This window comes from Streptomyces pactum, from assembly GCF_002005225.1.
Taxonomy (GTDB): Bacteria; Actinomycetota; Actinomycetes; order Streptomycetales; family Streptomycetaceae; genus Streptomyces; species Streptomyces pactum_A.
In genome coordinates this window covers 2482501-2943873 of sequence record NZ_CP019724.1, presented here as the reverse complement: position 1 = coordinate 2943873, position 461373 = coordinate 2482501, and the positions used below count along the sequence as shown (strand labels likewise).

At 72.1% G+C, this 461373-nt stretch carries 322 protein-coding genes, 5 tRNA genes, 15 pseudogenes and 3 riboswitches (1 of these 345 only partly in view); of the genes and pseudogenes, 222 read left to right on the top strand and 120 right to left on the bottom strand.

Translation table 11 applies throughout. The features are described 5' to 3' along the window. The 5 genes from B1H29_RS39295 to B1H29_RS11750 all read left to right on the top strand — a co-directional run. A protein-coding gene (locus tag B1H29_RS39295; RefSeq protein ID WP_279636546.1) for a type I polyketide synthase crosses the window boundary here: on the top strand, positions 1-12441 show its 3' portion. 6045 nt of this gene lie to the left of the window's left edge; the window shows 12441 of its 18486 coding nt (coding positions 6046-18486); its start codon lies off the left edge, out of view; it ends in the stop codon at positions 12439-12441. Positions 12442-12463: 22 nt separating this feature from the next. Further along, positions 12464-26899, top strand: coding sequence for a type I polyketide synthase (locus B1H29_RS11765; RefSeq protein ID WP_055417836.1), 14436 nt, complete (start codon positions 12464-12466; stop codon positions 26897-26899). Positions 26900-26904: 5 nt separating this feature from the next. Further along, positions 26905-38676 (top strand): type I polyketide synthase, encoded by an 11772-nt coding sequence (locus tag B1H29_RS11760; RefSeq protein ID WP_055417835.1) that lies wholly within the window; start codon positions 26905-26907, stop codon positions 38674-38676. A 143-nt stretch (positions 38677-38819) separates the two neighbouring features. Continuing rightward, entirely contained in the window at positions 38820-52865 is a 14046-nt protein-coding gene (locus tag B1H29_RS11755) for a type I polyketide synthase (RefSeq protein ID WP_079160170.1), read from the top strand. A 46-nt stretch (positions 52866-52911) separates the two neighbouring features. Beyond that, entirely contained in the window at positions 52912-63777 is a 10866-nt protein-coding gene (locus tag B1H29_RS11750) for a type I polyketide synthase (protein ID WP_079160169.1), read from the top strand. Positions 63778-63922: 145 nt separating this feature from the next. Here the strand turns inward: B1H29_RS11750 and B1H29_RS11745 are convergent, their stop codons facing one another. From B1H29_RS11745 to B1H29_RS11735, 3 genes are all read right to left on the bottom strand, one after another. After that, complete coding sequence (locus B1H29_RS11745; RefSeq protein ID WP_055422399.1) at positions 63923-65137, bottom strand: cytochrome P450; 1215 nt, start codon at positions 65135-65137, stop codon at positions 63923-63925. Between the two features lie 161 nt (positions 65138-65298). Then, complete coding sequence (locus B1H29_RS11740; protein ID WP_079160168.1) at positions 65299-70917, bottom strand: type I polyketide synthase; 5619 nt, start codon at positions 70915-70917, stop codon at positions 65299-65301. A 44-nt stretch (positions 70918-70961) separates the two neighbouring features. Further along, positions 70962-82754, bottom strand: coding sequence for a type I polyketide synthase (locus B1H29_RS11735; RefSeq protein WP_079160167.1), 11793 nt, complete (start codon positions 82752-82754; stop codon positions 70962-70964). A gap of 202 nt (positions 82755-82956) precedes the next feature. On the opposite strand from B1H29_RS11735, the gene B1H29_RS11730 reads away from it, so the two are divergent. The 13 genes from B1H29_RS11730 (at position 82957) to B1H29_RS11670 (ending at position 94670) form a co-directional block, all read left to right on the top strand. Beyond that, entirely contained in the window at positions 82957-83460 is a 504-nt protein-coding gene (locus B1H29_RS11730; RefSeq protein ID WP_055421930.1) for a hypothetical protein, read from the top strand. A 61-nt stretch (positions 83461-83521) separates the two neighbouring features. After that, on the top strand, positions 83522-84865 hold the full coding sequence (ccrA, locus tag B1H29_RS11725; RefSeq protein ID WP_055421929.1) for a crotonyl-CoA carboxylase/reductase: 1344 nt from the start codon (positions 83522-83524) through the stop codon (positions 84863-84865). A gap of 155 nt (positions 84866-85020) precedes the next feature. Then, on the top strand, positions 85021-85989 hold the full coding sequence (locus B1H29_RS11720) for a 3-hydroxybutyryl-CoA dehydrogenase (protein ID WP_079160166.1): 969 nt from the start codon (positions 85021-85023) through the stop codon (positions 85987-85989). A gap of 268 nt (positions 85990-86257) precedes the next feature. After that, on the top strand, positions 86258-86671 hold the full coding sequence (locus B1H29_RS11715; protein ID WP_055421928.1) for a hypothetical protein: 414 nt from the start codon (positions 86258-86260) through the stop codon (positions 86669-86671). Between the two features lie 222 nt (positions 86672-86893). After that, positions 86894-87703 carry a F0F1 ATP synthase subunit A gene (gene atpB / locus B1H29_RS11710; RefSeq protein WP_055421927.1) on the top strand — a complete coding sequence of 270 codons (810 nt, stop codon included), beginning with the start codon at positions 86894-86896 and terminating at the stop codon, positions 87701-87703. A 70-nt stretch (positions 87704-87773) separates the two neighbouring features. After that, on the top strand, positions 87774-88022 hold the full coding sequence (locus tag B1H29_RS11705; protein WP_029382919.1) for an ATP synthase subunit C: 249 nt from the start codon (positions 87774-87776) through the stop codon (positions 88020-88022). 45 nt (positions 88023-88067) lie between these two features. Further along, complete coding sequence (locus tag B1H29_RS11700; protein ID WP_079160739.1) at positions 88068-88625, top strand: F0F1 ATP synthase subunit B; 558 nt, start codon at positions 88068-88070, stop codon at positions 88623-88625. Beyond that, positions 88622-89437, top strand: a complete 816-nt coding sequence (locus B1H29_RS11695; protein ID WP_055421926.1) for a F0F1 ATP synthase subunit delta — start codon at positions 88622-88624, stop codon at positions 89435-89437. Before B1H29_RS11700 ends, B1H29_RS11695 begins: the two co-directional genes overlap by 4 nt. A gap of 156 nt (positions 89438-89593) precedes the next feature. After that, entirely contained in the window at positions 89594-91201 is a 1608-nt protein-coding gene (gene atpA / locus B1H29_RS11690) for a F0F1 ATP synthase subunit alpha (RefSeq protein WP_055421925.1), read from the top strand. Between the two features lie 21 nt (positions 91202-91222). Beyond that, positions 91223-92140, top strand: coding sequence for a F0F1 ATP synthase subunit gamma (locus B1H29_RS11685; RefSeq protein ID WP_055421924.1), 918 nt, complete (start codon positions 91223-91225; stop codon positions 92138-92140). After that, the gene (atpD, locus tag B1H29_RS11680; protein ID WP_055421923.1) at positions 92140-93576 is read left to right on the top strand and encodes a F0F1 ATP synthase subunit beta; all 1437 of its coding nucleotides are present in this window, start codon (positions 92140-92142) and stop codon (positions 93574-93576) included. The genes B1H29_RS11685 and atpD overlap by 1 nt, the downstream gene beginning before the upstream one ends. Positions 93577-93706: 130 nt before the next feature. Then, positions 93707-94081, top strand: a complete 375-nt coding sequence (locus B1H29_RS11675) for a F0F1 ATP synthase subunit epsilon (protein WP_055421922.1) — start codon at positions 93707-93709, stop codon at positions 94079-94081. A gap of 142 nt (positions 94082-94223) precedes the next feature. Then, on the top strand, positions 94224-94670 hold the full coding sequence (locus tag B1H29_RS11670; protein WP_055421921.1) for a DUF2550 domain-containing protein: 447 nt from the start codon (positions 94224-94226) through the stop codon (positions 94668-94670). Positions 94671-94744: 74 nt separating this feature from the next. Here B1H29_RS11670 and B1H29_RS11665 read toward each other — a convergent pair whose 3' ends face one another. The 3 genes from B1H29_RS11665 to B1H29_RS11655 all read right to left on the bottom strand — a co-directional run bounded on the left by B1H29_RS11665 (position 94745) and on the right by B1H29_RS11655 (position 98542). After that, entirely contained in the window at positions 94745-96571 is a 1827-nt protein-coding gene (locus B1H29_RS11665) for a glycoside hydrolase family 18 chitinase (protein WP_055421920.1), read from the bottom strand. A 136-nt stretch (positions 96572-96707) separates the two neighbouring features. Then, a complete protein-coding gene (locus B1H29_RS11660; RefSeq protein ID WP_055421919.1) occupies positions 96708-97349 on the bottom strand; it encodes a response regulator in 642 nt (213 codons plus the stop codon). Then, the gene (locus B1H29_RS11655) at positions 97346-98542 is read right to left on the bottom strand and encodes a sensor histidine kinase (RefSeq protein ID WP_055421918.1); all 1197 of its coding nucleotides are present in this window, start codon (positions 98540-98542) and stop codon (positions 97346-97348) included. Before B1H29_RS11655 ends, B1H29_RS11660 begins: the two co-directional genes overlap by 4 nt. A gap of 152 nt (positions 98543-98694) precedes the next feature. On the opposite strand from B1H29_RS11655, the gene B1H29_RS11650 reads away from it, so the two are divergent. After that, on the top strand, positions 98695-99285 hold the full coding sequence (locus B1H29_RS11650; RefSeq protein ID WP_055421917.1) for a hypothetical protein: 591 nt from the start codon (positions 98695-98697) through the stop codon (positions 99283-99285). Continuing rightward, positions 99282-99476, top strand: coding sequence for a DUF5708 family protein (locus tag B1H29_RS11645; RefSeq protein WP_055421916.1), 195 nt, complete (start codon positions 99282-99284; stop codon positions 99474-99476). Before B1H29_RS11650 ends, B1H29_RS11645 begins: the two co-directional genes overlap by 4 nt. Here the strand turns inward: B1H29_RS11645 and B1H29_RS11640 are convergent. Next, positions 99473-100045, bottom strand: coding sequence for a cob(I)yrinic acid a,c-diamide adenosyltransferase (locus B1H29_RS11640; protein ID WP_055421915.1), 573 nt, complete (start codon positions 100043-100045; stop codon positions 99473-99475). The genes B1H29_RS11645 and B1H29_RS11640 overlap by 4 nt on opposite strands. 13 nt (positions 100046-100058) lie before the next feature. Then, positions 100059-100310: pseudogene (locus B1H29_RS11635) on the bottom strand (ABC transporter permease); the annotation flags it as partial. Here B1H29_RS11635 and B1H29_RS11630 point away from each other — a divergent pair. The 4 genes and pseudogenes from B1H29_RS11630 to B1H29_RS11615 form a co-directional block, all read left to right on the top strand. Next, a pseudogene (locus tag B1H29_RS11630) lies at positions 100308-100430 on the top strand (TetR/AcrR family transcriptional regulator); the annotation flags it as partial. The pseudogenes B1H29_RS11635 and B1H29_RS11630 sit on opposite strands and share 3 nt — an antisense overlap. A gap of 136 nt (positions 100431-100566) precedes the next feature. Further along, entirely contained in the window at positions 100567-101415 is an 849-nt protein-coding gene (locus B1H29_RS11625) for a 3-hydroxyacyl-CoA dehydrogenase family protein (RefSeq protein ID WP_055421913.1), read from the top strand. A 193-nt stretch (positions 101416-101608) separates the two neighbouring features. Continuing rightward, a complete protein-coding gene (locus tag B1H29_RS11620) occupies positions 101609-101932 on the top strand; it encodes an STAS domain-containing protein (protein ID WP_030187305.1) in 324 nt (107 codons plus the stop codon). A gap of 307 nt (positions 101933-102239) precedes the next feature. After that, a complete protein-coding gene (locus B1H29_RS11615) occupies positions 102240-104891 on the top strand; it encodes an ATP-binding protein (RefSeq protein ID WP_055421912.1) in 2652 nt (883 codons plus the stop codon). Between the two features lie 97 nt (positions 104892-104988). Here the strand turns inward: B1H29_RS11615 and nucS are convergent, their stop codons facing one another. Beyond that, complete coding sequence (nucS, locus tag B1H29_RS11610; protein ID WP_053137172.1) at positions 104989-105660, bottom strand: endonuclease NucS; 672 nt, start codon at positions 105658-105660, stop codon at positions 104989-104991. Positions 105661-105939: 279 nt separating this feature from the next. Between nucS and B1H29_RS11605 the strand changes: the two genes are divergently transcribed. Beyond that, positions 105940-106332, top strand: coding sequence for an SCO5389 family protein (locus tag B1H29_RS11605; RefSeq protein ID WP_055421911.1), 393 nt, complete (start codon positions 105940-105942; stop codon positions 106330-106332). 78 nt (positions 106333-106410) lie between these two features. Here B1H29_RS11605 and B1H29_RS11600 read toward each other — a convergent pair whose 3' ends face one another. Then, positions 106411-107439: an LLM class flavin-dependent oxidoreductase gene (locus B1H29_RS11600; RefSeq protein ID WP_055421910.1), complete on the bottom strand. Its 1029-nt coding sequence runs from the start codon at positions 107437-107439 to the stop codon at positions 106411-106413. 253 nt (positions 107440-107692) lie between these two features. On the opposite strand from B1H29_RS11600, the gene B1H29_RS11595 reads away from it, so the two are divergent. Then, the gene (locus B1H29_RS11595) at positions 107693-108025 is read left to right on the top strand and encodes a hypothetical protein (RefSeq protein ID WP_055421909.1); all 333 of its coding nucleotides are present in this window, start codon (positions 107693-107695) and stop codon (positions 108023-108025) included. 9 nt (positions 108026-108034) lie between these two features. Here the strand turns inward: B1H29_RS11595 and B1H29_RS11590 are convergent, their stop codons facing one another. From B1H29_RS11590 to mce, 7 genes are all read right to left on the bottom strand, one after another. Continuing rightward, positions 108035-108904, bottom strand: coding sequence for an ABC transporter permease subunit (locus tag B1H29_RS11590; protein ID WP_055421908.1), 870 nt, complete (start codon positions 108902-108904; stop codon positions 108035-108037). Next, complete coding sequence (locus tag B1H29_RS11585) at positions 108901-110181, bottom strand: ABC transporter ATP-binding protein (RefSeq protein ID WP_055421907.1); 1281 nt, start codon at positions 110179-110181, stop codon at positions 108901-108903. Before B1H29_RS11585 ends, B1H29_RS11590 begins: the two co-directional genes overlap by 4 nt. Positions 110182-110322: 141 nt before the next feature. Next, positions 110323-111099, bottom strand: a complete 777-nt coding sequence (locus B1H29_RS11580; protein ID WP_055421906.1) for an ABC transporter permease — start codon at positions 111097-111099, stop codon at positions 110323-110325. After that, entirely contained in the window at positions 111096-112076 is a 981-nt protein-coding gene (locus B1H29_RS11575) for an ABC transporter ATP-binding protein (protein ID WP_055421905.1), read from the bottom strand. Before B1H29_RS11575 ends, B1H29_RS11580 begins: the two co-directional genes overlap by 4 nt. 96 nt (positions 112077-112172) lie before the next feature. Next, positions 112173-113108: a hypothetical protein gene (locus B1H29_RS11570; RefSeq protein WP_055421904.1), complete on the bottom strand. Its 936-nt coding sequence runs from the start codon at positions 113106-113108 to the stop codon at positions 112173-112175. Positions 113109-113314: 206 nt separating this feature from the next. Further along, positions 113315-117298 (bottom strand): polarized growth protein Scy, encoded by a 3984-nt coding sequence (gene scy, locus B1H29_RS11565; RefSeq protein WP_055421903.1) that lies wholly within the window; start codon positions 117296-117298, stop codon positions 113315-113317. A 232-nt stretch (positions 117299-117530) separates the two neighbouring features. Then, the gene (gene mce / locus B1H29_RS11560; protein ID WP_055421902.1) at positions 117531-117971 is read right to left on the bottom strand and encodes a methylmalonyl-CoA epimerase; all 441 of its coding nucleotides are present in this window, start codon (positions 117969-117971) and stop codon (positions 117531-117533) included. Between the two features lie 149 nt (positions 117972-118120). On the opposite strand from mce, the gene B1H29_RS11555 reads away from it, so the two are divergent. Then, positions 118121-119326 (top strand): acetyl-CoA C-acetyltransferase, encoded by a 1206-nt coding sequence (locus tag B1H29_RS11555; RefSeq protein ID WP_079160164.1) that lies wholly within the window; start codon positions 118121-118123, stop codon positions 119324-119326. 56 nt (positions 119327-119382) lie between these two features. Then, a complete protein-coding gene (gene meaB / locus B1H29_RS11550; protein WP_055421900.1) occupies positions 119383-120339 on the top strand; it encodes a methylmalonyl Co-A mutase-associated GTPase MeaB in 957 nt (318 codons plus the stop codon). A gap of 400 nt (positions 120340-120739) precedes the next feature. Here the strand turns inward: meaB and B1H29_RS11545 are convergent, their stop codons facing one another. Further along, complete coding sequence (locus B1H29_RS11545; RefSeq protein WP_079160163.1) at positions 120740-121567, bottom strand: PepSY domain-containing protein; 828 nt, start codon at positions 121565-121567, stop codon at positions 120740-120742. 133 nt (positions 121568-121700) lie between these two features. On the opposite strand from B1H29_RS11545, the gene B1H29_RS11540 reads away from it, so the two are divergent. Both B1H29_RS11540 and B1H29_RS11535 read left to right on the top strand, forming a co-directional pair. After that, complete coding sequence (locus B1H29_RS11540; protein WP_055421899.1) at positions 121701-122423, top strand: response regulator transcription factor; 723 nt, start codon at positions 121701-121703, stop codon at positions 122421-122423. Then, positions 122420-123868, top strand: a complete 1449-nt coding sequence (locus tag B1H29_RS11535; protein ID WP_055421898.1) for a sensor histidine kinase — start codon at positions 122420-122422, stop codon at positions 123866-123868. Before B1H29_RS11540 ends, B1H29_RS11535 begins: the two co-directional genes overlap by 4 nt. Before the next feature lie 34 nt (positions 123869-123902). On the opposite strand, the gene B1H29_RS11530 is transcribed toward B1H29_RS11535, so the two are convergent. From B1H29_RS11530 to B1H29_RS11515, 4 genes are all read right to left on the bottom strand, one after another. After that, a complete protein-coding gene (locus tag B1H29_RS11530) occupies positions 123903-124379 on the bottom strand; it encodes a MarR family winged helix-turn-helix transcriptional regulator (protein WP_055421897.1) in 477 nt (158 codons plus the stop codon). A gap of 101 nt (positions 124380-124480) precedes the next feature. Further along, positions 124481-125257 carry an AIM24 family protein gene (locus B1H29_RS11525; RefSeq protein WP_055421896.1) on the bottom strand — a complete coding sequence of 259 codons (777 nt, stop codon included), beginning with the start codon at positions 125255-125257 and terminating at the stop codon, positions 124481-124483. After that, the gene (locus B1H29_RS11520; RefSeq protein ID WP_055421895.1) at positions 125254-125904 is read right to left on the bottom strand and encodes an AIM24 family protein; all 651 of its coding nucleotides are present in this window, start codon (positions 125902-125904) and stop codon (positions 125254-125256) included. The genes B1H29_RS11525 and B1H29_RS11520 overlap by 4 nt, the downstream gene beginning before the upstream one ends. A 1-nt stretch (position 125905) precedes the next feature. After that, positions 125906-126538 carry an AIM24 family protein gene (locus B1H29_RS11515; protein ID WP_055421894.1) on the bottom strand — a complete coding sequence of 211 codons (633 nt, stop codon included), beginning with the start codon at positions 126536-126538 and terminating at the stop codon, positions 125906-125908. Between the two features lie 215 nt (positions 126539-126753). Between B1H29_RS11515 and B1H29_RS11510 the strand changes: the two genes are divergently transcribed. From B1H29_RS11510 to B1H29_RS11490, 5 genes are all read left to right on the top strand, one after another. After that, entirely contained in the window at positions 126754-127098 is a 345-nt protein-coding gene (locus tag B1H29_RS11510) for a DUF3817 domain-containing protein (RefSeq protein ID WP_055421893.1), read from the top strand. Then, complete coding sequence (locus tag B1H29_RS11505) at positions 127095-127388, top strand: MTH1187 family thiamine-binding protein (protein WP_055421892.1); 294 nt, start codon at positions 127095-127097, stop codon at positions 127386-127388. The genes B1H29_RS11510 and B1H29_RS11505 overlap by 4 nt, the downstream gene beginning before the upstream one ends. A gap of 77 nt (positions 127389-127465) precedes the next feature. Next, positions 127466-127975: a MarR family winged helix-turn-helix transcriptional regulator gene (locus B1H29_RS11500; protein ID WP_055421891.1), complete on the top strand. Its 510-nt coding sequence runs from the start codon at positions 127466-127468 to the stop codon at positions 127973-127975. A 56-nt stretch (positions 127976-128031) separates the two neighbouring features. Further along, a complete protein-coding gene (locus B1H29_RS11495; RefSeq protein ID WP_055421890.1) occupies positions 128032-128373 on the top strand; it encodes a DUF3817 domain-containing protein in 342 nt (113 codons plus the stop codon). 93 nt (positions 128374-128466) lie between these two features. Continuing rightward, a complete protein-coding gene (locus tag B1H29_RS11490) occupies positions 128467-130167 on the top strand; it encodes an acyl-CoA mutase large subunit family protein (RefSeq protein WP_055421889.1) in 1701 nt (566 codons plus the stop codon). Positions 130168-130493: 326 nt separating this feature from the next. Here the strand turns inward: B1H29_RS11490 and B1H29_RS11485 are convergent, their stop codons facing one another. Further along, the gene (locus tag B1H29_RS11485; RefSeq protein WP_055421888.1) at positions 130494-131141 is read right to left on the bottom strand and encodes a TetR/AcrR family transcriptional regulator; all 648 of its coding nucleotides are present in this window, start codon (positions 131139-131141) and stop codon (positions 130494-130496) included. Between the two features lie 234 nt (positions 131142-131375). On the opposite strand from B1H29_RS11485, the gene B1H29_RS11480 reads away from it, so the two are divergent. From B1H29_RS11480 to B1H29_RS11460, 4 genes are all read left to right on the top strand, one after another. Next, positions 131376-132353 carry a tetratricopeptide repeat protein gene (locus B1H29_RS11480; RefSeq protein ID WP_167392527.1) on the top strand — a complete coding sequence of 326 codons (978 nt, stop codon included), beginning with the start codon at positions 131376-131378 and terminating at the stop codon, positions 132351-132353. A gap of 649 nt (positions 132354-133002) precedes the next feature. Beyond that, a complete protein-coding gene (locus tag B1H29_RS11470) occupies positions 133003-133635 on the top strand; it encodes a DUF6230 family protein (protein ID WP_055421886.1) in 633 nt (210 codons plus the stop codon). A gap of 117 nt (positions 133636-133752) precedes the next feature. Next, positions 133753-134373 carry a DUF6114 domain-containing protein gene (locus B1H29_RS11465; protein WP_055421885.1) on the top strand — a complete coding sequence of 207 codons (621 nt, stop codon included), beginning with the start codon at positions 133753-133755 and terminating at the stop codon, positions 134371-134373. Beyond that, positions 134363-135781 carry a hypothetical protein gene (locus tag B1H29_RS11460; RefSeq protein WP_055421884.1) on the top strand — a complete coding sequence of 473 codons (1419 nt, stop codon included), beginning with the start codon at positions 134363-134365 and terminating at the stop codon, positions 135779-135781. The genes B1H29_RS11465 and B1H29_RS11460 overlap by 11 nt, the downstream gene beginning before the upstream one ends. Before the next feature lie 106 nt (positions 135782-135887). Here B1H29_RS11460 and pyk read toward each other — a convergent pair whose 3' ends face one another. The 3 genes from pyk to pta all read right to left on the bottom strand — a co-directional run bounded on the left by pyk (position 135888) and on the right by pta (position 140722). Further along, positions 135888-137318 (bottom strand): pyruvate kinase, encoded by a 1431-nt coding sequence (pyk, locus tag B1H29_RS11455; protein ID WP_055421883.1) that lies wholly within the window; start codon positions 137316-137318, stop codon positions 135888-135890. A 108-nt stretch (positions 137319-137426) separates the two neighbouring features. Next, positions 137427-138632 (bottom strand): acetate kinase, encoded by a 1206-nt coding sequence (locus tag B1H29_RS11450; protein ID WP_055421882.1) that lies wholly within the window; start codon positions 138630-138632, stop codon positions 137427-137429. Continuing rightward, positions 138629-140722, bottom strand: a complete 2094-nt coding sequence (gene pta / locus B1H29_RS11445; protein ID WP_055421881.1) for a phosphate acetyltransferase — start codon at positions 140720-140722, stop codon at positions 138629-138631. The genes B1H29_RS11450 and pta overlap by 4 nt, the downstream gene beginning before the upstream one ends. Positions 140723-141009: 287 nt before the next feature. Here pta and B1H29_RS11440 point away from each other — a divergent pair, with 287 nt between their 5' ends. Further along, positions 141010-142035, top strand: a complete 1026-nt coding sequence (locus B1H29_RS11440) for an ATP-dependent 6-phosphofructokinase (RefSeq protein ID WP_055421880.1) — start codon at positions 141010-141012, stop codon at positions 142033-142035. A gap of 16 nt (positions 142036-142051) precedes the next feature. On the opposite strand, the gene B1H29_RS11435 is transcribed toward B1H29_RS11440, so the two are convergent. From B1H29_RS11435 to B1H29_RS11410, 6 genes are all read right to left on the bottom strand, one after another. Beyond that, complete coding sequence (locus B1H29_RS11435; RefSeq protein ID WP_055421879.1) at positions 142052-142765, bottom strand: helix-turn-helix domain-containing protein; 714 nt, start codon at positions 142763-142765, stop codon at positions 142052-142054. A 123-nt stretch (positions 142766-142888) separates the two neighbouring features. After that, positions 142889-143782: a carbohydrate ABC transporter permease gene (locus tag B1H29_RS11430; protein ID WP_055421878.1), complete on the bottom strand. Its 894-nt coding sequence runs from the start codon at positions 143780-143782 to the stop codon at positions 142889-142891. A gap of 1 nt (position 143783) precedes the next feature. Then, positions 143784-144746, bottom strand: a complete 963-nt coding sequence (locus tag B1H29_RS11425) for a carbohydrate ABC transporter permease (RefSeq protein WP_055421877.1) — start codon at positions 144744-144746, stop codon at positions 143784-143786. Further along, the gene (locus B1H29_RS11420; RefSeq protein ID WP_055421876.1) at positions 144743-146122 is read right to left on the bottom strand and encodes an extracellular solute-binding protein; all 1380 of its coding nucleotides are present in this window, start codon (positions 146120-146122) and stop codon (positions 144743-144745) included. The genes B1H29_RS11425 and B1H29_RS11420 overlap by 4 nt, the downstream gene beginning before the upstream one ends. 106 nt (positions 146123-146228) lie before the next feature. Then, on the bottom strand, positions 146229-146930 hold the full coding sequence (locus B1H29_RS11415) for a response regulator (RefSeq protein WP_055421875.1): 702 nt from the start codon (positions 146928-146930) through the stop codon (positions 146229-146231). Beyond that, the gene (locus B1H29_RS11410) at positions 146927-148597 is read right to left on the bottom strand and encodes a sensor histidine kinase (protein ID WP_055421874.1); all 1671 of its coding nucleotides are present in this window, start codon (positions 148595-148597) and stop codon (positions 146927-146929) included. Before B1H29_RS11410 ends, B1H29_RS11415 begins: the two co-directional genes overlap by 4 nt. 153 nt (positions 148598-148750) lie before the next feature. On the opposite strand from B1H29_RS11410, the gene B1H29_RS11405 reads away from it, so the two are divergent. The 4 genes from B1H29_RS11405 to B1H29_RS11390 all read left to right on the top strand — a co-directional run bounded on the left by B1H29_RS11405 (position 148751) and on the right by B1H29_RS11390 (position 153427). Then, positions 148751-150145 carry a cation:dicarboxylate symporter family transporter gene (locus tag B1H29_RS11405; protein WP_055421873.1) on the top strand — a complete coding sequence of 465 codons (1395 nt, stop codon included), beginning with the start codon at positions 148751-148753 and terminating at the stop codon, positions 150143-150145. A 169-nt stretch (positions 150146-150314) separates the two neighbouring features. After that, entirely contained in the window at positions 150315-150713 is a 399-nt protein-coding gene (locus tag B1H29_RS11400; RefSeq protein ID WP_055421872.1) for a MerR family transcriptional regulator, read from the top strand. 11 nt (positions 150714-150724) lie between these two features. Then, complete coding sequence (locus tag B1H29_RS11395) at positions 150725-151039, top strand: thioredoxin family protein (protein WP_055421949.1); 315 nt, start codon at positions 150725-150727, stop codon at positions 151037-151039. 120 nt (positions 151040-151159) lie between these two features. After that, on the top strand, positions 151160-153427 hold the full coding sequence (locus B1H29_RS11390) for a HelD family protein (RefSeq protein WP_055421871.1): 2268 nt from the start codon (positions 151160-151162) through the stop codon (positions 153425-153427). Between the two features lie 53 nt (positions 153428-153480). Here B1H29_RS11390 and glgB read toward each other — a convergent pair whose 3' ends face one another. The 4 genes from glgB to B1H29_RS11370 form a co-directional block, all read right to left on the bottom strand. Next, complete coding sequence (gene glgB / locus B1H29_RS11385) at positions 153481-155976, bottom strand: 1,4-alpha-glucan branching enzyme (RefSeq protein ID WP_167392526.1); 2496 nt, start codon at positions 155974-155976, stop codon at positions 153481-153483. 40 nt (positions 155977-156016) lie between these two features. After that, positions 156017-157411: a maltokinase N-terminal cap-like domain-containing protein gene (locus tag B1H29_RS11380; RefSeq protein WP_055421870.1), complete on the bottom strand. Its 1395-nt coding sequence runs from the start codon at positions 157409-157411 to the stop codon at positions 156017-156019. A gap of 99 nt (positions 157412-157510) precedes the next feature. Further along, positions 157511-159229, bottom strand: coding sequence for a maltose alpha-D-glucosyltransferase (treS, locus tag B1H29_RS11375; protein ID WP_079160162.1), 1719 nt, complete (start codon positions 159227-159229; stop codon positions 157511-157513). Next, positions 159226-161313 carry an alpha-1,4-glucan--maltose-1-phosphate maltosyltransferase gene (locus tag B1H29_RS11370; RefSeq protein ID WP_079160161.1) on the bottom strand — a complete coding sequence of 696 codons (2088 nt, stop codon included), beginning with the start codon at positions 161311-161313 and terminating at the stop codon, positions 159226-159228. Before B1H29_RS11370 ends, treS begins: the two co-directional genes overlap by 4 nt. 310 nt (positions 161314-161623) lie before the next feature. On the opposite strand from B1H29_RS11370, the gene B1H29_RS11365 reads away from it, so the two are divergent. Beyond that, complete coding sequence (locus B1H29_RS11365; RefSeq protein WP_055421868.1) at positions 161624-164242, top strand: glycosyltransferase family 1 protein; 2619 nt, start codon at positions 161624-161626, stop codon at positions 164240-164242. Between the two features lie 40 nt (positions 164243-164282). Here the strand turns inward: B1H29_RS11365 and B1H29_RS11360 are convergent, their stop codons facing one another. The 6 genes from B1H29_RS11360 to glgX form a co-directional block, all read right to left on the bottom strand. Further along, the gene (locus B1H29_RS11360; protein ID WP_055421867.1) at positions 164283-164792 is read right to left on the bottom strand and encodes a DUF1990 family protein; all 510 of its coding nucleotides are present in this window, start codon (positions 164790-164792) and stop codon (positions 164283-164285) included. A 146-nt stretch (positions 164793-164938) separates the two neighbouring features. Continuing rightward, positions 164939-166978, bottom strand: coding sequence for a M4 family metallopeptidase (locus B1H29_RS11355; RefSeq protein ID WP_055421866.1), 2040 nt, complete (start codon positions 166976-166978; stop codon positions 164939-164941). 325 nt (positions 166979-167303) lie between these two features. Further along, entirely contained in the window at positions 167304-168155 is an 852-nt protein-coding gene (locus B1H29_RS11350; protein ID WP_055421865.1) for a phosphotransferase enzyme family protein, read from the bottom strand. 184 nt (positions 168156-168339) lie between these two features. Further along, entirely contained in the window at positions 168340-170214 is a 1875-nt protein-coding gene (locus B1H29_RS11345) for an ABC transporter ATP-binding protein (RefSeq protein ID WP_055421864.1), read from the bottom strand. Then, the gene (locus tag B1H29_RS11340) at positions 170211-172172 is read right to left on the bottom strand and encodes an ABC transporter ATP-binding protein (RefSeq protein WP_079160158.1); all 1962 of its coding nucleotides are present in this window, start codon (positions 172170-172172) and stop codon (positions 170211-170213) included. Before B1H29_RS11340 ends, B1H29_RS11345 begins: the two co-directional genes overlap by 4 nt. 216 nt (positions 172173-172388) lie before the next feature. Next, positions 172389-174671, bottom strand: a complete 2283-nt coding sequence (gene glgX / locus B1H29_RS11335; RefSeq protein WP_055421863.1) for a glycogen debranching protein GlgX — start codon at positions 174669-174671, stop codon at positions 172389-172391. 176 nt (positions 174672-174847) lie between these two features. Here glgX and B1H29_RS11330 point away from each other — a divergent pair, with 176 nt between their 5' ends. The 5 genes and pseudogenes from B1H29_RS11330 to B1H29_RS11310 form a co-directional block, all read left to right on the top strand. Then, positions 174848-176089 carry a L,D-transpeptidase gene (locus B1H29_RS11330; protein WP_055421862.1) on the top strand — a complete coding sequence of 414 codons (1242 nt, stop codon included), beginning with the start codon at positions 174848-174850 and terminating at the stop codon, positions 176087-176089. Positions 176090-176241: 152 nt separating this feature from the next. After that, entirely contained in the window at positions 176242-177504 is a 1263-nt protein-coding gene (locus tag B1H29_RS11325; RefSeq protein WP_409350941.1) for a L,D-transpeptidase, read from the top strand. An 85-nt stretch (positions 177505-177589) separates the two neighbouring features. Beyond that, a complete protein-coding gene (locus B1H29_RS11320; RefSeq protein WP_055421861.1) occupies positions 177590-178357 on the top strand; it encodes an enoyl-CoA hydratase/isomerase family protein in 768 nt (255 codons plus the stop codon). A gap of 402 nt (positions 178358-178759) precedes the next feature. After that, on the top strand, positions 178760-179263 hold the full coding sequence (locus B1H29_RS11315; RefSeq protein ID WP_055421860.1) for an ATP-binding protein: 504 nt from the start codon (positions 178760-178762) through the stop codon (positions 179261-179263). Positions 179264-179300: 37 nt separating this feature from the next. Then, positions 179301-179636, top strand: a pseudogene (locus B1H29_RS11310) (ADP-ribosyltransferase); the annotation flags it as partial. 56 nt (positions 179637-179692) lie between these two features. On the opposite strand, the gene B1H29_RS11305 reads toward B1H29_RS11310, so the two are convergent. Next, positions 179693-180331, bottom strand: coding sequence for a GNAT family N-acetyltransferase (locus B1H29_RS11305; protein ID WP_055421859.1), 639 nt, complete (start codon positions 180329-180331; stop codon positions 179693-179695). Between the two features lie 292 nt (positions 180332-180623). On the opposite strand from B1H29_RS11305, the gene B1H29_RS11300 reads away from it, so the two are divergent. Further along, complete coding sequence (locus B1H29_RS11300; protein WP_055421945.1) at positions 180624-180836, top strand: EF-hand domain-containing protein; 213 nt, start codon at positions 180624-180626, stop codon at positions 180834-180836. Positions 180837-180887: 51 nt separating this feature from the next. Beyond that, the gene (locus B1H29_RS11295; protein ID WP_267892015.1) at positions 180888-181643 is read left to right on the top strand and encodes an NADPH-dependent F420 reductase; all 756 of its coding nucleotides are present in this window, start codon (positions 180888-180890) and stop codon (positions 181641-181643) included. On the opposite strand, the gene B1H29_RS11290 is transcribed toward B1H29_RS11295, so the two are convergent. Then, positions 181644-182201: a glycoside hydrolase family 25 protein gene (locus tag B1H29_RS11290; RefSeq protein WP_055421857.1), complete on the bottom strand. Its 558-nt coding sequence runs from the start codon at positions 182199-182201 to the stop codon at positions 181644-181646. It abuts the gene before it with no gap. Positions 182202-182381: 180 nt separating this feature from the next. Between B1H29_RS11290 and B1H29_RS11285 the strand changes: the two genes are divergently transcribed. Beyond that, entirely contained in the window at positions 182382-183116 is a 735-nt protein-coding gene (locus tag B1H29_RS11285) for a D-Ala-D-Ala carboxypeptidase family metallohydrolase (RefSeq protein ID WP_055421856.1), read from the top strand. A gap of 34 nt (positions 183117-183150) precedes the next feature. Here the strand turns inward: B1H29_RS11285 and B1H29_RS11280 are convergent, their stop codons facing one another. The 4 genes from B1H29_RS11280 to gcvT form a co-directional block, all read right to left on the bottom strand. Continuing rightward, entirely contained in the window at positions 183151-184518 is a 1368-nt protein-coding gene (locus B1H29_RS11280) for an L-serine ammonia-lyase (RefSeq protein WP_055421855.1), read from the bottom strand. A 98-nt stretch (positions 184519-184616) separates the two neighbouring features. Beyond that, positions 184617-185894 (bottom strand): serine hydroxymethyltransferase, encoded by a 1278-nt coding sequence (gene glyA, locus B1H29_RS11275; RefSeq protein ID WP_055421854.1) that lies wholly within the window; start codon positions 185892-185894, stop codon positions 184617-184619. Between the two features lie 15 nt (positions 185895-185909). Continuing rightward, the gene (gene gcvH, locus B1H29_RS11270) at positions 185910-186287 is read right to left on the bottom strand and encodes a glycine cleavage system protein GcvH (protein ID WP_053137363.1); all 378 of its coding nucleotides are present in this window, start codon (positions 186285-186287) and stop codon (positions 185910-185912) included. A gap of 118 nt (positions 186288-186405) precedes the next feature. Continuing rightward, positions 186406-187524, bottom strand: a complete 1119-nt coding sequence (gcvT, locus tag B1H29_RS11265; RefSeq protein ID WP_055421853.1) for a glycine cleavage system aminomethyltransferase GcvT — start codon at positions 187522-187524, stop codon at positions 186406-186408. Between the two features lie 39 nt (positions 187525-187563). Then, positions 187564-187680, bottom strand: a riboswitch (glycine riboswitch). Next, positions 187681-187775: riboswitch (glycine riboswitch) on the bottom strand. Between the two features lie 179 nt (positions 187776-187954). Between gcvT and B1H29_RS11260 the strand changes: the two genes are divergently transcribed. The 9 genes from B1H29_RS11260 (at position 187955) to B1H29_RS11220 (ending at position 198223) form a co-directional block, all read left to right on the top strand. After that, on the top strand, positions 187955-188623 hold the full coding sequence (locus tag B1H29_RS11260) for an AAA family ATPase (RefSeq protein ID WP_055421852.1): 669 nt from the start codon (positions 187955-187957) through the stop codon (positions 188621-188623). 127 nt (positions 188624-188750) lie between these two features. Continuing rightward, the gene (locus tag B1H29_RS11255) at positions 188751-189554 is read left to right on the top strand and encodes an enhanced serine sensitivity protein SseB (protein ID WP_055421851.1); all 804 of its coding nucleotides are present in this window, start codon (positions 188751-188753) and stop codon (positions 189552-189554) included. A 187-nt stretch (positions 189555-189741) separates the two neighbouring features. Continuing rightward, entirely contained in the window at positions 189742-190539 is a 798-nt protein-coding gene (locus tag B1H29_RS11250; RefSeq protein WP_055421850.1) for an enhanced serine sensitivity protein SseB C-terminal domain-containing protein, read from the top strand. A gap of 315 nt (positions 190540-190854) precedes the next feature. Beyond that, positions 190855-191862: an ABC transporter permease gene (locus B1H29_RS11245; RefSeq protein ID WP_055421849.1), complete on the top strand. Its 1008-nt coding sequence runs from the start codon at positions 190855-190857 to the stop codon at positions 191860-191862. A 70-nt stretch (positions 191863-191932) separates the two neighbouring features. Further along, positions 191933-193732: an ABC transporter substrate-binding protein gene (locus B1H29_RS11240; RefSeq protein ID WP_055421848.1), complete on the top strand. Its 1800-nt coding sequence runs from the start codon at positions 191933-191935 to the stop codon at positions 193730-193732. Positions 193733-193872: 140 nt separating this feature from the next. Beyond that, positions 193873-194871: an ABC transporter permease gene (locus B1H29_RS11235; protein ID WP_055421847.1), complete on the top strand. Its 999-nt coding sequence runs from the start codon at positions 193873-193875 to the stop codon at positions 194869-194871. Next, positions 194868-195965 carry an ABC transporter ATP-binding protein gene (locus B1H29_RS11230; RefSeq protein ID WP_055421846.1) on the top strand — a complete coding sequence of 366 codons (1098 nt, stop codon included), beginning with the start codon at positions 194868-194870 and terminating at the stop codon, positions 195963-195965. Before B1H29_RS11235 ends, B1H29_RS11230 begins: the two co-directional genes overlap by 4 nt. Before the next feature lie 23 nt (positions 195966-195988). Further along, on the top strand, positions 195989-197491 hold the full coding sequence (locus B1H29_RS11225; protein WP_055421944.1) for a dipeptide ABC transporter ATP-binding protein: 1503 nt from the start codon (positions 195989-195991) through the stop codon (positions 197489-197491). A 72-nt stretch (positions 197492-197563) separates the two neighbouring features. Further along, positions 197564-198223: a trimeric intracellular cation channel family protein gene (locus tag B1H29_RS11220; RefSeq protein WP_055421845.1), complete on the top strand. Its 660-nt coding sequence runs from the start codon at positions 197564-197566 to the stop codon at positions 198221-198223. Between the two features lie 24 nt (positions 198224-198247). Here B1H29_RS11220 and B1H29_RS11215 read toward each other — a convergent pair whose 3' ends face one another. Further along, on the bottom strand, positions 198248-199468 hold the full coding sequence (locus B1H29_RS11215) for an erythromycin esterase family protein (RefSeq protein ID WP_055421844.1): 1221 nt from the start codon (positions 199466-199468) through the stop codon (positions 198248-198250). Between the two features lie 58 nt (positions 199469-199526). On the opposite strand from B1H29_RS11215, the gene B1H29_RS11210 reads away from it, so the two are divergent. Both B1H29_RS11210 and B1H29_RS11205 read left to right on the top strand, forming a co-directional pair. After that, on the top strand, positions 199527-200261 hold the full coding sequence (locus B1H29_RS11210; protein ID WP_055421843.1) for a TioE family transcriptional regulator: 735 nt from the start codon (positions 199527-199529) through the stop codon (positions 200259-200261). 63 nt (positions 200262-200324) lie between these two features. Continuing rightward, on the top strand, positions 200325-201185 hold the full coding sequence (locus B1H29_RS11205; protein WP_055421842.1) for a thioesterase family protein: 861 nt from the start codon (positions 200325-200327) through the stop codon (positions 201183-201185). A gap of 156 nt (positions 201186-201341) precedes the next feature. Here B1H29_RS11205 and B1H29_RS11200 read toward each other — a convergent pair whose 3' ends face one another. After that, positions 201342-201986, bottom strand: a complete 645-nt coding sequence (locus tag B1H29_RS11200; protein WP_055421841.1) for a TetR family transcriptional regulator — start codon at positions 201984-201986, stop codon at positions 201342-201344. Positions 201987-202101: 115 nt separating this feature from the next. Between B1H29_RS11200 and B1H29_RS11195 the strand changes: the two genes are divergently transcribed. The 3 genes from B1H29_RS11195 to B1H29_RS11185 all read left to right on the top strand — a co-directional run bounded on the left by B1H29_RS11195 (position 202102) and on the right by B1H29_RS11185 (position 203845). Next, positions 202102-202269: a hypothetical protein gene (locus B1H29_RS11195; RefSeq protein WP_079160156.1), complete on the top strand. Its 168-nt coding sequence runs from the start codon at positions 202102-202104 to the stop codon at positions 202267-202269. A gap of 33 nt (positions 202270-202302) precedes the next feature. Continuing rightward, positions 202303-202572 (top strand): hypothetical protein, encoded by a 270-nt coding sequence (locus B1H29_RS11190; protein WP_055421840.1) that lies wholly within the window; start codon positions 202303-202305, stop codon positions 202570-202572. A 103-nt stretch (positions 202573-202675) separates the two neighbouring features. Continuing rightward, positions 202676-203845 (top strand): cysteine desulfurase family protein, encoded by a 1170-nt coding sequence (locus tag B1H29_RS11185; RefSeq protein WP_055421839.1) that lies wholly within the window; start codon positions 202676-202678, stop codon positions 203843-203845. Between the two features lie 6 nt (positions 203846-203851). On the opposite strand, the gene B1H29_RS11180 is transcribed toward B1H29_RS11185, so the two are convergent. After that, on the bottom strand, positions 203852-204604 hold the full coding sequence (locus B1H29_RS11180; RefSeq protein ID WP_055421838.1) for an N-acetylmuramoyl-L-alanine amidase: 753 nt from the start codon (positions 204602-204604) through the stop codon (positions 203852-203854). Positions 204605-204664: 60 nt separating this feature from the next. On the opposite strand from B1H29_RS11180, the gene mnmA reads away from it, so the two are divergent. After that, complete coding sequence (mnmA, locus tag B1H29_RS11175) at positions 204665-205795, top strand: tRNA 2-thiouridine(34) synthase MnmA (RefSeq protein ID WP_055421837.1); 1131 nt, start codon at positions 204665-204667, stop codon at positions 205793-205795. Positions 205796-205858: 63 nt separating this feature from the next. Here the strand turns inward: mnmA and B1H29_RS11170 are convergent, their stop codons facing one another. After that, positions 205859-206638 (bottom strand): alpha/beta fold hydrolase, encoded by a 780-nt coding sequence (locus tag B1H29_RS11170; RefSeq protein WP_055421836.1) that lies wholly within the window; start codon positions 206636-206638, stop codon positions 205859-205861. A 53-nt stretch (positions 206639-206691) separates the two neighbouring features. Beyond that, positions 206692-207033 (bottom strand): DUF427 domain-containing protein, encoded by a 342-nt coding sequence (locus B1H29_RS11165; protein WP_055421835.1) that lies wholly within the window; start codon positions 207031-207033, stop codon positions 206692-206694. A 91-nt stretch (positions 207034-207124) separates the two neighbouring features. Between B1H29_RS11165 and B1H29_RS11160 the strand changes: the two genes are divergently transcribed. The 15 genes from B1H29_RS11160 to B1H29_RS11090 all read left to right on the top strand — a co-directional run bounded on the left by B1H29_RS11160 (position 207125) and on the right by B1H29_RS11090 (position 225498). Next, on the top strand, positions 207125-207664 hold the full coding sequence (locus tag B1H29_RS11160; protein ID WP_055421834.1) for a TIGR00730 family Rossman fold protein: 540 nt from the start codon (positions 207125-207127) through the stop codon (positions 207662-207664). Positions 207665-207691: 27 nt separating this feature from the next. Continuing rightward, positions 207692-208381 (top strand): SDR family oxidoreductase, encoded by a 690-nt coding sequence (locus B1H29_RS11155; RefSeq protein ID WP_055421943.1) that lies wholly within the window; start codon positions 207692-207694, stop codon positions 208379-208381. 46 nt (positions 208382-208427) lie between these two features. Then, positions 208428-209441 carry a methionine synthase gene (locus B1H29_RS11150; protein WP_055421833.1) on the top strand — a complete coding sequence of 338 codons (1014 nt, stop codon included), beginning with the start codon at positions 208428-208430 and terminating at the stop codon, positions 209439-209441. 15 nt (positions 209442-209456) lie between these two features. Further along, positions 209457-211652 carry an NAD-dependent DNA ligase LigA gene (ligA, locus tag B1H29_RS11145; protein WP_055421832.1) on the top strand — a complete coding sequence of 732 codons (2196 nt, stop codon included), beginning with the start codon at positions 209457-209459 and terminating at the stop codon, positions 211650-211652. A 259-nt stretch (positions 211653-211911) separates the two neighbouring features. After that, positions 211912-214134 carry a putative bifunctional diguanylate cyclase/phosphodiesterase gene (locus B1H29_RS11140; protein WP_055421831.1) on the top strand — a complete coding sequence of 741 codons (2223 nt, stop codon included), beginning with the start codon at positions 211912-211914 and terminating at the stop codon, positions 214132-214134. 256 nt (positions 214135-214390) lie between these two features. Continuing rightward, the gene (gene gatC, locus B1H29_RS11135) at positions 214391-214687 is read left to right on the top strand and encodes an Asp-tRNA(Asn)/Glu-tRNA(Gln) amidotransferase subunit GatC (protein ID WP_055421830.1); all 297 of its coding nucleotides are present in this window, start codon (positions 214391-214393) and stop codon (positions 214685-214687) included. Positions 214688-214692: 5 nt separating this feature from the next. Next, complete coding sequence (gene gatA, locus B1H29_RS11130; RefSeq protein ID WP_055421829.1) at positions 214693-216186, top strand: Asp-tRNA(Asn)/Glu-tRNA(Gln) amidotransferase subunit GatA; 1494 nt, start codon at positions 214693-214695, stop codon at positions 216184-216186. Further along, positions 216183-216422, top strand: coding sequence for a hypothetical protein (locus B1H29_RS11125; protein WP_055421828.1), 240 nt, complete (start codon positions 216183-216185; stop codon positions 216420-216422). Before gatA ends, B1H29_RS11125 begins: the two co-directional genes overlap by 4 nt. Positions 216423-216437: 15 nt before the next feature. Beyond that, positions 216438-217952, top strand: a complete 1515-nt coding sequence (gatB, locus tag B1H29_RS11120) for an Asp-tRNA(Asn)/Glu-tRNA(Gln) amidotransferase subunit GatB (RefSeq protein WP_055421827.1) — start codon at positions 216438-216440, stop codon at positions 217950-217952. 275 nt (positions 217953-218227) lie between these two features. Beyond that, positions 218228-220474 (top strand): MMPL family transporter, encoded by a 2247-nt coding sequence (locus tag B1H29_RS11115; RefSeq protein WP_055421826.1) that lies wholly within the window; start codon positions 218228-218230, stop codon positions 220472-220474. Further along, positions 220452-221036, top strand: a complete 585-nt coding sequence (locus tag B1H29_RS11110) for a GNAT family N-acetyltransferase (protein ID WP_055421825.1) — start codon at positions 220452-220454, stop codon at positions 221034-221036. Before B1H29_RS11115 ends, B1H29_RS11110 begins: the two co-directional genes overlap by 23 nt. 35 nt (positions 221037-221071) lie before the next feature. Continuing rightward, complete coding sequence (locus tag B1H29_RS11105; RefSeq protein WP_055421824.1) at positions 221072-221710, top strand: hypothetical protein; 639 nt, start codon at positions 221072-221074, stop codon at positions 221708-221710. 221 nt (positions 221711-221931) lie between these two features. Next, on the top strand, positions 221932-222117 hold the full coding sequence (locus B1H29_RS11100) for a hypothetical protein (protein WP_055421823.1): 186 nt from the start codon (positions 221932-221934) through the stop codon (positions 222115-222117). A gap of 74 nt (positions 222118-222191) precedes the next feature. After that, positions 222192-225278, top strand: a complete 3087-nt coding sequence (locus tag B1H29_RS11095) for a helix-turn-helix transcriptional regulator (protein WP_055421942.1) — start codon at positions 222192-222194, stop codon at positions 225276-225278. 37 nt (positions 225279-225315) lie between these two features. After that, positions 225316-225498 (top strand): DUF6191 domain-containing protein, encoded by a 183-nt coding sequence (locus B1H29_RS11090; RefSeq protein ID WP_055421822.1) that lies wholly within the window; start codon positions 225316-225318, stop codon positions 225496-225498. 36 nt (positions 225499-225534) lie between these two features. On the opposite strand, the gene B1H29_RS11085 is transcribed toward B1H29_RS11090, so the two are convergent. Next, a complete protein-coding gene (locus B1H29_RS11085; protein ID WP_055421821.1) occupies positions 225535-226737 on the bottom strand; it encodes a PQQ-dependent sugar dehydrogenase in 1203 nt (400 codons plus the stop codon). Positions 226738-226828: 91 nt separating this feature from the next. Further along, positions 226829-227827, bottom strand: a complete 999-nt coding sequence (locus B1H29_RS11080) for an aldo/keto reductase (RefSeq protein WP_055421820.1) — start codon at positions 227825-227827, stop codon at positions 226829-226831. A gap of 76 nt (positions 227828-227903) precedes the next feature. Here B1H29_RS11080 and B1H29_RS11075 point away from each other — a divergent pair, with 76 nt between their 5' ends. From B1H29_RS11075 to serA, 6 genes are all read left to right on the top strand, one after another. Beyond that, the gene (locus tag B1H29_RS11075) at positions 227904-228845 is read left to right on the top strand and encodes a 2-hydroxyacid dehydrogenase (protein WP_079160153.1); all 942 of its coding nucleotides are present in this window, start codon (positions 227904-227906) and stop codon (positions 228843-228845) included. 419 nt (positions 228846-229264) lie between these two features. Further along, positions 229265-232384, top strand: coding sequence for a putative bifunctional diguanylate cyclase/phosphodiesterase (locus B1H29_RS11070; RefSeq protein ID WP_055421818.1), 3120 nt, complete (start codon positions 229265-229267; stop codon positions 232382-232384). 256 nt (positions 232385-232640) lie between these two features. After that, entirely contained in the window at positions 232641-234488 is a 1848-nt protein-coding gene (locus B1H29_RS11060) for an acetolactate synthase large subunit (protein ID WP_079160151.1), read from the top strand. Between the two features lie 21 nt (positions 234489-234509). Then, on the top strand, positions 234510-235034 hold the full coding sequence (gene ilvN, locus B1H29_RS11055) for an acetolactate synthase small subunit (RefSeq protein ID WP_055421816.1): 525 nt from the start codon (positions 234510-234512) through the stop codon (positions 235032-235034). Between the two features lie 117 nt (positions 235035-235151). Then, a complete protein-coding gene (ilvC, locus tag B1H29_RS11050; RefSeq protein WP_055421815.1) occupies positions 235152-236150 on the top strand; it encodes a ketol-acid reductoisomerase in 999 nt (332 codons plus the stop codon). A gap of 267 nt (positions 236151-236417) precedes the next feature. After that, positions 236418-238007 (top strand): phosphoglycerate dehydrogenase, encoded by a 1590-nt coding sequence (gene serA / locus B1H29_RS11045; protein ID WP_055421814.1) that lies wholly within the window; start codon positions 236418-236420, stop codon positions 238005-238007. Positions 238008-238063: 56 nt separating this feature from the next. Here serA and B1H29_RS11040 read toward each other — a convergent pair whose 3' ends face one another. After that, the gene (locus B1H29_RS11040) at positions 238064-239611 is read right to left on the bottom strand and encodes an MFS transporter (protein ID WP_055421813.1); all 1548 of its coding nucleotides are present in this window, start codon (positions 239609-239611) and stop codon (positions 238064-238066) included. A gap of 85 nt (positions 239612-239696) precedes the next feature. Here B1H29_RS11040 and B1H29_RS11035 point away from each other — a divergent pair, with 85 nt between their 5' ends. Further along, positions 239697-240287, top strand: coding sequence for a TetR/AcrR family transcriptional regulator (locus tag B1H29_RS11035; protein WP_055421812.1), 591 nt, complete (start codon positions 239697-239699; stop codon positions 240285-240287). Here the strand turns inward: B1H29_RS11035 and B1H29_RS11030 are convergent. Further along, positions 240259-241473: a PucR family transcriptional regulator gene (locus B1H29_RS11030; RefSeq protein WP_055421811.1), complete on the bottom strand. Its 1215-nt coding sequence runs from the start codon at positions 241471-241473 to the stop codon at positions 240259-240261. The two genes, B1H29_RS11035 and B1H29_RS11030, sit on opposite strands and share 29 nt — an antisense overlap. A gap of 164 nt (positions 241474-241637) precedes the next feature. Between B1H29_RS11030 and B1H29_RS11025 the strand changes: the two genes are divergently transcribed. From B1H29_RS11025 to B1H29_RS11005, 5 genes are all read left to right on the top strand, one after another. After that, positions 241638-242564 carry a proline dehydrogenase family protein gene (locus B1H29_RS11025; protein WP_055421810.1) on the top strand — a complete coding sequence of 309 codons (927 nt, stop codon included), beginning with the start codon at positions 241638-241640 and terminating at the stop codon, positions 242562-242564. 47 nt (positions 242565-242611) lie between these two features. After that, positions 242612-244243, top strand: a complete 1632-nt coding sequence (gene pruA, locus B1H29_RS11020) for an L-glutamate gamma-semialdehyde dehydrogenase (protein WP_055421809.1) — start codon at positions 242612-242614, stop codon at positions 244241-244243. A gap of 306 nt (positions 244244-244549) precedes the next feature. Beyond that, positions 244550-244681: a hypothetical protein gene (locus B1H29_RS39860; RefSeq protein ID WP_007444772.1), complete on the top strand. Its 132-nt coding sequence runs from the start codon at positions 244550-244552 to the stop codon at positions 244679-244681. Between the two features lie 75 nt (positions 244682-244756). Continuing rightward, on the top strand, positions 244757-245800 hold the full coding sequence (locus B1H29_RS11010) for a 3-isopropylmalate dehydrogenase (RefSeq protein ID WP_055421808.1): 1044 nt from the start codon (positions 244757-244759) through the stop codon (positions 245798-245800). Between the two features lie 258 nt (positions 245801-246058). Further along, positions 246059-247147: a branched-chain amino acid aminotransferase gene (locus tag B1H29_RS11005; RefSeq protein WP_055421807.1), complete on the top strand. Its 1089-nt coding sequence runs from the start codon at positions 246059-246061 to the stop codon at positions 247145-247147. A gap of 195 nt (positions 247148-247342) precedes the next feature. Here B1H29_RS11005 and B1H29_RS11000 read toward each other — a convergent pair whose 3' ends face one another. Beyond that, entirely contained in the window at positions 247343-248800 is a 1458-nt protein-coding gene (locus tag B1H29_RS11000) for a cytosine permease (protein ID WP_055421806.1), read from the bottom strand. 144 nt (positions 248801-248944) lie between these two features. Here B1H29_RS11000 and ureA point away from each other — a divergent pair, with 144 nt between their 5' ends. The 8 genes from ureA to B1H29_RS10960 all read left to right on the top strand — a co-directional run bounded on the left by ureA (position 248945) and on the right by B1H29_RS10960 (position 258311). After that, the gene (ureA, locus tag B1H29_RS10995) at positions 248945-249670 is read left to right on the top strand and encodes an urease subunit gamma (protein ID WP_055421805.1); all 726 of its coding nucleotides are present in this window, start codon (positions 248945-248947) and stop codon (positions 249668-249670) included. Continuing rightward, positions 249667-251382: an urease subunit alpha gene (locus B1H29_RS10990; RefSeq protein WP_055421804.1), complete on the top strand. Its 1716-nt coding sequence runs from the start codon at positions 249667-249669 to the stop codon at positions 251380-251382. Before ureA ends, B1H29_RS10990 begins: the two co-directional genes overlap by 4 nt. An 11-nt stretch (positions 251383-251393) precedes the next feature. Beyond that, complete coding sequence (locus tag B1H29_RS10985; RefSeq protein ID WP_055421803.1) at positions 251394-252431, top strand: agmatine deiminase family protein; 1038 nt, start codon at positions 251394-251396, stop codon at positions 252429-252431. Positions 252432-252468: 37 nt separating this feature from the next. Beyond that, the gene (locus B1H29_RS10980; RefSeq protein ID WP_055421802.1) at positions 252469-252963 is read left to right on the top strand and encodes a hypothetical protein; all 495 of its coding nucleotides are present in this window, start codon (positions 252469-252471) and stop codon (positions 252961-252963) included. Next, positions 252960-253571 carry a TetR/AcrR family transcriptional regulator gene (locus B1H29_RS10975; RefSeq protein ID WP_055421801.1) on the top strand — a complete coding sequence of 204 codons (612 nt, stop codon included), beginning with the start codon at positions 252960-252962 and terminating at the stop codon, positions 253569-253571. The genes B1H29_RS10980 and B1H29_RS10975 overlap by 4 nt, the downstream gene beginning before the upstream one ends. A gap of 122 nt (positions 253572-253693) precedes the next feature. Beyond that, entirely contained in the window at positions 253694-254974 is a 1281-nt protein-coding gene (locus B1H29_RS10970; RefSeq protein ID WP_107095395.1) for a TolB family protein, read from the top strand. A gap of 305 nt (positions 254975-255279) precedes the next feature. Beyond that, positions 255280-256884: a citramalate synthase gene (gene cimA / locus B1H29_RS10965; protein ID WP_055421799.1), complete on the top strand. Its 1605-nt coding sequence runs from the start codon at positions 255280-255282 to the stop codon at positions 256882-256884. Positions 256885-256961: 77 nt separating this feature from the next. Further along, positions 256962-258311 (top strand): hypothetical protein, encoded by a 1350-nt coding sequence (locus B1H29_RS10960; RefSeq protein WP_055421798.1) that lies wholly within the window; start codon positions 256962-256964, stop codon positions 258309-258311. Positions 258312-258384: 73 nt separating this feature from the next. Here B1H29_RS10960 and B1H29_RS10955 read toward each other — a convergent pair whose 3' ends face one another. Further along, complete coding sequence (locus B1H29_RS10955) at positions 258385-259626, bottom strand: Cmx/CmrA family chloramphenicol efflux MFS transporter (RefSeq protein WP_055421941.1); 1242 nt, start codon at positions 259624-259626, stop codon at positions 258385-258387. 308 nt (positions 259627-259934) lie between these two features. Next, the gene (locus B1H29_RS10950) at positions 259935-260876 is read right to left on the bottom strand and encodes a DMT family transporter (protein ID WP_107095399.1); all 942 of its coding nucleotides are present in this window, start codon (positions 260874-260876) and stop codon (positions 259935-259937) included. Positions 260877-260952: 76 nt separating this feature from the next. Between B1H29_RS10950 and B1H29_RS39290 the strand changes: the two genes are divergently transcribed. Beyond that, on the top strand, positions 260953-261690 hold the full coding sequence (locus B1H29_RS39290; RefSeq protein WP_055421940.1) for a TetR/AcrR family transcriptional regulator: 738 nt from the start codon (positions 260953-260955) through the stop codon (positions 261688-261690). Positions 261691-261953: 263 nt separating this feature from the next. Further along, positions 261954-262148 carry a hypothetical protein gene (locus B1H29_RS40020; protein ID WP_324611055.1) on the top strand — a complete coding sequence of 65 codons (195 nt, stop codon included), beginning with the start codon at positions 261954-261956 and terminating at the stop codon, positions 262146-262148. On the opposite strand, the gene B1H29_RS10935 is transcribed toward B1H29_RS40020, so the two are convergent. After that, a complete protein-coding gene (locus B1H29_RS10935) occupies positions 262135-262692 on the bottom strand; it encodes a YceI family protein (RefSeq protein WP_055421795.1) in 558 nt (185 codons plus the stop codon). The two genes, B1H29_RS40020 and B1H29_RS10935, sit on opposite strands and share 14 nt — an antisense overlap. Before the next feature lie 94 nt (positions 262693-262786). Next, the gene (gene hpnR / locus B1H29_RS10930) at positions 262787-264280 is read right to left on the bottom strand and encodes a hopanoid C-3 methylase HpnR (protein ID WP_055421794.1); all 1494 of its coding nucleotides are present in this window, start codon (positions 264278-264280) and stop codon (positions 262787-262789) included. A 144-nt stretch (positions 264281-264424) separates the two neighbouring features. On the opposite strand from hpnR, the gene B1H29_RS10925 reads away from it, so the two are divergent. From B1H29_RS10925 to B1H29_RS10915, 3 genes are all read left to right on the top strand, one after another. Then, on the top strand, positions 264425-266785 hold the full coding sequence (locus B1H29_RS10925) for a polysaccharide lyase 8 family protein (protein ID WP_055421939.1): 2361 nt from the start codon (positions 264425-264427) through the stop codon (positions 266783-266785). A 154-nt stretch (positions 266786-266939) separates the two neighbouring features. After that, positions 266940-268523 carry an acyl-CoA carboxylase subunit beta gene (locus B1H29_RS10920; RefSeq protein WP_055421793.1) on the top strand — a complete coding sequence of 528 codons (1584 nt, stop codon included), beginning with the start codon at positions 266940-266942 and terminating at the stop codon, positions 268521-268523. Positions 268524-268540: 17 nt separating this feature from the next. Beyond that, positions 268541-268738: an acyl-CoA carboxylase epsilon subunit gene (locus tag B1H29_RS10915; protein ID WP_055421792.1), complete on the top strand. Its 198-nt coding sequence runs from the start codon at positions 268541-268543 to the stop codon at positions 268736-268738. 207 nt (positions 268739-268945) lie between these two features. Here B1H29_RS10915 and B1H29_RS10910 read toward each other — a convergent pair whose 3' ends face one another. The 8 genes from B1H29_RS10910 to B1H29_RS10875 form a co-directional block, all read right to left on the bottom strand. Then, complete coding sequence (locus B1H29_RS10910) at positions 268946-269527, bottom strand: GTP-binding protein (RefSeq protein ID WP_009314218.1); 582 nt, start codon at positions 269525-269527, stop codon at positions 268946-268948. Continuing rightward, positions 269508-270080: a DUF742 domain-containing protein gene (locus tag B1H29_RS10905; RefSeq protein ID WP_055421791.1), complete on the bottom strand. Its 573-nt coding sequence runs from the start codon at positions 270078-270080 to the stop codon at positions 269508-269510. The genes B1H29_RS10910 and B1H29_RS10905 overlap by 20 nt, the downstream gene beginning before the upstream one ends. 94 nt (positions 270081-270174) lie before the next feature. Next, positions 270175-270588 (bottom strand): roadblock/LC7 domain-containing protein, encoded by a 414-nt coding sequence (locus tag B1H29_RS10900; RefSeq protein WP_055421938.1) that lies wholly within the window; start codon positions 270586-270588, stop codon positions 270175-270177. Between the two features lie 10 nt (positions 270589-270598). Then, positions 270599-273895 carry a sensor histidine kinase gene (locus B1H29_RS10895; RefSeq protein WP_055421790.1) on the bottom strand — a complete coding sequence of 1099 codons (3297 nt, stop codon included), beginning with the start codon at positions 273893-273895 and terminating at the stop codon, positions 270599-270601. A 401-nt stretch (positions 273896-274296) separates the two neighbouring features. Continuing rightward, positions 274297-274872, bottom strand: coding sequence for a GTP-binding protein (locus B1H29_RS10890; RefSeq protein WP_055421789.1), 576 nt, complete (start codon positions 274870-274872; stop codon positions 274297-274299). Beyond that, positions 274853-275251, bottom strand: a complete 399-nt coding sequence (locus B1H29_RS10885) for a DUF742 domain-containing protein (protein ID WP_003973454.1) — start codon at positions 275249-275251, stop codon at positions 274853-274855. Before B1H29_RS10885 ends, B1H29_RS10890 begins: the two co-directional genes overlap by 20 nt. A 112-nt stretch (positions 275252-275363) precedes the next feature. Continuing rightward, positions 275364-275777, bottom strand: a complete 414-nt coding sequence (locus B1H29_RS10880; RefSeq protein WP_003993189.1) for a roadblock/LC7 domain-containing protein — start codon at positions 275775-275777, stop codon at positions 275364-275366. Between the two features lie 9 nt (positions 275778-275786). Then, complete coding sequence (locus B1H29_RS10875; RefSeq protein ID WP_055421788.1) at positions 275787-279770, bottom strand: sensor histidine kinase; 3984 nt, start codon at positions 279768-279770, stop codon at positions 275787-275789. Between the two features lie 601 nt (positions 279771-280371). Between B1H29_RS10875 and B1H29_RS10870 the strand changes: the two genes are divergently transcribed. The 3 genes from B1H29_RS10870 to gltX all read left to right on the top strand — a co-directional run bounded on the left by B1H29_RS10870 (position 280372) and on the right by gltX (position 283123). Then, positions 280372-280560, top strand: coding sequence for a hypothetical protein (locus tag B1H29_RS10870; protein WP_167392525.1), 189 nt, complete (start codon positions 280372-280374; stop codon positions 280558-280560). Positions 280561-280869: 309 nt separating this feature from the next. After that, on the top strand, positions 280870-281646 hold the full coding sequence (locus B1H29_RS10865) for a fumarylacetoacetate hydrolase family protein (protein WP_055421787.1): 777 nt from the start codon (positions 280870-280872) through the stop codon (positions 281644-281646). Beyond that, positions 281639-283123 carry a glutamate--tRNA ligase gene (gene gltX, locus B1H29_RS10860; RefSeq protein WP_079160148.1) on the top strand — a complete coding sequence of 495 codons (1485 nt, stop codon included), beginning with the start codon at positions 281639-281641 and terminating at the stop codon, positions 283121-283123. The genes B1H29_RS10865 and gltX overlap by 8 nt, the downstream gene beginning before the upstream one ends. 58 nt (positions 283124-283181) lie before the next feature. On the opposite strand, the gene B1H29_RS10855 is transcribed toward gltX, so the two are convergent. Beyond that, positions 283182-283505, bottom strand: coding sequence for a hypothetical protein (locus B1H29_RS10855; RefSeq protein ID WP_055421785.1), 324 nt, complete (start codon positions 283503-283505; stop codon positions 283182-283184). A 158-nt stretch (positions 283506-283663) separates the two neighbouring features. Then, on the bottom strand, positions 283664-285508 hold the full coding sequence (locus B1H29_RS10850; RefSeq protein WP_234393197.1) for a zinc ribbon domain-containing protein: 1845 nt from the start codon (positions 285506-285508) through the stop codon (positions 283664-283666). A 304-nt stretch (positions 285509-285812) separates the two neighbouring features. On the opposite strand from B1H29_RS10850, the pseudogene B1H29_RS10845 reads away from it, so the two are divergent. From B1H29_RS10845 to B1H29_RS10820, 6 genes and pseudogenes are all read left to right on the top strand, one after another. Continuing rightward, a pseudogene (locus B1H29_RS10845) lies at positions 285813-286163 on the top strand (HAD family hydrolase); the annotation flags it as partial. A gap of 92 nt (positions 286164-286255) precedes the next feature. Next, a tRNA-Gln gene (locus B1H29_RS10840) sits at positions 286256-286327 on the top strand. Positions 286328-286366: 39 nt separating this feature from the next. Continuing rightward, positions 286367-286439: transfer RNA gene (locus B1H29_RS10835), tRNA-Glu, on the top strand. 62 nt (positions 286440-286501) lie between these two features. Then, positions 286502-286574, top strand: a tRNA-Glu gene (locus B1H29_RS10830). Between the two features lie 20 nt (positions 286575-286594). Beyond that, positions 286595-286666, top strand: a tRNA-Gln gene (locus B1H29_RS10825). Positions 286667-286693: 27 nt separating this feature from the next. Next, positions 286694-286766: transfer RNA gene (locus B1H29_RS10820), tRNA-Glu, on the top strand. 47 nt (positions 286767-286813) lie between these two features. On the opposite strand, the pseudogene B1H29_RS10815 reads toward B1H29_RS10820, so the two are convergent. Further along, a pseudogene (locus tag B1H29_RS10815) lies at positions 286814-287149 on the bottom strand (MerR family transcriptional regulator); the annotation flags it as partial. On the opposite strand from B1H29_RS10815, the pseudogene B1H29_RS40180 reads away from it, so the two are divergent. Then, positions 287149-287318 (top strand): annotated as a pseudogene (locus B1H29_RS40180) (DUF4188 domain-containing protein); the annotation flags it as partial. The pseudogenes B1H29_RS10815 and B1H29_RS40180 sit on opposite strands and share 1 nt — an antisense overlap. 70 nt (positions 287319-287388) lie before the next feature. Here B1H29_RS40180 and ndgR read toward each other — a convergent pair. Further along, entirely contained in the window at positions 287389-288105 is a 717-nt protein-coding gene (gene ndgR / locus B1H29_RS10805) for an IclR family transcriptional regulator NdgR (RefSeq protein WP_055421783.1), read from the bottom strand. Positions 288106-288303: 198 nt separating this feature from the next. On the opposite strand from ndgR, the gene leuC reads away from it, so the two are divergent. From leuC to B1H29_RS10785, 4 genes are all read left to right on the top strand, one after another. Next, on the top strand, positions 288304-289734 hold the full coding sequence (leuC, locus tag B1H29_RS10800; RefSeq protein ID WP_055421782.1) for a 3-isopropylmalate dehydratase large subunit: 1431 nt from the start codon (positions 288304-288306) through the stop codon (positions 289732-289734). Positions 289735-289739: 5 nt separating this feature from the next. Further along, complete coding sequence (gene leuD / locus B1H29_RS10795) at positions 289740-290333, top strand: 3-isopropylmalate dehydratase small subunit (protein ID WP_055421781.1); 594 nt, start codon at positions 289740-289742, stop codon at positions 290331-290333. A gap of 277 nt (positions 290334-290610) precedes the next feature. Continuing rightward, entirely contained in the window at positions 290611-290841 is a 231-nt protein-coding gene (locus B1H29_RS10790; RefSeq protein WP_055421780.1) for a hypothetical protein, read from the top strand. A 137-nt stretch (positions 290842-290978) separates the two neighbouring features. Next, a complete protein-coding gene (locus B1H29_RS10785) occupies positions 290979-291638 on the top strand; it encodes an HU family DNA-binding protein (protein ID WP_055421779.1) in 660 nt (219 codons plus the stop codon). A gap of 159 nt (positions 291639-291797) precedes the next feature. On the opposite strand, the gene B1H29_RS10780 is transcribed toward B1H29_RS10785, so the two are convergent. Together B1H29_RS10780 and cofC are read right to left on the bottom strand one after the other, a co-directional pair. After that, positions 291798-292001 carry a hypothetical protein gene (locus B1H29_RS10780; RefSeq protein WP_055421778.1) on the bottom strand — a complete coding sequence of 68 codons (204 nt, stop codon included), beginning with the start codon at positions 291999-292001 and terminating at the stop codon, positions 291798-291800. 9 nt (positions 292002-292010) lie between these two features. Beyond that, on the bottom strand, positions 292011-292649 hold the full coding sequence (cofC, locus tag B1H29_RS10775; RefSeq protein WP_055421777.1) for a 2-phospho-L-lactate guanylyltransferase: 639 nt from the start codon (positions 292647-292649) through the stop codon (positions 292011-292013). Between the two features lie 143 nt (positions 292650-292792). Here cofC and B1H29_RS10770 point away from each other — a divergent pair, with 143 nt between their 5' ends. The 3 genes from B1H29_RS10770 (at position 292793) to B1H29_RS10760 (ending at position 295910) form a co-directional block, all read left to right on the top strand. Further along, positions 292793-293653 (top strand): lysophospholipid acyltransferase family protein, encoded by an 861-nt coding sequence (locus B1H29_RS10770; RefSeq protein ID WP_055421776.1) that lies wholly within the window; start codon positions 292793-292795, stop codon positions 293651-293653. Beyond that, positions 293650-294660 (top strand): NAD(P)H-dependent glycerol-3-phosphate dehydrogenase, encoded by a 1011-nt coding sequence (locus tag B1H29_RS10765; protein WP_055421775.1) that lies wholly within the window; start codon positions 293650-293652, stop codon positions 294658-294660. The genes B1H29_RS10770 and B1H29_RS10765 overlap by 4 nt, the downstream gene beginning before the upstream one ends. Before the next feature lie 92 nt (positions 294661-294752). After that, positions 294753-295910: a D-alanine--D-alanine ligase family protein gene (locus tag B1H29_RS10760; RefSeq protein ID WP_055421774.1), complete on the top strand. Its 1158-nt coding sequence runs from the start codon at positions 294753-294755 to the stop codon at positions 295908-295910. 242 nt (positions 295911-296152) lie between these two features. Here the strand turns inward: B1H29_RS10760 and B1H29_RS10755 are convergent, their stop codons facing one another. Next, positions 296153-296386, bottom strand: a complete 234-nt coding sequence (locus B1H29_RS10755; protein ID WP_053137604.1) for an Lrp/AsnC family transcriptional regulator — start codon at positions 296384-296386, stop codon at positions 296153-296155. A gap of 227 nt (positions 296387-296613) precedes the next feature. Between B1H29_RS10755 and B1H29_RS10750 the strand changes: the two genes are divergently transcribed. Both B1H29_RS10750 and thiD read left to right on the top strand, forming a co-directional pair. Then, entirely contained in the window at positions 296614-297582 is a 969-nt protein-coding gene (locus B1H29_RS10750; protein ID WP_055421773.1) for a thiamine-phosphate kinase, read from the top strand. Continuing rightward, the gene (gene thiD, locus B1H29_RS10745; RefSeq protein WP_055421772.1) at positions 297579-298400 is read left to right on the top strand and encodes a bifunctional hydroxymethylpyrimidine kinase/phosphomethylpyrimidine kinase; all 822 of its coding nucleotides are present in this window, start codon (positions 297579-297581) and stop codon (positions 298398-298400) included. The genes B1H29_RS10750 and thiD overlap by 4 nt, the downstream gene beginning before the upstream one ends. Here the strand turns inward: thiD and B1H29_RS40015 are convergent. Next, positions 298367-298630 (bottom strand): annotated as a pseudogene (locus tag B1H29_RS40015) (BTAD domain-containing putative transcriptional regulator); the annotation flags it as partial. The gene thiD and the pseudogene B1H29_RS40015 sit on opposite strands and share 34 nt — an antisense overlap. Positions 298631-299058: 428 nt before the next feature. Continuing rightward, positions 299059-299244, bottom strand: a complete 186-nt coding sequence (rpmB, locus tag B1H29_RS10735; protein ID WP_003993230.1) for a 50S ribosomal protein L28 — start codon at positions 299242-299244, stop codon at positions 299059-299061. A gap of 266 nt (positions 299245-299510) precedes the next feature. Between rpmB and B1H29_RS10730 the strand changes: the two genes are divergently transcribed. The 9 genes and pseudogenes from B1H29_RS10730 (at position 299511) to mutM (ending at position 308821) form a co-directional block, all read left to right on the top strand. Further along, positions 299511-301259, top strand: a complete 1749-nt coding sequence (locus B1H29_RS10730) for a DAK2 domain-containing protein (protein ID WP_055421770.1) — start codon at positions 299511-299513, stop codon at positions 301257-301259. A 61-nt stretch (positions 301260-301320) separates the two neighbouring features. Further along, a complete protein-coding gene (recG, locus tag B1H29_RS10725; RefSeq protein ID WP_055421769.1) occupies positions 301321-303537 on the top strand; it encodes an ATP-dependent DNA helicase RecG in 2217 nt (738 codons plus the stop codon). 150 nt (positions 303538-303687) lie between these two features. After that, positions 303688-304284 (top strand): annotated as a pseudogene (rsmD, locus tag B1H29_RS10720) (16S rRNA (guanine(966)-N(2))-methyltransferase RsmD); the annotation flags it as partial. 26 nt (positions 304285-304310) lie between these two features. Further along, on the top strand, positions 304311-304790 hold the full coding sequence (gene coaD / locus B1H29_RS10715; protein WP_055421767.1) for a pantetheine-phosphate adenylyltransferase: 480 nt from the start codon (positions 304311-304313) through the stop codon (positions 304788-304790). A 151-nt stretch (positions 304791-304941) separates the two neighbouring features. Beyond that, positions 304942-306042 carry an ATP synthase F0 subunit B gene (locus B1H29_RS10710; protein ID WP_055421766.1) on the top strand — a complete coding sequence of 367 codons (1101 nt, stop codon included), beginning with the start codon at positions 304942-304944 and terminating at the stop codon, positions 306040-306042. A gap of 144 nt (positions 306043-306186) precedes the next feature. Beyond that, positions 306187-306831 (top strand): YceD family protein, encoded by a 645-nt coding sequence (locus tag B1H29_RS10705; protein ID WP_055421765.1) that lies wholly within the window; start codon positions 306187-306189, stop codon positions 306829-306831. 2 nt (positions 306832-306833) lie between these two features. Then, entirely contained in the window at positions 306834-307007 is a 174-nt protein-coding gene (rpmF, locus tag B1H29_RS10700; RefSeq protein WP_003951102.1) for a 50S ribosomal protein L32, read from the top strand. Positions 307008-307014: 7 nt separating this feature from the next. Then, positions 307015-307863: a ribonuclease III gene (rnc, locus tag B1H29_RS10695; RefSeq protein WP_199832455.1), complete on the top strand. Its 849-nt coding sequence runs from the start codon at positions 307015-307017 to the stop codon at positions 307861-307863. A 97-nt stretch (positions 307864-307960) separates the two neighbouring features. Next, the gene (gene mutM / locus B1H29_RS10690) at positions 307961-308821 is read left to right on the top strand and encodes a bifunctional DNA-formamidopyrimidine glycosylase/DNA-(apurinic or apyrimidinic site) lyase (protein ID WP_055421763.1); all 861 of its coding nucleotides are present in this window, start codon (positions 307961-307963) and stop codon (positions 308819-308821) included. On the opposite strand, the gene B1H29_RS10685 is transcribed toward mutM, so the two are convergent. Together B1H29_RS10685 and B1H29_RS10680 are read right to left on the bottom strand one after the other, a co-directional pair. Further along, positions 308811-309215: a winged helix-turn-helix transcriptional regulator gene (locus B1H29_RS10685; protein ID WP_055421762.1), complete on the bottom strand. Its 405-nt coding sequence runs from the start codon at positions 309213-309215 to the stop codon at positions 308811-308813. The two genes, mutM and B1H29_RS10685, sit on opposite strands and share 11 nt — an antisense overlap. Positions 309216-309456: 241 nt before the next feature. Beyond that, on the bottom strand, positions 309457-310671 hold the full coding sequence (locus B1H29_RS10680) for a CAP domain-containing protein (protein ID WP_055421761.1): 1215 nt from the start codon (positions 310669-310671) through the stop codon (positions 309457-309459). A 192-nt stretch (positions 310672-310863) separates the two neighbouring features. On the opposite strand from B1H29_RS10680, the gene B1H29_RS10675 reads away from it, so the two are divergent. From B1H29_RS10675 to B1H29_RS10655, 4 genes are all read left to right on the top strand, one after another. Beyond that, positions 310864-311145 (top strand): acylphosphatase, encoded by a 282-nt coding sequence (locus B1H29_RS10675; protein WP_055421760.1) that lies wholly within the window; start codon positions 310864-310866, stop codon positions 311143-311145. A 379-nt stretch (positions 311146-311524) separates the two neighbouring features. Continuing rightward, positions 311525-311737, top strand: a complete 213-nt coding sequence (locus tag B1H29_RS10665; protein WP_055421759.1) for a hypothetical protein — start codon at positions 311525-311527, stop codon at positions 311735-311737. Between the two features lie 259 nt (positions 311738-311996). Then, positions 311997-315551, top strand: a complete 3555-nt coding sequence (gene smc, locus B1H29_RS10660) for a chromosome segregation protein SMC (protein WP_055421758.1) — start codon at positions 311997-311999, stop codon at positions 315549-315551. A 193-nt stretch (positions 315552-315744) separates the two neighbouring features. Then, positions 315745-317163 carry a sugar porter family MFS transporter gene (locus tag B1H29_RS10655; RefSeq protein ID WP_055421757.1) on the top strand — a complete coding sequence of 473 codons (1419 nt, stop codon included), beginning with the start codon at positions 315745-315747 and terminating at the stop codon, positions 317161-317163. Between the two features lie 348 nt (positions 317164-317511). Here B1H29_RS10655 and B1H29_RS10650 read toward each other — a convergent pair whose 3' ends face one another. Both B1H29_RS10650 and B1H29_RS10645 read right to left on the bottom strand, forming a co-directional pair. Continuing rightward, a complete protein-coding gene (locus B1H29_RS10650) occupies positions 317512-317775 on the bottom strand; it encodes a hypothetical protein (protein WP_107095394.1) in 264 nt (87 codons plus the stop codon). 243 nt (positions 317776-318018) lie between these two features. Continuing rightward, positions 318019-319473 carry a cytosine permease gene (locus B1H29_RS10645; protein WP_055421756.1) on the bottom strand — a complete coding sequence of 485 codons (1455 nt, stop codon included), beginning with the start codon at positions 319471-319473 and terminating at the stop codon, positions 318019-318021. A 175-nt stretch (positions 319474-319648) separates the two neighbouring features. On the opposite strand from B1H29_RS10645, the gene ftsY reads away from it, so the two are divergent. Further along, complete coding sequence (gene ftsY / locus B1H29_RS10640; RefSeq protein ID WP_055421755.1) at positions 319649-320863, top strand: signal recognition particle-docking protein FtsY; 1215 nt, start codon at positions 319649-319651, stop codon at positions 320861-320863. 417 nt (positions 320864-321280) lie between these two features. Here the strand turns inward: ftsY and B1H29_RS10635 are convergent, their stop codons facing one another. Then, on the bottom strand, positions 321281-321952 hold the full coding sequence (locus B1H29_RS10635; RefSeq protein WP_055421754.1) for a bifunctional DNA primase/polymerase: 672 nt from the start codon (positions 321950-321952) through the stop codon (positions 321281-321283). A gap of 445 nt (positions 321953-322397) precedes the next feature. Here B1H29_RS10635 and nsdA point away from each other — a divergent pair, with 445 nt between their 5' ends. From nsdA to ftsH, 6 genes are all read left to right on the top strand, one after another. After that, complete coding sequence (nsdA, locus tag B1H29_RS10630; RefSeq protein WP_055421753.1) at positions 322398-323891, top strand: transcriptional repressor NsdA; 1494 nt, start codon at positions 322398-322400, stop codon at positions 323889-323891. A 313-nt stretch (positions 323892-324204) separates the two neighbouring features. Next, positions 324205-325551 carry an ammonium transporter gene (locus B1H29_RS10625; protein ID WP_055421752.1) on the top strand — a complete coding sequence of 449 codons (1347 nt, stop codon included), beginning with the start codon at positions 324205-324207 and terminating at the stop codon, positions 325549-325551. Beyond that, positions 325548-325886, top strand: coding sequence for a P-II family nitrogen regulator (locus tag B1H29_RS10620; RefSeq protein ID WP_055421751.1), 339 nt, complete (start codon positions 325548-325550; stop codon positions 325884-325886). Before B1H29_RS10625 ends, B1H29_RS10620 begins: the two co-directional genes overlap by 4 nt. 71 nt (positions 325887-325957) lie before the next feature. Beyond that, complete coding sequence (locus tag B1H29_RS10615) at positions 325958-328405, top strand: [protein-PII] uridylyltransferase (RefSeq protein ID WP_055421750.1); 2448 nt, start codon at positions 325958-325960, stop codon at positions 328403-328405. 220 nt (positions 328406-328625) lie between these two features. Then, entirely contained in the window at positions 328626-330176 is a 1551-nt protein-coding gene (ffh, locus tag B1H29_RS10610) for a signal recognition particle protein (RefSeq protein WP_055421937.1), read from the top strand. Between the two features lie 114 nt (positions 330177-330290). Next, a complete protein-coding gene (gene ftsH / locus B1H29_RS10605) occupies positions 330291-332237 on the top strand; it encodes an ATP-dependent zinc metalloprotease FtsH (protein ID WP_055421749.1) in 1947 nt (648 codons plus the stop codon). A 33-nt stretch (positions 332238-332270) separates the two neighbouring features. Here ftsH and B1H29_RS10600 read toward each other — a convergent pair whose 3' ends face one another. Further along, positions 332271-332873, bottom strand: a complete 603-nt coding sequence (locus B1H29_RS10600) for a hypothetical protein (protein WP_055421748.1) — start codon at positions 332871-332873, stop codon at positions 332271-332273. Positions 332874-333044: 171 nt separating this feature from the next. Beyond that, positions 333045-333968: a class I SAM-dependent methyltransferase gene (locus tag B1H29_RS10595; RefSeq protein ID WP_055421747.1), complete on the bottom strand. Its 924-nt coding sequence runs from the start codon at positions 333966-333968 to the stop codon at positions 333045-333047. Positions 333969-334661: 693 nt separating this feature from the next. Here B1H29_RS10595 and B1H29_RS10590 point away from each other — a divergent pair. The 17 genes and pseudogenes from B1H29_RS10590 (at position 334662) to B1H29_RS10505 (ending at position 348249) form a co-directional block, all read left to right on the top strand. Beyond that, positions 334662-335258: a hypothetical protein gene (locus tag B1H29_RS10590; RefSeq protein WP_055421746.1), complete on the top strand. Its 597-nt coding sequence runs from the start codon at positions 334662-334664 to the stop codon at positions 335256-335258. A 231-nt stretch (positions 335259-335489) separates the two neighbouring features. Beyond that, positions 335490-335909 (top strand): 30S ribosomal protein S16, encoded by a 420-nt coding sequence (gene rpsP, locus B1H29_RS10585; RefSeq protein ID WP_055421745.1) that lies wholly within the window; start codon positions 335490-335492, stop codon positions 335907-335909. Positions 335910-335911: 2 nt separating this feature from the next. Next, positions 335912-336151, top strand: coding sequence for an RNA-binding protein (locus tag B1H29_RS10580; RefSeq protein ID WP_003973401.1), 240 nt, complete (start codon positions 335912-335914; stop codon positions 336149-336151). A gap of 130 nt (positions 336152-336281) precedes the next feature. After that, the gene (gene rimM, locus B1H29_RS10575; RefSeq protein ID WP_055421744.1) at positions 336282-336872 is read left to right on the top strand and encodes a ribosome maturation factor RimM; all 591 of its coding nucleotides are present in this window, start codon (positions 336282-336284) and stop codon (positions 336870-336872) included. Further along, entirely contained in the window at positions 336872-337705 is an 834-nt protein-coding gene (trmD, locus tag B1H29_RS10570) for a tRNA (guanosine(37)-N1)-methyltransferase TrmD (protein WP_055421743.1), read from the top strand. The genes rimM and trmD overlap by 1 nt, the downstream gene beginning before the upstream one ends. 136 nt (positions 337706-337841) lie before the next feature. Next, a complete protein-coding gene (rplS, locus tag B1H29_RS10565) occupies positions 337842-338192 on the top strand; it encodes a 50S ribosomal protein L19 (protein ID WP_055421742.1) in 351 nt (116 codons plus the stop codon). A gap of 45 nt (positions 338193-338237) precedes the next feature. Continuing rightward, positions 338238-339092, top strand: a complete 855-nt coding sequence (gene lepB / locus B1H29_RS10560) for a signal peptidase I (protein WP_079160146.1) — start codon at positions 338238-338240, stop codon at positions 339090-339092. Next, positions 339085-340167 (top strand): annotated as a pseudogene (gene lepB, locus B1H29_RS10555) (signal peptidase I); the annotation flags it as partial. The gene lepB (B1H29_RS10560) and the pseudogene lepB (B1H29_RS10555), both read left to right, overlap by 8 nt. Then, positions 340058-341050, top strand: coding sequence for a signal peptidase I (gene lepB, locus B1H29_RS10550; RefSeq protein WP_055421740.1), 993 nt, complete (start codon positions 340058-340060; stop codon positions 341048-341050). The pseudogene lepB (B1H29_RS10555) and the gene lepB (B1H29_RS10550), both read left to right, overlap by 110 nt. A 112-nt stretch (positions 341051-341162) precedes the next feature. Then, positions 341163-341939 carry a signal peptidase I gene (lepB, locus tag B1H29_RS10545; RefSeq protein WP_055421739.1) on the top strand — a complete coding sequence of 259 codons (777 nt, stop codon included), beginning with the start codon at positions 341163-341165 and terminating at the stop codon, positions 341937-341939. Continuing rightward, complete coding sequence (locus B1H29_RS10540; protein WP_055421738.1) at positions 341929-342453, top strand: NUDIX hydrolase; 525 nt, start codon at positions 341929-341931, stop codon at positions 342451-342453. The genes lepB (B1H29_RS10545) and B1H29_RS10540 overlap by 11 nt, the downstream gene beginning before the upstream one ends. A gap of 56 nt (positions 342454-342509) precedes the next feature. Next, positions 342510-342818 carry a DUF2469 domain-containing protein gene (locus B1H29_RS10535; protein ID WP_055421737.1) on the top strand — a complete coding sequence of 103 codons (309 nt, stop codon included), beginning with the start codon at positions 342510-342512 and terminating at the stop codon, positions 342816-342818. A 117-nt stretch (positions 342819-342935) separates the two neighbouring features. Beyond that, complete coding sequence (locus B1H29_RS10530) at positions 342936-343298, top strand: YraN family protein (protein ID WP_055421736.1); 363 nt, start codon at positions 342936-342938, stop codon at positions 343296-343298. Next, positions 343298-344923 (top strand): YifB family Mg chelatase-like AAA ATPase, encoded by a 1626-nt coding sequence (locus B1H29_RS10525; protein WP_055421735.1) that lies wholly within the window; start codon positions 343298-343300, stop codon positions 344921-344923. Before B1H29_RS10530 ends, B1H29_RS10525 begins: the two co-directional genes overlap by 1 nt. A gap of 320 nt (positions 344924-345243) precedes the next feature. Further along, positions 345244-346461 (top strand): DNA-processing protein DprA, encoded by a 1218-nt coding sequence (dprA, locus tag B1H29_RS10515; RefSeq protein WP_079160736.1) that lies wholly within the window; start codon positions 345244-345246, stop codon positions 346459-346461. 260 nt (positions 346462-346721) lie between these two features. Continuing rightward, the gene (whiG, locus tag B1H29_RS10510) at positions 346722-347564 is read left to right on the top strand and encodes an RNA polymerase sigma factor WhiG (protein ID WP_055421734.1); all 843 of its coding nucleotides are present in this window, start codon (positions 346722-346724) and stop codon (positions 347562-347564) included. Positions 347565-347691: 127 nt separating this feature from the next. Further along, positions 347692-348249 carry a TetR/AcrR family transcriptional regulator gene (locus B1H29_RS10505; RefSeq protein WP_055421733.1) on the top strand — a complete coding sequence of 186 codons (558 nt, stop codon included), beginning with the start codon at positions 347692-347694 and terminating at the stop codon, positions 348247-348249. Positions 348250-348510: 261 nt separating this feature from the next. On the opposite strand, the gene B1H29_RS10500 is transcribed toward B1H29_RS10505, so the two are convergent. Then, the gene (locus B1H29_RS10500) at positions 348511-349047 is read right to left on the bottom strand and encodes a murein hydrolase activator EnvC family protein (protein ID WP_055421732.1); all 537 of its coding nucleotides are present in this window, start codon (positions 349045-349047) and stop codon (positions 348511-348513) included. A 515-nt stretch (positions 349048-349562) separates the two neighbouring features. Here B1H29_RS10500 and rpsB point away from each other — a divergent pair. The 10 genes from rpsB (at position 349563) to B1H29_RS10450 (ending at position 360514) form a co-directional block, all read left to right on the top strand. Continuing rightward, a complete protein-coding gene (gene rpsB, locus B1H29_RS10495) occupies positions 349563-350504 on the top strand; it encodes a 30S ribosomal protein S2 (RefSeq protein WP_055421731.1) in 942 nt (313 codons plus the stop codon). 156 nt (positions 350505-350660) lie between these two features. After that, positions 350661-351497, top strand: coding sequence for a translation elongation factor Ts (tsf, locus tag B1H29_RS10490; RefSeq protein ID WP_055421730.1), 837 nt, complete (start codon positions 350661-350663; stop codon positions 351495-351497). A 206-nt stretch (positions 351498-351703) separates the two neighbouring features. Next, positions 351704-352462 (top strand): UMP kinase, encoded by a 759-nt coding sequence (gene pyrH / locus B1H29_RS10485; protein ID WP_007444937.1) that lies wholly within the window; start codon positions 351704-351706, stop codon positions 352460-352462. 181 nt (positions 352463-352643) lie between these two features. Then, on the top strand, positions 352644-353201 hold the full coding sequence (frr, locus tag B1H29_RS10480; protein WP_055421729.1) for a ribosome recycling factor: 558 nt from the start codon (positions 352644-352646) through the stop codon (positions 353199-353201). Continuing rightward, positions 353201-354373: a phosphatidate cytidylyltransferase gene (locus tag B1H29_RS10475; protein WP_055421728.1), complete on the top strand. Its 1173-nt coding sequence runs from the start codon at positions 353201-353203 to the stop codon at positions 354371-354373. Before frr ends, B1H29_RS10475 begins: the two co-directional genes overlap by 1 nt. A 174-nt stretch (positions 354374-354547) precedes the next feature. Further along, positions 354548-355660 (top strand): 23S rRNA (adenine(2503)-C(2))-methyltransferase RlmN, encoded by a 1113-nt coding sequence (gene rlmN / locus B1H29_RS10470; protein WP_234393195.1) that lies wholly within the window; start codon positions 354548-354550, stop codon positions 355658-355660. Positions 355661-355726: 66 nt separating this feature from the next. Further along, a riboswitch (TPP riboswitch) is annotated at positions 355727-355832 on the top strand. Positions 355833-355956: 124 nt separating this feature from the next. After that, positions 355957-357000, top strand: a complete 1044-nt coding sequence (locus B1H29_RS10465) for a thiamine ABC transporter substrate-binding protein (RefSeq protein ID WP_079160735.1) — start codon at positions 355957-355959, stop codon at positions 356998-357000. Beyond that, positions 356976-358649 (top strand): ABC transporter permease, encoded by a 1674-nt coding sequence (locus B1H29_RS10460; protein ID WP_079160143.1) that lies wholly within the window; start codon positions 356976-356978, stop codon positions 358647-358649. The genes B1H29_RS10465 and B1H29_RS10460 overlap by 25 nt, the downstream gene beginning before the upstream one ends. A 19-nt stretch (positions 358650-358668) precedes the next feature. Continuing rightward, entirely contained in the window at positions 358669-359688 is a 1020-nt protein-coding gene (locus B1H29_RS10455; protein WP_055421724.1) for an ABC transporter ATP-binding protein, read from the top strand. Between the two features lie 25 nt (positions 359689-359713). Continuing rightward, positions 359714-360514, top strand: coding sequence for a maleylpyruvate isomerase family mycothiol-dependent enzyme (locus B1H29_RS10450; protein ID WP_055421723.1), 801 nt, complete (start codon positions 359714-359716; stop codon positions 360512-360514). Between the two features lie 83 nt (positions 360515-360597). Here the strand turns inward: B1H29_RS10450 and B1H29_RS10445 are convergent, their stop codons facing one another. The 7 genes from B1H29_RS10445 to B1H29_RS10415 all read right to left on the bottom strand — a co-directional run bounded on the left by B1H29_RS10445 (position 360598) and on the right by B1H29_RS10415 (position 367658). Continuing rightward, complete coding sequence (locus B1H29_RS10445) at positions 360598-361308, bottom strand: LAETG motif-containing sortase-dependent surface protein (protein WP_055421722.1); 711 nt, start codon at positions 361306-361308, stop codon at positions 360598-360600. 159 nt (positions 361309-361467) lie between these two features. Further along, complete coding sequence (locus B1H29_RS10440) at positions 361468-362622, bottom strand: LOG family protein (RefSeq protein WP_055421721.1); 1155 nt, start codon at positions 362620-362622, stop codon at positions 361468-361470. A 26-nt stretch (positions 362623-362648) separates the two neighbouring features. Continuing rightward, positions 362649-363056 (bottom strand): VOC family protein, encoded by a 408-nt coding sequence (locus B1H29_RS10435; RefSeq protein ID WP_055421720.1) that lies wholly within the window; start codon positions 363054-363056, stop codon positions 362649-362651. 136 nt (positions 363057-363192) lie between these two features. Further along, positions 363193-364773 (bottom strand): hypothetical protein, encoded by a 1581-nt coding sequence (locus B1H29_RS39280; RefSeq protein WP_055421719.1) that lies wholly within the window; start codon positions 364771-364773, stop codon positions 363193-363195. Beyond that, positions 364755-365540, bottom strand: a complete 786-nt coding sequence (locus B1H29_RS10425; RefSeq protein ID WP_055421718.1) for an ABC transporter ATP-binding protein — start codon at positions 365538-365540, stop codon at positions 364755-364757. Before B1H29_RS10425 ends, B1H29_RS39280 begins: the two co-directional genes overlap by 19 nt. Positions 365541-365766: 226 nt before the next feature. Continuing rightward, positions 365767-367140, bottom strand: a complete 1374-nt coding sequence (locus tag B1H29_RS10420; protein ID WP_055421717.1) for an aspartate aminotransferase family protein — start codon at positions 367138-367140, stop codon at positions 365767-365769. Positions 367141-367142: 2 nt separating this feature from the next. Next, complete coding sequence (locus B1H29_RS10415) at positions 367143-367658, bottom strand: Lrp/AsnC family transcriptional regulator (protein ID WP_055421716.1); 516 nt, start codon at positions 367656-367658, stop codon at positions 367143-367145. Positions 367659-367859: 201 nt separating this feature from the next. Here B1H29_RS10415 and B1H29_RS10410 point away from each other — a divergent pair, with 201 nt between their 5' ends. Together B1H29_RS10410 and B1H29_RS10405 are read left to right on the top strand one after the other, a co-directional pair. Next, positions 367860-369299: a gamma-aminobutyraldehyde dehydrogenase gene (locus B1H29_RS10410; protein WP_055421715.1), complete on the top strand. Its 1440-nt coding sequence runs from the start codon at positions 367860-367862 to the stop codon at positions 369297-369299. Between the two features lie 159 nt (positions 369300-369458). Continuing rightward, positions 369459-369755: pseudogene (locus tag B1H29_RS10405) on the top strand (spermidine/putrescine ABC transporter substrate-binding protein); the annotation flags it as partial. Here B1H29_RS10405 and B1H29_RS10400 read toward each other — a convergent pair. The 3 genes from B1H29_RS10400 to B1H29_RS10390 all read right to left on the bottom strand — a co-directional run bounded on the left by B1H29_RS10400 (position 369736) and on the right by B1H29_RS10390 (position 372846). Then, complete coding sequence (locus tag B1H29_RS10400) at positions 369736-370911, bottom strand: serine hydrolase domain-containing protein (protein WP_055421713.1); 1176 nt, start codon at positions 370909-370911, stop codon at positions 369736-369738. The pseudogene B1H29_RS10405 and the gene B1H29_RS10400 sit on opposite strands and share 20 nt — an antisense overlap. A gap of 148 nt (positions 370912-371059) precedes the next feature. Further along, positions 371060-371770, bottom strand: a complete 711-nt coding sequence (locus tag B1H29_RS10395) for a glycerophosphodiester phosphodiesterase (RefSeq protein ID WP_055421935.1) — start codon at positions 371768-371770, stop codon at positions 371060-371062. Between the two features lie 14 nt (positions 371771-371784). After that, a complete protein-coding gene (locus B1H29_RS10390) occupies positions 371785-372846 on the bottom strand; it encodes an adenosine deaminase (protein ID WP_055421712.1) in 1062 nt (353 codons plus the stop codon). Between the two features lie 154 nt (positions 372847-373000). Between B1H29_RS10390 and B1H29_RS10385 the strand changes: the two genes are divergently transcribed. Beyond that, a complete protein-coding gene (locus B1H29_RS10385) occupies positions 373001-373642 on the top strand; it encodes a DUF4190 domain-containing protein (RefSeq protein ID WP_055421711.1) in 642 nt (213 codons plus the stop codon). A 33-nt stretch (positions 373643-373675) separates the two neighbouring features. On the opposite strand, the gene B1H29_RS10380 is transcribed toward B1H29_RS10385, so the two are convergent. Then, positions 373676-374275, bottom strand: coding sequence for an NADAR family protein (locus tag B1H29_RS10380; RefSeq protein ID WP_199832454.1), 600 nt, complete (start codon positions 374273-374275; stop codon positions 373676-373678). A 202-nt stretch (positions 374276-374477) separates the two neighbouring features. Between B1H29_RS10380 and B1H29_RS10375 the strand changes: the two genes are divergently transcribed. The 7 genes and pseudogenes from B1H29_RS10375 to B1H29_RS39275 form a co-directional block, all read left to right on the top strand. Next, positions 374478-376013 (top strand): gamma-aminobutyraldehyde dehydrogenase, encoded by a 1536-nt coding sequence (locus B1H29_RS10375; RefSeq protein ID WP_055421709.1) that lies wholly within the window; start codon positions 374478-374480, stop codon positions 376011-376013. Between the two features lie 56 nt (positions 376014-376069). Then, positions 376070-377317: a polyamine ABC transporter substrate-binding protein gene (locus B1H29_RS10370; RefSeq protein ID WP_055421708.1), complete on the top strand. Its 1248-nt coding sequence runs from the start codon at positions 376070-376072 to the stop codon at positions 377315-377317. Positions 377318-377322: 5 nt separating this feature from the next. Beyond that, positions 377323-378501, top strand: coding sequence for an ABC transporter ATP-binding protein (locus B1H29_RS10365; protein ID WP_107095397.1), 1179 nt, complete (start codon positions 377323-377325; stop codon positions 378499-378501). Next, a complete protein-coding gene (locus tag B1H29_RS10360; protein WP_055421706.1) occupies positions 378501-379430 on the top strand; it encodes an ABC transporter permease in 930 nt (309 codons plus the stop codon). Before B1H29_RS10365 ends, B1H29_RS10360 begins: the two co-directional genes overlap by 1 nt. After that, positions 379431-380231 carry an ABC transporter permease gene (locus tag B1H29_RS10355; RefSeq protein ID WP_055421705.1) on the top strand — a complete coding sequence of 267 codons (801 nt, stop codon included), beginning with the start codon at positions 379431-379433 and terminating at the stop codon, positions 380229-380231. A 33-nt stretch (positions 380232-380264) separates the two neighbouring features. Then, positions 380265-381692 carry an NAD(P)/FAD-dependent oxidoreductase gene (locus B1H29_RS10350; RefSeq protein WP_055421704.1) on the top strand — a complete coding sequence of 476 codons (1428 nt, stop codon included), beginning with the start codon at positions 380265-380267 and terminating at the stop codon, positions 381690-381692. 131 nt (positions 381693-381823) lie between these two features. After that, positions 381824-382206: pseudogene (locus B1H29_RS39275) on the top strand (hypothetical protein); the annotation flags it as partial. A gap of 20 nt (positions 382207-382226) precedes the next feature. Here the strand turns inward: B1H29_RS39275 and B1H29_RS10340 are convergent. Beyond that, positions 382227-382913 (bottom strand): phosphatase PAP2 family protein, encoded by a 687-nt coding sequence (locus B1H29_RS10340; protein ID WP_055421702.1) that lies wholly within the window; start codon positions 382911-382913, stop codon positions 382227-382229. Between the two features lie 489 nt (positions 382914-383402). Further along, positions 383403-384737, bottom strand: a complete 1335-nt coding sequence (gene gabT / locus B1H29_RS10335; RefSeq protein ID WP_055421701.1) for a 4-aminobutyrate--2-oxoglutarate transaminase — start codon at positions 384735-384737, stop codon at positions 383403-383405. Between the two features lie 257 nt (positions 384738-384994). Here gabT and B1H29_RS10330 point away from each other — a divergent pair, with 257 nt between their 5' ends. From B1H29_RS10330 to B1H29_RS10320, 3 genes are all read left to right on the top strand, one after another. Further along, positions 384995-387136: a hypothetical protein gene (locus tag B1H29_RS10330; protein WP_055421700.1), complete on the top strand. Its 2142-nt coding sequence runs from the start codon at positions 384995-384997 to the stop codon at positions 387134-387136. 150 nt (positions 387137-387286) lie between these two features. After that, on the top strand, positions 387287-388972 hold the full coding sequence (locus B1H29_RS10325) for a PucR family transcriptional regulator (RefSeq protein WP_055421699.1): 1686 nt from the start codon (positions 387287-387289) through the stop codon (positions 388970-388972). A gap of 286 nt (positions 388973-389258) precedes the next feature. Further along, positions 389259-390704 (top strand): aldehyde dehydrogenase family protein, encoded by a 1446-nt coding sequence (locus B1H29_RS10320; RefSeq protein WP_055421934.1) that lies wholly within the window; start codon positions 389259-389261, stop codon positions 390702-390704. Between the two features lie 126 nt (positions 390705-390830). Here B1H29_RS10320 and B1H29_RS10315 read toward each other — a convergent pair whose 3' ends face one another. After that, positions 390831-391415, bottom strand: coding sequence for a TetR/AcrR family transcriptional regulator (locus tag B1H29_RS10315; RefSeq protein ID WP_055421698.1), 585 nt, complete (start codon positions 391413-391415; stop codon positions 390831-390833). Positions 391416-391551: 136 nt separating this feature from the next. Here B1H29_RS10315 and B1H29_RS10310 point away from each other — a divergent pair, with 136 nt between their 5' ends. Continuing rightward, positions 391552-392418: a class I SAM-dependent methyltransferase gene (locus B1H29_RS10310; protein ID WP_055421697.1), complete on the top strand. Its 867-nt coding sequence runs from the start codon at positions 391552-391554 to the stop codon at positions 392416-392418. Here the strand turns inward: B1H29_RS10310 and B1H29_RS10305 are convergent. Next, positions 392415-392882: pseudogene (locus tag B1H29_RS10305) on the bottom strand (glycosyltransferase family 4 protein); the annotation flags it as partial. The gene B1H29_RS10310 and the pseudogene B1H29_RS10305 overlap by 4 nt on opposite strands. Here B1H29_RS10305 and B1H29_RS37235 point away from each other — a divergent pair. Beyond that, positions 392820-393095, top strand: a pseudogene (locus B1H29_RS37235) (response regulator transcription factor); the annotation flags it as partial. The pseudogenes B1H29_RS10305 and B1H29_RS37235 sit on opposite strands and share 63 nt — an antisense overlap. Here B1H29_RS37235 and B1H29_RS10300 read toward each other — a convergent pair. Beyond that, positions 393060-395933 (bottom strand): glycoside hydrolase family 3 C-terminal domain-containing protein, encoded by a 2874-nt coding sequence (locus B1H29_RS10300; protein WP_055421695.1) that lies wholly within the window; start codon positions 395931-395933, stop codon positions 393060-393062. The pseudogene B1H29_RS37235 and the gene B1H29_RS10300 overlap by 36 nt on opposite strands. 410 nt (positions 395934-396343) lie before the next feature. On the opposite strand from B1H29_RS10300, the gene B1H29_RS10290 reads away from it, so the two are divergent. From B1H29_RS10290 to B1H29_RS10260, 7 genes are all read left to right on the top strand, one after another. After that, the gene (locus tag B1H29_RS10290) at positions 396344-398029 is read left to right on the top strand and encodes an extracellular solute-binding protein (protein WP_055421694.1); all 1686 of its coding nucleotides are present in this window, start codon (positions 396344-396346) and stop codon (positions 398027-398029) included. Positions 398030-398055: 26 nt separating this feature from the next. Then, positions 398056-399090, top strand: coding sequence for an ABC transporter permease (locus tag B1H29_RS10285; RefSeq protein WP_055421693.1), 1035 nt, complete (start codon positions 398056-398058; stop codon positions 399088-399090). Then, positions 399087-400022: a carbohydrate ABC transporter permease gene (locus B1H29_RS10280; RefSeq protein ID WP_055421692.1), complete on the top strand. Its 936-nt coding sequence runs from the start codon at positions 399087-399089 to the stop codon at positions 400020-400022. Before B1H29_RS10285 ends, B1H29_RS10280 begins: the two co-directional genes overlap by 4 nt. A gap of 136 nt (positions 400023-400158) precedes the next feature. Further along, positions 400159-402375, top strand: coding sequence for a WD40/YVTN/BNR-like repeat-containing protein (locus B1H29_RS10275; protein WP_055421691.1), 2217 nt, complete (start codon positions 400159-400161; stop codon positions 402373-402375). Next, complete coding sequence (locus tag B1H29_RS10270; protein ID WP_055421690.1) at positions 402375-404351, top strand: beta-galactosidase; 1977 nt, start codon at positions 402375-402377, stop codon at positions 404349-404351. Before B1H29_RS10275 ends, B1H29_RS10270 begins: the two co-directional genes overlap by 1 nt. Before the next feature lie 116 nt (positions 404352-404467). After that, the gene (locus tag B1H29_RS10265; protein WP_055421933.1) at positions 404468-406669 is read left to right on the top strand and encodes a glycosyl hydrolase family 95 catalytic domain-containing protein; all 2202 of its coding nucleotides are present in this window, start codon (positions 404468-404470) and stop codon (positions 406667-406669) included. Positions 406670-406706: 37 nt separating this feature from the next. Continuing rightward, positions 406707-407420, top strand: coding sequence for a glycoside hydrolase family 12 protein (locus B1H29_RS10260; RefSeq protein WP_055421689.1), 714 nt, complete (start codon positions 406707-406709; stop codon positions 407418-407420). Positions 407421-407485: 65 nt separating this feature from the next. On the opposite strand, the gene B1H29_RS10255 is transcribed toward B1H29_RS10260, so the two are convergent. Both B1H29_RS10255 and B1H29_RS10250 read right to left on the bottom strand, forming a co-directional pair. Beyond that, positions 407486-409528, bottom strand: coding sequence for a glycoside hydrolase family 31 protein (locus tag B1H29_RS10255; RefSeq protein ID WP_055421688.1), 2043 nt, complete (start codon positions 409526-409528; stop codon positions 407486-407488). Between the two features lie 80 nt (positions 409529-409608). Next, entirely contained in the window at positions 409609-410640 is a 1032-nt protein-coding gene (locus B1H29_RS10250) for a LacI family DNA-binding transcriptional regulator (RefSeq protein WP_055421687.1), read from the bottom strand. Positions 410641-410959: 319 nt separating this feature from the next. Here B1H29_RS10250 and B1H29_RS10245 point away from each other — a divergent pair, with 319 nt between their 5' ends. The 7 genes from B1H29_RS10245 to B1H29_RS10215 all read left to right on the top strand — a co-directional run bounded on the left by B1H29_RS10245 (position 410960) and on the right by B1H29_RS10215 (position 420674). Further along, positions 410960-412912 (top strand): acyl-CoA dehydrogenase family protein, encoded by a 1953-nt coding sequence (locus tag B1H29_RS10245; protein ID WP_055421686.1) that lies wholly within the window; start codon positions 410960-410962, stop codon positions 412910-412912. Between the two features lie 459 nt (positions 412913-413371). Then, the gene (gene dxr / locus B1H29_RS10240) at positions 413372-414628 is read left to right on the top strand and encodes a 1-deoxy-D-xylulose-5-phosphate reductoisomerase (protein WP_055421685.1); all 1257 of its coding nucleotides are present in this window, start codon (positions 413372-413374) and stop codon (positions 414626-414628) included. 8 nt (positions 414629-414636) lie between these two features. Continuing rightward, positions 414637-415929, top strand: a complete 1293-nt coding sequence (locus B1H29_RS10235) for a M50 family metallopeptidase (protein ID WP_079160734.1) — start codon at positions 414637-414639, stop codon at positions 415927-415929. A gap of 226 nt (positions 415930-416155) precedes the next feature. Further along, positions 416156-417313 (top strand): flavodoxin-dependent (E)-4-hydroxy-3-methylbut-2-enyl-diphosphate synthase, encoded by a 1158-nt coding sequence (gene ispG / locus B1H29_RS10230; protein WP_079160139.1) that lies wholly within the window; start codon positions 416156-416158, stop codon positions 417311-417313. 101 nt (positions 417314-417414) lie between these two features. Further along, the gene (locus tag B1H29_RS10225; RefSeq protein ID WP_055421681.1) at positions 417415-418263 is read left to right on the top strand and encodes a GNAT family N-acetyltransferase; all 849 of its coding nucleotides are present in this window, start codon (positions 417415-417417) and stop codon (positions 418261-418263) included. An 82-nt stretch (positions 418264-418345) separates the two neighbouring features. After that, a complete protein-coding gene (locus B1H29_RS40010; RefSeq protein ID WP_055421680.1) occupies positions 418346-418888 on the top strand; it encodes a GNAT family N-acetyltransferase in 543 nt (180 codons plus the stop codon). An 82-nt stretch (positions 418889-418970) separates the two neighbouring features. Then, positions 418971-420674, top strand: coding sequence for a proline--tRNA ligase (locus B1H29_RS10215; RefSeq protein ID WP_055421679.1), 1704 nt, complete (start codon positions 418971-418973; stop codon positions 420672-420674). Between the two features lie 131 nt (positions 420675-420805). Here the strand turns inward: B1H29_RS10215 and B1H29_RS10210 are convergent. The 3 genes and pseudogenes from B1H29_RS10210 to B1H29_RS10205 all read right to left on the bottom strand — a co-directional run. Then, positions 420806-420987, bottom strand: a pseudogene (locus tag B1H29_RS10210) (ABC transporter permease); the annotation flags it as partial. 69 nt (positions 420988-421056) lie between these two features. Continuing rightward, positions 421057-421155 (bottom strand): annotated as a pseudogene (locus B1H29_RS39260) (ABC transporter); the annotation flags it as partial. A gap of 12 nt (positions 421156-421167) precedes the next feature. After that, a complete protein-coding gene (locus tag B1H29_RS10205; protein WP_055421678.1) occupies positions 421168-421836 on the bottom strand; it encodes a DUF4097 family beta strand repeat-containing protein in 669 nt (222 codons plus the stop codon). Between the two features lie 223 nt (positions 421837-422059). On the opposite strand from B1H29_RS10205, the gene B1H29_RS10200 reads away from it, so the two are divergent. Next, positions 422060-422815, top strand: coding sequence for a helix-turn-helix domain-containing protein (locus B1H29_RS10200; RefSeq protein WP_055421677.1), 756 nt, complete (start codon positions 422060-422062; stop codon positions 422813-422815). 56 nt (positions 422816-422871) lie between these two features. Here B1H29_RS10200 and B1H29_RS10195 read toward each other — a convergent pair whose 3' ends face one another. Genes B1H29_RS10195 through B1H29_RS10185 form a run of 3 tightly spaced genes read right to left on the bottom strand, consistent with a single transcriptional unit; the run spans position 422872 to position 424874 of the window. Then, on the bottom strand, positions 422872-423771 hold the full coding sequence (locus tag B1H29_RS10195; protein ID WP_055421676.1) for an aminoglycoside phosphotransferase family protein: 900 nt from the start codon (positions 423769-423771) through the stop codon (positions 422872-422874). A 39-nt stretch (positions 423772-423810) separates the two neighbouring features. Then, positions 423811-424341, bottom strand: coding sequence for a ferritin-like domain-containing protein (locus B1H29_RS10190; protein ID WP_055421675.1), 531 nt, complete (start codon positions 424339-424341; stop codon positions 423811-423813). Then, entirely contained in the window at positions 424338-424874 is a 537-nt protein-coding gene (locus B1H29_RS10185; protein ID WP_055421674.1) for a hypothetical protein, read from the bottom strand. The genes B1H29_RS10190 and B1H29_RS10185 overlap by 4 nt, the downstream gene beginning before the upstream one ends. A gap of 228 nt (positions 424875-425102) precedes the next feature. Between B1H29_RS10185 and rimP the strand changes: the two genes are divergently transcribed. From rimP to B1H29_RS10140, 9 genes are all read left to right on the top strand, one after another. After that, positions 425103-425648, top strand: coding sequence for a ribosome maturation factor RimP (gene rimP / locus B1H29_RS10180; RefSeq protein WP_055421673.1), 546 nt, complete (start codon positions 425103-425105; stop codon positions 425646-425648). Positions 425649-425650: 2 nt separating this feature from the next. Beyond that, positions 425651-426673: a transcription termination factor NusA gene (nusA, locus tag B1H29_RS10175; protein WP_055421672.1), complete on the top strand. Its 1023-nt coding sequence runs from the start codon at positions 425651-425653 to the stop codon at positions 426671-426673. Between the two features lie 102 nt (positions 426674-426775). After that, entirely contained in the window at positions 426776-427057 is a 282-nt protein-coding gene (locus B1H29_RS10170; protein ID WP_079160138.1) for a YlxR family protein, read from the top strand. A gap of 174 nt (positions 427058-427231) precedes the next feature. Further along, positions 427232-430360, top strand: coding sequence for a translation initiation factor IF-2 (infB, locus tag B1H29_RS10165; RefSeq protein WP_079160137.1), 3129 nt, complete (start codon positions 427232-427234; stop codon positions 430358-430360). A 153-nt stretch (positions 430361-430513) separates the two neighbouring features. Next, entirely contained in the window at positions 430514-430807 is a 294-nt protein-coding gene (locus B1H29_RS10160) for a DUF503 domain-containing protein (RefSeq protein WP_055421669.1), read from the top strand. Positions 430808-430859: 52 nt separating this feature from the next. After that, positions 430860-431348: a 30S ribosome-binding factor RbfA gene (gene rbfA, locus B1H29_RS10155; RefSeq protein WP_055421668.1), complete on the top strand. Its 489-nt coding sequence runs from the start codon at positions 430860-430862 to the stop codon at positions 431346-431348. Continuing rightward, entirely contained in the window at positions 431345-432250 is a 906-nt protein-coding gene (truB, locus tag B1H29_RS10150) for a tRNA pseudouridine(55) synthase TruB (protein ID WP_055421667.1), read from the top strand. Before rbfA ends, truB begins: the two co-directional genes overlap by 4 nt. A gap of 255 nt (positions 432251-432505) precedes the next feature. Next, on the top strand, positions 432506-436618 hold the full coding sequence (locus B1H29_RS10145) for a trypsin-like peptidase domain-containing protein (RefSeq protein WP_079160136.1): 4113 nt from the start codon (positions 432506-432508) through the stop codon (positions 436616-436618). 127 nt (positions 436619-436745) lie between these two features. After that, positions 436746-437705 (top strand): bifunctional riboflavin kinase/FAD synthetase, encoded by a 960-nt coding sequence (locus B1H29_RS10140; protein WP_055421666.1) that lies wholly within the window; start codon positions 436746-436748, stop codon positions 437703-437705. 207 nt (positions 437706-437912) lie between these two features. On the opposite strand, the gene B1H29_RS10135 is transcribed toward B1H29_RS10140, so the two are convergent. The 6 genes from B1H29_RS10135 to B1H29_RS10110 form a co-directional block, all read right to left on the bottom strand. Further along, the gene (locus B1H29_RS10135) at positions 437913-438974 is read right to left on the bottom strand and encodes an ABC transporter ATP-binding protein (RefSeq protein ID WP_055421665.1); all 1062 of its coding nucleotides are present in this window, start codon (positions 438972-438974) and stop codon (positions 437913-437915) included. Continuing rightward, positions 438971-440023 (bottom strand): ABC transporter ATP-binding protein, encoded by a 1053-nt coding sequence (locus B1H29_RS10130; RefSeq protein WP_055421664.1) that lies wholly within the window; start codon positions 440021-440023, stop codon positions 438971-438973. The genes B1H29_RS10135 and B1H29_RS10130 overlap by 4 nt, the downstream gene beginning before the upstream one ends. Next, on the bottom strand, positions 440020-441096 hold the full coding sequence (locus B1H29_RS10125; RefSeq protein WP_079160135.1) for an ABC transporter permease: 1077 nt from the start codon (positions 441094-441096) through the stop codon (positions 440020-440022). The genes B1H29_RS10130 and B1H29_RS10125 overlap by 4 nt, the downstream gene beginning before the upstream one ends. Beyond that, positions 441093-442115 (bottom strand): ABC transporter permease, encoded by a 1023-nt coding sequence (locus tag B1H29_RS10120; protein ID WP_055421663.1) that lies wholly within the window; start codon positions 442113-442115, stop codon positions 441093-441095. The genes B1H29_RS10125 and B1H29_RS10120 overlap by 4 nt, the downstream gene beginning before the upstream one ends. Before the next feature lie 43 nt (positions 442116-442158). Beyond that, complete coding sequence (locus B1H29_RS10115) at positions 442159-444006, bottom strand: ABC transporter substrate-binding protein (RefSeq protein WP_055421662.1); 1848 nt, start codon at positions 444004-444006, stop codon at positions 442159-442161. A gap of 358 nt (positions 444007-444364) precedes the next feature. Then, entirely contained in the window at positions 444365-448054 is a 3690-nt protein-coding gene (locus tag B1H29_RS10110) for an SCO5717 family growth-regulating ATPase (RefSeq protein ID WP_079160134.1), read from the bottom strand. A gap of 435 nt (positions 448055-448489) precedes the next feature. Between B1H29_RS10110 and B1H29_RS10105 the strand changes: the two genes are divergently transcribed. Further along, positions 448490-450031: a PQQ-binding-like beta-propeller repeat protein gene (locus B1H29_RS10105; RefSeq protein WP_055421661.1), complete on the top strand. Its 1542-nt coding sequence runs from the start codon at positions 448490-448492 to the stop codon at positions 450029-450031. A gap of 93 nt (positions 450032-450124) precedes the next feature. On the opposite strand, the gene B1H29_RS10100 is transcribed toward B1H29_RS10105, so the two are convergent. Then, positions 450125-450415, bottom strand: coding sequence for a DUF397 domain-containing protein (locus B1H29_RS10100; RefSeq protein WP_055421660.1), 291 nt, complete (start codon positions 450413-450415; stop codon positions 450125-450127). 303 nt (positions 450416-450718) lie between these two features. Between B1H29_RS10100 and rpsO the strand changes: the two genes are divergently transcribed. From rpsO to B1H29_RS10075, 5 genes are all read left to right on the top strand, one after another. Next, the gene (gene rpsO, locus B1H29_RS10095) at positions 450719-451006 is read left to right on the top strand and encodes a 30S ribosomal protein S15 (protein WP_019330982.1); all 288 of its coding nucleotides are present in this window, start codon (positions 450719-450721) and stop codon (positions 451004-451006) included. 293 nt (positions 451007-451299) lie between these two features. Then, positions 451300-453519 carry a polyribonucleotide nucleotidyltransferase gene (locus tag B1H29_RS10090; RefSeq protein WP_055421659.1) on the top strand — a complete coding sequence of 740 codons (2220 nt, stop codon included), beginning with the start codon at positions 451300-451302 and terminating at the stop codon, positions 453517-453519. Further along, a complete protein-coding gene (locus B1H29_RS10085; protein WP_055421658.1) occupies positions 453516-454895 on the top strand; it encodes a M16 family metallopeptidase in 1380 nt (459 codons plus the stop codon). The genes B1H29_RS10090 and B1H29_RS10085 overlap by 4 nt, the downstream gene beginning before the upstream one ends. A 30-nt stretch (positions 454896-454925) precedes the next feature. Further along, positions 454926-455678, top strand: coding sequence for a 4-hydroxy-tetrahydrodipicolinate reductase (dapB, locus tag B1H29_RS10080; protein ID WP_055421657.1), 753 nt, complete (start codon positions 454926-454928; stop codon positions 455676-455678). A 93-nt stretch (positions 455679-455771) separates the two neighbouring features. Next, on the top strand, positions 455772-456227 hold the full coding sequence (locus tag B1H29_RS10075) for a hypothetical protein (RefSeq protein ID WP_055421656.1): 456 nt from the start codon (positions 455772-455774) through the stop codon (positions 456225-456227). Positions 456228-456307: 80 nt separating this feature from the next. Here the strand turns inward: B1H29_RS10075 and B1H29_RS10070 are convergent, their stop codons facing one another. Beyond that, on the bottom strand, positions 456308-456862 hold the full coding sequence (locus B1H29_RS10070) for a hypothetical protein (RefSeq protein WP_055421655.1): 555 nt from the start codon (positions 456860-456862) through the stop codon (positions 456308-456310). A gap of 115 nt (positions 456863-456977) precedes the next feature. Continuing rightward, on the bottom strand, positions 456978-457217 hold the full coding sequence (locus B1H29_RS10065) for a hypothetical protein (RefSeq protein WP_055421654.1): 240 nt from the start codon (positions 457215-457217) through the stop codon (positions 456978-456980). A gap of 173 nt (positions 457218-457390) precedes the next feature. Here B1H29_RS10065 and thyX point away from each other — a divergent pair, with 173 nt between their 5' ends. From thyX to B1H29_RS10050, 3 genes are all read left to right on the top strand, one after another. Further along, on the top strand, positions 457391-458131 hold the full coding sequence (thyX, locus tag B1H29_RS10060) for an FAD-dependent thymidylate synthase (protein ID WP_055421653.1): 741 nt from the start codon (positions 457391-457393) through the stop codon (positions 458129-458131). Between the two features lie 217 nt (positions 458132-458348). Continuing rightward, positions 458349-459248, top strand: coding sequence for a 4-hydroxy-tetrahydrodipicolinate synthase (dapA, locus tag B1H29_RS10055; RefSeq protein WP_055421652.1), 900 nt, complete (start codon positions 458349-458351; stop codon positions 459246-459248). A gap of 158 nt (positions 459249-459406) precedes the next feature. After that, positions 459407-461092 carry a ribonuclease J gene (locus B1H29_RS10050; RefSeq protein ID WP_055421651.1) on the top strand — a complete coding sequence of 562 codons (1686 nt, stop codon included), beginning with the start codon at positions 459407-459409 and terminating at the stop codon, positions 461090-461092. Positions 461093-461373: the final 281 nt, after the last annotated feature.

The window sequence follows — 461373 nt, the reverse complement described above, 5'->3', positions numbered from 1 at the left end:
TGGGGCGTCGGCCGCGTCGCGGCACTGGAGCACCCCGAGCGCTGGGGCGGACTCGTGGACCTGCCCGGCGTGCTGGACGAGCGGGCCCGCGCCCGGCTGTGCGCCGTCCTGGCGGGCGGCACGGGCGAGGACCAGGTGGCCGTACGGCCCGCCGGACTCCACGCCCGGCGGCTGCACCGCGCGGCCCCCCGCGCGCTCGCCGCCGGGGACGCGGGCGGCGCGGCCGGACGGGAACGGGAGGAGCGGCGCGCGTACGCGGACGGCACCGTCCTGGTCACCGGTGGCACCGGCGCCCTGGGCGCGCACGTCGCCGACTGGCTCGCCCGGGCCGGAACCCGGCACATACTGCTGACCGGCCGACGGGGCGCCCAGGCCGAGGGAGCCGCGGAACTCGTCGCGCGCCTGCGCGAACTGGGCGCCGAAGCGACCGTAGCCGCCTGCGACGCCGGCGACCGGGAGGCCCTGGCCGAGCTGATCGCCGCGCTGCCCGCCGACCGCCCGCTGACCGGAGTCGTGCACGCCGCCGGTGTCCTCGACGACGGGGTGCTCGACTCGCTCACCCCCGACCGGTTCGCCGCGGTCGCCGCACCCAAGGTGACCGGCGCCCGGCACCTGCACGAACTCACCCGCGACCTCGACCTGTCCCTGTTCGTACTGTTCTCGTCCGTCGCCGGCACGGTCGGCCTGGCCGGACAGGGCAACTACGCGGCGGCCAACGCCTACCTGGACGCCCTCGCCGTGCACCGCTCCCAGCTCGGCCTGCCGGCGACGGCGGTGGCCTGGGGCTCCTGGTCCGGCGCGGGCATGGCCGGGGACACCCCGGCGGCCCGCGACCGGCTGGCCCGCACCGGCCTGCGGCCCCTCGACCCCGCCGCCGCCCTCGCCGCGCTCGACCGGGCCGTCGCCGACGGCGAGAGTGCCGTGACGGTCGCCGACGTGGACTGGGAGCGGTTCGCGGCCGGTCTCGCCCCCGGCAGGCCGCACCCGCTGTTCACCCGGATACCCGAGATACGGCAGGCCCGGCCCCAGGAGACCGGCCCAGGTCCCGCCGGGCCGGCGGACCGGCTCGCGGGTCTCGCGGGCGACGCACTGCGCCAGGCGCTCGACGACATGGTCAGCGGTGAGGTCGCCGCCGTCCTGGGGCTCCCGCCCACCGACCGGTCGCCGGCCGACCGCACCTTCAAGGCACTCGGCTTCGACTCGCTGATCGGCGTCGAGTTCCGCAACCGGCTCGCCACCGCACTCGGCAGGCGGCTGCCGCCGAGCCTGATCTTCGACCACCCCACCCCGGGCCGGCTCGTCGAGCACCTGGCGGCCGGACTGGAGGGCGGCGAAGACCGGCCCGCCGCCACCGGCGCACGGCCGGCCGCACCCACGCGCACGCACGACGACCCCGTCGTGATCGTGTCCGCCGCCTGCCGCTTCCCCGGCGGCGTGCGCACCCCCGAGGACCTGTGGCGGCTCGTCCTCGACGGCCGCGACGCGATCGGGCCCTTCCCGGTGGACCGCGGCTGGGACCTCGACGGCCTCTACGACCCCGACCCCGGCACGCCCGGCACCAGTTACGTCCGCGAGGGCGGCTTCCTCACCGGCGTCGCCGACTTCGACGCGGCGTTCTTCGGGATCTCGCCACGCGAGGCGCTGGCGATGGACCCGCAGCAACGGCTGCTGCTGGAGACCTCCTGGGAGGCGCTGGAACGGGCCGGCATCGTTCCGGGCTCCCTGGCCGGCAGCCGGACCGGCGTCTTCGTCGGCTCCAACGGCCAGGACTACGCGAACCTGCCGCACTCCTCCGACGTCGAGGGCCACGTGCTGACCGGCACGGCCTCCAGCGTGCTCTCCGGCCGCATCGCCTACACCCTGGGGCTGGAGGGCCCCGCCCTGACCGTCGACACCGCGTGCTCCTCCGCGCTGGTCGCCCTGCACCTGGCCGTGCGGGCGCTCGACGCCGGTGAGTGCGACCTCGCCCTCGCGGGCGGTGTGACCGTGATGTCCGGCCCGGAGATCTTCGTCGAGTTCTCCCGTCAGCGCGGTCTGTCCGCCGACGGGCGCTGCAGGGCCTTCGGCCCCGACGCGGACGGCACCGGCTGGGCCGAAGGCGTGGGCACCGTCGTCCTGGAACGGCTCTCCGACGCCCGCCGCCTCGGGCACGAGGTGCTGGGCGTCGTACGGGGCACCGCCGTCAACCAGGACGGTGCCTCCAACGGGCTCAGCGCCCCCAACGGTCCCGCACAGCAGCGGGTGATCCGCCAGGCGCTGGCCGCGGCCGGCTGCACACCGTCCGACGTGGACGCGGTGGAGGCGCACGGCACCGGCACCCGGCTGGGCGATCCCATCGAGGCGCAGGCCCTGCTCGCCACCTACGGCCGGGACCGGCCCGCCGACCGGCCGCTGTACCTCGGCTCGGTCAAGTCGAACATCGGGCACACCCAGGCCGCCGCCGGCCTGGCCGGCGTGCTCAAGATGCTGTCCGCCCTGCGCCACGGGCAGCTTCCGAAGACCCTGCACGCCCCGCGCCCCACCCCGGAGGTCGACTGGTCCGAGGGCGCGGTCGCCCTGCTCACCGATACCCGGACCTGGCCTGCCGTCGACCGGCCGCGCCGCGCGGGCGTCTCCGCGTTCGGCGTCAGCGGCACCAACGCGCACGTGATCCTGGAACAGGCGCCCCCGGCCGCCGACCCCGGCCCCGCACCGGCCGCGCGGCCGCCCGCGCTGGACGGCACCGTGCGGCCGTGGGTGCTCAGCGCCCGGTCCGGCCGGGCGCTGGCCACACTCGCGGACCAGTTGCGCGAGACGGCGTCCCAGGCGGCCCCGGCCGAACTCGCGCACTCCCTCGCCACGACCAGGACCGTCTGGGCCGAGCGCGCCGTCCTCCTCGCGGGCGACCGCGAGGAACCGGCCGCCGCCCTGGCCGCGCTGGCCCGCGGCGAGGGCGACCCGCGGGTGGTGCGCGGCACCGCCGACACCCGCGGCCGGGTCGTCTTCGTCTTCCCCGGCCAGGGCGCGCAGTGGGCCGGCATGGCCGCCCGGCTGTGGGAGTCGTCGCCGGAGTTCGCGCGGTGGATGGACCGCTGCGACCAGGTCCTGCGCACCCTCACGGACTGGTCCCTCACCGACGTGATCCACCAGGCGGACGGCGCCCCGGGCCTGGACCGCGTGGACGTGCTCCAGCCCGCCTCCTGGGCCGTGAGCGTCTCGCTGGCCGCCCTGTGGCGGTCCTGCGGCGTCGAACCGGCCGCCGTCGTCGGGCACTCGCAGGGCGAGATCGCCGCGGCCTGCGTCGCGGGCGCCCTGTCGCTGGAGGACGCGGCCGTCCTGGTGACACTGCGCAGCCGGCTCATCGGCGAACACCTGTCCGGGCATGGCGGCATGGTCTCGGTCGCCCAGTCCCCGGCGGACACCGAGGAGCGCATCGCCCGCTGGGCGGGCAGGATCGGCCTCGCCGCCCACAACAGCCGCCGCTCCACCGTCGTCGCCGGTGACCCGGAGGCGCTGGCCGAACTGCTCGCCGCCTGCGAGGCGGACGGCGTACGGGCCCGCCGCATCCCCGTCGACTACGCCTCCCACTCGGCCCAGGTCGAGCGGATCGAACGGCAACTGACCGAGCTGGCGGCCGGGATCGTGCCCCGCCCCGCACAGATCCCCTTCCACTCCACCACCACCGGGGCCCCGCTCGACACCACCGGCCTGGACGCCGCGTACTGGTACCGCAACCTCCGCCGGCCCGTGCTGTTCGGTCCGGTCACCGAGGAACTCCTCGCCCGGGGCCACGACGTGTTCCTGGAGATGAGCCCGCACCCCGTGCTCGTACCGGCCGTGCAGGACGCCGCCGACGCGCTCGGGGCCACCGCCGCCGCGGTGGGCAGCCTGCGCCGGGACGAAGGCGGCCCCGAGCGGTTCGCGCGCTCCCTCGCCGAGGCGTTCGTCCGGGGCGCCCCCGTGGACTGGACGGCCGTGCTCGGCGCCCCCGGCGCCGCCCGCCCGGTCGCCCTGCCCACGTACCCCTTCCAGCGCACCCGGTTCTGGCCCGAGCCCGCCCCGGTGCCGGCCGGCCCGGTCGCCGACGGCGCGGACGAGGAACTGTGGCAGGCCGTGGAGCGCGGTGACCTGGCCGCCGTGGCAGCCGAACTCGCCCTCCAGGACGGCGAGTCGCTGCGGGACGTGGTGCCCGCGCTGTCCGACTGGCGTCGGCGCCGCAAGGACTCCGCGACCCTCGACACCTGGCGCTACCGCGTCACCTGGACACCGGCGGCCCCGCCCGCACCGGCCGCCCTGGACGGCGACTGGCTGCTGGTGACCGACGACCTCGACGACCCGGTCACCCGGTGGGCGCACACGGCCCTCGGGGACGGCACCGCCACCGTCGTGACGCCGGCGGACGTCCCCGCCCGGCCGCGCACACCCCGGGGCACCCCGTGGACCGGCGTCGTGTCGCTGCTCGGACTCGCCGACCTCCCGCACCCGCGGTATCCGGCCGTACCGGCGGGCGTCGCAGGCACGGTGGCCCTGCTGACCGCCTTGCGGCAGACCGGGATCGAAGCCCCCCTGTGGTGTCTGACCAGGGGCGCCGTCGGCACCAGCGGCACGGACCGGGTCACGGCGCCGCGGCAGGCCCAGCTCTGGGGCCTGGGCCGGGTAGCCGGTCTGGAATCCCCCGACACGTGGGGCGGGCTCGTCGACCTGCCCGCCGCACCCGACGAGGCCACCGCGACGCTGCTGCGGGCCGTGCTGGCCGCCGACGGCACCGAGCAGGAGTACGCCCTGCGGCCCGCCGGTCCGTACGTGCGCCGACTGGTCCGCGCGCCGCTGCCGCGGGGAGCCGCGCCGCGCTCCTGGCGTCCCCGGCCCGACGGCACCGTCGTGGTCACGGGCGGCACCGGAGCGCTGGGCGCCCGGGTGGCCCGCTGGCTCGCCCACGCGGGCGCCGGACACCTGCTGCTGACCAGCCGGCGCGGTGCGACCGCCGAGGGAGCCGCCGAACTCGCCGAGGAACTGCGCGCGCTGGGCGCCGAGGTGACCGTCACCGCCTGCGACGTCGCCGACCGCGCCCAGCTCGCCGCGGCACTGGACGACGTCCCGGCGGCGTTCCCGGTCCACGCCGTGTTCCACACCGCGGGCGTGAGCCGCGACGCCCCGCTCGCCGAGACCACGCTCGGCCAACTGGCGGACGTCGCCGCCCCCAAGGCCCTCGGCGCCCACAACCTGGACGAACTGCTGGCCGGCCACGACCTGGACGCGTTCGTGCTGTTCTCCTCCGGCGCCGCGATCTGGGGCAGCGCGGGCCAGGGCGGATACGCCGCGGCCAACGCCTACGCCGACGCCCTCGCGGCCGACCGGCGCCGGCGCGGGCTCGCCGGCACGTCGGTGGCCTGGGGAAGCTGGGCCGGCGGCGGCATGGTCGACGCCGGCCTCGCGCGCGAACTGGCCCGCGGCGGTGTGCGGTCGATGGACCCCGACCTGGCCGTGGCCGCACTCCAGCAGGCGCTCGACCACGACGAGACCACCCTCACGGTCACCGACACGGACTGGGCCCGCTTCGCCGAGACGTTCACCGCGGCCCGCCCCCGCCCGCTGATCGACGGCATCCCGGAAGCCGTCCCGGCCGCCCCCGCCGAACCGGGCACCGAGGAGGCCGGCCTCGCCGCGCGCCTGGCACACCTCCCCGCCGGCGAGCGCGACCGGGAGCTGCTCGAGCTGGTCAGGAACACCGCGGCACTGGCCCTCGGCCACCGGAGCGCCGAGTCCATCACCCCGTCGAAGCCGTTCAAGGAGCTGGGCTTCGACTCGCTGACCGCGGTCGACCTGCGCAACCGGCTCGTCGCCGCCACGGGGGTCCGGCTGCCCGCCACTCTCGTCTTCGACCACCCCACGCCCCGCGCGGCGGCGGACTCGCTGCGGACCCTGCTGTTCGCCGGGGACCCGGCACCGGCCGAGACCGCCGCCCCCGCCCGCACCGCGCCCGCCAACCGGGCGGACGACGACGATCCGGTCGCCATCGTGGCGATGGCCTGCCGCTTTCCCGGCGGCGCGACGACACCGGAGGCGCTGTGGGAACTGCTCGCGGCGGGCGCCGACGGCATCGGGGGCTTCCCCACCGACCGGGGCTGGGACATCGACCCCGACGCGGCCTTCTCCCCGACCGGCGCCTTCCTGGACGGGGCGGCCGACTTCGACGCGGCGTTCTTCGGGATCTCGCCGCGTGAGGCGCTGGCGATGGACCCGCAGCAGCGGGTGCTGCTGGAGACGTCGTGGGAGGCGCTGGAGCGGGCCGGAGTGAACGCGCAGTCCCTGCGCGGCAGCCGTACCGGCGTCTTCGTCGGCGCCGGCTCCCACGACTACGGCACCCTGGTCGCGTCCCTGGAGGGGGGACAGGACTACGCCCTCACCGGCGCCGTCGGCAGTGTGCTGTCGGGCCGGATCGCCTACGCGCTGGGTCTCGAGGGACCGGCGCTGACGGTGGACACGGCGTGCTCCTCCTCGCTGGTGGCACTGCACCTCGCGGCGCAGGCGCTGCGCAACGGCGAGTGCGACCTGGCCCTCGCCGGTGGCGTGGCGGTCATGGCCACCCCGGGCGCCTTCGACGCCTTCGCGCGGCAGGGGGGTCTGGCTCCGGACGGGCGGTGCAAGGCGTTCGCGGACGGGGCGGACGGTACGGGGTGGGGTGAGGGTGCGGGTGTCCTGGTGCTCTCGCGGTTGTCCGAGGCGCGTCGGCGGGGGCACGCGGTGTTGGCGGTGGTGCGGGGTTCGGCGGTCAATTCGGACGGTGCGTCGAATGGTCTGACGGCGCCGAACGGTCCGTCGCAGCAGCGGGTGATCCGGCAGGCGTTGGCGTCGGCGGGGTTGTCACCGGCCGATGTGGACCTGGTGGAGGCGCACGGTACGGGGACGAGTCTGGGTGATCCGATCGAGGCGCAGGCGCTGCTGGCGACGTACGGCCGGGACCGCGCGGACGACCGGCCGTTGCGGCTGGGGTCGGTGAAGTCGAACATCGGTCATACGCAGGCGGCGGCGGGTGTGGCGGGTGTGATCAAGTCGGTGCTGGCGTTGCGGCACGGGGTGATGCCGGCGACGTTGCACGTGGATGCGCCGTCGCGGGAGGTGGACTGGTCGGCGGGTGCGGTGGAGCTGCTGACCGAGGCCAGGCGGTGGCCGGAGACGGGACGGCCCCGCCGGGCGGGTGTGTCGGCGTTCGGGATCAGCGGCACCAACGCACACGTGATCGTCGAGGAGCCGACGCAGCCGGCACAGCAGGTGGGAACGGCTTCCGCCGCGGCCCCGGACGGCGCCCCGGACCGGGCCCCGGGCGTGATCCCGTGGGTGGTCTCCGCACACTCGGCCGAAGGGCTGCGCGCGCAGGCACGGCGACTCGCGGAACACCTGCGGGAGAACACGCGGCGCCCGGTGGACGTGGGCTGGTCGCTGGCGGTTTCGCGTGCGGTTCTGGAGCATCGGGCGGTGCTGACCGGGCGGGAGCCGGGTGGGTTCCTGGCCGGGCTGGAGGCGCTGGCCGAGGGGGAGAGTGCCTCGGGTGTGGTGCGGGGTGTGGCCGGTGAGGGTGGGACGGCGTTGCTGTTCACCGGTCAGGGTGCCCAGCGGGCCGGTATGGGGCGGGAGCTGTACGAGGCGTACCCGGTCTTCGCCGGGGCTTTCGACCGGGTGTGCGGGCATCTGGACCTGATGCTGGAGCGGCCGTTGAAGGAGGTCGTGTTCGGCGGTGACGAGGCGGTGCTGGCGCGGACCGAGTGGGCGCAGCCGGCGTTGTTCGCGTTGGAGGTGGCGCTGTTCGAGCTGGTCGCCTCGTGGGGTGTGCGGGCGGATGTGCTGGTGGGGCATTCCGTCGGTGAGCTGGCGGCGGCTCATGTGGCCGGGGTGTGGTCGTTGGCGGACGCGTGCCGGGTGGTGGTGGCGCGGGGCCGGTTGATGCAGGGGTTGCCTTCCGGTGGGGCGATGGTGGCGGTGGAGGTGGCCGAGGACGAGTTGGGGGTGTTGCCGGCGGGGGTTTCGGTGGCGGCGGTGAACGGGCCGCGGTCGCTGGTGCTGTCGGGTGATGAGGGTCCGGTGCTGGAGCTGGCGGAGTCGCTGGCCGGTGCGGGCCGGCGGACCAAGCGGCTGTCGGTGTCCCACGCGTTCCACTCGGCGCGGATGGAGCCGATGCTGGCCGAGTTCGCCGAGGTGCTCAGGGGCGTGGAGTTCCGTTCCGCCGCGATCCCGGTGATCTCCAACCTCACCGGCGGGACGGCGGGCGCGGAACTGACCACGCCCGAATACTGGGTGCGGCAGGTCCGCGAGGCGGTCCGCTTCGCCGACGGGGTGGCCACGGTGCTGGGCCGCGACGTGGACAAGCTGCTCGAACTGGGCCCCGGCGGGGCGCTGACCGCGATGGTCGAGGAGATCCTGGACCACACCGGCAGCGGCGCGGTCTGCGTCCCCGTGCTCCACGCCGGACGCGCCGAGGACGCCGCAGTCCTGCACGCGCTGGCGACCGTCCACGCCGCAGGCACCCCCGTCGACTGGACCGCCTTGCTCGCCGGCACCGGAGCCCGCACGGTGGACCTGCCCACCTACGCCTTCCAACGCCGGCGCTTCTGGCCGCGGCCGGGCAGTACCCCCAAGGACCTCGCCGCGGCCGGGCTGGCCGAGGCCGGGCACCCGCTGCTGACCGCCTGGCTCCCCTCGCCCGCCGGCGAGGACGTGCTGTGCACCGGCAGGATCTCCCTGGCGACACACCCCTGGCTGGGCGACCACACGGTGCTGGGCACCGTGCTCGTCCCCGGCACGGCCTTCGTGGACCTCGTCTGCTGGGCGGGCGACCGGGTCGGTTGCGGCACGCTGCGCGAACTGACCCTCGCCACGCCGCTGGCGCTCGCCGAGGACGCGGCGGTTCGGCTGCGACTGGTCCTCGGCGCGCCCGACGCCACCGGATGCCGCCCGGTCGCCGTGTACTCACAGCCCGACCGCGCCGACGACGCACCGGACGGGTCGGGCTGGACCCGCCACGCCGAGGGACTGCTGGGCCAGGCCGACAACCCTGCCGCCGCGCCGCCCACGGACCTCGCGACCTGGCCGGTGGCGGGCTGCGAGCCCATCCCCCTGGACGGGTTCTACACACGCCTCGCCGAGGCGGGCTTCGCCTACGGGCCCGTCTTCCAGGGGCTGCGGGCCGCATGGCGACGCGACGACGAGGTCTTCGCCGAGGTGAGCGTGTCCGCGGACGACACCGGTGGCTTCGGTGTCCATCCGGCCCTGCTCGACGCGGCCCTGCACGCACTGGGCCCGGCCGCTCGGGCCACGGACGAACCCGGCTCGGCCCGGCTGCCGTTCTCCTGGGGCGAGGTACGAGTGCACGCGGTCGGCGCCACCCTGCTGCGGGTCCGGCTGGTCCGGGCCGAGGACGGCACCGTCACCCTGCACGCCGCGGACGCCACGGGCCGCCCGGTGGTCTCCGTCGGCTCGCTCGTCCTGCGCCCGCTCTCGCCCGCGAAGCTGCTCGGCGCCGCCCCGGCGTCCGACGACGCGCTGTTCACCACCCGCTGGGTGCCGCTGGACGGCGCCCGCGGCCCGGCCCGGCCCGCCGCCGACTGCGTGCTGCTCGGCGACCCGCTGGACGGCGACCCGCTGGACGGCGCCTGGCGGCACCACCCCGACCTCGACGCCTTCGCCGGGGCACTCGCCGACGGCAAGGAGCAACCGGGCACGGTTCTCGCCCGCTGCCCGCAGGACGCGGCGTGCGGCGACGACCCCGCCGAGGGGGCCCGGCGCTGTGCCGAGTGGGCGCTCGACCTGCTCCAGCGGTGGCTGGACGACGACCGGCTGACGGACTGCCACCTGGTGATCGGCACCCGGCGGGCGGTGACCACCGGAGCCGACGGCGAGGCCGCCGCCGCACCGGCGGACGTCGTCGGGCTCGCCCAGTCCACGGTGCTCGGCCTGGTCCGCTCGGCCCAGAGCGAGCACCCCGGCCGCGTCACGCTGGCCGACTTCGACGGCACCGCACCCGACCCGGAGCACCTCGCCCTGGCCGTACGGCTGGCGGAGCCGGAGGTGGCCGTGCGGGCGGGCCGGCCCTACGCGCGCAGGCTCACCCGCCCGGACTCCGGCCGGGCCCTGGCCGTGCCGCCGGCGCCCGGCACGTGGCGGCTGGACAGTACCGGCCGCGGCAGCCTGGACAACCTGGCGCTCCTCCCGTGCCCGCCGGCCGAGGAGCCCCTCGGCGAGGGCATGGTGCGGATCGCCGTACGCGCCGCCGGAATGAACTTCCGGGACGTCATGATCGCGCTGGACATGTACCCCGGCCACGCGGACCTGGGCACCGAGTGCGCCGGTGTCGTCCTGGAGACCGGGCCCGGCGTCACCGGCCTGGCCCCCGGCGACCGGGTGATGGGCATGGTGGCCAAGGCCTTCGCACCCACCGCCGTCGCCGACCGGCGGCACCTGACCCGGACACCGGAGGGCTGGTCCCACGAGACGGCCGCCGCCACCCCGGTGGCCTTCCTGACCGCCTACTACGGCCTGGTCGACCTGGCGGGACTCGGCGCCGGGGAGTCGGTGCTCGTACACGCCGCCGCCGGCGGGGTCGGCATGGCCGCCGTCCAACTGGCCCGGCACCTGGGGGCCGAGGTGTACGGCACCGCCAGCGAACCGAAGTGGGGGACGCTGCTCGACGCCGGGCTGGACCGCGCGCACATCGCCTCCTCGCGGACGACGGCCTTCGCCGACTCGGTGCTGGCGGCGACCGGGGGAGCGGGCGTGGACGTGGTGCTGAACGCGCTCGCGGGCGAGTTCGTCGACGCCTCGCTGCGGGCCATGCCGAGCGGCGGCCGGTTCATCGAGATGGGCAAGACCGACCCGCGCGATCCCGAACGGGTCGCGGCGGAACACCCCGGCGTCCGCTACCGGTCGTTCGACCTGGGCGAGGCCGGCCCGGACCGCGTCGCGGACATCCTGGCCCACCTCGGGGAACTCTTCGCGTCCGGTGACCTCACCCCGCTGCCGGTGACCGTCTGGGACGTCCGGGACGCGCCGGACGCCTTCCGCGCCCTCAGCCGGGCGACGCTCACGGGCAAGGCCGTGCTCACCGTCCCCGCCGTCTCGTTCGAAGCCGACGAGACCGTACTGATCACGGGTGGCACCGGCACCCTGGGCACCCTGCTCGCCCGGCACCTCGTGACCGAGCACCGGTTGCGCCACGTCACCCTGGCCGGCCGTCGCGGCGCCGACACCGCCGAGGTGCGGCGCTTGCGCGACGACGTGGCCGCACTCGGTGCGCGGATCGAGGTGGCGGCCTGTGACGCCGGCGACGAGGGCGCGCTGCGGCGGGTGCTGGACGAGATCACCGCCGAGCGGCGCCTGGCGGGCGTCGTGCACGCCGCCGGCGTCACCGACGACGGGGTCGTGACCGCCCTGGACCACGGGCGGCTGTCGGCCGTACTCCACCCGAAGACGCGCGGAGCGTGGCTCCTGCACCGCCTCACCGCGCACCTCGAGCCCCGGATGTTCGTCCTGTTCTCGTCCGCCTCGGCCACCCTGGGTGCCGCCGGACAGGGCAACTACGCCGCGGCCAACGCCTTCCTCGACGCGCTCGCCGAACACCGGCACGCCCGGGGACTGCCCGCCACCAGCCTCGCCTGGGGACTGTGGGACCAGGCCAGCGGCATGACCGGGCGGCTCCAGGACCGCGACCGGCGGCGGATGAGCCGGTCCGGCGTCACACCGCTCAGCTCCGCGCACGGACTCGCGCTCTTCGACACCGCGCGGTTCACCGGCCTTCCCGCGCTCACCCCGGCACGCCTGGACCTGGCCGGACTGCGGGCCCGGTACGCGCACGAGCCGCTGCCCGCCCTCCTGCGCGACCTCGTCCGAGTCCGGCAGTCCGCCGCCCAGGCCGCGACGACCGGCCCGGAACCGTCCGGGGCCGCGCCGCTGGCCGAACGGCTGGCGGCACTGTCCGCCGCGGAACGGCAGCGGCACGTCCTGGACGTGGTGCGCCGGCACACCGCTGCCGTACTGGGCCACGGCTCGGCCGACGAGATCGACCCCGACCAGGCGTTCAAGGCGCTCGGGTTCGACTCGCTCACCGCCGTCGAGCTGCGCAACCGCCTGCGGACGGCGACCTCCCTCGCCGTCCCCGCCACCCTCGTCTTCGACCACCCGACACCGGCCGCACTCGCCACGCACCTGCTGGACCTCGCCGCGCCGCCGGAGCAGGACCCGGTCCGCCGGATCATGGGCGAACTCGACCGTCTGGAGGCCGGGGTGGAGGCACTGGCCCCCGGCGACCCGGAACACCACGAAGAGGTCGCCGCGCGGCTGCGGCGCATCCTCAGGCACCTGGAGACGGACGCGGCGGCCGACGACGCCGGTCCGCAGGACGCCTCGCTCGAAACCGCCTCGGCGGCGGAAGTCCTCGCGTTCATCGACAGCGAATTCGGCGATCTCGCCTAGTACACGTACGGAGTTGATCGCAGTGGTCAGTGACGACAAGCTCGTCGACTACCTCAAGCGGGTCACCGCGGACCTCAAGCGGACCCGGCAGCGGGTCCATGAGCTGGAGTCGGGCGGCACCGAACCGATCGCCGTCGTGGCGATGGGCTGCCGGTTCCCCGGAGGCATCGCCACCCCGGAGGACCTGTGGGAGCTCGTGCACACGGGCGGTGACGCCGTCTCGGCGTTTCCCACCGACCGCGGCTGGCCCGCCGACCGGCTGGGCGGGAACTTCCGGCGGGCCGGCGGGTTCCTCCACGACGCGGGCGACTTCGACGCCGGCCTGTTCGGGATCTCGCCCCGCGAGGCGCTGGCCATGGACCCGCAGCAGCGGCTGCTGCTGGAGACGGCCTGGGAGACCCTCGAGCGGGCCGGGATCGACCCGACCTCCGTACGGGGCGACGACGGCGGCGTGTTCATCGGCATGGCCGACCAGAAGTACGGACCCCGCGACGACGAACGGCTCGACGAGGTCCGGGGACTCGTCCTCACGGGCACCACCAGCAGTGTCGCCTCCGGCCGGATCGCCTACACGTTCGGCCTGCGGGGCCCCGCGATCACCATCGACACGGCCTGCTCCTCGTCGCTGGTCGCGATGCACCTCGCGATGCGCTCCCTGCGCGCGGGGGAGTGCTCGTTCGCCCTCGTCGGCGGCGCCGCCGTGATGGCGGAGCCCACGCTCTTCGCGGAGATGGCCGAGCAGGGCGGCATGGCCGGCGACGGCCGCTGCAAGGCCTTCGCCGCCACCGCGGACGGCACCGGGTGGGGCGAGGGCATCGGCATGCTGCTGCTCCAGCCGCTGTCCACCGCCCGGGAGCAGGGCCTGCCCGTCCTGGCCACCGTGCGCGGCACCGCGGTCAACCAGGACGGAGCCTCCAACGGCCTGTCGGCCCCCAACGGACCCGCCCAGCGCCGCGTCATCCGCAAGGCGCTCGACGACGCCCGGCTCGGCGTCGGCCAGATCGACGCCGTGGAGGCCCACGGCACCGGCACCGCGCTGGGCGACCCGATCGAGGCCCAGGCACTGCTGGCCACCTACGGCCAGGACCGGGCCGGTGACGAACCCCTGTGGCTGGGCTCGGTCAAGTCCAACATCGGGCACACGCAGGCCGCCGCCGGTATGGCCGGCGTCATCAAGATGGTGCAGGCCATGCGGCACGGACTGCTCCCGCGCACCCTGCACGTGGACGAACCGACCCCCCAGGTCGACTGGTCGGCGGGCGCCGTACGGCTGCTGACCGAGGAACGGGAGTGGCCGCGGACGGGACGGCCGCGGCGGGCGGCGGTGTCGTCGTTCGGCATCAGCGGGACCAACGCGCACGTCGTGCTCGAACTGCCCGCCGAAGCCGCCGGGGAGCCCGCCCGGGCCGGCGCCCCGGCTCCCGACCCGTCGGCCGGCGTACCGGTCCCCTGGCTGCTGGCCGCGGCCGACGCCGAGACCCTGCGAGCCCAGGCCCGCCGCCTGCACCGGTTCGCCGGCGCCCCCGGCGCCCTGAGCACACTCGACGGTGCCCTGTCGCTGGCGGCTTCCCGGGCCCGTCTCGACCACCGTGCCGTGGTGTTCGGCGCCGACCGGGACGAACTGCTGACCGCGCTCGAGACCTTGGCCGAGGGCGGAAAGACCCCGCGGACCGTGCGCGGCCGCACCGTGCCGAGCGGAACACTCGCGTTCCTGTTCACCGGACAGGGGGCGCAGCGGATCGGCATGGGCCGAGCCCTGCACTCCGCGTTCCCGGCGTTCGCGGCGGCGTTCGACGCTGTCTGCGCGGAACTGGACGGACGGCTGCCACGCCCGTTGAAGTCCGTGCTCTTCGCCGAGCCGGACACGGCCGAGGCCGCGCTGATCGAACAGACCCTGTACGGCCAGACCGCCGTGTTCGCTCTCGAAGTGGCGCTGTTCCGCCTGCTGGAGGAGTGGGGCGTGCGCCCGGGAGTGCTGTTGGGGCACTCCGTCGGCGAACTGGCCGCGGCGCACGCGGCGGGTGTCTGGTCGCTGGCGGACGCCTGTCGCGTGGTCGCGGCGCGGGCCAGGCTGATGCAGGACCTGCCGGAGGGCGGGGCGATGCTGTCGGTGGCCGCGGGCGAGGAGCGGATCGCCGACGTGCTGGGTGACCTGGCCGGGGTGGACGTGGCCGCGGTCAACGGACCCGCCGCCACGGTGCTGTCCGGGCCCGTGGCGACGGTGGAGGCCGCCGCCGGGCGACTGGCCGGCGCGGGGCTGCGCACCAAGCGCCTGCGGGTGAGCCACGCCTTCCACTCCGCGCTGATGGAGCCGATGCTCGCGGAGTTCGAACGGGAGATCTCCGGTGTGACCTTCCGGCAGCCCGAGCTGCCGGTCGTCTCCAACCTCACGGGAGACCGGACCGGGGCGGACGAGCTGACCTCCCCCGCCTACTGGGTGCGCCAGGTCCGCGACACGGTCCGCTTCGCGGAGGGCGTCGGCCGGCTCGCCGACCACGGAGTCACCGCCTGCCTCGAACTCGGCCCGGACGGGGTCCTGACCGCCATGGCCCGCGACTGCCTGGGCGACGACGCGCGGGGCACGGCACTCGTGCCCACGCTCCAGCGCGACCTGGACGAACCGGCGGCGGTGCTCACCGCGCTGGCCGAACTCCACGTGCGCGGCGTCGACGTGGACTGGACCGCCATGCTGGCGGCACGCGGCGGCCGACGCACCGCGCTGCCCACCTACGCCTTCCAGCGGCAGCGGTACTGGCTGCCCGCCACCCCGGCAGCGGCCGTCTCCCGCGCGCCGGACGAGCCCGCCGACGAGCTGCTCCACCCCGTCGGCTGGGTGCCGGCCACCGGACTGGACGCCGGGGCGAGGCCTGAGGGCACCTGGCTCGTCGTCGCTTGGGACGATGAGGACGGCCGGCGCGTGGCCGAGGCGTTCGGCCCGCGCACGCTGCTGGTGACGCACGACCACGAGGACCCCGCCGGCATCGGCGAGCGGCTGCGCGTCGCACTGCCGGACGACGGCCCGGTCAGCGGCGTCCTCGCCCTGCCCGCGCAGGGCGGAGCCGCGGCCGTGGCGGCGCAGCTCACCCTCCACGAGGCCCTGCGCGACCTCGGTGTGCGGGCCCCGCTGTGGTGCGCGACCCGCGCGGCGGTGCCGGTCGGGGGCGAGGACGCGCCCGGCGCGGCCCAGGCCCCGCTGTGGGGGCTGGGACGCGCCCTGGACACCGGCGGAGGCACGGTGGACCTGCCCCGGCGCCTGGACGCACGGTCCCTCCGGCTGCTCGCGGCGGTCCTGGCGGACCCGGCCGCCGCCGACGAACTCGCCGTACGCACCGCCGGGGTGTTCACCCGACGCCTGCACGCCGCGCGGTCCGCCCCGCGCGCCCCGCACCAGTGGCGGAGCGGCGGCACCGTCCTGGTCACCGGCGACGTCGCCGCGGCCACCGCCGACCTGCTGCGGATGCTGAGCGGCGACGGCGAACGCCCCGTGGTGCTGGCCCGACGACCCGGCACCGAGGCCCCGTCCGCGGCGGCCGACGTCCCCTGTACCTCCGTGGAGTGGGACACCGCGGGCCCGGCACCCGGGACGCCCTCCCCGGTGACGGCCGTCGTCCACCTGGACAACATCCAGCCGTCCGCCCCGCAGGACACCGCCCCCTCGACCGTCGCCGCCGCGGTGGCGGACCGGCTGCGCACGGTCGACCGGCTGACCGAGCTCTTCGGCGAACAGGACCTGGACGCCTTCGTGCTGCTGTCCTCGGTCGCCGGGATCTGGGGCGGCACGGACGACATCGCGCACTGCGTCGTCCACGCGGCCCTGGAGTCCGCCGCCGAGCGCCGGACCGCCGCGGGCCTGCGCGGCACCTGCGTCGGCTGGGGCCCGTGGGCCGGGGCCGGCGACGGGGCCGCCGTGCCGGGACTGGTGCCCATGCCCCCCGAGCGGGCATTGGCGGCCCTGCGCCGCGTCCTCGACGACGACACGGCCGTATGCGCCATCGCCGACGTCGACTGGCCCGTGTTCCACCCCGTCCTCACCAGCCGGCGCCCCCGGCCCGTCGTCTCCGCCCTGCCGGAGGTGCGGGCGCTGCTGCGGCCCGCGCCGGCCGCGGTGCTGCCACGGGCCGGCACGGAGGCCGCCGACCTCGAGCACACGCTGCGAGACCTGGTGCTCACCGAGGCGGCAGCGGTGCTCGGCCACGCCTCCCGCGACACGGTGGACCCGCTGCGCCCCTTCCGCGACGCCGGGTTCGAGTCGCTGACCGCCGTGCGGTTCCGCGACCGGATCGCGGCCGAGACCGGGCTGAGCCTCTCGGCGACCCTGGTCTTCGACCATCCCACGCCCGAGGCGGTCGTGGCCCACCTGCTGGCCGAACTGACCGGGGAGGCCCCCGGCGAGGCGGAGCAGGTCCGCGTCGGCGCGCACCACGACGACCCCGTGGTCATCGTCGGCATGGCCTGCCGCTACCCCGGCGGAGTCCAGGCCCCGGAGGGCCTGTGGGACCTGGTGCACTCCGGTCGCGACGGCGTCGGCGACTTCCCCGCCGACCGCGGCTGGGACCTCCCGGCGCTGCGGCGTGCCGCTCCGCAACTGGCCTTGAGGGCGGGCTTCCTGTCCGACGCGGCAGCCTTCGACGCGGCCTTCTTCGGTGTGTCGCCGCGCGAGGCGCTGGCCATGGACCCGCAGCAACGGCTCCTGCTGGAGGCCTCCTGGCAGGCCGTGGAGGACGCCGGCATCGACCCGGCGTCGCTGCGCGGCAGCCGCACCGGGGTGTTCGCGGGCGTGGCCGGATCCGACTACGCCGCCGCGCTCGCCGGTTCGCCCGAGGCGGAGGGCTACCTGATGACCGGAACCGCCACCAGCGTGGTCTCCGGCCGGATCGCCTACACCCTCGGTCTGCACGGCCCGGCGCTCACCGTCGACACGGCCTGCTCCTCCTCGCTGGTGGCCCTGCACACGGCCATCGGCGCGCTGGAGAAGGGCGAGTGCGACCTTGCCCTGGCCGGGGGCGTCGCCGTCATCTCCACCCCGGCGGCCTTCGTGGACTTCGGCAAGCAGGACGGGCTCGCGGCGGACGGCCGCTGCAAGGCGTTCGCAGCCGGCGCCGACGGCACCAACTGGGCCGAGGGCGTGGGCGTCCTGCTCGTCGAACGGCTCTCCGACGCCCGCCGCAACGGGCATCGGGTACTGGCCGTGGTCCGCGGCAGCGCGGTCAACTCCGACGGCGCGTCGAACGGGCTCGCCGCACCCAACGGCGGAGCGCAGCAGCGGGTCATCCGCCAGGCCCTCGCGGACGCCGGGCTGGCCGCCTCGGACGTCGACGCCCTGGAGGCGCACGGCACCGGGACGGCGCTGGGCGACCCGATCGAGGCCCAGGCGGTGCTGGCCACCTACGGCCGGGACCGCCCGGCCGAACAGCCGCTCTGGCTGGGCTCGCTGAAGTCGAACATCGGCCACAGCGCCGCCGCCGCCGGCGTCGGCGGCATCATCAAGATGGTGCAGGCGATGCGGCACGGAATCCTGCCGCCCACCCTGCACGTCGACGAACCGACCCCCGAGGTCGACTGGTCCTCGGGCGCCGTGGAACTGCTCACCGAGGCACGGGAGTGGCCCGGCACCGGGCGACCGCGCCGCGCCGCCGTCTCCTCGTTCGGCGTCAGCGGCACCAACGCGCACGTCATCCTCGAACAGGGCCCCGACGCGGCCCTTCCCCACGACCTGCCCGCCACCCGCGAGGACGGCGCCCCCGGCACCGTGCGCCCCGGCAGCCGCGCCGTCCCGTGGCTGCTGTCCGGGCGAGCCCCCCAGGCCCTGCGTGACCAGGCGGCCCGCCTCGCCGCCCACGTGGCCGACCGCGACCTGACGGCCGAGGCGACCGGGCACGCGCTGTTCGCCTCCCGCAGCGCCTTCGAGTACCGGGCCGTCGTCCTGGACGACGGCACCGGTGACTTCCTCGCCGGGCTGGACGCTCTGGCCGCCGGGGAACCGTGCGCGTCGGTGGTCTCCGGCGCGCCCCGGCCCACCGGGCGCGGTCCCGTCTTCGTCTTCCCCGGCCAGGGAAGCCAGTGGGCCGGGATGGCCGGCGAGCTCCTCGACACCTCGACGGTGTTCGCCACCCGCTGGGCCGAGTGCGAGCGCGCCCTCGCGCCGTACGTCGACGTCCCGCTCACGGAGGCGCTCCGCGACGGCACGGCCCTCGACCGGGTCGACGTCGTCCAGCCCCTCCTGTTCGCGGTCATGGTGTCGCTGGCCGAGGTGTGGCGGTCCTACGGGGTACGCCCCGCGGCGGTGGTCGGACACTCGCAGGGAGAGATCGCCGCCGCCTGCGTCGCGGGCGCGCTGTCCCTGGACGACGCCGCGCGCGTGGTCGCCCTGCGCGCGCGGGCGCTCGGCGCGCTGGCCGGTGCGGGCGGCATGGTCTCCGTCGCCCTCCCGCCCGAGGAGGCCGAGGCCTGGCTGCCGCGATGGGACGGCCGGATCTCCGTGGCCGCGGTCAACGGCCCGGCCTCCGTGGTGGTCTCGGGTGAACCGGCGGACCTGGACGCGCTGATGGAGTACGCCCGCGCCCGGGACGTACGGGTGCGCCGCATCGAGGTCGACTATGCCTCGCATTCGGCGCAGGTGGCCCGTATCGAGGACGAGGTCCTGCGGCTGCTCGAACCGGTCCGGCCGCGAGCGTCCGAGATCCCCTTCTTCTCCACCGTCACGGCGCAGTGGCAGGACACCACCGTGCTGGACGCCGCCTACTGGTACCGCAACCTGCGCGAACCGGTGCTGTTCGCCCCGGCCGTCGGCGCCCTCGTCGACCAGGGACACACCGTGTTCGTCGAGGTCAGCCCGCATCCGGTGCTCACCTCCGGTCTGCTGGAGGCCGCCGAGCACGAAGACGCGGACCTGACGGTGACCGGCACCCTGCGCCGGGGCGAGGGCGGACTGGCCCGGATGCACACCTCGCTCGCCGAGCTGTGGGTCCGCGGCACGCCCGTCGACTGGTCGCCCGCGTTCGGCCCCGCCCCCTCCCGGCCGGTGCCGTTGCCCACCTACGCCTTCCAGCGCAGCCGCTACTGGCCCGAACCCCGGCCCGCCGCGGCCGACCCGGTGTACGACACGTTCTGGCGGGCCGTGGACGAAGCGGACCTGCCCGTGCTGACCCGCACCCTCGGCGTCACCGACGACCAGCCGCTGCGCGAGGTGCTGCCCGCCCTGTCGGCCTGGCGGCGCGGCCGTACGGAGCAAGCCGTCATCGACGGCTGGCGCTACCGCGTGACGTGGAAGCGGCTGCCGGACGCGGCCACCGCCGAACTGCCCGGTACCTGGCTCCTGGTGACGCCCGAGGGCGCCGCCGGCGACCCGGCCGTCACCGCCGTGCTGAACGCGGTACGGGAAGCGGCCGGCAGCACGGTGACCGTCGCGGTCGGCGGCGGCGACGAGCCGACCGCCCTCGCGGCGACGCTGCGCGAGGCGCTGGCCGACGCCGGCGCGGCCGGTACGGACGTGGCCGGCGTGGCCACCCTGACCGGCGTCGACGTCTCGCCGCACCCGGAGAGCCCGGTCGTCCCGCTGGGCACGGCACTCACCGTCACCCTGCTCCAGGCACTGCACACGGCCGGTATCGAGGCGCCGCTGTGGTGCCTGACCCGCGGTGCCGTGGCAGCCGGCGAGGACGACGACCGGCCCGGCAGTCCGCTGCAGTCCGCGCTCTGGGCGCTGGGCCGGATCGCGGCCGTGGAATCCCCGGGAACCTGGGGAGGCCTCGTCGACCTGCCCGACACCCTCGACGAGACGGCCGTGGGCAGGCTGCTCGCCGTCCTCGCGGGACGGGACGACGAGGACCAAGTGGCGCTGCGCGCCTCGGGAGCGTACGGCCGTCGGCTGGAGCGGGCCCGTCCCACCGCCACGCCCGGCTCCGGCTGGCACCCGCGCGGCACGGTGCTGGTGACCGGCGGCACCGGAGCGCTCGGTGGACGCGTCGCCCGCTGGCTCGCACGGGAGGGCGCCGAGCACATCGTGCTCACCAGCCGCCGCGGCCCCCGGGCCCCCGGAGCCGACGACCTGGTGGCCGAACTGACCGGCCTCGGAGCCCGGGCGACCGTGCTGGCCTGCGACCTGAGCGTGCCCGCCGAGGCGAACGCGCTGGTCGACCGGATCCGGAGCGACGGGGACCGGATCGGAGCCGTCATCCACACCGCGGGCGCGGGCGGCCTCGGGCCGCTCCTCGACGCGAGCCTGGCCGACATGGAGCTGGCCATGGCCGGGAAGGTCGCCGGCATCGACAACCTCGAGCGGGCGCTGGACGACGAACAGCCCGACGTCGTCGTCTACTTCTCCTCCATCAGCGCCTCCTGGGGCGCGGGGGAGCACGGCGTCTACGCGGCGGCCAACGCCGTTCTGGACGCCCGTGCCGAGGCACGCCACGCGGCCGGTGCGCACACGGTGTCGGTGGCCTGGGCACCCTGGGGCGGTGGTGGCATGATCGACGACCCCGCCGTCGCCGACATGCTCAACCGCATGGGCGTGCCCCTGGTCGACCCCGACCTGGCGATCAGCGGCCTTGCCACGATCCTCGCCGAGGGGGAGGAGTCGCTCCTCCTGGTGGACGTGGACTGGGGCCGGTTCATCCCGCAGTTCACCCTGCGTCGCCCCAGCCGGCTGTTCGACGAACTGCCCGAGGCGCGGGCGGACGAGGCCGGGACGGGCCCCGCCCCGGCCGACGCCCTCTCCCCGCTCGGCCGCCGGCTGTCCGGACTGAGCGGCGCCAAGCGCGCCACGGCGCTGCGCGACCTCGTGCGTGAGCACGTCGCCGCGGTACTGGGCCACGGCGACCCGGCGGCCGTCGACGCGGGACGGGCGCTGAAGGACCTCGGCTTCGACTCGCTGACGGCGGTCGAGTTGCGCGACCGGCTGAGCACCGTGGCCGGCATGCGTCTGCCGGCCACCCTGGTCTTCGACCACCCCACCATCGCCGAACTCGCCGACTTCCTGGCCCGCGGCCTGGAACCCGAGGCCGCCCAGCCCGCCGCGGCCCCCGCCACCGTCGTCCGCGTCGACCAGGACGAGCCGATCGCCGTCGTCTCGATGGCCTGCCGTTACCCCGGCGACGTCGCCTCCGCCGAGGATCTGTGGCAGGCCGTACGCGACGAACGCGACATGATCACGCCCTTCCCGGTGGACCGGGGCTGGCCGCTGCACCGGATCGTGAACGGCGATCCCGACACGCCCGGCACCAGCTACGTCGACCACGGCGGATTCCTGCACGACGCGGGCGACTTCGACCCCGGCTTCTTCGGCATCTCGCCGCGCGAGGCCCAGGCGATGGACCCGCAGCACCGGCTGCTGCTGGAGACCTCCTGGGAGGTGCTGGAGCGGGCGGGCATTCCCCCCAGGTCCCTGCGCGGCAGCCGGACCGGTGTGTACGTGGGCCTGACCGATCAGACCTACGGCACCCGGCTGCGAGGCTCGGCCGACGGCATGGAGGGCTTCCTCGTCAGCGCGGCGTCCAGCGTCGCCTCCGGCCGGATCTCCTACTCCCTCGGCCTGCAGGGCCCCGCGCTGACCGTGGACACGGCCTGCTCCTCGTCGCTGGTGGCCCTGCACACCGCCGCCCAGGCGCTGCGAGGCGGCGAGTGCGACCTCGCCATCGCCGGCGGCGCCACCGTCATGCCGGACCCCACCTCCTTCGTGGCCTTCAGCCGGCAGCGCGGACTGGCCGCCAACGGCCGCTGCAAGCCGTTCGCCGGCGCCGCGGACGGGTTCTCCCTCGGTGAGGGCGCCGGCGTCCTGCTGCTGGAGCGGCTGTCCGACGCCCGACGGCTCGGACATCCCGTACTGGCGCTCGTCCGCGGCTCCGCGGTGAACCAGGACGGGGCCTCCAACGGGATCACCGCACCCAACGGCCCCTCCCAGGAGCGGGTCATCCGGCAGGCGCTGACCAACGCCGCGCTGCCGCCCTCGGCGGTGGACGTGGTGGAGGCGCACGGCACCGGCACCACGCTCGGCGACCCGATCGAGGCGCAGGCGCTGCTGGCCACCTACGGCCAGGACCGCCCGGCCGGACGGCCGCTGTGGCTGGGCTCGGTCAAGTCGAACATCGGGCACACGCAGGCCGCCGCCGGTATGGCCGGCGTCATCAAGATGGTGCAGGCCATGCGCCACGGGCTGATGCCGCGCACCCTGCACGTGGACGAGCCCAGCCCGCACGTGGACTGGAGCACCGGAGCGGTGGAACTCCTCGTCGAGGCACGGCGGTGGCCGCGCGGCGACGAACCGCGCCGCGCGGGGGTGTCCGCGTTCGGGATCAGCGGCACCAACGCGCACGTCGTCCTGGAGGAGGCGGCGGAGCCGCACCACGACGACACCGGCACCGACGGGAGCGCCGGGGCACCGGACACCGGGGCACCGGACACCGGGGCACCGGACACCGCGGCACCCGCCCGTTGCGTGCCGCTCGTCCTGTCCGCCCGCACCCAGGGCGCGCTGCGTGACCAGGCCAGCCGCCTGACGGCCCTCCTGGACCGCGGTGAGCACGAGGTCACCGACCTCGCCTACTCGCTGGCCACGACCCGCGGCGTGCTGGACCGGGCGGCGGTCCTCGTCGCCGCCGACCGGGACGAACTGGGCCGGAGCCTGGCCGATTTGGCCGCGAGCGGGGCCGCCGAGGAACGGGCCGGGGGCGGACTTGCCTTCCTCTTCACCGGCCAGGGCGCCCAGCGCACCGGCATGGGACGCGGCCTGTACGAGGCGTACCCGGAGTTCGCCGCGGCCTTCGACGCGGTGTGCGCGGAACTCGACCGGCACCTGCCGCGCCCGCTGCGCACGGTCCTGTGGGCCGGGCCCGGCACGGACGAGGCCACGCTGATCGACCAGACCCTCTACACCCAGACCGGACTGTTCGCCGTGGAGGTGGCCTTGTTCCGGCTGCTGGAGCACTGGGGCGTACGGCCCGACGCCCTGCTCGGACACTCGGTCGGCGAGCTGGCCGCCGCGCACGTGGCCGGCGTGTGGTCGGCCGCCGACGCGGCCCGGGTGGTCGCCGCCCGCGCCCGGCTGATGCAGGAACTGCCCGAGGGCGGCGCCATGCTGTCCGTCGCCGCGGCCGAGGACGAGGTGGCCGCGGTACTCGGCGACACGTTCGCCGAGGTCGCCGTCGCCGCGGTCAACGGCCCCGCCTCGCTGGTCCTGTCCGGCACCGGGGAAGCCGTCACGGCCGCCGGCGCCCGGCTCGCGGAGGCGGGGCTGCGCACCAAGCGGCTCACCGTCAGCCACGCCTTCCACTCCCCCCTGATGGAGCCGATGCTCGCCGCCTACGAGCGGGAACTCGCCCAGGTCTCCTTCGCCGAGCCGACGCTGCCCGTCGTCAGCGACCTCACCGGTGAGGTGGCCGGCGCCGAGCTGTGCGACCCCGCCTACTGGGTGCGCCAGGTGCGCGAGGCGGTGCGGTTCGCCGACGGGGTGCGCACGCTGCTCGACGAGGGCGCCACCACCTTCCTGGAACTGGGCCCGGACGGCGTCCTGACCGCCATGGCACAGGAGTCGGCGGGGGAGCGGGCCGTCGGCATCGCCGCCCAGCGCCGCGACCGCGACCAGGTGCGCACCCTGCTCACCGCGCTCGGCAGGCTCCACGTGCGCACCGAACGCGTCGACTGGACCGCGTTCTTCCACGGCACCGGCGCCCGCCGGGTGGAGCTGCCCACCTACGCGTTCCAGCACCGGCGCTACTGGCTGGACGCGCCGACGGGTGGCGACGAGGCGTTGGAGGGCGCGGGCCTGACCGGCACCGGCCACCCGCTGCTGAAGGCGTCCGTGACGCTGCCGGGGACGGGCGGGTCCCTGTTCAGCGGCACCCTGCCCGCACCCGCGGACGGGCGGCCGCTGTCCGACGGCGACGTCCTCGACCTGATGCTGTGGGCCGGCGGGAGCCTCGGCTGTCACCGGATCGCCGAACTCGAGGTGACCGGGCCGGTTCCGCACGCCCCCCTGGCACCCCTGCACCTGGTGGTCGCCGCACCCGACGAGGACGGGAACCGGGACTGCACGCTCCACGTGGGCCCGGCGGACGGCCCCGTCGCCGAGGGGGCCTGGACACGGATCGCCCGCGGCGTACTCGGCGGCGACGCCCCACGGCCCGGGCCCGGGCCCGACACCGCCACCGGTACGGCGGCCTGGCCGCCGACCGACGCCGAACCCGTCGGCGCCGACCTGGTGTGGCGCCGGGGAGAGGACGAGCTGTTCGCCGAGCTGGCCCTGACCGAACGGGACGCGGCCGACGCCGACCGCTTCGGCCTCCACCCCGAACTGCTGACCGAGGTACTGGAACTGATCGCCGAACTGGCCGGGCGGCCGGTCCGCCTCACCGGGGTGACCCGGTACGCGGCCGGCGCCACCGAGCTGCGCGTCCACCTGACCCGCAGCGCCCCCGACGCCGTCACCGTCCTGCTGACCGACGCGGACGCGTCGCCGGTGCTCTCGGTGGAGCACGTCCAGGTCGGCACCGGCGGCCCCGCCGCCGCCCGCCCGGACACGCACACCGCTCCGGACGCCCTGTACCGGCCGGTCTGGACGCCGGTGGACGACCTCGCCCCCGCCCCGGAGGAACGCTGGGCCGTGGTGGGCTCCGCCGCCGACGGCCTGGCCAAGGCCCTGGCGGCGGAGGGTGCCGAGGCGGCCGCCCACCCGGACCCGGCGTCCCTCGGCGACGCGGCCGGCCGCGGTGACGGGCCCGGCCTCGTCGTCCTGCCCGTGGAGACGGAGCCCGGCACCCCCGTGGAGTCCGCGCGCCGTACCGTGCACCGCACCCTGGCCCTGGTCGGGGAACTGCTCGCGGACACCCGGCTGACCGGCGCCCGGCTCGTCCTCGTCACGAGGACCGCCGTGTCGACCGGCGACGGCACCGCGGTCGACCCCGCGCAGGCGGCGGTCCGCGGACTGCTGCTCTCCGCCCAGGCCGAACATCCCGACCGGTTCGTCCTGGCCGACCTGGGCGACCGGGAGGAGGACGCCGATCCGCTCGCGGCGGCCGTCGGCACCGCCCTGGCGGCGGACGAGCCGCAGTTCGCGATCCGCGACGGCCGGCTGCTCGTACCCCGGCTGGCCCGGGTCACCGAGCCGCCGCAGGACCCCGCCGCCGAAGCTCCCGAGCACGGCACGGTGCTGGTCACCGGCGCCACCGGAGGCATCGGCACCGAGGTCGTGCGGCACCTGGCGGCCGAACACGGCGTGCGCAGGCTGCTCCTGCTCAGCCGGAAGGGACCGGACGACCCCCGCGCGGCCGAACTGGGCCGCGAACTGGCCGCGTGCGGCGCCGAGGCGACGTTCAGGGCCTGCGACATCGCGGACCGCGCCGCTCTGGAGGCCGCGCTGGCCGGCGTCCCGGCCGAGCACCCGGTGACCGCGGTCGTACACATCGCGGGCGTCGTGGACGACGGCGTGCTCACCACGCTGACCCCCGAGCGGATCGACACCGTCATGCGGCCCAAGGCGGAGGCCGCGCACCACCTGCACGAGCTGACCGCGGGTCTGGGACTGTCCCACTTCGTCCTGTTCTCCTCCGGCGTCGGCGTGTTCGGCGGCGCCGGACAGGCCAACTACGCCGCGGCCAACGCCTTCCTGGACGCGCTCGCGCACGGCAGGCGGGCGGCCGGGCTCCCGGCGACCTCGCTCGCCTGGGGCCTGTGGGAGACCGACTCCGGCATGTCCGCCCGCCTGTCCGATGTGGACCGCCGCCGGATGGCCCAGGCCGGGGTCCTCGCCCTCACCCCGCGACAGGGTCTCGCGCTGTTCGACCGGGCCTGGGCCTCCGGCGCGGCCGCCCTGGTGCCGATGGGCCTGGACACGCGCGTACTGCGGAAGAAGGCGGCCGACGGCACGCTGCCCGCGCCGTTCCGCTCACTGGTCCGCGCCCCGCTGCGCCGGGCCGCCGCCGGCACCGGACGGGCGAGCGGACAGTCCTTCGCGCAACGCCTGGCCGAGCAGTCCGAGAGCGGTCGGCGCCAACTGCTGCTGGAACTGATCCAACGGCAGGTGGCCACCGTCCTCGACTACGTCGCCGACGCCCCCCTCGACGCCCGCCGCTCCTTCCGGGAGCTGGGCTTCGACTCGCTCACCGCGGTGGAACTGCGCAACGGCCTGGTCGCCGAGACCGGCGTCCAGCTCTCCGCCGCGCTGGTCTTCGACTACCCCACCGCGACCGCGCTCGCCGAGCACCTGGAGAGCAAGCTCCTGGGATCGGTGGCGGGGGCGCCCCAGTCCGTGCACACCCAGCTCGACCACCTGGAGGCCGCGCTCGCGGCCCCGCCGCCGGACACCGCCGACCGCGAACAGATCGCGGCCCGGCTGCGCGCGCTGGCGACCGCCTGGAGCACACCGCCCGACGACGGCGCCGCCGCCGGCGACGTCACCAGCAAGCTCGATTCCGCCACGGATGAAGAGCTGTTCGACTTCATCAACGCGGAACTCGGAGAGGACTGAGCCGGATGGCCAACGAGCAGGAGCTGCGGGACTACCTCAAGCGGGTCAGCGCCGACCTGCACCGCACGCGTCGGCGCCTGGCCGACGCGGAGGCGAGGAGCACCGAGCCCGTCGCGATCGTCGGAATGGCCTGCCGCTACCCCGGTGGTGTCAGCTCTCCCGAGGACCTGTGGCGGCTGGTGATCGAGGAGACCGATGCCATCGGCCCATTCCCCACCGACCGGGGCTGGGACCTGGACGGCTTCCACCACCCCGACCCCGACCACCCCGGCACCTGCTACGCCTCCGGGGGCGGGTTCGTCGACGACATCGCCTCGTTCGACGCGGCCTTCTTCGGTATCTCCCCGCGCGAGGCGCAGACCATGGACCCCCAGCAGCGGCTGCTGCTGGAGACCTCCTGGGAAGCGCTCGAACAGGCCGGACTCGACATCCACGCGCTGCGCGGCAGCCGTACGGGCGTGTTCGCCGGACTGAATCAGCAGGACTACGGCACCCTGCTCGCCGCCACCGCCGACGGGCTGGACAGCTACGGCGCCACCGGCACCTCCAACAGCGTCCTGTCCGGCCGCGTCTCCTACGCCCTGGGCCTGGAGGGCCCCGCCGTCACCGTCGACACCGCCTGCTCCTCCTCGCTGGTGACCCTGCACCTCGCCGTGCAGGCACTGCGCAACGGCGAATGCGACCTCGCTCTGGCCGGCGGGGCGACGACCCTGTCCACCTCCGCCGTCCACCTGGCCCTGTCCGGGCAGCGCGCACTGGCACCCGACGGCCGTTCCAAGGCCTTCTCGGCGGCCGCCGACGGCGCCGGCTGGAGCGAAGGCGTCGGCGTCCTCGCCGTCGAGCGGCTCTCCGACGCGCGCCGGCTCGGCCACCGCGTCCTCGCGGTGCTGCGGGGCAGCGCGGTCAACCAGGACGGCGCGTCCAACGGCCTGACCGCGCCCAACGGCCCCTCGCAGCAGCGGGTCATCCGCCAGGCGCTGGCCAACGCGGGCCTCACGCCCGCCGACGTGGACGTGGTCGAGGCACACGGCACGGGAACCAGCCTCGGCGACCCGATCGAGGCGGACGCGCTGCTGGCCACCTACGGCCGGGCGAGGCCGGCCGGCCGGCCGCTGTGGCTCGGCTCGCTCAAGTCCAACATCGGCCACAGCGGAGCCGCGGCCGGAGTGGGCGGCGTGATCAAGATGGTGCAGGCGCTGCGGCACGGCATCCTGCCCAGGACGCTGCACGCCGGGGAACCCACCCCGAACGTCGACTGGACCACGGGCGCCGTGGAACTCCTCGACCGGGCCCGCGACTGGCCCGCCTCCGGCACCCCCCGCCGGGCCGCCGTCTCCTCGTTCGGCATCAGCGGCACCAACGCCCACGTCATCCTGGAAGAGGACACCGCCGAGAACACCGGCGCGGAGAGTGGGGACGAGGAACCTCAAGCGTCCGGGGCCCCGGCCCCGCCGCTGCTGCCGTGGGTGCTCTCCGCGCGCAGCGAGCCCGCACTGCGCGGCCAGGCCCGCGCCCTGCACGCCCACCTGCTGGCCCGTCCCGAAGCGGCCGACGCCGACGTGGCCCTCTCACTCGCCACGACCCGCACCGGCCTCGAGCACCGGGCCGCCGTACTCGCCGCCGACCGGGAGGGGTTCCTCGACGCCCTGGACGCCCTCGCCGAGGACCGCCCCGCCGAAGGGGTGCTGCGCGGCACCCCCGCCGAGGGCAAGGTCGTGTTCGTCTTCCCCGGCCAGGGCGCGCAGTGGGCAGGCATGGCCCGCGAACTCCTCGACACCGCACCGGTGTTCGCCGCCAAGGCGGCCGAGTGCGCCGCGGCCGTCGAGGAGTTCGTGGACTTCCGGGTCCTCGACGTGCTGCGCGACGAGCCCGGCGCCGCGTCCATGGACCGCATCGAGGTCGTCCAGCCCGTGCTGTTCACCGTCATGGTGTCGCTGGCCGAGCTGTGGCAGTCCCACGGGGTACGGCCCGACGCCGTGGTCGGCAGCTCCCAGGGCGAGATCGCCGCCGCCCACGTCGCGGGCGCTCTCAGCCTCGAGGACGCCGCCCGCGTGATCTGCCTGCGCAGCCAGTTGCTCGCCGAGACCCTGGTCGGCGAGGGCGCCGTCGCGTCGGTGGCACTGCCCGCCGACGAGGTCCGCGAGCGGCTGCGGCGCTGGGACGGCCGGCTGTCCTTGGCCGGCGTCAACGGGCCCCGCCTCGTCGCCGTCGCCGGAGCCGACGCCGCGCTGGCCGAGTTCGTCGCCGAGTGCGCCCGCGACCAGGTGCGCGCCAGGACGGTGGCAGCCACCGTGCCGACGCACTGCGCCCTCGTCGACCCGCTGCGCGAGCGTTTGCTGGAACTGCTGGCACCGGTCCGGCCGCGCACCGGCACCGTGGCGCTGTACTCGACGGTGACCGGCGGCCTGCTCGACACGGCCACCATGGACGCCGACTACTGGTACGACAACACGCGCGCGCCGGTGCTCTTCGAGCCCGTCGTCCGCACCCTGCTCGCCGAGGGCCACAGCGCCTTCGTCGAGTCCAGCCCGCACCCGGTGCTGGCCATGGCCGTCGAGCAGACCGTCGACGACACGGGAGCACCCGCGGTCGTCGTGGAGTCCCTGCGGCGCGACGAGGGCGACCTCGGCAGGATCGCGACCTCCCTGGCCAAGGCCCACCTGGGCGGTGTCCGCGTCGACTGGAACACCGTGTTCGCCGGCACCGGCGCCCGCACCGTGGAACTGCCCACCTACGCCTTCCAGCGCACCCGCTACTGGGCCGAGGGCGCCGCCCGCTCCGGCGACGTGAGCTCCGTCGGGCTCTCCTCGGTCGACCACCCGCTGCTGGGCGCCCTGGTCCGGATGGCCGACGGCGACGGTGCCGTGCTCACCGGACGCCTGTCGCCGCGTACTCAGGGCTGGCTCGCCGCGCACGGCGTGTCCGGCCGGGTGATCTTCCCGGGCACCGGGTTCGTGGAACTGGCCGTGCTCGCCGGCGACCAGGTCGGCTGCGGCCGGATCGAGGAACTGACCCTGCACACCCCGCTCGTCCTGCCGCACACCGGAGCGACGGTCGTACAGGCGCACGTCGAGTCGGCCGACGAGACGGGGGCGCGCCCGGTCGGCGTGTACTCCCGACCCGAGGACGCACCGGCCGACACCCCCTGGACACAGCACGCCTCCGGACTGCTCGCCGCCGGGTCCGGCGGCGAGGACGGCGACTCGCTCGCCGGCATCTGGCCGCCGGAGGGCGCCGAGCCGGTGGACATCACCGGGATGTACGAGCGCATGGCCGAGGCCGGCTACCAGTACGGCCCCGAGTTCCGCGGCCTGCGCCAGGTGTGGCACCGCGACGGCGAGGTGTACGCCGAGGTGGCCCTGCCCGACGACCAGACGTCCGCCGCCGAACGCTTCGGCCTGCACCCGGCGCTCTTCGACGCCGCCCTGCACGCCATGTTCACCTGGGACGGCGACGACGGCGGCGGCGTCGGCATGCCGTTCTCCTGGACCGGGGTGCGACTGCACGCCACCGGCTGTGCGCGACTGCGCGTGCGGCTGTCCCGGCGCGGTGAGAACGAGGTCGCCGTGGCACTGGCGGACGAGGCGGGCGATCCCGTCCTGTCGGTCGACTCCCTCGTCGTGCGCCGGATGACCGAGGCCGCGCTGAGCACCGTACGCACCGACGCGCTCTACCGGCTCGACTGGAGGACCCTGCCCGCCCGGGAGCGGGAGCCCGCGCGCCGCCACGTGGTCCTCGGTGCCGACCCGCTCGGCGTCGGCACCGCCCTGCCCGGCGCCGAAGCCGTGGCCGGCATCGAGGAACTCGCCGCGCGCGTCGCCGCCGACCGCACCGCCGTCACCGCGCTGCTGCCCGTCGGCGGCGAACCGGCGGGCGACACGGCCGACACCGTCGTCGGCACCCTCGCCCTGCTCCAGGAGTGGATCGCCGACAGCCGCCTCGACGACTGCCGGCTCGTCGTGGTCACCCGCGGCGCCGTGGCGAGCGCGGCCGACGAGGACGTCACCGACCTCGCCGCCGCCGGAGTGTGGGGGCTGCTGCGCTCGGCGCAGAACGAACACCCCGGCCGCTTCGGCGTCGTCGACCTCGACCGGACCGCCGAGTCCGCCGCGGCGCTCGGCGCCGCCCTCGCCTCGGACGAGGAGCAGATCGCCCTGCGGGCCGGTGCGGCACGCACCCCGGCACTCACCCGCTGGGACGCGGCCGCGGCGATCGTGCCGCCGCCCGGGGAGAGCGCCTGGCGGCTGGAGAACACCAGGCCCGGCACCATCGAGGGCCTGACCGCGATGCCCTGCCCCGAACTCCTCGAACCGCTTCGGCCGCGCCAGGTGCGGATCGCCGTCCGCGCCGCCGGCATCAACTTCAAGGACGTGGTGGTCGCCCTCGACCTGGTGCCCGGACTGACCGGACTGGGCGGCGAGATCGCCGGCGTGGTCACCGCCGTCGGCCCCGACGTCACCCACCACCGGGTCGGCGACCGCGTCTTCGGCCTGTCCACCGAGGTGTTCGGCCCGGTGACCGTCGCCGACGAACGCACCGTGCACCGCATACCCGACGGCTGGGCCTTCGAGGAGGCCGCCGCCGTCTGCGTCGCCTACCTGACCGCCTACTACGGGCTCGTCGACCTCGGCGGCCTGCGCCCCGGCCAGTCCGTGCTCGTCCACGCCGCGGCCGGCGGCGTCGGCAGCGCCGCCGTCCAGCTCGCCCGCCACCTCGGCGCCGACGTCTACGGCACCGCCAGCCCGGGCAAGTGGGACACGCTGCGCGCCGCCGGACTGGACGCCGCGCACCTCGCCAACTCCCGCACCCTCGACTTCGAGCAGTGGTTCCTGCAGTCCACCGACGGACGCGGCATGGACATCGTCCTGGACTGCCTGGCCGGGGAATTCGTCGACGCGGGCCTCAGGCTGCTGCCCCGCGGCGGACACTTCCTGGAGATGGGCAAGACCGACAAACGCGACCCCGACCAGGTCGCCGCCGCCCACCCGGGCGTCACCTACCGGGCCTACGACCTGCCCGAAGCCGGCCTCGACCGCATCCACGAGATGCTGGCCACGCTCGCCCCGCTGTTCGCCGACGGCACCCTGCGCCCGCCGCCCCTCAACACCTGGGACATCCGCGAGGCCCGCGCCGCCTTCCGGGCCCTGAGCCAGGCCGCACTCGTCGGCAAAGCCGTGCTCACCGTCCCCGGCGACCCGTTCCCCACCCACGGCACCGTCCTGATCACCGGCGGCACCGGCACCCTCGGCACGCTGCTCGCCCGCCACCTGGTGACCCGGCACGGCATCACCAGCCTGCTGCTGACCAGCCGGCGCGGACCGGACGCCCCCGGCGCGGCCGAACTCGCCGAGGAACTGACCCGGGCCGGCGCCCGGGTGACCTTCGCGGCCTGCGACATCGCCGACCGCGACCAGGTGTCCGCCCTCCTCGCGGGCATCCCCGCCGATCAGCCGCTCACCGCCGTCCTGCACACCGCGGGCGCACTGGACGACGGCCTGATCGAATCCCTCACCGCCGAACGGACCAGGGCGGTGCTGCGCCCCAAGGTGACCGGCGCACGCAACCTGCACGAGCTCACCCGGGACCTCGACCTGAGCGCGTTCGTACTGTTCTCCTCCATGGCCGGCACCATGGGCGCACCCGGCCAGGGCAACTACGCGGCCGCCAACGTGACGCTGGACGCCCTCGCCGCGCACCGGCGCGCCCAGGGGCTGCCCGGGCTCTCCCTGGCCTGGGGCTTCTGGGAGCAGCGCAGCGAGATGTCCGGCCACCTCGACGACCGCGACATGCGCCGCATGAGCCGCGGCGGCGTCGTACCGATGAGCAGCGACGAAGGCCTCGCCGTCTTCGACCTCGCGTGCCGCTCCGGCCACGCCCACCTCGTGCCCGCCAAGCTCAACCCGGCCGCACTCGCCGGCACCTCCGGCCGGGTCCCGCCGGTCATGCGGGCCCTGGTGCCCTCCCCTACCCGTCGGACCGGCCGCCGGGCGGCCGAGGCCCAGGGCGGCTCGCTGCGCGAGCGGCTGGTGCCGCTCACCGGCACCGAACGCATGCGGATCCTGCTCCAACTGGTCCGCTCCCACGCCGCCACCGTGCTCGGGCACTCCGATGCCGAAGCGGTCGGCTCGACGGCACCCTTCCGCGAACTGGGCTTCGACTCGCTGACCGCCGTGGAGTTCCGCAACCGGCTGACCGGCGCCGTCGGCTTCCGGCTGCCCGTCACCGTGGTCTTCGACCACCCGACCCCCGGCGCCCTCGCGGACTTCCTCGCCGCCGAACTCCTCGGCGACCTGGACGAACCCGCGAGCCCCGCGGCCACCGCGCCCGCCTCCGCCCCACCCCGCACCGACGGCGAACCCCTCGTGATCGTCGGCATGGCGTGCCGCTACCCGGGCGGCATCACCTCGCCCGACGAACTGTGGGACCTCGTCATGGACGAGCGGGACGCCGTCTCCGGCTTCCCCGCGGACCGCAACTGGACCAGCGAACCGCCCGCCGACGGAGCCGTGCCGCAGCAGGGCGGATTCCTGGACCGCGTCGCCGACTTCGACGCCGCGTTCTTCGGCATCTCCCCCCGCGAGGCCCTGACCATGGACCCGCAGCAGCGGCTGCTCCTCGAGACGTCCTGGGAGGCGCTGGAACGCGCCGGCATCGCACCCGGCACGCTGCGCGGCACCCGTACCGGCGTCTTCGTCGGCGCGGCCGCCTCCGGTTACACCGGTCTCTTCCCGCGCGGCTCGCAGGCCCTGGCCGGCTACGGGGTGACCGGGGCCTCCGCCAGCGTGGTCTCCGGCCGCGTCGCCTACGTCCTCGGCCTCGAAGGGCCCGCGGTGACCGTGGACACGGCCTGCTCCTCGTCGCTGGTCGCCCTGCACACCGCTGCCCAGTCCCTGCGCGACGGCGACTGCGACCTGGCGCTCGCCGGCGGTGTCGCCGTGATGACCAGCCCCTTCCTCTTCGACGACTTCGCCAAGCAGGGCGGCCTCGCGCCCGACGGCCGCTGCAAGGCCTTCGCCGGCGCGGCCGACGGCACCGGCTGGGCCGAGGGCGCCGGCATCGTCCTGGTCGAGCGCCTGTCCGACGCGCGCCGCAACGGGCACCCCGTGCTCGCCGTGCTGCGGGGCAGCGCCGTCAACCAGGACGGCGCCTCCAACGGCCTCACCGCACCCAGCGGACCTTCCCAGCAGCGGGTGATCCGGCAGGCGCTCGAACGGGCCGGGCTGGCCGCCACCGACGTCGACGCCGTAGAGGCGCACGGCACGGGCACCACCCTCGGCGACCCCATCGAGGCCCAGGCCCTCCTCGCCACCTACGGCCAGGGCCGCGACGGGGCAGAACCGCTGCTGCTCGGCTCGCTGAAGTCCAACATCGGCCACAGCCAGGCCGCCGCCGGCGTGGGTGGCGTGATCAAGACGGTGCAGGCCCTGCGGCACGGAGTCCTGCCCCGCACCCTGCACGTCGACGAGCCGACCCCGCACGTCGACTGGTCCGCGGGCGCCGTCGAACTGCTCGCCGAGCCCCGGCAGTGGCCCGACACCGGCCGACCGCGCCGGGCCGGAATCTCCTCGTTCGGCGTCAGCGGCACCAACGCCCACATCATCCTGGAACAGGCCGCCGAACCGGAGCCCGCGGCCGCTCCCCGAACGCCCCTGCCGGTCACCCCGTGGCTGCTGTCGGGCCACGACGAACAGGCCCTGCGCGCCCAGGCGGCGACCCTGCTGACCCGTCTGCGCCGACACCCGCAGGGCACGGTCACCGACATCGGCCACACCCTGGCCACCCGCCGCACCGCACTGGAACACCGGGCCGCGCTGCCGGTCACCGACCGGGAGGAAGCCCTGGCCCGGCTCGCCGAGTTCGCGGCCGGCCGGAACCCGGACGGACTGCTGCGCGGCACCGCCGACGAAGGCGGCCTCGCCCTGCTGTTCGCCGGACAGGGATCCCAGCGGCAGGGCATGGGACGGGAGCTGTACGCCGCCTTTCCCGCGTTCGCCCGCGCCTTCGACGACGTCTGCGCGCACATCGACCCGCTGCTCGGCCGGCCGCTCGGCGAGAGCGTGTTCACCGCCGAGGCCGCCGAACTCGACCGGACCGCCCTCGCCCAGCCCGCCCTGTTCGCCCTCGAAGTGGCCCTGTTCCGGCTGCTGGAGGCCTGGGGCGTGGTCCCCGACTACCTCCTCGGGCACTCCGTCGGCGAGATCGCCGCAACCCACGCGGCGGGAGTCCTGGACCTCGCCGACGCCGCCCGGCTCGTGGTCGCCCGCGGCCGGCTCATGCAGGCCCTGCCCGCGGGCGGAGCCATGCTGGCCGTCCAGGCCGCGGAAGGCGAAGCCGCCACCGCGCTCACCACGGTGTCGTGCGAGCACGCCGACGCCGTCGACATCGCCGCCGTCAACGGCCCCCGCTCGGTGGTCTTCTCCGGAGCGGCCGCGGCCATCGACGCCCTGGAGACGCACTTCGCCGCGCAGGACAGGCGGACCCGGCGGCTCGGCGTCAGCCACGCCTTCCACTCGCCGCTCATGGTCCCCATGCTCGACGAGTTCGCCGACCTGGTCGCCGGACTGTCCTTCGCGCCGCCCCGCATCCCCGTCGTCTCCAACCTCACCGGAACCGTCCTGGGCGCCGACGAGTACACCGACCCGCAGTACTGGGTGCGGCATGCCCGGCACACCGTCCGGTTCGCCGACGGCGTGGCGGCCCTCACCGCGGCGGGCGTCACCTCCTTCCTCGAACTGGGACCGGACGCGACGCTCACCACGATGACCGAGGACTGCCTCGACACCGCTCCCGCGGGGGCGTGCACCTCGCTGCTGCGGCGCACCGGACCGGAACCCGACACCCTCCTCACCGCCCTGGCCCGCACCCACGTGCACGGCGTCGGCGTGAACTGGGACGCCGTCTTCGAAGGCACCGGAGCCCGGCCGGTGGACCTGCCGACCTACGCCTTCCAGCGGACGTCCTACTGGCCCGCCGAGTCCACCACGGAACGCGGCGACCTGTCCTCGGCCGGCCTGGACGGCACCGGACACCCGCTGCTCGGCGCCATGGTCCGCTCCGCCTCCGGCGGCGACACCCTGTTCACCGGCGAACTGTCCCTCGCCGCGCAGCCCTGGCTCGCCGACCACCGGATCCTGGACGCCGCCCTCTTCCCCGGCACCGGATTCCTCGCCCTCGCCCTGTGGACGGGCGACCGCCTCGGCGCGGGCCACGTCGACGAACTCGTCGTCCACAGCCCGCTCGTCCTGCCCGAGCGCGGCGGTGTCACCGTACAGGTCGTCGTCGGCGAGACGACGGACGAGGACCGCAGGCCGGTCGCCGTCTACTCCCGCCCCGCCGGCACCACCGAATGGACCCGCCACGCGGAAGGACTCCTCACCACCGCCCCCGCGCCGCGGCCGGCCGGCCCCCTCACCCCGTGGCCACCGCAGGGCGCCGAACCCGTCCCGCTGGACGACTTCTACGACCGCCTGGCCACCGCCGGCACCGCCTACGGGCCGGTGTTCCAGGGCCTGACCGCGGCCTGGCGGCTGAACGACGAGGTCTACGCCGAGGTGGCACTCCCCGCTCAGGCCGCCGACGACGCCGCGGCCTTCGGTGTCCACCCCGCCCTGCTGGACGCCGCCCTGCACACCCTCGCGTTCCTGCCCTCCGCCAACCGCGGCAGCGGCCCGTTCCTGCCGTTCGCCTGGCGGAACGTCGCCGTGTCCGCGCCGGGCGCCACCACCTGCCGGATCCGCCTCGCGGCCGCAACCGGCAGCGACGAGGTGAGAGCCACCCTCCAGGACGGCACCGGACAACCGCTCCTGTCCGTGGGCGGTCTGAGCCTGCGCGCCGTCTCCCGCGCCCAACTGGGCACGTCCGTGGCCTCGTCCCTGTTCCGCCTCCACTGGACGCCCGCGCCCCGGCCGGAGGCCACCGGCGCCCCGGCCGTCCGCTGGGCCGTCGTAGGCCCCGGCACCCCCCAGAGCCCCGACATCGACCACTACCCGGACCTCGCGGCCCTGCGCCGGCACCTCGCCGACGGCGGCCCGGCCCCCGACCAGGTCCTCCTGCCCTGCGCCCCCACCACCACCGGCGTCGACCCGGCCGCCGCACGCACCGCCGTGCACACGGCTCTCGACACGCTGCGCACCTGGCTCGAGGACGAACACCTCGTCAAGAGCAGGCTGGTGCTGTGCACCCGCGGCGCCGTCGAGGCCCGCCCCGGCGACGGCGTACCGGACCTGGCGCACAGCGCGCTGTGGGGCCTGGCCCGCAGCGCCCAGCTCGAGCACCCCGGCCGGCTGCTCCTGGCCGACCTCGACACCGCCACCACGCTCGACGACCTCACCCGGTCCCCGCTCCTGGCCGGGACGGAGACCACCGACACCGACCAGTTCGCCTTCCGCGGCGATGCGGTTCTCGTACCCGCCCTGGCCCGCCACATCGTCCAAGCCCCGGCACCCGAGGGCCCGTGGCCCACCGACGGCACCACGCTCGTCACCGGCGCCGGCGGCATGATCGGCGGACTGCTCGCCCGGCACCTCGTCCAGCGGCACGGCGTACGCAGTCTGCTGCTGCTGGGCCGCCGCGGCGAGGACACGCCCGGCATGGCCGACCTCCGCCGGGACCTGACCGAAGCGGGAGCCGACGTCCGCATCGCCGCCTGCGACACGGCCGACCGGGACGCCCTGGCCGCCGTACTCGACACGATCCCGCGGACGGCACCCCTGTCCGCCGTCGTGCACGCCGCGGGCGTCGTCGACGACGGGCTGCTCGCCTCGCTCACCGACGAGCAGGTCGACCGCGTCCTGCGGCCGAAGATCGACGCGGTGGTGAACCTGCACGACCTCACCGCATCCCTCGGCCTCGGCGCCTTCGTCGTGTGCTCCTCGCTCGCGGGAGCCCTCGGCGGCGGTGGCCAGTCCGCCTACGCTGCCGCCAACGCCTACCTCGACGCCCTGTGCCTGCGGCGCCGCGCCGACGGCCTGCCCGCGCTCTCGCTCGCCTGGGGCCCCTGGGAGAGCGACTCCGGCATGACCGCCCAGCTCTCCGCCGCGGACCTGCGGCGCATCGCCCGCTCGGGCATGCGGCCGCTCGCCCCGGAAGACGGCCTGGCCCTCTTCGACGCGGCCCACGGCGGCGGCGAACCGGTGCTGCTGCCCTTCCGGTTCGAGCCGGGCGGACTGTCCGCCGCCGACCGGGCCGTCCTGCCCCTGCCACTGCGCGCCCTGGTGCCGCGGCCGAGCCCCCGGGCCGCCGAGGCGCCCACCGGTTCCACCGGGCTCCGGGAACGGCTGCGGCCCCTGTCGCAGGACGACCGGGCCGGCGCCCTGGAGGACCTCGTCCGCACCGAGGTCGCCGCGGTCCTCGCCCTGCCCTCGACGGAGGCGGTCCCGGCCACCAAGGCGTTCAAGAGCCTCGGCTTCGATTCCCTGATGTCGGTCGACCTGCGCAACCGCCTCAGCGTCCTGACCGGGGTACGGCTTCCCGCCACCCTGGTCTTCGACCACCCCACCACGAGGGCCCTGGCCGCCGAACTGCTGGACGGCATCGAACTGGACCCGCCCACCGCCACCGACCCCGCCCTGATCGCTCTGCGGGACCTGGAGACCGCCGTCCGCTCCACGGAGCGCGGGACCGCCCAGGACCGAGGGGCGATGGCGACCCGGCTACGGGTGCTGCTGGCGACGCTGGAAGAGGCCGCCGAGGAGCAGCCGACCACCGACGTCGACCTCGAGTCGGCGAGCGCCGAGGAACTCGTGTCCCTGCTCGACGACGAGTTCGGCCTGTCCTGATCCCTGCCCCTATCCGCGCCACCGGCCCGGAACTTAGGGGTGCCCGTGGTCCAGAACTGGGGCCGGGATCCACGTCCCGGCCTCATAGCCTGCAAACAGGCCTGTCCTTGCGCATTGACGAAACACGTGAGTGGGAGTTGAGCATGAGCGGTTCCATGTCGGAGGTTGTCGACGCGCTGCGGGCCTCGCTGGTGGAGAACGATCGGCTGCGGCAGCAGAACCAGCGGCTCAGCGCGGCCTCCTCGGAGCCCGTCGCGATCATCGGCGTCGGCTGCCGCTACCCCGGCGGGGTGCGCGACACCGAGGGCTTGTGGCGGCTGGTCACCGAGGGCCGGGACGCCATGTCCGGGTTCCCCACCGACCGGGGCTGGGAGCAGTGGGACGTCCCCACGGCCCGGACGGGCGCCTTCCTCCACGACGCCGGGAACTTCGACCCCGACTTCTTCCGCATCTCACCGCGTGAGGCCATGGCGATGGACCCGCAGCAGCGGCTGCTGCTGGAGACGTCCTGGGAAGCCCTGGAACGGGCCGGCATCGACCCCGGCTCGCTCAAGGGCAGCCGCACCGGCGTCTTCGTCGGCGGGGCCCCGCAGGAGTACGGCGCCCTGGTCATGAACTCGGCCGAGGGCGCGGGCGGTTACGCGCTCACCGGCGCCCCCGGCAGCGTGCTGTCCGGCCGCGTGTCCTACGTGCTGGGCCTGGAGGGCCCCGCGGTGACCGTGGACACCGCGTGCTCGTCCTCCCTGGTCGCCCTGCACCTCGCCGTCAAGTCGCTGCGCACCGGCGAGTGCGACCTCGCCCTCGCGGGCGGTGTCCTGGTTCTGGTGACCCCCTCCATCTTCGCCGAGTTCTCCGCGACCGGCGGATCGGCCGGTGACGGCCGGTGCAAGGCGTTCGCGGCCTCGGCGGACGGGACCGGCTGGGGCGAGGGCGCGGGCGTCGTCGCCGTCCAGCGCCTCTCCGACGCGCTCCGCGACGGCAACCCGGTCCTGGCGGTGATCCGCGGTTCCGCGGTGAACCAGGACGGTGCGTCCAACGGCCTGAGCGCCCCGAACGGCCCCTCGCAGCAGCGGGTCATCCGCGCCGCCCTGGCCAACGCGGGCCTGACACCGGCGGACGTGGACATGGTGGAGGCGCACGGCACGGGCACGACCCTCGGCGACCCCATCGAGGCCGAGGCCCTGCTGGCCGCCTACGGCCAGAATCGCCCGGACGACCGGCCGCTGTGGCTCGGCACCCTGAAGTCCAACATCGGACACACTCAGGCCGCGGCCGGTATCTCCGGTGTCATCAAGGCCGCCCTCGCACTCCGGCACGGCGTCATGCCGAAGACGCTGCACGTGGACGAGCCGACGCCCGAGGTGGACTGGTCGGCGGGTGCGGTGGAGCTGCTGACCGAGGCGCGTGCCTGGCCGGAGACGGGACGGCCGCGTCGGGCGGGCGTGTCGTCGTTCGGCATCAGCGGCACCAACGCACATGTCGTCCTGGAACAGGCCCCCGAGACCCCTGAGACCCCCGAGGCGACCGTTCCGGAGGAACAGGCGGACGGCGCGGCGACGGCCGAGCTGCCGGTGACGCCGTGGGTGATCTCCGGACGGAACGAAGCGGCGCTGCGCGCACAGGCCGCACGACTGCTGGACCACCTCACCCGGCAGCCCGCCCTCAGCACCCAGGACGTGGGCTTCTCACTGATCGGGACACGGTCCGCGTTCGAGCAGCGTGCGGTCGTCCTCGGCACCGGCCGGGACGAACTGCTCGCCGCGCTGCGCTCGCTCGCGACCGGCACGGAAGGCCCCGGCACCGTGAGCGGCCGTGCCGACGGTGACGTGGGGAGCGGTGTGGTGTTCGTGTTCCCGGGTCAGGGTTCGCAGTGGGTCGGTATGGGGCGTGAGTTGTGGGACGCGTCGCCCGTGTTCCGGGCTCGTATGGAGGAGTGTGCGGAGGCGCTGGCTCCGTTCACGGACTGGTCGTTGCGGGATGTGGTGTTCCGTGACGGTGATGATCCGTTGTGGGCGCGGGTGGATGTGGTGCAGCCGGTGTTGTGGGCGGTGATGGTGTCGCTGGCCGCGGTGTGGCGTTCGTTCGGGGTGGAGCCGGCCGCGGTGGTGGGCCATTCGCAGGGTGAGGTGGCGGCCGCGTGTGTGGCGGGCGGGTTGTCGTTGGAGGATGGTGCGCGGGTCGTGGCGGTGCGTTCGCGGCTGGTGCGGGAGAGGCTGTCGGGCCGGGGCGGTATGGGTTCGGTGGCGTTGCCGGTGGCGGAGGTGGAGGAGCGGCTGGCCGGGTTCGGGGGCCGGGTGGGGGTCGCGGCGGTGAACGGTCCGTCGTCGGTGGTGGTCTCGGGTGAGACCGAGGCGCTGGAGGCGTTGCTGGCTCAGTGCGAGGAGGAGGGGGTGCGGGCCCGTCGTATCGCGGTGGACTACGCCTCCCACTCCGCCCAGGTGGACGCGCTGAACGAGGATCTGCTGGCGGAGCTGGCGGAGATACGCCCGCAGTCCTCGTCGGTGGCGTTCTATTCCACGGTGACGGGTGAGCGGTTCGACACCGCCGGGCTGGACGCGGGGTATTGGGTGGCGAATCTGCGGGAGCGGGTGAGGTTCGAGCCCGTGACGCGTCTGCTGGTGGAGAAGGGGTGTGGGGTTTTCGTCGAGTCGAGTCCGCATCCGGTGCTGGCGGTTGCGGTGTCGGAGACGGGTGAGGTGGTGGGCCGGCCGGTGTCGGTGGTGGGTTCGTTGCGGCGTGAGGAGGGTGGTGTCCAGCGGCTGTTGACGTCGCTGGCCGAGGCGTATGTCGCGGGCGTCGCGGTGGACTGGTCGTCGGTGTTCGCGGGCAGTGGTGCCCGTCGGGTGGACCTTCCCACCTACGCCTTCCAGCACCAGCGCTACTGGCTGGATGACGTGGTGCTGCCGGGGCAGGGTGGGGACGGCCCTTCCGATCCGGTGGATGCCGCGTTCTGGGGGGCCGTGGAGCGGGCGGACGTCGACGGTGTGGCCTCGCTCGTCGACGGAGTCGACCAGCGGACGTGGGAGAACGTCGTCCCGGCGCTGTCGGCCTGGCGCAACGGTCGTCGGGCGCAGACGACCATCGACTCGTGGCGGTATCGGACGGTGTGGCGTTCGGTGGTGATGCCGTCGGTGGGTTCTTTGAGTGGTGTGTGGTTGGTGGTGGGCCGGGGTGGTGGTGGTCCGGTGGCGGAGGTTGCGGAGGCGCTGAGGGTGGCGGGTGCCGAGGTGCGGGTGCTTGATGTTGCGGCGGGGGTGACGCGTGGTGAGTTGGCGGAGCGTTTGAGGGGTGTGGGTGAGGTCGCTGGTGTGGTGTCGTTGTTGGCGTGGGGTGAGGGTGATGAGGTGTTGGCCTCGTCGTTGGTGTTGGTGCAGGCGTATGGGGATGCGGGGTTGTCGGCGCCGGTGTGGGTGTTGACCCAAGGTGCGGCGGTGGTTGGTGCGGGTGATGTGGTGTGTGCGGGGCAGGTGGCGTTGTGGGCGTGGGGGCAGGTTGCGGGTCTGGAGTTGCCCGGGGTGTGGGGTGGGCTGGTGGATGTTCCGGCGGTGTGGGACGGGCGGGTGTCCGCGCATCTGGTCGGGGTGTTGGCGGCGGGTGGGGGTGAGGATCAGGTCGCGGTGCGTTCTTCGGGTGTGTACGGGCGGCGTTTGGTGCGTGCGCCGTTGGGTGTGAATGCGGAGGTGGTGCGGGGGTTCGTGCCGCGGGGGACGGTGTTGATCACTGGTGGTACGGGTGGTGTGGGTGGGCATCTGGCGCGTTGGCTGGCGGGTGAGGGGGCCGGCCGGCTGGTGTTGGTGAGTCGTCGTGGGGCTGACGGGGAGGGTGTTGCGGAGTTGGTGGAGGAGTTGGCGGGGTTGGGTGCCGAGGTGGAGGTGGTGGCGTGTGATGTGACCGATCGTGCGGGGCTGGCGCGGGTGATCGAGGGTGTTCCGGCCGAGCATCCGCTGACGGCGGTGTTCCACGCCGCCGGGGCGTCTGGCTATGCGGTGGTGGCCGAGTCGGATCCGGAGCATTTCGCGCGGGTGATGTCGGCTCGTGTGGTCGGTGCTCGTCATCTGGACGAGTTGACGGCCGGGTTGGAGCTGGACGCGTTCGTGGTCTTCTCGTCGGGTGCGGCGGTGTGGGGCAGTGGCGGCAATGGTGCGAACGCGGCCGCGGGTGGTTTCCTCGACGGGTTGGTGCGGGAGCGTCGGGCGCGGGGTGTGGTGGGGACGTCGGTGTCGTGGGGTGGCTGGCAGGCCACGGGTATGGCGGAGGGGGAGACGGCGGCGCAGTTGTCGCGTCGTGGTGTGCGGTTGCTGGATCCGGTGACGGCGGCGCGGGCGTTGCGTCAGGTGCTGGAGCAGGACGAGGTGTCGGTGACGGTCGCCGATATGGACTGGGCGTTGTTCACTCCGGGTTATGCGATGGCGCGGCGGCGGCCGCTGATCGAGGACGTGCCCGAGGCCGCTCGGGCACTGCGTGAGATCTCGGAGACCGAGGCGGGGTCCGGGGACGAGACGGCGGGTGCGGGGTTGCGGGAGCGGCTCGCGGGGCTGACCGAGGCGGAGCAGCGGGCGTTGTTGCTGGGGCTGGTGCGGCAGGAGGCCGCGCAGGTGCTGGCGCACGGGACGACGGCGGAGATCACGCCGAGCCGGCCGTTCAAGGACCTGGGCTTCGACTCGCTGACCGCGATGGAACTGCGCAACCGGATGTCCAAGGCGACCGGCCTGCGCCTGCCCGCCACCCTCGTCTTCGACCACCCCGATCCGGCACGACTGGCCGCCATGCTGCGCACCGAACTCGTCGGCAGCGAGACGGGTCCCGGCAACGAGCCGGCCTCGATGCGACCCGTGGACGACGAACCACTCGCGATCGTCGGCATGGCCTGCCGCTACCCCGGAGGCGTACTCGACACCGAAGGCATGTGGCGACTGCTGGCCGAAGGCGGGGACGAACTGTCCGCCTTCCCCACGGACCGGGGTTGGGAGCGCTGGGGCGCTCCCGCGGTCGACCGGGCCGGATTCCTCCAGGGGGCCGGTGACTTCGACGCTTCCTTCTTCGGTGTCTCCCCACGGGAGGCCACCTCGATGGACCCGCAGCAGCGGCTGCTGCTGGAGGTGTCGTGGGAGGCCGTGGAGAAGTCCGGCATCGACCCGCACTCACTGCGCAGCACGGCCACCGGTGTCTTCGTCGGTGGCGGCCCCCAGGACTATCCCGCCGTGCTGATGGGCTCGTCCGAGGCCGGCGGCGGATACGGCATGACCGGCGCGCTCGGCAGCGTCATGTCCGGCCGTGTCTCCTACGTGCTGGGTCTCGAAGGGCCCGCGGTCACCGTCGACACGGCCTGCTCGTCCTCGCTGGTCGCGCTGCACCTTGCGGCACAGTCCCTGCACAACGGTGAATGCGATCTGGCGCTGGCGGGAGGCGTGACCATCATGGCCACGCCGGGCGCCTTCGCCGAGTTCGACACGTTGGGCGGTATGGCAGGCGACGGCCGCTGCAAGGCGTTCGCGGCCTCGGCGGACGGTACCGGCTGGGGCGAGGGCGTCGGCATGGTCGTCGTGGAGCGTCTGTCGGACGCACGCCGCAACGGCCACGAGGTGCTGGCGGTGATCCGTGGCTCGGCGATCAACCAGGACGGTGCGTCGAACGGCCTGAGCGCCCCGAACGGCCCCTCGCAGCAACGGGTGATCCGTACGGCACTGGCCAACGCGGGCCTCAAGCCGGCCGACGTCGATCTGGTGGAGGCGCACGGAACGGGCACCAAGCTGGGCGACCCGATCGAGGCCCAGGCGCTGCTGGCGACCTACGGCAAGAACCGTCCGGACGACCGGCCACTCTGGCTCGGTTCCGTGAAGTCCAACTTCGGCCACACCGGCGCCGCTGCCGGCGTGGCGGGCGTCATCAAGTCCGTACTCGCCCTGCGACACGGCCTGATGCCGAAGACGCTGCACGTGGACGAGCCGACGCCCGAGGTGGACTGGTCGGCGGGTGCGGTGGAGCTGCTGACCGAGGCGCGTGCCTGGCCGGAGACGGGACGGCCGCGTCGGGCGGGCGTGTCGTCGTTCGGCATCAGCGGCACCAACGCGCACGTGATTCTGGAGGAGGCGCCGCAGGCCGGTCCGGTGGAACCGGAGGCGGAGAGCGGGGTGGCGCCGGTGTCGTCGCCGGTGGTGCCGTGGGCGCTGTCGGGCCGGACGGAGGCGGCGCTGCGGGCGCAGGCGGCGCGGCTGGTGGAGCGCCTGGAGCGTGATCCCGACGCGTCCTGGCTGGACGTGGGGTGCTCGCTGGTGCGGACGCGGTCGGCGTTCGAGCAGCGTGCGGTGGTGCTGGGCGCCGGCCGGGAGGAGTTGCTGGCGGGGGTGCGTGCGGTCGCCGGGGGCACGCACGCGCCGGGAGTGGTCACCGGGCGGGCCGCCGACTGCGGTGTGGTGTTCGTGTTCCCGGGTCAGGGTTCGCAGTGGGTCGGTATGGGGCGTGAGTTGTGGGACGCGTCGCCGGTGTTCGCGGAGTCGATGGTGGCGTGTGAGCGTGCGCTGGCTCCGTTCACGGACTGGTCGTTGCGGGATGTGGTCTTCCGTGACGGTGATGATCCGTTGTGGGCGCGGGTGGATGTGGTGCAGCCGGTGTTGTGGGCGGTGATGGTGTCGCTGGCCGCGGTGTGGCGTTCGTTCGGGGTGGAGCCGGCCGCGGTGGTGGGCCATTCGCAGGGTGAGGTGGCGGCCGCGTGTGTGGCGGGCGGGTTGTCGTTGCAGGACGGTGCGCGGGTCGTGGCGGTGCGTTCGCGGCTGGTGCGGGAGAGGCTGTCGGGCCGGGGCGGTATGGGTTCGGTGGCGTTGCCGGTGGCGGAGGTGGAGGAGCGGCTGGCCGGGTTCGGGGGCCGGGTGGGGGTCGCGGCGGTGAACGGTCCGTCGTCGGTGGTGGTCTCGGGTGAGTCCGAGGCGTTGGAGGCGTTGCTGGCTCAGTGCGAGGAGGAGGGGGTGCGGGCCCGTCGTATCGCGGTGGACTACGCCTCCCATTCGGCGCAGGTGGACGCGTTGAACGAGGATCTGCTGGCGGAGCTGGACGGGATCCGGCCGGTGTCGTCGTCGGTGGCGTTCTATTCGACGGTGACGGGTGAGCGGTTCGACACCGCCGGGCTGGACGCGGGGTATTGGGTGGCGAATCTGCGGGAGCGGGTGAGGTTCGAGTCCGTGACGCGTCTGCTGGCCGAGTTGGAGCATCAGGTCTTCGTGGAGTCCAGCCCGCATCCGGTGCTGACCGTGGCGGTTCAGGAGACGGTGGAGGGTGTGTTCGGCGCTGGGACCGCGGTGGGTTCGTTGCGGCGTGAGGAGGGTGGTGTCCAGCGGCTGCTGACGTCGCTGGCCGAGGCGTACGTCGCCGGGGTTCCGGTGGACTGGTCGTCGGTGTTCGCGGGCAGTGGTGCCCGTCGGGTGGACCTTCCCACCTACGCCTTCCAGCACGAGCACTACTGGCTCGACGACGCCGTACTTCCGGGGCAGAGCAGCGGTGGTGGCGCGGCCGACCCGGTGGACGCCGCGTTCTGGGGAGCGGTGGAGCGGGCGGACGTCGACGGCGTGGCCTCGCTGGTCGACGGAGTCGACCAGCGGACGTGGGAGAACGTCGTCCCGGCGCTGTCGGCCTGGCGCAAGGGGCGACAGGATCGGGCAGTGCTGGATTCCTGGCGGTATCGGACGGTGTGGCGTTCGGTGGTGATGCCGTCGGTGGGTTCTTTGAGTGGTGTGTGGTTGGTGGTGGGCCGGGGTGGTGGTGGTCCGGTGGCGGAGGTTGCGGAGGCGCTGAGGGTGGCGGGTGCCGAGGTGCGGGTGCTTGATGTCGCGGCGGGGGTGACGCGTGGTGAGTTGGCGGAGCGTTTTAGGGGTGTGGGTGAGGTTGCTGGTGTGGTGTCGTTGTTGGCGTGGGGTGAGGGTGATGAGGTGTTGGCCTCGTCGTTGGTGTTGGTGCAGGCGTATGGGGATGCGGGGTTGTCGGCGCCGGTGTGGGTGTTGACCCAAGGTGCGGCGGTGGTTGGTGCGGGTGATGTGGTGTGTGCGGGTCAGGTGGCGTTGTGGGCGTGGGGGCAGGTTGCGGGTCTGGAGTTGCCCGGGGTGTGGGGTGGGCTGGTGGATGTTCCGGCGGTGTGGGACGGGCGGGTGTCCGCGCATCTGGTCGGGGTGTTGGCGGCGGGTGGGGGTGAGGATCAGGTCGCGGTGCGTTCCTCGGGTGTGTACGGGCGGCGTTTGGTGCGTGCGCCGTTGGGTGTGAATGCGGAGGTGGTGCGGGGGTTCGTGCCGCGGGGGACGGTGTTGATCACTGGTGGTACGGGTGGTGTGGGTGGGCATCTGGCGCGTTGGCTGGCGGGTGAGGGGGCCGGCCGGCTGGTGTTGGTGAGTCGTCGTGGGGCTGACGGGGAGGGTGTTGCGGAGTTGGTGGAGGAGTTGGCGGGGTTGGGTGCCGAGGTGGAGGTGGTGGCGTGTGATGTGACCGATCGTGCGGGGCTGGCGCGGGTGATCGAGGGTGTTCCGGCCGAGCATCCGCTGACGGCGGTCTTCCACACCGCCGGTGTGGCCGGTTACGGCTTGGTGGGGGAGGTGGACGCGGGTGAGATGCGGGTGCAGATGGCCGCGAAGACGCTGGGTGCTCGTCATCTGGACGAGTTGACGGCTGGGCTGGAGCTGGACGCGTTCGTGCTGTTCTCGTCGGGTGCGGCGGTGTGGGGCAGTGCGGGTAACAGCGTGTACGCGGCGGCGAACGCGTATCTGGACGGTCTGGCGTGGGAGCGTCGGGCGCGGGGTGTGGTGGGGACGTCGGTGTCGTGGGGTGGCTGGAAGGCCACGGGTATGGCGACCGATGGTACGGCGGAGCAGTTGGAGCGTCGTGGTGTGCGGGCGATGGAGCCGGCGTTGGCGGTGGAGGCGCTGCGTCAGGTGCTGGAGCAGGACGAGACGGCCATGACGGTGACGGACATGGACTGGGGGAGGTTCACCCCGGGGTATGTCATGGCGCGTCGCAGGCCGTTGATCGAGGACATACCCGAGGTCGCACAGGCCCTCGCCGAGGAGACCGACCACACCACCGGCGACGACTCGGGCGGTTCGGCCTTCCGGGCGGAACTGGTGGCACTCGGCCGGGCTGAACAGCTCGACCTGCTGCTGGACCTGGTGCGCGACGAGGCCGCCGGCATCCTGGCCCACTCCTCCGCGGCCGAGATCACGCCCGCCAGGCCGTTCAAGGAACTGGGCTTCGACTCGCTGACCGCGATGGAACTGCGCAACCGGCTCAACGCGGCGACCGGCCTGCGGCTGCCCGCCACCCTCGTCTTCGACTATCCCAACCCGCGACAGCTCGCCGCACATCTGCAAGGTGAACTCGTCGGCGGCGACACCGCCGCCGCCCGGGTCGAGACCGTCCGGGCGTCGACCGACGAGCCGCTCGCGATCGTCGGCATGGCCTGCCGCTACTCGGGCGGTGTGACCTCCCCCGAAGACCTGTGGCAGATGGTCGTGGAGGACCGGGAGGGGATGTCCGACTTCCCCTCCTACCGAGGCTGGGACCGCTGGAACCTCGGCAGCCTCCGTCGCGCGGGCTTCCTGCACGAGGCGGGCGACTTCGACGCCGGGTTCTTCGGGATCTCACCCCGCGAGGCCATGACGATGGACCCGCAGCAGCGGCTGCTGCTGGAGACTTCCTGGGAGGCCGTGGAGAGGACCGGCATCGATCCGACGTCACTGCGCGGCAGCGACACCGGAGTCTTCGTGGGCGGTACCGCGGTCGAGTACGGCGCCCTGCTCATGAACTCGCCGACCAGCCAGGGCTACGCCGTCACGGGTTCCTCCGGAAGCGTGATGTCCGGGCGTATCTCCTACGCACTCGGCTTCGAGGGGCCCGCCGTCAGCGTGGACACGGCGTGCTCGTCCTCCCTGGTCGCCCTGCACCTCGCCGCCCAGGCCCTGCGTAACGGCGAGTGCTCCCTCGCACTGACCGGCGGCGTCGGCCTCATGGCCACGCCGGGCGCGTTCGCCGAGTTCGACACGCTCGGTGGACTCTCGCAGGACGGACGCACCAAGGCCTTCGCGGCCTCGGCGGACGGCATCGGCTGGGGCGAGGGCGTCGGCATGGTCGTCGTGGAGCGTCTGTCGGACGCACGCCGCAACGGCCACGAGGTGCTGGCGGTGATCCGTGGTTCGGCGATCAACCAGGACGGTGCGTCGAACGGCCTGAGCGCCCCGAACGGCCCCTCGCAGCAGCGGGTGATCCGTACGGCCGTCGCCAACGCGGGTCTGACCCTGGCCGACGTCGACATGGTGGAGGCGCACGGCACGGGTACGACCCTCGGCGACCCGATCGAGGCCCAGGCGCTGCTGGCCACCTACGGCCAGGACCGCGCGGACGGCCGGCCGCTGCGGCTCGGTTCCGTGAAGACCAACATCGGCCACACCGGCGCCGCTGCCGGCGTGGCGGGCGTCATCAAGTCCGTACTCGCCCTGCGACACGGCCTGATGCCCAGGACGCTCAACGTGGACGAGCCGACACCCGAGGTGGACTGGTCGGCGGGTGCGGTGGAGCTGCTGACCGAGGCGCGTGCCTGGCCGGAGGGCGAGCGACCGCGCCGCGCTGGCGTCTCCTCGTTCGGGATCAGCGGCACCAACGCGCACGTGATCATCGAAGAGGCACCGGCGGAGGAGGAGACACCGGACCGGCCCGACGCCGAAGGGCCGACGTCCCCGGCGCTGGTCACACCCGTTGTCCCCTGGGTGATCTCCGCCCGGTCCACAGGCGCCCTGCGCGGCCAGGCCGAGCGTCTGCACGACCTGGTGGAACGTACGCCGGACCTCGACGCCGCGGACGTGGCGTTCTCCCTTGCGACGACGCGTGCCGACCTGGAGCACCGTGCCGTGGTGCTGGGTGGCGACATGGCGGCCCTGACCGAGCGAGTCCGCGCCCTCGCGGCCCGGGAACCGGCCCCCGACGTGATCGCGGGCACTGCCGAAGCCAACGGTCGCATCGTGTTCGTGTTCCCGGGTCAGGGTTCGCAGTGGGTCGGTATGGGGCGTGAGTTGTGGGACGCGTCGCCGGTGTTCGCGGAGTCGATGGTGGCGTGTGAGCGTGCGCTGGCTCCGTTCACGGACTGGTCGTTGCGGGATGTGGTCTTCCGTGACGGTGATGATCCGTTGTGGGCGCGGGTGGATGTGGTGCAGCCGGTGTTGTGGGCGGTGATGGTGTCGCTGGCCGCGGTGTGGCGTTCGTTCGGGGTGGAGCCGGCCGCGGTGGTGGGCCATTCGCAGGGTGAGGTGGCGGCCGCGTGTGTGGCGGGCGGGTTGTCGTTGCAGGATGGTGCGCGGGTCGTGGCGGTGCGTTCGCGGCTGGTGCGGGAGAGGTTGTCGGGCCGGGGTGGTATGGGTTCGGTGGCGTTGCCGGTGGCGGAGGTGGAGGAGCGGCTGGCCGGGTTCGGGGGCCGGGTGGGGGTCGCGGCGGTGAACGGTCCGTCGTCGGTGGTGGTCTCGGGTGAGTCCGAGGCGCTGGAGGCGTTGCTGGCTCAGTGCGAGGAGGAGGGGGTGCGGGCCCGTCGTATCGCGGTGGACTACGCCTCCCACTCCGCCCAGGTGGACGCGCTGAACGAGGATCTGCTGGCGGAGCTGGCGGAGATACGCCCGCAGTCCTCGTCGGTGGCGTTCTATTCGACGGTGACGGGTGAGCGGTTCGACACCGCCGGGCTGGACGCGGGGTATTGGGTGGCGAATCTGCGGGAGCGGGTGAGGTTCGAGCCCGTGACGCGTCTGCTGGTGGAGAAGGGTTGTGGGGTTTTCGTCGAGTCGAGTCCGCATCCGGTGCTGGCGGTTGCGGTGTCGGAGACGGGTGAGGTGGTGGGCCGGCCGGTGTCGGTGGTGGGTTCGTTGCGGCGTGAGGAGGGTGGTGTCCAGCGGCTGCTGACGTCGCTGGCCGAGGCGTATGTCGCGGGCGTCGCGGTGGACTGGTCGTCGGTGTTCGCGGGCGGTGGTGCCCGTCGGGTGGACCTTCCCACCTACGCCTTCCAGCACCAGCGCTACTGGCTCGAGGGCGTCACCGTCGGTGGTGAGATCGGTACCGCGTCGACGGACGAGGTGGACGCCGCCTTCTGGGACGCCGTCGAGCGCGAGGACTTCACTGATCTCGCCCAGGTACTCGACACCTCCGACAGCCTGGACGCTGCTTCCCTCAAGGCCGCAGAGGCCTGGCTGCCGACGCTGTCGGCCTGGCGCAAGGGCCGTCGGGCGCAGACGACCATCGACTCGTGGCGCTACCGCACCGAATGGCGTGCCACCGGTACCTCCCTCACCGCTCGCCTGAGTGGTGTGTGGTTGGTGGTGGGCCGGGGTGGTGGTGGTCCGGTGGCGGAGGTTGCGGAGGCGCTGAGGGTGGCGGGTGCCGAGGTGCGGGTGCTTGATGTCGCGGCGGGGGTGACGCGTGGTGAGTTGGCGGAGCGTTTTAGGGGTGTGGGTGAGGTTGCTGGTGTGGTGTCGTTGTTGGCGTGGGGTGAGGGTGATGAGGTGTTGGCCTCGTCGTTGGTGTTGGTGCAGGCGTATGGGGATGCGGGGTTGTCGGCGCCGGTGTGGGTGTTGACCCAAGGTGCGGCGGTGGTTGGTGCGGGTGATGTGGTGTGTGCGGGTCAGGTGGCGTTGTGGGCGTGGGGGCAGGTTGCGGGTCTGGAGTTGCCCGGGGTGTGGGGTGGGCTGGTGGATGTTCCGGCGGTGTGGGACGGGCGGGTGTCCGCGCATCTGGTCGGGGTGTTGGCGGCGGGTGGGGGTGAGGATCAGGTCGCGGTGCGTTCCTCGGGTGTGTACGGGCGGCGTTTGGTGCGTGCGCCGTTGGGTGTGAATGCGGAGGTGGTGCGGGGGTTCGTGCCGCGGGGGACGGTGTTGATCACTGGTGGTACGGGTGGTGTGGGTGGGCATCTGGCGCGTTGGCTGGCGGGTGAGGGGGCCGGCCGGCTGGTGTTGGTGAGTCGTCGTGGGGCTGACGGGGAGGGTGTTGCGGAGTTGGTGGAGGAGTTGGCGGGGTTGGGTGCCGAGGTGGAGGTGGTGGCGTGTGATGTGACCGATCGTGCGGGGCTGGCGCGGGTGATCGAGGGTGTTCCGGCCGAGCATCCGCTGACGGCGGTCTTCCACGCCGCCGGGGCGTCTGGTTACGCGGTGGTGGCCGAGTCGGATCCGGAGCATTTCGCGCGGGTGATGTCGGCTCGTGTGGTCGGTGCTCGTCATTTGGACGAGTTGACGGCCGGGTTGGAGCTGGACGCGTTCGTGGTCTTCTCGTCGGGTGCGGCGGTGTGGGGCAGTGGCGGCAATGGTGCGAACGCGGCCGCGGGTGGTTTCCTCGACGGGTTGGTGCGGGAGCGTCGGGCGCGGGGTGTGGTGGGGACGTCGGTGTCGTGGGGTGGCTGGCAGGCCACGGGTATGGCGGAGGGGGAGACGGCGGCGCAGTTGTCGCGTCGTGGTGTGCGGTTGCTGGATCCGGTGACGGCGGCGCGGGCGTTGCGTCAGGTGCTGGAGCAGGACGAGGTGTCGGTGACGGTCGCCGATATGGACTGGGCGTTGTTCACTCCGGGTTATGCGATGGCGCGGCGGCGGCCGTTGATCGAGGACGTGCCCGAGGCCGCTCGGGCACTGCGTGAGATCTCGGAGACCGAGGCGGGGTCCGGGGACGAGACGGCGGGTGCGGGGTTGCGGGAGCGGCTCGCGGGGCTGACCGAGGCGGAGCAGCGGGCGTTGTTGCTGGGGCTGGTGCGGCAGGAGGCCGCGCAGGTGCTGGCGCACGGGACGACGGCGGAGATCACGCCGAGCCGGCCGTTCAAGGACCTGGGCTTCGACTCGCTGACCGCGATGGAACTGCGCAACCGGATGTCCAAGGCGACCGGCCTGCGCCTGCCCGCCACCCTCGTCTTCGACCACCCGAATGCCCAGCGCATCGCCGAACTCCTGCACACGGAACTCGCCAAGGACGGACAGCAGGGCCTCAGCGACGTTCTCGACATCAGGCGGGAGCTGACGCGCATCGGGGAAGCGCTGGACGGTGTGGCCACCGACCCGCAGGCGCGTGAGGACATCGCCGAGCACCTCCGTACCCTCGTCGCCCAGCTCAGCGCCGCTGAGACGGACGCCACCACCGATCTCGACGCCGTCACGGACGACGAGATCTTCGACTTCATCGACCGCGACCTGGGCCTGTCCTGAACAGGCATCAGATGGATCCTCAACTGCTTCAGAGTGGGATGTCACGATGACCGAGGACAAACTCCGTACCTATCTGCGCAAGGTCACGGCCGAACTGCAGCAGACCCGTCAGCAGCTCAAGGACAGCCAGGATCGCGTTCGTGAGCCCCTTGCCGTCGTGGGGATGGCCTGTCGGCTGCCCGGCGGGGTCGACTCCCCCGAGCAGTTGTGGCAGATGGTGATCGACGAGGCCGACGGGGTCAGCGGATTCCCCGAGGACCGGGGCTGGGACCTGTCCTCGCTGTTCGACCCCGACCCCGACCGGCCGGGAACGACGTACACCCGCGAGGGTGCCTTCCTGCGCGAGCCGGGCGCCTTCGACGCCTCGTTCTTCGGGATCTCCCCGCGCGAGGCGCTGACCATGGACCCGCAGCAGCGGTTGCTGCTGGAGACGTCCTGGGAGGCGCTGGAGCGCGCGGGGATCGACCCGCACACGCTGCGCGGCAGCCGCACCGGTGTGTTCGTCGGAGGCACCGCCATCGAGCACACCGTGAAGCTGATGAACTCCCCGACCGACCAGGGATACGCGATCACGGGTGGCTCCGCCAGCGTGATGTCCGGTCGTGTCTCCTACGTACTGGGCCTCGAAGGGCCCGCGGTCACCATCGACACGGCCTGCTCCTCCTCACTCGTCGCCCTGCACTCCGCCGTGCAGTCGCTCCGGCAGGGCGACTGCACACTGGCCCTCGCCGGCGGTGTCGCGGTGATGGCCACCTCGTCCGCCTTCGTCAGCTTCGCCCGGCAGCGCGGCCTGGCCGCGGACGGCCGTTGCAAGGCGTTCTCCGACGACGCCGACGGCATCGGCTGGGGCGAGGGCGCCGCCATGGTCCTGCTGGAGCGCCTCTCGGACGCGCGCCGCAACGGCCACCCCGTGCTGGCCGTCATCCAGGGCTCGGCGGTGAACCAGGACGGTGCGTCGAACGGCCTGAGCGCCCCGAACGGGCCCTCGCAGCAGCGGGTGATCCGTTCGGCCGTCGCCAACGCGGGTCTGACCCTGGCCGACGTCGACATGGTGGAGGCGCACGGCACGGGTACGACGCTGGGCGACCCGATCGAGGCCCAGGCGCTGCTGGCCACCTACGGTCAGGACCGCTCGGACGGCCGGCCGCTGTGGCTCGGTTCCCTGAAGTCGAACATCGCACACACTCAGGCGGTGTCCGGCGTCGCCGGTGTGATGAAGAGCGTCCTGGCGCTCCAGCACGCCGTCATGCCCAAGACCCTCCACGTCGGCAAGCCCAGCACACAGGTGGACTGGTCGGCGGGTGCGGTGGAGTTGCTGACCGAGGCGCGTGCCTGGCCGGAGACGGGACGGCCGCGTCGGGCGGGCGTGTCGTCGTTCGGCATCAGCGGCACGAACGCGCACGTCATCCTGGAACAGGCCCCTGAAGAGCACGATGCCAGGGAGCCGCAGCCCACGGACGCCGCCGCGCCGCCCTTCACCGCGAGTCCCGCGCCCCTGCCCTGGCTGATATCCGGCGACACCGAGACCGCACTGCGAGACCAGGCCGCGCGGCTGCGGACCCACCTCGACACCGGCCCCGGCTTCCTGAGTGCCGACGTCGGCTACTCGCTGCTGACGAGCCGTTCCGTTCTGGCCCAACGCGCGGTGCTGTTCACCCACCAGGACACGAACCGCCCCGCCGAACTCGCCGCCCTCTCCGCCCTCTCCGACGGATTCGAAACCCCCGGCCTGGTACGGGGTTCCGGTGACGTGGGGAGCGGTGTGGTGTTCGTGTTCCCGGGTCAGGGTTCGCAGTGGGTGGGTATGGGGCGTGAGTTGTGGGACGCGTCGCCCGTGTTCCGGGCTCGTATGGAGGAGTGTGCGGAGGCGCTGGCTCCGTTCACGGACTGGTCGTTGCGGGATGTGGTGTTCCGTGACGGTGATGATCCGTTGTGGGCGCGGGTGGATGTGGTGCAGCCGGTGTTGTGGGCGGTGATGGTGTCGCTGGCCGCGGTGTGGCGTTCGTTCGGGGTGGAGCCGGCGGCGGTGGTGGGTCATTCGCAGGGTGAGGTGGCGGCCGCGTGTGTGGCGGGCGGGTTGTCGTTGCAGGACGGTGCGCGGGTCGTGGCGGTGCGTTCGCGGCTGGTGCGGGAGAGGCTGTCGGGCCGGGGTGGTATGGGTTCGGTGGCGTTGCCGGTGGCGGAGGTGGAGGAGCGGCTGGCCGGGTTCGGGGGCCGGGTGGGGGTCGCGGCGGTGAACGGTCCGTCGTCGGTGGTGGTCTCGGGTGAGTCCGAGGCGTTGGAGGCGTTGCTGGCTCAGTGCGAGGAGGAGGGGGTGCGGGCCCGTCGTATCGCGGTGGACTACGCCTCCCACTCCGCCCAGGTGGACGCGCTGAACGAGGATCTGCTGGCGGAGCTGGACGGGATCCGGCCGGTGTCGTCGTCGGTGGCGTTCTATTCGACGGTGACGGGTGAGCGGTTCGACACCGCCGGGCTGGACGCGGGGTATTGGGTGGCGAATCTGCGGGAGCGGGTGAGGTTCGAGCCCGTGACGCGTCTGCTGGCCGAGTTGGAGCATCAGGTCTTCGTGGAGTCCAGCCCGCATCCGGTGCTGACCGTGGCGGTTCAGGAGACGGTGGAGGGTGTGTTCGGCGCTGGGACCGCGGTGGGTTCGTTGCGGCGTGAGGAGGGTGGTGTCCAGCGGCTGCTGACGTCGCTGGCCGAGGCGTACGTCGCCGGGGTTCCGGTGGACTGGTCGTCGATGTTCGCGGGCAGTGGTGCCCGTCGGGTGGACCTTCCCACCTACGCCTTCCAGCACGAGCACTACTGGATCAAGGACGTCGTCCAGCCCGGCCAGGAGACCGGTGGAACGACCGATCCGGTGGATGCCGCGTTCTGGGGGGCCGTGGAGCGGGCGGACGTCGACGGTGTGGCCTCGCTCGTCGACGGGCTGGATGCACAGGCGTGGGAGTCGGTGGTTCCCACGCTGTCGGCCTGGCGCAACGGTCGTCGGGCGCAGACGACCATCGACTCGTGGCGGTATCGGACGGTGTGGCGTTCGGTGGTGATGCCGTCGGTGGGTTCTTTGAGTGGTGTGTGGTTGGTGGTGGGCCGGGGTGGTGGTGGTCCGGTGGCGGAGGTTGCGGAGGCGCTGAGGGTGGCGGGTGCCGAGGTGCGGGTGCTTGATGTCGCGGCGGGGGTGACGCGTGGTGAGTTGGCGGAGCGTTTGAGGGGTGTGGGTGAGGTCGCTGGTGTGGTGTCGTTGTTGGCGTGGGGTGAGGGTGATGAGGTGTTGGCCTCGTCGTTGGTGTTGGTGCAGGCGTATGGGGATGCGGGGTTGTCGGCGCCGGTGTGGGTGTTGACCCAAGGTGCGGCGGTGGTTGGTGCGGGTGATGTGGTGTGTGCGGGTCAGGTGGCGTTGTGGGCGTGGGGGCAGGTTGCGGGTCTGGAGTTGCCCGGGGTGTGGGGTGGGCTGGTGGATGTTCCGGCGGTGTGGGACGGGCGGGTGTCCGCGCATCTGGTCGGGGTGTTGGCGGCGGGTGGGGGTGAGGATCAGGTCGCGGTGCGTTCTTCGGGTGTGTTCGGGCGGCGTTTGGTGCGTGCGCCGTTGGGTGTGAATGCGGAGGTGGTGCGGGGGTTCGTGCCGCGGGGGACGGTGTTGATCACTGGTGGTACGGGTGGTGTGGGTGGGCATCTGGCGCGTTGGCTGGCGGGTGAGGGGGCCGGCCGGCTGGTGTTGGTGAGTCGTCGTGGGGCTGAGGCGGAGGGTGTTGCGGAGCTGGTGGAGGAGTTGGCGGGGTTGGGTGCCGAGGTGGAGGTGGTGGCGTGTGATGTGACCGATCGTGCGGGGCTGGCGCGGGTGATCGAGGGTGTTCCGGCCGAGCATCCGCTGACGGCGGTCTTCCACACCGCCGGTGTGGCCGGTTACGGCTTGGTGGGGGAGGTGGACGCGGGTGAGATGCGGGTGCAGATGGCCGCGAAGACGCTGGGTGCTCGTCATCTGGACGAGTTGACGGCTGGGCTGGAGCTGGACGCGTTCGTGCTGTTCTCGTCGGGTGCGGCGGTGTGGGGCAGTGCGGGTAACGGCGCGTATGCGGCGGCGAACGCGTATCTGGACGGTCTGGCGTGGGAGCGTCGGGCGCGGGGTGTGGTGGGGACGTCGGTGTCGTGGGGTGGCTGGAAGGCCACGGGTATGGCGACCGATGGTACGGCGGAGCAGTTGGAGCGTCGTGGTGTGCGGGCGATGGAGCCGGCGTTGGCGGTGGAGGCGCTGCGTCAGGTGCTGGAGCGGGACGAGACGGCGTTGACGGTGACGGACATGGACTGGGGGAGGTTCACCCCGGGGTATGTCATGGCGCGTCGCAGGCCGTTGATCGAGGACATACCCGAGGTCGCACAGGCCCTCGCCGAGGAGACCGACCACACCACCGGCGACGACTCGGGCGGTTCGGCCTTCCGGGCGGAACTGGTGGCACTCACCCTCCCCGAACAGCACGACCGGCTGCTCGACCTCGTACGGGCCGAGGCGGTCGCCGTCCTCACACTCCGTACGACGGACGACATCACGCCCGCCAGGCCGTTCAAGGAACTGGGCTTCGACTCGCTGACCGCGATGGAACTGCGCAACCGGCTCAACGCGGCGACCGGCCTGCGGCTGCCCGCCACCCTCGTCTTCGACCACCCCACGCCGCACCGGCTCGCCGGCCACCTCCACGAGCAGATGTTCGGCAGCGCCACGGAGACGGCGCTGCCGGAGCTCCGCGCCACGGACGACGACCCGATCGTGATCGTCGGCATGGCCTGCCGCTTCCCCGGAGGCGTACAGGGCCCCGAGGACCTGTGGCAGCTCCTCGTCGAAGGCCGCGACGAGATGACGGACTTCCCCGCCGACCGGGGCTGGCACGGACTCGCCATGGACTCCTTCCTGGAGGAGTCCGGCGGCGCACGCCAGGGAGCCTTCCTGGCCGGGGCGGCCGACTTCGACGCGGCGTTCTTCGGGATCTCGCCGCGTGAGGCGCTGGCGATGGACCCGCAGCAGCGGCTGCTGCTGGAGACGTCGTGGGAGGCGCTGGAGCGGGCCGGCTTCGACCCGCTCGCCCTGCGCGGCAGCCGTACCGGTGTCTTCGTCGGCGGCACCACCCAGGAGTACACGACCGTACTGATGAACTCCGCCGAGGCGAGCGGCGGTTACGCGCTCACCGGTGCCTCGGGCAGCGTGATGTCCGGCCGGGTCGCCTACGTGCTCGGCATCGAGGGGCCTGCCGTCACCGTGGACACGGCGTGCTCCTCCTCTCTGGTGACCCTGCACCTCGCTGCACAGGCCCTGCGCAGCGGCGAATGCGACCTGGCCCTCGCGGGCGGTGTCACCGTGATGGCGACACCGGGCGCGTTCGTGGAGTTCCAGCGGCAGGGCGGTCTGGCCCCCGACGGGCGGTGCAAGGCGTTCGCCGACGGGGCGGACGGCACCGGCTGGGGCGAGGGTGTCGGTGTGCTCGCCGTGCAGCGGCTGTCCGACGCGGTGCGGGACGGGCGTCCCGTCCTGGCGGTGGTGCGGGGTTCGGCGGTCAATTCGGACGGTGCGTCGAATGGTCTGACGGCGCCGAACGGTCCGTCGCAGCAGCGGGTGATCCGGCAGGCGTTGGCGTCGGCGGGGCTGTCACCGGCCGATGTGGACCTGGTGGAGGCGCACGGTACGGGGACGAGTCTGGGTGATCCGATCGAGGCGCAGGCGCTGCTGGCGACCTACGGCCAGGACCGCGCGGACGACCGGCCGTTGCTGCTGGGCTCGGTGAAGTCGAACATCGGGCACACCCAGTACGCCGCCGGTGTCGCGGGCCTGATCAAGTCGGTGCTGGCGCTGCGGCACGGGGTGATGCCGGCGACGTTGCACGTGGACGCGCCGTCGCGGGAGGTGGACTGGTCGGCGGGCGCGGTGGAGCTGCTGACCGAGGCCAGGCAGTGGCCGGAGACGGGACGGCCCCGCCGGGCGGGTGTCTCCTCGTTCGGGATCAGCGGCACCAACGCACACGTCATCCTGGAACAGCCCCCTCGGACCGACCCTCCGGCGGACCCGGCCGACGGCGCGGCGCCGCCCGCCGCGCTGCCGGTGACCCCGTGGGTGATCTCCGGCCGGAGCGAGGAGGCACTGCGCGCACAGGCCGCGCGGCTGCGGGACCGTCTCAGGGACCGGCCCGGCCTCAGCCCGGTGGACGTGGGCTGGTCGCTGGCGGTTTCGCGTGCGGTTCTGGAGCACCGGGCGGTGCTGACCGGGCGGGAGCCGGGTGGGTTCCTGGCCGGGCTGGAGGCGCTGGCCGAGGGGGAGAGTGCCTCGGGTGTGGTGCGGGGTGTGGCCGGTGAGGGTGGGACGGCGTTGCTGTTCACCGGTCAGGGTGCCCAGCGGGCCGGTATGGGGCGGGAGCTGTACGAGGCGTACCCGGTCTTCGCCGGGGCTTTCGACCGGGTGTGCGGGCATCTGGACCTGATGCTGGAGCGGCCGTTGAAGGAGGTCGTGTTCGGCGGTGACGAGGCGGTGCTGGCGCGGACCGAGTGGGCGCAGCCGGCGTTGTTCGCGTTGGAGGTGGCGCTGTTCGAGCTGGTCGCCTCGTGGGGTGTGCGGGCGGATGTGCTGGTGGGGCATTCCGTCGGTGAGCTGGCGGCGGCTCATGTGGCCGGGGTGTGGTCGTTGGCGGACGCGTGCCGGGTGGTGGTGGCGCGGGGCCGGTTGATGCAGGGGTTGCCTTCCGGTGGGGCGATGGTGGCGGTGGAGGTGGCCGAGGACGAGTTGGGGGTGTTGCCGGCGGGGGTTTCGGTGGCGGCGGTGAACGGGCCGCGGTCGCTGGTGCTGTCGGGTGATGAGGGTCCGGTGCTGGAGCTGGCGGAGTCGCTGGCCGGTGCGGGCCGGCGGACCAGGCGGCTGTCGGTGTCCCACGCGTTCCACTCGGCGCGGATGGAGCCGATGCTGGCCGAGTTCGCCGAGGTGCTCAGGGGCGTGGAGTTCCGTTCCGCCGCGATCCCGGTGATCTCCAACCTCACCGGCGGGACGGCGGGCGCGGAACTGACCACGCCCGAATACTGGGTGCGGCAGGTCCGCGAGGCGGTCCGCTTCGCCGACTGCGTCACCACCGCGTCGGGCCGGGGTGTGGACACGTTCCTGGAACTGGGCCCGGCGGGTCCGCTGACCGCGATGGTCGAGGAGGTCCTCGACCACGCCGGCACCGAGGCCGTGTGCGCCCCCGCCCTGCACCCCGAACGCCCCGACACGGAGAGCCTGGCGCGCGCACTCGGCCGGATCCACGTGGCCGGCGCGTCCGTCGACTGGACCGCGCTGTACGCCGGTACCGGCGCTCGCATGGTGGACCTGCCCACCTACGCCTTCCAGCACAAGCGGTACTGGCTCGACTCCCTCGCCACCGGCAGCGGTGATCCCGTCACCCTCGGCCTCACGGCGACCGGCCACCCGCTGCTCGGCGCCGGGGTGCCGCTGCCCGGCTCGGACGGCTTCCTGTTCACCAGCAGGCTCACCCTGGCGGCACAGCCGTGGATCGCCCACCACGCCCTGTTGGGCACAGCCCTCCTGCCGGGCACCGCGTTCGCGGAACTGGCGTTGCACGCCGGCGGCCAGGTGGGATGCGAACGGATCGAGGAACTCACCCTGGAGGCCCCGCTGATCCTGGGTGAACAGGGCGGGCGCGCGGTCCAGGTGGTCGTCGGAGGACTCGACGAGACCGGTCGACGGAGTATCACCGTCCACTCGCGGTCCGACGACGGGGGCGAAGGCGAGCCGTGGCTGCGCAACGCCACCGGCGTGCTGACTGAGCACCGGGGAGCCGAACCCGGCGCCGTGACGGAGGTATGGCCGCCCGCGGGCTCGACGGAGATCGCGGTCGACGACTTCTACTCGACCATGGCCGAGGCGGGCTTCACCTACGGACCGGTGTTCCAGGGCCTTCGCGCCCTGTGGACCAGGGACGGTGAGCTGTTCGCCGAGGTCCGCCTCCCGGAGGAGGCGGGGGACGCGAACGACGGGTTCGGGGTGCACCCGGCGCTGCTGGACGCGGCACTGCAGCCGCTGGCGCTCGGCGTCCTCGGCGGCACGGCCGACCGCGAACCGATCAAGGGAGGCATGCCCTTCGTCTGGACCGGAGTCAACCTGCACGCCACCCACGCCACGGTCGCACGAGTCCACCTGGCCCCGGCCGGGCGCAGCGAGGTGTCCGTCGCGGTGACCGACGACATCGGCCTGCCGATCGCCACGGTCGACTCGCTGGCGATGCGGGACCCCGCACTGGAGCAGTTCACCGCCTCGGCACCGAGGCAGGACGCGTTGTTCGGCCTGAAGTGGACCGCGCTGCCCCTGGGAACCCGACAAGCCCCCGGGGAGTGGGCGATGCTCGGATTCGACCCCCTGGAGATCCGGCCGCGGCTGGTGGAGGCGGGCCTCACCGGCACGCCCTACCTCGACCCGCAGTCCCTGGCCGACAGCCTGGAAACGGGCGTGCCCGTACCCGCGGTGGTCGCCATGTCCTGCATCGGCGGCGATCAGGGCGGCGTCGTCGCGGCCACCCACGACGTCGTACGCCGGGTGCTGGAGGTGCTCCACCACTGGCTCGCCGACGCCCGTCTCACACGATCCCGGCTGGTGCTGCTCACCCGGGGCGCGGTCGCGGCAGACGACCAGGACCGTACCGGGGACCCGGCGGCCGCGGCGGTCTGGGGCCTGGTGCGCGCGGCGCAGTCGGAGCACCCGGACCGGATCGTGCTGGTCGACATCGACGACGACCAGGCGTCCTACCGGGCGCTGCCCCAGGCGCTCGCCACCGGTGAGCCGCAGCTCGCCCTGCGCGCGGGCACCGCGACCGTGCCCAGGCTGGCCCGGCACACCACGCCGCCCCGGACCGAACCGGGCTTCGGACCCGACGGCACCGTGCTGGTCACCGGCGGCACCGGCGCCCTGGGCGCCGTGGTCGCACGCCATCTCGTGGCCGCCCACGGCGTACGCCACCTGGTCCTGGCCAGCCGCAGCGGGGACGACGCCCCAGGCGCGGCCGCGCTGCTGGACGAACTGACCGGACTGGGCGCCGACGCACGGATCGTGGCCTGCGACGTCGCGGACCGCGATGCGCTCGCCGCGATGCTCGGGGACATCCCGGCCGACCGTCCGCTGACCGGCGTCGTCCACACCTCGGGTGTGCTGGCCGACGCCACCGTCGAGTCGCTCACGCCGGACGGACTCGACGCCGTGCTGCGGGCCAAGGCCGACGCGGCCTGGCACCTGCACGAGCTGACCGAAGGGGCACCACTGCGGGAGTTCGTGCTGTTCTCCTCCGCTGCCGGACTCCTTGGCAGTCAGGGGCAGGCCAACTACGCCGCCGCCAACGCGTTCCTGGACGCCCTCGCCGCCCACCGGCGCGACGCCGGACTGCCCGGCACCGCACTGGCCTGGGGCTGGTGGGAGCAGCCCGGCGGCATGGGCGCCGGCCTCGGCCGGGCCGAACGCGCCCGGATGGCCCGCGGCGGGGTCGGCCCCTTCACGGCGGAGACGGGCATGGCGGTATTCGACCAGGCCCTCGCGGCGGGCACCGATCCCCTCCTGGTGCCGATACGGCTGAACACCGCCGCCGCACGGGCGGCCGACGAGCAGCAGATACCCCCGCTGCTGCGCGGCCTGGTCCGCGCCCCGCAGCGCCGGGCCACCCGGTCGGACACGCGGGCCACCTCCCGGCTGCACGAGCGACTCGCACGGGCGGCCGAGCCCGAGCGGCTGACCGTACTGACGGACCTGGTCCGCGGCGAGGTCGCCGACGTACTCGGACACGGCGGAGCCGAGGAAGTCGACGACACCGACGGGTTCGTCGAGCTGGGCTTCGACTCGCTCACCTCGGTGGAACTGCGCAACCGGCTCAACGAACGCACCGGGCTCCGCCTGCCGTCCACGGTCGTCTTCGACCACCCGACGCCCGCCGAACTCGCCGCCGCGATCAGCGGTGAACTGCGCACCACGACCGCCCCAGCCGCCGCGTCCGGCGAAGTCGCGAGCGACCGGGGCCAGGACACCGCCGCGGCCGGCGGGACCGGGCGGAACGACGACCTCGCCGTCGTCAACGGGGTGGAGGCGCTGTACCGGCGCGCCGTCGAACTGGGCCGGCTCGACATCGGACACATCGTGCTGCGCAACTCGGTCGATCTGCGGCCGAGCTACCGCGACCCCGAGGAGGTGCGCAACGGGCCGGCCCTCGTCAGGCTCGGGGAAGGCGATCGGCACCCGAAGATCATCGGGTTCCCGTCGCAGTCCGTGTGGGCGAGCAACCAGGAACTGGTCGCCATGGCGGCACCACTGCGCGGCATGCGGGACGTGTGGTCGCTGATGCTCCCCGGCTTCGTCACCGGGCAGCCGGTCGCCGCCGACGTGGACGCGGCCGCCGACTACGCCGTACGTCTCATCGAGGACCTGGTCGGCGACGAGCCGTTCGCGTTGACCGGGCGGTCCTCCGGCGCTCGCGTCGCCCACGAGGTGACGGCCCGGCTGGAGGAGCGCGGCCGGTCGCCGGAGGGCCTGGTGCTGATCGACAGCTACCTGGCGGGCTACGACGCCACCTCCTACATCACGCCCGTGCTGGAGGCGAAATCCCTGGACCTGGAGAAGGACTTCGGCCGGATGACCGGGACGCGCCTGACGGCGATGGCCGCGTACTTCGGGATGTTCGAGCACTGGCGGCCCCGGGAGATCTCCACTCCGACGCTGCTGGTGCGGGCCTCCGAGTGCTACGGCCTGGAACCGGGGCAGGAGCAGCCGCCGGCCGAGCAGTGGCAGGCCGCGTGGCCGCTGCCGCACGACGCCGTCGACGTACCGGGTAACCACTACACGATGCTGGAGGGCCACGGGGACGTCACCGCGGCGGCCGTGCACGAGTGGCTGACCGGGCAGGAGCGGTAGTCCGCCCGGCGGTGTGACCGCCGTGCACGACGGGCCGTGTTCCCCGCGTGGGGAACACGGCCCGTCGGCCCGCGGTGGAGGAACCCGGACACCGCGAAGGGCCCGGCAGGCGCGTCGCCTGCCGGGCCCTTCGCCGTCGCACCGCCTACCAGGTGATGGGCAGGCTTTCGAGACCGCGGATGATCGAAGCGCTCTTGAGCCGCAGCTCCGACTCGGGGACCGCCAGTCGCAACGACGGCAGGCGCTCCAGCAGCGCCTTGAATGCCTCCTGGAGCTCGATACGGGCGAGCTGGGCGCCCAGGCAGTGATGGATACCGGCGCCGAAGGCCAGGTGGGGATTGTGCTCACGGCCCAGATCCAGCAGTTCCCCGTCCGCGAAGACCTCGGGGTCCCGGTTGGCGGTGGCGACCGCGGGCAGGACGACGGCGCCCGCCGGCAGCACCTTGCCGTTGCTCAGCTCCACCTCGGCGGTGGTCAGCCGGGGGATGATGCCGCCGGTCGTGGTGAGCGGCACGAACCGCAGCAGCTCGTCGATGGCACGCGGCAGCGCTTCCGGGTTCGCGCGTACCTCCTCGAGCTGGTCGCGATCGTTCAGCAGGTGCACCAGGAACATGCTGATCTGATTGGCGGTCGTCTCGTGGCCGGCGCTGAGGATACCGATGCTCAGCGCGGTGATCTCGCGGTCGGTGAGCGTCGGGTCCTCCTCGCTCACCTTGATCAGCGCGGTGATCAGGTCGTCGGCCGGGTTCTCCCGCTTGGCGGCGATGAGTTCACCGAAGTACCCCACCAGGGAGACGGTCGCGGCCTCCTTCTCCACGACCTGGCTCCAGTCCCCGAGCAGGGCGTTGGACCAGGCGTGGAACGTCTCCTGGTCCTTGGCCGGCACGCCGAGCAGCTCGCAGATCACCCGGACCGGCAGCGGCACGGAGAACGCCTTGACCAGGTCGACCGGTCGCGGCTGGTTCTCCATCTCGTCCAGCAACTCGGCGACCAACTCGGCGACGCGAGGCCGTAGCTGCTCGACCTTGCGCGCGGTGAAGGCCCGGGTGACCAGCTTGCGCAGCCGGGTGTGCTCCGGCGCGTCCATGCCGACGAGGGACTCGTTCATCAGCTTGCCGGTCTCGGTCTCCGACATGCTCGCGGCCGCACTGGCCATGACCTTGCTGCTGAACCGGGAGTCGACGAGCACCTTGCGGACGTCGGCGTGCTTGGTCACCATCCAGCCGGAGATGCCGTCGGGGAACTTCACCTCCACGACGGACTCGCCGTCACGGATCTCGGCCAGCTCGGGGGGCAGGTCACGGACGGAGGGCGGCTCGGGGAAGGGGAACGCTATGGGCTCGGAAGGCGCTTCGGCCATGACATGCTCTCCTGACTCGTGAAGGTTTCGAAACGCGTGAGGGCGGGTCCGCGGCTTCTCGCAGGCTATGCACGCCCAGCCCCTAGACCCGCCCCCTAAGGGGCCCCACTCGCCGTGCCGCCGGTGGCAAACCCGACGGGACGGCGAGCGGGGCCGCCGCGTCACTGTGACGTCGTGCTCCTGGCCATCGCGAGGAGCGCCGCCACGTCCATGGACTTGATCTCCTCGCTGCGGTCGGCCGCCTCGGACCCGGCCGTCGGGCCGTCACCCGACAGGGCGAGCAGCGTGTCGAGGAGGCCGTGCTCCCGCAGCCGGTCCAGCGGAATGGACGACAGAGCGCGCCGCACGGCTGCTTCCCGGTCGGCCTCGGGCGTCCCGCCCGCCTGCGTCGCACCGTCCGGGCACAGCTTGCCCACCAGCAGGGTCACCAACTCGCCCAGCGTCGGGTAGTCGAAGACCAGGCTGACGGGCAGGCGCAGGCCGGTGACGGCGTTGAGCTGGTTGCGCAACTCCACGGCGGTGAGCGAGGTGAACCCGAGGTCGCGGAAGGGCCGGTCGGTCTCGATCCGGTCCGCGAAGGCGTGTCCCAGCACGGCGGCGATCAGGTCGCGTACGAGCGCCAGCACGGCGTCCCGCCGCTCAGCGGGCCCCATCTCCGCGAGGCGCCGCCGCAACCGGGCCCCCGCGTCCTGGCTCCCGTCCTGCGCCGACCGTCGGCCCGGCACGCGGAACAGCCCCCGCAACACCGGCGGCAGGGAACCGGCCGAGGCCTGGGCCCGCAGCGCGGCGCCGTTCAGCCGTGCCGGGAACAGCACCGGCTCGGCGCTGTGCCAGCCGAGGTCGAACAGCTCCAGGCCCTCCGCGGAGGGCAGCGCGGACACCCCGCGCATGGGCGTGCCCGCCGAAGCCGCCTCGGTGAGACCGCCGCCCATGCCGCGCTCGGCCTCCCACAGCCCCCAGGCGAGCGACGTGGCCGCCAGCCCGCGTCCGCGCCGGTGCCGGGCGAGTGCGTCGAGGAACGTGTTGGCCGCCGCGTAGTTGCCCTGACCGGTGCCGCCGAGGGTGCCCGCGATCGAGGAGAACAGCACGAAGGCGGACAGGTCCAGGCCGGCCGTCAGCTCGTGCAGATGCATCGCCGCGTCCACCTTGGGACGGAAGACCCGGTCGATCAGTTCGGGGGTCAGCGCGGCCAGCAGCGCGTTCTCGGCGGTACCGGCGCAGTGCACCACGGCGGTCAGCGGATGCTCGGCGGGAATCCGGCCGAGCGCCTCCGCCAGCGCCTCACGGTCCGCCGCGTCGCACGCCACCAGTGTCGCCGTCGCGCCCAGCTCACCGAGCCGGGCGAGCAGTTCGTCCGCGCCGTCCGCGTCCGGGCCCCGCCTGCTGAGCAGCAGCAGGTGCCGTACGCCGTGCCGCTCGGCCAGCCGCGCGGCGACGAGTGCGCCGAGGCCCCCGGTCGCCCCCGTCACCAGCACCGTGCCCGTCGGGTCGAGCGCGTCGAGTCCCGCGCCGGGCACGTCCCCGGGCGTTTCGGCCACCGGGGTCCGGGCGAGCCGCGGCACCAGCCCGGCACCCTGGCGCAGGGCGATCTCTGCCTCCCCGGACGCGACCGCGCCCGGCACCGCCCGCACGGACTCGGGGTCGTCGTCGAGGTCCAGCAGCACGAACCGGCCCGGGTTCTCCGACTGGATCGAGCGCACCAGTCCCCACAGCGCGGCGGAACCGAGCCCGGTCACCGGATCCTCGGGCGAGGTGCCCACGGCGTGAGAGGTGGCCACCACCAGCGGCACCGTCGCGAGCCGCTCGTCGAGGTCCTCGGAGACCCACGCGCGTGCCGCCGCCAGCACCGCACCGGCGCGTTCCCGGGCGAGGTCCGCGGGGCCCCGGCCGTCCGGGTCACCGGCCGTCAGATCCAGGACGACGAACGACGGCCGCCGACCGCCCGCTTCCGGGGACGCGGTCAGGGACGCGGTCAGCTCGGCCGCCCCGGCGTGGTGCTCCACACCGCCTTCGGAGCCCGCCCATCGCGCCGCCCGCTCCGGGTCCGCGCCCAGGACCGCCCAAGGGGCGGCGTCGGGCACGGGCAGCGGGACGGGCGTCCACTCCATGCCGAACAGCGAGGGACGGGTGGCGGACCGCCCGGTGTCCGGGCCGCCGGTGCCGACCGGCCGCAGCAGCAGCGAACCGACCGTGGCCACCGGCGCGCCGGTGCCGTCCACGGCGTGCAGGGCCACGGCGTTCTCCCCGGCGGGGGAGAGGGTCACGTGCAGGGCGGTGGCCCCGGTGGCGTGCAGGGACACCGCGTTCCAGGCGAACGGGCGCAGCGGCTGTCCACCGGTGTCCAGCAGCTCGCCCAGACCCACCGCGTGCAGTGCCGCGTCCAGCAGCGCGGGGTGCAGGAGGTAGTCGCCCGCCTCCTCGTGCAGCTCCTGTGGCAGGCGAACCTCCGCGAAGACCTCCCGGCCGCGCGACCACGCGGCCCGCAGGCCGTGGAAGGCCGGCCCGTAGGCGAACGGACCGTCGCCCGACCGCTCGTACAGATCGTCCACGTCGAGGCGCTCCGCGCCGTGCGGCGGCCAGAGCGCGGAGGCCTCCTCGGGGGCGGGACCGACGGGGCGGAGCACGCCGGTGGCGTGCCGGACCCAGGACCCGGCCGAGATGTCGTCGTCGCAGCGGGCGAAGAGTCCGATCTCGCGTCGCCCGGTCCCGTCCGGGGCGCTCACGGTGAGCTGGAGGTCCAGGTCGCCGGTTTCGGGCAGCAGGAGCGGGGCCTGCATGGTCAGTTCCTCGACGTGCGGGCACTCGACGAGATCGCCCGCGGCCACCGCCAGCTCGACGAACGCGGTCCCCGGGAGGGGGACGGTGCCCATGACGCGGTGGTCGGCCAGCCAGGGGTGGTCGCGCAGCGAGAGGCGCCCGGTGAGGATCAGGCCGTCGGACTCCGCCGGCTCCACGGCGGCCCCGAGCAGCGGATGCCCGGGGGAGCGCAGACCGGCGGCGGTCACGTCACCGGAGCCGGAGGCAGGCGGGCGCAGCCAGTACCGCTCCCGCTGGAAGGCGTAGGTGGGCAGGTCCACGGGACGCGCGTCGGTGCCGCGGAAGAGCCTCGTCCAGTCGACGGGTGCGCCGGCCGCGTACGCCTCGGCCAGCGACGCCAGCAGCCGGTCGGCGCCCGCGTCGTCGCGGCGCACGGAGCCGGAGACGTGGGCCGCGACTCCCATGCCGTCGATGACCTCCTGCACGGCCATGACCACCACGGGGTGCGGGCTGATCTCCAGCAGGGTGCGGTTCCCCTCGTCGACGGCGGTGCGCACGGCGGCCTCGAAGGCGACCGTCTCCCGCATGTTCCGCAGCCAGTAGGCCGCGTCGACCCCGGCGGTGTCGGCCTGCTCGCCCGTCACCGTGGAATAGAACGCCACCGACGAGGACTGCGGGCGTATCTCCGCCAGCTCCGCCAGCAGATCCTCGTTCAGCGCGTCCACCTGGGCGGAGTGGGAGGCGTAGTCCACCGCGATGCGACGGGCCCGCACCCCCTCCTCCTCGCACTGAGCCAGCAACGCCTCCAGCGCCTCGGTCTCACCCGAGACCACCACCGACGACGGACCGTTCACCGCCGCGACCCCCACCCGGCCCCCGAACCCGGCCAGCCGCTCCTCCACCTCCGCCACCGGCAACGCCACCGAACCCATACCGCCCCGGCCCGACAGCCTCTCCCGCACCAGCCGCGAACGCACCGCCACGACCCGCGCACCGTCCTGCAACGACAACCCGCCCGCCACACACGCGGCCGCCACCTCACCCTGCGAATGGCCCACCACCGCGGCCGGCTCCACCCCGAACGAACGCCACACCGCGGCCAGCGACACCATCACCGCCCACAACACCGGCTGCACCACATCCACCCGCGCCCACAACGGATCATCACCGTCACGGAAGACCACATCCCGCAACGACCAGTCCGTGAACGGAGCCAGCGCACGCTCACACGCCACCATCGACTCCGCGAACACCGGCGACGCGTCCCACAACTCACGCCCCATACCGACCCACTGCGAACCCTGACCCGGGAACACGAACACCACACCGCAGTCGGCGGCCCGCCCGGTGACCACTCCCGGCGCGTGCGTGCCCCCGGCGACCGCACGCACCCCCGCCAGCAACTCCTCCCGGCCGGCGCCCAGCACCACCGCACGCTGCTCGAACGCCGACCGCGTCCGCACCAGCGAGCACCCCACGTCCAGCCAGGACGCGTCGGGATCACGCTCCAGGTGCTCCACCAGCCGCGCCGCCTGCGCCCGCAGCGCCGCCTCCGTCCGGCCCGACAGCGCCCACGGCACCACCGGCGACGACACCGGCGCCACCCCGCTCTCCGCCTCCGGTTCCACCGGACCGGCCTGCGGCGCCTCCTCCAGAATCACGTGCGCGTTCGTGCCGCTGACTCCGAAGGAGGACACCGCGGCCCGGCGCGGACGGTCGGCCGGGGGCCAGGGCCGGTTCTCGGTCAGCAGCTCCACCGCGCCCGCGGACCAGTCCACGTGCGGCGTCGGCTCGTCCACGTGCAGCGTCTTCGGCATGACGCCGTGCCTGAGGGCCATGACCGTCTTGATCACGCCGCTGACTCCGGCGGCGTACTGCGTGTGGCCGATGTTCGACTTCACCGAGCCGAGGTACAGCGGCCGGTCGGCCGGGCGGTCCTGGCCGTAGGTCGCCAGCAGTGCCCGGGCCTCGATCGGGTCGCCCAGCTTGGTGCCCGTGCCGTGCGCCTCCACCAGATCGACGTCGGCGGTGGCCAGCCCGGCGTTGTCGAGGGTGCGCAGGATGAGCCGGCGCTGGGCGGGACCGCTGGGCGCGGTGAGGCCGTTGCTGGCACCGTCCTGGTTGATCCCGCTCTCCCGGAGCACGGCGAGCACCGGGCGACCGGCACGCAGGGCGTCGGAGAGCCGTTCCAGTACGAGGACGCCGACGCCCTCGCCCCAGCCGGTACCGTCCGCCGAGGCCGCGAACGCCTTGCACCGGCCGTCGGCGGCCAGGCCGCCCTGCCGGGAGAACTCGGGGAAGGCGCCGGGGGTCGCCAGCACCGACACGCCACCGGCCAGGGCCAGCGATATCTCGTCCTTGCGCAGGGCCTGCGTCGCCAGGTGCACGGAGACCAGCGAGGAGGAACAGGCGGTGTCCACCGTCACCGCGGGCCCCGTCAGCCCCAGCAGGTACGAGACCCGGCCCGACAGCACGCTGCTGGAGGTGCCGGTCAGCATGTAGCCGTCCAGGGCCTGCGGTGACGCGGCCAGCAGGCCGGCGAAATCGCCGCCCGTGCCCCCGAAGAACACCCCGGTGGCGCTGCCGCGCAGCGAGCGGGGGTCGACCTGGGAGCGCTCCAGCGCCTCCCACGAGGACTCCAGCAGCAGCCGCTGCTGGGGGTCGGTCGCGAGGGCCTCACGCGGCGAGATTCCGAAGAAGTCCCCGTCGAAGTCGCCCGCGCCCTCCAGGAACCCGCCCTCCAGGGTGGTGGAGGCGCCGGACTCCTGGGCGTCGGAGCGGTACAGCCGGTCCACGTCCCAGCCGCGGTCGGCGGGGAACCCCGCGATCGCGTCGTCCCCCTGCGCCACCATGCGCCACAGGTCCTCCGGTGTCCGCACCCCGCCCGGGAACCGGCAGGCCATGCCGACGACGGCGATCGGCTCGCGCGCCTTGTCCTCGACCTCGCGCAGCCGGTGCTGGAGGCCGCGCGCCTCGGCGACAGCCCGCTTGAGGTAGTCGCGGACCTTCTCCTCGTCGGACATTAGCTAGCAGCTCCTTGATGGTGTTCCCGGACGATCGGCGTCGGTCAGAGACCGAAACCCTTGTCAATCGCGTCGAAGAGGTCGTCGGTGGTGGCCGTGTCGAGGTCGTCGAGCCCGTCCCCGTCACCGGCCGCCGGTCCGCCCTCCGGGGTGCTCCACTTGGACACCAGGCCGCGCAGCCGCCGCAGGACGCGCTCGTGGTCGCCGTCGGCCGCCGCGATGTCCGCCAGCGTGGTCTCCAGCGCGTCCACCTCCGTCAGCGCCGCCTCGACGCCCGACAGCCCGGCCGGAGCGAGCTCCGTCAGCAACTGGCCGGCCAGCGCGGCCGGGGTCGGATGCTCGAACACGAGCGTGGCGGGCAGCCGCAGTCCGGTCGCCGCCCCGAGCCGGTTGCGGAACTCCACGGCGGTCAGCGAGTCGAAGCCCAGGTCCTTGAAGGACTGCTCCGCCGTGACGGCCTCCGCCGACGGATGGCCCAGCACGGTGGCCGCGTTCGACCGGACCAGCTCCAGCAGCCTGCGCCGCTGCTCCGCGGGGGCCAGCCCGGTCAGCCGGGTCCGCAACTCGGAGCCGTCGCCGCCGGACCGCACCACCCGCCGGACGGTGCCGCCCGCCAGGCCCCGGAACAGGTGCGGCACGCCATCCGCCCCACCGCGCAGGGCCGACGCGGTCAGCCGGGTGATCACCTGAAGCGGTACGTCCGCCCCGACGGCGAGGTCGAACAGGGCCAGGCCCTCCTCGTCGTCCAGCGGTCGCATGCCCGCCCGTTCCATGCGCCGGACGTCGTCGTCGTCGAGGTGGCCGGTCATGCCGCTGCGGGTGTTCCACAGGCCCCAGGCGAGTGAGGTGGCGGGTTGGCCGTGGGCGTGGCGGTGGTGGGCGAGGGCGTCGAGGTAGGTGTTGGCGGCGGCGTAGTTGGCCTGTCCCGCGGTGCCGAGTTGTCCGGCGGCGGAGGAGTAGAGGACGAAGGTGGTGACGGGGTGGTCGAGGGTGAGGTGGTGGAGGTGGGTGGCGGTGTCGATCTTGGGTCGGAGGACGGTGTGGAGTTGGGTGTCGGTGAGGTTGGTGGTGGTGGCGTCGTCGAGGGTGCCGGCGGTGTGGATGACGGTGGTGAGGGGGTGTTCTCGGGGGATGGTGGCGAGGAGGTTCGCCAGTTCGGCGGGGTCGGTGGTGTCGCAGGCGGTGAGGGTGATGTGGGCGCCGGCGCGGGTGAGTTCGTCGTGGAGTTGTCGGGCGCCGGGGGCGTCGGGTCCGCGTCGGCTGGTGAGGTGGAGGTGGGTGACGTGGTGGTGGTGGACGAGGTGGCGGGCGAGGAGGGCGCCGAGGGTGCCGGTGCCGCCGGTGATCAGGGCGGTACCGTTCGGATCGATCCCCCGCGGCACGGTCAGCACGGCCTTGCCGACCAGCTTGGCCTGGCTCAGGTCCCGCATCGCCTCCCGTGCCCGCCGCAGGTCGTAGACGGTGACCGGCGGCCGGCGCAGACCCCCTTCGCGGTACAGGTCCATCACCGCGACCAGCATCTCCTGGATCCGGTCCGGCCCGGCCTCCAGCAGGTCGTAGGCCTGGTAGCGCACGCCCGGGTGGCCGGCGGCGACCTGCTCCGGGTCTCGCTTGTCGGTCTTGCCCATCTCCAGGAACCGGCCGCCGCGCGGCAGCAGGCGCAGCCCCGCCTCGACGAACTCGCCGGCCAGGCAGTCCAGGACGACGTCCATGCCGCGCCCGCCGCTGGACTCCAGGAACTCCTGCTCGAACTCCAGGGTCCGCGAGTTGGCGATGTGCTTGTCGTCGAGCCCGTACTCCCGCAGCGTCTCCCACTTGCCGGGGCTGGCGGTGCCGAAGACCTCGGCTCCCAGCCGACGGGCCAGTTGGACGGCCGCGACCCCGACGCCGCCCGCCGCCGCGTGCACCAGCACCGATTCACCGGGCTGGACGCCCGCCAGGTCCACCAGCCCGTAGTACGCGGTGAGATGCGTGATCGGGACCGTCGCCGCCTGCTCGTAGGACCAGCCGTCCGGCATCGGCGTCAGGAACCGGCTGTCGCACACTGCCACCGGACCGAACGAGTCCGGGCACAGGCCCAGCACCCGGTCGCCCGCGGCCACGTTGGCCACCTGGGACCCCACCTCCAGGACGGTGCCGGCGACGTCGCCGCCGATGCCGTTCTGCCCCTCGACCATGCCGAGGGCGACGATGACGTCCCGGAAGTTCAGCCCGACCGCGTGCACGGCGATCCGTACCTGTCCGGGCCCGAGCGGGTCGAGGACCTCGGGGCAGGGCACCAGGGCCACGTTCTCGATCGTGCCCCGGCCGGTGCTCTCCAGCCGCCACGGGACCGGCCCCGGGGGCGGCAGCAGCGCCGGATGCGACGCGGTCCGCGCCAGCCGCGGCGCCGTGACCGCGCCCCCGCGGATCGCGACCCGGGGCTCGGCGGAGCGCAGCGCGGCCCCGAACGCGTCCCGGGACGCGTCGTGCCCGTCCAGGTCGACGAGGGCCAGGCGCCCGGGGTTCTCGGTCTGGGCCGAGGTCACCAGGCCCCAACAGGCCGCGTTGCCGAGATCGGTGACATCCTCACCGTCGCCCGCGGCCACCGCCCCGGAGGTCACCAGCACCAGGCGGGACCGGGCGAACCGGTCGTCGGCGAGCCAGTCGCGCAGCCACCCGAGCGTCTCCTGCGCCGCCGCGTGCGCGGCCGCCGCGGGATCGTCCGTCCCCCGGGGCGCCAGGCAGCGCACCACGAGGTCCGGAACCGGGCCGACGGCGGCCAGTTCCTCCGTACCGGACACCACCGGCACTCGCGCGTCCGGGCCCGCCAGACCGAACGGGTCGTCACCGACGAGCGCGTACGTCCCGGCCGGCCCACCGTCCTCGGTCCCGTCGGGCACGACGGACCAGTCGAGATGGAGCAGCGCCTCCCGTACGGCGGTGTCCGCGGGCCGGCCGAGGTCGGCGGGCCGGGTCACCAGGGCCCCCACCGACACCACCGGGTGTCCGGCCTCGTCGGTGAGCAGCACACCGAGCCGGTCCCCGGACGGGGTCAGCCGCACCCGGGCCGTGGTCGCGCCGGTCGCGTACAGGCGCACCCCCGTCCAGGAGAACGGCAGCCGCACCCCCGCGTCCGGATCCGCGGCGAACGCCATGGCGTGCAGGGCGGCGTCCAGCAGTGCCGGATGCACGCCGTAGCGCTCCGCCTCCTCCCGCTCGGACTCCGGCAGCCGGATCTCGGCGAACAGCTCCTCGCCGCGCCGCCACACCCCGTGCAGGCCCCGGAAGGCCGGCCCGTAGTGGTAGCCGCCCTCGGCGAGGACGTCGTAGACGCCGTCCGCCTCCACCGGCTCCGCCCCGGCCGGCGGCCAGGCCGGCTCCGGCGCGGGCTCCTCGTCCGCCTCCCGGCCCAGGACGCCGGACGCGTGCAGTACCCAGCCCGCCTCGCCGGTACGGGAGTGCACGGTGACCGTGGCCCGGTCCCCGTCGTCGTCCGGCGTGGCCCGGACCTGCACCGTCACCTCGTCCTGGGCGCCGGTGCCCAGCAGCAGCGGCGCGTGCAGGGTGAGTTCGTCCAGGTGCGGCCGGTCGAGCCGGTCGCCCGCCCTGATCGCCAGGTCCACGAAGGCGGTGCCCGGCAGCAGAACCGTGCCCGAGACGGCGTGGTCGAGCAGCCAGGGGTGGGTACGCCCGGACAGCCGGCCGGTGAACAGCACGCCCTCGCCGCCCGCCAGCGCCACGGACGCGCCCAGCAGCGGGTGGTCCGCCACCTCCAGGCCCGTCGTGGTCAGGTCGCCGGCGCCACGGCGGGACTCCAGCCAGAACCGCCGGCGTCGGAAGGCGTAGGTCGGCAGCTCCACCGGAGGCCGGGCGCCGGGCGGACCGAGCACCGGCGACCAGTCGACCTCGACGCCCAGCACGCCGAGTTCGGCGACCGAGGTACGCCAGCGCCGTGCGCCGCCGTCGTCCCTGCGCAGCGACCCCACCGCCACCGCGGCGCGGCCCGCCGCGTCGATGCTGTCCTGGAGCGAGGGCACCAGCACCGGGTGCGGACTGATCTCCGCGAAGACCGTGCAGCCCTCGTCCAGCGCGGCTCGGGTGGCCGCCTCGAACTCCACCGTGTGGCGCAGGTTCCGGTACCAGTACCCGGCGTCCAGCTCCGTCGTGTCCAACGGGGCACCGGTGAGCGTCGAGAAGAACGGGACGGACGCCGCGCGCGGCGTGATCCCCGCCAGCGCGGCGGCCAGGTCGGCCTCGATCGCCTCCACCTGGGCGGTGTGCGAGGCGTAGTCCACCGGGATGCGCCGGGCCCGGACACCGTTCTCGTCGCACCGGGCGAGCAGCGCGTCGAGCGCGTCGGGCTCACCCGCCACCACAGTGCTGGCCGGCCCGTTGACGGAGGCCACGGAGACCCGCCCGGGCCACCCGGCGGTCAGCTCCCGGGCCGCCGCCGCGGGCAGCGCCAGCGACACCATCCCGCCCCGCCCGGCCAGCACCGACCCGATCGCCCCGGCCCGCAGCGCGACCACCCGGGCCCCGTCGTCGAGGCTGAGGGCACCGCAGACACAGGCGGCGGCTATCTCGCCCTGCGAGTGACCGAGCACGGCGTCCGGTTCGACGCCGTAGGCACGCCACAGCGCGGCCAGTGACACCATCACCGCCCACAGCGCCGGCTGCACCACGTCCACCCGGTCCCACGGCGGCGTGTCCGCCTCCCGCCGCAGCACGGCGAGCAGCGACCAGTCGACGTGCGGGCTCAGCGCCCGCTCGCACTCCAGCATCCGCTCCCGGAAGACCGGCTCGCAGTCGAGCAGTTCCGCGGCCATGCCCGCCCACTGTGCTCCCTGACCGGGGAAGACGAAGACGACACGGTGCTCGCCGGGCACCGCACCCGTCACCACGCCGGGCGGCGGCACCGCGTCCGGCTCCTCGGCCAGGCGGGCCAGCCCGGCCGCCGTCGCCAGCAGTTCCTCCCGGTCGTCGCCCAGCACCACCGCCCGGTGGGCCAGTCGGGCCCTGCCCGCCAGGGCGGCGGCGACGTCCGCCGCGGACAGCTCCGGTCGCCGCGTGACATGGGTGACCAGGCGGTCGGCCTGGGCGTACAGCGCGTCGCGGCTGTGCGCGGAGAGCACCCACGGCAGCACTCCGCCCGGGACCGGCCCGGACGGTTCGGCCGGCTCGTCGGCCGGTGGCTGTTCGATGACGACGTGGGCGTTGGTGCCGCTGATACCGAACGAGGACACGGCGGCCCGGCGCGGACGGCCGTCCGCCGGCCACGGCCGCTCCTCGGCGAGCAGTTCCACCGTGCCCGTGGACCAGTCCACCTCGGGCGTCGGCTCGTCCACGTGGAGGGTCCTGGGCAGCACGCCGTGCCGCATCGCCATGACCATCTTGATGATGCCCGCCACACCGGCCGCCGCCTGTGTGTGCCCCATGTTGGACTTGACCGAGCCCAGCCACAGCGGGCGGTCGGCGGACCGCTCCCGGCCGTAGGTGGCGAGCAGGGCCTGCGCCTCGATGGGGTCGCCCAGCGTGGTGCCGGTGCCGTGCGCCTCCACCACGTCGACGTCCGCGGGTCCGAGCCGGGCGGACTCCAGGGCCTGCCGGATCACCCGCTGCTGCGAGGGACCGTTGGGTGCGGTCAGCCCGTTGGACGCGCCGTCCTGGTTGACCGCGCTGCCCCGCACCACGGCCAGTACCGGGTGGCCGTCTCGGCGCGCGTCGGACAGCCGCTCGACCAGCAGCAGGCCGGCGCCCTCGCCCCAGCCCGTGCCGTCCGCGCCCGCCGCGAAGGACCGGCAGCGGCCGTCGGGGGACAGCCCGCCCTGCCGGGACAGCTCCACGAACACCCCGGGGGTGGACATCACGGTCACACCACCGGCCAGCGCCAGGTCGCACTCCCCGGTACGCAGTGCCTGTACCGCCAGGTGCAGGGCCACCAGCGAGGAGGAGCAGGCCGTGTCGAGAGTGACCGCCGGCCCCTCCAGACCCAGCGTGAACGCGATACGGCCCGAGGCGACGCTGCCGGCCGAGCCGGTTCCGATGAGCCCTTCGACCTCCTCGGGCAGCCCGTCGCGGTCGGCGCCGTAATCGTGGTACATCATGCCGGTGAACACCCCGGTCCGGCTGCCGCGCAGCGCGCGCGGGTCCAGGCCGGCCCGCTCCAGTGCCTCCCAGGACGTCTCCAGCAGCAGCCGCTGCTGCGGGTCCATGGCCAGTGCCTCACGAGGCGAGATGCCGAAGAACTCCGGGTCGAAGTCGGCCGCGTCCAGCAGGAAGCCGCCCTGGCGCACGTACGAGGTGCCGGGCCTGGCCCCCTCCGGGTCGTAGAGCCGCTCCACGTCCCAGCCGCGGTCCTCGGGCATGCCGCAGACCGCGTCCCGGCCGGCCGCGACCAGGTCCCACAGGTCTTCCGGCGTGGCCACCCCGCCGGGGTAGCGGCACGCCATCCCGACGATGGCGACGGGTTCTTCGGACCGCTCCGCGGCCGGCCGCGGCACGTCAGGACCCGGCGCGTGACCGGTCAGCTCACCCAGCAGGAAGTCCGCCACCGCCGACGGCGTCGGATGGTCGAAGACCAGGGTGGCGGGCAGCCGCAGTCCCGTCGCCGCACCCACCGCGTTGCGCAGCTCGATGGCGGCCAGCGAGTCGAAGCCCAGCTCCCGGAAGGTCCGCCGCGCGTCCAGCGCGTCGGGCGTGGCATGACCCAGCGCGCTCGCCGCGCCGGCGCGGACCAGGTCCAGCAGGACACGCGTGCGCTCCTGCTCCGGCAGCTCCCGCAGCCTTTCCGCGAACGCCGAGCCCGTATCGGACGGCCCGCCGGCGGCGCCGGCCCGCCGGACCGGGGCCCGCACCAGACCCCGGAAGAGCGGAGGCAGCGTGCCCGCGGCGGCCTGGGCGCGCAACGCGCCGAGGGCCAGCGGCAACGGCGCGACGACCGGGGCGTCCAGCGCGACCGCCGTGTCGAACAGGGCCAGGCCCTGCTGCTCCGAGACACCCGGCATGCCCGCCTCGGCCAGTCGGCGCAGCGTCTGCTCGTCGTCGAGGTGGCCGGTCATGCCGCTGCGGGTGTTCCACAGGCCCCAGGCGAGTGAGGTGGCGGGTTGGCCGTGGGCGTGGCGGTGGTGGGCGAGGGCGTCGAGGTAGGTGTTGGCGGCGGCGTAGTTGGCCTGTCCCGCGGTGCCGAGTTGTCCGGCGGCGGAGGAGTAGAGGACGAAGGTGGTGACGGGGTGGTCGAGGGTGAGGTGGTGGAGGTGGGTGGCGGTGTCGATCTTGGGTCGGAGGACGGTGTGGAGTTGGGTGTCGGTGAGGTTGGTGGTGGTGGCGTCGTCGAGGGTGCCGGCGGTGTGGATGACGGTGGTGAGGGGGTGTTCTCGGGGGATGGTGGCGAGGAGGTTCGCCAGTTCGGTGGGGTCGGTGGTGTCGCAGGCGGTGAGGGTGATGTGGGCGCCGGCGCGGGTGAGTTCGTCGTGGAGTTGTCGGGCGCCGGGGGCGTCGGGTCCGCGTCGGCTGGTGAGGTGGAGGTGGGTGACGTGGTGGTGGTGGACGAGGTGGCGGGCGAGGAGGGCGCCGAGGGTGCCGGTGCCGCCGGTGATCAGGGCGGTACCGTTCGGATCGATCCCCCGGGCCGCCGCAGGTGTGCCCGTGGCCCGGGACAGCCTCGGCGCGAGGACCCGGCCCGCCCGCACGGCGACCCGCGGTTCGTCCGCGACCGCGCCGCGCAGTGCGGCCAGGGACTCGGGGGTGCCGTCGGTGTCCACGACGGCGATCCGGCCCGGATGCTCGGTGACGGCCGAGCCGAGCAGACCCCAGACGGCCGCCTGAGCCGGATCGGGGGCGGCGCCGTCCTCGGCGGCCACCGCGTTCCGCACCACCGTGACCAGCAGGGACGACTCGAACCGGTCGTCCGCGAGCCACGACTGCAGCAGCTCCAGCGCCCGCGTGGCGGCGTCGTGCGCGCCGCGCGCGTCGCAGGAGCCGTCGGACGGCCCGGACGCGGCGACGACGAACTCCGGAACCGGGGCGCCCGCGTCCACCGCGGCGCCCAGCCCGGCCAGGTCGTCGTACCGCTCCGCCCCGGCGAGGCCGGCGAGCGGTCCCGCGCCCAGCACGGCCCAGCGGCCCGCCTGTTCCACCGGATCCACCGGCACCCAGGAGGGCACCAGCAGCGCGCTCGCGGCGGTGTCCGGCGCGGTCGGCCGGTCGGCGGCCCGTACCACCAGTGAGTCCACCGTGGCCACCGGACGGCCGGTGGCGTCGGCGAACAGCAGCGCCAGCGTGTCCGGGCCGGTCGGGGTCAGCCGCACCCTCAACGCGGCCGCCCCCGCGGCGTACAGGGACACCCCGCGCCACGCGAACGGCAGCCTGCCCTGCCCGGCGCCGCCGAACTCGCCGCCCGCGAAGGCGGACGCGTGCAGCGCGGCGTCGGCGAGCGCCGGATGCAGCCCGAACTCCCCGGCGTCCCCGGCGGCCTCCTCGGGCAGCCGCACCTCGGCGTACACCTCGTCCCCGAGCCGCCACACCGCGCGCAGCCCCTGGAACACCGGGCCGTAGTGGAAACCGGCCGCGGCGAAACCGGCGTGCAGACCGGCGATGTCCACCGCCTCGGCACCCGCGGGTGGCCAGGCCGTCAGATCCCCGTCCGGTACGCCGCGGGCCGCGGCGAGGGTGCCTTGGGCGTGCCGCGTCCACACGTCCTCGGCGGACTGCTCGTGCTGCGCGTACAGGCCGAACTCGCGTTCGCCCGCCGATTTCTCGGTTCCCACCCAGAGCTGCACGCGCAGTCCGCCCTGTGCCGGCAGGACGAGCGGCAGCTCCAGGACGAGGTCGGCCACCCGGTCGAGCCCGAAGTGCCCGCCCGCCCACAGCGCCAGCTCGGCCACGGCGGTCCCGGGCAGCAGCGCGGTGCCGTCGATCGCGTGGTCCGCCAGCCACGGATGGCTCTCGACGGACAGCCGCCCCGTGAACAGCCGGCCCCCCTCGGCGGCCGGGACCAGCGTGGCTCCCAGCAGGGGGTGCCCGGCGGGCGCGAGTCCGGCCGCGGCCACGTCTCCCGGCCCGGGCACACCCCGCAGCCAGTACCGCGTGCCCTCGAAGGCGTACGTCGGCAGCGGCACCGGCCGCGTCGGGCGGGAGCCGAAGAACGCCGACCAGTCGACGCCCGCCCCGGCCGTGTGCGCGTGCGCCAGCAGGGCCGTCAGCGTGTGGACCTCCGAACGCCTGCGGCGCAGCGCCGGTACGGCGACGGCGGCCGCGGCCTCCTCCGACGCCAGGGTCTCCTCCACCATGGAGGTCAGGGCGGCGTCGGCGCCGAGTTCGAGAAAGACGCTCACACCCTCTGCGGCGAGGGTGCGCACCACTTCGTGGAAGACGACGGGCTCGCGCACCTGGCGCGCCCAGTAGGCCGGATCCGCCCAGTCGGCCGGGTCGAGCAGGGTGCCCGTCACGCTGGAGACCACGGGGATGGCCGGCTCACCGAACGACAGCCGTCCGGCCACCTGCCGCAGTTCCGCCACCACCGGCTCCATGAGCGGCGAGTGGAAGGCGTGGCTCACCGGGAGCCGGCGGGTCGCGCGTCCCATGCCGGTGAAGTGCGCCGCGATCGCGACGACCACGTCCTCGTCGCCCGACACCACCACCGAGCCGGGCCCGTTGACCGCCGCGATGCCGGCCACCGACTCGTGACCGGCGAGCTGGGGCAGCACCTCCTCGACGGTCGCCGCCACCGAGACCATCGCGCCGCCCTCGGGCAGCCGCTGCATCAGCCGGCCGCGCGCGGTGACCAGTTCGCACGCGTCGGAGAGGGACAGCATTCCCGACACGTGGGCGGCGGTGAGTTCGCCCACCGAGTGCCCGGCCAGCAGCCGCGGGCGCACGCCCCACTCGTCCAGCAGCCTGAACAGCGCCACTCCGAGCGCGAACGTCGCCGACTGGGTGTACAGCGTCCGGTCGAGCAGCCGTCCCTCGGCGCTGTCGGCGGCGGCGAACAGCAGCGGACGCAGCGGCCTGTCCAGCCTCGCGTCCAGTTCCTCGCACACGTCGTCCAGCGCGCTCGCGAACGAGGGGAACGCCGCGTACAACTCCTGGCCCATACCGGGCCGCTGCGCACCCTGTCCGGTGAACAGCACGGCGCCGCGCACCTCGTCCGCGATGCCGCTCACGAGCCCGGCGGGGCTGCCGCCGGCTGCCAGCTCGGCCAGCTTGTCCAGCAGGTCGGCGCGGTCCTCGGCCACCACCACGGCCCGGTGCCCGAAGGCGGTGCGGGTGGTCGCCAGCGCGCACGCCGCGTCGTCCAGCGCCAGTTCGGGCCGGTCCAGCAGGTGCGCGTGCAGCCGGGCGGCCTGCGCCGGCAGCGCCGCGGCCGTGGCCGCCGACAGCACCACCGGTACGACCGGCAGGCCCCGCGGCGCGGCGCCCGCGGTGCCCGCGGTGCCGTCCGGGCCGGTCTCGTCGGCGTCCTGGACCGGTTCCGGTTCCGGCTCCTCCAGTACGACGTGGGCGTTGGTGCCGCTGATCCCGAACGAGGACACCCCGGCTCGCCGGGGCCGGTCGGTGCGGGGCCACGGGTGGTTCTCGGCCAGCAGCTCCACCGCACCCGCCGACCAGTCCACCTCGGGCGTGGGACGGTCGATGTGCAGGGACCGCGGGACCTGTTCGTGCCGCATCGACAGGATCATCTTGATGATCCCGGCGGCGCCGGCGGCGGCCTGTGTGTGACCGATGTTGGACTTGACCGAGCCCAGCCGCAGCGGGCGGTCGGCGGGGCGGTCCCGGCCGTAGGTGGCGAGCAGGGCCTGCGCCTCGATGGGGTCGCCCAGGGTCGTGCCGGTGCCGTGCGCCTCCACCACGTCGACGTCCGCGGGTCCGAGCCGGGCGGACTCCAGGGCCTGGCGGATCACCCGCTGCTGCGAGGGGCCGTTGGGCGAGGTGAGACCGTTGGAGGCGCCGTCCTGGTTGACCGCGCTGCCCCGCACCACCGCCAGGACCTGGTGTCCCTTGCGCCGGGCGTCCGAGAGCCGTTCGACGACCAGCAGCGCGGAGCCCTCGCCCCAGCCGACGCCGTCCGCCGCGGCGGCGAACGACTTGCACCTGCCGTCGCGGGCCAGGCCGCGCTGCCGGGAGTTCTCCACGAACGTGGCCGGGGTGGACATGACCGTCGCACCGCCCGCCAGCGCCAGATCGCACTCCTCGTCGCGCAGTGCCTGCACCGCGAGATGCAGGGTGACCAGGGACGAGGAGCAGGCGGTGTCCAGGGTGACGGCCGGGCCTTCCAGGCCGAGGAAGTACGAGATCCGCCCCGAGGCCACGCTGGCGGCCGTGCCCGTACTCAGGTAGCCCTCGACCTCATCGGGCAGCGGGCCCGAACCGGTGGCGTAGTCGTGGTACATCAGGCCGGTGAACACACCGGTGCGCGAGCCGGCCAGGGAGCGCGGATCCAGCCCGGTGTTCTCCAGGGCCTCCCACGCGGTCTCAAGCAGCAACCGCTGCTGCGGGTCCATCGCCAGGGCCTCGCGCGGAGAGATCCCGAAGAACTCGGCGTCGAACTCGGTGGCGCCGGTGACGAACCCGCCCTCCATGGCGTACGAGGTGCCGGGGCGGTCCGGATCCGGGTCGTAGAGGGCGCCCAGGTCCCAACCGCGGTCGGTGGGCATGCCGGTGACGGCGTCCTCGCCGCGCACCATGAGGTCCCACAGCTCGTCGGGGGAGCCGACGCCACCGGGCAGCCGGCAGGCCATCCCGACGATGGCGACGGGTTCGGCGCCCTCGGCCTCGAGTTTCCTGATGCGCCGATGAGCCTGCCGCAGGTCGGCTGCCATCTTCTTGAGGTAATCAACAAGCTGCGCTTCGTTCGTCACCTGAACCCGCCCCAGAGATTGGCATACCGCGCCCTTCGGCGCCGAAGGTATGCGCTGATCGCCCCTAACCGCGTCCCCGCAGCCACCCCAGCATCCGGGCCCCTGTGAATGAGGAGGCAATAGGGGTTGGCGACAGGGGTCACTCGATGCATAGCATGCAGGAAATTTCCTTGCGTCATTCAGGATGGGGGCTCGTCCCGCAATGAGTATCTCCGAGCAGGAATCCACACCGTCCGGGGAACAGCAATTCACCAAGCCGCCGGCCCCGGAGAAGATGACCGACCTGAATTTCCTGCTCGGCGACTTCCGTGCGGAGTGGACGAATTTCACCGCCGACCCGCCCACCAAGGGGATCGCCTCCTGGAACACGGCGTCCACCTTCTCCGGACACGCCTACGAGATGACGCAGCGAGTTCCGGAGCACGACCTCACGGGACGTTTCGTCGTCCAGTGGGTCGAGTCGGACTCGGCATTCTCCGGCTACTACTACGACGACTGGGGAAATCGCACGCTCCTCACCGCCGGGGGCTGGGAGGACGGCCGGCTGGCTTTCGTCGGCGAGTGCATAGGGTTCGGCAAGACTTTCCTGCTCAAGGAGCGGTACGAAATCGTCGACGAGAATCACTACGTGAAGCGCGGTTTCGTCAAATTCGAGGAGAACGGCGACTGGATTCCCGCCGACGAGGTGCACTGCTACCGCGACTAGGGACCGACCATGCGGCGCACGGACCGGCGCTCGGGCGTGCGCATCCCGGGAAAGGCGAACCATGACCTCTCTGTCCGAAGCGGTGCGGGCGGGCGCGCCCCCGGAGGAACTCGACGGCCTCGCACCGCCCACGGAGTACACCGCGGCCTACCTGCGCGCCGAGGACGCCGAGATGTTCCAGGGCGTGGCCGACAAGGATGTCCGGAAGTCGCTGCGCGTCGGGCAGGTGCCGATGCCCGAACTGGCGCCGGACGAGGTGCTGGTGGCCGTCATGGCCAGCGCCGTCAACTACAACACCGTGTGGTCGGCGATCTTCGAACCGCTGTCCACCTTCCGCTTCCTGCGGAACTTCGCCGCACAGGGCGGCTGGGCGGCGCGGCACGACCAGCCGTACCACGTGCTGGGTTCCGACGGGGCCGGTGTGGTGGTGCGCGCCGGGTCCGGCGTACGGCACTGGAAGACCGGCGACCACGTGGTGGTGAGCTGTGTCCAGGTCGACGACCAGGAAGCGGCCACCCAGGCCGACGGGATGCTCGGCGCCGAACAGCGCATCTGGGGCTTCGAGACCAACTTCGGCGGTCTGGCCCACTACGCGGTGGTGCGGGCCAGCCAGCTCATCCCCAAGCCCGGCCACCTCACCTGGGAGGAGGCCGCCTGCAACCCGCTGTGCGCGGGGACCGCCTACCGGATGCTGGTCGGCGACCGGGGGGCCCGGATGAAGCAGGGCGACGTCGTACTGGTCTGGGGCGCGGCCGGCGGCCTCGGCGCCTACGCGGTGCAACTGGTCAAGAACGGCGGCGGGATCCCGGTCGGCGTGGTCAGCTCGCCCGCCAAGGCCGAGGCGGCCCGGCGGCTGGGCTGCGACGTGGTGATCGACCGTCGGGAGATCGGCCTCGACGACCGTACGGCGGACGACCCGACGGCGGTGATCGAGGCCGGCAAACGGCTCGGCCGCATCATCCGCCGGGAAGTGGGGGAGGACCCGCACATCGTCTTCGAACACGTCGGCCGGGCCACCTTCCCGATCTCGGTGTTCGTCGTCCGCCGCGGCGGCACGGTGGTGACCTGCGGCTCCAGCACGGGCTATCAGCACGGGTACGACAACCGGTACCTGTGGATGAAGCTCAAGCGCATCATCGGCAGCCACGCCGCGAACCTCCAGGAGCAGTGGGAGCTGAACCGGCTGATCTCCAGCGGCCGGATCGTGCCTACCCTCTCCGCGGTGTACCCCCTCGCGGAGATCGCCGAGGCGGCCCGCTCGGTGCAGGCCAACCGCCACATCGGCAAGGTCGGCGTCCTGTGCCTGGCCGACGGTCCCGGCCAGGGCGTGACCGACCCCGATCTGCGCGCCCGCGTGGGGGAGAAGCGCCTCGACCTCCTGCGCGACCTCGCCCCCACCGCCTGACACCACCGACGGGTCCACTTCCCGCCCGGCAGGCCCTCGCGAAGGGCCTGCCGGGCGCACCCGCGGCCGCGCCCGCCCCGTACCCCCGATTCCGGCCGGCTTCGCCCCCGTACGCACCGCCGGGCACGGTCCACAGGATCCGAAGGAGATGTGAGATGAGCACCGTGACGGCTTCCTCCGCGACGCCCGGAACGCCCCCGGCGACCGGAACGCCCCCGGCACCCGACCCGGAGGCGAAGTCCGCCGCGTCGGGGACGACCGCGGCGGCCCCGGCGATCCGGCGCGTCGGCGTGGTCGGGTGCGGGGTGATGGGGGCGGGGCTGGCCGAGGTGTGCGCCCGGGCCGGGCGTGACGTGCTGGTCGCCGCTTCGGGACCGGAGGGGATCGCGCGGGGCCGCGCCAGGCTGGAACGCTCCCTCGCCGCCGGCGTCCGCCGGGGCAAGGTCACCGAGGAGGACCGCGACGCGGCCCTGGCGCGGGTGCGGTTCACCACCGATCTCGCCGGTCTGCGCGACCGCCAGTTGGTGCTCGAGGCGGCCCCGGAGCACGAGCCCACCAAGCTGCGGGTCTTCCGGACCCTGGACGAGGTCGTCGAGGATCCGGAAGCGATCCTCGCGTCCAACACCTCCGCCCTGTCGGTCATGAAGCTGGCCCGGGCCACGGACCGCCCCGGCCAGGTCCTGGGCCTGCACTTCTTCAACCCGGCCCCGGTGCTGCGGCTCGTGGAGGTGGTCAGCACGCTGCTGACCGACGACCGCGCCCGGCGCACCGCCGAGGACTTCGTCACCGGCGTCCTCGGCAAGCAGGCGATCCACGTCGGCGACCGCTCCGGCTTCGTCGTCAACGCGCTGCTCGTCCCCTACCTCCTGTCCGCGATCCGGATGTACGAGGCGGGCTACGCCGACGCGGAGAACATCGACAAAGCGATGACGCTGGGCTGTTCCCATCCGATGGGGCCGCTGGCACTGGCCGACCTCATCGGCCTGGACACCGTCGCCGCCATCGGCGCCGCCCTGTACGAGGAGTTCAAGGAGCCCGCCCACGCGGTGCCCCCGCTGCTGTCCAGGATGGTCGACGGCGGTCTGCTCGGCAGGAAGTCCGGGCGGGGCTTCCACACCTACTGACGGCCGCTGCGATCACGGTCGCATACCAGCTCCGGCACTCCCTGTCACCGCGCCGACCTGGCACTTGGCCTGTCCGTGTGACAGCGAGCACACCTTCGAGGTAAAGACCTCATCAAATAGTTTGTGATACGGTTCACGAGATCCCAGATAGCGTGCGGTGTGCCGGTCCCGACCGGCCGCCCGGTGAGTTCTGCCTCGCGCTCTCGGGATACTGTCGTCGCTCGACGACCTGCACCGTCCCCCAGACTTCGCCGGAGGAGCTGCCACCATGCAGTCCAACGACGTACGAACACTTCTGCACTGCGCACTGCCCACCGTTGCCGCGGGCATGGTCGGAGTCGCGGTCAGTGCCGCCGTGGTCGGCAGCAAGGGTGCGCTCGGCGCCGCCTTCGGCACCCTTCTCGTCGTGCTGTTCATGGTCAGCGGCCTCATGGTCCTGCAACGGACGGCGCGCTCCCTGCCTCATCTCTTCCAGATGATGGGGCTGCTGGTCTACACCACACAGATCCTGCTGTTGATGGTCGTCCTGACCGCCCTGCGGAGCAGCTCCGCCTTCAACCCGAAGTGCTTCGCCTTCACACTGCTCGCTGCCACCCTGGTCTGGATCGCGGCGCAAGTGCGCTCCCATATGAAGGCCAAGGTCCTCTACGTGGAGCCGGACACAGCCCGGACGCCATCGTGACCCGTAGGGTCGGCGTAAGGAGGCTTCCGCTCATTTGCTATCGTCTCGCCACAACTGCGGCAGAGCTGGCGTGGGTGGCAGCCGTGCCTGTGACGCTTCACGGCTCGGACCCCAGTCGCCGCCCCCATATCCGCAAATCCAGTCCAGTGCCGTCTCGCGGTCGCATACCGCGCCGACACATCGAGGTTGCCGTACCCATGCGCCACGCTGAAGGAGCTCGCGGTGAGTGACGCCAAGACGCTCGCCTTCGAGACTGATTGTCATATTTTCGATGGGTGCGGTTTCCCGACCCCCGGCCTGCACTCGTTCCTCTTCGAGCCGCTGTTCACAGTAGGCGGCATCGAAATCAACAAACCGATGCTGCTGACCACTCTGAGCTCGGTCATCGTCGTCGGGTTCTTCTGGGCCGCCTTTCGAAACCCCAAACTGGTGCCGGGCAAGCTCCAGATGGTCGGCGAGGCCGGTTACGACTTCGTGCGACGCGGTGTCGTCTACGAGACGATCGGCAAGCGCGAGGGCGAGAAGTACGTCCCGCTCATGGTCTCGCTGTTCTTCTTCATCTGGATCATGAACCTCTGGTCGATCGTCCCGATCGCCCAGTTCCCGGCGACGGCGATCATCGCCTACCCGGCCGGCCTCGCCGCGATCGTCTACATCCTGTGGGTGAGCCTGACCTTCAAGCGGCACGGTTTCCTCGGCGGATTCAAGAACATCACCGCCTACGACCCGTCGCTCGGTCCGGTCTTCCCGGTCGTCATGTTCTTCGAGTTCCTCTCGAACGTGTTCATCCGGCCGTTCACGCACGCGGTGCGACTCTTCGCCAACATGTTCGCCGGGCACGTCCTGCTGCTGATCTTCACGATCGGTGCCTGGTACCTGCTGAACGGGATCGGTATCGCCTACTCGGCCGTGTCGTTCCTGATGGTCCTCGCGATGACGGTCTTCGAACTGTTCATCCAGGCGCTCCAGGCCTACGTCTTCATCCTCCTGTCCTGCAGCTACATCCAGGGCGCGCTCGCCGAGCACCACTGAGCACCAATCCCCGTCTACGCCCGGTGGCCAACCCCCACCGGCCCCTGTTGAACAAGAAGGAAGAAACGGCATGTCCGCTCTCCAGACCCTCGCTGCGACCAACATCCAGGGCAACTTCGCCGCGATCGGCTACGGCCTGGCCGCCATCGGCCCGGGCATCGGCGTGGGTGTCATCTTCGGTAACGGTACGCAGGCTCTCGCCCGGCAGCCCGAGGCCGCCGGTCTGATCCGCCAGAACCAGATCCTCGGCTTCGTGCTCTGTGAGGCGCTCGCCCTGATCGGTCTGGTCATGGGCTTCGTCTACCCGGTGCCTTCCTGATCCGGTCCTGGCCGACGAGAAACTTCGACGGAAGGAACTGACGTGATCTCGCCCCTGGTAACGCTGGCGGCTGAGGAAGAGGCGCAGAACCCTCTCATCCCGGCGATCCCCGAGCTCATCATCGGTCTGATCGCCTTCGCGATCGTCTTCTTTGTCCTGGGCAAGAAGCTCCTTCCGAACATCAACAAGGTTCTGGAGCAGCGACGCGAGGCCATCGAGGGCGGTATCGAGAAGGCCGAGGCCGCGCAGACCGAGGCCCAGAGCGTCCTCGAGCAGTACAAGGCCCAGCTCGCCGAGGCCCGGCACGAGGCCGCGCGCCTGCGCCAGGAGGCGCAGGAGCAGGGCGCCACGCTCATCGCCGAGATGCGCGCGGAAGGCCAGCGGCAGCGTGAGGAGATCATCGCCGCCGGTCACGCCCAGATCCAGGCCGACCGCAAGGCCGCCGCGTCCGCGCTGCGCCAGGACGTCGGACAGTTGGCCACTCAGCTGGCCGGCAAGCTCGTCGGCGAGTCCCTCGAGGACCACGCCCGGCAGAGCCGCGTCATCGACCGCTTCCTGGACGAGCTGGACGACAAGGCGACGAAGGCAGAGGCAACCCGATGAACGGAGCGAGCCGCGAGGCCCTGGCTGCCGCACGCGAGCGTCTCGACGCGCTGACGGACTCCACGTCCGTGGACGCCGGCTCGCTCGCCGACGAGCTGGCCTCCGTCACCGCGCTGCTCCACCGCGAGGTGTCGCTGCGTCGGGCCCTCACCGACCCGGCGCAGGCCGGCGAGGCCAAGGCGGAGCTCGCCCAGCGCCTCCTCGGCACCCAGGTCAGCGGCCCCGCCGCTGACCTGGTGGCCGGCATGGTGCGCTCCCGCTGGTCGCAGTCACGCGACCTGGTGGACGCGCTGGAGGAGCTGGCGGACACCGCCGACCTCACCGCCGCGCAGAAGGCGGGCCGGCTCGACAACGTCGAGGACGAGCTGTTCCGGTTCGGCCGGATCGTCTCCTCGAACACCGAGCTGCGCGCCGCGCTGACCAACCGCTCGGCCACCACCCCGGCCAAGAGTGAGCTGCTGCGCAGCCTGCTCGGCGGCCGGGCGGACGTGACCACCGAGCGTCTGGTGACGCGGCTTGTCACCGCGCCGCGGGGACGTAGCCTGGAGTCGGGACTCGAATCCCTGTCCAAGCTCGCCGCCGACCGGCGGGACCGCATGGTCGCCGTCGTCACCTCGGCGGTACCGCTGAGCGACACGCAGAAGCGGCGCCTCGGCGCGGCCCTCGCGAAGGTCTACGGCCGCCCGATGCACCTCAACCTCGACGTGGACCCCCGGGTCCTCGGCGGAATCCGGGTGCAGGTCGGTGACGAGGTCATCAACGGTTCCATCGCGGACCGCCTGGAGGACGCAGGCCGCCGACTGGCGAGCTGACGCTTTCGCGCGACAACAGCACAGCAAGCACTACGTAGTTACGACGGCCCTGGTTGGGCCGTGCAGAGGATTCACCTCTTTTTGGGGGGAGTCCCCGACTCGTGGAATACCCCCCAAGTGAAACTTCGGGCCCAACAAGGAGAGCAGGGAACTCAGATGGCGGAGCTCACGATCCGGCCGGAGGAGATCCGGGACGCGCTGGAGAACTTCGTCCAGTCGTACAAGCCGGACGCGGCCTCGCGCGAGGAGGTCGGTACGGTCACCCTTGCCGGCGACGGCATCGCGAAGGTCGAGGGCCTCCCCTCGGCCATGGCCAACGAACTGCTGAAGTTCGAGGACGGCACCCTCGGCCTCGCCCTGAACCTCGAGGAGCGCGAGATCGGTTGCGTCATCCTCGGTGAGTTCAGCGGCGTCGAGGAGGGCCAGCCGGTCACCCGCACCGGCGAGGTCCTGTCGGTCGCCGTGGGCGAGGGCTACCTCGGCCGCGTGGTCGACCCCCTCGGCAACCCGATCGACGGCCTCGGCGAGATCGAGACCGAGGGCCGCCGCGCCCTCGAGCTGCAGGCCCCCACCGTCATGCAGCGCAAGTCGGTGCACGAGCCGATGGAGACGGGCTACAAGGCCGTCGACGCCATGACTCCGATCGGCCGTGGCCAGCGTCAGCTCGTCATCGGCGACCGCCAGACCGGCAAGACCGCGCTGGCCGTCGACACGATCATCAACCAGCGTGACAACTGGCGCACCGGCGACCCGAGCAAGCAGGTCCGCTGCATCTACGTCGCCATCGGCCAGAAGGGCTCCACCATCGCGTCGGTCCGCGGCGCGCTGGAGGAGAACGGCGCGCTGGAGTACACGACCATCGTGGCCGCCCCGGCGTCCGACCCGGCCGGCTTCAAGTACCTGGCGCCGTACACCGGCTCGGCCATCGGCCAGCAGTGGATGTACGAGGGCAAGCACGTCCTGATCATCTTCGACGACCTGTCGAAGCAGGCCGACGCCTACCGCGCCGTGTCGCTGCTGCTGCGCCGCCCGCCGGGCCGCGAGGCCTACCCCGGTGACGTCTTCTACCTGCACTCCCGCCTGCTGGAGCGCTGCGCGAAGCTCTCCGACGCCGAGGGCGCCGGTTCGATGACGGGTCTGCCGATCGTCGAGACCAAGGCCAACGACGTCTCGGCGTTCATCCCGACCAACGTCATCTCCATCACCGACGGACAGTGCTTCCTGGAGTCCGACCTGTTCAACGCCGGTCAGCGTCCGGCTCTGAACGTCGGTATCTCGGTCTCCCGCGTCGGTGGCTCCGCCCAGCACAAGGCCCTGCGGCAGGTCTCCGGCCGACTGCGCGTGGACCTCGCCCAGTTCCGTGAGATGGAGGCGTTCGCCGCCTTCGGTTCCGACCTGGACGCCGCGTCGAAGGCGCAGTTGGAGCGCGGCCAGCGCATGGTCGAGCTGCTGAAGCAGGACCAGTACGAGCCGATGCCCACCGAGGACCAGGTCGTCTCCGTCTGGGCCGGCACCACCGGCAAGATGGACGAGGTGCCGGTCGCCGACATCCGCCGCTTCGAGAAGGAGCTCCTCGAGTACCTGCACCGCCAGGAGCAGGGCCTGATGACCTCCATCCGCGAGGGCGCCAAGATGTCCGACGACACCCTGCAGGCCATTGCCGAGGCGATCGCCGCGTTCAAGAAGCAGTTCGAGACCTCGGACGGCAAGCTGCTCGGCGAGGACGCTACGGCCACGCCGAAGGCGACCAGCGCCTCCAAGTGACGTAAGGAAGGGACCTGACTCATGGGAGCCCAGCTCCGGGTCTACAAGCGTCGCATCCGATCCGTCACCGCGACCAAGAAGATCACCAAGGCGATGGAGATGATCGCCGCCTCGCGCGTCGTCAAGGCGCAGCGCAAGGTGGCGGCCTCCACGCCGTACGCGCAGGAGCTCACCCGCGCGGTCACGGCGGTCGGTACCGGGTCGAACACCAAGCACGCGCTCACCACGGAGGCGGAGAACCCGACCCGTGCCGCGGTCCTGCTCCTCACGAGCGACCGCGGCCTGGCCGGCGCCTTCAACTCCAACGCCATCAAGGCGGCGGAGCAACTGACCGAGCGCCTCGAGCGCGAGGGCAGGCAGGTCGACGCGTACATCGTCGGCCGGCGCGGCGTCGCCCACTACAACTTCCGTGACCGCAAGGTCGCGGAGTCGTTCGCGGGCTTCACCGACGAGCCCTCGTACGCGGACGCCAAGAAGGTGGCGGCGCCGCTGATCGAGGCCATCGAGAAGGAGACGGCGGAGGGCGGCGTGGACGAGCTCCACATCGTCTACACCGAGTTCGTCTCGATGATGACGCAGACGGCGGTCGACTCCCGGCTGCTGCCGCTGAGCCTCGACGAGGTCGCCCAGGAGTCCACGGCGAAGGACGAGATCCTTCCGCTGTACGACTTCGAGCCTTCGGCGGAGGACGTCCTCGACGCCCTGCTGCCGCGCTACGTCGAGAGCCGTATCTACAACGCGCTGCTCCAGTCGGCCGCCTCCAAGCACGCCGCCACGCGGCGCGCGATGAAGTCGGCCACCGACAACGCGGGCGAGCTGATCAACACGCTCTCCCGTCTTGCCAACGCGGCCCGCCAGGCCGAAATCACCCAGGAAATCAGCGAGATCGTCGGTGGCGCCAGTGCCCTGGCCGACGCGAACGCGGGGAGTGACAACTAATGACCACCACTGTTGAGACCGCGACGGCTACGGGCCGCGTCGCCCGGGTCATCGGCCCGGTCGTCGACGTGGAGTTCCCCGTCGACGCGATGCCGGAGATCTACAACGCCCTCCACGTCGAGGTCGCCGACCCGGCGCAGGCGGGCGAACTGAAGACGCTGACCCTGGAGGTCGCCCAGCACCTGGGTGACGGCCTGGTCCGCACCATCTCCATGCAGCCCACCGACGGTCTGGTCCGCCAGGCCCCGGTGACCGACACGGGCACGGCCATCTCCGTCCCCGTCGGCGACTTCACCAAGGGCAAGGTGTTCAACACCCTCGGTGAGGTGCTGAACGTCGACGAGACCTACGACGGTGAGCGCTGGCCGATCCACCGCAAGGCGCCGAACTTCGACGAGCTCGAGTCGAAGACCGAGATGTTCGAGACCGGCGTCAAGGTCATCGACCTGCTGACCCCGTACGTCAAGGGCGGCAAGATCGGTCTGTTCGGCGGTGCCGGTGTCGGCAAGACGGTGCTCATCCAGGAGATGATCTACCGCGTCGCCAACAACCACGACGGTGTGTCCGTGTTCGCCGGTGTCGGTGAGCGCACCCGTGAGGGCAACGACCTCATCGACGAGATGAGCGAGTCCGGCGTCATCGACAAGACCGCGCTGGTCTTCGGTCAGATGGACGAGCCGCCGGGCACCCGTCTGCGCGTCGCGCTGGCCGGCCTGACCATGGCCGAGTACTTCCGTGACGTCCAGAAGCAGGACGTGCTGTTCTTCATCGACAACATCTTCCGCTTCACCCAGGCGGGCTCCGAGGTGTCGACCCTGCTCGGCCGCATGCCCTCCGCGGTGGGCTACCAGCCGAACCTGGCCGACGAGATGGGCCTCCTCCAGGAGCGCATCACCTCGACCCGCGGTCACTCGATCACCTCGATGCAGGCGATCTACGTCCCCGCGGACGACCTGACCGACCCGGCCCCGGCCACCACCTTCGCCCACCTCGACGCGACGACGGTGCTCTCCCGTCCGATCTCCGAGAAGGGCATCTACCCGGCCGTGGACCCGCTGGACTCGACGTCCCGCATCCTCGACCCGCGGTACATCGCGGCGGACCACTACCAGGCCGCGATGCGCGTGAAGAGCATCCTGCAGAAGTACAAGGACCTGCAGGACATCATCGCGATCCTCGGTATCGACGAGCTCGGCGAGGAGGACAAGCTCGTCGTCCACCGTGCCCGTCGCGTGGAGCGCTTCCTGTCCCAGAACACCCACGTCGCCAAGCAGTTCACCGGCGTGGACGGTTCGGACGTGCCGCTGGACGAGTCGATCGCCGCGTTCAACTCGATCTGCGACGGTGAGTACGACCACTTCCCGGAGCAGGCGTTCTTCATGTGCGGTGGCATCGAGGACCTGAAGAAGAACGCGAAGGAGCTCGGCGTCTCCTGAGCCTCGCGCTCACCGTGAGCCCCAGGGCTCACACCGGAGGGGGCGGGCGCGTCCCGCCCCCTCCGTCACGCCCCTTAGACTTGTAACCAACACCCGGCTCTCCCGCCGGGTGGTGACCCGAGGAGCCACCTTGGCTGCTGAGCTGCACGTCGCGCTGGTCGCGGCCGACCGAGAGGTCTGGTCCGGCGAGGCCACCCTGGTCGTCGCGCGCACCACGTCCGGCGACATCGGCGTCATGCCCGGTCACCAGCCGCTGCTCGGTGTGCTGGAGTCGGGCCCGGTGACCATCCGTACGAGTGACGGTGGGACGGTCGTCGCCGCCGTGCACGGCGGTTTCATCTCGTTCGGCGACAACAAGCTGTCGCTGCTCGCCGAGACCGCCGAGCTGGCGGACGAGATCGACGTCCACCGCGCGGAGCGCAAGCTCGAGCGCGCGAAGGCGGAGGGCGACGCCCACGCCGAGCGTCGCGCGGACGTCCGACTGCGCGCGGTGGCGGGACGCTGATCCACAGCACTGTGCGATAGCGTCGTGCCATGACGTCACTCAGCCGCGGCTGGGACCGGAGCGATCCGGACCCGGCCGCGGCTGAGGCAGATCCGGGTGTTTTTTCCGTTCCGTTACCTAGGAGACGAGGAGGTCGGTGTCGATGGCCCTCGCTCTGACTGTGTGCGGAATTGTCGTCGCCCTGGTGGTGCTCGGGCTCTTCGTCTTCGGTCTGCGCCGCCGGCTGATCCAGCGATCGGGCGGCACCTTCGACTGCTCCCTGCGCTGGGATGCCCCCGAAGAGGGCGACGGGGGCGGCAAGGGCTGGTCCTACGGGGTGGCCCGCTACCACGGCGACCGGGTCGAGTGGTACCGCGTCTTCTCGTACTCCCCGCGCCCGCGCCGCGTTCTGGAGCGCTCCGCGATCGAGGTGGCCGGACGCCGGCTCCCCGACGGCGAGGAGGAGCTGGCGCTGCTCTCCGACGCCGTCGTCCTGGCCTGTCTGCACCGGGGCACGCGTCTCGAGCTGGCGATGAGCGAGGACGCGCTGACCGGATTCCTCGCGTGGCTGGAAGCGGCCCCGCCCGGACAGCGAGTGAACGTGGCCTAGCCGCATCCGCTCACTGGGGACGCTCCCCCGGACGAGGTCCGAAGGAGCGTCGTTGTGTGTCAGGCCTGCGGGGACTACTTCAGACCGCTGTCGATGGCGCTCACCAGCTCGCCGTTCGCGGTGTCGCCGCTGAACTCCCAGAAGAAGGCGCCGCCGAGCTTCTGCTGCTCGGCCCAGTCCATCTTCGACTTGACGGTGGCCGGGGTGTCGTAGGACCACCAGTTGCTGCCGCAGTGCGCGTACGCGGTGCCGGCGACGGTGCCGGTGGCCGGGCAGCTGTTCCTGAGGACCTTGTAGTCCTCGATGCCCGCCTCGTACGTGCCCGCCGCCGGGCCGGTCGCCGTGCCGCCGGGCGCGGACTGGGTGACGCCGGTCCAGCCGCGGCCGTAGAAGCCGATGCCGAGGAGCAGCTTGTCGGAGGGCACGCCCGCCGCCTTGAACGCGGCGATCGCCTCGGCGGAGTTGAAGCCCTGCTGCGGGATGCCGTCGTACGAGGTCAGGGGCGAGTGCGGGGCGGTGGGGCCGTTCTTCGCCCAGGCGCCGAAGAAGTCGTACGTCATCACGTTGTACCAGTCGATGTACTGCGCGGCGGCGCCGTAGTCGGCCGCTTCGATCTTGCCGCCGTCGGACGCGTCGGCGGTGACGGCCGCGGTGACCAGGTCGTCGCCGAACTCGGCGCGCATGGCCTTCATCATGGTGCTGAAGGCGTTCGGGGCACTGGTGGTGTCGCAGCTCAGGCCACAGGCGTTCGGGTACTCCCAGTCCAGGTCGATGCCGTCGAAGACGTCGGCCCAGCGCGGGTCCTCGACCAGGTCGTGGCAGGACTTCGCGAAGGCGGCCGGGTTCTTCACGGCGTCGGGGAAGCCGCCGGACCAGGTCCAGCCGCCGAAGGAGAACAGCACCTTGATGTGCGGGTACTCGGCCTTCAGCTTGCGGAGCTGGTTGAAGTTGCCGCGCAGCGGCTGGTCCCAGGTGTCGGCGACGCCGTCGACGGACTGGTCGGCGGTGTAGGCCTTGTCGTAGTCGGCGTAGGCGTCACCGATGGTGCACTTGCCGCCCTGGACGTTGCCGAAGGCGTAGTTGATGTGCGTGATCTTCTCGGCGGAGCCGGAGGTGACCAGGTTCTTGACGTGGTAGTTGCGCCCGTAGACGCCCCAGTTGGTGAAGTAGCCGAGCTTGACCTCGTCGCCGGTGCCCGGGTTGCCGCCGTCGTCGCCGCCGGTGGTGCGGACCTTGACCGCGCCGCTGACCGGACCGGTCTGGTCGGCGGTGTCGCGGGCCTGGACGGTGTAGGAGTAGTCGGTGCCGGCGGTCAGGCCGGTGTCGGTGTAGGTGGTGCCGGTGACCGTGGCGACCTTGGCGCCGTCGCGCAGGACGTCGTAGTTCTTGACGCCCTCGTCGTCGGTCGCCGCCGACCAGGACAGCTTCACCGAGGTGTCGGTGATGCCCGAGGCGGTGGGGGTACCGGGCGCGGAGGGGGCCTCGTCGCCGGGGACCGAGGTGCCGTCGCAACTGCCGCCGTTGAGCTTGCAGTTGGACGGGGAGCCGGGTCCGCTGCCGTTGAAGCCGAAGGAAACGGACGCCCCGGGGGCGAGGGTGCCGTTCCAGCCGACGTTCTTGGCGGTCCAGTGGTCACCGGAGTTGGTGACCGTGGCGTCCCAGGCGGAGGTCACCTTGGTGCCGGAGGGGAAGTCCCACTCCACGGTCCAGGAGTTGAGCGTCGTGGTGCCGGTGTTCTTCACCGTCCAGTTGCCGCCGAAGCCGGTGCCCCAGTCCGAGGTCTTGGTGAAGGTGGCCGTCGCACTCGTCGCGGCCTGGGCGGGACTCGCCAGGCCGACCAGACCGGCCAGCGGGAGCGACAGTGTCGCGACCAGTGCCGCGACTCTGTGTCTGAAGCGCATGCTGCGCCTCCTTATGTGGGGTTGTTGTTGTGGGCATGACTGAGCCTCATGCCCGCAGTGCCGCGAGAATAGAAAGGTCTGGACCATAGGTCAATAGGTCTGGACCAGTGCGGCCCGATGCGGCCAGGGGGCGGAGCTAGATCCCCAACTCCTGCGCGAGTACCGCCGCTTGCACCCGGCTGCGCAGCTCCAGCTTGCCCAGCAGGCGGCTGACGTGCGTTTTCACCGTGGCCTCGGCCATGTCCAGCCGCTCGGCGACCGCCGCGTTGGACAGCCCCTCACCGAGACAGGACAGCACCTCGCGCTCGCGCCGGGTGAGACCCTCGAGGACCGCGGGATCGGCGGCCGGCTCCCGGACCGGCTTCGCGGCGAACTCGGCGATCAGCCGCCGGGTGACGGCCGGAGCGACGATCCCCTCGCCGCCCGCCACCGTGCGCACGGCGGCGAGGAGGTCCGTCGCCTCCGTGTTCTTCAGCAGGAACCCGGCGGCCCCCGCCCGCAGTGCCCCGAACACGTACTCGTCCAGGTCGAACGTGGTCAGCACGAGCACGTCGGCGAGTCGCTCGGCGACCACCCGCCGGGTCGCCGACACCCCGTCCAGGCGCGGCATCTGGACGTCCATCAGCACCACGTCGGGCCGCAGCTCCCGGGCCAGCTCCACCGCGCGCTCGCCGTCCGCCGCCTCCCCGACCACCTCGATGTCCGGCGCGCTGCCCAGGATGAGCACCAGTCCCGCGCGGACGGCGGACTGGTCCTCGGCGACGAGGACGCGGATCATGCGAGGTCTCCTTCGGTCAGGGGCAGGGTGGCCCGTACGGTCCAGATCTTGCCGCCCGTCGAGTCGGGGTCCGCCACCGGCCCGGCCTCGAACGTGCCGTGCAGCAGCGCGGCCCGCTCCCGCATGCCGACCAGACCGGCGCCCGAGCCGGGCGCGCGCGGGGCCTCCCGGTCGCCGTACGGGCTGGTCACCCGGACGCGCAGGACGTCGTCGCGCCGGCTGAGCCCGACTCGTACCGTCCCCCGCGAGGCGTGCTTGAGCGCGTTGGTGAGCGACTCCTGGACGATCCGGTACGCGGCCAGCTCGACCGGTGCGGGCAGCCCTTCGCCGGACACCGTCTCCAGGACGACGTCGAGTCCGTTGGCGCGGGCCCCCTCGACCAGCGCGCCGAGGCTGTCGAGGGTGGGGGCGGCGGCCGGTTCCCCGTCCCCGGCGTCGTCCCGCAGGATGCCGATCAGCCGTCGCATCTCGGCCAGGCCCTCGACGCTGTTCTCGCGGATGACGCCGAGCGCCTGCCGGGTGGTCGCCGGGTCGTCCAGCGAGAGCGCGGCCGTGGAGTGGATGGCGATCGCGGAGAGGTGGTTGGCGACCATGTCGTGCAGCTCGCGGGCCATCCGGGAGCGCTCCGCGGTCACCGCCTGCGCCCGGTCCATCTCCGCGAGCAGCGCGGTCTGCTCGGCCCGCAGCAGGGCGGCGTCGGCGGCCTCGCGGTGGTTGCGGACGATGAGCCCCGTGGAGGCGGGCGCGAAGGACACGACGCCGACGGCGACACCGATGAGCAGCGCCTCGGGTACCCGCCACAGCGCGAACGGCACGACCGTGCCGGCCACGGTGAGCAGCCCGGTGATCCACGGGATGCGGCGGGCCGAGGCGGGCGGACCGTACAGCACGGCGGCGTACATCAGGTCGGTGTACATGATCAGCGTGACCAGGCTGCCCTGCGTGAGCGTGTCCGCGATCAGCGCGGCGGTGCCGACCAGCAGCCCGGTGCGGGGCGCGGCCCGGCGCAGCAGTTCGCAGCCCGCCATGACGGCGAGCGGCACCAGCAGCGGCCAGCGGCCGTCGAACAGCACCACCGGCTCGTCGGCCGGCCGCACGCCCAGCCCGATGCCCCACAGCAGCAGCCCGCCCAGCAGTCCCGCCGACGCGGCGTACACGTCGAAGCGGCGCGGGCGGGGGAGTCGTACGGCCATGCCACCATCCAACACGGCGCGCGGCCCGTCCGCCTGATCCCGCGGAACGGTCCGGTACTGCATCTTTCGATGTACCGGAGGTTCGTCACCGGCGACGACGAACGGGGCGGGTTCCGACGGGAGCCTGGAAGGGTGAACGAAGGGAGTGCGTCGTGGTCGTCGCGTTGATCATCGCCTGCGAGGTCGGCTTCTGGGTGCTGCTGGCGCTCGGACTGGCCGCCCGTTACCTGCTGAAATGGCGCCGTACCGGCGTGTTCCTGCTGCTGTGCGAGCCGGTACTGGAACTGGTGCTGTTCGCCGCGACGGCGATCGACCTGAAGAACGGCGCCGAGCCGGGCTGGGAACACGGCCTGGCGGCGCTGTACATCGGCTACACGGTCGCGTACGGCCACTACACGATCCGCTGGCTCGACGGCCACGCGGCCCACCGCCTGGCCGGCGGTCCGCCACCGCCGAAGCCCCCGCGCTACGGCAAGGCCCGGGCCCGGCACGAGGGCCGGCTGTGGCTGCGCACGCTGCTGGGCGCGGCCGTGGCGTGCGCGCTGCTCCAGGGCGCCGTCTGGTACGTCGGCGACGGGGGTGACGTGTCGTCGCTGCGGGCCTTCCAGTGGGTGGCCGTCAGGGTCGCCGCCATCCACGGCCTGGTGGCCCTCGGCTACCTGGTCTGGCCGAAGAAGGCCCCGGCGGGCACGGAGCAGGCCGTGTCCGAGGCGGCGGGGGAGACGGAGGGCGCGCGCCGATGAGGTACCCGCCGGAGCGGAACCTGTGGGAGGGCGGGGCCACCTTCGTGGCCGGCCTCGCCCTCCGGCTGTTCGCCGGGGACGTCGCGGTGCCCGTCGTCGACCCGACGAAGGCCGGGGTCGTGATGATGTGCGTCGGTGGCGCGCAGACCGCCTGGGGCCTGTTCCGGTCGGCGCGCCGGCGACGCGGCTAGCGCTCCCCGCCCGGCACCCACAGCACGTCCCCGACCTCCTTGTTGGCCACGCGGGCGAGGATGAAGAGCAGGTCGGAGAGGCGGTTCAGGTAGGTCGCGGTGAGCGGGTTCATCGACTCGCCGTGCACCTCCAGCGCCGCCCACGTGGAGCGCTCGGCCCGCCGGACCACCGTGCACGCCTGGTGCAGCAGGGCCGCGCCGGGCGTGCCGCCGGGCAGGATGAAGGAGCGGAGCTTCTCCACCTCGGCCAGGAAGCGGTCGCAGTCCGCCTCCAGCTTGTCGACGTAGAACTGCTCGACCCGCAGCGGCGGGTACTCCGGGTTCTCCACCACCGGCGTCGACAGGTCCGCGCCCACGTCGAACAGGTCGTTCTGGACGCGGACGAGGACCTTGACGACCTCCTCGTGCAGACCGCCGAGGGCGATCGCGGTGCCGATCACCGCGTTCGCCTCGTTGGCGTCGGCGTAGGCGGAGATCCGCAGGTCGGTCTTGGGGACCCGGCTCATGTCACCGAGGGCGGTGGTGCCCTGGTCGCCGGTCCGGGTGTAGATGCGCGTCAGGTTGACCATGGGGCCAGCGTAGTTACGCTCCGGCGGTCCGGAACACGCGTGTGCCCACCGTCACGGCCAGCGCGGTGAGGGCGACGGCGACCAGGACGCCGTACAGCATGTGCGTCGTCGCGTAGCTGCCGACGTACGCGTCCCGGACCGCGTCCACCAGATAGCGGAACGGCATGAGATGTGAGAGCACGTCCAGCCAGGCCGGTCCCAGGGTCATCGGGAGCATCAGGCCGGACAGCAGCATCGACGGCATCGTCAGCGCGTTGACCGTCGGCCTATGGTCGCCGGCGGGAAGCCGTCGGAGGTCTCCCGCGACGTCCTTTCGCTGCTGGACGAGATGGAGGAGCTGTTGAGCGAGAAGGTGCTCAACTACGCCGTACGAGGCGCGGCCTGACACCCGAATGACACACCCCGGTGTGATGTCCGTCATCTGAGACGTGACGCGCGTTACTAACCGGTCACACAGCGGCTCACGCCCGCTAATCTCCGGCCGAGAGAAGAGAATCAGCGCGTATCAGGGGAGTCGCACAGTGGCAGGGAAGCTCGCCGTCATCGGAGCCGGCCTCATGGGGTCCGGAATCGCCCAGGTCTCCGCCCAGGCGGGCTGGGAGGTCGTCCTGCGCGACGTCACCGACGAGGCGCTCCGGCGCGGCGCCGACGGCATCAGGGCCTCGTACGACAAGTTCGTCGCCAAGGGGAAGCTCGCCGCCGACGACGCCGAGGCCGCGCTCGCGCGCATCACCGCGACCACCGACCTGGACGCCGTGGCCGACGCGGACGTCGTCGTCGAGGCCGTCTTCGAGAAGCTGGAAGTCAAGCACGAGATCTTCCGCGCCCTCGACGAACTGGTGAAGGACGAGGCGATCCTCGCGTCCAACACCTCCGCCATCCCGATCACCAAGATCGCGGCCGTGACGGAGCGCCCCGAGCGGGTCGTCGGCACCCACTTCTTCTCGCCGGTCCCGATGATGCAGTTGTGCGAGCTGGTCCGCGGCTACAAGACCAGCGACGAAACGCTCGCCACCGCACGGGAGTTCGCCGAGTCCACCGGCAAGACCTGCATCGTCGTCAACCGCGACGTCGCCGGCTTCGTCACCACCCGCCTCATCTCCGCCCTCGTCGTCGAGGCCGCGAAGCTCTACGAGTCGGGCGTCGCCACCGCCGAGGACATCGACCTCGCCTGCAAGCTGGGCTTCGGCCACGCCATGGGGCCCCTGGCCACCGCCGACCTGACGGGCGTCGACATCCTGCTGCACGCCACCGGCAACATCTACACCGAGTCCCAGGACGAGAAGTTCGCCCCGCCGGAGCTGATGCGCCGGATGGTGGACGCCGGTGACATCGGCCGCAAGAGCGGGCAGGGCTTCTACAAGCACTGAGAACGCATCGACCCCGGGAAACGTCACACGCCGGGGTGAATTCGGTATCGGTTCGCTTACAGGCGGCAACCTCCGATCGTTTCGGCCAGTCAGAGGTTGCAACACCTGATATCGCCGAGAGACCACAGCGAACCGAAGAGCCGAAGAACCGAAGAATCGAAGAGACGACAAAGACGCACGCCGGGGAGCGCATATGCACATCAGGGGCGACCACGTCGAGCTGGTCGTCGGGGGCCGCCTCGACGTCCGCAGCGCGGCGGACGCCCGTACGGTCCTGCACTCGGCCGTCGACGACGGAGTCGGCGACCTGGTGCTGGACCTGTCCGAACTGGACTCCTGGGACGCCACCGGACTCGGCGTGATCATGGGGGCCCACCGGCGGGCCGGCCGCTGTGGCCGGCGGCTGGTGCTGCGCGACGTACCACCGCAGATGCAGCGCCTGCTGGTGGCCACCCGGCTGCACCGGATCCTGGCCATCGAGGGCGGCATCGGCGTGGAGACCCTGCCCAGGGTGTGACGCCCGGGGCGGAACGCCCAAGGTGTGACACCGCGTGCCGGTGCGGCCGGTCGGGGCCGGGGAGACCCGGACACCCCTCGGCGAAACGCCCGACGCACGCAATCCTCACGAGACCGTGACGTCTCGGACGGGACGGTACCCCGGACTGTCGGAGATACTGAGCGAAGGTTTAGGGTCTGGCTGCCCGCCACCTTGTGAACCCACTGGCGGGCCCGGACCAGAAGCGACAGCGCGGTGTGCGGCAAGGCCGGGAGAGGGTGGTCCCGACCGGGGCCCTGCACACGACGCTTTTGGGGGGCTTGAACCTATGGACCCGAACAACCGGGGACCCGAGGAGCACGGCCAAGACGGCGACCACCAGGCGCCGCGCCCGCGCCCGCCCAGGGACTCCCTCACCTCCGACTTCGGACAGCCCGCGCTCGCCCGCACGGTGCAGCTCGTGTCCGGCGACTTCCTGCTCACCGTCAACCCCGTCGACGGCAGCGAGATCGAACTCTGCCCGCCCGCGGAGCGGCCCGCCCGGCCCGAGAAGCTCACCGCGGCCGAACGCGCCGAGGCGGAGCGCGCCGCGCGGCCGCCCGTCCCGCCGGGGCCCATGCGGACCGTACTGGGCCTGCTGGCCCGCGAGGACGAACGCGAACGTCTCGTGCGGCTGCTGGCCCGGGGCCGCTCCGTCCGCCTCACCGGCCCCGCCGGTTCCGGCCGCACCAGCCTCCTCGACGTCGTCGCCGAGGACTGCGCGGGCCTCGCACCCGACGGCGTCGTCCGGCTCAGCGGCTTCCACCGCACCGCCGACGACCTGCTCCACGACCTCTTCTACGCCGTCCACCGCGCGCCCCTGCACCGCCCGGAGCGTGACGCACTGCTCGGCCGGCTCCGGGAGGTCGGCGCGGTCGTCGTCCTGGACGACGTCGAGTTCGGCGGCACCGCCCTCGACGAACTGCTGGACGCCACCCCCGAGTGCGCGTGGCTCATCGGCGCCACCCCGGACGTGCCCGCGCCCTTGGCGGACTCGGCCGTCGAGGAGGTCTTCCTCACCGGCCTGGACCGCTCGGACGGCGTGGAGCTGCTGGAGCGCGCCGCGGGCCGCACCCTCACCGAGGAGGAGGCCAACTGGGCCGGCGACCTCTGGTTCGAGTCCGAGGGCCTGCCGCTGCGCTTCGTCCAGGCCGGCGCCCTGCTGCGCCGGCGCGACCGCCAGCGGGCCGGTGCCGACGCCGTCGACGAGTTCGGTGTCTTCGTCGACGCCCGCCCGGCCGACGACACGCCCTACGACGCCGCCGAGGCCGACGACGTACCCCTGCCGTCCCTCGGTGAGGCCGCCGCGCCCGCCCCGCTGCTCGCCTCCCGGCTGAGCGCCTCCGCCCGCACCACCCTGGAGTTCGCCGTCGCGCTCGGCGGCGAGGTGCCGCACCAGGCGCATCTGCCCGCCCTGGTCGGCGACACCCACGCGGACGCCGCCCTCGGCGAGCTGACCGACTGCGGACTGGTCTCGCCGGTCGGCTCCCGCTACCGGCTCGCCGCCGGTGTGCTCACCCAGTTGGAGAGCGCCGGATACGCCGACGACGTACGGGAGAGGGCGCTGGCCGCCGCCCAGCACTACGCCTGGTGGGCCGGGCACCCCTCGGTGACCCCGGAGCGGGTCTGCGCCGAGGCCGACGCCGTGCTGGCCGCCCTCGCCGTGCTGGTGCCGGCGACGACCCCGCCCGCGGACGACGAGGAGAGCCCCGCCGTCGAGCTGGCCCGCACCGCGGCGCCCGCGTTCGCCGCCGGCCTGCACTGGAGCGCCTGGGAGCGGGCGCTGCGCTCGGGCACCGAGGCCTCCCGGCTCGCCGGTGACGTCGCGGAACAGGCCTACTTCCACCACGAGCTGGGCGTCCTCGCGCTGTGCGGGGGACAGCTCGACCGGGCCCGCGCCGAGCTGGAGGCGTCCATCGGGCTGCGCGGCGCGCTGTCCGACAAGCGCGGCGCCGTCGCGGGCCGCCGTGCCCTCGCGCTGGTCGCCGACCGGACCGGGGACACGCCCGGCCTCGGTACGGGGGCGGGCGCCTTCGGTGCCGCCGGGGCCGCCGCCGGACTCGGCGCCGCCGGTGCCGACCTCGGCCCGACCGCGGGGGAGGAGGTGCCCGACGCCCGGAACGAGGAGTCGGCGTCGCCGCCCGCGGGCGTACCCTCGCCCTTCCCGCCGCTGCAGCCGTCTCCGCAGGCGCCGACCCTGGTCACCAGCCGGGAGCCGGCCCCCGGGCCGTCCCCGAAGGCGGGCGTCGGCATCAAGGGCTTCGCGCGGCGCAATCTGGTGGCCGCCGGAGCGGGCGCGCTGCTCGTCGCCGTGCTCGGCACGGTGGTGACCCTCGGCGCCACGTCGGAGAACGACGCCGGCGATCCCTCCGACCAGGTCGGCGTCAACCCGTCGGCCAGTCAGGGCATCGACGACGGCAGCCTCGGCGCGGACCGGCCGTCCGAGGACGACGCGAACCCGGGGGACACCGCCTCGCCCACCGACCCCGGCCCGGACGGCACCCTCGGCACGTCGGACGACCCGACGCCGAGCGCGTCGGCGAGCCCGTCGGACGACGCGAGCGGCTCGGGCGAGCCCGAGGACCCGAGCTCACCGGGTCCGGGCGACTCGGACGAGCCACAGGACCCGCCCTCGTCGTCCAGGCCGCCCACGTCCAGCGAGCCGCCGCCGGACCCGTCCACGCCGGATCCCACCGACACCGAGCCGGATCCCGACCCCACCACGCCGACGGGCGGGCCCACCGGTCCCAGCCCCACCGAGAGCCAGACCACCTCGCCGTCGACCCCGGAGACGTCCAACAGCGCCACCGGCCCCGGCACTCCCACCACCGCCAGCTCCCCGGCCGGCACCGCGACCGCCTCGCAGAGCAGCACCGCGACCGGCGGCACGGGCCCGGGGACGCCGAGCGGTCCGGGCCCGGCGACGGGTCAGATCATCTGACGCTCCGGACGGCGTCCCGGAACGGCACGGGACAGCACGGGAGGGCCGGGTCCGCCACCCGGACCCGGCCCTCCCGCACGTCGTACGTGACGTCCGCTCAGAACAACCGCAGCTTGTCGTCCTCGATGCCGCGCATGGCGTTGTAGTCCAGCACCTGGCAGCCGATGCCGCGGTCCGTGGCGAGCACCCGGGCCTGCGGCTTGATCTCCTGGGCGGCGAAGACGCCGCGCACCGGGGCGAGATGGGGATCGCGGTTCAGCAGCTCCAGGTAGCGCGTGAGCTGCTCCACGCCGTCGATCTCGCCGCGCCGCTTGATCTCGACCGCGACGGTCCGGCCCTCGGCGTCCCGGCACAGGATGTCGACGGGGCCGATGGCGGTCATGTACTCGCGGCGGATGAGGGTGTAGCCCTCGCCGAGGGTCTCGATACGGTCGGCGAGCAGCTCCTGGAGGTGCGCTTCCACGCCGTCCTTGATCAGGCCGGGGTCCACGCCCAGTTCGTGCGAGGAGTCGTGGAGGATCTCCTCCATCGTGATGATGAGCTTCTCGCCCGCCTTGTTGACGACGGTCCAGACGCCCTCCTCCTCGCCCGTGCCCTCCTTCAGGGTGCAGGGCGGCGACATCCAGTTGAGGGGCTTGTAGGCCCGGTCGTCGGCGTGGATCGAGACGCTGCCGTCCGCCTTGACCAGGATCAGCCGGGGGGCCGAGGGCAGGTGGGCGGTGAGCCGTCCGGCGTAGTCGACGGAGCAGCGGGCAATGACGAGACGCATGGTCGGCAACGCTACTCGACGCCCCCGGCCCTACGCGATTCGCCCGTGCCGGGACGGCTCCGGACGCTGTCCCACTTCTCCCATTGGCCCCACCTTACGCACTGGCCGATTGTGTGCCTACGGGATGGTGCCCATCTGGGCATTCTCCTGGTGCGGTCACGATCGGTTGCTTACGGTATTGAACGGGAGGTCGCGAGGTGTGTACGCAGCGTGTTCACAATCGCCCTCCCCTCAACTGTCCGGCAACCCCTGCCAGTCGGGGGTGCGAGAGGAGAACCCATGTCGCTCGACGTCTCACCGGCCCTACTCGAACAGGCCGAGCGAGGCGAGGTCGACGAAGCAGCCTTCGTCGACTGCGTCCGGACTTCCCTGCCTTACGCGTGGGAGATGGTCAGCTCCCTGGTGGCACAGCTGAAGGTCGACGGCGGAGCGTTCGCCGACAACCAGACGCCCCCGCCGGACGAGCAGGCGCGCGGTCAGCTACTGCGTGCGCTCGCGAGTGACGCCATACGCGGTGCACTGCAGCGGCACTTCGGTGTGCGGCTGGCTTTCCAGAACTGCCACCGGGTGGCGGTGTTCCCGTTGGACTCCTCCGTCGACGAGAAGCTGACCCGCTTCACCTCGGTGCGCAGCCAGGTCCTGAACCAGTCGCCCGAGTTCCGCGACTGCTGACCTCACGGTCGTCCGCTTGCCGTTCCGTACGCGGGAGGTGCAGTTCTGTACCGGAGCGGCAAGCTCCCGCCCACCTGCTCAGCGGAGTTGGGGGAGTACCTCGGACCCGAGCCGCCGTACGTTCTCCTCGGTCGCCGCGAGGTCACCGGACCCCTCGACGAGCAGGGCGAAGCGGCTGATGCCGGTCCGCTCGCCGGTCGCCGCGAGCCGGTCCGCGCAGAGCCGGGGCGACCCCACCGGGTGCAGTCCGCAGAGCAGTTCGGTGTACGCGTGCGGGTCGCGCATCCGCCGGGTGCGGCCGTCCACCGTGACATGGGCCCCCAGCCCCTGGCGCAGCCAGCCCGGCATCGCCTTGAGCAGGGTCTCCGCCGCGTCGACGCGCCGGTCCGCGATCTGGCAGACGCCGGCCGAGACATGGGCCGCGCCGTGGATCTGTGCCGCCGGGTGTCCGGCCGCGCGGGCGTGCTGCCGCCACAGGGCGACCATCTCGGCCTTCTCCTCGTCCCCGGCGTGCATCCCGAGCAGCATCGGCAGCCCGCGCTCGGCCGCCATGCGCACGCTCGCCGGGGAGGTGCAGGCGACGACGACCTCGGGGCCCGCGCCCTCCGTGAGGGACTCCGACGGGCGCGGGACGACGGGCACCTCGCGGAACCGGAAGCGTTCGCCCGAGGCGCCGACGGCCGGTTCGCGCAGCCAGCGCACCAGCAGATCGAGTGACTCGGGGAAGCCCTTCTCGTACGCCTCCAGGCCCGCGCCGAACACCTCCAGGTCCACCCACGGACCACCCCGGCCCACACCCAGAGAGAACCGGCCGCCGCTGGTGACGTGCAGCAGCGCGGCCTGCTCGCCGAGCGTCACCGGGTGGACGGTGGGCAGCACGCTGACCGCGGTGCCCACCCGGATGCGACGGGTACGGCCCAGCAGCAGCGCGGCCAGCGTGACGGCCGACGGACATGTGCCGTACGGCACGAAGTGGTGCTCGGCCAGCCAGACCGCGTCGAGCCCCGCCTCCTCGGCGACCTCGGCCGAGCGGACCGCGCGGTGCAGCGCCTCTCCCTGGCCCTGGCCCGGGAACTGGGCGCCCAACACGAAACTTCCTACGCGCATCGCTTTCCTGCTTCCTCGGCTCCGACACGGAGCTCCCCCACCGGGCATAACCGTCTGACACGTGCCGAGGTCACGGTTGGGCGGAGGGATTTGCGGATTGTCTGCAGAATCGGCCGTTGTGGAGGGGCCTCGACGGCCCCGCGACAGCTCCGCACGGACGCGTCGCGGCGGTCGGCGGCGTACGTGTACCCCAGTCCGTGCCGCGTAGGCTGGACGCCAGCCGTATTCCCTGTATAGCTCCGTGAGGTGTCCTGTGTCCCCGCGTCGCAACCGACCCAAGGGAGCCGGTTCGTCCGGCCGGAGCGCCGAGGACGACGGCTCCGCCCGCTACGGCGGCTGGCAGTCGTCGGAGAGCTGGCAGGGCGACGACTGGAGCGTACGGCACGTGGCGGGCGCGAGCGCGCAGGGGAAGTCGTACCGCTGCCCGGGCTGCGACCAGCTCATTCCGGACGGTGTCCCGCACGTGGTGGCCTGGCCCGCGCACTCGGGCGTCGACGAGCGCCGGCACTGGCACAAGTCCTGCTGGCACGCGAAGGACCGCCGCACCACGCGGGTGCAGCGGTCCCGTAACGCGCCGAGGTTCTGACCGCGCGGGTCAGACGTCCCGCTTCTCCAGCAGCGCGAAGGCGCCGGCGAACGCGGCGGCCGTCACGCCCAGCATGATCCACAGCGGGTCCCAGCCGGACGGGCCGGACTCGCTGAGCGAGTTGGCGTAGAAGATGCTCATCTGGTTGGGGATCGAGTACTCGAACAGGGCCTGCTGCACGTCCCTCAGCGAATCCGAGAACATGAACAGCGCGATCACCAGAGGTGCGAGCAGCGCCCCGATCATGATCGTGATGGCGCCCGCCGAGTGGCGGATGACCGAGCCGATGGCCAGCGAGAGCAGCCCGAGCAGCGCCACGTAGAGGGAGACACCGACGGTGCCCTTCAACCACTCCCCGCCGGTGGGCTCCGAGGCGCCGTTGCCCTCCAGCAGCGCCACGTGCAGCAGGCCGACGAGCGAGACGGACACCAGCGTCACCACGAAGGCCACCAGGAAGAACACGATTCCCTTGGCGGCGAGGACGCGGCCGCGGCTGGGGCATGCGGTCATCGTCGTCCGCACCATGCCCGTGCCGTACTCCGAGGCGGTGGTCAGCACGCCCAGGGTGATGACGCAGATGCTGCCGAGCAGCAGGCCGAAGAAGCCGAGAGCCAGCGCGCTCTCGCCGGCCAGGTCGGACGAGGAGCTCGCCACCACCAGGCCGGTGAGCAGGCCGATACCGACGACCAGCAGGACGAACACGCCCAGCGTCCACATCGTCGAGCGCACCGACTTGATCTTCGTCCACTCGGACGCGAGCGCGTGCCCGAGGTGGGTGCGCACCACCGGGATCGGCGACGTGTAGGTCGGGTACGGCGACCCGGGCGCCGCCCGCCAGTCGGGTGCGGCCTGCTGCGTCGGGGGCTGGGGCGTGCTCATCGGGCGTCCTCGGGCTTGGTCGGTTCGGTGACGGGCGCGGGGGCGGAAGTGGGCGAGGGGGCGGCCCCGGGCGGCGTGGGCGCCTGGGCCGGGGCCTGCGGAGCGTGCGGGGCCTGCTGCGCCGCGTACGGGTTGGCGGACTGACCGCCCGGCACCGCGGCGGGCGCGGCCGGGGCTCCGTACGGTCCCGCCGGGGCCCGGCCCGGCGCGCCCTGGGGAGCGCCCTGCGGCGCCGGGAAGGGCTGACCGCCCTGCTGCGGCGGCGGTGGGGCGTACCAGCCGGGCTGGCCCTGTCCGGGCACCGGCATCGGAGGCTGCGCGCCGGGCGGCAGCGGCTGCTGGAGCCCGGCCTTCTGGTCGGCGGTCGACCGGTAGTCGACGGCGCCCTGGGTCATCCGCATGTAGGCCTCCTCGAGCGAGGCCTGGTGCGGCGACAGCTCCCACAGCCGTACGTCGCTGCCGTGCGCGATGTCGCTGATCCGGGGGAGCGCCAGCCCGGTCACCCGCAGCGCGCCGTCCTGCTCGGACATCACGTGCCCGCCCGCCTCGGTCAGCGCGGACGTCAGCTTCTCGCGCAACTGCGGCTCGCCTTCCGGCGTCCGCACGCGCGCGAAGTCGGCGGAGTTGGCCGAGATGAAGTCCTTCACGCTCATGTCGGAGAGCAACTGGCCGCGCCCGATGACGATCAGGTGGTCGGCGGTCAGCGCCATCTCGCTCATCAGGTGCGAGGAGACGAAGACGGTACGGCCCTCCGCCGCGAGCGCCTTCATCAGATTGCGCACCCAGTGGATGCCCTCGGGGTCGAGGCCGTTGACCGGCTCGTCGAACAGCAGCACCTGGGGGTCGCCGAGCAGCGCGGCGGCGATGCCGAGCCGCTGGCCCATGCCGAGGGAGAAGCCCTTGGAACGCCGCCGGGCCACGTCCTGGAGGCCGACCACGCCGAGCACCTCGTCCACGCGCCGGGCCGGGATGCCCGACAGTTGGGCCAGGCTCAGCAGGTGGTTGCGGGCGGCCCGGCCGCCGTGCACCGCCTTGGCGTCGAGCAGCGCGCCGACCTGACGGGGGGCGTTGGGCAGCTTGCGGTAGGGGTGGCCGCCGATGGTCACGTGCCCGGCGGTGGGGTTGTCCAGGCCGAGGATCATGCGCATCGTCGTCGACTTGCCCGAGCCGTTGGGCCCGAGGAAGCCGGTGACGGCGCCGGGCCGCACCTGGAAGGAGAGGTTGTACACAGCGGTCTTGTCGCCGTAGCGCTTGGTCAGGCCGACAGCCTCGATCATGCTCCGCACCCATCGGAAGGTTCAGGACAGCAGGGCACACGCCCCCGTAAGGGTTAGGAGGATATCGAGGCGCTGACGGTTCCGTTCAAGCCCGGGCAAAATCCGGGCACGGACGGAACCCTTCCAGCGTCTGCCCGGTCCTCAGGCGTCCCGCTTCTTCAGCACAACGTACCCGCCGACGAGGGCCGCGATCACCCACAGCGCCATGATCCCGAGGCCGCCCCAGGGGCCGTAGGGGACGTCGTCGTCGATCGGCGCGACCACCTGCATGATCTTGCTGCCGGCCTGGTCGGGCAGGAACCTGCCGACCTTCTCCGTCGCCGGGACGTTGCCCAGGATGTTGGAGATCAGGAAGAAGAACGGCATCAGGATGCCCAGCGACAGCATCGGTGAGCGCAGCATCGCGGCGACGCCCATCGAGAACATCGCGATGAGGGTCATGTACAGGCCGCCGCCGATGACCGCGCGCAGCACGCCCGGATCGCCGATCGACGCCTTGAGGTCGCCGAGCATCGCCTGTCCGAGGAAGAAGGTGGCGAAGCTGGTGACCATGCTCACGACGAGGGCGAGGGCGGTGGCCACCGCGATCTTGCTGAACAGGAACGTGCCGCGCTGCGGCACGGCCGCCAGCGAGGTGCGGATCATGCCGGAGCTGTACTCGTTCGCCACGACCAGTACCCCGAACACGATCATCGCCAGTTGGCCGAGGCTCGTCCCGGCGAAGCTGATGAAGGTCGGGTCGAAGGTGAGCTGGTCCCGCTCGCTCATGTTGCCGAACTCGCTCTTCGACAGCGCCGAGATCAGCATGCCCAGGGCGATGGTGACGACCACGGCGAGGCCCAGCGTCCACACCGTGGACGCGACCGACCGGATCTTGGTCCACTCGGACCGTACGGCCTGTGTCGCCGCCATGCTCATCCCTTCCTCCAGTCGCTGCCCCACTGCTGTTGCCGCTGCGCCTGTTGCGGTGGCACCGGACCGGGCGGCTGCCCGTCGTGCGCGTGGTACTCCACGGACTCGGCGGTGAGCTGCATGAACGCCTCCTCCAGCGAGGCCCGCTGCGGGCTCAGTTCGTGCAGCACGATCTGGTGCCGCGCCGCCAGCTCGCCGATGGCCTCGGACTTGTCGCCGTCCACCTCCAGAGCCTCGGCGCCGGTCTCGACGACCGTGATGCCGTCGCCGTGCAGCACGTCGAGCAGCCGTTCGCGCTGCGGGGTGCGGATGCGGACGTAGCTGCGCGAGTTCTCCGCGATGAACTCGGCCATCGAGGTGTCCGCCAGCAGCCTGCCCTGGCCGATGACCACCAGGTGGTCCGCCGTCAGCGCCATCTCGCTCATCAGGTGGGAGGAGACGAAGACCGTGCGGCCCTGGGAGGCCAGCGTCTTCATCAGATTGCGGATCCAGTGGATGCCCTCGGGGTCGAGGCCGTTGACCGGCTCGTCGAACATCAGGATCCGCGGGTCGCCGAGCAGCGCTCCGGCGATGCCGAGCCGCTGGCCCATGCCGAGGGAGAAGCCCTTGGTCTTCTTCCGGGCGACCGCCGAGAGCCCGACCGTGTCCAGCACCTCGCGCACCCGGCTCGCCGGAATGCCGTTGCTCTGCGCGAGGCACAGCAGGTGGTTGTAGGCGCTGCGCCCGCCGTGCCAGGCCTTGGCCTCCAGCAGCGCGCCGATGTACGTCAGCGGGTCCTTGAGCTGGTCGTAGTGCTTGCCGTCGATCCGGACGTCCCCGGCGGTGGGTCGGTCCAGGCCCAGCACCATCCGCATGGTGGTCGACTTGCCCGCGCCGTTGGGGCCGAGGAAGCCCGTGATGATGCCGGGTCTGACGGTGAACGAGAGATTGTTGACCGCCACCTTCTCGCCGTACCGCTTGGTCAGCCCCTCGAGCTCGATCATGGCGCCCACGCTAGAACGTGACGAAGCCCTCTGCCACCCCAGTGACAGAAGGCTTCGTACTTGTTCCCTACGCGTTCGGCCGGCGTACGCCCCGTGTCAGCGGGACTGCTGGGCCGGCACGCCGCGGGAGACGGGCTCGTCCTCGGCCGGCGTACCGGCCGCGGCCACCGCGGCGCCCGTGAGGGTCGCCAGCATCTCGCGCACGTTGGTGAGCTGCGCGTTGATGGAGTCGCGGCGGTTGGTGAGGGCCGCGAGCTCGCGCTCCGATTCCGAACGGATCCGGTCCGCCTTGGCGTTGGCGTCGGCCACGATGTCCTCGGCCTGGCGCTGCGCCGTCTCGACGGTCTGGCGGGCGCGGCGCTCGGCGTCCGTGCGCAGCTTCTCCGCCTCCAGACGGAGCTGCTCCGCGCGGTGCTCGATCTCCGCGAGGCGCTTTTCGGCCTTGGCCTGACGGGAGGCCAGGTCGCGCTCGGACTGCTCGCGGCGCTTGGCGAGGTTCGTCTCGAAGTCGGCGGCGGCCTGCGCGGCCTTCGCGCGGGTCTCCTCGAAGAGGGCGTCCGCCTCCTCGCGCTTGGACTGCGCGTCCTTCTGCGCCTCGGAACGGAGCTGCGAGGCGTCGGTCTTGGCCTTCTCGACGATCCGGACGCCCTCGTCCTCGGCCTTGGCCTTGCGCTCGGAGGCGTACGACTCCGCGTCGTTGCGCACCTGCTGGGCCGCCGACTCGGCGAGCTCGCGGTGCTGCTCGGCGGCGCGCCGGGCCTCCTCGCGCAGGTCCTTCGCCTCTTCCTCGGCGAGACGCAGGATCTTCTCGACCCGGGCGCCGAGACCGGCGTACGACGGCTCGGCGTCGTTGACCTGGGCCTGGGCGTTCTGGGTCTCGAGGTGGAGCTCCTCGATGCGCTTTTCCAGAGCGGTGATGCGGGCGAGAGCGCTGTCACGGTCGGAGACGAGCTTGGAGATACGTTCGTCCACCTGAGCGCGGTCGTACCCACGCCGCACAAGCTCGAAGCCGTAGGGGGAAGTGTCGCTCATGGGGTTCCTGTCGAAAGAGACCGGTGAGGTGATAGGGGGAATCCTAGGCGCCAATGCGGTGTGTCATCGAGCGGATGCACGTTTGATACGGAGAATGACACCTCTTTTGGGTGGCTGACCCACGGATGGCTTGCCAAAGTTCTGGTCAAGGGTCCGTCAGGACTCCGGCCAAAGGTCTCCAGCAGACACCCGATCCGCCCCGAAGGCTAGCCGTCTGACGACTTGCCACCCGAACGTGGGGCTCCCACCGTGGCCCCGGCCTTGACCCCGTTGTCCTTGCCGCCACCCGTCGGCGCCTCGAAGGACTCCAGCGCCTCCAGCACGTCCTGCACGCGGGAGATCTCGGCGTTGATGTCCTCGCGGCGCCGCACCAGGATCTCCAGCTCCCGCTTGCCCTCGTCGACCGTGCGGCGGGCCTCGCGGACCGCCTCGGCCTTGAGCTCCTCGGCCTCCCGGACCAGCGTGGCCTTCTTCTGCTCGGCCTCCTTGAGCAGCCCCTCCGCCTTCTTGACGGCGGCGATGCGCACCTTGCCGGCCTCGGAGTTGGCCTCCGACACCAGCTCCTTGGCCTTCGCCTCCGCCTTGGCGAGCTGCTCCTCGGCGGCCTTGACGAGCGCGTCGCAGCGGTCGCCGGCCGACTTCATCGTCTCGGCGGCCTCACGGCGGGCCCGCTCGTGCAGCTCCTCGATCTCGGAGGTGAGCCGCTGGCGCAGCTCCTCCGCGCGCTCCCTCACGGCGGTCGCGTCCCGGCGGGCGCCGACCAGCAGCTCGTCCGCGTCCGTACGGGCCTTCTCCACCCGGGTGTTGCCCTCGACCGTCGCCTCCGAGACGATCCGGTCGGCCTCCGTGCGGGCCGCGCCGACCATCGTGTCGGCCTGCGACTCGGCGTCCGCGGTGGTCTTCTGGGCCTGCTGCTGGGCCTCGGTGAGCAGCTTGTCGGCCTCGGCCGTGGTCTCGGTGATGAGCGTGTCGACCTGCTCGGCCGCCTCCGAGCGCCGCTTGTTGGCGTCCCTGCGGGCCTCGTCGAGGGTGCGCTCGGCCTCCTCGCGGGCGGCCGCGGTGACCCGCTCGGCCTCCGCCGCCGCCTCGGCCTGGACGCGCTCCGCCTCGGTGCGCACGCGCTCGGCGTGCTGCTGGGCGGAGCCGACCGTCTCGGCGGCCTCGGTGCGCAGCCGCTCCGCCTCCCCGGCGGCGTCCGAGACCAACTGCTCGGCCCGGGCGGTGGCCTCGGCGCGGACCCGCTCGGCCTCCGCGACCGTCTCGGTCCGCAGCCGCTCCGCCTCGCCGGCCGCCTCGGTGCGGACGCGCTCGGCCTCGGTCGCCGCCTCGGTGCGGACGCGCTCCGCCTCGGCGACCGTCTCCGTGCGGATCCGGTCGGTCTCGGCCGCCGTCTCCACGGTGAGCCGCTCGGCCTCGGAGCGCGCCTCGGTGATCAGGGTGTCCGCCTGCGTCGCCGCGTCGGACCGGATGCGGTTCGCGTCCTCGCGGGCGTCCGCCCGGGTACGCGCCGCGGACTGCTCGGCCTCGGCGATGGTGTCGGAGGCCTCCGTGCGCACCCGCTGGGCGTGCTCGGAGACGTCCGAACGGATCCGGTCGGCCTCCGTGATGGCCTCGGACACCGTCCGCTCGGCCAGCGCCTTGGCGGCCTCCGTCTCCTCCTGCGCCTCGCGCCGCAGCCGCCCGGCGTCCTCGCTCGCCCGCTCCCGCTCCGCGTAGGCGTCGGCGCGGACCCGGTCCGCCTCCTCCTCGGCCTCGCGCCGGGTGCGCTCCGCCGCGTGCTCGGCGGCGCTGCGCAGTCCGGTGATCTCCTCCTGGGCCTGTTCGTGCAGCCCGGCGACCGATTCCCGCACCTGCGTCGCGTGCTGCTCGGCGGCCGACACCATCTCGGTGGCGCGCCGGTCGGCCTCCTCGACCAGCCGGGTCGCCTCGGCCTGCGCCTCCTCCACGCGGTTGCGCGCCGAGGCCAGCAGCTCCTCGCTCTGCTCGCGGGCCCGTTCGCGCTCCTGGTCCGCCTCCTGCCGGGCGGAGCCGAGCGTTTCCTCGGCCTCGCGGCGGCGCCGGGCGGCCTCCTCCTGGGCGGCGGCCAGTGCCTCCGACGCCTCGGCGGCGATGCGCTCGGCGGCGGTCTGCGCCTCCGCCCGCACCCGGTCGGCGCTCTCCTGCGCCTCCGACTTCAGCCGCTCCGCCTCGCTCGCGGCCTCCGACCGCAGCCGTACGGCGACGGCCTCGCCCTCCGCGCGGGAGGCGGAGGCGTCCGCGGCGGCCTCGGTGCGCAGCCGCTCGGCCTCCGTCTCGGCCTGCTGCTGGAGCGTGCGGATCCGCTCCGCCGCCTCGGTGCGCAGCCGCTCGGCCTCCTCGGCGGCCTCGCGGCGGATCCGCTCGCCCTCCTCACGGGCCTCGGTCAGCGCCTGCTCGGCGGCGGTGCGGCGCTCCTCGGCCTCGGTGTGCAGCCGCGTCAGCTCGTCGGCGGCCTCCGCCTGCCGGGCCTCGACGGCGCGTTCGGTCTCCTCGCGCAGCTCGCGGGCGGAGCGCTCGGCCTCCGCCTGGAGCTCCTCGGCGCGCTCGGCGGCCTCCGTGCGGTGCCGCTCGGCCTCGGCGCGGGTGCGCTCCAGGGTCTCCTCGGCCTGCCGGCGCAGGGTCGTAGCCCGCTCGATGGCCTCGGTGCGGACCTTCTCGCTGTCCGCCGTCGCGGTCCGGCGCAGTTCGTCGGCGTCGGCCTTGGCCTTGGCGAGCAGCTCCTCGGCGGTCTTCGCCGCCTCCTCGATCTGCGCCACGGCCTCCTTGCGGGCCTCGGCGCGGATCTTCTCGCCCTCGGCGACGGCGTCGGAGCGGAGCTGCTCGGCCTCGCCGCGCAGCCGGCGCGCCTCCTCCTGGAGCTCGACCGTCTTGGCGCGGTACTCCTTGGTGTCGTCCTTCGCCGCGCCCTTGAGCTGTTCGGCGATGTCGTGCGCCTCGGCGCGCAGCCGGTCCGCCTCGGCCTCGGCCTCGGTGCGGATCCGCTCGGCCTCCTCGGTGGCGGCCTTCGTGGTCCGCTTGGCGTCCTCGGACGCCTTGTTCAGCACGTCCTCGGCGGTCTTGGCCGCCTTGGAGAGCTGGGTGGCCGACTCCTCGGCGGTGAGCGTGCGGGCCTTCTCGACGGCCTCGGCGACGATCTTCTCGGCCTCGGCGCGGGCGTCCGCGACGAGCTGCTCGGCCTCGGTCCTGGTGCTCTCGGCGTCCTTGGTGGCCTCGCCGACCAGCCGGGCGACCTGCTCCTTGGCGGTGCGGGTGCGCTGCTCGTTGGTCTGCTCCGCGCTCGCGAGCGCCTTGGCCGCGGACTCCTTGGCCTCGGCGACCACCTTCTCGGCCTCGGCCTGCGCCTTGCGCAGCGCCTCCTCCGCCTCGGACATCCGCTGCTCGGCGGCCCGGCTCAGCTCCTGGACCTGGCGGCGGGTGGACTCCGACTCGGTGGCGGTGGAGCTGCGCAACTGCTCGGCGTGGTCGGTGGCCTCCTGCGCCTGTGTGGAGGCGGCGGTCAGCAGCCGCTCGGCGTCGGCGCGGGCGCGGCGCAGGATCTGCTCGGCCTCGGTGCGCGCGCTCTCGGCGTCGTCCTGCAGCCGCCGGCGGGCCTCGGAGGTGAGCCGCTCCGCCTCCGCGCGGGCCGCGGCCATGGCCTGCTCGGCCTCGGCGCGGGACTCGTCGAGCAGCCGGCGGGCCTGCTGCTCGGTGCGGGCGCGGAGCTGCTCCGCCCAGGCCACGTTCTCGTTGACGTGCGACTCGACGGTCTGGCGGCGCTCGGCCAGCTCCTGGTCGAGCTGCTGGCGCCGGGTCACCGCCTCCTGGTGCAGCTCGGCCTGGAGCCGGGCGGCCTGTTCGGCGTGCTCCTGGAGGATGCGCTGCGTCTGCGCCCGGGCCTGGCTCAGCTCCCGCTCGGCGTCCGCGCGCAGTTGGTCGGCCTGCGTCTGCGCGTTGCGCAGCAACTGCTCGGCCTGGTACCCGATGTCGCCGCCGTCGAAGGCGGGCCGGGACATGATGGTGCGCCGCGCCTCGTGCAACTTGGCGCGCAGCACCTCGACCTGGTAGCCGAGGTCCTCGGCGTGCTGGATCGCCTTTTCCCGCTCGGTCTTCAGCCGCTTCATCTCGGCCTCGAACCGAGAGAGGTGGTCGACGTCAGCCGCCGGCTCTCGCTCCTGGCTCTCGTAGCCCCGCACTGCGCGGTCCCATCCGTCCCCTGGTCGCAATCTTCCCGAACGAGCTCCGTCCGTCCACCGGACGGGGCCCCCGGGGAATGGTGTCAGATCAACGGCGGAGCACGTGCTTCTGCCCCGGCGTTGGCCCCCCGAAACACGACCCCGGCGGCCCCGCCACCACTGACGGCGGGACCGGGTCACCCTGGACTGAGCGGCGACCGCACCCAACCCTACCGGCCCATATGTACGAGAGTCAGTGCTCAGGTGACTCAACGGCCGCCGAAGTGACCAGTTCTGTCAGTACGCCGTGGCAGTCCTTGGGGTGCAGGAAGGTGATCCGCGACCCCATGGAACCGCGCCGGGGCTCGTCGTACAGAACGCGTACGCCCTTGCCCCGGATGTCCGCGGCGTCCGCGTCCACGTCCGCCGTACCGAACGCGATGTGGTGGACGCCCTCGCCGTTCTTGGCGAGCCACTTGCCGACCGCGGAGTCCTCCCGGGTCGGCTCCAGGAGCTGGAGATACGTGGCGCCGCCGTCCGACGTATCGTTGATCTTGAGCATGGCCTCACGCACGCCCTGCTCCTCGTTGACCTCGGTGTGGGTCACCTCGAAGCCGTAGGTGGCACGGTAGAACTCGACGGTCGTGTCGAGGTCGTGGCAGGCGATTCCGATGTGGTCGATTCGCGTCAGCATGGATTCAGTGCAGCGCTCCGGAGGTGGTTACGCAACGTGCGCGCGATCACACCGACCGCCGGGTGACGGGCGGGATACCGCTCAGTACATTCGAGTAAACCCTCGTTCACTCCTCGGCCTGTGCGGGCCGGAAAAGGGGATCGCAGCTCATGTCTTCTGCAACGAACGGCACGACCTCCGTCATCGTCGCGGGTGCCCGTACCCCGATGGGGCGGCTGCTCGGCTCGCTGAAGTCCTTCTCCGGGGCCGACCTCGGCGGCTTCGCGATCAAGGCCGCCCTCGACCGCGCGGGTATCGGCGGCGACCAGGTCCAGTACGTGATCATGGGACAGGTGCTCCAGGCCGGCGCGGGGCAGATCCCGGCCCGCCAGGCCGCCGTCAAGGCCGGCATCCCCATGAACGTCCCGGCGCTCACGGTCAACAAGGTGTGCCTCTCCGGCCTCGACGCCATCGCCCTCGCCGACCAGCTCATTCGCGCCGGTGAATTCGACGTGGTCGTCGCGGGCGGCCAGGAGTCCATGACCAACGCCCCGCACCTGCTGCCCAAGTCCCGCGAGGGCTACAAGTACGGCGCCGTCCAGATGATCGACGCCATGGCGTACGACGGTCTGACCGACTCGTTCGAGGACATCGCCATGGGCGAGTCCACCGAGAAGCACAACACCCGCCTCGGCATCGCCCGCGAGCCCCAGGACGAGATCGCCGCCCTGTCCCACCAGCGCGCCGCCGCCGCCCAGAAGAACGGCGTCTACGAGGCCGAGATCACCCCGGTCGAGATCCCGCAGCGCAAGGGCGACCCGGTGCTGTTCAGCAAGGACGAGGGCATCCGGGGGGACACCACCGCCGAGTCGCTCGGCAGGCTGCGTCCGGCGTTCTCCAAGGACGGCACGATCACCGCGGGCTCCTCCTCGCAGATCTCCGACGGCGCGGCGGCCGTGGTCGTCATGAGCAAGGCCAAGGCGCGGGAGCTGGGCCTGGAGTGGATCGCGGAGATCGGCGCGCACGGCAACGTCGCGGGGCCGGACAACTCTTTGCAGTCGCAGCCGTCCAACGCGATCCGGCACGCCCTGAAGAAGGAGGGCCTTCAGGTCGCGGACCTCGACCTGATCGAGATCAACGAGGCTTTCGCCGCCGTCGCCGTGCAGTCAATGAAGGACCTCGGCGTATCCACCGAAAAGGTGAACGTCAACGGCGGCGCCATCGCCCTCGGCCATCCCATCGGCATGTCCGGCGCCCGGCTCGTGCTGCACCTGGCGCTGGAACTGAAGCGGCGCGGCGGCGGGGTCGGCGCGGCGGCGCTGTGCGGCGGCGGCGGCCAGGGCGACGCGCTGATCGTGCGGGTCCCCAAGGCCTGACCTCGGGTCACCGGGTGACGATCCCGGTGACGACTTCTCACCGAAACGGAGCTGTGATGCAGGACGTCTCCTCGCTGGTCGCCCAGGCCAGGGAAGGCCGGCCGCGGGCCGTGGCCCGGCTGATCTCCCTGGTGGAGGGGGCGTCCCCGCAGCTCAGGGAGGTCATGGCGGCCCTCGCGCCGCTGACCGGCGGGGCGTACGTGGTCGGTCTGACCGGCTCGCCGGGCGTCGGCAAGTCCACCTCCACCTCGGCCCTGGTGACGGCGTACCGCAAGCAGGGCAAGCGGGTCGGCGTCCTCGCCGTCGACCCGTCCTCCCCCTTCTCCGGCGGCGCCCTGCTCGGCGACCGCGTCCGGATGTCGGAGCACGCGTCCGACCCGGGCGTCTACATCCGCTCGATGGCGACCCGCGGCCACCTCGGAGGCCTCGCCTGGGCCGCCCCGCAGGCGATCCGCGTCCTCGACGCGGCCGGCTGCGACGTGGTCCTGGTCGAGACGGTGGGCGTCGGCCAGTCGGAGGTCGAGATCGCCTCCCAGGCCGACACCTCGGTCGTCCTCCTCGCCCCCGGCATGGGCGACGGCATCCAGGCGGCGAAGGCCGGAATCCTGGAGATCGGCGACGTCTACGTCGTCAACAAGGCCGACCGCGACGGCGCGGACGCGACCGCCCGCGAGCTGAACCACATGCTGGGCCTCGGCGAGGCCCGTGGCCCCGGCGACTGGCGCCCGCCCATCGTCAAGACGGTCGCCGCGCGCGGCGAGGGCGTCGACGAGGTCGTCGAGGCCCTGGAGAAGCACCGCGCGTGGATGGAGGAACGGGACGTCCTCACCGAACGCCGCCGGACCCGCGCCGCCCGCGAGGTCGAGACCATCGCCGTCACCACCCTGCGCGAACGCATCGGCGACCTGCACGGCGACCGCCGCCTCGGCACCCTGGCGGAACGCATCGTCGCGGGCGAGCTGGACCCGTACCGCGCGGCGGACGAACTGGTGGCGGGGCTGACGAGCGGCTGACGCCGCGTCCGCAGACGCCGGTGCGACCGGACAGCCGCGCTGGTACGTTGCCCCGCGTGTTCCGCCCCCGTTCCTCACGGGGGCCGGGCATCGTCCTGGCGGCCGTGGGCCTCGCGCCCGGCCTCGGGGCGCTCGTCGCGGCCGTCGCCTGCGCGGGCCCGTTCGTGGCGCCGGCGTATCCGATCGTCGGCGAGAGCGCGGCGCCGGGTTCCGTATCCGGGCGGGCGCCTGGTGCAGCACCGCCGTCGAAGGCGGCGTCTGTGCCGGGGCGGTGGGCCTGCTGGTGGAACGGTTGCCGCTGCCGGTGTGTTTCGCGGTGTCCGGCGCGGTGGACCGTGGCGGCGGCGCTGGTGCCGGGGCGCCGCCGCGGTCGGTCCGTCGTGTGGCCGGGGCCGGCCGCTCAGTCGTCGTCCGAGCCGGAGCCGGAGCCGGAGCCGGAGCCGGAGCCGGAGCCGGAGCCGGAGCCGGAGCCGGAGTCGTCGGAGTCCTCGGAGTCGTCGGAGTCGGAGTCCGAGTGCGAGTCGTCCGAGCGGTCGGCCGTGACCTTCCCGGTCTTCAGGTCCACCCGCCAGTCCTGCTCGGCCTCGTCGGAGGAGCGGGTCTCGATCTCCCAGGCCGCCCTGCCGTCGCCGTGGTGGCCGTCGTCGTCCAGCTCCACGGAGGTCACGGTGCCGTGGCCGGCCGCCGCCTTCGCGGCCTCGGCGGCGTCCACGGACGAGCCCTTCAGGGCGGCCCGCACCTCGTCGGTGTCGTCCTCGTCGTCCGTCTCCGAGCCGAGGACCTTGCCGGTGGCCGGGTCGATCCGGACGCTGTGCCAGGTGCCGTCGCCGGAGAGGACGTCGACCTCCCAGGCCGCGCGCTCACCGTCGTCGTCCCCGTCCTCGTCGTCCAGCTCGGCGGAGACGGCGGTGCCCGGCGCCTCCTTCAGGGCGGAGGCGATGGCGTCGGCCGCCGTCACCTTCGCGGAGGACACGCGGGCGTGGTCGTCGTCGCGGTCGCGGGAGTCGTCCCGGTCGTCGGCGTCGTCCTCCCGCGTGCCGTCGTCGTCCGCCCGGTCGCCCGCGTCGTCGCCCGCGTCGTCGCCCGCGTCGTCGTCCGAGGCCGCCCGGACGTCCGCCTGACGCGTCGTACCCGGGCCGTCGTCGCCCGTGGTCGCCAGAGCCGTCGCCGTACCGCCTCCGATCAGTGCGGCGGCGGTGACGACGGCGATCGCGATGTTGCGCTTCATGCGGTTCCTCCCGAGTCGTGCAAGGTCGTTCGAGTCGATGTGCTTTCGACGCCTTCACTGTCTCGGACCGACGCTGAGGCCAGCCTGAAGCCGCCTGAAGGGTTCTTCAGCTTCGTTTTGCGACCCTCTACCCATGCGCCCGCCCGTCGCCCACCACCACGCTGCCCGAGGCGCTTCGCGCCGCCCCTCTCGAATCCTGATCGTGGAGGACGAGAAGCGCCTCGCCGTGTCGCTCGCCAAGGGCCTCACCGCCGAGGGCTACACCGTGGACGTCGTCCACGACGGCCTGGAGGGCCTGCACCGGGCCGGCGAGGGCACGTACGACCTCGTCATCCTCGACATCATGCTGCCCGGCCTCAACGGCTACCGGGTCTGCGCCGCCCTGCGCGCCGCCGGCCACGACGTGCCGATCCTGATGCTCACCGCCAAGGACGGCGAGTACGACGAGGCGGAGGGCCTGGACACGGGCGCGGACGACTACCTCACCAAGCCCTTCTCCTACGTCGTCCTGGTCGCCCGCGTGAAGGCCCTGCTGCGGCGGCGGGCACAGGGGGGCGGGGCGTCACCCGTGCACGTCCACGGCGACCTGAAGGTCGACACCGCCGCCCGCCGGGTCTTCCTGGCCGAGCGTGAGGTCACCCTCACCGCGAAGGAGTTCGCCGTACTGGAGCAGCTCGTGGTGCGGGCCGGGGAAGTGGTGTCCAAGGCGGAGATCCTGGAACACGTCTGGGACTTCGCCTACGACGGCGACCCCAACATCGTCGAGGTGTACGTCAGCGCCCTGCGGCGCAAGCTGCGCGCCGGCCTCATCCGGACCGTACGCGGCGCCGGGTACCGGCTGGAGGCCGAGCGATGAGCCGGCTCCTCGGGTCGGTCCGGGCCCGGGCCACGCTCGGCGCCACCCTCGTGGTCGCCGTCGCCCTGATCGCGGCCGGTACCGCCGTCCTGCTGTCCCTTCGCTCCAACCTGCTCGGGGAGGCCGGCACCCAGGCGGAGCGCTCGGCACGGGAGGTCGCCACCGAACTGGCCGTCGGCACGCCCTACGCCGAGCTGTCGCTGGACGTGGACGACCGCCCGGTGCAGGTCGTCGACGAGGACGGCGGGCTGGTCGCCGCCAGCGAGAACCTGGAGCGGATCAGCGGTACCGGTGTCGACGCGGTGAAGCCGCAGCCCACCCCGACCGACACCGACACCGACACCGACGACGGCGACGACGACGGGGACTCGGACGACGATGACGACGCCGGCGAGTCGCTGGAGCCGGGGGAGATCGGCGAGCGGACCACCGTCAGCGACGGTTCGGCGACGATCGACGGCGACACGGAGGACTACCGCTTCGCCGCCGTGCCCGTGCAGAACCGGGCCGGGGACGATCTCACCGTGTACGCCGGTGCCCCGCTGTCCGCCGAACACGGCGCCGTGAACACCGCGCTGACCGTCATGCTGATCGGCTTCCCGCTGCTGCTCGCGGTCGTCGGGTGGGTGACCTGGCTGGTCACAGGGCGCGCGCTGCGCCCCGTGGCCGGCATCCGCCGGGAGATGGCCGCGATCACCGCCAGCGAGGACCTGGCCCGCCGCGTCCCGGTGCCGGACACGCACGACGAGGTCGCCCGGCTCGCCTCGACCACCAATCAGACGCTGGCCGCCCTGGAGTCGTCGGTGGAGCGGCAGCGGCGGTTCGTCGCCGACGCCTCGCACGAGCTGCGCAGCCCGATCGCCTCGCTGCGCACCCAGTTGGAGGTGGCCGCCGCCCACCCGGAGCTGCTCGACCTCGACGGCGCCGTGGAGGACACCGTACGGCTGCAGCGGCTCGCCGCCGACCTGCTGCTGCTGGCCAGGCTGGACGCGGGGGAGCGGCCCTCCGACGCGCGCGTCGACCTCGTGGCGCTGGCGCGGGAGGAGGCCGGAGGGCGGCCGGGGGTGAGCGTGCGGGCCGTGGACGGTGCCGCGGGCGAGGTGGCGGTGGCCGGGTCGCGGGGGCAGCTCGGACGGGTGCTGGCCAATCTGCTCGACAACGCGCAGCGGCACGCCCGCTCGGCGGTGGAGGTGTCCGTCCGGCGGGACGGCGACGCGGCCGTGGTCGCGGTGGCCGACGACGGGGAGGGCGTGCCGGCGGCCGACCGGGAGCGGATCTTCGAGCGGTTCGTACGGCTCGACGCCGCCCGCAGCCGCGACGACGGCGGGGCGGGGCTGGGGCTGGCCATCGCCCGTGACGTCGCCGTACGGCACGGCGGCACGCTCACCGTCCACGAAGCACCGGCAGGCGGCGCCCTGTTCGAGCTCCGCCTGCCGGCCGCCTAGACCCGCACGGCCACGGGTGTGACCGAGGTCGTGGTCAGGGACGTCCTCGCTGCCCGCGCAGGTGCTCCGCGATCGGCTTGAGCGCCTTGTCGAGCTCCGTCAGGGCCTCGGGGGCCAGCAGGTCGATGAAGTGCCTGCGGACGGACGCCACGTGGTGCGGCGCGACCTTCCGCATCGTCTCCAGGCCGTGCTCGGTGAGGACGGCGTAGAGCCCGCGGCGGTCGGACTCGCAGTTCTCCCGCCGGACCAGATCCGCGTTCTCCATGCGGGTGACCTGGTGGGAGAGGCGGCTCTTGGACTGCATCGTGGCGGTGGCCAGATCGCTCATCCGCATCCTGTCGCCCTCCGACTCGGAGAGGTTCACCAGGATCTCGTAGTCGTTCATCGTCAGGCCGAACGGCTGCAGGTCCTTCTCGAGCTGGTGCGTCAACAGCCTGTTGACCTCCAGGTGGGTGCGCCAAGCACACTGCTCCGTATCGGTCAGCCAGCGGGTGGCCGTCTCGGTCTCCATGAATGAAGTCTACCTAAAATGTTGAAAGGCGAACTAGTGAGGGGTTCTCCGTGACGGTGACGGTGCGCACGCGTTCGATGTCACACTCCGCAGATTACCGCTCACAGCCCGAAGCGGCGCTGGAGGTCCCCTAGCTGTCCGGGAAGCCCCGGTACCCCGGACCGGCCTCCCGGCGCCCCGGACGCGCCGCCGCCGGGCACTCCCGCCTGCTGCGGAGCGGCCCCCGTCGCCTGCTCCGCCATCAGCGCCTCGCTCGACTGCAGCAGCACCGTCCCCGCCCCCGCGAACTCGAACTGGTGCTCCTCCCCGGAGGCCCCGCCGAGACCCGTCATCGCACGTAGACCGCCCAGTAGGCCGGTCATGTACCCGTGGTCGTAGTGATGGCACGGAGACGGGCAGTCGGCCCACCCGACCAGGGCCTGGGGGTCGACCCGGATCGGGGGTTCCATGAACACCACCGGACCGTTTGACGCGGCCACGAACTTTCCGGTTCCGATCAGGGTCAGAAAACCCGGCACGATCGACTGCTTGAGGGCGAGACTTGGCTGAAAAGCAAGCAAGTTGCCCGAGCGAATGGTCAGGTTGCCGTCTTCAAGGTCATACGAATTGACGTCGAAGGCCCGGTCGGCGAGGAGCATCTTGCCCGATCCCTCCGCCACGACCCAGTCGCTCGCGTGCAGTGGCGAATGGAACGAAGTGCGCACCAGCCGGTCCAGCCGGCCGTGCCCGATCCCGTTGAACTCGATCGTCCCGTAGTAGGCGATCATCTTCCCCTTCTGCAGGAACCACCGGCTCCCCTTGAGCTCCACGCAGAAGGTGTAGTCGTTGACGTTGTCGTCGGCCGGCAGCGTCGCCGGGTCGTGGTGAACCGCGCTCACAGTTTCTCCTCCGACGCCTGGACGAACACCGTGCCGCTGCCGCTGAGCTCGAGCTGGAACGCCTCGCCGGAGCCGCGTCCGACCATGTCCCGCCAGCCCATCGCCGTGGACAGCTTGTTGCGTACGTCGCCGTGATGGGCGACGTAGGCCTGCGGGTCGACGCGCACCGGGCGCTGCGGGGTGACGGGGATCTCGAAGACGCCCCCGTGGGCCATCACCGCCACCGAGCCGTGGCCCCTCAACGTCGTCGTGAACAGCCCCTGCCCGCTCACCTGGCCGCGCACCATGCCCATGACGCCGCCCTGCGAGCCCAGGAACACGGTGCCCTGCTCCAGCGTCCCCTCGAAGGCGAGGAGCCGGTCCGCCTCCACGTACAGCGTGTCGCCGGAGAGGTTGATCACCTGCACGTGGTGGCCGCCGTGCCCGAAGAGCACGGTGCCGCTGCCCTCGACGGTCATCAGCGGCGTGTCCTCGTTCGCCACCCGGCGCCCGATCATCGACATGACACCGCCCTGACCGCCGGCCATGTTCGGGGTGAAGGACACGTCCCCTTGGTAGGCGAGCATCGCGCCGCGCTGACTGAACAGCCGCTGCCCGGGCGTCACGGCCGCCTGGACCATCTTGGAATTGATCTCCCGGAAGGCCATCTCACACATCCCCCGCGATCGTGTTCCGCTCGCTCGGCTGCACGTACACCAGGCCGTCGCCCTCGAAGCGGATCTGGAAGGCCTCCCCGCCGCCCTCCCCGAACAGCGTGCGGAACGTCACACCGGACTGGAAGGACTGCCGCAGGTTCCCCTGGTGCGCGACGTACGCCCCCGGGTCGACGGTCAGCGGGTACTGCGCGCCGACCCGCAGCACCACCGCCGGTCCGTCCGACATGATCGCCACCTGCCCGTGTCCCTCCACGGTCGTGGTGAACAGCCCGTTGCCCTGGGAGGCGCCGCGTGCCCCCGTGAAGCTGGTGCCGGTCCGCAGCCCGGCGTCGGCCGCCAGGAAGTTGCTCGACTCGACGTACAGCTTGTCGCCCTGGAGGCCGACGAGGTTGATCTCCGAGGCCCGGTCCGCGAACCAGCAGGTCCCGTGCCCCCTCACCTCCATCACCGTCATCTGCTCGCCGGTGATCCGCCGGGTCACCATGCCCCGGATGCCCTCACCGCCGCCGCTGAGTTTCTTGAAGGCCATCTCCCCGTCGTACGCGACCATCGAGCCGTTCTTCGCCTTGACGGCGTCCCCGGTCATGTCGACGGCGAGTACCTTGCTTCCTTGAAGTCGGAACATCGCCACAAATGGGAAGGTAGCCCGCCGGGCGGGCCCACCGACAGGTCCCACGGGCGCGGACCTCCCCGATCGCCCCCCAAGGGCCCGTGTCGCCGCCCCCCTCGCCCGGGCGCGTCGGGGGTTTGCCACAATGGACGCGCGCTTGTGCGCACGTTCACAAACCGCCGGCCCGGCGGTGCCCGACGTATCGATCCCTCTTCCACCGAAGGTGACCCGTGGACCTCAAGACCGCCTCCGCCCTCCGCCGCCTCCGCCTGGTCTCCGGCCCCGAGGCGATCTCGTTCCTCCTGCTGCTGGTCTGCTCGGTGCTGAAGCGGACCACCGACTTCAACGCGGTACCCGTGATGGGCATGGTCCACGGCGTTCTCTTCGTCCTGTACGTGATCTTCTGGGCGGACGCCTGGAACCGCGCCAAGTGGTCCTTCGGCACCGCCGCCTTCTACTTCGTCATGTCGGTCCTGCCCACCGGCGGCTTCTTCGCCGAGCGCAGGCTCAAGCGCGAGGCCGAGAGCGCGGTCATCGCCTCCCGTGCCCGCCAGGAAGGGGTCGTGGGCGCGTGATCGTCGCCTTCTCCGTGACGCCGCTCGGTGTCGGCGAGGACGTGGGGGAGTACGTCGCCGACGCCGTGCGGGTGGTCCGCGATTCGGGCCTGCCGAACCGCACCGACGCGATGTTCACGTCCGTGGAGGGCGAGTGGTACGAGGTCATGGACGTCGTCCGGCGGGCCGTCGCCGCCGTCGAGGCACGGGCGCCGCGCGTCTCCCTGGTCCTCAAGGCGGACATCCGCCCCGGCGTGTCGGACGGCCTCACCTCGAAGGTGGAGACGGTGGAGCGGCACCTGTGCGAGTAGCGGCGCGCCGCGGGCGGCGGTATCGAAAGGCGAGACGGGGCTGACCGGGATATGACCGGCCGGTAGGGTCTGATGCCGTGCCGAAGCCCCTCAGTCTCTCCTTCGATCCCATCGCCCGTGCCGACGAACTGTGGAAGCAGCGCTGGGGCGGCGTGCCCTCCATGTCCGCCATCACCTCGATCATGCGGGCGCACCAGATCCTGCTGGCCGAGGTCGACGCGGTGGTCAAGCCGTACGGGCTGACCTTCGCGCGCTACGAGGCGCTGGTGCTGCTCACCTTCTCCAAGTCGGGCGAGCTGCCGATGTCCAAGATCGGCGAGCGTCTCATGGTGCACCCCACCTCCGTCACCAACACCGTCGACCGGCTGGTGAGGTCGGGCCTGGTGGGCAAGCGGCCCAACCCCAACGACGGCCGCGGCACGCTCGCCACCATCACCGGCAAGGGCCGCGAGGTGGTCGAGGCGGCCACCCGCGACCTCATGGCGATGGACTTCGGGCTGGGTGCCTACGACGCCGAGGAGTGCGCCGAGATCTTCGCGATGCTCAGGCCGCTGCGGGTCGCCGCCGGGGACTTCGAAGAGGCCTGAGCGGGTCGCCGGGCCCGCTCGAAGATCGCGCGAAACGGACGGTTACGCTCGTACGCATGAAAAAGAGCGTGCTGACCCGCTACCGGGTCATGGCGTACGTCACCGGTGTGCTGCTGATCCTGCTCTGCCTCGGCATGATCGCCAAGTACCTGCTGGACATGGACGGTGCCGCCGACTTCACCCGCATCGTCAGCATCGCGCACGGCTGGCTGTACGTCGTCTACCTCGTCTTCGCCTTCGACCTGGGCGCCAAGGCGAAGTGGAAGGTCAGCAAGCAGTTGTGGGTGCTGCTGGCCGGGACCATCCCGACCGCCGCGTTCTTCGTGGAGCGCAAGATCAGCCAGGAGCTGGACACCAAGGCCGCCGCGGCCGAGGCGCCCGCTCCCGCCAAGGCGTAACCGGCTCCTCCCGGGCCCCCTCCCCGCCGTCCGGACACCCGTACGGCGGTCCCCCATCGACATTTACTTGGACGTCCTAGTAAATTCGAGGGTATGGACGCTCACGCCATAGAGGAGGGCCGCCTTCGCTGGCAGGCCCGGTACGACGCGGCGCGCAAGCGCGACGCGGACTTCACCACGCTCTCCGGTGATCCCGTGGAGCCGGTGTACGGGCCCAGGCCCGGGGACGCCTACGAGGGCTTCGAGCGGATCGGCTGGCCGGGGGAGTACCCCTTCACCCGCGGCCTCCATCCGACCGGCTACCGAGGGCGGACCTGGACCATCCGCCAGTTCGCCGGCTTCGGGAACGCCGAGCAGACCAACGAGCGCTACAAGATGATCCTCCGCAACGGCGGGGGCGGGCTCTCGGTCGCCTTCGACATGCCGACGCTGATGGGCCGCGACTCCGACGACCCGCGCTCGCTCGGCGAGGTCGGGCACTGCGGCGTGGCCATCGACTCGGCCGCCGACATGGAGGTGCTGTTCAAGGACATCCCGCTCGGGGACGTGACGACCTCCATGACGATCAGCGGGCCGGCCGTGCCCGTGTTCTGCATGTACCTGGTCGCCGCCGAACGGCAGGGCGTGGACGCGTCCGTACTCAACGGCACGCTCCAGACCGACATCTTCAAGGAGTACATCGCCCAGAAGGAGTGGCTCTTCCAGCCCGAGCCGCACCTGCGCCTGATCGGCGACCTGATGGAGTACTGCGCGGCCGGCATCCCCGACTACAAGCCGCTGTCGGTCTCCGGTTACCACATCCGCGAGGCGGGCGCGACGGCCGCGCAGGAGCTGGCGTACACGCTGGCGGACGGCTTCGGGTACGTGGAGCTGGGCCTGTCGCGCGGCCTGGACGTCGACCGGTTCGCGCCGGGCCTCTCCTTCTTCTTCGACGCGCACCTCGACTTCTTCGAGGAGATCGCCAAGTTCCGTGCGGCCCGGCGCATCTGGGCCCGCTGGATGCGGGACGTGTACGGCGCGAAGTCCGACAAGGCGCAGTGGCTGCGCTTCCACACGCAGACCGCCGGTGTCTCGCTCACCGCCCAGCAGCCGTACAACAACGTGGTGCGTACGGCGGTGGAGGCGCTGGCGGCGGTGCTCGGCGGGACGAACTCCCTGCACACCAACGCCCTGGACGAGACCCTCGCGCTGCCGAGCGAGCAGGCCGCGGAGATCGCCCTGCGCACCCAGCAGGTGCTGATGGAGGAGACCGGCGTCGCCAACGTCGCCGACCCGCTGGGCGGTTCCTGGTTCGTCGAGCAGCTCACGGACCGGATCGAGGCCGACGCGGAGAAGATCTTCGAGCAGATCAAGGAACGGGGCCTGCGCGCCCACCCCGACGGGCGGCACCCCATCGGGCCGATGACCTCCGGCATCCTGCGCGGCATCGAGGACGGCTGGTTCACCGGCGAGATCGCCGAGTCCGCCTTCCGGTACCAGCAGGCCCTGGAGAAGGACGACAAGAAGGTCGTCGGCGTCAACGTGCACACCGGCTCCGTCACAGGCGACCTGGAGATCCTGCGGGTCAGCCACGAGGTGGAGCGCGAGCAGGTGCGGGTCCTCGGCGACCGCAAGGCCGCCCGCGACGACACGGCGGTGCGCGCCGCCCTGGACGCCATGCTCGCCGCGGCCCGTTCCGGCGGCAACATGATCGCGCCGATGCTGGACGCGGTACGCGCCGAGGCCACCCTCGGCGAGATCTGCGGGGTGCTGCGGGACGAGTGGGGGGTGTACACGGAACCGGCGGGGTTCTAGGCGCCCCGCGCCGGTGCGGGGCGCAGCCGGAGGCTTCGCCCCTGGCCCCCGGCCCGTGTCCACGCGCCGGACGGCTCGGTCGGCCGGGGCACCGTCACTGGGCTCGGTCGGCCGGGGGACCCGTCACCCGGTTCGGTCGGCTGAGGAGCCGTCTGTCACCCGGATTCGTCGGCAGGGAGGCCACCTGCCACCCGGTTCGGTCGGCAGGGAGGCCACCTGCCACCCGGTTCGGTCGGCAGGGAGGCCACCTGCCACCCGGTTCGGTCGGCAGGGAGGCCACCTGCCACCCGGTTCGGTCGGCAGGGAGGCCGCCCGTCACCCCGCCGTCAGCCGGGAGGCCACCCACCGGAGGGCTCGGGCGGCTGGGCGCTCAGGCCCCACAGCAGTACCCGCGTGAGGCCCCGCACCCATTCCCCGTCCGCCGGTTCCGCGCTGACCAGGGTGCGGTGAACCACCGCCCCCGCCACCACGTCGAAGATCAGATCCGCGGTGCGGGCGGCCTCGGCCGGGTCGGTCTCGGGGGGCAGCTCGCCGCGCGCCTGGGCGCGGGCCCTGCCCTCCAGCACCAGGCGCTTCTGACGCTCGACGATCGACGCGCGGATGCGCTCCCGCAAGGCGTCGTCTCGCGTGGACTCGGCGACCACCGCCATCAGGCCGCTCCTGGCCTCCGGGCGGGCCAGGATCGCCGCGAACTGGAGCACCACGCCCTCGATGTCGGCGGCCAGGGAGCCGCGGTCGGGAAGCCGGAGTTCGTCGAAAAGCTCGGCTACCGCGTCGACCACCAGCTCGTTCTTGCCCGCCCAGCGGCGGTAGAGCGTCGTCTTGGCAACCCCCGCCCGCGTGGCCACGTCTCCCAGGGTGAGCTTCGACCAGCCCAGGTCGACCAGGGCCGCCCGCGTCGCGGCCAGGATCGCGGTGTCCGCCGCGGCGCTGCGCGGGCGCCCGGTACGGCCGGCGGGGGTGCTGCTCTGCATTCCCCGACCTTAACCGGCGGGTAACCGCGAGCCCCCGTGAGGGAGATCACGGGAGAGGGGTGTTCCCGCGGCCCCTCGTGGCATTACGCTACGGGTCGTAGCGAAAGCACGGGCCCGCCCGTGCCCCAGCGACGACCACGGGCGTGGGTGGGGACCCGGCGCCGGCACCACACTTCAGAGCGGGCTTTCGACCCGCTTTTCACGCACGCGCGGAGTACGGGGGAGGATAGGCCCATGCAGCCACGGAACATGTCCATGAGCGGGGTCGTCGACCTCGCCGCGGTGAAGGCGGCCCAGGAGGCCAAGGCGAAGGCGGAGCAGGCTCGCGCCGAGGCGGCCCGGCAGGGTGGGACGGGCGCCGTCTCCCCGGCCGATCTCGTCATCGACGTCGACGAGGCCCGCTTCGAGAGCGATGTCCTGCAGCGGTCCACCGAGGTCCCGGTCGTCATCGACTTCTGGGCCGAATGGTGCGAGCCCTGCAAGCAGTTGAGCCCGGTGCTCGAGCGGCTCGCCGTCGAGTACAACGGTCGCTTCGTCCTCGCGAAGATCGACGTCGACGCCAACCAGATGCTGATGCAGCAGTTCGGTGTCCAGGGCATCCCGGCCGTGTTCGCGGTCGTCGCCGGACAGGCGCTGCCGCTCTTCCAGGGCGCCGCCGGCGAGGCGCAGATCCGTCAGACCCTGGACCAGTTGGTGCAGGTCGCCGAGGAGCGCTTCGGCCTGACCGGTCTCGCCGTCGACGCCGAGGCGGAGCCGGGGGACCGGCCCGCGGCCGCCCCCGAGCGCCCGGCCGGTCCGCACGACGCCGCCCTCGAGGCCGCCGTGCAGGCGCTGGACGCGGGCGACCTGGCGGGAGCCGTCCAGTCGTACAAGAACGTGCTCGGCGAGGACCCGGGCAACACGGAGGCCAAACTGGGTCTGGCCCAGGCGGAGTTGCTCCAGCGCGTGCAGGACGCCGACCCGCAGCGGGTCCGCCAGGACGCGGCCGACAAGCCCGGTGACGCCCAGGCGCAGATCGCCGCCGCCGACCTGGATCTGGTGGGCGGTCACGTGGAGGACGCCTTCGGGCGCCTCATCGACACGGTGCGCCGCACGGCCGGGGACGACCGGAACGCCGTACGGCTGCGGCTGCTGGAGCTGTTCGAGGTGGTCGGCGCCGACGATCCGCGGGTCGCCGCGGCGCGCAGGGCGCTGGCTCGCGCCCTGTTCTAGGGGCGCTCCGGGCCCGCTTCGCCGGCGGTCGCCGACCGCCGGCCGCGTGGTGCCCGAGTGAAAGAGCAGTCGACGGGACGTCAGTGCGGCCGCGCTTTGCCAAATCTTGGCAATCGCGGCCGCTGTTACTGCCAGTAAGTCACCGTCGTCGATCTGTCGGATTCTGTCCAGCGATCAATTGTTTTGTTCCGCCTTCATGGCACACCGAGCGTCGCCGTTCGGGCCCCGTGCGTCGCCCCGCGGTCATCCGGCCGTTACTAGTGAGTAACGAACCCCCTTGTGTCGGCGGCGAGAATGCACCACGATCGGCGACGCTCGGTCCATTCCCGTACCCCGAAAGCCAGTCGGGTCGCGGGGGTTCCTGGGTCCCCACCGAGCAGAGCCGGCGGCAGTGGAGCCGGCTCTTGGGCAGGGGGGTCTTCGCCCACCGGCGAAGCCTGTCCAGCAGGGTTGTGCGTGATCGTGTCAGGCGCGACCAGTGGTTGTCGCTCGGGGGTGATCGCCGGTGATTCGGGCGCGTTGTACGTGCCGCCGAGCGCGGGCGCTCTCCTTCCCGAGGACGTAGCACTTCTCCCATCCCTGCCAGGCCGAGCCGCCGATCCCGGGGGCAGGCCGAGGCCAGGAGATGTACGTCCGAGAAGGAGGAAATATGGAGTCCCAGGTGCGTGGCGGGACCAGATGGAAGCGGTTCGCTGTGGTGATGGTGCCCAGCGTGGCCGCCACGGCTGCGATAGGCGTCGCGCTGGGGCAGGGTGCCCTGGCCGCGTCGTTCAGCGTCTCCGGTCAGTCGTTCAAGGTGACGGCGGACCGGCTCGACGGTACGGGCTTCTCCCAGTACGGGGCGATCGACTCGGGCTACACGCTCGACGGCAAGAAGACGGCTCACCCCGTCGCCGTCTCGGCGTTCAAGTCCGCGTCGATCAAGAACATGTGCCAGTCCGTGGTCACCCCGGACATCCCGCTGATCGGCTCGGTCAGCCTCATGTTGAAGGCCGGCGGCGGCGACAAGCCGGTCGAGGCGCAGAACCTGTACATCGACGTCGAGGAACTCGAGGCCGATGCCACCTTCCGCGGCATCGACATCGGTGTGGCCGCCAAGGACGCCAGCAAGGGTCCCGGCATCAAGAAGGGCGACACCGCGAACCCGTTCGGATTCGCGCAGCAGGCCGACTCGGCCACGCTGACCAACGTGAAGCAGACGGCGTGGGCCACCACTGCCGGAACCTTCAAGCTCAGCGGACTGAAGATGTCGCTGTCCAAGGGTGTCAAGGAGTGCTACTAAGCACTCGCTGACGGGCGGGGGAGCCGGTGGCACCCCCGCCCGTCCACTCCCCGGCCGTGCCTTCACCCGCGGCCCACATCTCCACCACAGCAAAGCCGTACCAGGGAGCTGTTTTCCATGAGCGCCGAGACTCCTGTCGCAGCCGGCCAGTTCACCCGCCGGAGGCTGCAGTTCCGTGCCTGGCGAGGCGCGCGGCCGTTCTGGGCCGGCCTGTTCGTCGCGCTCGGCGGACTCCCCATCGCCTACTTCCCGTACGCGAATCTCCAGATCGGGCACCTGACGCTGGCGATGGCCACCACCGCGGGCGCCGGGTCCCTGATCATCGGTGTGCTGCTGGTCGTCCTGGGCGTCAGCCTGTGGTTCCAGAAGCACGTCCGGGTCTTCGCGGGCGTGGCGGCGATCCTGCTGGCGCTGGTGTCCATCCCCGTGTCCAACCTCGGCGGCTTCTTCATCGGCTTCCTGCTCTCCCTGATCGGCGGGGCGATGGCCGTGTCGTGGGTGCCGGGTGAGCCGCCGCGGGCCGAGCCGCCGGTGGAGGGCAAGGGAACGGGCGACGCGCCCGAGGGCGTGGCCCCCGCAACCATCGTGCCCGGAACCACCGTGCCCGGCGCCTCGGCGCCCGCGACGCCGGTGCCCGACGCCACGATCCCGCAGCCGCGGGACGGGGCGGACGATCCGAATGACCTGTCAGGAACGAGCCCGGCCAACGGGGCGAACGGGAGGCACAGTGCCGGCTGACGAGGTGACCCGCGGGACTGACGTGGAGTCGTCCCGTGTGAGAACCGGGCCGCGCCACGCGGCACCCAAGAAGCCGTTGTTCACGAGGTTCCACATGCCGGCCGGGAAGGCGATAGCCCTGGCGGCGATGCCCACGGCCGTCCTCATGGGGATGGGGTTCACGCCGACGCTGGCCCTCGCCGACGGCAACGACTCGGCCGCGCCGACCTCCAACAGCCTGACGGCCGAGGAGTACAAGGAGTGCGTGGCTGCCCTGGAGGACGCCGGGAAGGACACCTCCGCGTCGCCCACGCCGTCGCCCTCGGCGACCGACGGGGCCGACGACGACAAGGGCGACGAGACGGAGCCCGGCCACTCGGACTCGGGCAAGGACGCGGGCACGGGTGAGCACTCTTCGCCGGATTCAGGTTCCGACGACGAGGGCGACACGGGCGACGAGGCCGACACGGCCGACGAGACCAGCCCCGCCCCGAGCCCGTCCGCGTCGCAGGAGTCGCGGAGCAAGGAGCCGCAGAGCGGGGAGGAGGCCGGCGAGGGCGCCGCGGAGCCGTCCCCGTCCGAGCCCGGCGGCGGTGTGCTGGAGGGCATCGGCGACGCCATCGAGGGCGTCTTCACCGGCGGCAAGAAGGCCGAGGAGAGCCCCAGTCCTACGCCGACCCCCTCGGCGCCGGCGTCCCAGGGCGCCGGCGACGACGCGTCCGACCCGGCAAAGGAGACCACCGGCAAGGACACGGGCGAGGCCACCGACGAGGCCACCGACAAGGTCACCGACACGGCGGACGACGCCGTCGAGGACCCGACCGACGCGGCGTCCGGGGCGGCCGGGGACACCGCGGAATCGGCGGACGACGCGGCCGAGGAGGCGGAGGAGGCGGCCGGTGAGGCCACCGCGTCGCCCACCCCCAGCGCCTCCGAGAGCGCCGGCACGGACGTCGACGACTGCCCGGTCGCCACGGACAAGGAGGGCGGCGTCGACAACACGGTGCCGCTGCCCGACGACCCGTGGTACCTCAACGCCAGCTCGCTGCTGCTGAAGGGCGCCGTCTACGAGGGCATCGTCGAGGTGAGAACGGCCAACGGCAGCACCAAGAAGGTGCTGAAGTACGTCATCTCCAACGGCACCGACATCGGTGACCTGCACCAGACGGTCAACGACGAACAGGCCGGCAAGACGTACCACGTGCAGGCGGCCAAGGGCTCCACCTCCACGATCCGCGACGGCAAGACGGTGATGTACACCGAGAGCATCTCGGGCAACCTGCTCGGGCTGATCCCGGTCACCTTCGACCCGGAGAACCCGCCGCCGCTCGACATTCCGCTGATCTACTTCACGAAGGTGACGGTCGTCCAGGCCGGCCAGTTCGGCGGCACGCTCCACATTCCGGGGCTGCACCAGTACACGACCTGACCGGGCGGGCCCGCAAGCCCGTTCGGGAGCCGCGACGCCGCTGAGGGCGCCCCCTGTGCGCGGGGGGCGCCCTCAGTGCCGTACCGGAGCCGAGTACGGGGGGCCGTCAGGCGCGGCGGGTCTCGCCCAGGTGGTGCACGCGGACCATGTTGGTGGTGCCGGGCACGCCGGGGGGCGAGCCGGCGGTGATCACGACGATGTCGCCGTCGTTGAACCGGCCGAGGCGCATCGTCTCCTGGTCCACCAGGTCGACCATCTCGTCGGTGCTGTTCACGAACGGAACCACGTGCGGCTCCACGCCCCAGCTCAGCGCGAGCTGGTTGCGGGTCGACTCGTCCGTGGTGAAGGCGAGGATCGGCTGGGCCGCGCGGTAGCGGGACAGCCGGCGCGCCGTGTCACCGGACTGGGTGAAGGCCACCAGGCCCTTGCCGCCGAGGAAGTCGGCGATCTCGGCCGCGGCACGGGCCACCGAACCGCCCTGCGTGCGCGGCTTCTTGCCCGGCACCAGCGGCTGCAGGCCCTTGGACAGCAGCTCCTGCTCGGCGGCGGTGACGATCTTCGACATCGTCTTGACCGTCTCGATCGGGTACGCGCCCACCGACGACTCCGCCGACAGCATGACCGCGTCCGCGCCGTCCAGGATCGCGTTGGCCACGTCGGAGGCCTCGGCGCGGGTCGGGCGCGAGTTGGTGATCATCGACTCCATCATCTGGGTCGCCACGATCACCGGCTTGGCGTTGCGCCGGCACAGCTCGATCAGGCGCTTCTGCACCATGGGGACCTTCTCGAGCGGGTACTCGACGGCCAGGTCGCCACGGGCGACCATGACGGCGTCGAAGGCCGCGACGACGCCCTCCATGTTCTCCACCGCCTGCGGCTTCTCCACCTTGGCGATGACGGGGACGCGGCGGCCCTCCTCGTCCATCACGCGGTGGACGTCGGCGACGTCCTTGGCGTCCCGGACGAAGGAGAGCGCCACCAGGTCGCAGCCCATCCGCAGCGCGAACCGGAGGTCCTCGACGTCCTTCTCCGACAGGGCGGGGACGTTCACGGCCGCGCCGGGCAGGTTGATGCCCTTGTGGTCGGAGATGACGCCGCCCTCGATGACGATCGTCCGCACCCGGGGGCCCTCGACCTCGGTGACCTTCAGCTCGACGTTGCCGTCGTTGATGAGTACCTGGTCGCCCTTGGTCACGTCGCCGGGCAGGCCCTTGTACGTCGTGCCGCAGATCGTCCGGTCGCCCGGCACGTCCTCGGTGGTGATGGTGAACTCGTCACCGCGCACCAGCTCGACGGGACCCTCGGCGAAGGTCTCCAGGCGGATCTTCGGGCCCTGCAGGTCGGCCAGGACACCGATGGCCCTGCCGGTCTCCTTGGCGGCGGCCCGGACACGGTCGTAACGCCCCTGGTGCTCCGCGTGGGTGCCGTGGCTGAAGTTGAAGCGGGCCACGTTCATGCCGGCCTCGATCAGCGCTACGAGCTGCTCGTGGGAGTCGACGGCGGGGCCGAGAGTACAGACGATTTTCGAACGGCGCATGGGGCGATCCTATCGGTTTGTTTCGCTGCGGAATATTCCGTCTGGCGGAAGATACAAATGGGCGCCTCGGTGCTCACAAGAGAATTACTCAGCCGTCCTCGGGTGCCCTCACCTTTCCTTTTCGACCAGAGCGTAGGTCTGTGTCGCGATCTCCATTTCCTCGTCGGTCGGCACCACGGCCACCGCCACCCGCGCGTCCGCGGGCGAGATCAGCCGCGCCCGGTCCGCGCGTACGGCGTTCAGCCCGGCGTCGACCACCAGGCCGAGCCCCTCCAGGCCCGCCACGGCGGCCTCCCGCACCGGCGCCGCGTTCTCGCCGACCCCGGCCGTGAAGGCCACCGCGTCCACCCGTCCGAGAACGGCGTAATAGGCACCGATGTACTTCTTCAGCCGGTGAATGTAGATGTCGAAGGCCAGCCGCGCCCGCTCGTCGCCGGCGTCGACACGGCGGCGGATCTCCCGCATGTCGTTGTCGCCGCAGAGTCCGATCAGACCGCTCCTCTTGTTGAGGAGAGTGTCGATCTCGTCGGCGGACATTCCACCAACACGCATCAAATGGAAGATGACGGCCGGATCCATGTCACCCGAGCGCGTACCCATCACGAGCCCCTCCAAAGGCGTCAGCCCCATGGAGGTGTCCACACAGCGCCCGCCCCGCACCGCCGAGGCGGACGCCCCGTTGCCCAGGTGCAGCACGATGACGTTCACGTCCTCGGGCGCCCGGCCCAGCAGCCTCGCGGTCTCCCGCGAGACGTAGGCGTGCGAGGTGCCGTGGAAGCCGTAGCGCCGGACGCGGTGCGCGTCGGCGGTCTCGACGTCGATCGCGTAGCGGGCCGCGGACTCCGGCATCGTCGTGTGGAAGGCGGTGTCGAAGACGGCCACCTGCGGCAGGTCCGGACGCAGCGCCTGCGCGGTGCGGATGCCGGTGAGGTTGGCCGGGTTGTGCAGCGGGGCGACCGGTATGAGGCGCTCGATCTCGGCGAGCACCGCGTCGTCGACGACGGTCGGCTCGGTGAAGTGCTTCCCGCCGTGCACCACCCGGTGTCCGATCGCGGCCAGCTCGGGCGAGTCCAGGCCGAGGCCGTCCTTGGCCAGCTCCGCCGCCACCGCCTTCAGCGCGGCGTCGTGGTCGGGAACGGACCCGCTCCACTCACGGCTGAGGCCGCCCGTCGGGGTGTGCCTGAGCCGTGAGGTCTCCTCACCGATCCGTTCGACCAGGCCCATCGCCAGCCGGTCGCTGCCGCGCATGTCGAGGAGCTGGTACTTCACCGACGAGGAGCCGGAGTTGAGGACGAGGACTCGTGTGCGGCTCACTGGTCGGACGCCTTCTCGCTGGGGGACTGCTGGGCCTGGATCGCCGTGATGGCGACGGTGTTGACGATGTCCTGGACGAGCGCGCCCCGGGACAGGTCGTTGACCGGCTTGCGCAGCCCCTGGAGCACCGGCCCCACGGCGATGGCGCCGGCCGAGCGCTGCACGGCCTTGTACGTGTTGTTGCCGGTGTTCAGGTCGGGGAAGATCAGCACGCTGGCCTGCCCGGCGACCTCGGAGCCGGGCAGCTTGGTCGCGGCCACCGACGGCTCGACGGCGGCGTCGTACTGGATCGGCCCCTCGACCCTGAGGTCCGGGCGGCGCGAGCGGACCAGCTCCGTCGCCTCGCGCACCTTGTCGACGTCCGCGCCGGAACCGGAGGTGCCCGTCGAGTACGACAGCATCGCGATCCGCGGGTCCACCCCGAACCGCGCCGCCGTGGACGCCGACTGGGTCGCGATGTCGGCGAGCTGCTCCGCGTTCGGGTCCGGGTTGACCGCGCAGTCGCCGTAGACCAGGACCTTGTCGGCCAGGCACATGAAGAAGACGGACGAGACGATCGACGCCTCCGGCCTGGTCTTGATGATCTCGAAGGCCGGCCGGATGGTCGCCGCCGTGGAGTGCACCGACCCCGACACCATGCCGTCGGCCAGCCCCTCCTGCACCATCAGCGTGCCGAAGTAGTTGACGTCGGAGACGACGTCGTACGCCAGCTCCACCGTGACGCCCTTGTGGGCGCGCAGGGCGGCGTACTTCTCCGCGAAACAGTCGCGCAGCTCGGAGACCGCCGGGTCGGTCAACTGCGCGCCCTCCAGGTCGATCCCCAGGTCGGCGGCCTTCTTGCGGATCTGCTCGACGGGGCCGAGCAGCGTCAGCTCGCACACGCCCCGGCGCAGCAGCACCTCCGCCGCGTGCAGCACCCGCTCCTCGGTGCCCTCCGGCAGGACGACCCTGCGCAGGTCGGAACGGGCCTGCTCCAGCAGCTTGTGCTCGAACATCATCGGCGTGACGCGGTCGCTGCTCGGGGCGGAGACCCGCTTGTTGAGGTCGGCGGTGTCGACGTACCGCTCGAAGAGGCCGAGGGCGGTCTCCGCCTTGCGCGGGGTGGCCGCGTTGAGCTTGCCCTCCAGGGAGAAGAGCTGCTCGGCGGTGGGGAAGCTGTTGCCGGTCACCGAGAGCACCGGCGTACCGGGGGCGAGGCGGTCGGCGAGGGTGAGGATGCCCTCGCCGGGCACCTCGTCCAGGGTCAGCAGGACGCCGGCTATCGGCGGGGTGCCGGCGCTGTGCGCGGCGAGCGTGCCGATCACCAGGTCGGCGCGGTCGCCGGGGGTGATGACCAGGCAGCCCGGCGTCAGGGCGCTCAGCAGGTTGGGCAGCATGGCCCCGCCGAAGACGAAGTCCAGCGCGTCGCGGGCGAGCCCCGAGTCGTCGCCGAGCACCACCCCGGCCCCGAGGGCGTGCGCGATCTGCGAGACGGTCGGCGCCGACAGCGCGGGCTCGTCCGGCACCACCCAGCACGGCACCGGCAGCCGGTTCGCGAGCCGCTCGGCGATCATGTCCCGGTCCTCGCGGGCGACCCGGTTGGTCACCATGGCCAGGACGTCGCAGCCCAGCCCGTCGTAGGCGCGGAAGGCGTTGACGGTCTCGGCGAGCACGGACTCCGCGGTCTGCTTGCGGCCGCCCACGACCGGGACGACCGAGGCGCCGAACTCGTTGGCGAGCCGCGCGTTCAGCGCCAGTTCGTCAGGGAACTGGGTGTCGGCGAAGTCGGTGCCGAGGACGAGGACGACGTCGTAGTCCCGGGCCACCAGGTGGAACCGGTCGACCAGCGCGGACACCAGCTCGTCCGTGCCCTGTTCGGCCTGGAGCGCGGACGCCTCCTGGTAGTCCATGCCGTAGACGGTCGCCGGGTCCTGCGCGAGCCGGTAGCGGGCGCGCAGCAGCTCGAAGAGCCGGTCGGGCCCGTCGTGGACCAGGGGACGGAAGACGCCGACCCGGTCGACCTGCCGGGTCAGGAGCTCCATGACCCCCAGTTCGACGACCTGGCGGCCGTCGCCGCGGTCGATACCGGTCACGTACACGCTGCGCGTCACGCGTGCTCTCCGTTTCGTCTGGTGGCGGCTGTCCCGTGCACACAAAATCGCCCACCGGGGTGAGCGGAACCCTCTTGACAATACCTCCGGCGATGGATAAGGCGCCCGTCAGCGTCCGGCCGTGCCCGGCCGGAACCGTCGGTGCCCGTCGGTGCCCGTCGGTGCCCGTCGGTGCCCGTCGGTGCCCGTCGGCGGCTGTCGGCGCTCGGCGGTGCTCGTCGACGCGTCGGCCGTGAAACAATTGGACCGGCTCCCCGGTATCAACAGTGAGCAGGAGACACAGCACGATGCGTATCGGAGTTCTCACCGCAGGCGGCGACTGCCCCGGCCTGAACGCAGTGATCCGGTCGGTCGTGCACCGAGCGGTCGACAACTACGGCGACGAGGTCATCGGCTTCGAGGACGGCTACGCGGGCCTGCTGGACGGCCGTTACCGCGGCCTCGACCTGAACGCGGTCAGCGGCATCCTGGCCCGCGGCGGCACCATCCTCGGCTCCTCCCGGCTGGAGCGCGACCGGCTCCGCGAGGCGTGCGAGAACGCCTCGGACATGATCCAGAACTTCGGCATCGACGCACTCATCCCGATCGGCGGCGAGGGCACGCTGACGGCCGCCCGGATGCTGTCGGACGCCGGCCTCCCGGTGGTCGGCGTGCCGAAGACCATCGACAACGACATCTCCTCCACCGACCGCACCTTCGGCTTCGACACGGCGGTCGGCGTGGCCACGGAGGCGATGGACCGCCTCAAGACCACCGCCGAGTCCCACCAGCGCGTGATGGTCGTCGAGGTCATGGGCCGGCACGCCGGCTGGATCGCCCTGGAGTCCGGCATGGCCGCCGGCGCCCACGGCATCTGCCTGCCCGAACGCCCCTTCGACCCCGCCGACCTGGTCAAGATGGTCGAGGAGCGCTTCTCCCGCGGCAAGAAGTTCGCCGTCGTCTGCGTCGCCGAGGGCGCCCACCCCGCCGAGGGCTCCATGGACTACGGCAAGGGCGCGATCGACAAGTTCGGCCACGAGCGCTTCCAGGGCATCGGCACGGCACTGGCCTACGAGCTGGAACGCAGGCTCGGCAAGGAGGCCAAGCCGGTCATCCTCGGCCACGTCCAGCGCGGCGGCGTGCCGACCGCGTACGACCGGGTGCTCGCCACCCGCTTCGGGTGGCACGCGGTGGAGGCCGCGCACCGGGGCGACTTCGGCCGGATGACCGCGCTGCGCGGCACGGACGTCGTCATGGTGCCGCTGGCGGAGGCCGTGACCGAGCTGAAGACGGTGCCGAAGGACCGGATGGACGAGGCGGAGTCGGTCTTCTAGCCGCCGGACCCACCGTTCACGGGTGTCTGTCGACCGCCGCCCAGAAGTGCTCCACGATCCGGTCGAGGAAGTCGCGGCCGGCCACGTCGGAGTCACCGCTGCCGCCGCCCCAGCTCAGGGTGGCGGTCATGTGCCCCTGGTAGTCCTGGTGCAGTACCTGGAGCACGTTCTCCAGGACCCGCCGGTCCAGCGGTGCCACCTTGGCGACCGGGCGCACATAGCCCTGCCAGCGGGTCGTCACGGCGCTCGTCAGCAGGTCGGCGAGCTTCTCCTCGCGCCCCGTGACGGTCACGAAGTCGGGCAGGGTGAGACCGAGCACGTCGGCGAGCGCGGCCGACTGGCGGTCCGTGCCACGCCAGCCGTCCTTCTCCTCCATCCGCAGGTACGCCGGGAGCGCGATCCCGACGGCACGGGCCACGTCCTGCGGCGCCAGCGAACGGGCGACGCGGTGCTCGCGCAGGGTCTGCGGCCGGCCGATCAGATCACCGGGCGAGCACCACAGCACCCCCGCGAGCGCGGTCAGCTCGGGGTTCCGGGGCGAGGCGACGCCCCGCTCCCAGGCGATGACGAGATCCGGGGTGACGTACGGCAGCCCGTACGAGACCCGCATGCCGTGGGCGACGTGCTCGGGCCCCATGTTCAGGGCGGCACGGAGCCGGCGGGCGGCGAGGGCGTTGAACGGGGGACCCGACTGGTTCGGGTGAGGTGAGGGTCGGCGCACGGCCCACACCGTAGGGGTCCGGTGAGGCGCTGACTACGGGCTGTTCAGCCAGCGATACGGATTGTACGAACCTACGGGCGTATGACGGGCGTTCAGCCGGCATATTGCGGGCGCAAGCGGACACCGCCCCGCTCACCCCTTCACCGCCCCGCCCAGCGCGAACCCCCCGCCCAGCCGCCGGGAGATCAGCACGTACAGCAGGATGACCGGCGTCGAGTAGACGATCGAGAACGCCGCGAGCTGCCCGTACGCCACCATGCCCCGGTTGCCGAAGAAGTCGTTGATGCTCACCGACGCGGGCATCTGGTCCGGGGAGAGCAGCAGCATGAAGGGGACGAAGAAGTTCCCCCACATCATCACGAACGAGAACACCGTCACGACCGCCACTCCCGGCCCCATCAGCGGCAGCACGATCCGCAGCAGTGACTGGAACGACGACGCGCCGTCCGTCCAGGCCGCCTCCTCCAGTTCCCTGGGCACGCCGTCCATGAAGTTCTTCATCAGCCAGATGGCGAAGGGGAGCTGGGAGGCGGCGAAGAAGAAGATCGTCCCCTGCATGGTGTCGATCATGTTCACCCGCACGAAGAGGGCGTAGACCGGCACCATGATCGCGGTGATCGGCAGACTGGTCGCGAACAGGATGGTCAGCAGGAACGGCCGGTTCAGCCGCGACCGGAAACGGGAGAGCGGATACGCCGCGAGCGCCGCGCACACCACCGTCAGCAGGGTCGCGCCGCCGCACAGGACGAGGCTGTTGAGCAGCGGGGTGAAGGTGATCTCCGGGGTGAGGATCGCGTCGAAGTTCGCCAGCGTCAGCCCGTCGGGGACCTTCACCCTGAGGCTCGCGCGCGGGTCCAGGGCGGACAGCACCACCCAGGCCAGCGGCAGCACGAACGCGGCGGCGGCCACCAGCAGCCCGGCGTCGGCGGCCAGCCGGCGCCGGTCGCGCCGGGAGGCGGGGTCGCGGCGGGATGCCCGGGGTTCGCGGGGTCCGTGGGGTGCGCGGGACGCGACCGTGGACGCCATCTCAGACCTCCGTCCGCAGCAGGCGCAGGTACACGACCGAGAACAGCGAGCCGATCAGCAACAGCAGCAGCGCCACCGCCGTGCCGTAGCCGATCAGGCTGTTCTGGAAGGCCTGCTCGTACATGAACAGCGGCAGCGTCTGGCTCTTGCCGCTCGGGCCGCCGCGCGTCATCACCCAGATCAGACCGAAGACCGACAGGGTCTGCAGGGTGTTCAGCATGAGGTTGGTGCCGATGGAACGCCGGATCATCGGCAGCGTGATGTGCCACATCCGGCGCCAGCCGCTCGCCCCGTCCACCTCGGCGGCCTCGGTGACCTCCTTGGGGATCTCGTTCAGCGCCGCCGAGTACACCAGCATCGAGAACGCCGTGCCCCGCCACACGTTGGCGAAGGACACCGCGAGGATCGGCAGCGTGAACAGCCAGTTCTGGGAGGGCAGGTGGAGCCAGTCCAGGATGGCGTTGAGGGTGCCCTCGCGGCGGAAGAAGGCGTAGAGCAGGAAGCCCGCCACCACCTCCGGCAGCACCCAGGCCGTGACAACGATGCCACCGGTGAGCGTGCGGACGGGCTTCGAGGCGCGCTGCATCAGCGAGGCCAGCGCCAGCCCCAGGGTGTTCTGCCCGATCAGCGACGACAGCACGGTGAACACCAGGGTCAGCCATACGGCGTTGAGGAACGCCTCGTCCCGGAACGCCCGCCGGAAGTTCTCCAGGCCGACGAAGGACGACTCGGCCTGCCCGGTGAGCTGGAGGTCGGTGAAGGCGATGACGACGCAGTAGGCGATCGGACCGGCGAGGAAGAGCAGCAGCAGGACGACGGCGGGGGAGACGGGCAGGGCGCGCAGCAGCGAGCGGCGGGCGCCGGCCGGCCCCGCACGGCGGGGCGCGGCCACGGGCGGGCCCGGCGGCGCCTTGCGGACCTGGTCCGGCCCCGGGCCCGTGTGCTGCGGCGTGGCCGCGGTCACTTGCGGACCACCTGGTTGTCGGTGGCCTCCTTGAGCGCCTCGTCGTAGTCGCGCGCCGCCTCCTCCACCGACTTGTCGCCGGTCGTCACGCCCTCCATCGCCTCCTGGATGGCGACGGAGACCTTCGGGTACGCCGGGTAGGCGGGCCGGTAGTGGGTGTCGGCGACGAGGTCGGTGAAGAACTCGATGCCGGGCTGGGCGTCCACGTACGCGGGATCACCGGCGACGTCCTCGCGGACGGCGATGCCCGAGTTGGCGATGTACCACTTCTGGGCGTTGGCCTTGGTCTGCATCGTCTTGACGAACTCGAAGGCCAGGTCCGGGTTGCCCGCCTTGGCCGGGATCGACCAGGTCCAGCCGCCGGACATGCTCACCCTGCCCGGTGCCTGCCCGTGCTGGGTGGGCATGGCGGCCAGCCCCAGTTCCTTCGACCACTCGGGCCACTCGTGTCCGCTGCCCTCCAGCCAGTCCTGCGGCAGCCAGGAACCGTCGAGCGCGATCCCGAGCCTGCCCTGCGGCAGCAGCTCACCGCGCACCTTCGTACCGAAGTTGGGATCGAGCGCGTCGGAGACCTCCGGGCCGAGCTTCTCCTCGTACACGGTCTCGACGAAGGCGAGGGAGTCCTTGAACCCCTGCCCCGCCGCGATCCACTTCTTGCCGCCCTTGTCGTACAGCGGGTCGGTGGTCCCGTCGTTCGTGCCGTACAGCAGCATCTGGAAGCCCTGCATGGTGGCGGCCTCACCGGCGGGCTTGCCCGTGTACACGTTGAGCGGGATGACGCCGGGGACCTTCGCCTTGATGGTGCGGGCCGCGGCCAGCACGTCGTCCCAGGTCCTCGGCTGCCAGTCGGCGGGCAGGCCGGCCTTGGCGAACACGTCCTTGCTGAACCACAGGCCCCGGGTGTCCGTCCCGTCCGGGACGCCGTACGTCTTGCCGTCCTGGCCCTTCGCCGCCGCCTTCGCGGTGTCGATGAAACGGTCCCAGTCCTCCCACTTCGCCAGGTACTCGTCGAGGGGCTTCAAGTACCCGCTGGTGATGTCGGAGTTGATGAGGAAGGTGTCCTCGTAGACCAGGTCCGGCGCGGTCTTGGGGGAGCGGAGCATCTGCTGGAGCTTGGTGTAGTACTCCGAGTCCGGGGCCTTGGTGGGCACGAGCTCGACCTTCTTGCCCGGATTGGCCTTCTCGAACTGCTTCTTGATGTCGCCGAGGTAGGTGTCCATCACCTTGATGGAGTTGTCCGTCGACTGCTTGAAGGAGACCTTCACCGTGTCCGGATCGCTGCCGGAGCCGCTTCCGCAGGCGGCGAGTGCGGTGGAGGCGAGCGCGGTGACGGTGAACAGGGCGGCGAACCGGACGGACCGGACGGTGGGACGCACGGGCAAGACCTCCTACGGGCACGACGCTGTGGCCGGGACGGCTGCTCGGCGAACGTAAGAGGAGTGGTCTAGTCAGGTCAATGCGTGTGCGGTGGACAACCTGTGTTCATCGCCCCCGCTCGGCCTCCCGGACCCACCGGTACACCAACTCCGGCCGCCCCACCTGCCCGTACAGCGGGCTCCGCCCCGCGCGCCCCGCGTCCACCAGGTGCTCCAGGTAACGCCGGGCCGTGATCCGCGAGATGCCCACGGCCTCGGCCACCCCGGCGGCGGTGAGGCCCTCGGCCGAGCCGCGCAGCGCGCCCGTCACCCGCTCCAGTGTCGGCCCGCTCAGCCCCTTCGGCAGGGCGGCCGGGCCGGGAGCCCGCAGTGTGGCCAGTGCCCGGTCCACCTCGTCCTGGCCGCTCGCCTCCCCGGCGGTGCCCCGGAACTCGGCGTACCGCACCAGCCGGTCCCGCAGGGTGGCGAAGGTGAACGGCTTCAGCACGTACTGGACGACGCCCAGCGAGACCCCCTCCCGCACGACCGTCAGGTCCCGCGCCGACGTCACCGCTATCACGTCGGTGTGGTGCCCCGCCGCCCGCAGCGAACGGGCCAGTTGCAGCCCGTGCACGTCCGGCAGGTGCAGGTCGAGCAGGAGCAGGTCCACCGGCGTACGGTCCAGCACGCGCCGAGCCTCCGCTCCGGTGTGCGCCTTGCCGACGGCCGTGAACCCCGGCACCCGGCCGACGTACATCACGTGCGCGTCGGCGGCGACGGGGTCGTCCTCGACGACCAGGACCCGGATGGGCTGCTCGGCGGTGCTCATACGGCGCCCCCGGACTCCGGTCTGCCCGCCGGAGCGCCCGGTGCCGGCGCGCGGCCCCCGGTGTCGCCCAGCGGCAGCCTCGCCTCGAAGCACGCGCCGCCGCCCTCGGCCTCCGCCACGGTCAGGGTGCCGCCGTGTCGCCGCACCGCCTGCCGCACCAGCGCCAGCCCCAGGCCCCGCCCGCCCTCACCGGCCGGCTTCGTCGAGAAGCCCCGCTGGAAGACCAGGTCGGCGTGGGCCGGGTCGACGCCCGCGCCGGTGTCCGACACCCGCAGCACCAGCTCCGAGCCGCCGCCCCGGTCCGCGTCGGTGTACGCCGCCACCGTCACCCGCGAGGGCACCCCGCCCTGGGCCGCGTCCACCGCGTTGTCGACCAGGTTGCCCAGGATCGTCACCAGGTCCCGGGCGGGCAGGGACGGCGGCAGCAGCCCGTCGTCCAGTCGGCTGTCCTGCGACACCACCAGCTCCACTCCCCGCTCGTTGGCCTGCGCCGTCTTGCCCAGCAGCAGCGCGGCCAGCACGGGCTCGCCGACCGCCGCCACCACCTGGTCGGTGAGCGCCTGCGCCAGTTCCAGTTCGGCGGTCGCGAAGTCCACGGCCTCCTCCGCGCGCCCCAGCTCGATCAGCGAGACGACCGTGTGCAGCCGGTTGGCCGCCTCGTGCGCCTGCGAGCGCAACGCCTGGGTGAAACCGCGCTCCGAGTCCAGCTCGCCCGTCAGCGACTGCAGCTCGGTCACGTCGCGCAGCGTCACCACCGTGCCCCGGCGCTCGCCGCCGGAGACCGGCGAGGTGTTCACCACCAGCACCCGCTCCGCCGCCAGATGCACCTCGTCCACCCGCGGCTCGGAGGCCAGCAGCGCCCCCGTCAACTGCGCCGGCAGCCCGAGGTCCGCGACGGAGGCGCCCACCACGTCACCGGTCACACCGAGCAGCTCCCGTCCGCCGTCGTTGATCAGCGCGACACGGTACTGCCCGTCCAGCATCAGCAGGCCCTCCCGCACCGCGTGCAGCGCCGCCTGATGGTAGTCGTGCATCCGGCTCAGCTCGTCCGCGTTCATCCCGTGCGTGTGCCGGCGCAGCCGCGCGTTGACCACGTACGTGCCGACCGCGCCGAGCAGCAGCGCGCCGGCCGCCACCCCGAGCAGGGCCGTGAGCTGGTCCTGCGCCCGCTTGCTGATCTCCTCGACCTTGATCCCGGCGCTGACCAGACCGACCACCCGCCCGGTGTCCTCCACGGGCGTCACCGCCCGCACCGACGGTCCGAGCGTGCCCGTGTAGGTCTCGGTGAAGGTCTCGCCCCGCTGCGCCCGCTCGATGTGACCGCGGAAGAGATGGCCGATTTGCTTCGGGTCCGGGTGGGTCCAGCGGATGCCTTCCGGATTCATGATCGTCACGAAGTCCACGTCGGTGTCCCGCATGACCCGCACCGCGTACGGCTGGAGCCGCGCGGTCGGGTCGGGCGTGCGGATCGCCTCCAGCACGGACGGCGAGTCGGCGATCGCGAGCGACACCGACCTGGCCTGCCGGCCGGCCGCCTCCTGGGCCTGCTGCCGGTCGCTGACGTAGGTGAACAGCGCGTACCCGGCGACCACGACCGCTATCAGCACGGCCTGCATGGCGAAGAGCTGACCGGCCAGGCTGCGGGGTATCGGGACGCGGAGGGACATGCCGCCAGTCTCCCTCTTGGCTGATTGTGAACTAAATGAACGCAAGGGTGACCGCGCTCACAGGCCGGGAGATAGTCACCGCATCCCCGAAACAAACCCCCGGACGTGAGCCGCACGCCGGTGATGCCGACGACGTCGTCAAGGAGGGCCGCCGTGACCAGCAAAGCCGCTACGGCACCTGCCGCACCCAAAGCCAAGCGGGACCGCACGCACTATCTCTACATCGCGGTGATCATCGCGGTCGCCCTCGGTATCGCCGTAGGTCTGATCGCCCCCGACTTCGCCACCGAGCTGAAGCCGCTGGGCACCGGCTTCGTGAGCCTGATCAAGATGATGATCTCGCCGATCATCTTCTGCACGATCGTGCTGGGCATCGGATCGGTGCGCAAGGCCGCCAAGGTCGGCGCGGTCGGCGGTATCGCCCTGGGCTACTTCCTGGTGATGTCGCTGGTGGCGCTCGCCATCGGCCTGGTCGTCGGCAACATCCTGGACCCGGGCACGGGCCTCGCGGTCACCGACGCCGTCAAGGAGACCGGTCAGGCGCAGGTCGACGCGGAGGCCAAGGGCACCGTCGACTTCCTGATGGGCATCATCCCGACCACGATCGTCTCCGCGTTCACCGCGGGCGAGGTGCTGCAGACCCTGCTGATCGCCCTGCTCTGCGGCTTCGCGCTGCAGGCCATGGGCTCCGCCGGACAGCCCGTCCTGCGCGGCATCGAGCACATCCAGCGGCTGGTCTTCCGCGTCCTGGCGATGATCATGTGGGCCGCCCCGGTCGGCGCCTTCGGCGCCATCGCCGCGGTCACCGGTTCGGCCGGCGTCGACGCGCTCAAGAGCCTGGCCGTGCTGATGCTCGGCTTCTACGTGACCTGCTTCCTCTTCCTCTTCCTGGTGCTGGGCACGCTGCTGCGCGTCGTCGCCGGCGTCAACGTCCTCTCGCTCTTCAAGTACCTGGGCCGCGAGTTCCTGCTGATCCTGTCCACCTCCTCGTCGGAGTCGGCGCTGCCGCGCCTCATCGCGAAGATGGAGCACCTGGGCATCAGCAAGCCGGTGGTCGGCATCACCGTCCCGACCGGCTACTCGTTCAACCTCGACGGCACCATGATCTACATGACCATGGCCTCGCTGTTCATCTCGGACGCCATGGGTACGCCGATGTCCATCGGCGAGCAGATCCCGCTGCTGCTCTTCCTGCTGGTGGCCTCCAAGGGCGCGGCCGGTGTCTCCGGTGCCGGTCTGGCCACGCTGGCCGGCGGCCTGTCCTCGCACAAGCCCGCCCTGGTGGACGGCATCGGCCTGATCGTCGGCATCGACCGCTTCATGAGTGAGGCCCGCGCCCTGACCAACTTCGGCGGTAACGCCGTCGCCACCGTCCTGATCGGCACCTGGACCAAGGAGATCGACAAGGGCCGGGTGAACGAGGTGCTCGCCGGCCGGGCCCCGTTCGACGAGAAGACCCTCCTGGACGACCACCACGGCGCCGACGACGGCGACGGCACCCCGAAGCTGCCCGAGCAGGGCGGCGAGAAGGAGCTGGCCCGGGCCTGAGGCCCGCGCGACGCCCACCCACTCCGGGCGGCTGAGGTGCTCCCCCCGTTGCTCAGCCGCCCGGTCCTCCCGTCCCGGTCCTCCCGCCCCGGTCCTCCCCGCCCCGCGCCTCCCGGCGCGGGGCGTTCCGCTTGCCTTGACGCCCGCGTCAAGGCTTACGTTCGTCCGCATGCGAATCGGCGAGCTGGCCGCACGGGCCGGGACCACCACGCGGACGCTGCGGTACTACGAGTCGCGGGGGCTGCTGTCCGCGCGGCGCACCGGCAACGGCTACCGGACGTACGACGAGGACGACCTGAAGTTGCTGCGGCAGATCAGGACGCTCCAGGACTTCGGGTTCGACCTGGAGGAGACCCGCCCGTTCGTGGAGTGCCTGCGCGCCGGGCACCCCGAGGGCGACTCCTGTCCGGCCTCCCTCGTGGTCTACCGGCGCAAGCTGGCGGAGCTGGACGCGCTGATCGGGCAACTGACGTCGGTGCGGGAACAGGTCGGTGCGCAACTGGCGCGAGCCGAGGCGGCGGTTCCGGGGGGTCCGGAGCCCAAGTGCGAACTGGGAGGGCACGTATGACGGGCAGCGAGGTGGCCGAGGTGACGGACGCGGTATTCGGTGCGGAGGTGCTGGGCAGTGCGCTGCCGGTGCTGGTGGAGTTCACCGCGGACTGGTGCCCGCCGTGCCGGCAGATGGCCCCGGTGCTCAGCGCCCTGGCCGAGGAGGAGGGCGACCGGCTCCGGGTGGTGCAACTGAACGTCGACCGGAACCCGGCGACCACGAACGCGTACAAGGTGCTGTCGATGCCGACGTTCATGGTGTTCCGCGGCGGTGAGCCGGTGAAGTCGATGGTGGGCTCCCGGCCCAAGCGGCGGCTGCTGGAGGAGCTGGCCGACGTGATCTGACCCGCACGTGATACGCGAAATCCCCCGAGTAATTGCGCTCGGGGGATTTCTTTGCGTATATTCGTTGATTCGTGACTTCAGGAGAATGACGTCGCGAAAGAAGTTCAGTGAGCAGAGTATATCCGGGCGGGAGTGGAATTGTCAAACACCGAATTTCCGGACGATGAATTGCGGCACGAGCAGGAATTCATCGACGGACTGTACGCGCGCGTGGACGCGCTGCGCGGCGACACCGAGGGCTCGGTGACGGACGCGCTCGCGCAGGGCAGCACACCCATGCAGGCCCGGCTGGAGCGGGACATCCTGGTCGCCGAGCGCTCCGGGCTGCTCGCCGCGCTCAACGCGGTGGACGGCTCCCTCTGCTTCGGCCGCATCGACCTCACCTCGGGTGCCGGCCACCACATCGGCCGCATCGGACTGCGCGCCGACGACGCCGAACGCACCCCGGTCCTGATCGACTGGCGGGCCGACGTCGCCCGCCCCTTCTACCTGGCCACCGGCCACACCCCGATGGGCCTGCGCCGCCGCCGGCACATCGCGAGCGAGGGCCGCACGGTCACCGCCCTGCACGACGAGATCCTCGACCTCGGCGACGAGACGCGGACCGGCCACGAGGACCCGTCCGGCGACGCCGTGCTGCTCGCCGCGCTGAACTCGGCGCGCACCGGCCGCATGGGCGACATCGTGCAGACCATCCAGGCGGACCAGGACCGCATCATCCGCGCCCTGCACCGCGGCGTCCTGGTCGTCGAGGGCGGCCCCGGCACCGGCAAGACCGCCGTCGCCCTGCACCGCGCCGCCTACCTCCTCTACGAGCACCGCGAGCTGCTCGCCAAGCGGGCCGTCCTCATCGTCGGGCCCAATCCGGCCTTCCTCGGCTACATCGGCGAGGTGCTGCCCTCCCTGGGCGAGACCGGCGTGCTCCTCGCCACCGTCGGCGAGCTGTTCCCCGGCGTGAAGGCCACGGCGACGGACACCCCCGAGGCGGCGGCGGTGAAGGGCCGCGCCGACATGGCGGAGGTCCTCGCCGAGGTGGTCCGCGACCGGCAGGCGCTGCCCGACCCGGTCATCGCGATCGAGCACGACCGCGACATCCTGATGCTCGACGACGACCTGGTGAACGTCGCCCGCGAGCGCACCCGCGCCGCGAAGCTCCCGCACAACGCGGCCCGCGAGCACTTCGAGGGCCACATCCTCAACACCCTCACCGACATGGTCGCCGAACGCATCGGCACCGACCCCTACGACGGCTCCAACCTCCTCGACCCCAGCGACATCACCCAGATCCGCGACGAACTCGCCGAGAACCCCGAGGTCTGGTCCGCCATCGACCAGCTCTGGCCCCGGATCACCCCGCAGCGCCTGGTCGCCGACTTCCTGGCCGCGCCCGAGGGCTACCTCCCCGCCGAGGAGGCCGCGGCCGTCCGCCGCCCGGTCACCCGGCGCTGGACCGTCGCCGACGTACCGCTGCTGGACGAGGCCGCCGAGCTGCTCGGCGAGGACGACCGCGTCGCCCGCACCCGAGCCGAACGCGAGCGGGAGGCGCAGATCGCCTACGCGCAGGGCGTGCTGGACGTGTCGTACGCGTCCCGGACCTACGAGTTCGAGGACAAGCACGAGGAGGAGGCGGAGGTGCTGTCGGCGCACGACATCATCGACGCCGAGCGCTTCGCCGAACGCCAGGAGGAGGACGACCACCGCAGCGCCGCGGAACGTGCCGCGGCCGACCGCACCTGGGCCTTCGGGCACATCATCGTGGACGAGGCGCAGGAACTCTCCCCGATGGCGTGGCGGCTGCTGATGCGCCGCTGCCCGACCCGCTCGATGACCCTGGTCGGCGACCCGGCGCAGACCGCGGAGGCGGCCGGCGTCGGCTCCTGGTCGAAGATCCTCGAGCCGTACGTCGAGGACCGCTGGGAGCACACGCGGCTGGGCGTCAACTACCGGACCCCGGCCGAGATCATGGACATGGCGGCGGCCGTCGTCCGCGCCGAAGACCCCGCCTTCGCACCGCCGAGTTCGGTACGGTCCACCGGCGTACGCCCCTGGATCCGCGCCGTCGGCGACCTCCCGGCCGCCGTCGCCGAGGCCGCCCGGGAGCTCACCCCCGAGGAGGGCCGCCTCGCCGTCATCGCCCCGCGCGAGCTGCACCAAACTCTCGCGGCCCGGCTGGACGGCGTGACGGCGGGCGCCGAGCCGGACCTGACACGCGGCGTCGTCCTGCTCGACCCGCGCCAGTCCAAGGGCCTGGAGTTCGACTCCGTGCTGGTCGTCGAGCCCGGCCGCTACGGCACGAGCGACCTGTACGTGGCCCTCACCCGCGCCACCCAGCGGCTCGGCGTGCTGCACACCGGGCCGCTGCCGAAGGGACTGGTCGACGCGTCCTGACCGCCGGGCCGACGGCCCCTGGCTGCTCTGGATCCGACCTCCGAAGACGATCCCTAGGCCGGGCGCAGCCACACCGTCGACAGGGGCGGCAGGGTCAGCCGGATGCTCGCCGGCCGGCCGTGCCACCCCTGCGGCTCCGGCTTGACCGGGTCGGGGTTGCCCACGTCGCCGCCGCCGTACCGGGCGGCGTCCGTGTTGAGCACCTCGTGCCAGGCGGGGACCTCGTCCGGAACGCCGACGCGGTAGCCGGGGCGGACGACGGCGGCGAAGTTCGACACCGCGAGCAGCGGGGTGCCGTCGGCGTCCAGCCGCAGGAACGCGAGGACGTTGTCCTCGGCGGCGTCCCCGACCAGCCAGGCGAAACCGGAGGGGTGGGTGTCGCGCCGCCACAGCGCGGGCGTGGCCCGGTAGACGGTGTTCAGGTCCCGCACCAGATCGCGCATGCCCCGGTGGTCGGCCGCCGCCCCGTACTCCGGGTCGAGCAGCCACCAGTCGGGACCGCGCGCCTCGGACCACTCCGCGCCCTGCGCGAACTCCTGCCCCATGAAGAGGAGCTGCTTGCCGGGGTGGGCCCACATGTAGCCCAGGTACGCCCGCTCGTTCGCGCGCTGCTGCCACCAGTCGCCGGGCATCTTCGACACCAGCGACTTCTTGCCGTGCACCACCTCGTCGTGGGATATCGGGAGCACGTAGTTCTCGCTGTACGCGTACACCATGGAGAAGGTCATCTCGCCGTGGTGGTACTTGCGGTGCACCGGCTCGTGGCTCATGTACTGGAGCGAGTCGTGCATCCAGCCCATGTTCCACTTGAGCCCGAACCCGAGCCCGCCGAAGCCGCTCGGCCCCTGGTGGTGCGTGGCCCGCGTGACCCCGTCCCAGGCCGTCGACTCCTCCGCGACGGTCACCACCCCGGGTACCCGCCGGTACACCGTCGCGTTCATCTCCTGCAGGAACGCCACCGCGTCCAGGTTCTCCCGGCCGCCGTGCTCGTTCGGCGTCCACTGGCCCGGCTCGCGCGAGTAGTCCAGGTAGAGCATCGAGGCGACCGCGTCGACGCGCAGCCCGTCGATGTGGAACTCCTCGCACCAGTACACGGCGTTGGCGACGAGGAAGTTGCGCACCTCCCGGCGCCCGAAGTCGAACTCCAGCGTGCCCCAGTCCGGGTGCGCGGCCCGCAGCGGGTCGGAGTGCTCGTACAGCGGACGGCCGTCGAACTCGGCCAGCGCCCAGTCGTCGCGCGGGAAGTGCGCCGGTACCCAGTCCATCAGGACGCCGATGCCGGCCTGGTGCAGCCGGTCGACCAGGTACTTGAAGTCGTCGGGGTCGCCGAGGCGGGCCGTGGGCGCGTAGAAGCCGGTGACCTGGTAGCCCCAGGAGCCGCCGAAGGGGTGCTCGGCGACCGGCATCAGCTCGACGTGGGTGAAGCCCAGGTCCGCGACGTACGCGGGGAGCTGGTCGGCCAGTTGCCGGTACGTCAGTCCGGGGCGCCAGGAGGGCAGGTGGACCTCGTACACCGACATCGGCGCCTCGTGCGCGGGCGTGTCCGCGCGGCGGGCCAGCCACTCCTCGTCGCCCCACGTGTAGTGCGAGGTGTGCACGACGGACGACGTGGCGGGCGGGACCTCGGTGCGGCGGGCCAGCGGATCCGCGCGGAACGTGCGCGAGCCGTCGGGCCGGGTGATCTCGAACTTGTACAGCTCGCCGGCGCCGATGCCGGGCAGGAACAGCTCCCACACGCCGGTGCCCCCCAGGGACCGCATCGGGTGTCCGGTGCCGTCCCAGAAGTTGAAGCCGCCGGCCACCCGGACCCCGCGCGCGTTCGGCGCCCACACCGTGAAGCGGGTGCCCGCGACACCCTCGTGGGTCGCCGGATGCGCGCCGAGCGCCCGCCAGAGCTGCTCGTGCCGTCCCTCGCCGATCAGGTGCAGGTCCAGGTCGCCCAGCGTGGGCAGAAAACGGTACGGGTCCTCGGTCTCCTGGACCGTCCCCTCGTACGTCACCAGGAGCCGGTGTACGGGAACCTCCTCAAGCGGCAGCAGCCCGGAGAAGAACCCGTCCCCGTCGTCGTGCAGCTCGACCCGCAGCTCCCCGGACAGGACGGTCACCGCCAGGGCGTACGGCCGGAAGGCCCGGAAGGCGACCCCGCCGGGCACCCGGTGGGCGCCGAGCACGGAGTGGGGGTCGTGGTGCGTCCCGGCGAGCAGCCGCTCCCGGTCGGCGGCGTCCATGGACGGGGAGACGGCGACCTCGACCGGTACGGCCGCCTTCGCGGCCTCACCTTTCTTGGCGGCCGGTTTCCCCGCGACCGCCTTCCCCGCGACGGCCTTCTTGGCGACGGCCTTCTTGGCGGCCGCCTTCTTTGCCACCGTCTTCTCGGCGGCCGCCTGCTTCGCAGGGGTCTTCTGCGCGGCCGTCTTCTTCGTGGGCGTCTTCTTCGTGGGCGTTTTCTCGGCCACCGCCTTCCGGGACGGCGCCGCCTTCTTCGCGGCGCTCTTCTCCTCGGCCGTCTGCTTCGGGTCGGGACCGCTGGACGAGGGGCGGGGGGTCACGGGTGGAGCCTCCTGGGCGAAGTGGGATCCGGAGAGGGCGTCATGCCGGTTCGGGCGTGGACAGGCGGCGCACCGCGGACAGGGGCACCGCCAGCCAGTCGGGACGGTGCCGGGCCTCGTACAGCACCTCGTACACCGCCTTGTCCGTCTCGTGGGCGCGGAGCATCACCGGATCGGTGCGCGGGTCGGCACCGGCGACCTCGGCGTACCCGGTGCAGTACGCGGCCCGGCAGGACCCGGCCCAGCCCGGTACCGGAGCGTCGGCCGAGTGCGCGGCGTAGTCGAAGGAGCGCAGCATCCCCGCGACGTCCCGCACCGGCGGCTGCGGCATCCGCCGTTCGGCCAGGGGTTTGGCGGGCTCTCCCTCGAAGTCGATCAGCGACCACTGACCGGAGGGCGAGCGCAGGCACTGGCCGAGGTGCAGGTCGCCGTGGACCCTCTGGGCGGTCCAGGTCCGGCCCTCGGCGGCCAGGTCGCCCAGCGCCGTGAACGCCGTACGCAGCGCGGGCGCGTACGGCCGGAGCAGGGGCACCGCGTGGGCGGCCGCCTCCAGCCGTTCGATCATGCCGTCGGCGAGCTGCCGCACCTGGCCCTGGGCGAGGGTGACGGTCGGCAGCGCGCGGGCCAGCGCGGTGTGCACCTCGGCGGTGGCCCGGCCGAGCGCCCGGGCCTCGGCGACGAACTCCTCGCCCTTGGCCAGCTCCCGCAGGGCCAGCTCCCAGCCGTCGGCGGCACCCTGCACGTAGGGCTGGAGCACGCCCAGTACCCAGGACCGGCCGGCCAGGTCGGCCACCATCCAGCCCGCCGGTGCCGGCACCCGGGGGCAGCCCTCGCGCGCCAGCGCCAGCGGCAGCTCCAGGTCGGGGTTGATGCCGGGCACGATCCGGCGCAGCACCTTCAGAATGAACGTATCTCCATACACGACCGACGAGTTCGACTGCTCGGCGGTCATCAGCCGCGGCACCAGTCCCGCGCGGATCTCCCGTTCCGGTTCCCGCTCGAAACGAAGCCCGCCGATACGGGCCCTGGTGCGCAGCGCCTCCAGGAGCACCTCGGCGGGCCGGGTGTCGTACAGGGCGTCGTAGGCGGTGCGGCCGGCCAGCGGGCCCTCGGTCACGTGTCCGATGAGCGCGGGCGCCAGCCGGGGCGGCAGCGCCTCGCGCACGCCTATGAGGAGCTGGTAGCAGTCACCGGGCCCCTCGGGCCCGCCCGGGGCCGAAGCGAGCTGCTGGTGGGCGCGCACCAGCACGTGGTAGAGGCCGAGGCGGGCGTCGGAGGGGAGCAGCTCGGTGGCGGCGACCAGCGAGAATCCGGTGACCGGACGCCCCTTGCCCGCGAACCAGCGTTGCCGCGGCAGCCAGTCCCGCAGCAGTGGATCAAGTGACGCCAGAAGGGCTGACGGGCTCGTGACGGTGCGTGTGACGGCTTCCGACATGGCGTCGCGTCCTTTCCCCGGGTCGTCGGGGTGTTACTGATGCGTGCCCCGGGCGGGACGGCAGAAACCGTCCCGCCCCGGGGATCGGGCCGGTGCGGCCTAAACGGCGTCCTTGCGGAGCCGGAACCAGTAGAAGCCGTGCCCCCCGAGGGTCAGCAGGTACGGCAGTTCGCCGACCGCCGGGAAACGGACTCCGCCGAACAGCTCGACCGGATGGCGCCCCCCGAAGGCGCTCAGGTCCAGCTCGGTGGGCTGCGCGAACCGGGAGAAATTGTGGACGCACAGCACCAGGTCGTCCCCCTCTTCCCCGGTCGCGGGGGCCTCCCGCAGGAAGGCGAGGACCGCGGGGTTGGAGGAGGGCAGCTCGGTGTAGGTGCCCAGGCCGAAGGCGCGATTCTGCTTGCGGATCTCGATCATGCGGCGGGTCCAGTGCAGCAGGGACGAGGGCGAGGCCATGGACGCCTCGACGTTCGTCACCTGGTAGCCGTAGACCGGGTCCATGATCGTCGGCAGGAAGAGCCGCCCCGGGTCCGACGACGAGAAGCCCGCGTTGCGGTCCGGGGTCCACTGCATCGGGGTGCGCACCGCGTCGCGGTCGCCGAGCCAGATGTTGTCGCCCATCCCGATCTCGTCGCCGTAGTAGAGGATCGGCGAGCCGGGCAGGGAGAGCAGCAGGGCCGTGAACAGCTCGATCTGGTTGCGGTCGTTGTCGAGGAGCGGGGCCAGGCGCCGGCGGATGCCGATGTTGGCGCGCATGCGCGGGTCCTTGGCGTACTCCGCGTACATGTAGTCGCGTTCCTCGTCGGTGACCATCTCCAGGGTCAGCTCGTCGTGGTTGCGCAGGAAGATGCCCCACTGGCAGCCGGACGGGATGGCCGGGGTCTTGGCGAGGATCTCGGAGACCGGGTAGCGGGACTCGCGGCGTACGGCCATGAAGATGCGCGGCATGACCGGGAAGTGGAACGCCATGTGGCACTCGTCGCCGCCCGCCGCGTAGTCGCCGAAGTAGTCGACGACGTCCTCCGGCCACTGGTTGGCCTCCGCCAGCACCACCGTGTCCGGGTACTGCGCGTCGATCTCCTTGCGCACCCGTTTCAGGAAGGCGTGCGTGGCCGGGAGGTTCTCGCAGTTGGTGCCCTCCTCCTGGTAGAGGTACGGCACCGCGTCCAGCCGGAACCCGTCGATGCCCAGGTCCAGCCAGAACTTCAGGGCGGAGATCATCTCCTCCTGCACGGCCGGGTTCTCGTAGTTCAGGTCCGGCTGGTGCGAGAAGAAGCGGTGCCAGTAGTACTGCTTGCGCACCGGGTCGTAGGTCCAGTTCGACGCCTCGGTGTCGACGAAGATGATGCGCGCGTCCTGGAACTGCTTGTCGTCGTCCGCCCAGACGTAGTAGTCGCCGTAGGGGCCGTCGGGGTCCCTGCGGGACTCCTGGAACCACGGGTGCTGGTCGCTGGTGTGGTTCATGACGAAGTCGATGATCACGCGCATGCCGCGCTGGTGGGCGGCGTCCACGAACTCGACGAAGTCGGCCAGGTCGCCGAACTCTGGCAGCACGGCGGTGTAGTCGGAGACGTCGTAGCCGCCGTCGCGCAGCGGTGACTTGAAGAAGGGCGGGAGCCAGAGGCAGTCCACGCCCAGCCACTGCAGGTAGTCCAGCTTGGCGGTGAGGCCCTTGAGGTCGCCTACGCCGTCGCCGTTGCTGTCCTGGAAGGAGCGGACGAGGACCTCGTAGAAGACGGCTCGTTTGAACCAGTCCGGGTCACGGTCCTTGGCCGGGGTGTCCTCGAAGGTGTCCGGCACGGGCTCGTTGAAGATCATGTGGTGGGTGACCCTCCGATCTGCGGGTGGGACGGTCGCAGAACCGTGCAGACGTGCGCGGGCGTCCGGCCCGGCTCCAGGCGCACATAGTTGGCCCTGCCCCAGTGGTAGGTCTCGCCGGTGAGCTCGTCGCGCACCGGCACCGACTCGTGCCAGTCCAGGCCGAGTTGCGGCATGTCCAACGAGACCGTCGCCTCCTGGGTGTGGTGGGGGTCGAGGTTGGCGACCACCAGAACCGTGTTCGACCCCTGCCGCTTCGAGTAGGCGATCACCTCCTCCTTGTCCGTGGGATGGAAGTGCAGATCGCGCAGTTGGCGCAGCGCCGGGTTCTCGCGCCGGATGGTGTTGAGCTGGGTGATGAGGGGGGCGATGGTGGTGCCCTCGCGGGCGGCGGTGGCCCAGTCGCGGGGTTTGAGCTGGTATTTCTCGCTGTCGAGGTATTCCTCGCCGCCTTCGCGCAGGGGGGTGTTCTCGCAGAGTTCGTAGCCGCTGTAGATGCCCCAGGTGGGGGAGAGGGTGGCGGCCAGGACGGCGCGGACCTCGAAGGCGGGGCGGCCGCCGTGCTGGAGGTAGGCGTGCAGGATGTCGGGGGTGTTGGTGAAGAGGTTGGGCCGCATGTAGGAGGCGGCGTCCCCCGTCAGTTCGGTGAGGTACTCCGTCAGTTCCTGTTTGGTGTTGCGCCAGGTGAAGTAGGTGTAGGACTGCTGGAAGCCGATCTGGGCCAGGGTGTGCATCATCGCGGGGCGGGTGAAGGCCTCCGCCAGGAAGATGACGTCGGGGTCGCGGCGGTTGATCTCGCCGAGGACCCTCTCCCAGAAGACGACGGGTTTGGTGTGGGGGTTGTCGACGCGGAAGATGCGCACCCCGTGGTCCATCCAGAAGCGCAGGACGCGGACGGTTTCGGCGACGAGTCCGTCGAGGTCGGCGTCGAAGGCGATGGGGTAGATGTCCTGGTACTTCTTGGGCGGGTTCTCGGCGTGGGCGATGGTGCCGTCGGGGCGGTGGTGGAACCAGTCGGGGTGTTTGTGGACCCAGGGGTGGTCGGGGGAGCACTGGAGGGCGAAGTCGAGGGCGACTTCCAGGCCGTGGTGGGCGGCCCGGGTGACGAAGTGGTCGAAGTCGTCGATGGTGCCGAGGGCGGGGTGGACGGTGTCGTGGCCGCCTTCGGGGGAGCCGATGGCCCAGGGGACGCCGACGTCGTCGGGGGTGGCGGAGAGGGTGTTGTTGCGGCCCTTGCGGTGGGTGGTGCCGATGGGGTGGACGGGTGGGAGGTAGACGACGTCGAAGCCCATGGCGGCGATGGCGGGCAGCCGGCGTTCGGCGGTGCGGAAGGTGCCGTGGGGCCGGTCGGGGGTGCCTTCGGAGCGGGGGAAGAACTCGTACCAGGCGCCGTACAGGGCGCGTTCGCGTTCCACGAGCAGGGGCAGCGGGTCGGAGGTGGTGACCAGTTCCCGCAGCGGATGCCGGGCCAGTACCGCGTCCACCCGGGGCGTCAACGCCGCCGCCAGCCGCGACGCGGCCGGCCGGGCCTCGTCCCGCAGCGCGCCGGCGGCGGCGAGCAGCTCACGCCGGTCCGCGCTGCCGGGCACGTCCGCGGCGGCGCGCTCGTAGAGCCGGGCGCCCTCCTCCAGGACCAGGCCGGTGTCCATACCCGCCGGGATCTTGATCTGCGCGTGGTGCCGCCAGGTGGTGACCGGATCGCCCCACGCCTCCACCGTGTACGACCACAGTCCGGGCCCGCCGGCGGTGACGGTGGCGCCCCAGCGGTCGGTGCCCGGGGCCAGCTCCCGCATCGGGGTCCACGGGCCCGGCCGGCCCTCGGGGTCCCGCAGCACGACGTTGGCGGCGACCGCGTCGTGCCCCTCGCGGAACACGGTGGCCGATATCTCGAAGGACTCGCCGGTGACGGCCTTGGCGGGCCTGCGCCCGTGCCGGACCATCGGACGGACGTCCAGGACGGGGATGCGTCCGACGACGGTGGTGCCGTCCGCGGGGGGCGCCCCGGAGGATGCCGCGGGGGGCGCCTCGGGCGGCGCCGCGGGGGGCACCGCGGAGGGTGCTGACGAGTGGTGCGTGGCGGGCATGACCGCTCCTGTCCGCGTCAACGAGGGTGGGCGGATGACTCTGGGGAGGTGGGTCCTGCGGGGGTGCGTGTGGGGTGTACCGCAGGAGCCTTCCCACACTTTTCGGGTGGGCAATCCGGCACTTTGTTACCTACTCACGCGTATGTCGACACACGCGACGACCTGACCGGACACCTTCCCCGCCGGAAGATCGACACGCCGGTGGTTATTAGCCCGTCCGGAGATCGCGAACGGTGCCGTTCAGGCCGAATCGGAGGACTGAGGGCGAAGGCCCCGGCGAGGGACACATCGCACCGGTAACGTCGTGAGGGTGAAGGCGATTCGTCGACTGACCGTCCGTCCCGTTCTCCCCGACCCCCTCCGGCCGCTCAGTGATCTGGCCCGGAATCTGCGCTGGTCCTGGCATCCGGAGACCCGCGACCTCTTCCAGTCCGTCGACCCCGGGTGCTGGTCCGCGTCCGGCCGCGACCCGGTACGGCTGCTCGGCACCGTCCCGCCCGCGCGCCTGGCGGAGCTGGCGCGGGACCGGCGCTTCGTGCGCCGGCTGACCGCGGTGGCCGACGACCTCGACCACTACCTGACCGGCGACCGCTGGTACCAGGACCAGCCCGGCCGACTCCCCGCCGCCGTCGCCTACTTCTCGCCCGAGTTCGGCGTCACGGCCGCCCTGCCGCAGTACTCCGGCGGTCTCGGCATCCTGGCCGGCGACCACCTGAAGGCCGCCAGCGACCTGGGCGTGCCCCTCATCGGCGTCGGCCTGCTCTACCGCCACGGCTACTTCCGCCAGTCCCTGTCCCGGGACGGCTGGCAGCAGGAGCACTACCCCGTCCTCGACCCCCACGAGCTGCCCCTCACCCTCCTCGAGGAAGCCGACGGCACCCCCGCCCACGTCGCCCTCGCGCTGCCCGGCGGCCGCGACCTGCGCGCGCGTGTCTGGCTGGCCCAGGTCGGCCGGGTGCCGCTGCTGCTGCTCGACTCGGACGTCGAGGAGAACGACCTCGGCGAACGCGGCGTCACCGACCGGCTCTACGGCGGCGGCAGCGAGCACCGGCTCCTCCAGGAGATGCTGCTGGGTATAGGAGGTGTCCGGGCGGTACGGACGTACTGCCGGCTCACCGGCCACGCCGGGCCGGAGGTGTTCCACACCAACGAGGGGCACGCCGGCTTCCTCGGTCTGGAACGCATCTCCGAACTCTGCGAGAAGGGCCTGGAGTTCGGTGCCGCGCTGGAGGCGGTCCGGGCGGGCACCGTCTTCACCACCCACACCCCCGTGCCGGCCGGCATCGACCGCTTCGACCGGGAACTGGTCGCCCGCCACTTCGGCCCCGACTCCGAGCTCCCGCGCATCGACGTCGAACGCGTCCTGCGGCTCGGCATGGAGACCTACCCCGGAGGCGAGCCCAACCTGTTCAACATGGCCGTGATGGGCCTGCGCCTGGCCCAGCGCGCCAACGGCGTCTCCCTGCTGCACGGCGGGGTCAGCCGGGAGATGTTCTCCGGGCTCTGGCCCGGTTTCGACGCCGACGAGGTGCCGATCACCTCCGTCACCAACGGCGTGCACGCCCCGACCTGGGTCGCCCCGGAGGTGTTCCGGCTCGGCGCCCGGCAGATCGGCGTCCAGCGGGCCGAGGACGCGCTGGCCGTCGGCGGCTCGGACCGCTGGGACTCGGTCGCCGACATCGCCGACCAGGACATCTGGGAGCTGCGCCGCACCCTGCGCGAGCAGCTCGTGGAGGAGGTGCGGGAGCGGCTGCGCGCCTCCTGGCGGCAGCGCGGCGCCGGGACGGCCGAGCTGGGCTGGGTCGACGAGGCCCTCGACCCGGACGTGCTCACCATCGGGTTCGCGCGGCGCGTCCCGTCGTACAAGCGCCTGACGCTGATGCTGCGCGACCGCGACCGCCTGATGGACCTGCTCCTGCACCCCGAGCGGCCCGTCCAGATCGTCGTCGCGGGCAAGGCGCACCCGGCGGACGACGGCGGCAAGCGGCTGGTGCAGGAGCTGGTGCGGTTCGCGGACGACCCGCGGGTGCGGCACCGGATCGTGTTCCTGCCGGACTACGGCATGGCGATGGCGCAGAAGCTCTACCCGGGCTGCGACATCTGGCTGAACAACCCCCTGCGGCCCCTGGAGGCGTGCGGCACCAGCGGCATGAAGGCCGCCCTCAACGGCTGCCTCAACCTGTCGGTGCTGGACGGCTGGTGGGACGAGTGGTACCAGCCGGACTTCGGCTGGGCGGTCCCGACCGCCGACGGCGCGGGTACCGACCCGGACCGGCGCGACGCCATAGAGGCGGCCGCCCTCTACGACCTGCTGGAGCAGCGGGTGACCCCCCGCTTCTACGAGCGGGGCGCGAGCGGGCTGCCCGACCGGTGGATCGAGATGGTCCGCAAGACCCTGAGCCTGCTCGGGCCCAAGGTGCTGGCCGGCCGCATGGTCCGCGAGTACGTCGAGCGGCTCTACGCCCCCGCGGCCGAGGCGCACCGCGCGATGGACCCGGACTCCGCCCGTGCGCTGGCCGAGTGGAAGGCCCGGGTGCGGGCCGCCTGGCCCGGGGTGAGCGTCGACCACGTGGAGACGTCCGCCGCCACCGCGCTGGCCGAGCTCGGCGCGACGCTCGGGCTGCGGGTGCGGGTGAACCTCGGCGACCTGGCCCCGGACGACGTCGAGGTGCAGGCGGTCTCGGGCCGGGTGGACTCCGAGGACCGCATCACCGACGCGACGACCGTCCCGCTGAAGTCGGTGGGCGGCCCCGACCTGGAGGGCCGCTGGGTGTACGAGGGCCCGCTCGCCCTGGACCGCACCGGTCCCTTCGGCTACACGGTCCGCATCCTGCCCGCGCACCGGCTGCTGGCGTCCGGCGCGGAGCCGGGACTGGTCGCGGTGCCGTCGGACGAGCTGGCGGAGGCGGCGGGGCTGCTGATGAGGTGAGGCCGCCGGAGGATGACGTGGGACGGTCGGAAAGCGCGGGTCAGTCCTCCTCGTCGCCGCCGCTCAGCCGTCGCAGGACGGTGCCGCAGCGGCGGGCGTAGGCGTGCTGGAAGGCGCGGGCGGCCGGTCCGCCGGCCTTGGCGTACCACTTGGCGGGGCGGCTGAAGGCGGTCACGGTCAGCCAGACCGTGCCGTCGCCCGTCCGGTCCACCACGAAGGCCTCCTCGCCGGACTCGGGGTGACCGGGCAGGGTGCCGTAGGCCCAGCCGGCCCGGCGGGGTTCGTCCAGGGTCCAGACCACCCGGCAGGGTGCCTTGATCATCCCGGCGAGGGTGACGGTGACGTCGACGCCGGGCGCGGCACGCTCCGCGCTCGCGTCGATGCCGACGCCCATCTCCCGGTGCATCTCCCAGGTGAGCACGGCCTCGACCGCGCGCTGGAACACCGGCTCGCCCTCCCCGAGGCGCGTGCGTACGTGCATGGGGCGGAAGCCGGGCGGGCAGTGGCCCTGCTCGCGGGTGGCGCCGACGTCGTCGTACGTGAAGGACATGGGCACCAAGAGTAAGGCGGCAACCTGGAACCTGGCGTTCCGGGTGCCGCCCTCAGGCCATGACCGGAGCGGGCGAGGGGAGGGCGCCGCCCCGGGGGATTCGAACCACCGGGACGGCGCCCTGACCGTGGGGTCCCGCGCGGGGCCTACGGGAAGGTGAGCTTGAAGGAGTTGATGTACCCGGTGTCCCGGGCCGCCACGTCCTGGACGCGCAGTTTCCAGGTGCCGTTGGCGGACTCCGAGGAGGCGTTGACCGTGTACGTCTGCTTCACGTCGTTCGCCGAGTCGGACGAACTGGAGTTCTTCAGGCGGTACGCGGTCCCGTCCGGGGCCAGCAGGTCGACCACCAGGTCACCGCGCCAGGTGTGCACGATGTCGACCGCGGCCTGGAGGTTCGCGGGCGCGTTGCCCGCCCGGCCCGTCACGGCGACCGACGAGGTGACCGCCGCACCGTTGTCCGGGATCGCCACGTCGGCGGCGTTCTCGAAGGAGGTGCCGCCGCCACCGCCGCCGCCCGAGCGCGCGCCGACGTTGATGCCGGCCCAGGCGTCCTGCACCGCCTTGTATTCGGCGCTGTCGGTGCCGTACAGCTCACCGGCCGCCGCGAGGGTGCCGGTGCGGGCGCCCGCGTAGTTGGTGGTCGACGTGAACTTGGTGGTCAGCGCGCGGAACCAGATCTTCTCCGCCTTGGCGCGGCCGATGCCGGTGACCGGGAGGCCGTCCGAGGTCGGCGAGTCGTAGCTGACGCCGTTGATGGTCTTGGCGCCGCTGCCCTCGCTCAGCAGGTAGAAGAAGTGGTTGGCCGGACCGGACGAGTAGTGGACGTCGACGTTGCCGATCCCCGAGTACCAGTAGTCCTTGGACGCGCCGTCCCTGCTGGGCTTGTCCATGTAGCGCAGCGGCGTGCCGTCGCCGTTGATGTCGATCTCCTCGCCGATGAGGTAGTCACCGACGTCGGAGGAGTTGTTCGCGTGGAACTCGACGGACGCGCCGAAGATGTCGGAGGTGGCCTCGTTCAGCCCGCCGGACTCACCGCTGTAGTTGAGCCCCGCGGTGTTGGAGGTGAGGCCGTGCGTCATCTCGTGCGCGGCCACGTCGATGGACGTCAGCGGGTTGGCGTTGCCGGAACCGTCGCCGTACGTCATGCAGAAGCAGCCGTCCGACCAGAAGGCGTTGACGTAGTTGTTGCCGTAGTGGACCCGGGAGTAGGCGCCCACACCGTCGCCGCGGATACCGGACCGGCCCTGGACGTTCTTGTAGTAGTCCCAGGTCAGCGCGGCCCCGTAGTGGGCGTCGGCGGCGGCGGTCTCGGCGTTGGACGCGCTGCCGTTGCCCCACACGTCGTCGGAGCCGGTGAAGAGCGTTCCGGTGCCGGAGGTGCCCCGGTTGAGGTTGTACGTCTTGTGGTTGCCGCGCGTGGTGTCGGTCAGCGTGTACGACGACCCGGACCGCGCGGTGCCCAGCGTCACCGTCCCGCTGTACATCGTGTTGCCGGTGCCGTTGTGGATCGCCTGGTACTCGTGGAGCTTGGCGCCGGTGGCGGCGTCGGTGACCACGTGCAGCTCGTTCGGCGTGCCGTCCTCCTGGAGGCCGCCCACGACGGTCTCGTACGCCAGGACCGGTGTGCCGTTCGCCGCCCAGATCACCTTGCGCGGGGCGCGGTCGGCCTCGGGCTGCTCGGCGCCGGCGGCCTCCGCGGCGGACACGGCCTGCCGTTCGGCCTTGCCGGCCGCGATCTTCGGCGTCACGGTGGCCGGTGCGATCGCCTTGGCGGTGGCCTTCACGACCCGCTCGGTCTTCCCGGAGTCGGTGGTGACGACCAGGTCGCCGCCGAGGACGGGCAGACCGTCGTAGGTGCGTTCGTAGCGGGTGTGCACGGTGCCGTCGCGGTCCTTGAGGACGTCGCGCACGACCAGCTTCTCCTTGGCGCCCAGGCCCAGGTCGTCGGCGGTCTCGGCCTTGGCGGCGTCGGCGTCGCGCATCAGCTCGGCGCGCTGGGCCGGCGTGAGTTCGACGGACTCGGCGCCCGGGGCGGGGGCCGGCCGGGGCGCCGCGGTGGCGGCGCCGGACTGGACCGCCGTGGCGATCAGCGCGGCGACACCGGCCAGGGCGACGGCGGCGGCGCGGCGGTGGGTGGTGCGGGACGCGGTGTGGGAGGTGCGTCTGTGGGGAGTGCTGCTGCTCAACACTGACTCCTTCTGCGCGGCCGCGGGTCGCGCGGCCAGGGGAGACCGGTCGGCGGGTGGGCCGGCCGGGCGGTACCGGTTCGGTACGCAGAACCACGTGCCAGGAGCTGACCGCCGCGCAGCGCTGTGAGGAAGGTGTGGGGGCGCTGTACAACGGCCGTGGGAAGAGTGGCAGGAGAACGCGCCTTCTGTCAGGAGCGCGTCAGGAAGTTGGCCGGAAATGGTTCGTTGACCGGGCGTTCACGTTCGATATACGGAAGGGACGCTTCGGCGTGGTGGTTCCCGGCAGGGGCAGCCCGCCGCCCGCCGCACCGAAGAGCCGCGGTCAGCCGTGGGTGCCCGGGCCGTCGCGGTCGAGTGCGGCGCGGATCTCGCCGAGCCACCGCGTGCCCAGTCGGCGTCCGTCGGGGAACTGGTCGTCCCGGTCCCAGCGCCACGCGGTGATCATCGCCAGCACCAGGAGCCGGCACCGGCGCAGCAGCTCCCGGTCGACACCCGGATAGTGCTCGCCGACTTCTTCGGGCGCGTGGGCGAGGTCGAATTCGACGGGCCCGCGGCAACACGTCTCGAGGTCGATGAACAGCGGCCCGTTCCCCGTGGTGAGCACGTTGCCCGGGTGCGGTTCGCCGTGCAGTAGCTGTTCGGCGTCACCACGCTCGCCGATCTCCCGCCGCAGGCCTCGGAGCGTGTCGCCGAGCAGCTCGCGGTCCGCGTCGGCGAGCGCCGGAGTGCGGTCGCGGTCCGCCACGAGTCGTCGAGCCTGCTCGACCCGGTCGGTGAAGTGCGGCGTCGGAGTGTCGAGTTCGCGCATGCCGGCGTGCAGCCGCCGGAGCGCGTCGGCGTAGTCGGCCGGTGGGACCTCACGCGGCGCCACGGGTTCGTAGTAGGTCCACAGCGTGACCACGAAGCCGCCCCGCTCATGGACGCGCGGCGCCACCCGGGGGTCGAGCGCGGCCACCGGACACCCGGCTGCGGCGAGCCGCTGGGCGAGGCCGACCTCGAACCGCGCGACCTGGTCCGCCACAGGCGCCACCCGGGCCAGGACGTCACAGGGCAGCAGACGCAGCGTGAGCTTGTTCGAGTCGTGCAGAACGATCGCGTCGTCGGCCGGCAGGCCGAGTGACGAGGCGATCGACATGGCCGCGGCCACCGCACGTGTGACTCCCGACGCCTGCATCGTTGCCCGGCTCCTCTCCTTCGAACACTTCCATGACCTTCCACATCACGGCCACCGCCGTTCCGCCGGCCGCCACAGGTGACGCCGGCCGCCCCGGCGGTCCGGAGCGCCGGGATCCTCGTACGCGTCGATCACCGGTGGCTCCCCCGACGGCTCTCCATGCGGACCGCTCGCCCTCGCGCCCTCACGCCAGACTGTCCCGCCAGGCCCGGTGCAGGTCCGCGAACCGGCCCCTACCCGCGATCAGATCGGCCGGCACACCGTCCTCCACGATCCGGCCCCGCTCCATCACCAGCACCCGGTCGGCGATCTCCACGGTGGAGAGCCGGTGCGCGATCACGACCGCGGTACGGCCCTTCAGCACCGTCGCCATCGCCCGCTGCACCGCCCGCTCACCGGGAACGTCCAGCGAGCTGGTCGCCTCGTCCAGGATCAGCACCGCCGGGTCCGCGAGCAACGCCCGTGCGAACGCGACCAGTTGCCGCTGCCCGGCGGAGATGCGGCCGCCCCGCTTGCGGACGTCGGTGTCGTAGCCGTCGGGCAGCGCGCCGATGAAGTCGTGGGCGCCGATCGCCTTCGCGGCGCGCTCGATCTCCTCCCGCGTCGCCTCCGGGCGGCCGATCGCGATGTTCTCGGCCACCGTGCCGGAGAACAGGAACGCCTCCTGCGTCACCATCACCACCCCGCGCCGCAGCTCGGGCACGGCGAGGTCGCGCAGATCGGTGCCGTCCAGCAGGACCCGCCCGTCGGACGGGTCGTAGAACCGGGCGAGCAGCTTCGCCAGCGTCGACTTGCCCGCGCCGGTCGAGCCCACGACGGCGACCGTCTGCCCGGCCGGAATCGTCAGGTCGAAGCGGGGCAGCACCTCGCCGCCGGTCCGGTAGCCGAAGCCGACCCCGTCGAAGACGACCTCGCGCCCGGGGTGCTCCGACGCCGGCGGCGGCAGCTCCTTCGGCGCGGCCGGCTCGGGCACGGACGGCGTCTGGGCCAGCAGACCGGCGATCTTCTCCAGCGAGGCCGCCGCCGACTGGTAGGAGTTGAGGAACATGCCGAGCCGGTCGATCGGGTCGTACAGCCGCCGCAGGTACAGCACGGCGGCGGCCAGCACGCCGAGCGCCAGCGTGCCGTCCGCGACCCGGTACGCGCCCCACAGCACGATCCCCGCGACGGCCGTGTTGGCGACCAGCCGCGAGCCGACGACATAACGGGCCATCTCCAGCAGCGCGTCGCCGTTGGTCCGCTCGTGACGCCGGTTCAGCACGGCGAACTCGGCGTCGTTGGCGGCCTCCCGGCGGAAGGCGCGCACCGGGCGGATGCCGTTCATCGTCTCCACGAACTTCACGATCACCGCCGCGATCGCCGTGGACCGCCGGCGGTACACCCGCCCCGCGCGCCGCCGGTACAACCGCACCAGCGCGTACAGCGGCACGAACGACGCCACCGCGACGCCGCCGAGGCCCAGGTCCAGCCAGAGCAGCAGCGCCGCGATGTAGACGAAGGACAGGATGACCGTCACCAGCTCCTGGAGGCCCTCGTCCAGCAGCTCGCGCAGCGCCTCCACGTCCGTGGTGGAGCGGGAGATGAGCCGGCCCGAGGTGTAGCGCTCGTGGAAGTCGACGCTCAGCGCCTGCGCGTGGCGGAAAATCCGGCCCCGCAGGTCCAGCAGCACGTCCTGGCTGACGCGGGCCGCGGCGGCGATGAACGCGTACTGGAGCGCGCCCGCGCCCAGCGAGCAGAGCAGATAGCCGGCGCCCACCGCGATCAGCGGACCGTGGTCGTCGTCCCGCAGCGCAGGCACGGCGTGGTCGATGGCGTACGCCACCAGCAGCGGTCCCGCCTGCACCGCCGCCTGCTGGAGCAGCAGGAGGAACGTGGTGAGGGCGACGCGGGCCTTCCCGGGTGCCAGCAGGGAGCGCAGCAGGGCGGCGGTGGCGCCCGGCGGACTGGGCAGGACGTCCCGGTCGAAGAGGTCGTCGGCCGCGCGGACCTCCGCCTCGGCGGCCGGGTCCCCGCCCTCCGGCTGTTCCCTGCCCGGCGCGGTGGCCGTGGGCGCGGTCATCGGCCGTCCCCTTCCTGGGCTTCCCGGATCTCCCGGGCTTCCCGGGTGACCCGGGGTTCCTGGACTCCCCGGGCTTCCCGGCATTCCGCGCTCCCGTCGAGTCCGGACATCAGACGGGCGTACTCGGCGCTGCCGTGCAGCAGTTCCTGGTGGGTGCCGACGGCGGCGATCCGGCCGCCCGAGAGCAGCGCCACGCGGTCGGCGAGCAGCACCGTGGACGGGCGGTGGGCGACGATCAGGGCCGTGGTGTCCGCGAGGACCTGCCGCAGGGCGGCCTCCACGGCGGCCTCCGTGTGCACGTCCAGGGCGGACAGCGGGTCGTCCAGGACGAGGAACCTCGGCCCGCCGACCACCGCCCGGGCGAGCGCGAGGCGCTGCCGCTGGCCGCCGGAAAGGCTCAGGCCCTGCTCGCCGACCTGGGTGCCGGTGCCCTGGGGCAGGGCGTACGCGAAGTCGGCCTGCGCGACGGCGAGCGCCCGCCCCAGCTCCTCGTCACCGGCGCCGTCGGCGGCCCCCATCAGCACGTTCTCGCCGACGGTGGCCGAGAAGAGGGTGGGCTCCTCGAACGCCACGGCGACCATGGAGCGCAGCTCCTCGCGGGACAGGGCGGTGATGTCCGCACCGTCCAGCGTGATCCGGCCGGAGGTCACCTCGTGCAGGCGGGGGATGAGCGCGGTCAGCGTCGTCTTGCCGCTGCCGGTGGCCCCGACCAGGGCCATCGACTCGCCGGGGCGGACGTGCAGGTCGACGCGGTCGAGGAGGGGCGGGGAGCCGGGGGGTGCGTCGGGGTAACGGAAGCGGACGTTCTCGAACCGCAGACCGCCGCCACCCGCCGCGACCGCGGGCCGTCGTGCCTCCGCCAGTGCCGGAAGGGCCTCGGCGGCACCCGGCACCGCCGGGCCGCGGGACCCGTCCCCCGGCACGGACGCGGGCCCACGCGCCACCCCCGGCGACTCGACCCGCGCGTCCATCACCTCGAAGTACCGGTCCGTGGCCGTGGCCGCCTCCTGACTCATCGCCAGCAGGAAGCCGATCGACTCGACGGGCCACCGCAGGGCCAGCGCTGTGGACAGGAACGCCACCAGCGTCCCCGCCGACAGCGACCCGTCCGCCACCCGCACCGTCCCCACCACCAGCGCCGCCCCGATCGCGATCTCCGGCAGCGTCACGATGACCGCCCAGATGGACGCCAGCAACCGTGCCTTGCGCAGCTCCGTCCCCCGCAGCCGGTGCGACAGCTCGTGGAACGCCCGGGCCTGGCTGCGGTGCCGTCCGAAGCCCTTGATGACGCGGACGCCGAGCACGCTCTCCTCGACCACGGTCGTCAGATCCCCGACCTGGTCCTGCGCGCGCCGCGCCACCGCCGAGTACTTCTTCTCGAAGACCGCGCAGGTGATCATCACGGGTACGGCGGGCCCGAGGATGACCAGCCCCAGCGTCCAGTCCTGGACCAGCATGATGCCCACGCCGACCAGAATCGTCACACCGTTGACCAGCAGGAACGTCAGCGGGAAGGCGAGGAACATGCGCAGCAGCATCAGGTCCGTCGTCCCGCGCGACAGCAACTGCCCCGACGCCCACCGGTCGTGGAAGGCCACCGGCAGCCGTTGCAGATGCCGGTAGAGGTCCGCCCGCATCCCCGCCTCGACGCCCGCCAGCGGCCGGGCCACCAGCCAGCGCCGCAGCCCGAACAGCAGCGCCTCCGCCAGCCCGAGGAGCAGCAGGTACAGCGCCCCGAGCCACACGCCGGACGGATCGCGGTCGGCGACCGGCCCGTCCACCATCCACTTCAGGACCAGCGGGATCACCAGCCCCACGCAGGAGGCGAGGATCGCCACGCCCGCGGCGGTCGCCAACCGCGCCCGCACGGGCCGTACATAGGGCCACAGCCGCAGCAGCGAGCGGACGGTGGACCGGTCCTCGGTGGGGGGCTCGGCGGAGGCGGGTGTCGTGGACATCAGCAGCGAGCCTACGGTTCACCGCCGACAGTGCCCACCGGGTTTTCGAGCTCACCGGGGTCGTACGGGGGCATCAGCCGATCGGCTGATGCGCCTTCGAGCGCGTCGGCCGATGCGCCGCACCCCCGCACGCCGGGACGCTGGTGCCATGCCCGTCATCGGCCGAGCCGGCCGCCGGCCGGGACGATCTCGGGCGGAGCCGGCCGCCGGGCGGACTCACCCCACCTTCAGCAGCAGCACCGCCCGCGCCGGCACCGTGATCTCCGTCCCCGCCGGGTGCGTCCCGCCCGGTGCGTCCGCCTGCCGCTCCCGGCTGGTGTCGACGACCACCTCGTACCGCTCCGCCCACGGCGGCCCCGGCAGCAGGAAGCCGACCGGCCCCTCGCCCGCGTGCAGGACGGCCAGGAAGCTGTCGTCGACGATCGGGGCGCCGCGCTCGTCGCGGCCCGGGATGTCCCGCCCGGAGAGGTACATGCCGAGCGTGGCGGCGGGCGCGTACCAGTCCCGCTCCGTCATCTCCGTGCCCCGGGCGGTGAACCAGGCCAGGTCGCGCAGGCCGTCCGCGGAATGCGCCCGGCCGGAGAAGAAGGCCCGGCGGCGCAGCACCGGATGCCGGTGGCGCAGCGCGATCAGCCGGGAGGTCAGCTCGAACAGGGGCCGCCACTGAGGGTCGTCCAGCAGGCTCCAGTCCACCCAACTGATCCGGTTGTCCTGGCAGTAGGCGTTGTTGCTGCCGCCCTGCGTGCGGCCCAGCTCGTCGCCCGCGACCAGCATCGGCACGCCGGTCGACAGCAGGAGCGTGGTCAGCAGGTTGCGGAGCTGGCGCCGCCGGAGCGCCCGTACGTCCTCGTCGTCGGTCTCTCCCTCCACGCCGCAGTTCCAGGACCGGTTGTCGTCCGTGCCGTCCCGGTTGCCCTCGCCGTTGGCCTCGTTGTGCTTGCGCTCGTAGGACACGAGGTCCCGGAGCGTGAAGCCGTCGTGCGCGGTGACGAAGTTGACCGACGCGTACGGCCGCCGGCCGCCCCACGCGTACAGGTCGCTGGAGCCCGACAGGCGGTAGCCCATCTCCCGCACGTCCGGCAGCGCGTGCCGCCAGAAGTCCCGTACCGCGTCCCGGTACCGGTCGTTCCACTCGGTCCACAGGGGCGGGAACGCGCCCACCTGGTAGCCGCCCGAGCCGACGTCCCACGGCTCGGCGATCAGCTTCACCCGCCGCAGCACCGGGTCCTGCGCGATCACCGCGAGGAACGGGGAGAGCATGTCGACGTCGTGCATCGAGCGGGCCAGCGCCGCCGCCAGGTCGAAGCGGAAGCCGTCCACGCCCATCTCCGTGACCCAGTACCGCAGGGAGTCGGTGATCAGGCGCAGGACGTGCGGCTGGACGACGTGCAGGGTGTTGCCGCAGCCGGTGTAGTCGGCGTACCGGCGGGCGTCCGGCTGGAGGCGGTAGTAGCCGCGGTTGTCGATGCCCTTCATCGAGAGCATGGGGCCCAGCTCGCCCGCCTCCGCCGTGTGGTTGTAGACCACGTCGAGGATGACCTCGATGCCCGCCGCGTGCAGCGCGCGCACCATCCGCCGGAACTCGCCGACCTGCTGCCCCGCGGTGCCGGACGCGGCGTAGGCGGCGTGCGGGGCGAAGTAGCCGATGGAGTTGTAGCCCCAGTAGTTGCGCAGGCCGCGGTCGAGGAGATGACTCTCGTGCGCGAACTGGTGCACCGGCAGCAGCTCCACCGCCGTCACGCCCAGTCGCGTCAGGTGCTCGATCGCCGCCGGATGCGCCAGACCGGCGTACGTACCGCGCAGCTCCTCGGGGATGCCCGGGTGCAGCTTGGTGAAGCCGCGCACGTGCAGCTCGTAGATGACCGAGTCCGCCCACGGCGTCTTCGGCCGCCGGTCGTACGTCCATTCGTCGTCGGGTCCGCCGTCGTGGACGACGACGCCCTTCGGGACGTACGGCGCCGAGTCCCGGTCGTCGCGCACGGTGTCCGCCACGTGCTGCTGGGGCCAGTCGCGGACGTGCCCGTACACCTCGGGCGGCAGGGTGCCGTAGTCGTTGCCCTCGGCGCCGTCGACCGCGCGGGCGTACGGGTCGAGCAGCAGCTTCGCCGGGTTCCAGCGGGCGCCGGTCCACGGGTCCCAGCGGCCGTGCACCCGGAAGCCGTAGCGCTGCCCGGGGCCCACGCCCGGCACGAAGCCGTGCCAGATCTCGTGCGTCAGCTCGGTCAGCCGCACCCGGCGCTCCCCGCCACCGCAGCCCGGCTCGTCGAACAGGCACAGCTCGACGGCCTCCGCCCCGCCCGCCCACAGCGCGAAGTTCGTGCCCGCCACCTGGTCCGGTCCGGTCCGGTACCGGGCGCCCAGCGGCACCGGGGTGCCCGGCCAGGCCGGCACGGCGGGCGGCGACGCGGCACGCCGCGCGCCGTTCACCCCGACGGCGGGGTGCCCGTCCGCGGCGGCCTGTTTCCCGGCCACCGCCTCCTGCTCGGCTGCGCTCGACACCTGTCGGCCTCCTGCGGCTCGTGGAACGACGTGCCGGACGGGAAGACGGGAAGACGGGAAAGAGCGTGCGGCGTCCCGGCCGCCGCCCCCCGTCGGGTCGTCCTTCCCCACTGTTCTGCCCACCGCATGGCTCGCACTCACGTTTCCCCGGGGCGGATGGGTCGTTACGGGTGGATGTGAGGCACGTACATGGGCGCGCACGGCGCGCGGGGGCCGCTCTGGCCGCCGTACTGACATGGGCAGGACTGCTGGCCGGGGCCGCCGGATGCACCTCGGACGGCGGTGGCATCGGCGATGGCATCGGCGAGGTGTTCGGCAAGCCACCCGCAGCCGAGGACGTCATCCGCATCACGCCGGACGACGGCAGCAAGGCCGTCCGGCCGAAGGACGAGCAACTGTCGGTGCGGGTGTCCGACGGACGGCTGGAGTCGGTGAAGGTCGTCAAGTCGCAGGACGCGCGACAGACCCCGGTGTCCGGCCGGATCTCCGACGACGGCCTGAGCTGGCGGCCCGCCGACGACCGGCTGGCGCTCGCCGCGAAGTACACGGTCGACGCCGTCGCCCTGGACGGCCAGGGGCGCCGCTCGGCCAGGCACACCACCTTCACCACCTACGTTCCCGACGAGCGCTTCATCGGGTACGTCGCCCCCGAGAACCGCTCGGTCGTCGGCACCGGGATGATCGTTTCACTGGAGTTCAGCCGGGAGATCACCGACCGGGCCGCCGTCGAACGCGCCGTCTCGGTGACCGCGAAGCCCGCCACCGAGATCCGCCCCCACTGGTTCGGCAAGGACCGGCTCGACTTCCGTCCCAGGGAGTACTGGAAGCCCGGCACCGAGGTCACCGTCCACCTGGGACTGCGCGACGTCGAGGGCGCGCCCGGGGTGTACGGGCTCCAGCACAAGAAGATCTCCTTCACCGTCGGCCGCAGCCAGGTCTCCCGCGTCGACGCGGCCGAGCGGACCATGCAGGTGCGCCGGGACGGCACGCTGCTGACCACCGTGCCGATCACGGCGGGGGCACCGGCGACGCCCACCTACAACGGCAAGATGGTGATCACCGAGATGCTCGACGTCACCCGTATGAACAGCCGCACGGTCGGCTTCGGCGGCGAGTACGACATCCCCGACGTCCCGCACGCCATCCGTCTGACCAGCTCGGGCACCTTCCTGCACGGCAACTACTGGGCACCGCAGGACACCTTCGGCCGGGCCAACGTCAGCCACGGCTGCGTCGGCCTGCGCGACGTCAAGGGCGGCGGTTCCGACACCCCGGCGGGCTGGTTCTTCGACCGCAGCCTGATCGGCGACGTCGTCGAGGTGGTCCACAGCAAGGACAGGAAGGTCGCCCCCGACAACGGGCTCGGCGGCTGGAACATGAACTGGAAGGAGTGGAGAGCGGGCAGTGCGGTGAAGTGACGCCGGCGTGACCGCGGCACCCGGCCGCCAACTCGGTACGGAACAGTGACAATTCCTCTGTCCCCTACGCCCCTGGCCTGCGGATACGATGCGCCGGTGCGCGCGGGCGCACTGGGGCGCGGGCCCGGCCGGGCCCGGCGAGGGGAGACAAGTTGAACGTGCGTCCGATATCGGGGGCGTCGTCGGCCGGCATCCGGGGGCGGGGCGGCAGGGGACGCGGCAGGGCACTGTCGGCACTGGCACTGGGCGTGCTGCTGACGGTCACCGCCTGCGGCGGGGGAGGGTCCGGCCCGGGAGCCGGGGACGGGGGCGGCGGCAAGAACGCCGAGGACTCCACCGCGGCGCAGAGCAAGCAGTCCGAGGCCGTCGTCAGCATCGCCCCGAAGGACGGGGCCAAGGCCGTCGACACCAACGGCGCCCTGCGGATAGGCGCCACGAAGGGCAAGCTGACCGAGGTCGTCGTCAAGGACGCCGACGGCGCGGAGGTCGACGGGAAGATATCCGGCGACGGCGCCGCCTGGACGCCGTCCACCCACCTGGCCGCCGCCACGACGTACACCGTCCACGCGGTCGCCAAGGACTCCGAGGGCCGCACGGCCGCCGAGGACTCCCGCTTCACCACCCTGACGCCGAAGAACACCTTCATCGGCCACTTCACGCCCGAGGACGGCACCAAGGTCGGCGTCGGCATGCCGTTCTCGATCCGCTTCACCCGGGGCATCACCAACCCCGAGGACGTCGAGAAGGCCATCCGCATCAGGACCGAGCCCGCCGTCGAGGTCGCGGGCCACTGGTTCGGCAACGACCGCCTCGACTTCCGCCCGGAGAAGTACTGGAAGGCCGGTACCAAGGTCACCGTCGACCTCAACCTCGACGGCGTCGAGGGACGCGACGGCGTCTACGGCGAGCAGGCCAAGACCGTCTCCTTCACCGTCGGCCGCAGCCAGGTCTCCGTCGTCGACGCCAAGAAGCTCACGATGAAGGTCGTGCGGGACGGCAAGACCGTCAAGACCATCCCCGTCACCACCGGCGCGCCCGGCTACGAGACCTGGAACGGCCAGATGGTCATCACCGAGCGGCTCCCCGTGACCCGCATGAACGGCGAGACGGTCGGCTACGGCGGCGAGTACGACATCAAGGACGTCCCGCACGCCATGCGCCTGTCCACCTCCGGCACCTTCATCCACGGCAACTACTGGGGCGGCGACGCCTTCGGCAACCGCAACTCCAGCCACGGCTGCATCGGCCTGCGCGACGTGCGCGGCGGCTGGGACGAGAAGGCGCCGGCCGCCTGGTTCTTCGAGAACTCGCTCATCGGCGACGTGGTCGTGGTGAAGAACTCCGACGACGCGACCATCGCCCCCGACAACGGCCTCAACGGCTGGAACATGTCCTGGGAGAAGTGGAAGGCCTGAGCCTGCCCGCTCGTACGGCCCCGGCGTCCTCGATGTGAGGTACGGCACCGGGGCCGTTCCCGTTAGCCACCGTTAACCTGCTGGCATGACCGTACATCTCGAAGTCGCGGACGGCGTCGGCACGCTGCGCCTGGACCGCCCGCCCATGAACGCGCTGGACGTCGCCACGCAGGACCGGATCAAGGAGCTGGCCGAGGAGGCCGCGCGCCGCGAGGACGTGCGCGCCGTGGTGATCCACGGCGGCGAGAAGGTGTTCGCGGCGGGCGCGGACATCAAGGAGATGCAGGTGATGGACCACACGGCGATGATCGTGCGCGCCCGTGCCCTGCAGGACTCCTTCACGGCGGTGGCCCGGATCCCCAAGCCGGTGGTCGCGGCCGTGACCGGATACGCGCTCGGCGGCGGATGCGAACTCGCGCTCTGCGCCGACTTCCGCATCGCCGGTGAGAACGCCAAGCTGGGCCAGCCCGAGATCCTGCTCGGCCTGATCCCCGGTGCGGGCGGCACCCAGCGGCTGTCCCGGCTGATCGGCCCCTCCAAGGCCAAGGACCTCATCTTCACGGGCCGCCAGGTGAGGGCCGACGAGGCGCTGGCCCTCGGCCTGGTGGACCGCGTGGTACCGGCCGCGGAGGTCTACGAGCAGGCGCACGCCTGGGCCGCGCGGCTCGCGAAGGGGCCCGCCATCGCCCTGCGCGCGGCGAAGGAGGCGATCGACACGGGCCTGGAGACGGACATCGAGACCGGTCTCGCCGTCGAGCGGAACTGGTTCGCGGGTCTGTTCGCCACCGAGGACCGGGAACGCGGGATGCGCAGCTTCGTGGAGGAGGGCCCCGGGAAGGCGAAGTTCCTCTGATCGCCGGGCCGTGACGCCGGCCTCCTGTGCCGGACCGGCCCCCTTGCGCCGGGCCTGTTGCTTCCGGTCCGCTGAGGCCGCTCCGTTGGGGCGGTCCGGTGGGCCGGTCCGGTGAAGTTGGTCCGATGAGTTGGTCCGCATCACTCGCAGTTGACGCGGTGTCTGATTCCGGGTCCCTCGATGGGGCGGTTTATGGCAGCCTTAACGCACCGTTAAGCGCGCCTTGTCGAGGGAGTCCGCCGCTTGTCTCCGGCCGAGCCGTCCGCGCAGGTCAGTGGGGCTGTTCCCGGCTCCGAACTGCCTGCGGCATATGCCGATCGACCGCTGTCGAGCCAGGGCCCGGCAGGGGCGCATTCCCGGGGAACGGCCCCGGAGCCGCCCGGGGACGGCCATGATGGGGGCATGGCGGGGCTGGAGGGTACGGAACAGCCGCGGGGAGCCGGACGTGCGACCGCGGCGCGCTGGTCGCCGGCGGTCGAGGACGATCGCGCGCTCAAGGCGCTGGAGTTGTTCGGCAATCCGACGGAGCGCGAGGTTCCGTTACCGTCCCGCCCCGAGTCCGCCGCCACCGCCCGCCGACTGGCCCAGGTCGTGGCCCTGCGCCAGTGGAAACTCGGCCCGAAGCTCACGGAGGACACCGTCCTGCTCGTCTCCGAGCTGGTGGGCAACGCCGTACGCCACACCGGCGCCCGCGTCTTCGGCCTCCACATGCGCCGCCGCCCCGGCTGGATCCGCGTCGAGGTCCGCGACCCGTCCAGGGGGCTGCCGTGTCTGATGCCGGTCCAGGAGACGGACATCAGCGGGCGCGGCCTCTTCCTCGTCGACAAGCTGTCCGACCGGTGGGGCGTCGACCTGCTGCCGCGCGGGAAGACGACATGGTTCGAGATGCGGGTGGTGGACCGCTGAGGAGGGGCCCCATCTGCCGCTGAGGGCAACCGCGTTCGGTGGACACGCCGAGGACGTCCACAACGGCCAGTACGACGTCGAGAAGTACGTCCTGGTCAACCAGCCCTCGCCGTACGTCTCGACGACCTACGACCACGACCTTTACAAGACCTGGTACAAGTCCGGCTACAACTACTACATCGACGCCCCGGGAGGCATCGACGTGAACAAGACCATCGGCGACACCCACAAGGGGGCCGGTCAGGTCGAGGTCGCCTTCCCCGGCGGCATCCAGCGGCGGTACGTCATCGGCGCCTGCCCCGTCGACCGGCAGACCAGGACCGAGATCATGAGCGAGTGCGAGAGCAACCCGCACTACAAGCCCTGGCACTGAGGGCCCCGCGCTGAGCGCCCCGCACTGACGGCCCCGCCCCCGGGACCGGCCGTGACTCACGGCCGGAGGAACAGCGCCTCCGCCCCCACCGGCCGGTAGCCCGCCGCCTGGAACGCCCGCAGACTGCGGGCGTTCCCCGCCGACACCTGGGCCCACACCGCCTCGCCCCCGGCCAGCCGACGCGCCGCCGTCACCAGGCGCCGCCCCAGCCCCCGGTGCCGTACCCCCTGCGCCACCTCCACCGCGGCCTCCAGCCGCCCGGCGACCTCGCGGCCCGGCACGAGCACTCCGCCGTCCGCCGCCCACACCCGCACCTCGTCGCGCCGTCGGCGGGCCGCGACCACCCGGGGATGCCCGGGATCGGCGACCTCGGTCAGCGCGATCTCCGGCCGGCCCGGAAGCGGGGCACCGGTCAGCAGCACGTCGATGGTGTCGGACGTCCGCCCCGTGCGCTTGGTGAAGGCGGTCAGGAACCGGGTGTTCATCGTCGCGGCGAGCGGGTCGCAGCCGAGCCCGCCCAGCGTCTCGCGCACCCACCGCGGGTCCTCGTCCGTGAAGACGACCGAGTGCGCGGTGAAGGCGATCACCCCCGCGTCCCGGGGTCCGTGCTGCGGCACCACGGTGGTCCCGCCGTCCGCCGGCGGGAACACGCCCCGCGCCGCCGCCTCCAGAATGTCCCGCAGGCCCTCCGCCACACCGCGCTCCCCGAGTCTCCGCCCACTGGAAGGCCCAGACTCCCAGACGTGAACGACGAAGGCACCGGACTCGTGGCCGTCGGTGGGCCGGCGTGGACCACCGGGCCGCCGGCGCGCACCGTCCGCTGCTGGTCGGCACCTCCATGACGGAGGTCCTCGCCGGCATCGGCACTGCCGGCCCCGACGCGCCCCGCCCGCGGTCCGGGCGGGTGGTCGCCGCACCGGGTGGCCGAACGGGCAGCTAATCTGACCTGCGTCAGAAGGACCCACGCACGAGATGAGGGGCGGACCGGTGGCGGACATCGAGGAAGCACGCAAGCAGTTCGAGCGGATCGACACGGACGGGGACGGGTTCGTCACCGCCGCCGAGTTCAAGACCGCGCTCGCCCAGGGCGGCGACTGGAACGTCACCGAGTCGGTGGCCGAGGCGATCATCGCCGGTCGCGACCTCGACGGGGACAAGCTCCTGTCGTTCGACGAGTTCTGGGCTCACCTGAACAAGTGACGACGCCGTGAGGGGCGCCCGCCCGTCACCCGGGGCGCCCCTCGGCGGAATATCCGGTTTCGGCCGGAGGTTGGAGTTCGTCACCGGCGGGAGTCGCCGGGATCCGCAGGACACGACCTCCGAAAGGCCAGGCGAGTCGGCACCATGAAGATCGGCATCATCGGCGCGGGAAACATCGGCGGCAATCTCACCCGGCGGCTGACCGCCCTGGGCCACGACGTCTCGGTCGCGAACTCCCGCGGCCCGCACACGCTCACCGCACTGGCCGAGGAGACCGGCGCCACGCCGGTACCGGTCGGGGAGGCGGCGCGCGGGGCCGACATCGTGGTCGTCACCATCCCGCTGAAGGCGGTCCCCGACCTGCCCTCCGGTGTCCTCGACGGGGCGGCCGACGGCGTGGCGGTCATCGACACCAACAACTACTACCCGCAGCAGCGCGACGGCCGTATCGCCGCCATCGAGGACGAGGGCCTCACCGAGAGCCGCTGGATCGAGGGCCACCTCGGCCGCCCGGTGGTCAAGGCCTTCAACGGCACCTACGCCCAGGACATCCTGGAGCGTCCGCGCCCGGCCGGCGACCCCGACCGCTTGGCGCTCCCGGTCGCCGGCGACGACGAGGCGGCCAAGGCCAGGGTCCGGTCCCTGATCGACGAGCTGGGCTTCGACACCGTCGACGCCGGCGGCATCGACGAGTCCTGGCGCCAGCAGCCCGACACCCCGGTCTACGGCCTGCGCGCGGGCGTCGAGGGCGTCACCAAGGCCCTGGCGGAGGCGTCGCCGGAGCGGCCGGCGGGCTTCCGGGGTTAACTAGGCGCCGTCGGCCCACTCCTTCAGCGCGGCTCTGCTCGGGAAGTCCGCCACGTTGGTGTCGACCGGATCGTCGGTGTACTGGTGGAAGCGCCACTTCGCCTGGATGCGGGGCTTGCCGGCCGACACGTAGTCGGCGATCCAGAGGCCGTCGCCGGCGTACGAGGTGGTGTCGACGTTCAGCCAGAAGTTCCTGTTCGCGTAGAGGATCACCCGGTTGTCCGGCCGCAGCGCCTTCACCTTCCGGATGAAGCTGTCCTTCTCCGCGTTGCCCGCATGGGTGCCCTCGCCCGTCGTCTCCCAGTCGACGGCGAGGATGTCACCCTTCTTCTCCGGCGCCTTGGAGACGAAGTACTCGGCCTGGGCGGCGAGGTTGCCGGGCCACAGGAAGTGGTAGAAGCCGACGACGAGTCCGGCGTCGCGGGCCCGCTTCGTCTGGGCCGCGAGCTTCGGGTTGACGTACGAACGGCCCTCCGTCGCCTTCACGAAGACGAAGGAGAGGCCGTCCGTGTCGTAAGTGGAGGACTGGTACGCGCTGACGTCGATGCCGCGCAGCATGGAGCCTCCCTGAGGAGCCGTGGGGGGACGGGAGTTGGTTATTCCCCACGATGGCACGGGTGATCCCCGTCCCACGGGGAAACCCCGACTTCACTTCCCCGGGGCGCCATTGACGCGCGTAGCTCGGTTACCGCACGCTGGGCTCCAGCCCGTGGTCGGCTCAACGGTCGGGAGGCCGAAATGTTCAGACGCGCGTCACGTCTGCTTCTTTCGATTGTCATGCTCATGGCTGGTGCGGTGGTCGGGGTCGGCGCCACCGCCGGTGCCGCACACGCCGACTCCTGCTACACCTGGAACCGCACCCTCTCCCAGGGGTCCTCCGGCAGCGACGTGACCCAGCTCCAGATCCGGGTCGCCGGCTGGGTGACCTCCGGCGAGCGGCTCTCCTACGACGGCCAGTACGGCGCGCGGACCGCCGCCGCCGTCAAGAAGTTCCAGGCCGCCTACGGACTGAGCGCGGACGGTGTCGCCGGGCCCGCGACCTTCAGCAAGATCTACGCCCTCCAGGACGCGGACTGCACGCCCGTCCACTTCACCTACGCCGAGCTCAACAAGTGCAACTCCGACTGGTCCGGCGGCGCGGTCTCCGCCGCCACCGCCAGGTCGAACGCGCTCAAGACCATGTGGAAGCTGGAGGCGATGCGGCACGCCCTCGGTGACGTCCCGATCACCATCTCCAGCGGCTTCCGCTCGCGGGCCTGCAACAACGCGGTCGGCGGCTCCGCCACCAGCCGCCACCTCTACGGCGACGCCGCCGACCTCGTCGGCTCGCCGTCCCTGTGCCGGCTCGCCCAGCAGGCCAGGACCCACGGCTTCTCGGAGATCCTCGGCCCGGGCTACCCCGGCCACAACGACCACACCCACGTGGCCTTCGACCCGTCGCCGTACTGGTCGGCTCCCACCTGCGGGATCTGAGCCACCGGGGCCCAAGCGGGCGCGGGACGGAGGGTCAGCACTCGATGATGTTGACCGCCAGCCCGCCCCGCGCCGTCTCCTTGTACTTCACCGACATGTCCGCGCCGGTGTCCTTCATGGTCTTGATGACCTTGTCGAGGGACACCTTGTGGGAGCCGTCGCCGCGCATCGCCATCCGCGCCGCCGTGACCGCCTTGACCGCGGCCATGCCGTTGCGCTCGATGCACGGGATCTGGACCAGGCCGCCCACCGGGTCGCAGGTGAGGCCCAGGTTGTGCTCCATGCCGATCTCGGCGGCGTTCTCCACCTGCTCCGGCGTGCCGCCCAGCACCTCGGCGAGGGCGCCGGCCGCCATGGAGCAGGCGGAGCCGACCTCGCCCTGGCAGCCGACCTCGGCGCCGGAGATGGAGGCGTTCTCCTTGAAGAGCATGCCGATGGCGCCCGCGGCCAGGAGGAAGCGGACCACGCCCTCCTCGTCGGCGCCGGGCACGAAGTTCACGTAGTAGTGCAGGACCGCCGGGATGATGCCCGCCGCGCCGTTGGTCGGGGCGGTGACGACCCGGCCGCCGGCCGCGTTCTCCTCGTTCACGGCCATGGCGTACAGGGTGATCCACTCCATGGCCAGGGCCTGCGGGTCGCCCTCCGAGCGCAGCTTGCGCGCGGTGTTGGCGGCGCGGCGGCGGACCTTCAGGCCGCCCGGCAGGATGCCCTCGCGGGACATGCCGCGGTCGACGCACGCCCGCATGACGCGCCAGATCTCCAGCAGGCCCTCACGGATCTCGTCCTCGTCGCGCCAGGACCGCTCGTTCTCCAGCATCAGGGCGGAAATGGACAGGCCCGTCTCCCGGGACAGGCGCAGCAGCTCGTCGCCGGTGCGGAAGGGGTGCTTCAGCACCGTGTCGTCGAGCACGATGCGGTCCGCGCCCACCGCGTCCTCGTCGACGACGAAGCCGCCGCCGACCGAGTAGTACGTCTTGGAGAGCACTTCCGCGCCGGTCGCGTCGTGGGCCCACAGGGTCATGCCGTTGGCGTGGTAGGGCAGGGCCTTGCGGCGGTGCAGGACCATGTCGTCGTCGTAGGCGAAGGCGATCTCGTGCTCGCCGAGGAGGCGGATGCGGCCCGAGGACTTGATCGTCTCGACGCGCTCGTCCGCCGTCTCCACGTTCACCGTGCGGGGCGAGTCGCCCTCCAGGCCGAGCAGCACCGCCTTGGGCGTGCCGTGGCCGTGGCCGGTGGCGCCGAGCGAGCCGTACAGCTCGGCGCGGACCGTGGCGACGGAGCCGAGCAGCTCCTCGTTGCGCAGGCGGCGGGCGAACATGCGGGCCGCGCGCATCGGGCCGACCGTGTGGGAGCTCGACGGGCCGATACCGATCGAGAACAGGTCGAAGACCGAGATGGCCACGGGGGACTCCTCAGAACGGGGGTGGTGCAGAGGTGGTGCTTCGGGGCGGGGCGCCGGGCCCGCTTGTGGCGGGCACGGCGCCCCCGAACACGCGGTGTCTACTTGTTCAGACCCGGGTACAGCGGGTGCTTGTCGGCCAGGGTCTTCACCCGGGCCTTGAGGGCTTCGGCGTCGGCGGCCCCGAAGGGAGAGGGCGCCTTCAGCGCCTCGGCGATCACGTCCGCGACCTCGGCGAAGTCCTCGGCCGTGAAGCCGCGGGTCGCCAGGGCCGGCGTACCGATGCGCAACCCGGAGGTCACCATCGGCGGACGCGGGTCGTTCGGGACGGCGTTGCGGTTGACCGTGATGCCGACCTCGTGGAGGCGGTCCTCGGCCTGCTGCCCGTCCAGCTCGGAGTCGCGCAGGTCGACCAGGACCAGGTGGACGTCCGTGCCGCCGGTCAGGACGGAGACGCCCGCCGCCTTCGCGTCGTCCCGCACCAGGCGCTCGGCCAGGATGCGGGCACCCTCCAGCGTACGGCCCTGGCGCTCCTTGAAGTCCTCGCTCGCGGCGACCTTGAAGGCGACGGCCTTGGCGGCCACCACGTGCTCCAGCGGGCCACCCTGCTGACCGGGGAAGACGGCGGAGTTGATCTTCTTGGCCAGCTCGGCCGTGGAGAGGATCACACCGCCGCGCGGGCCGCCCAGCGTCTTGTGCGTGGTGGTGGTCACGACGTGCGCGTGCGGGACCGGGTTCGGGTGCAGACCCGCCGCGACCAGACCGGCGAAGTGCGCCATGTCGACCATCAGGTACGCGCCCACCGCGTCCGCGACCTCGCGGAACGCGGCGAAGTCGAGCTGACGCGGGTAGGCCGACCAGCCGGCCACGATCAGCTTCGGCCGGTTCTCCTCGGCGAGGCGCTTCACCTCGGCCATGTCGACCTGGCCGTCGTCGCCGACGTGGTAGGCGACGACGTTGTAGAGCTTGCCGGAGAAGTTGATCTTCATGCCGTGGGTCAGGTGCCCGCCGTGGGCGAGGTTCAGACCCATGATCGTGTCGCCGGGCTTGAGCAGCGCGAACATCGCGGCCGCGTTGGCCTGGGCGCCCGAGTGCGGCTGCACGTTGGCGTGCTCGGCGCCGAAGAGCGCCTTGACCCGGTCGATGGCGATCTGCTCGACCACGTCGACGTGCTCGCAGCCGCCGTAGTAGCGGCGGCCGGGGTAGCCCTCGGCGTACTTGTTGGTGAGGACCGAGCCCTGGGCCTCCATGACCGCGACCGGGGCGAAGTTCTCCGAGGCGATCATCTCGAGGGTGGACTGCTGGCGGTCCAGCTCGGCGTCGACGGCGGCGGCGACGTCGGGGTCGAGCTCGTGCAGGGGGGTGTTCAGAAGCGACATGCGGTCCGTGACTCCTCAGCCGGCGGTGAAGGCGGTGTACTCGTCGGCGGAGAGCAGGTCGGCCGGCTCGTCCGTGATCCGCACCTTGAACAGCCAGCCGCCCTCGAAGGGAGCCGAGTTCACCAGCGACGGGTCGTTGACGACGTCCTCGTTGACCTCGGTGACCTCGCCGGAGACGGGGGAGTACAGGTCGGAGACCGACTTGGTCGACTCCAGTTCGCCGCAGGTCTCGCCCGCGGACACCGAGTCGCCGACCTCGGGGAGCTGGACGAAGACGACGTCACCGAGCGCGTTGGCCGCGTGCTCCGTGATGCCGACCGTCGAGGCGCCGTCCTCGGCGCCCGACAGCCACTCGTGCTCCTTGCTGTAGCGAAGCTGCTGGGGGTTGCTCATGGCCTGAATTCTCCTGTACGCGGGAAAGTGCTGATGAACGGGGGGCCGCTGACACCGCGGTGAGCAGCGGGAAGGTGCGCGCGGTCACGGACGGCCGCGGCCGGTGTCCCTCTACTGTCTACTTCTGGCGCTTGTAGAACGGCAGCGCCACGACCTCGTACGGCTCGTGGCTGCCCCGGATGTCCACACCGACGCCCGCGGTGCCCGGCGCCGCGTGCGCGGGGTCGACGTACGCCATGGCGATCGGCTTGCCCAGCGTCGGGGACGGGGCGCCGGAGGTGACCTCGCCGATCACCTCCGTGCCGGCGACGACCCGGTACCCGGCGCGCGGCACCCGGCGGCCCTCGGCGACCAGGCCGACCAGGACGCGGGGAGGGTTCTGCTCGGCCCGGGAAGCGGCCTCGGTCAGCGCGGCGCGCCCGACGAAGTCACCCTCCTTCTCGAACTTCACCACCCGGCCGAGCCCGGCGTCGAAGGGCGTCAGCGCGGTCGTCAGCTCGTGCCCGTACAGCGGCATGCCCGCCTCCAGGCGGAGCGTGTCCCGGCAGGACAGGCCGCACGGGACCAGCCCGGCGCCCTCGCCCGCCTCGGTCAGCGCCCGCCACAGCTCCACGGCGTCCTCCGGCTTCACGAACAGCTCGAAGCCGTCCTCGCCGGTGTAGCCGGTGCGCGCGATGAGCGCCGGGACGCCGGCCACGGTGCCGGGCAGCCCGGCGTAGTACTTCAGGCCGTCCAGGTCGGCGTCGGTGAGGCTCTTCACGATGGCCGGGGACTCGGGGCCCTGCACGGCGAGCAGCGCGTACGCGTCGCGGTCGTCGCGGACCTCGGCGTCGAAGCCGGCGGCCCGCTCGGTCAGCGCGTCCAGCACCACCTGGGCGTTGGAGGCGTTGGCGACCACCATGTACTCGGTCTCGCCCAGGCGGTAGACGATCAGGTCGTCCAGGATGCCGCCGTCCTCGCGGCAGATCATGGTGTAGCGGGCGCGGCCCGGCTTCACGCTGCCGATGTTGCCGACCAGCGCGAAGTCCAGCAGCTCGGCGGCGCGCGGACCGGTGACGGTGATCTCGCCCATGTGCGAGAGGTCGAAGAGACCGGCCCGGGAGCGCACGGCGAGGTGCTCGTCCCGCTCGGAGCCGTAGCGCAGGGGCATGTCCCAGCCCGCGAAGTCGGTCATCGTCGCGCCCAGCGCGCGATGCGTGGCATCGAGCGCGGTACGGCGGAGTTCTGTACTGCTCATCGGTCGGTCGTCTCCCAGGACAGGACGTGGCGAGGTCGATCCTCCCCATCTGTCATCGAAACCTGAGAGGTTCGCCACGACCACCGGAGTACGGTGATCAGGACTTGCACCTTGGGTGGGGCAGCCCGTCGGAGGCGGCCCGCTTTTCAGATGTGCCTCGCCCGCGCGGTAACGGTGCCTGAGAGATTCAAGGGAGGGACTTGCTCCTTCGGCGCCCCGGCGACGGCCGGGGACTCTCCCGCGCGGATTCAAACGGCCGGTATGCAGTTGGCGCCGCCATCATTGCACGCCAGGCCGGTCCATGGCAGACCGTGATCTGTAACCGGCCTGTGGCAGTAAGCGCACGAAAACGCGAGACCTGCGCATTACCTTCTCTTTACACTCGACGGGGATGGGAACTCGTGAACCGCCCCAGGGGAGGACGATCACGGTGAACAGGACCACGGCGTACGCCACGAGCTCGGGTCTCGCGCTGACCAAGCAGCCGGTCGCCCCGGCACCTCAGGCGTGCGCCGAAATGCCCGCACCCGTCGTCCGCGACCTGCGGGACCGGGGCGGCCGCAGCCCGCACGCCCTGCTCTTCGGACCCCGGGACCTGGTGGTGATCACCGGCCTGCCCGGCAGCGGCAAGTCCACGCTGATGCGGCGCGCCGTGCGCGGACCGCGCATCGACTCACAGGACACCCGCGACCGCTGGGACCGCCGAATGCCGCGCTTCCTGCCGTACGGGCTCTACCGCCCCTTCGTCCGCCTCGCCCACTACGCCGGACTGCGCAGCGCGCTGCGCTCCGGCGAGGGGGTCGTCGTGCACGACTGCGGCACCCAGGCCTGGGTGCGCGGCTGGCTGGCTCGCGAGGCCCGCCGCCGGGACGGCATCCTGCACCTGCTGCTGCTCGACGTCGACCCCGACGAGGCCCTGGCCGGCCAGCGCGAGCGCGGCCGGGGCGTGTCGCGGTACGCCTTCCGGCGGCACCGCACGGCCAACACCCGCCTGCTGCGCGCGGTGACCGAGGGCACCCTGCCCGCCGGCTGCACCTCGGCGATCCTGCTGGACCGGGCGGCGGCGGACACGCTGCGCCGGATCGCCTTCACGGGGTGACGCACCCGGGGCGGCCCCGGGTCCCCGTCCGCGCCCCGGCGGGGACCCGGAACAGACCCTGGGGCCGCGGGGCCGAACGGGTTAGCCTTTTCAGCCACAGCAGCGGTACCAGGCAGGCGGTAGGCAGATGGACATCCCAGGGGACCTCCCGGCGGACTTCTCCGCCGGATTCCCGGCGCAGGCGCACCCCCACTCCCACGGCGGGTGGCCCGGCAACGAGCTGGAGGAGGTGCTGTCCGCCTCCCTCGGCGTGCCGGGTGCCGGCGGCCGGATCGTGGAGGTGCTCGGCCGCAGCTTCGTGTGGATACCGCTGCCGAACGGCGGCGGCCCGAACAGCGGCCCCCTCGACCTGCCCTCGCTGGAGATCGAGGGCCAGGCCTACGTGCCGGTGTTCAGCTCCGAGGAGCAGCTCCGCCAGGTCGCCGGCGCGCAGATGGCGTACACCGTCGCCCCCGCCGCGGAGTTCGCCCGCGGCCTGCCCCCGCAGATCGGCATCGCCGTGAACCCGGACGGCGTTCTCGGCGTCCCGCTGCCGCCGCCGGCCGTGGCCGAGCTGTGCCGGGCCGGCCGCACCCCGCTGGACGGTCCCGCGTCCGGCGGCCGGGTCCGCCTCTTCGAGCCGGACTGGCAGGACGACCCGGTGGAGTTCCTGGCCGCGGCCTCCGCCGAGTTCGCCGCCGTCGGCGTCGTCCGCACCGCCCGCCGCTGCCTCGCCGCCGTCGAGACCGCCGACCCCGTCATGTTCGTCGGCGTCGAACTCACCCACTGGGAGGGCGACGCCCGTGCCGTCCCCCTGGAGGCCCTTGGACGGGCCCTGGCCACAGCGCCCCTGAAGTGCCAGGTCAACCTCGTCCTGCTGGAGGCGGCCCAGGACCCGGTCTGCGACTGGATGCGCGCACGTGTCCGACCGTTCTACGACCGGGAGTCGTGAACGCCGCGGGGGAGACGTACGCACCGGGCACGGGCTGTGGGACATGCGGCTTGGCCGCGTGGGCGCGGCGAGCCGCGACGAGCCCGCGCCCGCCCACGGACACAGCACCCGAGCTCATGGGCGTCCCCCGTCCGCGGAGCCTTAAGCTGGTTCCACAGCCGGGGAACTTCTCGAAGGGGCGATACGCGTGAGCGCCAGCGGCACCACGACCGGACAGGTCGAGCACATGCTGCGCCAGGTGACGCCCGGGCGCTACGACGCCTACGAGGCCCTGCTGCGCGCGCTCGCCACCCCCGCCTCCGGCCAGGTCTGGATGCTGCTCTGGCACGGCCAGGCCGGTTCCCCGGACGCCCAGTACGGGAACATGGAGGTCGACGGCTACGGCTACGCGCCCTGCGTCACCTCCGCCCAGGAGCTCTCGGCCAGCGGCTGGAACCGGTCGTACGAGGTGGTCGAGGGACTGGAGGTGGCCCGCGCCCTCTACCCGGACCACTACGGCCTCTGGCTCAACCCGCACGCCCCCGGCGGCGGCGTCGGCATCCCCTGGCTGGACCTGCGCCGCATCGCCTCCGGTCTGGACCGCCAGCCCGCCGGACCCCTGCGCCTGTCCGAACCGGCCATCGAGATCCCCCAGTTCTACGCCCTGCTCGCGCAGAACGCCCACCGCACCCCGGCGGTCCGCGCGCTGCGCCGCGCCTGGGTGCAGCCGGCGCTCGGCGCGCCGTACCTCGCCATCGGCCTCGACGTGTACGACACCTCACCGCCGGCCGTCGACGCGGTGCGCGGGATGATGCAGCAGTCCGTCGGCGCCGTGCCGGACGGGCTGCCGGTGTCGACGGTGGCGATGACCGACACCCACGACCCGGTCGCCCTGTGGCTGCGCGCCCACGCCCGCCCCTTCTACGACCGTGAGGCCCACGCGGCCGCCCCCGCCCAGGCACCCGCGGGCGGTTACGGATACCCTCCGGCCGGGGGCCGGTACTGACCGTCGCGGGGTTGGCCCCGTCCCCGGTGGGCGGAGATCTTCGCGCGTAGATGAGGGCGTAAGGCGCCATCTTGCCCCCGATGTCCCAACTCGTCCGTGTCCGGCCCCCGTTACCCAGTGTCCGGATAACGGAACACCTCAAACAGCATCACGGTTACGCATCCATTCCCCGTCAAGTCTGGCTACAGATCGCCAAAGCGTTGAAGACTCCCGCAACAAGGGGTGATTGTTCGCCCCTGTGTACGACGGACTGATCACGCCGCTACAGCGGCAAGTGCGGGCCGGCTACCGCCGGTTGAGAGGGGTCCCTGCCAGATGACGGCACCATTGCACGAGCCGACCGCGGAAGCGGCCCCAAGTGCTGCCGAGGAAGCGGCGGTTGCCGGCGCCGACACCAAGGCGGTACAGGGGCGGTCCCTGGGCCGGATCGCCTGGGAGCGCCTGAAACGGGACAAGCTGGCCCTGACGGGCGGCGTCGTGGTGCTCGTCCTCATCGTGATCGCGGTGCTCGCGCCCGCGATCACCGCCCTGTACGGGCAGGATCCCAACTCCTTCAACGAGGACGCGATCGACCCGCTGTTCGGCACCCCCACGGGGTCCCTGGGCGGAATGAGCGGCGAACACTGGCTGGGCGTCGAGCCGGTCAACGGCCGTGACATCTTCGCCCGCATCGTCCACGGTGCCCGGATCTCGCTGCTGGTCGGCTTCCTGTCCGCGCTCGTCGCCGTTGTCCTCGGCACCATCCTGGGTGTGCTGGCCGGCTTCTTCGGCGGCTGGGTCGACGCCCTCATCAGCCGGATCATGGACGGCCTGCTGGCCTTCCCGCAGTTGCTCTTCATCATCGCCCTGGTCTCCGTCATGCCCGACAACATGCTGGGGCTGAGCGGCACGGGCGTGCGCCTGCTCATGATGATCCTGGTCATCGGCTTCTTCGGCTGGCCCTACATCGGTCGCGTGGTCCGCGGCCAGACACTCTCGATGCGTGAACGGGAGTACGTCGAGGCGGCCCGGTCCCTGGGAGCCGGACGGTTCTACATCCTGTTCAAGGAACTGCTGCCCAACCTGGTGGCGCCGATCATCGTCTACACCACGATGATGATCCCCACCAACATCCTGACCGAGGCGGCACTCAGCTTCCTGGGCGTGGGCGTCAAGCCGCCCACCTCCTCCTGGGGGCAGATGCTCTCGAGCGCGATCGACTACTACCAGTCCGATCCCATGTACATGGTGATCCCGGGTGTGGCGATCTTCATCACCGTTCTTGCCTTCAACCTCTTCGGTGACGGCGTACGCGACGCGCTGGACCCGAAGGGCTCCCGCTGACCTGCCGTACCGGCAAGCGACCCGTGGCTCCCGCACGGGGTCTCTCATCTAATCCGGAGGATCCGAGATCGTGACTACCCAACGCACCTCAGGGCGGCGCAAGCAGGCTTTGGCCGCTGCCGCAGTGGTCGCCGCGCTGCTGACCACGGCGGCGTGCGGCGGCGGCGGAGACGACAGCAACGGCGGTTCGAAGAAGAACGGCGCCGCCGACTTCGACAAGGCCAACAACAAGGTCCTTCGAGCCTCCGAGGCCAAGAAGGGCGGCACGCTGAAGTTCGCCAGCACGCAGGACGCCGACTCGTGGGACACCACGCGTGGCTACTACGGCTTCATGTGGAACTTCTCCCGCTACTACAGCCGCCAGCTCGTCACGAACAAGACGGAGCCGGGCGCGGCGGGCGCCGAGGTCACCCCCGACCTCGCCACCGGGCTCGCCAAGGTCTCGGACGACGGCAAGACCTACACGTACACCCTGCGTGACGGCATCACCTGGGAGGACGGCAAGCCGATCACCTCCAAGGACGTCAAGTACGGCATCGAGCGCGTCTGGGCGCAGGACGTGCTGTCCGGCGGCCCGACGTACCTCAAGGAGGTGCTCGACCCCAAGGACGAGTACCCCGGTCCGTACAAGGACAAGTCCAAGGACAAGCTGGGCCTGAAGGCGATCGAGACGCCGGACGACAAGACCATCGTCTTCAAGCTCCCGCAGGCCAACTCGGACTTCGAGGAGATGCTCGCGCTGACCTCGGCCTCCCCGGTCCGCCAGGACAAGGACACCAAGGCCAAGTACACGCTGCGCCCGTTCTCCTCGGGCCCGTACAAGTTCGAGTCCTACAACCCGGGCAAGGACCTGACCCTGGTCCGCAACACCGAGTGGAACCAGGAGTCGGACCCGGTCCGCAAGGCGTACCCGGACAAGATCACGATCAAGTTCTTCTCCAACGCCAACGAGCTGGACGCCCGTCTGATCTCCGGTGACTACGACCTGGACCTGGCCCAGACCGGCCTGTCCCCGCAGGGTCGCACCACCGCCCTGAAGGAGCACAAGGGCAACCTGGACAACCCGGTCTCGGGTTACATCCGGTACGCCTCGTTCCCGCAGAACGTGAAGCCGTTCGACAACATCCACTGCCGCAAGGCCGTGCTCTACGGGGCCGACCACGTCTCGCTGCAGACCGCGCGCGGCGGCCCGGTCGCCGGTGGCGACATCGGCACCAACATGCTGCCGCCGTCCGTCCCGGGCTCCGAGGGCCAGAAGTACGACCCGTACGAGATGGCCGGTGCCAACAAGAACGGCAACGTCGAGAAGGCCAAGGAAGAGCTCAAGGCCTGCGGCAAGCCGAACGGCTTCAAGACCACCATCGCCGTCCGCAACAACAAGCCGGTCGAGGTGGCCACCGCCGAGTCGCTCCAGGCGTCGCTGAAGAAGGTCGGCATCGACGTCGAGATCGACCAGTACGACGGCGCCCAGTACGCCAGCACGGTCGGCAGCCCCTCGAACGTGAAGAAGAAGGGCTACGGCATCATCATCATGGGCTGGGGCCCGGACTTCCCGTCCGTCCAGGGCTACGGTCTCCCGCTGTGGCACAGCGACTACATCCTCGACAGCGCGAACAACAACTTCGCGATGATCGACGACAAGGAGATCGACGGTCTGTTCGCGGACTACCTGACCCAGCTCGACGACGCCGGCAAGGCGAAGATCGCCACTGAGATCAACCACAAGGTGATGGAGGGCGCGTACTACCTGCCCTTCGTCTTCGAGAAGTTCATCAACTGGCGCTCCAACCGACTGGCGAACGTGTACACCACCGACGGCTACAGCGGTATGTACGACTTCGTCAACCTCGGCCTGAAGTCCACGAAGTAACCGGTACACCCGCCGTACGGCACGAAAGGCAGGTGAAGGCCGGCGCGGCGTGACCGTGGGCCGCCGGAAGTCCCCCACCGCCCACAAGGCGTGGGAGGTACCCCCTCCGGCGGCCCGCGGTCCGCAGCGGGCCGCAACCCGTGCTCGCTTATCTCATCAGGCGGCTGTTCGCCGCCGCAGTGATGCTGGTGGTCATCATTCTGGTGGTCTTCGGCATCTTCTTCCTCGTCCCCAAGTGGGCCGGCGTCGACGTCGCCCTGAGCTTCGTGGGCAAGCAGGCGGACCCCGCCGCCGTGGAGGGTGTGCGACAGAAGCTGGGTCTGAGCGACCCGGTCTTCGTCCAGGCCTGGGAGTTCTTCAAGGGCATCTTCGCGGGCCGCACCTACGCGGCCGGTGGTGACGTCACCAACTGCTCCGCGCCGTGCTTCGGTTACTCCTTCCGTACCGAACAGGCCGTCTGGCCGGTGCTGACCGAGCGTTTCCCGGTGACCCTGGCTCTCGCGCTCGGTGCGGCCGTCCTGTGGCTGATCTTCGGCCTCGCCGCCGGTGTGCTCTCCGCGCTCAAGCGGGGCACCCTGTGGGACCGCGGCGCGATGGTCGTCGCGCTGTCGGGTGTCTCCCTGCCCATCTACTTCACCGGCCTGCTCAGCCTGGCGATCTTCTCCCACGGTCTGGGGTGGATCAACGCCGAGTTCGTGCCCCTGGAGGACAGCCTCTCCGGCTGGCTCGGCGGCATGATCCTGCCCTGGGTCACCCTGGCCTTCCTGTACGCCGCGATGTACGCCCGCATCACCCGGGCCACGATGATGGAGATCCTCGGCGAGGACTACATCCGCACCGCGCGTGCCAAGGGCCTCAAGGAACAGGTCGTCATCCGCAAGCACGCCATGCGGTCGACCCTGACCCCGCTGCTCACCATGCTCGGCATGGACCTCGGCGCCCTCATGGGCGGCGCGATCCTGACCGAGACCACGTTCAGCCTCCCCGGCCTCGGCCAGAAGGTTCTGGACGCGATCCAGAACCAGGACCTGCCCTTTATCCTGGGCGTCGTCCTGATCACTTCTCTCGCGGTGCTGATCGCCAACCTCGTGGTGGACATCCTGTACGCCGTGATCGACCCCCGAGTGAGGCTCGCATGACCGACCTGAGCAAGAGCGGAGCGGCCGTGGGCGAGCCCATCGGCACCTCGCCCGCGCCGAGCGCCTTCCTGGAAGTACGCGACCTCAAGGTGCACTTCCCGACCGACGACGGCCTGGTCAAGTCCGTGGACGGGCTCAGCTTCCAGTTGGAGAAGGGCAAGACCCTCGGCATCGTGGGCGAGTCCGGCTCCGGGAAGTCGGTGACCTCGCTCGGCATCATGGGCCTGCACACCGCCGGCCAGTACGGCAGGCGCAAGGCTCAGATATCGGGCGAGATCTGGCTGGACGGCACCGAGCTGCTGTCCGCCGACCCCGACCACGTGCGCAAGCTGCGCGGCCGCGAGATGGCGATGATCTTCCAGGATCCGCTGTCCGCGCTGCACCCGTACTACACGATCGGCCAGCAGATCGTGGAGGCGTACCGCATCCACCACGACGTGGACAAGAAGACCGCCAAGCGCCGTGCCGTGGAGATGCTCGACCGCGTCGGCATCCCCCAGCCGGACAAGCGGGTGGACAGCTACCCGCACGAGTTCTCCGGCGGTATGCGCCAGCGCGCGATGATCGCGATGTCGCTGGTCAACAACCCCGAGCTGCTCATCGCGGACGAGCCGACGACCGCCCTGGACGTGACGGTCCAGGCGCAGATCCTCGACCTCATCCGCGACCTGCAGACGGAGTTCGGCTCCGCGGTCATCATCATCACCCACGACCTGGGCGTAGTCGCCGAACTGGCCGACGACCTCCTGGTGATGTACGGCGGCCGGTGCGTGGAGCGGGGCCCGGCGGAGAAGGTGTTCTACGAGCCCCGGCACCCCTACACCTGGGGCCTGCTCGGCTCGATGCCGCGGCTCGACCGCGACCAGCAGGAACGCCTCATCCCGGTCAAGGGCTCCCCGCCCTCTCTCATCAACCTGCCGTCCGGCTGCGCCTTCAACCCGCGCTGCCCGTACGCCGACGTGCCCAAGGACGACGTCACCCGCACGGTCCGCCCCGAGCTGACCGAGGTCGGCAGCAAGCACTGGGCCGCCTGCCACATGTCGCAGGAGCAGCGGGAGCGTATCTGGACCGAAGAGATTGCGCCGAAGCTGTGAGCGAGAACGCCAAGGACGAAGCAGTGGCCATCCCTGCGCAGAGCGACGGCACACAGAGCGAGGCCGCCGGCACCGCCACCCTCACCAAGGACGCCGCCCCCGGCGAGACCCTGCTGAAGGTGACCGGGCTGCAGAAGCACTTCCCGATCAAGAAGGGCCTGCTGCAGCGCCAGGTCGGCGCGGTGCGCGCCGTCGACGGCATCGACTTCGAGGTCCGGTCCGGCGAGACCCTCGGTGTCGTGGGCGAGTCGGGCTGCGGCAAGTCGACCATGGGCCGGCTGATCACCCGGCTCCTGGAGCCGACCGCCGGCAAGGTCGAGTTCCAGGGCAAGGACATCACCCACCTCGGGGTCGGCGGCATGCGTCCGCTGCGCCGCGACGTGCAGATGATCTTCCAGGACCCGTACTCCTCGCTGAACCCGCGCCACACCATCGGCACGATCATCAGCGCCCCCTTCAAGCTCCAGGGCGTCGAGCCCGAGGGCGGGGTCAAGAAGGAGGTGCAGCGGCTGCTGTCGGTGGTCGGTCTCAACCCCGAGCACTACAACCGCTACCCGCACGAGTTCTCCGGCGGTCAGCGCCAGCGCATCGGCATCGCCCGCGCGCTCGCGCTCAACCCGAAGCTGGTCGTGGCCGACGAGCCGGTCTCCGCGCTCGACGTGTCGATCCAGGCCCAGGTCGTCAACCTGCTCGACGACCTCCAGCAGGAGCTGGGCCTGACGTACGTGATCATCGCGCACGACCTGTCCGTCGTCCGGCACGTCTCGGACCGGATCGCGGTGATGTACCTCGGCAAGATCATGGAGCTGGCCGACCGCGACCTGCTCTACAAGACGCCGATGCACCCGTACACCAAGGCGCTGATGTCGGCGGTCCCGATCCCGGACCCGTCCCGCAAGTCGGCCAAGAGCGAGCGCATCCTGCTCAAGGGCGACGTGCCCTCGCCGATCGCCCCGCCGAGCGGGTGCCGCTTCCACACCCGGTGCTGGAAGGCGACGCAGGTCTGCACGACGACCGAGCCGCCGCTGAAGGAGCTGCGTCCCGGCCAGCAGGTGGCCTGCCACCACCCGGAGAACTTCGAGGACCAGGCCCCGCAGGACGTCGTCCTGCTCTCCGACGCCAAGGAGGCGGCGGAGCTGGTGTCCGAGAAGGCCCTGACCGAGTCGGCGCAGACCTCGGCGGCGGTCGCCGCGGAGGTCGACGCGGCGGAGACCGAGCCCGGCACGGAGCCGGCCGGGGGCACCAAGTCGGCTGAGGGCCCGGAGCCTGCCGAGGGCACGGAGCCTGCCAAGGGCGAGGAGTCTGCCGAGGACGACGGTTCGGCCGAGGACGCCGGTTCGGCCGAGGGCAGCAAGTCGGCCGAGGGCACCAAGTCGGCTGGGGGCTCGGAATCCGCCGAGGACGCCGAACCCGCCGGGGACGACGGTCCGGCCGAGGACGCCGGTGCGGTCGAAGACGACGGTCCGGCCGCGGACGCCGGTACCGCCGAGGGCACCGACGAGGAGCCTCCCGCCAAGGGGAAGTGAGCTCGTCCCGCGCCGGTGAGCCCCCGCCTTCGTTCGTGAGGCGGGGGCTCACCGGCAGGTGAGAATGGCGGGGTGTACGAGCAACTCTTCAGCCCCACCGTCCAGCACACGCTCGACCTGATCGGCATCTTCGTCTTCGCCATCTCCGGCGCGCTGCTGGCCGTACGCAAGAACTTCGACGTCTTCGGCATCGCCGTCCTCGCCGAGGTCACCGCGCTGGGCGGCGGGCTCTTCCGTGACCTGGTCATCGGTGCCGTACCGCCCGCGGCCTTCACGGACCTGGGGTACTTCATCACCCCGCTCTTCGCCACCCTGCTGGTCTTCTTCCTCCACCCCCACGTGGAGCGCCTCCAGACCGGCGTGAACATCTTCGACGCGGCCGGCCTCGGCCTGTTCTGCGTCGCCGGCACGACCAAGGCGTACGACTACGGGCTCGGCCTGACCGCCTCCGCCTGCCTGGGCCTGGCCACCGCCGTGGGCGGCGGCGTACTGCGGGACGTGCTGGCCAACGAGGTGCCCTCGCTGCTGCGCTGGGACCGCGACCTGTACGCCGTCCCGGCGATCGTCGGCGCCACCATGGTGGCCCTGTGCATCCGCTACGACGCCCTCACCTCATTCACCACCGGGCTCGCGGTCGTCACGGCCTTCGTCCTGCGGCTGCTCGCCCTGCGGTTCCACTGGCGGGCGCCGCGCGCCTGGAACCGGCGGTCGACGGTGTCGGAGGGGGAGTGAGGCCCGGGGCTCCCGACTACGTCCCTAGGCCGTGTCCGGGACGTCCTTGACGAACAGCAACCCGTCGATCGCGGCCAGGTGGGCCGGGTCGAGCGAGGCGTAGCCGAACCAGGGGGACACGCGGGGCGCGGGCCGCGGGTCGCCGAGCGCGGCGGTCAGCCGGGAGACGTCGACGACGCACCGGTCCCGAGGGAGCGCGTACAGGAGTCCCTCGACGGTCTCCGGTGGCGGGGCGTCCACGCCCTGGTGCCGGATCGTGCCGAGGGCCGTGGCCACGAAGGCGTACTCCGCACCGAGCCGGGCGCTCACCAGCGCACCGGCGCTCCACCACTCCACCGGCCCCTGCCACATCCGCATCGTGCTCTTCACCCGCTGGAAATGGGCGTTCTGCGCGTGGACCAACGCCGGGCCCCGAGCGGCGAGCGCGAGGAGGTTGTCGGCCATCATCCGGTCCCGCAGACCCAGCAGCCGGTTCATGCGCGCCGGTGAGGTGTCGGCCATCCAGCGGTGGTAGCGCAGGAGGCCGGTCGCGGTGCGCCCGTGGAGGCGTGCCCGGTCCCAGTCGTCCCGCGAGGTCGCCGCGAGCAGGTGCGGCGTGTGCTCGTCGAGCAGCGAGACCAGGTCGTCGGCGAGCGTCCGCAGCTCCCCGGCCTCGGCCGACCGGCCCACGGACCGGGCCGGGTCCGTCATCGCGGCGGGCTCGGCCCACCGGTCGTCGGCGCCGAGCAGGCGGTCGAGTACCTCGGCGGTGCAGGGGAGCAGATCCGCGTCCACCCGGGCCGAGAGGTAGCCGTGCAGCGCGGTCAGGGCCTGCCGGGGGCTCGCGGCGCCGGTGATCTCCAGTGGTCCGTCGAAACCGGCGAAGCGGAGCCGCTCGGACGCCGGCCGGCCGGCGTCGCCGACGCGCTCGTTGTGGGCGCGCATCCAGCGGACGAGCTCGCGGTTGGCCGCGGACGCGCCGAACCCGTGGCTGAAACCGTGCTCCATGACCTCGTCGAGGGTGCCCCTGCCCGAGGTGACGTAGTCGTCCACGACCAGGCCCATCAGGCAGTCGCTCTCGATCGCGATCGTCCGGTAGCCGTGCTGTTCGACGAGTTGCCGGAACAGTTCGTTGCGCACCTCGAGCAGGGCGTCCTCGCCGTGGGTGGGCTCGCCCAGGGCGAGCAGCCTGGGCCGGGCAGGGAGCAGCCCCATGACGGCGGCGGCCTCGACGGGACGGACGGTGTCTTCGATGTCGGTAGCCATGCCTTCAACGCTATCGTTGAACTTTCGGTTGAAGGTTCCGAGCGATATCGTCCTGACCATGGCGCGAAAGCTTCAAAGTGGTGACAGGCTCAGGCCGGTCGACCTGGCACGCCGGCACGGACTGTCCACGCAGGCCGTCAGGAACTACGAGGAGGCCGGCATCCTCCCGGACGCCGGCCGCACGGCGCACGGATACCGCACCTACACCCCACTGCACGCGCGGGCACTGGACGCGTTCCTCGCCCTGGTGCCCGGGCACGGCCACCAGCCGGCCGCGTCGATCATGCGGGCCGTGAACCGGGGTGCCGTGGACGAGGCGTACCGGCTCATCGACGAGAGCCACGCCCAACTGCTCGACGACCGGCGCACACTCCGGGCCGTGGAGGAGGCGCTGCGCGACCTGGCGCCCACCCCGCTGCCCGCGCCCGGGGCGGCGGCGCCGGGTTCCGGCGGCAGGTTCGTCGGGCCGCTGGCGGCGGAGCTGGACATCCGGCCCGCGACACTGCGCAAGTGGGAGCGCGCCGGGCTGGTGCGCCCGCGCCGCGACCCGCTGACCGGGTACCGCGTCTACGACGAGGCCGACGTGCGGGACGCCCGGCTGGCCCGCCAGCTCAGGCGGGGCGGCTACCTGCTGGAGCAGATCGGCCCCGTGATCGCGCAGGTGCGGGCGGCCGGTGGGCTGGAGCCGCTGGAGGCCACCCTGCGCGACTGGCACGGCCGGGTGTCCGCGCGCGGACGGGCGATGCTGACGGGGGCCGCCGAACTGGAGGCGTACCTCCGGGAGCGGGGATGAGATCCCGGTCCGGGACCACAGAAAAAGCTACCGCTTAGTAGTTTCGTGTTGTACCGTGCATCCATGCCAGAAGCAGCCTCCGCAGCGGCCACGCGGGCCACCATCGGCGACAGCGAGTTCGACCGGGACACCGCCGTCACCCGGCGCGCCCCGGGTGTCTACGACATCGACCTCTCCGCCGGCTGGACGATCATCAACGCCGTCAACGGCGGCTATCTGCTGGCCGTCCTGGGCCGTGCCCTCGGGGACGCCCTTCCGCATCCCGACCCCTTCACCATCTCGGCGCACTACCTCACCGCCTCCCGGCCGGGGCCGGCGGTCGTGCGCACGGAGACCGTCCGGACGGGGCGCACGCTCTCCACCGGCCAGGCCTCCCTCTTCCAGTACGACGACGAGGGCAACGAGGTCGAGCGCATCCGCGTCCTCGCCTCCTACGGCGACCTCGACGCGCTGCCCGACGACGTCCGCACCTCGGCGCGGCCGCCCGCGATCGCGCCGATGGACCAGTGCTTCGGCACGGAGGACGGCCCCGCCCCCGTCGACGGCAGCTCGGCCATCACCGACCGGCTGATGCTCAGGCTGGACCCCGCCACGCTGGGCTGGGCGCTCGGCCGGCCCTCCGGCCGGGGCGAGATGCGGGCCTGGTTCGGGCTCGCCGACGGCCGCGACGCCGACCCCCTGTCGATGCTCCTCGCGGTGGACGCGCTGCCCCCGACCGCCTTCGAGCTCGGGCTCAAGGGCTGGGTGCCGACGGTCGAGCTGACCGCGCACGTGCGGTGCCGCCCGGCGCCCGGACCGCTGCGCGTCTCCGTCACCACCCGCAACCTCGCGGGCGGCTTCCTGGAGGAGGACGCCGAGGTCTGGGACAGCGCCGACCGCCTGGTGGCCCAGTCCCGCCAACTGGCCCGGGTCCGGCTCGGCTGACCGGCGGACCCCAGGGGTGCGCCGGCGCCCCGTGAAGACCGGCCCGTGCCACCCACCGGGACGTCGAGGCCCTGTCCGCCTCCGGCGTCCCGGTGGGTGGCGTGCCCGCGTCCGGCGTCCCGGTCTGAGGCGTGCCCGCCGGCGGTCGGGGAACCGTCAGTCCAGCCAGTGCCGGCGGCCGATGCTGATCAGTCGCATCTGGCGGGTCGCGGTGTCGGCGGCGCGCCGGCGTGCCTCGTCCGCAGCCTCCGGTGTCTCCAGGACCTCCAGGACCTCCAGGAACAGGGAGCCCGTGACGAGCATCTGGTCGACGTAGAGACCCGCGAGCATCAGCAGGTCGGCGTCGCTCCAGCCCGCCGACACCGGGTCCTTGGCCAGCTCGGCCTTCACCTCTTCGGCGAACCGGGCCAGTTGCTCGCGTATGGCGTCCCGCACCGGCTGGACCCCGCCGTGCCGCTCGCGGGCGATGAACCGGACGTGGGCGGGGTACGCCGCCACGTGACCGGCGATCAACTCGACCGCGCGGGCGATGCGTTCATCGCTGTCCTCGGCCGGCGCCACCGTGGTCCGGATCATCGGGTGCAGCCTGCCCAGCGCCTCCTCGACCAGCGCCACGCCGAGGTCGGCGGTGGAGTGGAAGTGCCGGTAGAAGGCGCTCGGGGCGACGCCCACGGCGCGCGTGACCTCGCGCAGGCCCAGGCTGCTCAGGCTCTGCTCCTCCAGCAGCCCCAGGGCGGCGTCCAAAAGCGCCTGCCGGGTCTTCTGCTTCTGGGCCTGCCGGACGCCGGGGGTGTGACTCATGCCATGCAGTTAACAACTGTTCTCCGGAATTGAAAAGCCGTACGGCGCGCTAGACTCGATGGTCAGTGAACAACTGTAACTACAATCGTTCACCCAAGGTTGGGGGATCCGCTCCATGCTGTTTCTCGTCGCCGCACTGCTGCTCCTCGGCGTGATGCTGGGCACCGTCGCCCACGCGCCGCTCACCTTCTCCGTCGCCCTCGGCCTGGTCATCGCCGGCTGGCTCGGCATCTTCGCGATCCGCGAGCGGCACGGCCGCCGGCGGAGCACCTCCGCCCACTGACGCATGTCACCGACGCACGGTAGGGAGAACACCATGCAGCTCACCGCACCGGCCACCACCCGCCGGACCGGCATCCGGGACACCGACGGCATGGCCGTCGCCTCCTTCGTCCTCGGTCTGCTCGGTCTGCTCGTCCTCAACGTCTTCCTCGGCCCGATGGCCATCGTCCTGGCGGGCGTCGCCCTGTGGCGCGGCACCGCCCGCCGCGGCCGGGCCCTGCTCGGCCTCGGACTGGGCATCGCCGACCTGTTGGTCCTGGTGGCGTTCATGGCCGCGGACGACACGATGTCGTGGAGCTTTTGAGCCAGGTCGCGCGCTCCGCCGCGCCGTCCGTGCCGCCGCGCGCGTAATGCGGCCAACCTTGATCTGAGGCCGGACGGAACCGCCCCGTAGAATCGGCCGCACCATGGCTTACCTCGACCACGCCGCGACCACCCCGATGCTTCCCGAGGCAGTCGAGGCACTCACCGCGCACCTGAGCGTCACCGGCAACGCCTCCTCCCTCCACGCGTCCGGCCGGCGCGCACGGCGCACCGTCGAGGAGGCCCGCGAGACCCTCGCCGAAGCCCTCGGCGCCCGCCCCAGCGAGGTGGTCCTCACCTCCGGCGGCACCGAGGCCGACAACCTCGCCGTCAAAGGCCTGTACTGGGCCCGCCGCGACGCCGACCCGGCCCGCACCCGGGTCCTGGCCAGCCCCGTCGAACACCACGCGGTCCTCGACGCCGTCCACTGGCTCGGCGAACACGAGGGCGCGACGATCGAGTACCTGCCCGTGGACGCCCACGGCCGCGTCCACCCCGAGGCGCTGCGCGAGGCCATCGCCCGCAACCCCGGCGACGTCGCCCTCGCCACCGTCATGTGGGCCAACAACGAGATCGGCACCATCATGCCGGTCCGTGAACTCGCCGACGTGGCGGCCGGGTTCGACGTCCCGCTGCACGCCGACGCGGTTCAGGCGATCGGGCAGCTCCCGGTCGACTTCGCCGCCTCGGGCCTCGCCGCGATGACGGTTTCCGGCCACAAGATCGGCGGCCCCTACGGCATCGGCGCGCTGCTCCTCGGCCGCGAGTACAGCCCCGTGCCGGTCCTGCACGGCGGCGGCCAGGAACGCCACGTCCGCTCCGGCACCCTCGACGTCCCCGCCGTCGCCTCCTTCGCGGTCGCCGCCCGCCTCGCCGCCGAACAGCGCGAGTGGTTCGCCCGCGAGATAGGCGCCCTGCGCGACGACCTGGTCGACGCCGTCCGCACGGCGGTGCCGGACGCGATCCTCGGCGGCGACCCGGCACCGGAGGGCCGCCTCCCCGCCAACGCCCACTTCACCTTCCCGGGCTGCGAGGGCGACTCCCTCCTCCTGCTGCTCGACGCCCAGGGCATCGAGTGCTCCACCGGCTCCGCCTGCACCGCGGGCGTCGCCCAGCCCAGCCACGTCCTGCTGGCCACCGGCACCGCCCCCGACCTCGCCCGCGGCACGCTGCGCTTCTCCCTCGGCCACACCTCCACGGCGGCCGACGTCGAGGCCCTCGCCAAGGCGATCGGCCCGGCGGTGGAGCGGGCCCGGGCGGCGGGGCTGAGCTAGCTCGAGCTAGGCGCCGGACCGGGACGGACCGCTCGACGGGCTGTCCGAAGGGGCGCTGGTCGCCGCCCGCCGCACCAGCTTCATGTACCGGTCCCAGTCCCAGTGCGGCCCCGGATCGGTGTGATCGGTGCCCGGCACCTCCACGTGGCCGATGATGTGCTCGCGGTCCAGGGGTATGTCGTAGCGCGCGCAGATCCCCGCCGTCAGCCGCGCGGAGGCCGCGTACATCTCGTCGGTGAGATCCTGCGGCCGGTCCACGAAGCCCTCGTGCTCGATGCCGACACTGCGTTCGTTGTAGTCGCGGTTGCCCGCGTGGTACGCGACGTCCAGCTCGCGGATCATCTGGGTGACGCGGCCGTCCTGCCCGACGATGTAGTGCGTGGCCGCCTTGTGCCCGGGATCCTGGAACGCCCTCACCGCGCTCGCGAAACTGCCCTGCGTGACATGGACGATCACCATGTCGACGCCGAATTCGTCGGGCCGGTCCGCGCGCCGCCAGTTCTCGTCCGACGCCGCGACCCACCGGGCGCCGGAGTAGTCGACGACGCCCTCCTCGCGGGGCCGCTCGACTCCCGGTACCCGCCACCACAGGCGGGCCAGCTCGTCGCGCGCCAGCACCGCCGTGCCCACGGCCGCCGCCGTGCCGCCGACGATCAGCGCCCGCCTGCCGATACGCCGGTCCGCGTCCTTGGACCCGCCGGTAGACCCGCCGGCGGAACCCCCGGCGGTAGAGCTGCTGGATTCACGCTTCGCCCCCATGCGATCTTCAACGCATACTCGCGGGCTCCGGTTCCCGGCTCCCCGTACCCTGGAAGGGTTATGACTGAGACCCCGCAGCGCACCCGCCCCCTCCGCGTCCTCGCCGCCATGTCGGGCGGAGTCGACTCCGCCGTAGCCGCCGCCCGTGCGGCCGAGGCGGGGCACGACGTGACCGGCGTCCACCTCGCACTCTCCGCGAACCCCCAGTCCTTCCGCACGGGCGCGCGGGGCTGTTGCACCATCGAGGACTCGCGGGACGCCCGCCGCGCGGCGGACGTCATCGGCATCCCGTTCTACGTGTGGGACCTCGCCGACCGCTTCCGGGAGGACGTGGTCGAGGACTTCGTCGCCGAGTACGAGGCAGGCCGCACCCCGAACCCCTGCCTGCGCTGCAACGAGAAGATCAAGTTCGCCGCGCTGCTCGACAAGGCCCTGGCCCTGGGCTTCGACGCCGTCTGCACCGGCCACTACGCCAAGGTGATCCTGCGCGAGGACGGCGTACGCGAGCTGCACCGCGCCTCCGACATGGCCAAGGACCAGAGCTACGTCCTCGGGGTGCTCGACGACCGGCAGCTCGCGCACGCGATGTTCCCGCTCGGCGACACCCTCACCACCAAGGACGAGATCCGCGCGGAGGCCGAGCGCAGGGGACTGGCCGTCGCCAAGAAGCCCGACTCGCACGACATCTGCTTCATCGCCGACGGCGACACCCAGGGCTTCCTGGCCGACCGGCTGGGCAAGGCCGAGGGCGACATCGTCGACGAGGCGGGCAACCGGCTCGGCACCCACGAGGGCGCCTACGGCTACACCATCGGCCAGCGCAAGGGCCTGCGGATCGGCACCCCGGCTCCCGACGGCAAGCCGCGCTACGTCCTGGACATCTCCCCGGTGACCAACACGGTGACGGTCGGCCCCGCGGACGCCCTCGACGTCAACGCACTGCGGGCGATCAAGCCCCGCTGGTGCGGCGCCGCCCCGACCGGGCCCGGCACCTACACCGCCCAGCTCCGCGCCCACGGCGGCGAGACCGAGGTCCGGGCCGAGCTGGTCGACGGGACCCTGGAGGTGACGTTCACGCAGCCGGTGCGCGGCGTCGCCCCCGGCCAGGCGATCGTGCTGTACGACGGCACGCGCGTGGTGGGCTCGGCGACGATCGCGTCCACCACGCGCGTGCCGGCCGGCGTGGCCTGAGCGGCGGGGCGACGTCCGGCACCCCGCCGACGCCGCCGACGCCGCGGCCCTCGCGGCCCCCGCTCAGTTCGCGAAGAAGTCCGCCAGCACCGGCGCCAGCACGCCCGGCTCCACCACGTGGCTCTGCCCCTCCAGGGTGCGGTACGTGCCCCGGGGCGCCGCCTCGGCGATCGCCCGCGCCGCCTCGCGCATCCACTCGGGGCTCGCGCCGCCGGCCAGGGCGAGCAGCGGCGCGGTGACCGAGGCGAGCTCGGACCGGGGGACCCGGCTGTCGCCCATCGCCGCGTCGTCGTACGCCAGACTCGGCGCGAGCGACTCCATACCGGCCCACATGGGGGACTGGCGGGCACCCCGGATCATCTCCTCACCCAGGCCGGTGAGCCGCAGGAACAGCTCCACCGCGTCCCCGCGCCGCCCCTGACCGAGGGCCTCGGCCAGCCGCCCGGTGTACTCGGCGGCGGCCCGCGCGGCGGCGTCGTCCATGGCGTACGGCACCTCGTACACGGCCACCCGGGCCACCGGCAGTCCGCTCGCCGCCGCCCGCAGCACCAGCGCGCCGCCGGAGGAGACGCCGTACAGCGACGCCTCGCCGCCCACCGCCTCGATCAGCGCCGCCAGGTCCTCGACCTCGCGTTCCACCGCGAAGGGCGCCGTGTCACCGCTCGCGCCGCGGCCCCGGCGGTCGTACACGGTGACCTCGAAGCGGTCCGACAGCTCCGCCGCCAGCGGCGCCACCGCCGCGCCCGTCGACATGGCGCCGCTGACGAGGACGACCGCGGGGCCCCGCCCGGTGCTCTCGTAGGCGATGCGCGTGCCGTCGCGCGAAAGGGTTCTCTTCTCCATGCCTGTGCAGACTGCCCTACGGCACGCGGCCAACCGGTCAGGACACGAACCGGTCAGGACACCTCGACGTCGTAGAAGCAGAGGTGGTCCTTGATCCGAGCCACCTCCGGCTCCGGGTCCGGGTACGCCCAGACCAGGTCCGCCGCGTCCGGCAGCGACCAGTAGGAGGCGTCGCCCTTGAAGGGACAGTGGGTGTGCGTGCCGGACGGCGTCAGCAGATCGAGCCGTACGTCGTCGGCCGGGATGTAGTACCGCTCCGGACAGCCCGTCTCCCGCAGGACCAGCGCCCGGTCGCTCTCGGCCAGGAGCTGCTCGCCGCGCACCACGCGCACGTGCCGGTCGCTCGGCTCGACGGTGATGCGGTGTCCCTTGAGCCCGTTGAGTCCCTTGGTCACGGTTCGTCCTCCTCGGTAGCCGGCTCTCCTGGTGACAGCGCGGCCGGAAGCCGGGTTCTTCCCCGTGGGGCGCCGAACGTACCGTTGCCCCATGAACATCTGCGTCTTCCTCTCCGCCGCCGACCTCGACGAGCGCTACACGCGCCCCGCGAAGGAGTTCGCCGAACTGCTCGGAAAGGGCGGCCACACCCTCGTGTGGGGCGGTTCCGACGTCGGGCTGATGAAGGTGGTCGCCGACGGCGTGCAGGAGTCCGGAGGGCGGCTGCTGGGGGTCTCCGTGGACTTCCTGGCGGCCAAGGCACGCGAGGGCGCCGACGAGATGGTGATCGCGCGGGACCTCGCCGAGCGCAAGCGGCTGCTGCTGGAGAAGGCCGACGCCGTGGTGATCATGGTGGGCGGCACCGGCACGCTGGACGAGGCGACCGAGATCCTGGAGCTGAAGAAGCACGGGCACACCGACAAGCCCGTCGTCCTGCTCAACACGGCCGGCTTCTACGACGGCCTCAAGGAGCAGTTCCGCCGCATGGAGGACGAGGGCTTCCTGCCCCGCCCCCTCACCGAGCTGGTGTTCTTCGCCGAGGAGCCGGTCGGCGCGCTCGCGTACCTGGAGGAGAGCCAGGGCATCGAGTGAGCCGCCGGTGATGCGAGCATGGCGGGCATGGCTACACATGTGATCACCGGAGCGGGCTCCGGCATCGGCGCGGCCGTCGCCCGCCGCCTGCACGAACGCGGCGACGAGATCGTGCTGCACGCGCGCGACGCGGGCCGCGCGAAGGAACTGGCGGCCGCCTTCCCCGGCGCGAAGACGCTGGTCGGCGACCTGACCGACCCGGACAAGCTCTCCTGGGCCTTCTCCCACCAGAGCCTGCCCGACCGCGTGGACTCGCTGCTGCACATCGCCGGGGTGGTCGACCTCGGCCCGGTCGGCGACCTCACGTCGAAGACCTGGCGCAACCAGCTCAACGTCAACCTGGTCGCCCCCGCCGAGCTGACCCGCCTCTTCCTGCCCCAGTTGCGCGTCGCCCAGGGCCACGTGCTGTTCGTCAACTCCGGCTCCGGCCTCAACGCCCACGCCGGCTGGTCCGCGTACGCCGCCTCCAAGCACGGCCTGAAGGCGCTGGCCGACGCCCTGCGCCAGGAGGAGCACGCGAACGGTGTCCGGGTCACCTCGGTCTACCCCGGCCGCACCGCCAGCCCCATGCAGGCCAAGGTCCACCAGCAGGAGGGCAAGGAGTACGACCCCGCGAAGTGGATCGACCCCGAGTCGGTCGCCACGACGATCCTGATGGCCCTGGACCTGCCGAGGGACGCGGAGGTCAACGACCTGACGGTGCGCCCGGGACGGTGACGGCCCGCCGGGGTGCCGGCCGCGTCCTCCCGCATAGGCTGGCCGGGTGAGCGACAACAGCCAGACCAGCCCGCGCCTCGGCCCCGCCACCGGCATCGGCTCGATGCCCGGCGACGACGCCCGCGAGGCCGTCAAGACCGCCACCGGCACCTTCGAGGACTTCCCCTTCCTCCCCGAGCTGCCCGCCCGCGGCCCCGGCGCCGACATGATCGGCCGCACCGCGGGGATGCTCGTCGAGCTGTACGCACGTGTGGAGCCCAGCGGCTGGCGGCTCGGCGACCGGCCGGGCCGGGACACCAAACGGGCCCGGGCCTGGCTCGGGGAGGACCTCGACGCCCTGGAGGAGTTCACCCAGGGCCACGAGGGACCGTTGAAGGTCCAGGCCGTCGGCCCCTGGACGCTGGCCGCCGCCCTGGAGCTCAGGAACGGGGAGGCGGTGCTCTCCGACGCCAGCGCGGCCCGCGACCTCGCCGCCTCGCTCGCGGAAGGGCTGCGCCTGCACCTGGCGGAGGTCCGGCGCCGCGTGCCCGGCGCCCGGGTCGTGCTCCAGCTCGACGAGCCGTCCCTCACCGCCGTACTGCGCGGCCAGGTGCGGAGTGCCAGCGGCTACCGCACCCACCGGGCCGTCGACCGCCAGGTCGTCGAGGCCGCCCTTCGCGACGTCGCCGGGGTGCACGGCGACGGGCCCGTCGTGGTCCACTCCTGCGCACCGGACGTACCGTTCGCCCTGCTGCGCCGGGCGGGCGTCGCGGGCGTCTCCTTCGACTTCTCGCTCCTCACCGAGCGTGACGACGACGCGATCGGCGAGGCCGTCGAAGGCGGCACCCGGCTGTTCACCGGTGTCGTGCCCGGCACGGAGGCCGCACTGTCAGACCCTGCCGGTAGCGTCATGGGTGTCAGAACGCTGTGGCGCAGGCTGGGGCTGCATCCGGGGCTTCTCGCGGAGGCGGTCACCGTCACTCCGGCGTGCGGACTCGCGGGCGCGTCCCCCGAGTACGCCCGCCGGGCGCTCGCCCACTGCGTCCAGGCGGCGAGATCCCTCGCGGACAACCCAGAGTAACGGGAGGACAACACGGTGGCCGGCGACAAGCAGGCGGAGACGACGAGCGTGCCCGCCGAGGCGCGCGAGAAGCACGTGCAGCTCGCTGAGCAGATCGAGGAGCACCGCTTCCGGTACTACGTGAAGGACGCCCCCGTCGTCAGCGACGCGGACTTCGACCGGCTGCTGCGTTCCCTGGAGGAGCTGGAGGAGGAGTACCCGGAGCTGCGCACCCCGGACTCCCCGACCCAGAAGGTCGCCGGTTCCTACGAGACGGAGTTCACGGCCGTAGAGCACCGCTCCCGCATGCTCTCCCTCGACAACACCTTCAACGACGAGGAGCTGGCCGCCTGGACCGAGCGCATCGCCAAGGAGCTGGGCGAGCAGGAGTACCACTTCCTGTGCGAGCTGAAGGTGGACGGACTCGCCGTCAACCTCACCTACGAGCGTGGCCGCCTCGTCCGCGCCGCCACCCGCGGCGACGGCCGCACCGGCGAGGACATCACGCCCAACGTCCGCACCATCGCCGACATCCCGGAGCGCCTGACGGGGGACGAGGTGCCCGACCTCGTGGAGATCCGCGGCGAGGTCTACTTCCCGATGGAGAAGTTCCAGGAGCTCAACGCCCGGTTGACCGCGGCGGGTGACAAGCCGTTCGCCAACCCGCGCAACGCGGCGGCCGGTTCGCTGCGCCAGAAGGACCCGCGCGTCACCGCCTCCCGTCCGCTGCACATGGTGGTCCACGGCATCGGTGTCCTGGAGGGCTTCAAGGGCATGACCCGCCTCTCCCAGGCCTACGACCTGCTCAAGACCTGGGGCCTGCCCACCTCCCCGCACAACCGCGTGGTCGACGGCCTCGGCGGCGTACGGGACTTCATCGCCCACTACGGCGAGAACCGGCACTCCGTGGCGCACGAGATCGACGGCGTCGTCGTCAAGCTCGACGAGATCCGCCTCCAGGGACGCCTCGGCTCCACGGCCCGCGCACCGCGCTGGGCCATCGCGTACAAGTACGCGCCGGAAGAGGTCAACACCAAGCTCGTCGACATCAAGGTGGGTGTCGGCCGCACCGGCCGCGTCACACCGTACGCGCAGGTCGAGCCGGTCACGGTGGCCGGCAGCGAGGTGGAGTTCGCCACCCTGCACAACCAGGAGGTCGTCAAGGCCAAGGGCGTGCTCATCGGCGACACCGTGGTGCTGCGCAAGGCCGGTGACGTCATCCCGGAGATCCTCGGCCCGGTCGCCGACCTGCGGGACGGCAGCGAGCGCGAGTTCGTGATGCCGGCCGAGTGCCCCGAGTGCGGGACGCCGCTGAAGGCCATGAAGGAGGGCGACATCGACCTCCGGTGCCCCAACGCCCGCACGTGCCCTGCCCAGTTGCGTGAGCGCGTCTCCTACCTGGCCGGCCGGGAGTGCCTGGACATCGAGCACTTCGGCGGCGTCGTGGCGGCCGCGCTGACCGGGCCGCTGGAGCCGCCGCGGCCGCCGCTGGAGGACGAGGGCGACCTCTTCGACCTCACCGTCGAGAAACTGCTGCCCATCAAGGCGTACGTCCTCGATCCGGACAGCGGGCTGCCCAAGCGCGACCCCAAGACCGGCGAGGAGAAGATCGTCACGGTCTTCGCCAACAAGGAGGGCGAGCCGAAGAAGAACACCCTCGCGCTGCTCAGGCACATCGAGGAGGCCAAGACCCGCCCGCTCGCCCGCTTCCTCAACGGGCTCTCCATCCGGTACGTGGGGCCCGTCGCCGCCCAGGCCCTCGCCCGGGAGTTCCGCTCCGTCGACCGCATCGAGCAGGCCACCGAGGAGGAGCTGGCGAACACCGACGGGGTGGGCGACACCATCGCCGCCGCCGTCAAGGAGTGGTTCGCCGAGGAGTGGCACCGCGAGATCGTCCGCAAGTGGAAGGCGGCCGGAGTTCCGCTGGAGGACCGGTCGACGGGGGAGGACGAGGGGCCGCGCCCGCTCGAAGGACTCACCGTCGTCGTCACCGGCACCCTGGAGAACTTCACCCGGGACGGAGCCAAGGACTCCCTGCAGAGCAGGGGCGCGAAAGTGACCGGGTCGGTGTCCAAGAAGACGTCGTTCGTCGTGGTCGGCGACAACCCCGGGTCGAAGTACGACAAGGCGATGCAACTGAAGGTGCCGGTTCTGAACGAGGACGGTTTCACCGTCCTGCTCGAACAAGGACCCGAAGCGGCGGCCGACGTCGCACTTTCGGCTGAGGAATAGCGGTTGAAGGCCACCCGATCGGCGCATACCAGATGCATACGGATGGCCGGGTCGCATTCGGGCAACCGTCGACGACCGGTGCCCCTGGAAGCCTTCCGCGGCCTACTGTTGAGGTGTGCGCCCGCCGTGCCCGGATGCGGTCGGGGCATCCCCCTGCCCCCGAGGGACAGGGGGAAGGGTTCTCCAACGCGGAGCCGTTGATGGATGTCGGGCGTCGGGCCGCGTGGCGTGGGCACCGCCGGCTGTGAGAGGGACGGGAATGGAACCGACCGAGAGCGCCGCCGCGGGCTCACGGCTGAGCCTGCGTCGCATGGTGGGCGCGTGGCACGTGAGCCGGTGGCCCGGGCAGCGCGGTGGTGGCGCACCGCATCCCGCGGCGACCGCCCGCGGCTCCGCGCCGCCGGCCGCCCGCCACCCCTCCGTCCTGCCCGACACCGACGGCGAACGGCACCTCGCCTGGCCCGCGTTGCCCTCGGCCGTCGTCGCGGCCGCCGCCTTCGTGCTGGGCGCCGGTTTCTACCGGGCGTTCACCGACGGCCACGCCCTCTTCCCGTCCGGCACCGTCGGCTGGTCCCTGGCCGTGCTGACCGGCATCGTCGTAGGCCACCTGGTCATGCTCGGCCGCTCCCGCTGGTGGGGCGGCACCGGATCCGGCGCCGCCCTCACCCTCTCCGTCCTGCTGCTGTACGGCTGGGTTCCGGCCGGCATGGTCAGCCTCACCGTCGTCGTCCTGGTCGGCATAGCCCGTCGGGGCCGCTGGCGGCAGGGCGTCCTGCACGGCGCGGTCGACATCCTCGGCATCGCCGCGGGCGCCCTGGTGCTGGGCGTCTGCGGTTCCGTACCCTCCGTCGAGGACCCCTGGGACCCCGACACCTGGGGTGTGTACGCGGCGCCCAAGGTGGTGCTCGTCGCGGTCGCCTACCTCGCCGTGACCCGCGCCCTGTTGTGGTACCTGCAGACACCGCGCGTCGGCCTGCCCACCGTCGCCCGCACCGCCCTGGTCAGACAGGGCCTGGTCGCCGTGGCACTGCTCGGCATCGCCCCGCTGGTCTGCGTGGTCGCGGTCGCCAAGCCGCTGCTGCTGCCGCTGTTCGCCATCCCGCTGATCGCCCTCGACTCGACCCTGTGGATCGCCCGCGCTCGCGCCGAGGAGCAGTTGCGGGACCCTCTCACCGGACTGCCCAACCGGCAGTGGCTCCTCGAGCGCACCTGGGCCGCGCTGGACGACGCCGAGCGCATCGGCGCCCGCGCCGCCCTGATGCTGATCGACCTCGACCGCTTCCGGTCGGTCAACGACACCCTCGGACACCTCGCCGGCGACCGGCTGCTGCTGCAGACGGCCGACCGGCTGCGGCAGGCCCTGCCGCGCGGGGCGGAGGCCGCGCGGCTCGGCGGCGACGAGTTCGCCGTCTTACTGCCCGTCGCCGACTCCACCACGTCGGCGACCCGGATCGCCCGCGGCCTCGTGGCCGCGCTCAGTTCCCCGATGGATCTGGACGGGCTCACCCTCGTCCTGGAGGCCAGCGCCGGTGTCGCCGTCTTCCCCGACCACGCGCTGGACGCCGAAGGACTGCTGCGCCGCGCCGACGTGGCGATGTACCAGGCGAAGCGGGACCGCACCGGCGTGGAGGTCTACGAGTCCAAGCGGGACTCCAACACCCCGGACCGGCTCGGCCTCCTGGGCGACCTGCGCCGGGCTCTGGACGCCCGCGAGGTCGAGCTGCACTACCAGCCCAAGGTCCGCTTCGACGGACAGGTCGCGGGCCTGGAGGCCCTGGTCCGCTGGGTGCACCCCGAGCGCGGCAAGGTGCCGCCGGACGAGTTCATAGCGATCGCCGAGTCCTCGGGGCTGATGCCCCACCTCACCGAGTACGTGCTGGAGACGGCGCTCGAACAGGTCGCCCGCTGGCGCTCCCAGGGCCTGTTCGTGCCGGTCGCGGTCAACGTCTCCCCGCGCGACGTCCACACCCCCGGCTTCGCGGGCTCCGTGGCCGCCCGGCTGGCCCGGCACGGCGTCCCCGCCGGAGCGCTGCAACTGGAGATCACGGAACACGTCCTCCTGGAGGACCCGCAGCGCGCCGCCGACACCCTCAACGCGCTGACCGGTCACGGCGTGAAGATGTCCCTGGACGACTTCGGCACCGGCTACTCCTCCCTCGTCCACCTGCGCAGGCTCCCGGTCAGCGAGCTCAAGATCGACCGCTCGTTCGTGGCCCGGCTGGCCGTCGACACCGAGGACGCCGCGATCGTGCGCTGCACGGTCGACCTCGCGCACTCCCTCGGCCTGCTCGTCGTCGCCGAGGGCGTGGAGGACGACGAGACCTGGGAGCGGCTGCGGGACCTCGGCTGCGACGCCGTACAGGGCTGGCTGGTCGCGGCCGCGATGCCGCCCCAGGAGACCACCGCCTGGCTGCTCGCCCGCGGCTCCCGGGGCTGGGTGCGGGCCGCCGCCGCACTGCCCGCGGCGGCGACCGACGAGTGACCTGACCACCGTGCGTGGCGGTCGACGCGTGACCTGACCACCGTGCGCGGCGGTCGACGCGTGCGCGTTCCTTCCTCGGGCCGGACCTCCGCGACGACCACTTCCCGGGCGGTACCGCCCGGGCCGCGCGGCGCCGGGGAGCGGCCCCGGGGGAAACCGTTTAACGGCCACGGGGCCCGGCCCCATAGGATTGGGCCAAACCGACTTGCCCAAGCCGATTTGCCCAAACCACACACTCACCCCAGAGGAACGCTGCATGCCTGGCATCACGCGCGAGGAGGTCGCCCACCTCGCCCGGCTGGCGCGTCTGGAGCTGAAGCCCGAAGAGCTCGAGCACTTCGCGGGACAGCTTGACGACATCATCGGCGCGGTCGCCCGCGTCAGCGAGGTCGCCGACCAAGACGTACCGCCGACCTCGCACCCGCTCCCGCTGACGAACGTCATGCGGCCGGACGAGGTCCGTCCGTCGCTCACGCCCGCGCAGGCGCTCTCCGGCGCCCCGGCCCAGGAGCAGCAGCGTTTCAAGGTGCCGCAGATCCTGGGGGAGGAGTAATCGCCATGAGCGACATCATCAAGCTCACCGCGGCCGAGATCGCCGCGAAGATCGCCGCCGGCGAGCTGACGGCCGTCGAGGTCACCGAGGCCCACCTGGCCCGCATCGAGGCCGTCGACGAGAAGGTGCACGCCTTCCTGCACGTCGACCGCGAGGGCGCCCTCGCGCAGGCCCGCGCCGTGGACGCCAAGCGCGAGCGCGGCGAGAAGCTCGGCCCGCTGGCCGGCGTCCCGCTCGCGCTCAAGGACATCTTCACCACCGAGGGCGTCCCCACCACCGTCGGCTCCAAGATCCTCGAGGGCTGGCTCCCGCCGTACGACGCGACCGTCACCCGGCGGCTGAAGGCCGCCGACGTCGTCATCCTCGGCAAGACCAACATGGACGAGTTCGCCATGGGGTCCTCGACCGAGAACAGCGCCTACGGCCCGACCGGCAACCCCTGGGACCTCACCAAGATCCCCGGCGGCTCCGGCGGCGGCTCCTCCGCGGCCCTCGCCTCCTTCGAGGCCCCGCTCGCCATCGGCACCGACACCGGCGGCTCCATCCGCCAGCCCGCGGCCGTCACCGGCACGGTCGGCGTCAAGCCGACCTACGGCGGCGTCTCCCGCTACGGCATGGTGGCCTTCTCCTCCTCCCTCGACCAGGGCGGCCCCTGCGCCCGCACGGTCCTGGACGCGGCCCTGCTGCACGAGGTGATCGCCGGGCACGACCCGATGGACTCCACCTCCATCGACGCCCCGGTCCCCGCGGTCGTCGAGGCCGCCCGCAACGGCTCCGTGTCCGGCATGCGTGTCGGCGTCGTCAAGCAGTTCCGCGGCGAGGGCTACCAGGCCGGCGTCATCCAGCGCTTCGACGAGTCCGTCGAGCTGCTCAAGAAGCTGGGTGCCGAGGTCGTCGAGCTGGACTGCCCGTCCTTCGACCTGGCGCTGTCGGCGTACTACCTGATCGCGCCGTCCGAGTGCTCCTCCAACCTCGCCCGCTTCGACGGCCTTCGCTACGGCGCGCGCGTCGGCGACGACGGCACGCACTCCGCCGAGGAGGTCACCTCCCTGACCCGCGAGGCCGGCTTCGGCCCCGAGGTCAAGCGGCGCATCATGCTCGGCACGTACGCCCTGTCGAGCGGCTACTACGACGCGTACTACGGCAGCGCCCAGAAGGTCCGCACCCTCATCAAGCAGGAGTTCGAGCGGGCCTTCGAGCAGGTCGACGTGATCGTCTCCCCGACGACCCCGACCACCGCCTTCGCGATCGGCGAGCGCGCCGACGACCCGATGGCGATGTACCTCGCCGACCTGTGCACCATCCCCACCAACCTGGCGGGCAACGCGGCCATGTCGCTGCCCTGCGGCCTCGCCCCCGAGGACGACCTGCCGGTGGGTCTGCAGATCATCGCCCCCGCCATGAAGGACGACCGGCTCTACAAGGTCGGCGCCGCCGTCGAGGCCGCCTTCGTGGAAAAGTGGGGCCACCCGCTGATCGAGGAGGCACCGTCGCTGTGAGCGCACTGACCAAGGCCAAGGGCTTCAAGAAGTCCCGGTCCGGCCTGTACGTCTCGATGGCCACGTCGGCGTTCGGCGCCGTCGGGGTCTACAAGCAGATCAAGAAGGCCCGCGGCGACAACGACACGCTGCGGCTGCTCGACGCCGTCGTGACCGGAGCAGCGGTCGTCACCAACCTCGCCATCCTCTACCGCGAGCTGAAGCGCCTGGGCGACGACGACGTCCTGCTGGGCTGAGAGGGAAGTTTCACCGTGACCACCACGACCGACCTGGTGTCGTACGAGGACGCGCTGGCGTCGTACGACCCCGTCATGGGCCTCGAGGTCCATGTCGAACTCGGCACCCGGACCAAGATGTTCTGCGGCTGTTCGACCGCACTGGGCGCCGACCCCAACACCCAGACCTGCCCCGTCTGCCTCGGCATGCCCGGCGCGCTCCCGGTCGTCAACGCGACCGGCGTCGAGTCGGCGATCCGGATCGGTCTCGCGCTGAACTGCGAGATCGCGCAATGGTGCCGCTTCGCCCGGAAGAACTACTTCTATCCGGACATGCCGAAGAACTTCCAGACCTCCCAGTACGACGAGCCGATCGCCTTCGACGGCTACCTCGACGTGCAACTGGAGGACGGCGAGACCTTCCGCGTCCAGATCGAGCGCGCCCACATGGAGGAGGACACCGGCAAGTCGACGCACGTCGGCGGCGCCACGGGCCGTATCCACGGCGCCTCGCACTCCCTGCTCGACTACAACCGCGCCGGCATCCCGCTCATCGAGATCGTCACCAAGCCGATCGAGGGAGCGGGCGAGCGGGCCCCCGAGGTCGCCCGGGCCTACGTCCGCGAGCTGCGCGAGCTCATCCGCGCGCTCGGCGTGTCCGAGGCCCGCATGGAGATGGGCCAGATGCGCTGCGACGTGAACCTGTCGCTGCGCCCGCACGGCCGGGAGAAGTTCGGCACCCGCAGCGAGACCAAGAACGTCAACTCGCTGCGGTCCGTCGAGCGCGCGGCCCGCTTCGAGATCCAGCGGCACGCGGCCGTGCTGAACGACGGCGGCACGATCATCCAGGAGACCCGCCACTTCCACGAGGACACGGGGTCCACGACCTCGGGCCGCGTGAAGGAGGAGGCCGAGGACTACCGGTACTTCCCGGAGCCCGACCTGGTGCCCGTGGCCCCCTCCCGCGAGTGGGTCGAGGAGATCCGCTCCGCCCTGCCCGAGCTGCCGCTGGTGCGCCGCAACCGGCTCCGCGAGGAGTGGGGCATCTCCGGCAACGACATGCAGTCGATCCTGAACGCCGGTGCGCTGGACCCGATCGTCGCCACGATCGACGCCGGCGCCGACGCGGCGTCCGCCCGTAAGTGGTGGATGGGCGAGCTGGCCCGCAGCGCCAACGAGTCGGGCAAGGCGCTCGACGAGCTGGCGATCACGCCGGTGCAGGTCGCCCGGGTCGCCGAGCTGGTCGCCAAGGGCGACCTGAACGACAAGCTGGCCCGCCAGGTCATCCTGGGCGTCCTCGCCGGTGAGGGCACGCCGGACGAGGTCGTCGACAAGCGCGGTCTGAAGGTCGTCTCGGACGAGGGCGCGCTCACCGCCGCCGTCGACGAGGCCATCGCCGGCAACCAGGGCGTCGTGGACAAGATCCGCGGCGGCAAGGTGGCCGCGGTCGGCGCCCTGGTCGGCGCGGTCATGAAGGCGACCCGGGGCCAGGCGGACGCGGCCCGCGTCAAGGAGCTGATCCTGGAGAAGCTGGGCGTCAGCGAGGGCTGAGCCCGCCCGGCATCGCTTGTTGTGAGGGGTCGCACCCGGTCGGGTGCGACCCCTCAGGCGTTCGGCTGCGCATCGCCCGTAGGGAACGACACGTTCATCCGATCGTCCCGCGCACCGGCTCCACTCATGTGAATAAGCCCACGAAAAGCGCAAACGATCACTTTTGGCTGAAAGAGTGACTGCGCATTGCTCATGTGTTCTTTGCGGGCCGTTCGCTCCATGAACAACTGTTCCCGGTCAAAGATCCACAATCAGACACCCCTGGGAGCACGTTCGTGGCAGCCCTTGCACGCTGGTGTGTCCGACGCCGCCTCGTCGCCGTCCTGCTCTGGCTCCTCGCCTTCGGCGGGGTCGCCACGGCCGCCGCGGTCACCGGGTCCGCGTACTCCAACGACTACGGAGTTCCGGGCACCGACTCCGGCCGTGCCTCCCAGTTGCTCGCCGACGGCTTCCCCGGACTCGGCGGCGCCGGTGACACGATCGTCTGGCACACGACGGCCGGCACGGTCCGAGCCACCGACGTCGAACAGGCCATGACCCGCACCCTGGACCGCATCGCGGACCTGCCCCAGGTGGCCTCGGTGACCAACCCGTACGACGACCCCGAATCGCCGCTGATCAGCGAGGACGCCCACACCGCGTACGCCTCGGTCACCTTCCGGGACGCCTCGCAGGACATCGACGCGGCCGAGGCGCGGGCGGTGGTCGACACCGCCGAGGCGGCCGAGACGGACGGGCTCCAGGTCGAACTGGGCGGCGGCGCCGTAGCGCTCACCGAGGCGCCGGGCGGCCACCTCGCCGAGGTCCTCGGGGTGGCCGTGGCCGCGGTCGTGCTCTTCCTCGCCTTCGGCTCCCTCGCCGCCGCCGTGCTGCCCATCGCCACCGCGCTGGTCTCCGTCGGCACCGCCTACGCAGGCATCACCCTGCTCGGCCACGCCATGACCGTCGCCGACTTCGCGCCCATGCTGGGCACCCTCATCGGACTCGGCGTCGGCATCGACTACGCGCTGTTCATCGTCACCAGACACCGGCGCGGACTGAAGCGGGGACTCACCGTCGCAAAGGCCGCGGAGAACGCCGTCGCCACCACGGGACGCGCGGTCGTCTTCGCGGGTGCCACCGTTTGCATCGCCCTGCTGGGCATGCTGATCCTCCGTCTCAGCTTCCTCAACGGCGTGGCCATCGCCGCCTCGCTGACCGTCGTGCTCACCGTCACGGCCTCCGTGACCCTGCTGCCGGCGCTGCTGTCGTACATCGGCCCGCGCGCCCTGAGCCGACGCGAGCGGCGCAGGCTCGCCGAGCACGGGCCCGAACCCGAGCTGCCCACCGGGTTCGCCGCCCGCTGGTCGGCGTTCGTGGAACGCCACCCCAAGCTGCTCGGCGCCCTCGCCCTCGTCGTCGTCACCGTCCTCGCGCTGCCCACCCTCGGACTGCGCCTGGGCACCTCCGACCAGGGCAACGACCCCGAGGGCACCACCACCCGGCAGGCCTACGACCTCCTCGCCGAGGGCTTCGGCCCCGGCGTCAACGGCCCCCTCACCCTCGTCACCGAGGTCGGCGGGGCCGAGGACCGGCTCGCCCTGGACAATCTCGACGCCTCCCTGCGCACCACCGAGGGCGTCTCCTCGGTGACCCCGGTGACGTACGACTCCGGCGGCGACACCGCGTACCTCGTCGTCGTACCCGAGTCGTCCCCGCAGTCCCGGTCCACCAGCGACCTCGTCGAACGGCTGCGCTCCGAGGTGCTGCCGCGGGCCGAGGCCGGCACTGCGCTCGACGTGCACGTCGGCGGCGTGACGGCCGGCTACGACGACTTCGCCGACGTCATCGTCGGCAAGCTGCCGCTCTTCGTCGGCGTCGTCGTGGGCCTCGGCTGCCTGCTGCTCCTGCTGGCCTTCCGGTCCATCGGCATTCCGGTCAAGGCCGCCGCGATGAACGTCGCCGCCGTGGCCGCGTCCTTCGGCATCGTCGTGGCGATCTTCCAGTGGGGCTGGGGGAGCGAACTGCTCGGCCTGGGCAGCGCCGGTCCGATCGAGCCCTTCCTGCCCGTGATCATGGTGTCGGTGCTCTTCGGGCTCTCCATGGACTACCAGGTGTTCCTGGTCAGCCGCATGTACGAGGAGTGGCTGGAGACCGGCGACAACCGCCGTGCCGTCCGCGTCGGCCTGGCCGAGACCAGCCGGGTGATCAACTCCGCCGCGGTCATCATGATCTCGGTGTTCCTCGCCTTCGTCCTCAGCGGCGACCGGGTCATCGCCATGTTCGGCATCGCGCTCGCCGCCGCCGTCGCCCTGGACGCCTTCGTCCTGCGGACCCTCCTGGTGCCCGCCCTGATGCATCTGCTCGGCAGCGCCAACTGGTGGCTGCCACGCCGGCTGGACAGGCTCCTGCCGCGCATCAGCATCGAGCCGCCCGAGTGCCGCGCGGCCCATGAGAGGCTGGCCGCGGCGACGGACGCCGAGGTGGCGGACGTCCTTGCGGAGGAGGAACGGCAGCGGGATGTACGCGATACCACTGGGTGACGACGGAGCCGAACTGCGCCCCCTGGAGACCTGGCACGCCGAGGAGTTCCTGGCCCACCTGGACCGTGGCAGGGAGTTCATCACACGGCACATCCCCTTCGGGACGAAGGCCACCGACGTCGACTCCGCCCGTCAACTGCTCCAGTCGTACGCGGACCGGCGCGCCGCCGACAGCGGATTCCTGCACGGGCTGTGGCTGGACGGCAAGCTCGTCGGCGGCCTGCTCTTCCGGGTCTTCGACGCGGCCACCGGCCTGTGCGAGATCGGCTGCTGGCTGGAGCCCGCCGGAACGGGCCGCGGCCTGGTCACACGCGGTGCCCGGGTCCTGATCGACTGGGCTTTCGACGAACGCGGCATGCACCGCGTGGAGTGGCACGCCTCGTCGGCGAACACCCCGAGTGTCAACGCCGCCCGGCGGCTCGGCATGATGCGTGAGGGCGTGCTGCGCGAGAGCTTCCCCTACCGGGGCGCCCGCCAGGACACGGAGGTGTGGGCGGTGCTCGCGCCCGAATGGCGTGCGGCACGTGAGGCACGCGCGCGTGCCGCTCAAAAGGATCATTAAGGGACCTCTCAGACAGCGTCCGTACGGTGCGAGACATGGGAACGAAGACAGTGGACGAGACCGGCGTGAAGACCGACGAGGACAAGACGGACCAGGCGGCCGTCGCCCCTGAGAAGGCAGGGAGCGAGACCGCCGGCACCGAGGCCCCGGCCGGCGACGACGCCGGGACGGACCACGTCTCGGCCGACGCCGACGCCGACGCCGTAGCCAAGGACGAGGCCGCGGCCGAGGACGAGGACGCCGGGGACGCCGCGACCGGTGCCGCCGCGGACGAGGGCCCCACCGGCGTCGGCCAGGGCGCGGGCGCCGTCGTCTCCGCGGGGCTCGGCATCGTGTCGCTGACCGGGAGCTGGGTCGGCACCGTGGCCTCCGCGCGCGAGTCGCTGATCGGCCAGTTGGAGACGTCCTCGTCCTCCGACGTCGGCATGCTGATCGAGAAGGGCTACGGCAACGCCTGGCACGCCACCGCGCTCTGGGGCGGCCTGTTCGCCCTGGTCGCGCTGATCGTCGGCGTCGTGGTGCTGGCCCGTCCCGCGTTCGGCGCGCCCGGCCGGTCGCAGGCCCCGTGGATCAAGTCGGTCGCCTGGGCGGGTGTCGCCCTCGGCGTCATCGGACTGCTCCTCGCCGTCCTGAAGTACACGGACATCCTGCTCGGGCTGCCGTCCACCGGCTGACCGGACCCGCTGAGGGGTCTTAGGGAATCGGCGCGCCCCGGCGCCCGCCCTAAGACCCCTCACGCACGTCTAAGGCCCCCCCGCCGGTGCCGAAGATGCGGAACTTACCCGATGTGGCGCACCCCCCCTGGGAGACGAAGGTTGAGGCATCGCGAGCAAGCAGCGAGCGAAGCCGAAACCGAGCCGGCACCGGCTCTCACGAGGGACCCGAGGGACACACCATGTTCGAGTACGAGATCCAGCAGACCCGCACCGCCGAACTGATCCGCCGCGCCGACGAGGAGCGGCTGGCCCGCGAGGCCGTCCGTGCCCGGCGCGCCGCCCGCCGCGAGGCGGCCAAGGGCACCGCCGAGGCCGAGAGCCATAGCTTCCGGTACCGGCGGCACCGGTTCACCCGGGCCGCGTGAACGGGGGACTCGGGGAGGACGGCCGCACGGCCGTCCTCCCCGAAACCGTTGTCGCACTGTCGGACCCGCGTGCGATGCTCGGGTCCGTGGAGACCAGGTCCGTCAGTCCCGTGTTCGTCGGCCGCGCCGGCGAACTGGACACGTTGCAGGACGCGCTCGCGCGCGCCGACACCGCCGAGCCGCAGGCGCTGCTGCTCGGCGGCGAGGCAGGGGTCGGCAAGACCCGCCTCGTCGAGGAGTTCGCCACCGCCGCACGCCGGCAGGACGCCGTCGTCGCGCTGGGCGGCTGCGTCGAGATCGGCGCCGACGGACTGCCCTTCGCGTCCTTCTCCACCGCGCTGCGCGCCCTGCGCCGCCAACTGCCCGGGGAGCTGGCCGCCGCAGCCGCCGGTCAGGAGGAGGAACTGGCCCGGCTGCTGCCCGAGCTGGGCGAGAGCACCCCGGGCGCCGGCGGCGGCCGGCACGACGAGGAGAGCATGGCCCGCCTCTTCGAACTCACCGCCCGCCTGCTGGAACGCGTCGCGGCCCGGCACACCGTCGTCCTGGTCCTGGAGGACCTGCACTGGGCCGACGCCTCCACCCGCCACCTGATCGCGTACCTCGTCCGCACCCTGCGCACCGGCCGCCTCGTCGTCCTGGCCACCTACCGCTCCGACGACATCCACCGCCGCCACCCGCTGCGCCCCCTGCTCGCCGAACTCGACCGGCTGCGCACCGTCCGCCGTCTCGAACTCGGCCGCTTCACCCGGGACGAGGTGGGCCGCCAGATCGCCGGCATCCTCGCGTACGAACCGGACCCGCTCCAGGTCGACGAGATCTTCGAACGCTCCGACGGCAACGCCTTCTTCGTCGAGGAACTCGCCGTCGCCGCCGCCGAGGGCTGCTGCGCCGGCCTCACCGACTCCCTGCGCGACCTCCTCCTGGTCCGCGTCGAGGCCATGTCCGAGAGCGCCCAGCGGGTCGCCCGGATCGTCGCCGAGGGCGGCTCCACCGTCGAGTACCGGCTGCTCGCCGCCGTCGCCCGGCTCGCCGAGGACGACCTCATCGAGGCACTGCGGGCCGCCGTGAACGCCAACATCCTGCTCCCCGCGCCCGACGGCGACGGCTACCGCTTCCGGCACTCCCTGGTCCGCGAGGCCGTCGGCGACGACCTGCTCCCCGGCGAGCGTTCCCGCCTCAACCGCCGCTTCGCCGAAGCCCTCGACGCCGATCCGACGCTGGTGCCCGCCGCCGAGCGCGTGATGCGCCTGGCCAGCTACTGGTACCACGCCCACGACCCCGCCAGGGCCCTGCCCGCCGTGCTGGACGCGTCCGTGGAGGCCCGCCGCCGCCACGCCTACTCCGAGCAGCTCCGGCTGCTGGAGCGAGCGATGGAGCTGTGGGACTCCGCCCCCGACGACGTACGCGCCACCCTGCGCCCCGTCGACTACACCGAGGTCTATCCCCCCTGCGGCTGCGACCCCGCCACCAAGCCCCTGCGCTACCTGGACCTGATGGCCGAGGCCGCCGTCGCCGGACGGCTGTGCGGGGAGCGCGAGCGGGCCATGAAGATCACCAAGAGGGCGCTGCGCCTGCTGGAGGACGAGCAGGAAGCGGGCGCCGGGGCGAACGCGGGCGGCCGGGACCCGCAGCGCGCCGCCTGGTTCTGGACGCAGCGCTCGCTCCTGGTCCAGGCACAGGGCCGCGGCGACGGCTGGCGGGAGCTCGGCATCGCCCAGGAACTGGTCCGCGGCCTGCCACCCTCCGAGGTGCACGCCGAGGTACTCGCCATGGCCGCCAACTGGTCGATGCTCCACAACCCCGGCCCCGGCGCCGTGACCGCGGCCGAGCGGGCCGTCGAGTACGCGCGCATGGTCGGCGCCGACGACATCGAGCTCAACGCCCGGCTCACCCTGGGCGGTCTGATGGTCGACGCGGGGCACATCGACGCGGGCCTCGCGGAGATGTACCAGGTGCGGGACCTCGTGGTGGCGCAGGGGCGGGCCGCCGTGGTGGCCCGCAGCCACGTCAACCTGCCCTCCGTCCTGGAGGGCATCGGCCGTTCCGAGGAGGCGCTCGGCATCCTGCGCGAGGGCGTCGACCTCACGAGGCGGATGGGCCTGCTGGAGTCCGAGGCCTATGTGTGGGGCAATCTCTCCGAGTCGTTCATCTCCCTGGGGCGCTGGGAGGAGGCGCTCGAGGCCGCGGAGCTGTCCGGGGCCCCGGGCCGCAGCGCCGCACCACGCGCCGGCGCGGCCCTCAAGCGGGCCACCGTCGCGCTGGCCCGCGGCGAGACGGCCGAGGCCACCCGGCAGCTCGCCGCGGCCCGCGCCGCCTACGGCACGCACGACTCGATGCCCCAGTACCGTCTGCCGCTGGCCGCCCTCACCCTGGGTCTCGCCGCCGCCGAGGGCCGCCTCCTCGACGCCCGCGCCGAACTCGGCCGGGCCCTGGACGCCGGCTTCCCGCCCGGCACCCAGCGCTTCGGCTGGCCCCTGCTGCAGCTCGCCGCCGAGACCGAGGCCGACGCCCGCGGTCTGCCGGTCGCCGAGGAGGGCCGCGCCGAAGCCCTCGATCGCCTCGCCGAGGCCGCCAAGTCCCTCACCACGGGCGCCCCGGTCTGGCTCGCCCACGAGAAGTGGGTCCGCGCCGAACTCCACCGCGCCGAGGGCCGCGACACCCCGGGGATCTGGTGGGAGGCGGTCACCGCCTTCGAGTGCCTGGAGCGGCCCTACGAACTCGCCCGCGTCCGGCACCGGCTGGCCGGCGCCCTCCTGGAGACCGGCGGCGAGGACGAGCGCGCCCGCGCCACGGAGCTGCTCCGCCTGGCCCGCACCGTCGCAGACCACCTCGGCGCCCGCCCGCTGGCCGACGCGGTCGGCCTGCTCGCCCAGCGCGCCCGCCTCACCCGCGGCCGCGCCGCCGGGTCCGCGGCCCCCGCCGACCCGGCCGAGGCCCTCGGCCTCACCAGCCGGGAGCGCGACGTCCTGCACCTGGTCTCCGAGGGCCGCACCAACCGCCAGATAGCGGAGGCACTCTTCATCTCCCCGAAGACGGCCAGCGTCCACGTCTCCAACATCCTCGCCAAGCTCGGCGTCGCAGGCCGGGGCGAGGCGGCGGCGGTGGCCCACCGGCTGGCGCTGTTCCCGGCCGGGCGGCTCACGTCCCGTTCCGCGGAGTGAGGCTTACGCTGTAAAGACGCCGACCGACGGAGGCTCCGTGTTCAACGCATTCGAGGAACTGTTCTCCCCCGGCCGCAAACACACCCGCGACGAGCAGAACCGCCTGGAACTGACCCGCGAGGACGTCGGCGACGGCGACCCCGGCCACGGCCCGATAGACCTCACCTCGGGCAAGGTGGTCGTCCACCTGCCGCGCCCCGCGGAGGCGGCGGAGGAGTGACGGGCCCGGTCACGCCGCCTCCGGCACGCCGGCCGGCTAGGTCACCTTCAGCTCCAGGATCCGGTCGTCGCCCTCCTTCGCGTCGCCCCGGCCGTCCGTGTTGCTGGTCATGAGCCAGAGCTTGTCGCCGCCCGCCGGGACCACCGTGCGCAGCCGGCCGTACTCGCCCTCCAGGAACGCCTGGGGGTCGGCCGCGGTCTTGGTGCCCTCCAGCGGGACGCGCCACAGCCGCTCGCCGCCCAGGCCCGCCATCCACACGGAGCCCACGGCGTGGGCGATGCCGCTGGGGGAGGCCTCGTCGGTGCTCCACTGGGCGAGGGGGTCGTGGAACCGCGAGCCGCCGGACTCGCCCTCCGCCTGGGGCCAGCCGTAGTTGTCGCCCGGCTTGATCGCGTTCAGCTCGTCCCAGGTCTTCTGCCCGAACTCCGAGGCGAACAGCCGCTGCTTGTCGTCCCAGGCCAGCCCCTGCACGTTCCGGTGGCCGTACGAGTACACCACGGAGTCGGGGAAGGGGTTGCCGGGCGCCGGGTCGCCGTCCGGCGTCATCCGCAGGATCTTCCCGCCGAGGGACTCCTTGTCCTGGGACAGCCCCGTGTCACCGCTCTCACCCGTGCCCGCGTAGAGCATCTTGTCGGGGCCGAAGGCGATCCGGCCGCCGTTGTGGACGACGCCCTTGGGGATGCCCCGCAAGACCGTGTCCGGCGCGCCCAACTGCTCACCGGACGACTTCTTCTCGTCGTACAGCATGCGCACGACGCGGTTGTCCGAGGCCGAGGTGAAGTACGCGTAGATCATGTGGTCCGAGGCGTAGTCGGGGGAGAGCGCGATGCCCAGGAGGCCGCCCTCGCCGGCCGGCGAGACCCCGGGCACCTCGCCCAGTTCCGTCTTCTCGCCCGTCTTCTCGTCGACCCGGGTGACCGTGGCCTCGTCACGGGAGGAGACCAGCAGGTCACCGCCCGGCAGCGGGGCCAGACCCCAGGGACTCCTCAGCCCCGTGGTGACCGTCCGGACCACCTCCACGGAGCCCTTCGCGGGCGGTGCCTCCTCGGCGGCCGGCCCCGGGGGCGACGACTGCGCCGCCGTACGGCCCGGGGGGGTGCTGCCGTCCGCGCCCGACGGTTCCCCGTCGTCGGAGGAGCAGCCGGCCGTCAGCAGCAGGGCGGCGGTGGCCAACACGGCCGACACGGCTCGTCGTTGCACGATCATGGTCCCTTCGACGCGGCGGGTTCTCCCTGTCATACACCGCACGCGCCTCCCAAGTTCCCGATCGACGGACTCCGAACCCGGCAACCCGGGAGCACGGGGCCCCGCCCCCGGAGAGGCGCGCGCCTCACTCCCACGATCCCTGCGCCGCCGGCAGCCCCCGCACCTCCGCCAGATCCCGCTCGGTCAGCCGCAACCGCGCCGCCCCCGCGTTCTCGGCCACCCAGCGCTCCCGCTTGGTGCCCGGCACCGGCACCACGTGCCGTCCCTGCGCCAGTACCCAGGCCAGCGCCACCTGCGCCGGCGTGACCGAGTCGCCGTGCCGGGCCGCGATCCGGCGCAGGCCGGCCACGATCGGCTGGTTGGCCGCCATCATCTCGGCGGTGAAGCGGGGGTGCCGGGCGCGCAGGTCCTCCGGTTCGAAGCCCTGCCCGGGCGTCAGCGTGCCGGTCAGGAAGCCGTTGCCGAGCGGCATCGCGGCGAGGAAACCGACGCCGCGCGTCACGCACCACGGCAGCAGCGTCCGCAGCGCCTCGGGCGACCACACCGACAGTTCCGCCTCGACCGCGCTCACCGGGAAGACCTGCTGCACCCGCTCCAGTTGCCGGATCGTGGCGTCGTGCAGCCGGGCCCCCGGCCGCCGGGCCGACCGCGCGCCGACCGCGCAGAGCCCCAGGGCCCGCACCTTCCCGGCGCGGACCAGCTCGGCCATCGCGCCCCAGGTCTCCTCGACGGGTATCTCGGGGTCGGCGCGGTGCAGTTGGTAGAGGTCGATGACGTCCGTCTGCAGCCGGCGCAGGGAGGCGTCGCAGGCACGTTTCACATAGCCGGGGCGGCCGTTGGCCACGATGTGCTGATCGCCCACCAGCAGACCGACCTTGGTCGACACGAAGGCGTCCGGCCGCCGCTCCTTCAACACCCGTCCCAGCAGCAGCTCGTTGGTGAACGGGCCGTACATGTCCGCGGTGTCCAGCAGGGAGACACCCAGGTCGAGGGCGCGGTGCACCGCCCTGACCGACTCCTCGCCCCGCTGCCGCGACGCGCTGTACGCCCAGTTCATCGGCATGCACCCCAGTCCGACGGCCCCCACCGCGAGTGCCGTCGCGCCGATCGTCCTGCGCTCCACCTGGTCGTGACCCTCCCTCGTCAGGCCACCCAACCTAACCTCTGCCCCTCCGCGCCCCTGACATAGCCTCCTGACCATGACTCCTGACGTGTGGCTGCCCATCCCGCCGGACGAGATCGAGGGCCTCCCCGAAGGCCCCGCGTACCGCTTCTGGAACGGTGAGGAGGAGTTCCCCGCCGACCCCGCCGACTGCGCGTTCTACGTGGTCCCCTACATGAAGCCCAGCGGCATCGGCGTACGCCCGCTGCCGGACATGCGCTCCGTCCAGGTCGTCCAGACCCTCTCCGCGGGCATCGACCACGTGGAGCCCGGGCTGAGGCACCTGGCCGCGGGCGTCCGGCTGTGCAACGCGCGCGGCGTGCACGAGGCCAGCACCGCGGAGCTCACCCTGGCCCTGATCCTGGCGTCGCTGCGCGGCATCCCCGACTTCGTCCGCGCGCAGGACCGGGGTGAGTGGCTCGGCGGGTTCCGGCCGGCGCTCGCCGATCGGAAGGTGCTCGTCGTCGGGTACGGATCGATCGGCGCCGCGATCGAGGACCGGCTCGTGCCGTTCGAGGTCGCGCCGGTGGTGCGCGTCGCGCGCTCCGCCCGCACCACGGCGCGCGGCCCGGTGCACCCGCTCACCGAACTCCCCGCCCTGCTCCCGGAGGCGGACGTCGTCGTCGTCTCCACGCCGCTCACCGAGGCCACCCGCGGCCTGGTCGACGCGGACTTCCTGACCCGGATGAAGGACGGCGCCCTGCTCGTCAACGTCGCGCGCGGCCCCGTCGTCGACACGAAGGCGTTGCTCGCCGAACTGGAGAGCGGGCGCCTCACCGCCGCCCTCGACGTGACCGACCCCGAACCGCTGCCGCCGGGCCACCCCCTGTGGCAGGCTCCGGGCGTACTCGTCAGCCCCCACGCCGGCGGGCCGACCTCCGCCTTCCTGCCGCGCGCCGAGCGGCTGGTGGTGGACCAGTTGAGCCGGTTCGTGAACCGGGAGCCGTTGCGCAACGTGATCCTGACGACGGGCGCGTAATCCGTTTCAGGCACCCTCCGCAACTCCCCGGATGCGGTGGGTACCCGCATATCCGCTGGTCGTCACGGAGCGTAGAGAACCTATGTCCCTGAGTGACGAGACTGGTGTATCGTCCGACAGGGGATGCGCCGCGCACCGTTCGGCGCCGGGGATGGAGATCTCAGACTGTGAGGGGGGCGACGGGCGATGTACGGCCTATGGACGAACGACCCGACGCGGCGGAGCCGCCGCCGGCGACCCTGGCGGACGACCACGACCACGACCATGACCACGCGCGGAGGAGGTCGGTACGGCCGGCACGGGGGCCGTCACGGTCCCTGCGGCCCTCCCCAGCGCCGGCCGAGCGGCCGCGGGAAGCAGTCCCAGCCGGCGCACCGGGGCCCGCGGGACACGGGAGCGGCGCGGACCGGGAGGTCCCGGTGAGCCCGCCGCCCGCGCCCATCCTGGACGGAGCGGTCCGGACCAAGCCCTCCCCCGGACCGCTGCTGCCCCGCCCGTCGGCCGCCGCCGGCGGACCGGCCCTCGTACGCCAGCTCGTGCTGGCCCTGGTCTGTGGGGGATACGCCGTCGGTTCCGCGTTCGGCTGGGGTTCGGAGCACCTCGCCAAGATCATGGGTGACTTCGGGCTCAGCGCCGCCGCGGCCGCCGCCGCCGTCTCCTGCTTCGTCTACGCCCGCGGGCGCCGCGTCCGCTTCCGACCCGCCTGGCTGCTGTTCGCCCTCTCCTCGGCGATGGCGGCCCTGGGCAATCTGGTCTGGGGGTGGTACGAGGTCGTCCTGCGTCAGCCCGTGCCCAGCCCCAGCTACGCGGACCTGTTCTTCCTGTGCTTCGCGCCGCCCGCCATCGTGGGGCTGCTGGTGCTGGCCAAGCGGCCTGTGACGAAGGCCGGCTGGATCTGTCTGGGCCTGGACGCCTGGCTGATCGGCGGTTCGCTGCTGACCCTGGCGTGGAGCCTGGCGCTCGCCCAGGCGGCCAAGGCCGAGGGCGGTTCCAGCGTGGCGCACTCCGCGCTCTCGGTGGCCTACCCGCTGCTCGACATCGCCCTCGTCAGCATGGTGCTCGCCCTGCACTTCCGGCGGTCGCCCGTGTGCAGATCCGCGGTCAACACGGCCATCGGCGCGCTCGCCCTCACGGTGCTCTGCGACGCCCTGTTCACCTCGCCGCTGCTGCACAACAGCTACCGCTCCGGCCAGTTGCTCGACGCGGGCTGGTTCGCCGGTTCGATGCTGCTCGCCTACGCGCCCTGGGCGGCGTCCCGGCACGGGCGGCCGTCGGCGGAGGACGTGCCCGGCGGGCACACGCGCGTGGTGCGCGAACACGTGCCCGGACAGCGCGGCACCGGTCACCAGACCACGCCCCCACCGGTGCCCGGGCCGGGGGGCGAGCGCGGCCGCTACCCGGGCTCCCGGCCCATCGCCGGGTCACTGGCCGCGCTCACGCCGTACCTCGCCGCCGCGGTCTGCACCCTGGGCATCCTCTACAACGTCCTCAACGGGCGCAGCGTCGACCGCGTGGTGCTGCTGACCGGCGGCACCGTGGTGCTCGCGCTCGTCGTGCGCCAGGGCATCATGCTGCTCGACAACATCACCCTCACCCAGGAACTGGCCCAGAAGGAGAACCACTTCCGCTCCCTGGTGCAGGGCTCCAGCGACGTCATCATGATCGCCGCGCCCAACGGCATCCTCCGGTATGTCTCCCCGGCCGCCGCCGGGGTCTACGGGAGCCCCGCCGAGGAGCTCGTCGGCAGTGAACTGGCCGGTCTCATCCACCCGGAGGACCTCGGCTGCGTGGTGCACGAGGTGCGCCGCTTCCTCGCCGCGAGCCCGGTCGAGGAGCCCACCACGCGCATCGAGTGCCGTTTCCGTTCCGGGGAGGGCGGCTGGCTCAACGTCGAGTCCACCGTCAACCGCCACCACGGGGGCCTGATCTTCAACAGCCGGGACGTGACCGAAAGAGTGCGCCTCCAGGCGCAGCTCCAGCACAACGCCGAACACGATCCGCTGACCGACCTGCCCAACCGCGCCCTGTTCACCCGGCGCGTGCAGCAGGCCCTGTCCGGCCGCCGTGCCTCCGACCGCGGCGCCGCCCTGCGGGGCACGGCGGTGCTCTTCATCGACCTCGACGGCTTCAAGGCGGTCAACGACACCATCGGGCACCAGGCCGGCGACGAGCTGCTCGTGCAGGCCGCCCGCAGACTCCACGAGGCCGTCCGCAAGGGGGACACCGCCTCCCGGCTGGGCGGCGACGAGTTCGCGGCCCTGATCGTCGGGGACGGCGCCCGGGACCGGACGGCCCGCGAGGGACACATCCTGGAACTCGCCGACCGTCTCAGGATGACGCTCTCGCAGCCCTACCTCATCGACGGCAACGATGTCCGTGTCAACGCCTCCATCGGAGTCGCCTTCGCCGAACCCGGCCTCGGCGCGGGCGAGCTGCTGCGCAACGCCGACCTCGCGATGTACCGCGCCAAGGCGGGCGGCAAGGGACGCGTCGAGTTGTACCGGCCGCAGATGCAGCAGGACGTCGTACGCAAGGCCGAGCTGGCCACGCGGCTGCGGGCCGCCCTGCACGACGGCGAGTTCGCGCTGCTGCACCAGCCGGTGGTCTCGCTGGCGGACGGCCGGATCGCGTCCGTCTGCGCCCAGGCGCGCTGGCGCTCCTCGCAGGGGGTGCTGTTCACCCCCGCCGATTTCCCGCGCGGGACCGAGGACGGCGACAAGACCGCCGAGCTGGACCGCTGGGTGCTCCAGGAGGCCGTCGAGCAGGCCGCCGAACGCGCGGCGGCCGGGCTGCCGGTGTCCGTGGCCATACGCATCGGCGCCCGCCGGCTGCTGGACCGCTCGATGCCGCTCGGGTCGGTGGAGGCCCTGCTGACCCGGCACGGACTGCCCCCCGGCTCACTTGTGATCGAACTGTCGGACATCGACCCACGGGTCGGCCTGGACGAGCTGGACCGCCGGCTGAACGCCCTGCGACGGGTGGGCGTCCGCATCGCCCTCGACGGCTTCGGCAGCGGCTACGCGGCGATCACCGCGCTGCGGCGCCTCCCCGTGGACGTCCTCAAGCTCGACCGCGGCCTGATCGAGGGCGTCGTGGAGTCGGCGCGGCTGCACAAGATCACCAGCGGTCTGCTGCGCATCGCCACGGACCTCGGGCTGCAGTCGGTGGCCGACGGCGTGGACGTGCCCGAGCAGATCGTCGCCCTGCGCGCGATGGGCTGTACGCACGGGCAGGGCATGGCGTTCTCCGGGCCGCTGGACGAGTACCGGCTGCGCAGAGCGCTCAAAACCGGCCACTACCCGGTGCCGCACGGACCGGCCGAACCGGCTTTCGCGGGCGGCGGCGCGGGGGTGTACTCCACGGGCGTCGGCACCGGCGGCGGCCCTGGAACCGGTGGCGGAGTCGGGACGGGGATCGGTGCGGGCGGCGGCGTCGGTGCCGGCCAGGTCGTCGGCGGTGTCGGCGCCGGACTGCCGGCCGTCCTCGGTGGTGGCACGGCCCTCCGCTCACATGGTGAGACTCCCGTCCCACCCACTTGACAGTGGGTGCGTGCCGGGGGGAGGGTCAGTGCCATGCGCACCCGAATTCTCGTACTTGGACAGCGCGTCGGCTGAGCTGGTGACGTCCGGACCGACCCGGACTCCCAGCGACCCACACCCGACGCGCTCCCCTCGCTTGCCTGATGGCACGAGGGGTTTTTTGTTGCACCAGCACCGCTGAGCAACAGGAACACGCCGCTCGAAACCCCGCAAAACCCCCAGCATCAAAACCCTCAGCATCGAGAAGAGAATGCCGATGACCGAGCAGGCCACCGGGGCCCATCACCCACAGCCGCGGCCCCGATCCGGAGGACAGCCCGCCCCCGAGCACGTCACGGGTGCGCAGTCCCTCATCCGCTCTCTCGAGGAGGTCGGCGCCGACACGGTATTCGGCATCCCCGGCGGTACGATCCTTCCGGCGTACGACCCGCTGATGGACTCCACCAGGGTGCGCCACGTCCTGGTCCGCCACGAGCAGGGCGCCGGACACGCGGCCACCGGCTACGCCCAGGCCACCGGCAAGGTCGGCGTCTGCATGGCGACCTCCGGTCCCGGCGCCACCAACCTGGTCACCCCGATCGCCGACGCGCACATGGACTCCGTGCCGCTGGTCGCGATCACCGGCCAGGTGGTGTCCTCCGCGATCGGCACGGACGCCTTCCAGGAGGCGGACATCGTCGGCATCAGCATGCCGGTCACCAAGCACAGTTTCCTGGTCACCAAGGCCGAGGACATCCCCCGGGTGATCGCGCAGGCGTTCCACATCGCCTCCACCGGCCGCCCCGGCCCGGTCCTGGTCGACATCCCCAAGGACATCCTCCAGAAGAAGACCACCTTCTCCTGGCCGCCGGTCATGGACCTGCCCGGCTACCGCCCGGTCACCAAGCCGCACGCCAAGCAGATCCGCGAGGCGGCCAAGCTCATCACCGCCGCGAAGCGCCCCGTGCTCTACGTCGGCGGCGGCGTCCTCAAGGCGCGGGCCACCGCCGAGCTGAAGGTCCTCGCCGAACTCACCGGAGTGCCCGTCACCACCACCCTGATGGCGCTCGGCGCATTCCCCGACAGCCACCCGCTGCACGTGGGAATGCCGGGCATGCACGGTGCGGTCACCGCCGTCACCGCGCTGCAGAAGGCCGACCTGATCGTCGCCCTCGGAGCCCGCTTCGACGACCGCGTCACCGGCAAGCTGGACAGCTTCGCCCCGTTCGCCAAGATCGTCCACGCCGACATCGACCCGGCGGAGATCGGCAAGAACCGCGCCGCCGACGTGCCGATCGTCGGCGACGCCCGCGAGGTCATCGCCGACCTCGTGCAGGCCGTCCAGAAGGAGCACAGCGAGGGCAACAAGGGCGACTACACGGCCTGGTGGAAGGACCTCAGCCGCTGGCGCGACACCTACCCCCTGGGCTACGACCAGCCCGAGGACGGTTCGCTCTCCCCGCAGCAGGTCATCGAGCGCATCGGGCAGCTCGCGCCCGAGGGCACGATCTTCGCGGCCGGCGTCGGCCAGCACCAGATGTGGGCCGCGCACTTCGTCCGGTACGAGCAGCCCGCCACCTGGCTGAACTCCGGCGGCGCCGGGACCATGGGCTACGCCGTCCCGGCCGCCATGGGAGCCAAGGCCGGCGCGCCCGGGCAGACCGTCTGGGCGATCGACGGCGACGGCTGCTTCCAGATGACCAACCAGGAACTCACCACCTGCGCCCTGAACAACATCCCGATCAAGGTCGCCATCATCAACAACGGCGCCCTCGGGATGGTCCGCCAGTGGCAGACCCTGTTCTACAACCAGCGGTACTCCAACACCGTGCTGCACAGCGGCCCGGAGGCCGACGGCAAGCAGCCGAGCGCCGGCACCCGCGTCCCCGACTTCGTGAAGCTGTCGGAGGCCATGGGCTGCTACGCCATCCGCTGTGAGGACCCCGCCGACCTCGACAAGGTCATCGAGGAGGCGAACTCGATCAACGACCGTCCCGTCGTCGTCGACTTCATCGTCCACGAGGACGCGATGGTCTGGCCGATGGTCGCCGCCGGCACCTCCAACGACGAGATCATGGCTGCCCGGGACGTCCGCCCCGACTTCGGCGACAACGAAGACGACTGAGCGAGAGAGACCGAAGAGATCATGTCCAAGCACACGCTCTCCGTCCTGGTGGAGAACACCCCCGGCATCCTCGCCCGGATCGCCGCCCTGTTCTCCCGCCGCGGGTTCAACATCGACTCGCTCGCCGTCGGCGTCACCGAACACCCCGACATCTCCCGCATCACCATCGTGGTGAGCGTCGAGGAGTTCCCGCTGGAGCAGGTCACCAAGCAGCTCAACAAGCTGGTCAACGTGCTCAAGATCGTCGAGCTGGAGCCCACCCAGGCGGTCCAGCGCGAACTCGTTCTGGTGAAGGTGCGCTCCGACAACGAGACGCGCTCCCAGATCGTCGAGATCGTCCAGCTCTTCCGCGCCAAGACCGTCGACGTCTCCCCGGAGGCCGTCACCATCGAGGCCACCGGCAGCAGCGACAAGCTGTCCGCCATGCTCAAGATGCTGGAACCGTACGGCATCAAGGAACTCGTCCAGTCCGGCACGATCGCCATCGGCCGCGGCGCCCGTTCGATCACGGACCGCTCGCTGCGCGCACTCGACCGGTCCGCATAACGACGGAAACGGGCGGCAGGCGAACGGCCGGCCGCCCGCATTCCGAGACCCCGAGACTTCCCCTCCCCTCACCGGCATACGGTGGGACGCAACACCTGCACTCAAGGAGAGAACCCAGTGGCCGAGCTGTTCTACGACGCCGACGCCGACCTGTCCATCATCCAGGGCCGCAAGGTCGCGGTCATCGGTTACGGCAGCCAGGGCCACGCCCACGCCCTGTCGCTGCGCGACTCCGGCGTCGACGTGCGCGTCGGTCTGCACGAGGGCTCCAAGTCCAAGGCCAAGGCCGAGGAGCAGGGCCTGCGCGTGGTGAGCCCGGCCGAGGCCGCCGCCGAGGCCGACGTCATCATGATCCTCGTCCCGGACCCGATCCAGGCCCAGGTCTACGAGGAGCACATCAAGGACAACCTGAAGGACGGCGACGCGCTGTTCTTCGGTCACGGCCTGAACATCCGCTACGGCTTCATCAAGCCCCCGGCCGGCGTGGACGTCTGCATGGTCGCCCCGAAGGGCCCGGGCCACCTGGTGCGCCGCCAGTACGAGGAGGGCCGCGGCGTTCCCTGCATCGCCGCCGTCGAGCAGGACGCCACGGGCAACGGCTTCGCGCTGGCCCTGTCGTACGCGAAGGGCATCGGCGGCACCCGCGCCGGCGTCATCAAGACGACGTTCACCGAGGAGACCGAGACCGACCTGTTCGGTGAGCAGGCCGTCCTCTGCGGTGGTACGGCCGCGCTGGTCAAGGCGGGCTTCGAGACGCTGACCGAGGCCGGTTACCAGCCGGAGATCGCCTACTTCGAGTGCCTGCACGAGCTGAAGCTGATCGTGGACCTCATGTACGAGGGCGGCCTGGAGAAGATGCGCTGGTCGATCTCCGAGACCGCCGAGTGGGGCGACTACGTCACCGGCCCGCGGATCATCACCGACGCCACCAAGGCCGAGATGAAAAAGGTCCTCGCCGAGATCCAGGACGGCACGTTCGCCAGGAACTGGATGGACGAGTACCACGGCGGTCTGAAGAAGTACAACGAGTACAAGCAGCAGGACTCCGAGCACCTGCTGGAGACCACCGGCAAGGAGCTGCGCAAGCTCATGAGCTGGGTCGACGAGGAGGCGTAAGCCGCCCGCCCGAAGGGGCCGGAGCATCCCGCTCCGGCCCCTTCGGCGAACCCCGGGTGACGTCGGTGTCACGGCGTTGTCCAACCTGTCCGGCCACGGACGGGTGATCCTTCCGCCAAGGCGCAGGACGACTCCCGCCACGCCACTAGACTGCTGCACAACATACGCGTCAGGCCCACAGCGTCGTGCGTCTTCCACGCGGCCACCAACCCTCCACCGCCTGCGGCCGTCGGGACGGCCGTCCGCATTGGACTTGTGAGGACTCACGTGAGCTCGAAACCCGTCGTACTCATCGCCGAAGAGCTGTCGCCCGCGACCGTGGACGCGCTTGGCCCCGACTTCGAGATCCGCCAGTGCAACGGCGCGGACCGCGCCGAACTGCTTCCCGCCATCGCAGACGTGGACGCGATCCTGGTCCGCTCCGCGACCAAGGTCGACGCCGAGGCCGTCGCCGCCGCGAAGAAGCTCAAGGTCGTCGCCCGCGCGGGTGTCGGCCTGGACAACGTGGACGTCTCCGCCGCCACCAAGGCCGGCGTCATGGTGGTCAACGCCCCGACCTCCAACATCGTGACCGCCGCCGAGCTGGCCTGCGGCCTGATCGTCGCCACCGCGCGCAACATCCCGCAGGCCAACGCCGCGCTCAAGAACGGCGAGTGGAAGCGCAGCAAGTACACCGGGGTCGAGCTGGCCGAGAAGACCCTCGGTGTGGTGGGCCTGGGCCGCATCGGCGCCCTCGTCGCGCAGCGCATGTCGGCCTTCGGCATGAAGGTCGTCGCCTACGACCCCTACGTGCAGCCCGCCCGCGCCGCGCAGATGGGCGTCAAGGTGCTGTCGCTGGACGAGCTGCTCGAGGTCTCCGACTTCATCACCGTCCACCTGCCCAAGACCCCCGAGACCCTCGGCCTGATCGGCGACGAGGCGCTGCGCAAGGTCAAGCCGAGCGTCCGCATCGTCAACGCCGCGCGCGGCGGCATCGTCGACGAGGAGGCGCTGTACTCGGCGCTCAAGGAGGGCCGCGTCGCCGGCGCCGGCCTGGACGTGTACGCCAAGGAGCCGTGCACGGACTCGCCGCTGTTCGAGTTCGACCAGGTGGTCTGCACCCCGCACCTCGGCGCCTCCACCGACGAGGCCCAGGAGAAGGCCGGCATCGCCGTCGCCAAGTCGGTCCGCCTCGCCCTCGCCGGTGAGCTGGTCCCCGACGCGGTGAACGTCCAGGGCGGCGTCATCGCCGAGGACGTCAAGCCCGGTCTGCCGCTCGCCGAGCGCCTCGGCCGCATCTTCACCGCGCTCGCCGGCGAGGTCGCCGTCCGCCTCGACGTCGAGGTCTACGGCGAGATCACCCAGCACGACGTGAAGGTGCTGGAGCTCTCCGCCCTCAAGGGCGTCTTCGAGGACGTCGTCGACGAGACGGTGTCGTACGTCAACGCCCCGCTGTTCGCCCAGGAGCGCGGCGTCGAGGTCCGGCTGACCACCAGCTCGGAGTCCCCGGAGCACCGCAACGTCGTCACCGTGCGCGGCACCCTCTCGGACGGCGAGGAGGTGTCGGTCTCCGGCACGCTGGCCGGCCCGAAGCACCTCCAGAAGATCGTCGCCGTCGGCGAGTACGACGTCGACCTGGCTCTCGCCGACCACATGGTCGTCCTGCGCTACGAGGACCGTCCCGGCGTCGTCGGCACGGTCGGCCGCGTCATCGGCGAGGCCGGCGTCAACATCGCCGGGATGCAGGTGGCCCGCGCGACGGTCGGCGGTGAGGCGCTGGCCGTGCTGACCGTCGACGACACGGTGCCCCCCGCGGTGCTGGCGGAGGTCGCGGCGGAGATCGGTGCGACGTCGGCCCGGTCGGTGAACCTGGTCTGACGTGCCCCGGGGGCTCTTCGCCCCCGGGACCCCGTTCGCCTCGAACGGGCTCGTCCTCAAACGCCGGACAGGCTGACCCGGTCAGCCTGTCCGGCGTTCTCCGTGGGCGCCTCCGGACGCATTCTGATGTGCCGCAGGCCCACCGCCGCCAGTCCCGCCGCCCCGGTGAGCAGCAGTGCCCCGGCGATCGCGGCGCCCTGCATGCCGTCCGTGAACGCCTCCCGCGCCGCCGTCGCCAGGGCGTCCCCCGCGCGCCCCGGCAGTTCGGCGGCGACGGCCAGCGCGCCGCCCAGGGTTTCCTGGGCCGGGGCGGGAGCGTCCGACGGCATGCCGCGGCGGTAGAGGGCCGTACCGATGGAGCCGAGGGCGGCCATGCCCAGGGCGCCGCCGAACTCGGTGCCGGTCTCCAGCAGGGAAGAGGCCGCGCCCGCCTTCTCGACCGGCGCCGAGCTGAGGGCCAGGTCGGTGAGCAGGGACATCGCGATGACGACGCCGGCGGCCAGGACACCGCACGCGGCCAGCACCAGCCACAGCGAGTCCGTGCCGGCCAGGGCGAGCAGGCCGTAGCCGGCCGCCGAGATGAGGAAGCCGCCCGTCACCACGTACGCGCGCTCGGCGCCCCGCTGGACCAGATGGGCGGCGACCGGTGCCGCGGCGCCGATGAGCACCGACGGCAGCAGGCTCCACAGGGCCGCCTCCAGCGAACTCTTGCCCAGGACCGACTGGAGGTACTGGGTGGTGAAGTACGCCGAGCCCATCACCCCGAAGGCCGACACGGTGTTGAGCGCGAGTGCCGGGGTGAAGCCGTGCCCGCGGAAGAGGGCCGGCGAGATCATCGGCGAGGCCGACGTGCGCTGGCGCTGCACGAACAGTGCCGCGAACAGCAGACCGACGGTGATTGACATGACGTACCGGACGTTCCAGCCCTCGGCGGCCAGTTCCTTCAGCCCGTAGATCACCGGCAGGACCGCCGCCATCGACAGCGGGACGCTCAGCAGGTCGAAGCGGCCGGGGGACGGGTTCTTCGACTCGGGGAGCAGTACCGGGCCGAGGGCCAGCAGCAGGACCATCGCGGGCAGGTTGACCAGGAAGACCGAGCCCCACCAGAAGTGCTCGACGAGAACGCCGCTCATCACCGAGCCGAGTGCGATCCCGGCCGTCATCACCCCGGACCACAGCCCGATCGCCTTCGCCCGCTGGGCGGGGTCGGTGAACATCGTGCGGACCAGCGCCATCGTGGTCGGCATCAGCGTCGCGCCGCCGATGCCGAGGACCGCGCGGGCCGCGATCAGGGTCTCGGCGGTGTGCGCGTAGGCCGCGAGCAGTGAGGCGGCGCCGAAGGCCACCGCGCCGATGAGGAGCAGTCTGCGGCGGCCGATGCGGTCGCCCAGCGAGCCCATCGTCATCAGCAGGCCGGCCAGTACGAAACCGTAGACGTCGAAGATCCACAACTGCTGGGTGCCGCTCGGCTCCAGGTCCGCGCTGATCTCCGGGACCGCGAAGTAGAGGACGGAGACGTCCATCGACACCAGCAGGAGCGGAAGCATCAGCACAGTCAGCGCGGTCCACTCGCGACGGCCGGCGCGGGGCGGGTTCGTTGTCATGTCCGGTGACTGTACGTACGTATTACACGGCTGTCTAGTACGCATGTATAGGACGAGTGTATGGATCGAAGGGTAGAGTGGTCCGATGGGACACCGTGAGGATCTGCTGGAAGGCGCCAAGCGCTGCCTGTTGGAGAAAGGCTTCGCGCGCACGACCGCGCGGGACGTCGTCAAGGAGTCGGGGACCAACCTGGCGTCCATCGGCTACCACTACGGCTCGAAGGACGCGTTGCTCGCGCAGGCCTACGTCTCGCTGGTCGAGGGCATGGGCGACGCCTTCGAGGGGGACCGGGCCGCGCTGGACGAGACCGCACCCGGCTCGACCGAACGGTTCCAGGTGGTCTGGACCAACATCATCCAGACCATGCGGGAGCCGGGGTCGATCTGGCACCTCAGTATGGAGATCCTGGTCATGGGCGACCGGATGCCCGAGGTGCGCGACCATCTGGCGCGGGCCCAGCGGGAGGCCGGGCGCGGCCTCGTCCCCTCGCTCATCGGCGGGCGGGAGGAGGACGTCTCCGACGAGACGGCGGACACCCTCGGGGCGTTCTACGTCACCCTGATGACGGGTCTCATCGCGCAGTGGACCTTCGATCCCAAGTCCGCCCCCGAGGCGGCCCAGCTCACCGAGGGCCTGCGCCGGGTGATCAAGGCCGCTGCAGGCGGTACGCCTTGAGCGCCATGTGGAGCAGCAGCCGGTCCTCGCCGTCGTCCAGGTCCAGGCCCGTGAGCTGTTCGACGCGGGAGAGACGGTAGTACAGCGTCTGGCGGTGGATGCCCAGCTCGGCCGCCGTGCGGCCGGCCTGGCCCGCGCGGTCGAGGTAGACCTCGGCGGTGCGGGCCAGTTCGCGGTGGGCGGGGGAGAGCAGTACCCGTACGACGGGGTCGTGGGCGGACTGCGGGGACAGTGCGGTCAGCAGGCGGAACGGCCCGATGGACGTCCACTCGGCGACCGGGCCGAACCGGGTCTCGGCGCGCGCCGCCCGGGCGGCCGCCGACGCCTCCCACCAGGCCGTCCCCAGTTCCGCCAGTCCGGTGCGCGGCGCGGAGATCCCGGCCGCTGTGGCGCCCGCGGCCCCGCTCGCGCCCCGCGTCCGCTCCAGCAGCCGGCCCGCCGCCGACGTCGCCGGGGTCAGCACGTCCACCGAGCGCAGCCGGACCAGCAGCGCCAGCGACTGGCCGGCCGCGCCCCACGGCACCGTGCACAGCGCGGTCGCCCCCGGCACCGTGCGGACCGAGGGCGCGTCGTCGGGGTCGGTCGACGGCCAGGGGGCCACGCAGACCGCCGCGTGCGGGGTGTCGGCGCGGGCGCCGAGGGCGGTGCGCAGTTCCGCCACCGCCATGTCCCGCTGCCAGTCTCGTTCGGCGGTCAGTACCGCCCGCAGCTCCCGGCTCAGGTCCGCGCCGTGCTGTGCCTCGTCCGCGAGCAGGGCGCCGATCCGGGCGGTGACCTCCATGGCCGCCGTCAGTTGGCGCTCGGACGGACCGGGGTCGGTGTCCAGGAGCCACACATAGCCGAGGACGACGCCCCGATGGCGTACCGGCAGACAGGTGCGCCCCCGGTACACGCCCGCCTCCGGGGTCGGCGGAATGCGGACCGGGCCCCTCGCGCGGGTGATGCCGAAGCCCTCGAACCAGGCCCGGACGGCCGCGGTGGAGCGCCGGGTCAGGATCGAGCGGGTGCGCACCGGGTCGAGGGCGGACGGATCGAGGTCGCCCTCGCTGTCGTAGGCGCCGAAGGCGATCAGCTCGAAGTCGCGGTTCTCCAGGGTCGCGGGTGCGCCCAACAACTCGGAGATCTCGTCGACCAGCTCCTGGTAGTCATCCTGGGAATCCGACATCACCCGGGCATTCTGCCGCATTTGTGCGCGCCCTTCATACATCTGTCTGAGATCCGCGGCACGGATGCGTGACAGGTGTCGATGGCCGACGATCGGGAGGATCCTTAGATTTCACGGTGGTTCTCCGTGCCGTCCCCCGTTCGTCGGGCAACGGCCTCGTGTTGGTTGGTAAGTGGAGGTGCCCCGTGCTGGGTCCCGTGATTCTCGCCGCGTCGCGCAGCGACCGGATGCGTCGTCTGGTCTCGGCCGCTCCGGTGACCAAGCCGGTCGTCGACCGGTTCATCCCCGGCGAGACGGTCGACCAGGTCGTGCCGATCATCCGGGACCTCACCGACCAGGGGCTGGAGCTGACGATGGACGTCGTCGGCGAGGACATCACGAACCCCGCGCAGGCCGAGGCCGCCCGCGACGCCTACCTGGAACTGGTCGACCGGCTCAAGCCGCTCGACCTCGGCGCCCGCGCCGAGATGTCGGTCAAGCTGTCCATGTTCGGCCAGGCACTGGACGGCGGCCACGAGCTGGCCCTGAAGAACGTCCGCCCGGTCGTCGAGGCCGCCGCCGGGATCGGCACCACGGTCACCCTCGACGCCGAGGACCACACCACCCTCGACTCGATGTTCGCCATCCACGAGGAGCTGCGGAAGGACTTCCCGCAGACCGGCTGTGTCATCCAGGCCTACCTCTTCCGTACCGAGGCCGACGCGCGCCGGCTCGCCGACAGCGGCAGTCGCGTACGGTTGGTGAAGGGCGCCTACAAGGAGCCCGCCGAGGTCGCGTACCAGCAGCGCCACGAGATCGACAAGGCGTACGTGCGCATCCTGCGGACGCTGATGGAGGGTGAGGGTTACCCGATGATCGGGTCCCACGACCCGCGTCTGATCTCCATCGCGCAGGAGCTGGCCCGTACCGCCGGGCGAAAGCTCGACGAGTACGAGTTCCAGATGCTGTACGGCATCCGCGGCGACGAGCACCTGCGGCTGGCCGCCGAGGGCCACCGCATGCGCGTCTACACCGCCTACGGCACCGACTGGTACGGCTACTTCATGCGCCGTCTGGCGGAGAAGCCGGCCAACCTCCGGTTCTTCGCCCGCTCGATGGTCACCAAGGGCTGAGCCCGCACCCGCTCGCAAGACCGCTCAGTTAAGGAGTAACGGAACTCATGGACGCTGTGACCCAGGTCCCCACCCCCGTCAACGAGCCGGTGCACGGCTACGCCCCCGGTTCTCCGGAGCGCGCTCGCCTGGAGGAGAAGCTCCGGCACCTCGCCGACAACCCCGTTGATCTGCCCTGCACCATCGGCGGCGTCAAGCGGATGGGTGGCGGCGAGCGCTTCGACGTGGTGCAGCCGCACAACCACAAGTCCCGCCTGGGCACCTACGCCAACGCCACGCAGGCGGACGCCCAGGACGCGATCGACGCCGCCCTGGCCGCCGCCCCCGCGTGGCGCGCGATGTCCTTCGACGACCGCGCGGCGATCATCCTGCGCGCCGCCGAGCTGCTCTCCGGTCCGTGGCGCGAGACCATCGCCGCCTCCACCATGCTCGGCCAGTCCAAGACGGCCCAGCAGGCCGAGATCGACAGCCCCTGCGAGCTGATCGACTTCTGGCGCTTCAACGTCCACTACGCCCGCAACATCCTGGCCGAGCAGCCCCCGGCCAACTCCCAGGGTGTGTGGAACCGCATGGACCACCGCCCGCTGGAGGGCTTCGTCTACGCGATCACGCCGTTCAACTTCAGCGCGATCGCGGCCAACCTGCCCACCGCCCCGGCCCTCATGGGCAACGTGGTGGTCTGGAAGCCGTCCCCGACGCAGACCCACGCCGCCGTGCTGCTCATGGAGCTGCTGGAGGAGGCCGGGCTGCCCAAGGGCGTCATCAACCTGGTCACCGGCGACGGCATCGCGGTCTCCGAGGTCGCCCTGGAGCACCGCGACCTCGCGGGCATCCACTTCACCGGCTCGACCAAGACCTTCCAGCACCTGTGGAAGACGGTCGGCAACAACATCGAGAAGTACCGCACCTATCCGCGCCTGGTCGGCGAGACCGGTGGCAAGGACTTCCTGGTCGCCCACCCGTCGGCGGACCGCGCCGTGCTCAAGACCGCCCTGACCCGCGGTGCCTTCGAGTACCAGGGCCAGAAGTGCAGCGCCACCTCCCGCGCGTACATCCCGGCGTCCATCTGGAACGACGGCTTCAAGGAGGAGTTCGCGGCCGAGGTCGACTACCTCACGATGGGTGACGTCACCGACCTGTCGAACTTCATGGGCGCCGTCATCGACGAGCGGTCCTTCGCCAAGAACAAGGCCGCCATCGACCGCGCCAAGGCGGACGACACCTGCACGATCGTCGCGGGCGGCTCCTACGACGACTCGGTCGGGTACTTCGTGCGCCCGACGGTCGTCGAGTGCTCCGATCCGGAGAACGAGGTGTTCCGCACCGAGTACTTCGGCCCGTTCCTCGCCGTCCACGTCTACGAGGACGACAAGTACGACGAGATGCTGACCCAGATGGAGTCGGTGTCCGACTACGCCCTCACCGGCTCGGTCATCTCGGGCGACCGCGCCGCCGCGGCGTACACGATGGAGAAGCTGCGCTACGCGGCCGGCAACTTCTACATCAACGACAAGTCGACCGGCGCCGTGGTCGGCCAGCAGCCCTTCGGCGGCGGCCGTGCCTCCGGCACCAACGACAAGGCCGGCGCCCCGCAGAACCTGATGCGCTGGACCCTGACCCGCGCCATCAAGGAGACGCTGGTCGCGCCGACCGACTACGCGTACCCGCACATGGGCTGACGCCCACCCGACGCCGGACGGGCCAGGTCTCCCCCCGACCTGGCCCGTCCGGCGTTTTCGCAGGTCAAGGCGGAGTGACCGACGGCACTGTCTCAGATAGTAGGAAGTCCGAGTAATTGTGGAGACAGACGCTCCACGCTCCCTTAGCTTTGTAGGAGCCGAACGTCCCGCTCGATCGAGCGAATGGCGGTCGTGAGCCGGGCCCCGCGCAGGCAACCCCTGCGGCTCCGCGCTCCCCGCCCCTTCCGGCGTCTCCCCGTACCACTCGCTTTCCGCGCTCTTCGCGTGCCGAAGGAGTCGATTCCCATGGCCGAGACGACCGTCCGCCGCCGAGTCCGCCACCTCTCCCGCACCAGTGACTCCGACCGCAAGAACGCCGCGGCCGCCCTCCAGCGCGCCCTCGACCGCCGGGACAACGGCGGCGCCACCGGCCACTGAGCCGGAGGTGACAGGCCGGCGTCCGCATGTCGGACGCCGCATGTCATCCCGTGGGACGAGGGGTAGGGTGCCGGCATGTCTCGCAGCCTCAATCTCGCAGTGATTCCCGGTGACGGCATCGGCCAGGAGGTCGTGGCCGAAGGTCTCAAGGTCCTCTCCGCCGTCCTTCCGCAGGATGTGAAGCTGGAGACCAAGGAGTTCGACTTCGGCGCCCGGCGCTACCACGCCACCGGTGAGACCCTCACCGACGCCGACCTCGACGCCCTCAAGGGCCACGACGCCATCCTGCTCGGCGCGATCGGCGACCCGTCGGTGCCGTCCGGCGTCCTGGAGCGCGGCTTCCTGCTCAAGCTCCGCTTCGCCTTCGACCACCACGTCAACCTGCGGCCGTCCAAGCTGCTGCCGGGTGTCGCCACCCCGCTCGCCGGGCAGCCGGAGATCGACTTCGTCGTCGTCCGCGAGGGCACCGAGGGCCCGTACACCGGCAACGGCGGCACCATCCGCAAGGGCACCGAGCACGAGGTCGCCACCGAGGTCTCCGTCAACACGGCCTTCGGTGTCGAGCGCGTCGTCCGCGACGCCTTCGCCCGCGCGCAGGCCCGCCCGCGCAAGCGACTGGCGCTGATCCACAAGAACAACGTGCTGACCTTCGCGGGGCACCTGTGGACGAACGTGTTCAACAAGGTGGCCGCCGAGTACCCCGAGGTCACCACCGAGTACATGCACGTCGACGCGGCGACGATCTACCTCGTCACCCAGCCCGAGCGCTTCGACGTGATCGTCACCGACAACCTCTTCGGCGACATCATCACCGACCTCGCCGCGGCCGTCTCCGGCGGCATCGGCGTCGCCGCCAGCGGGAACATCAACCCGTCCGGCGAGTTCCCCTCGATGTTCGAGCCGGTCCACGGCTCCGCGCCCGACATCGCCGGCCAGGGCAAGGCCGACCCCACCGCCACGGTCCTGTCCGTCGCCCTGCTGCTGCGCCACCTCGGCCACGACGCCGAGGCGACCCGCATCGAGGACGCGGTCTCCGCCGACCTCGGCGAGCGCGCGGACAAGCCCGCCCGCTCCACCTCCGAGATCGGCGACGCACTCGCCGTACGAGTAGCCGGCTGACCCGGCGCACTCGAAATCCAACCTTTCGAAGCCGCCGGGTCCGAGAAACAAGGCACCCGGCGGCTTTCTCCTGCGTCCGCAAGGTGCGACCATCGAACCCTGGGCCGCATTCACCCCGCTTCATCCGTCACGGGCCGCGCGCGATAATCGAAACGCGAAGCCGCGAGATGAGGGAATGCTCGGACGTCCTAGCACCGGCCACCGGCCGTACGGGCGTGACCGCGGCCCGTCACGACAACCGGTGAAGGACATCAACCCATGACGACGCCCACGATCGAGCTCAAGCCCTCCGCCAACCCGCTCTCCGACGCAGAGCGGCAGGCGATCCTGGCCAACCCCGGGTTCGGCCGCCACTTCACCGACCACATGGTGACGGTCAAGTGGACCGAGGGCCGCGGCTGGCACGACGGTCAGCTCGTTCCGTACGCCCCGCTCTCCCTCGACCCGGCCACCATGGTCCTGCACTACGCGCAGGAGATCTTCGAGGGACTCAAGGCCTACCGCCGCCCCGACGGGTCCGTCGCCACCTTCCGCCCGGAGAAGAACGCGCGGCGCTTCCAGGCGTCCTCGCGCCGGCTCGGCATGCCGGAGCTGCCGGTGGAGACGTTCATCGAGGCATGCGACGCGCTGGTGCGGCAGGACCAGAACTGGGTCCCGGCGCACGGTGGTGAGGAATCCCTCTACCTGCGCCCCTTCATGATCGCGACCGAGGTCGGCCTGGGCGTGAAGCCGGCCAACGAGTACCTCTTCATCGTCATCGCCTCCCCGGCCGGCGCCTATTTCCCGGGCGGCGTCAAGCCGGTCTCCATCTGGGTCTCCGAGGACCACGTCCGCGCCGTCCCCGGCGGCATGGGCGACGCCAAGACGGGCGGCAACTACGCCGCCTCCCTGCTCGCCCAGGCCGAGGCCGCCGCCAAGGGCTGCGACCAGGTCTGCTACCTCGACGCGGTCGAGCACCAGTGGGTCGAGGAACTCGGCGGCATGAACCTGTACTTCGTGTACGGGGACAAGATCGTCACTCCGTCCCTCACCGGTTCCATCCTGGAGGGCGTCACCCGCGACTCCCTGCTCACCGTCGCCCGAGACCTCGGCTACGAGGCCGAGGAGGGCCGCGTCTCCGTCGAGCAGTGGCAGCGTGACGCGGAGAACGGCTCCCTCACCGAGGTCTTCGCCTGCGGGACCGCGGCCGTGATCACCCCGGTCGGCACGGTCAAGCGGGCGGGTGCCCAGTGGCAGCAGAGCGGGGGCGAGCCGGGCGAGGTGACGCGGCGGCTGCGGGCCGCGCTGCTGGACATCCAGCGGGGGACGGCCGAGGACAAGCACGGCTGGATGCACCGGCTGGTCTGAGGCGCCCCGCTCCGGGGCGGGCCTCGCCGGGGGGCTCTGCCCCCGAGCACGGACGGCTTACGTCCTGGGGCACCGCCCTGCCTCGGGGGCGGGCCCTCGCCGGGGGCTCCGCCCCCGGGCCCCGGCGGCCTACGCCCTGGCGCATCACCCCGCCTCGGGGCAGCCCTCGCGGGGCTCCCCCCCGGCCCCGACGGCCTACGCCCTCGCGTCACCCGACCCGGTCGGACAGGAAGCGGGCTCGGCCACGCCGTCCACCCCGGGTGCCGTCGCCACGACGGCACCCGGGGACGACAGCGCGTACACCACCCCGCCCACCAGTCCCGACAGCAGGAAGCTGCAGTCCACCCCGCCGGTGAACGCCAGCAGCGGGCCCTCGTACGACGGCAGGGACACCGCCAGCACGCCGACGACCGCGCCCGCCGCCCAGGCCGCCGTGGCCGGGACGTTCCAGCCGGCCCGGTACCAGTAGGCGCCGCCGCGGGCCCGGCGGTTGAAGACCTGGAGGGCGTCGGCGTCGTACACCCCGCCGCAGCGGACGAAGCCGATCATCGTGATGACCGCCCACGGGGTGCCGATCGCCGTCAGCAGCAGCACGAACGACGTCATCGCCGACTGGGCGGCCCAGGCGTAGTGCCCGACGAAGACACAGGCCGTGGCGACGACGGCGACGGCGCAGGTGGCCCGGGCCCGGGAGGCGCGCGGCAGGATGGCGTCCAGGTCCAGGCCCATGGAGTACAGCATCAGCCCCGCGTTGCCCACCGAGCCCGCGGAGGCGGCGAGCAGCAGCGGGACCAGGTACCAGGTGGGGGCGGCGTCGACCAGCGGCCCGGCGTAGTCCAGGGCGGCGCGGGCGGCGTAGGCCGTGAAGGTGCCGAAGAGCTGCGGCACCAGCAGGCCCAGCATCAGCCCCAGCCAGGTCGCGTGCAGCACCCGGCGGGAGGAGAAGCGGGCCGGGGAGACGTAGCGGGTGTAGTCGCCGAGCAGCGTGATGAAGGCGACCGGCCCGGACAGTCCGGCGGCCACGGCCGCGAGCAGCCACGTCGGCCAGAAGCCGCCCAGCAGATAGCCGCCCGCGTCCGGCAGCGCGGCGGTCGTGAAATCGGGGGCGTAGGCGATCACGCCCAGGACCAGCAGGGCGGTCATGCCGAAGGCCAGCACCCGGGACATGGCGAGCAGCACCCGGTAGCCGTACACCGCGCCCGCGACGGTCGCCGCGGCTAGCAGCCCGTAGACGACGGCGTACGCGGCCCCGCCCTGCGGCAGCCCGAAGAGCCGGCCGAGGACGCCCGTCATCACGTCGCCGCCGATCCACACGGTCAGCGCGGTGTATCCGAGGGCGAGGAGCAGGCCGACCACCGACCCGACCAGGCGTCCGCGCACGCCGAACTGGGCGCCGGACGACGTGGACAGATTGGTGCCGGTGCGCAGGGAGACCAGGGCCAGCGGGGCCGTGAACAGCGTGCCGACGACCGTGCCCGCCACCACCGAGCTGACCGACGCCCACCAGTCGAGACCGAAGGACGGCGGCAGCCAGCCGAAGACGATCACGCCCAGACAGAGGTTGGACCCCAGCAGGATCGAGACCAGGTCCCGGGGCCCGCTGGTGCGTTCCGCCTCGGGGATGGTGTCGACTCCGCGCTGTTCCATCGGCATGGCTGGTCTCCTTCGACGGCCGCCAGTAATTTAGAGCGACGCTCAATGTGACGTCTGCCCTGCCAGTCCGTCAACGGTTTCGGGAAAGGAAAGCGACGTTTAGAGTGATGCTCTAATGTATGGACGGCAAGGAGGTGCCACGTCGTGAGACTGACTCCCACGGAACGTGACCGGCTGCTGCTCTTCGGGGCGGCCGAGCTGGCCCGGGCGCGCCGTGCCCGCGGGCTCAGGCTGAACGTGCCGGAGGCGACCGCGCTGATCGCGGACACCGTGTGCGAGGCCGCCCGCGACGGCGCCCGGCTCGCGGAGGCGATCGAGCGCGCCCGGTCCGTACTGGGCCCCGACGACGTGCTGCCCGGCGTCGCGGACGTGGTCACCGAGGTGCACGTGGAGGCCGTCTTCGACGACGGGTCCCGGCTCGCCGTCGTCTCCGACCCCGTCGGGGGCGGGCTGGGGGACCGGGCGCCGGGCGCCCTGCTGCCCGGGCCCGGCCACGCCGAGCCCGAGGCCGCGGTGCGCCTGCCGGTCACCAACACCGCGACCGTGCCCGTCTCCGTGACCTCCCACTTCCACTTCTTCGAGGCCAACCCGCGCCTGGACTTCGACCGCGCACGGGCCTACGGCATGCGCCTGGCCGTCCCCGCCGGCTCCTCGGTCCGCCTCGGACCCGGGGAGAGCGCCGAGGTCGGCCTCGTACCCATCGGCGGGCGGCGCGTCGCGATCGGCTTCGCCGGACTGGTCGACGGCCCGCTCGACGCGCCGGGAGCCAAGGAGGAGGCCCTGCGCCGGGCCGCGGCCTGCGGATACCTGGGCGTCACACGGCAAGCGGCGGACGTCACGCGGGACGCGCCGGAAGGAGGCGGGCGATGAGCCGCTCGAAGGGACGAGAGATCAGCGAGTCGCTCCGCATCGACGCCCACGCCTACGCGGCCACCCACGGCCCGCGCGCCGGCGACCGCCTCCGCCTCGGCGACTCGGGGCTGGTGATCCGCGTCGAGTCCGACGCCCAGCGCTACGGCGACGAGTTCCTCGCCGGGTTCGGCAAGACCGCCCGCGACGGACTGCACCTCAAAGCCGCCGCCGTCCGCGAGACCTGCGACGTCGTGATCAGCAACGTCGTCGTGATCGACGCGGTCCAGGGGATCAGGAAGGTGTCGATCGGCATCCGCGAGGGGCGGATCCGCGGGATCGGCCGGGCCGGGAACCCCGACACCCTCGACGGGGTCGACGTCGTGGTCGGCACCGGCACCTCCATCGTGTCCGGGGAAGGGCTCATCGCCACCGCCGGGGCCGTCGACACCCACGTCCACCTGCTCTCCCCGCGCATCATGGAGGCGTCGCTCGCGTCCGGCGTGACGACGGTCATCGGGCAGGAGTTCGGCCCGGTGTGGGGCGTCGGCGTCAACTCGCCCTGGGCGCTGAAGCACGCGTTCGGCGCCTTCGACGCCTGGCCGGTCAACATCGGCTTCCTCGGGCGGGGTTCGTCCTCCCACGAGGCGCCGCTGATCGAGGCGCTGGCCGAGGGCGGCGCGTCCGGATTCAAGGTGCACGAGGACATGGGCGCCCACACCCGCGCCCTGGACACCGCCCTGCGCGTCGCCGAGGAGCACGACGTCCAGGTCGCCCTGCACAGCGACGGCCTGAACGAGTGCCTCTCCGTCGAGGACACCCTCCGCGTCCTGGAGGGCCGCACCATCCACGCCTTCCACATCGAGGGCTGCGGGGGCGGACACGTCCCCAACGTGCTGAAGATGGCCGGCGTCCCCAATGTCATCGGCTCCTCCACCAACCCCACCCTGCCCTTCGGCCGGGACGCGGTCGCCGAGCACTACGGCATGATCGTCTCCGTCCACGACCTGAAGACCGACCTGCCGGGCGACGCCGCCATGGCCCGCGACCGCATCCGCGCCGGGACCATGGGCGCCGAGGACGTGCTGCACGACCTGGGCGCGATCGGCATCACCTCCTCCGACGCGCAGGGCATGGGCCGGGCGGGCGAGACCGTCCGCCGCACCTTCGCCATGGCCGGGAAGATGAAAGCCGAGTTCGGCGCCCCGGACGACGACCACGACAACGAGCGCGTCCTGCGCTACATGGCGAAGCTGACCGTCAACCCCGCCATCGCCCACGGCCTCTCGCACGAGGTCGGCTCGATCGAGACCGGCAAGCTCGCCGACATCGTCCTGTGGCGCCCGGAGTACTTCGGCGCCAAGCCGCAGCTCGTCCTCAAGTCCGGCTTCCCGGCGTACGGCGTGGTCGGCGACCCGAACGCGGCCACCGACACCTGCGAACCCCTCGTCCTCGGCCCGCAGTTCGGCGCGCACGGCGCCACGCCCGCCGACATATCCGTGGCCTTCGTCGCCCAGGCCGCCCTCGACCAGGGCGGCGACACGATGCCCACCCGCCGCCGCCGGGTCGCGGTGCGCGGCACGCGCGGCGTCGGCCCGGCCGACCTGCGCCTGAACTCCCGTACCGGCGCGGTCGACGTCGACCAGCGCACCGGCCTGGTCACCCTGGACGGAGACCCGCTGCGCTCGGAACCGGCCGACTCCGTCTCCCTCAACCGCCTCTACTTCCTGTGAAGGTACCCGTCATGACCCCTGCCGCCGACGGTTTCCGCATGCCTCCCGAATGGGCCCCGCACGAGCGCACCTGGATGGCCTGGCCGGGCCCCAACCCCACCTTCGAGGACCCCGAGGACCTGGCCGCCGCGCGTATCGCCTGGGCGTCCGTCGCCCGTGCCGTCCGCCGCTTCGAGCCGGTCACGGTGGTGTGCGGTCCGGGGCAGTCGGCCGAGGCGCGCGCTCTGCTGGGCGACGGCGTCGAGACGGTCGAACGCGACCTGGACGACGCCTGGATGCGCGACATCGGCCCCACCTTCCTCACCGACGGCGCCGAACTGGCCGCCGTCGACTGGACCTTCAACGGCTGGGGCGCCCAGGAGTGGGCCCGCTGGGACCACGACGCGAAGGTCGGCGCGTACGTCGCCGACCTCGCCGGCGCCCGCACGTACACCTCGCCGCTGGTCAACGAGGGCGGCGGCATCCACGTCGACGGTGAGGGCACCGTGCTGCTCACCGAGACCGTGCAGCTCGGGCCCGAGCGCAACCCCGGCTGGACGAGGGAGCGGGTCGAGGCGGAGATCCACGCCCACCTCGGCACCCGCAAGGCGATCTGGCTGCCGCGCGGGCTGACCGGCGACTACCCCCCGCACGGCTTCGGCACCCTCGGCCACGTCGACATCGTCGCCGCCTTCGCCGCCCCCGGCGTCGTCGTCGCCCATCACCAGCCCGACCCGGCCCACCCCGACCACGAGGTCACCCGGGAGGCCATCGGCATCCTGCGCTCCGCCACCGACGCCCGGGGGCGCCGCCTGGAGGTCGTCGAGGTGCCCGCCCCGACCGTCCTGGAGGCCGGCGGCCACTGGGCCGACTACTCCTACATCAACCACTACCTCTGCAACGGCGGCGTCGTGCTCTGCGGCTTCGACGACCCGCGCGACGAGATCGCGGCCGGCATCTTCCGCCGGCTTCACCCGCGGCGCACGGTGACCCTGGTGGACGCGCGCACGATCTTCGCGGGCGGCGGCGGCATCCACTGCATCACCCAGCAGCAGCCGAAGACGGGCTGACGGCGGGGGGACGGCGGTGATCGGGTAGAACGTACGGGTGGATGTACTGCTCTGCACGGCCTGCGGACACCGACTGACCGAGCCGCTGCGTCTCCTGCCCGAGGTGCCACCGCTCCCGGAGTACGACGGATCCCGGAACCCGGACGGCTCGCGGCACGCCCCGTCGACCCTGCCGCCCGGCAGGTACGCGGTGGACCCCGAGCCGAGCGGGGCGCCGTACGTGCCGCATCCGGACCCGGAGTGGGAGGGATCGACCCTCCCCGGAGTCTCGGTGGGGGAACTGGACGGCCCCCGCACGATGGTGTCGAGGGGGCCGCGCGGCACCCTGGTGGTGAACCCGGAGGACACCCGCGAGCGGCTGTCCGGCAACCCGGACGTCCAGGAGTCGGGGTGCTGCGGAACGCTCGGCATGGAGGGGCCCAACCAGGTGTGCGGCGGGTGCGGAGCCGCGGTGGCCACCTGGCACAGCGAGTGCTACGGGCCGTGGGAGATCCGCTTCCTTGCGGCCGCGGTCCGGGTGGCCTGCGCATGAGCACCCCCGGCGCCCGCCGCCGCAACACCGCCCCGCCGCGCGAGGACGTCCTGGCCGCCGCCATGGAGATGATCGCCGAGCGCGGCCTGGAGAAACTCACCATGGCGGCACTCGGCCGCGAGGTCGGCATGAGCAGCGGCCACCTCCTCTACTACTTCCACTCCAAGGACGAACTGCTGCTGCGCACCCTCGAGTGGAGCGAGGGGCGACTCGGGGTCGAACGCGGCCGGCTGCTCACCCGGTCCGGAACGGCCCGCGAACGCCTGGACGCCTACGTCGACCTGTACGTCCCCGCCGGGCACCGCGATCCGCACTGGACGCTGTGGCTGGAGGTCTGGAACCACTCGCAGAACGCCGCCGACGAGGCCCGCGACCGGCAGGCCGCCATCGAGGGCGCCTGGCACCGCGACCTGGTCGCGCTGCTCGCCGAGGGTGTCTCGCGGGGCGAGTTCCGTCCCGTCGACCCCGACCGTTACGCCTCGCGGCTGCGGGCCCTCCTCGACGGCTTCGCCATCCACGTGGCGATCGGGCTGCGCGGGACGGACCGGGGGAGGGTTCTCGGCCATGTGCGGGAGTTCCTGGACGAGAGCCTGGTCACGGACGCCTGATCACGCGCCCGGGTTGTACGACCTACGGCGGATTGCCCGGCCACCCGTCCGTGCGTTTGCCTCGTGATGTGCCCTCGGCGTGGGGCCGGGGGAACAGCGCCCACGGGGAAGCAGGGGGAGAGATGCGAAGACTCTTACGGGGCACGTGCGCCGTGGTGCTCGCGGCGGCGACGGTGGCCACGGCCGCGCCGTCGGCGTCCGCCGCGAGCAAGCGGGGGGACACCGTCCGGATCAGCGTCTCCGCGGACGGACGGGAGGTGGCGTACGGCGGACGGAGCCCGTCGCTCAGCGCCGACGGCCGGTTCGCGGTGTTCGAGTCGTCGTCCCCGGGCCTCGTCCCGGAGGACACCGACCAGAAGACCGACGTCTTCCTGCGCGACCTGCGCCGGGGGACCATCGAACGGATCAGCGTCCGCGACGACGGCGGCGCGTACGAGCACTCGTCCTTCGCGGCCCGGATCAGCCCCGACGGCCGGTACGTGACCTACACGGCGGGCACCGGCTCCTACGCGGACGGCACCTACTTCTCCGGCGTCTACCTCCACGACCGGGTCAAGCACCGCACCGAACTGGTGAGCCTCACCGACGACGAACGGGCCGTCCCGCAGCCCTACGGGACCGCGCAGGTCAGCAGGGGCGGCCGGTACGTGGCCTTCCTCGCGGAGTTCCGCGACACCGGGGACACGGGGGACGGGGTGCGCAACGGCCTCTACCTGCGGGACCGCAGGCTGGGCACGACGCGCCTGATCAGCCGTGCCACGCCCCCCACCGCCGGCGGGTCCGAGTGGACCGTGGGCTACCACTTCACCATGAGCGCCGACGCCGGCCGCCTCGCCTACGGCCTGGAGCGGGGCCGGGCCGGGTACGTCGTCCACGTCCACGACCGCCGCACCGGCCGTACCGAAGCGTTCGACGAGGCGGCCGGGACCCGGCGGCCCCCCACCTTCAGCGGCGACGGCCGGCACATGGCCTTCGTCTCCTTCGAAGCGGATCTGGTGCCGGGGGACACCAACGCGACGTCCGACGTCTTCGTGCGGGACCTGCGCACCGGCACGACGGAACGGGTGTCCCTGGCCGCCGACGGCGGGCAACTGGACGACCGGTCGGGGCCGCCCGTCATCAGCGAGGACGGCCGGCGCGTCGTCTTCTCCTCCGCGGGGACCGGACTGGTCCCGGGCGGGACGGAGAAGACCCAGCTCTACGTCCGGGACCTGCGCACGGACGTCAACCGGCAGGTGACCGTCGCCCTCCACCCGGACGACGTGGGGTACGGGGTGTACGCCTGGCAGGAAGCCGCGCCGAGCCGTGACGGACGCACCGTCGCCTTCGAGACGCACGCGGGAAACCTGGTGCCCGGGGACACCAACCGGTCGTCCGACGTCTTCGTCCGCCGCATGCGCTGACCAGCACCGCGCTCGCATCCTGAGACGGTCGGTGAGCACGGGGGCGGTCTGTGCCAGACTGCCTCCGTGCTCTCGTTCGCCATGATTATTGGCAGCAGGCGCGCCGGTCCGCAGTGACCACCGCGTACGACCAGGTACGGGTGGACACCGTCGTCCTCGACCCGCGCGCAGACCTCTCGCACCCGCGAGGGGTTTTTCGTTTTCCTGGCCCACCCCCAGCCGGGAAGAGAGCGTGCGGGATCATAGACGGACGGTGGAACCGGTCATTCCGGTAGACCGAGATCCCATACAGGAGTCTTCAGATCATGACCGCTACCAGCGAACTCGACGATTCGTTCCACGTCTTCGACACCACCCTGCGCGACGGCGCGCAGCGCGAGGGCATCAACCTCACGGTCGCGGACAAGCTGGCCATCGCACGGCACCTGGACGACTTCGGTGTGGGCTTCATCGAGGGCGGCTGGCCCGGCGCCAACCCGCGGGACACCGAGTTCTTCGCCCGCGCCCGGCAGGAGATCGACTTCCAGCACGCCCAGCTCGTCGCCTTCGGCGCCACCCGCCGCGCGGGCGCGACCGCCGCCGAGGACCACCAGGTCAAGGCGCTCCTGGAGTCCGGCGCCCAGGTGATCACCCTGGTCGCCAAGTCCCACGACCGGCACGTCGAACTCGCCCTGCGCACCACGCTCGAGGAGAACCTGGCGATGGTGCGGGACACCGTCTCCCACCTCGTCGCGCAGGGCCGCCGGGTCTTCGTCGACTGCGAGCACTTCTTCGACGGCTACCGCGCCAACCCCGAGTACGCGAAGGCCGTCGTCCGCGCCGCCTCGGAAGCGGGCGCCGACGTGGTCATCCTGTGCGACACCAACGGCGGCATGCTCCCGGCGCAGATCCAGGCCGTGGTCGCCACGGTGCTGGCCGACACCGGTGCCCGGCTCGGCATCCACGCCCAGGACGACACCGGCTGCGCCGTCGCCAACACCCTCGCCGCCGTCGACTCGGGCGCGACCCACGTCCAGTGCACGGCGAACGGCTACGGCGAGCGCGTGGGCAACGCCAACCTGTTCCCGGTCGTGGCCGCCCTGGAGCTGAAGTACGGCAAGCGGGTCCTGCCCGAGGGCCGGCTGCGGGAGATGACCCGCATCTCCCACGCCATCGCCGAGGTCGTCAACCTCACCCCCTCCACCCACCAGCCCTACGTGGGCGTCTCCGCCTTCGCGCACAAGGCGGGCCTGCACGCCTCCGCGATCAAGGTCGATCCGGACCTGTACCAGCACATCGACCCCGAGCTGGTCGGCAACACCATGCGGATGCTCGTCTCCGACATGGCCGGCCGCGCCTCCATCGAGCTCAAGGGCAAGGAGCTCGGCGTCGACCTCGGCGGCGACCGCGAGCTGGTCGGCCGCGTCGTCGAGCGCGTGAAGGAACGGGAGCTGGCGGGCTACACGTACGAGGCCGCGGACGCGAGCTTCGAACTGCTGCTGCGCGCCGAGGCCGAGGGCGGCCCCCTCGAGTACTTCGACGTCGAGTCCTGGCGCTCGATCGCCGAGGACCGCCCCGACGGCACCCACGCCAACGAGGCCACGGTCAAGCTCTGGGCCAAGGGCGAGCGCATCGTCGCCACGGCCGAGGGCAACGGCCCGGTCAACGCCCTGGACCGCGCCCTGCGGGTCGCCCTGGAGAAGATCTACCCGGAGCTGGCCAAGCTCGACCTGGTCGACTACAAGGTCCGCATCCTGGAGGGAGTGCACGGCACCCAGTCCACGACCAGGGTCCTCATCTCCACGAGCGACGGGACGGGGGAGTGGTCCACGGTGGGCGTCGCCGAGAACGTCATCGCCGCCTCGTGGCAGGCCCTGGAGGACGCGTACACGTACGGGCTGCTGCGGGCGGGGGTCACGCCCGCCGGGTGAGCCGGTTTTCCGTTCCGCACCGAGGTCTTCGCCCGTACTGATGTCTTATTGAGGTCGATTCGGGTACTTTCGAACGTATGAAGGACGCACGTGTTCGAGTCCTCATACGCCTCCTGGTCGCGCCGGTCATCGCCGCGCTGGCGGTGCTGATGGCCGGTGCGCCCGGCGCGCAGGCGGCCACCGACGTCTCCGAGATCGGCGCGGCCCTGCGCGAGAGTCCCGTGTACGTGGATCCGGCCGCCTCCGACCTGCTGTCGTCGTCGGACGCCGAGGCGCTGGCCGACAAGATCGAGGACGCGAACGAATCCGTCTTCGTGGTGGTCCTCCCCGCCGGTTACCCGACCGGGAACCTCTTCCAGAACCTCCGCACCGAGACCGGCATCACCGGTTTGTACGGCGTCCGGCTCGGCGACCAGTTCGACGCGCGCGCCGACAGCAGCGTGCTGAGTCGCCAGGGCGTGGACAACCTGGTCACGGCTGCGCAGGGCGCGGGCGACGCCAAGGCCCAGTTGAACGACTTCGTCGACGACGCGCTGCGCAGTGTGCGCGGCTCCGCGCCCTCGTCCTGGGACTCCGGCGGCGCCTCGGTGCCGACCGGCGCCCTGATCACCGCCGGCGCGGTCGTGGCGGTCGGCGGCGCGAGCGTCTACGCGCTCTCCCGGCGCAACCGGCGCCGCCGCGAGGAGGAGCAGCGGGAGGCGCTGGAGAGGCTGCGGGTGGTGGTCGACGAGGACATCACCGCGTTCGGCGAGGAGCTGGACCGCCTCGACTTCCACCCGGCGGAACCGCACGCCGACGACGCCATGCGCACGGACTACGAACGCGCCCTCGACGCCTACGAACAGGCCAAGACCTACATGGCGGACGCCCGGAAACCGGAGGACGTGCGCGCGGTCACCCAGGCCCTGGAGGACGGCCGCTTCTCGCTCGCGCAGCTCGCCGCCCGCCGCGAGGGCAGGCAGTTGCCCGAACGCCGCCCGCCCTGCTTCTTCGACCCGCGCCACGGCCCGTCGGTCGCCGACGTCACCTGGACCCCGCAGGGCGGCACCACCCGCCAGGTCCCGGTCTGCGCCGCGGATCAGACCCGCCTCTCCGACGGCCGGGACCCGATGATCCGCGAGGTGGACACCGAGTACGGCCGCCGCCCCTACTGGGACGCGGGTCCGGCCTACGGCCCCTGGGCGGGCGGCTACTTCGGCGGTGGCATCCTGCCCGGCCTGCTGGTCGGCACCATGCTGGGCGGCATGATGGCGGGCCCGGCCTACGGCGCAGGTTACGGCGCCGGTTACGGCGACTTCGGCGGCCACGAGGGCGGCGACGTCTCCGGTGGGGACTTCGACCCCGGTGACTTCGGAGGCGGTTTCGGGGGCGGCGACTTCGGCGGCGGCGGTGGTTTCGGCGGAGGCGACTTCGGCGGAGGCTTCTGACGGCGGGACCGGGGCTCCCCTCGCCGTCCGTCGGCCCGGCGCCTACGGTGCCCGGCCGACGGACGGCGTCGCGTCAGAGCGGCGTCGTCCGGCACGTCCGGGCGGCTCGACCCGCTCGGGTCGCTCGACCCGCTCGACCCGCTTGGGCAGCCCGGGCAGCCCGGGCAGCCCGGGCGGCTCCGGCAGCCGGCGCCGCGAGGGTCAGGGCGAAGGCGGAAGCGACGAGCCCCGCGCTGACCCACACCGGCGACCGGTACCCGAACCCCGCACCGATGGCCGCGCCCCCGGCCCACGGGCCCAGCGCCGCGCCCACGTTGAACGCGGCCGTCGCGAAGCCGCCGGCCAGGGTCGGAGCGTCCGGCGCCGCGTACAGCACCTGGGAGATCAGCGTGGAGCCGACCCCGAAGGACAGGGCGCCCAGGAGGAAGACGAACCCGAGTGCGAGAACCGGGTTCCCGGCGCCCAGCGCGAGTGCGGTCCATCCGGCGCACAGCGCGGCCCCGCCCACCGTCACCACCGCCGCCGGGCTTCGGTCGGCCAGCCGTCCGCCGACGCTCACCCCGACGAACGACCCCGCTCCGAACAGCGCCAGCACCCCCGGCACCCACGCGGCGCCCAGCCCGCCGACCTCGGTGGCCAGCGGCGCGAGATACGTGAACGTACAGAACGTCGCCCCGTTCACCAGGGCGCCCAGCAGCAGCGTGACCAGGAGCCGAGGGCCGCGCAGCGACCGCAGCTCCCCTCCCAGCGGGGGAGGCGTGGCGTCGGCGGCCCCGCCCGGCACCGACCGGGCCACCGCCGCCACCGCGGGCACCGACAGCACCACCACCGCCCAGAACGCCGAGCGCCAGCCCCACACCTGCCCGAGCAGCGCCCCGGCGGGCACCCCCACCACGCAGGCGAGCGTGATCCCGGCGAGCAGCGTGGACGTGGCCCGCCCCTTGGCCTCCGGCCCCACCATGCCCACGGCGGTCACCAGGGCCACGGCCAGGAATCCGGCATTGGCCAGCGCCCCGACCACCCGGGTGGCGAGCAGTACCCCGAAACTGTGGGTGACGGCACCCACCACGTGAACGGCGACGAAGACGGCCAGGAAGCCCAGCAGGGCACCCCGCCGCGACCACCGCCGCCCGAGCCCCGCCATCAGCGGCGCCCCGACGACCATCCCCACCGCGAAGGCGGAGGTCAGCGCCCCCGCCGCGGGCACGGTGACCTGTAGATCCCTCGCGATGTCCGGCACCAGCCCGGACAGCATGAACTCGGACGTTCCCTGGGCGAACACGGCGAGGCCCAGCAGGAAGATTGCGAACGGCATGAAGAAACTCCGCACCCCGAAGTCGACATCGGACACGACACGGCGGACGGCCGTCCGGCGGCGATCACGACAACGACGACTCCGGGTACGCGCGGAGCGCGTCCCTCAGCCCGGCATCACGAACAGCCACCGGAGAGCCGGTGGCCGGAGTCTGGAGGCTTCGGGACTGTTCACGGAGGGCAGGCTAGCGCGATTCGGCGGGCGGTACGACCGATAAATTCGCGCCGAGGCGCATGACGGCGGTCCGGGCCGGGGGCGTGTCCCCGCCCCGCCCCCGCAGTCGGCGCACGGCCGGGACCCGTTCCCGGTCACCGCGCTCGCGGACACGTGGGGCGTTGCCCGACGGAACCCGGGGAAGAGCGTGCGGGCCGGGACCGTGACGTCCCGTTCCCGCGGCGGACGATGACGACGGCTGCGAGCCCGACGGCCAGGCCGAGGGCGGTCTGGACGCCGAACGGTTCGCCGAACACGAGGGCGCCCCACACGGCGGTGACCGGGGCCATGAGGAACATCAGGGTGTTGACCTCGGTGATGCCGGACCGGCGCAGGATCAGCCAGTACAGGCCGTAGCCGCCGAAGGTGGGCAGCACCACGAGCCAGGCGGTCGCCACCCAGAACGAGGAGTCGGCGGGCGGGGCGGCGGCCCCGGCGGCGACCGCCAGACCGGAGAAGAGCACGGCGCTGGTCGCACAGTGGATCGTCAGCGCCGCCCGGGGCGCGACCGGCGCGCGGGAGCGGCCCTCCAGGAAGGTGGCCGCCACCAGCGACAGCATGCCGAGGAAGGGCACGAGGTACGCCCACCAGGCCACGTCCGCCTTGGCCGCCGCGGCGTCGGCCAGCGTGACCGTGGCGACACCGGCCAGCCCCAGCCACAGCCCGAGCCACTGCCGGCGCGAGACGTACTGCCGCAGCAGGGGCCCGGCGAGCGCGCCGGCGACGAGCGGCTGGACGCCGTCGATCAGGGCGGTGGTGCCGCTGGAGACGCCGAGCTGGATGGCGTAGTAGACGCTGAGCAGATAGCCGCTCTGGGACAGCGCGCCGACGACGACCTGCCGGCCGACGTCCCGGCGGGTCAGGCCCCGCCACGCGGCCGCTCCGGAGACGGCCGCCGCCGCGAGGAGGACCACGGCGAGCGGCAGGAACCGCCACATCAGGAGCGTGGTCGCGTCCGCGGTCCCCGCGCCGGCTTTGGCGCCGATGAACCCGGAGCTCCAGCACAGGACGAAGGCGGCCGAGAGCAGGGCCTTCACGTCAACCACCACCATGGAGTAGACAGATCGGTTTACTCGCTTGGTGCCCACTATACAGACCGGTATACTGGTGGTCATGGGTCCTGCCGAGAAACCGCACCGCGTCCGCATGACGCCCGGCGCGCGACGCGTGCTGGAGGCCGCCGAGCGGCTGTTCTACGAGCGCGGCATCCACGCCGTGGGCGTGGACCTCATCGCCGCCGAGGCGGGGGTGACCAAGAAGACGCTGTACGACCGGTTCGGCTCGAAGGAGCAGATCGTCGTGGAGTACCTGGCCGGGCGCGACGAGCGCTGGCGGGACCTGCTCGCCGGTCGTCTGGAGGCGGTCGCGGACCAGGGGGCGGCCGCCCGGGTCCTGGCCGTCTTCGAGGCCTCGCGCGCGTGGGCGGCGGAGTACGGCTCCAAGGGGTGCAGCATGATCAACGCCCACGCGGAGATCAGCGACCCGGCCCACCCGGCGTACCCGGTCATCACCGGGCAGAAGCGGTGGATGCTCGACCTGTTCACCCGCCTCACCCGGCAAGCCGGCGAGGTCGACGTGGGCGGCGCGAACGAGAGGACCGGTGCGGTCGCGGGGACCAGTGCGCACCAGGGGGCCGGTGCGCACCAGGGGACCGGTGCGGTAGAGGGGACCGGTGCGGTCGAAGGGGCCGGCGCGGACCGGCTGGTGCGCACGCTGATGCTGCTGCACGAGGGGGCGCTGGTCGCGCACGGGCTGGGCGTCTTCCCCGACCCCTTCGGTCACGCCCTCGACCAGGTGCGGGACCTGCTGGAGGACGGGGCGGCGGCCGGGTGGGGCACGCCACTGGGGTGAGCCCGAGCCGTCCGGTGCCGCGCTCCTCGTCACCGACATGCGGAACGCCATGGTCGCCACGGCGCACCGGGCCGCCGAGGCGGTCGCCGCGATCGCGGGGCTGAGCGGGCGGGCCCGGGCGAGCGGGCCCGGGCGGCCGGTGTGCCGGTGGTGACGGTCCGGCACCGGGGCGAGGGCGTGGTGCCCGGTACCGAAGGCCTGTGGGTCGTGCCCGCGCCGGCGCCGGGGGCCGGTGGTCGACAAGGCGACCCGACCTGGTCGTGGTGGCCGACGGACACACCACGTCGCGGCGGAGCGCGGCGGACGCGGACGACCTGGTTCCCGCGGACCGTTCGATCGCGCGGTACCACACGATCTACCGGACGATCGGCCGGCCCGGCCGCCGTATCCGGCTCCGGGCCGCCGCCGAGGTGGTCCTGGGTGCCCCCGAGGGGGCGCGGGGCGTCACGCCTGCTTGATCGCCGAGATGTCGAAGTTCAGCTTGATCTTGTCGGAGACCAGCACGCCGCCCGTCTCCAGTGCCGCGTTCCAGGTCAGCCCCCACTCCGAACGCTTGATCTCCGCCTTGCCCTCGAAGCCGACGCGCTCGTTGCCGAACGGGTCCCTGGCGGCGCCGTTGAACTCCAGGTCGATGGTGAGCGGCCTGGTGGTGCCGAGGATCGTGAGATCGCCGGTGATGCGGTAGTCGTCGCCGCCCAGGGCCTCCGCCCTGGTGGAGCGGAAGGTCATCTTCGGGAACTGGTCCGTCTTGAAGAAGTCCGAGCTCTTGAGGTGGCCGTCGCGGTCGGCGGAGCCGGTGTCGATGCTGTCCATCGTGATGTCCAGGGTCGCCGTGGAGGCGGTCGGGTCGGTGCCGTCCAGGTGCAGCGTGCCGCTGAAGTCGAGGAACTTGCCCTTGACGTTGGTGACCATGGCGTGGCGTGCCGTGAAACCGATCGTCGTGTGGGCGGGGTCGACCGTGTACTCGCCGGTCAGGGTGGCGAGGTCGGTGGTCGTGGTCATGGCGTCCTCCGGGAAGGTGGTCGAGGCGTGATGTTGAATGTTCAACCAGTCCAACGGTCACGACTCTAGACCTATTCCGTACGGGCTTCAACGGTTATGACGGGCGCGGCGGTGACGCTTGCGGTGCCTGCCGCGTGTGGACGTAGAGCTGCCGCCGGTCGCCGACGTCGACGGGCTTCGGCAGCGGAAGCTCGTACCGCACGGGCATACCGTGGTCCGCGAACTGCCGGCGCGGGTTGTAGACCTGGTTGAACTTCCACAGCATGCGGGCGAAGTTCGTCTGCCCGCGCAGCAGGTTCCGGCCGAGGATCCGGGCCGCGCCGAACGCCGTCCGCAGACCCAGGTGCTTGCGGTTGATCACGGCCTGGGTGCGGACCAGTTCCTCGTAGAAGCGGTCCAGCGGCAGCGTCGTCGGCACCACGGCGTGCTGGATGTCGAAGAGGCGGTAGTCGCGGGTGGTGAGGCGACGCGATTCCGTGTGCCAGATCTCCGTCCCCGGATACGGCGTCATCACGGTGAAGTGGACGATCTCCGGCACCGACAGCGCGAACTCCCGCACCACCCGGAAACGCTCCTCGTCCCAGGCCGGGTCCACGATGAGGTTGATGGCGACCTGGATACCCATGCGCCGGGCCGCCTCGAGCGCCCGGAAGTTCTCGTCCGGGCTGATCCGCTTGCGGAACAGGTCCAGGCCCTCGGCGTCGATGGCCTCCATGCCCAGGAACATGTAGCGCAGGCCGAGCCGCGCCCACCGCTCGAAGACCTCGGGATGGCGCAGCAGCACGTCGCTGCGCGTCTCCAGGTAGTACTGCTTGCGGATGCCGCGCCGCTCCACCTCGTCGGCGATGGCGTTGCCGTGCTCCGGCCGGATGAAGGCCACGTCGTCCACGATGAACACGTTGGGCTCGCGGACGCGCGCCAGGTCCTCGGCCGCCGCCTCGGGGGACGCCTTGCGGTAGCTGCGGCCGTAGAAGGTCCACGCCGAGCAGAACGAACAGTCCCAGGGGCAGCCGCGGGTGAACTCGATGGAGGCGCACGGGTCCAGCTCGCCGATGAAGTAGCGGCGCCGGTTGCGCATCAGGTCGCGGGCCGGGAGCGGGGAGTCGATGCCGTGCATCATCAGCGGCGCGGGCCCCCGCCCGGCGGCGGTGATGATCCCGGGTACGCCGTCCACCCCGCCGTCGCGCACCGCCTCCAGCAGCGGCGCGATCACCGGTTCGCCCTCACCCCGGACCACGGCGTCCACCGCCCCGGCCGCCTGCTCCAGCACGTCCTGGGCGACGAAGGAGACGCTGTGCCCGCCGAAGAAGACGAAGCAGCCCGGTACCTCCCGCTTCACCTTCGCCGCCAGGTCGATCGCCTCCGGGATGTTCGCCAGGTAGTTCAGCGAGACGCCGAGTGCCTCGGGCCGGAACGACCGCACCTCGTCGCGCAGCACCCGCTCGCTGAGCACCTGACGGTCCACGACCCGCACCTCGTGCCCCGCCTCGCGGGCCGCGCCCGCCACCCGTTCGAGCCCCAGGGGCTCCAGGCGCAGGAAGATCTCGGAGTACATCAGGGCACTGGGATGGACGAGCAGCAGGCGCATGGTCACCTCGTCGCGGATCGGAACGCACCGGAACGGAAGCGAACCGGAACGGCGGTCAGGCCTTCCTTCGTATCCCGGCGGACCCGCCCCCGCAGCACCCGTACGGCCGCCTGGCGGACTCCGGATCGGGGAAGGGTCATGAGCATGACCTCAAAGTGGCCGTACGTTCGCCGTACCGGCGGCGAACCCACCCGCCGGGCCTTCCTGCTCGCGACCGCCGTCACCGCCGCGCTCACCCCGGCCTTCGGTGGCCCGGCCCTCGGCGTCCCCGCCGCGGCCGACCCCTACGACACCCTCCGCAGGCGCTGGCTCGGCATCGCCCTCGGCGACGGCTACGACCCGGCCGCGGAGCCGTACGCCTCCCGCCTCGCGGAGACCGGCGAACGCGCCCGCGCCCACCGCGCCACCATGGCCCCCACCGCCACCTCCCTGTGGCCCGGCCACCCCTTCGACCCGCCCGCCGGCATCACCTTCGCCTACGGCCGCCTGTGGACCATGACCCAGGCGTACGTCCAGCAGGGCAGCGGCTCGACCGGTGGCGCCGCCCTGCTCGCCGACATCCTGCGCGGCCTCGACCACCTCTCGGCCGCCGTCTACCACCCGGGCACCACCCGTTACGGCAACTGGTGGGAGTGGCAGATCGGCAGCCCCCGCCTCCTGATGGACATCACGGCCGCCCTGTACGACCACCTCGGCACCGACCGCGTCACCGCCGCCTGCGCGGCCGTCGACCACTTCATCCCCGACGCGATGCTCCGCGACTACTCCGGCACCTCCACCGGCGCCAACCGCGTCGACCTGTGCCGCTCCGTCACCCTGCGCGGCATCCTGGGCCGGGCCCCCGCCAAGATCGCCCTCGCCCGCGACGCCCTCTCGCCGGTCTTCCCGTACGTCACCGAGGGTGACGGCCTCTACGCCGACGGCTCGTTCGTCCAGCACACCTGGGTCGCCTACTCGGGAACCTACGGCCAGGTCATGCTGGACGGCCTGGGCCGGCTCTTCACCCTGCTCGCCGGCTCGGAGTGGGAGGTGACGGACCCCGGCAGGCAGATCGTCCTCGACAGCGTCGAGCACGCCTACGCGCCCCTCGTCCACGACGGACTCGTCATGGACGGCGTCAACGGCCGGGCCATCAGCCGGGGTTACCTCAAGAGCGACGACCTGCACGTCATGCGCAGCGACCACTTCCACGGCCAGCAGCTCATCGCGGCCATGGCGGTCCTCGCGGGCGGCGCGAGCGACGCCGAGCGCGGGCGCTGGTACGCGAGGATCAAGGGCTGGATCGAACGGGACACCGTCGCCCCCGTGCTGACGGCGCCCCAGTTCCCGGTCGCCGACCTGGCCCGGCTGCACGAGATCGCCGCCGCTCCCGTCGAGGCCGCGCCCGAGCCCACCGGGCACCGGCTCTTCGCGGCCATGGACCGCGCCGTCCACCGCCGACCCGCCTTCACCGCGCATCTCGCCATGGCCAGTGACCGCATCGCCCACTACGAGTGCGGCAACGGCGAGAACCCGCGCGGCTGGCACACCGGCGCGGGCATGCTCACCTGGTGGGCGAACGGGGCCGTCTCCGACCAGTACACGGACTGGTTCTGGCCGACCGTCGACTGGTACCGCCTGCCGGGCACCACCGTCTCCACCAAGCGCCTGGCCGACAGGGCGGGCGGCGAGTGGGGCGGGCCCAAGCCCGACGCGCGCTGGGCCGGCGGCACGACCGACGGCGAGTACGCGGCCGTCGGACAGCACCTCAAGGGGCTCGGCTCGACCCTCGAAGCCCGCAAGTCCTGGTTCTTCCTCGACGACGAGGTGGTCTGCCTGGGCGCCGGCATCCGCTGCGCGGACGGCGTCCCGGTCGAGACGGTCGTCGACAACCGCAACCTGGGGGAGGGCGGCACCCAGGCCCTCGTCCGCGGCCGCGGCTGGGCGCACCTGGCCGGCCACGGCGGCTGGCTCGTGCCCGAGGGCGAGCTGCGGACCCTGCGCGAGGACCGCACGGGCGCCTGGTCCGACATCAACACCGGCAGCACCACCGAGCGCCGCACCCGCCGCTGGCAGACCCTCTGGCTGGACCACGGCACGGACCCGGCCGACGCGGACTACGCGTACGTCCTCATGCCGGGCGCCACCCGCGGGGACGTCGCACGCCGCGCCGCCGACCGCCGACGGCTCACGGTGCTCGCCAACGACGACCACGTCCAGGCGGTCGTGGTCCCCCCGCTCGGCCTCACGGCCGCGAACTTCTGGCAGGCCGGCACGGCGGGCCGGCTCACCGCGACGGCGGGCGCGAGCGTGCTGGTCCGCCGCCGGGGCCGTATCGCTACCCTGAGTGTGAGCGAGCCGCCGCGCACGGGCCGGCCCCTGGAGATCGTCTGGGACCACCCGGTGCGCGCGGCGGTACGGGCCGACGAGACGGTCGGCATCCTCGCGACGGGCCGCCGACTGCACCTCCGCGTCACTCCAGGGGTGGTATGTACCACCCATGAATGTGAGGTGACTCTCAGCTGACGACTTTGTGTGACCCCTACAAGGAAGAGGCCCTCTGAACAGTCGAAACGGCTGCATGCCGTGGGGGTTCTGTTCAGTGCTACCAGGAAAACGCGCCGGAGACTGTACGGAGTCGACGGCTGGCAATCCTTGGTCGGCTTCGTAGAGTCGCTACATGACCGTTTTGGATGAGGCGCCGGGTGAGCCGACGGACGCGCGCGGGCGAGTGGCCGAACTGCACGAGATCCGTGCGCAGGCGCTGGCCGGGCCGAGCGAGAAGGCGACGGCGGCGCAGCACGCCAAGGGCAAGCTGACGGCACGGGAGCGCATCGAGCTGCTCCTGGACCCCGGATCCTTCCGTGAGGTCGAACAACTGCGCCGGCACCGCGCCACCGGCTTCGGCCTGGAGGCCAAGAAGCCGTACACCGACGGCGTCATCACCGGCTGGGGCACGGTCGAGGGCCGCACGGTCTTCGTCTACGCGCACGACTTCCGGATCTTCGGCGGCGCGCTGGGCGAGGCCCACGCCACGAAGATCCACAAGATCATGGACATGGCCATCGCGGCCGGTGCCCCGCTGGTCTCCCTCAACGACGGCGCCGGCGCCCGGATCCAGGAGGGTGTCTCCGCGCTGGCCGGATACGGCGGCATCTTCCAGCGCAACACCAAGGCGTCCGGAGTCATCCCGCAGATCAGCGTGATGCTCGGCCCCTGCGCGGGCGGCGCCGCCTACAGCCCCGCCCTCACGGACTTCGTCTTCATGGTCCGCGACACCTCGCAGATGTTCATCACCGGCCCGGACGTGGTCAAGGCCGTCACCGGCGAGGAGATCACCCAGAACGGCCTCGGCGGCGCCGACGTGCACGCCGAGACCAGCGGCGTCTGCCACTTCGCCTACGACGACGAGGAGACCTGCCTCGCCGAGGTCCGCTACCTCCTCTCCCTCCTCCCGCAGAACAACCGCGAGAACCCGCCCCGCACCGAGTCCACCGACCCCGCGGAACGCCGCGGCGACACCCTCCTCGACCTGGTCCCGGCGGACGGCAACCGCCCGTACGACATGGCCAAGGTCATCGAGGAACTCGTCGACGACGGCGAGTACCTGGAGGTCCACGAGCGCTGGGCGCGCAACATCATCTGCGCCCTGGCCCGCCTGGACGGCCAGGTCGTCGGCATCGTCGCCAACCAGCCGCAGGCCCTGGCCGGCGTCCTGGACATCGAGGCCAGCGAGAAGGCCGCGCGCTTCGTCCAGATGTGCGACGCCTTCAACATCCCGATCATCACCCTCCTGGACGTACCCGGCTTCCTGCCGGGCGTGGACCAGGAGCACGGCGGAATCATCCGCCACGGCGCCAAGCTGCTCTACGCCTACTGCAACGCGACCGTGCCCCGGATCTCGCTCATCCTGCGCAAGGCGTACGGAGGTGCTTACATCGTCATGGACAGCCAGTCCATCGGCGCCGACCTCACCTACGCCTGGCCCACCAACGAGATCGCCGTGATGGGCGCCGAGGGCGCGGCCAACGTCATCTTCCGCCGTCAGATCGCCGACGCCGAGGACCCCGAAGCCATGCGGGCCCGCATGGTCAAGGAGTACAAGGCCGAGCTGATGCACCCCTACTACGCGGCCGAGCGCGGTCTGGTCGACGACGTCATCGACCCCGCCGAGACCCGCGAAGTGCTCATCCGGTCCCTGGCGATGCTCCGGACCAAGCACGCCGACCTGCCCTCCCGCAAGCACGGCAACCCGCCGCAGTGACCCGAGGAGCCACGTCCATGCCCACTGCCGACATCCGCGTCGAGAAGGGCCACGCCGAGCCCGAGGAAGTCGCCGCCATCACGGCCCTCCTCCTGGCCCGCGCCGCCGCCCACCCCGCCGAGACCGCCCCGGCCCACGGCGGCGGCCCCGTCCGCGCGGGCTGGCGCCGCCTGGAACGCGAGCCGGGCTTCCGCGCCCCCCATAGCTGGCGCTGACCCGAGCAACCCGAAGAGGCCCCCTCCGAAAGGAAGGGGCCTCTTCGCATGACGGGGGGCCGGGCAGCGTACCCAGGGGCGCGGGGCTGTGCCGACACGCGGCTGCGCCGCGTGGGCGCGACCAGCCACGGACTGCTCGGACCCCGGCACACAACAGCCCCCGGCAGCCCAGTGGCCGCGGGGGCGTTGTCCGATCGCGCGGAGCCGCTAGCGCAACCGCGCCATCAGCGCGTGCTCCACGAGCGTGATCAGCGCACTCTTCGCGTCGGCGCGGTGCCGGGCGTCGGTCGTGATGATCGGGGTGTCCGGCCCGATCTGCAGCGCCTCCCGGACCTCGTCCGGGTTGTACGGCTGCTGTCCGTCGAAGCCGTTCAGCGCGATCACGAACGGCAGACCGCTGTTCTCGAAGTAGTCGACGGCCGGGAAGCAGTCGGCGAGGCGCCTCGTGTCGACCAGGACGATCGCGCCGATGGCGCCGCGCACCAGGTCGTCCCACATGAACCAGAAACGGTCCTGGCCGGGCGTACCGAAGAGGTACAGGATCAGATCCTGGTCGAGCGTGATGCGTCCGAAGTCCATGGCGACCGTCGTGGTCGTCTTGTCCCCGGTGTGGGTGAGGTCGTCGATGCCCGCGGACGCGGACGTCATCACGGCCTCGGTGCGCAGCGGGTTGATCTCCGAGACGGCGCCGACGAACGTGGTCTTGCCCACGCCGAATCCGCCCGCCACCACGATCTTCGCGGAAGTGGTGGAGCGGGAAGGCCCTCCGCTAGAGCTTGCGAAGTCCACTGAGCACCCTTTCGAGCAGTGTCACGTCTGGCTGGCCGCCGGCGTTCTCGTCGCCGCCGGGCTGATGGATGGCGACCAGGCCCGCCTCCGCCAAGTCGGCGACGAGGATCCTGGCCACGCCGAGAGGGATCGTCAGGAGGGCCGAGATCTCGGCCACCGACTTGATCTCCCGGCAGAGGTTGCAGATCCGCTGATGCTCGGGCAACTGGCCCTGCATCTGATGCGGCTGCGCGGTGGTGTGCACCAGTGCCTCGATGGCGAGCTGGTACCGCGGCCTGGTGCGGCCGCCCGTCATGGCGTACGGGCGCACCAGGGGGTTGTTCGACGCCCCCGCGGGCGCCGGCTCAGGGGTGCGGCGCTGCGGCTGCACGGGCTGGATACGCGGAGCCTGCGGCTGGTCGTACGGCGCGGGGCCGGGGCCCTGCGGCGCGTACGGCTGCCGGTGGCTCGGCACGGAGGGGTAGCCGTATCCGTTCGCCGAGCCGTCGCTTGAGCCCTGGCCAGGGCCGTACGACCAGTTGCCCGAAGACGGACCGCCTGGGGGTGTAGCCACTTTTTCCTCCTCCGACTGTGCCGGGCATCCATCACTGTGGAGCCGCGTCCCGAAACTTTACGGCCACGGGACGCCAAAACGCACCGTCTGTCCTTTAGTTGAGAAGGCTCCCTTGGAGCTCAGCCCGCAGATCGGGCGTCAGGACCGTGCCCGCACGGTCCACCAGAAGGGCCATCTCGTACCCAATGAGACCGATGTCCGCCTCCGGGTGTGCGAGAACCGCGAGGGAGGAGCCGTCGGAAATGGACATGATGAACAGGAATCCCCGCTCCATCTCCACAACCGTCTGGTTCACGCTGCCGCCCTCGAAGATGCGCGAGGCACCGGCGGTCAGCGAGGTCAGGCCGGAGGCGACGGCCGCGAGCTGATCGGCACGGTCGCGCGGGAACCCTTCGGACATCGCCAGAAGGAGTCCGTCGGCGGAGACCACCACCGTGTGGGACACCCCCGGGGTGTTTTCCACGAAGTTGGTGATCAACCAGTTCAGGTTCTGCGCCGCCTGGCTCATCGGGCTCACACTAACGCTCCTGGTTGTAGGTGCTGTCAGGACCACGGTGTTCATTCCTTGTGTCCTGGCCGTTCGTTTCACTGCCTGCGCTGCGGCCTCGCTCGACGCCGCGCCGCAGGTTGCTCAGCCTGCCCCGGACGTCCTCCGGGGCGCGGGAGACCTGCGGGCCTCCCTGGGGAGTGGTTTCGGCGGCGCCCTCGACGAGGTTGGCCTTGGGGACCCGTCGCGGGAGGCCCGAGGAGGTCACCCCGCCCGCCTTGGGCTTGCGCAGCGCCGAGGCCTGCTGCCAGCGGTCGTCGTTGGCCGACCGCCAGGTGTCCGTGCCGCCCGCCCCCGGTGCGGCGTCCGGCGCCTCCTGGTCCACGCGCCCCGCATCGCCCGCGGTGGGTCCGCGGCGGGGAAGACCGGCGTCGGTCATCTCGTGGGCGGCGGAGGAGGCCGGACCCGGACGGTCGAAGCCTACGCGGTCCGCCTCGTTCACGTCAGCGGCCTGCGCGGATTCCGCCTCCGGAGCACCCGCGGGGTACTGGTCCGGGTAGCCGTTCCGGTAGCCGTCCTGCTGGGGCCAGTCGTCCTGGTAGCGCCGCTGTTCGAAGGACGAGTACGCCTCCCGGGCGCCGGCGCCCGCCTGCTGGTGCCCGTTTCGGCCCGGCTCCGCGTAGGAGGGGTCCGGGTAACCGCCGCCCGCGGGGTAGCCCTCGCCCTGCGGCAGGCCGCCGTTCGGCGCGTAGTACTGCTCGTCGTACGACGCCTGCTGCGGTTCCTGGTACGACGCCTGCTGCGGTTCCTGGTACGCCGGCTGCTGCTGTTCGGCGTACGACGCCTGCTGGTCGTACCCTCCGGCCGGCTGCTCCTGGTAGCCGCCCCGGCCCTGGTCGTACCCCGGCTGCTGTCCGGTGAACTGGTCCTGGTACCCGGGCACCTCGGCCTCGTCGCGGCCGCCGTGGTCCGCCGCACCGGGCAGCTCGGGCTGCGACTGGCCCTCCAGGGCCGCGCGGCGCTCTTCGCGCATCAGCGAGCGGCCGACCGGGTCGAGCTCGCGTATGTCGTCGGGGACCTCGGCGTACCGGCTGTCGTCGAAGCCCAGCTCGGCGGCGGTCCGCATGGGCTGACCGACCTGACCGAAGCTCTCGCCGCCCTGGAAGTTCTGCTCCGGGATGATCTGCGAGACCGTGAACTCGTCGCGCGGCTGCTGCTCACCGCCGCCACCGTGGGTGATGGCGTCCGGGAGCATGACCAGCGAGGTGGTGCCCGCCTGCTCGCCGGAGGGGCGCAGTTGGACCCGGATGCCGTGCCGGTCGGACAGCCGGCCGACCACGAACAGGCCCATGCGCTGCGAGATCGCGGCGTCCACGGTCGGCGGGTTGGCCAGCTTGTGGTTGATGTCCGCGAAGTCCTCGGCGGTCAGGCCGATGCCCTTGTCGTGGATCTCGACCATCACGCGGCCGTCGGGCAGCCGGGTCGCGGTGACGCGGACCTTGGTCTGCGGGGAGGAGAACGTCGTCGCGTTCTCCAGCAACTCGGCGAGCAGGTGCACGAGGTCGGTCACGGCGCGGCCGTGGATCTCGGCCTCCGGCACACCGGAGAGCTCGATGCGCTCGTACTGCTCCACCTCGGAGGAGGCGGCGCGCAGCACGTCGACCAGCGGGACCGGCTGGTCCCAGCGGCGGCCGGGCTCCTCGCCGGCGAGGACCAGGAGGTTCTCGCCGTTGCGGCGCATACGGGTGGCGAGGTGGTCCAGCCGGAAGAGGTTCTCGAGCTGGTCGGGATCGGCCTCGTTGTTCTCCAGGTCGGTGATCAGGCTTAGCTGGCCCTCGATCAGCGACTGGTTGCGGCGCGAGAGGTTGGTGAAGATCGCGTTGATGTTGCCCCGCAGCAGGGCCTGCTCGGCGGCGAGCCGGACGGCCTCGCGGTGCACCTGGTCGAAGGCGCGGGCGACTTCGCCGATCTCGTCGGTCGAGGTGATCGGGATCGGCTGGACCCGGGTGTCGACCCGGCCCGGGTCGGTGCGGGAGAGCTGGTCGACCAGCATCGGCAGGCGCTGCTCGGCGATGCCGAAGGCGGCGTTGCGTAGCTGGCGCATGGAGCGGCTCATCTGGCGGGCCACCATGCCGGCCAGGATGAACGCGGCGAGCAGGGCGATGACGACCGCGGCACCCGTGATGTAGGCGTCCCGCTCGGCGTCGTCGGCGATCGTGGACGCCTCGGACACCGCCCGGTCGGCCAGGTCCGACTCGATCTTCTGGTAGGCGTCGAACTTCAGGGTGTTGACCGCCCACCAGTTTTCCGGCGTGATGCCCTGCTCGGCCAGGTCGGCCCGCGCGCTGGGGTCCGTGGAGTCGAGCCGGGCCAGCTCCGAGATCATCGTGGTCGGGTTGGCCGGCGGCGGCACGTAGTCCGGGTCGTTGGCCTTGGCCTCCTTGGCCATGGCCGCCCCGTCCTTCTTGACCTGCGCCTCGGCGTCCTCGAGCTTCTGGGCGTCCGCCTCGGTACCGCCGCCGATGTACTCCTCGATGGCGATGCGCTCGAGGTAGGCGTACGAGGAGAGCGCGACGCGCTGGCTGGCGAGGTGGCTGGGCTCGGGCCCCGGCTTGACCAGCATGTGCATGCCGATGGAACGCTCGAGGGAGAGCGCCGCCTTGGTCAGCGAGATCGCGTAGACGGTACGTCCGTAGGAGGTGATGTTGCCGGTGCCGAGACCGAGCTCGTTGGCGAACTCCATCAGGGGGTGGGCGATCCCGGTGTAGCCCTCCTCGGTCTCCACGCCCTTGAGCTTGGAGGTGTACGCGGCCACGCGCAGCGTCTGGAGCTTGGGCTCCTGCTCGCGGAACACCTTCAGCCGGCGCTCCAGGCCGGCCTTGCCCGGCATGTCCTGGGCCGCCTCGTCGAACGCGTCGGCCGCCTCGTCGGTCGCCTGGCGGGCCTTGGCGACGGTGGCGTCCTTCTCGCCCTTGCCCTGCAGCAGCGGGGCGGCCGTGATGTCGCGCTCGGTGTAGAGGGCGCTGGCGTAGCCGAGGGAGGCGCGTACCAGGCGCGCGGTGCTCTCGGCGTCCTCGGCGTCCTGCCAGGTGTCGATTGAGCTCTTCACCTGGAAGCCGCCCATGACGAGGCCGACCAGCACGGGTATGAGCAGGATCGCGTTCAGCCGGGTGGTCACCCGCCAGTTGCGCGGGGAGAGACGGCCACCGCTCGGGGCGGGCTCGGCCTTGGGTTCCGAAGGGGGCACGGGGGCGGGCGCCGCTGTGCGCGGCGGCGGGGTGAAGTTGCCCCGGGCCGATGGCTCGGGACTGTTCTTGCTTCGCCTCACTCGACCAACAACCTCTCGGCGGTCGGCACCTACGTCGTGCCGCTGTGTCTCAGAGCCCAGTCCGTCATCGAGTACGTACTACTGCTGAGTACGTCTTTGACCATTGGGCAGTTCTGGCATTCCAGCACGGCGGCCTGCGCTCTTCCAAACAGTGGGACTAGGGGATCCCACGTGATGTAAACCCTAGATAAAACGGTCATACAGAGCGAGGCCCGTCAAAAGACGGGGCTTTCATGCGCGCAGCGAGACCAGTTGACCGCGTCGCGTGTCGATACCACCCGATTCCTCTGCCGAAACGTTATGAACGGCGGAGCCGACCGTGTCAAAGGACACAGCCGGCTCCACTGGGCCTACGGCAAGTTCCGCGGGGACCCGCCGGCTTGGCCGCGACCGTCCGCGGACTACCGCAGCCGTGCCATCAGCGCGTGCTCCACCAGCGTGATCAGCGCACTCTTCGCGTCGGCGCGGTGCCGGGCGTCGGTCGTGATGATCGGGGTGTCCGGCCCGATCTGCAGCGCCTCGCGCACCTCGTCCGGGTTGTACGGCTGCTGCCCGTCGAAGCCGTTGAGCGCGACGACGAACGGCAGGCCCGAGTTCTCGAAGTAGTCCACCGCGGGGAAGCAGTCGGCCAGCCGACGCGTGTCCACCAGCACCACGGCGCCGATGGCACCGCGCACCAGGTCGTCCCACATGAACCAGAAACGGTCCTGGCCCGGCGTGCCGAACAGGTACAGGATCAGGTCCTGGTCGAGCGTGATGCGGCCGAAGTCCATGGCGACCGTGGTGGTCGTCTTGTCCCCGGCGTGTGTGAGGTCGTCGATCCCGGCGCTGGCCGAGGTCATCACGGCCTCGGTGCGCAGGGGGTTGATCTCGGAGACGGCGCCCACGAACGTGGTCTTGCCGACGCCGAAGCCACCGGCCACCACGATCTTCGCGGAGGTGGTCGCCCGTCCTCCGTCAGAGCTTTCGAAGTCCACTGAGCACCCTTTCGAGCAGTGTCACGTCCGGCGCACCGCCGTTGTTCTCGTCGCCGCCAGGCTGGTGAATGGCGACCAGTCCGGCCTCCGCGAGGTCCGCGACGAGGATCCGGGCCACGCCCAGCGGCATCGCCAGCAGGGCCGACACCTCGGCCACCGACTTCACCTCGCGGCACAGGTGGCAGATGCGCTGGTGCTCGGGGAGCAGCCCCATGAGCGCTGCCGGGTCGGCCGTCGTGCTGATCAGTGCCTCGATGGCGAGCTGGTAGCGCGGCCTCGTCCGGCCGCCGGTCATCGCGTACGGACGTACCAGCGGCTGGTCGCCCTCGTCCTCGTACGGCTCCGCGTACGGATCATGAGAGGCGGTGGGCGGGGTCATGAATCCTCCGGGGCGGGACAGCAGGTTGGTCAGTCGTGCCGTCTGACGAGGCCGGTGGGGGGATTGTGGCGGCCGGACGGTGATTTGGTAACACGGGTGGTGCCGGGGCCGTTCAGTGGAGCAGACTTCCTTGCAGTTCGGCGCGCAGGTCGGGCGTGAGTACCGCCCCCGCGCGGTCCACCAGGAGTGCCATCTCGTAGCCGACGAGGCCGATGTCGCACTCCGGGTGGGCGAGGACGGCCAGTGACGAGCCGTCCGAGACGGACATGAGGAAGAGGAACCCACGTTCCATCTCCACGACCGTCTGTGCCACGCTGCCGCCCTCGAAGATCCGGGACGCCCCGGCGGTCAGCGAGGTCAGCCCCGAGGCGACGGCCGCGAGCTGGTCGGCGCGGTCGCGCGGGAAGCCTTCCGACATCGCCAGAAGGAGTCCGTCGGCGGACACGACGACGGTGTGGGACACCCCTGGGGTGTTGTCCACGAAATTCGTGATCAACCAGTTGAGGTTCTGTGCCGCCTGGCTCATCGGGCTCAACTAACGCTCCTGCTGGTGAGTGGGCCGCGGGTGGCTGCCGGTCTGGTTGGTACCGGCCTGGCGGCCCTGTGCGATTCCCCGACGGAGATTGGTCAGCCGGCCGCGCACTTCGTCGGGCGCGCGCGATACCTGCGGACCGCTCTGTTGTGACTGCTGCTGAGCCGTGCCCGGGACGAGGTTGGCCCTGGGCACCCGGCGCGGCAGACCGGAGGTGGTGATGCCGCCGGCCGCCGGCTGGCGGACGCGCTCGGCCTGCCGGACGAGGTCGTCGTTCGGCGAGCTGCGCCAGGCTGAGGTGGCGGGCCGCTGGGGGGCCGCCGGGGTCTGGGGCTGGGAGGCCTGCGGCTCCGGGGCCGCGGCCGGCGCGTTGTGCTGCGCCCTCGCCTCGCGGTCACCGTGGAACCAGTTGGTCTCCAGCGTGTCGAACAGCGGCGTACGGCCGTCACCGGGACCGGTGGCCGGGGGCAGGGCCCATCCGTCACCCGGCCGCTGTGCGGCGGCCGGGTTGGAGTCGCCGTTACCGCCTGCCGGCTCCTGGTGGGCCGGACGCTGCCGCGGGGCCGACGGCCGAGGGGCGCCGAAGTCGTTCCCGCCGTGCGTGCCGTTGGCCTGCGGGCGCTCGAACTGGCCGGTGGGGGCCGGGTTCTGGCGGTCCGGCAGACGGTGCTGACCGGTCGAGCCGTTGTCGTAGCCCTGGGCGCCGGGGAACCGGCCGGTCGAGGCCGGGTCGTTCGGACCCGCCTGACCGGGCTGCCCGCCGAAGACGTCCGAGCGGACGAAGGACCCGCCGTTCTGCTGCGGGGCGGCCGGCTCGGGACGCCCGAACTGGTCGTTCTGCGGGGCGTTTTCACCACCCTGGCCGTACTGGTCCTGGCCGAACTGATCTTGGCCGTACTGGTTCTGGCCGAACTGGTCCTGGCCGTACTGGTTCTGGCCGTACTGGTCCTGGCCGGGCTGGTTGTGGCCGTACTGGTTCTGGCCGGACTGGGACGACTGGCCCGTGTTCTGCGGGTCGTCCCGGCGAGGCGCCGGGACGTCGAAGTCCGGACGGGCGAACTCGGCCGTGGCGCCGGGGCCCTGGGACGCACCGGGACCGGGGATCGCCGGCATCTCGGCGGTCGAGCCCGGACCCTGCCGATCGTCGAAACGCGGTGTGCGGTCCGTGCGGGAGCTGTCCGGCTCCTCGTGGCCGCGCGGGGCGTCCAGGGAGGCGCGCGGCACGGGCGGCTGCGCGTTCTCGTCGCTCCAACTGGGCGTGCGGGGCTGCGGGTTGCCGCCGGGCAGCTCGGCCCGCGGACCGCCGCGCGGCGGCAACTGCGGCCGACGGCCCTGCTCGGCGTCGCCGTTCCCGTTGCCGCGGCGCTTGCCGCGCTGCGGGGGCGCGGACGGACCGCGTCCGCCGCCGAAGGCGTCCTGGCCCTGCGGCGCGTTGCCCTGCGGCGCGTTCATGCCCGCGGCCTGCAGCCCCTGCGGAGTACCGGGCGCCTGACCGGCACCTGCGCCCGAACCGGCCGGAGCCGGGCGGCTCTGCTGGTTGGGTCCGTTCGGTCCCGCCGGGGACTGGGGCCCGCGAGCGCTGCCCGGCGCTCCCGGGCGACCGGCCGCGTCACGTCCGGGCAGTGCGGCCCGCGGTCCCTGACCGGCGGCGAGCCGGCCGCCGCCCGGCGCACCGGCGCCGAGGGCACCGCCACCGCCGCCGAAAGCACCGCCGCCACCGAGGGCCCCGCCGCCCTGGCCGCCGCCGCGCCGGGCCGCCGCGACACCGGCCGCGGCCTGCGCGGCGGCCGGACCGCCGTTGCCCGTGGCGGGCTGACCCGGCTTGGGCTGCGGCTTGCGGCCGCCCTGGGCGACGTCGACGGGCAGCATGACCAGCGCGGTCGTACCACCGGAGTCGGACGGACGCAGTTGGATGCGGATGCCGTGTCGCTGCGAGAGGCGGCCGACCACGAACAGGCCCATGCGGCGGGAGACGGACACGTCCACGGTGGGCGGCGAGGCCAGCCGCTCGTTGATCGCGGCCAGGTCCTCCGGCGAGAGGCCGATGCCGGTGTCGTGGATCTCGATCAGCACCCGCCCGTCGGGCAGCGCGTGACCGGTGACCTTGACCTTGGTCTGCGGGGAGGAGAACGAGGTGGCGTTCTCCAGCAGCTCGGCGAGCAGGTGCACGAGGTCGTTGACCACGCGGCCGGCGACCTCGGTGGTCGGCACGGAGGCCAGCTCGATGCGCTCGTACTGCTCCACCTCGGAGGCGGCGGCGCGGAGCACGTCGACCAGCGGGACCGGACGGGTCCAGCGGCGGCCGGGCTCCTCACCGGCGAGGACGAGGAGGTTCTCACCGTTACGGCGCATGCGGGTCGCGAGGTGGTCGAGCTTGAAGAGCGAGGAGAGCTGGTCCGGGTCGGCCTCGCGGGACTCCAGTTCGGAGATCAGCGACAACTGGCGCTGGATCAGGCCCTGGGAGCGGCGCGAGAGGTTGGTGAACATCGCGTTGACGTTGCCCCGCAGCAGGGCCTGCTCGGCGGCGAGGCGGACCGCCTCGCGGTGCACGTCGTCGAAGGCCGAGGCCACTCGGCCGATCTCGTCCCGGGAGTGCACGCCGACCGACTCCACCGAGGTGTCGACGTCCTGCGGGTCGGTCTCGGAGAGCTGCTTGACCAGCTCGGGCAGACGGTCCTGGGCGACCCTGGTCGCGGTGTCCTCCAGGCGGCGCAGCGAGCGGATCATGGACCGGGCCACGACGAAGGCGCCGACCAGGGAGACACCGAGCACGAGCAGGATCAGCACACCGGAGACGATCGCCTCGCGCTCCGACTCGCTGCGCAGCTCGCGGGCCTTCTGCTCCATGTCCTCCAGCAGGGTGAGCTCGATGTTCTTCATCTGCTGGATCTTGGTGGAGCTGTCGTCGAGCCAGTCCTGGTAGGAGCGCTTGCTCAGGTCGGACAGACCGTTCTTGCTGTCGAGGGCGCGGCCGGCGTACTTGTCGGAGGCCTCGATGGTCGGGTTGCCCTCGGAGATCGGCTTGAGGAGGTCCTCGGCACCGTCCCCGTAGATGCTGGTGAAGCTGCGCAGTTCGGAGCTCTGGCTCTGCAGGGCCGACTGCGCGTACAGGCGGTCGTTCTCGGAGAGGTCGCTCTTGCCCGTGTTGCCCGCGGGGAGCGCCGCCGCGAGAACCGCGCGCTGGATGGACGCGTACTCCTTGGCCGAGGAGAACGCGGACAGGGCGCGGGTGCGCTGGATCATCTCCGGGTTGCTGGTGGCCTCCGCCATGTCCTGGGAGAGGTCGAGCAGGTGAGTGATCAGGCGGTGGTAGGACTCGACCGTCTGGGTCGAGTTGTCCTCGGCCTTGTACGCGTTGCTGCGGATCCGGTTCAGGTCGTTCAGATCGCTCGCGAGGCCGACGAGGCTGTCACGGACGCCGACGAGGTTGCCGTCCTTGCTGGCGGCGTCGATCTCCTCGGAGCTGTCGAGGAAGTTCTTCAGGGCCCGGTCGGTCTTCTCCCGGTCGCCCTTGACGGCGATCGCGCCGGACGTCGAGCCGTGGGCCAGGGGGCCGGCGGACTGGTCGCGCTCCTCCTGGAGCGCGGCGGCCAGTTCGGTGGCCTGCTTGGTCATCTCGGTCAGCAGCTTCATGTTGTCGAGCTGCTGGATGTCGTCCATCGACTGGTCGATGCGCAGCGCGCCCAGCGAGGTGGCCGCGACCACCGGGAGCGCGAGCAGCGACACCAGACGGGTGGAGATCCGCCAGTTGCGCAGGGCTATTCGCGGGCCGGGGCCGGTCGAGCCCTTGGCCGGCTTGGCGGGCGGCTTCTGGCCGGCGGAGGACGGGGTCCCCTGCTGACCGGGGTGGTCTCCGTTCTCGCCGGGCTGGCCCTGGCCCGGGTTCTGGGCGTGCTGGGGCGAGGAGCTGACGGCCTTGGGGCCAGTCCCGCCGTGCGGCTCCGGCTCCGCCGAAGCGCTGCCATCCCTCTTGAAACGTCCCTGCACTAGCGTCGCAACCTCTGGACCAGGCGCCCGTCCGCGTGAGCGGCTGGGCACGGTGTCGGCGTCATAGGGGCGCCCTGAATACGCCCCCGTGGTGGTCGTGAGTGACCGGCGCTGGTTCCCCCATCTCGCCGCCGTTCGGCGCTGGTGTGCGCCCCCTGTGCGCCGGCTCGATCCCGCAGCGGTCCGTGGAATTCCAGCACAGTGCAGGATCTCCAACAAGGCCCGTGGGCCACCCCGTGACATAGGTGACACCACGTGAGGGGCGGGTCACCGGTCGTAGAAAGTGATCACCCGCAAAACGGACGTATGCCCGCGAGTCGTCAGCGGATGGAAGGTGTCCCAGTCGACATGATCAGGAGCGGAATGGTGGGTTCAGAGGGGCAATGTCGCTTTCGTCGCAGTGGTGCGTCAGCCTGAATTGACCGGTTTGCCCCTTGATAAGTGAGCAAACTCACACGTGGATCAGGGGGCCCGCTCGGGTTGGCGGGGAATCGCATGTTTAGCCTGACGCTTTACAGAGAAGGCAAAACCGACAACCCGCGCCCTCGCAGGGGTTCTTGCGGACCTCCGGCGCCCGGACACGACAGGGTCTCGTACAACCGTGAAGACGACGATGATGTTCCACAAGATCGCCAACCCGCGACGCACGACGCTGGCGCACCTCGACGGCGCCGACGACCTGCGGACGCCGGAGCAGCCGGAGCACGCCGTCGAGCTCCCCGCCCAGACCGCCAATCCCCGGCGCACGGTGCTGATGGAGATCCCCGCCGCGGCCTCCGCCGCACAGTAGTACGTAGTAGTACGTCGCCCGGCCGCCGGACGTTCAGGGCGGCCGTACGGGGACACGGGCGCCCGCGCCCGCGAAGCGCCGTCCCCGGGGGCCACGGCACGTGACGCGCGGGGCGCCCGCCCGGTGGGATCCGCCGTCGGCAGCGGCCGACGGCGGCGTCCGTCGCCGCTCGTGGCCGCGAGCGGCACGCCCCGCCCGCCGCTGCCAGGGGGACCGCCGCCATCCTCCGGCCTGATCCGCCGGACAGGCCTTGCCGCGTTAGCCTGGAGCGTCAGACTCCAGCCAGCTCAGCAAGGGGCCAAGCAACCCGTGCGCATCGCCAGGTTCTCCATCGACGGGAACGTCGCCTTCGGCGCGGTCGAGGGCGACCAGCCGGACCAGCTCGTCCTCGACATCATCAAGGGCATCCCGTTCGCGGACTTCGAGCTCTCCGGCACCAAGGTGCCCCTGAGCAAGGTGCGGCTCCTGCCGCCCGTCCTCCCCAACAAGGTCGTCGCCTTCGGCCGCAACTACGCCGAGCACGCCCGCGAACTCGGCAACGAGGTCCCCGACGCCCCGTTCGCCTTCTTCAAGCCGTCCACCTCGGTCGTCGGCCCCGGCGACGCCATCCAGTACCCCTCCTTCTCCGAGGAGCTGCACCACGAGGCCGAGCTCGCCGTCGTCATCGGCCGCATGTGCCGCGAGGTCCCGCGCGAACGCGTCAAGGACGTGATCTTCGGCTACACCTGCGCCAACGACGTCACCGCCCGCGACGTGCAGCGCCGCGAGAAGCAGTGGGCCAGGGCCAAGGGCTTCGACTCCTCCTGCCCGCTGGGCCCCTGGGTGGAGACCGACCTCGACCCGGCCGACCTGACCATCCAGCTCACGGTCAACGGCGGTCAGCGCCAGCTCGGCCGCACCAGCGAGATGATCCACTCCATCGAGGATCTGATCGTCAACATCTCCGAGGCGATGACGCTGCTTCCCGGTGACGTGATTCTCACGGGCACCCCGGCCGGCGTCGGCCCCCTCAACGTCGGCGACGAGGTCGCCGTCACCATCGAAGGCATCGGCACTCTCACCAACAAGGTTGTCAAGCGTGGCTAGCGCACCCGGCTCCCCCGTACGCGTCCGTTTCTGCCCCTCGCCCACCGGTAACCCCCACGTGGGCCTGGTCCGCACCGCCCTGTTCAACTGGGCGTTCGCCCGGCACCACCAGGGCACGCTGGTCTTCCGCATCGAGGACACCGACGCGGCCCGTGACTCCGAGGAGTCGTACCACCAGCTCCTGGACTCGATGCGCTGGCTGGGCTTCGACTGGGACGAGGGCCCCGAGGTCGGCGGCCCGCACGCGCCGTACCGCCAGTCGCAGCGCATGGACATCTACAAGGACGTCGCCGCCAAGCTCCTCGACGCCGGCCACGCCTACCGCTGCTACTGCTCCCAGGAGGAGCTGGACACCCGCCGCGAGGCCGCCCGCGCCGCCGGCAAGCCCTCCGGTTACGACGGCCACTGCCGCGACCTGAGCGACGCGCGGGTCGCGGAGTACGAGGCGCAGGGCCGTGAGCCCATCGTCCGCTTCCGGATGCCCGACGAAACGATCACCTTCACGGACCTGGTCCGCGGCGAGATCACCTACCTGGCCGAGAACGTCCCGGACTACGGCATCGTCCGCGCGAACGGCGCCCCCCTCTACACCCTCGTCAACCCGGTCGACGACGCCCTGATGGAGATCACCCACGTCCTGCGCGGCGAGGACCTGCTCTCCTCCACCCCGCGCCAGATCGCCCTGTACAAGGCGCTGACCGAGCTGGGCATCGCCAAGGAGACCCCCGCCTTCGGTCACCTGCCGTACGTCATGGGCGAGGGCAACAAGAAGCTCTCCAAGCGTGACCCGCAGTCGAGCCTGAACCTCTACCGCGAGCGCGGCTTCCTCCCCGAGGGCCTGCTCAACTACCTCTCCCTGCTCGGCTGGTCGATCTCCGCCGACCAGGACATCTTCTCGATCGAGGAGATGGTCGCGGCCTTCGACGTCGCCGACGTCAACCCGAACCCGGCCCGCTTCGACCTCAAGAAGTGCGAGGCGATCAACGCCGACCACATCCGCCTGCTCGACGTGAAGGACTTCACCGAGCGCTGCCGCCCGTGGCTGAAGGCCCCCGTCGCCCCCTGGGCGCCCGAGGACTTCGACGAGTCCCAGTGGCAGGCGATCGCGCCGCACGCGCAGACCCGCCTGAAGGTCCTCTCCGAGATCACGGACAACGTCGACTTCCTGTTCCTGCCGGAGCCGGTCTTCGACGAGGCGTCGTGGAACAAGGCGATGAAGGAGGGCTCCGACGCCCTGCTCCGCACCGCCCGCGAGAAGCTGGACGCGGCCGACTGGACGTCCCCCGAGTCCCTCAAGGAGGCCGTCCTGGCCGCCGGCGAGGCGCACGGCCTCAAGCTCGGCAAGGCCCAGGCACCCGTCCGCGTCGCCGTCACCGGCCGCACCGTCGGCCTGCCCCTCTTCGAGTCCCTGGAGGTCCTGGGCAAGGAGAAGGCGCTGGCCCGGATCGACGCGGCGCTGGCGAGGCTGTTGGCGTAACGCACGCGCACTATTCGACGTACGCAGGGCGGCAGCCGTGATGGCTGCCGCCCTGGTGTCACGCGTGTCCGGAGTAGGCGATGCTGCACCGTTCGGTGGTGCCCTTGATCGCACAGAGCTGGATATAGACCGTGGTGCCCTCGGTCAGGTTCCCGGTGCCATACGGGCTGTAGTAAACAGCAGTATGACCACGCGTGGTGGCGGTGCGCCCGGTTACCGGACTGGTCATGTGGGCTTCCATGCCCCAACCGTCGGAGAGCCGGTCCAGGACCCGGAAGGCGTCTCCCGGGGTGTTTCCGACGGGGTCGGCGTTCCACTCCATGAGGCCCGCGTAGGTGCCGTTGTTGTAGGCCGCGATGGTGAAGTCCCCGTCCGAGCTCACGCCGCTCTTCTTGAAGGTCCACTGGTCTGCCGCTGCTGCTTCGGCCGCCCCGAGGGAGGCGGAGGCGCCGAATACCAGCGCGCTGGTGGCGAAGAGAAGGTCATCTTCAATGCACTGGAGCGCACAGCCAAGCCCGCAGGCTTGGCGGCCTAGGTGTGCTATCCAACTCCAACGTTTCTGATCAGCTGAGCGATCCTACGAGACGAAGTGTCTGACGTAGGTCGAGCCCACTGTGGGGGAGATGCATGGGCGTGCAGGTGGAAGCCCGCGCCCAGTGCTGCTCCTCGCGGCCGGTGTTGGCCGGTGCCGGGGGTGCTGATCGTCGTCACGCCCTGGTGCCGGTGGGCTGCGCGGGGCAGCCACCTCCAGCCCGTGTGAGCGTGTCCCTCCGGACGCTGGCCCACCTGACCGGTGGGTCTGGTGGGGGAGGGTGCCCTGCGTCGCCTGGGCGCGGGGCGTGTTGTCCTGTGACGGGTGGGTCCGATCTTTGTCCGGTCCCCGCGGTGGGTCTGTGTGGTGGCGGGGGCGACCACGGCTGCGGCTTCGAGCGGATCGACCACGTTGTGGATGACCATCTCACCGGTGGTGCGGTCGGTCACGGTTTTGACCTGATGGGTCAGACCACGTGCGGCGATGCGCTGCCAGGCCCCGGTGTCGCGGTCGCCCTGCCAGCCACAATCCGCGTTTGGGCACAGGGCCCATTTCCAACCGGGTGCCGTGGGTCGGTCAGGAGCCTTGCGGTGCCGCAGTGGGACGAGACAGCGGGGGCAGTACCGAGAGGTGCCCCGGGCAGGCACCGCGACGACGGCCATGCCCACCTCGACGGCCAGGTGCCGCATGCGGTCCACGATCTGACCACGTACCTGTTGTGACAGGCGGGTGTTCAGGGTGCGGCCCATGCCCCGTGCCTCCATCGAGCGGAGGTCTTCGATGTAAATCACCGTCGCGCCAGCGGCGATGGCCTGGTCGACCGCCCATCGGGCGGCGGACCAGGCAAGCGCGTCGTTGAGGTTCGAGCGGCGACGGGAAACGTGCCGCATCTCCCTGCCCAGCGCCTCGAGCTTGCCCGCCAGTGGGTGCTCAACACGGTGGGCGATGAGTCGCTGATAGTGATCGAATTTGGCGTGCAGGCGCTCGCTTTCACGGCGCAGGCGGTGCTGCTTGGCCAGGACACCGGCGGCGCGAAAGGACCCTCCGGATCCAAGCGCGGTGATCTGTCCGCTGTCGTTCACGCGTACCGTGCCCGCGCTGAGCAGCGTATTGAGCCCCCAGTCCACACCAAGTGCGACCGTGTGCCCGGTGCGCTGGGCCTTTGGCACCGCGTGGGTGTACGCCAGATCCGCCCTCAACGCGCCATGCCGGACATGGAGGGTAGGCAGGTGCAGCAGGGCGTCGGGCGGAGTTGTCGGCGGCAGTGTCAACGGGCACGCTACCCAGGTCCAGTCTCGGTAGCAGCGCGGGTCTGGGCGGGTCGGCAACTGCAGTCGCAGCAGTGCCTGCCCCGGGTCATCCCCGCGCGCGATCGTGGCCTGCTGCCTGTCGCACGCGGACAGCAGCAGCATCCGCGCACTCTGAGGTGTGGCCTCCAGTTCAAAGACATCGGCAGGCAGCAGGCCTTGCCTGTGGATGAAGGCGGCGATCTGCCGGGTGCGGGCGGTGATGACACTGGAGGGCAGGTGCCGGCCGCCGGGGACAGCCTCTCGGACGGCATCCCACTCCGGTGGGGTGCGCCTGCCAGGTTCGGCGGGCCACGTCTGAAGGACTCCGGTGGTCAGGTCGGCCCGCCATTTCACTGCCCGCAGTGTGCGCCCAGCCTGTTCCTGCGCCATGCGCACGATCCGGTCGCTGACACGGAGGCCCTCAGCCGGGGCGACGGTCCAGCCCAAACGCCGCAACGCCATCCACGCCTTCGACGGCATGGCCCGGCCCTCGCCGTCCACACCTGAGGCCAGCGCGTTCACGTCGGTGGCGTTCCAGTGCGCGGCCAGGAGGTTGGCGGCCATGCCGGAGACCAGAGCCGCAGCCCAGCCCACCCGCTTTGCCAGTGCTGCCGCTCCGAGTGCTTCCCCAGTCTTCTCAACGGTTCCGGCACGCAAAAGAACATGGGCGCACGCAGTACGGGGCGCCTTGCCCTCGGCGAGTAGCGGCTTCCGACTCACAGGCCCTCCGTCCCGGCCATGGTGCGAATGCTGTCATCCGATCAACGACAGACTTGCGGGAAGGTCACGCATTCGATCAGCGCATCTGTGTGCGGGGGTGAGGTCATCGCTAGGCAAGCAGGAAGGATCAAGGTCAGCGTGTGAGGTGAACCTCACCGTCCAGGACCGCAAGCTGCGCGTCCTCGGCGTGCACGACCGCTTCGAGGCCATCCTGTGCGCCGCCGAGCTGGGCGTCTCCAAGCCCGAGCCCGGCGCCTTCCTGGCCGCCTGCGACGCCCTCGGTCTCGCCCCGCCGGAGGTGGCCTACGTCGGCGACCACCCGGAGATCGACGGGCGGGGCGCCGCCGACGCCGGGCTGCTGTCGGTGTGGATCGACCGCGGCGGCGTGTACGCGACCGTCGACCCGCCCGTCGGGCCGCGCCGTATCGCCTCGCTCTCCGAACTCCCCGCGCTCCTCGGTGCCGATACTCGTTTTGGAGCCCCGTCCACCTTCGGGTAATGTTCTTCCTGCGCCGCCGGGGAGCGGGCCGAAAGGGCCGGGAACCGGAAGCGCAACGCTAGAACAAGATCCCCCCGGGGCTTGCGTTCCAGTGGCCTATGGTGTAATTGGCAGCACGACTGATTCTGGTTCAGTTAGTCTAGGTTCGAGTCCTGGTAGGCCAGCTCGCAGAGCTTATCTGCGCCGCGGAGCACATCCGCAAAGCCCCCGTTGTGTAGCGGCCTAGCACGCCGCCCTCTCAAGGCGGTAGCGCCGGTTCGAATCCGGTCGGGGGTACAGATCCTTCCCGCGGGAACAGTCTGGGTCGCACCCACCGTTCCCGATGCAGGATCGCTAGGGCCCCCGTTGTGTAGCGGCCTAGCACGCCGCCCTCTCAAGGCGGTAGCGCCGGTTCGAATCCGGTCGGGGGTACAAACTGGTCTAAACCACATTGGTCTATGGTGTAATTGGCAGCACGACTGATTCTGGTTCAGTTAGTCTAGGTTCGAGTCCTGGTAGACCAGCTCGGATCTGCGGAAACGCAGTTCCTCGCCCCCGTTGTGTAGCGGCCTAGCACGCCGCCCTCTCAAGGCGGTAGCGCCGGTTCGAATCCGGTCGGGGGTACATGGGCCCAAGGGGGCTCCCGCTCAGGCGGGAGCCCCCTTGGGCGTTCACTCGATGCCGTAGCGCCGCGCCGACTCCTCCTCCTGCGCCGGCCGGTGCAGCGCCAGCGGTACCGGCCGGAAGAGCACCGCCGACGCGACCGCCGTCTCGGCCTTCTCCGCCTCCGAGCCGTGGGTTTCCATGAAGTCCAGGTCCCGCCGGGCCACCTCGATCATCAACTCGGCGTACGGAGCCAATAGTTCGGCGTCCCAGGGGTAGTCCAGCCGCCTCGGCGCGGCCACCGCCGTCACCAGCGAACGGTGTACGGGGGAGAGGGAGGCCAACTCCCGGGAGGTCTCCCGGCCGAGCAGCTCCAGCGGCCGGCCCGCCTCGGCCCGCGCGGCACGAGGCGTACCTGGTGTCCGAGAGGTCGTACGAGTCGATCTACGCGGACATGCCGGCCTTCGGGCTGGCGGCGGCGCGGGGCAGGTGCCGCTGGAGCGGCGGGGCAAGCGGGCCGGGGGCCGGCTCGCGTACCGCTCGGGGGAGCGGGCGGCGTCCGGGGAGGCCTGAGGACATGGGGGAGGGCCTGCCGCGGCGTTGAGGCGGGCCCGTTCCCGGTCGCGTACCGGGGCCGGTGGGATCAGCCCGTGCGGCGCAGGGCCTCGGAGAGCCGGCCGGCGGCGTCGATGATCGCCTGGGCGTGCATACGGCCCGGGTGGCGCGTCAGGCGCTCGATCGGGCCGGAGACGGAGACGGCGGCCACCACGCGGTTGGAGGGGCCGCGCACGGGCGCGGAGACGGACGCCACGCCCGGCTCCCGCTCGCCGATGGACTGCGCCCAGCCGCGGCGGCGCACGCCGGACAGGGCCGTCGCCGTGAAGCGGGCGCCCTGCAGGCCGCGGTGGAGGCGCTCGGGCTCCTCCCAGGCCATGAGGATCTGGGCCGAGGAGCCGGCCTTCATGGTGAGCGTGGAGCCGACCGGGACGGTGTCCCTGAGGCCCGACAGACGCTCGGCCGCGGCCACGCAGATGCGCATGTCGCCCTGGCGGCGGTAGAGCTGGGCGCTCTCGCCCGTGATGTCGCGCAGATGCGTGAGCACCGGGCCCGCCGTGGCGAGCAGGCGGTCCTCGCCGGCCGCCGCGGCCAGTTCGGCCAGGCGCGGGCCGAGGATGAACCGGCCCTGCATGTCGCGCGCCACCATACGGTGGTGTTCCAGCGCCACGGCCAGGCGGTGGGCCGTGGGTCGTGCCAGTCCGGTCGCACCGACCAACCCCGCGAGGGTGGCCGGGCCGGACTCCAGAGCGCTCAGGACGAGGGCCGCCTTGTCCAGAACGCCGACGCCGCTACTGTTGTCCATGCAACGATACTCCCGTCTCACTCTGTGAAACGCAAGTTCAATTTTCCATGGAACCCGCCACTCTTGATGGCAGGAAGTCACAACGGCCCGTGACCGAAGGGCCTGGTGGCGGTTGCCCGGAAACGCAGGGGTGAGGGCACCGCTTCCCCCAAGATCTCTAGTTGGGTCGGCGCGCTGTCGTCGGCCGGAGGGAAAGCGATGGGTAGGACACTCGCGGAGAAGGTCTGGGACGACCATGTCGTCCGGCGCGCCGAGGGCGAGCCCGACCTCCTCTTCATCGATCTGCACCTGCTGCACGAGGTGACCAGCCCGCAGGCCTTCGACGGCCTCCGCAAGAGCGGCCGCCCGGTGCGCCGGCTCGACCTGACCATCGCCACCGAGGACCACAACACCCCGACGCTCGACATCGACAAGCCCATCGCCGACCCCGTCTCCCGGGTCCAGCTCGAGACGCTGCGCAAGAACTGCGCGGACTTCGGCGTCCGGCTGCACCCGCTGGGCGACGTCGAACAGGGCGTCGTGCACGTCGTCGGCCCGCAGCTCGGCCTGACCCAGCCCGGCACCACCGTGGTCTGCGGCGACTCGCACACCTCCACACACGGCGCCTTCGGCGCGCTGGCCTTCGGCATCGGCACCTCCCAGGTCGAGCACGTGCTGGCCACCCAGACGCTGCCCATGGTCCGCCCGAAGACCATGGCGATCACCGTCAACGGCGAACTGCCCGACGGCGTCACGGCCAAGGACCTGATCCTCGCGATCATCGCGAAGATCGGCACCGGCGGCGGCCAGGGCTACGTCCTGGAGTACCGCGGCGAGGCCATCGAGAAGCTCTCGATGGAGGCCCGGATGACCATCTGCAACATGTCGATCGAGGCCGGCGCCCGCGCGGGCATGATCGCCCCCGACGAGACCACCTTCGCCTACCTCCAGGGCCGCCCGCACGCCCCCGAGGGCGCCGACTGGGACGCGGCGGTCGAGTACTGGAAGACGCTGCGCACGGACGACGACGCCGAGTTCGACGCCGAGGTGGTCGTCGAGGCCGCCGAGCTGTCCCCGTTCGTCACCTGGGGCACCAACCCGGGCCAGGGCGCGCCCCTCTGCGCCGCCGTCCCCGACCCGGCTTCGTACGAAGACGCTTCGGAGCGCTTCGCCGCCGAGAAGGCCCTGGAGTACATGGGGTTGGAGGCCGGGCAGCCGCTGCGCTCCATCAAGGTGGACACCGTCTTCGTAGGTTCGTGCACCAACGGCCGCATCGAGGACCTGCGCGCCGCCGCCGAGATCGTGCGGGACCGCAAAGTCGCCGACGGCGTACGGATGCTGGTCGTTCCCGGCTCCGCGCGGGTGGGTCTGCAGGCCGTCTCCGAGGGCCTGGACGTGGTCTTCAAGGAGGCCGGCGCCGAATGGCGGCACGCGGGCTGCTCGATGTGTCTGGGCATGAACCCGGACCAGCTCGCCCCCGGTGAGCGCTCCGCGTCCACCTCCAACCGCAACTTCGAGGGGCGGCAGGGCAAGGGCGGCCGCACCCACCTGGTGTCGCCGCAGGTCGCGGCCGCGACGGCGGTCCTGGGCCACCTGGCCTCCCCGGCCGACCTGTCCGCCGCCGACGTCCCCACGCCCGTTGGAGTCTGAGAGTCATGGAAGCATTCACCACCCACACCGGCCGGGCCGTCCCGCTGCGCCGCAGCAACGTCGACACCGACCAGATCATCCCCGCCCACTGGCTCAAGAAGGTGACGCGGGACGGGTTCGAGGACGGGCTGTTCGAGGCCTGGCGCAAGGACCCTCAGTTCGTGCTCAACCGCCCCGAGCGCGAAGGTGCCACGGTGCTGGTCGCCGGCCCCGACTTCGGCACCGGTTCGTCCCGTGAGCACGCCGTCTGGGCGCTGCAGAACTTCGGCTTCAAGGCCGTCGTCTCCTCCCGCTTCGCCGACATCTTCCGCGGCAACTCGCTGAAGAACGGCCTGCTCACGGTGGTCCTCGACCAGGAGATCGTGGACGCGCTGTGGGAGCTGACGGAGAACGACCCGCAGGCCGAGGTCACGGTCGACCTCGAGGCCCGTGAGGTCCGCGCCGAGGGCATCACCGCCTCCTTCGAACTGGACGAGAACTCCCGCTGGCGGCTGCTGAACGGGCTGGACGACATCTCGATCACCCTCCAGAACGAGGCCGACATCGCCGCGTACGAGGCGAAGCGTCCGTCGTTCAAGCCGCAGACCCTCCAGGTCTGACCCCCGGGCCCCTTCCCGGGCGTCCCGCAAGGTCGAGTTTCGGCCACCCAACACCCCGGCTGTACCCCCGATCGGCCCGATCGGGGGTACAGCCGTTTCTGCTGCCGGTCCCACGCGCGAGTGACGCCTCGGCCGCCCAACTCCCCACGTTAGCGGCGTGGTTGTTGGGGTACGAGAGTCGTGGAAGCGCGGCTTCCGGGTGTGCTCGAGAGGCCTTTCGGGGCGGCAGTTGCCCCCTGCGCAGGCGACAACTCGCCCCAGATGGCACAATCTGTGCATGGAACACGACGGCCAACTCGAGCTCTATACGGCGGTCGCGGTCCGGCTCAAGGAAGCGCACACAAGAGTGCGCGCACTGCAAGTCCCGGAGGGCGTACGGATGGCGCTGACCCGGAAGCTGCTGGTCATTACGGCCGCGGCCAAACACGATCTCGCCGGTGCGGCAAGGCGCCTGGATCGGTTCATCGCCGACCTCGACGAGGGTCGATTCCCCGAAGAGGAAGGCTGAACAGGCCAGGGCGGCCCGAGTCCGTTGCGGCACAAGGGTGATTAGCCCGTTTCGTGTTTGATTTGCGGTATATATCTGCCTAACGTGCGAAAAAGCTTGAACACATTCGTTCTGGCGATGTCTCCGAAGGGGAAGACGTGAACAAGGCGCAGCTCGTAGAAGCGATTGCCGACAAGCTGGGCGGCCGGCAGCAGGCCGCCGACGCTGTCGACGCGGTCCTGGACGCCCTCGTCCGTGCAGTGGTCTCGGGCGACCGGGTCTCGGTCACCGGCTTCGGTTCCTTCGAGAAGGTCGACCGTCCGGCCCGCTACGCCCGCAACCCTCAGACGGGCGAGCGGGTTCGGGTCAAGAAGACCTCCGTGCCGCGCTTCCGCGCGGGTCAGGGGTTCAAGGACCTGGTGAGCGGCTCGAAGAAGCTCCCGAAGAACGACATCGCGGTCAAGAAGGCCCCCAAGGGCAGCCTGTCCGGCCCGCCGCCCACCATCTCCAAGGCCGCGGGCAAGAAGGCCGCCGCCAAGAAGGCCACGGGCGCCGCGAAGAAGACCACGGGCGCGGCCAAGAAGACGACCGGGGCGGCGAAGAAGACGACCGCGAAGAAGACCACCGGGGCGGCGAAGACGGCGACGGCGAAGAAGGCCCCCGCCAAGAAGTCCACCGCCAAGACCACCACCGCGGCGGCGAAGAAGACCACGGCCAAGAAGGCCCCCGCGAAGAAGGCGACGGCGAAGAAGGCTCCGGCCAAGAAGTCGACCGCCCGCAAGACCACCGCCAAGAAGGCCACCGCCCGCAAGAAGTAGCAGTAGCAGCAGGAATGCGGCATGCGAGCAGGCACAGGGGCACTCACGCGCCGGGCCGGACTCCCTCTCGGAGCCCGGCCCGCGGCGTGTCCGGACCCCGTGGGTCGCGTGGGGCCCGGCCGGCCGAAGCGAGCAGAAGGAACAGGACGAGCGGAACGATCAGAGGGTCTGGAGCGTCACCAGTGTGATCCGGCGGTCCGTGCCCGCGCCCTCGGTCTCGATCCGCACCCGCTGTCCGGGCCGCAGCAGTCTCAGGCCCCCCGCGTCGAACGCCGCCGCGTCGAAGGGCACGGGCGTGCCGTCGTCGAGCAGCACCTGCCCGCTGCGGCTGTCGGGGTCGTACGTGTATGCGGTCGCCTGCATGGCGGCAGCCTACTGCCCCGCGATCAGCAACCGCGCCGCCACCGCGGCCGTACGGGGACCCACCCCCAGCGCCAGCGCGGTGCGCAGATCGCCGCCGGTGTCGACGTCCTGCCGTACGGAATCCACCGCGCCCAGGCGCAGTTCCACCGCACCGGACGCACGGTGGCGGGCCCGGGAATCCGCACCGAATGCGGGGGACAATTCGCGGCCCGGTGCCGCGGCCAGCAGAGTCGTGCCGGTTCCGGCCGCGTCCGGGAGAAAGGCGCGCGGGAATTGTGTGGCCGCCGTCAGGACCCGCGTCAATTCCACCGGGCGTAGCGCGGGCAGATCGGCGTTGAGCGCGGCCACCGGAATACCGGGCCGGGCCGCCCGTACCACGGCCGCCCCGTGCGCCAGGGCGGCGTTCAGACCGCCGCCGGGTTCGTCCGGGACGACTCCCGCCCCCAGCGCCGCGAGCTCCCGTGCGGCCCGCGCGTCGTCCGTGACTACTGCCACATCCGCCACCACCGGGCAGGCCAGCGCGGCCGCCACGGTGTCCTGCGCGAACGCCAGCGCGAGGCCCGGCCGCACCCCGTCGTGCGCGGTGTCCGACAGCCTGCTCTTGGCCCGGGCGAGGGGCTTCACGGGTACGACCAAGGTCCACTGCACGAGCGTTCCGTCCTTCTCTCGTCGCCGCCATTGTCACCTGGGAGACCTGGCGGTTCACTCGCCGGGGCGTACGGTGTTCTCGACAGACGGGCGGCCCGGGGCGACACTTGTCCGGCCCCAGGCCCTGGAGGAAAGGTGTCAGCGTGCCCCGCCGCAGAATCGGCTTCTGGTACCGCCTCGCCGCGGTGATCTGCAAACCGCCGCTCGTGGTTCTGATCAAGCGGGACTGGCGGGGAATGGAGAACATTCCAGCCGACGGCGGATTTATCACGGCCGTGAACCACAATTCGCACGTCGACCCTTTCGCGTACGCGCACTACCAGTACAACACCGGGCGCGTCCCACGATTCCTGGCGAAGAGCGGCCTTTTCAAGAAAGGATTCGTCGGTGCCGCGATGCGGGGCACCGGACAGATCCCCGTCTACCGCGAGAGCACGGACGCGCTGAGCGCCTTCCGGGCCGCGATCGACGCCGTGGAGCGCGGCGAGTGCGTCGCCTTCTACCCCGAGGGCACCCTCACCCGCGACCCGGGCGGCTGGCCGATGACTGCCAAGACCGGTGCCGCGCGCGTCGCCCTGCAGACCAAGTGCCCGGTGATCCCGGTCGCCCAGTGGGGCTGCAACGAACTGCTGCCGCCGTACGCCAAGAAGCCGAACCTCCTCCCGCGCAAGACCCACCAGGTGCTCGCGGGTCCGCCGGTCGACCTGTCGCGGTTCTACGACAAGGAGATGACCGCGGAGGTGCTGAAGGAGGCCACGGAGGTCATCATGGCCGCCGTCACCCGCCAGCTCGAGGAGATCCGCGGCGAGAAGGCACCCGAAACCCCTTACGACCCGCGCCGGGAGCGGATCGAGCAGCGCCGCCGGACACAGGCCCAGAACCAGCAGGCCCCGAACCGGCAGACGCGCAACCAGCAGACGCGCAACCAGCGGCCCGAGAGCCGGGCCCGGAACCAGCAGACGCAGAACCGGCAGTCGCAGCAGGCAGAAGGGCAGAGCACGTGAGCAACCCGGTCAAGGCGGCCGTCTTCGGCACCGGATCGTGGGGCACGGCCTTCGGCATGGTCCTCGCCGACGCGGGGTGCGACGTCACCCTGTGGGGGCGCCGCGCCGCACTCGCCGACGCCGTCAACTCCACCCGCACCAACCCGGACTACCTGCCCGGCGTGGAACTCCCCGCGGGTCTGTGGGCCACCACCGACGCCGCCGAGGCCGCGCGCGACGCCGACTTCACCGTCCTCGCGGTCCCGTCCCAGACGCTGCGCGCCAACCTCGCCGACTGGACGCCCCTGCTGGCGCCCGGCACGGTCCTGGTGTCCCTGATGAAGGGCGTCGAACTCGGCTCCGCGATGCGGATGAGCGAGGTGATCGACGACGTCGCCAAGGTCGGCGCCGAGCGCATCGCCGTGGTCACCGGGCCCAACCTGGCCCGGGAGATCGCCGCCCGCATGCCGGCCGCCGCCGTGGTCGCCTGCCCCGACGAGTCCGTCGCCCAGCGACTCCAGACCGCCTGCCACACGCCGTACTTCCGCCCCTACACCAACACCGACGTCGTCGGCTGCGAGCTCGGCGGCGCCGTCAAGAACGTGATCGGGCTGGCCGTCGGCATCGCGGACGGCATGGGCCTCGGCGACAACGCCAAGGGTTCCCTCATCACCCGCGGCCTCGCCGAGACGACCCGCCTCGGTGTCGCCCTCGGGGCCGACCCGCTGACCTTCTCCGGACTGGCCGGTCTCGGCGACCTGGTGGCGACCTGCTCCTCGCCGCTGTCCCGCAATCACACCTTCGGCACCAACCTCGGCAAGGGCATGACCCTCCAGGAGACCATCGCGGTCACCAAGCAGACCGCCGAGGGCGTCAAGTCCTGCGAGTCGGTGCTCGATCTGGCCCGCAGACATGGCGTCGACATGCCGATCACCGAGACGGTCGTCGGCATCGTGCACGAGGGCAAGCCCCCGGTGGTCGCGCTCAAGGAGCTCATGTCGCGCAGCGCGAAGCCCGAACGACGCTGAGCGACGCCGGAACGGAACCTGTGCGCCACCCGCGCCACGCGGCCCCGCCGACGCTGTCTCGGGACCCTACGGGCGGGTACTCTCAACGCGATATGAGCACCGAGAACCTCCCCCAGAGCCCCGAGCAGCCGCCTCGCAAACCGCGTGTGGCCGTCGTGTTCGGCGGGCGCAGCTCCGAACACGGGATCTCCGTGGTCACCGCCGGCGCCGTCCTCGCGGCCATCGACCGGACCAAGTACGACGTCCTGCCGATCGGCATCACCCGGGACGGCCGGTGGGCCCTCACCGCCGACGAACCCGAACGCATGGCGATCACCGAGCGCCGTACGCCCGACGTGGACGAACTGGCCGAGTCGACCGAGGGCGGCGTGGTGCTGCCCGTCGACCCCGCCAACCGCGAAGTCGTCTACAGCGAACCCGGCTCGGTGCCCAAGGCGCTGGGCGAGGTCGACGTCGTCTTCCCCGTGCTGCACGGCCCCTACGGCGAGGACGGCACCCTCCAGGGTCTGCTCGAGCTGTCCGGCGTGCCCTACGTCGGCGCGGGCGTCCTCGCCTCGGCCGTTGGGCAGGACAAGGAGTACATGAAGGCGGTGTTCACCTCCTACGGGCTGAAGGTCGGCCCGTACGCGGTGATCCGGCCGCGCGAGTGGGAGCAGGACCGTTCCGGCGCCCGCAGGAGGATCGTCGATTTCGCCGGCGAGCACGGCTGGCCGCTGTTCGTGAAGCCCGCACGCGCGGGTTCCTCCATCGGCATCACCAAGGTCGACGACCTCTCCGGCCTCGACGAGGCGATCGAGGAGGCCCGGCGCCACGACCCGAAGATCCTGGTCGAGGCGGCGCTGCGCGGCCGGGAGATCGAGTGCGGCGTGCTGGAGTTCGAGGACGGTCCCCGGGCCTCCGTCCCCGCCGAGATCCCGCCGCCCTCCGAGCACGCGTACTACGACTTCGAGGCCAAGTACATCGACTCCACGCCCGGCGTCGTGCCCGCCCCGCTCACGCCCGCGGAGACCGCCGAGATCCAGCGGCTCGCCGTCGAGGCGTTCGACGCGGCCTCCTGTGAGGGACTGGTGCGCGCGGACTTCTTTCTCACCGAGGACGACGAGTTCGTGATCAACGAGATCAACACGATGCCCGGCTTCACGCCGATCTCCATGTACCCGCAGATGTGGCAGGCGAGCGGCGTGAGCTACCCGGAACTGGTGGACCGGCTGGTCCAGGCGGCGCTGCGGCGGCCCACGGGACTGCGCTGACGTCCCTCTTCAGGCACGTCCGCGCCCGGCCCGGAAGGCGATCCCCGAGGGGATCGCCTTCCGCAGTATGATCAGCGGGTTTCCCCAGCCCGCCGCCCGTCGGCGGCAGCGCCTTGTCCGGGTTCCGGCACAGCTTGGTGACCTCGTGTCCGGGCCGGGAACCACCGCCGACCCGCTGTCGTCTGCTGAGGAGCAGCCTGCGGCGGCGATCAGCGAAGCGAGAGCGAGCGGGCGGAAGGGGGTCAGAGATGAACGACCGGGCAGGTCAGAGTACGGGTGATGCCGTCCACTTGCTGGACTTTGGCGACCACCATGCGACCCAGGTCGTCGACGGTGTCGGACTGGGCGCGGACGATGACATCGTAGGGTCCTGTCACGTCCTCGGCCTGGATCACTCCAGGGATCTTGCTGATCGTCTCGGCGACGGTCGACGCCTTGCCGACCTCCGTCTGGATCAGGATGTACGCCTGTACCACGGAACCTCCAGAGCGGCCACGAGGATCATGTGGGGAAAAGGAACGCCACGGTATCGCGTCGCCGCTCTCCGCGGGGAGACCCGCGGGGTGCGGGCTCCGCGCGCCGGGGTGCCGGAATGACACGAGTTGACGATCACGCCGACCGTGGAGACGGTCATTTCGACCGTAACGAGGACACAAGTGACGCGCGACCGGGCACGGACAGGGACAGAAGGGGAGCCAAGGCGATGAAGGGCACTGTTGGTGAGCTGGGGGAGTTCGGGCTCATCAGGGAGCTCACCTCCCGTCTCACCACGACCCCGGCGGTCCGGGTCGGTCCCGGCGACGACGCCGCGGTGGTGGCCGCGCCCGACCGTCGGGTGGTGGCCAGCACCGACATCCTCGTGGAGGGGCGGCACTTCCGCCGGGACTGGTCCACCGCGTACGACGTGGGCCGCAAGGCGGCGGCGCAGAACCTCGCCGACATCGCCGCGATGGGCGCCGTGCCGACCGCGTTGCTGCTCGGCCTGGTCGTACCCGCCGAACTGCCGGTGACCTGGCCGACCGAGCTGATGGACGGCCTGCGCGACGAGTGCCAGGTCGCGGGCGCCTCCGTGGTCGGCGGCGACGTGGTGCGCGGCGACACGATCACCGTCTCCATCACCGCGCTCGGCGACCTGCGCAACCAGGAGCCCGTCACCCGCGGCGGCGCCCAGCCCGGCGACCTGGTCGCGGTGACCGGCTGGCTCGGCTGGTCCGCGGCCGGGTTCGCCGTGCTGTCCCGGGGGTTCCGCTCGCCGCGCGCCTTCGTCGAGGCCCACCGCCGCCCGGAGCCGCCGTACCACGCGGGCCCGGCCGCCGCGGGGCTCGGCGCCACCGCGATGTGTGACGTGAGCGACGGACTCATCGCCGACCTGGGCCACATCGCGGAGGCCAGCAAGGTCAGGATCGACGTCCGCTCCGGCCAGATCGACATCCCGACGCAGATGAACGACATCGGCCAGGCGGTCGGCGTCGACCCCATGCAGTGGGTGCTCACCGGGGGAGAGGACCACGCGATCGTGGCGACCTTCCCGCCGGACGTGAAGCTGCCCGCCCGCTGGAAGGTCATCGGCGAGGTCCTCAACCCCTCCGCGCTGCCCCAGGTGACCGTCGACGGGGCGCCCTGGACCAGCAAGGGCGGCTGGGACCACTTCGGCGAGGACGTGGAGTCGTGACACCGCCCCTGGTTCTCACCGTGGCCGGCTCCGACTCCGGCGGCGGCGCGGGCATCCAGGCCGACCTGAAGACGATGCTCGCCCTCGGCACCCACGGCATGAGCGTGCTCACCGCGGTGACCGCGCAGAACTCCCTCGGCGTGCACGGTGCCTGGGAACTGCCCGTCGAGGCCGTGCGGGCCCAGTACCGCAGCGTCGTGGACGACATCGGCGTCCAGGCGGTCAAGACCGGGATGCTGTCCTCCGCGGAACTGGTCGAGGCGGTCGCCGAGTTGATCGGCGGCACCGACGCGCCGGCCGTCGTCGACCCGGTCGGCGTCTCCAAGCACGGGGACGCGCTGCTCGCCGCCTCCGCGCTGGACTCCGTACGCACCGAACTGCTGCCGGTGGCGACCGTGGCCACGCCGAACCTCGACGAGGTCGCCCAACTCACCGGCGTACGGGTCGAGTCGGACGCCGACCTGCGCCGGGCCGCGGCGGCCGTCCTGGAGTACGGGCCCCGCTGGGTGCTGATCAAGGGCGGTCACCTGGCCGGCGACGCCGTCGACCTGCTCACCGACGGCTCGGAGGAGCACTGGCTGCGCGCCGCGCGCCTCGACAACCGGCACACGCACGGCACCGGCTGCACCCTCGCGTCGGCCGTGGCCTGCGGTCTGGCGAAGGGACAGCCGGTACCGGAGGCGGTCGCGGCGGCCAAGGAGTACGTCACCGGGGCGATCGCGGCCGGATTCGCGCTCGGTGGCGGCATCGGGCCGGTGGACCACGGCTGGGCCCTCGAGCGCGATCACGGCCGAGCCCTCGGGCGGGATCCCGGCTGAGCGCTCGGGCCGGGTGCTCCCTCAACGTGATCAACGTGATGCCGGTGGCCGCCTTCTCGGTGAGCCGCTCGAAGAAGCCGGCCGGCCGCGGGGAGCCGAGCGGGCGCCTCCGGCAGGTCGGGCAGCGCCGGGCCGCGCCACGGCGCGGGCGCCGCAGGCAAGCGGTCCGCCGCGCGCGCGGGATCACCGGCGGCGAGCACTGCACGCCCCTCAGTGAACGGATGTTCGAATACGTGACTGTCGTCGGTCTGGCGGCGTGCCGACGCGGTAGCCGGCGGAGCCTGCCCTCGATCTCCGTGTGCGGAGCGAGCGCCTGCGGAGGGGGGAGATCTGCGGCTGGAGGGCGTTCGCGGCGCCGACGGGCGGCTGGGTGCCGTACCGGCCGTCGATCAGCCGCTCCGGCGGGACCGGACGGCCGGCGTCGAGGAGCAGGAGGGTCAGCGGCGCGCGCGGGCGGGGACCGCAGGGGCCGACGGGAGTACCGTCGTCGGTGCGGATGTCAGGGGACCGAGGATGCCGAAGCGCGTTGCCGGAATTCCGGCACGGCAGAAAGCCGGCCCACCCAAGGTGGACCGGCTTTGTGCAGCGGACCAGGCAGTGGCCGCGCGCGGATGAGGGGTCCCCCCGCTCGAGCGATGTCGAGAGTGGGGATGTCGCGTCAGCGCGAGACCTTGCCGGCCTTGATGCACGAGGTGCAAGCGTTCACGCGCTTCGGCGTCCCGCCGACCACGGTACGCACACGCTGGATGTTCGGGTTCCAGCGACGGGACGTACGGCGGTGCGAGTGCGAGATGTTGTTGCCGAAGCCCGGCCCCTTGCCGCAGACGTCGCAGTTGGCAGCCACGGGTCACTCCAAAGACTTCAGATGCACTTACGGATGATCCCGGCATGCCGGGATCAAAGTCCCGGGCCGTGAACGGTCCGGGATCTGAGTGGCGGTGCCAGGGGGAGAGCCCGATCGGGATCGGGCAACCGGAGCAGCATACAACGGCTGCTCCCGTACAACGAAACTACCATGGCAGCTCAGGGACCCGTCCCCGGCCCTCTTCCGGTGGGCACCCTCCCAAGGTCTACGCTGCCTGCCACGTCCAGCAGCTCAGGGAGGCGCAGGTGGCGCAGGTGCCGCAGAGGTTCTTCGACGCTCTGGCGGTGCGCACCTGGTGCGGTCTGTCGTTGCGCGCGCTGGGGCGGGCGCGCGAGGAGATCGACGCGATCAACGTCTATCCGGTCGCGGACGGGGACACCGGCACCAACATGTACCTGACCGTCGAGTCGGCCGTCGCCGCGGTCGAGGCGGTGTTCGAGGCACACGCGGTGGACGCGGCGGACGCGGCGGACGCGACGGGGGCGGTGGACGCCGGGGAGCCGGACGCCGGCGGCGGTCCTTCGCTGGCCGACGCCGTGGCCGCCATGGCGCACGGCGCGCTGATCGGCGCCCGGGGCAACTCGGGGACGATCCTCGCGCAACTGCTGCGCGGCATGGCCCAGGTGCTCACCGCCCGGGGCGAACCGGACCACACCGATGGCCCGGGGCTTCGGCTGGCGCTGCGGCACGCGGCCGAGTCCGCCCGGCAGGCCGTGGCCCATCCGGTCGAGGGCACCGTCCTGACCGTCGCCTCGGCCGCCGCCGACGCCGCCGACGCGGCGGCCGACGGTGTGCGGGACGACGGCACGGAGGGCGACTGTGCGGCGGTGGCCCGCGCGGCTCACGAGGGCGCTCGCGCGGCGCTCGCCGCGACCCCCGGCCAACTGCCCGTCCTGGAGCGCGCCGGAGTGGTCGACGCCGGCGGACACGGCCTCGTCACGGTCCTCGCGGCCCTGGTGGAGACGTTCACGGGCCGGGCGCCGGGAGCGGTCGCCGTGCCGCACGCGCGCGTGGCGCACGGTGGCGAGGTTCCCGCCGGGGAGTGCGCCGCGGAGGAGGACGGCGAGCACGGGCCCGCCTTCGAGGTGATCTACCTCCTGGAGGCCGAGGACGCCGCCGTCGCACGGCTGCGCCGACGGCTCGACGCCCTCGGTGACTCACTCGTCGTGGTCGGTGGCGACGGACTGTGGAACGTCCACGTACACGTCGACGACGCGGGCGCCGCCGTGGAGGCGGGCGTCGAGGCAGGGCGGCCGTACCGCATCCGCATCACCCACTTCGGGCTCGGCGACGCGCACACCACCGGAACCGAGCGCCCGCCCCGGGAGCGCACCCAGCGGGCCGTGGTGGCCGTCGTGCCGGGGGAGGGCCTGGCCGGGCTCTACACCGAGGCCGGCGCGACCACCGTGCTCGCGCGCCCCGGCGAGCCGCCCGCGAGCGGGGAGCTGGTCCAGGCCGTACGCCGGGCGCACGCGCGCGAGGTCGTCCTGCTGCCCAACGACGCCGAGCTGCGCCACACCGCCGCGGCGGCGGCCGAGCAGGCCCGCACCGAAGGCATCCGCGTCGCCCTCATCCCGACCCGCTCCGCCGTCCAGGGCATCGCCGCGCTCGCCGTGCACGAGCCGGAGCGGCGCTTCGACGAGGACGTGGTGGCGATGACCTCCGCGGCCGGCGCCACCCGCCACGCCGAGGTCACCGTCGCCGAACGCCAGTCGTGGACCACGGCCGGCATCTGCCAGGCCGGTGACGTACTCGGCCTCGTCGACGGCGATGTGGCCGTGATCGGCGCGGACGTCACGGAGGTCGCCGCGACCGTCCTGGACCGCATGCTCGCGGCCGGCGGCGAGCTGGTCACCCTCGTCCTCGGCGACGACGCCCCCGAGACCGTCATCGCCCACCTGGAGGCCCGCGTCCGCGAGGCGTACCTCGCCGTCGACACGGTGGTCTACCGGGGCGGCCGGCAGGGTTCGCCGCTGCTGATCGGCGTGGAGTAGCGCGGCCGGTACCGCCCGTTTCCCGGGAGGTGGGGGGCCATTGTCAGTGGCGTGGTGTGCAATGGATCTCGTGCCCGCACTGCAAGAACCCCTGAAGAAGGTGCTCGGCCCCGCCACCGCGAAGGTGATGGCCGAGCATCTCGGCCTGCACACCGTCGGCGACCTCCTCCACCACTACCCCCGCAGATACGAGGAGCGCGGCCAGCTCACCCACCTCGCCGACCTGCCCATGGACGAGCACGTCACGGTGGTGGCCCAGGTCGCCGACGCCCGCCTGCACACGTTCGCCTCGTCGAAGGCGCCGCGCGGCAAGGGACAGCGCCTCGAAGTGACCATCACGGACGGCCACGGCCGCCTCCAGTTGGTCTTCTTCGGCAACGGGGTGCACAAGCCCCACAAGGAGCTGCTGCCGGGCACGCGCGCGATGTTCGCGGGCAAGGTCTCCGTCTTCAACCGACGGCTGCAACTCGCCCATCCGGCGTACGAGTTGCTGCGCGGCGGTGACGACGAGGACGGCAGCGGCAACGTCGAGTCCTGGGCGGGCGCCCTGATCCCCCTCTATCCGGCCACCGCCAAGCTGGAGTCCTGGAAGATCGGCAAGGCGATCCAGACGGTGCTGCCCAGCGCGCAGGAGGCCGTCGACCCCCTTCCCGGCTCCCTGCGCGAGGGCCGGGGCCTGGTCTCCCTGCCCGAGGCGCTCCTGAAGATCCACCGCCCGCACACCAAGGCGGACATCGAGGACGCCCGCGCCCGCCTGAAGTGGGACGAGGCCTTCGTCCTCCAGGTCGCCCTCGCCCGCCGCCGCCACGCCGAGACCCAACTCCCCGCCGTCCCCAGGAAACCGAGCCCGGACGGTCTGCTCACGGCGTTCGACGACCGCCTCCCCTTCACGCTCACCGACGGCCAGCGCAAGGTCTCCCGGGAGATCTTCGACGACCTCGCCACCGACCACCCGATGCACCGGCTGCTCCAGGGGGAGGTGGGCAGCGGCAAGACGATGGTCGCCCTGCGCGCCATGCTGGCCGTCGTGGACGCGGGCGGGCAGGCCGTGCTGCTGGCGCCCACCGAGGTGCTCGCCCAGCAGCACCACCGGTCGGTCGTCGAGATGATGGGGGAGCTGGCCGAGGGCGGCATGCTGGGCGGCGCCGAACACGCCACCAAGGTGGTGCTGCTCACCGGCTCGATGGGCGCCGCCGCCCGCCGTCACGCCCTGCTGGACCTGGCCACCGGTGAGGCCGGCATCGTCATCGGCACGCACGCGCTCATCGAGGACAAGGTGCGGTTCCACGACCTCGGCCTGGTCGTCGTCGACGAGCAGCACCGCTTCGGCGTCGAACAGCGCGACGCCCTGCGCGGCAAGGGCAAACAGCCGCCGCACCTGCTCGTCATGACCGCCACGCCGATCCCGCGCACCGTCGCCATGACCGTCTTCGGCGACCTGGAGACCTCCGTACTGGACCAGCTCCCGGCCGGCCGGTCCCCGATCGCCAGCCATGTCGTCCCGGCCGCCGACAAACCGCACTTCCTCGCCCGGGCCTGGGACCGGGTCCGCGAGGAGGTCTCCGGCGGCCACCAGGCGTACGTCGTCTGCCCGCGCATCGGTGACGAGGACGACGACCCGAAGAAGAGCGGCAAGCAGCCCGCCGAGGGCGACGCGGACAAGCGGCCCCCGCTGGCCGTCGTCGACGTCGCGGAGCACCTTGCGAAAGGCCCGCTCCAGGGCCTCGGGGTCGAGATCCTGCACGGCCGTATGCAGCCCGACGACAAGGACGCCGTCATGCGCCGCTTCGCCGCGGGGGAGACGGATGTCCTGGTCGCCACGACCGTCATCGAGGTCGGCGTCAACGTCCCCAACGCCACCGCGATGGTGATCATGGACGCCGACCGCTTCGGCGTCTCCCAGCTCCACCAGTTGCGCGGCCGCGTCGGCCGAGGCTCCGCCCCCGGCCTGTGTCTGCTGGTCACCGAGATGCCGGAGGCGAGCGCGGCCCGGCAGCGTCTGAACGCCGTCGCCGGCACCCTCGACGGCTTCGAGCTCTCCCGCATCGACCTCGAACAGCGCCGCGAGGGCGACGTCCTCGGCCAGGCCCAGTCCGGCGCCCGCACCTCCCTGCGCGTCCTCGCCGTCATCGAGGACGAGGAGATCATCGCCGAGGCGCGCGCGGAGGCGGCGGCGGTGGTGGCCGCCGACCCGGAGCTGACCGGCCTGCCCGGCCTGCGGACGGCCCTGGACGCCCTCTTGGACGAGGAGCGGGAGCAGTACCTGGAAAAGGGTTGAGCGGCAGCGCCGCCCAGGGGCACGGGGCGGTGCCGAGACGCGGCGCCGCCGGATGCGCACGGAGCACCTCGACGATCCGCACCCGCCGCTCCACACGAGGCAGCCCGCACCCCCGCCTGCCAGACTGAACCGAACACACCCCACGACCAAGGACCCAAGATGACCCGCGTGATCGCCGGCAAAGCCGGTGGGCGCCGCCTGGCCGTCCCACAGGGAACCGGCACCCGCCCCACCTCCGACCGTGCGCGCGAGGGACTCTTCTCCACCTGGCAGTCCCTGCTCGGCGGCCCGCTGGACGGCGAGCGGGTCCTCGACCTGTACGCCGGTTCCGGCGCCGTCGGCCTGGAGGCGCTGTCCCGGGGCGCCGGACACGTCCTGCTCGTCGAGGCCGACGCCCGCGCCGCCCGTACGGTCCGGGAGAACGTCAGGGCACTCGGCCTGCCCGGCGCCGAGGTCCGGGCGGGCAAAGCGGAACAGATCGTCCGCACCCCGGCCCCGGCCGAGCCGTACGACATCGTCTTCCTGGACCCGCCGTACGCCGTCTCGGACGACGATCTTCGGGAGATCCTGCTCACACTCCGTACGGAGGGGTGGCTCACCGGCGAAGCGCTCGTCACCGTGGAGCGCAGCACCAGGGGCGGCGAATTCCGCTGGCCCCGGGGCTTCGACGCGATCCGGTCCCGTCGCTACGGCGAGGGAACGTTTTGGTACGGTCGCGCCGCCTCTACGTGCGAAGACGCACGATGACCGGACCGGAGAGCGAGGGAACTCAAGTGCGCCGCGCCGTCTGTCCCGGGTCGTTCGACCCGATCACCAACGGACATCTCGACATCATCGCCCGGGCCTCCAGCCTCTACGACGAGGTCTACGTCGCCGTGATGATCAACCAGGCCAAGAAGGGCCTGTTCGAGATCGAGGAGCGGATCGACCTCATCCGCCAGGTCACCGCCGAGTACGGGAACGTGCGCGTGGAGTCCTTCCACGGCCTTCTCGTCGACTTCTGCAAGCACCGCGAGATCCCGGCCATCGTCAAGGGTCTGCGCGCGGTGAGCGACTTCGACTACGAGCTGCAGATGGCCCAGATGAACAACGGCCTCTCGGGTGTGGAGACCCTCTTCATCCCCACCAACCCCACCTACAGCTTCCTGTCGTCCTCCCTGGTCAAAGAAGTCGCGACCTGGGGCGGCGACGTCTCCCACCTCGTGCCCCCGCTGGTCCTCGAAGCCCTCTCCGAGCGCCTGAGGCAGGACTGAGGCCGCCCCCGCCTCCGCCCCGCTCGCACCCCACGCAGCCCACGCAGCCCACGGAGACTGACAACCCGTCACCCGGTGTCCCCCGGACACCCCGGGGTCGTACAGTCGTCCCGTCCGTCTCCAACAAGCTGTAGAGAGTGGCGAGCACACGGTGGACGTGCAGAAGAAGCTCGACGAGATCACCGCGATGGTCTCCGGCGCCCGCGCCATGCCCATGTCGGCCTCGTGCGTGGTCAACCGCGCCGAACTGCTCTCGAAGCTGGAAGAGCTGCGCGCCGAGCTGCCCGGTTCCCTCGCCCAGGCCCAGGAGCTGATCGGGGACCGCGAGCAGATGGTCGCGCAGGCCCGCCAGGAGGCCGACCGGATCATCGAGAGCGCGCAGGCCGAGCGCGGTTCCCTGATCTCCGACACCGAGGTCGCCCGCCGCTCGCAGGCCGAGGCCGACCGCATCCTCGCCGAGGCCCGCCAGGAGGCCGAGGAGGTCCGCGCCGAGGCCGACGACTACGTCGACTCCAAGCTCGCCAACTTCGAGGTCGTCCTCACCAAGACCCTCGGCTCCGTAGGCCGGGGCCGCGAGAAACTGCTCGGCACCGGGTCCGGCCTCGACGAGAACGGCTACGAGGACGAGGACGCCCCCGAGCGCAGCCACGACCCGGAGGTCCTGCGCCGCGACGCCGACGCCTACGTGGACACCAAGCTCGGCGCCTTCGAGGCCGTCCTGGCCAAGACCCTGGACGCCGTCGGCCGGGGCCGCCAGAAGCTGCACGGCCGCATCGCCACCGACGACCTGGGCGCCCTCGCGGACGACATGACCACCGTCCAGCACTCCAGCGACGCGGACTACCTCGCCGGCCTGGCCGGCCTCTCCGACGCCCCCGCCGGGCAGCCGCACCAGCCGCAGTACGGCGAGCAGCAGCCGGCGGCGGCACAGGTACCGGCACCGGCCGTTCCGGAGATGCCGGCGCAGCAGCCGGCGTACGGCTACGCGCAGCAGCAGCCCGATCCGTACGCCGACTACCAGCAGACCTACGACGGCGGGCAGGACCCGTACGGCTACCAGCAGCAGACCGCCGACCCGTACGCCTATCAGGGCTACGACGCCCAGCAGCAGGCGTACGACGCCGGCCAGGGCTATGCCCAGCCCCAGCAGCCCCAGCAGCCTCCGCAGGCGCTCGACGAGACCAGCCTGTTCGACACCAGCATGATCAGTGCCGAGCAGTTGAGGGCCTACGAGCAGGGGCGCGGTCTCTAGTCCGGGCACCGCCTCCCGGGCCGGATTGGGCCGAGAGCGAATGGTCCAGTATCCTGGCTCTTCGGTCGCGTGTACGTCCGCGATCGCCGCTGCCCGGGAACACCGAAGGGCGGCATCCCCACACCAGGAAGACCGAAAGCAGGAATGGTTCTGAACGCGCGCCTCGACCACCGCAACCCCCTCGTGTTCGACACACACGAGCTGGGACGGAGGCCCGGTGCGCTGCAGCGCCTGACCCGCACGGTCGACGCTCCCAAGGACTTCGGTATCCAGGGAGTCATCGGAGTGCCGGAAGGCGCCCCGGTGGAACTCGATCTCCGGCTCGAGTCGGTCATGGAAGGGGTGCTCGTCACGGGCACCGCCCGTGCCAAGGCCGAGGGGGAGTGCGTAAGGTGTCTGGAGCCGCTGGAGCAGCAGCTCGAAGCGGACTTCCAGGAGATGTTCTCGTACCCTGACGCCGACGACCGGGGCCGCCCTGCGGCGGAACCGGCCGACGACGCCGAGGAAGACGAGGACAGGCTCTTCGTCGAGGACGGACTGATCGGCCTCGAACCCGTGCTGCGCGACGCGGTGGTGCTCGCACTGCCGATGCAGCCGGTGTGCCAGGAAGACTGCCCTGGTCTGTGCTCCGAGTGCGGAGCACGCCTGGCGGACGACCCGGACCACCACCACGACGCCGTCGACATTCGTTGGGCGGCTTTGCAGGGACTCGCCGGTTCACTCGGAGACGGCGAGAAGGACGAGATGAGCGGCGCCGAACCTGGCGTCGACGAGAAGCAGGAGAAGTAGCCGTGGCTGTTCCGAAGCGGAAGATGTCGCGCAGCAACACGCGCCACCGCCGGTCGCAGTGGAAGGCTGCGGTCCCCACCCTGGTTGCGTGCGAGCGCTGCCACGAGCCCAAGCAGCAGCACATCGCGTGCCCGTCTTGCGGCACTTACAACAAGCGCCAGGTCCTCGAGGTCTGAGCGGCTGGTGAGAGGCACTGTGTCAGTCCCCAAGAAGGCGGAAGACGCCAAGGCGGACCCACCCGCCAAGAAGAAGGCGGACACCCAGGCCTCGTCCCACACGCTTCTGGAAGGGCGGCTCGGCTATCAGCTCGAGTCCGCCCTTCTGGTGCGTGCCTTGACCCACCGTTCCTACGCGTACGAGAACGGCGGTCTGCCGACGAACGAGCGGCTGGAGTTCCTCGGTGACTCCGTCCTCGGCCTCGTCGTCACGGACACGCTGTACCGCACCCACCCCGACCTGCCCGAAGGCCAACTGGCCAAGTTGCGGGCCGCGGTGGTCAACTCGCGTGCGCTGGCGGAGGTGGGCCGCGGGCTCGAACTCGGCTCCTTCATCCGGCTCGGCCGCGGTGAAGAGGGCACGGGGGGCCGGGACAAGGCTTCCATCCTCGCCGACACCCTCGAAGCGGTGATCGGCGCGGTCTATCTCGATCAGGGCCTCGACGCGGCCTCCGAACTGGTGCACCGCCTGTTCGACCCGCTGATCGAGAAGTCCTCGAACCTCGGCGCCGGCCTGGACTGGAAGACCAGCCTCCAGGAACTCACCGCGACCGAAGGGCTCGGCGTCCCCGAGTACCTGGTCACGGAGACCGGCCCGGACCACGAGAAGACCTTCACTGCTGCCGCCCGCGTCGGAGGCGTCTCGTACGGCACCGGCACCGGCCGCAGCAAGAAGGAGGCGGAGCAGCAGGCCGCGGAATCCGCGTGGCGGTCCATCCGGGCCGCGGCGGACGAGCGCGCCAAGGTGACGGCGGCCCAGCCGGCCGTCGAAGCGGCGGAACAGCCGAGCGCCGACGCCCCGTCGGCCTCCGCCTGATCCGTCCGCTCCGCCCGATCCATCGCACGTTCCGAACGCCCGCCCCACTCCAGGGGCGGGCGTTCGGTTCGTCCACCGGCCCACCCGAGGGGATGCCATGCCCGAGTTGCCCGAGGTAGAGGTCGTGCGGCGCGGCCTGGAGCGCTGGGTCGTCCATCGGACCGTCCAGGACGCCGAGGTGCTGCACCCGCGCGCGGTACGGCGTCACATCGCCGGCCCGGACGACTTCGCCCAGCGCCTCGAGGGCCACCGCATCGGCACGCCCAGCCGCCGCGGCAAGTACCTGTGGCTGCCGCTGGAGGACACCGGGCAGGCGATCCTGGCGCACCTGGGCATGAGCGGCCAGTTGCTGGTCCAGCCGCACGAGGCGCCGGCCGAGAAGCACCTGCGCGTCCGTGTCCGCTTCACCGACGCCCTGCCCACCGAACTCCGCTTCGTCGACCAGCGCACCTTCGGCGGCCTGTCGTTGCACGACACCACCCCCGACGGACTGCCCGACGTCATCGCCCACATCGCCCGCGACCCCCTCGACCCGCTCTTCGACGACGAGGCGTTCCACACGGCGCTGCGCCGCAAGCGCACCACGATCAAACGGGCCCTGCTCGACCAGTCACTGATCAGCGGCGTCGGCAACATCTACGCGGACGAGGCCCTGTGGCGCTCCCGCCTGCACTACGAACGCCCCACCGCGGCCTTCACCCGCCCCCGAACCGCCGAGCTCCTCGGCCACGTCCGCGACGTGATGAACGCGGCCCTCGCCGTGGGCGGCACCAGCTTCGACAGCCTCTACGTCAACGTCAACGGCGAGTCCGGCTACTTCGACCGGTCGCTCGACGCCTACGGCCGTGAGGGCCTGCCCTGCCGGCGCTGCGGCACGCCGATGCGCCGCCGGCCGTGGATGAACCGATCCAGCTACTTCTGCCCGAAGTGCCAGCGCACGCCGAGGATCACACGGTAGGTACCCGCCGCGCGTCGTACCGCTCACGCGAGGCCAGTACCTCGTCCATCCGCCCCTCCAGGCACTGGATGAGCGCGATCAGCCGCCCGGCCACCTCACGACCCGGTGCCGTGAGTTCGTAGTCCACGCGGGGCGGGTTGGTGGGCTGGGCCTCGCGGTGCACCAGGCCGTCGCGCTCCAGCGCCTGCAGGGTCTGGGCCAGCATCTTCTCGCTGACGCCGTCGACGCGGCGCCGCAGCTCGTTGAAGCGGAAGGAGCCCTCGTACAGCGCACCGAGCGTCAGCGCGCCCCAGCGGCCCGTGACGTGCTCAAGGGTGACGCGCGAGGGACAGGCCCTGGAGAACACGTCGTACGGGAGGTCCTGCTCCTCCGTGCGCTCCTGCGTGGTCGACATACGTCAAGCGTACGTGAGCGCTGCGCTGCGTCGCGGATGGCGCTGAGCGGCGCACAGCGCTCCAGTGTTCTCGCGTCCCGCGTTCCCGGGGAGGCGACCTGCGCGTTCGCTGGAACGCCGCCGGTGATCCCCGTGGCTGCCCCTGGCACGCCTCTCGTACGGGCACGCTGGGGGTCGGAGCCCGCCGTCGACGGCCCGGACACGGCCCACGAGGGGCATGGTCCTCTGACCCGCGGTTATCTCAGTAGCCGAAGTTCTGGGTCCACCACGGGCCACCGGAGCCGAAGTGGACTCCGACGCCCAGGGTCTGGAAGTCGCAGTTCAGGATGTTGGCCCTGTGGCCCGGGCTGTCCATCCAGGCGTCCATCACGGCCTGGGCGTCGGCCTGTCCGCGGGCTATGTTCTCGCCGCCGAGGTTGCTTATCCCGGCTGCCTCGGCCCGGTCCCAGGGGGTCGCGCCACTGGGGTCGGTGTGGTCGAAGAAGCCCCCTTCGGCCATGGACTCGCTGAAGTCCTCGGCCAGCTCGCGCAGCGCGCTGTTCGCGGCCACCGGGCTGCAGCCCGCCTTGGCGCGCTCGTCGTTGACGAGCTTGAGCACCTGGGCCTGGGCGACGGCCTGCTCCGACGCCCCGGCGGGCGCGCTGGGCCGCTCCGGCTCCTCGGTGGCCGGCCGCGAAGGAGTGGGCGTCGGCTTCGTGCTGGGGGTCGTCTTCGGCTTCTTCGTCTTCGACGGCGTCCCGGCCGGGGCGGCGGGCTTCGACGCCGATACCGAGGGCGAGTCCGAGGACGGTGAAGGGGAGGAGGGCGAGGAGGAGGACGACGGGGAGGAGGGCTCGGAAGGGGAGGACTCGGCGGACCCGGAGGGTGAGGAGGACCGGTCGGTGCCGCGGCTCGTGGCGGAGTCGCCGCCGCGGCCGGTGTCGGCGCTCCCGGAGGTGCCGCCCTGCTCGGTCGGGCTGTTCGTCGGGGCGTCCTGGGACCGCACCCGGTCGCCCCCGCCGCTGCCGCCGCCGATCCGGTAGCTGTCGAGGCCGGGCACCGTGCCCGTGGCCACCGCCACCGTGCCGAGGGCGACCGCTGCGGAGACCCCGAGCAGACCCGTGCGGACCGGGGTGACGCCCTTCTTCTTGCGGCGGCGGTGCGTGCCCGCGCGCTGTGGACCGTCGGCGGGGGTGAACCCGTCGCTCGGGAAGGGGACCGTGCGGCCGGCCTGCGGGTGGCCGTCGCCCCCGCCGCCGTCCGGGTCGTCCGGCGCGAACAGGTAGGCGTCGCTCTTCGCGCGGGCCTCGGCGTACGCCTCGGGGTTCAGGTAGGGCGCGATCCCCATCGTGGGGCGGTCGCCCACGTCCGGGACCTGCGGATCGCGACCCCGTCCCGTCGTGCCGTCCGGCTGGTGGCTCCCCGCGGCGCGGCCCGTGGCGGCGCGGCCGGCGGCGGAGCGTCGGTGGCGTCCCATGTTCTGGCCTTCCTCGTCCTCGCGCAGGACGTGTCCTCGCGGTCGACTCCTCGCGGCCGACGTGTCCTCACGATCAACACCGAACTCACACGATCGAGTGAGTTTCAGATGAGATTCATTGGGTGGGGACGGTACCGCATGGCGCCAGGGGGTGAAGTGTCCGGCGAGACATTGACTGGTTAGGTTGCAGTCATGAGCGAGGATGTGCGGCTGGTCGCGTGGGTGCGCGGGCAGGTTCAGGGTGTGGGTTTCCGCTGGTTCACGCGGGCCAGGGCGCTGGAGCTCGGCGGGATGAGTGGTTTTGCTCTCAATCTGGCCGACGGACGCGTCCAGGTCGTCGCGGAGGGCCCGCGCGAGCGCTGCGAGGACCTGCTCGCCTGGCTGCACGGTGACGACACGCCCGGACGCGTGGACGGTGTCACCGAGATCTGGGACACACCCCGCGGGGGCTACGAGGGCTTCGCCATCCGCTGACGCCGGACCCCACGGAGGGCGTCCGGCGCCCGGCACGACCCCGCGGGGAGAGGCGCCCGGGGTGGAAACGGGCAGGTGGTTGCCAAGAACGACGTGTCATGGCAGGCTCCGCACGCAGGATGATCGCCACGCCCCCCGGGGCCCGCAGGAGTCGCCGCGTCGCCGTTTCCAGGCCGCGAGCCACCGGGCGCCCGCCCATACGGGGCGTGATCGTGTTGACCGTCAAACTTTTTGGTGAGACGCTGAAAGCCCCGCGCACCTTAGCTGTTTGGCATGGTTGAACGGCAGAAAAAACTCCATAGTGCCAAGCACCGCGGGTGCGAATCCCTCACGACCCACACCGCTTCGGTCGGTCACTCATTGTGGAGGACCATCCATCATGGCAAAGGCGCTTCTCGGTTACGTCGGCGGCTCCGACCCTCGACTCCTCGCCGAGATGCGACGGCTCCAGCAGCGCGTCCAGGACCTGGAATCCGAGCTCGGACGGATCCAGGCGGAGAACGAAGCGCTGGCGGCTGCCGCTTCTCACGACAGGATCATGGAGAGCATGGAGAGCGTTGACGCACACCAGGCGGAGCCTGCGCTCACCTGATCACTGCATCGCTCCACGACGGCACGGCAGTGGTCGGGCCCGCCCGTACAACCGCTCAGGTGTCAGAGTCTGCAAGGGACGCTTCGGCGTCCCTTCTTTCTTTCCTGCCCCCGTCTCGGCCGTCGGGCCCGCCCGGTCCTCCCCCGCGCATCCTTTCACCCTCTTCAACGTCTGATGTGCCCTGCGCGTTCACCGGTGAAACCGCGGCGGTTCACCGGTTCATGGAGTGAGACACGCGTGAAAGGTAGAGTCCGACGGCGTGCACCTGAAGGCCCTGACCCTCCGCGGGTTCAAGTCGTTCGCCTCGGCGACCACGCTCCGGTTCGAGCCGGGCATCACCTGCGTCGTCGGTCCGAACGGTTCGGGCAAGTCCAACGTCGTCGACGCGCTCAGTTGGGTCATGGGCGAGCAGGGCGCCAAGTCGCTGCGCGGCGGCAAGATGGAGGACGTCATCTTCGCCGGCACCACCGGCCGCCCGCCGCTCGGCCGGGCCGAGGTGTCCCTGACCATCGACAACTCCGACGGGGCCCTGCCCATCGAGTACGCCGAGGTCACCATCACGCGGATCATGTTCCGCAACGGCGGCAGCGAGTACCAGATCAACGGCGACACCTGCCGCCTCCTCGACATCCAGGAACTGCTCTCCGACTCCGGCATCGGCCGCGAGATGCACGTCATCGTCGGCCAGGGCCAGCTCGACTCCGTCCTGCACGCCGACCCGATGGGGCGCCGCGCCTTCATCGAGGAAGCCGCGGGCGTCCTCAAGCACCGCAAGCGCAAGGAGAAGGCGCTCAGGAAACTGGACGCGATGCAGGCCAACCTCGCGCGCGTGCAGGACCTCACCGACGAGCTGCGGCGCCAGCTCAAGCCGCTCGGCCGCCAGGCCGCGGTCGCGCGACGGGCCGCCGTCATCCAGGCCGACCTCAGGGACGCGCGGCTCAGGCTCCTCGCCGACGACCTCGTACGGCTGCGCGAGGCGCTGCAGGCCGAGATCGCCGACGAGGCCGCGCTCAAGGAACGCAAGGACGCCGCCGAGCAGGAGCTGGGCCGGGCGCTGCGCCGTGAGGCGGACCTGGAGGACGAGGTGCGCCGGCTCGCCCCGCGCCTCCAGCGCGCCCAGCAGACCTGGTACGAGCTGTCCCAGCTCGCCGAACGGGTGCGCGGCACCATCTCGCTGGCCGACGCCCGGGTGAAGAGCGCCACCTCCACGCCCCCCGAGGAACGGCGCGGCCGCGACCCGGAGGAGCTGGAGCGCGAGGCCGCCCGCGTCCGCGAACAGGAGGCGGAACTCGAGGCGGCCCTTGAGGCGGCCGAGCACGCTCTGGAGGACACGGTCGCCCACCGTGCCGGCCTCGAACGCGAACTGGCCCTGGAGGAGCGCCGTCTCAAGGACGCCGCCCGCGCCATCGCCGACCGCCGTGAGGGGCTGGCCCGGCTCAGCGGCCAGGTCGGCGCCGCCCGCTCCCGCGCCGCCTCGGCCCAGGCCGAGATCGAGCGGCTGGCCGAGGCGCGGGACGAGGCGCGGGAGCGGGCCGCCGCCGCCCAGGAGGAGTACGAGGCCCTCCAGGCGGAGGTCGACGGCCTGGACGCAGGCGACCAGGAGCTCGGCGAGCGGCACGAGGCCGCCAAACGGCGGTCGGCCGAGGCGGAGGCCGCCCTGAGCGCCGCCCGTGAGGCGGCCACCGCGACGGAACGCGCGCGAGCCGCGACCCAGGCCCGCCACGAGGCCCTCGCGCTCGGACTGCGCCGCAAGGACGGCACCGGCGCCCTGCTCGCGGCGAAGGACCGGCTCACCGGCCTGCTCGGTCCGGCCGCCGGGCTGCTCACCGTGACGCCCGGCCACGAAGCCGCCCTTGCCACGGCCTTCGGCGCCGCCGCCGACGCCCTCGCGGTGACGTCCCCGGCGGCCGCCGCCGACGCCATCCGCCTGCTGCGCAAGCAGGACGCCGGCCGGGCCGCCCTGCTGCTCGCCGGCGCCCCCGACGCCGTACCGGAACAAGCGCGGCACGAGGGGCCGCCGTACGCCGCCGACCTCGTCCGCGGTCCCGCCGACCTGATGCCCGCCGTACGGCGGTTGCTGCGCGGGATCGTCGTGGTCGCCACCCTGGAGGACGCCGAGGACCTCGTCTACGCCCGGCCCGGACTGACCGCCGTCACCGCCGAGGGCGACCTGCTGGGCGCCCACTTCGCGCAGGGCGGGTCCGCCGGGGCGCCCAGCCTCCTGGAGGTGCAGGCCTCCGTGGACGAGGCCGCCGCCGAGCTGGAGGAGCTGGGTGTGCGGTGCGAGGAGCTCGCCGAGGCGCAGGACGCGGCCGTCGCACGTCGACGGGAGTGCGCCGCGCTCGTCGAGGAGCTGGGGGAGCGGCGCCGGACCGCCGACCGGGAGAAGTCGGCCGTCGCCCAGCAGTTGGGGCGCCTCGCGGGACAGGCCCGGGGGGCCGCCGGGGAGGCCGAGCGGTCCGCCGCCGCGGCGGCCCGGGCGCAGGAGGCCCTGGACAAGGCGCTGATGGATGTCGAAGAGCTGGCGGAACGGCTCGCGGTGGCGCAGGAGATGCCGGTCGAGGAGGAGCCCGACACCTCCGCGCGGGACCGGCTCGCGGCCGACGGCGCCAACGCCCGCCAGACCGAGATGGAGGCGCGCCTCCAGGTCCGCACCCACGAGGAGCGGGTCAAGGGCCTCGCCGGGCGGGCCGACTCCCTGGACCGTGCCGCCCGCGCGGAACGTGAGGCACGCGCGCGTGCCGAAGAGCGGCGGGCGAGGCTGCGGCACGAGGCGGCCGTCGCCGAGGCCGTGGCCACCGGCGCCCGGCAGTTGCTCGCACACGTCGAGGTCTCCCTGGCCCGCGCCGACGGGGAGCGCACCGCGGCCGAGGCCGCCAAGGCCCGGCGGGAGGAGGAACTGACCGCCGCGCGCACCGCAGGGCGCGACCTGAAGGCGGAGCTCGACAAGTTGACGGATTCAGTCCACCGGGGCGAGGTACTCGGCGCCGAGAAGCGGCTGCGCATCGAGCAGTTGGAGACCAAGGCGCTGGAGGAACTCGGTGTGGAACCGGCGGGGCTCGCGGCCGAGTACGGCCCCCATCAAGAGGTACCGCCCTCGCCCCCCGCCGAGGGCGAGGAGCTCCCCGACGATCCGGAGCATCCACGCAACCGCCCCCGGCCCTTCGTCCGCTCCGAGCAGGAGAAGCGACTGAAGGCCGCCGAACGCGCCTACCAGCAGCTCGGCAAGGTCAATCCACTGGCGCTGGAGGAGTTCGCGGCGCTGGAGGAACGGCACCAGTTCCTCAGCGAGCAGTTGGAGGACCTGAAGAAGACCCGCGCCGACCTGCTCCAGGTCGTCAAGGAGGTCGACGAGCGCGTCGAGCAGGTCTTCACCGAGGCCTTTTGGGACACCGCCCGGCAGTTCGAGGGCGTCTTCGGCCGGCTGTTCCCGGGTGGTGAGGGACGGCTGATCCTGACCGACCCCGACAACATGCTCACCACGGGCGTGGACGTCGAGGCCCGTCCGCCGGGAAAGAAGGTCAAGCGGCTCTCGCTGCTCTCGGGCGGGGAACGCTCGCTGACCGCCGTGGCGATGCTCGTGTCGATCTTCAAGGCGCGGCCCAGCCCGTTCTACGTCATGGACGAGGTCGAGGCGGCGCTCGACGACACGAACCTGCAGCGGCTGATCCGGATCATGCAGGAGCTGCAGGAGGCCTCGCAGCTCATCGTGATCACGCACCAGAAGCGAACGATGGAGGTCGCCGACGCGCTGTACGGCGTGTCCATGCAGGGCGACGGTGTGTCGAAGGTCATCAGCCAGCGACTGCGCTAGTCCCGTAACGCAATAGCTTCGACTCTTGAACGAACGTCACTCCATCGCGTCTTAAAACTCACAGCTCTTGCCCTATTGACTTCGAAACTTGAAGGCATAGTCTCTGCAACGTTGCTTTTACCTTCAGGTCCCTTCGGTGGCACCTCGAAGGCGAACCACCCCGGCAGCGTTGCCGGTAGCCCGAGGAGTACACGTGGCCAGCACATCGCAGGCATCCACATCAGGAGCCAGGACGGCTCACCCCGATCATCTCGGGCACGTCATCTTCATCGCGGCGGCGGCCGCGATGGGCGGTTTCCTCTTCGGCTACGACAGTTCCGTGATCAACGGCGCCGTCGAGGCCATCCGGGACCGCTACGACGTCGGCTCCGCGGTGCTGGCCCAGGTCATCGCCGTCGCACTGATCGGCTGCGCCATCGGCGCCGCGACCGCCGGCCGCATCGCCGACCGCATCGGCCGCATCCGCTGCATGCAGATCGCCGCGGTCCTCTTCACCGTCAGCGCCATCGGCTCCGCGCTGCCCTTCGCGCTGTGGGACCTCGCCATGTGGCGCGTCATCGGCGGCTTCGCCATCGGCATGGCCTCGGTGATCGGCCCCGCCTACATCGCCGAGGTCTCCCCGCCCGCCTACCGAGGCCGGCTCGGCTCCTTCCAGCAGGCCGCGATCGTCATCGGCATCGCCGTGTCGCAACTGGTCAACTGGGGTCTGCTGAACGCCGCCGGCGGCGACCAGCGCGGTGAGCTGATGGGCCTGGAGGCCTGGCAGGTCATGCTCGGCGTCATGGTCATCCCGGCCATCCTCTACGGCCTGCTCTCCTTCGCCATCCCCGAGTCCCCGCGCTTCCTGGTCTCCGTCGGCAAGCACGAGCGCGCCAAGCAGATCCTCGAAGAGGTCGAGGGCAAGGACGTGGACTTCGACGCGCGTATCGCCGAGATCGAGCACGCGATGCACCGCGAGGAGAAGTCCTCCTTCAAGGACCTGCTCGGCGGCAGCTTCTTCTTCAAGCCGATCGTCTGGGTCGGTATCGGCCTGTCGGTCTTCCAGCAGTTCGTCGGCATCAACGTCGCGTTCTACTACTCGGCGACGCTGTGGCAGTCGGTCGGCGTCGACCCGTCGCAGTCGTTCTTCTACTCGTTCACGACGTCGATCATCAACATCGTCGGCACCGTGATCGCGATGATCTTCGTGGACCGCATCGGACGCAAGCCGCTCGCCCTCATCGGGTCGGTCGGCATGGTGATCGGCCTGGCACTGGAGGCCTGGGCCTTCTCCTTCGACCTGGTCGACGGCAAGCTCCCGGCCACGCAGGGCTGGGTCGCCCTGATCGCCGCCCACCTGTTCGTCCTCTTCTTCGCCCTCTCCTGGGGTGTGGTCGTCTGGGTCTTCCTCGGCGAGATGTTCCCGAACCGGCTGCGCGCCGCCGCGCTGGGTGTGGCCGCGGCCGCGCAGTGGATCGCCAACTGGGCCATCACCGCGAGCTTCCCGTCGCTGGCCGAGTGGAACCTCTCCGGCACCTATGTGATCTACACGATCTTCGCCGCGCTCTCCATCCCCTTCGTCCTGAAGTTCGTGAAGGAGACGAAGGGCAAGGCCCTGGAGGAAATGGGCTGACCGCCCGCCCCCGATACCCGGGGAGAAGGGCCAAGTCCCCGCTGCCCCTCTCCTCGTACCGTCCGCCGCCCCCGGGCCCGGCTCACCGCCGGACCGGGGGCGGCGGTGTCGTACCTCCGCGTCCGGTCCGGCTCACCGGATGATGACGTCCGGTCCGACACGTCAGGTGATGACGTCCGGTCCGACACGTCAGGTGATGACGTCCGGTCCGACACGTCAGGTGATGACGTCCGGTCTGACACGTCAGGTGGTGACGGCCGGCCGGTCGCGTCAGGTGGTGACGGCCGGCCGGTCGCGTCAGGTGGTGACGGCCGGCCGGGCGCGTCAGGTGATGAGGTCTGGTCCGGTTCACCAGATGACGGCCCCGCCCCCGATCCGCAGGACCTCCCGGGCGGACTCCTCGATGACGCGCAGACGGACCTCGAGCTGGCTCCGGTGTTCCGCCGGCGACCGCGGGTGGTCGGTGCCGGCCGCGATCCGGTCGAGTTGGGAACGCAGCAGGGCGACCTCGCGCCACAGGTCCGGCACCTGCTCGCGCTCCACCTCCAGATCCCGCTCGGCCAGCACCGGCAGGAGGCGGGCGCCCAGCGCGCACACCAGGTCCGACCCCACACCTCGGTGCGCCGGGACTCGAAGCCGCCGGAGTTGTACGCGTCCTCGTCCGGGAATCGCCCCCAACCGTCCAGCTCCCGGACGAAGACGTCCACCAGCAGGCTCACGGGCGCAGGCAACCACACCGGTGCCGGGCGGCCAACGGCATTTCGCCGTGGGCGGGAGGGGGCCACACGCACGTCGCCCCCTCCCGCCGGCACTCGGAGAGGCTCGGCCCGGGAAGGGGCGTCGGGCGGCGCGGGGTCAGACGGTCACGGATTCGGGCTGCGCGGCCCGCTCGGTCGGTGCCGCCGCCGGGACGACCACCGCGGGCTTGGGCAGTACGACGTACAGCAGACCGGAGATCACCACCGTGGCCACCCAGCCGAGGCCGTACTCGCCGATGACGTTGTTCGCGGCGAGGGGGCCGGTGAACCAGTCGGACGTGGTGAACATCAGTCCGGCGATCAGGCCCACGGCCCAGGCGGCGACGGCGGCGGGGGCGAAGCCGCCGCGGTACCAGTAGGCGCTGGTGCGGCCGGTGTCGGCGAGGGCCTCCCCGTCGTACTCCTCGCGGCGCAGCATGTCCGCTCCGAAGACGCCGACCCAGGCGGAGAAGGCGACCGCGAGCAGCGACAGGAAGGCGATGAAGGAGCCCATGAAGCTGGTCGCCGCCAGCATCAGCACGCCGCCGAAGACCAGCGAGATCACGGCGTTGACCGAGACCGCCCAGTGGCGCGGAATCCGGAAGCCCAGGGTCTGCGCGGTGAAGCCGGCCGAGTACATCGACATCGAATTGATCAGCAGCATGCCGATCAGCGCGATCAGCAGGTACGGCACCGCGATCCAGGTCGGCAGGATCTCGCCGAGGAAGGAGACCGGGTCGGCGGCCGAGGCCAGGTCCGGTGTGGAGACGGCCATGACCATGCCCATCAGGACCATGGGCAGGACGACGATGCCCGCGCCGCCGACCGTCACGCCCACGATCCCCTTGGAGGAGGCCGTGCGCGGCAGGTACCGGGTGAAGTCCGGGGCGGACGGGATCCAGCTTACGCCGCCGGCCGCGATCAGACCGACGCCCGTGATCATCGCGGCCACCGAGCCGGCGGACCGGTCGAACACCGCGGACCAGTCGGTGTCGACGACCAGGTAGCCGAGAACCAGCACCGAGAAGGCGGCGAAGAGATAGGCCGCGTACTTGTTGCACTTCTGCACGGCGTTGATGCCCAGCCCGGAGATCGCGAAGGTCGCCACGACGAAGGCGAGCAGCGTGACCATGTCCAGCACGCCGTTGGCGCGGATGCCGAACACGATGTCCAGCACGGTGAGCAGGGCGTAGGCGCCGGTCACCGCGTTGATCGTCTCCCAGCCCCAGCGGGCGATCCAGATCAGCGAACCGGGCAGCAGATTGCCCCGCTGGCCGAAGACCGCCCGGGACAGCGCCATCCCGGGGGCACCACCGCGCTTGCCGGCGATGCCGATCAGCCCGACCAGGCCGTACGACACGACCGGCGCGGCGGCCGCGACGACGAGGGCCTGCCAGAAGTTGAGCCGGTACGCCACGACGAGGCTCGCGCCCATCGTGAGCAGCAGCACGCTGATGTTGGCGCCGACCCAGGTCGGAAAGAGCTCGCGGGTACGGGCGGTGCGCTCGGCGTCGGGCACCTGCTCGATGCCACGGGTTTCCAGGGCGCCTTCGGTCTCGGCGGTCTTGCTCATGTGGGGGGTCCGTGCCTCGATCGTGGGAGAAGAGGGGTTGTCGGGACTCTACGCGCGTTGACGTGGCCTCCTCCATCGTACTTTGATCCGACTCCTTCCTTCCAGGGGCCTTTGTCCTTTGGAGGAAGTAACAAAGGGCGGTCTCCGGGGGCCCATGACTGATACTGGACGGGTTATGGAAATCGTCATCCTTGCTGTAGTCATCGCCGTGGTCGTGATCGGTGCGCTCGGCGGGCTGGTCATCGGCAGTCGCCGTAAGAAGCAGCTCCCTCCGCCGCCCCCCGCCGCGCCCGACATCACCGCCCCTCCGGCCGAGCCGCACGTCGGCGACGAGGCCGAGACGCCGCGCGACGAACCGCGCCGGACGATAGAGGAGGTCGACCTCCCGGACGGCGGCTCCGCTCCCGCCACCGTCGAGGAGCCGCCCGTCGTCGAAGAGCTCGAGATCCCGCAGATCGAGGTTCCCGAGCCCACCGCCGGCCGTCTGGTCCGGCTCCGTGCCCGCCTCTCCCGCTCGCAGAACGCCCTCGGCAAGGGCCTGCTCACCCTGCTCTCCCGGGAGCACCTCGACGAGGACACCTGGGAGGAGATCGAGGACACGCTGCTCACCGCCGACGTCGGCGTGCAGCCCACCCAGGAGCTGGTCGAACGGCTGCGCGAGCGTGTGAAGGTGCTCGGCACCCGCACGCCCGAGGAGCTGCGCGGCCTGCTGCGCGAGGAACTGATCACCCTCCTCGGCCCCGACATGGACCGCGAGGTCAAGACCGAGCCCGCCGCCAGCAAGCCCGGCATCGTGATGGTCGTCGGGGTCAACGGCACCGGCAAGACCACCACCACCGGCAAGCTCGCCCGCGTCCTGGTCGCCGACGGCCGCAGTGTCGTCCTCGGCGCCGCGGACACCTTCCGTGCCGCCGCCGCCGACCAGTTGCAGACCTGGGGCGAACGGGTCGGCGCGCACACCGTGCGCGGCCCGGAGGGCGGTGACCCGGCCTCCGTCGCCTTCGACGCGGTCAAGGAGGGCAAGGAGATGGGCTCGGACGTCGTGCTCATCGACACCGCCGGGCGCCTGCACACCAAGACCGGCCTCATGGACGAGCTCGGCAAGGTCAAGCGCGTCGTGGAGAAGCACGCGCCGCTGGACGAGGTGCTGCTCGTGCTCGATGCCACGACCGGCCAGAACGGCCTGATCCAGGCCCGGGTCTTCGCCGAGGTCGTCGACATCACCGGCATCGTGCTCACCAAGCTGGACGGCACGGCCAAGGGCGGCATCGTGGTCGCCGTTCAGCGCGAGCTGGGCGTGCCGGTCAAGCTGATCGGGCTCGGCGAGGGCGCGGACGACCTGGCGCCGTTCGAGCCGGCGGCGTTCGTGGATGCCCTTATCGGCGAGTGACGCCGCCGCCTGTATCGGCGAGTGACGCCGCCGCCTGCCGGACTCCGGTGCGCGTCCCAAGGCTCGCACCCGCGTGCGAAGAAGCGCCCGCCTCCCTCGACCGGGGGGACGGGCGCTTCGCCGTGTGCGGGGGAGGCGGGGCCCGAAGAGGCGCGTGCGCAGTAGTAGTACGGGCTGAAGAGGCGCGCGGTGCCCGAAGGGGCGCGGGCGTGAAGAGGCGCGCGCCCGAGGGGCATGGTCGTGAAGGCGCGTGTGCCCGAAGAAGCACGCGCTCAGGAGAAGCACACGCAGAAGAAGCACGCGCTCAGAAGAAGCACGCGCTCAGAAGAAGCACGCGCGTGAAGAGTCAGGCGCCCGGGCCGAGCGCGTGTGTCCGGCGAAGCGGGCGCGAGAACGCCTGCTCTCCCGGCCGGAGGCCTACGCCCGCGACCGATGGGCGACGTACGCCAGGGTCCCCAGCAGCAGCCGTGCCGCCGGCGGCTTGGTCGCCGAGTCGAGGGCCGGCGGGCGCAACCAGCGCACCGGGCCGAGGCCACCGCGGTCGCAGGGCGGGGCGGTGACGTACGTACCGGGGCCGAGTCCGCGCAGGTCCAAGGCGGACGGGTCGTCCCAGCCCATGCGGTAGAGCAGCCGGGGCAGCTCGGCGGCGGCGCCCGGGGCGACGAAGAAGTGGGCCCGGCCCTGCGGGGTCGCCGTGACCGGGCCGAGCGGGAGGCCCATGCGCTCCATCCGGGCCAGGGCCCGCAGTCCGGCGGGCTCGGCCACCTCGATCACGTCGAAGGTCCGTCCGGCCGGCAGCATGACCGCGGCGCCCGGGAACCCGGCCCAGGCCTGGCTCGCCTCGTCCAGCGTCGCCCCGGCGGGCACCTCCGGCGCGAAGTCCAGCGGATGCGCACCCGGCGCCGGGCAGTCGCGCCTGCCGCACGAGCAGGCGCCCGCGGCGGCCCGGGCCCCCGGCGCCACGGCCCAGCCCCACAGCCCGGTGAACTCGGCCACCACGGTGCACTCCGACGGGCGGCCGCGGCGGCGCACGCCGGACCGGACGTCGCGCGTGCCCCGACTGCTGCCGATACCGATCGTGAAGCCCATGCCCCCTCCAACGGGTCCGACGCAGCGACGGTTACGCAGCGGACGTGAAACGTGACTCTCTGCTTCCAACTCCCCAGTCCGGCGCGGTTCAGACAGCGTCCGGAAGCGCTCCGGGTGGTGTGCTCGCCCGCGCACGCCCCGGTGTGCACCGTTGCACCGACTCCCGGCTGGCCTATGTCAAGTGAATCGTGGGCAGGCCACCGGGAGTTCATTCGAAGGGGTGGCGAATGGTGGCGATTCCGCCATCACCATGGCTGGACGGGTGATCGTAGGATTACTTTGTGTGCATGGCGCCGTGGGGCACATGCACCTGTGGGTATGCCGGAGGCAACTCGACTTTCCGTTCGAAGGGTGGCAACCACCGGACGGAGGGCCCCGACCACCGGCATTCTGATAGGGCTTGGCGCACTCGGCGACAGGTGGTCTCAGGGATGGGGGCGTTCCAGTGAGCGGCAACGGCGGAAGCGGTACGAGCGCGGGAAGCGCGTCGCACGCTGACAAGCGCCCCAATGAGCTGCTCACCTCCTGGTTCGCCCGCAGCGGCTGGTCGAAGGGCGAGCTGGCCCGCCAGGTCAACCGCCGGGCACGCCAGTTGGGCGCCAACCACATCTCCACGGACACCTCCCGGGTACGCCGCTGGCTCGACGGCGAGAACCCGCGCGAGCCCATCCCCCGGATCCTGTCCGAGCTGTTCTCCGAGCGCTTCGGCGTCGTCGTGTCCGTCGAGGACCTGGGCCTGCGTTCCACCCGCCCGACACCCTCCGCGACCGGCGTCGACCTGCCCTGGACGGGCCCGCAGACCGTGGCCCTGCTCAGCGAGTTCTCGCGCAGCGACCTGATGCTGGCGCGGCGCGGCTTCCTCGGGAGCTCGCTCGCCCTCTCCGCGGGCCCGTCCCTCATCGAGCCGATGCAGCGCTGGCTCGTCCCGTCGCCCCCCGCCGCGCCCGCCGGGCGCGAGCCCGCGCCCGCCTCTCGCGCGCGTGGGCGCCTGTCCAGGCCGGAGCTGGACCTGCTCGAGTCGACCGCCGTGATGTTCCGCCGCTGGGACGCCCAGTGCGGCGGCGGCCTGCGCCGCAAGGCGGTGGTCGGCCAGCTCCACGAGGTGACCGACCTGCTGCAGGAGCCCCAGACCGAGACCACCCGCGCCAAGCTGTTCAAGGTCGCCGCCGAGCTCGCCGAACTGGCCGGCTGGATGTCGTACGACGTCGGGCTCCAGCCCACCGCGCAGAAGTACTTCGTGCTCGCCCTGCACGCCGCGAAGGAGGCGGGGGACCGGCCGCTCGGCTCGTACATCCTCTCCAGCATGAGCCGCCAGATGATCCACCTCGGCCGGCCCGACGACGCCCTCGAGCTGGTCCACCTCGCGCAGTACGGCAGCCGGGACTGCGCGAGCCCCCGTACCCAGTCGATGCTGTACGCGATGGAGGCCCGCGCCTACGCCAACATGGGGCAGCCCGGCCGCTGCAAGCGGGCGGTGCGCATGGCCGAGGACACCTTCGCCGAGGCCGACGAGTGGGACGAGCCGGACCCCGACTGGATCCGCTTCTTCTCCGAGGCAGAGCTGTACGGGGAGAACAGCCACTCCTTCCGCGACCTCGCCTACGTCGCCGGCCGCAGCCCCGCCTACGCCTCGCTGGCCGAACCGCTGATGCGCCGCGCGGTGGAGCTGTTCGCAGAGGACGAGGAGCACCAGCGGTCCTACGCGCTGAACCTGATCGGCATGGCCACCGTGCACCTGCTGCGCCGCGAACCCGAGCGGAGCACCGGCCTGGCCGTCGAAGCCATGGGCATCGCCAAGAAGGTCCGCTCCGAACGCGTCAACACCCGCATCCGCAAGACCGTCGACACGGCCGTACGCGATTTCGGTGACCTCGGTGAGGTCGTCGACCTCACCGAGCGGCTCGCCGTCGAGTTGCCGGAGACCGCCGAAGCGGTCTGAACCCCCACCAGCCCCGGCCGCGGCCGGCCCTCCCGAACAGCCCGACTCGGCTCCCCCATGCCAGGTCACTCGGAGGCCGCCGCGGCCGGCTCACGTCCCGGCCGGGGCGTCGCGCCACGATAACGAGCGCTCTGCCCCGCATCCGGCAGTTCACCGACGCGTAACACACACGGCGCCTTCGTCACCGCGGCGAAACAACGAGGGGCGTCCACCGAAACGGCGCTGCGCCAATCTCATGGCGCATAACCGGCCCACCCCTCATTCCGCTCAGGCTTCGCCCGCACGGGGCCGTACCAACGACGAGGAGACGCCGATGGCTTCAGCCATCACGCTTGCCGCAGAGACGGAGCTCTCTGCCGCCAACACAGGCTTCATGCTCATCTGCTCCGCCCTGGTGATGCTGATGACCCCGGCCCTGGCCTTCTTCTACGGAGGCATGGTCCGCGTCAAGAGCACCCTGAACATGCTGATGATGAGCTTCATCAGCCTCGGCATCGTCACCGTCCTGTGGGTGCTCTACGGCTTCTCCATGGCGTTCGGCACCGACACCGGCGGCATCGTCGGCTGGAACTCCGACTGGGTCGGCCTCAGCGGCATCGGTCCGACCGAGCTGTGGGACGGCTACACCATCCCGGTCTTCGTCTTCCTCGTCTTCCAGCTCATGTTCGCGGTGCTCACGCCCGCCCTGATCAGCGGCGCCCTCGCGGACCGGGTGAAGTTCACGGCGTGGGCGCTGTTCATCGCCCTGTGGGCCACGATCGTCTACTTCCCGGTCGCCCACTGGGTCTGGGGCGCCGGCGGCTGGGCCTTCGAACTGGGCGTCATCGACTTCGCCGGCGGTACGGCCGTGCACATCAACGCCGGTGCCGCGGCGCTCGGCGTGATCCTGGTCATCGGCAAGCGGGTCGGCTTCAAGAAGGACCCGATGCGCCCGCACAGCCTGCCGCTGGTCATGCTCGGCGCGGGGCTCCTGTGGTTCGGCTGGTTCGGCTTCAACGCCGGCTCGTGGCTCGGCAACGACGACGGCATCGGCGCGCTGATGTTCGTCAACACTCAGGTCGCCACCGGCGCGGCCGTCCTCGGCTGGCTCGCCTACGAGAAGATCCGCCACGGCGCCTTCACCACACTGGGCGCCGCCTCCGGCGCCGTCTCCGGCCTGGTCGCCATCACCCCGGCGGGCGGCGCGGTCTCCCCGCTCGGCGCGATCGCCATCGGTGTCGTCGCCGGTGTGCTGTGCGCCATGGCGGTCGGCCTGAAGTACCGGTTCGGCTACGACGACTCCCTCGACGTGGTCGGCGTGCACCTCGTCGGCGGCATCCTCGGCTCCCTCCTCGTCGGCCTCTTCGCCACCGGCAAGGGCCAGTCCGACGTCGAAGGGCTCTTCTACGGCGGCGGCCTGGACCAGTTCTGGAAGCAGTGCGCCGGTGTCTTCGGGGTCTTCGCCTACTCCCTGGTCGTCTCTGCCGTCCTCGCCCTCATCCTGCACAGGACGATCGGCATGCGGGTGCCGGAGGACGACGAGGTGGCCGGCATCGACCAGGCCGAGCACGCCGAGACCGCATACGACTTCAGCGGCGCCGGCGGCGGTGCCGCCCGGACGACCGCCACGCCGGCCGCCTCCGCGGCCGCGTCGGCCCAGAGCAAGAAGGTGGACGCATGAAGCTCATCACCGCCGTCGTCAAGCCGCACCGGCTCGACGAGATCAAGGAGGCGCTGCAGGCCTTCGGCATCCACGGCCTGACCGTCACCGAGGCGAGCGGCTACGGCCGTCAGCGCGGCCACACCGAGGTCTACCGCGGCGCCGAGTACACCGTCGACCTGGTGCCCAAGATCCGCATCGAGGTGCTGGTCGAGGACGACGACGCCGAACAGCTCATCGAGGTCGTGGTGAAGGCGGCCCGCACCGGCAAGATCGGCGACGGCAAGGTCTGGTCCGTCCCCGTCGACACGGCGGTACGCGTCCGGACCGGCGAGCGCGGCCCCGACGCGCTCTGAGGCAGCTCTGACGCTGCTTCGCCGCAGGCTGAGGCAGCTCCGAGGCACGACAACGGAACGGGAGTCGCCGGGTGACGAGTACGGACGTGACGAAAGAAGCAGAGGACTCGGGACCCAGCGGCTACGCGGCGGCCCGGCTGCGCCTCCTCACCGGAGGGACGCGGTCCGGGCCGCCGCGCCGGGCCGCCCTCGCCGGACTGACGGACGAGTGGCTGTCCGGACTCTTCGACGCGGGCACAGCGGGGCTCAGAGGGGTGTCGCTCGTCGCCGTCGGCGGCTACGGCCGCGGCGAGCTGTCCCCCCGCAGCGACCTGGACCTGCTCCTGCTGCACGACGGCGGCGACGACAAGGCGGTCGCCGCCCTCGCCGACCGCCTCTGGTACCCGGTCTGGGACCTCGGTCTCGCCCTGGACCACTCCGTACGGACGCCGACGGAGGCCCGCAAGACCGCGGGCGAGGATTTGAAAGTCCAACTCGGACTCCTGGACGCCCGCCATCTCGCCGGCGACCTGGGACTGACCGCCGCTCTGCGCACCGCGGTCCTCGCCGACTGGCGCAACCAGGCCCCCAAACGCCTCCCCGAACTCCAGGAACTCTGCGCCGAGCGCGCCGCACGCCAGGGCGAGCTGCAGTACCTGCTGGAACCCGACCTCAAGGAGGCGAGGGGCGGCCTGCGCGACGCCACCGCCCTGCGCGCCGTCGCCGCCTCCTGGCTGGCCGACGCCCCGCGCGAGGGCCTCGTGGACGCCCGGCGCCGGCTGCTCGACGTACGGGACGCGCTCCACCTGGCGACGGGACGGGCGACCGACCGGCTGGCGTTGCAGGAGCAGGACCAGGTGGCGGCCGAGGTGGGCCTGCTGGACGCCGACGCGCTGCTGCGGCAGGTGTACGAGGCGGCGCGCGTCATCTCGTACGCCGGCGACGTCACCTGGCGCGAGGTGGGGCGCGTACTGCGCTCGCGCTCGGTGCGGCCGAGACTGCGGGCCATGCTGGGGGGTGCCAAAGCGGTGGCCGAACGCTCCCCGCTCGCCGAGGGCGTGGTGGAGCAGGACGGCGAGGTGGTGCTCGCCCGCACCGCGCGCCCCGACCGCGACCCCGTGCTCCCGCTGCGTGCCGCGGCAGCCGCCGCGCAGGCCGGGCTCCCGCTCTCCCTGCACGCCGTACGGCGCCTGGCGGCGACCGCGCGCCCGCTGCCCGCGCCCTGGCCCGCCGAGGCGCGGGAACAGTTGGTGACCCTGCTGGGCTCGGGCCGGCCCACCGTGGAGGTCTGGGAGGCGCTGGAGGCCGAAGGGCTGATCACCCGGCTCCTGCCCGACTGGGAGCGGGTCCGCTGCCGCCCGCAGCGCAACGCCGTGCACCTGTGGACCGTGGACCGGCACCTGATCGAGACCGCGGTGCGCGCCTCCGGGTTCACCCGCCGCGTCCACCGGCCCGACCTGCTCCTGGTCGCCGCGCTGCTGCACGACATCGGCAAGGGCTGGCCCGGGGACCACTCCGTGGCCGGTGAGACCATCACCCGGGACGTGGCGGCGCGCATCGGCTTCGACCGCGCGGACACGGCCGTCCTCGCCACCCTCGTACGCCACCACCTGCTGCTCGTCGAGACGGCCACCCGGCGCGACCTCGACGACCCGGCCACCGTGCGCGCGGTCGCCGAGGCGGTCGGTACCGAGGGCACCCTGGAACTGCTGCACGCCCTGACCGAGGCGGACGCGCTGGCCACCGGACCGGCCGCCTGGTCGTCCTGGCGCGGCTCCCTCGTCGCCGACCTGGTGAAACGCGTCGCGGCGGTGCTGGCGGGGGACCCGCTGGCCGAGCCCGAGGCCGCCGCGCCCACCGCGGAGCAGGAACGGCTCGCCGTCGAGGCGTTCCGCACGGGCGGGCCGGTACTGGCACTGCGCGCCCAGACCGAACCGGCGGCCGGTCCGGAACCGGCCGCCGACCCGGAGCCCCTCGGCGTGGAACTGCTGATCGCCGTACCCGACCAGGCGGGCGTGCTTCCCGCGGTAGCCGGGGTCCTGGCCCTGCACCGGCTGACCGTGCGCACCGCCGAGCTGCGGTCCCTCCCGCTGCCGGACGGCGTCGACGGCTCCGTCCTGCTGCTGGACTGGCGGGTCGCCGCGGAGTACGGCGCCCTGCCCCAGGCCACCCGCCTGCGCGCCGACCTGGTCCGGGCCCTGGACGGCACCCTGGACATCGCCGGCCGGCTCGCCGAACGGGACGCCGCCTATCCCCGGCGCCGGGGCGCGGGGTCGCCCCCGCCCCGCGTGACGGTCGCCCCGGCCGCGTCACGGCTCGCCACGGTGATCGAGGTCCGGGCGCAGGACGCACCCGGGCTGCTGTTCCGCCTCGGGCGGGCGCTGGAGGGGGCGGGTGTGCGGGTGCGGAGCGCGCATGTCAGCACGCTGGGGGCGAACGCGGTGGATGCCTTCTATGTGACAGGGGGCGAGGGGGCGCCGTTGCTGGGGGAGGAGGCGGTGTCCGTGGCCCGGGAGCTGGAGGAGTTGCTGCGGGCGTGACCTTGTGGTCGGGTCGTGTGTTTACCTGATGTGCTCCCCGCAGGCGCGGGAATGGTCCGATGGGCTCCATGTCGAAGCTTCTTGGCATGCTGTGCTCCCCGCACACGCGGGGATTCCAGTCCCTGTCCGCTCTCTGTAGCGGGCAGGGACGATTTACTTGCCGGGCCGGATACCCTGGAGGGCGACCCACACCAACGCCGACGCGAGGACCTACGCCGCCGTGTTCGATACTCTCTCCGACCGCCTGTCAGCCACCTTCAAATCCCTCCGGGGCAAAGGACGGCTGACCGAGGCGGACATCGACGCCACGGCCCGCGAGATCCGCATCGCGCTCCTCGAAGCCGACGTGGCCCTGCCCGTCGTGCGTGCCTTCATCAAGAAGGTCAAGGAACGCTCCCTGGGCGCCGAGGTCTCCAAGGCGCTGAATCCGGCCCAGCAGGTCCTCAAAATTGTCAACGAGGAGTTGGTGGGCATTCTCGGCGGTGAGACCCGCCGCCTGCGCTTCGCCAAGCAGCCGCCGACCGTGATCATGCTGGCCGGTCTCCAGGGTGCCGGTAAGACGACCCTCGCGGGCAAGCTGGGCCGATGGCTCAAGGAGCAGGGCCACTCGCCGCTCCTGGTCGCCTGTGACCTCCAGCGCCCCAACGCCGTCAACCAGCTGAGCGTCGTCGCCGAGCGCGCCGGCGTCGCCGTCTACGCGCCCGAGCCGGGCAACGGCGTCGGCGACCCGGTCAAGGTCGCCAAGGACTCCATCGAGTTCGCCAAGTCCAAGGTCCACGACCTGGTCATCGTCGACACCGCCGGCCGCCTGGGCATCGACCAGGAGCTGATGCAGCAGGCCGCGGACATCAGGGACGCGGTTGGCCCCGACGAGATCCTCTTCGTCGTCGACGCGATGATCGGCCAGGACGCCGTCAACACCGCCGAGGCATTCCGCGACGGCGTCGGCTTCGACGGCGTGGTGCTGTCCAAGCTGGACGGCGACGCCCGCGGTGGTGCGGCCCTGTCGATCGCCTCGGTGACCGGCAAGCCGATCATGTTCGCGTCGAACGGCGAGAAGCTCGAGGACTTCGACGCCTTCCACCCTGACCGGATGGCCTCCCGCATCCTCGACATGGGTGACCTGCTCACCCTGATCGAGCAGGCGGAGAAGACGTTCAGCCAGGAAGAGGCCGAGAAGATGGCCTCCAAGCTGGCGTCCAAGAAGGGCCAGGACTTCACCCTGGACGACTTCCTGGCCCAGATGGAGCAGGTCCGGAAAATGGGCTCGATCAGCAAGCTGCTCGGCATGCTTCCGGGCATGGGTCAGATGAAGGACCAGATCAACAACCTCGACGAGCGCGACGTCGACCGCACGGCCGCCATCATCAAGTCGATGACCCCGGCCGAGCGCCAGGAGCCGACGCTCATCAACGGCTCGCGCCGCGCCCGTATCGCCAAGGGCTCCGGCGTCGACGTCAGCGCGGTCAAGTCGCTCGTGGAGCGGTTCTTCGAGGCCCGCAAGATGATGTCCCGCATGGCCCAGGGCGGCGGGATGCCGGGGATGCCGGGGATGCCGGGCATGGGCGGCGGCCCCGGCCGGCAGAAGAAGCAGCAGAAGAAGGCCAAGGGCAAGCAGCGCTCCGGAAACCCGATGAAGCGCAAGCAGCAGGAGCAGGAGGAGGCCGCCCGCCGCGCCGCCGCCGCCCAGAACGGCGGCGCCCTCGGACTGCCTCAGCAGGGCGCCCAGGACTTCGAGCTGCCGGACGAGTTCAAGAAGTTCATGGGCTGACGGTTCTCGGCTCGCAGGTCCGTACGGCGCTGGGGGCGCCCCTCACCGACGGGGGGCGCCCCCGGCGCCGTACACACACGTGCCCGCGCGGCTTTCCTGTCGTAACGTCCGGATATGACCAACCCGTCCCCGCCGCGCAAGGCCCCCGAGCCGCCCTGGCGCACCGAGGGCACGCCCGACGAGCCCCCCAAGCCGCCACCCGGCGGCAGGAGGCTGCGCGGCGGCTGGTGGAACCTGGTCCTGGCCGCGCTGATCGTCTTTCTCATCGCCAACCTCGTGCTCTCCTTCTTCAACGAGGGCGACGAGCCGACCATCTCCTACACGGAATTCAGCAAGCAGGTCGAGGCCGGCAACGTCAACAAGATCTACGCCAAGGGTGACGCGATCCAGGGCCAGCTCGAGAAGGCCCGGGACAACCCGGAGGGCGACGGGACCTACACCAAGTTCACCACCGAGCGGCCGACCTTCGCGGACGACCAGCTCTGGGACGACCTGACCGAGCACAACGTCACCGTCACGGCCGAACCCGTCGTCCAGCAGCGCAGCTTCCTGGTCAACCTGCTGATCTCGCTGGCCCCGATGCTGCTCCTGGTGGTGCTGTGGATCTTCATCGCGCGGCGCATGAGGGGCGCCCTGGGCGGCGGGGCGGGCGGCATGCTCGGCCGCAAGCCACCGCCCAAGCCGGTCGAGCTGGAGGCCGGCGAGCCGCGCACCACCTTCGCCGACGTGGCCGGCATCGACGAGGTGGAGGGCGAGCTCAGCGACGTCGTCGACTTCCTGAAGAACCCCGACGCCTATCGCCGCATGGGCGCCAAGATGCCCCGGGGCGTCCTCCTGTCCGGCCCGCCAGGCACCGGAAAGACGCTCCTCGCGCGCGCGGTGGCCGGCGAGGCGGGCGTGCCGTTCTTCTCGGCGTCCGCGTCCGAGTTCATCGAGATGATCGTGGGCGTGGGCGCCTCACGGGTGCGGGAGCTGTTCGCCGAGGCCCGGAAGGTGGCGCCGTCGATCATCTTCATCGACGAGATCGACACCATCGGGCGGGCCCGCGGCGGCGGCTCCGGCATGGGCGGCCACGACGAGCGCGAGCAGACCCTGAACCAGATCCTCACGGAGATGGACGGCTTCTCGGGCGCCGAGGGCGTGATCGTCATCGCCGCCACCAACCGCGCCGACATCCTGGACCCGGCCCTGACCCGTCCCGGACGCTTCGACCGGGTGGTCAACGTCTCCCCGCCGGACCGGGGCGGCCGGAAGGCGATCCTGGAGATCCACACCCGCGAGATCCCGCTCGCCCCGGACGTCGACCTCGCCCAGGTCGCCCGCACGACCCCGGGCATGACCGGCGCCGAACTCGCCAACCTCGCCAACGAGGCCGCGCTGCTCGCGGTCAAGCGCAAGCAGGACCGGGTGACGCAGGCGAACCTCTCCGAGGCCATGGAGAAGGTCCAGCTCGGGGCCGAACGTCCACTGGTGATGCCCGAGGAGGAGCGCAGGCGCACCGCCTACCACGAGAGCGGGCACGCCCTGCTGGGCATGCTGCAACCGGGCGCCGACCCCGTCCGCAAGATCACCATCGTGCCGCGCGGGCGGGCGCTCGGGGTGACGCTGTCGACACCGGACTCGGACAAGTACGCCTACACGGAGGAGTACCTGCGCGGACGGATCATCGGCGCGCTCGGCGGCATGGCGGCCGAGCAGGTGGTGTACGACGTGATCACCACCGGCTCGGAGAGCGACCTCGAACAGGTGACCCGGATCGCCCGCGGCATGGTCGGCCGCTGGGGCATGAGCGAACAGGTCGGCCGCCTCTCCGCCCTCCCCGGCGACGCCCAGCAGGCCTACGGACTCGCCGCCGCCCCGGGCACCCTCGACGCCATCGACGGCGAGATGCGGCGGGTCGTCGACGAGTGCTACGCGGAGGCCGTCCGCAAGCTGCGCGACCACCGGGGCCAGCTCGACGCGCTGGCCGAGGCGCTGCTGGCGAACGAGACGCTGGAGGAGGCGGACGCCTACCGCATCGCCGGAATCACGCGGCTGCCCAAGGACGGCCCGGAGGCGTGAGACCGTCCCCGCCTCCGCGGCGACCCCCGGACGTCACTTCTGCGGGAACTTCCACACGTAGGGCTCGCCGTCCTCCTCCGACCAGTGCACCTCCACGCTCGTGGCGTTCGCCGGGATCACGTACGTCTCGCAGAAGACGTGGCTCTCGCCCTGCTTCCAGCTCTCGACGTCGTAGGGATCCTCGCAGCCAGGGGCGTCGTCGGAGGCGCCGATGAGGATGCCGCCGCGCTGCCCGTCGGCGAAGATCGTGGTCCCGTCGTGCACGTCGGAGCCCTCGGTGAGGGCCGGCCCGCTCCTGTGCGTGTACTTGACGTGCGCGACGGCCAGTACCTTGCCCTTGGCGTCCGCCGCGTCCGCCACCGCCTTGGCGGCCTCCGCCTCCGTGCCGACGTCGACCTTCTGCGCCACGACCTCGTAGGTGACCTCGCCGGGGTCCTCCGCGACCTTCCCCGTCGCGCTCTCGCCCGTCGCCAGGTCGCCGCCCGAGGCCGGCTCGGAGGGCGAGGCGGACGCCGCGGGGCTCGCCGGGCTCTTCGCGTCGGCGTCGGTGTCGTCTCCGCCCCCGCACGCGGTGAGGGCCAGGGCGAGAACGGCGACGGGCGCGGTGAGGCGCAGCGCGGTCTTGTGGTGCGGCACTACAGGCTCCTGTATGCAGATGTGTCTGTTCCCCCGAACGGTGGATCAGATTAGAGGGCCATGATCCACCAGGAGAAACCGCAGAAGTGCCGATCCGGCTTCTTCACAGCATTCACACCTGCACCGGAGGAAGTCGCTCAGGCTCCATACACATCCGATCGGAACCGGCCGTCAGGGAATCCGGGCGATCAGATACCGGAACACGTTCGGCATCCACACGGTCCCGTCCGGACGCTGATGCGGGTGCAGGGCCTCGGACAGCTCCTTGTCGACCTGTTCCTGGTCGGTCGCGGCGATCGCCGCGTCGAACAGCCCGGTCGACAACAGCCCGCGCATCGCGCTGTCCGCGTCGGCGTATCCGAAGGGGCACGCCACCCGTCCCGAGCCGTCCGGCCGGAGCCCGGCGCGCTGGGCGACCTCCTCCAGGTCGTCGCGCAGGGCGGGGCGCCAGCTACCCGTGCCGCGCAGCGGGTCCGCGAGTTTGGTGGCCACCCGGAGCACCGACGTCGTCGCGCACCGCTCCGGCGGGCCCCACCCGGCCAGCACCACGGCCGCCCCGTGCCCGGCGAGCGGCGTCGCCTCGGCGAGCAGCTCACCCAGCTTCTGCGAGTCGCCCGCGAGACAGCCGACGGGCTCGAAGGCGGTCACCAGGGTGAACGCCGGGGCGGACGGTTCCGCCGCGTCACGGGGCGTGCCCTCGACCACCCGCGCCGCGTGCGCACGTACCGCGTCCGTCCGTGCCTGGGCCGCCCTCGCCGCGTCCGCACGCGCGCGCGTGCCCGGCGCCCCGGGGGCGTCGAGTGTCCCGGGAAGCAGGCGCTGCCGCGCCAGAGCCAGACGTTCCGGGGAGCGGGAGTCCACCCCGGTCACCGCGGCACCGCGCGAGGCGGCCATCAGCAGGGCCAGCCCGGAACCGCAGCCCAGCCCCAGCATTCTTGTGCCGCCGCCCACGTCCAGCCGCTCGAAGACCGCCTCGTAGAGCGGTACGAGCATCCGCTCCTGTATCTCGGACCAGTCACGCGCGCGTGCACGCAGGTCCACACGAGGCGTCGCCCCCGCGTGAGATGAGTGCTGCCGCACGAGCGTAGGTGTCATAGGAAAGCGCCCCAATCGACGAGTGTTGCCGCTGTGCCCGGTTCCTTGGCCCCCGTGCAGTGCGCTCGCACTTCCCCCGTATGCCAGATAACTCCGGGCTCGCCGTAACGTCCAGTGGTAGCGGCGGCCGGCTTGCCCGATGCCCGCCCCGGTGGCGAGATTTCACTTCCCGGCAACGTGGGCCTGGCCGCGTGGTACCCCGGGTAGCCCCTTCCCGTCCCCATCGGTGGATGGCCTGATAGTGACGCTCGGCGATGACAGCGGGTGGCGGCGGTGCCGACGAGGCGGTTCCGGCCAAGGTCGGCGGGCCCGGCGACCGCCCCGCGGGGACGGGAGGCGGCAGGGGCGGGGCGGTGCCGCACGCCGGCGGCACACCAGGTAACGTCGCGCCCATCGATGAGTGCGTCGACGCGCCCGCCGATGGGCCAACCGGGTGGCGCCCTTCCGGCGAGACAGCGACCGAAACACCCCTTGCGCACCCGCGAGCCCGACGCGCCCCGGCGCGTGGACAGGGCCTACGCGCCGGGGCGTACGTTGAACTACGCACCAGCTTGGTACGAGGTGCGAGGCTTCTCCGCAGATCAGCGCACCCGCCCTCGTCGGGAGGCATCAGCGGCAACTGACGGGTACGTGCAAATTATTTGGGATGCCCCGGAATAGGAACACAGCGGCACCCCGGCTCGTTGTCATTACGTGAGCACGACACCACCTGTTCTCGCCGCAGAGCTGGCGCAGGCGTGGGCCGACATTCAGCGGCACCACACCGAGCTGCCCGATCTTGCCGCGCCCGAGTCCCTGATCGGAGAGTCGTCGTCCGCCTGCGGGCACGAGCTCTCCTTCGAACGACTGCTCCATGAGGCAGTCCACGGCATCGCCGCCGCGCGAGGAGTACGCGACACCTCCCGCGCGGGGCGCTACCACAACCGTCGATTCCTCGCGATCGCAGAGGAGTTGGGCCTCGACCACCCCGAGGAGCCGCATCCCAGCAGCGGCTTCTCGCTGGTCACGCTCACCCCCGAGGCGAAGCGCCGCTACCGCCCGACGATGGAACGCCTCCAGCGCGCGCTGAAGGCGCACACCGCCGCGACCGCGACCGACACGGCCCGCAGCTTCCGCGGTCCGGCCGCCCGCCACGGCTCCTCCGGGGGAGGGGTGCGCGTGAAGGCCGTCTGCGACTGCGGGCGCAACGTGCGGGTCGTACCGTCCGTCCTCGCCCAGGCCCCGATCATGTGCGGTGGCTGCGGCAAGCCGTTCCGGATCCCGGAGGTGGTCGGCGCGGCGGCGGGCTGACGGTCCGGCTGCTCGTGGCAGCCGGACCGGCGCGGTGCCTCCGGTCCGCGTTCGACCCGCCCCCGGTCCGAAGGGTCCGTCCGCGTGTGGCACAATGGCTAGCTGTACTCGACAGTCGCATAGGACCCCTCTCTCCTCCGGCTGACGCGTCCATCGGGCACTCGGGTACCGCAACCCCACGCGGCTCTCTCGCCGTGCCCAATCACGTCAAAACCAGGAGAACCCACTCCCGTGGCAGTCAAGATCAAGCTGAAGCGTCTGGGCAAGATCCGTTCGCCTCACTACCGCATCGTCGTCGCCGACTCCCGTACCCGCCGTGACGGCCGGGCCATCGAGGAGATCGGCAAGTACCACCCGACGTACAACCCGTCGGTGATGGAGGTCGACGCCGAGCGTGTCGCGTACTGGCTGCGTGTCGGCGCCCAGCCGACCGAGCCCGTGCTCGCCATCCTGAAGAAGACCGGCGACTGGCAGAAGTTCAAGGGCGAGCCCGCCCCGGCGCCGCTGCTGCAGCCGGCCGAGAAGTCGGCCCGTCCGTCCTTCGAGGCGATCGGTGGCGACGACGAGGGCAAGGGTGAGGCGATCACCCAGAAGAAGAAGGCCGACAAGAAGGACGAGGCTGCCGCTGCGTCCGAGTCGACCGAGGCCTGAGCATGCTCGAGGAGGCTCTCGAGCACCTCGTGAAGGGCATCGTCGACAATCCTGACGATGTGCAGGTCGCCTCGCGCAACCTGCGCCGTGGGCGCGTGCTCGAGGTCCGGGTCCACCCCGACGACCTCGGCAAGGTGATCGGTCGTAACGGCCGCACCGCACGCGCTCTGCGCACCGTCGTGGGCGCCATCGGCGGCCGCGGGGTCCGCGTCGACCTCGTCGACGTGGACCACGTCCGCTGACGCCAAACGCAGCACCGGCTCGGGCCGGGGAGGGCCTCTGGGCCGTCCCCGGCCCGCAGTCGTATGCGCCGTGACCGGCGTGGTATGAGCCGTGACGGCTCGTCGCAGTTCCGACAGGAGATCAAGCACAGTGCAGCTGGTAGTCGCGCGTATCGGCCGAGCCCACGGAATCAAGGGCGAGGTCACCGTCGAGGTCCGCACCGACGAGCCGGAGCTGCGGCTCGGCCCCGGTGCCGTACTGGCCACCGACCCCGCCTCCACCGGACCGCTCACCATCGAGACCGGCCGGGTCCACAGCGGCCGCCTCCTGCTGCGCTTCGCGGGGGTCCACGACCGCACCGGCGCCGAGGCGCTGCGCAACACCCTCCTGATCGCCGACGTGGATCCGGACGAGCGTCCCGAGGACGAGGACGAGTACTACGACCACCAGCTCATCGACCTCGACGTGGTGACCGCGGACGGCGAGGAGGTCGGCCGGATCACCGAGATCTCCCACCTGCCCACACAGGACCTCTTCGTGGTGGAGCGCCCCGACGGCAGCGAGGTCTACGTGCCGTTCGTCTCCGAGATCGTCACCGAGATCGACCTGGACGAGCAGCGCGCGGTCATCGACCCGCCGCCCGGCCTGATCGACGACCGAGCCGAGATCGCCTCCGCGCGGGACGCCTCGTCGGACTCGTCGACGGACGCTCCCGCGGGCGCTCCGGAGGAAGAGGCGTGATGCGGCTCGACGTCGTCACGATCTTCCCCGAGTACCTGGAACCGCTGAACGTCTCCCTGGTCGGCAAGGCACGCGCGCGCGGACAGTTGAACGTCCACGTGCACGACCTGCGCTCCTGGACCTACGACCGGCACAACACCGTCGACGACACCCCGTACGGCGGCGGCCCCGGCATGGTGATGAAGACCGAGCCGTGGGGCGACGCCCTGGACTCCGTCCTGGCCGACGGCTACGAGACGGGCTCGGGCGAGCCCGCCCTGATCGTGCCCACGCCCAGCGGCCGGCCCTTCACCCAGGAACTCGCCGTCCACCTCTCCGAGCGGCCCTGGCTGATCTTCACGCCCGCCCGCTACGAGGGCATCGACCGTCGCGTCATCGACGAGTACGCGACCCGGATGCCCGTGTACGAGGTGTCCATCGGCGACTACGTCCTCGCCGGCGGCGAGGCGGCCGTACTCGTCGTCACCGAGGCCGTGGCGCGGCTGCTGCCCGGCGTCCTCGGCAACGCCGAGTCCCACCGGGACGACTCCTTCGCCCCCGGCGCCATGGCCAACCTGCTGGAGGGCCCGGTCCACACCAAGCCCCCGCGGTGGCGTGGGCGCGGCATCCCGGACGTGCTGCTCAGCGGCCACCACGGGAAGATCGCCCGCTGGCGCCGCGACGAGGCCCTGCGGCGCACCACGGCCAACCGGCCAGACCTGATCGAGCGGTGCGACCCCAAGGCCTTCGACAAGAAGGACCGCGAGATGCTCTCCATCCTGGGCTGGGAACCCGACCCGGGCGGGGAGCCGTACGGCCGATTTTGGCGCAGGACGCCAGGCGTGGAACAATAGGGCGCTGTTGTGCGTCCGTCCGGAGCGCGCCCCTGCCACAGGGGGACACGACGCCCGTCCCGACCCGCACGGCCCTGAATCCGAAACACCTAGTTTCCGTTGATGACCTGTGGCATCAGCGAAGAAAGCAGACGAAATGTCTCACCTGCTCGACTCCGTCGACGGCGCGTCGCTGCGCAGCGACGTCCCGGCCTTCCGCCCCGGCGACACCGTCAACGTCCACGTCCGCGTCATCGAGGGCAACCGCTCCCGTGTGCAGCAGTTCAAGGGCGTAGTCATCCGTCGCCAGGGTGCCGGCGTGCGCGAGACCTTCACGGTCCGCAAGGTCTCCTTCTCCGTCGGCGTCGAGCGCACCTTCCCGGTGCACACCCCGATCGTGGAGAAGATCGAGCTCGTCACCCGCGGTGACGTCCGCCGCGCCAAGCTGTACTACCTGCGCGAGCTGCGCGGCAAGGCGGCGAAGATCAAGGAGAAGCGCGACAACTGAGCGCCCTCCGAGGTCCACACCGGAGCCGGATAGCATCTGGCCCCGATGGACACCGAAGCACAGCCCACGGAGCGCGACCGCTCCTCCCGCCCTTCCGACTCCGAGCACCCCTCGGATCCGCAGGGCCCGGAGGAACGGTCGCGTTCCGCGTTCGCGGGGCGGATCACCGACTGGGTGCCGGGCGGCCGGATCACCGTGACCCTCCTGAGCCTGCTGCTGTTCCTGCTGCTCCTCACCACGTTCGTGCTGCAGCCGTTCCAGATTCCCAGCGGATCCATGGAGCGCGGATTGAGGATCGGTGACCGGGTTCTCGTAAACAAGTTGGCGTACCGTTTCGATGACCGGCCGCAGCGGGGCGACATCGTCGTCTTCGACGGCACCGGGCTCTTCGGGGACGGCGACTACATCAAACGCGTTGTCGGTGTGGGCGGGGACCACGTCGTGTGCTGTGACGAGGAGGGGAGGGTCCGGGTGAACGGCCAGTCGGTCGACGAGTCGGCGTTCCTGTACCCCGGCGACCGCCCGTCCACGGTGCGCTTCGACGTCGTCGTGCCCGACGGCACCCTGTTCGTCCTCGGCGACCACCGTGCCGACTCCAGCGACTCCCGCGACCACCTCGGCTCGCCCGGCGGCGGCATGATCCCGGTGGACGAGGTGATCGGGCGCGCCGACTGGATCGTCTGGCCCTTCGGCCACGCCACCCACCTCGGCCGTCCGGACGCCTACGCGCGCGTGCCGGACCCGGAAGCGGACGCGCCGGACCCGGAAGCGGGCGCGCCGGCCACGACGGACGCGCCGGCCACGACGGACGAGTCCCATACGACGGACGCGCCGGCTTCGACGGGCGAACCGGTCGCCGGCGCGGGTCGGTCCGAGCACGTCAAGGGTGCCGATGGGTAGCCGGGGCAAACCGCGCGGGGCGCCCAGCAGCCCCACGGAGAATCTGCTGCCCACCGGCTCGCGGCGCACCTCCGCGCCGGCCGGCGGCCGGTCCCGCGCCGAGCGGCGCAAGCTGCAGCGCAAGGTCAAGCGCCGTCGCAGGCGCGGCGCGGTCAAGGAGATACCTCTCCTCGTCGGCGTCGCCGTCCTCATAGCGCTCGTGCTGAAGACCTTCCTCGTCCAGGCGTTCGTGATCCCGTCGGGCTCCATGGAGCAGACGATCCAGATCGGTGACCGGGTCCTGGTGGACAAGCTCACCCCCTGGTTCGGCTCGAAGCCGCAGCGCGGGGACGTCGTCGTCTTCCGTGATCCCGGCGGCTGGCTCCAGGGCGAGCAGACCACCAAGAAGGACGACCCCGTCGTCATCAAACAGGTCAAGGAAGGCCTCGCCTTCATCGGCCTGCTGCCCTCCGACGACGAGAAGGACCTCATCAAGAGGGTCGTCGGTGTCGGCGGGGACCGGGTCAAGTGCTGCGACACTCAAGGACGGGTCACCGTCAACGGCGTCCCCCTGACCGAGGACTACCTGTATCCCGGTGACAGGCCCTCCAAGACGCCGTTCGACGTCACGGTCCCCGAGGGACGGCTGTGGGTGATGGGCGACCACCGGTCCAATTCCGCCGACTCCCGCGCCCATCAGGAGACCGACTTCGGCACCGTCTCCGAGGACGAGGTGGTGGGGCGGGCCGTGGTGATCGCCTGGCCGTTCGGCCACTGGACCACCCTGGACGAGCCGAAAACGTATGCGTCCGTGTCCGACTCGGGCTCCGGTTCGACCGCCGCTCCCCGCCTGTCGCATAGGGTTGCCCCCTACGATCCAGACACGATGATTCAACTCCCGACCCCTGCGGAACTCCCGCTCGTTATGGGAGTGGTGGGCCTGCACCGTGTACGGCGCAGGCGGCGGCAGAGAGTAAGGAGTTGGCGTGGGGGATGTGGCGGTTGGCGCACGGTCCGGACACGACGGCGAGGAGAACCGCGGACGCCCCGTGGAGACAGCCGGCTCGGCCACGGACGGCGCCCCGGCCTCCGGGCACGACTCCGGGACCGAGGACGGCAGGGTGACGGACGAACAGAGCGGTACCCAGGACGAGGGAGTGGGCGGTACGCCCCCGGCGACACCTCCCGCGGCCAAGAAGCAGCGCTCCTTCTGGAAGGAGCTGCCGATTCTGATCGGCATCGCGCTGGTGCTCGCGTTGCTGATCAAGACGTTCCTGGTGCAGGCGTTCTCGATCCCGTCGGCCTCGATGCAGAACACCCTCACGATCAATGACCGGGTCCTGGTCGACAAGCTCACCCCCTGGTTCGGCTCCGAGCCCGAGCGCGGCGAGATCGTCGTCTTCCACGACCCGGACGACTGGCTGGCGGGCGAGCCGACGCCCGACCCGAACGCGCTTCAGACGGTCCTGAGCTGGATCGGCCTGATGCCCTCCGCGGACGAGAAGGACCTGATCAAACGCGTCATCGGGGTTGGTGGCGACACCGTCGAGTGCAAGGGCACCGGCCCGGTCAAGGTCAACGGCAAGGCGCTGAACGAGCAGGAGTACATCTACCCCGGCAACACGCCGTGCAGCGTCGACGACCAGGGCGGCCAGTTCAAGGTCAAGGTCCCCGAGGGATCCATCTGGGTGATGGGTGACCACCGGCAGAACTCCCGGGACTCCCGTTACAACCAGTCGGACAGGCACGGCGGCATGGTTCCGGTCAAGGAGGTCGTCGGCCGCGCCATCGTGATCGCCTGGCCGATGAACCGCTGGGACACCCTGCCGGTCCCGGCCACCTTCGACCAGGACGGTCTGCAGGCCCAGTCGTCGGCCGCCGCCGCGCTGTCGGTCGCGCCCCAGGGCCTGGCCCTCGCGGGAGTCGTCCCGGTCGTCTGGTGGCGCCGCAGGCGCGTCGCCCCCGCCGAGACCCGCTGAGCCGCGCGGCTCCCGCGCGCCGTATGCCCGTCGCCGGGCGTCCCCGTCCAGCCCCTCCCGCGCTCCGGGAGGGGCTGCCCCGTTCGGGTACCGCCGGGTAAGGTGCGGATCCATGGGTGGCGAGAGCACGACACGTACGGCCCCGCGTGGCGGCGGCGCGAACAAGGGCCCGGTGGGCAGCCGGACCGGGCAGCGGCTGTCCGGCCTCGCCGTGGCGCTCGGTCTGGCGCTGTTCCTCGGCGGCTTCGCCTGGGGTGCGGTGGTCTACCGGCCCTACACCGTGCCGACCAGTTCGATGACGCCGACCATCGACGCCGGTGACCGGGTGCTGGCGCAGCGCGTCGACGGCAGCGACGTCCGCCGCGGCGACGTCGTCGTCTTCGCGGACACGACCTGGGCCGACGCCCCGATGGTCAAGCGTGTGGTCGCGGTCGGCGGGGACACCGTCTCCTGCTGCCAGGAGGGCAAGCTCAAGGTCAACGGCAAGGTCGTCGACGAGCCCTACCTGCCCGACGGCACGCCGGCCGAGATCAGCAACTTCCCGACCGTGACCGTTCCCGAGGGCCGCCTGTTCCTGCTCGGTGACGAGCGCGACAACTCGGTGGACTCCACCGCCCACCTCACCGACGCCGCCGGCGGCACCGTGTCGCGCGGTGCCGTGGACGCCCGCGTCGACGCCGTGGTCTGGCCCATGAACGGCATGCTGGAGCGGCCGACCGGCTTCGAGGCGCTGGGCGGCCTCTCGTCGCCCGGCCCGCTGCGAACGGTCGTCGCGCTGGTGATCGCCGGGGCCGTGCTGATCCTCGGTGGCGCCGCCTACGGCCCTTTCGCCAAGCGGGCCGCCGCCTCCCGCACCCGGAGCGGAACGGGGCCCACCGGTGTCCGCTGAGGCGGCCCGGGCCGGGCAGGACTCCTACGAGGGCGGGCTGCGCAGGGTCGCCCGGGTGGTGCTGCTCGACCCCGACGACCGCATTCTGCTGCTGCACGGTCACGAACCGGACGATCCGGCCGACGACTGGTGGTTCACCCCGGGCGGCGGTGTGGAGGGCGACGAGACCCGTGAGGAGGCCGCCCGGCGGGAACTCGTCGAGGAGACCGGCATCACCGACATCGAGCTCGGCCCGGTGCTGTGGCGGCGCAGGTGCTCCTTCCCCTTCGCGGGCCGACGCTGGGACCAGGACGAGTGGTACTACCTGGCCCGCACGACCCAGACCGCGATCGAGGCCGTGGGGCTGACCGAGCTGGAGCGGCGCAGTGTCGCCGGAGCGCGCTGGTGGACGTGTCGGGAACTGACCCGGGCACATGAGACGGTGTATCCGACCAGACTCGCCGAGCTGCTGCGCAGGCTGCTCGACGAAGGTCCCCCGGCCGGGCCGGTGACTCTGGACACCGAAATCGTCTAGGGGCGCACGGGACTGGCGCACAATGGTGGGACCGCACGGCTGAAGGGGAACATGCCATGAGCGCCGAGGACCTCGAGAAGTACGAGACCGAGATGGAGCTCAAGCTCTACCGGGAGTACCGCGATGTCGTCGGTCTGTTCAAATACGTGATCGAGACCGAGCGGCGCTTCTACCTCACCAATGACTACGAGATGCAGGTGCACTCGGTCCAGGGCGAGGTGTTCTTCGAGGTCTTCATGGCCGATGCCTGGGTGTGGGACATGTACCGGCCGGCTCGGTTCGTGAAGCAGGTGCGGGTGTTGACGTTCAAGGACGTGAACATCGAGGAGTTGAACAAGAGCGATCTGGAGCTTCCCAGCGGCTGACGAGCCGAGGGTCTCACTCGTGTGGGTGACAAGGTTGTCCACAGCCGTCCGACCGTCCACCAAGATCCAATAGCTCGCTGAGCTGCCCTCATCGTTGGCGCCGGAGGTGGTGCCGACATGAACGCACGAGGTGCGATGGGCAAGTACGGCGAGACACTCGCCGCCCGGCGACTGTCCGGGGCCGGCATGACGGTGCTCGAGCGCAACTGGCGCTGCGGCAGGACCGGCGAGATCGACATCGTGGCCCGGGACGGGGACGTCCTGGTCGTCTGCGAGGTCAAGACGCGCAGGGGCGGTGCCTTCGAGCACCCGATGGCCGCGGTGACCCCCGAGAAGGCGGAGCGACTGCGGCGGCTCGCCGAGCGCTGGATCCAGACCCACGGAGGCGCTCCGCCCGGCGGGGTCCGCATCGACCTGGTCGGTGTCCTCCTCCCGCGGCGCGGCGGCCCCGTGGTCGAGCACGCGCGGGGGGTGGCGTGATGGGGTTCGCGCGTACGTGCTCCGTGGCGCTCGTCGGCGTCGAGGGCGTGGTCGTCGAGGTCCAGGCCGACCTCGAACCGGGCGTGGCGGCGTTCACGCTGGTGGGGCTGCCGGACAAGAGCCTGACCGAGAGCCGGGACCGGGTACGGGCCGCTGTGGTCAACTCGGGTGCCGAGTGGCCGCAGAAGAAGCTGACGGTGGGACTCAGCCCGGCGTCGGTGCCGAAGAGCGGCAGCGGTTTCGATCTCGCCGTCGCAGCCGCGGTCCTCGGCGCCGCCGAGCGCATCGATCCCCGCGTGCTCGCCGACATCGTGATGATCGGGGAGCTGGGCCTGGACGGACGGGTGCGGCCCGTGCGGGGCATCCTGCCGGCGGTGCTGGCCGCGGCGGAGGCAGGCTACGAACAGGTGGTCGTCCCGGAGTGCGCCGCTGCCGAGGCGTCCCTGGTGCCCGGAGTGTCGGTACTGGGCGTACGCAGCCTGCGTCAGTTGATCGCCGTCCTCGCCGACGAGCCTGTGCCGGAGGAGGAAACGGACGAGCGGGGCCGGCCGGACCCGCTCCTCGCCGGCCTGCGCATGCCCGGTACGGGCGCCGCTACCGGGATGCACAGCATGGGGGCGGCGCAGCACGAACAGGACATCGACCTCGCCGACGTCGTGGGCCAGACCTCGGCGCGCACGGCGGTCGAGGTCGCCGCGGCGGGCGGCCACCACCTGTTCCTCGAGGGGCCGCCCGGCGCCGGGAAGACCATGCTCGCCGAGCGCCTGCCGGCCATCCTGCCCCGGCTCTGCCGGGCGGAGTCGCTGGAGGTCACCGCGGTGCACTCGGTGGCGGGCCTGCTGCCGCCGGGCAAGCCCCTGATCGACGTGGCCCCCTACTGCGCACCGCACCACTCCGCCACGATGCAGGCCCTCGTCGGGGGCGGCCCCGGCATCGGGCGGCCGGGAGCCGTCTCGCTGGCACACCGAGGCGTCCTGTTCTTGGACGAGACCCCGGAGTTCAGCAGCCATGCCCTGGACGCCCTGCGCCAGCCGCTGGAAGCCGGGTACGTCGTCATCGCGCGCAGTGCGGGGGTGGTGCGGTTCCCGGCCCGGTTCCTGATGGTGCTCGCGGCCAATCCGTGCCCGTGCGGCCGGTACTCGCAGAAGGAGGAGCTGTGCGAATGCCCGCCCTCGGCGATCCGCCGCTACCAGGCCAGACTGTCCGGCCCACTGCTCGACCGCGTCGACCTCAGAGTCGAGGTGGACCGCGTCACACGCGGCCAGCTAGCCGGGGACGGCACCCGGGGCGACACCACCGCGACGGTCGCCGACCGAGTTCGGGCGGCCCGGGACCGGGCGACCGCGCGCCTCGCGGGCACCCCGTGGCGGTCCAACAGCGAGGTGCCCGGACGTGAGCTCCGCAGCCGCTGGTACCCGGTGCCCGGCGCGCTGGAGGACGCGGAACGCAGCCTGGAACGGGGCGTCCTCACCGCCCGGGGCCTCGACCGTGTCCTGCGTGTCGCCTGGACCGTCGCTGATCTCGTCGGCCACGACCGGCCCGACGCGAGCGACGTCGCCCTGGCGCTGCAACTGCGCACGGGGGTGCCGAGGGGCGTCCCCATGGCTCTGGGAGCGCTGACGTGACCGGGGACCACGCCATGACCGGAGACGGCGCCGTCGCCAGGGGCGACGAACCAGTCGCGGACGACCTCGTGAGGGACGACACCGTTTCCCGGGAGGCTGTGACGGCCGGGGACGTCAGTGGCTTCTCGGAGGCTGTCGCGGGCGAGCGTGATGTCGGTGCCCAGGACGATCGCGCTGGGCGGGAGGATGCTGGGCCCAGGGGCGGCGCCACCGATTCCCGGGGAGCTGCCGTGGCCGGGGGCGACGTCGTGGCCGGGGGCGGAGCGGCTGCGGGAGAAGACGTCGTGCCGCCGGGCGGCATCGCAGCCCTGGGCGACGCCGTGAGCCGGTGGGGAGACCCGGCCGCTGGTGACGACCCGGTCGGCGGCAACGGCGAGGCGTCGGGCGGACAGGCGGACGACGGCGAACTGCTCGGCCGGGTCTTCCTCACCCGGGTCATCGAGCCCGGTGACGAGACCGGTGGACGCTGGGTGCGGGAGCGCGGCGTCGCGGACGTGGTGCGGCGGCTGCGTGCCGGCGGACGTGCCCTGCCGGGGGTGGGTGACAAACGGTGGGCCGGGCTCTGTGCCCGGGCGGGGCGGGCGGACCCGCTTCGGGATCTCGCCTCCGCTCGTGCGGCCGGGGTGCGGTTCGTGGTCCCCGGGGCGGCCGAGTGGCCGCGGCAGCTCGACGACCTCGGGGACGCCAGGCCACTGGGGCTGTGGGTGCGCGGCAGGCCCAGCCTGCGCGTGTGGGCGTTGAGGTCGGTGGCCGTCGTCGGCGCCCGAGCCTGCACCGAGTACGGCGCCCACATGGCGGCCACCCTCGCCGCCGGGCTCGCCGAACGCGGCTGGGTCGTGGTGTCCGGCGGCGCCTACGGGGTCGACGGCGCGGCTCACCGGGGCGCCCTGGGCGCGGGCGGCGCCACCGCCGCCGTCCTCGCCTGCGGCGTCGACCGGCCCTACCCGCCCGGGCACACCGGGCTGATCACCAGGATCGCGGAACAGGGACTGGTCGTCGGAGAGCTGCCACCGGGTGATCACCCGACGCCGAGCAGGTTCATCCTGCGCAACCGCGTGATCGCCGCGCTCACCCGGGGCACGGTGGTCGTCGAGGCCGCCTACCGCAGCGGCTCACTGGTCACGGCCCGGGCGGCCCAGCGCCTGGGCCGGCACACGATGGGCGTGCCCGGGCCGGCCACCAGCGCCCTGTCCGCGGGAGTGCACGAGTTGCTGCGCGGCGACGCGGTGCTCGTCGGCGACGCGGCCGAGGTCGTCGAACTGGTCGGCGACATGGGCGAGCTGCCCCCGGACCGGCGTGGGCCGGTGCTCCCCACCGACCTGCTGGAACCCCGCACCCGCCAGGTGCTGGCGGGGCTCCCCGCGCGTGGAGCGGTGGCGCCGGCCGAGGTGGCGCGCCGCGCGCAGACCACGGAGGACGACGCGATCGCGAGGCTGTACGAGCTTCGAGCGCTTGGTTACGTCGAACGACACGGCGACGGCTGGAAGTTGACACGCCAGGCGATGATCTCGGTCCGCGGCCGCCGGAGCCCGTGCTGACCCAGCGTGTTCGGCCGTCCGGGGGAACCCCGACGCCCTTGGGATTTCTGGCAGTTGAGGTGTTCGAGTGATCACCTAGAGCGATCATCGTCTCCCCTGTAGAGCGTTCAGCGGAACGTATCTGCGTACGGGCCCGGCCCGCTCTTCGCACACCGCGACAGTCCAGTCACGCTACGCTCACGAGGACCCTCACTCAGACAGCAGACCGGCGGCCTCACCCAGGCACACCAACATCACGGCAGAACGGCACAAGGCGACGAATGCCCCAGCACACCTCCGGGTCCGACCGGGCGGCGATCCCCCCAGCCGCCCGCGACGGTGGCAGCGTGCGACCGCCCGCCCCCTCGACGCTCGACGAGCTGTGGCGGTCGTACAAGGCGACGGGGGACGAGCGGCTGCGGGAACAACTGATCCTGCACTACTCGCCCCTCGTGAAATACGTGGCGGGCCGGGTGAGTGTGGGACTGCCGCCCAACGTCGAGCAGGCCGACTTCGTCTCCTCGGGAGTGTTCGGACTGATCGACGCGATCGAGAAGTTCGACGTCGACCGGGAGATCAAGTTCGAGACGTACGCGATCACCCGGATCCGGGGCGCGATGATCGACGAGCTGCGGGCACTGGACTGGATCCCGCGGTCGGTCCGGCAGAAGGCGCGCAACGTGGAGCGCGCGTACGCGACGCTGGAGGCGCGGCTGCGCCGCACCCCGTCGGAGAGCGAGGTGGCCGTCGAGATGGGGATCGCGGTGGAGGACCTCCACGCCGTCTTCAGCCAGTTGTCGCTGGCCAACGTGGTGGCGCTGGAGGAACTGCTGCACGCCGGGGGCGAGGGCGGGGACCGGCTGAGCCTCATGGACACGCTGGAGGACACCGCCGCCGACAACCCCGTGGAGGTCGCCGAGGACCGGGAACTGCGGCGGTTCCTGGCGCGGGCGATCAACACGCTGCCGGAGCGGGAGAAGACCGTCGTCACCCTCTACTACTACGAGGGCCTCACGCTCGCCGAGATCGGGAACGTGCTGGGTGTGACGGAGAGCCGGGTCAGCCAGATTCACACCAAGTCGGTGTTGCAACTGCGCGCCAAGCTGGCAGGATTCGGCCGCTGACCTGGTTATATGACTCGCTGACGAGCCGTCGGTGACCCTGTCGGCGGTCGTGCGGTCGGGTGAGTGACTCCCGTACGGGGCGGAGCGTCCGTAAAGTGGTGACGTGCCAAGGATTCGAGCGGCCTCCGTGGCCGAGCACCGGTCGATGCAGCGTGCCGCCCTGCTGGACGCGGCACGCTCCCTGCTGTCCGACGGCGGAACGGAGGCGCTGACCTTCCCCGCCCTCGCCGAACGGACGGGCCTGGCCCGGTCGTCCGTCTACGAGTACTTCCGGTCACGGGCGGCTGTCGTCGAGGAGCTGTGCGCCGTCGACTTCCCGGTCTGGGCCGCGGAGGTCGAGGCGGCGATGGAACGCGAGGCGACGCCCGAGGCCAAGGTCGAGGCCTATGTGCGAAAGCAGCTCGACCTCGTCGGGGACCGGCGCCACCGGGCCGTCGTGGCGATCTCCGCGAGCGAGCTGGACGCCGGCGCGCGGGAGAAGATCCGGGCAGCGCACGGCGGGCTGATCGCGATGATCGTCGAGGCGCTCGGGGAGACGGGCCACGGGCAGCCGCGGTTGGCGGCGATGCTGCTCCAAGGGGTCGTGGACGCGGCCGTGCGGCGCATCGAGCTGGGGGCGGCGGAGGAGCCGGCGGCGATCACGGAGGCGGCGGTCTCCATGGTGCTGCGGGGCGTGCGGGGCTGACCAAGGGCTGACCACTGGGGCGGCCGGGCCCCTCCACGCCCATGCGCGTCCCTCGGTCCCGGGCCGGGTACGCCGTCCCTCGCTCCCGGGTGGCGACTCCCACCGCGGCGACGGCCCGCACGCCGGTGCGCGGCCGACGACGGCAGGGAAGTACGCGGTCCTTCAGTCCCGGGCCGGGCACGCGTCCCGGCGTGGCGGGGTGCGTGCCCCGGAGGGGAGAGTCGCCCGTCCCCGCGCCCATGGGGGGTGCCTCCCGGGCGGTCAGGTCACCGGGGGAGGCGCGGCCCCGTCCGCGGCCTGGGGAAGCGGGACTCCGAGGACCGGCAGCAGCCTCGACGGGCCCCCGTCGAGCAGCCACGCCGGGAGCACCGACAGCGGGTTCAGATAGACGTCGCCCCGCAGCAGGCCCCAGTGCAGGCAGCCCGTGCAGTGGGAGCCCGTCGGTTCCACCGTGCCGAGTACCTCGCCCGCCGCGACCTCGGCGCCCTTCTTCACCGACACCGCCACGGGTTCGTACGTCGTTCGCAGGGGCGGGTCACCCGTTCCCGCCAGTTCCAGCGAGACGACGCCCCTCCCCGCCACCTGCCCCGCGAACGAAACCCTCCCCGGCGCGACCGCCCGAACCGGGGCCCCGCCCACCGCGGCGAGGTCCACCCCGCGATGACCCGGGCCGTACGGGGTCGCCGGGGGTCCCCAGCCGCGCAGGACCGCGGGCCGGGTACCGACCGGCCAGTGGCGGGCCACCGCCGGCACCGTCGGGTCCGGGCCCCGCCCGACGTCCGTGCCCGCCCCCGCCATCACCCACGCCCACGTTGACGCCGCAGACGCTGACGCAGACGCAGACGCAGACGCAGACGCAGACGCCGCTGACGCAGACGCCGCTGACGCAGACGCCGCTGACGCCGCTGACGCAGACGCCGCCAGCGATGCCGCCGGCGACACCGGCGGCGTCGGTCGCGTCGGTCGCGTCGGTCCCGGGGTCAGGACGGTCAGCAGCAGCACCACCCACGTACACGCACTCGCACATCGCCTCGCTCGCATGCGAGAACCGTCCCGCACCAGGGCCGATCGCCGTCCGGTCCTGTGGACCGCTCGCGGCTTGTGGACAGCCGCGTCACCCGGTACCCCGCGGGTCCCGTACACTTCTGATGGCGATCCGGGTCACCGGGTCGACTTCGCACGCCCCGGCACGAGGCCCGTCAAGGCTCGTGTCAGCGCCCCTCGGTCCTTTTGCGGCAGGCGCATCGCGGGCGTCAGGCGCGGGAGCCGTCCGGCTTCCGCGGCACAACCGAGAAACTCGAGGAGATACGGCCATGGCCGTCGTCACGATGCGGGAGCTGCTGGAAAGCGGCGTCCACTTCGGTCACCAGACCCGTCGTTGGAACCCGAAGATGAAGCGCTTCATCTTCACGGAGCGCAACGGCATCTACATCATCGACCTGCTCCAGTCGCTGTCGTACATCGACCGCGCCTACGAGTTCGTCAAGGAGACCGTCGCCCACGGCGGCACGGTCATGTTCGTCGGCACGAAGAAGCAGGCGCAGGAGGCCATCGCCGAGCAGGCCACCCGCGTCGGCATGCCCTACGTCAACCAGCGCTGGCTGGGCGGCATGCTCACCAACTTCTCGACCGTCTACAAGCGCCTGCAGCGCCTGAAGGAGCTCGAGCAGATCGACTTCGAGGACGTGGCCGCCTCCGGCCTCACCAAGAAGGAGCTGCTGGTCCTCTCCCGCGAGAAGGCCAAGCTGGAGAAGACCCTCGGCGGTATCCGCGAGATGTCCAAGGTGCCCAGCGCCGTCTGGATCGTGGACACCAAGAAGGAGCACATCGCGGTCGGCGAGGCCCGGAAGCTCAACATCCCGGTCGTCGCCATCCTCGACACCAACTGCGACCCCGACGAGGTCGACTACAAGATCCCGGGCAACGACGACGCGATCCGCTCCGTCACCCTGCTCACCCGCGTGATCGCCGACGCCGTCGCCGAGGGCCTCATCGCCCGCTCCGGCGCCGCTGCCGGTGACAAGGGTGACAAGGCCGCCGGTGAGCCGCTCGCCGCGTGGGAGCGCGACCTGCTCGAGGGCGAGAAGGCCGAGAAGAAGGCCGACGCCGAGACCGCCGAGAAGCCCGCCGAGGCTCCGGCTGCCGAGGCCCCTGCCGCTGACGCCCCCGCCGCCGAGGCCCCGGCTGCCGAGGCTCCGGCTGCCGAGGCGCCCGCCGCCGAGGCCGCTCCGGCCGCCGAGGGCGAGCAGGCCTGACCGTCCCGTCGGCGTCGACGGCGGGAGCGGTGACATGAAAACCGCTCCCGCCGTTCACCCGTAGGTAGGTGGAGGGTCACGGACCTGCAGCTCCATGCAGGTCCGTGACCCCGCAGATCTTCGATCTTCCAGACTTCCAGAAAGATTCACAGACTCATGGCGAACTACACCGCCGCCGACGTCAAGAAGCTTCGTGAGCTCACCGGCGCCGGCATGATGGACTGCAAGAAGGCGCTGGACGAGGCCGAGGGCAGCGTCGAGAAGGCCGTCGAGGCGCTCCGGATCAAGGGTCAGAAGGGCGTCGCCAAGCGCGAGGGCCGCTCTGCCGAGAACGGCGCCGTCGTCTCGATCATCGCCGACGACAACACCTCGGGTGTCCTCGTCGAGCTGAAGTGCGAGACGGACTTCGTCGCCAAGGGTGACAAGTTCCAGAACGTCGCCAAGGCCATCGCCGAGCACGTCGCCAAGGCCGCCCCGGCCGACCTCGAGGCGCTGCTCGCCTCCGAGATCGAGGCCGGCAAGACCGTCCAGGCGTTCGTGGACGAGGCCAACGCCAACCTCGGCGAGAAGATCGTCCTGGACCGCTTCGCGCAGTTCTCCGGCGGCTTCGTGACCGCGTACATGCACCGCACGATGCCCGACCTGCCCCCGCAGATCGGTGTCCTCGTCGAGCTGGACAAGCCGAACGCCGAGATCGCCAAGGGCGTCGCCCAGCACATCGCCGCCTTCGCGCCGAAGTACCTCTCCAAGGAGGACGTCCCGGCCGAGGTCGTCGAGTCCGAGCGCCGCGTCGCCGAGGAGACCACCCGTGCCGAGGGCAAGCCCGAGGCCGCCCTGCCGAAGATCGTCGAGGGTCGCCTCAACGGCTTCTTCAAGGACGCCACGCTGCTGGGCCAGCCCTACGCGCTCGACAACAAGAAGTCCGTCCAGAAGGTGCTGGACGAGGCCGGTGTCACCCTGAAGCGCTTCTCGCGCATCAAGGTCGGCATCTGAGTCCGTACCGCGACGGACGCGCGACCCCGGTAGGGTCGACAGCAGTCGTCGGCGCCGTTCGCGTACGCCGTTGCGTACGCGCGCGTGGCGGCGGGCGACAGCAGATCTGACGAGGAGGCCATTGCCGCGTATGGGATGCGAAACACGCCCCCACCGGCAGTGGCCTTCTTCGTGTGTGTGACCCACGTAAAAGAGGCGAGATCTCCATGACCACCAAGGCCGAGAAGAGCGACGACGGCAAAGTACGCGGCCGCTTCATGCTGAAGCTGTCCGGAGAGGCCTTCTCCGGCGGTGGGGGCCTGGGCGTCGACCCCGACGTGGTGCACGCCATCGCCCGTGAGATCGCGGCCGTCGTCCGGGACGGCGCGCAGATCGCGATCGTCATCGGCGGCGGCAACTTCTTCCGCGGCGCCGAGCTGCAGGTGCGCGGCATGGACCGTGCCCGCTCCGACTACATGGGCATGCTCGGCACCGTGATGAACTGCCTGGCCCTCCAGGACTTCCTGGAGAAGGAGGGCGTCGACTGCCGCGTGCAGACCGCCATCACCATGGGCCAGGTCGCCGAGCCGTACATCCCGCTGCGCGCCGTGCGCCACCTGGAGAAGGGCCGCGTGGTCATCTTCGGCGCCGGTATGGGCATGCCCTACTTCTCCACCGACACCACCGCCGCCCAGCGTGCCCTCGAGATCGACGCCGAGGCACTGCTCATGGGCAAGAACGGCGTGGACGGGGTCTACGACTCCGACCCGAAGACCAACCCGGACGCCGTGAAGTTCGACGCGCTCGGGTACGGCGAGGTCATCACCCGTGACCTGAAGGTCGCCGACGCCACGGCCGTCACGCTCTGCCGCGACAACAGCCTCCCGATCGTGGTCTTCGAGCTGCTGAAGGAGGGCAATATCGCCCGCGCCGTCAAGGGTGAGAAGATCGGCACGCTTGTGGGTGACCAAGGCAGCCGGGACTGACCGGAGAACCACCCCCTGTCCGCGGACGCCACCTGTCCGGGGGACGGACGGGACGGGGCCGGGCCGGGGGATGGACAATGTCCCGCCGGTCGGGAACCGTGCAGGAAGAACGCGACGCAGCCGGCCGCCGCCCCGACAGGGAACCGCAGCCGGGCCTACTCAAGACACGCAGGAGCAAGTGGTGATCGAAGAGACCCTCCTCGAGGCCGAGGAGAAGATGGAGAAGGCCGTCGTGGTCGCCAAGGAGGACTTCGCCGCGATCCGCACCGGCCGTGCGCACCCGGCGATGTTCAACAAGATCGTGGCCGACTACTACGGCGCGCTGACGCCGATCAACCAGCTCGCCTCGTTCTCCGTGCCCGAGCCGCGCATGGCCGTGGTGACCCCCTTCGACAAGAGCGCCCTGCGCAACATCGAACAGGCGATCCGCGACTCGGACCTGGGCGTCAACCCCAGCAACGACGGCAACATCATCCGGGTGGTGTTCCCCGAACTCACCGAGGAGCGCCGCCGCGACTACATCAAGGTCGCCAAGAGCAAGGGCGAGGACGCCAAGGTCTCGATCCGTTCCGTGCGCCGCAAGGCCAAGGACGCCATCGACAAGATGGTCAAGGACGGCGAGGTCGGCGAGGACGAGGGCCGCCGGGCGGAGAAGGAGCTCGACGACACCACCGCCAAGTACGTCGCCCAGGTGGACGAGCTCCTGAAGCACAAGGAAGCGGAGCTGCTCGAGGTCTGATGAACGACTCTTCCTGGGGAGCGCCGCCACAAGCCGGGTACTGGGGGCCGTCCGACCGGGGACCTGTCCAGGGGGCTGCCCCGGCGGGTCCGGCGTACGATGCGCAGTACGCGCAGCAGACTCGCCCCATGCCCATCGTGCCCGACGTACCCGAACACGGCGGAGACCAGGATGACGGCCAGGGGGCCGCTCGGCTGAGCAGCCCCCTGTTCCGGGACGAGCCGTTCCGCGACCAGTCGTATCGCGACGAGCCGTACCGCGACGAGAGCACGTCGGCGCAGCCGTATGCGGCGGTGCCGCAGAATCCGGAGCCCATGCCCGACGTCCCCCACCCGGCGCAGCCGCAGCCGCAGAAGAAGACCGCGGGGCGTGACCTGGGTGCCGCGATAGGGGTCGGCGTCGGCCTCGGCGCGGTGATCGTCGCGTCGCTGTTCGTCGTCAAGGCCGTCTTCGTCGGCGTGGTCGCGGTCGCCGTCGTGGTGGGCCTGTGGGAGCTGACCAAGCGGCTGGAGGAGCGCAAGGGCGTCAAGGCCCCCCTCGTGCCGCTCGCGCTCGGCGGTGCGGCGATGGTCGTCGCCGGGTACGTACGGGGCGCCGAGGGGGCGTGGGTCGCCATGGCGCTCACGGCGCTGGCGGTCCTCGTATGGCGGATGACCGAGCCGCCCGAGGGCTACCTCAAGGACGTCACGGCTGGCCTGTTCGCGGCGTTCTACGTGCCGTTCCTGGCCACGTTCGTCGCGATGATGCTCATGGCGGACGACGGCTCGCGGCGTGTCCTGACCTTCCTGGTGCTGACGGTCGTCAGCGACACCGGTGCCTACGCCGTCGGCTGGCGCTTCGGCAAGACCAAACTCGCCCCGCGCATCAGCCCCGGCAAGACGCGCGAGGGTCTGCTCGGAGCGGTGGCGTTCGCGATGGTCGCGGGCGCGCTGTGCATGCAGTTCATGATCGACGACGGCACCTGGTGGCAGGGCCTGCTGCTCGGCCTCGCGGTCGCCGTCAGCGCCACGCTGGGCGACCTCGGCGAGTCCATGATCAAGCGGGACCTCGGCATCAAGGACATGGGCACGCTGCTGCCCGGCCACGGCGGCATCATGGACCGCCTGGACTCGCTGCTGCCGACGGCTCCGGTGGTGTGGCTGCTGTTGGTGATCTTCGTCGGATCGGGTTGACGGCGATCAGGTAGCCTGGAAGGGCCCGCGGCGTCTGGCCGCGGGCCCTTCCGTGTATCCCCGCCGACGCGGGGGTGATCCAGTGAGGTCTCCTGGCTTCGGCATGGCTCTGCCGTTCTCCCCGCCGACGCGGGGGTATGCCACAGGCCCGCCGTCATGAGGAGTTGTCCGACCGTGGCCCGTCCAGCCCCCGGTGAGCTCACCTTCGCCGCACCCCGCGGAGCGAAGCGGCCGCCGCGGCACCTCGCCGACCTCACGCCCGCCGAGCGCAAGGAGGCCGTCGCCGCCATCGGCGAGAAGCCGTTCCGTGCGAAGCAGCTCTCGCAGCACTACTTCGCGCGGTACGCGCACGACCCCGAGCAGTGGACCGACATCCCGGCCGGCTCGCGCCAGGGCCTCCGGGAGGCGCTGCTGCCCGAGCTGATGTCGGTCGTGCGGCATCTGTCGACCGACCAGGGCACCACCCGCAAGACGCTGTGGAAGCTGTTCGACGGGACGCTCGTCGAGTCCGTCCTCATGCGCTACCCGGACCGGGTGACCATGTGCATCAGCTCCCAGGCGGGCTGCGGCATGAACTGCCCGTTCTGCGCCACGGGACAGGCCGGCCTCGACCGGAACCTGTCGACGGCCGAGATCGTGCACCAGATCGTCGACGGGATGCGGGCGCTCAGGGACGGTGAGGTCCCCGGAGGGCCGGCCCGGCTGAGCAACATCGTGTTCATGGGCATGGGCGAGCCCCTCGCCAACTACAACCGCGTCGTCGGTTCCATCCGCCGCCTCACCGACCCCGAGCCGGACGGGCTGGGGCTCTCCCAGCGCGGCATCACCGTCTCCACGGTCGGTCTCGTCCCGGCCATCCACCGCTTCACCGGCGAGGGATTCAAGTGCCGCCTCGCCATTTCGCTGCACGCGCCCGACGACGAGCTGCGCGACACCCTCGTCCCGGTCAACACGCGCTGGAAGGTGCGTGAGGTGCTGGACGCCGGGTTCGAGTACGCGGCCACGTCCGGCCGGCGGCTGTCCATCGAGTACGCGCTGATCCGGGACATCAACGACCAGGCGTGGCGCGGCGACCGGCTCGGGCGGCTGCTCAAGGGCAGGCCCGTGCACGTCAACCTCATCCCGCTCAACCCCACGCCCGGTTCGAAGTGGACCGCGTCGCGGCCCGAGGACGAGAAGGCGTTCGTCGAGGCGATCGCGGCGCATGGTGTGCCCGTGACGGTTCGGGACACCCGTGGGCAGGAGATCGACGGGGCGTGTGGTCAGCTCGCCGCGAGCGAGCGGTAACCTGACCGACGTCGTACAACGGCGTGCGGCGGACTTCACACGAAGTACGTACAGAAGTACATCTTCATATTCCGACAGGGGAGCGCCACAGCGCTGAGAGTGCGGCACCGGCCGCAGACCCTCCGAACCTGGCCCAGGTCATTCTGGGTAGGGAGATCGGTCACCACTCGAGCTGTTGCGCCCTGCCCGGGGCCCTTCCAGGGGCTCCCGGGCGGGGCCGCGTCTTCTCCTGGTCACCCAGGAGGAATTCAGTGAGCATCATCAGGAAGGCCACCGCCCTGGCCCTCGGGCTCGGCATGGCCGGCGGCCTGGCCGCCTGCGGATCGTCGTCCGGCGGCGACGGCGAGGAGTCCGGCGACTCCAGGACCGTGACACTGGTCAGCCACGACTCGTGGGCCGCGTCCGAGGACGTCATCGCCGCCTTCGAGAAGAGCTCCGGCTACCAGGTCGAGGTGCTGGAGGACGGCGACGCCGGGCAGGCCGTCAACAAGGCCGTCCTCACGAAGGACAACCCGCAGGGCGACGTCTTCTTCGGCGTCGACAACACCCTGCTGTCCCGCGCGCTCGACAACGGGCTGTTCCAGCCGTACGAGGCGAAGGGCTCCGACCTGGTCCTGCCCGAGTACCGGGCAGACCGGGACGAGCACCGGGTCACGCCCGTCGACACCGGCGACGTCTGCGTCAACTACGACAAGGCCTACTTCAGCGAGCACGGGCTGACCCCGCCGGACTCCTTCGACGACCTGGTCAAGCCCGAGTACGAGGACCTGCTCGTCACCGAGAACGCGGCCAGCTCCTCGCCCGGCCTCGGCTTCCTGCTCGGCACCGTCGCCGAGTACGGCGACGACGGCTGGCAGGCCTACTGGAAGAAGCTCGAGGCGAACGGCGTCAAGGTCGTCGATAGCTGGGAGCAGGCGTACAACGAGGAGTTCTCCGGTTCGTCCGGCGGCAAGAAGGCCAAGGGCGACCGCCCGCTCGTCGTCTCCTACGCCTCGTCCCCGCCCGCCGAGGTCATCTACGCCGACCCGCAGCCGGCCACCGCGCCGACGGGCGTCGCCACCGGCACCTGTTTCCGTCAGGTGGAGTACGCGGGTCTGCTGAGCAACGCCGAGAACCCCGAAGGCGGCAAGGCACTCCTCGACTTCCTGATCGGCGAGGAGTTCCAGGAGGACCTGCCACTGAACATGTTCGTCTACCCGGTGCGGGAGGGCGCACGGATTCCCGAGGCGTTCCGGAAGTTCGGGCCGCCGGCCGAGAACCCGGAGACCATGGACCCGGCGAAGATCGCCGACAACCGCGACCAGTGGGTCAAGTCGTGGACCTCACTCGTACTGAAGTAGCCAAGGCCGGGACTTCGCGCGGGAGCGCGACGGCGCGGCTCGCCCTGATGGCCGTGCCCGTCGCGTTCTTCGCGGTGTTCTTCGCCTACCCCGTCGCCGCGATCGTCGCGCGCGGACTGAAGATCGACGGCTCCTGGCAACTCGGCCGGATCGTGGACGTACTCGCCCAGCCCGACGTCCGGCACGTGCTGTGGTTCACCACCTGGCAGGCACTGGCCTCCACCGCGCTCACCCTCCTGATCGCACTGCCCGGCGCCTACGTCTTCGCCCGGTTCGACTTCCCCGGCAAGCAGGTCCTGCGGGCCGTGGTGACCGTGCCGTTCGTGCTGCCGACGGTCGTCGTCGGTACGGCGTTCCTGGCGCTGGTCGGGCGCGGCGGGCTGCTCGACGAGCTGTGGGGCGTACGGCTGGACACCACCGTGTGGGCGATCCTGCTCGCGCACGTCTTCTTCAACTACGCCGTCGTCGTCCGCACCGTCGGCGGCCTCTGGTCGCAGCTCGACCCGGGGCAGGAGGAGGCCGCGCGGGTGCTCGGTGCCTCGCGGCCGCAGGCCTGGCGGCGGGTCACCCTGCCCGCGCTCGCGCCCGCCGTGGCCGCCGCCGCGCTGATGGTGTTCCTGTTCACCTTCACCTCCTTCGGCGTGGTCCAGATCCTCGGCGGGCCCGCCTTCTCCACCCTGGAAGTGGAGATCTACCGGCAGACCTCACAGATCTTCGACCTGTCCACGGCCGCCGTCCTGACGCTCATCCAGTTCGCGGCGGTGGCCGCCATCCTCGCCGTGCACGCCTGGACCGTACGGCGGCGGGAGACGGCCCTGCGACTGGTGGACGCGGCCACGACCGCGCGCCGGCCGCGCGGGACCGGGCAGTGGGCGCTGCTGGCCGGGGTCCTGGTCACCGTCGCCGGGCTGCTGGTGCTGCCGCTCGCCGTGCTGGTCGAGAGGTCGCTGGGCGCGCCGGGCTTCGGCTACTACCGGGCGCTGACCCGCGAGGACGGCGGCGCCTTCCTCGTCCCGCCGATCGAGGCGATCGGCAACTCCCTCCAGTACGCCGTCGCCGCCACGGTCATCGCCGTGGTGATCGGCGCGCTGGCCGCCACCGCGCTCACCCGCCGCGACGCGGGTCGCTTCGTACGCGGCTTCGACGCGCTGCTGATGCTGCCGCTCGGGGTGTCCGCGGTGACGGTCGGCTTCGGGTTCCTGATCGCACTGGACGAGCCCCCGCTGGACCTCCGGTCGTCCTGGATCCTCGTGCCGCTCGCGCAGGCGCTGGTCGGCGTCCCCTTCGTCGTGCGGACCATGCTGCCGGTGCTGCGGGCGGTGGACGTACGGCTGCGGGAGGCGGCGTCCGTGCTCGGGGCGTCGCCCTGGCGGGTGTGGCGGGAGGTCGACCTGCCGATGGTGCGGCGGGCGCTGCTGGTCGCGGCCGGGTTCGCCTTCGCGGTCTCGCTCGGGGAGTTCGGCGCGACCGTGTTCATCGCGCGGCCTGACAACCCGACGCTGCCGGTCGCCGTGGCCCGGCTGCTGGGCCGGCCCGGGGACCTGAACTACGGCCAGGCGATGGCCCTTTCGACGATTCTGATGCTGGTGTGCGCCGTGGCTCTGGTGGTGCTGGAGCGGCTGCGGCCCGACCGGAGCGGGGAGTTCTAGGGATGCGGGAGTGCTGGGGATGCTGCTGAGCCTTGAGGGCACGACGGTCCGCTTCGGCGGGCGGGCCGTGCTCGACGCCGTGGACCTGGACGTCGCCGAACACGAGGTGGTGTGCGTGCTCGGGCCCAGCGGCAGCGGGAAGTCGACGCTGCTGCGGGCGGTCGCCGGGCTCCAGCCGCTGGACGCCGGGCGGGTGACGCTCGGCGGGCGGGACCAGGCGGGGATGCCCGCGCACAAGCGCGAGGTCGGGCTGATGTTCCAGGACCACCAGCTCTTCCCGCAGCGGGACGTGGCCGGGAACATCGCTTTCGGACCGCGGATGCGTGGCGCTTCCCGCGCCGAACAGCGGCACCGGGTGGGGGAGTTGCTGGAGCTGGTCGGGCTGCCGGACGCCGCCCGCCGGTCCGTCGCCGCCCTGTCCGGCGGGGAACAGCAGCGGGTGGCGCTGGCCCGCGCCCTCGCGCCCGGACCCCGGCTGCTGATGCTGGACGAGCCGCTCGGCCAGCTCGACCGTTCGCTGCGGGAGCGCCTCGTCGTCGAACTGCGGGAGCTGTTCGGCCGGTTGGGTACCACGGTGCTCGCCGTGACGCACGACCAGGGCGAGGCCTTCGCGCTCGCCGACCGGGTCGTGGTGATGCGGGACGGGCGGATCGCCCAGTCGGGGACGCCCCTCGAGGTGTGGCAGCGGCCGGCCGACGCGTTCGTGGCCCGCTTCCTCGGCTTCGACAACGTCGTCGAGGCGACCGTCGCCGGACAGGCCGCGGACACCCCGTGGGGCAAGGTGCCGGTCCCCGAGGACGCTCCCCAGGGAGCGCGCACCCTGCTCGTGCGGCCCGCCGGGGTCCGCCTGGTGTCCGCCGACGCCGGCCTGCGCTGCACGGTCACCGCCCGCACCTTCCGCGGCACCCACGTCGCCGTCCACCTCCAGCCCGGGGATGCGCCGCGGCTGGAGGCCGCGTGCGCGCTGCGGGCGGCACCGGAGGTCGGGGACGTGGTGGGGGTGGAGTTCGACGCGGCCGAAATCGCCGTGCTCAGATGATCGTCCTCCTTCTAGGGTGACGGGTATGACACTCCTCGCTCATGACCGCTACTGCGACGAAATCTCCCACCAGGTGGGCCGGTTAGGGGACGTGATCGCCTCGGGCGCCGATCTGTCCGCCACCGTGCCGACCTGTCCGGACTGGACCCTGGAGGACCTGGTGCGGCATGTCGGCCGCGCCCTGCGCTGGACGGAACTGATCGTCCGCACCCGCGCGCAGGAGGACGTCCCGATCGACCGGGCGCCGGGGGCGGCGGGCCCCGGGACCCAGGGCGACGCGGCCGCCCTGGAGGCCTGGCTGGCCGAGTCCGGCGCGACGGTGGTGCGCGCGCTGCGGGAGGCCGGCCCGGACGGGCGGGCGTGGTCGTGGTCCGGGAACCACACCGCGGGCTTCTGGGCCCGCCGGATGACGCACGAACTCGTCGTCCACGGGGCGGACGCGGCCCTCGCGGCGGGCCGGCCGTTCGAGGCGGTCGCGGCCGACGTGGCGGCCGACGCGATCGACGAGTGGCTGGAGATAGTGCAGTTCGTGCAGCGGGTCCTGCCGGACGGGCCGGCGAAGGGCCTGCGGGCGCCGGGCCGGAGCATCCATCTGCACGCCACCGACACCTCCGCCGACCTGAACGCCGAGTGGTTCGTCGAGCTTCCCGAGGACGGCGTCACCTGGCGCCGCGGTCACGAGAAGGCGACCGTGGCGCTGCGGGGGCCGCTCACGGACGTGCTGCTGGCCTTCTACCGCAGGCTCCCCCCGGACGCCCCCGGACTCCAGGTGCTCGGCGACCGCGAGCTGCTGGACCTCTGGCTGGAGAAGGCGGCGTTCGGGTGATGTGACGCGAGGCGGCCCGACGCGACGGTGGCCCGCCCCCGGCCGGGGACGGGCCACCGTGCTGCGTGCCGTGGCGCGGGGCGTCAGCGGCTGCTGTTCGCTCCGCGGCGGCGCAGGCCGAAGAAGACCGCGCCGCCACCGATGGCGACCAGGGCCGCCGCGATGCCGGCGATCATGCCGGTGTTGTTGCCCGCGCCGGTCTCGGCGAGGTTGGACTCACCGGCCGCGGGGGACGGCGCGTTGCTCGGTACGGCGGCCGGCGAGGTGCTCTCGCTCTGCGCCGGTGCCGGGGCCGACGTGGACGGTTCCGGAGTCGGAGTCGCAGTCTCCTCGGCCGGGGTGGAGGAGCTCTCCGACGGGGTCGGGGTCGGGGTGTCCGCCGTCTTGCAGGGGGTCGACGGGGTCACGAGGTTCGGCTTGATGTCCTCGTCGACGTACCGGTCGGCCTTGACGTGGATGCGGTACTCGGCGTTCGGCTTCCAGTCCGCGGCGAAGGTGATGGTGCTGCCCTCGCGGGAGCCCTTGACCACCTGCTCGCCGATCTTCTCGGCGTCGGCACCCTTGTTCTGCAGGTACACGGTGACGGTGGCGGGGATGCCGGCGGGGTCCACGTCGGTGACGGTGATGACGCCCTTGTCGCCCTCGCACTTGGCGGCGGCGGAGAACTCGCTGATGTCGCAGGCGAGGGCGTTGCCGGCGGCGCCGATCGCCAGGGCCACCGAGGCGGAGGCGACGCCGAGGGCGCGAACGCTACGGCGTGATGCCGTGCGGCTGAGTATGGACAGGACTGCCACGTTTGTCCTTTACGGGAGCGCGGATGCGGGGGGTTGGAGAGGGTGCTGACGCGCGTGATGACGTGGCATCAGCACACTCACGAGCCTCACTGGTCTATAAGCGGTGCATAAGCAGTGTCAACGCATATGCCAGCCAAGGGCGTTGGCTTTGCCGTCTTATTAACCGCCGAGACGTTTCAGCGCTCCGGGAGCCTCCTCGATCCGGTCGACCAGCGCGATCCGGGACTGCATCGTCCGCCCCTCGGCGAGCGAGGTGAGCAGTGGCCAGGCCGGCAGCTTCTGGGTCCAGTGCGCCCGGTCCACCAGCACCATCGGCGTGGGCTCGCCCCGCGACTCGTAGTAGTTCGGCGTCGCGTTGTCGAAGATCTCCTGTACGGTCCCGGCGGCGCCCGGCAGGAAGACGACGCCCGCGTTCGAGCGGGCCAGCAGGCCCTCCTCGCGGGTGGCGTTGGCGAAGTACTTGGCGAGGTGCGAGGCGAAGGCGTTGGGCGGCTCGTGGCCGTAGAACCAGGTGGGGATGCCGACCGAGGCGCCACCCCCGGGCCAGCGCTCGCGGACCTCGAACGCGGACCGCGCCCAGTCCGTGACCGACGGCGTGAACGACGCGATCTTGGCGAGGAGGAGCAGCGCGTCGTCCAGCATCCCGTCGTCGAACGGGGCCGCGTAGGCGCCGAGGTTCGCCGCCTCCATCGCGCCCGGACCGCCGCCGGTGGCCACGGTGAACCCGGCGCGGGCCAGCTCGCGGCCCAGGCGCGCGGCGCCCGCGTACGCTGCGGTGCCGCGCGCCATGGCGTGGCCGCCCATGACCCCCACCACCCGGTCGCCGGCCAGGAGTTCGTCGACCGCGTCCGAGACGGCGTCGTCGTGGATCGCGCGCAGCATGGAGGCGAAGACGTCGCCGTCCGACCTGGTCTGCTGGAACCAGTCGTACGCGAGAGCGTCCGGCGTCGCCTCGTAGCCCTCGTCGATGCGGGCGTACAGCTCGCCGGGGGAGTAGACGTGTCCGCGGTACGGATCGAAGGGCAGGCCCGGTATGGGCGGGAAGACCAGGGCGCCGTCGGCGCGCACCCGGGCGGCGGCCTCCGGTGCCATCGGGCAGCCGAGGAAGACGGCGCCCGTGGGGTCCGCGGACATCAGGGCGTCCGTGCGGGCCGTCAGGTCGACGGCCTGGACGCGGTAGTGCGCGAGGGTGCCGTGTACCGAGACGACGGAGTCGAACTCGGCGAGGCTCTCGATCTCCCGGTCGTGGGAGGCGTGGTGGGACTGGAGCTGAGCCTGTGAGCGGGCGCTGGGCCGGGCGGGTGTCGGATCCACCCGGCCATGCTAGGCCCGCGGGTGAGTCAGCCCTCGACCGCCGCCGGGTCCATCCACACGACCTCGAAGGTGTGGCCGTCGAGGTCGTCGAAGGCGCGGCCGTACATGAAGCCGTGGTCCTGGGTCTCGCCGGAGACCGAGCCGCCGGCCGCGACCGCCTTCTCCACCAGCTCGTCGACCTTCTCGCGACTCTCGGCGCTCAGCGCGATCAGCACCTCGCTGGACTTCGTCGAGTCCACGATCTCCTTCTTCGTGAACTGCCGGTACTTCTCCGGCGTGTGCACCATCACGACGATGGCCTCGCTCAACGGGATCGACGCGGTGGTGTCGTCGCTGAACTGTGCGTTGATCTCGTAGCCCAGCTCGGTGAAGAACTTCTTCGAGGCGTCGAGGTTGCCGGTGGCCAGGTTCACGAAGATCATCTGCTGGTACATGGGGGGTCTCTCCCGTCGGTGTCCTGCTGTGGTCGTGCCGTTCGAAGGGTTAGACGCGAAAGGCGTGCGGAACTCATCGCGGGTTCGCCGATTTTCTCGAGAGTTTTTTCCCGGGGATCTGCGAGGGGGCGGTGCGTCAGCCGGTCAGGGGCAGTGCGGCGAGCTGCGCGACGATCAGCGTCAGCGGGCCGAACAGTGCGAGCAGCGCGCCGACGCGTACGGCGGCGGCGGCGCGCAGGGTTGCTGGAGGCGCGCCCAGCCGCAGCAGGGCGTCCGTCGTGTCGGCGCGCGCGTGTCCGGCCTCGACGGCCGCGGTGAGGAGGGTGGCCACCGTGCAGCCGCCCACGAGGAGGGCGCCGAGGAGGCTCAGCGGGCCGAAGTCCGGTCCGTCCGTGCCGTACAGGGTGCTTCCCGCGTAGGCGGCGGAGGCCACGGAGCAGACGACGCCGAGGGGCCGGCCGATGCGGTGCGACTCCGCCATCAGGACCCGGCCGGCCAGGAGGCGCAGGGCGCCGGGGCGGGCGGTCTGGAGCAGCCGGCCGCACAGGTGGGTGAGGCCGGGGCCGGCCAGGGCGAGGCCCAGGGCGGTGAGGGCCCAGCCGAAGAGGACGCCGGCGGAGGGGGCGCCGTCGGGGGAGGGGGCGGCCGTGTTGCCGGCGTAGGTCTCCACGGCGAGGCCCGCGGTGAGTACGGCGATGCCCCAGGGGAGGGTGGCGGTGTTCTGGGGGCGGGGCGCTGCCGGGGGGTCGGGTACGGCGTCCGGCGTGGGCTCCGGGACCGCTGTCGCGGCCTCCGGGCGGGGGGTACCGGCCTGCGTCAGCAGGGCGCCTTCCGCGGCGGGCGGACCGTCGGCGTCCGCTCCGCCCCGCTCTCGGCCTCGCTCGAGCGGGGACACCCCCATAGCCCCGGCGGCACGATTGTCCGCAGGCTGGGCCGAGCGCGAGCGCGAGCCTGGGTCCGAGCCCGAGCTTGGGTCCGGGCCAGAGCCAGAGCCAGAGCCTGGGGCCGCGTCCGAGCCCGCGCCCGCGTTCGAGCCCGCGCCCGAGCCCGCGCCCGCGTTCGAGCCCGCGCCCGAGCCCGCGCCCGCGCCCGAGGCCAGGCGGGCGCCGTAGCGGCCGTAGGCGCCGAAGGTCTCGCGGGCCGCTCCCCAGCCGTAGGCGCCGAAGCGGCCGTAGCGACGGGAGCCGGTGGGCGGGGCGGGCCGGGGCTCGCGGGGGCGCAGGGTGAGCGCCACGGCGGCCGACGCGCTGGCCGGTACCAGGGCCAGCAGCGTCAGCGCCGCCGGGAAGGGGAGCGGCAGGCCGGCGGACAGGGCGTCGGTCACGGCGCCCTCGTAGGGCGGGCCCGTCAGGTCGCCGCGCAGGTGGAGGAAGACGAGCAGGGCCGCCACCGAGCCGAGCGCGCAGGTCAGGGCCGTGGTCGTCGCCGAGACGGCCATCAGCCGCCCGGGGCCGAGGCCGATCGCGGACAGCCCCGGGCGGGGCCGGGTACCGGGGTCGGTGCGGGCCACGGCGACGGCGAGGTACACCGTGGCGGCCAGGGGCGCCGCGCACCAGGTCAGTCGGAGGGCGGAGGCGCCGGGCGTGTCCGGGTGGGTCATCGCGTGGCCGAGGGCGCACAGCAGCAGGAAGCCCGTGCCCGCCGACGCCACCGCGACCAGCAGGCGGCGCAGTTGCACGGCGAGGCGGGCGGCGCGGGTCAGGCGGAGAGCGAGCACGCCGCCCGGCCTTCCGTTCCGGAGGTTCCCGTGGTCCCGGTGGCCCCTGTCGCCACCGCCGTCTCGGCGACCGGGGGCAGGTGCACGGTCCGCACCCGCCGCCCGTCCAGCAGCGCCACCGTGCGGTCCGCCAGGGCGGCGGTCCGCGCGTCGTGCGTGGCGAGCAGGACGGTGATGCCGTGCGAGCGGGCCGCCGTGGTGAGCGTCCGCAGGACGTGGGCGCGGTCGGCGCGGTGCAGGGGGGCCGTCGGCTCGTCGGCGAAGAGGACCGCAGGGGTGACGGCGAGGGCGCGGGCGATGCAGACGCGCTGCCGCTCGGCCTGCTGGAGTTCGTGCGGGCGCCGGCGGGCCTTGTCACCGACGTCGAGGCGTTCCAGCCACTCCAGGGCGGCGGTCTTGGCCCGGCGCCGGCCGGTGCCGCGCAGCATGAGGGGAAGGGCGGCGTTCTCCCACGCGTTGAGCTCCGGGACGAGCACGGGGGCGGGGTCGATCCAGCCGAAGCGGTCGCGGCGCAGCCGCTCGCGGCCGAGCGGGCCCATGGTGTGCATCGGCACGCTGTTGAACCACACCTCGCCGTCCTGCGGCCGCACCAGCCCGGACAGACACCGCAGCAGCGTGGTCTTGCCGCTGCCGCGCGGGCCGGTCACGGCGAGGATCTCGCCCTCGTGGACGCCGAGCGACACGCCTTGAAGCGCGGGGGATCCGTCGTGGTGCTGGAAGCGCAGGGCGCGGGCCCAGAGCACGTCGTTGTCCGGCGGGGCCTCCATGGGCGTACACCTCGGTTCTGATCCGTATTTCCCCGGTCGTGTCCCTCTTCCGGGGGAACGAAGGCGGGGCCGATCGGTCACTGGGCACGGTAAGGAGTCCCCGCGGGGGAAGCCGGAAAGCACGCGGCCCCGGGTCGCCGTTCTCACTCGAACGGACGGCGCCGGGGCCGAAGATGATCATCCAGAAGGATGATCGGAGCGGTGCCCCGATCCAGGGCACCCCGGATCAGAGCTTCGTCCACGCCTCCGTCAGCGTGGCGCGCAGGATCTGCTCGATCTCGTCGAAGGTCTCCTGGTTGGAGATCAGCGGCGGGGCGAGCTGGATGACCGGGTCGCCGCGGTCGTCGGCACGGCAGTACAGGCCGTTCTCGAAGAGCTTCTTGGAGAGGAAGCCGTACAGGACGCGCTCGGTCTCCTCGTCGGTGAAGGACTCCTTGGTGTGCTTGTCCTTGACCAGCTCGATGCCGTAGAAGAAGCCGTTGCCGCGGACGTCGCCGACGATCGGCAGGTCGAGGAGCTTCTCCAGGGTCGCGCGGAAGTTTCCCTCGTTGTCCAGCACGTGCTGGTTGAGGCCCTCGCGCTCGAACAGGTCGAGGTTGGCGACGCCGACCGCGGCGGAGACCGGGTGGCCGCCGAAGGTGTAGCCGTGCAGGAAGGTGTTGTCGCCCTTGTAGAACGGCTCGGCCAGGCGGTCGGAGATGATGCACGCGCCGATCGGGGAGTAGCCCGAGGTCATGCCCTTGGCGCAGGTGATCATGTCCGGGACGTAGCCGAACTTGTCGCAGGCGAAGGTCGTGCCGAGGCGGCCGAAGGCGCAGATGACCTCGTCCGAGACGAGCAGTACGTCGTACTGGTCGCAGATCTCGCGCACCCGCTGGAAGTACCCGGGCGGGGGCGGGAAGCAGCCGCCGGCGTTCTGGACGGGCTCCAGGAAGACGGCCGCGACCGTCTCCGGGCCCTCGAACAGGATCTGCTGCTCGATCTGGTCGGCGGCCCAGCGGCCGAAGGCCTCGGGGTCGTCGCCGAAGAGCGGGGCGCGGTAGATGTTGGTGTTCGGCACCTTGTGCGCGCCCGGGACGAGCGGCTCGAAGGGGGCCTTCAGGGCGGGCAGGCCGGTGATCGACAGGGCGCCCTGCGGGGTGCCGTGGTAGGCGACCGCGCGGGAGATGACCTTGTACTTGGTCGGCTTGCCGGTCAGCTTGAAGTACTGCTTGGCCAGCTTCCAGGCGGTCTCGACCGCCTCGCCGCCACCGGTGGTGAAGAAGACCTTGTTGAGGTCGCCGGGGGCCTCGTTGGCGAGGCGCTCGGCCAGCTCGACGGCCTTGGGGTGGGCGTAAGACCACACCGGGAAGAAGGCGAGCTCCTGCGCCTGCTTCGAGGCGGTCTCGGCCAGCTCCGTGCGGCCGTGTCCGGCCTGGACCACGAACAGGCCGGCGAGACCGTCGAGGTAGCGCTTGCCCTTGTCGTCGTAGATGTGGGTGCCCTCACCGCGGACGATGGTGGGGACGGGGGCGTTCTCGTACGACGACATGCGGGTGAAGTGCATCCACAGGTGGTCGTACGCGGTCCTGCTGAGGTCCTTGGGGCTGTCGGTGCTCACGATTATCGGGTTCCCCACATATAGGTCTGCTTCTTGAGCTTGAGATAGACGAAGCTCTCGGTGGAGCGCACTCCGGGTACGGCCCGGATGCGTTTGTTGATGAGGTCCAGAAGGTGGTCGTCGTCCTCGCAGACGACCTCCACCATCAGGTCGAAGGAGCCCGCGGTCATCACCACGTACTCGCATTCGGACATGGCCGTCACCGCGTCGGCGACGGACTCCACGTCGCCCTCGACGTTGACGCCGACCATCGCCTGCCGGCGGAATCCCACGGTGAGCGGGTCCGTGACGGCGACGATCTGCATCACGCCCTGGTCGAGGAGCTTCTGGACGCGCTGGCGCACGGCCGCCTCCGACAGGCCGACGGCCTTGCCGATGGCGGCGTACGGCCGGCGGCCGTCCTCCTGGAGCTGCTCGATGATGGCGAGGGAGACGGCGTCCAACTGGGGACCGCCGGTCCTGGACTCGCGGGAGTCCTTCTGGTCTGCGCTTCGACTGGCCACGGCTTCACTGTGCACGACGTATCGATAGTTTCGCAAGCCTGGATCGATGAAATTCGTTGTCTGCGGCCTCTAGCTCTACGGATTTCGCAACACGGAAGCGACCGGGGGTGTTGAAAACGTGGGGTCTCCGTCTAGGGTGGGTGTCTCAGTGTTTGGACATCCGACAAGCCCGAACGCCGAGAGACCGAAGTAGACACCGAACTTGGAGGGCCGGCAGTGAGCACCGAACTGCGTCGTCTGCGCAACTACATCGACGGTGAGTTCCGGGACGCCGCCGACGGACGGACCACGGAGGTGGTCAACCCCGCCACGGGCGAGGCCTACGCGACCGCCCCCCTGTCCGGGCAGGCGGACGTGGACGCCGCCATGGCGGCCGCCGCCGCGGCCTTCCCGGCCTGGCGGGACCTGGTCCCGGCCGAGCGGCAGAAGGCCCTGCTGAAGATCGCGGACGCGTTCGAGGAGCGGGCCGAGGAGCTGATCGCGGCCGAGGTGGAGAACACGGGCAAGCCCATCGGGCTGACCCGCTCCGAGGAGATCCCGCCGATGGTCGACCAGATCCGCTTCTTCGCGGGTGCGGCGCGGATGCTGGAGGGGCGCAGCGCCGGTGAGTACATGGAGGGCCTGACCTCCATGATCCGCCGCGAGCCGATCGGCGTCTGCGCGCAGGTCGCCCCGTGGAACTACCCGATGATGATGGCCGTGTGGAAGTTCGCCCCGGCGCTCGCCGCGGGCAACACGGTCGTCCTGAAGCCCTCGGACACCACCCCGGCGTCCACGGCCCTGATGGCCGACATCATCGGCTCGATCGTGCCCAAGGGCGTCTTCAACGTCGTCTGCGGCGACCGCGACACCGGCCGCCTGATGGTCGAGCACGAGACCCCGGCGATGGCCTCCATCACCGGCTCGGTGCGGGCCGGCATGTCGGTCGCCGAGTCGGCGTCCAAGGACCTCAAGCGCGTCCACCTGGAGCTGGGCGGCAAGGCGCCGGTCGTCGTCTTCGAGGACACCGACATCCCCAAGGCCGTGGAGGACATCTCGGTCGCGGGCTTCTTCAACGCCGGCCAGGACTGCACGGCCGCCACGCGCGTGCTGGTCCACGAGGCGATCCACGACGAGTTCGTGAGCGCGCTCGCCAAGGCGGCCGCCGAGACCAGGACCGGGCAGCCGGACGACGAGGACGTGCTGTACGGCCCGCTCAACAACCCCAACCAGCTCAAGCAGGTCGCCGGGTTCATCGAGCGCCTCCCCGCCCACGCCAAGGTCGAGGCGGGCGGGCACCAGGTCGGCGACAAGGGCTACTTCTTCGCCCCGACCGTCGTCTCGGGCCTCAGGCAGGACGACGAGATCGTCCAGAAGGAGGTCTTCGGCCCGGTCATCACGGTCCAGTCCTTCCGCGACGAGGACCAGGCCGTCGAGTGGGCCAACGGCGTCGAGTACGCCCTGGCCTCCTCGGTGTGGACCAAGGACCACGGCCGCGCCATGCGGATGTCCAAGAAGCTGGACTTCGGCTGCGTGTGGATCAACACCCACATCCCGCTGGTCGCCGAGATGCCGCACGGCGGCTTCAAGAAGTCCGGCTACGGCAAGGACCTGTCGGGTTACGGTTTCGAGGACTACACCCGGATCAAGCACGTGATAACGTCGCTGGACGCCTGACGAACCCGGTTCGCGTGCGGCCCCGGACGGGAGTTCCCGTCCGGGGCCGCGCCGCGTGGACGGTGGACTCGCCCCGGTCGACAGGGTGTCGGGCCTGGACTCAGGCGCTCGACGCAGCGTCGATCGTCCCCGCCGGGACGGGCGCGGGATCCTGCGGCCATGCCCCTGCTCCCGAAGACGCCCCGGATCTCCCGCCGGGCCCTGCCGCGCGGCCTGGGCGGCTCCGCCGGGCTCGGTGCGCTGGCCGACCGCGGTGTGCCGGCCGCGTACGTCGCGCCGGGCCACCAGCCCACGGGCCGCGACCTGATCGTCATCAGCGACTGGATGTGCGGGCGCTTCGTCCGGCTCGGCTGGGTGCAGGAGGTGGACCGCTCCCGTCAGCCGAACGTCACCGAGTACCTCGACCCGCTGCTGCGTTCGCGGCGGCTGACGGGGGCTACCGCAGCGCGGCCGTGGTGATCGCGTCGATGACCGGGTTGCGCTTCGCGCTCTTGGCGTCCGTGGCGTTGACCGAGTAGACGAGGGTGCGGCTCAGGTCGCGGGTGCCGCCCATGACCGCGCTGTAGCCGTAGCGGGACCCCGACTTGCCCCAGAAGACCTGGCCCCCCACCTCCTTGTACTCCAGTCCCGCGCTGCGGGTCGCGTCCGGGAGGCCCGCCGGGGTAGTGAACATCTCCTCCAGCTCCGGCTGCGGCACGATCTTCCCCCGGAACAGCTTCGTGAGCAGCCGCTCCAAGTCGGCGGTGGTCGAGATCATGTCGCCGGCCGCCCAGCGGTCGGCGTGGTTCCACTCGGTCACGTCGAGCAGCTTCACCGTGCCGTCCGCCCGCTCCACCGTCTGGTAACCCCGGTTGTGCGGGCCCCGGATGTGCGGGTCGGTGCCCGGGAAGTACGTGTGGTGCATGCCGGCCGGGCGCAGGACCAGGCGCGTGGCCTCAGAGGCGTACGAGCGGCCCGTCACCTTCTCGATCAGCAGGCCGAGAATCGTGTAGTTGATGTTGAGGTAGCGCTGCTGCTCGCCCGGGGCGAATTCCGGTCCCTTCGAGATCGCCGACGCCGCGACCTCCTGCGGAGTGAGGGTCTCGAACCGGCGCTCGTACACCTGAGCGAAGCTCTCGCCGAGACCGGCGCCCGGCTTGATGCCGCTGGTGTGGTTCAGCAGCCGGCGCACGCTGATCGGCTGCTCGAAGTCCGGCGTGAACAGGCCGGGAAGGTAGCCCTGCACGGGCGCGTCCAGATCGATCCTGTGCTGCGCCGCGAGCCGCAGGACGGTGGCGGCGGTGACGACCTTCGTGATCGAGCCGGCGCGGAAGAGGGCGTTCGGGTGCGCGGGCCGGCCACCGGCCAGGTCGCGTACGCCCGCGCTGCCGCGCCAGCGGCCGTCGGTGCCGCCGACCCGTACGAGGGCGGCCGTGGCGTGCTGGTTCGGGACCACGCCGAGCGCGGCGCGCAGCGCCTTCTCGTCCGGTCCGTCCGTCCCGTCCGTCGCGTGCCCGGTGGAGGCGGCAGCGGGGGAGGAGGGCGGTGCGGCGAACGCGGGCGCGGCCAGCGGGCCGGCGGCGAGGGCGAGGACGAGGGAGGCGGTGAGGACGGAGGAGGTACGGGTGCGCATCGACTGCTCCAGGAGTCCGGACGGGAAGGCCGGTGATCATCCTCGTCGTGCCGCGAACCTTGACGGATCCGCTGCGAGGAGGGCACCCGCCCTGGACCCGGACTCCGGGAAGTCCCCCAGATATCAAGGGACTTGTGCGGGATTCCCCTTACGGGCGCGGACCGGTGCCGGTACCGCGCAGGGCACAGAGCGTGTCGATGCGGTTGGTCGTGATCGAGTCGACGCCCAGCCCGATCAGCCGGCGCATGGAGCGCCGGGTGTCGGGGGTCCACACGGACAGCAGGCAGCCGTCGCCGTGGACGCGCTCGGCCAGGGCCCGGTTCACCAGCCCGAACCGGTAGTTCAGCCACCGCGGACGCACCGCCGCGAGCAGCGCGGGCCGGGGCGGCGCCGCCGTCGTCCAGGTCATGGCGATCTCGGCGGCGGGATCGGCGGCGCGCACGGCGAGCATGGCCGCGGCACCCGCGGTGTAGTACACGCGGTCCTCGGCCCCGCACTCGCGGACGACGTCCACGACGCGCCGTACCGCCCGCTCGCCCGGCCCGCCCGGCAGGTCGAGCATCAACCGGCTGCCCTCCGTCGCGGCCAGCGCCTCCGCGAGCGTCGGTACCCTGCCCGCCGTCAGCCCGCGTACCTCCTCGGCCGACAGGGAGCGCAGCGGCCGGTCGTGCCGCCACAGCCGCTTCAGCGTCTCGTCGTGCAGCAGCACGGGCACGCCGTCCCGGGTGAGGCGTACGTCGGTCTCGACCGCGTCCGCGCCGAGGGCGAGGGCGGAGCGCAGTGAGCCGATGGTGTTCTCGCGGTACCGGTACGGGTCGCCGCGGTGGGCCACGGCGGTCACGTCGCGCGCGGGACTCATGGCGGCCGCCCCGCTCAGGCGGCGAGCCACTTGGCGGTGTACGCGTCGATCTCGTCCCTGATCCGCGTCTTGCCCGGCGCGTCCAGGAACGACGCCTCGACCGCGTTCTTCGCCAGGTCGGCGAGTCCCCGCTCGTCGAGGCCGAGGAGCCGGGCGGCGACGGCGTACTCGTTGTTGAGGTCGGTGCCGAACATCGGCGGGTCGTCGGAGTTGATGGTCACCAGGACGCCGGCGCGCGTGAACTCCTTGATCGGGTGCTCGTCCAGGGAACGCACCGCGCGGGTGGCGATGTTGGAGGTCGGGCACACTTCCAGCGGGATGCGCCGCTCGGCGAGATGCGCCAGCAGCCTGGGATCCCGCGCCGAGCTGGTGCCGTGTCCGATGCGCTCGGCGCGCAGGTCGGTGAGGGCGTCCCACACCGTCTGCGGGCCGGTGGTCTCGCCCGCGTGCGGCACCGAGTGCAGCCCCGCGGCGATCGCCTGGTCGAAGTACGGCTTGAACTGGGGCCGGCCGACCCCGATCTCCGGTCCGCCGAGCCCGAAGGAGACCAGGCCCTCCGGGCGTACGCGGTCGTCGGTGGCGAGCCGCACCGTCTCCTCGGCGGACTCCAGGCCGGCCTCGCCCGGAATGTCGAAGCACCACCGCAGTACGGTCCCGAACTCGGCCTCGGCCGCCTTGCGGGCGTCCTCGATCGCGTCCATGAAGGCACCCTCGTCGATGCCGCGCCGGGTGGAGGAGAACGGCGTGATGGTCAGCTCGGCGTACCGCACCTGCTGCCGGGCCATGTCCCGGGCCACCTCGTACGTCAGCAGGCGTACGTCCTCCGGGGTGCGGATCAGGTCGACGACGGACAGGTACACGTCGATGAAGTGGGCGAAGTCCGTGAACGTGAAGAAGTCGACCAGGGCCTCGGGGTCGGTGGGGACCTTCGAGTCGGGGTGGCGCGCGGCCAGTTCCGAGACGATGCGCGGGGAGGCGGAGCCGACGTGGTGGACGTGCAGTTCGGCCTTGGGCAGTCCGGCGATGAAGGCGTGCAGGTCGCGCGGGACGTCGGGGTCGACGAGGTGCTCGGTCAAGGTTCCTCCCCGGAACGGCGTCCCGGGCCGGTGCGGGCCGGCGGGACGCGGGTGATCGGCTGATCGGTGGTTCGGGGATCATCGTAGGCCGGTCTCACCCCGGATGGGTGGGGCCCCGTAGCATGGCGGGCACGATCGACGCAGGGGGACGAAAATGACGGACGCCAGACAGCCGGGCGGGGACTCCAGCGGTGCTCACGACCCCTGGTCGCCACCCGAGAGCCGGCCGTCGCTGGACAAGGGCCCGGACGCCGGCGCGGGGCCGCCGCCGTCCGTGCACGATCAGGCCACGATGGCGTCCATGCCCGCGCCCGGATACGGGGCTCCCCAGGGCGCGGTGCCGCCTCCGCCCGTCGCGCCCGGCGGCCCCGGCGCCCCGGGCGGGTACGGCTACCCCGGCTACCCCGGTCACCCCGGTCACCCCCAGGGCTACGGCTGGCCCGGCCTTCCGCTGCCTCCGCAGAACGGGGCGGGCACCACGGCGATGGTGCTGGGCATCCTGGCCTGCTGCATGTTCTGCGCGTACGGCGTGGTCTCGCTGGTGCTCGGCATCCTCGCCGTGGTCTTCGGCGTCAAGGGCCGCAGGAAGGCCGAGCGCGGCGAGGCCACCAACCACGGACAGGCCCAGGCCGGCTTCATCATGGGCATCATCGGCATCGTCCTCGGCGTCGCCGTGATGGCCCTCATCGCCATCGGCATCACCGCCGCGGTCAACGACGACTCGGAGTACGAGGACCCCTACTACGGCGCCCCGCGCCCGGCGGCGGTCTCCGTGGCGACGCAGACGCGGGGCTGAGACCGACGACGCCGGCGGCCGGGTCCGTCGGCGTCATCCGCTTCCGCCCAGCCGCTGCCGCGCCGTCATCAGCGCGAACCCCAGCAGATTCGGCCCCCGCCACCGCTTCGGGTCGGTCGCCGCCTCGTCGTTGGCGGCCAGACCGATGCCCCACACCCGGTCCACGGGACTCGCCTCGACCAGCACCCTGTCGCCCGTGCTCACCAGGAACCCGCGCAGCGCGGGGTCGGCGGCGAACTTGTGGACGCTGCCCTCGACGACGATCCGGAACCGCTCGCGCTCCCACACCGACTCGTCGAAGCCGCGTACCAGCCGGCCCGCCTTCTTGGCCTCGGCGGGATGCTCCGCGGCCAGCACCCGTCGCTCGGCCTCCGCGTCCTCGAAGAGCCGGGCCTTGCCCGCCATCATCCAGTGCTCGGCGGTCGCGTACTCCACCCCGGCCACGGTGAACGGCGACGGCCACCACTGGCTCAGGCAGCTCGGCCCGATCCGGCCATCGGGGCGCGGCCGGTGCCCCCAGAAGCAGAGGTACTTGATCCTCGCGCCCGCCCCGGCCCGTCTGAGCAGCGCGTCCCTGCTGTCCACGATCTCCACCGCCGGCCCGTGGTCCCCCGCCCCCGTGCTCCTCTCCATGCACGCGAGTCTGGCACGCGCCACTGACACTCCGTCCGGCCTTTTCCGTGGCAACTCGACACCTGGTCGACAGATTCCGTCGCGTAACCAAATGGCAACAACGGAATCACTTGTTGGAGGCCTAGTGCTCTGTCAGGATCGGCACTCACATCGAGCCCGAGCCACGCCGGCCCCCGTCACGGGGAGACCGAGGAGAGCCGACATGCACAACCCGGACCACGCCACCCCGGGCCGATTCCCGGCCCGGGACCGCTTCGCGGAGGGGGCCCAGTACATCGCGGGCCGTCTGACCAAGGGCACCTCCGGACGCACGCACACGGTCGTCGACCCGGCGACCGGTGAGGACGTCCTCACCTACGAACTGGCCGGCCCCGACGACGTCGACGCGGCCGTCGCCGCCGCCCGGGAGGCGTTCCCCGGCTGGTCCGGCGCCACCCCCGGGGAGCGTTCCGACGCCCTGCACCGGTTCGCCGCCGTGCTCGCCGAGCGGGCCGAGGACTTCGCCCGCGCGGAGTCCCTGCAGTGCGGGAAGCCGCTGAAGCTGACCCGCGAGTTCGACGTGCCGGGCACGGTCGACAACGCGGCCTTCTTCGCCGGTGCCGCCCGCCTGCTGCAGGGGCAGTCGGCGGGGGAGTACTCCGGCGACCACACCTCGTACGTCCGCCGTGAGCCGATCGGCGTCGTCGGGTCCATCGCGCCCTGGAACTACCCCCTCCAGATGGCCGCCTGGAAGATCCTCCCGGCGGTCGCCGCGGGCAACACCATCGTGCTCAAGCCCGCCGAGATCACGCCGCTGACCTCCCTGATGTTCGCCCAGGCCGCGACCGAGGCGGGCCTCCCCGACGGCGTGATCAACATCGTCACCGGCACCGGGCGGGAGGCCGGCGAGCACCTCGTCGGCCACCCGGACGTCGCCATGACCTCCTTCACCGGCTCCACCGCCGTCGGCAAGCGCGTCGCCGAGGTCGCCACGGCCACGGTCAAGCGACTGCACCTGGAGCTGGGCGGCAAGGCGCCCTTCCTCGTCTTCGACGACGCCGACCTCGACGCCGCCGTCCACGGCGCGGTCGCGGGCGCGCTCATCAACACCGGCCAGGACTGCACGGCCGCCACGCGCGCGTACGTACAGCGACCCCTCTACGAGGCGTTCGTCGAGAGGACCGCCGCCCTCATGGACACCGTCCGCGTCGGCGACCCCTTCGCCCCGGGCACCGACCTCGGCCCGCTGGTCAGCCACGTCCAGCGCGACCGCGTCGCCGGCTTCGTCGACCGGGCCCGCTCCTACGCGCGCGTGGTGACCGGCGGCGAGGCACCGCGGGGCGACCTCGAGGACGGCGCCTACTACCGGCCCACCCTCATCGCCGACGCGACGCAGGACAGCGAGGTCGTCCAGTCCGAGATCTTCGGGCCGGTCCTGGTCGTCCTCCCCTTCGACACCGACGAGGAGGGCATCCGGCTCGCCAACGACACCCCCTACGGTCTCGCCGCTTCCGCCTGGAGCCGGGACGTGTACCGGACGGGCCGCGCCACCCGCGAGATCAAGGCGGGCTGCGTGTGGATCAACGACCACATCCCGATCATCAGCGAGATGCCGCACGGCGGGTACCAGGCGTCCGGCTTCGGCAAGGACATGTCCGCCTACTCCTTCGAGGAGTACACGCAGGTCAAGCACGTCATGTTCGACAACACCGCGGTGGCGGCCAAGGACTGGCACCGCACCGTCTTCGGGGACCGATAGCCATCACCTTCAGGCCGCCGACCACGGCCGACCCACCCGAAAGGGCAACCACGCGCATGGAGCAGTACGAGCCCGACCGCCTGTCCCCGGCCCGAGTGGCCGCCATGCGGCGCAGTTTCACCAGCGGCAGGGCGGCCCTGACCCGCCGCTCACTGCTGCGCGCCTCCGCGGGCGGCGCGCTCGCGGTCGGCGGACTCGGGACGCTGAGCGCCTGCGGCATCCCGGCGGCCGGCAAGACCGAGGGCGGCGTGTCGTCCGAGGACCGGTCCAAGGAGGAGAAGGAGGTCTCCTTCTCCAACTGGACCGAGTACATGGACGTCGACGACAGCGGCAACCGGCACCCGACGCTGGACGCGTTCACCGAGCGGACCGGCATCAAGGTCAAGTACACCGAGGACATCAACGACAACAACGAGTTCTTCGGCAAGATCCAGCCGCAGCTCGCCGCCGGCCAGGAGACCGGCCGCGACATCATCGTCGTCACCGACTGGCTGGCCGCGCGGCTGATCCGCCTCGGGTGGGTCCAGAAACTGGACCCGTCCAACCTGCCGCACGCCTACGCCAACCTGTCCCCCCAGTTTCGCAGCCCCGACTGGGACCCGGGCCGCGCCTACTCGTACCCCTGGCAGGGCATCTCGACCGTCATCGCCTACAACAAGAAGGCGCTGGACGGCGTCGAGGTGAGGACGGTCTCCGACCTGCTCGACAAGCCCGAGCTCAAGGGACGCGTCGGCTTCCTCACCGAAATGCGCGACAGCATCGGCATGGTGCTGCTCGACATGGGCAAGGACCCGGGCGACTTCTCCGACGACGACTACGACGCGGCGATCGACCGGCTCCAGAAGGGCGTCGACCGCGGCCAGATACGCCGCTTCACCGGCAACGACTACACCGCCGACATCAGCAAGGGCGACTTCGCGGCCTGCCTGGCCTGGGCCGGTGACGTCGTCCAGCTCAAGGCGGACAACCCGGACGTCGACTTCCTCATCCCCGACAGCGGATACATCACGTCCAGCGACAACATGCTGGTCCCCAACAAGGCCCGGCACAAGACCAACGCCGAGCGGCTCATGGACTACTACTACGAGCCCGGACCGGCCGCGCGGCTCGCCGCCTACATCAACTACGTCTGTCCCGTGGAGGGCGTGAAGGACGAGCTGGCGAAGATCGACGAGGACGCGGCGAACAACCCGCTGATCATTCCCGACCAGGCCATGCAGGCCCAGTCCCGTGCCTTCCGCTCACTGAGCGCGAAGGAAGAGACGGCCTACGAAGAGAAGTTCGCGAAGCTCACTGGGGCGTGACGACGATGAAGACCACCACAGACTCGACGGAGCGCGGCGGGGACGTCCGCCTCGTTGGCATCGGCAAGACCTACGGCTCCTTCACCGCCGTGCACCCGCTCGACCTGACCGTGCCCCAGGGTTCCTTCTTCGCCCTGCTCGGCGCCTCCGGCTGCGGCAAGACGACGACCCTGCGCATGATCGCCGGGCTGGAGGAACCCAGCGGGGGCACCGTCCACCTCGGCGACCAGGACGTGACCGCGCTGCCGCCCTACAAACGGCCGGTCAACACGGTCTTCCAGTCCTACGCCCTCTTCCCGCACCTCGACATCTTCGAGAACGTCGCCTTCGGCCTGCGCCGGCGCGGCATCAAGAGCGTGAAGAAGCAGGTGGGGGAGATGCTCGACCTCGTCCAGCTCGGCGAACAGGCGCGCAAGAAGCCGCACCAGCTCTCCGGCGGCCAGCAGCAGCGCGTCGCGGTCGCCCGCGCCCTGATCAACCACCCCAAGGTACTGCTCCTCGACGAACCGCTCGGCGCCCTCGACCTCAAGCTGCGCCGTCAGATGCAGCTCGAGCTCAAGCGCATCCAGACCGAGGTCGGCATCACCTTCGTGCACGTCACGCACGACCAGGAGGAGGCCATGACGATGGCCGACCAGGTCGCCGTCATGAACGCGGGCCGCGTCGAGCAACTGGGCGCCCCCGCCGACCTCTACGAGAACCCGCGCACCACCTTCGTCGCCAACTTCCTGGGCACCTCCAACCTCATCGAGGCCGAGGTCGACACCCACAGCGGCGACGACGTCGTGGTCAGGGCGGCCGGCGACAAACTGGTCCTGCCCGGCGCCCGCTGTTCCGCGCCCGCCCGGGAGGGCGGCAAGGTGCTGGTCGGCGTGCGCCCGGAGAAGATCAGCCTCACGCACGCGGACGACGCCGGTGCCATCCCCGAGGGCCGCAACCGCATCACCGGCAAGATCAGGAACACCAGCTTCATCGGCGTCTCCACGCAGTACGTGGTCGACTGCGCGGCCTGTCCCGAGTTCGAGGTGTACGCCCAGAACATCGACCGCGACGTCCGGCTGGCCCCCGGCGCCGACGTCGTCCTGCACTGGAACCCGGCGCACACCTTCGGCCTGGACGCGGCCCAGTCCCCGCTCGCCGGGACGACGGGCGACGCGGGCGCGGCCGAGGGGGAGTCCGCCTGATGTCCACCCTCACCGAGGCGCCACCGCCGCTCTCCCCGCCCGCGCCCGAGAAGAAGCCCCCGCGCAAGCGGGGCCGCTGGACGCCGTACTGGCTGCTGCTGCCCGGCATCCTGTGGCTGGTCGTCTTCTTCGCGGTGCCGATGATCTACCAGGCCTCCACGTCCGTGCAGACGGGCTCGCTGGAGGAGGGCTACAAGGTCACCTGGCACTTCGTGACCTACTGGGACGCGCTGTCCGAGTACTGGCCGCAGTTCCTGCGCTCGGTCGCCTACGCCGCCTCCGCCACCGTCCTGTGCCTGCTGCTCGGCTACCCGCTCGCGTACCTGATCGCCTTCCGCGCGGGGCGCTGGCGGAACCTGATCATGATTTTGGTGATCGCGCCGTTCTTCACCAGCTTCCTGATCCGCACCCTGGCCTGGAAGACGATCCTCGCCGACGGCGGCCCGGTCGTCGCAGCCCTCAACACGCTGCACGTCCTGGACGTCACGAGCTGGCTCGGCTGGACGGCCGGCGACCGTGTGCTGGCCACACCGCTCGCGGTGGTCTGCGGTCTGACGTACAACTTCCTCCCCTTCATGATCCTGCCGCTGTACACCTCGCTGGAACGCATCGACGGACGGCTGCACGAGGCGGCGCGGGACCTGTACGCCAAGCCGTCCACGGTCTTCAGGAAGGTCACCTTCCCGCTGTCCATGCCCGGCGTCGTCTCCGGGACGCTGCTCACCTTCATTCCGGCGACCGGCGACTACGTCAACGCGTCCCTGCTGGGCTCGGCCGACACCGGCATGATCGGCAACGTGATCCAGTCCCAGTTCCTGCGGGTGCTGGACTATCCGACGGCGGCGGCGCTCTCCTTCATTCTGATGGCCGCGATTCTCGCCATGGTCACCGTCTACATCCGCAAGTCCGGCACGGAGGATCTGGTTTAAATGGCCTTCGTCAACTGGTTCAAGCGCAATCTGGTCGTGATCGCCGGACTGCTGACGCTCGCTTATCTCCTGCTGCCCAATGTCATCGTCACGGTGTTCTCGTTCAACAGGCCGAACGGGCGCTTCAATTACGCCTGGCAGCAGTTCTCCACGGAGGCCTGGAAGGACCCGTGCGGCGTCTCCGGGCTGTGCGGTTCCCTGTCGCTCAGTCTCCAGATCGCCTTCTGGGCGACGCTGGGCGCCACCGCGCTGGGCACGGCGATCGCCTTCGCGCTGGTCCGCTACCGCTTCCGGGCACGCGGCGCGATCAACTCGCTGATCTTCCTGCCGATGGCGATGCCCGAGGTCGTGATGGCCGCCTCGCTGCTCACCCTGTTCCTCAACATGGGTGCTCAGCTCGGCTTCTGGACGATCCTGATCGCCCACATCATGTTCTGCCTCAGCTTCGTCGTGACGGCCGTCAAGGCGCGTGTGATGTCGATGGACCCGAGGCTGGAGCAGGCGGCGCAGGACCTGTACGCCGGTCCCTTCCAGACCTTCGTCCGGGTCACGCTCCCCATCGCGGCCCCCGGAATCGCCGCCGGCGCGCTGCTCGCCTTCGCGCTCTCCTTCGACGATTTCATCATCACCAATTTCAACGCGGGTTCCACCGTCACCTTCCCCATGTTCGTCTGGGGATCGGCCCAGCGCGGCACGCCCGTTCAGATCAACGTCATCGGTACGGCCATGTTCATCATCGCCGTACTGTTCGTCCTGGCCTCCATGGTCATCGGTAACCGCCGAAATCGCCGCAAGGCATGAAAAGCAAAAGTGCATTCGTAGGGAGTTGAAATCATGGCCCCGAGCGCCATGAGCCGCAGCAACGACTGGACGAAATCCCTTTCCGACGCCCAGCCGGTCCCGTACTGGCTGGACGACCCCGGCCGCCCCCGCCCGCAGCCCGCCCTCACCGGCCCCGAGACCTGCGATCTGCTGGTCGTCGGCGGCGGCTACAGCGGACTGTGGACCGCGCTGATCGCCAAGGAACGCGACCCGGGCCGGGACGTGGTGCTGCTGGAGGGCCGCGAGGTGGGCTGGGCCGCCTCCGGCCGCAACGGCGGCTTCTGCGCCGCCTCCCTCACCCACGGCCTCTCCAACGGCCTCGCCCGCTGGCCGGAGGAGATCCACAAGCTGGAGGAACTGGGCGCCCGCAACCTCGACGAGATCGAGGCGGCGGTCGCCCGCCATTCCCTCGACTGCGAATTCGAGCGCACCGGCGAGATCGACGTGGCGACCGAGGAGTACCAGGCCAGGGAACTCAGGGAGTGGTACGAGCGTATCCGCGCCAAGGGCCTCGCCGACGGCGTCGAGTACCTGGACGCCGAGGCCGTACGGGAACAGGTCGACTCCCCGACCTTCCGCGCGGGCCTGCACGACCGCCGGGGCGTGGCCATGGTCAACCCCGCCAAGCTCGCCTGGGGCCTCAAGCGCGCCTGCCTCGACCTGGGCGTCCGCGTTCACGAGAACACCCCGGCGCTCACCCTCAGGCCGTACGGCGCCGGCATGGCCGTACGCACCCCCTACGGGGGTGTCCGCGCCCGCACGGTCGCGCTCGGCACCAACGTCTTCCCGAACCTGGTCAAACGGGTGCGCCCGTACACCGTCCCGGTCTACGACTACGCCCTGATGACCGAGCCGCTCACCGACGGCCGGCTCGCGTCGATCGGCTGGCAGAACCGGCAGGGCCTCGGGGACAGCGCCAACCAGTTCCACTACTTCCGGCTCTCCGCCGACAACCGGATCCTGTGGGGCGGTTACGACGCCGTCTACCCGTACGGCGGCCGGGTGCGCGCCGAGTACGACGACCGCCCCGAGACCTACGCCAAGCTCGCCGGGCACTTCTTCACCTGCTTCCCGCAGTTGGAGGGCGTCCGCTTCACGCACGCCTGGGGCGGCGCGATCGACACCTGCTCCCGTTTCTCGGCGTTCTTCGGCACCGCCCACCAGGGCAGGGTCGCCTACGCGGCCGGGTACACCGGCCTGGGCGTGGGCGCCACCCGGTTCGGTGCCGAGGTGATGCTCGACCTGCTGTCGGGGGAGCGCACCGAGCGCACCGGACTGGAGATGGTCCGCAGGAAGCCCCTGCCGTTCCCGCCCGAGCCCTTCGCCTGGACCGGCATCGCGCTCACCAAGTGGTCGCTGGCCCGAGCGGACGCGCACGGCGGCCGGCGCAACCTGTGGCTGCGGACGATGGACAAGCTGGGGCTCGGCTTCGACAGTTAGCCGCCTGCCGTGCGCGGGCGTGTGACCCGGGTCACTCCAACGAGGCGCCCCGACCCGCGTAATGCCTGCCGGGAGACCTCCCTCTCCTTCGTGACGCACCCCGCGTCCACGAGTGAGAGGGAGGTCTTCACATGCCTGGTGCGAAGTCGGCGGTCGTTTGGCTGGCATCCGTCGCACCGGATCCCGAGTCCTGTCGGAAGGAGCGGCAGCGCAACCCCCTGGGGGTGGCGCTGCTGCCCGCGGGCAAGGCCTGGGACGTGCTCATCCTGCCAGCGGGCTCGGCTGTCCGGCCCTCGACGTGCTGTCCCGCGTCCTGGACCAACCCGGCCCGGTGCTCGTCGACTTCGGCGACGCGCGCATGGGCTTCTTCGTGCCGGCCGGTACGGCGGCCCGCCGGCTGGGCACCGGCGTCCGGACGGCCGGGCTCGGCACCTGGATCGTGGTGCCGCACCCGGGAGGCGCGGTCCGCTGGCTGATCCCGCCGGAAGAAGCTCGGCACCTGGCCCGCCCTGCGCGGCCTGACGACGGGGTCGGTCAACTGGGACCGGTACGGGAACCGGGAGCTTCGGAAGGACTCCGACGCGTACTTCGGCCGACCGGCCAGGAGCTCCGGGAGACGGTCAGCGCGACCCCGGTCAGCAGCACCGCCCCCAGGCACCAACTGGCCACCACGTCCAGCGGCCAGTGGTAGCCGCGCCGCACCAGCCCGTAGGAGGCACCGAGGACGAGGACCGCGCACAGCGCGACGAGCACGCGGCGGACGGCCGGTGAACGCGGCAGCGGGAGGAGCAGCAGGGTCGCCGCGCCGTACGCGACGACCGCGGTGGCGGTGTGGCCGGAGGGGAAGTAGCCGACGGCCGGAGGCACGGCCGGGGTGCCGGGGCGGTCGGTCCATTCCTTCAGCGGGGCGACCAGCGCCGGCACCAGGGCCATGGCCAGGGCGCCCGCGAGGGGCGGCAGCCACCAGCGGTCCGTACCTCCGGCCCGCCCGCGCCAGGCGACGTACGCCAGCGCGACGGCGAGGACGGGCACGGCCACCTGCACGTTGCCGAGGTCTGCCAGCAGCTCGGAGAGCCGGTCGGGGTGGACGAGCGCCCCGCTCAGCCGCTCGTCCAGCCCGATCAGCGGGCCGTCGGCGACGACCTGCCAGGTGATCAGCGCGAAGAGGAGGGCCGGCAGCCCGACGAGGGCGGCGAGGGCGCGAGGCGGGGAGGCGGGCATGGCGCCCAGCTTCGCAGGCCCGTCGGCGCGCAACACCGAAGGGCCGGCGCAAGGGGGGGGGAGTGTGCCGGCCCTTCGGTGAACCGCCGTCCCGGGTGCCGAGGCGGCCGTCCTGACCGGAACGCCGCGCGCCCCGGGGGGTTTGGGGCGGGCGACCGTCCGATCGGTGAGGAGACCCGGAACCCTCGGGTTCCGGTTGTGTGCGCGAGGCACGACCAGGTCGAAGCTGGGGAGGCCCCGGCCTGAGATACCGCCCACAGTCCCCTGTGGGCGGGTGTATCTCTCATCTGCGTAGAACCTACGACAGGGGGTGGGCCGAGGACAGGGCCATCGGCGTCCTGCCATCCACCTCGCACACGTTCTTCACACGCTCTGCGGTTCGCCCCGTCAGGCGTGCGAAACGCAGCTCAGATGCGCGTTCGGGCGCTCGCGCAGGTGCTCGTCCGGCGGCCCGCACGGGTGCGCCCCGCGGCGTCCACGGGTGCTCGTTCAGATGCGGGCGAAGCCCTGCTCGATGATGTCCAGACCCTCGTTCAGCAGGTCCTCGCCGATCACCAGCGGCGGCAGGAAGCGCAGCACGTTGCCGTAGGTGCCGCAGGTCAGGACCAGCAGGCCCTCCTGGTGGCAGGCCTTGGCGAGCGCGGCGGTCGCCTGCGGGTCCGGCTCCTTGGTGTCGCGGTCCTTGACCAGCTCGATCGCGATCATCGCGCCACGGCCCCGGACGTCGCCGATGACGTCGAACTTCTCGGCCATGGCGGCCAGACGGGACTTCATGACCGCCTCGATGTTCTTCGCCCTGGCGTTGAGGTCCAGCTCCCTCATCGTCTCGATGGCGCCGAGCGCGCCCGCGCAGGCCACCGGGTTGCCGCCGTAGGTGCCGCCCAGGCCGCCCGAGTGGGCGGCGTCCATGATCTCCGCGCGGCCGGTGACGGCGGCGAGCGGCAGACCGCCCGCGATGCCCTTCGCCGTGGTGATCAGGTCCGGGACGATGCCCTCGTCCTCACAGGCGAACCACTGGCCGGTGCGGCAGAAGCCGGACTGGATCTCGTCGGCGACGAAGACGATGCCGTTGTCCTTGGCGAACCCGCTGATGGCGGGCAGGAAGCCCTTGGCCGGCTCGATGAAGCCGCCCTCGCCGAGCACCGGCTCGATGATGATCGCGGCCACGTTCTCCGCGCCGACCTGCTTGGTGATCTGGTCGATCGCCTGGGCGGCGGCCTCCGGACCGGCGTTCTGGGCACCCGTCGGCCAGCGGTAGCCGTAGGCGACCGGCACGCGGTACACCTCGGGCGCGAACGGACCGAAGCCGTGCTTGTACGGCATGTTCTTCGCGGTCAGCGCCATCGTCAGGTTGGTCCGGCCGTGGTACCCGTGGTCGAACACGACCACGGCCTGCCGCTTGGTGTACGCACGCGCGATCTTGACTGCGTTCTCGACCGCCTCGGCGCCACTGTTGAACAGGGCGGACTTCTTGGCGTGGTCGCCCGGCGTCAGCTCGGCCAGCGCCTCGGCGACGGCGACGTAGCCCTCGTAGGGCGTCACCATGAAACAGGTGTGGGTGAAGTCGGCGAGCTGCGCGGAGGCCTTGCGCACGACGGCCTCGGCGGAGGCGCCGACGGAGGTCACCGCGATGCCGGAACCGAAGTCGATCAGACGGTTGCCGTCGACGTCCTCGATGATGCCGCCGCCCGCGCGCGCGGTGAAGACGGGCAGGACGGAGCCCACACCCTGCGCGACCACGGCCGTGCGGCGGGCCTGCAGCTCCTGCGACTTCGGGCCGGGGATGGCGGTGACGACGCGGCGCTCCTGCGGAAGTGCGGTCATGGGGGCTCCTGGGGTCTTGCGGATCTTACGGACGCTTGCCTTCTTTTCTCGCAGGCTAGGACCGGGAGAGGGGGGCTGGCATGCTCCATGTGGGCGTTGTCCGCGATGCCGGTTGTCCGCGATGGACATGTGGCGGACGCGGCGACATATGGACACGTCGATGCGGGCCCGGCCGCGTAAGCGGTGAACTCCCCTTGGGAGGGCGTTAGATTGGCTCGCTGATGGTGGACGGAGCGGCTGGTCAGGGGGCAAGGGCGATGGACGGCGACGGGAACCGGGACGCGCGGGGTACGCATGCGAATCCTGTACCGCGTCCGGCGGGACCTCCCGAGGTGCCCGCGGTGCCGCCGCGACCGGTGCGGGCGCCCGGACCACCGGCGGCGCCGGGCGTGCCGCCGCTGCCCGACGGTTCCGCGTTCCTGTCCTGGCTGCGCACCCCGCGCCCTCAGGCGCTGCCCGGCGTGTGGCGGTTCGGACACCGGCCGCGGCCGGAGGAGGAGCCCGAGCGGGTGCCCGGACGGCAACTGCTGAGCGGGGCGGTGATCGCCTTCCTCGTCGGCTGGCTGATCTGGTCACTGCTGTGGAACGGGTACCTGGGTAGCTGGTGGCTGCTGCCCCTCTTCGCGATGATCCCGGACTCCTGGGCCGAGCCGCACAGCTTCGCCTCGGTGGTGGTCGTCTACGCCTACTACGTCCTGATCGCCGGCGCCATCATGGTCGGCGTCGGCAGACTCGGCCGCTGGGGCGAGATCTGGCGCCGCTACGGTCCGCCCGCCTGGCGTCGCACCGCTCCGGGCGGCGGCCCCGCGCCCGCCCCCGAGGAGGACCCCGCAGCCTGGCCCGCGTTGCGCGCCGCCGGCGCCCACGACGCCGCCGAGCGGCTCGCCGCCGACGCGCGCTCGGGGCTCATGCGGGACGTCGACCACGCCCGCCTCACCCGCGCCTGGCAGGGCGTGCGCAGCGGCCGGCACAGCCTCGCCACCTTCACCGGCGCGGTGCTCAGCCACGGCGCCGGGGCCTGCCCGCACCCCTCCGGCGCCCGTGACCTGCCCGTCCGGCAGGCCCGGCACGACCTCGTCACCGGACAGGTGCGGATCGGCACGGCCGCCGACGACGCCCGCAACCCCTACGCCTACCGGGGCACCGGCCTCGCCCTCGGCCCCGACCTGCTCGGCACCTCCCTGCTCGCCGTCGGCCCGGCGGGCTCCGGGAAGACCGGCAGCGTCGTACGGCCGCTCACCGAGTCGCTGTGCCTGCACGCGCTCGCCGGCCGGGCCGCGGTCGTCGTGGTCGGCGCCGCGGGCGCGGACCTCGGCCCGGCCGACGCCTACGACGTCGTCGTACGCATCGGCAACCCGGACTCCGTGTACGACCTCGACCTCTACGGCGGCACCACCGACCCGGACGAGGCCGCGGTCGTGCTCGCCGAGGCCCTGGCGGGAGACCTCGCGGAACCGCACCCGGGCAGCGACACCCGTCGCTCCACCACCGTCCTCGCCCAGCTCCTCGGCCCCTTCCGCGCGGTGCACGGACGCTTCCCCGGCGTACCGGAGCTGCGGCAACTGCTCGACGGGACGCCCGGACCGCTGGCCGAACTGCGGGCGGGACTGCGGGCGGCCGGGCAGGACTCGCTGCTGCGCGAGCTGGACGCGCGGGAGCGGCAGATGGGCCACCCCGGTGACGTGGGCGGCGTACTGGCCGACCGGGTGGCGCTGCTGGACCGGCCCGCCTTCGCCACCTTCTTCGACACCTCGGGGCAGTCCCGGCCATTCTCGCTCCAGGCCCTCGACCACCCGGTGCGGGTCCGCATCGACCTGCCCGAGCGCGGCCACGCCGAGGCCTCGCGGATGCTGGCCCGGCTGATCCTCGCCCAGTTCACGGCGAGCGTCTCGGTGCGGGAGGACCGGTCGCTGTTCGCGTGCCTGGTGCTGGACGACGCGAGCGGCGTGGTCACGCCGGAGGCGGTACGGGGCGTGCAGCGCCTGCGCTCCGCGGGCGCCGGGGTCGTACTGACCCTGCGCACCCTGGACGACGTGCCGCGCCCGTTGCGCGGGCCGCTGCTCGGGTCCATCGGATGCCGGATGGCGCTGTCCGGGCTCACCCCCTGGGACGGTCAGGACTTCGCCGAGGTGTGGGGCAAGGAGTGGACCGAGGCCCGGGACGTCACCGACCGGCAGATCATCGCCGAGACCCCGGCGGGCAAGGCCGTGCACATGCTGCGCCGGGTGATCACCGGGAAGGCGCCCACCGCGCGGGCGGTGACCGTCCGGCAGGTCGAGCGCGAGCGCTGGTCGGCGTCCGAGCTGGCGCACGCCGTGCCCGCGGGACACGCCGTGCTGTCGCTGACCACGGTCAAGGGGGAGCACGCGCCGCCACTCCTGGTGGACCTGCGCGGGTGACCGGTCCGGGGCGGGCGCCCGGGGACCGTACGGTGAGGCAGAATCGACACAGGTCGTTCATACGCGGCGGCCAAAAGATCACAGGTGGCTCACACCAGGGACGCCACGGACACCGCAGCCACTGACGCAGACCCGAAGGCCCAGGCCCCCATGCCCCCCACGCTCGCCTCCCTCGTCCACCACTCCGCGCTCAAACTGACCGTGCGCGCGGGCGAGGACCGCCTCGACGTGCCGGTGCGCTGGGCGCACGTCAGCGAGCTCGCCGACCCCGTGCCGTACATGGAGGGCGGGGAGCTGCTGCTGATCACGGCGCTCAAGCTGGACGCCGCGGACCCCGAGGCGATGCACCGGTACGTGAAGCGGCTGGCGGGCGCCGGGGTGGTGGGGCTCGGGTTCGCCGTCGGGGTCAACTACGACGCCGTCCCCGAGGCGCTGGTCGAGGCGGCGCGGCAGGAGGGGCTGCCGCTGCTGGAGGTACCGCGCCGCACGCCCTTCCTGGCCATCAGCAAGGCCGTGTCCGCCGCTATCGCCGCCGACCAGTACCGCGCGATCACCGCGGGGTTCGCCGCCCAGCGCGAGCTGACCAGGCGGGCGCTGACCGACGGCCCGGAGGGGCTGCTCGCGGCGCTGGCCGCGCAGGTCGACGGCTGGGCGGCGCTGTACGACGCCTCGGGCGCCGTCGTCGCCAGCGCACCGGAGTGGGCGGTCCGCAGGGCCGCGCGGCTCACGGCGGACGTGGAGCGGCTGCGGGAGCGGCCCGCACCGGCCTCCTCCGTGGTCGGCGGCGCCGAGCACCCGGAACACCCCGAGAACGCCGACCGCGTCGAACTGCACTCCCTCGGCACCTCCCGCAGGCCCCGCTCCGCGCTCGCCGTCGGCACGGCCTCCGCCCTCGGTACCGCCGAGCGCTATGCCGTCCACTCCGCCATCGCCCTGCTGACGCTCACCACGGAACGTTCGCGCTCCCTGCACGAGGCGGGGCTGCGCATGGACGCGGCCGTCCTGCGCATGCTGCTGGCCGGCGAACCGGACCACGCCCGCACGGTCGCCGGGGACCTGTACGGCGACCTGCTGGACGCGCCGTTCCGGGTGATCGTCGCCGAGTCGGCGTCGGCGTCCGCCGCGCGGGCGCACGCCGGCCCCCAGGCGCGCGTGGCCGCGGCCAGGACCAGGCCCTCCGCCGCCGCGCTGGCCGCCGCCGACACCGACGGCGACCCGCTCGGCGCGCTCGCCGAGGTCGTCGAGTCCGCGGCGGCCCGCGCCGGTGAGGCGGTGCTGGTCGTCCCCGAGGGCGAGCGGCTGGTGGTGCTGGCCACGGACGGGGGCGCGGCGGTCGCCGCCTGCGTCGAGTACGCCTCGGCGCTGGAGTCCGGCCGCCCGGCACCGGAGCCGACGACGGGCGGCGACGAGGAGGGCCTGGTCGTCGGCCTGTCGGCGCCGTCCGGGCCCATCGCCGCTTCCGCCGCCTACAGGCAGGCCGAACAGGCCCTGTCGGTGGCCCGCCGGCGCGGGCGTGCCTGCGTGGAGCACGAGCACCTGGCGGCCGGCTCGGTCCTTCCCCTCCTCGCCGACGACGCGGTACGCGCCTTCGCCGACGGCCTGCTGCGCGCGCTGCGCGACCACGACGCCACCGGCCGGGGCGACCTGGTGGCCTCCCTGCGCGCCTGGCTCTCCCGCCACGGCCAGTGGGACGCGGCGGCGGCCGAACTCGGCGTCCACCGGCACACGCTGCGCTACCGGATGCGGCGGGTGGAGGAGATCCTGGGCCGCTCCCTGGACGATCCGGACGTACGGATGGAGCTGTGGCTGGCGCTGAAGACGACGTCGGCCGAATAGCGGGGGCGGGCGCCGGGGCGCGGCCCCCGGGGGCGGAAGGGGACGAACCACCGCACCACCGCACCACCGCACCATCTCTCCTGCCCGCCTGCCCGCCTGCCCGCCTGCCCGCCTGCCCGCCTGCCCGCCTGCCCGCCTGCCCGCCTGCCCGCCAACCTGGCCACAACGTCGAACCCCCCACCCCCCACCACTACGTCCCGGACAAACGCCCCCCGCCCCGCCCCGCCCTACCGTGGACCCCGCAACGCCCGTACACACCCCCAACGCGGAAGGGCCGGGACTCGACATGACTTCCACCCACGCCTTCTGGCTCGCCGGCCGCCAGGCCACCGGCGAGGCCGCCTTCGACGTCACGTCCCCCTGGGACGGCAGCCGGGTCGGCACGGTGAGCCTGCCGACCGACGCCCAGGTCGAGGAGGCCGTGGCCGCCGCGTACGCCGTACGGGACGAGTTCGCCGCCACCCCCGCGCACGTCCGCGCCGCCGCCCTGGACCACGTCAGCCGGCGCCTGGGGGAGCGCACCGAGGAGATCGCCCGTCTGATCTCCGCCGAGAACGGCAAGCCGGTCAAGTGGGCCCGCGGTGAAGTCGGCCGCGCGGTGTCCGTCTTCCGCTTCGCGGCCGAGGAGGCCCGCCGCTTCAACGGCGGTGAGGCCCAGCGCCTCGACACCGACGCGGGCGGCCAGGGCCGCCTCGCCCTCACCCGCCGCTTCCCCAAGGGCGTCGTCCTCGGCATCGCGCCGTTCAACTTCCCGCTGAACCTGTGCGCCCACAAGATCGCCCCCGCGATCGCCGCCGGCGCGCCGATCATCCTCAAGCCGGCGCCCGCCACCCCGCTCTCCGGCCTGATCCTCGGCGAGCTGCTCGCCGAGACCGAGCTGCCCGCCGGTTCCTGGAGCATCCTCCCGGTGCCCAACGACCGCATGCCCGCCCTCGTCCAGGACGAGCGGCTGCCGGTCATCTCCTTCACCGGCTCCGAGACGGTCGGCTACGCGATCATGGACTCGGTGCCGCGCAAGCACTGCACCCTGGAGCTGGGCGGCAACGGCGCGGCCGTCGTCCTCGGCGACTGGGCGAGCGACGAGGACCTGGCGTGGGCCGCGAACCGCATCGCGACCTTCTCCAACTACCAGGGCGGCCAGTCCTGCATCTCGGTGCAGCGGGTGATCGCCGACGCCGCCGTGTACGACCGCCTGCTGCCGCGCATCGTCGCCGCCGTCGAGGCCCAGGTCACCGGCGACCCGAACGACGACGCGACGGACGTCGGCCCGCTGGTCAGCGAGGCCGCCGCCGAGCGTGTCGAGGCCTGGGTGCAGGAGGCCGTGGCGGCGGGCGCCACGCTGCACACCGGCGGCAAGCGCGACGGCGCCTCGTACGCGCCGACCGTCCTCACCGACCTCCCGGCCGGCACCACCCTCGCCTGCGAGGAGGTCTTCGGCCCCGTCCTCAGCGTGCAGAAGGTGAACGGCGAGAGCGAGGCGTTCGCCGCGGTCAACGACTCCAAGTACGGCCTTCAGGCAGGCGTGTTCACCCACGACCTGCAGACCGCCTTCCGCGCCCACCGCGCCCTGGAGGTCGGCGGCGTCGTCATCGGCGACGTCCCCTCCTACCGCGCCGACCAGATGCCGTACGGCGGCGCCAAGCAGTCCGGTGTGGGCCGCGAGGGCGTGAGGTTCGCGATGGACGACTACACCTACGAGCGGGTGCTGGTTCTGACGGGCCTCGCGCTCTGACCGGAGTCACACCGTAGAAGGCCGACGGCCCGAGCCCACTGTGCGGGGGCTCGGGCCGTCGGTCTCCCCGTGAACGCCGGCCTGGGTGGCGCCGGGACAGCCCGGCGGGTGATGGGCGAAAACCGCTCAGCCGCCCACCAGCGCGCCCACCAGCCGGTGCATGGCCGGACGCGGGTCGGGGGAGCCCGGCCAACCGGTCATCAGCAGGTGGTGGGCGGTGCCGACGACGGCGAGGGCCACGGTGTGCGGGTCGACGGTGTCCGGCAGCCGTCCGAGGTCTCGCTCGGCCTCCAGATAGCCGGCTATCGCCTCCTGGATGGCGCCGAAGCCGGGGCCGCCGTCCCTCATCACCTCGCGGACGCGCGACGCCGCGGCCGGACGTGTCATGGCCAGACCCGACAGCGCCGGGCCACCGCGGTCGAGGAGCGAGAGGGCGACGGCGCCGAGGTTGCCGGCCACCGTGCCCTGCCCGGCCCGCTCCGCCATGGCCCGCGCCTTCCCCGCCGTCCGGGCGAAGCGGTCGAGGCAGAGTTCGGCCACGAAGTCGTCGAGCCCCGCGAAGTGCGTGTGCAGCAGCCCCTTGGCGCAGCCCGCCTCGGTGGTGACGGACCGGCTGGTGAGCGCGCCCGGCCCGTCCCTCTCCACGATCCGTTCGGCCGCCGCGAACAGTCGCTCGCGCACGTCCGGCGTCGCCACACCACGGGGTGACATGGGCCTCGCTTCCTTTCGGCGTCCGGCGCCGCGAGTGGCGCAACCTCTCGGATCGTAAGGGGATTGCCAGTATGGGCGCACGCCCATACTGTTTGGGCGAACGCCCATTCTTCGTTTTGGTACGCAGGAGGCACTCGTGTCGGAGATCGTCAACACCGAGCAGGCGCAGGCGTGGAACGGCCCCGAAGGCGCCCACTGGGCGCGCAACCAGGACCGGTGGAACGCCGTGAACGAAGGCTTCAACGAGCCGCTGCTCGACGCCGCCGCACTCACCGAGGGCCACCGGACCCTCGACGTCGGCTGCGGTTCCGGGCAGACCACGCGCCTCGCCGCCCGCCGGGCGCCACGAGGCAGCGCCTTGGGCCTCGACCTGTCCGACCCCATGCTGGCCGAGGCGCGGTCCCGGGCGGCGCGGGAGGGTATCGGCAACGTCACGTTCCAGCAGGGCGACGCACAGGCGTACTCCTTCGAGCCGGGCGCGTTCGACTCGGCGATCAGCCGCTACGGGGTCATGTTCTTCTCCGACCCCGAAGCGGCCTTCCGCAACATCGGCCGGGCGCTGCGCCCCGGTGGACGCCTGGCGTTCGTCTGCCCGGCCGAGCCCTCGCGCAACGGCTGGGTGGCGGCCATGGAGGCACTGCGCGGCATCCTGCCGCTCGGCGACTTCGACGCGCCGGGACGGCCCGGCATGTTCTCCCTGGCCTCCGCCGACCGGATCCGCGCCGTCCTCGCCGCGGCCGGATTCTCCTGCGTGGCCGTCGACCCCGTCGAAGCCGACGGAGCCTGGGGGCACGGAGCCGACGACGCGGCTGACTTCCTGCTGAACACAGGGCCAGGCCGGCACTTCCTGGGCCAGGTCGACACGGCCGCACAGGTCCGCGCCCGCCGCGCGCTCACCGACCATCTGCGCGGCCACGAGGCGGCCGACGGCACGGTCCGGCTGCGCAGCACGTCCTGGCTGGTCACGGCGGACCGCCCGGCCGGCCCGACGGCCGCCTCCTAGGAGCCCGGCGCACTCCCGGCCGGTCGGCGCAGGAGGTCCCGCAGCGTCGCGTAGGAGTGGTCCCAGCTCCATTCCGTCCGCACCCGGTGCCTGCCCTTCTCGCCCATCTCGCGGCCGAGTCCGGGGTTGCGAAGGAGCCTGGTCAGGCGGTCCGCCGTCGCCGCCACCGAGCGGCCGTCGACGACATGCCCCGTCTCACCCTCCCGTACGGCGTCCGGGGCGCCGCCCGAGTCGCCCGCCACGACCGGGAGTCCGGACGCGGCGGCCTCCAGGTAGACGATGCCCAGGCCCTCCACCTCCAGGCCGCGCCTGCGGGTACGGCAGGGCATCGCGAAGACGTCGGCGGCGGCGTAGAACGGCGGGAGCACGTGGTGGGGGTGACCGCCGGCGAAGACGACGGAGTCCACGACGCGCGGGGCCTGTCCAACGCGGAGATCGCGGGCCGCCTGACGATCACCGACCACACGGTGAAGACCCACATCAACCGGCTGTTCGCCAAACTGGAGCTGCGCGACCGGGCCCAGGCCGTGATCGTCGCCTACGAACTGGGCCTGTCCGGGCGGATGGCGAGTCGGGGGCCCGGCACCGGTAGACACTCGCCGGTGCCGGACCCCCTCCCCAGGCCGGCTTCCTCCGGACCCTCAGCCGGAGAAGCCGACGTGCGCGAGCCGCAGTGAGCCGCGCAGCCCGATGCGGAGATCGTGCACGCCATCGGCGGCCAGCGCGGCGCCGATCTCCACGTAGTCGTACGGCCCCGGTGTAGGCGCGTCCGGTGACAGCACCGCCAGTGCCGGGCCGCCGTCAAGGGCGATCTCCACGGCGCCCCCGCCTCCCGCCACCGCCACGGTCACCCCGGTGACGCCGGACCCGAAGTCGCAGTCGCGGTAGAGCAGTTCGCCCTCCCTGCCCGTCACCGGCGTCACCGCGTCCCCCGCGGTCTTCGTCCGGTCCACGATCTCCGTGCCGCTCTGCTCGTCGAAGTCGACGGCCTCCAGGCCGCGTTCGCGCACGGGACGCGGCGCGGCGGGCTCGCCGTCGAGGGTCACGGTGGCCGACAGCCGCACGTCCTCGCTGGAGGCGCCCACCAGCAGGGCGTACGGGCCCGGTTCCAGCCGCCACCGGCCGTGCGCGACGTCCCAGAACGCGAACGCGGACAGCGGGAGCGCGAAGGACACCGCCGCCGTGCCGCCCGGGGCCAGGGTGAGCCGGCGGTGGGCCAGCAGTTCGCGGCGCGGGCGGGGGACCGACGGATCCTCGGCGCGGGCGTAGAGCTGGGCCACCTCGTCGGCGGTGACGTCCCCCGTGTTGGTGACCGTGAAGGACACGGACACCTCCCCGTCCGCGACGCGAGCCGCCAGGTCCGCGTACGCGAAGGACGCGTACGACAGACCGTGCCCGAAGGGGAACAGCGGCGTTCCCTCGAAGTACAGGTAGGTCTGGCGGCCGCCGATCACGTCGTAGTCGAGCAGGTCCGGCAGGTCGGCGTCGTCGGCGTACCAGGTCTGCGGGAGCCGCCCGGCGGGGGAGACGTCGCCGGCGAGGACCCGGGCCAGCGCGGTGCCGGCCGCCTGGCCGCCGTGCGCGGTCCACAGCACCGCCGGGAGCACCGCCGCGTCCACGGCGTACGGGTAGGCGGACACGAGCGCCAGCACGGTGGCCGGATTCGCCGTGCGGGCCGCGCGCAGCAGCCGTTCCTGGTGGGCGGGCAGCCGCAGCGTCGTACGGTCCTCGGTCTCCCGGCCGTTGATGTGCGGGTCGTTGCCCGCCACCACCACGACCACGTCCGCCCGGGCCGCCACCCGCGACACCGCCTCCTCGCCGCGCTCCGCGACGACCAGCTCGAAGACCTCCGGGGCACCGTCGCCCGAGGTCGGGTCCGGGGCGGCAACCTTCACGCCGTCGGCGGCGACACAGACGTGACCACCCGTCCCCGTGTGCCGGAGGAGGTGCCCGCTCCCGTGGGGTTCCAGGCGGAACGTCTCCTGTACCACCCAGCCGCCGGGCTGGTCGGCGGAGGCGCGGACGAACCCGTCCTCGGCGACCGAGAGGTAGCGGCCGTCGGGGGCACGCAGGGTGAGGACGCCCTCGCCCCAGTCGACGAGCGCCAGCTCGGTGCCGGTGGCGTCGGTGGTCAGCGGGGGCAGGTCGGTGCGGCCGGCCAGCAGGGCCGGGTCGAGGGCGCCCTCGGTGCCGCGCGCGTCGCCGGGGGAGTCGTCCGATGGGGGCACGTGCAGGAACGTGCCGGCGGCGGTCTTCAGCCGTACCCGGTCCACGCCCTCCGCGAAGCTCACGCGCTCGGCGCCGAACCGCTCGTACAGGCCCTCCAGCGCAGTGGAACGGTGGATGAGGGTGCCGCTGTACCAGTCGAGCTTGCACTCGTCGGCGAGCGGACCGACGACCGCGACACGGGTGCCGGGCGCCAGTGGCAGCACGCCGTCGTTCCTGAGCAGGACGACCGCCTGCTCGGCCGCCTCCAGGGCCAGCGCGCGGTGCTCCGGCGTGTCGAAGTCGGCGGCGGTCTCCGCGGTGACGGCGTACGGGTCGTGCTCCGGGTCGAACTCGCCGAGCCGGAACCGGACCGACAACTGGCGGCGCACGGCGGCGTCGACGTCGGCCTCGGTCAGCAGGCCCCGCTCCAGGGCGCCCCGGACGCGGGCGAGGATCTTCGAGGAGTCCGTGCCGTGGTCGGTGAAGCTGTCCACCCCGGCCCGCAGCGCGGCGGCGGTCGCCTCCTCGTGGGTTTCGAAGTAGTGCTCGGAGTCGACCAGGTTGGAGGGGGCGCCCGCGTCCGAGCAGACGAGCAGGTCGTCCTCCGTCCACGTGCGCAGGTGCTCCCGCAGATACGGGGAGAGGTGGTTGGGGCGGCCGTTGACCAGGTTGTAGGCCGGCATCACTCCCGCCACGGCGCCCGCCTCGACCGTCTCGCGGAAGGCGCGCAGGTCGTACTCGTTCAGGACGCGCGGGCGGACGGACGACGAGCACGTGTCCCGGTCGGTCTCGTTGTTGTGCGCGAGCCAGTGCTTGAGGACGGGCGCGGTGCGCCAGTACGTCGGATGTCCGCCGCGCAGGCCGCGGGTGTAGGCGGTGGCGATGGCCGAGGTGAGCCTCGGGTCCTCGGAGTAGCCCTCCTCGCCCCGGCCCCACAGAGGGTGGCGCAGCAGGTTGACGGTCGGCGACCAGACGTTGAGGCCGACGCGGTCGTCGCGGGCGCGCATCGCACGGGCCTCCTTGGAGACCGCCTCGCCGACCCGGCGCACCAGGTCCTCGTTCCAGGTGGCGCCGAGCCCCACGGCCTGCGGGAATACGGTCGCCGGGCCCATCCAGGCCACGCCGTGCAGTGCCTCCTGGCCGGTGCGGAAGGCGGCGATGCCGAGCCGTTCGACGGCGGGCGTGAACTGGTGCAGCATCCCGGTCTTCTCGTCGAGCGTGAGCCGCGACAACAGGTCGTCGACGCGCTTCGGGAACGGCAGGTGCGGATCACGGAACGGCGGCGTGGGCGGCGTGGATGCGGTCACGTGGGGTTCCCCTTGCGATGGAGCGGCCGGACGCTTTCGAAGCGCTTCGATGCTCAGTCGGCCCAGGGGTGGGTGTCAAGGCACTTGGCGGCAATGGCTCCGACTTCTCCTCGCAACCCGGGCGTCAAACGAGCCGGTTCGGCCACACTCGCCTCCCTGATACCTCGGAGGAATTCTGGAATCGACTCTTGTGCACCCCCAGGCGTTCACCTAACCTCGCAGCAACATCGAAGCGCTTCGACTACGGGGCTTCCACCCGGAAGTGCACCTCGTGCACCCGGTGCACCTTGAGGTTGCGACGGATACCGGGCATTCCCCCGACGACCGCTTCAGCTCAGCCAGTTCCACTCGAGACACCGCAGCCGACGGCCACCGCCGGGTGTCCTGGTGCGCCACGAAGGGTTGACGCAATGACGCCGAACGCCGCCTCCGGCCCCAGCCGGAGAAAGTTCCTCGCCTCCACGGCGGTCGCCACCGCAGCGGTGGCGGGAGGGATGCCGCTGCTCTCCGCCTGCGGCGGATCCGAGGGCGGCTCGCGGGACGGCACCACGTCGGACAAGGAGGCCAAGGAACTGCTGCCGGCGTTCGTGGCCGGCAACGTGGTCGCGCCGGACATCCCCAGCAAGAACGGCTCCTCGATCGGATTCACCAGCAAGCTGGACCTCGCGGACCTGAAGACCTCGGTGCCCGAGAAGCTCGGCAAGGGCGGCGAGGTCACCGTCATGTCGCCGTTCTGGGGCTCACCGCCCGGCGGCGGCAACGCCTACTACCGGGCGATGAACGACATGATCGGCGTCGACGTCCGGTGGCAGAACCAGGACGGCAACACCTACGAGCAGAAGCTCGGCGCGGTCCTCGCCTCCAGTGACGTCCCGGACGTGGTGGTCGTCCCGAGCTGGAACATGAACGGCCGGATACCCAGCGCCATCATGGGCAAGTTCGCCGACCTCGGCCCCTACCTGTCCGGGGACGCGGTCAAGGACTACCCGAACCTCGCGGCGATCCCGACGGACGCCTGGCGGCGCTCCATCTTCGGCGGCAAGCTGCGCGGCCTGCCGCAGCCGGCCCCCTACGTCACCGGCATCGTGCCCCTCTACCGCAAGGACGTCTTCGAGAAGGAGGGGTACGAGGTCCCGCGCTCGGCGGACGAGTTCATGGCGCTGGCCAAGGACATCACCAACGCCAAGGCGAAGCGGTGGGCCTGCCTGGACATGAAGTGGACCGCCTTCCAGGCCTTCGGCGTGCTCTCCGGCAGCGAGAAGCCGCTCGGCTGGAACCTCGTCGACGGCAAGATGGTGTACCGCATCGAGACCGACGAGTACCTCGAGGCGCTGGAGTGGACCCGCAAGCTGTTCGCCGCCGGCGTCGTCCACCCGGACGCCAAGCTGGGCAAGAGCCAGGCCACCGACCCGGGCCCGAAGTTCGCGTCGGGCGAGTTCCTCATCTACGCCAACAACATCTCCCAGTGGTGGAGCCGCACCGCCGAACAGGCCGTGCAGAACCCGGAGTTCGAGGTCTGGGGCATGGACGTCTTCGGCCACGACGGCGGCGACCCGACCCTGTGGGCCGAGCAGCCCGCCGGCATCTTCGCCTTCGTCAACAAGAAGGCGTCGAAGGACGTGATCCGCGACGTGCTGGCCGTCGCCAACGTCACCGCCGCGCCGTACGGCACCAAGGAGTACATGGCCACCAACTACGGCGTGGAGGGCACCCACTACACCGTGAAGGACGGCGTCCCCACCAAGACCGAGCAGGGCAACATCGACGTGATGAACGCCTACGTGATGGTCGCCAGCCCCGCACCGACCACCGCGCACCCCGACTTCCCCGAGGTCGCCAAGGGCCAGGTGGAGTGGCAGCAGCGGATGGGCGCCTTCACCAGGAAGTCCGCCTTCTACGGCATGCAGATCACCGAACCCACCCGCTACACCAACCTCTCCAACGACTTCGAGCAGCTCGAGGACGACATCGTGCGCGGCCGCAAGAAGATCGGCGACATGCAGCAGGCCGTCTCCGACTGGCGGAGCAAGGGCGGTGACGAACTGCGCGACTGGTACAAGAAGCTGCTCGACGACAGCGGCTCCGCGGCGAGCTGACCGGCACCGAGGCAAGGAGAACGGCCGTGTCCCACAGCACGGTGCCTCGGAGCAGGGCCGAGGCCGAAGCGACGGAGAAGACCCCCGCGGCGCCCGACGGGGCCACCGGCACCGGGAAGAAACCACCCGCCGGAAAGCTGAGCCTGCGGCTGAGGTTCCGGCGCGACCGCGCGCTGCTGCTGATGACGCTGCCGGCCGTGCTGCTGGTGCTGCTCTTCAACTACGTACCGATCCTCGGCAACGTCGTCGCCTTCCAGAACTACGACCCCTACATCAGCGACAACGGGATCGTCTCCATCCTGCACAGCCCGTGGGTGGGGCTGGAGAACTTCCAGCGCATCTTCGAGGACTCGGCCTTCTGGAACGCCGTACAGAACACCCTGGTGCTGTTCTTCCTCCAACTGGTGCTGTACTTCCCGATCCCCATCCTGCTCGCGCTCCTGATCAACAGCGTGGTCCGGCCCCGGGTGCGGGCCATCTCGCAGGCCATCCTCTACCTGCCGCACTTCTTCTCGTGGGTGCTGGTCGTCGCCGTCTTCCAGCAGCTCCTCGGCGGCGCCGGGCTCCTGTCCACGCTGCTGCGCGACCACGGGTACGACGGGCTCAGCGTCATGACCGACCCGGACACCTTCAAGTTCCTGGTCACCGCGCAGAGCGTGTGGAAGGACGCGGGATGGGGGATCATCGTCTTCCTCGCCGCGCTGGCCTCGGTCAGCCCCGACCTCTACGAGGCCGCGGCGATGGACGGCGCCAACCGCTGGCGCCGCATGTGGCACGTCACGCTGCCCGCGCTGCGCCCGGTGATCGCCCTGCTCCTGGTGCTGCGCGTCGGTGACGCCCTGACCGTCGGCTTCGAGCAGATCCTGTTGCAACGCGACGCCGTCGGACCGGGAGCGGCGGAGGTCCTGGACACCTTCGTGTGGTGGAACGGTGTGCGCAACCAGGACTTCGGCTTCGCGGCCGCGGCGGGGCTCGTCAAGGGCGTCATCAGTCTCGGCCTGGTCCTGATCGCGAACAAGGTGGCCCATCTCATGGGCGAGCAGGGGGTGTACAAGAAGTGACCGCCGTCATCGACAAGCCCGCACGCACGCCCGGCCGCTGGGCGGCCCCGCCCCGGCCGGTGTGGGAGGAGAAGGCCGGCCCGGCCGGGCTCGCGGCCAAGGGGCTGGTCCTGCTCCTCGCCTGCCTGGCCATCCTGTTCCCGCTGTGGATCGTGGTGGTCACCAGCCTGTCCACGCGCAAGGCCATCGACGAGGCCGGCGGTCTGGTGATGATCCCGACGGACGTCACCTTCGTCGCCTACCAGGAGCTGCTCAGCGGCGGCCAGGTCACCCGCGCGGCGGCCGTCAGCATCGGCGTCACCCTGGTCGGCACGCTGTTCTCGATGGCGGTGTCGGTGCTGTGCGCCTACGGACTGTCCCGCAGCGGGTCCCTCGGCCACCGCTGGGTCCTGATGGTCCTGCTGGCCACCATGTTCTTCAGCGCCGGTCTCATCCCCACCTACCTGCTGGTGCAGTCGCTGGGACTGACGGACAGCTATCTCGCGCTGATCCTGCCCAGCGCGATCAGCGTCTTCAACATCCTGGTGCTGCGCGGGTTCTTCATGGGCATCTCCCAGGAGCTGATCGACAGCGCCCGCATCGACGGCGCCGGCGACTTCCGCATCCTGTGGCGGATCGTGATGCCCCTGTCGCGGGCGGTCCTCGCGGTGATCACGCTGTTCTACGCCGTCGGGTACTGGAGCGCCTGGTTCAACGCCTCCCTGTATCTGAACGACCAGGACATGATGCCCCTGCAGAACGTGATGATCCAACTGGTGCAGAAGCAGGAGGCGCCGGTCGGCCTCGGCCAGGCGATCAAGACCGGTGAACTGTCCGGTCTCGCCGTGCAGATGGCCGTGATGGTCATGGCCCTGCTGCCGGTGGCCGTGCTGTCGCCGTTCGTCCAGCGTCACTTCAAGAAGGGGATGCTCACGGGCGCGGTCAAGGGCTGAGGTCCCGGGGGCCGTGGGTCGCCTCGGCCGTCGCACCGTGGTGGCTGCGCGCGCCGCCGCGGCGGAGCCGCACAGCGACACAGCCCCGCGCCCCTCGGCCTCTCCATCCTCCGCCGATCGCAGAACGAGGTATGCCATGCACGCGTTCCCCCTGAGCCGGCGCGCCGTACTCGCCGCAACCGCGGCCGCCGCCGCGCTCACCGCCGTCCCCCTCACCCCCGGGCCCGCCCGGGCCGCCGAGGACACCGGGGAGGCCCGCCCCTACCGCTGGCGCAACGTCGTCATCGGCGGCACCGGGTTCATCACCGGCGTCCTGTTCCCCCCCCGCGTCCGCGGCCTCGCCTACGCCCGTACCGACATCGGCGGCGCCTACCGCTGGGACGACCGGGCCGCCCGCTGGGTGCCGCTCCTGGACCACCTCGGCTGGGACGACTGGAACCTGCTCGGCGTCGAGGCGATGGCCGTCGACCCCGCCCACCCGGACCGGCTCTACCTGGCCTGCGGCACCTATGCCCAGGCATGGGCGGGCAACGGCGCGATCCTGCGCTCCGAGGACCGGGGCAGGACCTGGCAGCGCACCGACCTCACCGTGAAGCTCGGTGCCAACGAGGACGGCCGGGGCACCGGTGAGCGGCTCCTGGTCGACCCGCGCGACAGCGACACCCTGTGGCTGGGCACCCGGCACGACGGCCTGTGGAAGTCGACGGACCGGGGCGCCACCTGGACCCCTGCCACCGGCTTCCCGGCCACCCCGAGCACCACCGGCCAGGGCGTCACCCTCCTCGCCGCCGCCCGCCGCACCGTCTACGCCGGCTGGGGCGACGCCGACGGCACCGCACCGAACCTCTTCCGCACGGCCGACGGCACCACCTGGGAGCCCGCCCCCGGGCAGCCCTCCGGCACCGCGGCCAAGGTCCCGGTCCGTGCGGCGTACGACCGGCACACCCGCGAGCTGTACGTGACGTACGCCGACACACCGGGCCCGAACGGCCAGTCCGCCGGCAGCGTACACAAGCTGTGCACGGTCGACGGCCGTTGGAGCGAGGTCACCCCCGTCCGGCCCGGCGGCACCACCGAGGACGGCTCCGCCGACAGCTTCGGCTACGGCGGCGTCGCCGTCGACGCCCGTCGCCCCGGCACGGTCGTCGTCTCCACCAACAACCGCTGGGCGGCGGTCGACACCCTCTTCCGGACCACCGACGGCGGCCGCACCTGGACGTCCCTGAAGGACTCGGCCGTGCTCGACGTCTCCGAGACCCCGTACCTCAGGTGGGGCGAGGAGCGGCCCAAGTTCGGCTGGTGGATCCAGGCCGTCGCCCTCGACCCGTACGACTCGGAGCACCTCGTGTACGGCACCGGCGCCACCCTCTACGGCACCCGGGACCTCAGACGCTGGGCCCCGCAGATCCGCGGCCTGGAGGAGGCGTCCGTGACCCAGTTGGTCTCGCCCCCGGCCGGGAGGGCGCACCTGATCAGCGGGTCGCGGGACATCGGCGTGATGTACCACGAGCGGCTCACGTCGTCCCCGGCGCGCGGCATGGCGACGAACCCGGTGTCCGGGTCGGCGACGGGACTCGCACAGGCGGCGCGCAGACCGGCGTACGTCGTCCGGGCGGGCTGGGGCGACAACGGCAACGGCGCGTACTCCCACGACGGCGGACGGACCTGGGCGCCCTTCGCCGCCCAGCCCGACATCGCCCGGAGCGCTCCGGGGCCGATCGCCACCAACGCCGACGGCAGCGTGCTGCTGTGGTCCTTCGTGCACTGGGACGGCACGAAACACCCGGCCCACCGCTCGGCGGACAACGGCACGACCTGGTCCGCGGTCCCCTCCTTCCCGAAGGGCGCCACGCCGGTCGCCGACCCGGCCGACCCGACGCTCTTCTACGCGTACGACACCGACACGGGAACGCTGCTCGCCAGCACCGACGGTGGCCGTTCCTTCACCGCCCGCGCGACCGGACTGCCCGCCGGTGACGCCCAGTACAAGCTGGTGGCGGCGCCCGGCCGGACCGGCGACCTGTGGCTGAGCACCAAGTTCAACGGCCTGTACCGCTCCACCGACGGGGGCGTCACCGTCACCGAGGTGGAAAGCTGCCGGGCCTCCCACACCCTCGGCTTCGGCAAGGCCGCCGACGGCGCCGGCTACCCGGCGATCTACCAGGTCGGCGCCATCGGGGCCGTCACCGCCGTCTACCGCTCCGACGACGAGGCGAGGAGCTGGACGCGGATCAACGACGACCGGCACCAGTGGGGATGGACCGGCGAGACGATCACCGGCGACCCCCGCGTGCACGGCCGCGTCTACCTCGCCACCAACGGACGCGGCATCCAGTACGGGGAGCCCACCTGATGCCGAGGCTCAGCGACACCACCCGCCGCCGCATCCTCTACGGCGGCGACTACAACCCCGAGCAGTGGCCCGAGGAGACCTGGCACGAGGACGTCCGCCTGATGCGGGACGCCGGCGTCAACTCCGTCACCCTGGGCGTCTTCTCCTGGGCGAAACTCGAACCCCGCCCCGGTGTGCACGACTTCGGCTGGCTGGACCGCCTGATGGACCTGATGCACGCGAACGGCATCGGCGTCGTCCTCGCCACCCCCACCTCCGCGCCCCCGCCCTGGCTGGGTCACCTCCACCCGGACACCCTGCCCCGGGACGAGGACGGCCGCACCGAGTGGTGGGGCGGCCGGCAGCACTTCTCGCACTCCAGCACCACCTACCGCCGTCACGCCGCCGCCATCACCGAGGCCATGGCCGCCCGCTACGCCGGGCATCCCGCCCTCACCATGTGGCACGTCAACAACGAGTACTGCACGTACGACCACGGCGACGAGGCCGCCACCCGCTTCCGCCGCTGGCTCCGGGACCGGTACGGCACCCTCGACGCCCTCAACGCCGCCTGGGGCACCGCCTTCTGGAGCCAGGGCTACGGCGACTGGGCGGAGATCCTCCCGGCCCGCCGCACCCACTACCTGAAGAACCCCACCCAGGTGCTGGACTTCCGGCGCTTCACGTCCGACATGCTCCTGGAGTGTTACGCCGCCGAACGCGACATCGTCCGCCGCCACACCCCGCACCTGCCGGTGACCACCAACTTCATGCCGCTCTGGTCCGGCCAGGACGCCTGGCGCTGGGCCGAGGAGGAGGACGTCGTCTCCGTCGACCTCTACCCCGACCCGCGCGACCCGCTCGGCGCCCAGCACGGCGCCCTGGTCCAGGACATGACCCGCTCCCAGGCGCGCGGCCCGTGGATGCTGATGGAGCAGGCGGCGGGCCCGGTCAACTGGCGCGGCGCCAACCACCCCAAGCCGCGCGGCCTCAACCGCCTGTGGTCCCTCCAGGCCGTGGCCCGCGGCGCCGACGCCGTCTGCTACTTCCAGTGGCGCCAGTCGCGGCAGGGCGCCGAGAAGTTCCACTCCGGGATGGTCTCCCACGCGGGGGCACAGGGCCGTACGTACCAGGAGGTCAAGCAGCTCGGCGCCGACCTCGCGAAGCTCGCCCCGCACGCGGCGGGCAGCACCGTCCCCGCCGGCATCGCAGTCCTGCACGACTGGCACTCCTGGTGGGCCGGCGCCCAGGACGGCCGCCTCTCCACCCGCTTCGACTACCCCGACGTCCTGCGCGCCTGGCACCGCGCCCTGTGGGAGGCCCACCTCACCACCGACTTCGCCCACCCGGAACACGACCTGTCCCCGTACAAGGCGGTCGTCGTACCCCAGCTCTACGCCCTCACGGACACGGCCGTCGACAACCTCGTGGCCTACGTCCGCGGCGGCGGCACCCTCGTCTGCGGTTTCCTCACCGGCGTCGCCGACGAGGACGACCGGGTCAGGCCCGGCGGCATGGACGCCCGGCTGCGCGAGCTGTTCGGCATCCGCACCCTGCACGAGTGGTGGCCCCTGGAGGCGGACGAGACGGCCGCCTGCGACGGCTTTTGGGGCTCCCTGTGGTCGGAGGAGCTCGAGCCCGACGGCACCGCCACGGAGACCGTCCGCTACAAGGGCGGCGAGCTGGACGGACTGCCGGCCGTCCTGCGCAAGGGCCGCGCCTGGTACCTCTCCACCCTCCCCGAGCCGGCGGCGCTGCGCGACCTGCTCGCCCGCGTCGCCGCCGACGCGGGTGCCCGACCGGTGCTCGACGGACTCCCGGCCGGCGTCGAGGCCGTACGCCGCGGGGACCTGCTGTTCCTCCTCCACCACGGCCGCGACCCGGTCACCGTCGACGTCCCGGGCACCCACCGCGACCTGCTGACCGACGCGACCGTCACCGACCGACTCACCCTCGGCCGCTACGGCGTGGCGGTCCTCACGGAGCCGGCCTCATGACCGGTACGGGCGTGACCGGTACGGACGGCATCGGTACGGACGGCATCGGTACGGACGTGACCGGTACGGACGGCGTCGGTACGGGCGTGACCGGTACGCCGACGACCCGTACGACGATGACCGGCGGCCCCGTGCACGGCACCTGGGAGCCCGGGCCCGCCGCCCGCTGGGAGGACGCCTTCCTGAGCGGCAACGGCCACCACGGCGCCCTCGTGTTCGGCGACCCGAACGCCGACCGTGTCATCGTCACCCACCACACCCTCGTCCGCCCGGACGGCGACGACGAACACCGCCGGCCACCCCGGCTCGCCGCCGGACTCCCCGCCCTCCAGGACCGCCTGCTGGCCGGGGACACGACCGCCGCGGAGGGCTTCACCGACGGCCGCCCGCTGCACTGGGTACGCCCCTTCCACCCGGCCTTCCAGCTCCGCCTGAACAGGCCCCCGGGCGACACCCGCGCCGCCTGCCGCCGTTCCGTCGACTTCACCACCGGCGAGACGACCGCCACCTGTTCCACCTGGACCAGCCGGGTCTTCGTCTCCCGCGCCGACGACGTCGTCGTCCAGCGCGTCACCGCCCCGCACCTCACCCTCGACCTGTCCCTCGACCCCCGCCTCCCCGGCGCGCCCGCGGGGCTGGGCGTCGGCCACGGCGCCGTCCTCACGCCGGAGGGCGCCCTGCTCAGCCTGCGCGCCCGCTACCCCGGCAGCGACCTGGCGTACACCGGCGTCACCCTGGTCGCCGTCACCGGCGGCACCACGAAACTGGTCCCGCCCGGCATCCTCGTCGAGGGCGCCACGGAGGTGCTGATCCTCACCCGGGTGCGCCGGCACACCGGCGAGCTGGACGTGGTCACCGAGGGCCGCGCCCTGCGCGACCTGCCGGACGGGACGTCGTACGAGGGCCTGCTCGACCGCCACCTCGCCCTCCACCGCACCGCATACGACCGCGTCACCCTCGACCTCGCCGCCGACCCGGCCGAACGCGCCCTGCCGGGCTCCGCGCTGCTCGAACGCCCTCGCTGCACGGCCCTCCTGGAACGGCTCTTCGCGGCCGGCCGCTACCACCTGCTCTCCGCCAGCGGGATGCTCCCGCCCCGCCTGACCGGCCTGTGGACCGGCGACTGGGACACGGCCTGGTCGGGGGCGTTCACCACCAACGCCAACCTCAACCTCCAGACCGCCTCCGCCGCGACCGCCGCCCTCCCCGAAGTCACCGAGGCCCACGCCGCCCTCGTCCACGGGCAGCTCCCGCACTGGCGGGACAACGCCCGTGCCGTCTTCGGCACCCGGGGCGTCGTCGCACCGTCGCACACCGACGGCGAGTCCGGGCACACGTACCACTTCAGCCGCGAGTACCCGCTCCACCTGTGGACGGCGGGCGCCGACTGGCTGCTCAAGCCCCTCGTCGACCACGACGAGACCCGCGGCGGCCACGACCCACGCACCACTGCCGCGCTCGCCGAAGCCGCCCTCTTCTACGAGGACTTCCTCACCCGGACCGACGACGACGGGCGCGTGCTCGTCGTGCCCTCCTACTCACCCGAGAACCGGCCCGCCAACGCCAGTTGGGGCACGGTCAACGCGGCCATGGACCTTTCCGCCGCCCGGCACGCCCTGCTGACCGCCGCCGACCGCCACCCCGAGCACGCCGACCGCTGGCGCGCGCTCGCCGACCGCCTTCCACCGCACCGGACCAACGCCGACGGCGCCCTGGCGGAGTGGGCGTGGCCCGGCCTGGCGGACACCTACGACCACCGCCACCTCAGCCACCTCTACGGCGTCTGGCCGCTCGACGAGATCAATCCGTACGACACGCCCGAACTCGCCCGAGCCGCCCATCGCGCCCTCGAACTGCGCGGCGCCGAGAACGACTCCGCCCACGGCCACCTGCACCACGCCCTGATCGCCGCGCGTCTTGGGGACGGCGACCGGGTCGCCCACGCCCTCGGTCAGGTGCTCGACGGCGACTTCTTCCACGCGTCCCTGATGAGCGCGCACTACCCCCACCGCGACGTCTACAACGCGGACGCCGCGCACGCCCTCCCGGCTGTGCTCCTCGAGATGCTGGTCCAGTCCACCCCCGACCGGCTGGTCCTGCTCCCCGCGCTCCCGGAGAACTGCCGCGAGGGCCGGCTCACGGGCACACGGACCCGGTTCGGAGCGGAACTCGACCTGAGCTGGACGGCCGACGGCACGGTGACGGCCGTCCTGCGCCCGGACCGCACCCACCGCATCGAACTGAGGACTCCCTCCGGCGCCGAACCGCTCGACCTCGCCGCCGGAGAGGACCGCGTCATCAGCGTCAAGGCGCGGTAGCCGCACCGCAACTCCCCCCACCCATGGAAGGAAACCCATGGCACCACGTACCCGCACCCGCACCCTCACCGCCCTGCTGGCCCCGGCCCTCGCGCTCGGCGCCACCGTGGGCCTGGCGTCCGCCCCCGCCCAGGCGGCCGTCTGGAGCTCCTGCGACCAGTGGGGCAACACCAGCCTGAACGGCTACACCCTCTACAACAACATCTGGGGCTCCGGCGCCGGCAGCCAGTGCGTCTGGGCGAACTCCGGTACCAACTGGGGCGTCTGGGCCGACCACCCGAACACCGGCGGCATCAAGTCCTACCCGAACGCCAAGAAGGTGATCAACAAGCCGATCGCCTCCCTCACCTCGCTGACCAGCAGCTACAACGTCACGGTCCCGTCGTCCGGCGCGTACAACACGTCGTACGACATCTGGGACACGGACTACGACTACGAGATCATGCTCTGGGTCAACCACCACGGGGCCGTGGGCCCGCTGGGGAGCCCGCAGGGTTCGGTCACCCTCGGCGGTCACTCCTGGAACGTCTACAAGGGAGACAACGGCGCCAACGAGGTCTTCTCGTTCCTGCGCACCTCGGACTCGAACTCCGGCACCGTCGACATCCTGCCGATCCTGAAGTGGATCAAGAACACCAAGGGCTGGATGGGCAACGAGACCATCGGTGACGTGCAGTTCGGCTACGAGATCACCTCCTCCGCCGGCGGCCTCGACTTCCGTACCGACAACCTGACGATCAGCGGCGGCTGACCCGTACCGCGGCACGGCCGAGGGGCCGGTCCCGCCCGGGACCGGCCCCTCGCGTCCACGTGCGTCTACTCCGCGACCGGTAGTCGCGCCCCGTCCCGCAGGAACAGCGGTATCCGGTCCAGCGGCGCGTCCACCGTCACCGCCGCCCCGCCCTCGTACGTCTCACCCGTCCACGCGTCCGTCCAGCGCGAGTCCGCCGGAAGGTACGCCGTCCGCACCGTGGCCCCGGCCGTCAGCACCGGTGCGACCAGCAGGTCCCGGCCGAGGAGATAGGCGTCGTCGACGCCCCACGCGGCCTGGTCCCCGGGGAACTCCAGGAACAGCGGGCGCATCACCGGCAGTCCCTCCTCGTGCGCCTCGCGCATGACGTCGAGGACGTACGGCTTCAGCCGCTCGCGCAGCCGCAGGTACTTCTCGAGGATCGGGTACGCCTCCTCGCCGTACGACCACACCTCGTTCGGGCCGCCGGTCATGTCCGGGCCCAGCGGCATGCCCGGGTCGCGGAAGCCGTGCAGTCGCATCAGCGGGGACAGCGCGCCGAACTGGAACCAGCGGACCAGCACCTCCCGGTACGCCGGGTCGTCCGGGTCGCCGCCGTGGAAGCCGCCGATGTCCGTGTTCCACCAGGGGATGCCGGAGAGCGCGGTGTTCAGACCGGCGGCGATCTGGCGGCGCAGGGTCGCGAAGTCGGTGCCGATGTCGCCGGACCACAGGGCGGCGCCGTGGCGCTGGCTGCCCGCCCACGCCGAGCGGTTGAGGGTGATCACCTCGTCCACGCCGGCCGCGCGCAGGCCCTCGTCGAAGGCGCGGGAGTTCTCGGCCGGGTACAGGTTCCCGACCTCCAGGCCCGGACCCGCCCAGTAGCGCAGATTCTCCGGGAAGCCCGGCTTCAGCTCGGGTTCGCAGGCGTCCAGCCAGAAGGCCGTGATGCCGTACGGGTCGAAATAGTTCTCCTTGACCTTCGACCACACGAAGTCCCGGGCCTCGGGGTTGGTGGCGTCGTAGAAGGCCACCTGCACCGTCGACGCGACCTCCTTGTCCGGCCAGTCGGCGTGGGCCATCGGGCCGTACTGGGTGCCGATGAAGTAGCCGCTCTGCTCCATGACCGGGTGGTTCTCGGAGAGCGGGGACACCGACGGCCAGACGCTGACCACCAGCTTGATACCCAGCTCGTCCAGCTCACGGACCATGGCCGCCGGGTCCGGCCACTCGGCCGGGTCGAACTTCCACTCGCCCAGGTGCGTCCAGTGGAAGAAGTCGCAGACGATGGCGTCGACGGGCAGCCCCCGCCGCTTGTACTCCCGGGCCACGGCGAGGAGTTCGTCCTGCGTGCGGTAGCGCAGCTTGCACTGCCAGAAGCCCGCCGCCCACGCGGGCAGCATCGGCGTACGGCCGGTCACCGCGCTGTAGCGGCGCTGTGTGTCGGCCGGGGCGCCGGCGGTGATCCAGTAGTCGATCTGGCGGGCCGAGTCGGCGACCCAGCGGGTGCCGTTGTGCGCCAGCTCCACGCGGCCGATCGCCGGGTTGTTCCACAGCAGCGTGTATCCGCGGCTGGAGGTGAGGACGGGGATCGACACCTCGGCGTTGCGCTGGACCAGGTCCACGACCAGGCCCTTCTGGTCGAGGCGGCCGTGCTGGTGCTGGCCGAGGCCGTACAGCTTCTCGTCGTCGTGGGCGGCGAACCGCTGCTCCAGCCGGTGGTACCCGTTGCCGACGGCCGTGTACAGGCGAGGGCCGGGCCACCAGAAGTGGGCGCGTTCCTCGGCCAGCAGCTCGCCGCCGTCCGCGGTCCGCACGAAACGCACCAGCCCCTCGGGCGCGACCTCCACGGTCAGCGCCCCGACGGTCAGTGAGGCGTGCCCGTCCTCGATCTTGACGGCGCTCTCGGTCGCCGGTGCGTCCGGCAGCAGGGCACCCGGGAGCCCCTCCAGCACCGGGCCGCCGAGCCGGGCCCGCACGCGGACCGCGTCCGGCCCCCAGGGCTCGATCCGCACGGTCTCCTGACGGCCGCTCCACTCCAGCGCTCCGTCCCGCTCGCGGAACGTGCCGACGGTGGGGGAGGACTGGGCGAGGCCGACCTTGGGCTGTATCTCGGCAGGCTGGTTCACGAGGCGGCTCCTGGGGGAGTGCGGGGAGAACGCGGACATGGCGGTGCCCTGGCAGGGGCCGAGCGCGGTGCGGAGCGGGGCTACGGAGAGGTCAAGGGCTGGGACCGGACGGGCGCCGGCCCCGAGCTGGCCCGGACCGTCAGCTCCGGTGCGAGCAGCACGACCTCGTCGCTCCCGCGCCCGTCGAGCTTGGCGACCAACTGCTCGACGGCGTGCCGGCCCATCTCCTGCGCGGGCACGGCGACCGAGGTGAGCCGGACCGAGGCCTGGGTGGCGACCTGCTCGGGGCAGACCGCGACCACCGACACGTCCTCGGGCACGGCCCGGCCCTGCTGCCGCAGCAGGGCGAGCAGCGGTTCGACCGCGGACTCGTTCTGGACGACGAAGCCCGTGGTGCCGGGGCGTTCGTCGAAGACGCGGGCGAGGGTCGCGGCCATCGCGTCGTACCCGCCCTCGCAGGGCCGGTGCAGCAGCCGCAGCTCCAGCTCCCGAGCCCGGGTGCGCAGCCCGTCCAGGGTGCGCTCGGCGAAGCCGGTGTGCCGTTCGTAGACGGCGGGCGCCTCGCCGATGACCGCGATGTCGCGGTGCCCCAGCTCCGCCAGGTGCTCCACGCACAGCGCGCCGGTCGCCCGGAAGTCGAGGTCGACGCAGGTCAGCCCGGTGGTGTCGGCGGGCAGACCGATCAGCACCGACGGCTGGTCGGTGCCCCGCAGCAGGGGCAGCCGCTCGTCGTCGAGTTCGACGTCCATCAGGATCATCGCGTCGGCGAGCCCACTGCCGGTGACGCGGCGCACCGCGTCGGGGCCCTCCTCGCCGGTGAGCAGCAGGATGTCGTACCCGTGGGTGCGCGCACTGGTCGCGACGGCGACGGCGATCTCCATCATCACCGGCACGTACATGTCCGTGCGCAGTGGGATCATCAGGGCGATGATGTTCGACCTGCTGCTGGCCAGGGCACGGGCACCGGCGTTCGGGTGGTAGCCGAGCCTCCGGATGCTCTCCTCGACCCGCTGCCGGGTGGTGGTGGAGATGGACCGCTTGCCGCTGAGGACATAGCTCACCGTGCTCGCCGAGACTCCGGCGTGCTGGGCGACCTCGGCGAGGGTGACCATCCAGCTCTCCAAGCTTTGTGAAGCGCTTCGACAGCGCACAGGGTGGACAAGTGCGGGTGAGGGTGGTTCGACAGTAGCCCCAGTGAAGGTGGGTGTCCATAGGGTGTCGAAGCGCTTCGACACCTTTCTTCCGCGCCGTCCCCTCTCCGGGGCATCGGCCGAACGGCCGCACGAAGGGTGGTGGGACCGCCCGGGATCGGGTACATACGATCGGGTAGCACCGACTAGTAACGTACGTCCGCAACTTCGCGTATGACGACCGTCGCGATCTTGATGGGCGTATCTTCCTCCGATGCCGATTCGCGGCGAGGTGAGCCTCATGTCCGCACCAAACACCCCCACCCCCTCCTCCCGACCCACCGTCACCGAACGTGAGGCCCGCGAGGTCGCGGAGGCGGCCCGGGAACAGGACTGGCGCAAGCCCAGCTTCGCCAAGGAGCTGTTCCTCGGCCGTTTCCGCCTCGACCTCATCCACCCCCACCCGCTCCCGGCCGACGAGGACGTACAGCGCGGTGAGGAGTTCCTCGCCAAGCTGCGCGACTTCTGCGAGACGAAGATCGACGGGTCCGTGATCGAGCGCGACGCGCGGATCCCGGACGAGGTGATCACCGGGCTGAAGGAGCTGGGCGCCTTCGGCATGAAGATCGAAACCAAATACGGCGGCCTCGGCCTCACCCAGGTCTACTACAACAAGGCCCTCGCACTGGTCGGATCCGCGAATCCCGCCATCGGCGCGCTCCTCTCCGCCCACCAGTCGATCGGCGTGCCGCAGCCGCTGAAGATGTTCGGCACGCAGGAGCAGAAGGACACCTTCCTGCCGCGCTGCGCCCGCACCGACATCTCGGCGTTCCTGCTGACCGAGCCGGACGTCGGGTCCGACCCGGCCCGCCTGGCGACCGCCGCCGTCCCGGACGGGGACGACTACGTCCTCGACGGGGTGAAACTGTGGACGACCAACGGCGTCGTCGCCGACCTGCTCGTCGTCATGGCCCGGGTCCCGAAGTCGGAGGGGCACAAGGGCGGCATCACCGCCTTCGTGGTGGAGGCCGCATCCGAGGGCATCACGGTCGAGAACCGCAACGCCTTCATGGGCCTGCGCGGCCTGGAGAACGGAGTCACCCGCTTCCACCGCGTCCGCGTCCCGGCCGCGAACCGCATCGGCCCCGAGGGCGCCGGCCTCAAGATCGCCCTGACCACCCTCAACACCGGCCGGCTCTCGCTCCCCGCCATGTGCGTCGGGGCCGGCAAGTGGTGCCTGAAGATCGCCCGCGAGTGGTCGGCGGTGCGCGAGCAGTGGGGCAAGCCGGTCGCGCTGCACGAGGCGGTCGGCTCGAAGATCTCCTTCATCGCGGCGACGACCTTCGCCCTGGAGGCCGTCCTGGACCTCTCCTCCCAGATGGCCGACGAGGACCGCAACGACATCCGTATCGAGGCCGCCCTCGCCAAGCTCTACGGCTCCGAGATGGCCTGCCTGATGGCCGACGAGCTGGTCCAGATCCGCGGCGGCCGCGGCTTCGAGACCGCGGCCTCCCTCGCCGCCCGCGGCGAACGCGCGGTGCCCGCCGAGCAGATCCTGCGCGACCTGCGCATCAACCGGATCTTCGAGGGTTCCACCGAGATCATGCACCTGCTGATCGCCCGCGAGGCCGTCGACGCCCACCTCTCGGTCGCCGGCGACCTGATCGACCCCGACAAGGCCCTGTCGGACAAGGCGCGGGCGGGCGCGCAGGCGGGCGTCTTCTACGCCAAGTGGCTGCCGAAGCTGGTCGCCGGACCCGGTCAGCTCCCGCGCTCCTACGCCGGGTTCCACCCGTCCGGCCACCCCGACCTGTCCGGACACCTGCGCTACGTCGAACGCACCGCCCGCAAGCTCGCCCGCTCCACCTTCTACGCCATGTCCCGCTGGCAGGGCCGGATGGAGACCAAGCAGGGCTTCCTGGGCCGGATCGTCGACATCGGCGCCGAGCTGTTCGCGATGAGCGCCGCGTGCGTGCGCGCCGAGCACCTGCGCGCCGGGGGCGACCACGGCCGCGAGGCCTACCAGCTCGCCGACGCCTTCTGCCGCCAGGCCCGCGTCCGCGTCGAGGAACTCTTCGGCCGCCTGTGGACCAACACCGACGACCTCGACCGCAAGGTCGTCAAGGGCGTGCTGGGCGGCGCCTACGAGTGGCTGGAGCAGGGCGTCGTCGACCCGTCGGGGGACGGTCCGTGGATCGCGGACGCGACGCCGGGCGAGTCTCGGCGAGCCAACGTCCACCGTCCCATCAGGTAGGAGGGCGTACGTCAGCACCCGCCGGGGCTGCCCAGGACCCGGCGCGACGGAGCCCCGCCCGACGGGGACGGGCCCCCACTGAAGCGGAACCCGGGCCGCCGGAGTGTTTCGTGGACGGCTCCGGGGCCTGCCTCGCTGGGGAGGAACCGGGTCCCGCCGGAGTGGTTCGTGAGTGGCTCCGGGGCCTGCCCTGCTGGAGCGGAAGCCGGTCTCACCGGAGCGGACCGGGGGCGGCTCCGGAGCCTGCCCTGCTGGAGTGGAAGCCGGTCTCACCGGAGCGGTTCCGGGGCCGCCCCCCGGCGGGAGGCGCGCTCCGGGCGTCTCGCTGCGGGCGGGCCCGCTCTGCCCGCCGCCCGGCCCGGGCCCCCGCGGCCCCGCGCCCACCCCGCGCGGGCACCGCGACACCCCTGCGAGGGACGCGCTGTCCTCCCGCACGGCGGTTGCGGCAACAATGGGGGGATGAGCGACAGTCCAGCCCCACTCGCCGACCCCCACCTCGTGTACGACCCGGTGGCGGGCGACGGCCCGAAGGACGTGGTGATCCTCGGGTCCACCGGGTCGATCGGGACCCAGGCCATCGACCTCGTGCTGCGCAACCCGGACCGCTTCCGGGTCACCGCCCTGTCCGCCAACGGCGGCCGGGTCGCCCTCCTCGCCGAGCAGGCGTACCGGCTGAAGGCGCGGACCGTCGCCGTCGCCCGCGAGGACGCCGTACCGGCGCTGCGGGAGGCGCTGAGCGCCCAGTACGGCAGTGGGGAGCCGCTCCCGGAGATCCTCGCCGGACCGGACGCGGCCACCCAGGTCGCCGCCTCCGACTGCCACACCGTCCTCAACGGCATCACCGGCTCCATCGGACTCATCCCGACCCTGGCCGCACTGGAGGCGGGCCGCACCCTCGCGCTCGCCAACAAGGAATCGCTCATCGTCGGCGGTCCGCTGGTCAAGGACCTCGCCAAGCCCGGTCAGATCATCCCGGTCGACTCCGAGCACGCCGCCCTCTTCCAGGCGCTGGCCGCCGGCACCCGTGCCGACGTGCGCAAACTGGTCGTCACCGCGTCCGGCGGCCCCTTCCGGGGGCGGACGAGGGAGCAGCTCGCGCGGGTCACCGTCGAGGACGCCCTCGCCCACCCCACCTGGGCCATGGGCCCGGTGATCACGATCAACTCCGCCACCCTCGTCAACAAGGGCCTGGAGGTGATCGAGGCCCACCTGCTCTACGACATTCCCTTCGACCGCATTGAGGTGGTCGTGCATCCCCAGTCGTATGTGCACTCGATGGTTGAGTTCACGGACGGATCGACACTGGCCCAGGCGACGCCCCCCGACATGGGCGGGCCCATCGCCATCGGTCTCGGCTGGCCCGAACGCGTCCCCGGCGCCGCTCCCACCTTCGACTGGAGCAAGGCCTCGACCTGGGAGTTCTTCCCGCTCGACAACGAGGCCTTCCCGTCGGTGAACCTGGCCCGGCACGTCGGGGAGCTCGCGGGCACGGCCCCGGCGGTGTTCAATGCCGCCAACGAGGAGTGCGTCGAGGCGTTCCGCTCCGGCGCGCTGCCGTATCTCGGGATCATGGAGACCGTCACGCGGGTGGTCGAAGAACACGGCACCCCCCGGGCGGGAACCTCGCTCACCGTCGCGGACGTCCTCGAAGCGGAGACCTGGGCCCGCGCCCGGGCCCGGCAACTGGCGGCACAGACGGCGGAGGCCCGTGCATGACGACCCTGATGTTCATCCTCGGCATAGTCGTCTTCGCGGTCGGCCTGCTGTTCTCCATCGCCTGGCACGAGCTGGGGCACCTGTCCACCGCCAAGATGTTCGGCATCCGCGTGCCGCAGTACATGGTCGGCTTCGGGCCGACGCTCTTCTCCCGGAAGAAGGGCGAGACGGAGTACGGGGTCAAGGCCATCCCGTTCGGCGGCTACATCCGCATGATCGGAATGTTCCCGCCCGGCGCCGACGGCCGGCTGGAGGCCCGCTCCACCTCGCCCTGGCGCGGGATGATCGAGGACGCCCGCTCGGCCGCCTTCGAGGAGCTGCAGCCGGGTGACGAGAAGCGCCTGTTCTACACGCGCAAGCCCTGGAAACGCGTCATCGTGATGTTCGCGGGCCCGTTCATGAACCTCATCCTCGCGGTGGTGCTGTTCCTCACCGTCCTCATGGGCTTCGGCATCTCGCAGCAGACCACCACGGTGAGCTCCGTCTCCCAGTGCGTCATCTCACAGAGCGAGAACCGCGACGACTGCACCAAGTCCGACCCGGCCTCCCCGGCCGCGGCGGCGGGCCTCAAGGCGGGCGACAAGATCGTCTCCTTCGACGGCGTGCGGACCGACGACTGGGACAAGCTGTCCAACATGATCCGCGCCAACCCCGGCGAGAAGGTGCCGGTCGTCGTCGAGCGCGCAGGCCAGGAGGTCACCCTCCAGGCGACCATCGCCACCAACCAGGTCGCGAAGAAGGACGCCAACGGACAGATCGTCGAGGGCGAGTACGTCACCGCCGGCTTCCTCGGCTTCAGCGCCGCCACCGGCGTGGTGAAACAGGACTTCGGCCAGTCCGTGACCTGGATGGGCGACCGGATCGGCGACGCCGTCGACTCCCTCGCCGCCCTGCCCGCCAAGATCCCCGCCCTGTGGGACGCGGCCTTCGGCGACGGACCCCGCGAGGCGGACTCCCCGATGGGCGTCGTCGGCGCCGCCCGCGTCGGCGGCGAGATCGCCACCCTGGACATCCCGCCCACCCAGCAGCTCGCCATGTTCGTCATGCTGGTGGCCGGCTTCAACCTCTCCCTGTTCCTCTTCAACATGCTCCCGCTGCTGCCGCTCGACGGCGGCCACATCGCGGGCGCGCTGTGGGAGTCGCTGCGCCGCACCGCGGCCAAGGTGCTGCGCCGCCCGGACCCGGGCCCGTTCGACGTGGCGAAGCTGATGCCGGTGGCCTATGTGGTGGCGGGCGTCTTCGTCTGCTTCACGCTGCTGGTCCTGGTGGCGGACGTCGTCAATCCGGTACGGATCAGTTGACGTACGGACGATCCGAACGATCCGAACGATCCGACGAGAAGCCCGATCCGGGGAGCATGTCCCTCCGGGCCGGGCTTCACGCCGGTCTCCCGGCAGACGGATGCCAAAGGGTGCATCTCCCGTACGCCGTGTGCCCGGCGTTCACGTCGGTGCCGTAATCTCGGAGGCCGGAGCCCGCCGCTGAACGGGGCCGGACCTTGATCCACGACTTGGGGTTGCACAGCAGATGACTGCGATTTCTCTCGGCATGCCGGACGTTCCGACCAGGCTCGCGGAGCGCCGCAAGAGCCGTCAGATCCAGGTCGGGCCCGTGGCGGTGGGCGGCGACGCCCCCGTGTCGGTGCAGTCCATGACCACGACGCGTACGTCCGACATCGGCGCGACGCTCCAGCAGATCGCCGAGCTGACGGCGTCCGGCTGCCAGATCGTGCGGGTGGCCTGCCCGACGCAGGACGACGCGGACGCCCTCGCGGTGATCGCGCGCAAGTCGCAGATCCCGGTGATCGCGGACATCCACTTCCAGCCCAAGTACGTGTTCGCCGCGATCGAGGCGGGCTGTGCGGCGGTCCGGGTGAACCCCGGCAACATCAAGCAGTTCGACGACAAGGTCAAGGAGATCGCCAAGGCGGCGAAGGACCACGGCACCCCGATCCGCATCGGCGTGAACGCGGGGTCGCTGGACCGGCGTCTGCTCCAGAAGTACGGCAAGGCGACGCCCGAGGCGCTGGCGGAGTCCGCGCTGTGGGAGGCGTCGCTCTTCGAGGAGCACGGCTTCCGGGACATCAAGATCTCCGTCAAGCACAACGACCCGGTCGTCATGGTCGAGGCCTACCGGCAGCTCGCCGCCCAGTGCGACTACCCGCTGCACCTCGGTGTCACCGAGGCCGGGCCCGCCTTCCAGGGCACCATCAAGTCGGCCGTCGCCTTCGGCGCGCTGCTCTCCCAGGGCATCGGCGACACCATCCGCGTCTCCCTGTCGGCCCCGCCGGTCGAGGAGATCAAGGTCGGCATCCAGATCCTGGAGTCGCTGAACCTGCGCCGGCGCGGCCTGGAGATCGTCTCCTGCCCGTCCTGCGGCCGCGCCCAGGTCGACGTCTACAAGCTGGCCGAGGAGGTCACCGCCGGCCTGGAGGGCATGGACGTCCCGCTGCGCGTCGCCGTCATGGGCTGTGTCGTCAACGGTCCCGGCGAGGCCCGCGAGGCCGACCTCGGCGTCGCCTCCGGCAACGGCAAGGGCCAGATCTTCGTCAAGGGCGAGGTCGTCAAGACCGTCCCCGAGTCCAAGATCGTGGAGACCCTCATCGAGGAGGCCATGAAGATCGCCGAGCAGATGGAGGCCGACGGCGTGACCTCCGGCGAGCCCTCGGTGTCCGTCGCGGGCTGACCCGGCCCCCGCACCGGCCGCGTCGTCCCAGGGGGCGGCGCGGCATATTCACGGCAGGTACAGTGCGGAGACCAGCAGATCTCAGGGTGAGGCCCCCGCACGTGTTGACGCAGACCACCTCCCGCGTGCTCGAACCGAGCGACCTGGACGCAGCGCTCGCCGTCCTCGACCGCGAGCCGGTCGCGAACGCCTTCGTGACCGCCCGGGTGCGGATCGCCGGCCTCGACCCGTGGCGGCTCGGCGGCGAGATGTGGGGCTGGTACGAGCACGGCATGCTGACGTCCCTGTGCTACGCGGGCGCCAACCTCGTCCCGATCTGCGCCACCCCGCGCGCCGTCCGCGCCTTCGCCGACCGCGCCCGGCGGGCCGGCCGCCGCTGCTCCTCGATCGTCGGCCCCGCCGACACCACCGCCCAGTTGTGGCGACTGCTCGAACCGGGCTGGGGCCCGCCCCGCGAGGTACGCACCAGGCAGCCCCTCATGGTCACCGACCGCATGCCCGCCGACATCACCCCCGACCCCTACGTCCGCCGCGTCCGCAAGGACGAGATGGAGCGGATCATGCCGGCCTGCGTGGCGATGTTCACCGAGGAGGTCGGCATCTCCCCGATGGCCGGCGACGGCGGCCTGCTCTACCAGGCCCGGGTCGCCGAACTCGTCGGCTCCGGCCGCTCCTTCGCCCGCTTCGACACCGACGGCAGGGTCGTCTTCAAGGCCGAGATCGGCGCCGCCACCGACCGCGCCTGCCAGATCCAGGGCGTATGGGTGGCCCCCGAGTACCGGGGCACCGGCCTCGCGGCACCGGGCATGGCGGCCATCCTCCGCTACGCCCTCGCGGACGTCGCCCCGGTGGCGAGCCTGTACGTGAACGACTTCAACACGGCGGCACGACGGACGTACCAGCGGGTGGGCTTCCAGGAGATCGGCGCCTTCATGAGCATCCTGTTCTGAGCCACGACCGGCTCCCAGCACCGGCCCCCGAACGACAGCCCGTACCTCCGCCCCTGTTCAGCGAAGCGCTAGGCTCCCGGCCATGGAGCTCGTGATCGGCCCCTTGGACCTCGCCGCGCACGTGGACGAGGCCCTCGCGGTCCAAGCCGCCGCGTTCGGACTCGGCCCCGACGAGGTGGCCGTCCGCCGCCAGATCGTCCTGCGCCACATGACCCACCCCGGCGCCAGAGCCCTCGGCGCCACCGTCGGCGGCGACCTCGTCGGCTTCGTCTACGGCATGCCCAACGACCGCGCCCACTGGTGGTCCACCGTCGTCGAGCCCTACCTCCGCGCCCAGGGCAACGACACCTGGCTCGACGACTCCTTCGTCATCACCGAACTCCACGTCCACCCCGCCCACCAGAACCGCGGCGCGGGCCGCTCCCTGATCACCACGATCACCGACGCCGCCGCCGAGCCCCGCTCGATCCTCTCCGCGATCGACACCGAGAGCCCCGCCCGCGGCCTCTACCGCTCCCTCGGCTACCAGGACCTCGCCCGGCAGGTCCTCTTCCCCAGCGCCCCCAAGCCGTACGCCGTGATGGGCGCCCCGCTCCCGCTGCGCCGGCCCCGGGACGGGACCTGAGGCCCGTAACCGATTTCCGCCGGGCTGGACCACCCGGCTAACCTCCTAGCACCATCCTTACGCAGCAGGAGACACGAGAACCATGGCCAACGCACCGGTCCAGCGCATGTCGAAGTTGATGGCGAAGACGCTGCGCGACGACCCGGCGGACGCCGAGGTCCTCAGCCACAAGCTGCTGGTCCGCGCCGGCTACGTGCGCCGCACCGCCGCCGGCCTCTGGAGCTGGCTGCCGCTCGGCAAGAAGGTCCTCGGCAACGTCGAGCGCATCGTCCGCGAGGAGATGGACGCCATCGGCGCCCAGGAGGTCCAGCTCCCCGCCCTGCTGCCGCGCGAGCCGTACGAGGCCACCGGCCGCTGGGAGGAGTACGGCCCCGAGCTGTTCCGCCTCCAGGACCGCAAGGGCGGCGACTACCTCCTCGGCCCCACCCACGAGGAGATCTTCACCCTGCTGGTGAAGGACCAGGCGTCCTCCTACAAGGACCTGCCGGTCATCCTTTACCAGATCCAGAACAAGTACCGCGACGAGGCCCGCCCCCGGGCCGGCATCCTGCGCGGCCGCGAGTTCCTGATGAAGGACTCCTACTCCTTCGACGTCGCCGACGAGGGCCTCGCCGAGTCCTACGCCCTGCACCGCGCCGCCTACCAGCGCGTCTTCGAGCGCCTCGGCCTCGACTACCGCATCTGCGCCGCGACCGCCGGCGCGATGGGAGGTTCCAAGTCCGAGGAGTTCCTCGCCCCGGCCGAGGCCGGCGAGGACACCTTCGCGGACTGCCCGAACTGCGACTTCGCCGCCAACACCGAGGCGATCACCTACGCCCTGCAGCCCGCGGATGCGGCAGCCGTGCCCGCCGCCGAGGACATCCCGACCCCCGACACCCCCACCATCGAGACCCTCGCCGCCTCCCTCGGCGTCCCGGCCTCCGCCACGCTGAAGAACCTCCTCGTCAAGGTCGACGGCGAGATCGTCGCCGTGGGCGTCCCCGGCGACCGCGAGGTCGACCTGGACAAGGTCGAGGCGCACTTCGCCCCGGCCGCCGTCGAGCTGGTCACCGCCGAGGACTTCGTGGGCCGCCCCGACCTGGTCCGCGGCTACGTCGGTCCGCAGGGCCTGGGCGAGAAGGTGCAGTACATCGCCGACCCGCGCGTGGCGCCGGGCACGGCCTGGATCACGGGTGCCAACAAGGAGCACACGCACGCCAGGAACGTCGTGGCGGGCCGTGACTTCGAGGTCGACGCGTACGTCGACGTCGTCGTGGTCCGGGAGGGCGACCCCTGCCCGAAGTGCGGCACCGGTCTCAGGCTGGACCGCGCCATCGAGATCGGTCACATCTTCCAGTTGGGCCGCAAGTACACCGACGCCCTCAAGCTCGACGTCCTCGGCCAGAACGGCAAGCCGGCCCGCGTCACCATGGGCTCCTACGGCATCGGCGTCTCCCGCGCGGTGGCCGCCCTCGCCGAGCAGCACGCCGACGACAAGGGCCTCGTCTGGTCCCAGGAGGTCGCCCCGGCCGACGTGCACGTCGTCGCCGCCGGCAAGGCCCTGCAGACCGAGCTGGCCCTCGAGGTCTCCGGCAAGCTGGCCGCCGCCGGCGTCCGCGTCCTGGTGGACGACCGGGCCGGCGTCTCCCCGGGCGTCAAGTTCACGGACGCCGAACTCATCGGCGTACCCAAGATCCTGGTCGCCGGGCGCCGTTCCGCCGAAGGCGTGGTCGAACTGAAGGACCGCCGCACCGGGGAGCGCGAGGAAGTGACGGTCGAGGAGGCCATCGCCCGCCTCACGGCCTGACATCCCGGGCCACCGTGAGGTGCCCGGCCGGGCGATGACACGGAGAAGGGCGGCGGACGCCGACGTGGTGTCGGGGTGCGCCGCCCTCGGGTGGAACGCGTCGCGCAAGGAGACTCGCGCCGGCATGGCGGTCACCTCGGGTCGCGGTCGAGGTTCGAGGCGGACCAGAGGTAGCCGAGTACGGCCAGTCCCAGGCACCAGGCACCAGGCACCAGGCGACCGCGAGCCAGCCGTTGTGGCCGATCTCGGTGCCGAGGAGCAGTCCGCGGAGGGCTTCGATGGCGCGGGTGAAGGGCTGGTACTCGGCGATCGGCCAGCAGCAGGAGCATGACGGGTGTGAGCAGCGGGTTCAGGGCGAGGGACGGGTAGCGCCGGGCGTGCAGACCGTTCCTTCGGGAACGGTCAGGTCGAAGCCGTCGAGGACGGTCTTGTCGCCGTAGTACTTGCGCAGTTAGTTCGCCGCGATGGCCGGATCGGTCATGACAGGTGCTCCTCAGAGGCTGCGGGCGACGATGTCGCCGTAGGCGGTGGTCGCGTGGATGGCCAGGTCCGCGGCGGCGCCGTCGGTGTTCTTGAGCGTGTTGTGGATCCGGCCGTAGGACGTGCCGGCGTCCAGGGAGGCGCAGACCCCGTGGGCCGCGCCGACCGACACCTCGCCGGCCTCGGTGCGCAGCACGACCGCGCCGCGCACCGCCTCGGAGATCCGGATGTCGCCCTTCGCGGTGCTGATCTCCGCGGGGCCGCCGAGCCGGCCGACGCAGACGTCACCGGCGAGAGTGGCCAGCCGGGCACTCGCGGCCTCGTCGAGCTTGACCGAGCCGTGCGAGCCCTCGAAGGTGACGTCGCCGAGCCGCCCCACGCCGCGGAACTCGGCGCTGGCCGCCTTGGCCTCGACCCGGGAGTCGGCGGGCAGTCGGACGGTCACCTCGATGGAGCCGGAACTGCCGAGCAACCGGTTCGCGGCCGTGGCCTCGACCCGCAGGACCCCGTCACCGTATTCGATCCCGGTCTGCTCCGCTGCCTTCACGTCGCGGCCGTTCGAGGCGTCCGCGGGCGTGACCTCGACCGTGGTGTCGGCCCGGTCGGCGGCGATGAACCGGATGCGCCCGGCGGGGATGTCCAGGACGGTGGAGATCGGGTTGGGGGTGTCGAAGGTCCGCATCGTGCTCTCCTTTGGGCTGCTGCTTTCTGACGCTCGAAACGCTACGTTGCGTTCACGGAACGAGCAACAAAAGCGTTGCGCAGGAAAGTGATAATGGCAGCTAGTAGGCAACTAATCGTTGCAATGATCTTCTCGCCTAATGCAACGAAGGCGGCTCGTTCGTTGCAATGGAGAGAAGGTGAACGCTATGCTGATGGCACTAGGAAGTACGAAGGAGACAGCGATGCCTGGAGGCAGGCTCACTCAGCAGGAGCGTCAGCAGATCGCACTGGGGCTGGCCGACGGCCTCGCCTACGCGGAGATCGCCAGGCGCCTCGACCGCCCGACCTCGACGATCACCCGCGAGGTGATGCGCAACGGCGGCCCCACCGCCTACCGCGCCGACCTCGCCCACCGCGCCACCGAACACCGCGCCCACCGGCGCAGGCGGCCCGCCGCGTCCCGGGGCCCGAGGGTGCCGCCGCAGGCCCACGGGCGGGACGCCGACGCCGTGCGTGAGTACGAGGAGGTGTTCACCACCGTCCTCATGGCCTCGGGCATGCCCAAGATGATGGCCCGGGTCATGGCCTGTCTCACCCTCACCGACTCCGGCAGCCTCACCGCGTCCGAACTCGTCCAGCGCCTCCAGGTCAGTCCGGCGTCCGTCTCCAAAGCGATCTCGTTCCTCGACGAGCAGGCCTTCGTCCGCCGGGAGCGCGACGAACGACGCCGCGAGCGCTATGTCGTCGACGACGACGTCTGGTACCAGTCGACGATGGCCAGTGCCCGGTCCATCGCCCAGGTCGTCGAGACCGCACGGCAGGGCGTAGGCGTCCTCGGCTCCGGCACCCCGGCCGGCGCCCGCCTGGAGAACGTCGCCCGCTTCCTCGACTTCGTCAGCGAGAGCACCGCGCGCGCCGCCGAGCAGGCCCGCGAGGTCCTCCACACGAAAGCCGAGACGTCCGGGCCCACGGCCCCCGACGCGGAGGCGACCCGGTAGGGAGACGGCGCGCTCACCACCGCGTGCGTCGTCTCCCTGCCGCGCCCACCGCCGTCCTACAGCCAGCTCGCGAACTCCAGGAGCAGTTCCGCGTCCTGCTCCCGGCCCACCCGGCGGGCCCGTACGCCCGACTCGACCGCGCGGAACAGCGTCCAGCCGCGCAGCCGTTCCTGGTCCACCTCCAGGGACTCGGCGAGCCGCTTGACCCGCCGCCGGGTCGTCGAGGCGCCCGACGGCTGGGCGATGAGGTCCTCCACCCGGTCCCGCACCAGCCGCGCGAGGTCGAAGGCGCTCTCGCCGACCACCGGGTCCGGACCCACGGCCAGCCACGGCATCCGGTCCCCGGCGAGCACCTTGCTCTGCCGGAACGTCCCGTGCAGCAGTCGAGGCTCGGGCGGCGCGGCCAGCAGCTCCTCGCGGGCCGCGAGCGCCGCGTCGACCAGCGGCGCCACCTCGGCGTCGGCCACCGCGCCCGCCCGCATCGCCTCGGCCTGCCGCCCGGTCCGCTCGGCCACGGTCTCGAAGGGGTGACCGGCGGGCGGCTCGACCCACAGCCGCCGCAGGGTCCCCGCGGCCTCCAGCAACGCCTTCGCCTCCGGCAGCGACCGCACCGACACGTCCGGATGCAGCCGCTCCAGCAGCAGCACGCCCTCCGTGGGCTCCGCTCCGAGCAGTTGTACGGCGCCGAGTCCGCCCCAGTGGGCGAGCGCGGCCCGTTCGCCCTCCGGGCGGGCCCGGCGCGGGGCCAGCTTCAGCACCGCGGGGGTCCCGTCCGCCGTCCGCACCAGGACCACCAGACTGCTGCGGCCGCCGGGCACCTGCACCCGCTCCACGGTCAACTCGCGCACCGCCACGGCCCGCTCCGCCGCTTCGGGCAGCTTCTCCAACCAGTCGTCACCGTCCGGTGCCGTCTCACCGAGCGCCCTGACCAGACGCCGCGGCGGTTCGAAAGCCATGCGCGAGCCGTTCCCTTCCCGTACGGGCAGCCGTACGTGTTACGCGGTCGGAGCCGTCGAAGCGGAAGCCGGGCCGGACGCCGGGTCCGAGCCCGGGTCCGACGCCGCATCCGGTGTCGCGTCCGGCCCCGACCGGCCGTCGGCCCGCTCCGCGAGCCCAGGGAAGGCTACGCTCCCGCCCCGCCAGCGCACCGCCCGGACCGCCGCCTCCCGCAGCGCCCCGGCCGCGGTGGCCCGCCGTTCGCCCTCGGCCGCCCGCACCAGGTCGGAATAGACGCCGGCCACGCGCTCCTCCAGCTCCGCCGCCAGTCGCGCCGCCGCCGCCGAGTCCGGCACCGAGAAGGGCAGTGCGTACCCGGCCGCAGCGGCGACCGGCTCGCCGCCGAGGTCGCGCACCCTGCGCGCCAGCGCGTCCCGCCGCGCCCGGTGCGCGTCGTAGGCCGTCCGGGCCTCGGGGCGCCGCTCCTCGCCGATCCGTCCGCCCACGACCCCGTAGCCGTACACGGCCGCGTGCTCCGCCGCCAGCGCCGCCTGAACGGCGTCCAGCTCCCGGTCCTCGGCCTCGCTCACCCGTCACCCTCCGTCAGCAGATACACGTGCGCCGATCCGGCCGCCGCCACCGAGGCCAGCAACCGCGCCAGCTCGCCCGGCACCTCCAGCAGGGCCCCGGACCGCCGGCCGGCCAGCTCCCGCTCGGCGGCGGCGAGCAGGGCCAGGGCGTCCTTCTCGGCCGCCGGTACGGCAGAGGCGTCGTCCTCCGGGCCGGCGGCCCGCGCGGAGACCGAGGGCGACGCCCCGGGCGAGGCCGCACGCACGGCGCCGAACGCCTCCGCGTGCCGGACGGTCTCCGCGCGCAGCGGCCCCAGCCGTTCCGCCAGCCCCGGATGCGCGGTGATCACCGCCGCGTACCGCCCGGCCAGCTTCTCGCTGTCCCGGGCCGCACGCGCGCGTGCCCGTTCGGCGGCCGGCGGACCGCCCTTCGGGCCGCCGTCGCCCGGAGCGCCGGAACAGCCGACGAGCAGGGCGGCGCCGGCGGCCGACGCGAGCAGGCTCCTTCTGCGCGGCCCCGACGGCGGGCGCGGCGGCGATGAGGAAAACGACACGGCAGACGTCCTCGACAGGCTCGTACGGAAGCGACGGCAAAGCGACGGGCGAGCGGCGGGGTCCCGCGGTGCGGCCTGCCCGTGATCACGGTACCCGGGCCCCGGCCGGGCACCACTCATCGGCGCCGCCGGTCCGGGGTGGACGGCAACACCCCCCGGGACCGGATACCCTTTGACCAGACACGCGCACCGTCCCACAACAGCACACGCGGCCGAGGAGTCACCCGGATGAGCACCACCCAGAGCGAGAGGCTGCGAGAGCTGCTGGAGCCGCTCGTCGCCTCCCAGGGCCTGGACCTCGAAGAGATCGCGGTGGACTCGGTCGGCCGCAAGCGTGTGCTGCGTGTCGTCGTCGACTCCGACACCGGCGCGGACCTGGACCGCATCGCCGATGTGAGCCGCGCGCTCTCGGCGAAGCTCGACGAGACCGACGCGATGGGCGAGGGGGAGTACACCCTCGAGGTCGGCACCCCGGGCGCGGAGCGCTCCCTCACCGAGCACCGCCACTACGTGCGCGCCACGGACCGCCTGGTGCGGTTCCAGCTCCACGAAGGCGGCGAACTGGCCGCCCGCATCCTCGCCGTGGACGACGACGGACTCGACCTCGAAGTGCCGGGAGTCAAGGGCCGCAAGGCCACCACCCGCAGACTCGCCTTCGCCGACATCGACAAGGCGCGCGTCCAGGTCGAGTTCAACCGCAAGGACGACGGCGGCGGCAAGAACGACAAGAACGACAAGAACGTCAAGAACGACAAGGAAGAGGAGGAGGCGTAGCCGTGGACATCGACATGAGCGCCCTGCGGGGCTTGGTGCGGGAGAAGGAGATCTCCTTCGACCTGCTGGTCGGAGCGATCGAGTCGGCCCTCCTCATCGCCTACCACCGCACCGAGGGAAGCCGCCGGCACGCGCGCGTGGAGCTCAACCGGGACACCGGGCACGTGACCGTGTGGGCGAAGGAGGACCCCGACGACCTCGAAGAGGGCCAGGCGGCCCGCGAGTTCGACGACACGCCGTCCGACTTCGGCCGTATCGCCGCCACCACCGCCAAGCAGGTCATCCTGCAGCGGCTGCGCGACGCCGAGGACGACGCGACGCTCGGCGAGTACGCCGGCCGGGAGGGCGACATCGTCACCGGCGTGGTCCAGCAGGGCCGCGACCCGAAGAACGTGCTCGTCGACATCGGCAAGCTGGAGGCGATCCTGCCGGTGCAGGAGCAGGTGCCGGGGGAGACCTACCCGCACGGCCTGCGGCTGCGCTCGTACGTCGTCCGGGTGGCCAAGGGCGTGCGCGGTCCCTCCGTGACGCTGTCCCGCACGCACCCCAACCTGGTGAAGAAGCTGTTCGCCCTGGAGGTCCCGGAGATCGCCGACGGTTCCGTCGAGATCTCCGCGATCGCCCGCGAGGCCGGCCACCGCACCAAGATCGCCGTACGCTCCACCCGCTCGGGCCTGAACGCCAAGGGTGCCTGCATCGGCCCCATGGGCGGCCGGGTGCGCAACGTCATGGGTGAGCTGAACGGTGAGAAGATCGACATCGTCGACTGGTCGGACGACCCGGCCGAGATGGTGGCGAACGCGCTCTCCCCGGCCCGCGTCTCCAAGGTGGAGGTCGTGGACCTGGCCGCCCGCTCCGCGCGTGTGATCGTGCCCGATTACCAGTTGTCGCTGGCGATCGGCAAGGAGGGCCAGAACGCCCGCCTCGCGGCCCGGCTGACCGGCTGGCGGATCGACATCCGGCCGGACACCGAGCAGCCGTCGGAGCAGTCGTCCGACCGCCCGTCGGCGGAGCGCGGGGAATAGATCCAAGCCGCACGGCGCTGAGATCACGACAGTCTTGCGTGCGGCGTGTGTTCGATTCTTGCCCCGAAGGGGTGAGGTCGGTCCGGGGAGGTAGACTTAGAAGTGTCTGGCCGGACACGTACCCGAGCCTGCCCTGAGCGCACCTGCGTGGGCTGCCGGGAGCGAGCGGTCAAGAGCGAGCTGCTGCGCACCGTGGCGGTCGAGGGTAAGTGCACCCCCGATCCACGCGGTACGCTGCCCGGCCGGGGTGCTTACGTGCACCCCGCACCGGTCTGTGTCGACCAGGCAGTGCGCCGCAAGGCGTTCCCGCGGGCGCTCCGCGTCCCGGGACCGCTCGACGTAAAGGCGTTGCGCCGCTACGTGGAGCAGGCACAGGGTTGCTGACAGCAGCATGTAGGCAACGTGCCAACGAAGACGAGCCGCGCGGAACCCCGTGCGGCCTGGTACCTCGCGAAGTGAAAGCAGGTCGAGATTGCGATGAGCACTCGATGAGTACGCGATGAGTACGCCCATGAACTAGCGACGGTCCGGACGCAACCCGGACCTCAGAGGAGCGAAGTGGCTAAGGTCCGGGTCTACGAACTCGCCAAGGAGTTCGGTGTCGAGAGCAAGGTCGTCATGGCCAAGCTCCAGGAGCTCGGTGAGTTCGTCCGTTCGGCGTCTTCGACGATCGAAGCGCCCGTAGTACGCAAGCTGACAGACGCATTCCAGCAGGGCAGTGGCAACGGCCGGTCCGCCGGCCGTCCCGCGGCCCCGAAGAAGGCCGCCCCCAGGCCCGCGGCGCCGTCCCCGGCACAGGCCGCAGGCCCCTCCCCCGCCGCGAAGGCACCGGGGGACCGTCCGGCCGCCCCGCGGCCGCCGGCCGCGCCCAAGCCCGCGGCTGCCCAGCAGCCCGAGGCTCCGGCGGCTCCCGCGCCGTCCCAGGCGCAGTCCCAGGGTCAGCGTCCGACGCCGGGCCCGAAGCCCGCGCCGCGTCCGGCCCCGGCCGCCCCGGAGTTCACCGCTCCGCCGGCCGCCCCGGCCGCTCCCGCCGCCTCGACTCCGGCTCCGGCCGGACCGAAGCCCGGCGGCGCGCGTCCCGGTGCCCCCAAGCCCGGTGGCGCCCGTCCGTCCGGTCCGGGTCAGGACCGCGGTCAGGACCGCGGTCAGCAGGGCGGCCAGGGCCGTCCCGGTGGCCAGCGTCCCGGCGCCCCGGCGCAGCGTCCCGGAGGCCGCCCCGGCGGCCCGCGTCCGGGTAACAACCCCTTCACCTCCGGCGGCAACGCCGGCATGGCGCGCCCGCAGGCGCCCCGCCCGCAGGGCGGCCCGCGCCCGGGTGGTCCCGGTGCCCCCGGCGCCGGTCCCCGTCCGCAGGCTCCCGGCGGCCAGGGCGGCGGTCCTCGTCCCCAGGCTCCGGGCGGCAACCGTCCGAGCCCCGGCTCGATGCCGCGTCCGCAGGGCGGTCAGGGCGGCGGTCCCCGTCCCGGCGGCGGTCCGCGTCCCAACCCCGGCATGATGCCGCAGCGTCCGGCTGCCGGTCCCCGTCCTGGTGGCGGTCCCGGTGGCGGTCGTGGTCCGGCCGGTGCCGGTCGTCCCGGCGGCGGCGGTCGTCCCGGTGGCGGCGGCGGCTTCGCCGGTCGTCCCGGCGGCGGTGGCGGCGGCGGTCGTCCCGGTGGCGGCGGCGGTTTCGCCGGTCGTCCCGGTGGCGGTGGCGGCTTCGGTGGCGGCGGTGGCCGTCCCGGCTTCGGCGGTCGTCCCGGTGGTCCGGGTGGCCGTGGTGGCACGCAGGGCGCCTTCGGCCGTCCCGGCGGTCCCGCGCGTCGCGGTCGCAAGTCGAAGCGGCAGAGGCGTCAGGAGTACGAGGCCATGCAGGCCCCGTCGGTCGGCGGCGTGATGCTGCCTCGCGGCAACGGCGAAGCCATTCGCCTGTCGCGCGGTGCGTCGCTCACCGACTTCGCGGAGAAGATCAACGCCAACCCGGCGTCGCTCGTCGCGGTCATGATGAACCTCGGTGAGATGGTCACCGCGACCCAGTCCGTCTCCGACGAGACGCTCCACCTTCTCGCCGGCGAGATGAACTACACGGTTCAGATCGTCAGCCCGGAGGAGGAGGACCGCGAGCTGCTCGAGTCCTTCGACCTGGAGTTCGGCGAGGACGAGGGCTCCGAGGAGGACCTGGTCGTCCGTCCGCCGGTCGTGACCGTCATGGGTCACGTCGACCACGGTAAGACCCGGCTGCTCGACGCCATCCGCAAGACGAACGTCATCGCGGGCGAGGCCGGCGGCATCACGCAGCACATCGGTGCCTACCAGGTCGCGACCGAGGTCAACGAAGAAGAGCGCAAGATCACCTTCATCGACACCCCGGGTCACGAGGCGTTCACCGCCATGCGTGCCCGTGGTGCGCGGTCGACCGACATCGCGATCCTGGTCGTCGCGGCCAACGACGGCGTCATGCCGCAGACGGTCGAGGCGCTCAACCACGCCAAGGCGGCCGAGGTCCCGATCGTCGTCGCGGTCAACAAGATCGACGTCGAGGGTGCCGACCCGACCAAGGTGCGCGGTCAGCTCACCGAGTACGGGCTGGTGGCCGAGGAGTTCGGCGGCGACACGATGTTCGTCGACATCTCCGCCAAGCAGGGTCTGAACATCGACTCGCTGCTGGAGGCCGTGGTCCTCACGGCCGACGCCTCGCTCGACCTGCGGGCCAACCCCACGCAGGACGCGCAGGGCATCTCGATCGAGTCCCGTCTCGACCGCGGCCGCGGTGCCGTGGCGACGGTCCTCGTGCAGCGAGGCACCCTGCGGGTCGGCGACACGATGGTGGTGGGCGACGCCTACGGCCGCGTCCGCGCCATGCTCGACGACAACGGCAACAACGTCGCCGAGGCCGGTCCGTCGACGCCGGTCCAGGTCCTGGGCCTGACCAACGTCCCGGGTGCCGGTGACAACTTCATCGTGGTCGAGGAGGACCGTACGGCCCGCCAGATCGCGGAGAAGCGCGCCGCCCGCGAGCGGAACGCCGCGTTCGCCAAGCGCACGCGCCGCGTGTCGCTGGAGGACCTGGACAAGGTGCTCAAGGCCGGCGAGGTCCAGCAGCTCAACCTCATCATCAAGGGTGACGCTTCCGGTTCCGTCGAGGCCCTCGAGTCCTCGCTGCTCCAGTTGGACGTCGGCGAAGAGGTCGACATCCGCGTCCTGCACCGCGGCGTCGGTGCGGTCACGGAGTCCGACATCGACCTGGCGATGGGCTCCGACGCCATCGTGATCGGCTTCAACGTGCGCGCCGCGGGGCGTGCCGCGCAGATGGCCGAGCGCGAGGGTGTGGACGTCCGGTACTACTCGGTCATCTACCAGGCGATCGAGGAGATCGAGGCGGCCCTCAAGGGCATGCTCAAGCCGGAGTACGAAGAGGTCGAGCTCGGTACGGCGGAGATCCGCGAGATCTTCCGCTCGTCCAAGCTGGGCAACATCGCGGGTGTTCTCATCCGCTCCGGCGAGGTCAAGCGCAACACCAAGGCGCGACTCCTGCGCGACGGCAAGGTCATCGCGGAGAACCTCAACATCGTGGGGCTGCGTCGCTTCAAGGACGACGTCACCGAGATCCGCGAAGGCTTCGAGGGCGGTATCAACCTCGGAAACTTCAACGACATCAAGGTCGACGACGTCATCGCGACGTACGAGATGCGCGAGAAGCCGCGGGTGTAACAGCCCCGACTTCCGAGACGGTGCGGTCCGGGGCCGGTCGGCGGAGCACAATATCCGTCGATCGGCCCCGGCCGTCCGTTGTACGGTTCTGATGTGCCCGCCACATGGATGGCGGGGCCATCGATCCCGGACCGGCGGGTGAACCGGTTACACATGTATGTGGGGACGCTGTCCTTCGACCTCCTCCTCGGCGACGTACATTCGCTGAAGGAGAAGCGCTCCGTCGTCCGCCCGATCGTCGCCGAGCTCCAGCGGAAGTACGCGGTGAGCGCGGCGGAGGTGGACCACATGGACCTCCACCGGCGGGCGGTCGTCGGCCTGGCCGTGGTGTCCGGCGACGCGGGGCACCTCAGCGACGTACTCGACCGGTGTGAACGACTGGTGGCCGGGCGCCCCGAGGTGGAGCTGCTGTCCGTCAGGCGGCGCTTCCACGGCGACGACGACTGACCAGAAAGCGCACGAGAAGCGCAGACGAAGAAAGAGAACGGGAGACGGACCAGTGGCCGACAACGCGCGGGCGAAAAGGCTGGCGGACCTCATCCGAGAGGTGGTGGCCCAGAAGCTGCAGCGCGGGATCAAGGACCCGCGGCTCGGCTCGCACGTCACCATCACGGACACCCGGGTCACGGGTGACCTGCGGGAGGCGACCGTCTTCTACACGGTGTACGGGGACGACGAGGAGCGCGCGGCCGCGAGCGCCGGCCTGGAGAGCGCCAGGGGCATCCTGCGCTCCGAGGTCGGCAAGGCGGCGGGCGTGAAGTTCACGCCGACCCTGACCTTCGTCATGGACGCCCTCCCGGACACCGCCCGGAACATCGAGGACCTGCTCGACAAGGCGCGCCAGTCCGACGAGAAGGTGCGCGAGGTGTCCGCGGGCGCCGCGTACGCCGGTGAGGCGGACCCGTACCGCAAGCCGGGCGAGTCCGAGGACGAGGCCGCGGCCGTCGAGGCCGACGAGGCCGACGAGACGGACGACACCGCTAAATGACCGAGAAGCCCTCCACGCCCGACGGCCTTGTCATCGTCGACAAGCCGTCGGGCTTCACTTCGCACGACGTCGTCGCCAAGATGCGGGGCATCGCCCGCACCCGCCGCGTCGGGCACGCCGGCACGCTCGACCCCATGGCGACGGGCGTCCTGGTCCTCGGCGTGGAGCGGGCGACCAAGCTCCTCGGGCACCTGGCCCTGACCGAGAAGGAGTACCTGGGCACGATCAGGCTCGGGCAGACGACGCTCACCGACGACGCCGAGGGCGAGATCACGAGGTCGCTGGACGCCTCGAAGGTCACCCGGGACGCCGTCGACGCCGCCGTCGCCAAGCTGACCGGCGACATCATGCAGGTGCCGTCCAAGGTCAGCGCCATCAAGATCAACGGTGTGCGCTCCTACAAGCGGGCGCGCGAGGGCGAGGAGTTCGAGATCCCCGCCCGCCCCGTCACCGTCTCCTCCTTCGCGGTGTACGACGTCCGGGACGCCGTCGCCGAGGACGGCACCCCGGTGCTGGACCTGGTGGTCTCGGTGGTCTGCTCCTCCGGCACCTACATCCGCGCCCTCGCCCGCGACCTGGGCGCCGACCTGGGCGTCGGCGGCCACCTCACCGCCCTGCGCCGCACCCGCGTCGGCCCGTACAAGCTGGACGCGGCGAAGACGCTGGACCAGCACCAGCAGGAACTCACCGTCATGCCGATCGCGGAAGCGGCCACCGCCGCCTTCCCGCGCTGGAACGTGGACGTCAAACGGGCGCGGCTGCTCATCAACGGCGTGCGGCTGGAGATGCCCGACACGTACGCGGGCGCCGGTACCGTCGCCGTCTTCGACCCCGAGGGCCGCTTCCTGGCGCTCGTGGAGGAGCACCGGGGCAAGGCGAAGAGCCTGGCCGTGTTCGGCTGAGCCGGCCCGCCGTCGGGCTCCGCCCGTGGAGCGGCGATCACGGGGACTTCCATCGTCGCCGCTCCACGGTCCCCCTCGGTTCCCCCACCACCTAGGGTGTATCCAACCCTCCCTTCCTGTTCACCCGTCCGGACAGGCGCTCGGAGTGAACCGGGGGAGTGGAAGGGGGCGCGTTCACCACGGGATCTGTCCCACTGATCATCACGCGCCTACCGTCGAACACACAGCACGGGTGTACGGCGGGGAGGTTCGACGATGGCGTCGCGGAACCGGTCCCGGGAGGCGGCGGGCGGCAGGGCGGAACAGCGGCCCCTGGGCGGCTTCCGGGACGCGCGCGGTGGGCCCCCGGCCGTCCGGGAAGCCGGTCCGGCGCGCTGCGCGCCCGACGACGCGCTGATCCGCGTCCACGACCTCGCGGGCCGTCCCCGGGGCACCGGTTTCGCCGCCGACCACCACGGCACGGTGATCACCAGCCACGAGGCGGTCGACGGCCTGTCCCGGCTGGTGCTGAGCGGCGCCGGGGACCGCCGCCGTGTCGTGGCGGCCGCGGACGTGACCCCGCTGCCCGCGCTCGGCCTGGCCCTCGTGCGCACCGAGGGCCTCGGTGTCGAGCCGCTGCCCGTCACGGTGCGGGGCAGGGTCGAGGCCGGGACGTACGTCCGGATCGCCGCCGGTGGCTGGCGCGAGGCCCGGGTCCTCGGCGCCACCGACGTCACCTACACGGCCACCGACCGCTTCCACGTCCTCGGCGACGCCCTGGAGCTCGCGCTCGGCACATCGGGGCGGGACGCGCTGCGGCTGGGGGGTGGCGCGGCCGGCGGACCGGTGCTCGACGTCGCCACCGGCACGGTCGTCGGCGTCCTCGGCACCGCCCTGAGCTCCGGACACAGCGACGTCGGCTTCGCCGTGCCCCTGCTGCCCGCGCCCGGCCCGCTCGCCGACCTGCTCGCCGAGAACGCGGCGACGGTCCCGGCGTACGGCGCCGACCTCAACCTGGCCGGCGTACTCGCCCTCACGGCGGTCTCGGTGGGGCAGGACGGCCCGTCGGGAGCGGCGGTGGGGGAGCGGCGCACGGGCGCGGGGCTGAGCGCGAGGGCGGACGACGGTACGGGGCCGATGGGTGAAGGAGCGGGCCCCGGCTCCGTTCCAGGCCCCGTGGAGCCGGTCGAACGGGCGGCCACGGCACGAGAGTTCGCCGCCTTCGCCGTGAGCCGCGCCAGTGTGCTCGGGCTGGTCGGCGCGCCCGGCAGCGGCCGTACGACGGAGCTGGCGGCCCTCGCCTCCCGCCGCGCGCTGGGGACGGAACCGGCGCCCACGCTGTGGTTGCGCGGCGCCGATCTGCGGGACGACGACATGTCGTTGGCGGACGCGGCGCGCAGGACGCTGGCCCGGGCCGCCCGCATCGTCGCCGCCTCGGACCGCTCCCGCCCCGCCGGCCTCGGCGACATCACCCCGGACCGCCTCGCCCACCTCGCCCGCACCGCCGGGCGCCCCCTCCTGCTGCTGCTCGACGGCCCCGAGGAGATGCCGCCCGTCCTCGCCCACCGCCTCCCCGAGTGGACCGAGGGCACGGTGACATGGCTGCGGGAGACGGGGGCGCGGCTCGTGGTGGCCTGCCGGGCGGAGTACTGGGAACGGGCGGGGGCGGAGTTCCCCGGGGAGCTGTTGTACGGGACGGTGGCGGAGGAGCGTTCGCCCGGGCCGGTTGCCCGGGTGCCGCGGTGCGGCTCCGCCGCGGAGGCGTCGTGGTCCGGCTCGTTCGCGGCGGCGTCGCCGTCCGGCCCGGCGGCCGTGGGCGAGCGGCGGTCCGGGCAGGTCGTGGGCGTGCCGTCGCCCCGGGCGGTTGCCGCCGGGGAGCCGTGGCCCGGGTCGGCGTTCGAGGGCTCGTGCCCGTGGCCGGACGTCGCGGAGGAACCGCCGTCCGGGGTGGTCGGTGGAGGGCCTGGGCCCGGGTCGGCGGGCGCAGGGTCGGAGGGGTCGTCCGGGGTGGTCGGTGGGGGACCGGGGCCGGGTCCCGCGGATACCGGGCGCAGGCCGTCGACCGAGGCGGCCGGTGGAGGGGTGCGGCCGTCTCTCGTCGACCGTGCGCCGGAGCTGTCGTCCGGGGTGGCCGGCGGACGGCCGAGGCGGGCGGGGGCGGACGGCGGACTCCCGCCGTCCGGGGCGGTAGCCCCTGAAGGGCGGCCGGAATCCGCCGGGCCCGGGTCCGCATCCCTCGGCGTGGGTCTCCCGCCCTGCGTCCGCCTGGGCGACCTGCCGGACGACGAGGCCCGGCAGGCGCGCGCACGCTACCGCGTACCGGAAGGCGCCCTCGCGGACCCGGACGGCCGCCACCCCCTCACCCTCCGCCTGCTCTTCGAGGTCCACCAGGCCATTCCCGGCGCCCCGCCCCCCGTCCGCGTCGACCGGGACGCGGTCTTCGCCGCCTACCTGGACCTGATGTGCCTGCGCGTCGCGATCCGCCTGGCCGGGGAGAACGGCCTGCACGGCACCGCCGTACGCCGTCTCGCGGCCAAGGTCTCCGGACAGGTCCACGAGGCGGCCCGGCGCAGTCTCGGCCCGGGCCAGGGCGAGCTGGACCGGGAGTCGTTCGAGGCGGTGTTCCCGTGGGGACCGGCACCCGCCCGGCTCGGCGGCGGCACCGGCTGGGCGACGGCCGTACTCGGCGAGGGCCTCCTCGTGCCCGCCGGCCGCGGCTACCGCTTCGCGCACGAGGAACTCGCCGACTGGATCCAGGGCACGCACCTCGACCTGGACGAGGCCCTGCGCGTGCTCGTCCACCGCCGCGGCATGCCGCACGACACGCACTCCGTCCCCGTGCCGCGCCACCGCATCGGCCCCGTCGCCGAGGCCCTGCTGCTCCTCGCCCGCCAGTACGGCGTACCCCAACTCGCACTGACCCTCGAGGAGGTGGTGAACGCACTCGACGCCGACCCGCGCTCCTGGTGGGCCGCCCGGCTGCTCGCCGAGGTGCTGACGCGCGTGCCGGACGCCACTCCGTACACAAACGTGCTGCGGCTGCTGGCCGACGGCATCGCGCAGCGGCGGGTCGAAGGACAGGCCGCACCGGGGGAGTTCGGGCCCGCCTTCTGGACGGCCCTGCGACTGCCGGAGGCCACGCGCCTGGACCTACTGCGCCGCCTCGTCCTCGCCGACGGCCCCCCGCACCGGCCCGGCCCCCGCCACCTCGACACCGTCGCCGGACTGCTCGCCGCCGACCCCGCGGCGGTACAGCCGCTTCTCGTCCGCTGGTTCGACGACGAACGGCCCCTGCCCGCCGCCCCGCACGCGACCGTCGCGACGGCCGCACAGGCACTGCTGCATACGCACCGCCACCGCGGCCTGGACGGTCTCACCGAGGTACTCGTCGACAGCACGCACCGAAGGGCCGAAGAGCTGCTCACCGTCCTGGCCGAGGAGGAGCCGTCCGCCCTCTGCCGGGCCGTCGAGCGGTGGGCGCGCGACGAGCGGCCCGCGCGGCGGACGGCGGCGGTTGCCCACGGCCTGCGCACCGCCCCCCACGCACGCACCGCCGCCGACCGCACCCTGCTCCGCCACGCCGCCCTGGTCCTGCTCGCCGACCCCGCCGACAGCGCCCTGCGCGGCGGCGCGCTCGCCCTGCTCGTCCAGGACCCGGGCAGCCGCGACCGTCACCTCACGCGGGCGCTGGGCCACTTCGCGGCGGGCGATCCGTACCTCCCGCCGAGCGCGGTGGCCGCCGCCCTGCCGACCCATCCGGAGCCCGTCCTCGACGCCTTCCGGGCCCGGCTGCGCGGCCCGGACGCGGGGGAGGCGCTGCGCAGGCTCGCCGACGCCACCACGCCCGCGCTGGCCCGCCGGGTGGCCGTACTCGTCGGGGAGGCCGTGGCGGAGCGCCCGGAAACCGCCGGGCACGTGGCCGCGTACGTCGACCGGCGCCTCGACCGGGATCCCGCCGCCCGCCCCGTACTGCACCCCCTGGTCACCGGCCTGCTGGACGACGGTCCCGAACCGGTGCGGGCCGCGCTCGCCGGCGTCCTGGCCGCCGCCGGCGCCCCCGGCCGCGGCCCGCTCCGCCGCGAGCTGCGCGAACACCTCCTGGACCACGAGCGGGACCCCGCCGTCCTGGACGCCCTGCTGCACGCGGCCGCCCAGTGCGGCGACGACCCGCGCGCCCTCGTGCACCGCACCGGGCTCCTCCTCGTCCGCACCCCGGACGGCGCCACCCGCTTCGACCGCGGCCTGGTCGACCTGGCCCGCCACCTCCCGGGTTTCGCCGCCCGCGTCACCGGCTGGCTGGCCGACGCACCCCAGGACTGGGCCGCTCTGGTGGGCCCCAGCGCCCGCCGCACCATCGAGAACCTCGCGGGCGCACGGGTCCCCGCGTGAGCCGGTCCGGCGCCCGCGGCGTGCACCCGGTCACAGCTCCGATGCCGATGCGGGCGGGAGCCGGACGGCATGGCACCCTTAGACCTGCGTAAGAGGCACCCACGGAAACCACCGAGGAGCAGACACAGTGCAGCGCTGGCGTGGCTTGGAGGACATCCCCGAGGACTGGGGACGCAGCGTCGTCACCATCGGCTCCTACGACGGTGTCCACCGCGGGCACCAGCTCATCATCAAGCACGCCGTGGACCGCGCCCGCGAGCTGGGCGTACCCGTCGTCGTCGTCACCTTCGACCCGCACCCCAGCGAGGTCGTCCGCCCCGGCAGCCACCCGCCGCTGCTCGCCCCGCACCACCGCCGCGCCGAACTGATGGCGGACCTGGGCGTGGACGCGGTGCTGGTCCTCCCGTTCACCAAGGAGTTCTCGAACCTGTCCGCGGCCGACTTCGTGGTCAAGGTCCTGGTGGACCGGCTGCGTGCCAAGGCGGTCGTCGAGGGCCCCAACTTCCGCTTCGGCCACAAGGCCGCGGGCAACGTCGAGTTCCTCTCCGAGCAGGGCAAGGTCTACGACTTCGAGGTCGAGGTCGTCGACCTGTACGTGACCGGTGACGCGGGCGGCGGCGAGCCGTTCTCCTCGACGCTGACCCGCCGCCTGGTCGCCGAGGGCGACGTCGCGGGCGCCGCGGAGATCCTGGGCCGACCGCACCGCGTCGAGGGCGTCGTCGTCCGGGGCGCCCAGCGCGGCCGGGAGATGGGCTTTCCCACGGCCAACGTCGAGACCCTCCCGCACACCGCCATCCCGGCCGACGGCGTCTACGCCGGGTGGCTGCACGCCCAGGGCGAGGCGATGCCGGCCGCGATCTCCGTCGGCACCAACCCGCAGTTCGAGGGCACCGAGCGCACGGTGGAGGCGTACGCCATCGACCGCGTCGGCCTCGAACTGTACGGCCTGCACGTCGCCGTGGACTTCCTCGCCTTCGTGCGGGGCCAGGCGAAGTTCGAGACGCTGGACGCGCTTCTCGTGCAGATGGCCGACGACGTCGACAGGTGCCGCGACATCGTCGCGGCGGACGACGCCCGGCGGTCCTGACGGCCAGACCGACGCCGTAGGCCACCGCATCGCGTAGCGGGCCGGGGAGAGGCACGTGCGGTCTGGTGGTTCGTGGCCGGGTGGGTCGGTTCGGCCGCCGTGCGGCAGTGGCGTCACGGCGACGCCGTACCGTGCGGCCCGCCGGCCGGGCGCGGCAGTAGCCTCCTCGTCCGCCTGTGCCCGCCGTGCCCGCCGTGCCCGCCCGGGTCAGTTCGGCCGGCGCCCGACCGCGGCGTCCCCCGTCCCGGCCGCCGGCTGCTCCGCCCGGGCCCAGTGGCAGGCGACCTGGGCCGCGTCGCCGCCGCGCAGGATCTCCAGCTCCCGGTGCCGGCACGCGTCGGCGACCCCGGCTCGTTCTGCCTCGCCACCGGCCAGGATCTGGCAGCGGACGTGGAAGCGGCAGCCGGCGGTGACGTGCGACGGATCCGGGGGTTCGCCCGACAGCACGACCGGAGCGCCGGGTGCCTCCGGCAGGACGGACAGCAGGGCCTGGGTGTACGGATGCCGGGGGGCCGTCAGCACCTGCTCCACCGCGCCCGTCTCGACGATCCGGCCGAGGTACATCACCGCGACCCGGTCGGCGATGTTCCAGGCCAGACCCAGGTCGTGGGTCACCACCAGCGCGGACAGGCCGAGCTCGGTGCGCAGCCGCAGCAGCAGCGCGAGGATCTCGCCGCGCACCGACGCGTCGAGGGAGGCCACCGGTTCGTCGGCGACGAGGAGTTCCGGTTCCAGGACCAGTGCGCCCGCGATCACCACCCGCTGGCGCTGGCCGCCGGACAGCTCGTGCGGGTAACGCAGGAAGAAGCGCTCCGGCGGACGCAGCCCGGCACGGGACAGCGCCTCGGCGACCGCCGTTCGCTCGTCCCCCGCGTGACCGTGGATGCGCAGACCCTCGGCGACGACGTCGTACACCGTGTGCCGCGGGTTCAGTGAGCCGCTCGGGTCCTGGAGGACCAGTTGGGCCCGCCTGCGGTACGCCTTCAGCGCGCGGGCGGAGCGGGGGAGCGGTGCGCCGTCGAAGGTGACGCGGCCCGCGGTGGGCGGGACCAGGCCGAGCAGACAGCGGGCGAGGGTCGTCTTCCCGCAGCCCGACTCGCCGACCAGCGCGACGATCTCGCCCCGCCCGATGTCGAGATCGACCCCGTCCACGGCCCGGGCGGCGGGCGCTCCGCGCCGGCCGGGGAAGGCGACCCGCAACCCCTCAACGCTCAACAGCGAAGACGCGGTGCTCGTCGGCGGATTCCTCGTCGTCGGAGTGCTCGTCATGGGGTGCTGCTCCTCACTCCCTCGTCCCGCGCCGGCGGAGTGCCGCCGGACGCCGTGCCGCCGGACGTCGTGTCGTCGGCGGGCGGTGTGCCGGTGCCGTCGGACCCCACGTGCACGCACGCCGCCCACCGGTCCGCGCCCGCCGCCCGCAACGCCTGGTCCTGCGTGGCGCAGACGTCCAGCGCGACCGGGCACCTCGGATGGAACGCGCACCCCGACGGCACCGCCGCCGGGTCCGGCGGGTCACCCGGCAGCCCGCGCGGCGCGAACCGCGAGGCCGGGTCCCCGATCCTGGGGAACGCCCCCGACAGCGCCCGGCCGTACGGGTGCCGGGCGTCCTCGTAGACCTGCCGTGCCGGGCCCTCCTCGACCACCCGGCCCGCGTACATCACCGCGAGCCGGTCGCAGGTGTCGGCCAGCACGGCGAGGTCGTGGCTGATCATGATCAGGCCGACGTCCTGCTCACCCACCAAGCCCTCGATCAGCCGCAGGATCTGCGCCTGGATCATCACGTCGAGTGCCGTGGTGGGCTCGTCGGCGACGATCAGACGCGGGTCGCAGGCCAGCGCCATCGCGATCATGACCCGCTGCCGCTGGCCGCCGGACAGCTCGTGCGGGTAGGCCCTCGCCCGCGCCGCCGGCAGGCCCACCTGCTCCAACAGCTCACCCGTCCTCTTCCGGGCGCCGGCCGGCGAGGCCCCGCGGTGCAGCAGGATCGGCTCGGCGATCTGGTCACCGATGCGGTGCACGGCGTTCAGGGAGTGCATCGCGCCCTGGAAGACGATCGACGCCCCCGCCCAGCGGACCGCACGCACCCGGCCCCACTTCATGGTCAGCACGTCCTCGCCCTCCAGCAGGATCTGCCCGCCGGTCCGCGCGCCGGGCGGCAGCAGCCTCAGCAACGCCAGCGCCAGGGTGGACTTGCCGCAGCCGGACTCGCCCGCGATGCCGAGCTTCTCCCCCGCGACGAGGCTCAGGTCGACCCCGCGCAGGGCGGCCGCACCGCCGGGATACGTCACGTGCAGGTCGCGGACCTCGAGCAGACTCAACGCGACACCCCCAGCCTCGGATTCAGTACGGCCTCCACGGCACGCCCGCACAAGGTGAACGCCAGCGCCACCAGCGCGATCCCGACGCCCGGCGGCACCAGGTACCACCAGTCGCCGGAACTCACGGACCCCGCCTCCCGCGCGTCCTGCAACAGCCCTCCCCAGGACACGACTCCCGGGTCCCCGAGCCCCAGGAAGGCCAGGGTCGCCTCGGCCAGGATCGCGGAGGAGATGATCAGGGTCGTCTGGGCGAGGACCAGCGGCATGACGTTGGGCAGCACGTGCCGGGACATGATGTGCCAGTGCCCGCCCCCGAGCGCCTTCGCGCGTTCGATGTACGGCCGTGACTCCACCGCCAGCGTCTGCGCCCGCACCAGCCGGGCCGTGGTGGGCCAGGTGGTCACGCCGATCGCCAGCACGATCGTGCCGAGGGAACGGGACAGGACCGTCGCCAGCACGATGGCGAGCACCAGCGTCGGCATCACCAGGAACCAGTCCGTGATCCGCATCATCACCGTGGCGTACCAGCCGCGGAAGTGCCCGGCCGTGATCCCGATGAGCGCCCCGATCGTCACCGACAGCGCGGCCGCGAGCAGCCCGACTAGCAGCGAGACGCGCGAGCCCCAGATCAGCAGGCCCAGCAGGTCCCGCCCGAACTGGTCGGTGCCCAGCGGGAACCGGCCGCTCGGGCTCTCCAGCGGCTGTCCGGGCGCGTTGGTCACACGCTCCACGTCCGATCCGACGGTGAGCGGCGCGGTCAGCGCGACGAGCACGAACAGCGCCAACGCCGCCAGCCCGAACACCCCCGCGCGGTGCCTGCGGTACTCCTTCCAGAAGCGCGCGACCGAGGCCCGGCGCCGCCGCCGGGCGAGAGCGCGCGGGCCGGGCGCCGCGGATTTCGCCGGGGACTCGGAGCTCTCGCCACTCTGGGGGCTCCCGGGTGCGTCGGGGCTCTCGGGACTCCCGGTCGTCTCGGGGCTCTCGGGACTCCCGGGACTCCCGGTCGTCTCGGGGCTCTCGGGACTCCCGGGTGTCTTGGGGCTCTTGGCGCTTCCGGGTGTCTCGGCGGTCATCGGCCCACCCTCGGATCGAACAGTGGATACAGCAGGTCGGCCAGCGTGTTCATGAGGATCACCGCGGCGGCGAAGACGAAGAACAGCCCCTGCACCAACGGAAGATCGGGCACGCTGAGCGCCTGGTAGAACAGCCCGCCGAGCCCCGGCCAGGAGAAGACCGTCTCGACGAGGATGACTCCCGCCACGGTCCGCCCCAGGTTGACGAAGACCAGCGTGACGGTCGGCAGCAGCGCGTTGGGCACGGCGTGCCGACGGCGTACGAGATCGTCCCTGAGGCCCTTGGCCCGTGCCGTCGTCAGGTAGTCGCCGCCCATCTCGTCCAGCAGCGCCGACCGGGTGACCAGGAGTGTCTGCCCGTACTCCACGGCGACCAGGGTCACCACCGGGAGTACGAGGTGGTGGGCGATGTCCACGGTCCGGGCGAAGCCCTCCTCGCTGCCCGACTCCATGCCCCCGGTCGGGAACAGGCCGGGAATCGGGTCCACGCCGACCGACAGGACGATGATGAGCAGCAGCCCCAGCCAGAAGGACGGGATGGAGTAGAGCGTCAGCGCCAGGCCGGTGTGGAGACGGTCGCCGAGCCGGCCGTGCCGCCACGCCGAGCGGGTGCCGAGGAAGACGCCCAGCGCGGTGTAGAGCACGAACGCCGTGCCGGTGAGCAACAGGGTGTTCGGCAGCGCCTCGCCGATCTTGTCGACGACCGGCGCGCGGAACTGGTACGACGTGCCGAGGTCCCCGGTGAGCGCCTTGCCGCAGTATTCCGTGAACTGCTGCCACAGCGGCAGGTCGAGCCCGAACTCCCGCCGGTAGACGGCGATCTGCTCGGCCGAGACCGGACGGCGCCCCGTCATGAACTTCACCGGATCGCCGGGGATCATCCTGAACAGGAAGAAGCTGGTGACCAGGACGGCGAGCAGGGAGACGGCCGCTCCGGCCAGCTTGCCCGCCACGTACCGCGGGTAGGCGCCGACGGTGAGCCGGCGGGGCGGCGGCCCGGGCGGCCGCTCTCCGCCCACCGGCCCCGGCGCCGCGCCGGTACCCGCGGTCGCGGTCGTCGGCCTACTCACGGTCGTCCGCCGTCGCCCGGCGGCGGACCAGGAAGAGCACCCCGAGCCCGACGAGGACGACGGCGCCCGCGGCGATCCCGATCACGGCTCCGGTCGACGACGAACCACCGGAGGAGTCACCGGAGTCCGCGGGGACCGCCGACCACCAGCTCCAGTAGCCGTCCTGCCCGTAGATGTTGCCCGCCGCGGAGGGCATCGTCGTGATCGACTCGATCTGGTCCGTGCGGTAGGCCTCGACGGCGTTCGGATAGGCCATGACGTTCATGTACCCCAGGTCGTACAGCCGCGACTGCATCTGCTTGACGAGGTCCGCCCGCTTGGCGGGGTCGTACTCGGCCAACTGCCGGGCGTACAGCTCGTCGTACGTCTGGTCGCAGATGAAGTTGTCGGTGGCTCCCGTGTCCTTCGGCGTGGCCGGGAGCGCGTCGCAGGTGTGGATGGAGAGTACGAAGTCCGGGTCGGGGTTGACGGACCAGCCGTCGAAGGCCAGGTCGTACTCGCCGGCCAGCCATGGGTCGGTCACGTTGTCCAGGCAGTTGAGGGTGATCGAGATGCCGAGCTCGCCCCACCACTCCTCCAGGTACTTGCCGACCGCCTTGTCGTTCGGGTCGGTGGCGTGGCACAGGACGCGGTAGTTCAGCGGTTTTCCGTCCTTGCCCAGGCGCTCGCCGTCGGCGTTCGTCCGGTAGCCCGCCTCGTCGAGCAGCCGGGCCGCCTCCGCCGGGTCGTACGCCAGCTTCTGGTCGGCCGACGGCTCGAAGAAGTACTGCGGGAAGCGCGGCGGGATGTAGCCCTCCCCCTCGACCGCGTGCCCCTGGAACACCTTGTCGACGATCGCCTTGCGGTCCACCGCCATGAACAGTGCGTGCCGCACCCGCTGGTCCAGCAGTGAGGGGTGGCCGTCACCGAACTTCGTGCCGTCCTTGGCCCGCGCGCCCGGGTTGGTGGCGAGGGCGTAGAAGCGGCGTCCGGGCGCGTCGTTGACGTGGATGTCCTCCTCGTCCTCGAGCGAGGCGGACTGGGCGGGCGTCAGCGACGGCGACCCGGACACGAACGACACCTCGCCCTTGCGCAGGGCGGCCACGGCAGCGTCCTGGTCCTTGTAGTAGCGGAAGACCAGCTCGTCGAACTCGGGCGCGCCCCGCCAGAAGTCCTTGTTGGCCTTCAGCCGCACATAGCTGTCCGGCTTGTAGTCCGTGAGGACGAACGGCCCGTTCCCGACGACCGGGAAGTTCTTGTCGTTGTTGAACTTCGAGAGGTCGTCGACCTTCTCCCAGACGTGTCTGGGGACGATCGGCACGTCGAGCGCGGTCATCGTGGCCTGCGGCTTCTTCAGCCGGATCACCAGTTGGGTCGGGCTGGGGGCGGTGACCTTCGCGAAGTTGGTGACGAAGCTGCCGTTGGCGGTGGCGGCGCCGTCGTCGGTCATCATCTTGTTGAACGTCCACGCCGCGTCCTCGGCGGTGGCCTGCCGGCCGTCCGACCACTTGGAGTCGGAGCGGATCGTGTACGTCCAGGTCAGCTTGTCCGGCGACGACTTCCACTCGGTGGCCAGGCCCGGGACGACGTGGTTGTCCTCGGGGTCGTAGTTGGTCAGGTACTCGTACGTCAGCCGGTGGATGCTCGTGCTGAGCAGCCGTACCGCCAGGAAGGGACTGAGCGAGTCGACGCTCTGCGCCACGGCGACGGTGAGCACCTTGTCGTCCTCGGCGGCCGAGGCCGACGGGGCGGCGACCCCCGATGCGAGGAGGAGTGCGGTGGCGCCCGCGGCGGCGAGCAGCCGGATCCTCCGCGGGCTGGTGCCGGTACGTCCACTGCCGTGCTGATCGTGTGTGCTCATGACTACCTGACCTCGCGTCATCGCACGCGCGGGATGCTGTGAGCCCCCGCGTGAGGCGGGCTTGAACAGATGTGAACAGGCTGAGGCGATCCGTGAATGGCTCTGAGCGGACTTGATCGGGTGGCGCAAGCGGAATGAAGTGTGTGTCTACCAGCGGCAGTCTGCGCGCGTCAACGGTGCGTCAAACCCCATGTGGCCTGCGGAAACAACGAGTTGATGACGCAGTCACTCTCATTGGCACAGACCACTGGCGCCTCCCTGGTGAGAGCCTGGCGGCCGAGTCCCACCCGTTCTGCCTGCGAACGTGCGAAGGCCCGCGCCGTCCGTGGACGGCGCGGGCCCTTACGCGGTGGCGGACCTACTGCTGCGGCGGGGGAGGCACCTGTCCCGGCTGCCCTTGCTGCCCCGGCTGCGGATACCCGTAACCGGGCTGCGGGTACGGCTGCTGTCCGGGCTGTTGCGGGTACGGCTGCCCCGGCTGTTGCGGGTAGGGCTGCTGTGCCGGCTGGGGCTGCCCGGGCTGTGCGTACTGGCCCGGCTGACCGGGCGCACCGGGCTGACCCTGCATCGGCTGCTGTCCGGGCATGGGCTGCTGTCCGGGTACGGGCTGCCCCGGCAACGGCGGTGCGGCCACCGGCGGCGGGTTGCCGTTGGACGTCCACAGGCCGTGCGACTGCTGGTGGCGGACGAAGTCCTCCGCGACCATCGCCGAGAGATTGAAGTACGCCTCCCGCACCTTGGGCCGCATCATGTCGAGGTCGACCTCGGCGCCGGCGGCCAGGTGCTCGTCGAACGGCACCACGACGACGCCCCGGCACCGCGTCTGGAAGTGGCCGACGATGTCGTCAACCTTGATCATCTTGCCGGTCTCGCGGACCCCCGAGATGACGGTGATGGACCGTGAGACGAGGTCGGCGTACCCGTGCGCCGACAGCCAGTCCAGCGTCGTACTGGCGCTGCTCGCACCGTCCACGGACGGCGTCGAGATGATGATGAGCTGGTCGGCGAGGTCGAGCACACCGCGCATGGCGCTGTAGAGCAGGCCGGTACCCGAGTCGGTGAGGATGATCGGGTACTGCTTGCCCAGTACGTCGATCGCGCGCCGGTAGTCCTCGTCGTTGAAGGTGGTGGACACGGCCGGGTCGACGTCGTTGGCGATGATCTCCAGCCCGGACGAGGCCTGCGAGGTGAACCGCCGGATGTCCATGTACGAGTTGAGGTACGGGATCGCCTGGACGAGGTCGCGGATGGTGGCCCCGGTCTCCCGGCGCACACGGCGGCCGAGCGTGCCGGCGTCCGGGTTGGCGTCGATCGCGAGGATCTTGTCCTGCCGCTCGGTGGCGAGCGTGGAGCCGAGGGCGGTCGTGGTGGTCGTCTTGCCGACACCGCCCTTGAGGCTGATCACGGCGATGCGGTAGCAGGAGAGCACCGGCGTGCGAATCAACTCCAGCTTGCGCTGCCGCTCGGCCTCCTCCTTCTTGCCGCCCAGCTTGAACCGCGAACCGCCGGCCGCCGGGCGGCTGCTCTTCGCCTTCTGCCTCTTGTTGTTGAGCAGCCGGTCGGACGACAGCTCCACGGCGGCCGTGTAACCGAGTGGTGCGGCGCCCGGGTTGGTGGGCTGACGCTGGTCGTGCTGCATGGGCTGCGGCCAGGCGGCACCGAGGCGGGGGTCGACGGGCTGCTGCTGGGGCTGGTGAGGCGGCTGAGCCTGCTGAGCGTGCTGGGACTGGTCCGGCTGTCCCGGCTGTCCCGGCTGACCGGGCTGTCCCGGCTGACCGGGCTGCATCGGATGGGGTGCGGGGGGCGCCTGGTACGGCTGTTGGGCGGTCGGCGCCGGCGGGGTCTGCGGGCCCTGCCCCGACTGGGCGGCCATCGGCTGGGCCTGCGCAGCCTGGGGATCCTGCGGGGCGAAGCCCTGCTGAGCGGCCGGCGACGCGGCCGGCGGGGTCTGCGCGTCACCGTGCGGCTGTCCCTGTCCCTGTCCCGGTACGCCGGGGTACGGCTGCTGTTCCGGCGACTGCCCGTGCGGCGCGGGCGCCTGCGGGAACCCGTAACCACCGGGCTGCGCCGGGGGGTGGGGCTGTGGAGCCGGGGCACCGGGCTGCGGGAAACCGTAACCGGCGGCGCCCGGCGTGGGCGTGGGAGCGCCGCCAGGCGGGTGGACCGGCGGCTGCTGCGCCGGGGGAGGAGTGGTGTGACCCGGCTGCGGGAAGCCGTAGCCGGCCTGCGGCGCGGGCTGCCCGGTCGCCGGGTTCGATGGCGTCGGCGCGGCGGCCGGCGGAGCGTTCCACGCTGCGGGCGCCGGCTGCGGGGCCTGCGGCTGGAACGGAGGCTGCTGGGCCGGTACGCCCGGCCGGCCCGGAGTGACGGGGGACGGCTGCGGCTCCGCGGGCCACTGGTGCGCCGCGGCGGGTGCGACGGGCGGATACGACGGAGGAAGCGGCGGCATTCCGCCCGGCGCCACGGGCGGCGCGTCGGCCGGAACGGCGTCTTCACGCGCGGCGTCCGCGAGTACGGCGTCCGGAACCGCGTCCACGGGCTCCGCGAAGGGCGCCACGGGCTCCGCCGGGGGCTGGGCGTCCCGAGGATGGGGCACCGCGTCCTCGGGCTCGGGTGCGACCGGGGTGCTGTCCTCGGGCTCGGGCCGGGAGTCGTGCTCGGGCTCGGCGGGCGGAGCGGCGGGCGTGAGTGAGGCGGCCGACGCGGGCTCATCGTCCGGAGCCGGACCGCCGAGGCGGGACTCGCTTATGTCGGCGGAGGCATCGGATGTATCGGACGTATCGACCGCGTCGACCGCGTCGACCGCGTCGACCGCGTCGGACGCGTCGGACGCGTCGGCCGGCTCGAATGCGTCGGCGGCATCGGTCGTACCGTCCACGTCCGACACGTAGTCCCGCATGTCGTTCCGCGCACCGTCGTCCGGCGCGCCGTCGTCGGCGAGTTCGGGGCCGCCCGCGCCTGCGGAACCGTCGACGCTCTCGCGCCCCACGGTGTCGTCCGCGAGGGAGGGGGACTCGTCCGCCGCGTCCTCACCGGTCTGCTCGGAGCCGAGCACCGCGTCGTCCTCGGCGGTGACCTGGGGCTCGTCGACCACAGACGACGGGCGCTCGTCCTGCCCGGTGTCGTCCGCCGCGGCACGCTCGGCGATCTCCCGCTGCAGGGCGCGCGCGGAGAAGCGCATAGTGGCGCCGCTCTCGAGATCGCCGTTGTCGGTCTCCGGCTCGGGCTCGGGCTCGGTCTCCGGCTCGGGCTCGCGCCCGGGCTCTGCCTCCGGCTCGTCGGCCGGCGGGGGAGCGGGTGCCTGAAGCTGGAACCCGCCGGCCGGGAACGTCGGTACGGCCGTGGGGGAAACCGGATTCGCGGCCGGCGCCGGCGCCGGGGCGGCCACGGCCTCCGGCTCGGATGGCACCTGCGGTTCAGGCTCCGGCCCGGGCTCCGGACGCCCCTGCGGCTGCTGCGGCTCGAACCCGCTCCCGACCGGCAGCCTCGGCACCCCGGCCGGCCCCCCGGTCGGCGGCGCGGGCGGCGTGAACGGCGCCCCCGGAACCGGCGGCGGAGGCGGCGTGAACGGCGCCCCCGGACCCGGCGGCGGAGGCGGCGTGAACGCGGTCCCCGCAGCGGGCGGCGGAGGCGGCGTGAAGGGTGCCCCGGGAGCCGGGGCCGGAATGGAGGAGGAACCGTTGGACGGAGCCGCGTGCGGCGGCGGAGTCAGCCCCGGCAGTGGCGGAACCGGCCCACGGGGAGCAGGCGGGGTGGACGCGGCGGACGCAGCGGACGGGGTGGACGCAGCGGAAGGGCCGGACGAAGCGGCCGCGGAAGAGGAACCGTCACCCGAGCCCGCTCCCTGGCCTTGTCCCGGCCCCTGCCCCTGGCCTTGACCCTGGTCTTGTCCCTGCCCCGAATCGCTCGACGCGTTCTGCGTGTACCAGGCGGGCGGAGCGTAGTCGATGGTGAACTCGCCCGTCGTCTCGACTGCGGACTCCGCGTCGGGTTGGTCATCGCCGGGTGTAGCCCAGCCCCCGCGGATCCCGTCCCGATCGCTGCTCACAGTTCCTCCTGGTGTGGTCGAGCACCCTCATGCCGTGCTGGGGCGACCGTTTTTGTCGTCCGACGTTGTCCGAAGTGAAACGAGGTCGTCCGATCGTCGGCCCTCCCCGTACGACGCCGACGCCCGGTCCACGGGTTCTGGCGTCGCGCCGGGACCCAGCCTAATCACCACACGCCCCGCCCCGGCAGCCCCGTCCTCACCCCAGCGTCCGCCCATTGCGTCACAGCCTGCCCCGAAGTGCCGTACCTCGTTTCCGAATCCGTGCATGCGCCACACCGCATCCATGAACAAGTCGGACAGAACTCCGCCAGAGCGCGGTCGGAATCGACGATGTCAGGCCCGCGCGTGCCCACGGTTGATCAAGGCCCCGGCATAGTAGGAGCGCTTGCCGTCATCCCATGACGGGAATCCCATCACCAGGAAGAGGACCCGCGCGTGAGCTTCGGCCCGCCCCCTTCGATGACCCAGCCCCCGCCGACCGCGCGGACCACGGAGCGGAAACGGGGGCGGAAGGCTCTGACGGTACTGCTCGCGGTCGTCGTCGCCGCCGCGTTGGGCACCGGCGGCTGGCTGCTGTGGGGCGGGGGCGAGAACGGCGCGTCGTCGGACAGACCGGGGACCGCGGACGGGCAGGGCCCTGGCGACGTCCGGGAGACGGTCGAGAAGCAACCCGCGAGCACCGTGGGCGAGATGGCCTTCCGGTTCTCCGTGGACGACATGGCCCCCGGTGAGCACGTCGAGATGCCGGGCATGTGGGCAACGGACCGCATCCTCGCCAAGGGCGTCAACAAGACACTCGTCGGTATGCGCATCGGCACCGACGTCGTGCCGGGCGAGGAGGAGTGGCGGCTCGGGCTCGACGGCCCGATCTGCGGATACACGCGCCATGTGACCGTCGACCACCGCACCGCCGTCCTCTTCAGGGCGAACGACCGGGAGAAGGACGCCTTCTGCAACCAGGTCGCCTTCGTCGACCTCGACGACGGCCGCCTCGTCTGGGAGGACCGCGTCCCCTATTCCGTGGCCGGTCCCGGCCCGGGCTCGGCGACGGGCAACAGCACCCAGGACCGGCCGAGCGTGACACTGACGCACGACACGGTCGTCGTGACCTGGGGCGGTGGCACCGTCGGGTACGACATGGCGAAGGGCACGAGCCGGTGGGCCACGAGGGCCACCGCACCCTGTCAGGACATGGGAGCGGCCGGCGGCCGAGCGCTGCTGATCCGTCAGAAGTGCTGGAGCACCGACGAGAGCGTGCCGGACACGTCCTGGCAGCACGTCACCTACAAGGTGCGCAAGGTCGACCCGGCCACCGGCCGGACCCAGTGGACGTACTCCGCCGCCAAGGGCATCCGCGACCTCGGTGTGCCGTCGTCCGAGCCGGCCGTCCTCGCCGTCGCCGGCGGCGGCACCGAGATCACCGACCTGCTGTCCCTCGACGACAAGGGCCGCGACCGCGCCACGATCAGTCTCCGCAACGGCGCGTACGTCGCCGACTGCGCCTACGGCGACCACCTGGTCATCGACGACTGCCCGACCATCGCCGTGGGCGCGGGCCAGGTCTTCATCCGCAGCAAGGACCAGTTGGAGAAGCAGGTCTCCAACTGGATCATCGGCTTCGACCTGGCGACGGGGGACACGACGAAGAAGTTCGACTCCGGTCCGGGCTCCCTGCTCCAGCCGCTGCGGATGAGCGGCGACCAGCTCCTCGCCCTGCGCCTGAGCGACGACCACATCGCGCCGAACGCGCTGGTCGCCCTGGATCCCGCGACGGACAGGGAGACTCCGTACTTCTTCTTCGACCTGCCGAGCGAGGGCGAGCCGCTGACGCTCTCGAACGAGAACGACATCGTCGTCCAGGACGGACGGATCTTCTTCGGCGCCAAGTCCGCTAACGGCCCCGCCGGCGACAAGAAGAAGCAGTGGCTCTACCTGGTCCTGGGCATCGGAAGCGGCGGCGCGGCGGAGAAGCCCTGACGCTCCCCTTCTCCGCACACGCACCGCTCGGCACACGCACCGCTCGGCCCGGGCACCGCTCGGCCCGGGCGCCACCGTTACCCGGCGCCACCGTTACCCGGCGCCACCGTTGCCCGGCGCCGGCTCCAGGTCGAACTCCCCGTCCCGGGCGCCGAGGACGAATGCCCGCCACTCCGCCTCCGTGTAGCGCAGCACGGTGTCCGGGTCGAGCGACGACCGCATGGCCACGGCACCGGCGGGCAGGTAGGCGATCTCGACCCGTTCCTCGTGCTCCTCGGTGCCGGGCGCGCTGTGCCACTCGACACCGGAAATGTCGAGGGAATAGAGCTCGTCCCGCTCCCGTTCCTTGCGCGCCTTGAGTTCCCGGTCCTCGGCATCGACCATGGTGGCTCGGTCCTTCCTGCACTGCGGGCGGTCTGTGCGGTCACCCTACTTGCCGCCGTTCTCCCAGCTCAGCGGTTTGTGGATGTCCGTGACCGCAAGGGTGACGGACAGGTCGCCGAGCCTGCGGGAAGGGCCGTCCGTCCAGGCTGGTACGCTGTGTGACGGCCGTTTGTGTACGCGCCCCCGGAGCCAGGAGCCCTGGAGGCCGCGCCCAGCGGATCCCCGCCTTCCGAGTCACGGAAGATCCCCCGAGACGTAGACCGGGGGCACTCGGTGGGCACTCACAGACCAAGAGGAGTACGCGTGTCGCTCGACGCCGCAGTGAAGAAGCAGATCATCACCGAGTTCGGTACCAAGGAGGGCGACACCGGCTCCCCCGAGGTCCAGGTCGCTCTGCTGTCCCGTCGGATCTCCGACCTGACCGAGCACCTCAAGACCCACAAGCACGACCACCACTCCCGTCGTGGTCTGCTGATCCTGGTCGGCCAGCGCCGCCGGCTGCTGCAGTACCTCGCCAAGAAGGACATCCAGCGCTTCCGCGCGCTGGTCGAGCGCCTCGGCATCCGCCGCGGTGCGGCGGGCGCCAAGTAAGACGCCGTGAAGGGAGCGGTTCCCATCGTTCGGGGGCCGCTCCCTTTGCTGTACGTGCGCTCTGACGCCACCGCTTTGTAGTGTGGTAACAGAAGACAAGACGCACGACGTACGACACAACGAACGAAACGAGGAGAAGCGCGCCTAGCCGCCGCCGGTCCTCGGTAGTGGCCCCCGGGGCAGGCCCCCGGGTGCTTCGATCGAAGACCGGCCCGCATTGCACGGAGCGCTTCTCCGCCACCGTCCCCCCGCCAACACGGGCGAGGAGGGACGAAGACGAGGAGAAATCACTAGTGGAGAACGAGACCCACTACGCCGAAGCCGTGATCGACAACGGCGCGTTCGGCACCCGCACCATCCGCTTCGAGACGGGCCGGCTGGCCAGGCAGGCCGCCGGTTCCGCCGTGGCGTACCTGGACGACGACACCATGGTGCTGTCGGCCACCAGCGCCTCCAAGAACCCCAAGGACCAGCTCGACTTCTTCCCGCTCACGGTGGACGTCGAGGAGCGGATGTACGCCGCCGGCAAGATCCCCGGCAGCTTCTTCCGCCGCGAGGGCCGGCCGTCCGAGGACGCCGTCCTCACCTGCCGGCTGATCGACCGCCCGCTGCGCCCGTCCTTCAAGAAGGGCCTGCGCAACGAGATCCAGGTCGTCGCCACGATCATGGCCCTCAACCCCGACCACCTGTACGACGTCGTGGCGATCAACGCCGCCTCCGCGTCCACGCAACTGGCCGGCCTGCCCTTCTCCGGCCCGATCGGCGGCGTCCGCGTCGCGCTGATCCGCGGCCAGTGGGTGGCCTTCCCGACGCACACCGAGCTCGAGGACGCCGTCTTCGACATGGTCGTCGCGGGCCGCGCCCTGGAGGACGGCGACGTCGCGATCATGATGGTCGAGGCCGAGGCCACCGAGAAGACCGTCAAGCTGGTCGAGGGCGGCGCCGAGGCGCCCACCGAGGAGGTCGTCGCCGCCGGTCTGGACGCCGCGAAGCCCTTCATCAAGGTGCTGTGCCGCGCCCAGGCGGACCTCGCCGCGAAGGCCGCCAAGCCGACCGGTGAGTTCCCGATCTTCCTGGACTACCAGGACGACGTGCTGGAGGCGCTCACCGGCGCCGTCAAGCCCGAGCTCACCCAGGCGCTCACCATCGCCGGCAAGCAGGAGCGCGAGGCCGAGCTGGACCGCGTCAAGGCGCTCGCCGCCGAGAAGCTCCTGCCGGAGTTCGAGGGCCGCGAGAAGGAGATCTCCGCCGCGTACCGCTCGCTGACCAAGTCCCTGGTCCGTGAGCGCGTCATCAAGGAGAAGAAGCGCATCGACGGCCGCGGTGTCACCGACATCCGCACCCTGGCCGCCGAGGTCGAGGCCATCCCGCGCGTGCACGGTTCCGCGCTGTTCGAGCGTGGCGAGACCCAGATCCTGGGCGTCACCACCCTCAACATGCTCCGCATGGAGCAGCAGCTCGACACCCTCTCCCCGGTGACTCGCAAGCGCTACATGCACAACTACAACTTCCCGCCGTACTCCGTCGGCGAGACCGGCCGCGTCGGCTCCCCGAAGCGCCGCGAGATCGGCCACGGCGCCCTCGCCGAGCGCGCCATCGTGCCGGTGCTGCCGACGCGCGAGGAGTTCCCGTACGCGATCCGTCAGGTGTCCGAGGCCCTCGGCTCCAACGGCTCGACGTCCATGGGCTCGGTCTGCGCCTCCACCATGTCGCTGCTGAACGCCGGTGTGCCGCTGAAGGCCCCCGTCGCCGGTATCGCCATGGGCCTGATCTCCCAGGAGATCAACGGCGAGACGCACTACGTCGCCCTCACCGACATCCTCGGTGCGGAGGACGCCTTCGGCGACATGGACTTCAAGGTCGCCGGCACCAAGGAGTTCGTGACCGCCCTCCAGCTCGACACCAAGCTGGACGGCATCCCCGCCTCCGTCCTGGCCGCCGCCCTCAAGCAGGCCCGTGACGCCCGCCTCCACATCCTCGACGTGATGATGGAAGCGATCGACACGCCGGACGAGATGTCCCCCAACGCCCCGCGGATCATCACCGTCAAGATCCCCGTGGACAAGATCGGTGAGGTCATCGGCCCCAAGGGCAAGATGATCAACCAGATCCAGGAGGACACGGGCGCCGACATCACGATCGAGGACGACGGCACCATCTACATCGGTGCCGCCCAGGGCTCGCAGGCCGAGGCCGCCCGCGCCACGATCAACGGCATCGCCAACCCGACCATGCCCGAGGTCGGCGAGCGCTACCTGGGCACCGTCGTGAAGACGACGACCTTCGGCGCGTTCGTCTCCCTGCTGCCCGGCAAGGACGGTCTGCTGCACATCTCGCAGATCCGCAAGCTGGCCGGCGGCAAGCGCGTGGAGAACGTCGAGGACGTGCTCGGCGTGGGCGCCAAGGTCCAGGTCGAGATCGCCGAGATCGACTCCCGCGGCAAGCTCTCCCTGATCCCCGTGATCGAGGGCGAAGCAGGCGACGACGAGAAGAAGGACGACGCCGACCAGTGACGTCCCGTAGCTCCAAGGCGACGGCCCGCACCTCCTCGGAGGCGCGGGCCGTCGCCCGTACCCAAACCCTGATCAAGGGCGAACACGGCATCGGTACGGTCCGCAAGACCACCCTCCCGGGCGGCCTGCGCATCGTCACCGAGACCCTGCCCTCGGTCCGCTCGGCGACCTTCGGCATCTGGGCGCACGTCGGCTCCCGCGACGAGACCCCGGCCCTGAACGGCGCCACCCACTACCTGGAGCACCTGCTCTTCAAGGGCACCCGCAAGCGCAGCGCCCTGGACATCTCCTCCGCCATCGACGCGGTCGGCGGCGAGATGAACGCGTTCACGGCGAAGGAGTACACGTGCTACTACGCACGCGTGCTCGACACCGACCTGCCGCTCGCCGTCGACGTGGTCTGCGACATGCTGACCGGCTCGCTCATCCGCGAGGACGACGTGGACGTCGAGCGCGGCGCGATCCTCGAAGAGATCGCGATGACCGAGGACGACGCCGGCGACTGTGTGCACGACCTGTTCGCACACACCATGTTCGGCGACAACGCCCTCGGCCGCCCCGTCCTCGGCACGGTCGACACGGTCAACGCCCTCACCGCCGACCGCATCCGCCGCTTCTACAAGAAGCACTACGACCCGACGCACCTGGTGGTCGCCGCGGCCGGCAACGTCGACCACAACAAGGTCGTACGCCAGGTTCGCGCCGCCTTCGAGAAGGCCGGCGCCTTCCGGGAGCCGGTGGCCGCGCCCATCGCCCCGCGCGACGGCCGGCGCACCCTGCGCACCGCCGGCCGCGTCGAGCTGATCGGCCGCAAGACCGAGCAGGCGCACGTCATCCTCGGCATGCCGGGCCTGGCCCGCACCGACGAACGCCGCTGGGCCATGGGCGTCCTCAACACCGCCCTCGGCGGTGGCATGTCCTCGCGCCTCTTCCAGGAGGTCCGTGAGAAGCGCGGCCTGGCCTACAGCGTGTACTCGTACACCTCCGGCTTCGCCGACTGCGGCCTCTTCGGCGTCTACGCGGGCTGCCGGCCCTCCCAGGTGCACGACGTGCTGAAGATCTGCCGCGACGAACTCGACCACGTCGCCGAGCACGGCCTCACCGACGACGAGATCGGCCGCGCCGTCGGCCAGCTCCAGGGCTCCACGGTCCTCGGCCTGGAGGACACCGGCGCGCTGATGAACCGTATCGGCAAGAGCGAGTTGTGCTGGGGCGAGCAGATGTCCGTCGACGACATGCTGGCCCGGATAGCCTCGGTCACGCCGGACGACGTCCGCGAGGTCGCCCGCGACGTCCTGGGACGACGTCCCTCGCTGTCGGTCATCGGCCCGTTGAAGGACAAGCAGGCGTCCCGGCTGCACGACGCCGTCGCCTGACGGTCCCGTTTCGAGAAGGAAGCATGTGACATGAGCAAGCTGCGCGTGGCCGTCCTCGGTGCCAAGGGCCGGATCGGCTCCGAGGCGGTACGGGCCGTCGAGGCCGCCGAGGACATGGAGCTGGTCGCCGCCCTCGGCCGGAACGACAGCCTGGACACGCTGGCCGGGACCGGTGCCCAGGTCGCCGTCGAGCTGACCACCCCCGCCTCGGTGATGGACAACCTCGACTACTGCGTACGCCACGGCATCCACGCCGTCGTCGGCACCACGGGCTGGACCGACGAGCGCCTCGCGCAGCTCAGGACCTGGCTCGACGGCTCCCCGGAGACGGGCGTGCTGATCGCGCCCAACTTCTCCATCGGCGCCGTACTGACCATGAAGTTCGCGCAGATCGCCGCCCCGTACTTCGAGTCCGTCGAGGTCGTCGAGCTGCACCACCCGAACAAGGTCGACGCCCCCAGCGGCACCGCCACCCGCACCGCCCAGCTCATCGCCCAGGCCCGGCAGAAGGCAGGCTCCGCACCGGCGCCCGACGCCACTGCCACGGCCCTGGACGGTGCCCGCGGCGCGGACGTCGACGGGGTCCCGGTCCACGCGATCCGGCTGCGCGGCCTGCTCGCCCACCAGGAGGTCCTGCTGGGCGGCGAGGGCGAGACCCTCACCGTCCGGCACGACTCCCTGCACCACAGCAGCTTCATGCCGGGCATCCTGCTGGGCGCGCGCCGGGTGGTGACCACCCCGGGCCTCACGATCGGCCTGGAACACTTCCTGGACCTGAACTGAGGGCCGAACCCGGCCCCTCACGAGACCCCAACCAGACCCGAATCAGCCCCGCACCGAGACCCAGCCGAGACCCGGACCGAGCCCCTGACACTCATGCGCGCGAAAATCACCTACGCCATCACGGCCGCCGTCCTGGTCTTCTACTTCGCCCTGGTCGGCAGCCGCGGCGTGCTGCTCATCGGCACCGGTACACCCCTCACCGTCACCTTCGGACTCGCGGTGCTGATCCTGCCGGTCATCGGCGTGTGGTTCCTGTGGAAGAACACCCAGTTCGTCCGCAAGGCCAACCAGCTCGCCGCCGAACTCGACGCCGAGGGCGGACTGCCCGTCGACGAGCTGAAGCGCACGCCCAGCGGACGCGTCGACCGGGACTCGGCCGACGAGGTCTTCGCCCAGCGCAAGGCCGAGACGGAGGACGCCCCCGGTGACTGGCGCAACTGGTTCCGCCTCGCCGTCGCCTACCACGACGCCCGTGACACCCCGCGTGCCCGCAAGGCCATGCAGCGGGCGATCGCCCTGCACGACGGCCGGCACGTCGAAGCGGCCTGAACAGACCGGAACGCGCGGACCACAGCGCCGGGGGCCCGGACCGCACCACGGTCCGGGCCCCCGGCGGCTGTCGTCGTCGCTCAGCTCCGCCCGTACTCGGCGGCCCACGCCTCCACGGCGTCCGCCGCCCGGTCGAACGCCTCGTCCCGTGCGAGGAAGTCGGCGTTGTGCGTGGTCAGCAGCGGAGAAGAGGTCTCCGCGGACCGGCCCTGCCGGACGAGGAGCAGCGCCTGTCCCTGCACCGTGCGCGGCAGCCCGAGCCAGCGCACCGGCTGCTGCACCGTGCGCACGCTGGCGACCTGCTGCCAGGCCACCGTGCGTGTGCTGAAGAAGCTCACGTGCCGCACCCCGTGCGCGCTCACCCACGCGCCCATGCGCAGCAGCCGCAGGGCGCAGACGATCACGACGGACGCGATGCCGAAGACCACACCGGCGGAGGACACCGAGTCCGTCGCCGCGATGATGATCGCCGCGAACAGTACGAACGAGGCGAGCAGCAGCATCAGCGCCGCCACGCCCACGCGCCACGGCCCCGGCCGATAAGGCCGGCGCCAGAGGTCGCGGTCGTCGAACGGCAGCGCGACGTCGTCGTCGGCGTCGAAGGCGCGGTCGGCCGTCAGGAAGGGCAGGGGCACGGCTGGTCCTCACTCGTTCCATGGCATGTGCTGTGCCCGGTGAGGCTACCGACCTGTGTCCCCGGTCACCACCCTCGGGGTCCGGATGGAGTCAGGACCGGTCCGCCGAGGCCCTTCAGCGCCGGTCGGACGCCTGTGACGGCTGCTTGTGCGGGGAGGGCTGGTCGGCCGACAGAGCGGGCATCCCGATCACCAGGGAGCCCACGATTCCGGCGACGACGGTGAGTCCGAGCAACCAGCGCCCGGCCAACTGGCCGAAGGACGCCCGCTCGCGGGGCGGGGGTGTGACATTGCTGCGGAACCTGTCGGCTTCGGCGACGAAGGCGAACGGCACGGGTTCACGCCGGCGGATCATGGAGGCTGCGTCTCCCTTCAGGGATGAATCTTCGCTGTTACTCATACAGACGAACGAACAGCCCCTCGGGTGCCCTGTTTCACCATTTTCATCGCGGCACGCCACCGAACACCCCATTCGGCGGGCCGTAGAGTGGCCCTCGCCAAGCGACAAGATGGGAAGGCCCTGCACCCGTGACCGACACCCCCGCCGACGATTTCAAGATCGACCTCCGCAGCGACGTCACCGTCGAGCTGGTCAAGAGCAGCGCGACCGACTCCGACGTGCTGTTCGCCGCCCGTGTCTCCACCGTCGGGGAGCAGTCCCTGGACGAGCTGAAGAAGGACCCGGAGCGCTCGAAGGGTCTGATCAACTACCTCATGCGGGACCGGCACGGCAGCCCGTTCGAGCACAACTCGATGACCTTCTTCATCAGCGCCCCGATCTTCGTCTTCCGCGAGTTCATGCGGCACCGCGTCGGCTGGTCGTACAACGAGGAGTCGGGCCGCTACCGGGAGCTCCAGCCGGTCTTCTACGTGCCGGGGGAGTCCCGCAAGCTGGTCCAGCAGGGCCGTCCGGGCAAGTACGTCTTCGTCGAGGGCACCGCCGAGCAGCACGGCCTGGTGAGCCGGTCGATGGAGGACTCCTACCGTCAGGCCTACCGGACCTACCAGGAGATGCTCGCCGCCGGCGTCGCCCGCGAGGTGGCCCGCGCGGTGCTCCCCGTCGGCCTGTACTCGTCCATGTACGCCACCTGCAACGCCCGCTCGATGATGCACTTCCTCGGCCTGCGCACCCAGCACGAGCTGGCCAAGGTCCCCTCCTTCCCGCAGCGGGAGATCGAGATGGTGGGCGAGAAGATGGAGCAGGAGTGGGCCCGGCTCATGCCGCTCACGCACGCGGCCTTCAACGCGAACGGTCGTGTCGCGCCGTAACGGGCCAGCCGTTCCCGCCGCCCGTTGGGCACAGATGTATGCATCAGCCGTGCGAAGTGTCCGTATTGCGGCGTTTCGAGAAGTTCATCTAGCCTGATCAAAGGGACCCGGCACTGCTTGAACCCCCGAGCAGGCAGTGCCGGGCTCCACTTCCGGCCCGACCTGCCGCCTCCCCCGAGGGCAGACCCCGCCCTGAGCAACGAGTAGCGTGTAACCCATGGCTCCGACCTCCACTCCGCAGACCCCCTTCGGGCGGGTCCTCACCGCCATGGTCACGCCCTTCGCGGCGGACGGCGCACTCGACCTCGACGGCGCGCAGCGGCTCGCCGCCCACCTGGTGGACGCAGGCAACGACGGCCTGATCGTCAACGGCACCACCGGCGAGTCCCCCACCACCAGCGATGCGGAGAAAGCGGACCTCGTACGAGCCGTCCTGGAGGCCGTCGGCGACCGGGCACACGTCGTCGCCGGAGTCGGCACCAACAACACCCAGCACAGCATCGAGCTGGCCCGCGCCGCCGAGCGCACCGGCGCACACGGCCTCCTGCTCGTCACGCCGTACTACAACAAGCCCCCGCAGGAGGGCCTGTACCAGCACTTCACGGCCATCGCCGACGCCACCGAACTGCCGGTCATGCTGTACGACATCCCCGGCCGCAGCGGCGTCCCGATCAACACCGAGACGCTGGTCCGCCTCGCGGAGCACCCGCGGATCGTCGCGAACAAGGACGCCAAGGGCGACCTCGGCCGTGCGAGCTGGGCCATCGCGCACTCCGGCCTCGCCTGGTACTCCGGCGACGACATGCTGAACCTGCCGCTTCTCTCCGTGGGCGCGGTCGGCTTCGTCTCGGTCGTCGGCCACGTCGCCACCCCCGAACTGCGCGCCATGGTGGACGCGCACGTCGCGGGCGACGTACAGAAGGCACTGGAGATCCACCAGAAGCTGCTCCCGGTCTACACCGGCATGTTCCGCACCCAGGGCGTCATGACCACCAAGGCCGCGCTCGCCCTCCTGGGACTGCCCGCCGGACCGCTGCGCGCGCCCATGGTCGGCCTCACGCCCGAGGAAACCGAGCAGCTCAAGATCGATCTTGCCGCCGGCGGGGTACAGCTCTGACAACAGACTTCGCACGACCGCACCACCGCGCGACCGGACTTCACAACTGAATACGCGGGCCACCGGTGCCCGCACCCCGATACGACAACTGCTTCTGCACGAACGTCACGCGCGCCACGTGCCCACCGGTACGTGGCGCGTGTGGTGAGGAGAGTCTTTTGAGTCATCCGCATCCTGAACTGGGCCGGCCCCCGGCGCTTCCCAAGGGCGGCCTCCGGGTCACGCCCCTCGGCGGCCTCGGTGAAATCGGCCGCAACATGACGGTCTTCGAATACGGAGGCCGTCTGCTGATCGTCGACTGCGGGGTGCTCTTCCCGGAGGAGGAGCAGCCCGGAATCGACCTGATCCTGCCGGACTTCTCGTCCATCAGGGACCGCCTCGACGACATCGAGGGCATCGTCCTCACCCATGGCCACGAGGACCACATCGGCGGCGTCCCGTTCCTCCTCCGCGAGAAGCCGGACATCCCGCTGATCGGCTCCAAGCTGACCCTCGCGCTCATCGAGGCCAAGCTCCAGGAACACCGCATCCGGCCGTACACCCTCGAGGTGGCCGAGGGACACCGCGAACGCGTCGGCCCCTTCGACTGCGAGTTCGTCGCGGTCAACCACTCCATCCCGGACGCCCTGGCCGTCGCCATCCGCACCCCCGCGGGCATGGCCGTCCACACCGGCGACTTCAAGATGGACCAGCTCCCGCTGGACGGCCGCCTCACGGACCTGCACGCCTTCGCGCGCCTGAGCGAGGAGGGCATCGACCTCCTCCTCTCCGACTCGACGAACGCGGAGGTCCCGGGCTTCGTTCCCCCGGAGCGGGACATCTCCAACGTCCTGCGGCAGGTGTTCGCCGGCGCCCGCAAGCGGATCATCGTGGCGAGCTTCGCCAGCCACGTGCACCGCATCCAGCAGATCCTGGACGCGGCGCACGAATACGGCCGCAGGGTCGCCTTCGTCGGCCGGTCCATGGTCCGCAACATGGGCATCGCCCGGGACCTCGGCTACCTCAAGGTCCCGCCGGGTCTCGTCGTGGACGTCAAGACGCTCGACGACCTGCCGGACAGCGAAGTGGTCCTGGTCTGCACGGGCTCCCAGGGCGAACCGATGGCCGCCCTGTCCCGCATGGCCAACCGCGACCACCAGATCCGCATCGTCAACGGCGACACGGTGATCCTGGCCTCGTCCCTCATCCCGGGCAACGAGAACGCGGTGTACCGCGTGATCAACGGCCTGACCCGCTGGGGCGCGAACGTCGTCCACAAGGGCAACGCCAAGGTCCACGTCTCGGGGCACGCGTCGGCCGGCGAGCTGCTGTACTTCTACAACATCTGCCGGCCCAGGAACCTGATGCCGGTCCACGGCGAATGGCGCCACCTGCGTGCCAACGCCGAGTTGGGCGCCCTGACCGGCGTCCCGCACGACCGCATCGTCATCGCCGAGGACGGCGTCGTCGTCGACCTCGTCGAGGGCAAGGCCAAGATCTCCGGCAAGGTCCAGGCGGGATACGTCTACGTCGACGGCCTCTCGGTCGGTGACGTGGGCGAGCCTGCCCTCAAGGACCGCAAGATCCTCGGGGACGAGGGCATCATCTCGGTCTTCGTGGTCATCGACTCGTCCACCGGCAAGATCACGGGCGGTCCGCACGTCCAGGCCCGGGGCTCGGGCATCGAGGACTCGGCCTTCGCCGCGGTGCTCCCCAAGGTCACCGAAGTACTGGAACGCTCGGCACAGGACGGCGTCGTCGAGCCCCACCAGCTCCAGCAGTTGGTGCGTCGGACCCTCGGCAAGTGGGTCTCGGACCAGTACCGACGCCGGCCGATGATCCTCCCTGTCGTCGTGGAGGTCTGACGCTCCGTCGGACCTCCGACAGCGTCAACCTGGAGCGGGGCGCCTCGATTTGCATCGAGGCGCCCCGCTCCAGTACGTTTACATCTCCGTTCGGACGGGCACCCGATCACTTCGTGGATCGGAGCCGCCCCGGAGGGCGGGAAATCCGACTCAGAATCTCTGATAAAGTCGGATCCGCCGGAAAGGGAAACGCGAAAGCGGGAACCTGGAAAGCACCGAGGAAATCGGATCGGAAAGATCTGATAGAGTCGGAAACGCAAGACCGAAGGGAAGCGCCCGGA

Excerpts from the sequence above, each read along its gene's own strand:
- B1H29_RS11760 (WP_055417835.1), top strand. The coding sequence starts at position 26,905 with ATGGCCAACGAGCAGGAGCTGCGGGACTACCTCAAGCGGGTCAGCGCC.
- B1H29_RS11755 (WP_079160170.1), top strand. The coding sequence starts at position 38,820 with ATGAGCGGTTCCATGTCGGAGGTTGTCGACGCGCTGCGGGCCTCGCTG.
- B1H29_RS11750 (WP_079160169.1), top strand. The coding sequence starts at position 52,912 with ATGACCGAGGACAAACTCCGTACCTATCTGCGCAAGGTCACGGCCGAA.
- B1H29_RS11745 (WP_055422399.1), bottom strand. The coding sequence starts at position 65,137 with ATGGCCGAAGCGCCTTCCGAGCCCATAGCGTTCCCCTTCCCCGAGCCG.
- B1H29_RS11740 (WP_079160168.1), bottom strand. The coding sequence starts at position 70,917 with ATGTCCGACGAGGAGAAGGTCCGCGACTACCTCAAGCGGGCTGTCGCC.
- B1H29_RS11730 (WP_055421930.1), top strand. The coding sequence starts at position 82,957 with ATGAGTATCTCCGAGCAGGAATCCACACCGTCCGGGGAACAGCAATTC.
- ccrA (WP_055421929.1), top strand. The coding sequence starts at position 83,522 with ATGACCTCTCTGTCCGAAGCGGTGCGGGCGGGCGCGCCCCCGGAGGAA.
- B1H29_RS11720 (WP_079160166.1), top strand. The coding sequence starts at position 85,021 with ATGAGCACCGTGACGGCTTCCTCCGCGACGCCCGGAACGCCCCCGGCG.
- B1H29_RS11715 (WP_055421928.1), top strand. The coding sequence starts at position 86,258 with ATGCAGTCCAACGACGTACGAACACTTCTGCACTGCGCACTGCCCACC.
- B1H29_RS11705 (WP_029382919.1), top strand. The coding sequence starts at position 87,774 with ATGTCCGCTCTCCAGACCCTCGCTGCGACCAACATCCAGGGCAACTTC.
- B1H29_RS11695 (WP_055421926.1), top strand. The coding sequence starts at position 88,622 with ATGAACGGAGCGAGCCGCGAGGCCCTGGCTGCCGCACGCGAGCGTCTC.
- atpA (WP_055421925.1), top strand. The coding sequence starts at position 89,594 with ATGGCGGAGCTCACGATCCGGCCGGAGGAGATCCGGGACGCGCTGGAG.
- B1H29_RS11685 (WP_055421924.1), top strand. The coding sequence starts at position 91,223 with ATGGGAGCCCAGCTCCGGGTCTACAAGCGTCGCATCCGATCCGTCACC.
- atpD (WP_055421923.1), top strand. The coding sequence starts at position 92,140 with ATGACCACCACTGTTGAGACCGCGACGGCTACGGGCCGCGTCGCCCGG.
- B1H29_RS11670 (WP_055421921.1), top strand. The coding sequence starts at position 94,224 with ATGGCCCTCGCTCTGACTGTGTGCGGAATTGTCGTCGCCCTGGTGGTG.
- B1H29_RS11665 (WP_055421920.1), bottom strand. The coding sequence starts at position 96,571 with ATGCGCTTCAGACACAGAGTCGCGGCACTGGTCGCGACACTGTCGCTC.
- B1H29_RS11660 (WP_055421919.1), bottom strand. The coding sequence starts at position 97,349 with ATGATCCGCGTCCTCGTCGCCGAGGACCAGTCCGCCGTCCGCGCGGGA.
- B1H29_RS11655 (WP_055421918.1), bottom strand. The coding sequence starts at position 98,542 with ATGGCCGTACGACTCCCCCGCCCGCGCCGCTTCGACGTGTACGCCGCG.
- B1H29_RS11645 (WP_055421916.1), top strand. The coding sequence starts at position 99,282 with ATGAGGTACCCGCCGGAGCGGAACCTGTGGGAGGGCGGGGCCACCTTC.
- B1H29_RS11640 (WP_055421915.1), bottom strand. The coding sequence starts at position 100,045 with ATGGTCAACCTGACGCGCATCTACACCCGGACCGGCGACCAGGGCACC.
- B1H29_RS11620 (WP_030187305.1), top strand. The coding sequence starts at position 101,609 with ATGCACATCAGGGGCGACCACGTCGAGCTGGTCGTCGGGGGCCGCCTC.
- B1H29_RS11615 (WP_055421912.1), top strand. The coding sequence starts at position 102,240 with ATGGACCCGAACAACCGGGGACCCGAGGAGCACGGCCAAGACGGCGAC.
- nucS (WP_053137172.1), bottom strand. The coding sequence starts at position 105,660 with ATGCGTCTCGTCATTGCCCGCTGCTCCGTCGACTACGCCGGACGGCTC.
- B1H29_RS11605 (WP_055421911.1), top strand. The coding sequence starts at position 105,940 with ATGTCGCTCGACGTCTCACCGGCCCTACTCGAACAGGCCGAGCGAGGC.
- B1H29_RS11600 (WP_055421910.1), bottom strand. The coding sequence starts at position 107,439 with ATGCGCGTAGGAAGTTTCGTGTTGGGCGCCCAGTTCCCGGGCCAGGGC.
- B1H29_RS11590 (WP_055421908.1), bottom strand. The coding sequence starts at position 108,904 with ATGAGCACGCCCCAGCCCCCGACGCAGCAGGCCGCACCCGACTGGCGG.
- B1H29_RS11585 (WP_055421907.1), bottom strand. The coding sequence starts at position 110,181 with ATGATCGAGGCTGTCGGCCTGACCAAGCGCTACGGCGACAAGACCGCT.
- B1H29_RS11580 (WP_055421906.1), bottom strand. The coding sequence starts at position 111,099 with ATGAGCATGGCGGCGACACAGGCCGTACGGTCCGAGTGGACCAAGATC.
- B1H29_RS11575 (WP_055421905.1), bottom strand. The coding sequence starts at position 112,076 with ATGATCGAGCTCGAGGGGCTGACCAAGCGGTACGGCGAGAAGGTGGCG.
- B1H29_RS11570 (WP_055421904.1), bottom strand. The coding sequence starts at position 113,108 with ATGAGCGACACTTCCCCCTACGGCTTCGAGCTTGTGCGGCGTGGGTAC.
- mce (WP_055421902.1), bottom strand. The coding sequence starts at position 117,971 with ATGCTGACGCGAATCGACCACATCGGAATCGCCTGCCACGACCTCGAC.
- B1H29_RS11555 (WP_079160164.1), top strand. The coding sequence starts at position 118,121 with ATGTCTTCTGCAACGAACGGCACGACCTCCGTCATCGTCGCGGGTGCC.
- meaB (WP_055421900.1), top strand. The coding sequence starts at position 119,383 with ATGCAGGACGTCTCCTCGCTGGTCGCCCAGGCCAGGGAAGGCCGGCCG.
- B1H29_RS11545 (WP_079160163.1), bottom strand. The coding sequence starts at position 121,567 with ATGAAGCGCAACATCGCGATCGCCGTCGTCACCGCCGCCGCACTGATC.
- B1H29_RS11540 (WP_055421899.1), top strand. The coding sequence starts at position 121,701 with ATGCGCCCGCCCGTCGCCCACCACCACGCTGCCCGAGGCGCTTCGCGC.
- B1H29_RS11535 (WP_055421898.1), top strand. The coding sequence starts at position 122,420 with ATGAGCCGGCTCCTCGGGTCGGTCCGGGCCCGGGCCACGCTCGGCGCC.
- B1H29_RS11530 (WP_055421897.1), bottom strand. The coding sequence starts at position 124,379 with ATGGAGACCGAGACGGCCACCCGCTGGCTGACCGATACGGAGCAGTGT.
- B1H29_RS11520 (WP_055421895.1), bottom strand. The coding sequence starts at position 125,904 with ATGGCCTTCCGGGAGATCAATTCCAAGATGGTCCAGGCGGCCGTGACG.
- B1H29_RS11515 (WP_055421894.1), bottom strand. The coding sequence starts at position 126,538 with ATGTTCCGACTTCAAGGAAGCAAGGTACTCGCCGTCGACATGACCGGG.
- B1H29_RS11495 (WP_055421890.1), top strand. The coding sequence starts at position 128,032 with ATGAAAAAGAGCGTGCTGACCCGCTACCGGGTCATGGCGTACGTCACC.
- B1H29_RS11490 (WP_055421889.1), top strand. The coding sequence starts at position 128,467 with ATGGACGCTCACGCCATAGAGGAGGGCCGCCTTCGCTGGCAGGCCCGG.
- B1H29_RS11485 (WP_055421888.1), bottom strand. The coding sequence starts at position 131,141 with ATGCAGAGCAGCACCCCCGCCGGCCGTACCGGGCGCCCGCGCAGCGCC.
- B1H29_RS11480 (WP_167392527.1), top strand. The coding sequence starts at position 131,376 with ATGCAGCCACGGAACATGTCCATGAGCGGGGTCGTCGACCTCGCCGCG.
- B1H29_RS11470 (WP_055421886.1), top strand. The coding sequence starts at position 133,003 with ATGGAGTCCCAGGTGCGTGGCGGGACCAGATGGAAGCGGTTCGCTGTG.
- B1H29_RS11465 (WP_055421885.1), top strand. The coding sequence starts at position 133,753 with ATGAGCGCCGAGACTCCTGTCGCAGCCGGCCAGTTCACCCGCCGGAGG.
- pyk (WP_055421883.1), bottom strand. The coding sequence starts at position 137,318 with ATGCGCCGTTCGAAAATCGTCTGTACTCTCGGCCCCGCCGTCGACTCC.
- B1H29_RS11440 (WP_055421880.1), top strand. The coding sequence starts at position 141,010 with ATGCGTATCGGAGTTCTCACCGCAGGCGGCGACTGCCCCGGCCTGAAC.
- B1H29_RS11430 (WP_055421878.1), bottom strand. The coding sequence starts at position 143,782 with ATGGCGTCCACGGTCGCGTCCCGCGCACCCCACGGACCCCGCGAACCC.
- B1H29_RS11415 (WP_055421875.1), bottom strand. The coding sequence starts at position 146,930 with ATGAGCACCGCCGAGCAGCCCATCCGGGTCCTGGTCGTCGAGGACGAC.
- B1H29_RS11410 (WP_055421874.1), bottom strand. The coding sequence starts at position 148,597 with ATGTCCCTCCGCGTCCCGATACCCCGCAGCCTGGCCGGTCAGCTCTTC.
- B1H29_RS11400 (WP_055421872.1), top strand. The coding sequence starts at position 150,315 with ATGCGAATCGGCGAGCTGGCCGCACGGGCCGGGACCACCACGCGGACG.
- B1H29_RS11380 (WP_055421870.1), bottom strand. The coding sequence starts at position 157,411 with ATGTCGGAAGCCGTCACACGCACCGTCACGAGCCCGTCAGCCCTTCTG.
- treS (WP_079160162.1), bottom strand. The coding sequence starts at position 159,229 with ATGATCTTCAACGAGCCCGTGCCGGACACCTTCGAGGACACCCCGGCC.
- B1H29_RS11370 (WP_079160161.1), bottom strand. The coding sequence starts at position 161,313 with ATGCCCGCCACGCACCACTCGTCAGCACCCTCCGCGGTGCCCCCCGCG.
- B1H29_RS11360 (WP_055421867.1), bottom strand. The coding sequence starts at position 164,792 with ATGTCCTTCACGTACGACGACGTCGGCGCCACCCGCGAGCAGGGCCAC.
- B1H29_RS11350 (WP_055421865.1), bottom strand. The coding sequence starts at position 168,155 with ATGCAGGCGTCGGGAGTCACACGTGCGGTGGCCGCGGCCATGTCGATC.
- B1H29_RS11345 (WP_055421864.1), bottom strand. The coding sequence starts at position 170,214 with ATGACCGCGCCCACGGCCACCGCGCCGGGCAGGGAACAGCCGGAGGGC.
- B1H29_RS11340 (WP_079160158.1), bottom strand. The coding sequence starts at position 172,172 with ATGTCCACGACACCCGCCTCCGCCGAGCCCCCCACCGAGGACCGGTCC.
- B1H29_RS11320 (WP_055421861.1), top strand. The coding sequence starts at position 177,590 with ATGACCGTACATCTCGAAGTCGCGGACGGCGTCGGCACGCTGCGCCTG.
- B1H29_RS11315 (WP_055421860.1), top strand. The coding sequence starts at position 178,760 with ATGGCGGGGCTGGAGGGTACGGAACAGCCGCGGGGAGCCGGACGTGCG.
- B1H29_RS11290 (WP_055421857.1), bottom strand. The coding sequence starts at position 182,201 with ATGCTGCGCGGCATCGACGTCAGCGCGTACCAGTCCTCCACTTACGAC.
- B1H29_RS11285 (WP_055421856.1), top strand. The coding sequence starts at position 182,382 with ATGTTCAGACGCGCGTCACGTCTGCTTCTTTCGATTGTCATGCTCATG.
- glyA (WP_055421854.1), bottom strand. The coding sequence starts at position 185,894 with ATGTCGCTTCTGAACACCCCCCTGCACGAGCTCGACCCCGACGTCGCC.
- gcvH (WP_053137363.1), bottom strand. The coding sequence starts at position 186,287 with ATGAGCAACCCCCAGCAGCTTCGCTACAGCAAGGAGCACGAGTGGCTG.
- gcvT (WP_055421853.1), bottom strand. The coding sequence starts at position 187,524 with ATGAGCAGTACAGAACTCCGCCGTACCGCGCTCGATGCCACGCATCGC.
- B1H29_RS11255 (WP_055421851.1), top strand. The coding sequence starts at position 188,751 with ATGGACATCCCAGGGGACCTCCCGGCGGACTTCTCCGCCGGATTCCCG.
- B1H29_RS11245 (WP_055421849.1), top strand. The coding sequence starts at position 190,855 with ATGACGGCACCATTGCACGAGCCGACCGCGGAAGCGGCCCCAAGTGCT.
- B1H29_RS11230 (WP_055421846.1), top strand. The coding sequence starts at position 194,868 with ATGACCGACCTGAGCAAGAGCGGAGCGGCCGTGGGCGAGCCCATCGGC.
- B1H29_RS11215 (WP_055421844.1), bottom strand. The coding sequence starts at position 199,468 with ATGGCTACCGACATCGAAGACACCGTCCGTCCCGTCGAGGCCGCCGCC.
- B1H29_RS11210 (WP_055421843.1), top strand. The coding sequence starts at position 199,527 with ATGGCGCGAAAGCTTCAAAGTGGTGACAGGCTCAGGCCGGTCGACCTG.
- B1H29_RS11205 (WP_055421842.1), top strand. The coding sequence starts at position 200,325 with ATGCCAGAAGCAGCCTCCGCAGCGGCCACGCGGGCCACCATCGGCGAC.
- B1H29_RS11200 (WP_055421841.1), bottom strand. The coding sequence starts at position 201,986 with ATGAGTCACACCCCCGGCGTCCGGCAGGCCCAGAAGCAGAAGACCCGG.
- B1H29_RS11195 (WP_079160156.1), top strand. The coding sequence starts at position 202,102 with ATGCTGTTTCTCGTCGCCGCACTGCTGCTCCTCGGCGTGATGCTGGGC.
- B1H29_RS11190 (WP_055421840.1), top strand. The coding sequence starts at position 202,303 with ATGCAGCTCACCGCACCGGCCACCACCCGCCGGACCGGCATCCGGGAC.
- B1H29_RS11185 (WP_055421839.1), top strand. The coding sequence starts at position 202,676 with ATGGCTTACCTCGACCACGCCGCGACCACCCCGATGCTTCCCGAGGCA.
- B1H29_RS11180 (WP_055421838.1), bottom strand. The coding sequence starts at position 204,604 with ATGGGGGCGAAGCGTGAATCCAGCAGCTCTACCGCCGGGGGTTCCGCC.
- mnmA (WP_055421837.1), top strand. The coding sequence starts at position 204,665 with ATGACTGAGACCCCGCAGCGCACCCGCCCCCTCCGCGTCCTCGCCGCC.
- B1H29_RS11170 (WP_055421836.1), bottom strand. The coding sequence starts at position 206,638 with ATGGAGAAGAGAACCCTTTCGCGCGACGGCACGCGCATCGCCTACGAG.
- B1H29_RS11160 (WP_055421834.1), top strand. The coding sequence starts at position 207,125 with ATGAACATCTGCGTCTTCCTCTCCGCCGCCGACCTCGACGAGCGCTAC.
- B1H29_RS11155 (WP_055421943.1), top strand. The coding sequence starts at position 207,692 with ATGGCTACACATGTGATCACCGGAGCGGGCTCCGGCATCGGCGCGGCC.
- B1H29_RS11140 (WP_055421831.1), top strand. The coding sequence starts at position 211,912 with ATGGAACCGACCGAGAGCGCCGCCGCGGGCTCACGGCTGAGCCTGCGT.
- gatC (WP_055421830.1), top strand. The coding sequence starts at position 214,391 with ATGCCTGGCATCACGCGCGAGGAGGTCGCCCACCTCGCCCGGCTGGCG.
- gatA (WP_055421829.1), top strand. The coding sequence starts at position 214,693 with ATGAGCGACATCATCAAGCTCACCGCGGCCGAGATCGCCGCGAAGATC.
- B1H29_RS11110 (WP_055421825.1), top strand. The coding sequence starts at position 220,452 with ATGTACGCGATACCACTGGGTGACGACGGAGCCGAACTGCGCCCCCTG.
- B1H29_RS11105 (WP_055421824.1), top strand. The coding sequence starts at position 221,072 with ATGGGAACGAAGACAGTGGACGAGACCGGCGTGAAGACCGACGAGGAC.
- B1H29_RS11100 (WP_055421823.1), top strand. The coding sequence starts at position 221,932 with ATGTTCGAGTACGAGATCCAGCAGACCCGCACCGCCGAACTGATCCGC.
- B1H29_RS11095 (WP_055421942.1), top strand. The coding sequence starts at position 222,192 with ATGCTCGGGTCCGTGGAGACCAGGTCCGTCAGTCCCGTGTTCGTCGGC.
- B1H29_RS11085 (WP_055421821.1), bottom strand. The coding sequence starts at position 226,737 with ATGACAGGGAGAACCCGCCGCGTCGAAGGGACCATGATCGTGCAACGA.
- B1H29_RS11075 (WP_079160153.1), top strand. The coding sequence starts at position 227,904 with ATGACTCCTGACGTGTGGCTGCCCATCCCGCCGGACGAGATCGAGGGC.
- B1H29_RS11060 (WP_079160151.1), top strand. The coding sequence starts at position 232,641 with ATGACCGAGCAGGCCACCGGGGCCCATCACCCACAGCCGCGGCCCCGA.
- ilvN (WP_055421816.1), top strand. The coding sequence starts at position 234,510 with ATGTCCAAGCACACGCTCTCCGTCCTGGTGGAGAACACCCCCGGCATC.
- B1H29_RS11040 (WP_055421813.1), bottom strand. The coding sequence starts at position 239,611 with ATGACAACGAACCCGCCCCGCGCCGGCCGTCGCGAGTGGACCGCGCTG.
- B1H29_RS11035 (WP_055421812.1), top strand. The coding sequence starts at position 239,697 with ATGGGACACCGTGAGGATCTGCTGGAAGGCGCCAAGCGCTGCCTGTTG.
- B1H29_RS11030 (WP_055421811.1), bottom strand. The coding sequence starts at position 241,473 with ATGCGGCAGAATGCCCGGGTGATGTCGGATTCCCAGGATGACTACCAG.
- pruA (WP_055421809.1), top strand. The coding sequence starts at position 242,612 with ATGGACGCTGTGACCCAGGTCCCCACCCCCGTCAACGAGCCGGTGCAC.
- B1H29_RS39860 (WP_007444772.1), top strand. The coding sequence starts at position 244,550 with ATGGCCGAGACGACCGTCCGCCGCCGAGTCCGCCACCTCTCCCGCACC.
- B1H29_RS11010 (WP_055421808.1), top strand. The coding sequence starts at position 244,757 with ATGTCTCGCAGCCTCAATCTCGCAGTGATTCCCGGTGACGGCATCGGC.
- B1H29_RS11005 (WP_055421807.1), top strand. The coding sequence starts at position 246,059 with ATGACGACGCCCACGATCGAGCTCAAGCCCTCCGCCAACCCGCTCTCC.
- B1H29_RS11000 (WP_055421806.1), bottom strand. The coding sequence starts at position 248,800 with ATGCCGATGGAACAGCGCGGAGTCGACACCATCCCCGAGGCGGAACGC.
- B1H29_RS10990 (WP_055421804.1), top strand. The coding sequence starts at position 249,667 with ATGAGCCGCTCGAAGGGACGAGAGATCAGCGAGTCGCTCCGCATCGAC.
- B1H29_RS10985 (WP_055421803.1), top strand. The coding sequence starts at position 251,394 with ATGACCCCTGCCGCCGACGGTTTCCGCATGCCTCCCGAATGGGCCCCG.
- B1H29_RS10975 (WP_055421801.1), top strand. The coding sequence starts at position 252,960 with ATGAGCACCCCCGGCGCCCGCCGCCGCAACACCGCCCCGCCGCGCGAG.
- B1H29_RS10970 (WP_107095395.1), top strand. The coding sequence starts at position 253,694 with ATGCGAAGACTCTTACGGGGCACGTGCGCCGTGGTGCTCGCGGCGGCG.
- cimA (WP_055421799.1), top strand. The coding sequence starts at position 255,280 with ATGACCGCTACCAGCGAACTCGACGATTCGTTCCACGTCTTCGACACC.
- B1H29_RS10960 (WP_055421798.1), top strand. The coding sequence starts at position 256,962 with ATGAAGGACGCACGTGTTCGAGTCCTCATACGCCTCCTGGTCGCGCCG.
- B1H29_RS10955 (WP_055421941.1), bottom strand. The coding sequence starts at position 259,626 with ATGCCGTTCGCAATCTTCCTGCTGGGCCTCGCCGTGTTCGCCCAGGGA.
- B1H29_RS39290 (WP_055421940.1), top strand. The coding sequence starts at position 260,953 with ATGGGTCCTGCCGAGAAACCGCACCGCGTCCGCATGACGCCCGGCGCG.
- B1H29_RS10935 (WP_055421795.1), bottom strand. The coding sequence starts at position 262,692 with ATGACCACGACCACCGACCTCGCCACCCTGACCGGCGAGTACACGGTC.
- hpnR (WP_055421794.1), bottom strand. The coding sequence starts at position 264,280 with ATGCGCCTGCTGCTCGTCCATCCCAGTGCCCTGATGTACTCCGAGATC.
- B1H29_RS10925 (WP_055421939.1), top strand. The coding sequence starts at position 264,425 with ATGACCTCAAAGTGGCCGTACGTTCGCCGTACCGGCGGCGAACCCACC.
- B1H29_RS10920 (WP_055421793.1), top strand. The coding sequence starts at position 266,940 with ATGACCGTTTTGGATGAGGCGCCGGGTGAGCCGACGGACGCGCGCGGG.
- B1H29_RS10915 (WP_055421792.1), top strand. The coding sequence starts at position 268,541 with ATGCCCACTGCCGACATCCGCGTCGAGAAGGGCCACGCCGAGCCCGAG.
- B1H29_RS10900 (WP_055421938.1), bottom strand. The coding sequence starts at position 270,588 with ATGAGCCAGGCGGCGCAGAACCTGAACTGGTTGATCACCAACTTCGTG.
- B1H29_RS10885 (WP_003973454.1), bottom strand. The coding sequence starts at position 275,251 with ATGACCCCGCCCACCGCCTCTCATGATCCGTACGCGGAGCCGTACGAG.
- B1H29_RS10880 (WP_003993189.1), bottom strand. The coding sequence starts at position 275,777 with ATGAGCCAGGCGGCACAGAACCTCAACTGGTTGATCACGAATTTCGTG.
- B1H29_RS10850 (WP_234393197.1), bottom strand. The coding sequence starts at position 285,508 with ATGGCCGCCAACCTCCTGGCCGCGCACTGGAACGCCACCGACGTGAAC.
- ndgR (WP_055421783.1), bottom strand. The coding sequence starts at position 288,105 with ATGGACAACAGTAGCGGCGTCGGCGTTCTGGACAAGGCGGCCCTCGTC.
- leuC (WP_055421782.1), top strand. The coding sequence starts at position 288,304 with ATGGGTAGGACACTCGCGGAGAAGGTCTGGGACGACCATGTCGTCCGG.
- leuD (WP_055421781.1), top strand. The coding sequence starts at position 289,740 with ATGGAAGCATTCACCACCCACACCGGCCGGGCCGTCCCGCTGCGCCGC.
- B1H29_RS10790 (WP_055421780.1), top strand. The coding sequence starts at position 290,611 with ATGGAACACGACGGCCAACTCGAGCTCTATACGGCGGTCGCGGTCCGG.
- B1H29_RS10780 (WP_055421778.1), bottom strand. The coding sequence starts at position 292,001 with ATGCAGGCGACCGCATACACGTACGACCCCGACAGCCGCAGCGGGCAG.
- B1H29_RS10760 (WP_055421774.1), top strand. The coding sequence starts at position 294,753 with ATGAGCACCGAGAACCTCCCCCAGAGCCCCGAGCAGCCGCCTCGCAAA.
- B1H29_RS10750 (WP_055421773.1), top strand. The coding sequence starts at position 296,614 with ATGAAGGGCACTGTTGGTGAGCTGGGGGAGTTCGGGCTCATCAGGGAG.
- recG (WP_055421769.1), top strand. The coding sequence starts at position 301,321 with ATGGATCTCGTGCCCGCACTGCAAGAACCCCTGAAGAAGGTGCTCGGC.
- B1H29_RS10705 (WP_055421765.1), top strand. The coding sequence starts at position 306,187 with ATGGTTCTGAACGCGCGCCTCGACCACCGCAACCCCCTCGTGTTCGAC.
- mutM (WP_055421763.1), top strand. The coding sequence starts at position 307,961 with ATGCCCGAGTTGCCCGAGGTAGAGGTCGTGCGGCGCGGCCTGGAGCGC.
- B1H29_RS10685 (WP_055421762.1), bottom strand. The coding sequence starts at position 309,215 with ATGTCGACCACGCAGGAGCGCACGGAGGAGCAGGACCTCCCGTACGAC.
- B1H29_RS10680 (WP_055421761.1), bottom strand. The coding sequence starts at position 310,671 with ATGGGACGCCACCGACGCTCCGCCGCCGGCCGCGCCGCCACGGGCCGC.
- B1H29_RS10675 (WP_055421760.1), top strand. The coding sequence starts at position 310,864 with ATGAGCGAGGATGTGCGGCTGGTCGCGTGGGTGCGCGGGCAGGTTCAG.
- B1H29_RS10665 (WP_055421759.1), top strand. The coding sequence starts at position 311,525 with ATGGCAAAGGCGCTTCTCGGTTACGTCGGCGGCTCCGACCCTCGACTC.
- B1H29_RS10645 (WP_055421756.1), bottom strand. The coding sequence starts at position 319,473 with ATGAGCAAGACCGCCGAGACCGAAGGCGCCCTGGAAACCCGTGGCATC.
- ftsY (WP_055421755.1), top strand. The coding sequence starts at position 319,649 with ATGGAAATCGTCATCCTTGCTGTAGTCATCGCCGTGGTCGTGATCGGT.
- B1H29_RS10635 (WP_055421754.1), bottom strand. The coding sequence starts at position 321,952 with ATGGGCTTCACGATCGGTATCGGCAGCAGTCGGGGCACGCGCGACGTC.
- B1H29_RS10625 (WP_055421752.1), top strand. The coding sequence starts at position 324,205 with ATGGCTTCAGCCATCACGCTTGCCGCAGAGACGGAGCTCTCTGCCGCC.
- B1H29_RS10620 (WP_055421751.1), top strand. The coding sequence starts at position 325,548 with ATGAAGCTCATCACCGCCGTCGTCAAGCCGCACCGGCTCGACGAGATC.
- ftsH (WP_055421749.1), top strand. The coding sequence starts at position 330,291 with ATGACCAACCCGTCCCCGCCGCGCAAGGCCCCCGAGCCGCCCTGGCGC.
- B1H29_RS10595 (WP_055421747.1), bottom strand. The coding sequence starts at position 333,968 with ATGACACCTACGCTCGTGCGGCAGCACTCATCTCACGCGGGGGCGACG.
- B1H29_RS10580 (WP_003973401.1), top strand. The coding sequence starts at position 335,912 with ATGCTCGAGGAGGCTCTCGAGCACCTCGTGAAGGGCATCGTCGACAAT.
- trmD (WP_055421743.1), top strand. The coding sequence starts at position 336,872 with ATGCGGCTCGACGTCGTCACGATCTTCCCCGAGTACCTGGAACCGCTG.
- rplS (WP_055421742.1), top strand. The coding sequence starts at position 337,842 with ATGTCTCACCTGCTCGACTCCGTCGACGGCGCGTCGCTGCGCAGCGAC.
- lepB (WP_079160146.1), top strand. The coding sequence starts at position 338,238 with ATGGACACCGAAGCACAGCCCACGGAGCGCGACCGCTCCTCCCGCCCT.
- lepB (WP_055421739.1), top strand. The coding sequence starts at position 341,163 with ATGGGTGGCGAGAGCACGACACGTACGGCCCCGCGTGGCGGCGGCGCG.
- B1H29_RS10535 (WP_055421737.1), top strand. The coding sequence starts at position 342,510 with ATGAGCGCCGAGGACCTCGAGAAGTACGAGACCGAGATGGAGCTCAAG.
- B1H29_RS10530 (WP_055421736.1), top strand. The coding sequence starts at position 342,936 with ATGAACGCACGAGGTGCGATGGGCAAGTACGGCGAGACACTCGCCGCC.
- B1H29_RS10525 (WP_055421735.1), top strand. The coding sequence starts at position 343,298 with ATGGGGTTCGCGCGTACGTGCTCCGTGGCGCTCGTCGGCGTCGAGGGC.
- whiG (WP_055421734.1), top strand. The coding sequence starts at position 346,722 with ATGCCCCAGCACACCTCCGGGTCCGACCGGGCGGCGATCCCCCCAGCC.
- B1H29_RS10500 (WP_055421732.1), bottom strand. The coding sequence starts at position 349,047 with ATGGCGGGGGCGGGCACGGACGTCGGGCGGGGCCCGGACCCGACGGTG.
- rpsB (WP_055421731.1), top strand. The coding sequence starts at position 349,563 with ATGGCCGTCGTCACGATGCGGGAGCTGCTGGAAAGCGGCGTCCACTTC.
- tsf (WP_055421730.1), top strand. The coding sequence starts at position 350,661 with ATGGCGAACTACACCGCCGCCGACGTCAAGAAGCTTCGTGAGCTCACC.
- pyrH (WP_007444937.1), top strand. The coding sequence starts at position 351,704 with ATGACCACCAAGGCCGAGAAGAGCGACGACGGCAAAGTACGCGGCCGC.
- B1H29_RS10475 (WP_055421728.1), top strand. The coding sequence starts at position 353,201 with ATGAACGACTCTTCCTGGGGAGCGCCGCCACAAGCCGGGTACTGGGGG.
- B1H29_RS10465 (WP_079160735.1), top strand. The coding sequence starts at position 355,957 with ATGGCCGGCGGCCTGGCCGCCTGCGGATCGTCGTCCGGCGGCGACGGC.
- B1H29_RS10455 (WP_055421724.1), top strand. The coding sequence starts at position 358,669 with ATGCTGCTGAGCCTTGAGGGCACGACGGTCCGCTTCGGCGGGCGGGCC.
- B1H29_RS10450 (WP_055421723.1), top strand. The coding sequence starts at position 359,714 with ATGACACTCCTCGCTCATGACCGCTACTGCGACGAAATCTCCCACCAG.
- B1H29_RS10435 (WP_055421720.1), bottom strand. The coding sequence starts at position 363,056 with ATGTACCAGCAGATGATCTTCGTGAACCTGGCCACCGGCAACCTCGAC.
- B1H29_RS10425 (WP_055421718.1), bottom strand. The coding sequence starts at position 365,540 with ATGGAGGCCCCGCCGGACAACGACGTGCTCTGGGCCCGCGCCCTGCGC.
- B1H29_RS10400 (WP_055421713.1), bottom strand. The coding sequence starts at position 370,911 with ATGCGCACCCGTACCTCCTCCGTCCTCACCGCCTCCCTCGTCCTCGCC.
- B1H29_RS10395 (WP_055421935.1), bottom strand. The coding sequence starts at position 371,770 with ATGAGTCCCGCGCGCGACGTGACCGCCGTGGCCCACCGCGGCGACCCG.
- B1H29_RS10385 (WP_055421711.1), top strand. The coding sequence starts at position 373,001 with ATGACGGACGCCAGACAGCCGGGCGGGGACTCCAGCGGTGCTCACGAC.
- B1H29_RS10380 (WP_199832454.1), bottom strand. The coding sequence starts at position 374,275 with ATGGAGAGGAGCACGGGGGCGGGGGACCACGGGCCGGCGGTGGAGATC.
- B1H29_RS10375 (WP_055421709.1), top strand. The coding sequence starts at position 374,478 with ATGCACAACCCGGACCACGCCACCCCGGGCCGATTCCCGGCCCGGGAC.
- B1H29_RS10370 (WP_055421708.1), top strand. The coding sequence starts at position 376,070 with ATGGAGCAGTACGAGCCCGACCGCCTGTCCCCGGCCCGAGTGGCCGCC.
- B1H29_RS10365 (WP_107095397.1), top strand. The coding sequence starts at position 377,323 with ATGAAGACCACCACAGACTCGACGGAGCGCGGCGGGGACGTCCGCCTC.
- B1H29_RS10360 (WP_055421706.1), top strand. The coding sequence starts at position 378,501 with ATGTCCACCCTCACCGAGGCGCCACCGCCGCTCTCCCCGCCCGCGCCC.
- B1H29_RS10355 (WP_055421705.1), top strand. The coding sequence starts at position 379,431 with ATGGCCTTCGTCAACTGGTTCAAGCGCAATCTGGTCGTGATCGCCGGA.
- B1H29_RS10350 (WP_055421704.1), top strand. The coding sequence starts at position 380,265 with ATGGCCCCGAGCGCCATGAGCCGCAGCAACGACTGGACGAAATCCCTT.
- B1H29_RS10340 (WP_055421702.1), bottom strand. The coding sequence starts at position 382,913 with ATGCCCGCCTCCCCGCCTCGCGCCCTCGCCGCCCTCGTCGGGCTGCCG.
- gabT (WP_055421701.1), bottom strand. The coding sequence starts at position 384,737 with ATGACCGCACTTCCGCAGGAGCGCCGCGTCGTCACCGCCATCCCCGGC.
- B1H29_RS10330 (WP_055421700.1), top strand. The coding sequence starts at position 384,995 with ATGGACGGCGACGGGAACCGGGACGCGCGGGGTACGCATGCGAATCCT.
- B1H29_RS10325 (WP_055421699.1), top strand. The coding sequence starts at position 387,287 with ATGCCCCCCACGCTCGCCTCCCTCGTCCACCACTCCGCGCTCAAACTG.
- B1H29_RS10320 (WP_055421934.1), top strand. The coding sequence starts at position 389,259 with ATGACTTCCACCCACGCCTTCTGGCTCGCCGGCCGCCAGGCCACCGGC.
- B1H29_RS10315 (WP_055421698.1), bottom strand. The coding sequence starts at position 391,415 with ATGTCACCCCGTGGTGTGGCGACGCCGGACGTGCGCGAGCGACTGTTC.
- B1H29_RS10290 (WP_055421694.1), top strand. The coding sequence starts at position 396,344 with ATGACGCCGAACGCCGCCTCCGGCCCCAGCCGGAGAAAGTTCCTCGCC.
- B1H29_RS10275 (WP_055421691.1), top strand. The coding sequence starts at position 400,159 with ATGCACGCGTTCCCCCTGAGCCGGCGCGCCGTACTCGCCGCAACCGCG.
- B1H29_RS10270 (WP_055421690.1), top strand. The coding sequence starts at position 402,375 with ATGCCGAGGCTCAGCGACACCACCCGCCGCCGCATCCTCTACGGCGGC.
- B1H29_RS10265 (WP_055421933.1), top strand. The coding sequence starts at position 404,468 with ATGACCGGCGGCCCCGTGCACGGCACCTGGGAGCCCGGGCCCGCCGCC.
- B1H29_RS10260 (WP_055421689.1), top strand. The coding sequence starts at position 406,707 with ATGGCACCACGTACCCGCACCCGCACCCTCACCGCCCTGCTGGCCCCG.
- B1H29_RS10250 (WP_055421687.1), bottom strand. The coding sequence starts at position 410,640 with ATGGTCACCCTCGCCGAGGTCGCCCAGCACGCCGGAGTCTCGGCGAGC.
- B1H29_RS10245 (WP_055421686.1), top strand. The coding sequence starts at position 410,960 with ATGTCCGCACCAAACACCCCCACCCCCTCCTCCCGACCCACCGTCACC.
- dxr (WP_055421685.1), top strand. The coding sequence starts at position 413,372 with ATGAGCGACAGTCCAGCCCCACTCGCCGACCCCCACCTCGTGTACGAC.
- B1H29_RS10235 (WP_079160734.1), top strand. The coding sequence starts at position 414,637 with ATGTTCATCCTCGGCATAGTCGTCTTCGCGGTCGGCCTGCTGTTCTCC.
- ispG (WP_079160139.1), top strand. The coding sequence starts at position 416,156 with ATGACTGCGATTTCTCTCGGCATGCCGGACGTTCCGACCAGGCTCGCG.
- B1H29_RS40010 (WP_055421680.1), top strand. The coding sequence starts at position 418,346 with ATGGAGCTCGTGATCGGCCCCTTGGACCTCGCCGCGCACGTGGACGAG.
- B1H29_RS10215 (WP_055421679.1), top strand. The coding sequence starts at position 418,971 with ATGGCCAACGCACCGGTCCAGCGCATGTCGAAGTTGATGGCGAAGACG.
- B1H29_RS10205 (WP_055421678.1), bottom strand. The coding sequence starts at position 421,836 with ATGCGGACCTTCGACACCCCCAACCCGATCTCCACCGTCCTGGACATC.
- B1H29_RS10200 (WP_055421677.1), top strand. The coding sequence starts at position 422,060 with ATGCCTGGAGGCAGGCTCACTCAGCAGGAGCGTCAGCAGATCGCACTG.
- B1H29_RS10195 (WP_055421676.1), bottom strand. The coding sequence starts at position 423,771 with ATGGCTTTCGAACCGCCGCGGCGTCTGGTCAGGGCGCTCGGTGAGACG.
- rimP (WP_055421673.1), top strand. The coding sequence starts at position 425,103 with ATGAGCACCACCCAGAGCGAGAGGCTGCGAGAGCTGCTGGAGCCGCTC.
- B1H29_RS10160 (WP_055421669.1), top strand. The coding sequence starts at position 430,514 with ATGTATGTGGGGACGCTGTCCTTCGACCTCCTCCTCGGCGACGTACAT.
- truB (WP_055421667.1), top strand. The coding sequence starts at position 431,345 with ATGACCGAGAAGCCCTCCACGCCCGACGGCCTTGTCATCGTCGACAAG.
- B1H29_RS10145 (WP_079160136.1), top strand. The coding sequence starts at position 432,506 with ATGGCGTCGCGGAACCGGTCCCGGGAGGCGGCGGGCGGCAGGGCGGAA.
- B1H29_RS10135 (WP_055421665.1), bottom strand. The coding sequence starts at position 438,974 with ATGACGAGCACTCCGACGACGAGGAATCCGCCGACGAGCACCGCGTCT.
- B1H29_RS10125 (WP_079160135.1), bottom strand. The coding sequence starts at position 441,096 with ATGACCGCCGAGACACCCGGAAGCGCCAAGAGCCCCAAGACACCCGGG.
- B1H29_RS10115 (WP_055421662.1), bottom strand. The coding sequence starts at position 444,006 with ATGAGCACACACGATCAGCACGGCAGTGGACGTACCGGCACCAGCCCG.
- B1H29_RS10100 (WP_055421660.1), bottom strand. The coding sequence starts at position 450,415 with ATGGTCGATGCCGAGGACCGGGAACTCAAGGCGCGCAAGGAACGGGAG.
- dapB (WP_055421657.1), top strand. The coding sequence starts at position 454,926 with ATGAGCAAGCTGCGCGTGGCCGTCCTCGGTGCCAAGGGCCGGATCGGC.
- B1H29_RS10075 (WP_055421656.1), top strand. The coding sequence starts at position 455,772 with ATGCGCGCGAAAATCACCTACGCCATCACGGCCGCCGTCCTGGTCTTC.
- B1H29_RS10065 (WP_055421654.1), bottom strand. The coding sequence starts at position 457,217 with ATGATCCGCCGGCGTGAACCCGTGCCGTTCGCCTTCGTCGCCGAAGCC.
- dapA (WP_055421652.1), top strand. The coding sequence starts at position 458,349 with ATGGCTCCGACCTCCACTCCGCAGACCCCCTTCGGGCGGGTCCTCACC.